Below are 457,088 nucleotides of genomic sequence, written 5' to 3' on the forward strand. Positions count from 1 at the left end.
CTAAGGCGAGGACGAAAGTCGTAGTCGATGGGAAGCAGGTTAATATTCCTGCACCTCGCGTAAGTGCGATGGAGGGACGGAGAAGGTTAGGTGTACCAGGCGTTGGTTGTCCTGGGGAAAGGCGGTAGGTTTGGATCTTTGGCAAATCCGGGATCCTTTAAGACCGAGCACCGAGACGAGCCTTTATGGCGAAGTCACTGATACCACGCTTCCAGGAAAAGCTCCTAAGCTTCAGCTTACGCAGACCGTACCGTAAACCGACACAGGTGGGTAGGATGAGAATTCTCAGGCGCTTGAGAGAACTCGGGTGAAGGAACTAGGCAACATGGCACCGTAACTTCGGGAGAAGGTGCACCCTTTTTGGTGGCTCGTGCGAGCTATAGCTGAAGAGGGTCGCAGTAACCAGGCCGCTGCGACTGTTTATCAAAAACACAGCACTCTGCAAACACGAAAGTGGACGTATAGGGTGTGACGCCTGCCCGGTGCTGGAAGGTTAATTGATGGGGTCAGCCGCAAGGCGAAGCTCTTGATCGAAGCCCCAGTAAACGGCGGCCGTAACTATAACGGTCCTAAGGTAGCGAAATTCCTTGTCGGGTAAGTTCCGACCTGCACGAATGGCGTAACGACAGCGGCGCTGTCTCCACCCGAGACTCAGTGAAATTGAAATCGCTGTGAAGATGCAGCGTTCCCGTGGCAAGACGGAAAGACCCCGTGAACCTTTACTATAGCTTTACACTGAACGTTGAGTTCGTCTGTGTAGGATAGGTGGGAGGCTATGAAACTGTGGCGCTAGCTGCAGTGGAGCCATCCTTGAAATACCACCCTGTCGTGCTTGACGTTCTAACCTGGGCCCATTATCTGGGTCGGGGACCGTGTATGGTGGGTAGTTTGACTGGGGCGGTCTCCTCCTAAAGAGTAACGGAGGAGCTCGAAGGTACGCTCAGCGCGGTCGGACATCGCGCACTGTGTGCAAAGGCATAAGCGTGCTTGACTGCAAGATCGACGGATCAAGCAGGTAGGAAACTAGGACTTAGTGATCCGGTGGTTCTGTATGGAAGGGCCATCGCTCAACGGATAAAAGGTACTCCGGGGATAACAGGCTGATACCGCCCAAGAGTTCATATCGACGGCGGTGTTTGGCACCTCGATGTCGGCTCATCACATCCTGGGGCTGTAGTCGGTCCCAAGGGTATGGCTGTTCGCCATTTAAAGTGGTACGCGAGCTGGGTTCAGAACGTCGTGAGACAGTTCGGTCCCTATCTGCCATGGGCGTTGGAGATTTGAGAGGGGCTGCTCCTAGTACGAGAGGACCGGAGTGGACGAACCTCTGGTGTTCCGGTTGTCACGCCAGTGGTATTGCCGGGTAGCTATGTTCGGAAGCGATAACCGCTGAAAGCATCTAAGCGGGAAGCGCGCCTCAAGATGAGATCTCCCGGGGCACAAGCCCCCTGAAGGAACCATGTAGACTACGTGGTTGATAGGTCAGGTGTGTAAGTACAGCAATGTATTGAGCTAACTGATACTAATGATCCGTGCGGCTTGACCATATAACCTCAAGTTGCCTTGGCTTTACGACAACGTCGTAAGAGCATCCAAGTGCACGCTACGTCACAAGAACTATGCGAGGCTGGCGCCTTGTCCCATCGGGACGAGTGCGACTCTCCAAAAGCCTCCCTGGTGAAATTAGCGCTGTGGAACCACCCGATCCCATCCCGAACTCGGAAGTGAAACGCAGCTGCGCCGATGGTAGTGTGGCTCAAGCCATGCGAGAGTAGGTCATCGCCAGGGTTTACACCCAAAACCCCGCTGCTCACGCAGCGGGGTTTTTCTTATTAAGTGAAGGCATTGCTTTTCTGGATACCTTCCGCCCCAAGGGCAAGAACGCGAAGCTGGCGCTGCAAGCGCTGCTGCAACCGTCTCCCTGGTGAAATTAGCGCTGTGGAACCACCCGATCCCATCCCGAACTCGGAAGTGAAACGCAGCTGCGCCGATGGTAGTGTGGCTCAAGCCATGCGAGAGTAGGTCATCGCCAGGGTTTACACCCAAAACCCCGCTGCTCACGCAGCGGGGTTTTTCTTTGTGCGCGGGAAACGCCGGTAGTGCCGGCCACTGGCCCGCAACCCCGGTAGATCCACGTCATGCGTGGATGCTCCCCGCAAGGATCCAGGGCGCCAATCAAGGTTGGCAACTACCCGCAGCAGGCCCACACCGCAATCGTTTGCCAGTAGATCCACGCCATGCGTGGAGGCTCTCCGCGCGGAACCAAGGCACCAACCAAGGTTGGCACCCACCACTGGCGGAGCGCACAAAAAAAGCGGCGCCCCGTGGGGCGCCGCTTGAACCTCAACGATGTTCAGTCGAGCAGGGCTCGCCCTTACTTGGCCGAAGCCTTGTCCTTCATCATCGCGTCGCGGGCCGCCTTGAACGGGTTGCCCTCGTACCAGTTCGGCCAACGATCGCCACCGGCCAGTTCCTTGCCGACGCCGTACATCAACTGCAGGTCTTCGACGGTACCGTCCAGCTTCCAGGTGGACGCATCGAACTCGTCCTTCGGGCCGTGGTAACGATTGGCACCGTAGTCCGCCGCCGCCTTGCGGCCGGCGTCCACGCCACCCTCGCGCAGGTCCTCGCCACCATCGGCGTACAGGGCCGGCACGCCGGCCTTGGCGAAGTTGAAGTGGTCCGAACGGAAGTAGAAACCGCTCTGCACCGAGGTCTCACCGTGCAGCGTACGGTCCTGGGCCGCAGCCAGCGGCTTGAGGATGTCTTCCAGTTCCGAGCTGCCGAAGCCGGTGACGGTCACGTCCTTGGCGCGGCCAGCCACCGACATCGCATCGATGTTGATCACACCGGCGATCTTGTCCAGCGGGAAGGTCGGATGGGAGACGTAGTACTTCGAACCCAGCAGGCCGGACTCTTCCAGGGTCACCGCCAGGAACACCACCGAACGTTCCGGCTTCGGATCCTGGTGGGCCATGGCTTCGGCCACTTCAAGGATGCCGGCCACGCCGGTCGCGTTGTCGACTGCGCCGTTGTAGATGTTGTCGCCGGTTTCACCCTCGTGCTTGCCCAGGTGGTCCCAGTGCGCCATGTACAGCACGGCCTCGTCGGCACGCTTGCTGCCCGGCAGCACGCCCACCACGTTGCGCGACTGCTTCTGCGCGATCTGGCTCTTCAGGTCGACCGCGGCGGTGGCCTTCAGCGGCACCGGCTTGAAGCCGCGCTTGCTCGCATCCTTGTAAGCCTGCGCCAGGTCCAGGCCGGCACCGGCAAACAGCGCCTTGGCCGCGTCGGCACTCAGCCAGCCCTGCACCGGAATACGGGCTTCCGGGTCATCCTTGGCCGGCAGGTCGTACTGCGGGCCGGCCCAGGAGTTCTTCACCACGTCCCAGCCATAGGAGGCACCGGCGGTGTCATGCACGATCAGCGCCGCGGCGGCGCCCTTGCGGGCGGCCTCCTCGAACTTGTACGTCCAGCGGCCGTAGTAGGTCATGCGCTTGCCGTCGAACAGCTTCGCGTCGTCGACGTGGAAGCCCGGATCGTTGACGAACATCACGACCGTCTTGCCCTTCCAGTCCTGGCCGGCATAGTCGTTCCACTTCTGCTCCGGCGCATCGACACCGTAGCCGACGAACACCAGGTCGCTGGCATCGACCTTCACCTCGGCCTGGCCGGTACGGGTGCCGACCACCATGTCGGTGCCGAACTTCAGCTCGGTGGTCTTGCCACCCTGGGTGATCTTCAACACGGTCGATGCGTCGGCCGTGGTCTCGGTCATCGGCACGTCCTGGAACCAGCTGTCACCGTTGCCCGGCTGCAGGCCGATGCGCTGCATCTGGTCGCGGATGTAGTTGACCGTCAGTTCCTCGCCCTTGCTGCCCGGGGCGCGGCCTTCGAATTCATCCGAGGCCAGGGTCTTGACCATCTCGGCGAAGTCGCCGGCGTTGATCTCCGGGGAGAACTGATGAGCCGCCGGCTTCGCGGCAGCGGTGTCGGTGGCCGGTGCAGGCGCGGCGGCCGGCGTGTCTTCGCCTTTGCAGGCACTGAGCGCGGCCGCGGCGGCCAGGCACAGGAGGAGTTTGCGGGGCATCGTCGATTCCTGGAAAACAAAGGGCGGCCGCACGTCGTGCACGGCCGGTATCAGCGAGTATCACCGAACCGGGCGGTCCGGTGCGCTCAGTCCGCCGGGGCGGTTTCGGTGTCGAACGGGATCGGCTCGGCGCCGGTGACCGGCCCGATGCGGGCGGTGCGATGCACGTACAGCACCACCTCGCGTTCGAACTGGAGGGGGCCGTTGACCACGGCATTCGGGCCGACGATCACACGCGGCTTGCGGCTTGCGGTGAGCGAGACGCTGAAGTTCGGCTTGCGCACGTGCACACCGCCGTTGACCTGGGAACCGATGCCGACGGTGATGTCACCGTTGACGGTCTCCACATCCTTGCCGACGCGGCTTTCGACCAGGCCGATGCCACCGTTCACGGTCTCGACGCCGCCTTCGATCTGGCTGCCGCGATCGGTGAAGATGCTGCCGTTGACGGTGCTGACGCTGCCGTGTGCAATCACCTCGCGGCCCAGGCGTACCCCGCCGTTGACCGTTTCAATCTTGCCGGTACGTGCACGGTCGGCCACCTTGACCCCGCCGTTGACGGTGTCGATGCTGCCGGTCTCGACGCCTTCACCAACCCGGATGCCGCCGTTGACGGTATCCAGCTTGCCGTAGCGCTGGCCAGGTTCGGCGCTGATGCTGCCGTTGACCTTGCTGATGTTGTCCTGGGCACCGGCCGGGCCGGCAACGAACAGGACGCCCAACAACAGCGGAATGGAAAGAGTTTTCATGGGACCTCGATGGATGTGCGGCTGGCAGGCCGCGTGCGGAGATGTCACCATTCCCCGGTACCCCCTGCAACTGCCTGAAGTCACTGGAAAGCCCTTGCGCAACAACGCCTTCCCATCACGCCGACATCACATCGCTGCTGCCCGCAGCGGGCGCTGCCTGCTGTTGGGGCTGGCCATCGCCTTGGCGCTGCCACTACAGGGCGCCGCGCAGACCACCCGCGAGACCGAGCGCAAGCTGCAGAAGCTGCGCACCGAGCTGAAAGGCGTGGCGCAGGAGCGGCGGCAGATTGAAGGCCAGCGTGGCCAGGCGTCGCAGCAGTTGCGCGAGGCCGACGAGAAGGTGGCCCGCACCGGCCGTGCACTTGCGCAGACGGAAACCGCGCTGCGCGAGCAGGGCCGCGCCCTGGCCGAAGCCGAACAGCGCCGCAACACCCTGCAGACCAACCTGGCCCAGCAGCACCGCGAACTGGCCGGGCTGTTGCGCGCGGCGTATCAGCTTGGCAACCACGCACCGCTGAAGCTGCTGCTGTCGCAGGACACGGTGGCCGATGCCAACCGCGCCCTGGCCTACCATCGCTACCTGCAGCGCGAGCGCGCGCAGCGCATCACCACGCTGACCGCCGACCTGAAGGAACTGGAAGCGGTGCAGGCGCAGATCGCCGAGCGCAAGCAGAAGCTGCAGGGGGCGCAGCAGGACCAGAAGCAGCAGGCGGCCGCCCTGGAAGCCGACCGCCGCGATCGCGCAAAGACGGTGGCCTCGCTGGACGAACGCTTCAAGGACCAGCGCGAGAAGGAGCAGGCACTGGGCCAGGACGCCAAGGCACTGGAAACGCTGCTGGCCAACCTGCGTGCCGCCGCGGCCCGGGCCGAAGCCGAGCGCCGCGCCGCCGCGCGTCGAGCAGCCGCTGAAAAGGCCGCTGCCGAGCGTGCCGCACGCCAGGCCGCCGCGCAGGGCCGTCCGCCACCGCCGCCCACCAAGGTCCCGCCTGCCGTGGCTTCCGCGCCGGCGCCGAAGGTCGGTGGCCTGGGCTGGCCGTTGTCGGGCAACCTGTTGGCCCGCTACGGCGGCAAGCTGCCCGACGGCCGCACCAGCAGCGGTGTGCTGATCGGCGCGCCCGCCGGCAGCACCGTCACCGCCGTGGCCGACGGCACCGTGGTGTTCTCCGACTGGATGACCGGCTACGGCATGATCCTGATCGTCGATCACGGCAACGGCTACATGAGCCTCTACGCGCACAACGACACCCTGCTGAAGGATGCGGGTGCCCGGGTCAGCCGCGGCGATGCGGTGGCCAAGGTCGGCAACTCGGGTGGGCAAGGCGTCACCGCGCTGTATTTCGAGCTGCGTCGTGGTGGGCAGCCGGTCAACCCGGACAGCTGGCTGCAGCGGCGCTGAATCCGGCATCGCCGCGTGCGGGTCGGATTCAACGGGAATTTAGCTGTGCTTCGCGCATAATCGGTGCATGTGCCTTGGGCACGATGCCAACGTCGACAGGAGTGATCCATGCGCGCAGCCCGTACCGCCACCCTCTTGCTGGCCCTGTTGCCGGCGCTGTCCTGGGCGCAGCAGACCGCGCCCGCCCCGAGCCAGGAAACCAGCGGGCAGGCAGCGAACAGCGAGGAGGCGGTGACCTCGAAGGTGCCGCTGGAGGACATCCGCCGCTTCGTGGCGGTGTACAACGCGGTGCGTGCCGCTTATGTCGACCCGGTTGATGACAAGAAGCTGATGCAGTCGGCGGTGCGCGGCCTGCTGCTCGACCTCGACCCGCACAGCACCTATTTCAACAAGGAAGACGCGCAGGCCTTCGACGACCAGGCCAACGGCGCCTACGAAGGCATCGGCGTGGAGCTGCAGCAGCAGCCCGACAACGCCAGCATGAAGGTGATCTCGCCGATCGACGACACGCCGGCGGCCAAGGCCGGCATCCTCGCCGGTGACCTGATCATCGCCATCGACGGCAAGCCGATCAGCGCAATTGATGCGAGCGAACCGTTGCGTGGCCCGGCCGGCAGCAAGGTGGTGCTGACCATCGTGCGTGCGGGCAAGCCGAAGCCGTTCGACGTCAGCCTCACCCGCCAGACCATCCGCGTGACCAGCGTGCGCAGCCGCCTGTTGGAGCCGGGCTATGGCTACATCCGCCTGAGCACCTTCCAGGCCGACACCGGGTCGGACTTCCAGAAGCACGTGCAGCAGCTGCAGAAGCAGTCCGGTGGCCAGCTCAAGGGCCTGGTGCTGGACCTGCGCAGCAACCCGGGTGGACTGCTGACCGCCGCCGTGCAGGTGGCTGACGATCTTCTCGACAAGGGCAACATCGTCAGCACCCGCGGCCGCATCAGCATCAGCGATGCACGGTTCGATGCGACCCCGGGCGACCTGCTGAAGGGCGCGCCGGTGGTGGTGCTGGTCGATGCCGGTTCGGCCAGTGCCTCGGAAGTGCTGGCCGGCGCGTTGCGCGACAACAAGCGCGCGCGCGTGGTCGGCAGCCGCACCTTCGGCAAGGGCTCGGTGCAGACCGTGCTGCCGCTGGACAACGGTGACTCGGTGAAGCTGACCACCGCGCGTTACTACACGCCCAGCGGCAAGTCGATCCAGGCCACCGGCATCGTGCCGGAGGTCGAATTCAAGCCTGCCGCGCGCCCCGAAGATGACGCGTTGCCGGCCAGCCTGAGCGATTACAGCGAAGCGACCCTGCCGGGGCATCTGCGTGGCGACGACGAAGGCACCGAGGGCTACCACGCTGGCGCGGTACTGCCGGGCGACGGTCCGATCAACGACGCGCTGGCCGAACTGAAGAATCCCGGTTCGGTGGCTGCACGGTTGAAGGCCGAAGCGGCGAAGGCAGATGCGGCCAAGGCCGCGAAGGCCGCTGCGGCGAAGCCGGAAGCAAAGCCGGAAGCCAAGCCGGAAGCAAAGCTGGCACCGGCGCCGGCCAAGCCCTGACGGTAGCGCCGGGCCATGCCCGGCGTCGGCTCAAGGGCGGAAGAAGAAAACGAATGCCGGCCAGCGGCCGGCACGACCGGGGCGGTCAGAACCCGTGCCGCTTGCGCAGCCGGCGCGCGATCGCCGCACGAACATAGACCCCGTACACCAGGCCAAACACGAAGCCGCCGATGTGGGCCCACCAGGCCACCATGCCGAAGCTCGGGCCGATATGGGCGAACACCACCTGCAGCGCGGCCCATACGCCGATCAGCAGGTAGGCCGGGGCCCGCACGAACTCCAGGAACAGGCCGAGCGGGATCACCACGCCCAGCCGCGCCCCCGGGAACAGGGCCAGGTAGGCGCCGATCAGTGCCGAGACCGCGCCACTGGCACCGATGATGATCTGGTCCGGGCTGCCCATGGTGTAGATGGCCACCAGGTTGGACACCGCGCCGCCGACCAGGAACAGCAGCAGCAACCGCCACGGGCCCAGCACGCGCTCGGCGGGCAGGCCGAAGATCAGCAGGAAGACCAGGTTGCCCAGCAGATGCGACCAGTCCGCATGCAGGAACAGGGCGGTGAACAGGCGCAGCACGCTGCCGTCCTGCAGCGTCGCCCACCAGTCGAGCGGGTGGGTCAGGCCGGTGGACAGGGCGCCCCAGTCCAGCCAGAGGCTGCCGCGGGCATCGTCCGGGCGCGAGATCGACCACAGGAACGCCAGCCACAGTGCCGCAAACAGCACGGGCGTGGCCCAGCGCAGGGCCGCCTTCTTGCGCGACGGGAGGGAGACGAACATGGCACTAGCCTAGCGTGCGGGCGCTTGCGACGGGGATTGTCCTGTTCAGCTTTTGAGACGAAAAAACCGCCTGCGCCGTTATTGTTTCATTAACGGCTCTGGGTAATACTCGCATACGGCGTCGTATGTCGGGAGGGGAATCCGGCGCGCTTCGACGGGCCCCCGGGCCTGGCGGGCGCAGGCGCACTCAGAGCACCATCACCGCTTACCGGAGAGAGAACTACGATGCAAACCGCTTCCACCATTGCCCGTCTGACCCTGCTGGCCGTCGGCGTTGCCGGTGCGCTGGCCGCCGCCGACGCCAACGCCGCCGCCTTCCAGCTGAAGGAAAACAGCGCCAAGGGCCTCGGCCGCGCGTTCGCCGGCTCCACCTCCGCCGAAGGCGACGCCTCGGTCATCGCCACCAACCCGGCCTCGATGCGCCTGCTCGACGGCACCATGCTGCAGGGCGACGTCAGCGCCATCAGCTTCGGCGCCAAGTTCCGTGGCAAGGGCCAGTACGGCAACGGCGCTCCGATTTCCGGCGGCAACGGCGGCGACGCCGGCATGATCGCCCCGGTCCCGGCGGCGTACTTCCACCTGCCGTTCGGCGAGAAGGAGAACATGCACTTCGGCGCCTCGCTGACCGTGCCGTTCGGCTTCAAGACCGAATACGACCGTGACTGGGTCGGCCGCTACAACGGCGTCAAGACCGAGCTGCAGGCGATCGACCTGGGCGTGGCGTTCTCCTACGACGTCAACCCGTACCTGTCGTTCGGTGCGTCGGTGTTCGCCGAGCGCCTGAACGTCGACCTGACCAGCGCCGTCGATACCGGCACCGCGATCAACGCCACCGCCCAGCGCACCGCTGCGGCGCGTGTCCTGGCTGCCGGTGGCACCGCAGCCCAGGCTGCAGCCGCTTCGCAGGCCGCAGCACGCCAGGCCGCCCAGCTCGGCTTCTCGCCGGGCACCGCCGATGGCTACCTGCGCATCAAGGGCGACGAAGTGTCGGTCGGCTACACCCTGGGCATGACTGTCAGCCCGGTGGAAGGCACCAACATTGCCTTCAGCTACCGCTCGAAGGTCGAGCACAAGATCACCGACGGCAAGGCTGACTTCACCATCCCGCAGAACGCTGCCGCCTTCCTGGCCACGGCCGCCCCGGGCACCTTCATCGACAGCAACGGCCGCGCCACCATCACCCTGCCGGCCAGCGCCACCATGAGCGTCTCGCACCGCGTGAACGACCAGTGGAAGATCATGGCCGACGTTTCGCGCACCGCGTGGAGCAAGTTCGACCAGGTCACCGTCGACTATGACTCCAACCAGCCGGACAGCGTGCTGCCGTTCCACTACCGTGACACCACCTTCGCGTCGATCGGTACCGAGTACCGCATGAACGACAAGCTGACGCTGCGCGGCGGCCTGGCCTACGACCAGACCCCGACCACCGACGCCCACCGTGACGTGCGCGTGCCGGACACCACCCGCAAGTGGCTGTCGCTGGGCCTGACCTACGCGGCTTCGGAGAAGATGGAATACAGCGTGGGCTACACCCACCTGTTCACCAAGGATCCGGACATCACCTCGACCTCGGCCACGGCCAACACCGTGATCGGCAAGTACAAGGTCAGCGGCGACGTGCTGGCGGCTTCGATGCAGTACAAGTTCTGATTCGGGCGATTGCCTGAAGCAGCACACGGAAGGCCCCGCGCAAGCGGGGCTTTCTTTTTTTGTGGGCTTCGGGCCATCCACGCATGGCGTGGATCTACCGGCAGACACGCGTAGCGCGCGGATCGATGACAATAGCGCCATGAACCTGTCCGACCCGAACTTCCAGCTGGAGCTGGCTGCCAACATCGCCGTCGCCGGCTCGATCCTGCTGGCCGGCCGCAACAACGTGCACACCTGGTGGCTGGGCATCGTGGGCTGCGCGCTGTTCGCCGCGGTGTTCGAGCGTTCGCACCTGTATGCGGACATGGTGCTGCAGTTCTTCTTCATCGCCATCAGCGTGCTGGGCTGGTGGCAGTGGCTGCGCGGCGATCATGGTGCACCGCTGCAGATTACTTCATTGCGGCCGCGCGCCTGGGCCTGGCTGGCGCCGCTGGCGGTGGTGGCCACCTTCGGCTACGGCTGGATGCTGACCCGCTTGACCAACGCCTACGCGCCGTACATCGATTCGGCGGTGCTGGTACTGAGCGTGATCGCGCAGATCCTGATGATGCGCCGCAAGCTGGAATCGTGGTGGGTGTGGCTGCTGGTGAATACCGTGGCGGTGCCGCTGTACTACAGCCGAGGCCTGCACCTGACCTCGATCCTCTACATCGGTTTCTGGATCAACGCGCTGGTCGCCCTGCGCCACTGGCGCAAGCTGATGCGGACCGAGGCCAGGGCAGCCGATGCCGCTGCCTGAGCGCGTTGCGCGGGGCCTGGTGGTGGGCAAGTTCTGCCCGCTGCACCTCGGCCACGAACGCCTGATCGAATTTGCCGCCACACGCTGCACGCAGCTGCTGGTGATTGGCTGGTCGCAGCCGGGCTTCCCAGGCTACAGCGCCGCGCGTCGTGAGCGCTGGCTGCGAGCGCGATTCCCGCAGGCCACGGTGGCGGTGCTCGATGATGCGCGACTGGCGGCATTGTGCGCCCAGCAGGGGGTGCCGGTTCGCAGACTGCCGCAGGACAGCGACAACGAGCAGGTGCAGCGCGCATTCACGGCCTGGCTGTGCCTGAACCTCTTCGGAGGGGCAGTGCAGGCGGTGTACACCGGTGAGGACTATGGCGATGGCTTCGCGCAGGCGCTGTCGGCGCACTTCGACGCGCCGGTGCGCCACGAACGGCTGGAGCGCACGCGTGATGTCGGCCAGGCCAGTGGCACCCAGTTACGTGCTGACCCACATGCGTGCCGCGAGGGCCTTTCACCGGAGGTGTACGCCGGATACGTGCAGCGCATAGCCTTCATCGGCGGCGAGTCCAGCGGAAAGACAACCCTCGCGCGGAGGCTGGCCGAACGCCTGCACACCACCTGGGTACCGGAGTTCGGCCGCACGCTGTGGGAGCAGCAGGGTGGCGAACTGCTACCAGAGGATCTGCTGCACATCGCAATGACACAGCCGCGGCACGAAGACGAGGCCGCGCGGCGCGCGCAGCGCTGGCTGTTCTGCGATACCACGCCGCTGGTGACGCTGGGTTACAGCGGATGGATGTTCGGTACCGCACCGGAACCGCTGCTGCAGGCCGCGCGACGAAGGTACGACCTGTTGTTCCTGTGTGCACCGGATATTCCGTTCGACCAGGACGGCACCCGCGTGGGCGAGGCGTTCCGGGCGCAGCAGCATGCGTGGTATCTGCAGCAGTTGCAGGTAGCAGGTGTCGCGTATGTGCTGCTGGAAGGCGATCTGGAGACGCGCATCGCGCGTGTGCAGAGCGAGCTGGCGAAGCGGGCAGACAACCGGATCAGTGTGGCGGCATGATCGTCGCCGGGCACGGCCCGGCGCTACCGGTAAACCACAAAAAACCCCGCTTTCGCGGGGGTTTTCGTTTACCGCAGCAACCGGGTGATCAGTCGCCCAGGGTCAGCAGCGAGGCGTTGCCACCAGCGGCGGTGGTGTTCACCGTCACCGTCTTTTCGGTGGCGAAACGCAGCAGGTAGTGCGGGCCGCCGGCCTTCGGGCCGGTGCCGGACAGGCCCTGGCCGCCGAACGGCTGCACGCCGACCACCGCACCGATCTGGTTGCGGTTGACGTAGACGTTGCCGACGTGGACGCCGTTGCTGATGCGGTCGACGGTCTCGTCGATGCGCGAATGCACGCCCAGGGTCAGGCCGTAGCCGGTGGCGTTGATCTGGTCGATCACCGCATCGAGCTGGTCGCCCTTCCAGCGGATCACGTGCAGCACCGGCCCGAAGATTTCCTTGTGCAGCTGGCCCAGGTCCTTCAGTTCATACGCGCGCGGTGCGAAGAAGGTGCCGTTGGCCGCTTCGGTGGACAGCTCGGCGGCGGCGATCAGGCGTGCTTCGCGGTCCATGCGCGCGGCGTGGTCCTGCAGGATCTTCAGCGCATCGGCGTCGATCACCGGGCCGACGTCGGTGGACAGCAGGCCCGGGTTGCCGACCTTCAGTTCCTTCATCGCGCCGGCCAGCATGGTCATCACCTTGTCGGCGATGTCGTCCTGCACGAACAGCACGCGCGCGGCCGAGCAGCGCTGGCCGGCGGAGGTGAAGGCCGAACCGATCGCGTCCTTGACCAGCTGTTCCGGCAGCGCCGAGGAGTCGGCGATGAAGGCGTTCTGGCCGCCGGTCTCGGCGATCAGTACGCCAATGGCGGCATCACGTGCGGCCATCGCGCGGTTGATCGCACGGGCGGTCTCGGTGGAGCCGGTGAAGGCGACGCCGGCCACGCGCGGATCGGCGGTCAGCGTGGCACCCACGGTGGCGCCGTCGCCGGGCAGGTACTGCACCACCTCGGCCGGCACGCCGGCGTCGTGCAGCAGCTTCACGGCGTAGTAGCCGATCAGGTTGGTCTGCTCGGCCGGCTTGGCGATGACGCTGTTGCCGGCTGCGAGTGCAGCGGCCACCTGGCCCAGGAAGATCGCCAGCGGGAAGTTCCACGGGCTGATGCAGACGAACACGCCGCGGCCATGCAGCTGCAGTTCGTTGGATTCACCGGTCGGGCTCGGCAGCTTCTCGGCGTGGCTGAACTGCTCGCGCGCCTGCTTGGCGTAGTAGCGAAGGAAGTCCACCGCTTCGCGCACTTCGGCGATGCTGTCGGGCAGGCTCTTGCCGGCTTCCTTCACGCACAGCGCCATGAATTCCGGCATGCGTGCTTCCAGCTGGTCGGCGGCGTGCTCGAGGATGGCGGCGCGGCTGGCGGCCGGGGTGCGGTTCCAGGCCGGCTGCGCGGCCACGGCATTGGCCAGGGCCTTCTGCACGGTGGCGGCGTCGGCGGCCAGCCACTGGCCGACCACTTCGCGGGTGTCGGCCGGGTTGGTCACCGGCAGCGCGGCGCCGGCCGGGTTCGCACCCGGTACCAGCGGAGCGGCCTGCCAGGGCTTCACGGCGGCGTTGATCTGCTCGGCCAGGGCGCGCAGTTCGTTGTCGTTGGCGAGGTTGGCGCCCATGGAGTTCTTCCTGTCGTGGTTCTGGCTGCGCAGCAGGTCAACCGGCAGCGGGATCTTGGGATGCGGAATCGATGCGAACGAGGCGACCATCTCGACCGGATCGCGGATCAGGTCGGCGATCGGCACGCGCTCGTCGGTGATGCGGTTGACGAAGCTGGAATTGGCGCCGTTTTCCAGCAGGCGGCGCACCAGGTACGGCAGCAGGTCTTCATGCGAACCGACCGGCGCATACACGCGGCAGGGCAGGCCAAGGCGGTCGGCCGGCACCACTTCGGCGTACAGGTCGTCACCCATGCCGTGCAGCTTCTGGTGCTCGTACACGCCACCGTTGGCGATGCTGCGCACCGCGGCAATGGTATGCGCGTTGTGCGTGGCGAACATCGGGTAGATCGCATCGGCATGCGTGAACAGGCGCTTGGCGCAGGCCAGGTAGGAGACGTCGGTGTTCTGCTTGCGGGTGAACACCGGGTAGCCCGGATAGCCTTCGATCTGCGCGCGCTTGATCTCGGCATCCCAGTAGGCGCCCTTGACCAGGCGCACCTGCAGGCGGCGACCGGCGCGGCGCGCCATGTCGGCCAGGTGGTCGATCGTGTACGGGGTGCGCTTCTGGTAGGCCTGCACGACCACGCCGAAGCCATCCCAGCCGGCCAGCGAGGCGTCGGAGAACACCTGCTCGATGATGTCCAGCGACAGTTCCAGGCGGTCGGATTCTTCGGCGTCGACGGTGCAGCCGATGCCGTAGCTCTTGGCCAGCTGTGCCAGTTCCAGCACGCCCGGCACCAGGTCCTTCAGCACGCGCTCGCGCTTGGCGTGCTCGTAGCGCGGGTACAGCGCCGACAGCTTGATCGAGATGCCCGGTGCGTTGTTGACGTCGCCGTCCGGACGGCCGCCACGTGCCTTGTGATCGCCGCCGATGGCGTGGATCGCACGACGGTAGTCTTCCAGGTAGCGCAGCGCGTCCTTCATGGTCAGCGCGCCTTCGCCCAGCATGTCGAACGAGTAGCGATAGCTGGCGTTGTCGCCCTTGTGCGAGCGCGACAGCGCTTCGCTGATGGTGCGGCCCATGACGAACTGGTGGCCCATGATCTTCATGGCCTGGCGCACGGCCAGGCGCACCACCGGCTCACCGACGCGGCCGACCAGGCGCTTGAACGCGCTGGGCGCATCGGCGCGGGTGGCGTCGTTCATCTGCACCAGCTTGCCGGTCAGCATCAGGCCCCAGGTGGAGGCGTTGACCAGCACCGAGTCGCTGCCGCCCAGGTGCTTTTCCCAGTCGGCATCGGCCAGCTTGTCGCGGATCAGCTTGTCGGCGGTGTCCTGGTCCGGAATGCGCAGCAGCGCCTCGGCCACGCACATCAGCAGCACGCCTTCCTCGCTGCCCAGGTCGTACTGGCGCATGAAGGCTTCGATCGCGCCCTGGTCCTTGGCACGCACGCGCACGCGGCCGACCAGGTCGGCGGCCAGTGCCTGCACCTTGGCCTGCTCGTCGGCGGGCAGGCGGGCCTGCGCCAGCAGCTCGCGGACGTGGCTGGCCTCGTCCTTCAACCAGGCATCGGTGATGGCCTGGCGGAACGGGTTGGGGGGCGCCGGCAGTTCCGGCGACAGCAGCGCGCCGGGACGCGGGGCGTCGTGCGCGGCAGGGGAGGAAGAAGGTGCGTTCATGCCGGTCCGGCCAGTGGAAAACTTGGCGATTTTAAACATTTTTGCGGCCTTCGGAAGTGCCGCACAGACACCTTCATGAAGGGCTGATAGCCCCTAACGGTGGTGGATTCGGCGTGTTCATAAATCCTGCCGATATTTGTGCCGAATTCGTCATTCGCGCCGCCGACCTCATGCTGTGTTGCAGCATCGGAAAAAGTGTGAATGCACCCTTGCTACCGGCGAGAGGGCGGGGCTACCATCGAGACGTTTCCCGCGGCAGGAACGCGGTTGCGACATGATCGAGGTGCTTCCAGCTCCGGATGGGTCAGGTACGCAGCTGCGGCTGCGTCCCCCACGGGCGCTCGATGCCCGGCAGTTCGTCCTGTTGTTCACCGTGTTGTCGGGTGCGATGTGGCTGGTGTCCGCCCTCGGGTGGTTGGCCGGCAATGCATTCGCCCCCCTGTTCGCGCTGCTGTACAGCCTGGTGCTGGCGGCGGCGCTGCGTGCCTTGTGGCGCAGCGGAGAACGGCAGGAGGAGATCCGGGTAGTGCCGGCGTACGTGGAGGTCATTCCCGTACCCGGTGGATCGCCGGTGTTCCGGGCCCACCCCCACTGGGTGCGCCTGCTCACCGACGATGAGAGGGTCCGGCTGGCATCCAGCGGCCGGCAGGTGGAGGTGGGGAGTTTCCTCGCGCCGGCCGAACGTCAGACGCTCGCAGAGACACTTGAAAGCTTGCTCGCCGCCAGCGATGGCGGCAACCGACGACGCTAAGGGTCTAGGCAATGAAGCAAAGCAGCAGGTGGGGCACGAAGTGCGTGAACGCGGTTGCCGCAGTGCTGGCGACCGGGGGACTGATGCCGGCGTTGGCCTGGGCCCAGGCGGCCGATCCCAAGCCGTGGCAGCTGAACATGGGCAAGGGGGTGACCCAGACCTCGCGCCTGGCCTGGGAATCGAACAACCTCTCGTTGATCATCTGCACGGTGATCGGCGTCATCGTGTTCGGGGCGATGGCCTACGCCATTTTCAAGTTCCGCAAATCCAAGGGCGCGGTCGCCGCCACCTTCAGCCACAACACCAAGGCCGAGATCATCTGGACGGTGATCCCGGTGATCATCCTGATCGTGATGGCATGGCCGGCCACGGCCAACCTGATCAAGATGTACGACACCCGCGATGCCGAGATGACGGTGAAGGTCACCGGCTACCAGTGGATGTGGAAGTACGAATACCTCGGCGAGAACGTCACCTTCACCAGCCGCCTGGACCGCGAGTCGGATCGGGTGCGGCAGAGCGGCATCGTGCCGACCCGCGAGAGCCATCCGCACTACCTGCTGGACGTCGACAACCGGCTGGTGCTGCCGGTCGATACGAAGGTGCGTTTCGTCATCACTTCCGACGACGTGATCCACGCCTGGTGGGTGCCGGCGCTGGGCTGGAAGCAGGACGCCATCCCCGGTTTCATCAATGAAGCCTGGACCAGCATCGAGCAGCCCGGTGTGTACCGCGGGCAGTGCGCCGAGCTGTGCGGCAAGGACCACGGCTTCATGCCGATCGTGGTCGAGGCGGTGTCCAAGGAAGACTTCAAGCAGTGGCTGGCGCAGCGCAAGCCTGCACCGCCGGCCGAGCCCGCTTCCCCTGCGGCACCTGCAGAACCGGCTGCACCTGCGAGCGAAGCACCGGCAGCACCGGCGGCCGCCGAAGCCGGCAGCGCACCTGCCACCGCAGCCAGCGGCGCGTGATGTAAAGCCCGCGGCCGCTCGCGGCCGTGGTGACAACCGATTCTGAGAGGTGTTTTGCAATGGCGCACTCGGCAGTTGGGCACGACGATCACCATCACCACCAGAGCTTCTTCGAGCGTTGGTTCTTCTCGACCAACCACAAGGACATCGGCACGCTGTACCTGGGTTTCAGCTTCATCATGTTCATCATCGGTGCGGCGATGAGCGTGGTGATCCGCGCCGAGCTGGCGCAGCCCGGCCTGCAGTTCGTCAAGCCCGAGTTCTTCAACCAGATGACCACCGTGCATGCGCTGGTGATGATCTTCGGCGGCGTGATGCCGGCCTTCGTCGGCCTGGCCAACTGGATGATCCCGCTGCAGATCGGGGCGCCGGACATGGCACTGCCGCGCATGAACAACTGGTCGTTCTGGCTGCTGCCGGTGGCCTTCAGCCTGCTGCTGCTGACCCTGTTCCTGCCCGGTGGTGCACCGGCCGGTGGCTGGACCCTGTACCCGCCGCTGTCGCTGCAGGGCGGCTACAACGTCGCCTTCAGCGTGTTCGCCATCCATGTGGCCGGCATCAGTTCGATCATGGGCGCGATCAACATCATCGCCACCGTGCTGAACATGCGCGCGCCGGGCATCGACCTGCTGAAGATGCCGATCTTCTGCTGGGCCTGGCTGATCACCGCGTTCCTGCTGATCGCGGTGATGCCGGTGCTGGCCGGCGCGGTGACCATGCTGCTGACCGACAAGTTCTTCGGCACCAGCTTCTTCAACGCCGCCGGTGGCGGTGACCCGGTGATGTACCAGCACATCTTCTGGTTCTTCGGGCATCCCGAGGTCTACATCATGATCCTGCCCGCGTTCGGCGTGGTCAGCGAGATCATCCCGACCTTCAGCCGCAAGCCGCTGTTCGGCTACCAGGCGATGGTGTACGCCACCGCTGCGATCGCGTTCCTGTCGTTCATCGTCTGGGCCCACCACATGTTCACCGTGGGCATGCCGCTGGGTGGCGAGATCTACTTCATGTTCGCCACCATGCTGATCTCGATCCCGACCGGCGTGAAGGTGTTCAATTGGGTCAGCACGATGTGGCGCGGTTCGCTCACGTTCGAGGCGCCGATGCTGTGGTCGGTGGCCTTCGTCATCCTGTTCACCATCGGCGGCTTCTCCGGCCTGATGCTGGCGATCGTGGCGGCGGACTTCCAGTACCACGACACCTACTTCGTGGTCGCCCACTTCCACTACGTGCTGGTGACCGGCGCGGTGTTCGCGCTGATTGCGGCGGTGTACTACTGGTGGCCGAAGTGGACCGGGCGCATGTACAGCGAGAAGTGGGCCAAGGTGCATTTCTGGTGGTCGATCGTGTTCGTCAACCTGCTGTTCTTCCCGCAGCACTTCCTCGGCCTGGCTGGCATGCCGCGCCGCATTCCTGATTACAGCGTGGCGTTTGCCGACTGGAACCTGATCAGCTCGATCGGTGCGTTCGGCATGTTCGTCACGCCATTCATGATGGCCGCGATCCTGCTGTCCTCGCTGCGCAACGGCGAGAAGGCCGAAGCGCGCAGCTGGGAAGGCGCGCGTGGCCTGGAATGGACGCTGCCGTCGCCGGCACCGGCGCATACCTTCACCACGCCGCCGACCATCCGCCCGGGCGACCTGGCGCATGACGACATCACGCACTGAGGTGGGGCATGCATAACGAGAGCCCGCTCCCGATCGGTAGAGTCGACTGTCAGTCGACTCGTGAAGTGCAGCCGGCAGGTAGAGTCGACTGTCAGTCGACTCGCCAGGTGCAGCCGACTAACAGTCGGCTCTACCAAAACCAAAACCAAAGCCAAAGCCAAAGCCAAAGCCAGACCGAAGCCCAACGCCAAGGCATCGAACAGCAACGCCAGCGCGCCAGGCGCACCGCCCTGTGGGTCGGCGCCATCGCGGTGCTGGTCTACGTCGGCTTCATCCTCAGTGGGGTGATCGGCCGATGAGCGAGGCACCGGCCACCACGACCTCACGCAGTGCCGGGCTGCCGCGCCTGATCGGCGTGGCGGTGGCGGTGTTCCTGCTCACGTTCTCGCTGGTGCCGCTGTATCGCATTGCCTGCGAGAAGGTATTCGGCGTGCGCCTGGAGCGCGGCCCCGGTGGCGAAGCCAGTGCGGCTGCGGCGGCCGGCAAGCGCACTGTGCGCGTGGAGTTCGATGGCGGCGTCAATTCGCGCCTGCCGTGGTCGTTCCATCCCGAACAGCTGACCATGGACGTGGTGCCGGGCGAGCTCAACGAAGCGTTGTACTTCGCCCGCAATGACAGCCAGCAGGCGGTGGTCGGCAGTGCGGTGCCCTCGGTGGCACCGGCGCGCGCGTCGGGTTTCTTCAGCAAGACCGAATGCTTCTGTTTCACCGCGCAGACGCTGCAGGCCGGCGAGAAGCGCGACATGCCGGTGCGCTTCATCGTCGATCCGGACCTGCCGCCGGAGATCAGGACGATCACCTTGTCCTACACCTTCTACCGCAACGACGCGTTGTCCGATCGGCTGGCTCCGGCCGCCACCTCGGAAGGCGCGCACGCCGCACCCTGACCCGGATACCGACATGGCCCAGACACCGACCGACGCCAACGTGTACTTCGTCCCGGCCCAGAGCAAATGGCCGTTCGTGGGTTCCATCGCGATGATGGTGACCATGGTGGGCGTGGCCAGCTGGCTCAACGATGCCAGCTGGGGACGCTGGACGTTCTACATCGGCATCGCGATGCTGGTGCTGACCCTGTTCTGGTGGTTCAGCGACGTGGTGCGCGAATCGCAGGCCGGCAACTACAACCACCAGGTCGATGGCTCGTTCCGGATGGGGATGATCTGGTTCATCTTCTCCGAGGTGATGTTCTTCGGCGCCTTCTTCGGCGCGCTGTTCTACACCCGCAACCTGGGCCTGTCGTGGCTCAGCGGCGAAGGCCGCGGGGTGATGACCAACGAGCTGCTCTGGCAGGGCTATTCCGCCGGTTGGCCGACCAACGGCCCGGCGGCGATCGGTGGCGCCTTCCAGACCATCCCGGCCTGGGGCCTGCCGCTGATCAACACGCTGATCCTGCTGACCTCCGGCGTGACCCTGACCATCGCCCATCACGCGCTGAAGGCGGGCAACCGCCGCCAGCTGCTGATCTGGCTGGGCCTGACCGTGGTGCTCGGCCTCGGCTTCCTCACCCTGCAGGCGGAGGAGTACATCCACGCCTACAAGGAACTGAACCTGACGCTCGGTTCGGGCATCTACGGTTCGACGTTCTTCATGCTGACCGGCTTCCACGGCGCGCACGTGCTGCTGGGCACGATCATGCTGATCGTGATGTGGTTGCGTTCGGCCAAGGGACACTTCACCCGCGACAACCATTTCGGCTTCGAAGCCGCCGCGTGGTACTGGCACTTCGTCGACGTGGTGTGGCTGATGCTGTTCCTGTTCGTCTACGTGCTTTGATCGCGCACGCGTCGGTGGCCTCAGCCGCCGATGCCGTGCGGTTTGATCCAGCCCATGTAGATGCTCACGATCACCAGTACGATCAAGGCCACCGACACCGCGATGCGGCGCGTCAGTGCATTGACCGTGCGCTTGGTCTGGCCGCGGTCGACCACCAGGTAATACAGGCCGGCGCCCAGGTTCCAGACGATGACGATCAGAAACGCGATTACCAGCAGGGTCTTCAGCGAATCACTCATGCGCGGCTCGAGGGCAGGGTGGATGTGCCTATCTGACCGCGTTTGCGCGGACTTGTCATGATGCGCCAGCACACGCGCGTGCTCGGATGGCTGCTGGCGGTGCTGGCAATGGCCGGTTTCACCGCATTGGGACTGTGGCAGCTGCAGCGCATGCATGCCAAACAGGCAATGTTGGATGCACAAGGTCCAGCCGCAGCGCAGGTACTGTCGTTGGCACAGGCGCTCGCCGCACCCGGCGCGTTGCATGGCGTGGCCGATCACGGTCGCTTCCTTCCCGGCGTGGTGCTGCTGGACAACCAGACCCGGCACGGCCGCGCGGGCGTGAAGATCTACCGCCCATTCCGTAGTGACGAGGGCAGCGTGCTGCTGGTCGATCTGGGATGGCGTGCGTTGCCGCCGGATCGCGCCCTGCCGGAGCTGCCCGCACCGCCTTCGCCGGTGGCCGTGCGTGGCCTGCTGGCACCGCCGCCATCGGCCGGATTGGCACTCGGTCCCGCGTTCTCCGCCACGGGGGAAGTGGGCCGCTGGCTGGCCAGCCGGTTGCCGGCCGAAGGCCTGGCCCGCGCGCTGGGGGTGCAGTCACTTCCCGATCGTGTGCTGCGCCTGGACCCGGCGCTGCCATTCGGTGACGAGCGCGACCTGGACCTGCTGCCGAACACGCTGCCACCGCAGCGCCACCTGGGCTACGCCGTGCAGTGGTTTGGGCTGGCCCTGACCGTGCTGGTGGTGGCGCTGGTGCTGGAATGGCGCCGGCGGCAGCGTTGACCGGCTCCGGAGGGTGCCGACCTTGGTCGGCACCATCTCCCCCGACCAAGGTCGGGGGCTACCAGAGCGTCGACCGCTTCCTTCCACCCAACCATGAGAAAATGCCCCGCATGAACACTGCTACGTCCCCGCAGGCGCGCGGCTCCGGCCGCCGGACCCTGGTGCTGCTGTTTGCCGTGTTCTTCGGGGCGATGGCGCTGGCTGCCGTGCTGCGCTTCTCTGGCTGGCAGCCCACTGGGCACCGCAATGCCGGCCAGCTGCTGAAGCCGCCGGTGGACCTGCGCCAGCAGCGCCCGACCCTGGCCACTGGCCAGGCCTACCCGTGGAACCCCGAGGCCCGGACCTGGCGCCTGCTGGTGGCACCGGCTGGAGCCTGCGACGCGCAGTGCGTCACTTTGTCGCAGGGACTGGGCAAGGTGTGGCAGCTGTTCGGCCATAACGCCGATAATGTCGATATTCTGTGGCTGGGTACGCCACCGGCGTCGATCGCCTCGCTGCCCGCGCTGCGGCCGCTGGCTCCGTCGCCAGCCCTGCGCGCGGCATTGCCGGGCGTTGATGATCCGGCGGGACTGCCGGTCTACGTGATCGATCCGAACGGCTTCGTGATCATGCGCCATGCCCCCGGCAGTGACCTGGGTGGCCTGCGCAAGGACATGGCCACGTTGCTGAAACTGAAGTGAGTCCCGTTTGATGAGCCTTTCCGCGCGTCCGGCGCTGCACCGCAATTTCCACCGCCTGGCGTGGTTCGCCATGATCATGACCGCGAGCACGATCATGTTCGGCGCCTTCGTGCGCCTGTCCGATGCCGGCCTGAGCTGCCCGGACTGGCCGACCTGCTATGGCCAGGCCACCTGGCCGCAGCACGTGGAAGAGACCATTGGCCACCCGGCGGCGGAGATCCGCCCGCTGGAAACCCACAAGGCCTGGCGTGAGCAGGTGCACCGCTTCCTGGCCGGCGCGCTGGGCATCGAGATCCTGACCCTGGCGCTGCTGGCCACGCGCAAGCGGCGATTCGGAAGCACGGCGGTGGTGACTGCCTGCGTGCTGGTGGCCGCCGGCATACCGCTGTACATGATGGGCTGGCATGGCACCGCCAGCGCCTTGGCGCTGATAGGCGAGGCGATCCTGCTGATCGCCGCGCTGCGCTGGAGCAACATCGACCTGGCCCGCGCTGCCCTGCTGACCCTGGCGGTGGTGATCTTCCAGGCCCTGCTGGGCATGTGGACGGTGACCCTGCTGCTCAAGCCCATCGTGGTGATGGGCCACCTGCTGGGCGGCATGCTGATGTTCGCGCTGCTGGTGTGGATGGCCTGGCGCGCCACGCACATGCCGATCACCCTGGCCGAGGCGCCGAAGCTGAAGTGGCTGCTGCGCATCGGCGTTGCGGTGCTGGTCACCCAGATCGCACTGGGCGGTTGGGTCAGTGCCAACTACGCGGCGCTGGCCTGCGGCGGCGGCAGTGCATCGCTGGACAATTTCCCGCGCTGCGCCAACCAGTGGTGGCCGCAGCACAACTTCGTCGAAGGCTTCACCCTGTGGCGTGGCATTGGCGTGGACTACGAAGGGGGCGTGCTGGATGGTGCCTCGCGTATCGCCATCCAGATGGCGCACCGCCTGTTCGCGGTGGTGGTGGCCGTCTACCTGCTGTGGCTGGGCGTTCGCCTGTTCCGACTGCCGAGCATGCGTGGCTGGGCCAGCGCGCTCATCGTGCTGCTGGTGCTGCAGGTCACCCTCGGCATCCTCAATGTGAAGCTTGCGCTGCCGCTGGAAGTGGCGGTGGCCCACAACGGCGTGGCCGTTGCCCTGTTGTTCGTGCTGGTCAGCCTGCTGGCCCGCCTGCGTGCCCCGGACTGATTCCATGTTTTCCAATTACCGCCAGTACTGGGACCTGACCAAGCCCAAGGTCGTCGCCCTGATCGTCTTCACTGCCCTGGTCGGCATGGTCCTGGCCATTCCGGGCGTGCCCAGCTGGGAGCAGGTGCGCGCCGGCGTGCTCGGTTTCCTCGGCATCTGGCTGGCGGCCTCGGCCGCCGCCGCCATCAACCAATTGCTGGATGCGCACATCGATGCGCAGATGGCGCGCACCTCGTGGCGTCCGCTGGTGGTGGGCAAGGTCAAGCCGTGGCAGGTGCTGGTGTTCGCCGGCGTGCTGATCGTGTTGTCGATGACCATCCTGGTGCTGTGGGTGAACCTGATCACCGCAGTGCTGACCTTCGCCTCGCTGATCGGCTATGCGGTGATCTACACCGTGTACCTGAAGCGCGCGACCTCGCAGAACATCGTCATCGGTGGCCTGGCCGGCGCAATGCCGCCGATGCTGGGCTGGGCCGCGGTGACCGGCATGCAGGGCTCGTCGGACTGGGCGTACTCGTCGCTGCTGGTGCTGATCATCTTCATCTGGACGCCGCCGCACTTCTGGGCGCTGGCGATCTTCCGCCGCGAGGACTACGCCAAGGCGGAAATCCCGATGCTGCCGGTGACCCATGGCGTGGTGCACACCCGCAAGCAGATCATGGTGTATTCGGTGGTGCTGGCGCTGGTCTGCCTGCTGCCGTACCTGGTGGGCATGAGCGGCGCGTTCTACCTGGGCGGCGCGATCGTGCTCAATGCCGTGTTCCTCTGGTACGCCTGGCGCATGCTGAACCCGCCGGACGAACTGTTCTCGATGAAGATGTTCTATTACTCCATCGTGTACCTGATGGCGCTGTTCGCCTTCCTGCTGGTCGACCACTGGATCCTGCCCTGGTTGTAAAGCGCCACCTGTAGAGCCGAGCCCATGCTCGGCTGAGGGGTGGTTGGAAGAGCAGCCGAGCGTGGGCTCGGCTCTACACTTGATCTCTTCCAGCGGCGTCGCCATTGCTGTTCCTGACCCCAAGGAAAGGAAGGAGCAGGGATGCATTCGATCTTCCGCTGGACAGCCGCGCTGATGCTGGCGCTGGGGATGGCCTTCAGTGCGCATGCCGACGACAATGCCGCGCAGATCCGCCAGCACGCCGGTGATCACCGCCTGCTGGTACTGGGCGAATTCCACGGTACCCGCGAGACACCGCTACTGGTTCGGGAACTGATGGAGGCCTACGCAGCCGATGGCACACCGGTGCGGTTGGCATTGGAGCTGCCGACTGACGAGAACGCCGCGCTGGCGACCTACCTGGCGTCTTCCGGCACGGTCAAGGCGCGCGCTGCGTACCCGGGGGCGCGACGTGCAGGTATTCGGTTTTGATCGCGTGCTGCCTGCCGAAACGGCGGGTAGTGGGGCACGCGACCGGGCGATGGCCGAAGAGGTCCGCGTGCGCGCAAAGGCATTGCCGAACAATGCACGGCTGCTGGTGCTGACCGGCAACGTACATGGCATGCGTACGCAGCCGAAGATGATTGCGTACCCGCCGATGACAGCACTGCTGAAGGATGTGGAGCTTTACAACGTGCGTATCGAGGCGCGTGGCGGGGAAGGCTGGGGCTGTGTCGCCCCTGGACGTTGCGAAACGCGCCAGCTGCCGGGGCACGCCGGAACATCGCCCAGGGTGGATACCGGTGCTGACCGCAGCTATGACTTAAGGGTATGGCTGCCGCGATTCAGCGTGGCGCGGTTGCTGGACAGCGATTCGGTCTGGTGATCATCCACGCATGGCGTGGATCTACCTGCGCCGTTCAACCGCCAGCCGAGCATGGGCTCGGCTCTACAGTAGATCCACGCCATGCGTGGATGTTTTCCCGCAGCAGCCCGCACGTCCAGTAGATCCACGCCATGCGTGGATGCGTTCCCGGTCGGGTCAGGGCTTGCGCCGCGCATACCGCTGCGCGATCACACCGCAGACGATCAGCTGGATCTGGTGGTAGATCATCACCGGCAGCACGATCGCGCCCAGGCTGCCACCAGCAAACAGCACCTTGGCGATCGGTACGCCCGTGGCCAGGCTCTTCTTCGAGCCGCAGAACACGATGGCGATCTCGTCCTCGCGGTTGAAGCGCAGGCGGCGGGCGATGAAGGTGATCAGCGGCATGGCGATGCCCAGCAGCACCGCGGCCACCACTGCCACGGCCAGCAACGACAGCAGCGGCGTCTTGCTCCACAGCCCTTCGGTCACCGCCTCGCCGAACGCCGAGTACACCACCAGCAGGATGGTGGCCTGGTCGGTGTAGCGCAGCAGTGCGCGCTGCCGCTCCACCCAGCCGGCAATCCACGGCCGCAGCAGGTGGCCAGCCACGAACGGCACCAGCAGCTGCAGCATGATGCCGCCAATCGCATGCAGCGGGTCGTGCACGCCGCCGGAGGTGCCGGCCAGCGCGGTCAGCAGCAGCGGGGTCAGGAATACCCCCAGGATGCTCGACAGCGAGGCGCTGCATACGGCGGCCGGCACATTGCCGCGGGCCATCGAGGTGAACGCGATGGACGACTGCACGGTGGACGGCAGGGTGCACAGGAACAGCACGCCCAGGTACAGCTCTGGGGTCAGCAGCCAGCCCGACAACGGCTTGAACATCAGCCCCAGCAGCGGGAACAGGATGAAGGTGCAGGCCAGGATGGTCAGGTGCAGCCGCCAGTGCAGCATGCCGCCGATGATCGACTCACGTGGCAGGCGTGCGCCATGCAGGAAGAACAACGCCGCGATGGCGACCGTGGTGACATCGTCGAGGACGATGGCGGCGGCGCCCTTCATCGGCAGCAGGGAGGCCAGGCCGACGGTGCACAGCAGGGCGAGGGTGAAGTTGTCCGGTCGCAGGCGCGACCACCAGCGGGTCATGGTGGGCAGAGTCCTTGGTGCGGTGGAGTCAGGGCGAAGTGGATGGCGTGGCCAGGCGTTGGCGGGTGGCGGCTTCCAGCGACTTCAGGCCGGCACGCTGGCCGAGCTGCAGGGCCTGTTCCGGGCTGGCGTGTTCGTAACGTGCATTGACCAGGCCGAGCACGGCACCGGCACGGTTGCCGGAGGCGCAGTGCAGCAGCACCGGTCCCTGGCTTTGCCGCAGGGCCTGATGCACGGCGCGCACATTGGCTGCATCCAGCCCCTCGGCACCGGCCACCGGAATGCGCACATAGCGCAGGCCCAGCGATTCGGCCACGCGGGTTTCATCGAAACCCCGGTCCTCGCCAGGCTGGCGCAGGTCGATCACGGTGCGCACCCCCTGCGCAGCCAGTTCGCGCAGTTGTGCGGCACTGGGCTGGCCACCGGCATACAGGCCGGGGCGGACTTCATTGAGCGGGGTATCCGCAGCCAGGACAGCCAGCGGCAGGCAGAGCGACAACAACAGCAGGCAGGTCAGGCGCAGCAGCATGGTCCTCTCCGTGAAAGCGTTCTGCCCCTCTACAGGCGCAGCCCGGCGCGGGCCTTCAGCAGCTCGCGCAGTTCGTATTTGTCAGTATCGTCCAGACCCTGCTGGCGCTGCTTTGCCAACAACTCCTCCAGACGTTGCACCAGCAGCTGTTTCTCCAGCTGTGCCACCGCGTCATGCAGTTCCTGGGTCCAGCTGGCCTCGGTGCCGGGCAGCGTCTGCGCGGCCAGTGTATGCAGCGAGGCCTGTTCTTCGCGGCCGTCGAAATGTTCCAGCAGGGCGCCGGTGCTGATGTCCGGGCGCTGTTCAACCAGCCCCAGCAGCTCCAGCAGCAGCTCCACGCCGGGCAGGCGCAGGCCCTGGAAGTGATGCTTGCCGCCCAGGGTCAGGGCAAGCGAGGGCTGTTGCAGCAGCACGGCGATCGCGCCGCGCACCAGGCTTCGCTTGGCCACCGGCTGGATCGTGCGCGAGGGCTGGCGCTGTGGCATCGGCGCGCGCGTGGCGGCGGCATTGCCACCACCCAGACCGGTCAGCTGGCCCAGCTGCTGCTTCATCAGGTCGCCGAAGGCGCCGTCGGGAATCTGCGCCAGCATCGGCTTTGCCCGCTCGGCCAGGCGGGCCTTGCCGTCCAGCGTGCCCAGGTTGATCTCGCGGGTCAGTTCGTCGAAGAAGAACTGCGACAGCGGCGTGGCCTGCTTCAGGCGTTCGTTGAAGGCCTCGGCGCCTTCCTTGCGCACGATGGTGTCCGGGTCCTCGCCATCGGGCAGGAACAGGAAGAAGGCCTGGCGGCCATCCTTCATGCGCGGCAGCACCGACTCCAGCGCCTTCCAGCCGGCGCGCCGGCCGGCGGCGTCGCCGTCGAAGCAGAAGAACACGTCCGGCGCGTTGCGGAACAACAGCTCGGCATGGTCCGGCGTGGTCGCCGTGCCCAGCGTCGCCACCGCCTGGGTGACGCCGAACTGGAACAGCGAGACCACGTCCATGTAACCCTCGACCACGATCAGCCGCTCGATCTTCTGGTTGGCCTGGCGCACCTGCCACAGGCCGTACAGTTCGCGGCCCTTGTGGAACAGCGCGGTCTCGGGCGAGTTGAGGTACTTGGGACCGTCGTCCTTCTCGAACACGCGGCCGCCGAAGGCGATCACCCGGCCACGGCGGTCGAAGATCGGGAACATCACCCGGTCGCGGAACTTGTCGTAGACGTGGCCGCGGTCGTTCTTGGAGAACAGGCCGGCGCGGTCGAGCAGTTTCATGCGCCGCTCGTCCTTGCCCAGCGCATCGCGCAGCCCGCTGTACCCATCGGGCGCATAGCCGATCTGGAAGCGTGCGCGGTTCTCTTCGTCCACGCCGCGGCCGTCGAGGTAGCTGCGCGCCTTCTCGCTGCCTTCCAGGTTCTTCTGGAAGAACTTGGTAGCGGCGTCCAGAGCGGAGTACAGCTCGCGGCTGTCGTCCTGCTGCTGGGGGCTGCGCGGGTTCTCGCTGCGCGGAACTTCCATGCCGGCGCGCTTGGCCAGTTCATCCACCGCGTCGAGGAACTCGAGGCGGTCGTAGTTCATCAGGAAGCTGATCGCGGTGCCGTGCGCGCCACAGCCGAAGCAGTGATAGAACTGCTTGGTGGGCGAGACCGTGAACGAGGCCGAGCGTTCGTCATGGAACGGGCAGCGCGCTGCGTATTCCTTGCCCTGGCGCTTCAACGGCACGCGGCTGCCCACCACCTCGACAATGTCGGTGCGGGCGAGCAGGTCGTCGATGAAAGCGTCGGGGATACGGGCCATGGGCAACAGGGCAGGGCGCGGCCGCCAGGGCGCGCAGCAGGGGGCGGCGGATTCCCCCTAGTTTACTCGCTGGCGACGTCCGGGCCGGCCTGTTCCGCATCGACCCCGGCCTTGGCCAGCTGCGCCCGCGCATGCAGGCGCTCGTCGATCACTGCGGTCATCAGCGCACCGACGAAGAACACGGCGGTGGCGTAGTAGATCCATACCAGTGCGATCACCAGCGCGCCCATCGAGCCGTAGGCGCTGCCCGGGGCCACGGTGGCGATGTAGACGCCGATGCCGTAGCGGCCCAGGGTGAACAGCACCGAGGTGATGGCACCGCCGATGAAGGCCTGGCGCCAGGCCACGCGGCGGTCGGGCAGGTAGTGGTAGAGGAAGGCGAAGGCCAGCGTGTAGAGCAGCAGCGAGGTCAGGTAGCCGATCGCCGGCAGCACCGAGGGCAGTTGCGCGAACACCACCTGCAGGGCGGTGGTGGCGGTCATCGAGAGGATCAGCAGAAAGCCCAGTGCCAGCACCACGCCGAAGGAGAACACGCGCTTGCGCAGCCACGCCTTGACGCCTTCCAGGCGCTGGCCGCTGGTGTGGAAGATGCGGTTCAGCGCGTTCTGCAGCTGGGCGAACACGGCGGTGGCACCCACGAACAGCAGCAGCGTGCTCCACAGCCCGGCCAGCGAACCTACGCTGGGCTGGCTGTTGGCGTTGTGCAGCACGGTGTCGGCGACGCTGGCCACGCTGCTGCCGGCCACCGAACCGATCTGGCTGATCAACGTCTGTTGTGCTGGCGGGTACAGCGAGGCAGTCAGCCACAGCAGCAGCACCAGCAGCGGTGCCATCGACAGCAGGGCGTAGAAGGAGACCGAGGCGGCCTGGGTCAGCACGTCGATTTCGACGAAGCGCTTGGCGACGGCCATCGGGAAGCTGTCCTGCAGTCGGTCAGCGTAGTGGCGAAGCCGGGCAGGAAAACCGTGGGGGCGCGTGTCGGCGGGGGAGTGCGATTGCTCGACCATGGGGATGTTGTAGCAGCCGGGGGTCGAAGGAGCGGTGAAGCGGGTGCATCAATGGGGTCAGAGCCCTTCCGCGATGCGAAAGGGATCCGACCCCGGCAATGGCTTACGCCAGCAGCTGCTTGACCAGCTTGGACACCAGGCCCATGTCGGCCTGGCCGGCGAGCTTGGGCTTCAGCGAACCCATCAGCTTGCCCATGTCGGCCGGGCCGGAAGCACCGGTCTCGGCAATGGCGGCCTGGATGGCGGCCACGATCTCGGCTTCGCCCATCTTGGCCGGCAGGTAGGCTTCGATGACCACGATCTCGGCGCGCTCGATCTCGGCCAGGTCTTCACGGTTGGCGGCTTCGAACTGGCTGACCGAGTCCTTGCGCTGCTTGACCATCTTGTCGAGTACGGCGATCACGGCGGTATCGTCCAGCTCGATGCGCTCGTCCACTTCGCGCTGCTTGATGGCGGCGTTGATCAGGCGGATCACGCCCAGCTTGTGCTTCTCGCCCGCCTTCATGGCGGCCTTCATGTCGTCGGTGAGCTGCTGCTTCATGCTCATGAGGAACCTCGTGGTGGTAGGTGGGGCGGGGCGGATGCCCGAACCCGGAAACGCAAAAAGCCGGCGACGCTCGCGCGTGCCGGCTTCGGCTCCATCGCGACAGGCAAGCCTGCCGCAATGAAGATGCGTCCGATCAGTACAGGCGCTGACGCTTGGTGACGTCGCGCGACGAGCGGCGCAGCTGACGCTTCACAGCAGCGGCGGCCTTGCGCTTGCGCTCCTGGGTCGGCTTTTCGTAGAACTCGCGCTTGCGGGTTTCGGCCAGCACACCGGCCTTTTCGCAAGTGCGCTTGAAGCGGCGAAGAGCAAACTCGAAGGGCTCGTTCTCGCGGACTTTGACGCTGGGCATGGAATCTCCGGGACACAGTAGAACCGGGTCACGCCCGGCGAGCCGCACATTATAGCGGCGAATAGACAAACTGCAAGCGGCCAACCCTGAATACGGGCCGGAAGTTCGAAAGCAGTGAGATCTGCACATCCCCCGAGGGAGCGGCAGGGGCGTCATAATAGCAGGCATGCGAGTCCTTGGCATCGAATCTTCCTGTGATGAGACCGGCGTGGCGGTGTATGACACCGACCTGGCCGGCAGCGCTGCCCTGCGCGCCCATGCGGTCTACAGCCAGATCGCCCTGCATGCCGAGTACGGCGGTGTAGTGCCCGAGCTGGCCAGTCGCGACCACGTCCGCAAGCTGCTGCCGCTGGTGCGCCAGACCCTGGCCGAGGCCGGCCTCGGCGTGGGCGACATCGACGGGGTGGCCTACACGGCCGGTCCCGGCCTGGTGGGCGCGCTGCTGGTGGGCGCCGGCGTGGCCCGATCGCTGGCCTGGGCGCTGGAGGTGCCGGCGGTGGGCGTACACCATATGGAAGGCCACCTGCTGGCCCCGCTGATGGAAGACGACCCGCCGGAAGCGCCGTTCGTGGCACTGCTGGTGTCCGGCGGCCATACCCAGCTGGTGGCCGTGGACGCCATCGGCCAGTACCGCCTGCTGGGCGAGACCCTGGACGACGCGGCCGGCGAGGCCTTCGACAAGACTGCCAAGCTGATGGGCCTGCCGTACCCGGGCGGCCCGCAGCTGGCCAAGCTGGCCGAGCAGGGGACGCCGGGCGCGTACCGCTTCGCGCGGCCGATGACCGACCGCCCCGGGCTGGATTTCAGCTTCTCCGGCCTGAAAACCCAGGTCCTGATGGCCTGGCGCGACAGCGACCAGAGCGAGCAGACCCGCGCCGACATCGCCCGCGGCTTTGAAGATGCCGTGGTCGAGACCCTGTCGATCAAGTGCGAGCGCGCGCTGGAAGCGGCCGGCACCAATGTGATCGTGGTGGCCGGCGGCGTCGGCGCCAACAAGCGCCTGCGCGCGCGCCTGCAGCAGATGGCCGAGCGCCTGGGCGGCCGCGCCTGTTTCCCGCGCCCCGCACTGTGCACCGACAATGGCGCGATGATTGCCTTCGCCGGCGCGCTGCGCCTGCAGGCCGGCCAGCACAGCCCGCCGAAGGTGGACGTGACCCCGCGCTGGGACATGGCGACCCTGCCGGCGGTGTGATCCGGTAGCGCCGGGCCATGCCCGGCGAACGTATCACCGACGCCTTGCCAACGGCGACGCCGCCAACACCGTCGTCGCCCGCTCATGGCGCTGCAACCAGCCCAGCGTATGGGGGCAGCGGGCGTGGATCAGCCGCCCGATCGCGGCCAGGTCGGCGCCGATGTCGCGTTCCAGGATGGGTTCGTGGTGCGCGATGCGGTTGCGCAGGTGGCGGATGCGTCCAATGTCTGCGTGGATGGCTTTCCGGATGACACTGGGATGCGCCGAAGGCGCATGACGTAGAACCCCACCAAGTGCAGGTATCCATAATGTGGCGTCGAAGCGGCAGGTGAAGAGCTGCTGCCAGAACACCATGGGCAGATTGGCGACGATTTCGGGTGTCTCCGTCGCGCGGCCGGCGACCTGTTCCAACGCGGCTCTCGCCGAGGCGGATGACGATGTCGGCAGCCTGCGCCGGAAGGCCGCATTCCAGGGCCAGCGCGGGCCGTGCTGCCGGGCGAGCACCGTGGCCGCCGCGTTGCGGGTGACTACTTCGCAAAGATGCACGGGCATCATCAGTGCACCGCACATCCGCATGTTCCAGACGTACAAGGAATCGGCAGTGACATCAGGGCTGCAGGTCGATGCAATTCTCTCGTAAGTCGACAGACGCTCTGCTGACAACGCGCGCCTCAGTGCATCGTATGCAGCCATCGTTGTGCGTGGTGTTGAAGGAAGAATCGATGTTGGCCACGCAGGGAGGCGATCACCATCAGGCAACCCCCTTGTTCGCATGACCGGTTTTCCGCGTTGCGGCTGGGAGGAATGCCTCCCGCTGCGTTGTCGTGATTGGCCTTGACCCGCCATTGGCTCACTGACTAGTCTGGGTACATGCGCCACCGGGACTCGCGGCTTTAGAAAGCTCCCCCCGGGGACAAACGGTAGTACCAAAGGGCCCCGCTAGCGGGGCCCTTTGTCTTTTCCAGGCCGCCCCGTGCCGGCCACCCATCGCCCGTTCCGGGCAGGGTCACCGCCGTGCCGTTACCATGGCCCCCTGTATTCGGGCGGGTAAGCGCAATGGACAAGGTTTTCATCGAGGGGCTGACGATCGACGCCCTGATCGGTATCTACGATTGGGAGCGACGGATCCGCCAGGACCTGGTGTTCGACCTGGAAATGGGCTTCGACAACCGCCGCCCCGCGGCCACCGACGACATCGCCCACACCCTGAACTACAAGGCGGTGAGCAAGCGCCTGGAGCAGTTCGTGCGCGAATCGGAATTCGGCCTGGTCGAAACCCTGGCCGAGCGCTGCGCGCAGATCGTGCTGGAGGAGTTCGACGTGAAGTGGCTGCGCCTGAAGCTGAGCAAGCCCGGTGCGGTGCGCGGCGCGCGCGCGGTGGGCGTGATCATCGAACGCACGCGCGACTGACCCGGTAAACCCGGCCAGCGGCCGGCAACCTTGGCAACAACGAAACAGACAGGAGACAACTGATGGTGGACGCGGTGGTGGCGGTACAGTGGCTGGAAAAGCTGCAGAACACACTGGAACCCTATCCCGGCGCCTACCTGGCGTTGATGATTTCGGCCCTGCTGATCGCAGCCAGCCTGGCCAACTGGGTGACCAAGCGCATCCTCGTGCGTGGCCTGCGGCGCCTGCTGCAGCGCCTGCCGGGTGCCGAGTCCGGGCGTGGCAGCCACGTGATGCGGGTGATTTCGCGCCTGTCCAACGTGGTGCCCAGCCAGGTGATCGCCTCGGGCATCACCCTGATACCTGATCTGCCGCCCGGCCTGGTCAACGTCATCATCAAGCTGTGCATCGTGTGGGCCGTGCTGACGGTGTCGATGGCGTTTTCGCATGCGCTGGACGCGGCCAACAGCCTGTACGAGCGCAAGCCCGATGCGCGCAACAAGCCGATCAAGGGCTACCTGCAGGTGGTCAAGATCGTGGTGTTCGTGGCCGCCGGCCTGTCGATCGTCGCTACCCTGCTGGGCGTAGCGCTGGGCCCGCTGGTCACCGGCCTCGGCGCGGCCACCGCAGTGCTGATGCTGATCTTCCAGGACACCATCCTGTCGCTGGTGGCCAGCGTGCAGATCAGTGGCGACGGCCGCGTGCGCATCGGTGACTGGATCGAGATGCCCAGCCAGAACGCCGACGGTGATGTCATCGACATCGCGCTGCACACCGTCACCGTGCAGAACTTCGACAAGACCATCACCACCATCCCGACCAAGAAGCTGGTGACCGAGTCGTTCAAGAACTGGCGCGGCATGCAGGAGGCCGGTGGCCGCCGCATCAAGCGCGCGCTGTACCTGGACCAGCACAGCGTCGGCTTCCTGGACGAGGGCGACCTGGCCTTCCTCGGCCAGTTCGCGCTGCTGCGAGACTACCTGCAGGACAAGGAACAGGAGCTGGGGCAGTGGAACGGGCGCCTGCGCGAGCAGGGCGTGGCCGAGGTCAACAGCCGCCGGGTGACCAACCTGGGCACCTTCCGCGCTTACGTTGAGCGCTACCTGCGCAGCCATCCGGGCATCCACACCGACATGACCCTGCTGGTGCGGCAGCTGCAGCCGACCACCGAGGGCCTGCCGCTGGAGCTGTACTGCTTCACCCGCAGCACCGCCTGGGGCGAGTACGAGGCGGTGCAGTCGGACATCTTCGACCACCTGCTGGCGATCCTGCCGGCCTTCGGGCTGCGGGTGTTCCAGGCCTCCAGTGACGCCATGTTGATGGCCGGGCAGCGCCAGCTGGCCGGCTCGGAGTAAGCTGCGATGCCTCCGGCCGGACCGTACGGATCCGGCTGGAGCCTGAAACTGAATGACGAAACCTCTCGCCAAATGGCTCGGGATCGCTAGAATGCCGGGCTTGTAAACGTTTTCATCAAGGACTGCTGGTGGCCTCCGATCGCATCGAATCCCTCATTGCCCAGATGACCGTCGAGGAAAAGGTCGGCCAGCTGGGTGTCTTCGCGGACATGGTCCGCCCGTTCGCCCCGGACGTGAACCCGGAAGCCAACGTGCGCAATGCCGACCAGGTGCTGCAGCAGGTGCGCGAGGGCAAGGTCGGCTCGCTGTTCAACGGTGTCGGCGCCGAACTGGGCCGCCGTATCCAGCAGGTCGCCACCGAGGAAAGCCGGCTGGGCATCCCGGTGATCCTGGCCGCCGACGTCATCCACGGCATGCGCACCGTGTTCCCGATTCCGCTGGGCGAGGCCGCCAGCTTCGAGCCGGACCTGGCCGAGCGCACCGCGCGCGCCACCGCCATCGAGGCCACCGCCGCCGGCCTGCACTGGACCTACGCACCGGCCGTGGATATCGCCCGCGACCAGCGCTGGGGCCGTGGCGCCGAAGGTGCCGGTGAGGACGTGGTGCTGGGCTGTGCGTTCGCCGCCGCCCGTGTGCGCGGCTTCCAGGGCAACGACCTGCGCGCGGCCGATTCGCTGCTGGCCACGCCCAAGCATTTCGCCGCCTATGGCGCGGTGATGGCCGGCATGGAATACAACATGGTGGACATCTCGCCGCAGACCCTGCGCGACGTGCACCTGCCGCCGTTCAAGGCCGCCTTCGACGCCGGCGCGATCACCGTGATGTCCTCGTTCAACGACATCAACGGCGTGCCGGCCAGCGCCAATGCTGAACTGCTGACCGACATCCTGCGCGGGGAGTGGAAGTTCCCGGGCGTGGTGATCTCCGACTACACCGCCGACATGGAACTGGTGGCGCACGGCTATGCCGCCGACGACCGCGATGCGACCGCAAAGGCGTTCACCGCCGGCCTGGACCTGAGCATGCAGAGCGGCTTCTACGCCGAGCACCTGCCGGGCCTGGTCGAGAGCGGCGAAGTGCCGATGGCGGTGCTGGATGAAGGCGTGCGCCGCATCCTGTGGCTGAAGGAAACCATCGGCCTCTTCGACGACCCGTACCGTTCGCTGGACCCGGCGCGCGAAGCCGACACCTCGCACATTGCCGCCCATGACGAATTGTCGCGCGACGCCGCGCGTCGTTCGATCGTGCTGCTGAACAACCGCGACAACGTGCTGCCGTTGCAGAAGAACGGGCAGAAGATCGCGCTGATCGGCCCGTTCGTGCAGGACCGCGAGAACATCGAAGGCTGCTGGACCCTGTTCGGCGACAAGCAGCGCTATGTGGACCTGGAAACCGGTGTGCGTGCCGCCATCGGCGATGAAGCGCTGCTGGAGATCGTGCCCGGCTGTGATCTGGAAACCGCGATTCCGGGCGGCACCGAAGCGGCCGTGGCCGCCGCGCTGCGCGCCGACGTGGTGGTGCTGGCGCTGGGCGAACCGCAGCGCTACAGCGGTGAGGCGCAGTCGCGCGTGGAGATCACCCTGCCGCCGGCCCAGCAGGCACTGGCCGAGGCGGTGGCGATGACCGGCAAGCCGCTGGTGGTACTGCTGCGCAACGGCCGCGCGCTGGCACTGCAGGGTGCGGTGCGCAATGCACAGGCGGTGGCGGTGACCTGGTACCTGGGCACGCAGACCGGCCACGCCGTGGCCGATGTGCTGTTCGGCGACTACAGCCCGTCCGGCCGCCTGCCGGTCAGCTTCCCGCAGGTGTCCGGCCAGCAGCCGTACTTCTACAACCACCCGCGCACCGGCCGCCCGGAACTGCCGACCATGTCGGAGTTCAAGGCCCGCTGGCGCGAGATTCCCAACGAGCCGCTGTACCCGTTCGGCCACGGCATCGGCTACACCACCTTTGCCTACGGCGTACCGCAGCTGAGTGCGGCCCAGCTCGGCTGGGACGACACCCTGACCCTCACCACCACGCTGACCAACCGCGGCGACGTGGCCGGTGAGGAAGTGGTGCAGCTGTACATCCATGATCGCGTGGCCAGCCGCGTGCGCCCGGTGCGCGAACTGAAGGACTTCCGCAAGGTGGCACTGCAGCCGGGCGAGTCCACCGAGGTGGTGTTCAGCCTGACCCGCGAGCAGCTGGCCTTCACCGGCCGTGACGGCGTGTTGCGCGCCGAGCCGGGTGTGTTCGACGTGTGGGTCTGCGCCTCGTCGGCCGCCGGTGAAGCGGTGCAGTTCGAGCTGCTGAAGGGCTGATTGCGCCCTCATCCACGCATGGCGTGGATCTACGGCAAGCGGTAGCGCCGGGCCATGCCCGGCGTTGCTGCGCTCACATTGCACGAACACGCCGGGCCTGGCCCGGCGCTACCATCGGGCTCCCTGATTCGATGGAGTGCGCGCATGCGCCGGATGGCTTGTCTGATTCCCGCCCTGTTGCTGGCGGCCTGTTCGCAGCCGGTGGCGCCACCGGCCGAGCCTGCGGTGGATGCACCGCCGCCGATGGAGGCCAGTGCCCCGGCGACACCTGCTGCACCTGCCGCTGAACCCACCGCCGCCGCACCGGCCGCGCCCGCAGCGGAAGCGCCTGCCGAAGACGCTCGCGCGCGCATCGAGTCGCTGCTTGGCGATGCAGCGCAGTACGAAAAGGTGTTCAACGCGTTCAAGACCGCCGTGGCCGGTGGTGACCGCGCTGCCGTGGTGGAGGAAGTGCGCTTCCCGCTGAACATCGCTGGCGGCAAGAAGATCACCGGCCCCGGTGAGTTCCAGCGCAACTACGAGAAGATCATCACCCCGGCGGTGATCAAGGCGGTGTCCGAACAGGACTTCGGCAAGGTCTTTGTCAACCAGCAGGGCGTGATGATTGGCGATGGACAGGTGTGGTTGAACGGAACGTGCCTGGACAAGGCCTGCACGCAGACCGAGGTGAAGGTCATCACCATCCAGTGAATGCAGACGGCCCCGTGTGCGGGGCCGTTGCGGAGAGACGTGCCGACCGGCGGCCGGCGCGACCTCAGGCCTTCGGTGTCAGCTTCAGCAGGCGCGCCTTGCTGCCGTCTTCCAGCAGCCACAGGGCGCCATCCGGGCCCTGTTCCACTTCGCGGATGCGCTCGCCCATGTTGAAGCGTTCGGCTTCGCGCGCGCTGTCGCCATCAAAGGCCACGCGCACCAGCGAGGTCGACGACAGCCCACCGATGAAGCCGCTGCCCTTCCACTGCGGGAACAGGCTGCCGCTGTAGATCACGAAGCCGGCCGGCGAGATCACCGGCGTCCAGGTCACCTTGGGTGCAGCGAATTCCGGGCGGGTGTCGTGGTCGGGAATCGGGCGCCCGTCGTAGTGGTCGCCGTTGGAGACGATCGGGTAGCCATAGTTGGCGCCGCGCACGATCAGGTTCAGTTCGTCGCCGCCGGCCGGGCCCATTTCATGCGCCCACAGCTTGCCATTGGCATCGAAGGCCATGCCGAGGATGTTGCGGTGGCCCAGCGACCACACCTGCGCGGCCACGCCGCCCTGCGAGGCGAACGGGTTGTCAGCGGGCAGGCTGCCATCATCATTGAGGCGGATGATCTTGCCGAGGTTGCCGCCCATGTCCTGCGCCGGATCGAATTTCTGGCGCTCGCTGGAGCTGATCCACAGCTTGCCGTCCGGGCCGAAGGCGAGGCGATGGCCGTAGTGGCCCTCACCGCTGACCTTCGGGCTCTGCCGCCAGATCACCTTCAGGTCCTTCAGCTGGCCGGCACCGTCGGCATCCAGCGCCAGCGTGGCACGGGCCACGGCAGCGCCGCGGGTGTCCAGCGTGCCTTCCTCGGCATAGCTGAGGTAGATCACGTGGTTGCTCGCGAATTGCGGGTGCAGGATCACGTCACCGAAGCCGCCCTGGCCGCCGTAAGCGACCTTCGGAACGCCGGTGATCTCATGCTTCTGGCCGCTGGCCAGGTCCAGATGCTGCAGCTTGCCGCGCTTTTCGGTGACCAGCAGGCTGCCATCGGGCAGGAAGGTCATCGCCCACGGCTGGTCGAAACGGCTGACTTCAGTGGCGGTGAACGGACGCTGGTCGACGGCGGTGGAGGCTGCGGGCGCGGCGGCCTGGGCGCCATTGCCGGCCGGGTCGGCGGCATTGCAGGCAGAGGTGGCGAGGATCGGCACCAGGCCGAAGGCGAGCAGCAGGGGCATGCGGGTCATGGGTATCTCCAGGGCGGGGATGCGGATGGCCGGGCTGTCCCTTGTATACCACTGGAGGCGTGATCGTCGTGGCCCGAAGGTCCTGCGCCCCCTGTGCGACGGCGGCGGGATCGTCTAGGGTGGGCACGCCCGGGCAAAGCGTGCCCGTCTGCCTGCCAAGGATCTGCAATGAACACTGCCATGCCCCACAAGCCGTCCACCGCCTTCATCGCCGCCTCGTGGGTGGCCCTGCTGCTGGGCGCGGCGGCCTACCTGATCGGCCTGTTCAACGCCGCCACGATGGCGCTCAACGAAAAGGGCTATTACCTGACCCTGCTGCTGTTCGGCCTGTTCGCGGCGGTGTCGCTTCAGAAAAGTGTGCGTGACCGCGTCGAGGGCATTCCGGTGAGCGCGCTGTACTACGCGCTGTGCTGGTTCGCGTTGCTGTCGGCGCTGATGCTGCTGCTGGTCGGCCTGTGGAACGCCACCCTGGCGTCGAGCGAGAAGGGCTTCTACGGCATGGCCTACGCGCTGTCGCTGTTCGGTGCAGTGGCGGTGCAGAAGAACACCCGCGACCTGATCGCCGCCGGTGGCGGTGAAAGCAAGCGCAGCGCGGTCGTGCCACCGCTGCCGGAACAGGAGTGATCGATCCGGTGTAGAGCCGAGCCATGCTCGGCTCAGTCGAGCATGGCTCGACTCTACAGACGTGGTGCGCGAGCCGAGCGTGGGCTCGGCTCTACAAAAGCCTGGCGCTATCGCTTCAACTGCGGATCCGCCAGCTGTGCATCTTCCCAGCCACGGCGCGCCGCATTGCGTGCCTGCGCCCATTCCAGCCGGCTGCGGCCACGCTCGCTGGCCCAGCGCGACTCCAGTTCAGCTTCGACCTGTTCGTAGGCGCGGATCATGTCCTGCGCACGCGCGGCGTGGCCGATGCGGTAGGCCGGCTCGTAGTCCTCGAAGAACAACTGGTCGTCATAGTAGGGCTCGGCCGTGTAGCGTTCGCGCCAGTAGTTGCTGACCGCATCGCGCGGCGTGCTGTCGTCCGGTACGCGGCCGGGGATCTGGTACTCGGTCATGGAAGGCTCCGTTGTGGACGAAGCCTGATCGTGCCTGCGTGGCGGTTAACGGCCCGGTCCGGCAGCGTGATCGCCAGATCAATCCGCCGGGCATGGCCCGGCGCTACCGGTCACCCGGCGTCGGTATCCTTGCGCGGCAGCTTGTAGATCACCGCGCCGATGGCGAACGCCACCAGCGCCGCTGCAATGTTCTGCCAGCTGGCACTGGCGAACAGTGCAAGGCACAGCAGCAGCGCCAGCACCGGAATCAGCGGACCACCGGGTAGTTTCAGTGCACCGGGCCGGTCCGCGTAGCGCTTGGCCAGCACCAGCACCGCAGCCGCCGTACCGATGTAGGCGAACAGGCGCGTGGTCATCGACAGCAGCGCCAGCTGCACGAACGAGCCGGACAGCGCCAGCCCGAGTGCGATCAAACCCTGGCACATGATGGACGCGGCCGGGGTGTGGAAGCGCGGATGCACCTGCGCCAGGATCTTCGGGCCGTAGCCATCGCGGGCCAGCGCGAACAGGAAGCGCGGGCCCATCATCATCGTGTTGCTGTTGGTGCCGAGGATGGAGATGGTGGCGCCGACGGTCAGGATCAGCGCCAGCGCCTCGCCACCGAAGCCGGCGGCGGCATCGGCCAGCGGCGTGGCCGAGCTGGACAGGCCGGCCAGCGTGCCTTGGGCCACCACCTGCACCGCGCCGTAGATGACGGTGACGGTGATGATCATGGTGATCAGCGCGAACGGAATATCGCGGCGCGGATTGCGGTACTCGCCGGCCGCGGCCGGAATGTTCTCGAAACCGGCGTAGGCGTACAGCAGCAGCAATGCGGCTTCCCCCATGCGCTGCAGGTCATGCGGGTCCGGGCGCTGGCCGGAGAACGCCAGCTGCGGGTCGATGTAGAACGCACCGATGGCCACGAACAGCAGCAGCGGCAGCATCTTGCCGATCACCAGCACCACGCCGGTCCGCGCGGCCGAGCGCACGCCGATGATGTTGACGCCGGTCAGGAAGCCCAGCGACACCACGATGATCGCGATACGCCCCATGCCGGCACCGGCCCACGGCCAGAAGCGCGCGACCGCATCGGCCAGCGCATTGCTCAATGCGGCCGCCGAGCTGATGCGGGTCAGCCAGATCATCCAGCCGATCTCGAATCCGGCGAAGCGCCCGAACGCCTCACGGGCATACAGGTAGCTGCCACCGGGTTCATCGAAGTAGCTGGCGGCCTGCGCGTAGCACAGCACCAGCAGCGCGACGACGATGCCGGCGGCGACCACGCCCCACAGGCTGAACGGGCCGAGCAGGGCGACGGTGGCGGCCGGCAGCAGGTAGATGCCGCTGCCGATCACATCGTTGATCGACAGGCCGACGATCTGCCAGCGGCTGACCGCGCGCTGCAGCTGCGGTTCGTCCTGCGCGCTCAACGGGCATCTCCGCGCAGTGCGGGCAGCTGCCACTGAGCCTGCAGGCGTGTGTACTCGGCGCGCGGCAGCAGCACGAAGCGCGGCGCATCCTGCGGCCGCAACCAGTCCAGCAGGGCCTGCATGCGCGCTTGCGGCATGGCGGTGCAGCCGGCGGTGGCCTCACCCGGCTGGCGCCACAGGTGGGCGAAGATGCAGCTGCCCTTGCCGGGCTGGTTGTCCGGATTGTGGGCGATCACGAAGCCTTCCTGGTAGCGCACGTCGCCCTTGTTGTGCAGGTCCAGCCGCATGGGCTCGGTGGAGCCCTTGATCGCTGCACTGCCGACTTTCCTTTCATCGACGATGCGGTTGTAGAACGGCGAGCCAGGCACGTCCATGCAGTAGCTGCTTTCGAGCATCGGTTGGTAGGCCATGGCCGTGCCTGGGCGTGTGACGGCATAGCCGAACGCGCTGCCGAGCGCGAACACGCCCGCAGGGCTGCGGCCATCGCCTTCCTGCTTCTGCGGGCCGTCGGCCTGCGCCGGGTGCAGGCCCAGGCCCCACGCACTGCCGGTGCGGCCAAGCGCCACCGGGAACGCCTGTCCATGCGCATGCCAGCCCTTGCCATCGCGCACATAGGCCTGCAGCTGTCCCTGGGTGCTGTCCCAGCCATCGCTGGTGACCACGATCAGCTGGCGCGCGCCATCCAGCGGCGCGGCGTGGACGGACACCGCTGCAGCAAGCAGCAACGCAGCGGTAGCGAGACGGACCAGCGATTTCATCAACAGGTGCTCCGGTCAGGAATCCAGCAGGTGGTCGATCCGCTCCAGGTTCACCGCCAGCTGCTGCTGGCGGTCCGGATTGGCGTGGCAGAGCAGCACGAACAGGAAATCGAGCAGGGCATGCATGGCGCTACGGTACAGCAGCTGCGCGACCTGCGGCGTGCGATCGTGCGCACACACCACCAGTGCTGCGTCAGCATGCGCGCGCAACGGGTTGGCGGTGTGGCGGGTGATGGAAATCACCTTGCCACCCATGTCCTGGAACTGGCGCGACAGCTGCGAAAGCTGCGGCAGGTTGCCGAATTCGGAGAACACCAGCAGCGCATCGCCGGGGCGCGCGGCCGACAGGTTGGCCAGCATCAGGATCGGGTCGGTGTGCGGTACCACCAGCAGGCCGAGCAGCGACAGCCGCATGGCGAACTCGCGGGCGAACAGGCCATCATCACCCAGGCCATGGACGAACAGCTTGGGCGCGCCGTCGAGCAGCTGCACGATGCGCTCGATCTCTTCGCGCGGGTTGGCCTGGCGGGTTTCCTCTTCGGCCTGCGCCTTGCTGCGGCGCAGGGCGTCGCCCAGGCGCAGGTAGTCATCGCTGCTGTCGGGTTCGCTGGGCGCCTGCTGCGGATCGGCGCCAGCACGGGCGACATCCTGGCCGATGGAGTACTTCAGGTCCGGGTAGCCCTTGAAGCCGAGCTTCTGGCTGAACTTCACCACGCTGGACTGGCTGATGCCGAGCGCACTGGCCAGCTGCTGGGACGAGTAGTCACGCAGCAGGTGGGCGTTGTCGAGGATGAAGTCGGCGATGCGGCGCTCGATGGCCGACATCTGCCCGCGCTCGGAACGGATCTTCAGCAGGGGCGGCATGCGGGGTGTCCGAGGGGCGTGCGTTGGAGCATAGGGGAACGCGTTGCGGTTGGCAGCGTAGAGCAGGTCATGGAGTGAGTCTGGCGGGTGGGGTTTGCAGGGGACGCCGTGAATCCGTCCATGGAGGCTTGGCCGCGCTTGCTCGTTTGCGCTGTCCTGCGCAAACGGCAAGACCGGGGTTGGGCGTCCTGCCCAACCCGCCCGAGGCATGCCTCGGGCCCATGGCGCGGACACCCCTGCAAGCCCCACCCGCCCGACCCCGGACAGATCGCGCGCGTGCCAGCCGCGAAGGGGATACGGGGTAGAGCAAAAGCAAGAGCAAAAGCATCCACGCATGGCGTGGATCTACCCTGAGCTGCTGTTGAGTCCGCCTTCAAGCGAGCCGAGCACCGCAGGGCACCGACGTGCGCAGCACGTCGGCTCGCGGCCGGCGAAGCGTTTCTTTTGGTTACTTTTCTTTTCGCGAAAAGAAAAGTAACGCCCGACCAGGCGTCAGTCACCCATGGTCCCTGTAGAGTCGAGCCATGCTCGACTGATCGGTTCAACCCAGCATCTCCAGCCCGCGCACTTCGGTGATGCCCAGCCCCGGCACATCGCTGATGCTGATCTCCGATTCGTTGAAATGCACGCCGCCGCTGACCGGGTCGAACTGGCCTAGCGACGGACCGTCCAGGTCGACCTTGGTGATCACGTCGCTCTTGGCCACGGCCAGGTGCACGGCGGCGGCCACGCTGATGCTCGATTCGATCATGCAGCCGATCATGCACGGCACGCCGTAGATGCCGGCGATGTCGGCGATGCGGATCGCGTTGGACAGGCCGCCGGTCTTCATCAGCTTGATGTTGATGATGTCGGCCGCGCGCTGCTGGATCAGGTCCATCACCTGGCTGGGGCTGAACACGCTCTCGTCGGCCATCACCGGCGTGTTGACGCGGTCGGTGACGTACTTCAGGCCGCTGATGTCGGCCGCCTTCACCGGCTGCTCCAGCAGTTCCAGTACCACGCCGGCTTCTTCCAGTGTACGCATGGCATGCACTGCCTGCTTGGCGGTCCAGCCCTGGTTGGCGTCCAGGCGCAGCAGTGCGCGGCCTTCCACGGCGGCGTGGATGGCCTTGACCCGCTCGATGTCCAGGCCGATGTCCTTGCCGACCTTGATCTTCAGCGACTCGAAGCCGCGGTCGATCGCCGACAGTGAATCGGCCACCATCTTGTCGATGTAGTCCACGCTGATGGTGATGTCGGTGGTGATCACCGGGTCGCCGCCACCGAGCATCTGGTACAGCGGCGCACCGTGCAGCTGCGCCCACAGGTCGTACAGCGCGATCTCCACCGCGCCCTTGGCGCTGGTGTTGCGCTCCATCGCGGTCTGCACCAGCCCGCACAGGCGGTTGAGGTTGACCACGTCCTGGCCGATCAGGCGCGGCGCGATGAAGTGGCGGATCGCTTCGATGATCGAGCCGTGCGTGTCGCCGGTGATCACTGCGGTGGCGGGGGCTTCGCCGTAGCCGGTGTGGCCGGTGTCGGTGCGGATCAGTACGACCACGTCTTCCACGGTCTCCACCGTGCGCAGGGCGGTCTTGAACGGCGTCTTCAGCGGCACGCGCAGCATGCCCAGTTCGATGGCAGTGATCTTCATTCAGGAGTCTTGGCGCGCAGGCGCTGGATGTTGGTGATGCGGTCGATGTAGCGGACGGTATCGCTGGCCATCATCGGCTCCAGCGGCGTGACCGAAACACCATTGAGGTGGGCCTGTACGCGCTTGCCATCAGCACCGAACCAGCTGCCGCCCGCGGTATCGTGGATGACCCAGGTGCGGCCGTCGACGTGGCCGATGGCCATCATCACGTGCCCAGGGATATAGACCAGGTCGCCCACCTGCAGATCGGTGACCGCACGGTCGCGCGCGGCCTTGCCGACCTTGTCGGTGAAGGGCAGGCGGTCCAGCGCAGGGCTGATCGCCTGTGCGCTGGTGTTGCGCGGCAGCAGCACGCCGAAGCTGCGGTAGATCTCGGAAACGAAACCGCTGCAGTCGCGGGTGTCGTAGTCGTGGCCCCAACCGTAGCGCTCGCCCAGGAACTTGAAGGCCTGCTGCAGCAGCAGGCGCGGGGTGAGCGGCAGGTAGTCGGCGGAAGTGTCCTGCGAGCGAGGCAGCAGCGCCGGCACCAGTTTCAGGCGGCCATCGGTTTCGCGCACCGGCAGCTGCACGACCCACGAGGCATGCGCCTGCTGGCCGTTCACCGGTTCGGCGGCGGGCCAGTCGGCCAGCACCGGCAGGCGCACGCCCATGTCCAGCTGCAGGCGCGAGACGCGCGGTTCCTCCGGGCTGTAGGCGGTCTGTGCGGTGGCGCCGGTGACGATGCGGTACGGTCCCTTGGCGCCATAGCCGAGCACCATGGCCTTGTCACCACTGGCGACGGCGTCGGCTTCGATCCACGCACTGTAGCGTTCGCTGTGCACGAACAGCCAATGGCCATCGGCACTGCGATGGACCACGGCAACCTTGTCACCGGGGAACAGTGCCGATTCCTGGAAGCGGTCGATGTCGGTGTCACCGGCAGTGCTGAAGACGCGCTCGCGGGTGGGGAAGGTGCGCAGCGCGGCACGCCTCACCACCAGCCCGTAGGCCGGTGTCACCTGCGCGGGAATCGCATCGAGGCCGAGGTTGGCCTGGACGCCGCTGCGTAGCGCCGGGGCGATGGCCTGGCCCTTCTCGTTGAACAGCGCACGCTCGGGCCAGCGCGACAATGCGCTGATACTGGCGCGTACCTGCGTGGCATCGAGCTGTGCGGGCAGCGAAGCGATGTCCTGGATGTGGCTGTCCTGCGCCCGCATCCGCGCGTTCTGAGCGTCGATCTGCGCGCGGTCCAGGATCGGCGCATCGGCATTGTCCAGGCGTGCGGCCCAGTACTGCGGTGTCAGGTAGGCCTCGTGCAGGCCAACCACATAGGGCAGCGGCGCGCCGGGGTCAGGTGGCGGTGCAGCCTGTGCGAAGGCCGGTGCGGCCAGCAGGCACAGGGCCAGGGTCAACCGGCGCGGCCACTGCCGGTCCGGTGCGCGGGAAGCCAGGATCATGCGCTGCATACCCTCCTCGAATGCCAGTTGGAATATTTATTCCTTTCTCCGGCGAAAGCAAGAATAAATTATTGACCGGTCTCCCGACCCGTGTTACACAGCCATTACCACCCGCGCTGGGGAAGTGTCGCTGTGGATCCTGCCGTTCGCAAACCGCGTCTGCCTGCTGCTGCCGGCCTGTGTGCCGCGCTGCTGCTGTGGGCGTCGGCCGCGCAGGCGGCGGATGCGCGCAGCAGCCAGCAGCGGGCGCGCCAGACGCAGGTGATCGACCTGATCGACAGCGGTCGTTTCAGCGATGCCGAAGCGCTGCTGGCAACGGCAGGCAATACTGCCGAAGGCGCCTTTCAGCGCGAGCGCATGCGCCGTATCCGCCTGGATTTCAGCCTTGACCAGCAGGCCGCCAAGGCCGCCGTGCGCCGCTGGATCCCCGACCTGAGCGACGAGGAATTCGCGCGCTGGGACCAGCTCGGCCTGATCGAACACCTCGATATCGATGGCATGCGCTGGTACTTCAAGCGCGCACCGTCGAACCTGTTCCTGCTCAGTGACGAAGTGCGTGCACGCCGCCGGGCAGATGCACCAATGCCGGCGCCGGGCCCGAACGAAGTGCTCAATGCACACCACGCGCGCGTGGTTGCCGCAGCCGAACAGAGCGGCCAGGCCTGGGTGCTGCCACAGCGCATCGAATTCACCCAGACGCTGACGGTGAAGGCCGATGCCGTGCCGGCCGGCGAAACCGTGCGCGCATGGATTCCCTACCCGCGCGAGATCCCGGGGCAGCAGGAACAGGCGCAGTGGCTGGGCAGCGCCCCGGGCAAGGCGCGGGTGGCACCAGCCAGTGCCCTTCAGCGCACCGCCTACCTGGAAGCCAAAGCCGTAGCCGGCAAGCCGACCCGGTTCGAGATCCGTTACGCGGTGACGATCTTCGCGCGGCACACCGCGATCGATCCGGCGAAGGTGCAGGCCACGCCGAATGATCCCGCGTTGAAGCCTTACCTGGCCGAGCAGCTGCCGCACGTGCGCTTCACCCCCGCGCTGAAGCTGTTCTCCGACCAGGTGCTGCAGGGCGAGACGCGCCCGTATGAAGTGGTGCGCAGGCTGTTCGCCGCGGTCGATCGTATTCCGTGGGCCGGTGCGCGTGAGTATTCCACGCTCAGCAACATCAGCGATTACGCCTTGCGCGCTGGCCATGCCGACTGCGGGCAGCAGACCCTGCTGCTGATCGCGCTGCTGCGCATGAACGGCATTCCCGCGCGCTGGCAGTCGGGCATGGTGTTCTCCGGCGATGGCAGTGGTTACAACAATCTGCACGACTGGGGGCAGGTCTACCTGGCGCCGTACGGCTGGCTGCCAATGGACGTGACCACCGGCGCGCTGGCCAGCGATGTACCGGCATTGCGCGACTACTACCTGGGTGGCCTCGATGGCTACCGCATCGCCTTCAACGACGATTTCGGCCAGCCCTTGGTGCCGGCCAAGCAGCACTTCCGCTCGGAAACGGTCGACTCGCAGCGCGGCGAGGCCGAGTGGGCAGGCGGCAACCTGTACTTCGACCAATGGAGCTACGACTTCCAGTGGCGGGTACTGCCAGCCGGGCAACGCTAGCGCGACACATCGCATTCCACACCATTCAATTCTTGCAGGAGAGAGCAGGGGATGAAGGCTTACAGCATCAAGCGGGCGGCGTTGTGCGTCGCCCTCGGGGCGTGTCTGGGCGTAGTGCTGCCCGGCATCGCGATGGCACAGAACGTAAGCGGCGCGGTCGCCGGCCGTGCAACCGCGGGTGACCAGGTCACCGTGGTCAGCAGCAGCACCGGCCTGACCCGTACCGTCACCGTTGGCACCGATGGCAGCTACCGCCTCGGCCAGCTGCCGGTGGGTGACTACCAGCTGCAGCTCAGCCGCGATGGCCAGAAGCTGGGCGATCAGGTATCGGTAAGCGTTGCCGTCGGCGGTACCACCACGGTCAACCTGGCCAGCGGCGGTGGTGTCACCAACCTGGATGCACTGCAGGTGGTTGGCACACGCGTGATCAACCGCGTGGATGTCTACTCCACCGAAACCTCGTTCAACATCAACCGCCAGGAGATCTCGCGGTTGCCGGTGGCGCAGGACCTGTCTGCGGTCGCACTGATGGCGCCGGGCGTGGTCGGCGGCAACTCCTCATTCGGTGGCCTGTCGTTCGCCGGTTCATCGGTGGCCGAGAATGCGGTCTTCATCAACGGCCTGAATGTCACCGACATGTATACCCGTCGTGGCTTCAGCACCGCGCCGTTCGCGTTCTTCAATGAGTTCCAGGTCAAGACCGGTGGCTACTCGGTCGAGTTCGGCCGCTCCACCGGTGGCGTGATCAATGCCGTGACCCGTTCGGGCAGCAACGAATTCGAGGGCGGTGTTGAAGTCACCGCCGAGCCCAGTGCGTGGCGCGCCAGTGGCGGCGATCATTTCCACCGTGACGGTACTCCGCATTCCTACGGCAGCCGCGACAACAACTCCTTCCTGAAGACCAACGTCTGGGGCTCGGGGCCGATCATCAAGGACAAGCTGTTCCTGTTCGCGATGTACGAGGACCGCAGCGACAAGGGCCACAACACGTCGTCCGATGGCAGTACCTGGTTCAAGAACGATTCCGGCAACGGCTTCTGGGGCACCAAGCTGGACTGGAACATCAACGACAACCACAGCCTGGCGCTGCTGGCGTTCTCCGACGAGGGCGATGTCACCAATGCGTCGTACGGCTACAACTGGAATGCCGACCAGCTCGGTGCCTGGGGCGGCGACTCGGTCACCGAGACCGGCGGCCGCAACTGGTCGGCCACCTACACCGGCCACTTCGGCCAGAACTTCACCGCGCGCGCCATGGTCGGCCAGAACAAGCAGCGTGCCTTCACCAACTCGTCGCTGGACCAGGCCTGCAGCCCGGTGTTCACCGACAGCACCTACGGCCCGCGGCTGGGCAAGCTGCAGGGGCTGCGCGCCGGCTGCCACCCGACCGGCGCGGCGGTGGCCGAGCGCGATGACACCCGCGATGTCGCGCGCCTGGACTTCGAATGGCAGCTCGGCGACCACCTGCTGCGCTTCGGTGTCGACCGCGAACTGATGACCACCAAGCAGTCCACCCGTTATCCAGGGCCAACCGAGCTGAGCTACACCGCCTACGTGGCACGGCCCGGCGATGAAGTGTGGGATGGCGCCAACGCCTACGTACCGGCCGGCGTCACCGAGATGCTGCGTGCTCGCAACCGCCGCTCCGGCGGCACCTTCGAGACCGAGGCCAATGCCTTCTATCTGGAAGACATCTGGAACATCACCCCGAACCTGATGCTGAACCTCGGCGTGCGCTGGGACCGCTTCGAGAACCGCACCGCTGCCGGCAAGGCGTTCATCAAGATGGACGACCTGATCGCGCCACGCGTCGGCTTCTCGTGGGACATGCGCGGCGATGGCAGCACCAAGCTGTTCGGTAACGCCGGCCGCTACTACCTGCCGGTCACCAACAACATCAACGTGAACTTCGCCGGTGGCCTGACCGACGAATACAGCTATTACGTGCTGAACGGCTGGGAACAGAAAACCTCGCCGACCGGTTCGCCGTACATGGCACCGATCGTCGGCCAGCAGATCGGGCCGACCGACACCCGCATGAACACCGGCGGTGCCGACCTGCGCCAGAGCGTGGACCGTGACCTGAAGGCGGTCTACCAGGACGAGTACATCCTGGGCTTCCAGAACATGATCAACCAGGCCTGGTCGTGGGGCGTCAATGCCACCTACCGGCGCATGACCCGCGCGCTGGATGACATCCGCATCAACTACACCCCGTGCGGCCCGACCCCCAGCACGCTGTGGCCGATCGCCAACCCGGGCGAGAGCCTGACCATCTGGGGCGACAAGAGCATCGGTTGCGCCAACGAAGGCTGGATCACCATCGACACCGCCAACAGCGGCTATCGAAAGGGCGGCAGTGGCGAGGTGATCGGTTACTCCAAGCCCAAGCGTACCTACAAGGCGCTGGAGTTCCAGATCGACCGTGCCTGGGACGAGAAGTGGATGTTCAACGCGTCCTATCTGTGGTCCAAGAGCGAGGGCAACTTCGAAGGCCCGGTGAACTCCGATACCAACTACGGTGACACCGGCATGGTGCAGTTCTGGGACCACCCGGCCACCAACGAACGTTATGGCGTGCTGTTCAACGATTTCCGCCATCAGTTCAAGCTGCGTGCCGCGTATGCGCTGAACAAGCAGTGGTCGTTCGGCACCACGCTGCAGGTGCAGTCCGGTGGCCCGATCACTGCCTACGGCGTGATGTGGCCGAACGACTCCATCGCCGGTGGCAGTACCTCCAGTGAAGGCAGCGGTGGTGGCACCGGCTGGCTGTGCGTGGCCAACTGTTCGGGCCCGTACAACCAGCGCCAGTTCGAGTACAGCCCGCGCGGTGCGTTTGGTCGCCTGCCGTGGACCTGGACCATGGGCGCCAATGTGACCTGGCGCCTGCCGGTGGAGGGCATCGACCTCAGCGCCCGGTTGTCGGTGTACAACCTGTTCAATAACCAGAAGACCATCAACGTGCACCAGCGCTACGAGGCGCAGCCCGGCCAGTACCGCGAAGCGACGTTCGCTACCGGCACGCGCTGGCAGGCCCCGCGCTATACCCAGCTGGTGGTGACCTGGAACTTCTGAGGCCACGATCCGCGCCGTCCACCGTGACGGCGCAGGCAATGGAGGGACTGCCCGCATGCACCACCTGCTGATCCTCGCGGCGGCACTGGCCGCACCGTCCGCGTCGTCGGCCGACAGCGCCGCCATCGAGGCCGACATCGCGGCCGTGGTCCAGGCCGAGCATCTGCCCGGGCTGGCGCTGGCGGTGGTCGAAGATGGGCGGGTGGTCCATCGCCATGCAGGGGGCGCGCGTGGCGATGGCGGCCGCATCGACGAGGACACGCTGTTCAAGATCGCGTCCAACAGCAAGGCGATGACCGCTGCGCTGCTGGCGCGACTGGTGCAGCAGGGCAGGCTGCACTGGGATGATCCGGTGCAGCGGCATCTGCCGGGCTTCCGCATGCACGATGCGTGGGTGGGCGAGCAGATGCAGGTGCGCGACCTGTTGATCCACAACAGCGGCCTCGGCCTGGGCGCCGGTGACCTGATGCTGTGGCCGGAGCCGAACGCATTCACCCGTGGCGACATCATCGCCGGGCTGGCGCACCTGAAGCCGGTCAGCAGCTTCCGCAGCCGCTATGCGTACGACAACCTGATGTACGTGGTGGCCGGCGAAGTGGCGGCGGCGGCGGGTGGCAAGCCGTACGACCAGTTGATGCGCGAGCAGGTGTTCGAACCACTGGGCATGACGCGCTGCCAGGTGGGGGCGTGGTCGGTGAAGCGCGTGGGCAACGTGGCACAGCCGCATGCCTGGCGTGGTGAACGCAACGAGGTGGTGAACGCCGATGCTGCGATCAGCCCGGACCTGCCCTCGATGGCGGCGGGTGGCATCCGTTGTTCGCTGCGCGACATGACACGCTGGATGCAGGTGCTGCTCGATCCCGCCCTGGTACCTGACTGGCTGGACAGCACGCAACGCCGCACGCTGTGGACCCTGCACATGCCGATGCCACTGGGCGAGCGCCAGCGGCGCTGGGACAACGCGCATTTCTACGGCTATGGGTATGGCTGGCGGGTGTCGGACATGGACGGGCAGTGGAAGGTGGCGCATACCGGCACGCTGTCAGGCATGTATTCATCGCTGGCGCTGCTGCCCGACCGCAGGGTGGGCGTGGTGATGCTGATCAACGGCGAAGGCGAGGACGCACGCACGGCGCTGATGCAGGCGATGCTGAAGCGCTTCACCGCACCGGACGATGCGCGCCCGGCGATGGAGTACCTGGCCGAACTGAAGGCTGACCAGGCAGCGCAGGCAGCATCTGGCCACCAACGGCCAGCGACCGCAGCCGCACAGCCGGCACGCGGCGATGACCTGCCGCGTTGGCAGGGGCGCTACAGCGATCCCTGGCTGGGGGCCGCATCGCTGTGCCCGGGCAGGGACGGCCTGCGCTTCAGTGTGGACAGATCGCCGCGGCTGCAGGGGGCCGTGCTGCAACTGCAGGAGCGTTGGCTGCTGCGCTGGGATACGCTGGGCGACGACGCGCAGGCGTGGCTGCAGCCAGGCGAAGGCCCGGCACCGACACTGGACCTGCGTGCCATCGATCCGGACATCGACTTCAGCTATGACTTCCAGGACCTGCATTTCACTCGTACTGGCGACTGCCCTGGCAGCGACCGCCAACGCCGCTGAACCACCGCGTGTTTCACCCGCCACTGACGCGGCCGACGCCGGGCTGGTGGAGATCCGGTCGGTGGCGCCGCGTATCGACATGGATATCCGCTACGCCGGTGCCAACAACTTCACCGGCGGGCGTGTTCCGGGCTACGAGGCTCCTTCCTGTTACCTGCTGGCCCCGGTGGCGAAAGCGCTGGTGCGGGTGGAACAGGATCTGCGCGCGCAGGGTTTTGGCCTGCGCCTCTACGACTGCTACCGGCCAGTACGCTCGGTGCAGGCCTTCATGGCCTGGGTGAACGATCCGCGCGAACTCTCGCGCAAGGCGCTGCAGTACCCGGACCTGGACAAGCCGCGGCTACTGGCCGATGGCTACATCGCAGAGCGTTCTGGCCACAGCCGTGGCGCGACGGTGGATCTTGGGTTGCTGGATTGCCGCAGTGGCAGCTGCACGCCGTTGGACATGGGTACCGACTTCGACTTCTTCGGGCCACGTGCGCACACGCAGGCGAGCGGACTGAGCGAGGTGCAGCAGGCAAACCGCCAGCAGTTGGTACGGGCAATGGCGCGCCGCGGCTTCGTGAATTACCCCCAGGAGTGGTGGCACTACACCCTGCAACCCGAACCGGATCCGGGCACCGCGTACGACGTTCCAGTGCGGTAGGGGTATCGGCAGGGCTGCGCCCTGCACCCGCTACAAGCCAGAGCAACAGCATGCATTCCGTGGGATGGCGGGGTGGGTCGCTTCTGTTGGTAGGTGTCGACCTTGGTCGACACGGTAGATCCACACCATGCGTGGATGCTCTTCGTTCAATTCTCGAAATATTCGATTTCGATTGAGATTCATCCACGCATGGCGTGGATCTACCACCAACCGTCATCAGGAATCTGTCGGAGGTGGGGCGGTGTGGGTGGGCAGGACCGTTGGCGCCATGGATGGCGCCATCGAGCCCCCAAGGATGGGTTTACGGCGTGTCCTGCCCACCCACATCGTCCCGCCAAACCATCAACAGTCCAGAGTCGCTTTGGCTTTGGCCGTTGCCTGAAGCCTCTGCGGGTGCAGGGTGCAACCCTGCCGATACCCTTACACTGGCCGCATTCCCACCGCTGCCTACCCGATGAACCTTCCCCTGCACTTCGGCCTGCTCGGCACCTTGGAAGCCGGCGCCATCGCCCTGCTGGTCGGCCTGCTGGTGTACTTCCTGTGGTCGCGGTTGTGCCGGCTGCTGCACTGGTCGATGGGGCATGCCATCGGCTGGGCCTGCGTCATCTCGGTGGTGGCTTCGGCCGGCATCGATGCATGGAAGCTGTTCTACATGGGCATCGTGCGGCTGGAGTCACCGCTGTACGCGCGCATCTTCCTGTCCACCATCCATGATCCGAACGAACTCGGCAGCCGCGTGGTGCTGGAAATCGCCGGCGCACTCGCCGGTGTTGCGCTGGGATGGGTGATGTTCAGTTCGCGGTCATCGGCCCAGACCGCGAATTGACGCAGGTTTTTCGTTCGCTGCCGGTTAAATCCTGGCGCGCTGAATGCGCAGCTTATGAGCCACTCACTTCGCGCTAACCACCGTGCTAAAGCATGTGCGGTGGCGAGTGGTTAATCGCGTGTGTTGATGCCGGTCGCGGCGCAAAATCGATTCAGAAAGGCGGTGGCAGGGTAGGTGCCGTGCGGAGACAACACGCCGCGCAACACCACCCAATCGGTAGGAGACACCCCTGATGACTATTCGCAACCGCAAGCCCCTGATCGCCCTGATCGTCGCCGCCGGCAGCGTGCTGGCCATTCCGGCGATGGCGCAGTCGGCCAAGCAGCAGGCGGCGCATGCGCAGAACGAGGCCGCGCAGGCCCAGCAGGCGGCTGCACAGGCCGGCCAGGCCGCTGACCAGGCGACCAATGCGGCCGCAGCGGCATCGGCGCAGGCCAATGGCGGTGGCCAGACCTGGGCCAGCATCGATACCGATGGCAACGGCACCATCAGCAAGTCCGAGGCACAGGTGAACGCGGGCCTGGCCCAGGTGTTCGACCAGGCCGATACCAACAAGGACGGCGAGCTCAGTGCCGACGAGTACAAGGCCTATGTGGCCGCCCAGCAGGCCGGCGCCGGCGGCGCAGCGCAGGGTGCGCAGGGCAGGTAAGACCTGCATCGGGGCGTATGGGAACCCGGGCGGCTTCGGCCGCCCGGGTTTTTTTCGTCACCATGGCCCCTGTATCCTTGCGCGATGAACACCTCCACGCCTGCGCCGTCGCGCGCCATCGGCCTGGTCGGTTTTGACGGTGACGATACGCTGTGGAAGAGCGAGGACTACTACCGCAAGGCCGAGCAGGATTACCTTGACCTGCTGTCGCGCTACGTCGACGTGCATGACACCCAGACCGCGCGCCACCTGCTGGAAGTACAGCAGCGCCATCTGGGCACCTTCGGCTACGGCGTGAAGAGCATGACGCTGTCGATGATCGAAGCGGCCATCGACATCACCGGCCAGCGCATCGATGCGAAGGACATCCAGCGCATCCTGGACATCGGCCACGACACCCTGCGCCACCCGGTCGAACTGATCGACGGTGTGCGCGAAGCGGTGGCGGCCATCGCCGAGCACTACCCGGTGGTGCTGATCACCAAGGGCGACCTGTTCCACCAGGAAGCGAAGATCAAGGTCGCCAACCTCGCCGAGCTGTTCCCGCGCATCGAGATCGTCTCGGAGAAGGATCCGGAAACCTATGCCCGTGTGCTGGCCGAATTCGATCTGCCGATGCAGCGCTTCGTGATGGTCGGCAACTCGCTGCGTTCGGACATCGAGCCGGTGGTCACCCTCGGTGGCTGGGGCGTGCATACCCCGTATGCAGTGACCTGGGCACACGAGACCCAGCATGGTGTGGCCGACGACGAACCGCGCATGGTGACCGCCGACACCGCCCACGATTGGCCGGCTGCACTGGCGGCGATCGAGGCCAAGGCCGCCGCGGTGGCCTGACAGGGCCCGGCGGCTGCGGCAGAATCGGCGCATGAACGTCCGACTGCGCGCGCTGTTGTTGTCCCTGCTGCTGGTGCCGGCCACTGTGCTGGCCCAGCAGACCGCCGAGCGTTCGGCAGCCTACGAGGTGGAGACCGGTGACAGCTGGGTCGATGCCCAGCTGCAGGACATCAACCACTACGCCGAGCGCTACCCCGACGCCTTCCTCGACGAAGTGTCGCGCTATGCCGACGTGCCGCGCGGCTACATCAGCGCGCTGTTCTCCACCCATGGCTGGCAGGCCGGGGACATCTATTTCGCCTGCTTCTGGGCCAAGGCCAGCGGCCAGACCTGCCGCGACAGCGTGCGCGCCTTCAGCCAGGACCCGGAGGGCGGCTGGGAAGCCGTGGTGAAGCGGATGCCGGCCAAGCCGGACAACCTGCATTACCGTGCCGTACGCCACGCCATCGTGGCCAGCTACGGGCACTGGGACCGGCCGATCACCCTGGATGCCACCCTCAAGCGCCAGTTGAAGCGGTAGCGCCGGGCCATGCCCGGCGAGCGCGTAGCGCGGCCTTGGGATCCGCCGGGCATGGCCCGGCGCTACCGATGTTTCATGTTGCTCTGCATATCGCCGCCGCCACGCACTCCGGCGACAATACGGGTCCGAGCTGTTCCCCGTTCCCGTAATCGAGTGACTGATGAGCGCCTCTTTCGTTTCGCCTGATGTGATCCGCCGCCTGTTCGCGCAGGCCATGTCCCGCATGTACCGCACCGAAGTGCCGCTGTACGGCACGCTGGTGGAGCTGGTGGAGCGGATCAACGCGCAGGTGCTTGCCCAGGACCCGGCGCTGGCCGCGCAGCTGCAGCGCAACGACGAGCGTGCACGCCTGGATGAAGAGCGCCATGGCGCGATCCGCGTCGGCACCGTGCAGGAGCTGGCCACGCTGCGCCGCCTGTTCGCGGTGATGGGCATGTACCCGGTCGGCTACTACGACCTGTCGGTGGCTGGCGTGCCGGTGCACTCCACCGCGTTCCGCCCGCTCACTGGCGCCGCGCTGGCGCAGAATCCGTTCCGCGTGTTCACTTCGCTGCTGCGCCTGGAGCTGATCGAAGACGAGGCGCTGCGTGCTGAATCGGCGAAGATCCTTGCGCGCCGCCGCATCTTCACCGACGGCGCGCTGGCACTGATCGACCAGGCCGAGCGGGGCGGCGGGCTGTCGCAGGCCGATGCCGAACGCTTCGTCGATGAAGCGCTGGAAACCTTCCGCTGGCACGGCGATGCCACCGTCGACCTGCCGACCTACCACGCGCTGCACAACGCACATCGCCTGGTGGCCGACGTGGTCAGCTTCCGTGGCCCGCACATCAACCACCTGACCCCACGCACGCTGGACATCGATGCCGCGCAGGCGGCGATGATCGAACACGGCATGGCGGCCAAGGCGGTGATCGAAGGCCCGCCGCGCCGCGCCTGCCCGATCCTGCTTCGCCAGACCAGCTTCAAGGCGCTGGAAGAGGCCGTGCATTTCCCGGACAGCGAGGGTGGCGATGCCGGCACCCATACCGCGCGTTTCGGCGAGATCGAGCAACGTGGCCTTGCACTGACCCCGAAGGGCCGCGCGCTGTACGACCAGCTGCTGTCGCAGGCACGCGATGCAGGTGGTGAAGGCAGCACCGGCGGCGACTACGGGCAGCGCCTGCAGGCGGTGTTCACCAGCTTCCCGGATGACCATGACACGCTGCGCCAGGAGGGCCTGGGCTACTACCGCTACCAGCTGACCAACGCCGGCCGTGCCGCGCCCGAGCGCGTGGCTGATCTGCCGGCCGAAGTGCTGGTGGCCACTGGCCTGGCCACGGCCGACCCGATCGTCTACGAGGATTTCCTGCCGGTCAGCGCCGCAGGCATCTTCCAGTCGAACCTGGGCGGCGAAGAACAGCGCGCCTATGCCGCGCATGCCAATCGCGAGGCCTTCGAGCAGGCGCTGGGCGTGGCGGTGAACGACGAGTTCGAGATCTACGAGCGGTTGCAGGCCGAATCGCTGGCGGCGCTGCGCGCCTGATCGGCACCGCTTTGGTGTGAGTGGTGGGTGCGGACCAAGGTCCGCACCCACCGGAAGCTGGTAGCGCCGGGCCATGCCCGGCGAACTGAGAATAATCAGCCCTTCATCGTGCCGGTATCCAGCCAACGCTGGTGCCACGACAGCGCTTCCGGCAGCAGGTGCGGGGTGTGCTTGCCGTAGCTTTCGCGGCTGGCACGGTCGAAGTAATCCTGCAGCTGCGGGCGGAAATCCGGGTGCGCGCAGTTGTCGATCAGAACCTGCGCGCGCTTGCGCGGGGTCAGGCCACGCAGATCGGCCAGGCCCTGTTCGGTCACGATCACCGACACGTCGTGCTCGGTGTGGTCCACATGGCTGGCCATCGGCACGATCGCCGAGATGGTGCCGTTCTTGGCCGTGGACGGGCTCAGGAACGCCGACAGGAAACCGTTGCGGGCAAAGTCACCCGAACCGCCGATGCCGTTCATGATCCGCGTACCCATCACGTGCGTCGAATTGACGTTGCCGTAGATGTCCACTTCGATCATGCCGTTCATGCCGATGCAGCCGAGGCGACGCACCAGTTCCGGGTGGTTGGAGATTTCCTGCGTGCGCATGATGATGCGTTCGCGGTAGAAATCGATGTTTTCCTTGAACGTCTCGTTGGCCTGCGGGCTCAGTGCAAAACCCGTGCACGAGGCATAGCTCAGCACGCCGTCGCGCAGCAGGTCGAGCATGCCGTCCTGGATCACCTCGGTGAACGCGGCCAGATCGCGGAAACCGCTCTTGGCCAGGCCGGCCAGCACGGCGTTGGGAATGTTGCCCACGCCAGACTGCAGCGGCAGCAGGTTCGGCGGCAGGCGCCCCTTCTTCACCTCGTGCTGCAGGAACTCGATCAGGTGCGAAGCGATCTGCTCGCTGGTCGCATCGATCGGGCTGAACGGGCTGTTGCGGTCCGGGCCGTTGGTGCGCACCACCGCCACGATCTTGTCCGGGTCGCAGCGCAGCGCGGTGTCACCGATGCGGTCGTTGGCGTTCACCAGCGGAATCGGCTTGCGGTGCGGCGGCAGCGCGGTGCCGTAGTAGATGTCATGCATGCCGTCGACGCCGGCCGGCTGCCACTCGTTGACCTCGACGATCACCTTCTTGGCCAGGTCCAGCCAGGTCTTGTTGTTGCCGACCGAGGTGGAAGGCACCAGCGAGCCATCTTCGCGGATGGCCGAGACCTCGATCACGGCGGTATCGATCTCGCCGTAGAAGCCGAACCACACGTGCTGTGCAACGTGGCTGAGGTGGATGTCGATGTAGTCCAGCTTGCCCTCGTTGATGCGGTTGCGCGCATCCGGGTCGCTCTGGAACGGCATGCGCATGGCGATGCCATCGGCCTTGGCCAGCGCTCCATCAAGTTCCGGCGCGGTGGAGGCACCGGTCATCAGCTTGATCTGGAAGGGGTTGCCCTGGGCATGCACCGCTTCGATGCGGCGGGCCAGTTCGACGGGAACGGCCTTGGGATACCCGGAGCCGGTAAAGCCGCTCATGGCCACGGTTTCACCGGGCTGGATCAGCGCGGCTGCGGCCTCGGCGGAGACCACGCGGTCACGGAGACGCGCGTTGGCGATGCGATCAACAGACATGACGACACGTGTTGCTGGGGGGAATCCCGATTATCGGCCATCCTCATCCGTACGGGGGGTTCTACCTTCGTGGAATGGCTTTTCCCCGGAGGGCTCACCCATACCCGCCGGTTTTGTTTTGCAGTGCAGCGTGCAAAGTGCTTTCGCAGCCCGCACGATGGCCCTGCATCCCGACGTGGGGGAGGGAGCAGAGCCCGCTGGCAGTTCGCTGCAAGCGGGCTTTTTTATTGCCTGCCGCCCAAAATGAATGCGCGGCACCCCTTCGGGGTCGGATCCTTTTGCCAAGGGCAAAAGGCTCTGACCCCACCAGCCGCATCAACCGGCGGCATCTCGGGGGCAGAGCCCTTCGCCGTTGGCAAAGGGATCCGACCCCGCGAGAATCAGGGCATGACCCTCGCCCCCGCCGAACTGTCCGCCGCCCTCCAGCCCGTTGTCGACCGCGCCCTGTCGCGATTGGCCCAGGTGCTGCCTGAGCCTGCCCCGGCCGAGCTGCAGCCGCTGCTGACCCGGCTGGCAGTGGCCAGTGACTTCGCCCTGGATACCCTGGTGCGGCAACCGGCCCTGCTGGCGCAGCTGGCCGCCTCCGGTTGCCCGCCGATCCCGGCGCCGGCGCTCGACCCGCTGCAGCCCAGCGACTGGCCGGCGCAGCTGCGGCGCTGGCGTGCGGCGATGTCCACGCGGCTGATCTGGCGCGACCTGGCCGGGCTGGACGACGTGGCGCAGACCCTGGCCGGCGCCACCACCCTGGCCGAGGACTGCCTGCGGCTGGCATTGGAGGCCCTGCAGCAGGAGTTCGCCCAGCGCCACGGCGTGGTTCGCGATGGCGAAGGCGTCCCGCAGCAGCTGGTGGTGTTTGGCCTCGGCAAGCTGGGCGGTGGCGAGCTCAACTTCAGTTCCGATATCGACCTGGTCTACGCCTACCCGCACGGCGGCGAATCCGACGGGCCGCGTGCGCTGGCCGCCGAAGAGTATTTCGCCCGTCTCGGCCAGCGCCTGGCCAAGCTGCTGGACGAAACCACCGTCGATGGCTTCAGCCACCGCGTCGACCTGCGCCTGCGCCCGTTCGGCAGCGCTGGCCGCGTCGCACTGTCATTCGCGGCAATGGACCAGTACTTCCAGCGCGAGGGCCGCGATTGGGAACGCTATGCATGGTTGAAGGCGCGCGCGGTGGCCGGCGATATCGAGGCCGGTGAAGCGTGGCTGCAGACCCTGCGCCCGTTCGTGTACCGCCGCTACCTGGATTTCACCGCACTGGACGGCCTGCGCGAGATGAAGGCGGCGATCACCGCCGAAGTCGCGCGCCGTGAACTGCATGAGGACATCAAGCGCGGCGCCGGTGGCATCCGCGAGATCGAGTTCCTGTGCCAGGCGCTGCAGCTGATCCGCGGCGGCCGTGAGCCGGCGCTGCGTGAGCGCCGCCTGCTGGTGGCGCTGGATGCACTGGTGGCCGCCGGACAGATCGCGCCCGAAGATGGCAGCGCGCTGCGCGAGGCCTACCTGTTCCTGCGACGGCTGGAAAACCGCCTGCAGATGCTGCGCGATGCACAGACCCACGTGCTGCCCAGCGATGCACTGGACCGCGAGCGCATCGCCGTCGGCCTCGGCTATCCGGACTGGGACGTGCTGCGCGCGGCACTGGCCGTGCAGCAGCAGCGGGTCAGTACCGAATTCGCCGCGCTGCTGGCGCCGCGCAAAGGCCAGGCCGCGCCCGACGCACTGGCCAACTACTGGCGCAGCCTGCCCGACGGCAGCAATGCACCGCTGCTGGCCGAAGCCGGTTTCCTCGATGCCAACGGCGCCGACCAGTCGCTGCGCGATTTCGCCCAGGGCACCGGTGTGAAGTCGTTGTCGGACGCCGCGCATGCGCGTCTCGATCGCGTGCTGCCGGCGCTGCTGCATGCGGCCACGCGTTCGCCGCAACCGGACGCAGCGCTCAAGCGCGTGCTCGGCCTGCTGCAGGCGGTGCTGCGCCGGACCAGCTATCTCGCACTGCTGGATGAGCAACCGAGTGCGCTGGCGCGGCTGGTGGATGTGCTGGCGCGCAGTGCGCTGCTGGCCGAACGCTTGGCCGCGTATCCATTGCTGTTGGACGAACTGCTGGACGTGCGCGTGTCCGGGCCGATGCCGGATGCTGCCGGCATGCTGGCCGAGTGCCAGCAGGTGCTGGCGGTGGAGGATCCCGAATCCGCACTGCGCTGGCTCAACGAGACGCGGCTGGCGCTGAGCTTCCGCATGGCGATGGCCACGCTGGACGGGCGCCAGGGCGCGGTGGACAGCACCCGGCAACTGGCCGAGCTGGCGCAGGCGGTGGTGATCACCGTGCTGGCGATGGCCGAAGCGGACATGCGCGCCGCACACGGCGAGATTCCCGGTGGCCGCTTCGCGATCATCGGCTACGGCAGCCTGGGTGGCCTGGAGCTGGGTTTCGGTTCCGACCTGGACCTGGTGTTCCTGCACGACAACCCGGCCGGGGTGGATGCCAGCGATGGTGCGCGGCCGCTGGAGCCGGGCCGCTGGTATGCGCGCCTGGCACAGAAGGTGATGGCACTGCTTGGCGCGGTCACCGCCGCCGGCCGCCTGTACGACATCGACGTGCGCCTGCGCCCGGACGGTGGCAAGGGTTCGCTGGTGTCTTCGTTGGCCAGCTACACCGAATACCAGCGCGAACGCGCATGGACCTGGGAACACCAGGCGTTGGTGCGCGCACGCGGCGTGGCCGGCGATGCCAGCCTGCTGGCCGACTTCGAACAGGTGCGTGCGCAGACGCTGGGTCGTGAGCGCGATCCGGCGACGCTGTATGCCGATGTGCTGAAGATGCGCGGCCGCATGCGCACCGAACTGGACCGCAGCGACGCCGCGCGGCTGGACCTGAAGCAGGGTGCCGGCGGCGTAGTGGACCTGGAGTTCCTGCTGCAGACCGGCGTGCTGGCGCGCAGTGCGCAGCATGCGGCGCTGTTGGAACCGCGCGATACACCGTCGTTGATCGATGCGCTGGCGGTTGCCGGCTTCCTGCCCGATGCCACCGCGCAGGGGCTGCATGGCGCGCATGCCACGCTGCTGGACGTGGGCCTGGCCTGCACGCTGGATCGGCGGCCGCGATTGGCACCGACCACGCCTGCGATTGAAGAGGCGTGTGCAGTGATTACGGCAGCGTGCATCGCCGCGGAGCTGCCGTTCGCCTGACCGGCTGCGATGGTTGGGCAATGGCCTGCTTCTGGTGGGTGCCAACCTTGGTTGGCACAGGCCATCAGGATTCATGACCCCGGCAACAGCGTGCCAACCAAGGTTGGCACCCACCAACGCAATGACCCGCTGTTGGCACCTACCGGATCAATGGTCCCGCCGATAACCCGCTTCTGGTGGGTGCCAACCTTGGTTGGCACAACCCATCAGCGTTCATGACCCCGGCGACAGCGTGCCAACCAAGGTCGGCACCTACCAGAACACGTGCGGTCAGCTGGTCGCGCGCAGCGGCGCCATCTTCCACAGCAGCGCGCGGAACGGCGCCAGCAGGCACACGCCGATGGCCAGCTTCACGGCCAGGTCGCCCGCCGCCCAGCTCACCCACGGCAGTGCCGAACCGGCAAACGCGATCGACCAGAAAATGGTGGTATCCACGGTCGCGCTGCAGGTGGTGGCCACCATAGGTGCGCGCCACCAACTGCCACGACGCAGGCGGTCGAACACGGTGATATCCAGCAGCTGCGCCACGATGAAGGCCGAGCACGAGGCAATGGCGATACGCGGCGTGGCCACCCACACCGACAACACCACCGCCACGAGGAAGCCGATCCACGCCACGCGGCGCGCCGGGCCCGGGCCGAAGCGGCGGTTGATCAGGTTGCTGACCAGGAACGCCACCGGATAGCTGAAGGCACCCCAGGTCAGCCAATCGTTGATCGGGTACTGCACCAGTACGTTGGACAGCAGCACCACCGCGCCCATCGCCAGTACCGCCAGCACGAGGGCGCGCGGGGTCAGCGGGGCAAAAAGAGGGGCAGGACGCACGGACATGGCGAGCCAGGGGGACAAAGGGGATCGCCCATTATCCGCCCGGCCCGCGCCAAATCCAAAAACGCTCGTTCAGCTTTACAGCGCTTCGCTCATCACATCGCCCGCCGCGTAGGCGGTGGGCACGTAGGCCAGTGCCTGGCCCTGCGCGCTCTTCACGGTCCAGCCGGCACCGGCTTCGGTGGGGTCGAAATGCACCTGCTGGCCGACCACGAAGGCTGCCGTCTGGTCCTCATGCACGCGCGCCGGCCAGCGCAGCGTGGCGGTCTGGTCGGCCTTGTCGGGCACCTGCAGCTGTACCTGGCGTTCGCCCGCCGGCGTGGTCTCCACCTTCTTCACTTCCATCGGCGGCAGCGGCACCGCCTTGGTGCGCTGGGCTCTCTCACGGCGTTCGCTGGCCTTGAACGGCGCCTTCGACAGTTCGGACAGGCCGGCCGATGCGGCAAGGGGCACCGAGACCACGATCACCGAAGTGATCAGCACGCTGGCCTCGCTGCTGTTCAACTGCGGTGCGGCGCCAGCATGGACGGTGGGCACCAGCAGTGCGGAGAGCAGCAGGGCGGAAGCAGGAACGCGCAGGCAGCGGAACATGGAGACCTCCTGGTCAGAGTGGAGACGGCGGCTCAGCGCCGGGTATCGAAAATGTCGCGCGGGCCGGTGGCCTCGGGCAGGTATTCCAGCGGGCGACCCTGGTTGTCCTTCAGCTGCCAGCCCTGGTCGTTGCCGGTCGGCTCGAAGTTCACGGTCTGTCCCACGGTGAACTGCACGGCGGGATCGCCGATGCCGCGCGGGTACTGCATCGACGCGGTGTTCTGTGGATCGTTGGCATCACGCAGCAGCACTTCACGGCGGCCGTCCACGGTGGTGGCGATGGCGCTTACCTGCATCTGCGGCAGCTTGATCTGCTGCTGGCGCACCAGCGGGCGGCCTGCGTCGGCCGCATCCTGGGCCTCCTTGGCGGCGGCTGCGCGGGCCGAGGCCACCATCTGCGAGGACATCTCCAGGCTTGGGCCCTGCGGGCCCGGGTCGTGGATGATCACGATGCGGCGTTCGGCATGGGCGGTGTTCGCGCCGAGCAGGCCGGCAACGATCACCATCGACATCAGGGAAACAAGCAGCGGACGCATGTCGTTCTCCTCGCGGGATTCAGGGCGTGGCGGCAGCAGCACCGGCCACCGGCACATGGGGGATCACCAGTTCCTGCTGCAGCTGGCTGCGCTGGTGCAGGAAGTCGAACACCGATTCCACCGTCACCACCGAATAGTTACCGGAAATGCGTTCGCCGGCCGGATGGTCGGTGGTGGTGGCGTTGGCCACGAACAGGCGCGCTCCCACGCGCTTGCCCAGGCCGATGTGCAGCACGCTGGGCTGGTATTTCTGCTGGCGCAGCCACTGCTGGGCCTGCTCGCGCTTGACGATGGCCGGCGCGCCTTCGGCCTGCGCCATCGCTGCGGCCAGCACTTCCAGTACCCACTGGTTGGAGTTCTGGTATTCGGTGGCGAACGGGTAGGCGACCACGTTGTACCTGGTCTCGTGCAGCGCCTTGGGCTGGATCGAGGGCGACACCAGCATCGCCTTCAATGCAGCACGCAACGGCGCCGAAGGCACACCGATGCGCAGGTCGGTATGGCCGCCGCTCTCGCCGACGAAGTTGCCGAGGCCTTCGTGGTACAGCTGCGAGCTGTCGGTCTTGCAGCGGTTGAGCAGGTGCATCGCACGCCAGCGGCCATCGTCCTCGCGCAGCAGGAAGGCCAGGTGGCTGTGTCGCAGGCCATATCGGCTCAGGTCCTGGCCACCGCGCGCGGCGACCACCACGTCCACATCGGGCAGCGCATCCAGGCGCTCGGCGGTGGTCCAGGCCACGTCCAGCATCGCCGCCTGCGAGGCGACGCTGGGGTAGCGTTCGCGGCATTCGGTGCTGTTGGCCCATGCGGGGGCTGTCGCCAGCAGGCTGGCGATCAGCAGGGCGGCGCGGGGCAGGCGGGAGAAACGATCCATGTCGATACCTTCAACGGCGGGCAGGCCCGCGCGCCGATCATACGCCGCTCAGCGCAGCGGGCGGTCCACGCCCTTGCGCTTGAGCTCGCGGTCGCAGGCCTCGCTGATCGGCGCGATCGGCAGCGGCGGGCGTTCGCCAGTCTTAGGATCGCGCAGCGCTGGCTGTTCGCGGTACGCGTCCAGCTGCTGCTGGCACTGGTAGGAAATCGGGTCCAGCTCGGTGGGCGCGGTGGAGCAGGCAGCGAGCAGGGCCAGCGGCAGCAGGAGCAGGGTGCGCATGAAGACGTTCAGCATGATGGGGGAAGCTGGACTCTAACCGTGCAGCCGGATCGAAATGTTCAGAAATCGCTGGACACCCGGGTAACGGAGGGCCGGACCACGTCAGGGGGCTCGGGCCAGGGCGCGTGGCTTGGGCCGCGTCGCGGGCTTGGGCCGCGGCGCGGTAGAGTCGACTGTTAGTCGACTATCGCGCGCAGCGCGGGGTTTTCGGCGGTATCGCCAACAGCAGTCGACTAACAGTCGACTCTACCGGGTCGGCTCCTTTCCCGGGTCATTGCGCACGCCCCAGCCGCGCTTTCACTTCCGCCGCCACCCGCGCGGTCTCGCGCAGCGGCTCGATGCGGTCGTACTGCCAGTCCAGCCAGTGTTCCTGCAGCCGTCCACGTTCGCGCAGCTGCTGCTGGAAGCGCGCCAGGCGGCCCTGCGCGGTATCGGCCAGCGCCACCATCACCGGCATGCGCGTGGCACAGGCTTCGGAGAGCAGGTTCACCGAATCGGGCGACACCACCACGCGGTTGGCCCAGCCGAGCAACCCGCCATAAGGGTTCACACCGTCGCCGCCGTCGCCCCAGATCACATGCGGCAGCCCGACGAAGGTGGCGCGCAGGATCTCGGCCAGCGCCGGTGGCGTGCGGCGCGAGGTGGTGGCCAGCAGGCTGCCGCCTTCGCTGCGGATCTGATCGGCCAGCGCGCGGAAGACACCGACCATCGCCGTTTCATCCCACGGCGCCAGCGGGGTTGGCCCGCCCACCAGCAGCGCGGTGCGCGGGCCGGGCAGGGTGCTGAAGCCGGCGAAGGCCGCGCGGCCCCAGGCCAGCCAGTCATCGTCCACCGGGTTGAGGCTGCCGAGCAGGGTCAGCACATTGCTGCCGCGCAGGGCGTCGTGTTCGGGCACCACCACCACATCCCAGTGGCGTGCGCCGATGCGCGGGTCGAGGATCTGCACCACCTGGCTGCCACGGGCACGCAGCACGCGCAGCGCACCGGCAGCCTGGCGACCACAGCCGATCGCCAGGGCCGGGGCCTCGGCGGCCAGTGTCGCGAAGGCCTCGCCGTAGCCGTTCACATCGCCCGGCAGGCGCCGTGGTGAGACCCAGCGCCAAGGGGCGCGGGGCTGCAGGACCAGCGGCCGATGGGTGCCCTGGCGCAGCGCCGAGGCCAGCGCGACCGCCTGGCGGACATTGCCCGCGCGGCCGTCAGTGACCGTCCAGGGCGCACTCGATCGTTTCACCATTGGCATTAATTCGTTTCAGCCCTGCTGGGTGTTGCAACAGTCGCGACACTCTACACTGCGGCTCGTCGTTTCGCCCCGCGCCGCCCGCGGGCACTGACTTCCCTTCGCCGCCCTGGAGATCCACCGATGTCCCACGCGCTCGACGCTGCTGCCCTCGACCAGCTGTTCCGTACTGCCCGTACCCAGAATGCCTTCCTCGACAAGCCCGTTCCGGCCAGCCTGCTGCAGGAACTGTACGACCTGGTGAAGTGGGGCCCGACCGCCGCCAACACCACGCCGGCCCGCTTCGTCTTCGTCACTTCGAAGGAAGCCAAGGAAAAGCTGGCCCCGGCCCTGTCCGAAGGCAACCTGGCCAAGACCATGGCCGCCCCGGTCACCGCCATCATCGGCTTCGACCTGGACTTCCACGAGAAGCTGCCCTACCTGTTCCCGCACACCGATGCCAAGGCCTGGTTCGACGGCCCGCAGGAAGGCCGCCACGAAGCCGCCATCCGCAACGGCAGCCTGCAGGGCGCGTACCTGATCCTGGCCGCACGCGCGCTGGGCCTGGATGCCGGCCCGATGTCGGGCTTCGATCCGGCCAAGGTGGACGAAGCGTTCTTCGCCGGTACCTCCATCAAGTCGAATTTCCTGGTCAACCTGGGTTACGGTGACTCGGCGGGCCTGTTCCCGCGTCTGCCGCGCCTGTCGTTCGACGAAGCGGCGCGCATCGCGTAAGTCGTTGTATCGGTTTCGGGCCCGTCGTCCCGCGGCGGGCTCTTGCTGCACCGTGTACCCACCCTACGATCCGGAGAGTTCCTGAGATGAGCGCCACCCGTAAACTGCTGCTGCCGCTGGCCCTGACCCTGGCCATCGCCGCCTGCTCCAAGCCGGCCGACACCGCTGCCCCGGCCGCCGATGCCGCCGCCCCGGCCACCACCGAGCAGGCCGCCACCCCGGCTGCCGATGCCGCTGCTGCCGCCCCGGCCGCCGAAGCGATCAAGATCGCCTCGGGCACCTACAAGCTGGACCCGACCCACACCGACGTGCTGGCCCAGTGGAGCCACTTCGGCTTCTCCAACCCCAGCGCGCACTTCGGCAACGTTGAAGGCACCCTGGTGTACAACGCCGAAGACGTGACCAAGTCCACCGTGGAAGTGAAGCTGCCGCTGAGCGGCCTGAACAGCTTCACCGCCAAGTTCGACGAGCACCTGAAGAGCGCCGACTTCTTCGACGCCGCCAAGTTCGCCGATGCCACCTTCAAGAGCACCAAGGTGGAAGCGGCCGGCACCAACAAGCTGACCGTCACCGGCGACCTGACCATCAAGGGCATCACCAAGCCGGTCACCCTGGACGTCACCGTCAACGGCGGCGGCGAGCACCCGATGGCCAAGGTTCCGGCCGCCGGCTTCGATGCCACCACCACCTTGAAGCGCAGCGATTTCGGCGTCGGCGCGTATGCCCCGAACGTCAGCGATGAAGTGAAGATCCGCATCACCACCGAAGCCACCGGCGAAAAGCCGGCCGCTTGATGCACCCCGCTCACTCGTCGTGAGAAGGCAGAAGGCCCGCTGAAAAGCGGGCCTTCTTTTTGGGGAATGCGATCCGCGTCGATGGCGCGTGGGAACTCCGCACTGCGCGGAAACCCTGCACTGCGCGGAAACCCTGCGCTGCGCGGAAAACCTGCGCTGCGGGGAAAACCTGCGCTGCGCGGAAAACCTGCACTGCGGGGAAAACCTGCACTGCGGGGAAAACCTGCACTGCGCGGAAACCCTGCGCTGTGCGGGAAACCTGTGCTGCGCGGGAAAACCTGCGCTGCGCGGAAAACCTGCACTGCGGGGAAAACCTGCACTGCGGGGAAAACCTGCACTGCGGGGAAAACCTGCACTGCGGGGAAAACCTGCGCTGCGGGGAAAACCTGCACTGCGGGGAAAACCTGCGCTGCGGGGAAAACCTGCCTTGGTAGAGTCGACTGTTAGTCGACTGCTCTTCGCGGAATGCCAAAACCCCGCGCTGCGCGCGAGTCGACTAACAGTCGACTCTACCGCTGGTCGGTTCCATCACACGCTGGTCGGTTCCATCGCACGCTGGTCGGTTCCATCACGCGCTGGTCGGTTCCATCACATCGTGGGCAGCGCCCTCAGCGCAACGCGCCCATCCACACCACACACGCTTCGCTCGGGCTCTGCTTGGCCTTCACCGCCAGCCCGCTCACGCGCACGAAGGTCTGCGCCGCCTGCGCCACCACCTGGCGGGCGATCAGCGCCGCCTGCTTGGTTGCAGCCTGCTGCTTGCGCAGCTGCACGATGTGCACCGACGGGCGGCCCACTGGCGCGTACTTCTGGTCGCGGCGCAGCACGTCGGCCACCTGCGCCACTTCGAACTCGGCCTGCAGGAAGCGGTGCTGCGCCTCCACCAGCTCACGCAGCGGCGTGCGCAGGGCGGCGGTGTCGGCAAAGGCGGCCAGCGCCGCATCGCAGGCGGCGTCATCGGCGAAGCGGGTACGCAGCGCGTCCACGCTGGCCAGGGTCAGTTTGGCCATGTGGGCCTCGTTGCTGCAGGAAAGGAGCGCGATTGTCGCATTGCTTGGCATGCTCCGGGCCGGGACGCTTCCGCTTTGGTAGAGTCGACTGTCAGTCGACTGCTCTTGGCGCGATACCGGAAACCCCCGCGCTGCGCGCGTTAGTCGACTAACAGTCGACTCTACCTGGCTGGCCTTTCAGGCGCAGCCGCACCCACGGAAGGAAGACCCATGCAGGACGCGCAGTACTGGTTGAACGAATTCTGGTCGGGCCTGAGCGTGCTCGATCTGGTGGGCGGCAGCCTGCTTGGCACGCTGCTCGGCCTGGTGCTGGGCATCATCGGCTGGCGCGGGCTGCACCGCCGCGGCTGGCTGCAGCGGCGCAAGCGCTGGCATCACTGGCTGCTGGCCAGCTACGTGGTGCTGTTGCCGCTGGCCACCGCCTTCTTCGGCCTGCAGCTGGGCTTCACCGCCGGTGCGCACCGCGCGCTGTTCAAGCAGCTCGATCACTTCCAGCCGCACCTGCAGACCCTGGTGGAAGGCTGGAGCGAAGGCTTCGCCGACTCGCTGGACGACCCGCGCATGCGCGAGGCCCTGCACAGCCAGGGCACGGTGGGCGATGTGGCCGACGCCATTGCCTCGGCCTATCTGAGCGAACACCCGCTGCCGGGCCTCGACCGTCTTGGCGATGGCCCGCTGGTGCGTGGTGCGGGATGGGTGATCGGCAAGGTACGCGAAGGCCTGCTGCGCGGCATGGTGGAAGACACGCTGGTGGACAGGGCCGGCACCCTCGGCCTGGAGCCGAAGATGGTGCGTGAGGCACTGACCATGCACGTGGAAGAGCTGCTGCATACCCGCGGCGTGCTGCGGCTGGTGAAGGCGCAGATCAACGGCATGATGCCCGGCGTGTATTTCGGGCTGCTGCTGCCGTTGTTGATCATCGCGCTGCTGGTAGCGCTGGAGATCTGGGCCGCGCAGCGGTTCGGGTGGACGCGGCAGGTGGCACCCAGCGTGGTAGTGCCGGCCGCTGGCCGGCAACTGCAGGTTACTGCCGAGGGTCCATGAGGTTGCCGGCCAGCGGCCGGCACTACCTGTCGGAGGGCCTGGTGCATGGGGTCAGATCCCTTTTCCTGTGGAAAAGGGATCTGACCCCGAGCCGGTCAATCGCCGTCGGTTTCGTCCGGGTGGGCCTTCCAGTAGCCGGTGGAACGAATCCAGTCGCGCGGCACGCCCAGGTGGCCTTCGATGAACTTGCGCATCATGCGGGCGCGGCGCGATTCGGTGGCGATCCAGTAGAAGACATCACCTTCCGGCGCTTCGAAGTCGGTCAGCATGTCTTCCAGCAGGGTGCTGGTCGCCGCCGGGAAGCCGTTGCGCTCCAGCCAGTGGATGCGCACGTTCTCATACTGCGGCAGGTCCTGGCGCTCGGCTTCATCGCTCACTTCGATGAAGGCCTGCACCTCGGCATCCTCCGGCAGCACGTCCAGCCAGCGGGCGATGGCCGGCAGCGCGGTCTCATCGCCAATCAGCACATACGCGTCGTAGCTGTCGGCCACCACGAAGGAACCGCGCGGGCCGCCGATCACCAGCGTGTCGCCCGCCTGGGCCTGCTTGGCCCATGGCCCGGCAATGCCGTGGTCGTGCAGCACGAAGTCCATGGCCAGCTCGCCGGTTTCGTGGTCCCACCAGCGCGGGGTGTAGTCGCGGGCGGGCGAGGGCTCCTTGCCAGCGGGGTAGCTGCGGCCTTCGGCGGTGACCACCGGCAGCACCATTTCGCCGCTGCTGTTGGGGAAGAACAGCTTGACGTGGTCGTCGGCACCCGGCGAATCGAAACCGGCCAGTTCGGCGCCACCCAGCACGATGCGGCGCATCAGCGGGGTGACCTCTTCGGTGCGCAGCACGGTCAGTTCACGGAAGCGCACATCCAGGCGCAGGCGCGAGTTGTTGTGTTCGGTCATGGGAATACCTGTAAAGGTGTCGCGCAGTGGTGCGCGGCATGGGGGAGGACCTGGCTGGAGTCAGTCTGGCTGGGTCGTTGAAAAGGGTTGGCTCTCGCCACCGGTAGTGCCGTTGAGCAGGGCCGACGCGCGGGTCAGCAGCGCCGCCACTTCTTCCGCCTCACCCTCGGCCCAGCGGCCGTGGTGGTGCACCAGTGCCCGCTTGAACTCGTGCAGGGCGCCGGCCAGCGGCGCCGGCAGCGAGGCCTTGGTGATCTCGCGGGCGCGGTCGAAGGCACGCCGTTGCGCCAGGCGCACCTGGGTGCGCTGCACCTTCAGCTCGAACTCGCCGGCGGCGGTGATGCGGAAGATCCGCTTCCCGTCCACTTCCTCGGCCTCGATCCAGCCGGCCTGCTCGAAGCTGGCCAGCAACGGGTACATGGTGCCGGCGCTGGGCGTGTAGGCCTGCATGAACTGGTTGCTGATCAGCTGCATCAGCTCGTAGCCATGGCGCGGCTGCTCGCCGATCAGGGCCAGCACCAGCAGGCGCAGGTCGCCACGGCTGAGCACCCGCGGCTGGCCGTTGCGGCGAGGCACGGCCGAGTCGGTGGAACGGGCTCTGGGAGAAGGGGTACGGCTCATTTCGATATATCGGTAAACGAGTGTGCAAACGATATATCGATATATCGAAGCCGGCAATCATCGATCCGGCCACAAGCAGGTCTGTTTTGGGCCACGGCCGGCCCCGCCCACAGCAAAAGGGGCGCCCCTTGCGAGGCGCCCCGGGCAATGCTGTGGAAGGGAGTGAGGCAGGGCCAGACGGCGGACCGAGGCGGGCGAGGCCAACACTCGAGGTCTACCCTGAGGGCATTGCGGGGGTTGATCCAGAGGCAGGTGCGACACGTTGTCGCCGGTTCAGCGCCAGCACGCAGAGCCGATACAGGTGGCCCCGGCGCTGCCCCACAACCGTCATCGGCAGCGGTAACACTGCGTCCTGCACATGGGCGCAGCAACCCGCAAGCGACAGCCCGCGCAGCCGCCAAGGCCCGCCGTAGGGCCTTCACCGGGCCGTGCAAGCCCCTTGCGGACACTGGCCGGTTGCATCCATACGCCTGCGTAGCCAAGTGACGAAAGCCCTTGGTGCGCTACACTTTGCGGTCTAGAAATCTATACAACAGTCGCGCGCGTGCGTGCGGTTATGGGAGCGCTAATGAACTGGTTGAACGAGGTGCTGAACAACGACCCGAATCCTGTGGAAACCCAGGAGTGGATCGAGTCGTTGAAGGCCGTTATTGATGTCGAGGGCTCCGAGCGCGCGCATCAGCTGCTGGAAGGCATGGTGGAACTGACCCGTCGTTCGGGCGCCTACCTGCCGTTCTCTCCCACCACCGAATACGTCAACACCATCGAGCCGCAGCTCGAGGCCAAGAGCCCGGGCAATGCCGAGCTGGAATGGCGCATCCGTTCGATCATCCGCTGGAACGCGATGGCCACCGTGGTCCGCGCCAACCGCAAGCCGGGTGACCTGGGCGGCCACATCGCCTCGTTCGCCTCCGGCGCCACCCTGTACGACGTGGGCTTCAACCACTTCTGGCGCGCCCCGAGCGAAAACCACCCGGGCGACCTGCTGTTCATCCAGGGCCACAGCGCCCCGGGCATCTACGCGCGTTCCTTCCTGGAAGGCCGCATCAGCGAAGAGCAGCTGGACAAGTTCCGCATGGAAGTGGACGGCGGTGGCCTGTCGTCGTACCCGCACCCGTGGCTGATGCCGGAGTACTGGCAGACCCCGACCGTGTCGATGGGCCTGGGCCCGCTGGCCGCCATCTACCAGGCGCAGTTCATGCGCTACCTGGAAAACCGTGGCCTGATCGAGAAGTCCGACCGCAAGGTGTGGTGCTTCATCGGCGACGGCGAGAGCGACGAGCCGGAAACCCTGGGTGCGATCGCCCTGGCCGGCCGTGAAGGCCTGGACAACCTGATCTTCGTGGTGAACTGCAACCTGCAGCGCCTGGACGGCCCGGTGCGCGGCAACGGCAAGATCATCCAGGAACTGGAAGGCGTGTTCCGTGGCGGCGGCTGGAACGTGATCAAGCTGCTGTGGGGCGGTTACTGGGATGCCCTGCTGGCCAAGGACAGCGACGGCGTCCTGAAGAAGCTGATGATGGAAACCGTCGACGGCGAATACCAGAACTGCAAGGCCTTCGGCGGCGCGTATACCCGCGAGCATTTCTTCGGCAAGTACCCGGAAACCGCTGCGATGGTGGCCGGCCTGAGCGACGACGACATCTGGCGCCTGAACCGTGGTGGCCACGACCCGCACAAGGTGTACGCCGCCTACCATCAGGCCGTGAACACCAAGGGCATGCCGACCGTCATCCTGGCCAAGACCGTGAAGGGTTACGGCATGGGCAGCGCCGGTGAGGCACTGAACCCGACCCACCAGACCAAGAAGCTGGACGACGAAGCGGTGCGCCACTTCCGCGACCGCTTCAACATTCCGGTGACCGACGCGCAGCTGGCCGACGGCCAGGTGCCGTTCTACCACCCGGGCCCGGATTCGCCGGAAGTGCAGTACCTGCAGGAACGCCGTGCCGCGCTGGGTGGTTACCTGCCGCAGCGCCGCCGCAAGGCCGACAAGACCTTCGTGGCGCCGAAGCTGGAAGCCTACGAGCGCCTGCTGAAGAGCAGCGGCGAGCGCAGCTACTCCACCACCATGGCCTTCGTGCAGAGCCTGAACATCACCCTGCGTGACAAGGAACTGGGTCCGCACATCGTGCCGATCGTGGCCGACGAAGCCCGTACCTTCGGCATGGAAGGCCTGTTCCGCCAGATCGGCATCTACGCGCCGTTCGGCCAGAAGTACAAGCCGGTCGATGCCGACCAGCTGATGTTCTACCGCGAAGACCAGAGCGGCCAGGTGCTGCAGCAGGGCATCAGCGAGCCGGGTGCGATCAGCTCGTGGATGGCGGCTGGTACCAGCTACTCGGTCAGCAACGTGCCGATGCTGCCGTTCTACATCTACTACTCGATGTTCGGCTTCCAGCGCGTGGGTGACATCGCCTGGCAGGCCGCCGACATGCGTACCCGCGGCTTCCTGCTGGGTGGCACCGCCGGCCGCACCACGCTGAACGGTGAAGGCCTGCAGCACGAAGATGGCTTCAGCCATCTGGTGGCCGGTGGCATCCCGAACGTGCGCAGCTACGACCCGACCTTCGGCTTCGAAGTGACCGTGGTGCTGCAGCACGGCACCAAGCGCATGATGGAAGATCAGGTGGACGAGTATTACTACGTCACCCTGATGAACGAGAACTACACCCACCCGGAAATGCCGGAGGGCGCGGCCGAAGGCATCGTCAAGGGCATGTACCTGCTGACCGACGCCGGCAAGCCGAAGAAGGGCGAGCTGCGCGTGCAGCTGCTGGGTTCGGGCACCATCCTGCGCGAAGCCATTGCCGCGGCCGAGCTGCTGGACAAGGACTTCGGCGTGACCGCCGACATCTGGAGCTGCCCGAGCTTCAACGAACTGCGTCGCGATGGTTTCGACGTGGAGCGTGCCAACCGCCTGCATCCGGAAGGTGAGCAGCGCAAGGCCTACGTGACCGAGCTGCTGGAAGGCCGCCAGGGCCCGGCGATTGCCGCCACCGACTATGTGCGTGCGTATGCGGACCAGATCCGTGCGTTCGTGCCGATGTCTTACACGGTGCTGGGTACCGATGGGTTTGGCCGCTCGGATACGCGTGCGAACCTGCGCCGGTTCTTTGAGGTGGATCGCTACTACATCGCGCATGCCGCGATTGCGGCGCTGGCGAAGGAAGGGAAGATGACCGCGAAGGACGTGGCCCGGGCGATCAAGCAGTACAAGATTGATCCGGAGAAGGCTAATCCTGTTGGGGTTTGATAGCGAGTAGCGAATATCCGTAAAGAGAGGGCGGCCAACTGGCCGCCCTCTCTTTAATTGCTGGACTCCATCACCGATATAGGTAGGATCCACATGGGCATTTGGGTTGACGACGGACACTGGGGGCGTCTCGAGTGCCCCAGAACTCTACTGCCTACAAGGGAAGGGCACGCAAAAAATGGAACTCAATTACATTGATGTCTTTGCAGGGTGTGGTGGCCTGAGCTTGGGCCTGCATCGTGCTGGCTGGCATGGTCTCTTTGCAATCGAAAAGGATGAGTTCGCCTTCTCAACTCTTAGTCGCAACTTTCTAGAGGAAGGTGCCCGGTTTCACTATTCGTGGCCAACATGGCTTCAGAAAAAGCCATGGACAGCGAAGGGGCTGATTGAAGCTCACGGTGATGAATTGAGCTCTTTAAGGGGAAAGGTGACTCTCCTAGCTGGAGGTCCTCCTTGCCAAGGATTCTCGACTGCCGGCAGAAGAATGGCGGATGATCCTAGAAATGCTCTTGTTGACGACTACCTTGAGCTAGTCAGAATTCTAGAACCTAAATTCTTGGTAATCGAGAACGTTAGGGGCTTTACGGTTGACTTCGCAGTTTCCGATAGAAACGCTAAGGTAAAGGAGAACACCGCAGCGGTTCTCGCACGACAGCTCGCACCGGAATACCACGTAGATTCTTCGCTCCTATCAGCAGCCGAATTTGGAGTTCCCCAGAATAGACAGCGTTTCGTTCTCATTGCGGTAAGGCGCGACAGCAAACTCCTTCCATTGGCGATCGAGAAACTTAAGGAGTCAGCAAAGGCTGTGATAGATAAGTGGGATATTCCATCGAAGAATACTGCACGAGCGGCCATCTCCGACTTTGAATCAAGATACGCGAGCGTAGTGCCTTCATCCGATAGTCCCGGGTTTCTCTCCCTCGTTCCAGGACGTCCACGAACTAAGTATCAGCGTGCAATGCGCGACGAATTCCGGGGCGGCGCAAATGACGCACGCTTGGCGCGTCATACTGAAGCGGTAGAGAAAAGGTTTGAGAAAATAATAAGCATGTGCCTGGAAGAGGGGCGTTCTCATCGCGCACTTTCAAGCGCTATGCGAGCGGCTCTAGGGATTAAAAAAATGGCAACTCGCGTTCTTGATCCCGATAAGCCGTCTCCTACGATCACCAGTATGCCGGACGATCTTTTGCACTACAGCGAACCGAGAACTCTGACCGTCCGCGAGAACGCAAGACTGCAGAGTTTTCCAGATTGGTTTGAGTTCACAGGAAAATATACGACGGGCGGGCACCTTCGGCGTACCGAAGTACCTCGCTTTACCCAAGTAGCGAACGCTGTTCCGCCGCTAATGGCTGAGGCAATTGGGCACTGCCTCAGCGAGCACTGCAAGGTATCTTGGACTACTTAGCGGCGTCATCCGAGGCTGAGAAAATAGCCGCTTGAGCATCGGTCAACTGCTCTGCCAACGCGGGTTGTCCGGCGGCTACAGCCAAATTCGCTAGCATTGAGAGGAGTGCGCCTAAATTATCTGAGTGCTTAAGCAGGCGAAGGCGAAGCTCTCGCATCTTCTCCTGATCGTAATGAGCTTCGCGGCCCTGGAGAAAAATCTTTCCGTTCTTCTTCTCTGCCTTCCTGTGAGCAAAGTCGTTTCGCGGTGAAATAATTTCACCCTGATAAACTTCGAGATGCTCAATAAGATGGGGCTCAGATAGTTGGTCGCCTATCTTGGCTATCTCACTCAATAGCATTTCTAGTCGTTGTGTGGCGCCAAAGTTAGGGTCCCTAAGTAGCTTATCTAACCGGCCTTTTCGTTCAAAATCTCGAATATCTTCAATCTTGGACAGCATTCTAGCTGTAATTGTTTCAGAAACAATTGCTGCAAATTTTGGTTTGTTGTCAGGGTAAGATATGCGCTGGATAACCTCCAAGCACTCGATCATTCCATGGTCGAGATCGCTAGTCGCCGCCATTACGATGCCACGCATATGATCGAGATCAAGGACACGACGAAGTTGGCCCTGAATGATTCCACTGACTCTGTCGCCTAGTTGGTCTCTGTTGCAGCAATAGACGCCGTCTATGTCTTCATTGAATATCAGCTCCCTCAATCGCTTCGCGGTCTCTGAGCTGTAGAAGACCACGTCTGTGTTGCGGTACTTCTGACGAAGCCTACGGGTGAGCTTAGCGCCATCATGTTGGCCACCAAGCTTCCAATCCATCATCACTAGATCAACATCGTCCTCATCTGGAATTCCAGCCAGAGGATCTTCCATGCCGGCCTGAACGATTCGCAGGTCAACGTGCGGCTGAAATCCGAGTCTACTTATTATTGCTTCGATTCGCTTTATCGCTGGTTCAATAGAGCTTCTCTGGTCATCAAACCACAGCATCCTGTACTCGAGTTTCATTCATCTTCCTTTGATTCTTATCGTAAACTGGGCGCCTGAACGTGAGGGATCAAAGGCAATTGATCCACCAAGGTCATCTAATATTTGGCTGATATGGTATAGACCCAGTCCGGATCCGGTAGAGGTGGTAAATCCCTTCTCAAAAATTCGAGATGGATCAGTAATTCTGGGGTCAAGACCATTTCCGTTGTCCTTGACAGTAATTTCAATCTCGGATGAAGAGGCTTGGCGTATGTCAAAGGATATGTCAGATGCTTGAGCTCTGCTTGCATTGCTTATCAAGTTGTCCAAAAGAATGGACACTTCGATAGGCTTGAATCTTCGCATCAAAGACGCATCTGAATTTCTGGCGTCAATGGATATTCCGGAATCGGCAAATATAGGTGCTATCGTCGTCAGATAGTCAACGATATAGGCGGCCAGGTCGACTTCAATTTGTTCGGAATCGAGACGGAAGTTCGCTTTTGTGGCGAAGCGTGCAGTAGATAGGACCTTCCTATTCTGGAATGAGATGTTTTCAAGGAAAGAAAGAAGGTCATCACGACTAGGCGTTATCCCGTCTCTAAGTCGGTCGAATTGCATTCCAAGAATCTCATTTATCGCTGCGGCGTGAATTATTATTTGGTGATGGAGTATCTCGACCGTTTCCTGATCGAGGCTTGTGAGGGATGTTAAAAAGAGGCTTCTCTTCTTCTCCTCTTCGAGGCTGAAGCCAAGCTTCTCTGCTTGCGTCCGAGCCTCCAACGCGATGCGTTCAGCATCTCGCCTCGCCAAACGTTCCCGATCTGCTGCTTCTCTGGCTGCTTGCTCAGCACGCTGGAGATTTACAAATCTATCATTGGCGGCAGTGATCTCGTCTAAAAGCCGTGCGTCCCCGGATTTTTCAGCAAGCAGCCGTAGGCTCGTGATCGAATCTGAGAAGTCGTCTGATCGTTCGTTCAGTATTCTAACAAGGTCCTTGCTGTATCGAACCAACTCGACGCCATCGGTACCTGCTAGTTGAGATACGATAGCCGCGATTCTTGCGCTAGCGCTGTCTCCCTTGAGGCGTGCCGTATCCTCTCGATCGAGATCGTGCGGGTCCTTCCAATTGACGCCCACCACGTATCGCTCCAAGCGCCGGAAGCAGTTCTCGTCAAAGCACTCCATTAACTCATGATACGCAGGTGTATCAATTAGCCCTTGATCTCTGCTTGTGGATTCACGAAAAATTTCATCGGAACCATAAATATCAATTCTCCCGATGAGATCTCGTGTTCCGAGAAAGCGGTTGTAGCCTTGAGCCTTTCTACGATCGATGCCGAAGGTATCAGTGCCCTTCTCGCCTATCGGGAATATCCTAAAGCCATTCTTGAATAAGAAAATTGATCCAAAGCTTACTGAGTTAACCCCCATGCGCTGAGCAAAGGTATGTTTTGCGGATCTATTTAAATAGAATAGGCTGCAGTTAAATCCTGATCCAGTGAGTAGCTTGTACTTATTGTCCTGTCTGATCTCGTATATCAATTCGCCGCGATCAGTTAGTGAGGTTAGAATGCTGTGGCCATCGTCACTTAGCCTTACATCGATGCTTGTCGTCTTCCCCCGAAGAGTGTCGAATATAAAGTTGGAGATCGGGCCGTTAACCTTTTGATGTGCTGGTTTGATCTCGGTCGCCTCTTCAGAATAAGAGGGTACTAGATCTGAACCATCAGTTTTGACCAAATCTAAGTCAGATTCCGCATCGGTTTCGAGTTCATGGGGTGCCCAAAGCTTCACGGTGAAGCCGTCGGTGCTGTCTCCAAAAGGATTGATAATTTTCGCAAGGGCAGATCTGAGCTTGAGAAGTTTTTCCCTCGGCCAGAACTCGCGCAGGTCCGAAATCTCTAGCACAGTCCCCGTACTGAGAGCGCCAATTGAGGGAGGTAGTGAAAAATTATTGGCGCGCGAATGGAGGACGGGTACCTGATCAAACTCCGCTTGCGCGCTTTGTTCAAACAACGTCCAGTCAACGTCTACCACTTCAACGGGGCCATCGTTTGTTCTACGAGTCTGTAGTGTAAGTTTGGAGCCCAGGCGATCGCAGGAAAATCTACCTACACCTTTGCTGCCGGCGTATGACCTTCGAGAAGATATTCGATTTCTGTACTCATCGCTGTCCTCTGTTCCGTCCTTCTTGGCGGAGTATGCGACGAAAAGCCATTTATCCTTGATGTCACTCAGCGTCATTCCTTTGCCGTCATCAATAATAAATATGCTGTTGTTTATGAATACTATGTCGGTGTTTAGTGCGCTCGCATCAAATGAATTTTTTACAAGTTCGAATATTGCAACAAACTCGTCCGTGATGAGGTCTCGGCCCAGGACTCGCTTCAGTCCTGAGCTAATTTTGAAGTGCATAGGAGCATTGTCGGTGGCAAGTTCCTTACTCATATGCTGCCAGTCCTGGGATTAAGGTGTGCGATATACTGCATCGCAGTTAGGCTAAAGTTGATGGATATATCACCTTTCAGTGTGAATATTTTAGGCTTCCTTCTAATGTCAAAAACCCTATATAGCCAATAGTTTTCTGCGTGTTTAGCTGAGTACTCAGCTTCATTTCTTGATACATAAATTGGGGTGTGAATTCCGTATGCAGTTGTCTTGACTTCAATGTGTCTCTCGGTGCCGTCTGCGTTAAACGAAAGAATGTCGAATCCGAGTCCGTCCCCTTTACTGACAGAGACATGATCCACGAGTGAAGCAAGTTCAACCGCGCCCTCATTGGCGAGCCTATTTTTCTCGAACTCGAGCACCGCCAGCTCGCCAGCGAATCCAATTGATCTGTTGGCCGACTCCCTTGCAAGGTAGTCTCTGTGAATTCCGCATTCAGTTGGAAGCTTTCCTTGCTTTTCCTTGTCAAGGTCAGAAAATCTTGGGGGAGGGACTAGGGTGATTGAGCCAAAACCGACAGTCGGAGCTTGCATCGGCATCTGCACCCTGCTCGTTGCCACACTGTCGAATTCTCGGTCGATCTTGATCAGTCGTTCGACTGTTTCAAAAAGAGAATGCTGATAATTGAAAAGCGGTTTATAGCCTGCTAGGGTTTGTATTCCCATCAACGTCAGGACGGCGCTGATGTTTGAGTGCTTTCTGGAGATTGAGAATAAATTTCGAGCCGGAATGCTTAATGCAAGTCGCCGATTGCATTCACTTTTATTGACAGAATTGCCTGACTCCTGCGCTCGCAGCATATATAGATAGGTTCGAACTACGAGTTCCACCTCTCTATTTGTCCACGGCTTGCCCGTCTGGCCGTCCTTACTGGCGTCTTCCTCAATGACGAACATCCCCCGCCCCCGCTTACCATGTATAGATAGCTTAACAAGGTTCGAGTTGATAACGTCAGCATCTGTCGCAGTCGGCGGGGTGCGGCCTCTTGCCTGTTCCTGGGCAATTCGCTTCGCTTGAATGCCTCTCCGGTCGGATAGCCACCGGGTTAGGGCGTCCGTAGGATAGCGGCTTCAGAGCGCTTGGGGCATAGCGGCTTCGGCCCACTTGCCGTCCGGTTGAGGAGCCTCATCTGGTTCCTCGCTGGCTTTCAGTTCAAAGCCTCGGTAGGTGCAATTCATCGCGTCCCTTGGCGCCGAGATGACGGCGGAGCGACGTTTCTCCCCGCGCTTTTTTGCCGCCTGCGCAGTGTCTGGCGCTTACCGATGGACACGTCTTAGACTCAACTTCCAAGTGCGACACCCGGCGATCACGTAGCGAGCGTGCGCGAGAAGGTTCTACGGCATTCGTGCTCCGAGGAGCGCACGGTGCTCGAGTGCGAGTGCGAGTGCGAGTGCGAGTTCGAGGTCGGCAACGGTGCCAATGTCATCTCGATTACCGGACCCCTTGAGCCGTAGGTCCTTTACGTTTTCCTACTGATTCGGTTGGCAGGAAGCCCCTGCTTGCATTGACCGACTTTGAGCCCAGCGGTATCGAATGAGGCGTCGGAACAGCGTAAGCAGACGCGGGAGAACATCGCTCTGTGGTTCGCCGGTCCCTGCGCGCCTTGGCAGAGCGGAGGCTACTTGAACCCCACGACATGGTGCGCCAGCTGATGCCAAAAGGGATGTCTTGCCCATTGCGAGCCAGAAAAATCTCAACGACGTTGCCGATCTGATGAACGCTCTTTCACACCAAACGTTTGGCTGGAGAACGCCGAATCAAGCATTCGGATAGGAATTCACTTGATTAAACTCACGCGCTGCGCTTGCAAGTTTAGCTACTCAGGAGCTCTCAGGCAGTCTCAAAGTTCTGCTGCGCCTCCGGGGTGAGTCCCATGCCCGCTTTAGGTGACGAAAACACATTGCATTTCATCCATCTGCAGATATGGCAATCACCGGGGTTGTGATTCTGAGTCGTTCACTAGCAGGGACGGGGGGCATGGATGCCCAACCCAAGGTCGGTAGATAGCCCCAAAAATAGCTAGGCCTAGAACCATTTCCGCTGACAACTCACCGATGCAAGCGGCACGCCGTGTATTCAGGTGGTTGGCTCAAAGCGGTTCAAGCCGGCCTAGGAGCACCGAGCCGCGTTCCTGGTCGTGAGTGCCGGTGTCCCATTGGAACCTTCGGAGTCCCGATTATCCCTGCACCTGTAAACAAGCACTCGCCTGCGCGCACAACGCCACACACGCCAACGTCAATCCCTCCATCACCCGATCCCCCAGATACTCCTCAGGCGAGCCGTTCTGCCGAGTCCGCTCTGCAGCCAACATCAGCTCCGCCACCACGCGTAGCCCTGCCAGCGCGCAATCCGCGTCCGCCAGCTGGAGACACCGCCCAGGCAGTTGATGCCGCTCCGGCCAAGGCTGGCCGTCCGCAGCCGCACCGGTTCCGATGCGATGCAGCGTTGCGACGAAGGCGTTGGGATCGACGGACGGTTCGCGCTCGCGTTCGGCGTTGTCCGGATCGTACTGCGCGTGCAGGGAACGGAAGTCCGATGTGTTCATGGCAATGCTCCGTACAGGACAGATAGCAGCGCCACCAATAAAGGTGGCGGACGGTGCGTGTCTCGAAAACCGGTGAATACCCAAGCCGGCGGGCACGAAGGCCCCCACGCACCGCCCGCCATGGAACGCGAACGGATTGCCAGTCGGCGCCATCCGAAGATGACGCCGACTGGAAAGCGTAAAGCACTGGGTATTCAGACGGGTTTTCGAGTCCCGCGCCACCCTTTTCCGGTGGCACGCCAAGAGATACCCGTACAGCTACCAAATGCCAAGAAACTGCAGAACCGACGATTGCCAGTCCTGACGCTTTCGGCATTGTCGCACACGGTGTTAAGCCGGCAAGCGATTGCGCCGCAATGGTCTTGGAGGGCTTGGCGTTATTGGCCCCAAGTGCAGGAATGCCCACAGTCAGGGCCATGGAGTAGGGTCAATCGCGACAGATTGGACCGGTGGTTCAGCCGGGCGGCGCCTCGGCCGGAGGCGCGAAGCTCAAACGCACCCGAACCCGCGCATGCCGCGCGACGCCCTCAACCACGACCGGATCAAAGCGCCACTGGTCCACTGCGGTAAAGGCCGCACGATCAAGCTCCCGCAATCCGCTGGACCGCACCACCATTACGTTGGAAACGTGGCCCAGCTCATCCAGCTGAGCAACCAACACCACCGCCATGGGAACCTGCAGCAAGGTATCGGGCGGCGTGGCAGGGGCCGTTGAATACACAACGGCAGGCGCGTGCTGCAGCTCGAAGGTTGGGTTGTCACCGCGCTCTACGAACACTTCAGTGGAAACCTGCGGGTCTACCGCCATGGCCATGGTAGGTGTAGCGCCCAGCAGCATCAGAACGAGGTTCAGTGCCAGGGCGGTGTTCAAACGGGGCATACGTGGTTTCCATTCCAGTGCGCTGCCAGCATAGCGGTCATCCCCTGGCATCGCTTGCCTTGAATGCCGGCATGCCGGGCGGCCGCACGGTTCACACAGGCATGCCCGGCCTTGGTCACAGCGCATCGTCGCGCTCCAGGTCGTAGTCGCTGCCGAAGGCGAGCGCCGCCTCGCGCGGCGGAAGGTCTGCGTAGCAGCCCAGCAGGCACTCATCCATGCCGGCATCGCGGTGGTCGATGGCGAACAGGTGGAGGAGCTCCTGGTCGAAGGCTTCCAGCCATGTGGGGTCGATTCTGGTCATGGGCATCCTCCGGTGGGGGGGAGGGGAGGATGGTCTGGAGCTGCCTCACAGCGTGGGATCAGTTCCGCATGGATTCTGGCGGACAGCTCCCTCCGCTGGATATGCTCCACCCGCCGATACCAGGAGTCATCGTCATGGAAGACCTGCTCAATCGATCCGCGCTGCTTCGCCAGGCGATCCTCTCTACGGTGGATCATCCACTGGCGGAGGACTCGCCCAGATTGTTGGCGTCAATGGACGCAGCGTTGCTGAGCCTTGAACACGCAGACGCCCTTCGCACGCTGCTGCAGGCCCGCATGGCGTCCTCTGCGATGGCATTGATGCGCTGCCAGTACGAGGCGTTCACGCGGTCCGTCTGGATCCTGCATTGCGCATCCAAGGGGGAGGTGGCGTTGCTATCCCTGCCGCCCGAAGCTGGAACGAGCGAGCAAAGGTTGCCGATGCTTTCGAAGATGCTGGAAGCATTCGCAAAAGTAGCGGAACTGGACAATCTGCTCTCGCACCTCATCGAGCTGAAGGCCCACGCTTGGGCTCCGCTGAACTCATTCGTACACGCAGGGGTACACGCAATGGGCCGGAGTCGCGATGGCTTCCCCATGCCCTTGGCGATCAACGTCATCCGGATGAGCAACAACCTTTCAATGATGGCGGGGCAGCAACTCGCCATTCTTACCGACGTCCCGGATCTGCAGAAGGACGTGCTGCGGCTGGATGAAGCCTTTGCCGAGTGCCTTCTCTTCGATGAAGAAAAGCGCCGGACCATCGAGACGAGGGCGCCGGTGGAACAGTCGAGCTAGCTGAAGCCAGTAGCCTACATCGACGGCGCCGAAACCCGCTGCTGTTGCTCCTGCGTGCGCTGCATGTCTGCCTGCTCGCGCGCCTGGCGGTGGCCGATTGCTTCTACCTGGTTCAGGCTCTCCTGCACTGGCCGCTGGGCGGCCTCTGCAGTCGCCATGTGAGTGCGAAGGGAGGCAGGGTCGGACATCGCACCCTGCACCACAAAGATGTTGTGTGCGGCCGGGGAGGCAACTGTCTGTCTGCTCAGCACCACATGGTCCGCGCGGGTGATTCCGGCATCCTTGGCTGCAGCCAGCAGGCTGGTAGACATGCGTTCACTGGCGTCATCGAAGGTTCGGCCGTTGGCCTTGTCCAGTGCTTCCACCTTGCCCCGAATCTGGTCCAGCAGCGCCTGATCTGCAGGACTTAGCGAGCGGATGGGCGAGGACTGCATATCTTCAATACTCTGCGTCGGCGGCGAAATGGTGTGGGCGCTGCCGGTGTTCTTCAGCTCCACCCAGCCCAGTCCGTCCTTTCCGAAGTCGCCAACAGGCAGGATCTTTGTGCTGCCAAAGTCGAGGCCATTGCGCTCAAGCTGCTTCGGGTCGAGTCCAAGCTCATGCAGATCGATGCGGATTGCCGGGGGCTGGCGGCCTTCGGCCAGAAAGGCATGGCTCGTCCCGATCACTGATAACGGATAGGTGCCGTAGTAGTTGCGGTAGTCGGAATCGCCGTGCCGGCCCAGCGTGCCAGTGCCGTCGTAGAAGCACTGCTCGACGGCCTTGGTGAGCTGGACGCCGTCATTGTTGGGGCGCTTGGCAAGCGCATCATATGAAATGCCCTCCGCCAGGCTTCTGGTTGCACCCTCTGCCCGAACGCATCGAGAGAGCGAGCGGGACGCAAGCATTGCCTCCAGTCCGTTGTCATCCAACGTTGGATTCAACGCTCTGAATCGGCTATCCAATGCCCGCAGGCCCGAGACCTCCGCCAGTGCCTCGTCCTGTCGTCCCTTGTCCAGAAGCGTGCGCACCGGCTCGGTCAGGTTCACCGAACCTGACCGGGAATCGTGTGATGCGATCAGTTCCTCGCTGTAGGTCTGCTTGAAGTCCCTGAGTGCTGCGGCGCGTTCCTTGGTCAGGATGCCGTGCATGGCCTCGTGGCCCAGCACTTCGGTAAGTCGTTCTTCAAGCCGGGCGCCGGTTACATTCTGGAAATTGGAGGCGCTGATGAAGATCGTTGGCGGGTTTCCATCCGACCCATCCTGGAAGTGGCCACCATTGTGATGTCCGTAGGACACGGCAATCCGGCTGACCTGGCCGCTGGTGGCTGCGTTTGCCAGAAGGTGATTGAGGTAGGGGGAGCCTGCAATGCTGCGTCGGATCGCATCCTCGGCACCACTTGGAAGCTGTTTGTCTGCGCGCAGATCGGCCAACAGTGGCTCGACGCTGGATTCGATTCCCTTCATTTGTCTCCTCCTCCAAACTGGACCGCGTAGACGCAGGTTCTCGCGGTATCACCTTCATTGGAACGATAAGTCAACAGGCTGGTATCCATACCCTGGCTACCACCGGTGATGGGGCGCCGATACTGCCTGATGCCCCCTCTCTGAAATGGCACTTCTCCTCCGGTCCTGTATCCGAGGGCTTCGAGGGCTCGTCCGGCACTTTCGGCTTCCCAGTAGCACACGCCATTCGGAGCATCCGTCACTGGCTGCTTGCCCAACTGATAGAAGATCACCTCTTGGCTGGGGAACTCACGTGCCGACTCAACCGACAGATAAGACGCCCCATAGTTGTAGCCGTCCGTCGTTGCCAGGTCCTTTGCGATGTGCCTGATGCTGACCTTTTCGTCTGGCACGAGCGAGACACCGATTGCAGTGCCGAACTTGTCCGGACTGATATCCGCCCGTGACCTGAGCGAATCCGCATAGGCGAGAATCCGCTTCTGCAGCTCGGTCATGGATATGCGGGCAGGGTGCGTATCTGCGGCAGCGGCACGTTCATTGAGGGCAGACGTATCCGGCGATCGCGCACATGCAGACGTCAGGGCAAGCATGGCCGACAGTCCGGAAATTGCGCCAACGTGAGCTAAATGCGAGATCACATGACGCGGAAGCAGTAGAGGCCGCCAAGTCGAGATCGCGGGAAGCGAAGCTAGCGCCCCTTGGATTGCGGTGCCCATCGGCAAGTCCCTTGCAGTGGAGAGGTCACTATACGGGGCCGACCCCGAGTGACTCTACCCGCCGGGCATTGACCTCCTGCGTTTGCTGGCTGGTTCACACATTCAGCCATCCAGTGCTGAGAGTGCCTGAGCTCTCCACCTGCCCCCCATCCCACCTATGCCATCATCCAGCCAGGACCGCAGCACCCATCAAGGCTGAACAGGCATGGAGCAGGCAACACGCTACACCGCAACGCTGTACCTGGCCGCCCCCGGCACCCCACTGAAAAGTGGGGGCATCTCGCCGCGCGGCCATATGTACCTGCAGGTGGCCGCGGGCGACGAGGCCCACAGCTACGGCTTCGCACCGCCGCGCCACGCGCCGGGCGAAGCCCCCACCGGCGTGCAGTACGCGCAGGTGCGCCACGACGATGCCGATGAGCATCTGGACCCGTACTACAGCCGCACCCTGGAAATCACCGAAGAGCATTACGGCTGCCTGCGCGACTTCGCCGAAGAACCGGCCGAGTTCGAATTCGATGTGGATCGCCCGGCCACCATCAACCGCTGCAGCGATTTCGTCTGGGCAGCGCTGCACTACGCCGGCCTGCATCCGCTGCCGGCGCCGCTGGATGGCGGCAGCAATCTGGGCGAGTTCGCGGTGCTGTTCAACCTGCCGGAAATCCAGTGCATTGCGGCGCCGTTCCCGGGCAGCGATCTGAATGCTGAAGCCCACCATGCGATGCCCGAGCGCGAGGCCGAGCATCATCGCCAGGGCGACCGCGCCAGCGATGAGCCGCCACCGACCCCGATTGAAGTGGCCGGCACGCTGCTGGACCCTTCGCATCCAGACCATCGCCTGTTCTCGCAGCTGATCCAGAAGGTGGCCGAGCTGGATGCCGCGCACGGCCGCCCGTTCGATGCGGCCAGCCAGCGCATCAGCGCCAGCCTGCTGGTGCTGGCCAAGCAGAACAATCTTTCACGTGTGGACCACGTGCTGCTCAGCCAGCCGACGAAGAGCAGCCATGCGGCGGAGAGCATCTTCATCGTGCAGGGCGACCGCAACGACCCAGGGCACCGCCGCGCCAGCATCGCCACTGAAGTGGCAGCCAAGACCGATGTGGCCGATTCGCTGCGGTTGAAGGAGCAGTAATCCGCGCGCCTGCCATACGCGCGCCGGCGCACGCCACGTCCCCCACCTGCTACCATTCCCCCGCAACCCCAGCCAGCCCACCCCGCGCAGACAGATGCGGGGCGGGCCGTCGCAGTACGGCCCAGCGAGCCAGGACACCTTCCCGTGCCTATTCAAGGACGCTCGCATGTTCCGTAATCCTCTCTTCCGCTCGGCCGCCCTGGCCGTTGCCGTTTCGCTCAGCCTCGGCGTGCCCTCCGCGTTCGCCGACAACGCACCCGCCGCCAGTGCCACCGCCGCGGTGCAGCGCCAGGCCGTGGCCAAGGGCCTGTACGAGCTGGCCTACAGCCCGAAGCAGAACGCCGTGTTCGTGGCTTCCTCCGGCGGCTTCGGCGATGACGCCGGCCCGGCCCAGGTGCTGCGCCTGAACCCGACCACGCTGGCCGTGGAAACCCGCATCCCGCTGGAGCGCAAGGCGTTCGGCGTGGTGCTGGATGACGCCCACAACCGCCTGTACGTGGGCAACACCGTGGACCTGTCGGTGACGGTGGTCGACACCGCGCAGAACAAGGCCGTCGGCACCATCCAATTGATGGAGAAGAAGACCGGCAAGGACGGCAAGGCTGCCTACACCCACGACCTGCGCGAGCTGGTGGTCGACAGCGCCGCCAACCGCCTGTACGTGACCGGCCACAGCAGCCAGCCGGACGTGAGCAGCGTGCTGTTCGTGATCGATACCACCACGCTGAAGGTGATCAACACCATCGACGGCCTGGGCAATGCAAAGGCGCCGGGCCTGGCGCTGGATGCGGCCAACAAGCGCGTCTACACCAGCAACCTGCTGGCCGACCTGGTGGTGGTGGGCACCGATTCGAACAAGGTGGTGGCGCAGCACAAGATCGCCGCCGAGCAGCCGATGAACATCGCGCTGGACCCGGCCGGCAAGCGCCTGTTCGTGACCGACCAGGGCTCGGAGTTCCTGCGTGGCTACCAGGCCAAGAGCAGCGGCCTGGTCAGCAAGCATCCGGGCCAGCGCGTGCTGGTGCTCGACCGCAGCACCGGCAAGGAACTGGCCAGCATCCCGACCGACGCCGGCCCGCTGGGCATCCTGCTGGATGCACCGCGCAAGCGCCTGTACGTGACCAACCGCGAAGCGGGCACGGTGACCGCTTACAACAGTGACAGCTACCAGAAGGTGGCCACCTACACCGTGCCGACCCACCCGAACAGCCTGGCGCTGGATGCGAAGAACAACGTGTTGTTCGTGAGCATCAAGAACGGCGAGAAGGATGACAAGGGCGCTGACGAGAGCGTGGCGCGGATCCAGCTGTAACCGGCTACGGGGCCGCCCGTGCGTCTGGCACGGGCGGCCCTGCCCGGATCAGGTATCAAGTGCCTTGTGCAGCGGGTGACTTCTTCGTGTCTGCTTCCCGCGGGCACGGATTGAACTCGGTAACCTGGTCCATGGGGATGCGATGGATGGTCCTGCTGTCGTCATCCTTCAAGCGTACAAGCAGCACGGAACTGGTCGAGTAGACAACGTTGACCGGATGGGTAGCGGTACCATCACCGATCAGGAGCCTGCGGGATGCGCTGTCACGCGAGCGCAGATCCAGCGTTATGCAGCCCCCGGATTTACCGCTTGGCGGATTGACAACCTGCGAGGCCAGGTATGCACCGGTCGGAGGAAAGAGCATGGCCACGGTGACCATGATCGAGGCGAACGAGAGTGCAAGTACACCGACGCCGTATCGTCCACTCAGTTCATCGACCACTCTGATGACGATGGACTGGAATATGCCCAATGCTACTGCGGCCGTGAGCAGGCACATGCCAATCACCAGATCACTTTCCCTGGAGACCAGGCCGAGCATGAGCCGCATGATCGTGTTGATGGACAGCAGTTGCATGAGCCCCATGCCCAGCAGGAAGTAGCTGTCCAAGGAAAGCCATTTCTGCTTCCTGTCATCGGGCTTCGCCCAGCGGGAAAAGAAAACGAAGATCAGCAGGCAGCCAATTGTGCTGAACCACAGTGCTGCATCTGAAATCTCGGTGTAGAAGGACGCGACATAGATTCCGCTGAAATGCAGTACGCCCGGCGTGATCAGCGCAAGGCTCCAGCGCCAGAGCGTCCTGTTCCGGCTCGCCGGATCGTCCGGCAGCAGCTTGATTCCCTGGCCTGGGATGTACGAGAACCGATTGGGTGACAGCACGATGGGGGAAAGGAACATGACGGCCAGGGCAAGGATGCGCAGCCCGGTCACCGCAAGCATCATGGGGAGTGCGGAAACGGCATCGGACGAAAGCAGGCTGATAGGCAGCTGCTCCCTGACTGCGTAGTAGAGGATGCCTGCGCTGGGCAGAAGTACTGCAATCGACGCAATGAGTACCGTATGGCGCTCGATCCAGGCCAGCACCGGGCGAAGTTCTGCGACGACATTGTCAATGAAGGTCACGAGCTCGGAATGACGCTTGTTCATCAATCTCTCTTTTGGGGGTTCCATCATCCTGATCTGTGTTCCCTCGCTGTCCGGTGAGGGGATTGCCTGCTGTCGACCGCTGAGGTCGTCCGGGTTTCGACAGGAGTAAAGGTCTACCTCGTGTCACGTACTTCGTTGCTGTCGCGTACCCAGCATCCCAGGCCATACAGCGCGAGCCCGTACACCACGGTGGCACCGATGATTCTGAACATGGCGTTCCTCGTCAGGTGATTGAAGGGAGGGCGGCCCTGCACTGGCGTGGCCTCCCCGCAGAGGAATATGCGGATCCCTCCGACAATCTGTGTCGCAGTGCGATGCGTCGTCGCAATCGGCCACGAAAAGTTCGCAATAGGCCTAAAGTTTTCGGAAGTGCTGTCGATGATCCGGGGGATCAGGCGTTACGACATGGTTTGTCGCTATGTACGCCGAAGATGGATCTCCCAGCCAAAGCTGCGGGCGAAGCATGCCTGGGTATTGGCCAACAGCTGGATGCTTTGCGTCACGGAGGAAAACGCAATGGAACCCAATGCAGATGACAATGCCCGCGAAACGTCGGGCAGGCAGATCCTGGACGCAGCGACGACGATGTCAACGCTGGAGACTGTCCAACGCTATGGCAACGCAAATGCCGAATACATCAAGGGGTATACCGGAAGAGATGCACTGACCGGTCAGACATTTACCCATGGTCTGGAGAAGATCTCCGGGTACAAGCTTGATCCGGTACGCCCCGAAAACAGCATTGCCCAGCAGGCCGGCTATGCGGCTGAGGTAGCGGCGACCAGTCGCGACAATGCCGAGGCCATCATCAGTGGGTCACCCGTTCGCACGGTGCGCAGTGATGATCATCCCGAGTACCGGCGGAATGACAGTCGCGTTGACCGGGTAAGGGTGCTGGATGGCCAGATCATTGAAGGCAGCCAGTCCCAGATGAAGTTCGTGGGCAACCGTGATCAGCTCCTTGAGAGGATCGCTGCGCCCGATGGAAAGTTCTCCCGCTATCGTGGGCTGAAGCTGGAGCTGCCCTCGGAGCAGTACATCGATGCCGAGGCACATTGCCGGGCGCAGGCTGCAGATCTGCGCCGCCAGGCGGACGTGGTTGAGGCGAGGGGAAAGCCTGAGGTTGCACTGGATCTCCGTGCGAAGGCAGACAACTATGAGCAGCTGGCCGGCAACCTTCTGGATACGGGGCTGACCAGTGACGATGCGAAGTTCTATCGTACCCATCCGCGGATGGCGACGGTGCGCGATATCGCGCATACCAGCCACAGGGCAGGTCTTGAAGGCGCGCGCGGGGCGTTCATGGTTGGCGCGGCGATCAGCATGGCGACCAATGCCTATGCGGTGGCAACCGAGCGCAGGGGGATGATTGATGCGGGCCGCGCAGTCCTGGTGGATGGTGCCGTCTCTGCCGGCATGGGCTACGCAACGGCTGCGTCCGGGGCCGCATTGACCGCAGTGATGCAGCAGTCAGGCCGACAGAGCCTGCAGGTCCTTTCCCGTACAGCCGCTCCGGCCATGGTGGTCGACGTCTGCGTGACCATGACCAGCTGCATACGCCGCTACGCCAGGGGTGAGATCGACGGCGTCCAGTTCCTGGATGAGATCGGTGAGAAGGGTTCCGGCATGATGGCTTCGGCCATGATGGCGGCATTGGGCCAGATCGCGATTCCGGTCCCGGTGGTTGGCGCCGCCATCGGCGGGATGATTGGCTGCACGCTTTCATCGATCTTCTATCGGGAAACGTTGGAGGCGGCCCGGAGTGCCGATCTGGCTGCCGAGAGGCTGGCCTTGGCAATCGAGCTCAATGAAGCTGCCCGTGAAGAGATTCTGGCGCAGCGCCTGGCGCTGGCGCAGTTCATTGCGGCCGAGCTTCCAGTGCTGAATGACGAGACGGCCCAGTTGCTGTGTGCACTCGATACCACCCAGTCAGAGATTGACGCCGATGGCTTTGCGGCTGCAATCAACCGCTTTGCCCTTCTGCTGGGCAGCCGCCTGCAGTTTGCTTCGCTGCAGGAGTTTGATCTGTTCATGACGGGTGACGAGCCACTTCGGCTTTGATCAATCGAACCCATTTCTGGTCGTGGCCTTCCGGGCAGGTTGGCCACACCGGCTTCCGTGTGTGATCCCAGGACCTTGGAGATACGATGTTCCTTTATCTGCTTCCAGACACCGAGCAGGCAACCTTCCTGAAGGTTGCGCGCCTGCTGAGCGTGAGTGACAACCCGATGCTGTGGGACGGAAAGACCCACGAAGAAGTGACTGGCGATACCAACCTGAGCAAGGTTTCGCTGGATGAATCCGAACACGAACGTGCGATCTTCGACAGCTTTTCCCGTGAGTGCGGCAAGGTATATCGGTCCGACGGGGTGACGAAGGAACTGTTGACGCGCCTGCAGACGATGCCGCTGGTGCGCCAGAGCGACCCGGTGGAGCGGGCGCGGGTGGCATGCGAGGTGCTCGACTCGCTGATCGACAAGGCCATGGTCGAAGCCGCGCAGCCGGCCGTACCGAAGGTGATGCTGTATGAGTTGATGCTGCTTGCACTGGCCGACGGTGAAGTGTCGAGTGTCGAGGAAGCACAGCTGCGTCGCCTGGCCGATATCTTCGGTATTGACGACTACATCTACAACGACCTGCTTGAGCGCGCGGAAAGCATCAATCGCGAGGCCAGCCGTACCGTTGCCATCATTCTTGAGTAAAGGGAGTTACCCATGATTCCAATCGTAGTCGGGGCCGCGATGGCGGCCAGCGCGCTGTACGGCATCTACAAGGGCGGCAAGGCCGTGGTCGATCACAAGGATGCCGGCATCGCCAACGCCGATGCCAAAGGGCTGATCGAGAAGGGCTCGTCGTTGCTGGAGACGCAGCGCAAGCGCACCAACACGGTGCTTGAGGACTATGGCGCACGCAAGCTGCGCGCTTTCAATGGAGGGATCGCGGACTTCATCGATGCGTTTGGCCAGCTCAAGAACGTTGAGGGGATCGGCTCACCCGAACTGGACAAGCTGGTGCAGGGCGATTTCAGCACGGCGTCGCTGGAAGGCCTGAAGCGGGACTACCAGTTGCTGATGGACTCGGGCCTGGGCCTGGGCGCCGGGCTGGGAAGTGGCGCCGCGCTGGCATTTGGTGCGTACAACGGGACGATGCTGCTGGCCAGTGCCAGCACCGGCACTGCCATTTCGACCCTCAGCGGTGTTGCCGCAACCAACGCAACGCTGGCGTGGCTGGGCGGCGGTTCGTTGGCTGCGGGCGGATTCGGAATGGCTGGCGGCACCCTGGTGCTGGGTGGCCTGGTTGCCGGTCCGGCGTTGGCGATCTTTGGCTACGTGGTGGGCAGCAAGGCTGAAGCCGCGCTGGCCGATGCCCGCCGCAACAAAGAGGTCGCTCGAACCCATTACGACGAGGCCGTGTTGGCCGCCGAACAGTTGGCAGCGGTCGAGGCCGTTACTACGCTCGCCAACAGGACGTTCTCCAAGCTGTGCATGTCGCTGCGTCGTGGTGTAGCCGATATCCGTGATGTCATCCGGGAGCACGGCTGCGATTTCAGTAGTTTCCCCCAGCAGGCGCGGGAGCGGGTTTTCCGCGCCGTGAAGATTGCCCAGCTGATCAAGGTGATGATCGATACCCCGATCCTGGATGACGCAGGAGCGCTGGTGCTTTCGACGGAGAAGGCCGTGGCCGATGTGGATGCGGCGATGGTGGTGATGAAGGGCGAGGAGCCCGCCAAGGCGGCTTGACGATGGGCAGAGCCCCACGCCGTTCTGGTGGGGCTCTTGTTGCCTGTCGGCTCTGGAAGGGAAGATTGATATGAAGATCCGTTCGAACGACACGTTGATGCGGCAGTGGGAGATGCTGCGCATGATCCCGCGCGCTCCGCGCAGGATATCCGTCAGGCAGATACTGGAGAATCTGGAGCCGCTGGGCTTCAGGACCAGCAGCCGCACCATTGAACGGGACCTGCAGAACCTGTCCACGCGGTTCCAGCTCATTGCCGACGACAGTGAAAAGCCCTTTGGCTGGAGTTGGTCCAGGGAAGCGAACTTCGCCTTCACGCCCAGGCTGTCGATTTCGCAGAGCGTTGCGCTGCTGCTTTCGCAGGCACATCTGCGTCAGCTGCTCCCGGCAACGGCCATGAATGAGCTGATGCCCGTGTTCGACATGGCGCGGGCGGAAGTCTCGACGTCGGGCTGGGGGGAGTGGGCCAGCAGGACCGCGATCCTGCCCATGGGCCCGAACCTGCTTGCCCCCGAGGTGGAAACGGCCGTACAGGTGGATGTCCACAGGGCATTGGCATCCCGACGCTGCCTGTCAGGTTGGTATCGCAGCAAAGGCAAGGACGAGCCGAAGGAGATGATCATGCATCCTCTGGGGCTGCTGATGCGCGGTTCTGCGCAGTACCTTGTCTGCATGTTGCGCGACTATACGGACATCCGCCACCTGGCGTTGCATCGCCTGAGTGGAACCCGGGTGCTTGAAATGGAGGCAAGGAGCTTGCCGGACTTCGACTTCCAGCGCTATGCGACGACCACCGCCACCGCGTTCCAGGGGCAAGGACGCATCGTACTGGAGGCGCGCTTCCGGGCGCAGGCTGCGGAGCATCTCAGGGAGACGCCCCTGTCGGTCGATCAGACGATCAGTGATCTGGGTGATGGATGGATCCGGCTGCGCGCTACGGTAGAGGACGACCAGACCCTGCGTTGGTGGCTGATGGGCTTCGGGAGCAACGTACGGGTCGATTCCCCACCGCACCTGTGCGACGCCGTCGGCGCGGAGTTGGCCCAGGCGGCAAGCTACTACACCCGCGATCTGGAGGAGGCCGTGGGCTGAAAGGGTTCTGGTAAGAGCGAGTGAACACTCGCCGACGGGTTCATTCCGTTGCCGGCCGATGGTCGTAGCTGATCACCCGCTCGGCCAGCCAGCGCCCATCCACGCGGCGCCAGACCTGGATGAAGCGGGCCTGGCCGGTCCAGTGCTCGACACCCTTTGCATCGCGCTCGTGGAAGCGGTGGTCGCCGATCTCCAGGGCGCGATCGTCGTGCAGCGGAAACACCTGCAGCGAGCTTTCCACCAGCTCGCGGCGCAGATGGGTGCGGTTGGCGCGGGTGCTCTCGCACAGGGCGGCCACGCTGCGGCGGAAGTCGTCACGCTTGCTGGCGGACTTGCCCGCCTTGTCATGGAAGAACTCCATGTCTTCAGTGGTCATGGTCGCGGCCTTGTCGGCATCGCAGTCGTCGAATGCGGCGGCGAACAGCTGCGCGTCGGCCTGGTGGATCTGCTCGCGCAGGTCATCGGAGGGCGCGGGTGCGGCGGCGAGGCCGGCGGCCAGCAGGGGTAGGGTGAGCAGCAGCATGGCGAGGCTCCAGGGCGGGATTCATGCAGGCTCGCACGGCGCTCCGAGGGCCGCAGCCGCCCTGCGACGAAACGGGATTTCCAGGGAGTGAATGCCCGCATTGGTGGATCGGCCGGTTGGCGTGTCCTGTGCAGAGGGTGTCATGGCCGCCGGCGATTCCATCACGACCGCGATAGGGCCCGGTCTCTAGCCTGAGATCCTCCCCTTCCACAGGAGCTCCCATGCCAGCCTCCCGCATCCGCCTGCACGTTGAAGACACCGGTGGCGACGGCCGCCCGGTGATCCTGATCCATGGTTGGCCGTTGTCAGCCGATGCGTGGAAACAACAGGTGTCGATCCTGCGCGACGCCCAGCACCGGGTGATCAGCTACGACCGCCGCGGCTTCGGTCGTTCCGACAAGCCGGCCGAGGGCTATGACTACGACACGCTGGCGGCGGATCTGGCCGGGCTGATCGAGGAACGTGATCTGCGCGATGTCACTCTGGTCGGCTTCTCGATGGGCGGTGGTGAGGTCGCGCGCTATGTGGCCAATCATGGGCAGGAGCGCCTGCACAGCGTGGTGTTTGCTGCGGCGGTACCGCCGTTCCTGCTGCGCAGTGATGACAACCCGGAAGGTCCGTTGACCCGGGAAAAGGCTGCCGAGATGCGCAGTGGTCTGGAGAAAGATCGCGAGGGGTTCTTCGATGGCTTCACCCGCGATTTCTTCAGCGCCAATGGCCAGCTGATGGTGACCGAAGAGACGCGCCAGGCGGCGATCGCACTGTGCCATCAATCCGACCAGACGGCGGCGCTGGGTTGCATGCACGCGTTCGCGAGCACCGACTTCCGCGACGATCTGAAGAAGATCACCGTGCCAACGCTGGTCCTGCATGGCGACAGCGATGCGATCGTGCCGTTCGAAGGCTCAGGCCAGCGCACGCACCGGGCTGTTCCAGGCAGCGAGGTGGTGATCCTTGAAGGCGCGCCTCATGGCTGCAACACCAGCCATGCCGACCACTTCAATCTGGCGCTGCTGAACTTCCTGAAGCGGTAAGCTGCGGCCATGCGTGAGCCGAAGACACCCCCGTGGAAGAAGCCCAATCCCAAGGGCCAGGTCTCGCAGCCGCTGTCACCTGCGCAGAAAGAGGCGGCGCGGCAGCGTGCGGAAGAGAACGGACGGCGCTACCCGAACCTGGTGGACAACATGTGGGCGGCGAAGCTGCCGCGGTGATCCTGATCTGTAGAGCCGAGAGCCATGCTCGGCTCCGCACTGCGTCCATCCACGCATGGCGTGGATCTACTGCAACAGAGGCCTGGCCTGGGCCCGGTGCTGCGTGTAGTGCAGAGCCATGCTGGCTTGCGCGCTCGGCTCTACCGTTCGGCCAGCGGCTTCCAGCCGGGTTCCCGCCAGGGTGAGATCTCGCTCTGACGGACGGTGATTGCCTCCGTCGGCAGCCCAGCCAGGCGCGCAAGCTCCGCACGCATCACGTCGCCGTCCACAGGCACGGGCGTAGCCACCTGCAGCCGATCACGCTGATGCCTTACCTGCACCGGCAGCGTTGCATGCGCCTGATGCTCGCCGCCGGTGCGCCCGATCGGGTAGCGCAGGGTTACAGGCCGCGACAACTGCGCCAGTGTGGGCTGCCACGCCTGCAGCACAAGCGTCTGCCTTGCAGCGGGAACGTGCACTTCAGCAATGGTGGCCGGGTAGCCGGCAAGGCTCTCGACCATCACCTGGAAGCGCGCGCCATCCGGCATGACCAGTACGGCGGCGATCAGTGCGCAGAGCGAAACGAAAGCTGCCGCGAGGTTCCAGCTTCGCGGCGCCGTAGCCGGGCGAGTCGCGTTGCGCAGCCCCGGTTTGCGCCGCAACTTGCGCGTGTAGATGCGTCGATCCTTCCTGCGTGGGCTGCTGCTGTGTTCGGGAAGGTTCAATGGAACGCGGGGAAGGCGTGCCACGCGAGCCTTGATCAGGCGCGACAGCAGCATCCAGGCCAGCACGAACGCCAGCAACGGAAACAGCGTCCGCACCCACAGATACAGCGTGACCATCCACGATACCTCGACGTACGACCATCCATGCCCATCCACATCCTACCGGGGCGGACGCGGGCTGTCGTATCCGCCCGCCGACAACCAGGGAACGCTTGGTTAGGATGGTTCTTTGTTGTCATGGACGAACCGATGGCCTCTGCTGCTACCCGCTTCTGCCGTATCTGTGGTCCTGGCCCGATCCTGCTGGTACTGCAGGTAGTGGCACTGCTGGCGGTTGTGCTGGCCGCAGGTTTCTTCCACTACCGCGTGGGACTGCTGCTGGAGCCGGTGGATGAAGCCTGTGGTGGCCCCGATCCTGCCGCGCGCATGCAGGTGGCCGAACAGCTGCTGGCGCGCTCCACGGCGTTGGCGCCGTGGCAGCCGCTGCAGTGGATCCCCATGGCCGGTGTGGTGCTGGCTCTGCTCGGCGCGATGTCGATCAGCGTCTACCGGCTGGGGCGCCTGTCGGGACGCCTGCGACGCGCCAACTGGGGGTTGATGGCGCTGCACGCCGCAATCCTGGCACTGGCCGTCAGGGCATTGCATCTGTACGACATGGCATGGACCAGCGTGGCCAAGCTGTCCCCAGCGGCGTGCCTGGTGGAACTGGGCGGACAGGGCCGGCTGCCGTTGGCGCAGGCACAGCGGGTGGTGTTCGAGATCCTCACCCACGAGCATGCCCCGCTGCTGCGTAATCCCGATGACTTGGCGCTGGTGCTGGCCGCGTTGATGCTGATGGCGATGGCCGCGGGATTCATGCTGTGGCGGGCAATCGTGCGTGAGCGCCAGGCGCAGCCGTCCAGCCCATAGTGGGTGTGTGACCGGCCGCGCACCCGTAATCGCGCTAGAGTCGCCACTTCGCCCCTGCAAGGAAGTGCTGATGCGTTGGTTGCTGCGTGCTGTGCCGTTGCTGCTGTGCTCGCTGGCGGTACACGCCGCTGAAGTGGACCGCCGGATTGCGGTGACCATCGACGACCTGCCATGGGCGCGGGTGGACGAGATCGTGCCGCCGGACCTGCAGGCACGGCATGAGGCATTGATGGACCAGCTGCGCCAGGCGGCCGTGCCGGTGGTCGGTTTCGTCAACGAGAACAAGCTGGAGGTAGACGGGCAGGTGAAGCCGGCGCGGGTGCAGATGCTGCGCGATTGGCTGGACGCCGGTTATGAGCTTGGCAACCACACGTATTCGCACATGGATCTGAATGCCAAGGGCGTACCTGCGTTCCAGCAGGATTTCCTGCACGGCGAGACGGTGCTGCGGCCGCTGCTGGCCGAGCGCGGCCTGAAACCGCAGTGGATGCGCCATCCCTACCTGCGGGCTGGGCGCACGCCGGAAGAGCGCGCGGAGATGGACGCGTTCTTCCAGGAACACGGCTACCGCGTGGCGCCGGTCACCGTCGACAACGGCGAGTGGGTGTGGGCGTTCGCCTATGCCAACGTGATGAACGAGCAGCCCGATTCCCCGGCACGCGAGGCGACGCTGGCGCAGCTGCGCAAAGGCTACGTGCCCTACATGCTGAACAAGCTGGACTACTACGAGAAGCAGTCGCAGGCGCTGCTGGGCCATGCGCTTCCGCAGGTGTGGCTGATGCATGCCAACGAACTCAACGCGGCCACGTTCGCCGAACTGGTGGCTGCGACGAAGCGGCGTGGCTATCGCTTCATTTCGCTGGACGAGGCGATGCGTGACCCAGCCTATGCACGTGGGGCCGAGGGCTACAACGGTCGCTACGGCCCGAGCTGGCTGCACCGCTGGGCGATGGCGGAGAAGAAGCCGAAGGACTTCTATGCCGGTGAGCCGGTGGTGCCGGCGTGGGTGATGAAGCTGGCGAAAGTGGACTCGGAATGAAGCTCAGCGCTTGACGGCCAGCACGCCATCAAGCGCCAGCTCGGCCTTGAAGCCAGCCTTTTCCAGGCGTTTGGCCACTTCGCGCGGCACGTCGCGACCGCTGGTCAGCTTGTTCGGCGCGCCGGTGTAATGGAACAGCCGGCCGCCCTTGCGGATGACGCGGGCGAGGTGGTCGTAGAACACCTGCGAGTACAACTCGCCGGCAATGCCGAAGCGCGGCGGGTCGTGCAGGATCGCGTCGACACTGTTGCTGGCCACTTGTTCGATCTGCTGCGAGACATCGCCGTGGCTGAACTGCAGGCGGCCCCCTGCGGCCGCCGAGTCCGGATCAGGTGACCACGGATTGAGCGTGCGCAGCCACATCACGTCGGCGTTCTTCTCGAACGAGCGGATCTGGCCGACACCGGCCTCCAGCGCGCAGGCGGCGAAGTAGCCCAGGCCGCCGCAGGTATCGAGGATGACCTTGCCGGCCGGGGCGACCAGCTCGACCTTGCGGCGTGCATCCTCGAACGGCGACAGCTTGGAGGTCGGCAGCATCTTGATGCCGTCGATCTCGAAGGTCGGTGCGCCCCATTCGGTGGGCACCAGCTTGATCAGCGAACCGCTGTAGCGCGAGATCGGCGCGAACTCCTCGCCATCCCAGTAGTACAGCGTGCGGTCCTTCAGCTTGCCCGGCCACGGGTAGGCCTGGCCACGGAAGTGGAAGCCGTCGCCATCCAGCGCCACGCTGTCCTCGCTGCGGCCGAGGTCGAGCGAGCCCCGCCAGTCGGCAGCGCCCTTGTCATGGGCACGGCGCAGGGTGTCGGCGCTGTCGCGGGTCAGCAGGGGGCCGTTGTAGTGGGGCACGGCAGGTACCGGGGCGGTTCGGGGGAGGGCATGGTACCGCAGGGCTCATGATGGGTTGAAAGGGTGATTTCCGACCATGGTCGTTGAAAGCAACGGTCCATGGGGCATGTGCAACTAATCCGTATGGCGGGATGCCGCGACGCGGCCTTCAGTGAAAGGCTGAAGGCCGCCTAAAATCAGTTGCCTACTGGGCGAACTGAGTTCCGCGATTGGAAGCGCATTGCCTTGGTATGCACACGTCCAGCGAGGTGCTCACGAATCGTGACTCCATTACGGTGCAAATGACGCCAATTCCCTCGCTGAGATAGAAAGGGGATGAATAATGACGTGTATCGCTAAGGTAGCATCTGCCGTTGTCAATACCGATCTTGGCTGTTCGGGCTCCCGCGACGGAGCTTTCAGCGTTCATCTGGCCTGTTGAGTAATAGGAGATGCCCACAGGAACACGTCCACTCGGCGCAGTTGCCGTAACCCAGTCAATACTCTTCGAATTCAATTTTGAGGTTGGATTCCCAGGGGTGTTTTCGCGAGTGCATACCCAGCCTGCTGCCGGCCCTTCAATCGTCCCTTCCCCTTGAGATGGTTCCATATCCATGGAAAGGCAGAAAGCTTGGTGATAGAGCTTGGTCGCCTCCGATTGGTCGCTGTATCGATAGATCAGTCGTCCAAATCCATCCGGCTTCAGATGCTGATCAACTTGAATCTGCCCCCCATCGAAGTCTGGCCAAGTTGTACGGCGAACAATGATGATCTCTCCTTGGGCGCTGAGCTCCGTTCTGTCGACGCTCAATGGTGTTTCTGCGAATGCAGGCGAGGCCGTGGCGATTGCCAGACACAGGATCAGTGTGCGGTTAATCATCTACGAGTCTCCGTTCTTCGGTTGCGGAGACACTAGGCTCAACAATGTTCAGTTTTTAGATTGTGACCCGCACCGTACTTGACCAAATTTCAAACTTTTCTTACTAGTTTGAATGTTGATCCATTGCTCAATCGCACTTCACCGCATACACCGGCCCAGCCCCGATCAGCATCAGCGCCATGTAGTCACTGTCGCTGGCCTTACCCTTCAGCGACGCGCCCTTGTTGAAGTGGAAGATGCCGAAGCCGCCGGCCATGCGGATCAGCGCCTCGTCGATCTGTTCGGCGTCATCGCGGAAATAGCGGCTGATCTCGCTGCGGGAGGCCTTGTGCAGGGCATTGGGTTCGCGCTGCCACTGGTCGCCGCGACTGAAGGAAACGAAGTATTGGCCGCCTTCCTTTTCGATGCGGAAGTCGGCCGGTTTGCGCGCGCTGGTGGCGAAGCAGCCCTGCAGGGGATCGGCGGAGAACGGAAGCCCGGCGTCGCCACCGCAGGCAGTGAGCAGGAGGAGGGCACCGGGCAGCAGCAGGCGGAGCGTGCGCATGGGATGTCCCTACAGGGCAGGTGCGGCTAGTGTAGGCAGCAGGCGGGCGTGGCCCGTACAGAAATTCGGCAAGAAGAAAGGGGTTTTCGGATGGCGCAGGGCAAGGCACCGTGGTGCGGCGTGGCCAGTTGGCTGGGGATCGCTGTGGGTTGGGGGGCTGGCACGTTGGCCGCGCAGGCAGCAGTGGCCGCGGGCGGCAATGGCATGGCCGCCGGACTGGGCGTGGGCGTGCTGGGTGCAGCACTGGTCGGCGGCGGCCTGGCAGTGGCCTCGCGCGTGCGGGGCGAGCGTTGGCCGTGGATCGGTATTGCCGGCGCCGTGATCAGTGCGCTGCCGCTGCTGATGTACCTGCTGCGGATGATGTTGAAGCTCTAGGCGGTAGTGCCGAGCGATGCTCGGCTGATGGCCTGCGACAGCCGAGCATGGCTCGGCTCTACAGATTCGACCGCAGTCGCGCAGGATCAGCTGCGGTGGATCTCCACTGTCACGTGCACCAGCTCCTCATGGATGGCCAGCGCGTTGCGCACGGTATCGGCATCCAGGCTGGCATCGCTGGTGACCACGCTGGCACTGACCGCGTACTTGCCGCGCCCTACCTGCCAGACGTGCAGGTCGGCCAGACGGGCCGGCCACGGGCCCTGTTCGATTACTTCGCGTACTTCGGCCACCACCGGTGCGTCCATCTGCGCGTCCAGCAGGATGCGGCCGCTGTCGCGCAGCAGGCCTACAGCCCACACCGTGACCAGCACGGCGCCGACCAGGCCCATCGCCGGGTCCAGCCAGGTCAGGCCCAGCAGCTTGCCGCCGAGCAGGGCGACGATGGCCAGCACCGACGTGGCGGCGTCGGCCAGAACATGCACGTAGGCCGAGCGCAGATTCAGGTCGTGACCATGCGCGTGATCGTGGTGCGCGTGTTCATGCCCGTGGTGATCGCCATGGGCGTGCCCATGGTGGTGATGCGCATGCCCCGGGCTGTCGTGCAGCCACCAGGCGCACAGCAGGTTCACCGCCAGGCCGACGACCGCAATGGCAATGGCTTCGTTGTAATGGATCGGTGCCGGCACCCACAGCCGCTCCAGCGACTGCACCGCCATCAGTGCAGCGACACCGAGCAGGGCGATGGCACTGGTATAGCCGGCCAGGATTTCGATCTTCCAGGTACCGAAGGCGAAGCGCGGATCGTGCGCGTAGCGGCGAGCACAACGGTAGGCGAACACCGACAGGCCCAGCGCCAGCGCGTGCGAGCTCATGTGCCAGCCGTCGGCGAGCACGGCCATGGAGTTGAACCACCAGCCGCCAACGATCTCCACCAGCATCATGCTGACGGTGAGCCACATGGCGCGGCGGGTATTGCGTTCGGCCAGCGGGTTGCCGTCGTCGAAGCGGTGTTCGTGGCGGCGGGCGGCGGCAAGGGCGTCCAGATGCATGGGCAGACCAGGGGTGGAAGGATACCCCCATAGGGTATACGATCTCGCCATGGCCCATGTACACAAGAATCGAAAGCAACTGCTGACCCGGGTACGCCGTATCGGCGGCCAGGTGGCGGCGTTGGAACAGGCGCTGGACAAGCCCGAGGGCGAGGCGGGCGACTGCGCGGACGTGCTGGTGCAGGTCGCCGCGGTGCGCGGTGCCGCACACAGCCTGCTGATGGAGCTGCTGCACGAGCACCTGCAGGAGCACGTGGTGGGCGCCGAAGACCCGCAGCAGCGGGCCGCCGAAGCCGAAGTGCTGGTGGAGCTGCTGCGCCGCTACGGCAAATAGGCCGTGGGGTGGGGTAGAGTCGACTGTTAGTCGACTGCTCTTTGCCCAGGCGGCATGAGATCCCTCGCTTCGCGCGATAGTCGACTAACAGTCGACTCTACCCTGCGTGCCGGTGCCGCGCGTTCCAGATATGCGTTGCGGCCAGCAGCAGGCTGCCGGTAACGGTCATCGGCGTTTCCCAGTCATGCGAGGGAAGGGCCAGCGCGCCGGCCAGCAACAGCCCCAGACCGGCACCGGCGGTGGCCCAGGCCAGTGCGGGCAGCGGATGACGTCGCTCGGCCCGCCACAGCGCGTAGCCGGTCAGCGGCAGGGCGATGGCCACGAACAGCAGGTGCACCCATTCCGCTTCGGCCCAGGTGCCGAACAGCGGCAACGCGGCGGCGAGCAGAGGCAGTGCCAGGCAATGGAGCAGGCACAGGCTGGACAGGGCGACCGCACCGGCATCGAGCAGGGCGGCGGAAGGCGACTTCATCGGGGGAGGTTCCTTGCACAACATATGTTATACAGTAACATTTCCGTTCCGCAGCCAACCCGCTCCGACATGAACACTGTTTCCCGCGCCGACCGTCGCCTTCCGGTCACCGTGCTGTCCGGCTTCCTCGGGGCCGGCAAAACCACCCTGCTCAACCAGATCCTGCGCAACCGTGAGGGCCTGCGCGTGGCGGTCATCGTCAACGACATGAGCGAGGTCAACATCGACGCACAGCTGGTGCGCGAAGGCGGCGCCGAACTGCGCCGCACCGAAGAGACGCTGGTGGAATTCAGCAACGGCTGCATCTGCTGCACGCTGCGTGATGACCTGCTGCAGGAAGTGCGGCGCCTCGCCGATGCGGGTCGCTATGACTACCTGCTGATCGAATCGACCGGCATCGGCGAACCGATGCCGGTGGCCGCGACGTTCGCGGTGCGCGACGAGCACGGCTTCAGCCTGAGTGACATTGCGCGCCTGGACACGATGGTGACCGTGGTCGATGGCAGCGCCTTCCTTGCCGACTTCGGCTCGACGCTGCGCCTGGCCGAGCGTGGCCAGCAGGCCGGCCCGGAGGATGACCGCGGGGTGGTTGACCTGCTGTGCGAGCAGGTCGAGTTCGCCGACGTGATCGTGGTCAGCAAGGTGGACCAGGTGGACGACGAGGTGCTGCAGGACACGCTGGCCGTGCTGCGCGGGTTGAACCGCGACGCCAGGCTGCTGCTGTCCAGCTTCGGCGATGTGCCACTGGCCGAACTGCTGGATACCGGTCGCTTCGACATGGAGCGTGCGCAACGTGCACCCGGCTGGGTGAAGGAACTGCGTGGTGAGCACACACCCGAAACCGAGGAGTACGGCATTGGCAGTTTCGTCTACCGTTCGCGGCGGCCGTTCCATCCCGGGCGCTTCGCGCGCGCGCTGCAGTCGGGCATGCCCGGCGTGATCCGCAGCAAGGGCTGGTTCTGGCTGGCCAACCGCATGGACTGGGTGGGTGAACTGAACACGGTGGGCGCGGCGACACGCACGCAGGCGGCGGGCTTCTGGTACGCCGCGCGCGATCGTGTGCGTGCGGGCATCGAGGACACCACACCGCTGCTGCCGCCCACGCCGTTGCCTTACAGTGACCTTGGCTGGGCCCGGCAGCAGGCCGACTGCTGGAGCGCGCCGTTGCCGGGCCTGGAGGAGTTTCCGGATTCGGCCGCGCACGCGGCGATGCAGCGGCTGTGGCATCCCTTGTGGGGCGATCGTCGTCAGGAACTGGTGGTGATTGGCGTGCACATGGATGAGCGCGCGGTGCGTGCGGAGCTGGATGCCTGCCTGCTCAATGACCAGGAACTGCGTGCGGGGCCGCTGCTGTGGCAGCAGCTGCCGCAGTCGTTCCCGGTGTGGAAGCGTTGATCGAACGGCTCCTGTAGATCCCCGCCATGCGTTGATGGCGGTTCAACCGGTCTTTGCCCGCCTTGTAGAGCCGAGCCCACGCTCGGCTGGCGGATCATTCCATCCACGCATGGCGTGGCTCTAATGCAACTGCAGCCGAGCGTGGGCTCGGCTCTACAGAATCGAATCCACGCATGGCGTGGATCTACAGCGTCTCGCGCCACTGCCAACCGTCTGCGGTGACGTGCAGCACCTGTGTTGGTCGCAACGCCTGCAGCAGATGCCGGTCGTGGCTGACCATCATCAGTGCACCCGGCCAGGCCGCAAGCAGTTCCTCCAACGCCTGCAATGCACTCAGATCCAGCGCATTACCGGGTTCGTCCAGCAGCAACAGCTGGGGTGCGGGATCGGCATACAGGACGCTGGCCAGCGCACCCTTTACGCGCTCGCCATCGCTGAGGCCATGGGCTGCCCGCTGGATGCGTTGTGCGTCCAGCCCGAGCAGGGCAAGCCGCGTGCGCAGTTCGCCCACATCGGTGCCCGGGTTTGCCGCCTGCACTGTCTCCAGGATGCTGTGCCCGCCAGACAATCCCAACAGCTGCTGGTCAAGCAGTGCCAATGGCGCATGCCGTTGCACGGTGCCACTGCGCGCGGGCAGGTGCCCTGCCAGCACACGCAGCAGGGTGGATTTTCCAGCACCGTTGTCACCGACCACAGCGATGCGCTGCCCGCGTCGGATCTCGAGCTGCAATGGAGCGCTGCACCCATGCGGAAGCACCAGCGACTCCGCTTGCAGCAGGCGTGAACTGCCGCGTTCGCCTTCACCGGCAAACAGTGCCAGTTCCGGCGCCGCGTGAACCGCTGATGCCGCTGCGCGCAGCTGGCCGGCGCTGGCCAGCAGGCGCTCGGCCTGGATCTGCTGCGATCGACCCTGGCTGGCCTCGGCGCGCTGCTTCTGCCGGCCCAGCAGGATCGGTGCCTGGTTGGCCTGCTTCGCATCGCGGTTGCCGCGTGCCTGGCGTTGCTGCTGCCGTTCGTGCTGCTCACGCGCGCTGCGCTGCTGCTGGCGGTGCTGGGCGCGCGCATGGTCGAGTTGGGCGGCGGCAGCTTCGCGTTCGGCGGCACGCGCGTCGGCGTAGTGCTGCCACGGCCCGCCATAGCGGTGCAGTCCCCGTGCGTCCAGTTCGACGATCTGCTGCATGTGCCCAAGCAGCTCGCGATCATGGCTTATCGCCAGCAGGCCGCCACGCCATTGCTGCAGCTGTTCGTACAGCTGCTGTCGATGCCGCACGTCGAGATGGTTGCTGGGTTCGTCCAGGATCAGCCAGTCGGCGTCGCTGGCCCAGGCACCGGACAGCGCCACCTGCATCGCCTGGCCACCGCTGAGGCGTGCGGCGGGCTGGTCGGGATCGAGATCGCCGGGCAGGCGTAATGCCTGCCATTGCTGTTGCAGGCGATCACGCAGATCCCAGTGGTCACCGACGCAGGCGAAGTCGGCCTCATCCACGCTGCCCGCTTCGATGCGCGTCAGCGCGGCCAGTGCCTTGCCGACACCGGCGAGCTCGCCCACGGTGCCGGACGGTGGATAGCCGGGCGTGGGCAACAGGAATACGCGGCCGCTGCCGCGTACCTGGCCGCTGTCGGGTGACAGGCGGCCGGCCAACAGGCGTGCCAGCACGCTCTTGCCGGCGCCGTTGGCACCGACCAGGCCGGTGGCGACCGGATCGAAGGAAAACGACAGGTCGGAAAACAGAGGACGGCCGTCGGCCAGCCGATACGACACGCGATCGAGCGTGAGGGAATGTGTGGTCATGCGACCTCCATGGATGCCGGGTTCTCCCCTGCGCGCAGGGGCGGGAAGAGTCAGGCCGTCTGTTGGGAAGACGGCGGCATCAATGGCGCATTGGTCGCGAGCCTCTGGGAGGAATGAGCGGCCAGTATAGCGGCAGTGGCTGAATGGTCAGGTGTGCGGCCGCCGGGCATGGCCCGGCGCTACCGATGGTCGGGTGGTTCTGTAGAGCCGAGCCGATGCTCGGCTTCCTTTCGCCGCGAGAAGCATCCACGCATGGCGTGGATCTACCGCGACGTGGCGTATGCCGTGGAGCTTTCGGGCCTACGGCACGGTTTCCAGGCGTTCGCTGACGAAATCGATGAACACCCGCAGCTTCGGCAGCACGTGGCGGCCGGAGGGCCACAACAGGTGGAAGATGCCGCAGGAATGCACATGCTCGTCCAGCACGGTGACCAGGCGACCGTCGGCCAGCGCATCGCGCACCGAGTGCACCGGCACGAAGGCCAGGCCGATATCGCGCAGCGCCAGTGCCACCCGCGCTTCGATGGTGTTGGCCACCATGTGCACCGGCAGTTCCTGTGGCGTCTGATCATCGGGCCAGTGGATCGGCCACAGTTCCAGCTTGCCGGTGCTGGGGAAGCGGTAGTGCAGCAGGGTGTGCTGCATCAGCTCCGCTGGCGTGCGTGGAATGCCGCGGCGCTGCAGATAGGCGGGGGAGGCGACGATGCGGCGCGGGAACACGCCCAGCCGCCGTGCGTTCATGCGCGAGTCGCTGGGCTCACCGACGCGCAGCACCGCATCGAAACCTTCCTCGATGACGTCGACCAGCCGATCGCTGAAATCCAGGTCGAGGCGGATGTCGGGATACGCCGCCATGAATTCGGCCATCAACGGCAGGGTGAGGTCGCCGACCAGGGGCAGGCTGATGCGCAGCGTGCCCTTGGGTGAGGCGTGTGGCTGCGCCAGTTCGGTGCGGGCAGCGTCGCGCTCGTCGAGGATGCGCCGGCAGCGCGCCAGGAACAGCTGGCCCTCGGCGGTGAGGGTGATGCTGCGCGTGCTGCGATGGAACAGGCGCACGCCCAGCGCGTGCTCCAGCCGCGCCACGCACTTGCCCGCTGCCGAGGCGGATATGCCCTGCAGACGCCCGGTCTCGACAAAGCTGCGGGTGTCGGCGGCATGCACGAAGGTCTGCAGGTTGGCGAGGTTGTCCAGGACTGACATGGGCGTGCGGGCGGTGAAAGCGGCAGGGTAGGTCGGCGCGACCGCTGCGGGCGGCTCCGCCATCGCAACACTGTGGTGCGGGGGGAGTGGGGACCGTTGCGGCCTTGCAGTTCCGGCCATCATGCCGATTGCGGACTGCACGGTCCATGATGCCCGGAGCGGCAACCGGCTTTTTGCGCGGACGCCCGCTGCCTAACGTGGCGGCCTCTCCCCCATGGATCACCGCGATGAATGCCGCTCCTTCCTTCGAACCTGCGCCGACACTGCCTTCGGTGCAGCGGCTGCTGCAGCAGGTCCACCCGCAGCGCCTGGTCGGTGCGGTGGTGCTGGTGCGCGAGCACGGCGTGCTGCGCCATGCCAGCGCCACGGGCCTGGCGGATCGCGAGTCGGCCACGCCGATGCAGCGCGACCAGCTGTTCCGGCTGGCCTCGGTGAGCAAGCCGCTGCTGACCACGGTGATCCTGCGCCTGGTGGCCGAGGGCGTGCTCGACCTCGATGCACCGGTGCAGCGCTGGCTGCCGGACTTCCGCCCGGCGCTGGCCGATGGCAGCACGCCGCCGATCAGCCTGCGCCAGCTGCTCAGCCACAGCAGCGGGCTGGGCTACCGCTTCCTCGAAGCCGAAGCGGATGGCCCCTATGCGCGCGCGGGCGTCAGCGACGGCATGGATGCCAACCCGTTGACCCTGGCCGAGAACGTGCGCCGCATCGCGCAGGCGCCACTGCTGTTCGCACCGGGCAGCCAGTGGATGTATTCGCTGGGCGTGGACGTGGCCGGCGCAGTGGCGGAAGCGGCAACCGGTGAAACCCTGCAGGCCTTGTTCGCCCGCTTGCTGGCTGCGCCCTTGGGCCTGCGCGATACCGCATTCGCCACCCACGATGCGGCACGGCTGGCCACGCCGTATGTCACCGACACACCGCAGCCGCACCGCCTGCACGAAGGCGAGGTGGTCGCCCCGTTCGAGGGCACGTTGGGCATCGAGTACAGCCTCGCCCGCGCGACCGATGCCAGCCGGTTCCCTTCGGCTGGCGCAGGCCTGGTGGGTAGCGCCGATGAGGTGATGACGGTACTGGAGGCGCTGCGCGACGGGCAACACTCCGGCGTGCTGCCGCCCCAGCTGTTGGCGGAGATGGCGGCCCCGCAGGTGGGCGAGCAGGGGCCGCCGGAACCGGCGGGTTGGGGTTTCGGCCTTGGCTTTGCGGTGCTGCGCGATGCGGCCGCCAGCGGCACGCCGCAGCACGCAGGTACATGGCGGTGGGGCGGTGCCTACGGGCACAGCTGGTTTGTCGATCCTGCGCGCGGCCTGAGCGTGGCTGCGCTGACCAACACGCTGTACGAAGGCATGGACGGCGCCTTTGTCGATGAACTGCGCGATGCGGTGTATGCCGACCTGGGGACTGCACGATGAGTGGCCATGCCATCGATGCGGCCAGCCCGGCCGGTGAAGCCACGCGTCTGCCATGGGCCGGCCTGCTTGCACTGGCCGGCGGCGGCTTCATTACCCTGCTGACCGAGACCTTGCCGGCCGGTGTATTGCGGCCGATGGGCGACAGCCTGGGCGTGAGTGATGCGGCGGTGGGGCAGCTGGTGAGCGTGTATGCGCTGGGCTCGGTGATGGCCGCATTGCCGATGACCGCGCTGACCCAGCGCCTGCCACGACGCCCGCTGTTGCTGGCGGCGATTGCCGGCTTCGTGGTGGTCAATACACTGACCGCGTTGAGCAGCAGCTATGCGCTGATCCTCGCCGCACGTTTCCTGGCGGGCGTGAGCGGCGGGCTGCTGTGGTCGCTGGTGGCCGGCTATGCCGCACGCATGGTGGTGCCCTCGCTGCAGGGCCGGGCGATTGCGGTGGCAATGGTCGGATCGCCGTTGGCGCTGTCGCTGGGCGTACCGGCGGGCACGCTGCTGGGCCAGCAGATCGGCTGGCGCTGGGCGTTCGCATTGATGAGCGTGCTGGGCGTGGGGCTGCTGGCGTATGCGCGTTGGGCGCTGCCAGCCTTGCCTGCTGCGGGTTCCGGCAAGCGCACATCGCTGGGCGCGGTCTGGCGCATGCCCGGCGTGCGCAGTGCACTGCTGGTGATGGTGTTGTACGTGCTCGCACACAACGTGCTCTACACCTACATCGAACCGCTGGCAGTGGAGGCGGGGGCGGGCCCGTGGCTGGACCGCCTGCTGCTGGCCTTCGGCCTGGCGGCGATTGCCGGCATCGGTATTGCCGGCTGGGGCGTGGACCGCCACCTGCGCACGTTGGTGTGGGCGGCGGTGATCGGCTTCATCCTGCCGGTGCTGGCGCTGCTGCTGTGGCCGGGCAACGCGACCGCGCTGCTGCTTGCAACGATCCTGTGGGGCGTGGCATTCGGCGCGGTGCCAACCCTGTTCCAGACCGCACTCGCCCGCCGTGCCGGTGCCGCCGCAGATCTGGCGCAATCGATGCTGGTGACCGGCTGGAACCTGGCCATTGCTGCGGGAGGTGTGGCGGGGGGTGTGCTGCTGCAGGCCGGTGGGCCCACCCAGTTGGGATGGTTGCCGTTGCTGCTGCTGGCGGTGACCGCTGCATGGTTGCTGGCGCGGCCGAAGGCGTGGGTGTAGGCCGCGATCATCGGTGATGTGGTGCCGGCCAACCGCCGGCACTACCGTGGTTCACGCCATCCACGCATGGCGTGGATCTACCGAGCGCAGCGACCCGCGTTCGCTTCTGCTTTTGCTTTCTTCTGTTGATTCCGTGGTGGGACGCCGCCGCAATGTGTCCGTGGCCGGGTGGGTGGGTTGCGCAGGGGCGTGAGCCGCATGGATGCGGCGATCGAGCTTACATGGACGTACTTGCAGCGCCCCCTGCGCGACCCATCCACCGGGCCCAACCTGATGGATCCACCGGGCGCGACCCACCACGAGGGGCTCTGCCGTTCGCCGTCCTACTCCACTCCCTCACGCTCGATCGGCACGCTCCGCGGGTTCTGCATGTCCTCCCGCGCGGCGCCATAGCGCTGCTGCCGCTTGTGATGGAACGCCACGAACTCATCACGTGGCAGTGGCCGCGAGAACAGCCAGCCCTGTCCGAATTCCACCTTGCGGCTGTGCAGATAGGCCAGCTGTGCTTCGGTCTCCACGCCCTCGGCCACCACCCACAGCCCCAGCTCCTTGGCCATGTCGATGATGTGCGGGGTCACCGGGCTGGTCGCACTCTCGGTGCCGATCGCATCGATGAACGACTTGTCGATCTTCAGCGCATCCAGCGGCAGCTGCTCCAGGTACTGCAGGCTGGAAAAGCCCACGCCGAAATCATCGATGGCCACGCTGTGGCCGGCGCGGCGTGCCTGCGCCAGCATCGTGCGGGCGCGGTCCAGGTCGAGGAAGCCGCGCTCGGTGGCTTCCATCCAGATCTGCTGCGGCAGGATGCCGCTGCCGGCCATGTGCTTGGAGATCATCTTCAATGCGCGACCGCTGCTGATGTCCTCGGCGGCAAGATTGATCGCGATGTGTGCGCTGCGATCGGCCACCAGCAGCTCGCGCATGTCGCGTACCACGTTCTCGATCACCAGATCGGTGACGTCGGCGATCATTCCGGCTTCCTCGGCCAACGGAATGAACAGGTCCGGGCGCACCTGGGTGCCATCCGGGCGCTGCCAGCGCACCAGCGCCTCGGCGCCGACGCAGATGCCGGTATCCAGTTCGATGATCGGCTGGTAGTGCAGGTACAGCTCGCGGCGCCGGATCGCGGTGGCCAGTTCGCCGCGCAGCGACAGGCGGCGACGTGACAGCCAGATCACCAGGCCGGCACCGGCGGTGGCCAGCAGGACGCCCAGCGGCACGAACAGCCACGCCTGCTGGCGGAAGGTCGCAGCCAAAGCGGTACGTGGCGTGGTTGCGATCGCCAGCCACTCCTCGTTGCGGGCGGTGGCGTACAGCGTGTTCTGGTCCAGGCCTTCGCCCGGGGCTCGCAGCAGCGCTTCCAGCAGCGCCGGGTCCATGCCCTCCTGCCTGGCCAGCAGGCGGCCGTCCGGGCTGGCCAGGGCCAGGCGCACGTGCGGGTCGACGATGACGTCGACGAAGCGGCGCGGATCGACCAGCACATCGTAGTTGCCGTACAGGATGGCCAGCATCTGCCGCCGGCCACTGGTTTCGGGCCGCACATCCACCGCAATCCCCGCACCGTCACTGGTGACATGGTCGGCCTTGGGCTGGTTCACGTCGGATGGGAACGGCCCCCACGACGTGCAACGCAGCTTGCCGCCCTCGAAATAGCCCATCTGGTCGACCGACGACGTGGTCATCACCAGAGTCTGCATGCGCCGGATGTGGTCCGGCCCGCACGGGTCGTAGGCGCCGGCCTCGGCGGACTTCAACGCGGCCAGCGCTTCCAGGTAGGACTGGTCGGAGCGTCGCAGGGTGCGGCCGGCGATGTCGCGCAGGCGCTGCTGCTCGACACTGACCGCACGGTCCCAGGTGGCATAGGCCATCACTGCGATCGGCACAGCCGCGGCCAGCAGCGCCAGTGCGGTGCCGCCAATGATCACGCGCAGCCGGCTCATGGCCGGGGCTCCAGCAGGGCGGGCAGGGCAGGGTGCATGGACTGGGCCGATCCTTGGGCAGGTGCGGCTATCTGAGCATGGCGCCGGGCCGGGAGGAATGGGCTCGACCCGGCATTTCGTCACATTGTGATGAAAGCGGCCAGGTTTGACGGGATCGGCCCATCCGGCGCTGGCGCTCCGACGCGCGGAGGACTACCGTCGAACGCTTCGCCCGCCCCTTTCCCGCGCCCATGACCGAGCCCGCCACGCCCCCCGAGCACCTGCGCCGCAGCCTGTCCAACCGCCACCTGCAACTGATCGCCATCGGTGGTGCCATCGGCACCGGCCTGTTCATGGGCTCGGGCAAGACCATCAGCCTGGCGGGCCCATCCATCGTCTTCGTCTACCTGATCATCGGCGCGATGCTGTTCTTCGTGATGCGCGCGATGGGCGAGCTGCTGCTGTCCAACCTGAACTACAAATCCTTCATCGACTTCTCCACCGACCTGCTCGGCCCCTGGGCCGGCTTTTTCTGCGGATGGACGTACTGGTTCTGCTGGATCGTCACCGCCATCGCCGACGTGATCGCGATTGCCGCCTACGCGCAGTTCTGGTTCCCCGGGCTTGAGGCCTGGAAGCCGGCGCTGGCGTGCGTGATGCTGCTGCTGTCGTTGAACCTGGTGACGGTGAAGCTGTTTGGCGAAATGGAATTCTGGTTCGCGCTGATCAAGATCGTGGCGATCTGCGCGCTGATCATCACCGGTGCCGGGCTGGTGGCGTGGGGCTTCACCTCGCCCAGTGGCCACACCGCGGCGCTGTCGAACCTGTGGAATGACGGTGGCATGTTCCCGATGGGGCTGGTCGGCTTCTTCGCTGGCTTCCAGATTGCGGTGTTCGCCTTCGTCGGCATCGAGCTGGTCGGCACCACCGCCGCCGAAACCGCCGACCCCGAGCGCAACCTGCCCAAGGCGATCAACTCGATCCCGGTGCGCATCATCATCTTCTACGTGCTGGCGCTGATCGCGATCATGGCGGTCACCCCGTGGCGCCAGGTGGTGCCGGACAAGAGCCCGTTCGTGCAGTTGTTCGTACTGGCCGGCATTCCCGCCGCCGCCAGCCTGATCAACTTCGTGGTGCTGACCTCGGCCACGTCCTCGGCCAACAGCGGCATCTTCTCCACCAGCCGCATGCTGTATGGCCTGGCCGAAGAGGGCCACGCACCGCGTGGGCTGTCGCGGTTGTCACGCGCGGCGGTGCCGGCCCGCGGCCTGCTGTTCTCCTGCCTGTGCCTGCTGGGCGGCACGTTGCTGATCTACCTGATCCCGAACCTGGTGACGGCGTTCACCCTGGTGACCACGCTGGCCACCGTGCTCTTCATTTTCGTCTGGTCGCTGATCCTTGTGGCCTACATGGTCTACCGCCGCCGCTACCCGGAGCGCCACGCTGCCTCGATCTTCAAGATGCCTGGCGGCGTCGCCATGTGCTGGGCCTGCCTGGTGTTCTTCGCCGGCGTACTGGTGCTGCTGAGCCTGCAGGGCGACACCCGCCAGGCGCTGATCGCCAGCCCGGCGTGGTTCGTGCTGCTGGGCGTGGGGTACTGGGTGCGACGCAGAACGGCGAAATGACCGGGGATGCGGAGGGGGCGGCAATTCCGGAAATCGCGAACGTTGGAGATCGGGAACTTCGGAAATCGGAAATCGGAAATCGGAACTTCGGAACATCGGAACATCGGAACTTCGGAACGTCGGAACTTCGGAACGTCGGAACTTCGGAACGTCGGAACGTCGGAACGTCGGAACGTCGGAACGTCGGAACGTCGGTAGAGTCGACTGTTAGTCGACTGCTCTCCCATGGGCCACCGCAAAACCCCGCGCTGCGCGCGATAGTCGACTAACAGTCGACTCTACCGGTGCAGCTACCGGTGCCAGTTCCAGTTCCGTTGCGGGTCCCGGTACCCGCCCTATCCCCATTCACTTGGCGTTAGCGGGCGCGGCCGGATCATCCGGCCGCCATGTTTACCCGCCCTGCCGCCATCGCACTGTTGCTGCTGTCCAGCCTATGGCCGGGGCTGGCGGCCGCGCGCACCGTCTACCGCTGCGTGCAGGGCAACACCGTCAGCCTGGCCACTGCTCCGGAACCCGGTTCACGTTGCACCCCGAAGGAAATCGACGACAACGCCATCCAGGCCCCGAACCTGTGGGGCAACATGGGTGTGTTCAGTGGTGTGCTGTACGAGCGCGAGCAGGATGGCGTGCTGGTCTATTCCACCCGCAACCTGCCCGGTTCGCGGGTGTTCCTGAAGTTCACCGTGGCCACGCCGCCGGGTGAGCCCGCCCACGAGGGCCTTGGCAAGGTCGGCAAGCCGCAGCTGGCCCAGCATGCCAAGCAGTTCAAGGCCGCCGCCAAGGCCACCGGCGTCGACGACGCCTGGCTGCGTGCAATTGCCCATGCCGAGAGCAATTTCGATGCGCTGGCGGTCTCGAGCAAAGGCGCGCAGGGCGTGATGCAGCTGATGCCCGAGACCGCGCAGGAATTCGGTGTGCGCGATCCGTTCTCGCCGCAGCAGTCGATCGATGGTGGCGCGCGCTACATGCGCGCGCTGCTGCGCCGCTACAACGGTGACAGGCCGCTGGCGGCGGCGGCCTACAACGCCGGTATCGGTGCGGTCACCCGCTACAAGGGCGTGCCGCCGTATGCCGAAACCCTGGCCTATGTGGACAAGGTGATGGCGCTGTACGCACGCTACCGCGAAGCGATGGGCATTCGCACCGAGGTGCCCGCGCGCTAGGCAGGCGGTGCTGTGCGCGCGGTTGCGGGGGGTGTTGTAGAGCCGAGCCCATGCTCGGCTGCTGTCAGCGCAGCCGAGCATGGGCTTGTATGTTCCTCCCGGCTCCTACGAGGTATGTAGGAACCAGGGTGGAGGGACCGTCAACATGATATCTGCGGGTACCAGCCGACAGACGAGCCGAGCGATCCCCATCCCGCACCTTAACGTCGATAAAGGATCTAGCGGCCTTTGAGGACCGCCGATGTAGGCAAGCCAACGTGGTGCGGTACCACCCCAGCCCCTCAACAATAGCTGGGAGTTGCGCAGATGTCAGATCGTTTGGCTGTCGGTATCGATGCCGACTCAAAGAGCCTTGTGGTGGCACGCCATGGCACCAAGGGCAGCACTCGAATCGCCAATTCAGCATCGGCCATCGATAAGTGGCTGTCTGGCCTGCCGACCAGGTCTCGCATTGGGGTGGAGGCGACCAATCGCTACCATGAGCTTGTGGCTCAATCTGCCCAGAAGGCCGGCCACGCCGTCTTTGTGCTTAATCCGCGCGACATCAAGCATTACGCCAAAGGGGTGGCTTGCCGCGGCAAGACCGACTCTGGCGACGCACAGGTTATCGCGCGCTACATCGCGAAGGAGGCCGACAATCTGCACGAGCATGTCGCCCGTTCGCCTGCGCAGGAGCGGCTGCATGTACTGCTCCAGCAACGTGACAGCCTGGTCCGGAGCAAGGCGAAGCTCACTCTATCGCTGGGTCCGGATGCACCACGGTCTGCCAGCTTCGCGCATATTTTCAGCGCTCTGAAAGAGGCCATCGCCTCGCTGGACCAGCAGATCCAGCAGCTGTGCCGCACGGGTGAACAGTGCGACCTGTATCGGCGGATCATGACCATCCCGGGGATCGGACCGACGGTGGCCGCCTTCATCACCCATCACATCACACGCTGGCCCTTGGCCAGCGCAGATGCCTGGATTGCCTGCACCGGCCTGGATCCGCGACCCAACGAGTCCGGCGCCCGCATCGGCAGACGGCGTCTGTCCAAGCGTGGCAGCGCCAGCCTGCGCCAGATTCTTTACATGGCAGCCATGGGCCTGACCCGCTCGAAAGGGGGCAAACCTCTTTACACCGCCATCCGCGAGCGCGGCCATAGCAGCACCGCCAGCTTCAACATCCTGGCCAGAAAGCTGGCCAAGATTGCGTGGGGCGTCTTCAAAAGTGGTCGGGATTTCGATCCAGCCATGCTGAAAGTGGGTCAAGCCTGCTTCCAGCGGGCTTGACCGCGAACATAGGATCTCGGCTCTACAGGAAATGCGCTCAGCGCGAGGTCGAGGTGCTGACCAGTTCGTAGCGCTCGATGCGGCCAAGACGGGCAACCTCGGCCTGCACATCGGCGCGTTGCTTGAGCGCACGCCAGGCCGCATCGATCTTCACGTCGCCCGGCAGTGACGGATAGGTGCGCATGTCCTGCAGGCTGGCCAGCGTCTCGCCACGGTCGGTGGGGGAGCGCAGCTGTTCGATCAGCACTGCGGCTGCGCCATCCAGGTCGCCTTCGTCCAGCAGCATCTCGCGATGGAACAGGCGCGCGTCGTCGCGCTGGGCGAGGATCACCGAGCGTGCGGCTTCCATTGCCTGGGCATCGCCGCGTTCGCGGGCGGCAGCGAACTGCACCAGGGCTTGTGCGGCTTTGCCGTAGGCGCCGAGACCGGGGAGGTCCTTCACGGCCTGCGCTGCATCCTGCATGCGGTCCAGTGAGGTGAACACGAAGGCGACATTCAACCGGTGTTCGATGTCGTCCGGGCCGAGTGCGCCGATGCGGGCCGCCTGTTGCGCCGCCGCCAGGGCATCGTCAGTGCGGCCCAGCCGGCGCAACGCGGTGAACCGGCTGTTGAGCAGCCACGCCACCCATTCGGCTTCCACCGCCGACGGCGATTCACCTTCGGCGGCCGCACGGGCCATGCCGTCGGTCAGCGCCAGCACTTCCTCATTGCGGTCCAGCATCAGCAGCGTGACGCTGAACTGGGCCATGCGCGCGTCCAGCTTGCGATCAAGCAGGCCGGACACCCGCAGGTCGTCCAGGTGCTTCTGCGCGACCTGTACCGGGTCGAAGCGCGGATCGGCACGGTCGACGTAACGGTCGAAGCGCTTGTCGCTGCGCAGCTGGATGATCTCGGCCGGGCTGTCGATGCGGGCCAGCGTGGCCGGAATGGCGTCGCCGCGGCCGTTCTCCGCCTGCAGCGTGGCCAGCGCCAGCCACAGTCCGGCCGGCTCCAGGCCACCGCGCTTCCAGCCGTTGTCGAACAGCGCCTGCAGCAGGTCCATGCGCTGTCGTGGCTGATCGCGCAGGCGGTACTGCAGGTAGCCGATCACCTGGTGTTCGAGTGGCACGGGTTCGTCGGCATGTTTCAGCGCCTGTACCAGGTAACGGGTGGCCACCGCAGGCTTGTCCTCGGACAGTTCCACCGACATCCGGGTGAGCAGGATCTGCGCATCGTCGGGCAGCGCTTCCTCCGCCCGCTGCAGATAGCGGCGGGCCTGGGCCGGCTTCTTCTGCATCAGTGCGGTCCAGCCGGCCACCTGCGAGGCACGGCCCCGTCGCTCGGCGTCGAAGTCATCCAGCAGCGGATCCTCCATCAGCCGCTCCATGGCAATCAGCGCCCCCAGCGTGTTGCCGCTGCGCGACTGCTGGATCGCCTCATCCCAGTGCGTGGCGTAGGCCATGTGTACCGCGTCGCTGGTGACCGACGGCTTCTGGGGTGCCACCGTGATCGAGGCGGACACGGGCGTGCTGGCCAGCGTGGCGATCAGCAGGGCGGCGAGGGGGAGCGTGCGGGGCATGGAGGATCTCCATCCGTGGGAACCGCATTGAACCTGCTGTGGCCAACGAGAACAAGCGCGGTGCATGGAACTCTGGTATCCGGCCGCACGATTGGCCGTGGCGCATCCCGTGCGCAGCGTCTATTGTCGGTACCTCTTCACACAGCAGCAGGTAGCGCAGCGCGATGGCACGGTGGCAATGGATGGCGGCAGGCGTGGCGTTGGCAACGGCAGTGGCACTGGCGGCGACCTGGTGGGAGGCACCGCTGCACACGCTGGCTGAACCCGCAGGCCCCGCGCCCACGCCGCTGGCCTGGACTGCGCAGATCGAGCCGCTTGCCGGCGATGGTCATCCGGGTGACCGCGACGGTGCCGCCGCGCAGGCGCGCTTCGCCGACCCGTATTCACTGCTGCGCGGCGCCGATGGCAGCATCTACTTCACCGATGCCGGCGACAACAACCGGATCCGCCGCCGCCTGCCCGATGGCCGCGTCGAAACCGTAGCCGGGCAGGGCGAGGGACGCGTTGATGGCCCGGCGTTGCAGGCCAGCTTCAATTCGCCTTCGGGCATCGCGGCCGATGTGCAGGGCAACCTGTACGTGGCCGACACCGGCAACCACGCGATCCGCCGCATCGGCACCGATGGCCAGGTCAGCACGCTGGCCGGTGGTGAACAGGGCCATGCCGATGGAGCGGCCGCGCAGGCGCGCTTCGATGCACCGATGGGCATCGCAGTGGACGCGCAGGGCCAGGTCTACGTGGCTGACACCTACAACGACCGTATCCGGGTGATCGGTACCGACGGCACGGTGCGCACCCTGGCCGGTGGTGAGCGCCCGGGAATGGCCGATGGCGTGGGCGCCGCGGCGCGCTTCGATACGCCGGTGGCACTGGCCTTCGACGCGCAGGGCGCGTTGCTGGTGGCCGACCTGTTCAACAACGCGGTGCGCCGCGTCGGTGCCGATGGCACGGTCAGCACCGTGGTGGGTGGTGGTGGCGTGATCAATGGGCCGCTGTCGTTGGCCACCACCCACGATGGCGTGCTGTACGTGGGCGACATGGATGGCCGCATCGTGCAGGTGACGCCGCAGGGCCACCAGATCGCACTGGTCGGCAACGGTCGACTGCCACGCCTGGCCCGCCCCAGTGGCCTGGCGATGGACGCCGACGGCAGCGTGCTGGTGGCCGACGCGACGGCCTATCGCCTGCACCGCCTGCGCCCGCTACCGGTGGGGGAACTGCCCGCACCGGCGCTGGTCGGCCCGGCCGCCGATGCCGCGTTGCCCGATACCGGCGGGCGCTGGCCGCTTGCCCCGCAGGATGGCTGGCACGAGGTGGTCGGCACGCTCGGCGAAGTGCGCGGCAACTTCAAGGGCGAGAGTCGCCATCACCTGCACGGGGGCTTCGACGTGCGCGGTGATGTGGGCCAGACCGTGCTGGCGATCGCCGATGGCAAGATCAGCAGCCCGATGGCGGCCTGGAGTCTGGGTGAACAGGCCGAGGGCCTGGCGGTGGACCGCCTCAAGTACATCCACATGCGGGTGGGGCGCACCCCGCGCAATGAACCGTTCGATGCGCGCTGGCAGGCGCTGTACGACGAGCAGGGCAGGCTGGAGCGGATGCGCGTGCGTCGTGGCATGCGCATCCACGTTGGTGACCGCCTGGGCAGCATCAACAACCAGGCGCACGTGCACCTGGCCGTCGGCACCGGTGGTTTCGAGACCAACGCCGTGGCACTGGGCTTCCACAACTATGCCGACCACTTCGCACCGCGCATCACCGATGTGGCGCTGCTGGACGACAACGACCAGCCAATGGCCGCAGGCAGCGATGGCGTGGTGATGGTGGCGCGCAAGGGACGCGGCGTGCAGATCGTGGTGGAGGCCTGGGACCAGGTCGACAACAACCTGCCACGACGCCGCCTGGGCATGTACCAGGTGGGCTACCAGATCCTCGATGCGGGCGGTCAACCGCTGCAGGGCTACGAGCAGCCGCGCTGGAACATCGTGTTCAACCGCATGCCGCCGCAGCGGGAGGCCGTGCGCGTGGCCTACGCGCCGGACAGCGGCATCACCGTGCATGGCAGCGCGGTGACCCGTTTCCGCTACCTGGCGACCAACACCGTGCGCGATGGCCTGATGGAAACCGGCCGCTGGCAGCCGGCAGCGCTCCCGCCGGGCGAGTACGTCGTGCGTGCCAGCGTGCGCGATTACAGCGGCAACGAAGGCATCGGCCCGCGCGAGATCAGGGTACGGCTGCTGCCATAGCCGCGGCCGGGGCGCCGCAGCGTTCGCGCTCGGCGTCCATGTCTTCCAGCGGCCGCACTTCGATGCTGCCGAAGCGTGCCCACGGGAAGTCGCGGGCGATGCGCATGGCTTCGTCGCGGTCGCGGGCAACGATCAGGTTGAAGCCGGCCAGCAGTTCACGGGTTTCGGCGAACGGGCCATCCAGTACGCGACTGTGGCCCTCGCGCACGCGCAGGGTCTGCGCGGTGTCGACCGGCTGCAGTTTCTGTGCGGCCAGCAGCGTGCCTTCGGCCTGCAGTTTGTCGGCGTGGGCGAGGCAGTCGCGCATCAGCGCATTGAATTCTTCGATGGGCAGCGCCTGCAGCAGGGCAGGCTCGATGTAGATCAGAAGCAGGTACTGCTGCATGGCACGGTCCTGGCGGGGGCGGGGTGCCCATGATGGCGCAGGTCTGCGCGTGGGCATGTTGCAGCGCGGGAGGCGCGCCTTCGGCGGGGATCGGCGAACGGCGGAGCCCCTCCGTGGTGGGGTTGGGTTGGTCGCTGAAGGCTGGGTTCATGGGCTTTGCCGGGTGGGTAGGCGGGTCGGGGGACGCCGTAAACCCTTCCTTGGGGGCTTGGCCGCGGCATCCATGCCGCGGACACCCCCGCCCCGCCTACCCACCCGGCCTTGGACAGATCTCTGCGGCTGACCCACCACGGGAAATCACAAGCAAGAGCAAAAGCGGGTCGCTTCGCTCACAAAGCCGAGGCCGCCAGCCAACCGCCGTTGCCGTTGTTTTTGCTTTTGCCTTTTTTCTTGATCTTCCCGTGGTGCGTGCCGGAGGCAGGAAACTGTCCAAGGTCGGGTGGGGAGGCAGGGCAGGGGCGTGAGCCGCATGGATGCGGCGACCGAGCTTACATGGACGTACTTGCAGCGCCCCCTGCCCTGCCTCCCCACCCGGCCAAACCCATGAACCCAGCCTTCAGCGACCAACCCAACCCCACCACGGAGGGGCTCCGCCGTTCGCCGCCCCCCGCCGAAGGCACGCTTTCTGCGGAAGAAAAAAATTCCAACAGACGTGTCGATTCCCAGCCCCCTGGTTCGTTGTACCCAGTGAAGGGCACGCACCACGCGTCCCCACGGGAGACTGCAATGAAAGTAATGGTGATCGTGAAGGCCAACGCCGACTCCGAAGCCGGCCGCATGCCCAGCGAACAGGAACTGTCCGAAATGGGCGCCTTCAACGAACAACTCGTGGCCGCCGGCATCATGCTGGCCGGTGAAGGCCTGCACGCCACCCAGCGCGGTCGCCGCATTCATTTCGGTAACGGCGCACCCAGGGTCGAGGCTGGCCCGTTCGGCCCCGCCAGCGAGCAGATCGCCGGATTCTGGCTGTGGGACGTGCGCTCGCTGGAGGAGGCCGTCGAGTGGGCCAGCCGCGCGCCGTTCGGTAGCGGGGGCACGCTGGAACTGCGCCCCCTGATCACCGCCGAAGACTTCGGTGAAGCCTTCACCCCCGACTTACAGCAGCAGGAACAGCGTCTGCGTGCACAGCTGGAAGGTTGATCCGATCCATTTCCCCGCCGGGCATGGCCCGGCGCTGCCGCCCTGAAACCCTCAACGGAGTAGTGCCATGAAACTGATTCCCTTCCTCGGCTTCAGCGGCCAGGCCCACGATGCGATGGCGTTCTACGCCAAGGCACTCGGTGGCCAGGTCACGTCGGAAATGAAGTACCGCGACATGCCGCCCTCCGATGGCTCGCCGGGCTGCAACGAGATGCCGCCGGAAACCCTCGACCACGTCGCACACAGCCAGCTGGAGATCGGCAACGCCATCCTGATGGCCGCCGATGGCCCCGGCGGTGGCGAGGGTGGCTCGACCACCATCAATGTCGATGTCGACAGCATCGAGGAAGCCGAGCGCGTGTTCGCCGCGCTGGCCGAAGGTGGCCAGGTGCAGATGCCGATCGCCGAAACGTTCTGGGCGCACCGCTGGGGCATGTTGATCGATCGCTACGGCAAGCCGTGGATGGTCAACTGCATGAAGCAGCCCTGATTCCTCTTTCCTTCATCCACAAGGAGCTTTACCGATGAGTGCGCCGCAACCGCAGATGATCTTCGTCAACCTGCCCGTGCAGGATCTCAACGCATCCAAGGCCTTCTTCGCCGCGCTGGGCTACAGCTTCAACCCGACCTTCACCAACGACGATGCGGCCTGCATGGTCATCAGCGAGAGCATCTTCGTGATGCTGCTGACCCAGCCGTTCTTCAGGCAGTTCACCAACAAGGCGATTGCCGATGCGCACAGCCACACCGAGGTGATCACCTGCCTGTCGGCGGACAGCCGCAAGGCGGTGGACGTGATGGTGGACAAGGCACTGGCAGCCGGTGCCAGCGAACCGCAGCCAGCGCGTGACTACGGCTTCATGTACCAGCGCGGCTTCCAGGATCTGGATGGCCATCTCTGGGAAATCGCACACATGGACGGCGAGCCGGGCTGACGGTCGCCGCAGGGAGAACCCTCATGGCTTACGTGGATGCTTACGTTCTGCCGTGCCCGCAGGACAAGGTGGCGGCTTACCGCCGCCTTGCCCGCAAGGCCGGCGCGGTGTGGAAGGACCATGGCGCGCTGCAGTACATGGAGTGCGTGGCCGACGACGTGGAACCAGGCAAGAGCACGTCGTTCCCGCGCGCGGTGAAGGCCAGGCCCGGTGAAACGGTGATCGTCGCCTTCGTGGTGTTCCGCTCGCGTGCGGCACGCGACCGCATCAACGCGAAGGTGATGGCCGACCCACGGTTGGCGTCGCTGGGCCCGAAGGACATGCCGTTCGATACCAGGCGCATGTTCTGGGGTGGCTTCAAGCCGATTGTGGAAGCGTGAGTTGCGGCGCTTGTGCGGGCCGGGCGTGCGTGCTGTGATCGGCGCATGCTCGATCCCGCACTGACACAGCGTCTGGAAACCCTCTGGCGGATGGAGTCGCCGGTGTTGATCGCGCGCCTGGCGCGGCTGCTCGGGGGCGATGTCGGCCGTGCCGAGGAGCTGGCCCAGGACACCTGGCTGGCCGCGCTGGAGCGCTGGCCGGAGCAGGGCATCCCGGACAATCCCGGAGCCTGGCTGATGACCACTGCGCGCAACCGTGCCATCGATGTGCTGCGCCAGCACCAGCGCGTGGCGCAGCAGCACGCGCAATGGGGTGACGAACTGCATCCGGCCCCCCTGCCGGCGCCGGATGACAGCCAGGCGCTGGAAGATGACCTGGGTGACGACCTGCTGCGCCTGATGTTCGTGGCCTGCCACCCGGTGCTGCCTGCCGATGCGCGGGTGGCACTGACCCTGCGCCTGCTCGGTGGCCTGACCACCACCGAGATCGCGCGTGGTTTCCTGCAGCCCGAGCCGACCATCGCCCAGCGCATCGTGCGCGCCAAGCGCACGCTGGTGCAGAAGCAGGTGCCCTATGAAGTGCCGCGCGCGGAGGCGATGCCCGAGCGGCTGGCGTCGGTGCTGGAGGCGATCTACCTGGTCTTCAATGAAGGCTATGCGGCCAGCGCCGGCGATGACTGGATGCGACCGGCGTTGTGCGAGGAAGCGCTGCGGCTGGCGCGCATCCTGGCACATCGGCTGCCGGTACCGCCGGTTCTGGGCCTGCTGGCGCTGATGGAACTACAGGCATCGCGCGCTGCGGCACGGACCGACGCGCAGGGCGCGCCGGTGTTGCTGGACCAGCAGAACCGAGCCCGCTGGGACTGGTTGCAGATCGAGCGTGGGCAGCAGGTGCTGGCCCGCGCGCTGGCGGCCGGTGGCGGCGACGACCCCTATGTGCTGCAGGCGCGCATTGCCGCCTGCCATGCGGCTGCGCGTCGGGCTGAAGCCACCGACTGGCCGCGTATCGCTTCGCTCTATACCCGGTTGCTGCAGGTGATGCCTTCGCCGGTTGTCGCATTGAACCGGGTCGTGGCGGTGCTGCGCAGCGAGGGCGCGTTCGCTGCATGGGCACAACTGCAGCCGCTGCTGGTGGATGCACGCCTGCGCGACTACGCCCCTCTGCAGGTAGTCCGCGGGGAGGTACTACAGGCGCTGGGGCGTGACCTCGACGCACGTCACGCTTTTGCCGAAGCCGCCAGACTCAGCCAGAACCAGGCGGAGCGGGGCCTGCTGCGGCAACGGGCCGGACTGCCGCCCCAGGAGTGACTGCGACGAACGCAGCACTTGTCGGCAGGCGCGTGAGCGGCTATGTTTCGCGCCCAGTGGGCGCATGAGCGTCCGCGTTCCGTGCGTATTGACCGAGGAGCGGTTGGATGTATTCAAGGACGAAGAGCGCATCGCGCGCTTTTGCGCGCCTGCTTGCCTGTGCCCTGTGCCTGGCCGTATGGCCGATCGCCGCGCAGGCTGCAGACAAATCGCAGCAGGCCTACTGGGCCGGTTTTGCCTATACCGCTGATGCCGCTGCCGTGCAGGCGACCACGCCGCATGCGCATGCCGTGCTGGAAAAGCGCGGCCTGATTCCGCTGAACCAGACCCTGGCGCAGGCGCTCAAGCGCCGGCCGCCGGCGAACCTGGAACTGATCGACCAGCCGGTGGCGATGCTCGACGGCACCACCAGCGCGACTGTGCTGGCCGCCGCGCTGGACCGCGAACTGGTTTCGGTCGAGCCGATCGGCAACCAGTACAAGGTCCTGGTGGAAGTGGCCCTGCAGGCGCTCTTCTTCGATTTCCGCGAGCGCCAGGTGATTGCGTCCTATCCGCTGACCCTGCAGCGCATCGACGTGCAGGATTACCGTCCTGACAACGACGATATCGACGCGATCGTCGCCGATCTGCTGTACGGCAATGCTGCCACCAGCCTGTCCCAGGTCCTTGCCACCAGCCTCACCCAGGCCCGCCTGCCCGACGCGGCGGTGCGCCGCCTGCAGGTGGGCGGCGTGACGCTGTCCGATGCGGCACGCGGCAAGCTGCCGGACCCGAAGTGGGAAGGCCCGCTGCGTGCAACGCTGGCCCATGAGCTGTCCAAGACGCTGTCGTCCAACACCGGCGTCGGCCTGCTGCCGCCGGCCTCGGGCCAGGCGATCGGCGGTGCGATGGCCGCGCGCTTTGCCGATGGCAAGGTCTACCAGCTGAAGATTCCCGAGCCGGACTACGTCATCAGCGTGCAGGTCGATGCGCTGAAGAACGGCGTGATTGAAGAAACCCCGGCGATGAAGACGATGCTGTTCGGCGCCTTCTTCACCGCGAAGGTGACCGAGCCGTTCTCCGGCAAGGTCTATTTCGAACAGCCGCTGCGCAAGGGGGCCACCAAGGTGGTACCGGTCACGCAGTGGCAGGTCGACCAGTGGTCGGCCAGCTACGAAACCCTGCTGGCCGGCTTCGACGCCTTCGCCGGCGCCGCCGCCAAGCGCGCCGATTCGCGTGCATGGCTGGACGAACAGAAGCCGGGCGGCCGCCCGTTGCAGCAGCAGACCCAAGCCCTCCAGGAGTTGATCAAGTCATGTCGTTGATGCGTACCATCCTGCTCATCCTCATCGCCCTGGTGGTGGCCTCGCCGGTCGCCGCACAGACCGCCAGCTCGCGTGGTACCGGTTCGGCCAGCTATGGCCTGCGCCTGAGCGCCGACACCCGCGCCCAGGCCCTGAACAAGGCCAAGGTCAATGCACTGGAGGCGTACATCGCTGAAACCGGTGCGGCCAAGCTGCGCCTGTTCGAAGCCCGCCGCGCCGAGTTCATCGGCGAGATCGACCGCTATGTGCTCAGCGCCGTGCCGCTGTCGGACACCGAAGACAAGAAGGCAAAGACCTATACCGTCACCGTCCGCGCCGAGATCAACACCACGCTGCTGCAGACCAAGCTGGACGCGGGTTCGGCCGTGGCCGGTGCCACCGCCGCGCAGCGCTCGCTGCTGACCTTCCTGTTCATGGCACGCTCGCAGGACACCGTGCAGTCGTTCCAGGACAAGGAATACCGCCGCGTCGATGCCAGCAGCAGCTACAGCGAGAACACCCGTGAAGGCGACAGCTTCCGCGGCAACTCGGTCAGCACCAACGGCAGCATCAACCAGAATGGTTCGGTGTCGGTCACCAGCGGCGGCAGCACCACCCAGCGCAGCGACAACATCAGCTGGAAGGTGGCCAACGCGGCCGAGGTCAACACCGCGATGACCGGTGCCTTCAGCGCCGCCGGCTACGAAGTGGTTGAAGCCGAGTACGTGGAAGGCGAATCGCGCGGCCTGCTGAGCATCGAGCGCATCCGCAAGGATTTCAGCACCGGCAACGACCTGTCTGCCGCCACCCTGCGTGATACCGCCAACGGCATCCGTGCGGCCAACATCCCGTACATCGCCGTCGGTACCCTCGACGTCGGCATGCGCGACCGCGACCCGGCCAGCGGCAACACCCGCGTGTTCGTCACCGTCACCGGCAAGGTGCTGGACGTGACCGGTCGCTTCCCGCGCACCGTCTCGTCGGTGGGCCCGGTGCAGTTCTCCGGCACCGGCCCGAATGAAACCGTCGCCCGCACCAACGCCCTGCAGCTCGCCGCCGAGAAGGCCGCCCAGCAGATGATCAACGAACTGAACGTCAAGGCAGTCCGCTGACGTTACCGCTGCGCTCGCCGGGCATGGCCCGGCGCTACCGGCTCTGGTGGGTGCCGAGCTTGCTCGGCACTGACTCGCTGCTATCTCCGATCTCGCGTGCCGCGCTGCGGCCGTCTTTCTCATAAAGGAAATCCCATGATCCGCAATACCGCTCTTGTCGTGGCCATCGCTGCCGCCACCCTGTCGATGCCGGCCCACGCTGGCCTGGGCAAGCTGAAGGACCTGGCCGGTGCCGCCACCGGTACCTCCAGCAGCAGCGCCTCCAGCGCCGCCGCTCCGGATGAGGCCGCGCAGGAAGCACTGGTGCGCCGTTTCGTCAGCTCGCAGTCGCACTCGCTGCAGGCCCAGACTTCGTTCGCCCGCGCCTTCGGCCTGGCCGAGCAGGTGCAGCTGCTGGAAGCCGAGCGCCAGGCGCTGTCGTCGGGTTCGGTCAGCGTCGATGCGATGAAGAAGTCGGTGTCGGTCAGCGAAGCTGCGCAGGCCGCGATCAACGAGCGCCAGGCCGCACAGCCGGAACTGAACGCTGAATCCAAGCAGCACTACGCCGAAGGCCTGGTCTCGCTGCTGTCTTCGGCTGCCGAAGCCCAGAAGCTGGGCGGCGAAGCCAGCAACTTCACCGCCGGCATGAAGAACCTGGGCGCGACCCAGCTGGCCACTGTTGGCCGCAAGCTGGCAGCGGGCGCATGGGTGGCCAAGGAATCGCCGGGCTTCATCCAGGGCCTGTACGGTTCGACCAAGTCGGCCGTGACCTTTGCCAAGAAGAGCAAGGTGAAGGTGCCGTCCAACGCCGATTCGATGCTCGACTCGATCTGATCCGAGGCGAATCTCCATGCGTACGACAACCCGTTTGATCGGCCTGGGCCTGGCCGCCGCGCTGCTTGCAGCCTGCGGCAAGCAGGACACCCCGGCCGCCGCGCCTGCACCCGCCAAGGACAAGGCAACCAGTGCGCTGGCCAGCAATGCGCCAGTGGAAGCAGCGCCCCTGCGTGGCACGCCGGATTTCGGCGGCACCACCCAGGTTGCGCGTGAAGCCGACGGCATCGGCAGCACCCCGGAACTGGCGGTGCTGGCAGCGCTGCAGTCGGCCGTGGCGCAGGTCAACGGCGTACGCGTGGCCAGCCAGATGCAGAGCCTGCGTGCAGGCCTGCATGTGGATGTGGATGGCGAACACGTCGGCGATATCCGCGCCGACGCGTTCACCCAGCAGATGATCGCCGGCTCGCAGGGCGCGGTGCTGGGCTATGAAATCCTGTCGCAGGATGAAGTGCGGCAGCTGGACGAGGAAACCATCGCCCGCGTGCGCGCCAGCGATGAAGGCTGGAGCTTCAAGGGCTCGGCGTCGGCCAATGCGTCCGGCGAAGCCTCGGCCAAGAGCGGTTCGGCCTCGGCCAGCGTCAGGGAAAGCTACGACGAGAAGGTGAGTGTTGACGCCAAGCGTGGCGCCAGCTCGTTCGATTCCGACGTGACCCATCGCAGCATGCGCAGCTACTGGAAGGTGCGCGTGCGTGCGCAGATCGCCCAGTACCGTGCGCCGGACGAGCAGGGCAAGCCGAAGATCGTGGTCGCCCTGCCGCGCACGAAGGCCGGCAGCTACGCCGTGGGCGATGGCCGCGTGGATGCCGATGAAGTGGCCGACGCGATCCGTGCGCGCCTGTCCGACACGCTGACCCAGACCCAGCGCTTCATCGTGCTGGACCGCGAGTTCGGCGACGAACTGCAGGCCGAGATCGACCACATCAACAGCGGCAACGTGCGCCTGCAGGACACCGCGCGTGTGGGCCAGCAGCTGGCGACCGACCTGATCCTGATCCCGACCATCGAACGCTTCGAGTACCCGCGCAGCGTGCGCAACCTGCGCATGTCCGACCGCCAGGTGACCTCGTACTCCGGTGGCGGCCGCATCACCCTGCGCCTGATCAACGCCACCACCGGCCAGGTGGTGATGTCCGACAGCTTCGACCACCAGCTGGCCTCGACCGGCCCCAGCACCCTGCCGCGCGTGGTCAACGGCCGCAGCATGGCCGCGGCGATGATGGAATCGCTGTCCGGCCAGATCGGCACCACCATCGTCACCACGCTGTTCCCGGTGTCGGTGGTCTCGGTGGACGGCGACCAGGTGGTATTGAGCCAGGGCGGCGAAACGCTGCAGGCGGGCCAACGCTGGCAGGCCGTGCGCCTGGGCGAAGAATTGAAGGACCCGCAGACCGGCCGCTCGCTGGGCCGCAGCGAACACCCGTGCTGCACCATCCGCATCGACCGCGTGGCCGCACAGACGTCCTACGGCACCATCGAAGACGGCGTCGACGCGATGCGCGGCGGCTTCCGCCCGGGCCAGATCGAACTGCGCCAGAAGCTGGGCAGCAAGCCGGCTGCCGCCGCCGCAGGCGCGACTGCCTCGGCCACTCCCGCAGCCGCACGCCCGGCCGCCAAGCCGAAGCCCAAGGCGGCCGCCGCCCCGGCAGAAGACCCGAACTGGTAACAGACTCAAGCAACACACAGATGGGGTCAGAGCCCTTTCCCGCCGGGAAAGGGATCTGACCCCTTCGTGTTTCCGTCATCCACGCATGGCGTGGAACTACCGTGTCGACCAAGGTCGACACCTACGAACAGCGGTGTGTCGACCAAGGTCGACATCCATCAACAGCAGCGGGAACCTGTCGAAGGCGGGGTGGGTCCGGTTGCGGGGGCGTGAGCCGCATGGATGCGGCGACCGAGCTTACATGGATGTACTTGCAGCGTCCCCCGCAACCGGATCCACCCCGCCTACCCTCAGGAAGCCAGCTTCTGTTGTTGCTTCGGCAGTTGCTGTTGCCCTGGCATCGGCAGGTGCAGGGCGCAGCCCTGCCGAATCCCATTACACTCCAGAGAGATTTCCCTGCTGGAGAGAGCAATGAAACGAGTAGCACTGGGCCTGCTGGCCCTGTCAGTGTCGAGCGCACTGATGGCGGCCACCCCGAAATTCGACGGCGCGCGGATCTCCGCCGACGTCAAGGAACTGGCCTCCGACGCCTACGAAGGCCGCTCCCCGGCCACCGCCGGCGAAGAGAAGACCATCGCCTACCTCAGCAAGCAGTTTGCCGATGCCGGCCTGCAGCCGGGCGGCGACCTCAAGGACGGCAAGCGCCTGTGGACCCAGGCCGTGCCGCTGCGCAAGGGCGACATCGTCGGCGCACCGCAGCTGGCGCTGCACCAGGGTGGCAAGACCGTCCCGCTGGAGCAAGGCAAGCAGATCGCCGTGCGCGCCGCCATGAACGGCGCCAGCAACGTCGACATCAGCAAGGCGCCACTGGTGTTCCTCGGCTACGGCGTGAAGGCGCCGGAGCGCAACTGGGACGACTTCAAGGGCGTGGACCTGAAGGGCAAGATCGCCGTGGTGCTGATCAACGACCCGGACTTCGAAACCGGCCAGGGCGATTTCGACGGCAAGGGCATGACCTACTACGGCCGTTGGACCTACAAGTACGAGGAAGGCGCACGTCAGGGCGCGCTGGGCGTGCTGATCGTGCACGAGACCGCACCTGCGTCGTATGGCTGGGCCACCGTGGCCGGCTCCAACACCAACACCATGTTCGATGTGGTGCGCGACAACCCGTCCGAGAGCCACCCGCTGCTGGAAGGCTGGATCCAGCGCGACCTGGCGGTGGAGCTGTTCCGCTCGGCCGGGCAGGATTTCGAAGCGCTGAAGAAGAAGGCGCAGCAGCGCGACTTCACCCCGGTGCCGCTGACCGGCGCCAGCCTGGACGCGAAGTATGCGGTGAAGACCGAAGTGATCACCTCGCACAACGTGGCCGCGCGCCTGGAAGGCAGCCGCCATCCGGACGAGACCATCATCTACAGCGCGCACTGGGACCACATCGGCGTGGGTGAGCCGGACGCGCGTGGCGACCGCATCTTCAACGGCGCACTGGACAATGCCAGCGGTACCGCTTCGCTGATCGAACTGGCCCGTGGTTTCGCCAAGGCCAAGCGCCCCGAGCGTTCGGTCCTGTTCCTGGCGGTGACCGCCGAGGAGAAGGGCCTGCTGGGTTCGGAGTATTACGCCACGCACCCGCTGTATCCGCTGGAAAAGACCGTGGCGGTGATCAACATGGACGGCATGGCACCGTTCGGCCCGTCGCGTGACTTCGGCATCTACGGTGCCGCGCGCTTCGAGCTGCTGGACCAGCTGAAGGACGTGGCCAAGGGCTGGGACATCCGCTACACCCCGGACCCGAAGCCGGAAGCGGGCCTGTTCTTCCGCTCCGATCACTTCCCGTTCGCCAAGCGTGGCGTGCCGGCACTGTCGTGGTCGGCCGGCCAGGACTGGGTGGACGGTGGCGTGGCCGCAGGCAAGAAGGCCTCCGAGGACTACACCGCCAAGCGTTACCACCAGCAGGGCGACGAATGGCAGCCAGACTGGGTGTTCGCCGGTGCCGCCCGCGACCTGGAAGTGCTGTACACGCTGGGCAGCCAGCTGGCCAACACGCGCAGCTGGCCGAACTGGAGCAAGGACGAATCGTTCCGCGCCGTGCGTGACGCCAGCGCCGACCAGCGCAAGTAAGGGAAAGCGGGGCGCGCTGCCCCGCCATCCCCGGTAGCGCCGGGCCATGCCCGGCGTTGCACTGAAGGCTTCCATCCCCGCTTTCCGGCCCTTCGTCGCAGCCCGCTTGTTTGCCCGGCGGGCCGCCCTATGCTCGGCTCACCCCCTTCCTCCAAGGCGCCGCCGTGTTCGCCAGCCTCTCCCTCCTGATCCGCCACCTGCTGGCCTGGGCCGCCGCGCTGGTTGTCGCCGGCATGGTCTGGAGCGGCATCTTCAGCGGCATGAACGATGGCCCGGGCTGGGTGTTCGGCCTGCTGGCGATGTTCCTGATGATCTCCGCGCTGGGTAGCGCGATCACCCATGTACGCCGGGTCTGGCTGGTGGCCGGCCGGCTGGATTCGACCACGCTCTCGGGCCGCCAGCGCCGCCAGGTGGAACTGCCGATGGATGCCGGCCAGGCCTACGCCGTGGTGGAAGCGGCGATTGCCGAGCTTCCGCGCGTGGAGGATGTGGAAAGCTCGGCCGGCAGCCTGCAGGTACGCGCCTACGTGCGCCGGGTCGATCTCTGGAATGGCCGCCAGCCCTCGCGCTGGAACCTGCCGGCGCGGCTGGCGATCAAGCGCAACAGCGTGCTGGCCACGGTCACGCCGGGGCAGGGCACCAGCACTGTCACCCTGCTGTTCGAACCGGACGCTGGCTGGTGGGCCGATCTGCTCGCGCTGGACGAGGGCAGCAACTTCGAGAACGCCGAAGCGGTCACCCGCGCGATCAGCCGACGCGTGGCCGACCAGCGCCGCGATGAGCAGGCGGCGGCCGAGCAGACCCAGGTGGAAAAGGAACTGTCGGTCGCGCGCTTGAACCTGCTGCACGCGCAGGTGGAACCGCACTTCCTCTACAACACGCTGGCCAACGCGCAGGTGCTGACCCGTACCGACCCCGCGCGCGCGGAGCAGATGCTCGGCCACCTGATCCAGTACCTGCGCAGCTCGCTGCCGCAGGTGGATGAATCGGTGTCGACGCTGGGCGTGGAGCTGGAGCGTACGCGCGCCTACCTGGAGATCCTGCGCATCCGCATGGGCGCGCGGCTGGCGGTGGAAGTGCAGGTGCCGAATGAGCTGCACGGCGTGCATCTGCCGGCGATGGCACTGCAGACACTGGTGGAGAACGCGATCAAGCACGGCCTGGAACCCAAGCCCGGCGGTGGCACGATCTGGATCCTGGCGCGTGGCTTCGATGACCACGTAACGGTGACCGTGGCCGACGATGGCCTGGGCTTTGGCCAGGGCACCAGTGGCACCGGCATCGGCCTGAAGAACCTGCGCGAGCGCCTGCGCCTGACCTGTGGCGAGCAGGCCGGCGTGGCGATCGTTGCCAACTTCCCCAGCGGTGTGGCCGCGACCATGACCCTGCCGCAGACACACAAGGAGCGCAGCCATGCCGCTTGAAGCCCTCATTGCCGAAGACGAGGAACTGCTGCGGCAGTCACTGGTGGAACAGCTGCGCCGGTTGTGGCCGGAGCTGAAGCTGGTGGCCGAGTGCGAGGACGGCGCCAGTGCGCTGGAGCAGCTGGCCGAGACGCAGCCGGACATCGCTTTCCTCGACATCCGCATGCCCGGCATCAGCGGCATCGAAGTCGCGCGTTCGCTGTCCGAGCTGAGCCCGCGCACCCAGGTGGTGTTCGTCACCGCCTACGACCAGTACGCCATCGACGCGTTCGAGCAGGGCGCGATGGATTACCTGCTGAAGCCGGTCAGTGACGAACGCCTGTTGGCGACGCGTGAGCGCATCCTGTCGCGGTTGCCATCGACGCGTCAGGATGACGCCGTGCTTGAACGCCTGCTGCAGCGGCTGGGTCCATCGCAGGGTGCTGCCGAACGCCCTCCGCTGGCCTGGATCACCGCCAGCAACGGCCGCGAGACGCAGCTGATCATGCTGGAGGACGTTGCTTATTTTCGTGCCGACAACAAGTACACCACCGTGGTGACGGCCGCAGGTGAGAGCCTGTTGCGCACGCCGTTGCGCGAGCTGCTGGAAGTGCTCGACCCGCAGCACTTCCGCCAGATCCACCGCTCGACCATCGTCAACATGAAGGCGGTGGCGGCGGTCAGCCGCGACGATACCGGACGCGGTGTGCTGCGGCTGCGAGGTCGCACGGAAACACTGGTGGTCAGCCAACCGTTCATGAGCCTGTTCCGCGGCATGTGATCCACCCAGGCTCCTGAAAGAACAATGCCACCGTGATCGCGCACGGTGGCATTGTGGGTCCCCCCGCTTCCCTGAAGGGTCAGTAGGCAGGCTGCAGTGTCAGGTCGTGGTGGTGCTCGTTCTCGCCCACGTGGTTGAGGCGGCCGACCAGTTCGGAGTGCTGCTTCATGCGCCCGATCTCGGTCATGATGCGGATGTCCTCGTGGCGCAGTTCGCGCTTGGCGGTGACCGCCTGCTTGTAGTCGAGCACTTCCGGGTAATGCTCGGCCAGGTCCAGTGCCTCAGCCACGTGCTCGACACTGTCGGCCTTGGAGCTGATGCGGGCGCGGCTGTTGAACGCCTTCATCCAGCGTTCGAAACCAGCAGTGCGGTCGAACATGTTGGCCATGAACCAGATCACGAACAGGATCGAGATCCATGAACCGAACACCACGACCACCCGGGTGAAGGTGATGTGGTAGTCGTCGCGCCACAGATAGTTGGTGATCAGGCCGAGGATCAGCAGCGAGGCCGCCTGCCAGCCGACGATCGAGGCGATCAGCCACTGGCACTTGGCCTGGGCCAGCACAGCCACTTCATCGCGGATCTGCTGCTCGCTGAGGCTGCGCCAGTGCGCGACCTGTTTTTCGAACGGGCTGCTGTAGAGCTCGTTGTCGCGAAGCAGTAGTCCCAAACCCTTGAACAAAGCAATCATGGCTGGCTCCTTGTGGAACGTGCGTCGATCAGCATTGGACGGTGTGGCGGGTTCAGTTCTAGCACTTCCAGCGAGCCGTGCAATGGGCGCAATGCCTAGCGGCGTAAGGGTTTTGTCTGAATGGGTGAATGTTGGTGCGTTGCAGCATCGCGGCCGCAGCCTGCGACAGGATGTCGCAGGGTGAAATGTGCTGCGGCCGCACATGAAACCGTGGCTGAGCGCGGAGACTCGCCGCCGGCGTCGTGATCGCCCAGAATCGGGGCCGACCGCGCAACGCGCGGCCGTACTTCCGCCTTTCCTGGACCTGTGATGCCGGCTCTGCTGCAGCGACTTTCCCGCCCCGTCACCGCGCCGATCCGGCGCTGGGTGCTGGAGGCCTTCCCGCGTGGCCAGAGCGGCATCGATTACGACCATCCGCTGGGCGACCCGGGCTGGTTCGGCCCCGACAGCGTCACCTGGCGGCTGCATGCCGAATTCCCCTCGATGCTGGCCGGCGGGTTGTGTGCGCTGATGCTGCAGACCCTGCACCCGCGCGCGCTGGCCGGGGTCTACGACCACTCCAATTTCCGCCAGGACCTGGTGGGGCGCCTGCGTCGCACCACCGCCTTCGTTGCCGGCACCAGCTATGCGCCCAGCGGCGAGGTGGAAGCGCTGGTGGCCAAGGTGCGTCGCATCCACGCGCAGATCCGTGGCCAGACCGCGCAGGGCGAGCCGTATGCCGCCGATGATCCGCAACTGCTGACCTGGGTGCACGTGACCGAGGCCTCCGGTTTCCTGCAGGGCTTCCGCCGCTACGGGCGCGAGGTGCCGGCACACATCGCCGATCGTTATTACGACGAGTACCGCCGCGTGGCCGAGGCGCTGGGCGCGGTGGATGTGCCGCGCAGTGAAGCCGAGGTGGCGGCGTATTTCTGCGCACGGCAACCGGAGCTGCGTGTGGACGAGCGCTCGCGCGAAGTGCTGGAGGTGTTGTCCGGCGTGCGCCTGCCGGTTCCGGTGCCAGGGCTGTCGCGCGAAGTGTTCCTTGGCGCGGGTGCGGCACTGCTGCCGGACTGGGCCGAGGGCATGCTGGAACGCAATGGCCGCCAGCGTGCGCAGGCACTGGCGTCTGCGAAGCTGATGCAGGGCATGGCACCGTTGTTCCGCCGTGCGCTGCCCGATGGCCTGGCCAGTCGCGCCTGCACGCGCATGGGCGTGCCGGTGGACGTCCTGCGCGAGTGGCCCGAAATGCTCCGGTAGGTGCCAACCTTGGTTGGCATCTACCAGAGCGGATTTCGCAGTAGATCCACCCCATGGGTGGATGGCGTGGATAGATGCCGACCAAGGTCGGCACCCACCCGCAAATGAAACGGGCGCCTTGCGGCGCCCGTTCCGTTTACATCACCACACCTTGACCCGCTTGTCCGGGGCCAGGTACAGCTTCTGGCCTTCCTTCACTTCGAACGCCGGGTACCAGGCGTCGATGTTGCGCACGGTCAGTGCACGGAACTGGCCCGGTGCATGCACATCGGTCAGCAGCGAATTGCGCAGCGCCTGCTCGCGGCTCTTGCTGCGCCAGGCCTGGGCGAAGCCGAGGAAGAAGCGCTGGTCCGGGGTGAAGCCTTCCAGGGTCTGGCCCGGCTTGCCCTGCAGCGACAGCTGGTAGGCGTCGTAGGCGGTGCCCAGGCCGGCCACGTCGGCGATGTTCTCGCCCAGGGTCAGCTTGCCGTTCACATGCACGCCCGGGAACGGCTCATAGCTGCTGAACTGCGCGGCCAGCGCATCGCCAGCAGCGTTGAACTGCTTCAGGTCTTCGGCGGTCCACCAGTTGTGCAGCTTGCCGGTTTCATCGAACAGCGCACCGGCGTTGTCGAAGCCGTGGCTGATCTCATGGCCGATCACTGCGCCGATCGCACCGTAGTTCACCGCGTCGTCGGCAGCGCCGTCGAAGAACGGCGGCTGCAGGATCGCCGCCGGGAACACCAGGCGGTTCTCCAGCGGCACGTTCATCGCATTGATGGTCTGCGGCAGCATCGCCCACTCGCTGTGGTCGACCGGCTTGCCCAGCTTGGCGATGTTGCGCTGGTATTCGAACAGCTCGGCGCGCTGTGCATTGCCCAGCGCGTCATCGCGGCGGATTTCCAGGCCGGTGTAGTCGCGCCACTTCTCCGGATAGCCCATGCCGACGGTCAGGCCAGCGACCTTGGCCTTGGCATGTGCCTTGGTCTGCGGCGACATCCACGACAGTGCATCGATGCGCTTGGCGAAGGCGGCGATGATGTTCTTCGCCATCTCGTCCGCGCGCTCCTTGGTCTTCGCGTCGAAGTGCTTCTCGACGTAGCGCTTGCCGATGGCTTCGCCGACTGCATGGTTGGCATCATCCACGGCGCGCTTCCAGCGATCGCTCTGCTGCGGCGTGCCGCTCAGCGCGGTGCCATGGAAGGCGAAGCGGGCATCGGCGAACTTCTTCGGCAGGTAGGCGGCGGCACGGTCCAGTGCGTGGAAGGCCAGGTAGTCCTTCCAGACGTCCAGCGGCTCGGTGGCGACCAGCTTGGACAGGCCGGCCACGGCCTTGGGCTGCCACACGATGAAGTCCTGCTGGTCGCCCAGCGCGGCCGCATCAAGGAAGGCGTTCCAGTCCATGCCCGGTGCCTTGGCGTTGAAGTCGGCCTGGGTCCACGGGTTGGCACCCTTGGTCACGTCGTTGGTTTCTTCCTGGGTGGCGTGCGCCTGCGCGATCTTGGTCTCCAGCGCGAGGATGCGCTGTGCCTTGCCGGCCGGGTCGGCCACGCCGGCCAGCTGCAGCATCTGTGCGATGTAGGCCTGGTACTGCTTGCGCAGCTCGGCCATGCGGCCGCCGCCCAGGTAGAAATCGCGGTCGGGCATGCCCAGGCCACCCTGCACGAGGTACGGCGCGGTGCGGTCCGGCTGCAGCATGTCCACCGACACCCACAGGCCGAACAGGCGGTCGGTGTAGAAGTTGGTGGCGTTGAGCAGGTCGACGTCGGCGCGCATGTCGCCGCCGAGGGTACGGGCCAGGCCGGCCTTGTCGGCGATCGCATCGATGGCCTTCAGCTGCGGCTGCACCGGGGCGATGCCATGCTGCTCGATGCCGGCTTCGTCCATGTAGGCGGCGTAGTAGTCGCCGATCAGCTTGTCGTCACCGCTGGCCTGCGCATTGCCGGCCGCGCCTTCGAGGATGGCGCGGGTGTCGGCCAGGGTCTTTTCGGCGATGACGTTGAAGCTGCCGAAGCGCGAACGGTCGGCCGGGATCTCGGTGTTCTTCACCCAGGTGCCGTTGGCGAAGCCGAAGAAGTCATCGCCGGCGGCGATGCTGCGGTCCATGCCGCTGGCATCGAAGCCGAAGCTGCCCAGCATCGGCTTGGCCGCAGCGGGGGCGGCCTCGGCGGGCTTGGCGGTGCCAGCGGCCGGATCGGCCGGACGGTCGCAGGCAGCCAGGGACAGGCTGGCAACGATGGCCAGTGCCAGGGTGGGACGGCGCAGCTTGGACATGGACTTCTCTTGCAGCGGAAAACCCCAAGTCTAATCCGCCGCGGCCCGGCTGGCCGTCCCTGTGGCTGGCCGGTCCTGTGCAGGATCTGGCTGAACGCGCCGAAGCGATCTTCACGCCGTCACCGGGGTGGTGCATGCTGGGCCCTGGAGCCCTGCGCGGACACGGGGAGGTGGCCATGCAGGACGGGGTCAGGCGTCAAGAATGGCGTTCGCCGGCCGTTGAGGTCGGGGATGTGGAGGATTCGTTCGCGCATGAAGCCAGCCGACTGCACAAGGAAGATCGACCGATGCCCGCGTTGAAGCGGGCGTTGGCCCGTCCGTTGCGCGCCATCACCTGGGGCGGCGTGCTGCTGGGCCTGTTGCTGGTGGCCGGATTGGCCACCATGCTGGCCAACGACCATCACCGCCGCCTGGAGGCCGCGCAGCGGCAGAGCCGGGCGCTGGCGGTGGGCAGCGAGCGCCTGCTGGCGCTGGAGCTGCGCAACCTGGAGCGGGCGATGTCCGGCATCGCCGCCGATGCCGCTGAACTGTTCCGCAGCGTGCCGGCACAGGCGCCGGCACTGCTGGATGCCGCCATCGGCGGCGTGCTGCGCCGCCACGCTGAACTGCACAGCATCGTGGTGCTGGACAGCCACGGGCGCGCGCTGACCGCCGGCCTCGGCGACCTGCAGCTGCCGCTGTGGACCGACCCGCTGCGCCGCGGGCAGGGCAGCGCCCTGTACATCGGGCCGCCGCAGCGGGCCAGCGATGGCGGCTGGGTGGTACCGCTGGCACTGCCGATGGCCGGTGAACGCTGGCTGTTGGCGCGCCTGCGCTGTGGCGAACTGCAGCGCATCGCTGGCGGCCTGGATGTGGGGCCCAACGGGCTGGTCTCGATCACCGATGCCGAGGGTTACATGCTGGCGCGCGTGCCCGATCCGCATGGCACCGTCGGTCGCCGCTACGACCTGCCGCGGCGTGACCTGCTCGGCAAGCAGGCGGTGGTCGAGCTCGGCAGCCTGCCCGGCGTGGTCGATGGTGTGCCGCGCATCACCACCATCAGCACGCTCGACCGCAGTCCGCTGGCGGTGCAGATCGGCCTGGCCGATGAAGACGTGCTGGCGCCATGGTGGCCCTACCTGCAGGCGTCGGTGGTGATTGTGCTGGCCTACATCGCGGTGCTGCTGGTGCTGCTGTACGCGGTGCGCCGTACGACCCGGCGCCAGCAATCGATGGCCGAGGAACTGAAGGCGGGCCATGCCGAGCTGCGCCTGGCCCATCAGGTCGGGCGTGTCTGTACCTGGTACGTGGACGAGGATGCCGCGCTGCTGCGCTGGTCACCGCTGGCACGCGAGATCTTCGGTGTGCAGACCGATGCGCTGCCGGTAGCCGACTTCTTCGCACGCGTGCATCGCGATGATGCCGCGCGCCTGCAGCAGGCCTTTGACCAGGCCTTCGCCGGTGGTGCAGTGCTCGACCAGGTGTTCCGCCTGGTACTGCCCGGTGGCGAGGTGCGCTGGGTGGGCGCGCGTGGGCAACGGGTGGAGGTGGCCGACAGCGAGCGCCGCATGATCGGCGCGCTGACCGACCTGAGCGAGCGCTACCAGGCGCGCGAGCAGATGAGCGAAGTGGAACGCCGCTTCCGCCTGCTGTTCGATCGCAACCCGGCGCCATTCTGGGTGTTCGACCCGGACACGCTGCGCTTCATCGAGGTCAACGACGCCGCGGTGCGCCAGTACGGCTACAGCCGCGAGGAATTCCTGGCGATGAGCATCCTCGACATCCGCCCGCGCGAGGGCTGGGACGAGGTGAAGGGGGCGATCGCCAAGGCCCGCGTCGGTGAGCTGCAGGATGCGGCAGTGCGGCTGCACCGGCGCAAGGACGGCAGCGTGTTCGAAGTGCGCGCGCACCTGTCCAAGCTGGATTTCGATGGCCAGCCGGCGTGCCTGGTGCTGGCCGAGGATGTCAGCGAGCGGCTGGCCTACGAACGTGACCTGGCTTACCAGGCGCGGCACAACCCGGCCACCGGCCTGCTCAACGTGCGTGCGCTGACCGAACAACTGGATGAGCAGGAACAGGGCTACACCATCGCCTTCGTGCAGCTGCGTGGCCTGCAGCTGGTGGCCGATACGCTGGGCCGCGAGATCGGCGATGCCGTGCTGCAATCAATGGCGACCCGCTTGGGCGGGTTGGGCGCACGCTGCGGCACGCTGGCCTTCCAGCCGGCGGAGGACTTCGTGTTCGCCATCGGTGCCGAGCACGATACCCAGCGCGTGCTGGACGACCTGCTGCAGATCGTGTCGGCGCCGATGCGTGGCAAGGATTCGCTGCACCAGTTCGAGCCGCGCATTGGCGTGGCGGTGCACATCGCCGGTGACGGCCACAGTGCCGAGCAGGTGATCGGCATGGCCGCCCAGGCCGCGCACGCCGCGCGCGCCGAGGGCAACGTGGTGGTCTGGTTCGACGCAGCGGTGACCACGCGGCTGGCCGACCGGCTGCGCCTGGCCGGGCGCATCCATGCGGCCATCGACAACGAGTTCCAGCTGTACTTCCAGCCGATCCGGCATGCCAGCGATGGCAGCCCGGCGGCGCTGGAGGCGCTGCTGCGTTGGCCGCAGGCCGACGGCAGCTTCATCCCGCCCAATGAGTTCATCCAGCTGTGCGAGGAAACCGGGCTGATCCTGGCACTGGGCCGCTGGGTGATCCGCGCGGCAGCGAAGGCACAGCGGCGGCTGGTCGAGGCCGGCTGGGGCGAGCTGCCGATTGCCGTCAACGTCTCGGCGGTGCAGTTCTTCAACAGCGATCTGGTGGCCGAGTTCACCCGTGCCCAGCAGGAGTTCGGGTTGGCGCGGGGTGCGCTGCATGTGGAGCTGACCGAGAGCAGCCTGATGCGCAAGCCGGCGCAGGCGATGCAGACCATGCAGCGCCTGCACGAGCAGGGCATCAGCGTGTCGCTGGATGACTTCGGCACCGGCTATTCCAGCATGTCCTACCTGCAGCACCTGCCGCTGGACATCCTGAAGATCGATCGGAGCTTCGTGGCGGACGTGGAAACCAATCCGCGCAATGCCTCGATCTGCCGCGCGCTGCTGTCGCTGGGCCACAGCATGGGGCTGACCATCATCGCCGAGGGCGTGGAGACGCCGGGGCAGCTGGACTGGCTGGCCGCGCACGGCTGCGACCAGGTGCAGGGCTACCTGCTGGGGCGGCCGGCACCGCTGGAGCGGATCATTGATGCGCTGGACGAAGTTGTTGCCTAGGCCGCGTTCCGGAGAAGGAGCCGGCGACTCTTGGCGTTTGGAAAAGAACGCGCGCTACGCGCGGGAGTCGACTGACAGTCGACTCTACCGGGCCATATCCGCCGGAAACATCGGCGGATCCATGAGCCGGTAGCGCCGGGCCATGCCCGGCGGACGCACCCTTACACCCCGGTTTCCACCAGGTGGTCGATGAAACTGCGCACCTTCGGTGCCAGGTGGCTGCGGCTGGTGTAGACCGCGAAGATGCCGATCGGCGCGGCTTCCCAGTCCGGCAGGATGCGCACCAGCCGGCCATCGGCCAGTGCGTCCTGCAGCAGGAAGTCCGGCTGCAGGATCACGCCCATGCCGGCGATTGCCGCTTCGCGCAGCACGTCGCCGTTGTTGGCGTGCAGCAGGCTGCTCACCGCCACCTTCACTTCGCCACCGGGCCCCTGCAGCGGCCAGTTGTTGCCTGCGGCCCAATAGCTGTAGCTCAGGCAGGCGTGCGCCTGCAGCTCCTGCGGGGTCTGTGGCGTGCCACGCGCGGCAAGGTAGGACGGTGCGGCGCACAGGCTCACCCGCGATTCGCCCAGGCGGCGCGCGATCAGCGTCGGGCTGGGCTCGCGGGTGATGCGGATGGCCACGTCGTAGCCTTCCTCGACCATGTCCACCAGCCGGTCGGACAGGGCCAGGTCCAGTTCCACCTGCGGGAAGCGCTGGCGGTAGCTGGCCAGCAGCGGGCCGAGACGGGCGATGCCCCAGCTGACCGGTGCGTTGATGCGCAGCGTGCCTGAAGGCTCCAGCGCCTGCGCGCCGATGCTGGCTTCCAGCGCGTCGAACTCGGCCAGCAGGCGGACGCACTGGGCGTAATAGGCAGCACCGGCGCTGGTGGGGCTGACCCGGCGCGTGGTGCGGTGAAGCAGGCGGGTGGACAGGCGCTTTTCCAGCGCGGCGACCTGGCGGGTCACCCCGGCAGTGGACATGTCCAGGGCCTGGGCGGCGGCACTGAAGCCGTTGCGTTCGACCACCGCCACGAACACGCGCATCGCCTCAAGGGTGTCCATTGTTGCGCCTTCTGAAATAAATACGGTCAAACGATCGTATTTATCGGTCCGTGAAGGCGCAATAACCTGTGCCTACTCCCTTCGAGGTGTCTCCCATGCACACCCCCTCCGCTCCTGTTTCTCCGCTGGCCCCGTATGGTGCCACCCTGCTGCGCCTGGCCCTGGGCGTGCTGTTCCTGGTCCACGCGCTGACCAAGCTGCTGGTCTTCACCCCGGCCGGTACCGCCGCCTTCTTCGAATCGCTGGGCCTGCCCGGCGTGCTGGGCTACCTCACCATCGCCGTCGAGCTGGCGATCACCGCTGCGCTGCTGCTGGGCATCTACGCGCGTTGGGTCGGCCTGGTCGGCGTGCCGCTGCTGCTGGGCACCATCGTCACCGTGCACGGCGCCAACGGCTTCGGCTTCGCCAACGCGGGCGGCGGCTGGGAATACCCGGCGTTCTGGGCGTTGGCACTGGTGGTGCTGTTCCTGGTCGGCGACGGCAAGTGGACCCTGCGTTCGCGCTGATCGCCGCCTGATCCTGCATTTGGAGAATTCCATGACCCGTCTGCCTTCGTTGTACATCTCCCATGGCTCGCCGATGACCGCCCTGCATCCGGGCCAGGTCGGCGTGCGCCTGGCCGAGCTGGCGCAGGATCTGCCGACCCCGCGCGCCATCGTGATGGCCTCGGCGCACTGGCTGGGCCGGCAGCCGCTGGTCGGCGCGCATCCGCAGCCGCCGACCATCCACGACTTTGGTGGCTTCCCGCGCGCGCTGTTTGAACTGCAGTACCCGGCACCGGGTGATCCGGCGCTGGCCGAAGAGGTGGCCGGCCGCATCGCCGCCGCCGGGCTGCCGGTGGCCATCGACCCGCAGCGTGGCCTCGACCATGGCGCGTGGGTGCCGCTGCGCCTGCTGCGCCCGCAGGCCGATATCCCGGTGGTGCCGCTGTCGATCCAGCCGTTGCTCGGCCCCGCGCACCAGTTCGCGCTGGGTCGCGCGCTGGCGCCGCTGCGCGAGCAGGGCGTGCTGCTGGTCGGCTCGGGCAGCATCACCCACAACCTGCACGACTGGGGTGACTACCAGGACGGCAAGGAAGCGCCGTACGTGCGCCCCTTCATCGAGTGGGTGGAGCAGCGGCTGGCTGCCGACGACCGCCAGGCCCTGCTCGACTATCGCCGGCAGGCACCGTTCGCCGAGCGCGCGCATCCGACCGACGAACACCTGCTGCCGCTGTTCTTCGCGATGGGCGCGGCGGGCGAGGGCGGCTTCGGTGCACGTCGCATCGATGCCGGCATCGACGCCGGTTTCCTGGCCATGGACCTGTACCGCTTCGATGGGGCGGCATGAGCCGGGGCTGACGCCGGGCCATCCCCGTCGTCGCGCCTGCAGCCGCATGTGGTAGTTTTTCCTAGGTTTCCGGCGCTGGCTCCCGAGCCTCCCCACGCGCCGCTTCCTGGAAGAAGCATGCATACCATTGAAGTCGTCCTGGCGATGCTGGTAGCCGTTGTCGCCAGCGGCTACCTGGTTCGCGTCCTGCCGTTCTCGTTGCCGCTGCCGCTGGTGCAGATCGGCCTGGGCGCGGTCATCGCCGGGGTGTTCAACCGCGGCCACGCGCTGGAGCCGGAAGTGTTCTTCCTGCTGTTCCTGCCGCCGCTGCTGTTCCTCGATGGCTGGCGCATTCCCAAGCAGGGCCTGTTCCGCGACAAGGGCGCGATCCTCGAACTGGCATTCGGCCTGGTGGTGTTCACCGTGATCGGCGCCGGCTTCCTGATCCACTGGCTGATTCCGGTGATGCCGCTGGCGGTGTGCTTCGCACTGGCGGCGATCGTGTCGCCTACCGATCCGGTGGCAGTCGGTGCGATCGCCTCCAAGGCGCCGATTCCGAAGCGGCTGATGCACATCCTGGAAGGCGAGTCGCTGCTGAACGATGCGTCCGGCCTGGTCTGCTTCCGCTTCGCGGTGGCCGCGGTGATGACCGGCACCTTTTCGCTGGCCACGGCCTCGCTGACCTTCGTGTGGGTGGCGGTGGCCGGCCTGGCGGTGGGCGTGGCGGTCACCCTCGGCGTGTCGACCTTCCAGCGCTGGCTGTGGCGCCGCTTCGGCGAGGAGCCGGGCGCGGCGATGCTGGTCAACCTGCTCATTCCGTTCGCGGCCTACCTGCTGGCCGAAGAGATCCATGCCTCGGGCATCCTCGCCGCGGTCGCCGCCGGCATCGCGATGAGCTATGTCGAGCTGACCGGCCGTGTCTCCGGCAGCATGCGCGTGCAGCGTGCCGGGGTCTGGAACATGCTGCAGTTCAGCTTCAACGGCATCATGTTCGTGCTGCTGGGCGAGCAGTTGCCGGGCATCGTCGAGCGCGCCACCACCACCATGAACGAGAGCGGCCACCAGAGTGCGTGGTGGCTGCTGGTGTACGTGGTGGTGATCAACCTGGCGCTGGTGGTGCTGCGCCTGTTGTGGGTGTGGCTGTCGCTGCGCTGGAACCTGCTGCGCGCGCGGCGCCGTGGCCTGGAGCGCGGCGAGGCGCCGAACTGGCGCATCGTGGTGGCGACCTCGGTGGCCGGCGTGCGTGGTGCGATCACCCTGGCCGGTGTGTTGACCCTGCCACTGTTCCTGCCCGATGGCAGCGCGTTCCCGGCGCGTGACCTGGTGATCTTCCTGGCCGCGTCGGTGATCCTGTTCTCGCTGCTGGGCGCCAGCATCGCGCTGCCGCAGCTGCTGAAGGGCCTGCAGCTGCCGGCCGATTCGGGTGAACGCAAGGAAGAGGACCTGGCGCGCCGGCTGTCGTCGAAGGCCGCGCTGGCCGGGGTCGAGCGCATGCGCCAGCAGCTGGTGATGAACCAGAACACCGAGAACGTGCAGCTGTACAACGACGCTGCGTCGCGCGTGAGCCTGCTGTACCAGCGCCACCTGGAGCGCGACAGCGACGGGCCCGACGTGGACCCGGAGAAGGTGCGGCGCATGGAAATGGGCTACCGCCAGCTGCGCAGCGCCGGCCTCAATGCCGAACGCGAGGAACTGTTCCGGCTGACCCGGCGCGGGGTGATCTCCGATGAGATCTCGCGGCGCCTGATCCGCAACCTGGACCTGCTGGAATCGCGCAAGCGCGAGTGATCGTGTAACCCGGGTGGGTGCGGACCTTGGTCCGCACACCTTTCAGCCCTTACTCCGGCTTCGTTTCCAGGAAATACGCCTCGACCTTGCCCTTGACCTTGATGGTCATCGGGTTGCCGCGGCGGTCGCGGGCCTTGCCGGCCTGCACACGGATCCAGCCTTCGCTGACCGAGTATTCCTCGACGTTGTCGCGCTCGACGTCGTTGAAACGCACGCCGACGCCGCGCTCCAGCGCCTGCGCATCATGGAAGGGGCTGGCCGGGTTGATCGCCAGGTGGTCGGGAGGGGTATCGCTCATCGCTTCATTCACAGTGACGGCCACCAAGGCCGGCTTCAGCGGCACAGGATAAACCGTAGAATGCCGGCCTGCCCCAGAGGAAGTTCCGCCATGCCCGACAACAGCGACTATTTCGACTTCGAGGAAGACATCCACGACTTCGACGAAGATGGCTTCGAGGCGCGGGTCTGGAACCTGCTGGTGCTGATCAATCCGGGCGACGAGGAACTGGCCCTGCAGCAGTTCAACCGCTGGCGCGAGCATCTGGCCGAGGACGGGCAGCCGCTGGAAGCGGACAGCGACTGGCTGCCGGCCCTGTTCACGGCCATTGCCTGGCAGTCCGGTTTCGAGGTTGAACGTGATGACCTGGAATCGCTGCAGTCGGCGGTGAACGAGCTGTCGGCGCGCTTCAACCTGCAGCTGGACTGGGGCGGCGACCTGGACGACGAGGACTTCGCCCAAGGCCTGGACGGCGTGCAGCTGATGTCCACCGCCTTCGACCGCCTGCGCGAGCACAACTACACGCTGTGGAGCGTGGATGCCGGCAGCGACGGCTTCACCGGGGTGATGGCGCTGACCCGCGACGACGACGCGATGCTGGCGCTGTGCTCGCTGCTGAACGTGGAAATCCGGCTGGGCAGCGACCCGTTCTGATCGATGATCCGACCCGCCGGGCATGGCCCGGCGCTACCTGTTCCGTCAGCCCGTGGTAGCGCCGGGCCATGCCCGGCGAGCACACCACGCACTACGGCCGGTACTGCGCCCGGGCGTTGGCGATCACCGCTTTGACCAGGCCGCGGTCGGTGTGCCGGGAAATGGCCCGTGCACCGAGCGCGATCGCCTGTGCGCGCAGCTCGGCAGTGACATCGTAGTGGGCACCGCTGGCCTTGTTCTGGAAGGCCCGCGGTGGAATGCCGAGCTGCGCCGCCATGGCGTGCAGCTCGGGCAGGGTGTCGGCCATCAGGTGCGCCCAGCGCTGTCCGCGCCAGGGATGCACCGCGTCATCGACGTAGACCGTCACCGCCGTAGCCGGTTCAGGCCTGCGGCTTGCTGTCGCTGTCAGCGGCCGGGGCGGCCTCGGCATCGGCAGCAGCTTCAACCACGTCACCTTCGGCGGCCTCGGCGGCTTCGCCTTCCTCGCCTTCAGCAGCGTCGACGCCTTCGAACTCGGCGACCAGCTTGTCCAGGTACTCGTCGGCGGTCTGGCCGGACTCTTCGGCCAGGGTGTCCAGCAGCTTCTGCAGCAGCTCGGAGTATTCCAGGTTGACCTTGCGGCCTTCCTTTTCCTGCACGTTGGACAGGTGCTTGAGCATGGCCAGCATCGGCACCGGGTTCTCGGCGTTGCCCATGGTCTGGCCGCCGATGGCCAGCAGCCACTCACGGCCCTGCAGGCCGATGGCGGCGACCACCTGGCCGTCTTCGTTGGTCAGCACGGCATGGTTCTGCACCTGCTGCTGGGCGTTCAGGCGCAGGAACGGGCGCTTGGCCTGCTGCTTCTTGCGCTTGTCGCGCTTGGCCTTGGAGTTCTGGGACATGGGGTGGGGTCACCTGGAAACGGAAAGACCGCCATTGTAGCGGCCGCGCGCAGGTGGGGTCAGATCCCTTTCCACTGGAAAGGGATCTGACCCCGGTTCAGTGCGCCTCACCCTGCGCGGCCTGCACATCCGGGTCGACGGTCGGCGCCGACAGCCCCACCTGCGGGCCGGCACCGGCCAGGGCGGCCTCCTCGGCGGCCTTGGTCATCACTACGATGCTGATGCGGCGGTTGATCGGGTTCTGCGGGTCGGCCTTGTCGAACAGCACGGACGAGGACAGGCCGACCACGCGGGTGATCTTGCTGTCATCCAGGCCGCCATCGATCAGCGCGCGGCGTGCGGCATTGGCACGGTCGGCGCTCAGTTCCCAGTTGCCGTAGCCGCGTGCGGCGGAATAGGCGGTGATGTCGGTGTGGCCGGTCAGGCTGATCCGGTTCGGCACATGGTTCAGGTACTCGGCCAGCTCGTGCAGGATCTGCTGCGTGTACGGCTTCAGCGTGGCACTGCCAAGGTCGAACATCGGCCGGTTCTGCTTGTCCACGATCTGGATGCGCAGGCCCTCCGGGGTCAGGTCCAGCAGCAGCTGGTCCTTGAACGGTTCCAGCGCCTGGCTCTTGCTGATCGCTTCCTGCAGCTCCTTCATCAGCTGTTCCAGCTGCTGCTTGTCGCGCTGCTGCTGGTCCACCGGCTGTGGCACGGCTTCCTTCTGGTTCTGGAAGGGATCGTTGCTGTTGCCACGCGAGATGTCGGTGGCACCGCCCAGCTTGATCATCGAAGTACTGGCGCCGCCCGGGCCGGCCATGCCGGGCGCCGGCGTGGCGTTCTGGCCACTCAGCGGGCTGGGGTTGCGGAAGTACTCGGAAATGGCGGCACGGTCGTTCTTGTTGGTGGTGGCCATCAGCCACAGCACCAGGAAGAAGGCCATCATCGCGGTCACGAAGTCGGCGTAGGCCACCTTCCACGAACCGCCGTGATGGGCGGCGTGGCCGGCCTTCTTGACCCGGCGGACGATGACGGTGGGCTTGTTCTCGGCCATGGCTTACTTGACCGTCTTCAGGTGCTGCTCGAAATCGGAGAAGGCCGGGCGCACGTTCGACGGCAGCGTCTTGCGGGCGAATTCCAGCGCGATCTTCGGGTTGTAGCCGCGCAGGCAGGCCAGCAGGGCGGTCTTCACCGATTCGTAGATGCGGCTGTCCTGTTCGGCGCGGGCTTCCATTGCCGCTGCCATCGGGCCGACGAAACCGTAGCCCAGCAGGATTCCAAGGAAGGTACCGACCAGCGCACCGGCCACGTGGCCGCCCACTTCGACGATGTCGCCGCCGATCGAGCCCATGGTGATGACGATGCCCAGCACCGCCGCCACGATGCCGAAACCGGGCAGTCCGTCGGCGACCTTGGTCAGCACCTGCGACGGCGCCATGGCTTCGGCGTGGTGCTTTTCCAGCTCCAGTTCCAGCAGCGGTTCCAGCTCGTGCGGCTCGATGTTGCTGCCGATCATCAGGCGCAGGCAGTCGGTGATGAAGTCGATCAGGTGGTGGTCGGCCTGCACCTTGGGGTAGTTGCCGAACAGCGCGCTCTCGGCTGGGCGCTCGACATGGTCTTCCAGTGCCATGAAGCCTTCGCGGCGCGCCTTGTTCAGCAGCTCATAGAGCAGGCTGAGCACATCGATGTAGTCCTGCTGCTTGTAACGTGGGCCCTTGAACACGCCCACCATCGCCTGCAGGGTCTGCTTGACCGTCTTGGCGGGGGTGCCGACCAGGAAGGCGCCGAGTGCGGCGCCGCCGATGATGACCAGTTCGTAGGGTTGCCAGAGGGCACCCAGGCGGCCGTGGGCACCGAGGTAGCCCCCGATCACGCTGATGATGACGACCAGGAATCCAACGATGATGAGCATGGCGCGACGCAAGGAGAGGGGATATCTCCTTGTCGGCCCGTCGCCTGGTTTTCTGAAGAGGGAATTCTGTGAAATCGGTCAGCGGGGTATTTCAGCCCGCCACGCTGGCCTCGGCACCGCCACGCTGCAGTGGATCGGGCCAGGGCTCGCCATTGCCGGTGAACGAAAGTGAGACGGAGTTCAGGCAGTGGCGCTCGTAGGTGGGCGGCGGACCGTCCGGGAATACGTGGCCGAGATGGCTGCCGCAGCGCGCACAGGTGATCTCGGTGCGCACCATGCCGTGGCTGGTATCGCGGATCTCGCGCACGTGCGCCGGATCGAACGGGGCAAAGAAGCTGGGCCAGCCAGTGCCGGAATCGAACTTGGTACTGGAGCGGAACAGCGGCAGTGCACACAACCGGCAGCAGTAGACGCCCTCGCGCTTGTTGTCGAGGAACACCCCGCAGAACGGTGCTTCGGTGCCGTGCTGCAGCAGCACGCGGCGCTCCTCGCTGCTGAGGCCGGCGACCAGCGCCTCGGTCTGGGTGGCGGTGGGGGGCGTCAGATCGAAGGCAGTCATGGCGGCGCTCCGTGGGGTCGATGGCCTGTGGATGCAGGCAGACGTGGGGGTGATGGCGCGACCTTGCAAGTGTGATGGCCGTTCATGGGCGGCACACAGGGGGTGGCGCATGGTGAAGACGATCCACGCCGGAGCGTGCCATGAAATCGCCCCTTCCCCTGCTGCTTATCGCCCTGCTGCCTGCGTTGGCGCTGGCCCAGGTGCCGACCGGCGATCCGACCGCCACCCGCAGCAGCACCACCGTGGCGCCCACCCCGGTGGCACCGCCGCCACAGGCCGCGCGCCCGCAGCCGCAGGTACTGCCCTCGCCGCAGCCGGCGCAGCCGATCAAGTCCACGGGGCCGGCCCAGGTCGCGCCGACGCCGGTACCGAAGCCGGCCGACAAGGTCTATGACCGCAACGGTCGCATCATTCCCGGCGTGCGCCCGGCCGGTCCCAACCGCGTGTTCGATTCGCGCACCGGGCGCTATCTCGACAGCGTGCCGCAGGGCGACGGCCAGCAGATCCGGTAAGGCCGCGCTACGCCCGGCGGCGCAGCTGAACCTCCGAAAACAACATCCTGCCGATCACTGCTTTTTCGCCTGCGATTAACCGTTCCGGGACCAACGTGGCCCTGCGCCGGCATTCCGCCGCCGCATGTCCTTCGTCCACTGGATCGCGATCATGAAAAACCAGCAGAACCGTCATCCCGGCAAGGAACCGCAGGGCCGCAACCCGCAACAGCAGCAACAGCAGCAACAGATGGAGCCGCAGCAGTCGCACAAGGGCGGCAGGCAGCAGGAGCAGCGCTCGCAGAAGCATCCGCAGCAGCGCTGACGGTCGCCATGGTCGGGGTCAGAGCCCGTTGCACGGGATCCGACCCCCTTGCCGATTCCTGATCGGGGTCGGATCCCGCACAGCGGGCTCTGACCCCACCCCCGCAGCGGCCTCAGTCCGGAATTGGCAGGCTGAGCGTTTCCTTCACCTCTTCCATCACGATGTAGCTCTTCGACTCACGTACGTGCGGCAGCGTCAGCAACGTGCTGCCGAGCAGCTTGCGGTAGGAGGCCATCTCGCTGATCCGCGCCTTCAGCAGGTAATCGAAGTCGCCCGACACCAGGTGGCACTCCAGCACGTTGGGCAGCTTCAGGGCCGCGCGCCGGAATTCCTCGAAGATGTCGCCGGACTTGTAGGCCAGGCTGATCTCCACGAACACCAGCAGGCTGGCCTTCACCGCCGCAGGGTCCAGGTGGGCGTGGTAACCGGTGATCACCCCCTCGCGCTCCAGCCGGCGTACGCGCTCGGTGCATGGGGTGGTGGACAGGCCGACCCGCTCACCCAGTTCGGTGAAGGAGATGCGGCCTTCGGCCTGCAGGATGCGCAGGATCTTGCGGTCGATCTTGTCCAGTTCGCGGGTACGGGTGGCCATGGCCGTCAACCTTGGGGAATGAATTGCAGGAGAACATCCTGCCGGTCTATCGCAAATCAGGCAAATCAACTGGTATCGGCTGTCTATACTTCCCCAATTGTGGTCCCGGCACGCTCCAGTGCAGGGAATGATCGGGTTGGAGAAGTCCCATGCGAGTCCTAGTTCTCGGCAGCGGCGTGATCGGCACCACCAGTGCCTGGTACCTGCGACAGGCCGGGTTTGAAGTCACGGTCATCGACCGCCAGCCCGGCCCGGCGCTGGAGACCAGCTTCGCCAATGCCGGCCAGCTGTCGTTCGGCTATACCTCGCCGTGGGCGGCGCCGGGCGTGCCGAAGAAGGCGATCGGCTGGCTGTTCGAGAAGCACGCGCCGCTGGCGATCCGCCCGGGTATGGACCTGGCCCAGTACCGCTGGCTGTGGCAGATGCTGCGCAACTGCACCCACGAGCGCTACGCGATCAACAAGGCGCGCATGGTGCGCATGTCCGAGTACAGCCGCGACTGCCTGAATGAACTGCGCGCGCAGATCGGCATCGAATTCGAAGGCCGCGACCTGGGCACGACCCAGTTGTTCCGCACCCAGCAGCAGCTGGATGCCTCGGCGCAGGACATCGAGATCCTGGCCCAGTACGGCGTGCCGTACGAGGTTCTGGACCGTGCCGGCATCATCCAGGCCGAACCGGCCCTGGCCCACGTTGATGGCCTGGTCGGCGCGCTGCGCCTGCCGCGTGACCAGACCGGTGACTGCCAGCTGTTCACCCGCCGCCTGGCGCAGATGTGCGTGGACGCCGGCGTCGAGTTCCGTTTCGACCAGGACATCACCGGCCTGGAGTTCGACGGCGACCGCATCACCGGCGTGCGCATCGACGGCAAGCTGGAAACCGCCGACCGCTTCGTGGTTGCGCTCGGCAGCTATTCGCCGGCGCTGGTCGCACCGCTGGGCATGCGCCTGCCGGTGTACCCGCTGAAGGGCTATTCGCTGACCCTGCCGATCACCGACCCGGCGATGGCACCGACCTCGACCATCCTCGATGAAAGCTACAAGGTGGCGGTGACCCGCTTCGACGACCGCATCCGCGTCGGTGGCATGGCCGAAGTGGCCGGCTTCGACCTGTCGCTGTCGCAGCGCCGCCGCGAGACCCTGGAACTGGTGGTCAGCGACTTGTACCCGAAGGGCGGCGACCTGTCGCGCGCGCAGTTCTGGACCGGCCTGCGCCCGGCCACGCCGGACGGCACGCCGGTGATCGGCGCCACGCCGTTCCGCAACCTGTACCTCAACACCGGCCACGGTACGCTGGGCTGGACCATGGCCTGCGGCTCGGGCCGCTACCTGGCCGACCTGATGAGCGCGCGCCAGCCGCAGATCAGCACCGAAGGTCTGGATATTTTCCGCTACGGCCAGTACGGTCACGCGCCGCAACACGAGAACCGCACATGCGTCCTGCCCGCGCGCTGATCGATCTGGGCGCTCTGCGCAGCAACTACCGGCTCGCCCGTGAACTGGGCGGTGGCAAGGCCCTGGCGATCATCAAGGCCGATGCCTATGGCCATGGCGCGGTGCGCTGTGCACAGGCGCTGGAAGACGAGGCCGATGGCTTCGGCGTGGCCACCATCGAAGAAGCGCTGGAACTGCGCCAGGCCGGCATCCGCGCGCCGATCCTGCTGCTGGAAGGCATCTTCGAACCCAGCGACATGACGCTGGTGGCCGAGCATGATTTCTGGTTCGCCGTTGGTTCGCCGTGGCAGCTGGAGGCCGTCGCCGCCTTCGACAGCCCGCGCCCGCTGACGGTGTGGCTGAAGCTGGACAGCGGCATGCATCGCCTCGGCCTGGACGTGGACAGCTTCCGCGCGGCGCACGCGCGCCTGTCTGCGCTGCCGCAGGTCGAGCGCATCGTGCTGATGACCCACCTGGCACGTGCCGACGAGCTGGACAGCGAGCGCACCCACGAACAGGCCGCGACCTTCGCGCGGGCCATCGACGGCCTGGACGGCGAGACCAGCGTGTGCAATTCGCCGGCGCTGCTGGGCTGGCCGGATGTACGCAGTGACTGGGTACGCCCGGGCCTGATGCTGTACGGCGCCAACCCGCTGCCGGATGCTTCGGAGATCACCGCGCGCCTGCGCCCGGTGATGACGATGCAGTCCAAGGTGATCGCCGAGCGTTGGATCGAGGCGGGTGAGCCGGTCGGCTATGGCGCCCGCTTTGTCTCGAAGGCACGCACGCGCGTTGGCGTGGTCGCGCTGGGTTACGCCGATGGTTACCCGCAGTTCGCGCCAAACGGCACGCCCGTGCTGATCGACGGCCAGCCCGGTGCGCTGATCGGCCGCGTGTCGATGGACATGCTGACCGTGGACCTGACCGCGCATCCGCAGGCCGGTATCGGCAGCGTGGTGGAGCTGTGGGGCAGTGCACCGACGCTGTCCGAGCTGGCACCGCGCTGTGGCGTGAGTGCTTACCAGCTGCCCTGCGCGGTCAAGCGCGTGGCCAAGGTGTACGTGTAGAGCCGAGCCCAGGCTCGGCTCTGGTAGCCGCCGACCTTGGTCGGCGCCGTGAATGCGTGTCGACCAAGGTCGACACCTACCGATGGGCCTACCGCGCGGCGGTCGCCTGGCGCTGGTCGCCGCGCTCGGCTCTGGTAGCTGCCGACCTTGGTCGGCGCCGTGAATGCGTGTCGACCAAGGTCGACACCTACCGATGGGCCTACCGCGCGGCAGTCGCCTGGCGCTGGTCGCCGCGCTCGGCTCTGGTAGCCGCCGACCTTGGTCGGCGCCGTGAATGCGTGTCGACCAAGGTCGACACCTACCGATCGGCCTACCGCGCGGCGGTCGCCTGGCTGGCCAGCTGGCGCTTGACCCAGTCATCGATCAGGCGCTTCTCGTAGCGCAGCGGATCACTTTCGCTCTTCAGCCCAACGTTGTGCAGGTAGCCGGTATCACTCAGGCGTGCGTCACCTTCACTGACGATGCGGCCGCTGGCGTCCTTCAACGTGTACTGCAGGGTGATCCGCGGTGGGTAGATGTCGCGCATGATGCGGATGTCGCGCCCGCGCGGGCCATGCCACGGCTCGTAGTCACCGGCTCGCTTGATGTCGACCAGGGTCACATCCAGGGTCTGCCCCGGTTGCAATGGTTTGGCGGCGGTGGTCTGCACGTAGCGCGCCAGCTGCTGGACCCAGTCGCCGCGTTCGGCCTCGAAGCGGTTGCTGCTCTGGCGGATCTCGGTGAATTTGGCCGGATCGTCCCACTTCACGCTGACCGGGCCATCGGCCTGCAGCGCGCGCGGGGCTTCCGGATCGGTCACCGCGCGTGGCGCAGCATTGGCGCCGCCTGCCAGGAGGGCACCGGCCAGCAGAAGGGCGGTAGCAAGTGAGCGGTTCATGACGGTCTCCTGCATCCCCTGAGGGGGGCGATAGTGTTCACGGATCGAGTGTGATCCCGCTCCCGGGCAACGGCAATGGCCGAATGCGTCATGCGCAAGAGCGGTTGCCGCCAATTCATCGTCGTCAACCCTGACTGACGGCGCTTGACGCTGTGAATACGCTCTCTGGAAGATGCTGTGCCTCCAATCCGGCCCGTCCAGACGCCCTTGTCCACACTGCCGCCCCTAGTGGAGCGCCCACCGATGATGGTGCCGGCGCCCGAACCCGACCTGCATCATGGCGTGCTTGAGCGCATCAACGCCGGTTTCTGCGTGATCCAGGTGCTGTTCGAGGGTGACCGCGCGGTGGACTACCGTTTCATCGAGGTCAACGACGCGTTCGAGCGCCATACCGGCCTGAAGGATGCCCGGGGGCAGCGCATGACGGCGCTGGAGCCGCACCACGAGCAGGACTGGTTCCGCATCTACGGCGAGGTCGCACGCAGCGGCCGGCCGGCGCAGTTCGAAATGGAAGCGCGTGCGCTGGGCCGCTCGTTCGCGGTTGACGCGGTGCGCGTGGGACGGCCGGGAGAAGACAAGGTCGGCATCCTGTTCTTCGACATCACCGCGCGCAAGCAGATGGAAGTGGAGCTGGGCGAAAGCGAAGCCCGCTTCAGCGCACTGGCCGATGGCCTGCCGATGCCGGTATGGGTGCTCGACGAGCGCGGCCACGCCCGCTTCGTCAACAGCGCCTTCAGCGAGTTCTTCGGTGGCGACGAAACCCGCGTTCCGGAGGATGTCTGGCGCGGCCTGGTGCACCCGGACGATGCGTCCGTATTCGAGTACGAGCTGCAGGAAGCACTGAAGGCGCAGCGTTCGATGCATGCGCTGGTACGCGCGCGGCGCGCCGATGGCCAGTGGCGCTGGCTGGAGATGAACGCGCGCCCGCGCTTCTCGCGCATGGGCCGCTTCATCGGCCTGGCCGGCAGCAGTCCGGACGTGACCGAGCGCCGCGAGATCGAACTGGCACGCGAGGAACTGCTGCAGTCCGAGCGCGCCGCACGCAGTGCCGCCGAGAACATGGCGCGGCTGAAGGACGAATTCCTGGCCACGCTGTCGCACGAGCTGCGCACGCCGCTGACCACCATCCTCGGTTGGAGCGAACTGCTGCTGCAGCGGGTGGACAACACCAGCCCGCTGTACAAGGGCCTGAACGTGATCGCCAACAGCGCCGGCGCGCAGAAGCGGCTGATCTCGGACATGCTCGACCTCAGCAGCATGCTGCTGGGCAAGGTACAGCTGGAGGTGGAAGTGCTGGACCTGCGCACGCTGCTTGGCGAAGCCATCGGTGCGCAGGAACTGGTGGCCGAGGGCAAGGCGCTGGACGTGCACCTGCAGTTGCCCGAGCAGCCAAGCCCCGTGCTCGGCGATGCCACCCGCCTGCAGCAGGTGTTCTGGAACCTGCTGTCGAACGCAATCAAGTTCACCCCGGCCGAAGGCCGCATCGACGTGCAGCTGCAGGCCGACGGCAACCACTGGGTGATTACGGTGCGCGATACCGGTGATGGCATCGCACCGGAGTTCCTCAACCACCTGTTCAGCCGCTTCCGCCAGGCCGATGGCACCACCACGCGCCGCCATGGCGGCCTCGGCCTGGGCCTGGCGATCGTGCAGCAGCTGGTCGAACTGCACGGCGGCACCGTTGCCGCCGCCAGCGAAGGCCATGGCCACGGCGCCACGTTCACCGTGCGCCTGCCCCAGCACCTGCCGGATGCCGAGCGCCGGCCGCTGCGCGAAGTCATCAGCGGGCCGATCCTGGAGCCGGTGATCGTCGAGCCGTATCCGCTGCGGGGCATGCATGTGCTGGCGGTGGAAGACCAGCCGGAGGTGCTGGAATACCTGCGGCGCATGCTGGAAGAGCAGGGCGCCAGCGTATCGGCGGCCAGTTCGGCCGGCGAGGCGCTGGCACTGCTGGCCGACACCGGCCATCTGCAGTACCACGTGATGCTGACCGACATCGGCATGCCGGGCATGGATGGCTACGGGCTGGTGCGCACGCTGCGCGAGGACATGGGCGTGGATGCCGCGATGTTGCCTGCGGTGGCGGTGACCGCGCTGGCGCGTGCCGATGACCGCCGCCGTGCGTTGGCGTCGGGCTTCCAGGAGCATGTCGCCAAGCCGTACTCGGTGGCGCAGCTGGTGTCCGCCGTGCGCAAGGTGCAGGTACCGCGCGCCGACAGCGCGCTGCACTGAGCATTCACGGCCGATCGGCGACCCTGCAGGCAGGAGGTCGCCGATGTCCCGCATAGCTCCCCGCATCCATACCGGCCCGGCGCAGATCGCGCGCCTGGAAGCCCTGCTGCCGCAGCTGGAAGGCGAAACGCAGGTGGAACTGACCCTGCACGATGGCCGGCGCCTGCTCGGCACGGTGGCGGTGAAGCCGACCGTGCAGCAGTACCGCAACGACGCCGGCGATGAAGGCAGCAACGGCCAGCTGAGGCTGGACGACTACGACACGCCGGTGCAGCAGCACCATGTCTGGCTGGACGAGATCGCCAGCATCCGCAGGTTGCCGCCCAGGATCGCGTAATCCGGTAGCGCCGGGCCACGCCCGGCGACCGCACGCCGATCCATCACGCTCAATGCTCGAACAACGTCGGCGTCGCCTCGAACCGCCGCGCATAGGCCCGTTCCTCCGCGACCCGCGCCACCTCGTCGTCGGCCAGGTCCGGCGCACCATACACCGCGTAGGCCACGCTGCCGTCGGCGCCATGGCCGACCTGGTGCAGCCGGTAGCGTGAGTGGCCGCCGCCGGTATCCTCGGGGTAGTGCACGGGCGGATGGCTGCCTTCCAGGTCCATTTCACTGTTGTCGACCACGCCACCGACGAACAAGGCTCGCATGCAGGTTCTCCTGGGTTTCCGGGGGAGCCTCTACCCTGAACGTTCCAATGTTGCTGGCGGATCAAGGCCCCGTTCGGGTTTCGCAAAGCGGCCTGGCGGGGCCGGCCCGGCCAAGCCGGTACAATGGACGGCCCTCACGCTTGAAGTACCCGCGCCGATGGCCTCCAGCGACGACGCCCCCCTGCAGACCCTGTTCCTGCCGTTCTCCCAAGGTGCCCTGCGCTGGCCGGAGGGTCCGGTGGCCTTCCTGCGTGCCCGCGACGGCTGGCCGTTGCGCGAGGCCGCTGGCAACCGCGAGGTGCACTGCGAGCAGAGTTTTGCCCCGTTCGCGCAGCCGCTGCAGCAGGCTGCGGGCTGGACCGTCAGCGGCCAGCTGGACGATGCCGCGGGCAAGGGCCGCTACCCGCTGGTGCTGGTGCTGCCGCCGCGCCAGCGCGAAGAAGCCCGTGCACTGTTCGCCCGCGCGCTGGCGCTGGTCGCCGACGGCGGTCGCATCGTCGCCTGCCAGTCCAACAACGAAGGCGCGCGCTCGGGCGAGGGCGACCTCAAGCAGTTGGCCGGCCTCGGTGGCAGCCTGACCAAGAACCATTGCCGCGTGTACTGGACCGCCCCGCTGCAGGGCCAGCACGATGCCGACCTGGCCAAGCGCTGGTCGGCGCTGGATGCGGTGCGCCCGATTGTCGGGGGCCGTTTCCTCAGCCGCCCGGGCGTGTTCGCCTGGGACCGCATCGATCCGGCGTCGGCGCTGCTGGCCGAGCATCTGCCGGCCGACCTGGCCGGGCGTGCAGCCGACCTCGGCGCGGGCTACGGCTACCTGTCGCGCGAGCTGCTGGAGCGTTGCCCGAAGATCACCGCGCTGGACCTGTACGAGGCCGAGCGGCGCGCGTTGGCGCTCGCCGAGCTGAACCTGGCGCCGCCGCCGCGCCCGCTGCCGCTGCGCTTCCTGTGGCAGGACGTCACCGCCGGCATCGAGCCGGGCTACGACGTCATCATCAGCAATCCGCCGTTCCATACGCCGTCGCGTGCCGATCGCCCGGACATCGGCCAGCGCTTCATCGCCGTGGCCGCGCAGGCGCTGCGCCCGGGCGGGCGCCTGTACGTGGTGGCCAACCGCCATCTGCCGTACGAGCACACCCTCAACGACAGCTTCGGCGCGGTGCGCGTGGTCGCCGAGCGCGATGGCTTCAAGCTGGTCGAAGCAGTGAAGGGCAAGGGCCGATGAAGCTGGTCAAGCACATCGCCAACCTGGGCTACGGCAGCCGCAAGCAGGTGCAGTGGATGTTCCGCGAGGGACGCGTCACCGACGCTGACGGCGAGGTACTGTACGCCGACGACCAGGTGCCGCACGAGGCCATCCGCGTTGACGGCGAGCCGCTGGACCCGCCGGCCGGGTTGTCGATCGCGCTGCACAAGCCGGCCGGCTACACCTGCTCGACCAAGGACACCGGCCGCCTGATCTACGATTTGCTGCCGCCGCGTTTCCGCGACCGCGATCCGGTGCTGTCCACGGTCGGCCGCCTCGACCGCGAGACCAGTGGCCTGCTGCTGCTGACCGACGACGGTGGCCTGCTGCACCGGATCATCTCGCCGAAGTCGAAGCTGCCCAAGGTCTACGAGGTGGAGCTGAGCGACGACCTGCGCGGCGACGAGGTCGCGCTGTTCGCCAGCGGCACGCTGATGCTGGAGTCCGAGAAGACGCCCCTGCTGCCGGCTGAACTGGAGGTGCTGGATGCGCGTCGCGCGCGCCTGGTGCTGCACGAAGGCCGCTACCATCAGGTACGCCGCATGTTCGCCGCCACCGGCAACCACGTGCAGGCCCTGCATCGCAGCCGCGTTGGCGGGCTGGACCTGCAGGGGCTGGACGAAGGGCAATGGCGGCAGCTCACTTCCACCGATCTGGATACGCTGTTCGCTCCATGACCACCATCGCTGCGCTGCCGTTCCTCCCCGATGCCGTCATCTTCGACATGGACGGCCTGATGATCGACAGCGAGCGGGTCTCGCTGGCCTGCTGGAGCCAGGCCGCCGACGAGTTCGGACTGGGCCTGGATGAAACGGTGTTCCTGCGCATGGTCGGCCTCGGTGATCGCGACACGCACGCGCTGCTGCGTGCGCAGGGCATCGAGGACAGCGTGATCGAGGCGGTGGCCGCGCGCTGCCACGAGCTGTATGAAGCACGCACGCAGACCGGCCTGCCCTTGCGGCCGGGCATCCTGGAGCTGCTTGAACTGCTGAAGGCGCATGCGGTTCCGCGCGCGGTGGCGACCACCACGCGGCAGCCGCGCGCCAACCGCAAGCTGGCCGCCGCCGGCCTGCTGCCGTACTTCGATGCGGTGATCACCAGTGGTGACGTGGCGCGGCCGAAGCCGGCGCCGGACATCTACCTGCTGGCGGCACAGCGGCTGGGGCAGGCGCCTGAGCGGTGCCTGGCGCTGGAAGACTCTCCGGCCGGTACGCGTGCGGCGCTGGCCGCCGGAATGACCGTGATCCAGGTACCCGACCTGGTGCATCCGGATGAAGAGTTGCGTGCCCTCGGCCACCGCATTGTCGGCTCGCTGGTGGATGCGCACGCGCTGCTGCTGCCGTTGTTGCCGAAATAACCGGTAGGTGCCGACCGTTGGTCGGCACGCTTTCCTTGGGTAGGTGCCAACCTAGGTTGGCACTCATTACTGCCCTGGTGGGTGCCAACCTTGGTCGGCACACCTGTCCCCATCACACCCGCCCGAACACCAGCGCGGCGTTGGTGCCACCGAAGCCGAAGCTGTTGGACATCACCGTATCCAGCTGCTGCTCGCGGCTTTCGCGCAGGATCGGGAAGCTCTCCACCTTCGGGTCCAGCTCGCCGATGTTGGCCGAACCGGCGACGAAGCCGTCGCGCATCATCAGCAGGCAGTAGATCGCCTCATGCACGCTGGCCGCGCCCAGCGAGTGGCCGGACAGTGCCTTGGTCGACGACAGCGGCGGTACCGCGTCGCCGAACACTTCGCGGATCGCGTTGAGCTCGGTGACATCGCCCAGCGGTGTCGAGGTGCCGTGGGTGTTGAGGTAGTCCAGCGGGCGATCGACGCCCTGCAGCGCCATCTTCATGCAGCGCACCGCGCCTTCACCGGACGGAGCAACCATGTCGGCACCGTCGGAGGTGACGCCATAGCCGATCAGCTCGGCATGGATGTGCGCGCCGCGGGCTACGGCGTGGTCGTAGTCTTCCAGCACCAGCATGCCGCCGCCACCGGCGATGACGAAGCCGTCGCGGTCCTTGTCGTACGGACGCGAAGCGCTGGCCGGGGTCTCGTTGAAGCTGGTCGACAGTGCGCCCATCGCGTCGAACATCACGCTCATCGACCAGTGCAGGTCTTCACCGCCACCGGCGAACATGATGTCCTGCGCGCCATGGCGGATCATGTCCGCTGCGGCGCCGATGCAGTGCGCTGACGTCGCGCAGGCGGCCGACAGCGAGTAGCTGACGCCCTTGATCTGGTAGGCCGTGGCCAGGCAGGCCGAGACGGTCGAGCACATCGTGCGCGGCACCATGTACGGGCCGACCTTGCGCACGCCACGCTCGCGCAGCAGATCGACCGCGCCGATCTGCCATTCGCTGGAGCCGCCACCGGAACCGGCGATCAGGCCGGTGCGCAGGCTGCTGACCTGCTCGGCGCTGAGCCCGGCATCGGCGATGGCATCGCGCATGGCCAGATAGGCGAAGGCCGCCGCATCGCTCATGAAGCGCTTCTGCTTGCGGTCGATCAGCGCGTCCAGGTCGAGGTCGACGCGGCCGCCGATCTGGCTGCGCAGGCCGGCCTCGGCATGGTCGGCCAGTGCGGTGATGCCGGAGCGCCCTTCTCGCAGCGCGGCCGAAACAGTATCCAGATCATTGCCGAGGCAGGACGTGATGCCCATGCCGGTGATGACGACGCGACGCATCAGAAGCTCCCGGTTTCAGTGAACAGGCCGACGCGCAGGTCGCGCGCGCTGTAGATTTCGCGGTCATCCACGTACATGCGGGCATCGGACTGGGCCATCACCAGCTTGCGGTTGATGACGCGGCTGATGTCGATCTCGTAGCGCACGAGCTTGGCCTCCGGCAGCACCTGGCCGGTGAACTTCACCTCGCCACAGCCCAGCGCGCGGCCCTTGCCGGGGGCGCCCAGCCAGGTCAGGAAGAAGCCGGTCAGCTGCCACATGGCATCCAGGCCCAGGCAGCCGGGCATCACCGGGTCGCCGATGAAGTGGCAGCCGAAGAACCACAGGTCCGGGCGGATATCCAGTTCGGCGCGTACCATGCCTTTGCCATGCGGTCCGCCGTCCTCGCGGATTTCGGTGATGCGGTCGAACATCAGCATCGGGTCGTTGGGCAGACGGCCGGCGGCGGTGCCGAACAGTTCACCGCGTGCGCTGGCCAGCAGCTGTTCGCGGTTGAACGCGTGGAGACGGGTCATGAAGCACAATCCTGGAAGCGAAGAACAGGGAAACAAGTGCCGGAGAATGCCCGTGGAAACTGCGCCGATCAAACATTTCAACCGTACGCAACCGTAGTGTTTTCAAGGGAATACGCGCATCCTGTTGATGTGCAACGACCATACTTCGGCGTGTGGCCCGCCCGGCCCGCCCCCGCCTTTTCCACCTGACATGACCCGACTGCGCAAGATCATCCACGTTGACATGGACGCGTTCTACGCGTCGGTGGAGCAGCGCGACGATCCGTCACTGCGCGGCAAGCCGGTGGTCGTGGCATGGCGTGGTGCCCGCTCGGTGGTGTGTGCGGCGTCCTACGAGGCGCGCGTGTTCGGCGTGCGTTCGGCGATGCCTGCCGTGCGTGCCGAGCGCCTGTGCCCGGATGCGATCTTCGTGCCGCCGGACTTCACGCGTTACAAGGCGGTGTCACAGCAGGTACGCGCGATCTTCCTCCGCCATACCGACCTGGTCGAGCCGTTGTCGCTGGACGAGGCCTACCTGGACGTGACCGAGCCGAAGAGTGGCATCGAACTGGCCACCGACATCGCCCGCACCATCCGCGCGCAGATCCGCGAGGAAACGAACCTGACTGCTTCAGCCGGGATCGCGCCGAACAAGTTCCTGGCGAAGATCGCCTCGGACTGGCGCAAGCCTGATGGCCAGTTCGTGATTCCGCCTCAGCGCGTGGATGCGTTCCTGGCACCGCTGCCGGTGAACCGGGTGCCCGGCGTCGGCAAGGTCATGGAAGGCAAGCTGGCTGCGCGCGGCATCGTCACCTGCGGTGATCTGCGGCAGTGGGCGCTGATCGACCTGGAAGAAGCATTCGGCAGCTTCGGGCGCAGCCTGTACAACCGCGCACGCGGCATCGACGAGCGGCCGGTGGAGCCGGACCAGCAGGTGCAGTCGATTTCCTCGGAGGACACCTTCGCCGAAGACCTGCTGCTGGAAGACCTGACCGAGGCGATCGTGCAGCTGGCCGGGAAGACCTGGAACGCCACGCGCAAGACCGAGCGCATCGGCCACACCGTGGTACTGAAACTGAAGACCGCGCAGTTCCGCATCCTCACCCGCAGCTTCACCCCGGAGCGCCCGCCGGAATCGATGGAGGAGCTGCGTGACATCGCCCTGTCGCTGCGCGCGAGGGTGGATCTGCCGGCCGAGACGCGTTACCGCCTAGTCGGCGTCGGCCTGGGTGGCTTCCGCGAAAAGGAGCCGGTGGTGCAGGGGGAACTGTTCGAGCACACCCAGACCGATCCCCCCTGATCGTTCATCCACGCATGGCGTCGATCTACGTGTCGACCAAGGTCGACACCCACCAAGAGCAGGTCATTCCATCCAGACAGGTTGCGGAGACATGCCATCCAGACAGATCGCAGAGAACCGTCGAAGGCGGGGTGGGTCCGGTTGCGGGGGTGTCCGCGGCATGGATGCCGCGGCCAAGCCCCCAGGGATGGGTTTACGGCGTCCCCCGCAACCGGACCCACCTCGCCATCCCACGGATAGCCAGCTGTTGCTGTTGCTCCGGCTGTTGCCGTTGCATTGAGCAGGTGCAGGGCGCAGCCCTGCAAAAGACCCCCTACCTCATGGCCACTGCATCTCGCCCTTGGCCACCTTCGCACTCAACTCCAGCGACTCCACGCCCGCCAGCTTCGGGTAGCGCGCCTGCATCGCCTTCACCAGCGCCGCACTGTCCTTGGCCTTGGCCGCCTCGGCATCGAACGCGCGGATGTAGTCCGCCGTGAACGCCAGCGCACTCGTATCCAGCGCCGCACCCGGCGCGTAATGCCCCGGGACCACCACCTTCGGCTTCAGCGCCTGCAGCCGCTGCAGGGTCTGCAGCCAGTCGGCATGCGACTTCGGCGTCTGCGTATCGGCCATCCACACGTGTTCACCGGCCACCACCGGAATGCCGCCGACGATCGCGCGCAGCGACGGCACCCACAGCACCGTGCGGTCCGGGGTCGGGCCATCCAGGCCGATCAGCGGCAGGCGCTGGCCTTCCAGCTGCAGGGCATCGCCATCCAGCACCTGCGGCACCACGATGCGTGCCGGCACGTCGGCACCCATTTTTGGCCCCCAGTAGGCCAGCTTGCCGGCCTGGGTCTGCTGGATGTGGGCAACGGTCTGCGCGGTGGCGACGATGCGCGCCTTCGGGAACGCATCCTGCAGCGTGGCCAGGCCGAAGTAGTAATCCGGATCGCCGTGGCTGATGTAGATCGTGGTCAGCTGCTTGCCACTTGCGCGGATCAGCTCCACCAGCTTGCGCGCGTCGCTGGCGCCGAACTGCGCGTCGACCAGGATCGCGTCGTGGCGGCCTTCGATCAGCACCGAGGACACCGAGAACATCGCCTGTGGCCCGGGATGGAAGGTCTGCAGGTGCAGCTGGGATTTCGTCGCGGCGGCCGGAGCGACGGTGGCCGATGCGGCCATCAGCGGAGCACTGGTGAAACTGGCGGCCAGGGCGAGGGGAAGCAGCAGGGCAGCGGTGCGCATGAGCAATTCCTTGTGTAGAGCCGAGCCATGCTCGGCTGCATTTTCACGGAAAGCCGAGCGCGGGCTCGGCTCTACAGGGCACGGGCGTCGATCAGTACGCTGCCGTGATGATCTGCTTCGGGTACTGGTGCGCTTCCAGCTCGGCGACGAACGCAGCGCCGTAGTCGGCGTAGCTGATGCGACTGTGGCCGCTGGCGTCGGCAAGGAAGCTCTTGGGCTGCACGCGGTACTGGCCGCGCTCTTCGCCCGGGCCGATTTCGGCGGCCGGCGAGAAGAAGGTCCAGTCCAGGTCGTCCACCGCCTGCAGGCGATTGAAGGCTTCACGATGGGCCAGCGCGTACGGCTTGTAGGCCTCCGGGAAGTTGGGGGTATCGACCAGCTGCACGCCCGGCGCGACTTCCAGGCTGCCGGCGCCACCCACCACCACCAGGCGCGGTACACCGGCCTTGCGGGCGGCGGCGGCCAGCTGCGCGGCCACTTCGCCGACGCGGCCGATGTCATCGCCCGGACGCGGGCCATAGGCACTGGCCAGCACGTCGTGGCCGGCGATGGCGGCGACCAGGGCATCCTGGTCATCCAGCGAGGCGATCACCGGATGGGCGCCGGCCAGTTCGGCCGGGAGGTCCTGCGCGCTGCGCACGATGACGGTGAGTTCGTGGCCGTTGGCCAGCGCGTGGCGGGCGATCTGGCGGCCGATGTTGCCGGTGGAACCAACGAGGGCGATCTTCATGGCAGGACTCCGTGGGGCGGTGTGGGGTGGGAACGGGGCCACTCTAGGCCGCTGCAGTCGCTCGAAAAACAGCGTATAACGCGCTTGTTTGTTGCATGAATCGAGCATATGGACCGACTGACCGCCATGACCGTATTCGTCGAGGTGGCCGAGCGCGGCAGCCTCACCGCCGCCGCCGAGGTGCTGGACATGTCGCGGGCGATGGTCACCCGCTACCTGGCCGAGGTCGAGGGTTGGCTGGGCGCGCGCCTGCTGCACCGGACCACGCGCCGGGTCAGCCTGACCGGCCCCGGCGAGGCGGCGCTGGCGCGCTTCCGGCAGATGCTGGCCATCGGCGAGGAACTGCAGGGCGAGTTGGCCAGCGACGATCCCGAGCCGCACGGCACGCTGCGGGTGACCGCCAGCGTGTCGTTCGGGCAGAGCCACCTGGCGCGGGCGGTGGCCGGTTTCGTCGCACGCCACCCGGCGGCGCGCATCGAACTGCTGCTGGTCGACCGCATGGTGAACCTGGTGGAAGAGCGGGTGGACCTTGCGGTGCGCATCGCCCGCCAGATCGATCCCAGCCTGATTGCACGGCGGCTGGCCACCTGCCGCTCGGTGCTGTGCGCGACGCCGTCCTACCTGCAGGCGCGCGGTACGCCGACTGCACCGGAACACCTGGCCGCGCACAACTGCCTGACCCATCACTACGTCGGTAAGAGCCTGTGGCAGCTGCACCGCGATGGCCGTTCGCTGTCGGTGGCGGTGGGCGGCAACATCAGCGCCAACGAAGCCTCGCTGTTGCTGGAAGCAGTGCGTGCCGGTGCCGGCATCGCCATGCTGCCGACCTACCAGGTGGCGCCGCTGCTGCGTAGTGGCGAGCTGATCGAGTTGTTGCCCGAGTTCAGTCTGGACGAACTCGGCATTCATGCCGTGTACGCATCACGGCGCCAGCAGCCCGCTATCATGCGGCGATTCCTGGACTTCCTGGCCGAGTGTTTCGCCAGCCCGGCCTTCCAGGATCTGGATTGGCGCCCACCGGGCAAGGAGAACACATGAACCATGGACAGGCCTTGATCGACCACAACCGTGCTGCCTGGGACCGCCAGGCCAGCGAAGTGCGCGAATGGTCGCGCCCGGTGGAAAGCTCAACGATTGCCGCCGCGCGCGATGGCCGCTGGCAGGTGCACCTGACCCCGCGCGCGCTGCCGCTGGACTGGCTGGGTGATGTGCGCGGCCGCCGCATCCTGTGCCTGGCCTCGGGCGGTGGCCAGCAGGCACCGGTGCTGGCGGCGGCCGGTGCGGAGGTGACCGTGTTCGATCTGTCCGATGGCCAGCTCGAGCAGGACCGCAGGGTGGCGGCACGTGATGGACTGCACCTGCGCACGGTGCAGGGCGACATGCGCGATCTGCACGCCTTCGCCAACGACAGCTTCGATGTGGTCTTCCACCCGATCTCCAACCTGTACGTGCCCGACGTCCGGCCGGTGTGGACCGAATGCCGCCGCGTGCTGGCGCGCGACGGCATGCTGATGGCCAGCTTCTACAACCCGGTGCTGTTCGTCGGTGCGCGCGATCCGCAGCTGGATGCCCAGGGCCTGATCCGGCCGCAGTACGCCATTCCCTATTCGGATCTGGAAGACCTGCCACCGTCCGAGCGCGAGGCGAAACTGGCGCGGGGCGATGCGCTGACCTTCGGCCACAGCCTGACCGAACTGATCGGTGGCCAGCTCGATGCCGGCTTCGTCATCGATCGCTTCATGGAAGACTGGCAGCCGCAGCCCCGCTTCCTGATCGACCGTTACCTGCCCACGTTCCTGGCCACGCGCGCGCGCCGGATCGGTTGAGGCAGGCCGGCCCAAAACACCGCGGCGTACAATGGACGGCCCCACGTCATGCAGGTGCCGTCCCTTGTCGTATCCGTATCCGCTGGTCGTGTTCGACCTCGATGGCACGCTGGTCGACAGCGCTGCCGATATTGCCGAAGCGCTGAACCGCACGCTGGAGGACATCGGTGTGGCACGCGTGCCGGAAGCCACCGTGCTGGGCTGGATCGGCGACGGTGTGCGTCGTCTGGTCGAACAGGCGGTGCAGGCCGCCGGCCGCGAGGTGGACCTGGCCGAGGTGATGCCGGTGTTCATGGTGCACTACCGTGAGTGCCTGCTGCGCAGCCCGCGCCTGTTCGATGGTGTGGCCGAAGCGCTGGCGCAACTGCGTGCGCGCAACGTGCCGCTGGCGATCTGCACCAACAAGCCCGAAGCACTGGTGCCGCCACTGCTGCAGCACCTGGGCATCGGTGATGCGTTCGCGCTGGTGCTGGGCGGCGACTCGCTGGCGCAGCGCAAGCCCAGCGGTGAGCCACTGCGGCACATCGCCGCGCATTTCGGGCTGCCGGCGGAGTCCTGCCTGATGGTGGGTGATTCGTTGACCGACTACCGCGCCGCCGAAGATGCCGGCATGCCGATCGCACTGGTGCGCTACGGCTATCCGCGCGGCCTGGACCTGACCACCGCGCATGCGGTGGCGGTGATCGACGACCTGCGTGAACTGCCGGGGTTGGCCGCCGGTATTCCGGTGTAGCGGTAGATCGACGCCACGCGTCGATGGAAAAAGCGCCGGGAATGCCCGGCGCGTTTCCTCATTTCGGCTGGTAACGCACGCTCAACTGGTACTCACGGCCGGGCTGGTTGAACCACGCCACGGTCTCGTAGTTGCGGTCGAACACATTGGCGGCACGTGCCAGCAGCGACCACGACGGCGTCAGCGCGTACTCGGCGCGCAGATCCAGCGTGCCGTAACCTCCCACCTTCACCGTGTTGGCGGCATCGTCGTAGCGCTTGCTGGCACCCTGCACGGTCAGGCCTGCGCGGAAGTCGCCGAAGCGGCGGTCGATGTCCAGGCGCGCGGTCTGCTGCGCGCGGCGTGGCAGCCAGTTGTCGAACTGGGTGCTGCCGCCGGTGCGGTTGCGCGGGTCGGTGTAGCTAAGTTGGGCGTTGATGTCGAAGCCGGCCAGCAGCATGCCACCGGTCAGTTCGGCACCGCGGATGCGGGCCTTCTCCACCTGCTGCATCTTGAAAGTCGCCGCATCGTAGGTGATCAGGTCATCGATGCGGGTTTCATACACGTCCAGGCCCCAGTGCCAGCCCTGGCCCTGCTGCGAAACGCCGAGGTTGGCGCTCTTGGACTTCTCCGGCTTCAACGTCGGCACGCCGCTCCACGGGTCGTACAGATCGCTGAAGGTCGGTGCCTTGAACGCCGTGCCATAGCTGGCGTTGACGCGCAGGCCGTGGCCCAGTTCCATCGCCCAGCCAACGCTGCCGGTAGCGTGGTTGCCGAACTGCTGGTTGTCGTCGTTGCGTGCGCTGGCCTGCAGCTGGTGGCGGCCGAAGCGACCCTGGTACTGCACGAACACGCCGGTGTTGCGGCGGCTGTCGACAAGGTACCCCGCGCTGCTGCCGTCCAGATTGTCTTCGCTCCAGTCCACGCCGGCACTCAGCAGCTGGCCCTCGGCCACGCCGAAGTCACCCTGCAGCGAGGCGCTGTCGCGGTGGGTCTGTGCGCTGCCACGTGCACCGAAGTCGCCGAAGTTGTCCGACTCGTTGTCACTGCGGCCGACGTTGGCGGTGAATGCCAGGCGCTCGGACGGCGTGTAGCGCACCTTGCCAGCCAGCACCTGCTGGCGGGTTTCCGAATAGTTGTAGTAACCGTCGTAATGGTTCTTGCCGTCGGCGCGCAGTGCGCTGCCTTCCACGTTCCACTGGTCGTTGAAGGTGTAGCCACCGCGCAGGCTCTTGGACAGGTTGCGGTAGCCGTCACGATCGGGCTCGTCGGCGAAGCAGCCGGTGAACAGCGTGGCCGAGCCGCGGCAGGCATCGATGCCATCGGAATGCTGGTAGGCGATATCCGCACCGAACCAGCCGCGCTCGGTGCCACCGCCGATGCCGCCGCTGGCTTCGCGCAGGCCGTTGCTGCCACCGCCAAGCTGGAAGTGCGGGGCGAAGTCACCCTGGTTGCGGCGGGTGAAGATCTGGATCACGCCACCGATGGCGTCGGCGCCGTACAGGCTCGACTGCGGGCCGCGCACGATTTCCACGCGTTCGATCTGCGCCAGCGGCAGGTCCTGGTACATGGCCAGGCCGAGGTCGGCGCTGTTGATGCGCACGCCATCCACCAGCACCACGGTGTGGCCGGAATTGGTACCGCGCAGGAACAGCGAGCTCTGCTTGCCGAGGCCGCCGGCATTGGTCAGGTTGATGCCGGCACGCCCGCGCAGCAGTTCCTGCAGCGAGGTGGCCTGGCTGGATTCGATCTGCGCGCGGTCGATCACCTGTGCCGGCGCGATGCTGTCCTGCAGGGCGATCGGGGTGCGGGTGGCGGTGACCAGGATCTGGTCGAGCGCGGTGGTGTCCTCGTTGGCCTGTGCCAGCGCGGGCAGGGCGGCCAGCACGGCCAGGGACAGCATTCGGGACTGCAGCTTCATGGGGGACTCCAGGTGCCACGCACGCCCGCGTGGCGAAGGGGAGGAGCCGCGAAGGCAGGCACGCGCCGATGCCGCAGCGCACGCCACGGTCATCCAGCGCCATGCCCACCGCATCGCGACCTGAGGCTTCCGGGCCGGTCTCCGGGCTCGCCGCCGGGTGGCGCGAGGCCACCGTCCAGGCGCCTTCCCATGCCTGCGGCACAGTGGCGGTGTTGCCTGGAACTGACGTGCTTACCGTTGCGGGGGCAGCGCCGGCCTGGCGTGGAATCACGCGTCACCGGCTTCCCGTTTCAACCTGCCGGCCACGGCCGCAGGTCACCTGGAAGTGGGCGCAGTCTACGGCATCGCAGGCAGTCCCGTTGCGTCGCGCCTGCGCGGCTGCCTTTGCTGTGCCTTTAGAATGGTTGCTCGATCCCGTGGTGCCGTTGCCGATGTCCGCCCGTTTTCCGCTGTACCTGCGTTGCCCGTCCGGGACGCGCGCATGATCCTCGACCTGGTCCGCCATGCCGGCAACGGCCGTGATGAATACCTTGATGGCCGCAGCGACCCACCGCAGCTGGCCGGCCTGCCGCAGGAGCTGGTCGAGGCCTATGCCGGGCAGTGCTGGGAGCGGGTGATCAGTTCGCCGCGGCTGCGTTCGCTGCATACGGCCATGGCGCTGGCCACCCCGCGCGGGCTGGACGTCGAAGCGGACGAGGAATGGGAAGAGCTGGATTTTGGCGACTGGGACGGGCAATCGCTGTTCGACCTGCCGGAAGATGCGCTGGCCGCCTTCCACGCCGATCCGCATGCGTTCCCGCCGCCGAACGGCGAGAGCTGGGGACATTTCGAGCGGCGCATCGCGCGCGCGCTGGATCGCCTGCTTGATGATGATGACCCGGTACCGACGCTGGTGGTCAGCCACGGTGGCCCGTTGCGCATGGTGCTGTCGCAGGTCTGCGGCCTGCCGATGTCGCTCTGCTGGGCCCTGCGTATCGACCACGGCACCCGCCTGCGGGTGTGGCTGGAGCGTGGCGAGGCCGGGCTGGTGGGTGAGCTGCTGGAACTGCAGCAGCCCTGAGCGCGCTCGCCGGGCATGGCCCGGCGCTACTGATCGCGCATCGCCGTGGTAGTGCCGGCCGCTGGCCGGCATTCCCAGCCCGGCGAGCGCGTGCGCGGAGCCCTCAATCCTCGTCCGCACCCTCGGCAACGCTGTCTTCAGCGTCATCATCGGCATCGAAGCGCTGCTCATGCACCGGGCCCGAGGCCGGGCCGGCTGCCTTCAGCGGATGCGCAGCGATGCGCGCTTCGTAATCCTGCACCAGTGCCTCGCGCTGTGGCTCGCTCAGCTCCTGCCAATGGCAGTCCAGCAACGCGCCTTCCAGCGAGTACAGCAGGTTCAGGCTGGGCTTGAAGCCGGCGCGCTTGACCTTGACGAAGGCGCCGACGGCTCCGATCGCGACCAGGTCGTCGCGGCTGCGCAGGCCGACCTGGCGCAGCCACGCCGCACTTTTCGGGCCGATGTTGCGCAGCTTCGGTGCGCTCATCCCAACGCCTCGACGAACACGCGGGCGATGGCTTCCAGGCCGGACTGATCCTCTGCGTCGAAGCGGCCGACCTTCGGGCTGTCGATGTCGAACACGCCGATCAGTTCATCGCCGCGCAGCAGCGGCACCACCAGTTCCGAACGCGAGGCCGAATCGCAGGCGATATGGCCGGGGAAGGCGTCGACGTCCTCCACGCGCTGGGTCACGCGCTGGCTGGCAGCGGCGCCACACACGCCCTTGTCCAGCGGAATGCGCACGCAGGCCGGCAGGCCCTGGAACGGGCCGACCACCAGTTCCTTGCCGTCGTACAGATAGAAGCCCACCCAGTTCAGGTCGGGCAGGGCGTGATAGACCAGCGCAGAGAGGTTGGCCGCGTTGGCGATGCGGTCGGACTCGCCGTAGACCAGGCCACGGGCCTGTTCCAGCAGCTGGGCGTATTGTTCCGGCTTGCTGCCGGTGAGCGAGGCATTGGCGAACATGCCCGCAGTCTAGCAAGCGCGCCGGGCCGGTGATAATGCACGTACTGTTGCCCCGTTGGAGCCCTCGATGCCGTTGCCCACCCCGTTGCCGCCGGCCCTGTTCGTTACCGGCACCGATACCGAGATCGGCAAGACCGCGGCCAGCACCGCATTGCTGCATGCGCTGCGCCGGCGCGGCCTGCGCGCTGTGGGCATGAAGCCGGTGGCCAGTGGCAGCGAGGACCGGGGGCAGGGCCTGCGCAACGAGGACGCGCTGGCGCTGCAGGCGGCCAGCTGGCCGGTGCCGGACTACACCGACCTGAATCCGTATGCGCTGCGGCAACCACTGGCACCGGAACTTGCTGCTGCCGAGGACGGCGTGCAGGTGGAACTGGCGCCGATCATCGCCGCGTTCGAGCGCCTGCGTGCACAGGCTGACATCGTGGTGGTGGAGGGTGTGGGCGGCTGGCTGGCGCCGGTCTCGGCTTCGCTGGACCAGCTCGACCTGGTGCGCGCGCTGCAGCTGCCGGTGCTGCTGGTGGTGGGCATGCGGCTGGGCTGCGTGAACCATGCGCGGCTGACCGCGCAATCACTGCAGGCCAGTGGCGTGGAATGCCTGGGCTGGATCGGCAACCACATCGACCCGGCCATGCAGCGCCAGGACGAAAACTTCGCCACGCTGCAGCAGCGCCTGCCGATGCCGTGCTGGGGGCGGCTGCCGCACCTGCCGGGGGCCAGCGGTGAGGCGCTGAGCGTGCATCTGTTCGACGCCTGATGTGCTGAAACGCGAAATCGATGCCGGAGAGGGTAGAGTCGACTGTCAGTCGACTCCCGCGCGTAGCGCGGGATTTTCGGGCATGCGGTGAAGTGCAGTCGACTAACAGTCGACGCTACCGATCAATCAGCGCACTGCCAGCTCCCTCGCGATCGCGCCCAGCCGCTCCACCGCGCCAATGAAGCGCGCATCCAGCGTCTGGCAGCACGACAGCCGCAGGCAATGGCGATACCGCGCGCCACGTGAATACACCTGGCCAGGCATGAACACGATGTCCTCCTGCAGCGCACGCTCGAACAGTTCGCGCGTATCGATGCCCGGCAGTTCCAGCCACAGCAGGAAGCCGCCCTGTGGTTCAGTGGCGCGGGTGCCGGCCGGGAAGTGTTCGGCCACCAATTGGCGCAGGCGTCCGACCTGTTCGCGATACAGGCGACGCATGCGATGCAGGTGGTGCTCGTAGCTGCCCGCTTCCAGATACGCGGCCACCGCGTCACCCAGCAGCTGCGGCTCACCGCCAGTGGACTGGAATTTCAGCAGCGCGATGCGTTCGGCGAAGCGGCCACCATCGAGCCAGCCGATGCGATAGTCCGGCGCCAGCGTCTTGGAAAAGCCACCGACCACCATCACCCAGCCGTCGCGATCAAACGCCTTCAGCAGTGGCGCCGGCGGCTCGCAGAACTGCAGTTCTGCGTACACCGCATCCTCGATCAACGGCAGCTGGCGTGCATTGACCAGCTCGGCGAGGCGTTGCTTGGCGTCCATCGGCATGGTGCAGCCCAGCGGGTTGTGCACGGTCGGCATCACCACCAGCGCGGCCAGCGGTGTGTGCTCCAGCAGCGCGTCCAGGGCATCGACATCCAGGCCCTGCTGCGGATGAGTGGGCAGTTCGATGGCCTGCAGGCCGAGGTTGGCCAGCAACGGGTACAGATTGAAGTAGGAGGGCGCTTCGATGCCGACCGCGTCGCCCGGTTGGGTCACTGCACGCAATGCCAGCTGCAGCGCCTCCATCGCGCCGTGGGTCAGCAGCAGGCGCTCGGGGTGGGTGTGCAGGCCCATGCGCGGACCGCGGCGCACGATCTGCGCCAGCAGCCGCGGCGAACCATTCGGGCGCGCGTAGGTCTCCACCGTCTGCTGGCCATGGCGCAGTACCTGCGCGGTGTGCTTGGCCAGCTGAGCGCCGGGGTAGAACTGGCGACCGCGCGGGCCGGCGAAGGCCAGATCGATCACGCCCGGGCGGCGCTGCGCCTCAAGCACGCGTGCCATCAGCACCTGCTGCAGCGGTGCGGTGGGCGCCGAGGGCACATCGCGCAACGACCGTTCCGGCACCGACAGCCGTGGCGCGACCTCGAAGCCAGCCTTGGGCCGGGGAATCACCAGGCCGGCGTCTTCCAGTTGGCGGTAGGCGGCGATCACCGTGTTCAGGCTGAGCCGGCGCTGCGACGCCATCTGCCGCAGCGAGGGCAGGCGGCTGCCTACTGGAAGCCGGCCGCCGTGGATGGCCTCGGCCAGTTCATCGGACAGCCGCTGGTAGCGGGGGGGAATCATCGAGGTCTGGTCATCTGTATCCATCGAATATCCCGTCATCTGGTGCTGTACCCATGAAGATGACGAGCCTAGCATGTCGTTGTCGGCCGGGCCTGATCGGGGCACGACCGGTACTTTCCAAGCGCACGGCTGGATGGCCGTGCGTCTTTTTTTTGTGTGTAGGTAGCGCCGGGCCATGCCCGGCGGAATGCATGGGTCCGCCGGGCATGGCCCGGCGCTACCGGACTGGTTCAGCGCATCGGCACCAGCACCGCATCGCGCCGGTACAGCCCCGGGAACTGCTTGCCCAGGGCGGCCAGCTTCGGCGCGTCGTAGTAGCGGATGTAGGCCGCCTGCGGGTAGTTGGTCATGTAGTTCTGGTGGTAGCTCTCGGCCGGGTAGAAACGCTGGCCGCTGACCAGCTGGGTGACGATCGGTGCGCGGTAGCTGCCGGCCTTGCCGAGCTGGGCTATGTAGGCACGACTGGCTGCCTGCTGGCGGGCATCGTCAGTGAAGATCGCCGAACGGTACTGGCTGCCGTGGTCGGGCCCCTGGCGGTTGAGCTGGGTCGGATCGTGTGCCACCGAGAAGAACACCTGCATCAGCTGCCCGTAGCTGACCTGGCGCGGGTCGTAGTCGATCTTCACCGCCTCGGCATGGCCGGTCTGGCCGCTGCTGACCCGTTCGTAGCCTGCGTTGGCAGCGCTGCCACCGATGTAGCCGGACACCGCATTGCTCACGCCTTTGACATGCTGGAACACGCCCTGCACGCCCCAGAAGCAACCGCCGGCAAACACCACGCTGGCGTGGGTGGCGTCATCGCGGAATGCGGCATCGCCCGTGGGTACAGGCAGTGCCTGGGTCTGCGCGCTGGCTTCGACCGGTGCCGCGATGGCGCCGTGGTCAACGAGTAGCACACCGGCGATCAATGCCGTGGCCACCAGACCTGCAACACCGGCGGCGATGCCTTGTTCAAAGGAGAGTTTCATCGTGTGCTCCCGGTTCAACCGAAGGTGAAGGCATAGGCCTGCACGCCCGCATCGAGGAATTCGATCTCGAAGCGATGTGGGCCGACCGTGCCGCGTTGTCGCACCAGCTGGTACAGGCGGTGCTCGTTGACCACGCCGCTGCCATCGGCGCCGACATCACTGCCGGCATCGGCAGCGGGCAGCGGCTTGCCATCCAGCAGGACGCGGAAGCGCACTGGCTTTCCTTCCTGGTCCGGCGCCAGCACCAGGTGCAGGTCGCGCGCATGGAACTGGAAGGCGATGCGGCCACCGGCCTGCTGTAGTTGCGCAGCCTCGTCGGTAACGGTCCAGCGTCCGGACAGGCCCCACTGGTTCAACGCCAGGGTGGCCGGCAATGTGTAGTTGAACGCGGTGTCGCTGCGTTGCCCACCGGGTGAGGCGAACTGCTCGGCACGGGCGTGGCCGAGGTAGGTTTCCGGCGAGCGCAGATTGCCCATGTCGGCCTGCGCGGCCACGCCCTGCAGGTCCGCGGCGGCGGGATCGGCTGGCGGCGGCAGATTCGTCTGGCCGGCCTCGGCCAGCAGGCGGCGGATCACCTGTTCCGAGCGTGCGTAGTTGCCTTCGCCGAACTGGTGGCCGCGGATGTTGCCCTGTGCATCGACGAAATACTGCGCCGGCCAGTAGCGGTTGTTGAACGCGCGCCAGATCGTGTACTGGTTGTCGAGTGCCACCGGGTACTCGACCTTCAGCTGCTGCACCGCCTTCATGACGTTGCGCGGGTCACGCTCGAAGGCGAACTCGGGCGTATGCACGCCGATCACCACCAGGCCGTGGTCGCGGTAGCGGCGCTCCCATTCGTGCACGAAGGGCATCGCACGCAAGCAGTTGATGCAGGAGTACGTCCAGAAATCGACCAGCACCACCTTGCCGCGCAGCTGCTGGGCCGTCAGCGGCGGACTGTTGAGCCAGCCTGTGGCACCGTCCAGCGCGGGCAGGGTGCCTTCGACCGGTAGCGGTGCATCGGCACCCGCATCGGGGCCAGCCATCATCATCATCGGCGGTGCTGACGGTTGCGCACCAGGTACCGCATCCAGCAGGCCCTGTTCGATGCGCGCGGTGCTGACCGTGGACAGGCGGGTCAGCAGGCCGGTATCCCAGCCCAGCCCGATCGCCACCACCGCCAGCAGCGCGGCCACGCCCAGCACCTTGCGCAGTACGTCGCCGAGCCCGAGCCGCGCCTGCAGCGCGCGGAACACGCGGCCACCGACCCATACCGCCAACGCCAGCGCGGTGATGGCGCCCAGCGCGTAGGCCAGCAGCAGCGTGCTGGTGCCGACGCTGGCGCCGTGCAGCGCGGCACCGGTCAGCACCAGGCCGAGGATGGGCCCGGCGCAGGGTGCCCACAGCAGGCCAGTGGCGATGCCGATCAGCAGCGAGGTCCATGCGCCGCCATGACCTGCGGCATCGGCGGCATCTGCACGCGCGCTCAGCCGCGCACCCACGCGCTGGAACGGCGCCAGCAGATGGTCGGCCAACCGCGGCCACAGCAATGCCAGCGCGAACAGCGCCATCAGCAGCAGGGCGATCCAGCGCCCGACCTGGTTGGCCTGCGCCACCCATTGGCTGCCCACCGCGGCCAGGCTGGCGACCACGGTGAACGTGATTGCCATGCCCAGCAGCAGCGGCAGCGTGCTGCGCAGGAAGGGGCGGTCGGCACGTGCGAACACGAACGGCAGAACCGGCAGGATGCACGGGCTGAGCAGGGTCAGCGCGCCCCCCAGATAGGCAAGCAGCAACAGCAGCATGGTCAGGCTCCGGAAGTGGTGGAAGAACCGACCGGCACACGCCAGCCGTCGGCGGTGCCATCTCCTGCACCGGGAACGAACACCATCGCCGCACCGTTCATGCAGTAGCGCAGCCCGGTCGGGCGCGGGCCGTCGTTGAACACGTGGCCGAGATGGCCACCACAGCGCCGGCAGTGCACTTCCACCCGCAGCATGCCGAAGGTGACGTCGCGGTCCTCGCCGATGGCGTTGTGCAACGGCGCCCAGAAGCTGGGCCAGCCGGTGCCGCTCTCGAACTTGGTGGAGGAGGAGAACAGCGGCAGCGCACAGCCGGCGCAGGCAAAGGTGCCCTGCCGGTGCTCCTTGTTGAGCGAGCTGCTGTACGGGCGCTCGGTGGCCTGCTGGCGCAGCACCGCGTACTGCGCCGGGGTCAGGCGCTGGCGCCAGTCGGCATCGCTGTGCATGACCTCGAACTGTCGCGCCGGACGTGCTTCAGCGGCGGCCGGGGCGGCACGGCTGCAGGCCCCCAGGCCGAGCAGGCCGGCGGCGGTGGCAACACCGCCCAGGCTCAGCAGGTGGCGGCGGGTGAGGGACATGGCAGACTCCGGGAAGGGGCGACGGGGCCATGCTGCGCCCGCCCGGGTCAACGAATCCTCACGCAGGATTCAATTTTTCGTGAGGTATCGGCGGCCGTCCCGCGCCACAATGCAGCCAGCCTCCCCACTGGCCCCGAGCTGCCGATGTCCACCAAACGCGTGCTGATCGTTGAAGACGATGCCCACATCGCCGACCTGCTGCGCATGCACCTGGGCGATGAGGGCTACGACGTCGCCCATGCCGCCAGCGGCGATGCCGGCCTGCGCCTGCTTGAGCAGGAAGGGCCATGGGATGCGCTGGTGCTGGACGTGATGCTGCCCGGCGTGGACGGCCTGCAGGTCTGCCAGCGTGCACGCGCGATGGCGCGCTACGTGCCGATCATCATCATCAGTGCGCGTGGCAGCGAAACGCAGCGCATCGTTGGCCTGGAACTGGGTGCGGATGACTACCTGGCAAAGCCCTTCTCGATGCCGGAACTGGTGGCCCGCGTGCGTGCGCTGCTGCGCCGGGCCGAGGCGATGGCGCAGAGCGCGCGCATCGATGCCGGTGCGATCGAGCTGGGCGGGCTGCAGCTGGACCCGGTCGCGCGCACCGCTTCGGTGGATGGCAACGCGCTGGAGCTGACCCCGCGTGAGTTCGACCTGCTGTTGTTCTTTGCCCGCCATCCGGACCAGGTGTTCGCGCGCATGGAGCTGCTCAACCAGGTATGGGGCTACCAGCACGACGGTTACGAGCACACGGTCAACACCCACATCAATCGGCTGCGCAGCAAGATCGAGCCGGACCCGGCCAACCCGCGGCGGCTGCTGACGGTGTGGGGGCGCGGCTACAAGCTGGTCGATCCGGCCGGGGCGGCGGCATGATCAAGCCGAACCTGTGGCAGAAGCTGGCGGCGGTGATCGCTGCGCTGATGCTGATGTGCTGCATGGCGTTGCTGGCGCTGCAGATGCGCGCCAATACACGCCACGAGCAGGAAGTGGTGCAGCGGTTGTCGCTGGGCCTGGCCGAGCACATCGCCCAGCGCAGCGAACTGATGGACACCAGCGGCATGCGCGATGCCGCGGTGCGCGCGTTGTTTGGCCAGCTGATGGCGGTCAATCCCAGCGTCGAGGTCTACCTGCTCGACGACCAGGGGCGCATCCTCGGCCACGATGCGCCCACAGGCCATCTGGTGCGCAACCGGGTGGACGTGGCGCCGCTGCGCCGGCTGCTGGCCGGTGCACCGTTGCCGATCCTCGGCGATGACCCGCGCAGCGCGGATGGCCGCAAGGTGTTCAGTGCCGCGCCGCTGATCGTGCAGGGTCGCCAGGCCGGTTATGTGTACGTGGTGCTGGTCGGCGAACACCGTCAGATGTTGTCCGACGACCTTGCCGCCGGCAGCCAGTGGAACACCACGCTGTGGTCGGTGATGCTGGTCGGCAGCCTGGGCCTGCTGGCCGGGCTGGTGGCGTTCTATTGGGTGACCCGCCCGTTGCGGCGGCTGACCCGGCGCATCCAGGCCTTCGACATCGATGCGCCGACGCCGCTGCCGCCGCCCGAGCCGCTGCGCCCCGGTGAGCGCGACGAACTGGTGATCCTGGAACACGCGCACGCGCAGATGGCGCAGCGGCTGGGCGAGCAATGGCAGCAGCTGCGCCAGCAGGACCTGCAGCGGCGCGAGCTGGTCGCCAACATCTCGCACGACCTGCGCACGCCGCTGTCGTCGCTGCACGGCTACCTGGAAACGCTGGCGTTGAAGGACGCCACGCTGTCACCGGACGAGCGCCGCCGCTATCTCGGTATCGCCCTGGCGCAGAGTGCCAAGGTCGGTCGGCTGGCACGCGCGCTGTTCGAGCTGGCGCGGCTGGAGCACGGCGAAGTGCGGCTGGAGTGGGAGGTGTTCGCGCTGCCGGAACTGCTGCAGGACGTGCTGCAGAAATTCGAATTGGCTGCGCAGGCGCGCAACCAGCGCCTGCACGCGGATTTCCCGCCAGGCCTGCCGCTGGTGCGCGCCGATCTGGGCCTGGTCGAGCGGGTGCTGACCAACCTGCTCGACAACGCGCTGCGGCATGCGCCCGAGGAGGGCCGGATCGAGGTGCGCCTGTGCGCGACGCCGGACAGCGTGGAGGTGAGCGTGGCCGATGATGGTCCAGGTGTTGCCCCTGCACTGCGCACGCAGCTGTTCCAGGCACCGGCCGCGCTCGGCGCGCGACGTGGCGAGAACGGCGGGTTGGGCCTGCTGATCGTGCAGCGCATCGTGCAGCTGCACGGCCGTCGCATCGAACTGCGTGACAGCGAGCGCGGCGCGCTTTTCGTGTTTGCGTTGCCGCGCGCGGAACCGGCGGCCTAGCAGGCCGCCTCGCACTCCACCACGCCGCCGCTTTCCAGCGGCAGGCGCAGGCGGATGCAGGCACCGCCCAGCTCCGAATCGGTCACCTCCACGTGGCCGCCGTGCTTGTCGGCCACCACCTGCACCAGGGCCAGGCCGAGGCCGAAACCGGGGCTGCCCGGGTCAAGGCGCACATAGGGTTGCAGTACCTGGCCGCGCAGCTCGGGCGCGATGCCGGGGCCATCGTCCTCCACCTGCAGGCACAGCCAGCCGTCGTTGACCGTGCTGGCGATGCGGATCTGGCGTCGTGCGTAGCGCAGGGCATTGCCGAGCAGGTTGCGCAATGCCAGTTCCAGCATGTGCCGGTTGACGTTGACCAGGCCCACCGGCGACAGCGCCTGCTGCACGGGCATCGGCAACGGCGCGAACTGGGCGACCACACCGCGGACCAGTGCCGCCAGCTGCAGGCGCTGCCGGGTCAGCTGATGGCAGCGGCCGAGTGCGGCGTACTCGACGCCGGCATCGGTGAGGTGCTGCAGCCGATCGACATCGGTGCGCAGGCCGCCCAGGGCATCACGCTGGATCTCGTCCAGCGCGGTGTCCTCCAGGTCGGCCAGGCCGAAGCGCATCCGTGCCAGTGGGGTGCGCACTTCATGTGCCACCGCCTGTGCCAGTACGCGCTGGCTTTCCAGCAGCTGCTGCAGCTGCTCGGCCATATGGTTGAAGGCATTGGCCAGCGGCCGCACCAGCGCGGTGCCGGCGCGTGGCGCACGCGTGTCCAGCTGTCCGTCGCGCATCTGCCGTGCCGCCTGCGCCAACTGCGAGACGTCGCGCCACAGGCGGTAGACCATCACGTACATCGGCAGTGCCACGGCCACCATCAGGATCAGCAGCAGGATGGCCACGCCGGACACTTCGCTGTCCTGCCAGCCCTCGTCGGGCAGCGCTTCGTCCAACGGCCCCAGCATCACCGCATAGTCGCTGTCGCCGATCCGCTGAAGGCTGCGCATGTGCTCCAGGTCGATCTGCACGCGGCCGTTGTTGAAGGGGGGACGCTGGCTGGCCGGCAGCTCCTTCATCGCCTCGGCCAACGGCACCATGCGCAGGGCATAGGCGAAGTCGGCGTCCAGTTCGCGCGCCAGCGTCGGCCACTGCTCGCGCGGGGTTTCGGCGAAGCGGTGCTGCAGCAGGGCATGGGTGCCACGCATTTCGGCCTGGAGCCCGGCTTCGGTGCGGTCTTCCAGCAGCGCGTCCCAGGCCCACAGGCCGAGCACGATCAGCAGCAGATGGGCGACCAGGAAGCCGATGCCGTAGCGCAGGAAGTGGAAGGCGTGGCCGCGCATCGCCGAGGGCGTACGCTTCATCCCCATGCCGATCGGCTGAACAGGTAGCCGCGGCCCCGCACGGTCTTGATCCGTTCCGGCTGCTCCGGGTTGTCGCCCAGCTTGCGGCGCAGGCGCGAGATGCGGGCATCGATCGAGCGGTCCAGGCCGTCGAAAGCGATCCCGCGCAGGCCGCGCAGCAGCGCGTCGCGGTCGAGGATCTGCCCCGCGTTGCTGGCCAGCAGGAACAGCAGGTCGAACTCGGCGGTGGTCAGTTCCAGCAGGGCGCCCTGCAGGTGCACGTTGCGGGTGGACGGGTCGATGTTCAGTTCGCCGAAGCGCAGGCTGCCGTCGCGTGGCTCGACCCGGCGGTGGCGGCGCAGGTGGGCGCGCAGGCGGGCCAGCAGCACCCGTGGTTCGATCGGCTTGCCGATGTAATCGTCGGCGCCCAGTTCCAGTCCCAGCACCTGGTCGATGTTGTCGGTGCGGGCGGTCAGCACGCAGATGATGCCGTCATAGTGGGGCCGGATCTGCCGACACACTTCGAAACCATCCTGGTCGGGCAGGCCGACATCGAGCAGGACCAGAGCCGGCTTCTCGGCCAGGATCCGGGTCACCGCACGCTCACCGCTGCGCTCGTGGGCCACCTGGTAGCCATGCCGCTGCAGATAGTCGCTGACCATCGTACCCAGGCGGGCATCGTCTTCGACCAGTACGATATCCAGCATTTTCAAGGCCTCCGTGGACGCAAACGTACCGCCACGGCACGAGCGCGGCGATGCTATCCCAGCCTTCGGGCCGCCCGGGTCCCGGGGGCGGGCGCCATTCAGCCGGGGTTGCTGGCGCACGGGCCGAGCCTCAGGCCCGGCAACAACTTGGCGTCCAGCATAGCCTGTTGCTGTTACAAAACGTTACCTTCGTGATACATGCGGTGACCATCGCTGACAGCAAAGCGACTGACGCGGGGCCGGGGGCGGGCCGAGCATGGAGTCTCCTCCGCTCCGCGTGCCGTTCCCATGTCGCCCGCCGCCGCCTGCCTGCTGAACCCGTCCCGCCGCTGCCGCTGCGGAGGTGCCCGATGAGCGGCGTGGTCGGGGCCTGGCTGCCGCCCGCCGAGGACGAACACCTGCTGCAGCAGCTGGCGCCGATGCTGCGCGCCCTGCAGCAGCGCGGCCGGGGCCGCATCGGCTACTGGACCGACGCCGAGGCCGGCCTGGCGCTGGGCCATTGCCGGGCGCCAACCGATACGCCGTTGCAGCCCTTGAGTTCGGACTGTGGTCGTTACGTGCTGTGCCTGGATGGCCGGTTGTACAACCGGGCCGACCTGCAGTCGCAGCTGCGCGATCTGCCGCGCAGCTGCAGCGATGCCCGGCTGCTGCTGCAGGCGATCGTCGAATGGGGCGTGGAGCGGGCGCTCTCCCGCATCGAGGGCGCATTCGGTTTCAGCGTATGGGACCGCGAGTCGCGCGAACTGTGGCTGGCCCGCGACCCGGTCGGCGAGCGGCCGCTGTACTACGGCTGGTACCAGGGCCAGTTCCTGTTTGCCTCGGAAATGAAGGCGCTTCAGGCCTTCGCCGGCTTTGCCCCGAGCATCGACCAGGATGCGCTGAGCCTGCTGTTGCGCCATGACTATGTGCCGGCACCACACACCATCTACCGCGGCATCCACAAGCTGGTGGCAGGTGCGATGCTGCGCATCGATCTGAATGACCATGCGGCTGGCGGTTCCAGCCAGGCCGCGCAGGGCGGCTCACGCTACTGGTGCGCACGCGATGCGATGCAGAGCGCACTGCAGGAACCGCTGCAGCCGGCCCCCAGCCTGGAGCAGGCCACCGACCAGCTGGAAGCGGTACTGCAGAAGGCCATTGCCGCACGCATGCACTCGCCGCTGGCCTGCGGCGCGTTCCTGTCCGGTGGCACCGATTCTTCATTGGTAACCGCAATGATGCAGGCGCAGTCGACCCTGCCGATCGAAGCCTGGACGGTCGGTTTCGACGATCCCGGCCATGATGAGAGCGACTGGGCCTCGCAGGTCGCGCGCCACCTGGGCGTGCAGCATCACCTGCACCGCATGGACGCGCGCCAGGGCCTGGACCTGCTGCAGCGCCTGCCGCAGGTCTGGTGCGAGCCGTTCGCCGATGCATCGCAGCTGCCGACCCTGCTCGCCAGCGAACTGCTGGGCGCTCGCAAGCCGGTTGCACTGACCGGTGATGGTGGCGATGAACTGTTCTTCGGTCACCCCAGCTACGGCCGCGCGCTGCGCAATGCGCGCCTGTGCGGTGGCCTGCCGGACTGGGTGCGTGACCTGGCACGGCGCAGCGGCAACCGCATGAACGTGGAGCGAGGCCGCCTTGGCGGCTGGCGTGCGCTGGTGGCGGAAGTCGCCGCCAACGACGTGGAAGGCCACTACCTGCAGCGCGTGACGCGCTGGCGGCAGCCGGCGCAGGTGGTGCTGGGCGCACGCGAGCCGATGACGATCTTCCAGCAGCAGGACACCGCGCTGCCGGCCGAGGCGCGCATCCAGCTGCTGGATTTCCGCATGGACCTGGCCGAAGGCATTCTCGCCAAGGTCGATCGTGCGGGCATGGCGGCGGGTGTGGAAACGCGCGCACCGCTGCTGGACATGGAGGTGGTGCGGTTGGCCTGGCGCCTGCCGCAGCACCTGAAGTACCACGATGGCGAGCACAAGCTGATCCTCAAGCACCTGCTGGCGCGCTACCTGCCCGAACCGCTGGTGTATCGCCCCAAGCGCGGCTTCGGGCCGCCGATGGCGCGCTGGTTGGCCGGCCCGCTGCGCGATTGGGCGGAGGCGCTGCTGGACCCGCAGCTGCTGCGCAACCAGGGTTGCTTCGATGCGGCGCGCGTGCGCGGTATCTGGGAGGCGTTCCTGCGTGGTGAGCGCAAGTGGCACACGCACCTGTGGAATGTGCTGATGTTCCAGGCGTGGCACCAGCATTGGCACGGTGGTCGCGGGCGCTGAGGTTCCTTCGCGGGTTGTCCTGCGCGGCGCAGGTCGGAGGCCCTTGCGTACGAATGTCCTCCGGCGCCGGCCGTTGGCCGTCACCTCCTCCTTTACTTCGTACGCAAGGGCCTCCGCCCTGCGTCCGGAGTTCGTCGGCGCCTCGTTGAAAGGTTGTCACGAGCGTTGCTCTCTACCTGCCGCACGCCGAGCCTCGTCGGGGCGGGCAGGGGTTTGGGCAAAGTAAAGGAGGAGGTGACGGCCAACGGCCGGCGCTGGGGGACATTTGCCCAGGCCCCTGCCTGCCCTGGCGGGGCCCATCAGCTCTCAGAGATCTCGAACGAGGACGCACTTCGAAATCCAGGCGACAGGCAAAAAAAGACCCGGCAGAGGGAGGGATCTGCCGGGTCCGGATTGCATGGGGGGAGGGACCCATGCAATGAGCGTTGCGTCGCGTCAGTGACTGTTCGCGTCCGCGGTTGATGCGTTGTAACCCTGCGCCAGTTCGGACCAGGCCTTGCTGGCCTGCAGGCCGAGCCCGACCATGTCCTGCTGGGCCTGGCCCAGTCGTTGCAGGTTGTCCTGCCACAGTTGCGCGCCCTTGGAGAGCGTACCGGCCGCGTCTTCACTACGGGCCAGTTCGCCCAGCCAGCCGCTGGTGGCGGTCAGGTTGCGCTCCATCGCCTTCAACTGCACGCCGAACATGCTTTCCGCGTTCTCCAACGCCAACCGGTTCGCGCGCGTTGCCGCGGCTGCGAGCTGGCGGGTGGCATCACTGAAGCGATCGCTGAAGGCGGCGGCCATGGGGCATCAGGAAGTGACTTGATGCATTGCAGCATACGCCCTTGATGCCGCATTGCAACAAAAATAACAAAGGCGCCCAGGGCGCCTTTGAAAAACCTTTCAGATCAATGGTTTGATCAGATCGCAGGGCCGCGGTAGCGGCAGCCCGAGGTGCAGGTTTCGTGCACGGTGATCTCGCTCAGCGCCGGCAGGCTGGGCTTGAGTTCATTCCAGATCCACACTGCCAGGTTCTCGCTGGTGGGGTTCTCCAGGCCGGGAATGTCATTGAGGTAGTGGTGGTCCAGGCGGTCGTAGATCGGCTGGAAGGCCGCCTTCACGTCGCCGAAGTCCATGATCCAGCCGGTCTGCGCGCCGGGCTCGCCCTCGACCTTCAGTTCCACCCGGAACGAGTGGCCGTGCAGGCGCGCGCACTTGTGCCCCGGCGGCACGTTGGGGAGGCGGTGCGCCGCCTCGAGCATGAAGACTTTGAAGATTTCCATGGCGCGATTGTACGCCGCGGGCAGCCGGGCAGCCTGAGTGGATGTTGGCCTTTCGTGAAGAAAGTCTTTTCATCCGGATGAAGAGATGATAGTTTCTCTTATATCCGTATGAAGAGATGTTATTGGCCGGACCCCGGCCAGGCATGGACTACTGCGGAACTTCATCGCCCTTACCACCTCCCCCACATCGTCATGCCCAAGCACACCCTGCTCGTGGCGGCCCTGGCCGTCGCTCTGGCCGCGCCTTTGTCCGCCGCCGCCGAAACCACCGCCGACGCCAGTGGCGAAGCCAGCACCCTGGCCGCCGTGCGCGTCACCGGTTCCAACATCAAGCGCACCGATACCGAGGCCTCCAACCCGGTGCAGGTGATCGGCCGCCAGCAGCTGGAACAGACCGGCAAGGCCACCGTGGCTGACGTGCTGCGTTCGATCTCGGCCAACACCGGCAACGCCAGCAACGAAACAACCAACAATGGTTGGGCGTCCGGCTCGGCCGGCATCGGCCTGCGCGGCCTGTCGCAGAAGAACACGCTGGTGCTGCTCAACGGCCGCCGCCTGGCCAACTATGGTTTCCCGGCCGGTGGCCTGTCCGACACCTTCGTCGATCTCAACGCGCTGCCGCTGGTCGCGGTCGAGCGCATCGAAGTGCTCAAGGACGGCGCCTCGGCGGTGTACGGCTCCGACGCCGTGGCCGGCGTGGTCAACATCATCACCCGGCAGAACTTCGAAGGCGCCGAGATCGGCGGCAGCTTCGGCGGCGCCGACCAGGGCGGCCTGCACGAGCAGAACCTGAAGTTCGTCGGTGGCCTCGGCGACCTCGACACCGATGGCTACAACATCCTCTTCAGCCTGCAGGGTTACAACCGCGAGCGCCTCGATCAGGACGAGCGCAACCTGACCAGCAGCGGCATCTACACCGACAAGCCCGGTGGCCGCTGGAACGGCTGGTCGGCCAAGGGCGCGCGCTACCTGGTCAACGGCGTGTCGGTACCGATGCTCGATGCCAGCGGCAACTGCCCGGCCGGCACCACCCGCGTTGCCAGCGCGCCGATCGATGGCCTGGCAGGCGACACCTGCGGTTTCAACCAGGCGCCGTTCACCACGCTGATCCCCTCCACCAAGCGCTACCAGGCCTATGCCAACGGTACCTTCCGCCTGAACGACAACGTCGAAGCCTTCGGCGAAGTGCTGTACAGCCAGATCAAGAGTGCCGCGTGGTTCGGCAGCAGCCCGTTCTTCACCCTGGAGAGTGGTCGCTTCGCACTGAACGCGAACAGCGGCCTGGCCGAGCCGGTGTCGTCGCTGCTGCCGGCCAACAACCCTTACAACCCGTACGGCCGTGCGATCCCGATCGAGTACACCTTCTTCGACCTCGGCGGCACGATCAAGACCAACCGCTCCACCGCCTACCGCGGTGTGTTCGGCCTGCGTGGCACCACCGCGTCGTGGGACTGGGAAGTGGCTGCGTTCGGTGCACGCAGCAGCGAGCGCGAGAGCGTCTCTGGTGGTTTCGCCAACCGCTGGGCGCTGGCCGATGCACTGGCCTCGGGCAGCTACAACCTGCTGAACCCGGCGGCGACACCGCAGTCGGTGCGCGACTCGATCAACATCGCCACCCTGCGCCCGGCCGAATCCAAGCTGCAGGGCATCGACGCGAAGATCTCCGGCAGCCTGGGCCGCACCTGGGCCGGGGAGATCGGCTTCGCTGCGGGTGCCGAATGGCGCCGCGAGAAGCTCGATTCCAACAACCCGTGGCAGATCGATGCCGGCCTGCAGGTGCGCCCGGCCATTGCCGAAGTGCACGGCAAGCGCCAGGTCAGTGCGGCCTACGCCGAAGTGAACGTGCCGCTGGCCTCGACGCTGGAGCTGTCCGCCGCCGCGCGCGCCGACCACTACGACGATTTCGGCGATGCCTTCTCGCCGAAGATCGGCCTGCGCTGGCAGCCGCTGGACTTCCTGCTGGTGCGTGCGTCGGCCTCGAAGGGCTTCCGTGCACCGTCGCTGTCGGAGAACTCCAACAGCACCAGCATCGCCTACGGCAGCGTGGTCGACCCGCGTGATCCGGACGTGCCGGGCTCGCGCCAGAACCCGACCTTCTTCACCGTCGGCAACAACGAATTGAAGCCCGAACGCACCAAAAGCGTGAACTTCGGCGTGGTGCTGTCGCCGTGGGCCAACACCAACCTGAGCGTGGACTACTACCGCATCCAGCTGGACAACCTGGTCGGCACCAACAACACCCAGACCCTGGTCAACGACAACGTGGCCGGTGCCGTGCAGCGCGATGAGCGCGGCAAGCTGCAGGCGGTCTACAACCGCTACCAGAACCTGAGCGAGCTGAAGACCTCGGGCATCGACGTTGAACTGCGCCAGCGCATCCCGACCGCTGCGCTCGGCGACTTCACCGTATCCTCGGCCTACACCCACGTGCGCGACTACCGTCGCCCGACCGTGGTCGGTGGCCCGCTGGTGGACTACGCCGGAAGCAACCTCGGCGCGACCCTGCCCAAGGACAAGGCCACCACCACGCTGGACTGGAAGTACGGCGATTTCAACGCAGCCGTAACCTGGTACTACACCAGCGGCTACCGCCAGGAAGCGAGCACCGCGGCCAAGGCCGTGCAGACGCGCGTCGGCAGCTACAGCCAGTACGACCTCTACCTGGCCTACACCGGCGTGGACAAGCTGACCGTGTACGCCAAGGTGCAGAACCTGGCCGACAAGACGCCGCCGTACGACGCCTCGTTCCCGGGCATCCGCGCGCCGTACGACTTCAGCCAGTACGACCTGCGCGGCCGCTACTTCACGCTCGGTTTCGATTACCGCTTCTGATCCATCCGTTGCGGCCGGTCACCTTCGGGGGCCGGCCGCGCGACTGTCTGCCGTTGGGTTCCTGGGGAGTCACCGTGTCCTTGCATCGTCGTGCCGTTCTTCCGTTGTTGATCGCCGCCGCCACCGCGCTGTCCTCGCCGCAGCCGGCGCAGGCACAGAGTGCGTATTTCTTCCCGCAGTCCACCGAAGTGGCCACGTTCGATACGTCCATTCCCACGCCGGAACAGTTCCTTGGCTATCCGATCGGCAGTCGTTACACCCGGCACGACCAGTTGGTGGCGTACTTCCAGGAACTCGCGAAGCGCTCGGACAGGATCAGCGTGCGTGAGATCGGGCGCAGCTACGAAGGCCGCCCGCTGTTGATTGCAACGGTCACCGCCGCCGGCAATCATGCGCGGCTGGAGCAGCTCCGCCAGCAGCACGCGACCCTGGTCGATCCGGCGCAGCCACGCAGTGCGGCCGGCGACAGCCCGGTGGTGGTGTGGCTGGGCTACAGCGTGCACGGCAACGAAACCTCCAGCGCCGAAGCGGCGATGCTGACCGCTTACTACCTGGTGGCCAACCGCAGCGCAGAAACCCAGCAATGGCTGCAGCAGGCGGTGGTGCTGTTCGATCCGGCGCAGAACCCTGACGGCCGCGACCGCGCGGCCAACTGGCACAACGCCTGGGCGTCCGATCCAGCCTCGGCCGACCCCGCCGACAAGGAACACGTCGAGCCATTCCCGCAGGGCCGCACCAACCACTACTTCACCGATCTCAACCGCGACTGGCTTGCGCTGACCCAGCAGGACTCACGGCCGAAGGTGGAGGTGTTCCATCAGTGGTATCCGAACGTACAGATCGATTTCCACGAAATGGGCAAGGACAGCACGTACTACTTCGAGCCTTCGCCGAAGAGCATGCACAGCCCGTTGATCCCGGCGGCATCGTATGAATTCAACAAGACCCTGGCCAAGTACCACGCACAGGCGCTGGATGCGCTGGGTTCGCTGTACTACACCGGCGAGAACTTCGACAACTTCTCGCCGGTGTACGGCTCCACCTATCCGGACTTCCACGGCGCGGTCGGCGTGACCGTCGAGCAGGCCAGTTCGCGTGGCCGCGTGCAGGAATCGGTGAATGGCCTGCTGACCTTCCCGTTCACCATCCGCAACCAGGTCGCCACCGGGCTGGGCACCGTGCGTGGCGCGGTGGCCGAGCGCACTGGGCTGTTCGACCTGCAGAAGCAGTTCTTCCAGAGCGCGTTGAAGCAGGCTGCGCAGCAGCCGGTGAAGAGCTTCGTGTTTGGTGATGCGCATGACCCGGCACTGACCCGTCGCCTGCTGGAACTGTTGCTGTTGCATCGCATCGAGGTGCGCGCGCTGGATCGTGCGGTTACTGTCGATGGGCAGCGCTTCGATGCCGGCAGCGCCTACGTGGTGCCGGTGCAGCAGGCGCAGTTCCGCCTGGTCCATTCGATTTTTGCCGAGACGCCGCCGATCAAGGGTGATGTGTTCTACGGCAGCACCAGCTATGCGATTGCACCGGCGTATGGCGTGGCGTTCGCCGGCAGCCGCAGCCGCATCGAAGGCGGCGCACGCGTGGCCGCGCTGCCGGAGGAGCAGGGCGCGGTCCTGGGTGGCCAGGCTGGATTCGCCTATGTCATCGACTGGCGTGACTACAACGCCGGGCGCGCGCTGGCGGTGCTGCAAGCCAAGGGCCTGGGCACCCGCGCAACGTTCCAGCCGTTCACCGCTTCCACCGCACAGGGCGAGGCCGATTTCGCCGCTGGCAGCATCGTTGTTCCGGTGGCCGGGCAACCGCTGCTGGGCGCGGCGCTGCTGGATGCGGTGAGTGCTGCTGCACGCGATGCCGGCGTGCAGGTGCATGCGTTGTCCAGCGGCCGCAGCCGCGAGGGCATCGACCTCGGCAGCGATGGCGTCAAGGCGCTGCGCAAGCCTGCTGTGGCGCTGGTGATGGGCGAGGGCGTGGCCGCCACCGAGATCGGCTCGGCCTGGTTCCTGCTTGACCAGCAGTTGCACCTGCCAGCCAGCAAGCTGGATCCGCAGCAGTTGGGCAAGGTGTCGCTGGATCGTTACACCACGATCGTGCTGTCTGGCGGGAGCTATGCCGCCGTCGACGCATCGGCGGTGACTGCCTTGAAGCGCTGGGTACAGGCCGGTGGCTCGCTGGTGACCTACGGCAGTGCATCGAAGTGGGCGATCGAACAGAAGCTTGCCGACGGCGAAAAGCTCGGCAAGGAAGAAGAGGCTGCTGATGAGAGCCGCCGTGCGTTCGGCGACCAGCGCGACATTGCTGCGATCGAGCGGGTCAGCGGCAACATCCTCAGTGCCGATGTCGATACCAGCCATCCGTTGGCGTTCGGCGTGCCGCGCCGGCAGCTGGCGATCAACAAGGAGAACACGGTGACGCTGCAGCCGAGCGCGAATCCGTTCTCGACGGTGGTGCGCATCGACACGCCGCCGCGGGTGAACGGCTACCTGTCCGAGCGCAACCGCACGCGGGTGGCGGGCAGCGCATGGCTGCTGGTGTCGGCGCAGGGGCAGGGCAACGTGGTGCTGTTTGCCGATGATCCGGCGCACCGCAAGTACTGGCACGGGACGGATCGGCTGCTGATCAACGCGATCTTCTTCGGGAATCTGGTGAATCCGAGTAAAGCGCGGGGTTGAGGCGTTTGGCGCCTTGACTGATGCGTGTGGGGGCGGCCGGGCGGGCTGCGCAGGACACGCCGTAAACCCGTCCTTGGGGGCTCGATGGCGCCATCCATGGCGCCAACGGTCCTGCGCAGCCCGCCCGGCCGCCCCTCGACGGTTTCCTGCGGGCGCGGACGCATCAGACCCCAAGACGGGAGCAAAAGCAAAAGCGGGCACTGCGGCTTCGGCTTTTGCCTTTGAATTTGAATTTGAATTTGAATTTGATCTTTCTTCTCCCGACTACCCGGCGGGAGAAGAAGGCGCAGGCAATGCTTGAAGCGGATGGGCGTGGGGCCAGCGCAAAACCGTGAGGCGCATGGATGCGCCGACCGAGCCCCCATGGATGGGTTTACGGCGTGTTTTGCGCTGGCCCCACGCCCATCCGCCCTCAGCGCAGCATACCGCCGGCTTCTACTCACGGTAGTCAGCAACAAAAAAGGGACGGCGCGTCAGCGCCGCCCCTCGATAAGCCCCCCGCGCAGCGGGAAGCACCAACCATGTCAGCTGGGATCAGCCGGCGCGACCGCCGCCGTTGCCACCCTGGCCGCGGCCACGGCCGCCACCACTGCCGCCACCGCCACGACGCTGGCCCTGGCCCGCACCGGCGCGCTGCTGGCCATTGCCACCGCCCTCGCGACGGCCGCCACCGGCCTTCTTCGGGCCCGCATGCGCATGGCGCGGTGCATCACCGTGCGGACGGCGCGCATGGCTCTTGCGCGGTGCGCGCTCGCCGGTATCGTGCTCGGCCTTGCCCGGTGCACTGTTGCCCCAGCGGATCGGCACCTGCAGCTCGAAGCCCGGCACATCACGGATGTCCATGTCGCGGCCCAGCAGGCGCACGATCGCGCGCAGCAGCTTCACTTCATCCTGCGCCACCAGCGAAATCGCCTGGCCGGTCGCGCCGTTGCGGCCGGTACGACCGATGCGGTGCACATAGTCCTCGGCCACCATCGGCAGGTCGAAGTTGATCACCTTCGGCAGCTCGTTGATGTCGATGCCGCGCGCGGCGATATCGGTGGCCACCAGCACGGTCACGCGGCCGGCCTTGAAGTCGCCCAGTGCACGCAGGCGCTGGCCCTGGCTCTTGTTGCCGTGGATCGCCGCGGTCTTGATACCGGACTTTTCCAGGAACGTGGCCAGCTTGTCGCTGCCGTGCTTGGTGCGGGCGAACACCAGCGTCTGCTCACGGCTGTCCTGCGCCAGCAGGTGCAGCAGCAGGTCACGCTTGCGGCCGGCATCGACCGGGTGCACGCGATGGGTGATGGTTTCGGCCACGGTGTTCTTCGGCGTCACCTGGATCTGTTCCGGGTTGCGCATGAACTCCAGCGCCAGCTGGCGGATGTTGTCCTCGAAGGTGGCCGAGAACAGCAGGGTCTGGCGGTTCTGCTTCGGCAGCTTGGCCAGGATGCGCTTGATCGACGGCAGGAAGCCCATGTCGAGCATGCGGTCGGCTTCGTCCAGCACCAGCAGTTCAATGCCGGACAGGTCGATGCTGCGACGCTCCAGGTGGTCGATCAGGCGGCCCGGGCAGGCCACCAGCAGGTCCACGCCACGGCGCAGGATGTCCAGCTGGTTGCCCATGCCGACGCCGCCGTAGATGCAGGCGCTGGGGATGCGCAGGTACTTGCTGTAGCCGCGCAGGCTGTCGTGCACCTGGGTGGCGAGTTCGCGGGTCGGGGCCAGGATCAGCGCACGCGGCTTGCGCGGGCCGCTGCGCACTTCCTGCGAGGCGGTGCCCAGGTGCTGCAGCAGCGGCAGGCCGAAGGCGGCGGTCTTGCCGGTACCGGTCTGTGCACCGGCCAGCAGGTCGCGACCGGCCAGCGCCAGCGGGATCGCCTGCTGCTGGATCGGGGTCGGGTTTTCGTAGCCCTGCTCGGCAAGCGCACGCAGCAGGAAGGGCGCCAGGCCCAGCGATTCAAAAGACATTGAGTTTGCTCCAAGTACAAGAAACGCCTGTCCGAACGGACAGACGGGGGCAGATCAAACTGATCGGCTGACTCGGAGCGTTCCCGTGAACCGCGCTGCGAGAAGTTGGGTGCAGCCGGCGCGGAGCGCAGGCTGGAATGCGTGACGAACGGTGTCGGAGTGGGGGCGGGCGACGGGGCGGACCCCGGACGCCGGCGATCCCGAAGGGAAACGGACGGCCGCTGCAGACCCGCCTAGTCTAACCGATGGCTGAGACCTCGCGCAAAAAGCCCCGTTCAGGTAGGGGGGCTCTCTGCAGGGCTGCGCCCTGCACCCGCAGAGGCCGAAGCCACGTCAACGTCAACGTCAACGTCAACGTCTAAGGCGGGTTTCCTGAGGGATGGCGGGGTGGGTCCGGTGGCGGGAGACGCCGTAAACCCATCCATGGGGCTTGGCCGCGGCATCCATGCCGCGGACACTCCCGCCACCGGACCCACCCCGCCTTCGACAGTTTCCCGCGATCTGTCAGATTTCATTCGATCAATTTCGATGTCTGATCGATTTCGACGGTGAATGATGTGGATGTTCGATCCGTCATCGGGAAATTGTCGGGGGTGGGGCGGTGTGGGTGGGAAGGACCGTTGGCGCCATGGATGGCGCCATCGAGCCCCCAAGGACGGGTTTACGGCGTGTCCTGCCCACCCACACCGCCCCGCCCAACTCACAGAAAACCAGAGCCGCTTTGGCATTTGACGTTGCCCTGGCCTCCAGCAGGTGCAGGGCTGCAAGCCCTGCCGAACCCCCACTACGGTAGTGTGGCCCGATGCCGCGCTGCAGCTTGGCGTCGCCGCAGATTTGATTACACTTGAAACTTGTTTGCCCACGACTCCGGACACCCACCCATGAAGCTTGGTTCTTTGAAGGAAGGCGGCCGCGACGGCACCCTGATCGTCGTCTCGCGTGACCTGCGCCACGGCGTGCGCGCCACCGGCATTGCCGCCACCCTGCAGCAGGCCCTGGAGGACTGGAGCCACATCGCGCCGCGCCTGAACGCGCTGTACGAATCGCTCAACGCTGGCGACGCCGATGGCGTGTTCGACCTGGATGTGCAGGCGCTGGCCGCACCGATGCCGCGCGCCTATGAATTCGTCGACGGCAGCGCCTACCTGCCGCATGTCGAGCGCGTGCGCCGCGCCCGTGGCGCCGAAGTGCCGGAGAGCTTCTACACCGACCCGCTGATGTACCAGGCCACCAGCGCCGGTTTCCATGGCCCGCGCGATGCGGTCAAGGTGGTCAGCGAGGACTACGGCATCGACCTGGAAGCGGAGATCGTGGTGATCACCGACGACGTGCCGATGGCGGCTACCCCTGAACAGGCGGCGGGCCACATCCAGCTGGTCGGCCTGGTCAACGATGTCTCGCTGCGCAACCTGATTCCGGGCGAGCTGGCCAAGGGCTTCGGCTTCCTGCAGTCCAAGCCGCGTTCGGCGCTGTCGCCGGTGTTCGTCACCCCTGACGAGCTGGGCGCTGCGTGGCAGGACAGCAAGGTGCACCTGCCGCTGCTGACCCATATCAACGGCCAGTGGTTCGGTGCGCCGGAAGCGGGCGTGGACATGCAGTTCAACTTCGCCCAGCTGGTCGCGCATGCGGCCAAGACCCGTCCTCTGGGTGCTGGCACCATCGTCGGCTCCGGCACCATCGCCAACGAAGACACCAGCAAGGGTGCGTCGTGCTTCGCCGAGCAGCGCGTGGTCGAAACCCTGCGTGATGGCAAGCCGAGCACGCCGTTCATGTCGTTCGGCGATGTGGTCCGCATCGAGATGCTCGATGCCGCCGGCAACAGCATCTTCGGTGCGATCGAGCAGCGCATCGAACAGGCGGCCAAGCCCTGAGCATGGAGGCGGCGATGGACATCCTGGTTGACGACGGCCCGGTCGACGACGGCATCGTGCTGTACACCTACTGGCGATCCAGCGCCGCCTACCGCGTGCGCATCAGCCTGGAGCTGAAGGGCCTGGCCTGGGAGGCCCGGCCGGTGCACCTGGTCCGCGAGGGCGGCGAGCAGCATCTGGAGGCTTACCGCGCGCTCAATCCGCAGCAGCTGGTGCCGACCCTGCTGCACGATGGGCACACGCTGACCCAGTCACTGGCGATCATCGAGTACCTGGAAGAGCGCTTCCCGCAGGTGCCGCTGCTGCCGGCCGACGCCGTCGGCCGCGCGCGGGTGCGGGCGCTGGCCCAGCTGGTGGCCTGCGATATCCATCCGATCAACAACCTGCGGGTGATGCAGTACCTGGAACGCGACCTGCAACTGCCGGCCGACGCCCGCACGCAATGGACCCTGCACTGGATCGCCGAAGGCTTTGCCGCGATGGAAGCGATGCTGGCCAACAGCCGCGACACCGGCACCTTCTGCCACGGCGACCGCCCCGGCCTGGCCGACCTCTGCCTGCTGCCGCAGCTCTACAACGCCCACCGCTTCGGCCTCGACCTGGCGCCGTACCCGACCCTGCGCCGCATCGAGGCCGCCTGCCAGGCGTTGGACGCCTTCGAGCGCGCGCGCCCGGAAAACCAGCCCGACGCCGCCTGACAGGCCGCTTCGCTCGCCGGGCATGGCCCGGCGCTACCGGTCCCCGGCCCGTGGTAGCGCCGGGCCATGCCCGGCGGATTCCCCATCCCCTCGCAGCATCTGCCGAAGGTCCTCCCGGAACAGCCGATAGCCGGCCTCGCGGCGTGCATCACCGCCCTGCCGCAGCACCCACGCCGGATGCACGGTGGCGTAGCCGCGGGTGCCGTCCTCCAACGTGTGCCAACGTCCTCGGTCGTGCGACAGATTGAAATCCCGGCCAAAGACCGAGGCTGCCGCGGTTGCGCCCAGGCAGACGATGATCTGCGGCCGCACCCGCGCGATCTCGCCCATCAGCCACGGCCGGCAGGCCTGGATATGGCGGCTTTCCGGACGCTTGTGCAGCCGGATCCTGCCGCGGCGCTCATGGTGGAAGTGCTTCACCGCATTGGTCAGGTACAGCGTGGCTCGATCGATTCCCAGCTCGGCCAGGGCACGGTCCAGCAGTTGGCCAGCCGGGCCGGCGAACGGCTGGCCGCGCAGATCCTCGACGTCGCCCGGCTGCTCGCCGACCACCATGATCCGGGCATCGACCGGGCCTTCACCGAACACCACCTGCGTGGCCGCTTCCCACAGCGGGCACTGGCGGCAGGCCAGCGCCTGTTGGCGCAGTGTCTGCAATCCCTTGGTGTCGGCGGCGGGCATTGGCGCCCGCGCAGGTATCTTCCGCTGCGGTGCCTGCGCTGGCCGGTCATGCATTTCCTGCACGCGATCGCCCGCATCGCGCACCAGGCGCGGCAGCAGCTGGGCCTCGGGCAGGTGGCGCCAGTACTTGGCCGGCATCTCCTGCATCATCATCCGGGTATTGAGCCGGGCTGGATTGAAGATGCTGGCGTAATAGGTCTGCCACAGCGCCTCGCGCGCATCCTCGGCCGGGGCGTCCTCTCGCCGTGCACCCGGCCCGAAGGCCAGTGCCTGTCCATCCCATGCCACGCTGCGTGACGGTGTCAGGATGGCCCAGCGCATGCCGGTGAAGCGGCGCGCGAAAAACGGCGCGACCCGGTCGACGATGTGGTGCTGCGGCTCGAACCAGGCGATGAATGCATCAGGCTGGCCAGGCACCTCGCGGAAGCGCACGAACGCCTTCATCTTGTGGGTATCGCGGCGAACGGCCTTGGCGAGCGCGGTTGCGCGCAGCACGTCGGCATCGGCGGGATTCGACAGCACCGAGCGCTCGCCATGGGTGATGCGCCACAGCAGCCGGTACAGCAGGGCCATGCGTTGCACATCGCGATGACACAGGCAGGTGGCCGCCAGTTCAAGGAAGTCGCGCGGGACGTTCGGCACGCCGGCATCGGCCAGCATGGGCGCGGAGCTGACCGCGGGCGCATCCAGCAGTGATGCGTCGCTGCCCTCCAGCCAGTCCAGCTGTTCCGGTGCGATGCCGCGCAACAGGGCATCGCGTGCACCGTTGCGCCAGGCCTCCAGCGACCACGGCGGATCCACCCGCAGCGACCAGCGCTGTGCGTCAGGCTGACGGTGGGGCATCGAACAGCGATCCCTGACGGGGCGGTGGGGCCAATTGGGCGCGCAGCGCCGCCGGATCGTCCAGCGCCCTGCGCGGGTGGTGGTCGGCCAGCAGCACGAATGGAAGCAGTTTGCTCATCGGCGCCTTCAGGCGTGCCACATCGGCAACCCGCAGGCGACCGTGGCGGCGCGCCATCAGCACCCGCTTCACATTGCGCACGCCCAGCCCGGGTACCCGCAGCAGCATTTCCTTCGGCGCGCGGTTGAGATCCACGGGGAAGCGTTCGGGGTGGCGGATCGCCCAGGCCATCTTCGGGTCGATGTCCAGATCGAGCATGCCGGCCTGGGTGGTATCGGTGATTTCATCCACGCCATAGCCGTAGAAGCGCAGCAGCCAGTCGGCCTGGTACAGGCGGTGCTCGCGCTGCAGGGGCGGCGGCTGCAGCGGCAGCTGGCGGCTGGCATCCGGAATCGGGCTGAAGGCGGAGTAGTACACCCGGCGCATCCGGTAGTTGCCGTAGAGCGCATCGGCGCTGGCGAGGATCTGCCGGTCGTTGGCGCCGTCAGCGCCGACGATCATCTGCGTGCTCTGCCCGGCCGGTGCGAAGCGGGGAGGGCGCGGACGTCCGCTGCGGGTGGCTACCGGCGCGACCACCGCTGGCGCCTTGCGCGCTTCCTTGGCTTCCTCGATGCGCCAGCACAGCTCGCCCATCGCACCGCGGATCGACTGTACGGTCTTCTCCGGTGCCAGCGCGCTCAGCCCGGCTTCGGTGGGCAGCTCCACGTTGATCGACAGCCGGTCGGCGTAGCGCCCGGCGCTGGCCAGCAGTTCAGGCGACGCTTCGGGAATGGTCTTGAGGTGGATGTAACCGGCGTAGCGGTGTTCCTCGCGGAGTTGCCGCGCTACTTCCACCATCTGCTCCATGGTGTAGTCCGCATTGCGGATGATGCCGCTGGAAAGGAACAGGCCCTCGATGTAGTTGCGCTTGTAGAAGTCCAGGGTGAGCGCGACCACCTCGTCCACGCTGAAGCGCGCGCGGGGCACATTGCTGGACACGCGGTTCACGCAGTACGCGCAGTCGTAGACGCAGAAGTTGGTCAGCAGGATCTTCAACAACGAAACGCAACGGCCATCCGGCGTATAGCTGTGGCAGATGCCCATGCCTTCGGTGCTGCCGATGCCGCCGCTTGCGCGTGAGTCGCGCTTGCCCGAGCCGCTGGAGGCGCAGGAGGCATCGTACTTGGCGGCGTCAGCCAGGATGGCAAGCTTGCGGATGGTTTCCATTGCGGAAACCTACGGATGAGCGGTCTCAATGGATGAGATCGGCCCTGAATCCTTCAGGCTTGCGCCGGGCATGGCCCGGCGCTACCGGTGTCGAAAGAGCTGCGCGGATCAGAACCCGTGGGTGATGCTTGGCGCGCCGGCCGAGAAATCCGCGTAGGGATCGTGCTCGCCGCTGCTGCCTTCGGACAGGCGGAACTTCAGCGCCAGGCCGTCGCGCGAGTCGGCGGCGCGCAGCGCTTCCTCCTGCTCGATGGTGCCGGCCTTGGCCAGCCGGAACAGGCACTGGTCGAAACTCTCCATGCCCTCTTCCAGGGATGCTTCCATCGCCGCCTTGATCTCGTGCACCTGGCCGCGACGCAGCAGGTCGCGGATCATCGGCGTGTTGAGCAGCACTTCGGTGGCCGGCAGGCGACGGCCTTCCTTGTTCTTCACCAGGCGCTGGCTGATCACCGCGCGCAGGTTCAGCGCCAGGTTCATCAGCACGTTCTTGTGCGCGCTTTCCGGGAAGAAGTTGAGGATGCGCTCGATGGTCTGGTCGGCGTTGTTGGAGTGCAGGGTGGCCAGGCACAGGTGGCCGGTCTCGGCGAAGGCGATCGCCGCCTCCATTGTTTCCGCGTCCAGGATCTCGCCGATCAGGATCACGTCCGGCGCTTCACGCATCGCGTTCTTCAGCGCGTTGTGGAAGGCATGGGTGTCCAGCCCGACCTCGCGCTGGTTGACGATCGACATCTTGTGCTTGTGCAGGTACTCGATCGGGTCCTCGATGGTGAGGATGTGACCGGTGGTGGTGCTGTTGCGGTGGTCGATCATCGATGCCAGCGAGGTGGACTTGCCCGAGCCGGTGGACCCCACCACCAGCACCAGCCCACGCGGGGTCATGATGACGTCCTTCAGCACCTGCGGCAGGTTCAGCTCTTCGATGCTCGGAATCCGGCTGCGGATGGCGCGGATGACCATGCCGACTTCACCGCGCTGCTTGAACACATTGACGCGGAAACGACCGGCATCGGGCAGGGCGATGGCCATGTTGAGTTCCAGCTCGCGCTCGAACTGCGGTACCTGGCCTTCGTCCATCAGCGAGTAGGCGATCTTCTTGACCATGCCCGGCGGCAGGCCGGTATTGCCCAGTGGATAGAGCTTCCCCTCGATCTTGATGTAGACCGGTGCCCCGGTGGTCAGAAACATGTCCGAAGCGTTCTTTTCGGTCATCAGCTTCAGGAAGTAGCCGATATCCATTGCGAATTTTCCCCAACGAAACGGCCGACGCCCGTTGCCAGCACGGTGTCGGCTTGACGACAATGGCCGTGAACCGACAACCGGTACGGCCTCCCCAATGAAACGACTTAGCTTCGCACGAATGCGCCACAGCCTGTATGTGATGGCGTTTGCATTCGCACTGTCTGCCCCCGCCTGGGCGCAGGATGGCGCGATGGAACTGGCCCAGGCCCGGCAGGCGGTCGACAAGGCCACCCAGGCCGATGCCGACCAGTACGCCCCGGACCTGATCGGGCTGGCCCGGCAGGGGCTGGAGCAGGCCCAGCGCGCCGCCGGCGACCGCCGCGAGCGCAAGAACGCCCCGGCAATGGCCCTGCGTGCCGCCGCCGATGCCGACCTGGCCCGCGTGCGCAGCGAGGAAGCCACCGTGACCGCCCAGCTGCAGCTGCGCCGCAACGAGGTCAACCAGCTGCAACGCCAGCTGTCGACCGGGGAGGATCGCCGGTGAAGCCGATGACTGCCGCAACCCTGGCCGCGCTGCTGGCGCTGCCTACGCTGGCCGTGGCCGCTGACAACCCGATGGTGGCGCAGCTGAGCCAGCGCCTGATGGCCATCCAGGCCAACCCGGATACCGCTGAGCTGGGCGCCTTCGAGCGCATGCAGGCCCAGCAGGCCATCGCCACCCTGGACAAAGCCAAGCGCCGCGACCAGGAACTGGCCACCTACCTGGCCGAGCGCCGGGTGGAGATCGCCGAGACGGCCGTGCGTACCGCGCTGGCCGCCCGCGAGGTCGACCGCCTGGAGCGGACCCGCAGCGACCTGCTGATCGAGGCCAGCCGCCGCGACGCCGCGCGCGCGCGCCAGGAAGCCGAACAGCTGCGCATGCAGGCACAGATGCAGGCCGAGGAGGCTGAACGCCTGCGCCAGGCTGCCGAGGCCGAGACCCTGGCCCGCCAGGACGCCGAGAACGCCCTGACCAGCGTGGCCGGCAAGCAGCAGCAGCGCCTCAGCGCCGCCCAGCAGAACGCCGCCAAGCTGGCCCGCGAGGAAGCCGAGCTGGTGTCCGGGCAGAAGCTGCCGGGTTCGAAGTTCGATGGCCGCGGCGAGGTCTTCACCTTCCGTGGCGATGCGTTTGCCGCCGGCGCCTCCAGCCTGTCCGGCGGCGCCCGCAACCAGGCCAAGGCGTTGGCCGAATACCTGAACATCGGCAAGAAGGGCCGCCTGCGCATCGAGGCCTACGACAGTGCCAACGGCGTAGGCCAGAAGCGTGCCGAGGCCCTGCGTGACGCACTGGTTGCTGCGGGTGTCGCGAGCAACCGGATCCAGCTCGCCGGCAAGAAGGCGGCCTCCACCCAGGCACGTTCGGCCGAGGTCATCATCGCCCCGTAATTGCTTGATATCGTTTGTTTTTCGTTGTGATGAGCATTCAGCCTGAACCCCGCCCCGGCGGGGTTCGGTCTTTTTGACGCAGGGGTCTTGTACCCCGCCTTGAGCAGGCGTAGGGTCAATCGTCCGGGACGCAATGCCGCGGACCGGACGATGGGAGGGCCGGGCCGATGCAAGCAGGGCGCGAACCGCAGCAGATCGACGTGCGCAGGCCAGTGCCGCAGGTCGTTGCAGGCGTCCAGGTGGCCATCGACCGGCGCTCCTCCATGAACAACGCCCCGTGCCTCGCGGCCGGGGCGTTCGTGTATCTGTCGAAGGAGGTCCATCATGTTTGAAGATCAGCCCCAGAGCGAGATCGACGCACGTCGCGCGCGTGATCCGGAGTTCAGGGCACTCCATGACCAGCACCGCAAGTTGAACAAGAAGTGCATGGACGCGGAGTTGGGTGTACTCCCGATCGATGATGTCACCCTGGGTCGCATGAAGCGCGAGAAGCTGCTGGCCAAGCAACGACTTCTGCGAATGTACGAAACACCGCTCCCAACGACGTCCCCCACGCTTTGACGCACCCCGTCACGCCCGGAACGGCGTGACCCGGCCATCGATGGCCCCCGCCGGGCGCTCCTGCCCCGGCATCGCGGCACCGCCGATGAGGCGGCCGCGCCAAGGCACCACAGGCGGTGGTGCCTTGGCCTGCAGGCACAACTCACCGATGCGGGCGGTACCGGTCTCCTCGTCGATCCGGGGCCGTCCGCATCTCTTTTTGCGGGCTTGTGGGCCGTCGCCGCGCCGACCTGACATTCATCGCCATCCGACGGATAATCACCGGTCCGGCCCTCTGCGGCGCGAACCGAAAGTCCTCCGAATGCCCATTCATTCTTCCGTCCTCGAACTCATCGGCCAGACCCCGATCGTCAAGGCCCAGCGCTTGGACACCGGCGTCTGCGAGCTCTACCTGAAGCTCGAAAGCGCCAACCCGGGCGGATCGATCAAGGATCGCATCGGCCTGTCGATGATCGAGGCGGCGGAGAAGCGCGGCGACCTGAAGCCGGGTGCGACCCTGGTGGAAGGTACCGCCGGCAACACCGGCCTGGGCCTGGCCCTGGTCGCGCAGCAGAAGGGCTACAAGCTGATCCTGGTCGTTCCCGACAAGATGAGCCGCGAGAAGATCTTCAACCTGAAGGCGATGGGCGCGGAAGTACGCTTGACCCGCTCGGACGTGGCCAAGGGCCATCCGGAGTACTACCAGGACCTGGCCAAGACCATCGCAGAGCAGACCCCGGGCGCCTACTTCATCAACCAGTTCGGCAACCCGGACAACCCGGCTGCCCACGAATTCGGCACCGGCCCGGAAATCCTGGAGCAGATGGGCGGCGACCTCGACGCCATCGTGTTCGGCTGCGGCAGCTCCGGCACCATGACCGGCCTGTCGCGTGCCTTCGCCAAGCTGTCGCCGAAGACCGAGCTGGTGCTGGCCGATCCGGTTGGCTCGATCCTGGCCGAGTACATCAACGACGGCAATCTGAACGACAAGTCGGGCAGCTGGCTGGTGGAGGGCATCGGCGAGGACTTCCTGCCGTCGATCTCCGACTTCAGCCGCGTGAAGAAGGCCTATGCCATCAGCGATGCCGAGAGCTTCCACACCGCGCGCGAACTGCTGGGCAAGGAAGGCATCCTGGGCGGTTCGTCCACCGGCACGCTGCTGGCCGCAGGCCTGAAGTACTGCAAGGAGCAGACCACGCCGAAGAAGGTGCTGGTGCTGGTGCCGGATACCGGCAACAAGTACCTGTCCAAGATGTACAACGACTACTGGATGCTGGACAACGGTTTCCTGCAGCGCCCGCAGCATGGCGACCTGCGCGACCTGATCCTGCGCCCGTACGGCCAGCGCGACACTGTCGTGATCGGACCGAACGACCTGCTGACCACCGCTTACCAGCGCATGAAGCTGTACGACGTGTCGCAGCTGCCGGTGATGGACGGTGACCAGCTGGTCGGCATCGTCGACGAAAGCGACGTGCTGCTGCACGTCTATGGTGACGAAGCACGCTTCCGCGACACCGTTGCCACGGCGATGGTCAGCAAGCTGGACCGGCTGGACGTGAAGTCGCCGATTGAGGCGCTGCTGCCGGTGTTCGACCGCGGCCAGGTGGCGATCGTGATGGACGGCAATGCCTTCCTGGGCCTGATCACCCGTATCGACCTGCTGAACTATCTGCGCCGTCGCGTGCAGTAAGCCGCCGATCGCAGACGTTCGCTGCTGAATCCCGGTTTATCCGCGTCAAAGGTCGTTAAGGCCGCGCTGGTAGACTTCCGCACCTTCGACGGCGCCGAGCTTCGGCGCCCCTCAGGAAAGAACATGTCCAACGCTACTTCCCAGGATCGCGCCCTGGCCCTGGCCACGCTGGCCATCCACGGCGGCCAGTCGCCCGACCCCAGCACCGGCGCGGTGATGCCGCCGATCTACGCCACCTCGACCTATGCGCAGTCCAGCCCGGGCGAGCACCAGGGCTTCGAGTACTCGCGTACCCACAACCCGACCCGCTTCGCCTACGAGCGCTGCGTGGCGTCGCTGGAAGGTGGCACCCGCGGCTTCGCCTTCGCCTCGGGCATGGCGGCCAGCTCGACCGTGATCGAGCTGCTGGACGCTGGCAGCCACGTGGTGGCGATGGATGACATCTACGGCGGCAGCTTCCGCCTGTTCGAGCGCGTGCGCCGCCGCACCGCCGGACTGGATTTCAGCTTCGTCGACCTGACCGACCTGGCTGCGTTTGAAGCGTCCATCACGTCGAAGACGAAGATGGTGTGGATCGAGACCCCGACCAACCCGATGCTGAAGATCGTGGACATCGCCGCGGTCGCCGCCATCGCCAAGCGCCATGGCCTGATCGTGGTGGTCGACAACACCTTCGCCTCGCCGATGCTGCAGCGTCCGCTGGAACTGGGCGCGGACCTGGTGCTGCATTCGGCCACCAAGTACCTCAACGGCCACTCGGACATGGTCGGTGGCATGGTGGTGGTTGGCGACAACGCCGAACTGGCCGAGCAGATGGCCTTCCTGCAGAACTCGGTGGGTGGCGTGCAGGGCCCGTTCGACAGCTTCCTGGCCCTGCGTGGCCTGAAGACCCTGCCGCTGCGCATGAAGGCGCACTGCGCCAACGCGCTGGCGCTGGCCCAGTGGCTGGAAAAGCACCCGGCGGTGGAGAAGGTGATCTACCCGGGCCTGCCGTCACACCCGCAGCACGAACTGGCCGGCAGGCAGATGGCCGGTTACGGCGGCATCGTCTCGATCGTGCTGAAGGGCGGTTTCGAGGCGGCCAAGCGCTTCTGCGAGAAGACCGAGCTGTTCACCCTGGCCGAATCGCTGGGCGGCGTGGAAAGCCTGGTCAACCACCCGGCGGTGATGACGCATGCGTCGATCCCGGTTGCGCGCCGTGAACAGCTGGGCATCAGCGATGCGCTGGTGCGGCTGAGCGTGGGTGTTGAGGATCTGGGGGATCTGCAGGTGGATCTGGAGAGGGCGCTGGGCGCGTGACACAGCGGCCAGCCCGGGAGCACACACATCGATGAAAGACGTTGTCGTCCATACACCGAACTCGATTTCCGAGCGTACCAACCTGTTCAATGCGCCCAGGAAGCTGGCGCGGAGCATCTGGATCCATCGCAGCCTGATCGTGCAGATGACCCGGCGTGAAGTGACCGGACGTTACAAGGGGTCGTTGCTCGGCCTGGCGTGGTCGTTCTTTAATCCGCTGCTGATGCTGGTCATCTATACGTTCTTCTTCTCGGTGATCTTCAACGCCCGCTGGGGCACTGATGCCCCGGGCGGCAAGGCTGCATTCGCGATCATCCTGTTCTCCGGCCTGATCATGCATACCTTCCTGGCCGAATGCATCAACCGTGCTCCCGGTCTGATCGTGGGCAATGTGAACTACGTCAAGCGCGTCGTGTTTCCATTGGAGATTCTTACGCTGATCTCGATGGGCTCGGCGCTGTTCCACGCGGCGATCAGTCTCCTGGCATTGTTTGCCGCGCAGCTGGCCTTCATGCAGGAGATGCACTGGACGGTGGTGTTCCTGCCGTTGGTGATGTTGCCCCTGGTCCTTGCGGCCATGGGCCTGTCATGGATCCTGGCCTCACTGGGCGTGTTCGTCCGTGACGTGGGGCAGATGACCGGTACGGCAATGACGATCCTGCTGTTCCTGTCACCGGTGTTCTATCCCATCAGCGCGCTTCCCGAGAAGTACCGTGGCTGGCTGATGCTCAATCCGCTGACCTTCATCATCGAGAATGCGCGCAAGGTGATCGTGTTTGGAACCTATCCTGACTTCCGCCAGCTGCTGGTGGGTACGGTGATCGCCGGTGTTGTTGCCATATTCGGCTTCTGGTGGTTCCAGAAGACCAGGAAGGGGTTTGCCGATGTCCTCTGATGAAGTAGCAATCAGTGTCCGTGGCGTCAGCAAGCGCTATGAGATGTATGACACTCCGCGTCAGCGGCTCAAGCAGTTCTTCGTTCCGGCACTTAACCGTGTCTCGCCGGGCCTTTGCCACGACCAGTTCCGTGAGTTCTGGGCGCTGCGCGACATCGATTTCGAGGTCAAGCGCGGTGAGGCGGTTGGCATCGTTGGTCGCAACGGCAGCGGCAAGAGCACGCTGTTGCAGATCATCACAGGTACGTTGTCGCCGACCACTGGTGAAGTTCGCACCAGCGGGCGCATCGCGGCGCTGCTGGAGCTCGGGTCGGGCTTCAATCACGAGTACTCCGGACGCGAGAATGTTTATCTCAACGGCGCACTGCTGGGCCTGACACCGGCCGAGATCGACGAGAAGTTTGATGCCATCGCCGGGTTCGCCGATATCGGTGACCACCTGGAACAACCCGTCAAGACATACTCCAGCGGCATGCTGGTGCGCCTGGCATTCGCCGTGCAGGTGCAGTTGCGGCCGGACATCCTGATCGTTGACGAAGCCCTGGCCGTGGGTGACGCGCTGTTCCAGAAGCGCTGCTTCCAGCAGATCGAGCGCCTCGTCAGTGACGGCGTATCGTTGCTGTTCGTTTCCCACGACCAGGAGTCGGTGCGCACGTTGACCAATCGGGCGCTGCTGTTGCGCGATGGCCGGCAGATCGGCTGGGGTACGTCTTCGGAAGTGATCGTGAGCTACCGGCGACTGCTGCATGAGGAGGAGTCGCGCTACTTCTCGTCATTGACCGAGAAGATCGCGGCGTCGGCAGCCCTCCACAAGCAGGAATCGGAGCCTTCGCTTCCCGTGCTGCCCCCCGATACGCAGGCCGATGCGGCTTCGTCGCCGCCGGTCGGAGAGGAAGAGGTGGCCCAGGGCGCACGCTCGGGCAACATGTCATTCGGCGACCAGCAGGCCTTCGTGGTGAAGGTGGAGACGCTGGACGAGGCAGGTGACAACGTATCCGTGTACTACCCCTCGCAGCGCATCACCATTCGTGTCGAATGCGAGAGTCGTGTCGCGATCAGCAATTTGAATGTCGGGATCCGCATTCGAAACAAGGAAGGCTTCAAGATCTACTCGTGGGGCACCTTGAATCAGGACATGAAGCGCCTGGCAGGCCTGGCGGAGGGCGAGGTCTTCTGGAACCGCCAGTTCGCCGCGGGGGAGAGGTTCAGCGTCACGTTCACCTGCGATTGTGATCTCGGTGTCAATCTGTATGAAATCCAGGCCGCTGTGTCGTTTGAAGAGCGGCCGGACTACACCAGCCAGCGCATACTGCACTGGATGGATGAAGCGGCTTTCTTCCAGGTGCTGATGCGCAGGGACGAGCATTTCTTTGGCGGTGTCATCGACCTGAGGATGCAGGCCGATTGGGATCGTTAGCGATGGGTGTGTGGACATGGGTGAGAACGAGAGCGTAGCGGTCTACCAGCTGCGTTGGGACCGGTGCTGGAGTGCCGGAGTGGAGGATGACCATCCGGCAATTGCTGCGTTCGCGCAGACCATCCTGGCCACTGCCGGTGCAGGCAGGGTGCTGGATGTTGGCTGTGGCCGCGGCGGGCTGGTCACCGAGCTGCTCAAGCAGGGCCTGGACGCCCATGGTGTCGATGTATCACAGGTCGCGATCACTGCTGCGCAGCAACGTGCGCCGGATCGCTTCATCTGCGCCGCTGCAACGTCACTGCCCTATCCTGATGGCCATTTCGATTGTGTCGTGGCCAACGGCCTCATCGAGTACCTGGATGAAGCGGATGTGCCGCGCGTGCTCTCCGAGCTGCGGCGGATCTGCCGAGGGCAGCTGCTGGTGCGCGTGCAGGTGTCGGCGGTCGTGACGGAGGGCGATGGCCGGCAGGTCATCCAGGGGCGCAGCTGGTGGGAGCAGAAGTGCTTCAACGCGGGCTTCCGCAAGCACCCGGGCTACTTCGACCTGATCAACTTCGAGTCGCTGAACTTCGACGATGATGTGATTCTGCTGGCGCTGGAGGCGATGCCAGCGGTGGCGGGCGATGCAATGCACGACTCCTGCTGCAGCACGGGTATCGCGGCAGACGCTGAACTCTACAAGTACCACTGGGCGGCCGGTTATGTACGGCCGGGTGACCGGGTGCTGGACCTGGCGGCAGCGACTGGAGCAGGCAGCTATCTGCTGTCACGCCGCTCCGAGGCGGACACGCTGTACTGCGTGATCGATCCCGCCGCACGTATGGCCTTTGAAGCGGCCTACGCCGCAGTGGAGCCCCGTCTTCGCCCGACGCTGGCCGGCGCAGCGCCTGAAGTCGATTTTGTCGCGGCGCTTGGTGAGCCGGTGACGCGCGGGACGCTGGAGGGCTTGCTGGGCTCCCTGCAGGATGGGGTCTCGCCTGGAGGTCGCGTACTTCTGTCGCTGGTGGCTGATGGAGGCGACGCCGCGGAGTCATGGCCCGTACTGCAGGATCTGCTCCCGCCCGGCTGGTACCTGGAACAGGCCTTCAGCCTGCTCGGTGGCATTCCCCGGGGCAGGGGCGGTGCGGTCCGTGCATTTTCTCCCTGCGGGCTGGAGTCCGCGGTCACGGTGCCGAAGGACGCCGAGTTGTTGCTGGTCGTGATGCGGGATCCGCTGGCGAAGGGGTTCATCTACCGCGAATCGGTCTATGGATCCAGTGACAGGCCGGCTGAAGTACTGGAATTCGCCCGCGACTATCGAAATCCCTGGCTGCTGCGTGCGCTGGTGGAGTTCCCGTTCCGTGCACGCAATCCGCAGGTACTCGCCGATATTGCCCGGCGCGTGCTGGGGGAGCCTGCGAACGAGGGTGCCCCGGACGTGGCGGCTGCATTGGCGGTGCTCGGCTACCAGATGCTTGAACGTCAGGAGCTGGCAGCTGCGGAGGTCAACGCCCTCATCAGGCGGATGGTGGAGCACCTGGATCGCGCCATCCCCTCGCCACACGCGGTGCGCTGGTCGATCTCGCTGCGCTATCTGTGCGCGTCCCTGCTGCGTCGTATCGGTGACCTGGATGGGGCGCTGGAAGCGCTTGATGCGGTTGTTGCCGTTGACTGGCGCTCGTTCAGCCCGACCATCGGTACCAAGATTGTCGATGCTGCCTACGAGGCCGGACAGCTGCTGGCCGCGGCCGGTAGGCTGGAGCAGGCCCGTGCCCGTTGGTGCATGGCCAGTGAAGTCGCGTTCGAGATGCTTGCGTGCGGGCATGAGGCCTACCTGGGTGATTCGCAGCAGCCACAGCAGTTCGCGTCGATCGTCGGCGTGGAACTTCTGGACTCGGCAACACGCAGCATCAAGGCGCTGCGCTGGTCGTCTCCGGCGCGGCAGCTGCCCCAGGAGCGGCTGCTCGAGCAGAGCCGGCAATGCTGGAAATGGATGATCCGCGAGCGTACCGACTCGATCGCATCCCAGGCGCGCCTGCTGGACCAGCGTTGGCAGATCCTGCAGTCGCTGGACCAGATGGTGTCCGAACGGGACGTTGCCATTCGGGCGCTGGAGCAGATGGTGTCCGAACGGGACGTTGCCATTCGGGCGCTGGAGCAGATGGTGTCCGAACGTGACGAGGTGGTTCAATCCCAGGGGCACCTGATCGATGCCCGCGATGAATCGATCCGTTCGATGACTGCCTTGATCGACGCGCGCGATGAGGCTCTGCAGGGGCAGGCCGACCTCCTGGAGGCTCGCTGGAAGGTGATGACCCATATGGATACCGAAATCGCGGCGCGTGACCAGATCATTGCGAGCCTCAACCAGAAGCTCGGCAAGTAGTCCATCCCAACGACAAGTACGAAGAAATAAGGAAGAACAAGGATGAAGATCCTGGTAACTGGCGGCACCGGCTACATCGGCTCGCACACGTGCGTGAAGCTGGTCGAGCAGGGTTACGATGTCTGCCTGGTGGACAATCTCTGCAACTCGTCGGCACGTGTGGTAGACCAGCTGGCCAGGATCATCGGCTTCACTCCCGAATTCCATCAGATGGACATCCGCGAGCCGGCGTTCGCCGAGCTGCTGCGCAGCAGCGGTGCCGAGGCGGTGATCCATTTCGCCGCGCTCAAGTCGGTGGCCCAGTCGGTCGCCGATCCGCTTTCCTACTTCGACAACAACATCACCGGCACCCTGTGCCTGCTGCGGGCCATGAAGGACGCAGGTGTCGGCAAACTCGTGTTCAGTTCATCGGCCACGGTCTATGGCGATGGCAACACCTCGCCGATCACCGAGTCGGCCGGCCTTGGTGCGGTCAATCCCTATGGCCGTACCAAGCTGGTGATGGAACAGATGATCGGCGATCTGACCGCCTCCATGCCGGAGTTCGGGGCAGCGCTGCTGCGCTACTTCAACCCGGTCGGTGCCCACGAGAGCGGATTGATCGGCGAGGATCCCAACGGCCCGCCGAACAATCTGATGCCCTACATCTCGCAGGTTGCGATTGGCCGTCGTGCCGCATTGAACGTGTTCGGCAATGACTATCCCACCAGTGACGGCACGGGAGTGCGCGACTACGTGCATGTGGTCGACCTGGCCGAGGCCCATGTACGTGCCATCGATGCCCTGCAGAAACACCCGCGGGGCTTCACCGTGAACCTGGGAACGGGGCGCGGCTATAGCGTGCTTGAGGTGGTGCATGCATTCGAGCGGGCGTCGGGCCAGAGCATCGCGGTGGACTTCGCACCACGCCGGGAAGGTGACGTGGCCGAGTGCTTTGCTGATACGGGCCTGGCCGAGCAGTTGCTGGGCTGGAAGGCGCAGTTCGACCTGCAGCGCATGTGTGAGGACAGCTGGCGCTGGCAGACGCAGTATCCGAGAGGCTACCAGGACGCTTGATCAGCGTCCTGGGTGGTGGGCTGGTTCAGAACCAGCCCTCGCCGATGTAGCGGCACCACTGACGGAAGTCGTGGATGGCGCGGATGCGGTACAGGCGCGCGCCCACGCGCTTGCGCAGGCTGACATGTTGCGGGATGTGCTTGAGACGCTCGTTCTCGTCGGCAACATAGCGCGCCCAGAAGTGCTCGTTGCGTTCGCGCAGTTCGGTGCGGTCGACCGCAGGCATCGTGTGCATCTGGCGAAGCACTGCCTCGAACTGGGTCGAGGAGGTATCCCAATCGGGCCAGGCCTCGGCCGTGGCAATCGCGTTGTGCTTCAGTCGCTGGAGTTCGTCCGGAGAGTCCTTCAGCAGATTCAGTGCATTGACTACGCCGGCCTCGTCGTCACGCTGCAGGACCAAGGCATTCTCGCCATTGCGGATGTACTCGTCGTGGCCGGTGACGTTGTAGACGATCGCGGTGCCGCCGCAGTGGAACATCTCCAGAGGCGGCCCGAACATGCCCTCGACATAGCTCAGCTTGACGATCACATCGCACGAGCGGTAGATCGCGGGAACCTGGTCAATCGGAACCCTTGAGAACAGGCGGTCGACTCCCGGGTACCAGCGCAGCTGGCTGGACGTCAGCAGCCAGGTCTGATCGGCACGGCTGGTCCTCGCCAGTTTCAGGCTGCGGCCGACGTTCTTGAAGAACACGCCGAAGGGTCCTTCGACCAGCACGCGCAGATCGCGACCACGCGGTGCGTGGGCCGGGCCGTCCAGGCGGTAGAGGTCCTTGCGGATGCCATTGCGCACCAGGCGGGCATCGTTGCCGTGGCGTTCCTGCAGGTGCTGCTGGATCCAGGTTGCTTCGGTGACGACCGGGAGTCCCAGATCGTAGGTGCTGTCGACCAGCGACTGCAGAGGCCGTTCCGCGTCCGGGTAGAAGCGCGATTCGATGGACTGCACGAAGTAGGCATACTGGTCGGCATTGATCTTGTGCAGTTCGGTGGCGGTACGCCACCAGGTGGCGATCGCCAGGTCGAAGTGCTCCTCGCCCAGGTCCCAGATCTGCACGATCCGCAGGACATCAAGCGCGGGGTGCCATTTGCGTTGGCTCGCGACATAGGGGTACTGCAGGACCAAGGTGACGTCATGCCCTTCCTGGATCGCATGCAGTGCATGCTGGAACACCACGTAAGTACCACCGCTGATGTCGGCAGAGCCGACAAAGAACGCAATTTTCATTCATGCTTCCCGGTGATCAATCTTCAATGCCGCGCAGTCGACCTGATGCGTAGCGCGAGGCAACCCAGCGGCCGCCGCGTTGCAGGCAGGTCAACAGGGGCCAGAAGCCAAGGTTGTCCACGCCATTGCGGCGCAATGACAGGTAGAAACGAAGCTTGTCGATGAACGAAGGTTGATGTGCGCCGACATCGAAGGTGGAATGGTTGAACACGCCGAAGTTCTCGACGTGGTAAACGTTCTCGAACCACTCGATTGCGGCCTGGTCCGGCTGCAGCAGCATGCGTGCATGCGCGTGCGTAGCCAGGCGTTCCAGCTCGCGGGCAGGGATGTTGTGGTGGCGGAAGACGCGGTCCAGTTCGACGAACAGGTCCCACAACTGGGCTTGCAGCGGTGCGACCTTGCTGCGGAACAGCGATTCCTCGCTGAATTCCTGGTGGCTGACCACGGGCAGGCCGCTGGCATCGAAGCCGTAGCGCAATGCGGAGCCATGGTCGGCCGCGAGCACGACTTCAAACAGGGCTCGATTCTCGTTGAAGATGGCGAAGTTGCGGCTGGTGCTGCCGATGCAGGAGAACAGCAGGCCATCCTTCCGGTTCCGGTCCGAAGCCGAGCCGCTGGCGACCAGGCCGATGTAGTGGCCCTGTACGGCTGTCAGGCCGGTATCCGCGCCGATCACGATGGCCGAAATATTGTCCTGGATGGTGCCCTTCCAGCCCACATCGACCAGGTGCAGGGTCGGGGACGTGGGGTCGGCACCGAACGCGTCCAGATAGGCGAGGAACGCAGAGCGGCGCGCAAGGCGTTCCTGCTCATAGGTCTGCTCGAACAGCGCGTCGGTGCGCAGGCGGGCGAAGACTTCGCTGGACGGCAGGTCTTCCTGGATGGCATCGGCATCAACGCCAAGGCGCTCGGCCAGTTCGGCAGACATCGAATGCAGGCCAAGGCTGGACAGGAAGTCGTTGAGCGAGATGCGCCGGTACTGGCGGAACAGCGTCTCGAAGGTCTCCTGGGCCAGTGGCTGCAGTGACGGCAGCAGGGTGGCGCGGCGCGAGACCTCAAGATAATGGCTGCGGATACGGACTGCGCCCTGAAGCTGCCGGGTGTTCTGGTAATGGTCGAACAGGCGCTTCAGGAACTGGCCTTCACGGGCCAGGAAAAACACATCGCGGGCGCCCTCGCGGACCAGGCGCGCATGCAGGCGGTCGATGAAAAGGTGGAGCGTGAGCGCAAGCTCGCGGAACACGCCGGCACCGCCGTCGAGCAGGCGATTGATGTCGGTACGGGTGCGGGCAATGTCGGCGGCGCGCTCTGCCAGTACCTGGTAGTGGGCATGGCGTTGGCTGCGATCCAGGTGAATGGCGTGCAGGCCTGCGGCCCTGGCGTTGTTGAAATCTGCGTGTTCGTTGTCGCCGATCATCACCACCTGACCGGGAGCGATGCCCGTTTCCGCCAGCACGCGGGCATACATTCCACTGCCGCGCTTGGTCGTGAACGAATCGCATGATACGAACATGCGCTTGAACGCTGAATCCAGCCCATGATGGGCAAGGAACTGCCGGAAGACGTCGGTTTCAAGATAGAAGTCGCTGACCAGCCAGCATTCGACGCCCTTCGCCGAAAGCTCCCGCACCAGGCCGACGACCTGCTCGTCCAGTTGCTGGGTAGACAGTTCCAGCGACACTTCCAGATCCAGCGCCAGCGTAGTGAACGCGGCACGAGGCATCGACTGCAGCCCTGCATTGGCGTCCCAGAGTTCGGCATAGACCTCGCTGGCGCGGAATTCGCTGTCCAGTCCGGGGCCACGATCAATGGCGCAGTGGGCGGCCTCGCGTGCGTTGCGCTGGCGATACAACTCGGGGCCGTCCGGGCCGCCGGGAAACACGCGGGCAATCCCCTCGGCCCACAGCCGCTTTACATCCTCCGGGTGGATGCCCCGGGATACCAGGGTATCGAAGTAGTCGAAGCAGACCACCGAAGGCTGAATGCGTTCAATTTCACTCATGACCCGCTGTGGGTCGATATCGGTGCAATGCTGTTGGGTCATGGACTGTCGTGAATGGCCTGTAGCGAAAGGGGGCGGGTTACGCAAGAGGGGAGGGTGATGGTATCAGCGTCGCCCGGGACCGCGGTAGCGCAAAGGTGGAGGGGCTCGGATATCATGTCCGGCTGAAAACGACACGGCCTGAATGGGCCGCGCGCCGTTCATCCGAAGGATGTGGACCCAGGACCCGCAATGAGCATTAACAATCCGGACGGCAGATTGTTGTCTATCGTCGTACCCTGCTACAACGAGGAAGAGGTGCTGGCCGAGACGCTGCGCCGCCTCTCCGAGACCGCGGAGACCCTTGAGGCCCGCGGATTGAAGGTTGAACTGGTCTTTGTCGACGATGGCAGCCGGGATCGTACCCGCGAGCTGCTAAGGCGCTATGCCGCCAGTGATCGTCGTGTCCGCATGCTGGGCTTTGCACGCAATTTCGGCCATCAGCTGGCGGTAACCGCTGGCATCGACGCGGCGCGCGGCGATGCAGTGGTGTTGATCGACGCCGACCTGCAGGATCCGCCGGAAGTCATCGCGGAAATGGTCGATCGCTGGGAAGAGGGGTTCGACGTTGTCTATGGAACCCGCACGGACCGCCCGGGTGAATCACGGTTCAAGCTGGCTACCGCGCGGGTCTTCTATCGCGTGCTCAACCGCCTGTCCGATGTGCCGATCCCGCTGGATACGGGTGACTTCCGCTTGATGAGCCGCAATGTCGTCGAGGTGCTGAAGTCGATGCCGGAGCAGGATCGCTTCGTTCGCGGGATGGTCAGCTGGGTGGGTTTCAACCAGATCGCGTTGCCCTATCGCCGCGACAAGCGCTTTGCCGGCGAAAGCAAATATCCGTTGCGGAAGATGGTGCGCTTCGCGACCGACGGAATCCTGTCTTTCTCGGCCAAGCCACTGCAGCTTTCGGTGACGCTGGGCGTGCTGAGCTCGTTGCTCGCGATGCTGGTCATCGTCTATTCGCTGGCCATGCGCCTGTTTACCCAGGAATGGGTGCCGGGCTGGACCGCACTGATGATCGCGGTGCTGTTCCTGGGGGGCGTGCAGCTGATCTGCGTTGGCATCCTGGGCGAGTACATCGGCCGCATCTACCGTGAGGTCAAGCGTCGCCCGTTGTACATCGTGCAGGAAACAAGGGATGGCACCACGGTCGTCAGGCCGGCGGAGGCTGGCGAATGAGCGGGACCCGAAAGGTCCTGCGACTGCTGGTCGGGGTGGGGGTGGCAGGCTTGTTCGGCTGGCTGGTGCTGCGCCAGGTCAGCTACGAGCAGCTGAGCAATGCCTTTGCCAACGTCGGCTGGGGCTGGCTGGGACTGGCCCTGCTGTGCTTCCTGCTGGGCTACTCGGCACGCATCGAGCGCTGGCGCCGGATGCTGGCGCGCGACAATGCCGCCCTGCGCTGGCGCGACTGCGCGGGACCATTCATGGGCAGTTTCGCCATGAACAATGTATTGCCGATGCGCGCTGGCGACATCCTCCGTGCCTTTGCGTTCAATGACCGTCTTGGCGTTACGTCCGGTGTTGTGGTGGCGACCCTGTTCGTCGAGCGCCTGCTGGACCTGCTGATGGTCGTGCTGCTGCTTGGCATTGCGTTGTGGGTCAGTGGCGCCAGTGATTCGCTGGCCGGCGGTGTCGGGATCTGGACGCTGGCGGCGGCAGGGCTGGTGATTGCCCTGGTGTTGTTGTTCCCGGGCGCGTTCTCGCCGTTGCTGGCCTGGGGCGGTCGCCTGCTCTCGCGCATTTCGCCCCGCATCGGAGCCCGCGTGCAGGGTGAGCTGTTGAAGGGGGTCGATACCCTCGGCCATCTTTCCGGCAAGGGCACCATGGCTGGCCTGATGCTGTGGTCGGTGCTTGCCTGGACCGGTGAGGGGCTGGTGTTCTACCTGTGCGCCAAAGCGCTGGCCAGCCTCGCGGTTGCCGCCGCAGCCTGGCTGGCTTTGCCGCTGGGAACCCTGGCCACGCTGCTCCCCGGTACACCTGGTTACGTGGGTACTTTCGACTACTTCGTGGTCAGGGCGATGAAGGCGATGGGCAACGGTGTTGCCGAATCGACTGTCTATGCCCTGCTGGTCCATTTCATGTTGTGGCTGCCGCCGACAGTGATCGGCGGTCTGTTCCTGATGACCCGCTCGATGCGGGGCAAGCCGTCTTCCGAGGATAGGAAATGAAGAACAAGAGCGTTGCCATCATCGGTGGCGGATTCACCGGTCTTACCGCCGCCTATGAACTGGCGCGCAATGGCGTGCAGGTGACGGTGCTGGAGGCAGAAACCGACGTTGCCGGCCTGGCTGCGGCATTCGACGTCGGTGGGGAGAAACTGGATTGCTTCTATCACCACTGGTTCACCAACGACCTGGAGGTCATGCAGCTCATCGACGAGCTGGGCCTGAACGATCGGGTTGAAGTGAATCCGACGAATACCGGCATGTACTACGCCAACAACTTCTTCCGCCTGTCCACGCCCTGGGACCTGCTCAACTTCACACCGCTTTCGTTCGTCGATCGCATCCGCCTGGGCCTGCTCGCCCTGCGCGCGCGCAGGGTCAAGCATTGGATGGAGCTGGAAGGCCTGACCGCGTCCCAGTGGCTGAAGAGCCTGGGCGGCGAGAAGGTCTATGAGGTGGTGTGGGAGCCGCTGCTGAAGGGCAAGTTCGGCCCTTACGCCGACACGGTTTCCGCCGTATGGTTCTGGAACAAGCTGAAGTTGCGTGGCGGTAGCCGTGGCAAGGGCGGTGAAGAGCGCCTGGCCTATTTCCGCGGTGGCTTTGCGAGCCTTGCCGAGGCGTTGGCGGCCCGCATCGTGGCGTTGGGGGGCAAGGTCATCACCGGTACCCGTGTCGACAGCTTCGCCCCCAAGGGTGACGGCTGGCAGTTGCAGACAAGTGCCGGCCCGATCGATGCCGACAAGGTGCTGGCCACCACCGCGCTGCCGCTGGTGGCCGACATGGTCTCCGGCTGGGCGTCGCCGGAGTATGTGCAGTCGTTGCAGCGCATCCAGTACATCGGCAATGTCTGCCTGGTGCTGGAGATGGACCGCAAGCTGTCTGATACCTATTGGTTGAACGTCAACGATCCCAGCTTCCCGTTCGTCGGCGTCATCGAGCACACCAACTTCGAGCGTGCCGAGACCTACGGTGGCAGCCATATCGTCTACCTGTCCAAGTACCTGCCGCATACGGATGCGCTGTATTCGATGGACCGTGATCAGTTCCTCGACTTCGCGTTGCCCTATCTGCAGAAGATGTTCCCTGCACTGCGCCGTGAGTGGATCACCAAGCACCACCTCTGGCGCGCGCGCTGGTCCCAGCCGGTTGTCGAGAAGTTCTACAGTCGCCTGATCCCGGAAGTGCGCGGGCCGGAACAGGGCTTCTACCTGTGCTCGATGGCGCAGATCTACCCGGAAGATCGTGGTACCAACTATGCGATCCGTGAAGGTCGCAAAGTGGCGCACGCAATCCTCGGGGGCTGAGTCATGGCCGTCGTCGCGCGGATTCTGTTGACCCTGTTGCTGGGGTACCTGTGCCTGGTGGCTGGCCGCGCCGTGCTGGCATTCCAGCACGGTACCTGGGGAAAGAGCTATTACGTCCTGGTGGACGACGCTGGGAAGAAGGTATTCGACCAGCGTGCACGGCAGGTCCCGGAAGAAGTGCTGAGGGGGCGTGGCCTGGGTTGGGAAGGTGATGTCCTGACCCAGGACGGGCAACCTCTGTCCAGCCATGCCGACCACCAGGTACGGGTGTTCCGTGCCGACGGTGGTCCGCTGGATTTGGCGGTGGTCCGCTGGCTGGGCCTTGGTGCCGTGCTGGCCCTGATGGTCCTGATGTGGCGCCGCCAGGTTGCAGGGCGGTGGCTGGTTCGGCTGCGCACCGCCTTCCCGTGGTTGCGGCCGGTGGATCTGCTGGTGGTGACGGGCCTGTTGCTGTTCTCCCTGCTCAAGGTCGGCATCATCGACATGGGCCCCTTCGGGTGCGTCATCACCGGGCTGCAGTTCGGCATGAACTACTACGTCCATGACGTGCTGGTCGGTACCAGTGGGGCGCTGACGATCTACCCGTACAACCCGCTGAGCCTGATCTGGATGCAGGCCATGGCCGGCATCCACAGCGACCTGCAGTCGATCGGGATGAATCTGCGTCCCTATGGGCTGGTCAGCCTGTCGATCGTGGCTGCCTACATCTGGCTGTGCCTGGAACTGCAGCTGCTGTTCAAGGAACGCTGGCGCGGCAATCCGCGCCTGCTGTTCTTCATGCTGCTGCTCAATCCCTTCGGCCTCTACTATTCGCTGGTCCTGGGCCAGGTCGACGTGATTGCGGTGGCCCTGCTGGTTGCGGGTGTGCGCCGGGTTCTCGCACCGGGAACGCTGGCCGCCGGGCTGGGCCTGGTGGTGCTGGGCCTGGTGTTCGCCAAGCCCCAGCACATGCTGGTCCTGCCGGCACTGGTCATCGCCCTGTTCGCTGCCCGTGGGCAGGCACTCAAGGGGCGCGTTTTTCTGATCACGGCAGTGGTGACACTGGCCAGCCTGGCCATCTACTGGAGCTACGGCCGGGTGCCGGCCTATGCCCTTTCACTGGGGGTGAACCCGCAGTCGCAGCGGATCGGCTGGGCCACCTGGTTCCAGCTGTTTGGCGATGCGGTGGTCATCAACCGACCGCTGGCCTTCCTGACCATTGCGTTCCTGGTCCTGGCCTACCGGGTGAAGCACGTTGCCGATGGCGTGGGTGCCTGGCAGGTTGCCGCGCTGGTGACTGCTGCACTGACTGCCTGGTTCCAGGCGTCCTATGCGCATACCTTCGGCATGGCCATGCTGATGTTCCCGGCCCTGATGCTGCTGGTGGCCGAGGCAGAGGACCGTTGGCGTGCTGCCGGCGTGTGGCTGGCGTCGATCCTCCTGTTGGTAGGCTGGGGGACCGGCGAGATCGGGGACATGGCGGGCATCTTCGGGAAAGTGCTTTTCAGCCCGGAAAGGGTCCACCACATCGTGGCACTGGGCGTGAACTATCCGTCCCTGCTGGCGACGTTGGAGACGGCAGCCTACATCGCATTTGGCGTGATGCTGATGCTGCGCCTGCTCGGTGGCGCAGAAACGGCTGGTACCTGCCGCCATATCGAGCGTTGAGTACTGCATGAAAAAGGCCGGCCCGGTACGGGCCGGCCTTCAGTTGCCGCAGATCAGAGCGCCGTTTCCAGCTCCGGCAGGATCGCAAACAGATCCCCCACCAGGCCGATATCGGCAATCTCGAAGATCGGCGCATCGCCGTCCTTGTTGATCGCGACGATCGTGCCGGCGTCCTTGATGCCGGTCAGGTGCTGGATGGCACCGCTGATACCCACGGCCACGTACAGTTCCGGCGCGATGATCTTGCCGGTCTGGCCGACCTGCAGGTCGCTGGGCACGTAGCCGGCATCGACGGCAGCGCGCGAGGCACCGACGGCGGCACCGAGCTTGTCGGCCAGCTGGAAGATCACCTTGAAGTTCTCTTCCGAACCGACGCCACGGCCACCGGAGACCACGCGCTTGGCGCTCTGCAGGTCCGGGCGGTCGCTGGCACCGGCGGCCAGGCCGACGAAGCGGGTGTGGGTCGGTAGCGCAGCGTCAACGCTGGCCGCTTCGATGGTGGCACTGCCGCCCTGGGCGGCTTCCGGCCACGACGCGGCGCGCACGGTGGCGACCACGATCTGGTCGGCCGGGGCTTCCACGGTGATGATCGCGTTGCCGGCGTAGATCGGGCGCTTGAAGGTGTGGCTGCCTTCCACGCTCATCAGGTCGGAGACCTGGTTGACGCCGAGCAGGGCGGCCACGCACGGCATCAGGTCCTTGCCGAAGGTGGTCGACGGGCCGAACACGTGGCTGTAGCCCTTGGCCAGCTGCGCGATCTGCGGCGCCAGCACCTGGGCGATGGCCTGCGCGTTGGCAGCGTTGGCCACGGTCAGGACCTTGGCGACGCCGGCGATCTTCGCCGCTTCGGCGGCAACGGCGGCCGGGTCGGCGGCCAGCACCAGCACGTCGATGCTGGCGCCGCTGATGGCGGCTGCGGCGCTGACGGTCTTGGCGGTGGCGGCGTTGAGCTTGCCGTCGTGGTGCTCGGCGATGACGAGAATCTTGCTCATTACAGCAGCCCCTTCTGCTTGAGTGCGGCAACCAGTTCGGCCGCGTCCTTGACCATCACGCCCTTGCTGCGCTTGGACGGCGCGGCGTAGTGGGTGGTCTTGAAGGTATCGGCGGCTTCAACGCCGAGGTCGGCCAGCTGCAGGGTCTCCAGCGGCTTGGCCTTGGCCTTCATGATGTCCGGCAGCTTGATGAAGCGCGGTTCGTTCAGGCGCAGATCGGTGGTGACCACCGCCGGCAGGTCCACTTCCAGCGTTTCCAGGCCGGCGTCGACTTCACGGGTGACCGTGGCCTTGCCGCCGGCGATCTCGAGCTTGCTGGCGAAGGTCGCCTGCGGGCGGCCCCAGAGCGTGGCCAGCATCTGCCCGGTCTGGTTGGCATCGTCGTCGATGGCCTGCTTGCCCAGGATCACCAGGTCCGGCTGTTCCTTCTCGATCAGCTTGAGCAGGGTGCGCGAAGCGGTCAGCGGCTGGATGGCCTGGTCGGTGACGACGTGGATGGCACGGTTGGCGCCCATGGCCAGTCCGTTGCGCAGGTGCGCCTGGGCATCGGCCGGGGCGATGGTGGCAACCACCACTTCGCTGGCGATGCCCTTGTCGCGCAGGCGCAGGGCTTCTTCCAGGGCGATTTCATCGAAGGGATTGGGGGACAGCTTGACGCCGTCGGTGACCACGCCGGAACCGTCCGGCTTGACCTGAATGCGGACGTTGTAGTCCACCACGCGCTTGTACGCGACGAGGATTTTCATCTGGTACGGGGTCCTTCACTAAACAGGGAGAACATCCGGTCCGGGAACAGCAACCGGTTCGGGGGTGGGACCCTGATTCTAGCTGGCTTGGGGTGACCATGCGAATGCGTATGGTTTTGCTGCAATGCCGCAAAAATGCGCTTCGACATGGGGTTGTTCAGCTGATGAGGGCATCCTTGAGCGCAGCCCCGATGTATCCTGCAGAGCTGCATTCAGCCCTGCTGTGCGCTGATGCACCATGATCGACAGGAGAAAGGCTGTGCCCACTTGGCTCGTCACCGGCGGCGCCGGATTCATTGGCGGAAACTTCGTTCTCGAAGCCGTCGCCCGCGGCATCAAGGTCGTCAACCTCGATGTGCTCACCTACGCCGGCAACCTGAAGACCTTGTCCAGCGTGGAGGGTGATCCCAACCATCTGTTCGTGCAGGGCGATATCGGCGATCGGGCACTGGTCGCTGGTCTGCTGGCCGAACACCAGCCGGACGCGGTGCTGAACTTCGCCGCCGAGAGCCATGTCGACCGCTCCATCGACGGCCCGGGCGCCTTCATCCAGACCAACGTGGTCGGCACCCTGGGTCTGCTGGAAGCCGTGCGCGACTACTGGAAGGCACTGCCGGCCGAGCAGGGCGCGGCGTTCCGCTTCCTGCACGTGTCCACCGACGAGGTGTACGGCACCCTGGGCGAAACCGGCAAGTTCAGCGAAACCACGCCGTACGCCCCGAATTCGCCGTACTCGGCGTCCAAGGCTGCCTCGGACCACCTGGTGCGCGCGTTCCACCACACCTACGGGCTGCCGGTGCTGACCACCAACTGCTCGAACAATTACGGCCCGTACCACTTCCCCGAGAAGCTCATTCCGCTGGTGATCGCCAAGGCGCTGGCCGGCGAGCCGCTGCCGGTGTACGGCGATGGCAGGCAGGTGCGCGACTGGCTGTTCGTGTCCGACCACTGCGAGGCGATCCGTACCGTGCTGGCCAAGGGCCAGATTGGCGAGACCTACAATGTCGGCGGCAACTCGGAAAAGCAGAACATCGAAGTGGTGCAGGCCATCTGCGCACTGCTGGACCAGCGCCGCCCGCGCGCGGATGGCCAGCCGCGAAGCAGCCAGATCACCTACGTCACCGACCGCCCCGGCCATGACCGCCGCTATGCGATCGATGCCTCCAAGCTGAAGAACGACCTGGGCTGGGAACCGGCCTACACCTTCGAGCAGGGCATCACCTTTACCGTGGACTGGTACCTGGACAACCAGGAATGGGTCAACGGTGTGCTCGACGGCAGTTACAGGCTGCAGCGCATCGGCACGGCGGCCTGAACCCAGGAGATCTTATGTCCCAGCGCAAGGGCATCATCCTCGCCGGCGGTTCCGGCACCCGGCTGTATCCGATCACCAAGGGCGTCAGCAAGCAGCTGCTGCCGGTGTACGACAAGCCGATGATCTATTACCCGCTCAGCGTGCTGATGCTGTCGGGTATCCGTGAAGTGCTCATCATCAATACCCCGCACGAGCAGGCCCTGTTCCAGCAGCTGCTGGGCGACGGTTCGCAGTGGGGGATGGACATCCAGTACGCGGTGCAGCCGAGCCCGGATGGGCTGGCGCAGGCCTACCTGATCGGTCGCGATTTCGTGGCCGGCAAGCCGAGCTGCCTGGTGCTGGGTGACAACATCTTCCATGGCCATGGGCTGAGTGAAATGCTGCGGCGCGCTGATGCCCGGGATCAGGGCGCCACGGTGTTCGGCTATTGGGTCAACGATCCCGAGCGCTATGGCGTGGCCGAGTTCGACGGCGGTGGCAAGGTCATTGACCTCGTCGAGAAACCGGCCAATCCGCGTTCGAACTATGCGGTGACCGGCCTGTACTTCTATGACGGCAACGCCAGCGATTACGCTGCCGAGCTGAAGCCCTCCGCGCGGGGCGAGCTGGAAATCACCGATCTCAACCGCAGATACCTGCAGCAGGGCAGCCTGCACCTTGAACCCTTGGGGCGCGGCTACGCATGGCTGGATACGGGTACCCACCAATCGTTGCTGGAAGCCTCCAACTTCATCGAGACCATCCAGACCCGCCAGGGCCTGCAGGTCTGCTGTCCGGAGGAAATCGCCTTCGGCAGGGGCTGGATCAATGCCGAGCAGCTGGAAGCACTGGCCGCGCCGCTGATCAAGAATGGCTATGGCCAGTACCTGCACAAACTCGCGCTGCGTGGAGTTGTTCCGTGAAAGTGATTGAAACCAGGTTGCCCGGCTGCGTGGTGATCGAGCCGGCCGTGTTCGGCGACGCGCGCGGCTACTTTTTTGAAACCTGGAACGCCGAGCGATTTGCCGCGCTGGGCCTGCCGGACCGCTTCGTGCAGAGCAATGTCTCCACCTCGGCGCAGGGCGTGCTGCGTGGCCTGCATTACCAGTGGCCGCGCCCGCAGGGCAAGCTGGTGAGCGTGCTGGAAGGCGAGGTCTATGACGTGGCCGTCGACATCCGTCGCGGTTCGCCGACCTTCGGCCAGTGGGAAGCGGTAGTGCTGAGCGCGGAAAACAAGAAGCAGTTCTGGATCCCGGAAGGCTTCGCGCACGGCTTTGCGGTGCTGTCCGAGCGGGCGGTGTTCAGCTACCTGTGCACTGAGGTCTACCTGAAGGACTTCGACGCCGGCGTGCGCTGGAACGATGCCGACATCGCGGTGGACTGGCCGGTCAGCGCACCGACGCTGTCAGCCAAGGACGAGAGCGCGCCCTTCCTGAAGGACATCGCCGAAGACCGCCTGCCGGTCTACAACTCATGACGGTACTGGTGTTTGGCGGCAACGGCCAGGTCGGCCAGGAGCTGCTGCGCGCGCTGGCACCACTGGGCAAGGTGGTTGCGACCACCCGGAGCGGCACACTGCCGGATGGCAGCACCTGCGAAACCGCCGACTTCGGCCAGCCTGACAGCCTGCCGGCGCTGCTGGACCGGCTGCAGCCGTCGGTCGTGGTGAATGCTGCGGCCTACACTGCGGTCGACCGTGCCGAACAGGAGGTCGACGCGGCCTTTGCCGCCAATGCGCAGGCGCCGGGCGTGATCGCGCGCTGGTGTGCGGCGCATGGTGTGCCGTTCGTGCATTACTCCACAGACTACGTGTTCGATGGCCAGGGCACTGCGCCCTACCGCGAGGACGAGCCGACCGCACCGTTGGGTGTATATGGCACCAGCAAGCGAGATGGCGAGGAGGCCGTACGCGCGGCCGGTGGTCGCCACCTGATCATCCGCACGGCCTGGGTCTATGCCTCGCACGGCGCGAATTTCCTGCGCACCATGCTGCGCTTGGGTGCCGAGCGCGATGCGTTGCGGGTGGTGGCCGACCAGATCGGCACACCAACGCCGGCCGCGCTGATCGCGGACGTCACCGCAATGGCGCTGCAGCGATCACCGTCCTTGTCGGGCACCTGGCACCTGACGGCGAACGGCCAGACCAGTTGGCACGGATTCGCCGAAGCGATCTTTGCCGAAGCACTGGCGCTGGGCGTGCTGGAACGGGTGCCGGCTGTCGAGGAGATCACCTCTGCCGATTACCCCACTCCAGCCCGGCGTCCGGCGTGGTCGGTGCTCGACAACCGTGGCCTGCAGGACGCGTTGGGGATCCGGTTGCCTGACTGGCGCCAGGGGTTGCACGCGGTGATGCGGCAACTGCGACCACTGCAGCGCTGAATCTCAATACACGCAGTGGTGGCCGCCGGGCTTGATCCGCCGGTACAGCGTGCCGCCAAAGATGCCGTAGTGCTTGGCCGGATCAGCTGGAAGAACGCCGATCCGCTCGTACAACGAAGACATCACGACGGCCTGCTCGAGCTCGGGAGCCCCAGGCCAGTCTGTGCGCGTGGTGGTCAACACCAGGTCGGGAGAGCAGGTCGCGAGCTCCTTCGCGAGCCGTACCGGATCCAGATCGAGCTGGATGATCCGCGCGCTGAGGTTGTTCAGTTCTCCCGAAGGTGGCAGGCGCCCGGACAGCGGATACACGCTGAACATGAAGCCGCTGATGCTGGCGGAGGCGCCAGGCGGTGCGGCATCACGCAGCATGCGTGCGGCCAGCAGGTAGTTGGACTGCTCGACCTGGTCGGCAGGCCAACTGTGCCGGACCAGTTGACGAACCTCGGCCACCGCTTGGCGGCTTTCCTTTACCTGCGCGAGTACCGGTGGTACCAACAGGAATGCTTCGCCGGCGGCAAGCACGCCGATGGTCAGCCAGGTGCGCTTCGGGCTGGCTGGCAACAAGGCCCGCCATGCCAGTGCGCAGAGCATCGCCATGGCCGGCAGCATCACTGCAAAGTGATAGGGGAAACCGGCCTTCGTGGCAGGTTCGATCAGCGGCAGCAGCGCGCAGGCGAACCAGAACAGTGACCGTGACAACAGCCGGCGATCCCTGCGTGTGGCCACCACTGCCAGCAGTACAACCGTAGCCATGACTGACAGTGCACATGGGACAGGCGCCGCCGCGACGCTGCGGCGGGCTGCCAGCATGAACAGGTCCAGCGTCTGCGGCTGGGCCGAATAGACCGCGCCGGAGCCCCGATAGGCGTCCAGCAGGCTCGTCAGGTCTCCGCGTAGTGCGACGTCAAGCGCCAGCAGGGGGAGCGCCAATGCTGCGCCGCCGGCACACATGGCCCAGGCCTGGCGGCGGCCGTGACCGATCCAGGCCGTGGCGACTGCGAGCACGGCGAACGGCGCCAGCGTCTCGCGCAGCAGCACGCCCAGCGCGATCAGCGCTCCCACCAGCAACCATCTGCGGGTGGACGGGGTGTCCATGCGCTGCCACAGCAATATGGCGGCGAACAGCGGTATGAAGGCGGCCTGATAGCTGTTCTTGAAACCATATTGGATGAATTCGGTATGGTTCATGCCGAGCAGGAACGGCACGCCCAGCAGCAACGGTCCCCAGCCGCGGCTTCCGGATTCGCGGGCGATCATGGCCAGCAGCAACAGGCCGGCCACGCAGGCGACCAGCAGATCGGCCAGGCGGAGCATCAGCAATGATTCTCCCGGCAGGGCATTGATCCACGACAGCAGGATGGGATAGAGCATCAGCGGCCCATCTTCGGGAAGCTGCCCTGGGCCCCCCAGCAGCAGGTGCGCCTTCATCGCGAAATAGGCCATGTAGCCTTCGTCGGTGGCCGGTGGTGAACGCAGCAGCAGCAGACGCGGCAGGGCGACGGTCAGCGCCACGATCACCAGCCAGGACAGCCAGGACAGCCCGGCAGGGAGGCGGAAGGAGGGACGTGCGTGTTCCATCAGTGCAGGCTCGCGAGGATGACACCGGCGCCGACCAGACTGGCGCCCAACCAGAAGCGCGGGGTCAAACGTTCGTTGAAGAGGGAGGCACACAGCACGGGAACCGTGAGGTAGGCCAGGGCGGCGAACACCACCAGCATCGATAGCGGCAGTGTACGCAGCAGTACGATCACCAGCAGGACAGAAGCCAGCTGCAATCCGACAGCGGACATCAGAAGCAGGCACTTTCCTCCTCGCCTGTGGGTGCGCGCAGCGGCCTTCATTGCCAGCTGTGACAGGGTGCTGGCGCAGACGGAGGTCAGTCCGAGGGAAAGCTCAGCGGGCGTCATGTTTGCCATTGACCCCGTTGATGATGAACAGGCCGATCACGATCAGTGCAACGCCGAGCAGGAAGCCCGGTGGCAGGACTTCGCCGAAAAGGCCGGCGGCGGCCAGTGGCGTAAGCAGGTAGATCAGCGCCGTCCACGGATAGGCGGCTGAAAGAGGCATCGCACGCAGCGTGATGAACCAGCAGACAAACCCCAGCGCAGAAGCAGCAAGACCAGCATGCAGCCAGGGATTGAGCAGCGTCTGCACGGTGATTCCGCTTTCGCCTGAGGAACGCAGGCCGGCGTACTTGAACGCGACCTGGGCGGCGGTCATGAACAGGATCATGGCTGCCAGGGCAGAGCGATTGCGTGCCGCATGGCTCATCGCTGCGCCAGCATCACGTTCTGGCCGCAGGCGATGTCACGGGCGATGGGCAGGTGCTCGACCAGAGGCTCCAGGACGCGCAGGCCACGCGCGGCTGCGTCGGGGCAGAAGAAGGGTACGAGGTTGATCGTGGAGGTGCTGATGCTGTTGAAACCAGCGGCACGCAGCCAACCGCGGATCGCCCAGGGGGTGAACGAGCGCTCTTCATGCTCGATGTGATAGCGGGAGAAGCGTTCCAGCAGCTTCAGCACCGGATTGAGCCCGTTCGGCTCCACCACCACGATGCTGCCCTTGAAACCCGCCAGGCCGGCGATGGCACCGGCAGGATCGGGGAGGTGGTGCAGTACGCCCCGCAGCACGATGCAGTCGAAGCGTCCTTCCTCGAGCACTGCACCGATGTCATAGATGTTGCCGACGGCAAATTCGACCCGGGAGGCAAGTCCATGCGTGGCCGCGCGCGCCTGTGCGGCCTCGATCGCGACGGCAGCGGGATCGACTCCCAGTGCATGGGCTGCGCCCATGCCCGGGAATTCCAGCGTATAGGAGCCATCGCCACATCCCAGGTCGAGTACGCGCTTGCCCTGGAACGGGAAAGCGGCAGCAACCGCGCTGCTGATGCGCGCGTTGGCCAGGTTGGAGGACAGGCGATCGGTGGTATAGCGGTAGGAGCCGGTCGCACGGACGTCGTCATCGAACTGGGCGACGTTTTTCTTCACCCGCGGGTGTTGGGAGGATTTCATGCAGGAGTACTCGCAGGTTTGGTGCCGACAGCCATGATGTTGCCGACTCTGAGCGGAATCATCATCCCGGCCAGGCCGATACGCTCAAGGCACCTGAGCAGAAGTGACTTCACGCCACCGGGTAGCGGTGTCAGGCGGACCCAGTAGCGCAGCGGATAGGCATTGCGGATCGAATCCACGCGCACCAGCTGGAAACCGTTGGATTCAAGCAGCGCGGCAACCGACCGGTCGCTGAACAACTGCAGATGCTCGACATCGATGATGGGAGAACGCAGCCCCAACAGACGGTTCAGCGGCGCGCGCCAGTTGTGGACGACCACCGCCAGTTTGCCGCCCGGTTGCAGGAGGGTGTGCGCCGAGCGGACCAGGTCCCCCGGCTCGGCGACATGCTCCAGGGTCATGAACGAACACACCAGCGAAATGGACTGGTCGGCCAGAAGATCCGGATCGAACATGGCTTCGACCAGCATGGGCCTTACAGCTGCCGGTGCGGCATCAATCGCTGCACGTGACGGCTCGACGCCGATGACGGGAGAGAAGCCGGCGTGCTGGAGATAGGGCAGCAGCGGGCCGCTGCCGGCGCCTACGTCAACCGCGCCGCGCCGGTGCGCAAGCTGTTGCAGGTGTGGCGCCAGGGCGCGCGCGTAACTGGCCGCCGCGGCTGCAGCTTCGGGAGTGGAATCGTAGGCGGCATCCGCATAGGCCTGCGACAGGAAGTCGTGGCTGGGCGGGCGCGGAGCGAATACCAGGTCGCAGCGCAGGCAGCGTACCAGCCACAGGCACATGAACTCCGGATCCTTGCGCGATGCATATGTAAAATCGTTGACCCGCGCCGGGTCCAGCTTTTCGTCGGCGAAGGGAACCGCATCGCGGGCGCCGCAGCCGGGGCACGGGCGGTCCCGTGCGTGGTCGAAATCAATGGGTGTGCTCATGATTCATTTCCGGGGGCCAGCACCCTGACTTCACCATGGACGATCAGGTTGCGGCGGATGAAGGCCGGGCGTGCCTTGGTTTCCTCGAAGATCTTGCCGATGTACTCGCCGAGCAGGCCGATGCCAAGGATGCTGGCCGAGCCGAAGAACATCACCAGCAATGCCACGAATGTCACCCCGCGCGGCGCCAGCTCCGGGTGCAGTACGCGTACGCCGACACTGAACACGGCAAGCAGTACGGTGAGCACGCAGGCGATGCCGCCGAACGCAGTCAGCAGGTGCAGCGGAATGCGCGAGAACGAGAAGATGCCCTTCTTGGCCCAGCCGATATTACGGATCCAGTTGTTGGTGCTGGTGCCGAACATCCGGTCAGGGCGTACGTAGTCAACGCCGACCTGGCGGAATCCGACGAAGGCGCGCAGGCCGCGCAGGAATGCGTCACGCTCCTTGCACTGCAGCATCCAGTACACCACCGAACGGTCCAGCAGCGAGAAATCGCCGGCATCCTTCGGAATGGGGACCTCGCTCATCGCCGCGAACACGCGGTAGAAAGCGCGGTAACAGGCTTCGAGCATCACCGGCATATCACGCTTCACGCGCCTGCCGTAGACAACTTCCGCACCGGCACGCCATTCGCGGACAAAGTCCTCGATCAGCTCCGGTGGGTCCTGCAGGTCGCCGTCCAGCAGGACACATGATTCCTTGCTGGCATACTCCATGCCGCTGCGGAATGCAGCCTGCGAGCCGAAGTTGCGCGAATGGGTAATGCCGATGACATGGGGGTCCTCGGCACTGATGCGCCGGATGACGTCGGCCGAATCGTCAGGCGAGCAGTCATTGACGAAGATGATCTCGTAGTCGACGGCCAGGCGCTGGAAAACCTCGGTCAGTCGCTGGTGCATCACCGGAATGGCCTGGGCATCCCGGTAGCAGGCGATCACGGCCGATACCGAATTGCGTTCGGCCTGCCGGGGGGCCTTCTTGGTCAGTTCGCCAAAAATGCTGTGGTCCAGTTGATCACGCCACCAGTCCACGCTGCGGCGCAACCCATCTTCGAGGGTGATCCGGGCCTGCCAGCCGAGTATGCGGGCTGCCTTTGACGGGTTGGCATACCAATCGCTGAGATCCCAGGCACGCCCTGCCGAAGTGCTGAACTCCGGCGTTGCGGCCAGGCCGAACTGGGAGACTGCCTGGGCGGCCAGCGCGTCCAGCCGGGTCGGGTTTCCAGTGCCGATGTTGAAGGACTCGCCGGCGATTGCTGGCGACATCCGGGCCGCCGCCGTCACGAAGGCGGCGACGACGTCGTCGACGTGGATGAAGTCGCGCGATACGTCGGGGCGGGCAAACATCGGCAGCTCGCCACGGGCGATGTGTGCACACAGGTTGGGGATCAGGCGCGAACTGTCTTCATAGGGGCCATAGACCGAATACAGGCGCAGGTTGACGATCGGTTGGTGCAGGACCTTGCCGTAGTAACTGACGGCCTGGCTGCAGGCGGCCTTGCTCACCGCATAGTGGCTGTTGGGCAGCAGCGGCGCGTCCTCGGCCGGACCGGATGCATTGAGTCCGTATTCCGAGGACGAGCCGGCGCGGATATAGGCCGCCAGTGGCAGGGACCTGGCTTGTTCCAGCAGATTGATGAAGCTGCTGTAGTTGGTGGCATGGATGCGCTGTGCATCATCCTCGAAGGCGTAGGCACCGAACGAAGAGCAGTCGAAGATGGTTCGTGGCGCGACCTTGCGCAGCACCGTGGCGACCGAGGCTGGATCGTTGAGGTTGAGGAAAGCCAGGTTGGCTGCAGGTATGCCCTGCAGGCGCCAGGAGTCACCGGAAAACACGGTGCCCACCACGTCGCTGCGCTGCGCAAGGCAGCTGCGCAGCAGATTGGCACCGATGAATCCGCTGGCACCGATCACCAGGACCGGCCCTTCCAGTGCAGCGATCATTCTTTCCAGGCTCATGCGGTCTGCTCCCTCACCATCGCGTGCAGCGATTCAGCATCCAGGCCACACTCGTGGCGATGGAACTGCTGTGAGCCGAATCGGCCGGATGGATAGCGCAGGGCATGGCGATGAATGAACGGGCCGACGGCATGGCCGCCGGTCAGCACGGCAGCAGCCAGCGACATGCCGAGACCTCCCTCGCGCACGTGCTCTTCGACGACATACAGTGGCCCGCCGCGCAGCTGGGCGATCATGGCATCCGGCAGCTGCCGTACGTCTGGTTCGGTCACTGCCCATACTGCTGGCCGGGCGGCCAGCGGCAACTCCGCCAATGCCGACCAGGCAACCCCGGCCATCGGCCCAAGTGCAGCCATTACCCCGCGCTCGCCGGGCAGCAGCTGGCGCCAGGGGGCGTAGGCCGGTACCGGGTGTCCCGAAGGACGGGCGTCATAGCCAAGCCGCAGGTAGGTAGGGCGGTGCAGGTCCTGCAGCAGGGCCGGTAGATCCTCGTCGAAGGCGGGCACCTTGACGTCCATGCCCAGCGCCATCATCGCCGCGCAGTCCTCCAGTGCATGATGGGTCGGCCCCATGTGCCCATAGGCGAACCCACCGCCGTTGCCCACGAGGCAGACAGGCAGGCCGGGCAGGCATACATCGTTGCGGATCTGCTCGAACGGCCGCGCGTAGCAGAAGGGGGCGATGCTGTAGGCGAAAACCGTGTTGCCTTCGCGGGCAAGACCGGCGGCAACACCGATCATGTTCTGCTCGGCAACGCCAGCATTGATGAAACGGTTGCCGAACACGGCCTGGACCTCTTCCAGTGCCATGAACCCGAGGTCACCGGTGAGGAAGAAATGCTGTGGGGTTGCGCAGTGGGCAATGACTGCGGCGGCAAAGGCCTTTCTCATCGTGCTGCATCGCTCCCGAATGCAATTGCCTGTTCGTACTCGGCTTCCGCCAACGGCAGGTAATGGGATTCCAGCAGGCCGGCATAGTGGGTGCCAAGGCCCTTCACCGTATCCAGCACCAGTACAGTGGGGGCACCGGCGGCCGGTTGGTGGAGGATCTGTGCCAGGGCGTCAGGATCATGGCCGTTGGCGCGCTGCACCTGGGCACCGAACGCCTGCAGACGGGGGCCCAGGTCTGGGCAGGAAACGACATCCTGCGTGCTGCCGAACCCCTGAAGGCCGTTCTGGTCAATCAGCAGGGTCAGGTTGTCCAGGCGATGGTGAACGGCGAACGACAGTGCCTCCCAGCAGCTGCCTTCCTGCCATTCCCCGTCCGAGCACAGGCAGTACACCCGCCGCGACGACCCCTGGTGGCGTGCAGCCAGGGCCAGGCCGGCCGCAAGCGAGGGGCCGTGGCCAAGCGAGCCCGTGGAAAACATCAGGCCGGGAATGCCACTACCGCTGGGGTGGCCGGGCAGCAGGCTGTCATCCTGGCTGAAAGTGTCCAGATCCGCGTCGCTCAGGCGACCCAGGGTCCAAAGTGTGACGTACAGCGCGCCTGCGGAATGGCCCTTGGAAAGGACAAACCGATCATCTTCCTGCATCACGCCGTGATGCAGCGCGATCAGCGCATCCAGACAGGAAAGGTTGCCACCCACATGACCGGACCGGGTCTGGAAGTGCATCTTCAGCAGGCGTGCGCGAGCCTGGGCCGCAAGGGCAGGTAGCCTGTTCACTGTAGTCCCACAATTGCTTCAATTGGGCAAGTATAGGGGCGGCAGCCCGCACAGCGACCCTGTTGATCGTTCGTCGTGGCGGACCGGACGGGGCCGCCATGGAATTTCCAGCTCAGTTCCCGGTGCGCCCGTACGTATCCTCGAACCGCACGATGTCATCCTCGCCCAGATAACTGCCTGACTGCACTTCGATCAGTTCCAGCGGCAGTTTGCCCGGGTTGCGCAGGCGGTGCGTCACGCCCAGTGGGATGTAGGTGCTCTGGTTCTCGCTGAGCAGGATCACCTCGTTGCCGCGGGTCACCTCGGCGGTGCCGCTGACCACGATCCAGTGTTCGGCGCGGTGGTGATGCATCTGCAGGCTGAGCGTGCCGCCGGGCTTGACCGTGATCCGCTTGACCTGGAAGCGCTCGCCGTTGTCGATCGAGTCGTAGGCGCCCCAGGGGCGGTACACCTTGCGGTGCCAGGTCGCCTCGCTGCGGCCTTCGGCCTTCAGCTTGGCCACCACGGTCTTGACCTCCTGCATGCGGTCAGCCTTGCCGACCAGCACCGCATCGTCGGTCTCGACCACGACCACATCATCCAGCCCGACCAGTGCGACCAGGCGCTGGGCATAGGCATAGGTGTTGCGGCAATCGATGGCGATCACATCACCCTGGTGGGCATTGCCGTCGCCGTCCTGCTGCGAGACATCGCGCAGTGCGGTCCACGAGCCGACATCGTTCCAGCCGGCATCGAGCGGGATCACCACCGCGTCGGCGGTCTTTTCCATCACCGCGTAGTCGATCGAGTCCGAGGGCACGGCGGTGAAGGCGTCCTTGTCCAGGCGGGTGAAGTCCGCGTCGCGGCGGGCCTGCTGCCAGGCCTGGCGGCTGCTGGCCAGCATTTCCGGCTGGAAGCGCTCCAGCTCCTGCAGGTAGCGCGACGCCTTGAACAGGAACATGCCGCTGTTCCAGTAGTACTGGCCGCTGCTGACGTAGCCGGAGGCAGTCTCCAGGTCGGGCTTCTCGACGAAACGCTCGACCGTGCGCACGCCCTGTCCATCAGCGGCCTTGATATAGCCATAACCGGTTTCCGGGCCGGTCGGTACGATGCCGAATGTCACCAGCTTGCCGGCGTCGGCGGCGCTTGCTGCGGCCTGCACTGCACTGCGGAAGGCCGCTTCATCAGTGATTACATGGTCGGAGGGCAGCACCAGCAGCAGCGCGTCGGCACCGTCACGGGTGGCCTCCAGCGCGGCCACGGCAATCGCCGGTGCAGTGTTGCGGCCCACTGGTTCCAGGATGATCGCGGCCGGCTCGGCCCCGACCTGCTGCAGCTGCTCGGCAGCGACGAAACGGTGCTCTTCGTTGGCAATCACCAGCGGGCCACGCGCCGCAAGCGGGGCGACGCGCTGCCAGGTGGCCTGCAGCATCGTCAGCTCGCCCGCCAGCGGCAGGAACTGCTTCGGGTACGCCTCGCGCGAAAGCGGCCACAGGCGGGTGCCGGATCCACCGGACAGGATGACGGGCTGGATGCTGCTCATGCGGGCCTCGGTTACTGCTGGATGAGACGGGAGATGTCGTCGGTACGCGCCTGCATCAGCGCCGCGTCACCCCGTGCTTCGACGTTCAGGCGCAGCAGCGGCTCGGTATTGGAGCTGCGCAGATTGAAGCGCCAATCACCAAAGTCGGCACTGATGCCATCGGTGTGGTCCAGCGTGGGCGATTGCGCCGCGAAGTGTTCCATCACGCGCGCGACGGCGGCCTTGGCATCGGCCACCTTGAAGTTGATCTCGCCGCTGCACGGATAGGCCGCCATGCGGTCTTCGACCCAGTCAGCCAGTGAACGGCCGCTCTCGGAAACCAACTGGGCGATCAGCAGCCAGGGAATCATGCCGGAGTCGGCATAGGCGAACTCGCGGAAATAGTGGTGCGCGCTCATCTCGCCGCCGTACACCGCGTCTTCGGCGCGCATCTTTTCCTTGATGAAGGCATGGCCGCTCTTGCACTGCACCGCGACACCGCCGGCCTGCTCGACCATGTCCACAGTGTTCCAGACCAGGCGCGGGTCATGCACGATCTTGCCGCCGGGATGGCGTGCCAGGATCGCCTTGGCCAGCAGGCCGACCAGGTAGTAGCCCTCGATGAAGCGGCCGCTGTGGTCGAAGAAGAAGCAACGGTCGAAGTCACCGTCCCAGGCAATGCCGAAATCGGCGCCATGTTCGCGCACCGCGTCGGCGGTGGCGGCGCGGTTCTCCGGCAGCAGCGGGTTGGGGATGCCGTTGGGGAAGCTGCCGTCCGGCTCGTGGCAGATGCGGATGAACTCGAAGGGCAGGTGCGGGGCGAGCAGGTCGACGATGGCACCGGCGCCGCCATTGCCGGCATTGACCACCAGCTTCAGCGGCTTGAGCTTGCCGGCATCGACATAGCCCAGCAGGTGCTGGATGTAGGCGCTTTTGTCGTGCCGGGCAGCCAGGCCTGCGCGCGGCGGCTGGGCCTCGGAGGTATCGGTGGCCACTGCATCGGAAATCGCGAACAGGCCGGTGTCGGAACTGATCGGCCGTGCTTTCTCCTTGACCAGCTTCATGCCGTTGTAATCCATCGGGTTGTGGCTGGCGGTGACCATCACGCCGCCGGCCGCCCCCAGGTGGTCGGTCTGGAAATAGACTTCTTCGGTGCCGCACAGGCCGATGTCGATCACTTCCCGACCGGTACCGCGCAGGCCGGCCGCCAGTGCATCCTGCAGCGCCGGGCTGGTCAGGCGCACGTCGTGGCCGAGGACCACCGGGCCCGGTGCGAGCTGGGCGGCCAGTGCCACACCGATGCGGCGGGCCAGGTCTTCGTTCAGTTCCTCGGGCACGCGGCCACGGATGTCATAGGCCTTGAAGGCGGGCAGGGGCATCGAACCAGTCCATCCGGATAGAGAAACCCGATTATAGCGGGAGGGTCTGCAAACGGCCGGTGAGCCAGGGGCGCCCGGCCAGTAGCGTTGGCAGGGGAGTGGGGCCGGCCGATTCCCCGTCGATGGGCCATGGCCAGCAGGCAGTTCGCATACAATTGCGCGCTGACGACCGAGGACATGGCCCGAGTGGCCATCGCCGATTGGCCTGCTGTTCCAGAAGGATCGAGGTTTGCTTTGAAATTCACTCACGATCAGAAACGCGTGCTGGTGACCGGTGGCGCGGGCTTCCTCGGGTCGCATCTGTGCGATCGGCTCATCGCGGGCGGCCATGACGTCCTCTGCGTGGACAACTTCTACACCGGCAGCAAGGCGAACGTGGATGGGCTGCTGGGCCACCCGCGGTTCGAGCTCATGCGCCATGACGTGACGTTCCCGCTTTATGTGGAAGTGGACCGGATCTTCAACCTGGCCTGCCCGGCGTCACCGATCCACTACCAGCAGGACCCGGTGCAGACCACCAAGACCAGCGTGCATGGGGCGATCAACATGCTCGGCCTGGCCAAGCGCCTGCGCGCGCGCATCCTGCAGGCCAGCACCAGTGAGGTGTACGGCGATCCGGAAATCCACCCGCAGGTGGAAGGCTACTGGGGCCGGGTCAACCCGATCGGCATCCGCAGTTGCTATGACGAGGGCAAGCGTTGCGCCGAAACGCTGTTCTTCGACTACTGGCGCCAGCATCAGCTGGAGATCAAGGTCATGCGCATCTTCAACACGTATGGCCCGCGCATGCATCCCAATGACGGCCGGGTGGTCAGCAACTTCATCGTGCAGGCGCTGAAGGGCGAGCCGATCACCATCTATGGCGATGGCAGCCAGACGCGCAGCTTCTGCTATGTCGATGACCTGATCGAGGGCATGTTGCGGCTGATGGACTCGCCGGCCGATCTCACCGGCCCGATCAACATCGGTAATCCCTCCGAGTACACCATGCTGGAGCTGGCCGAGACCGTGCTGCGCCTGGTCGGCGGTACCTCGAGGATCGAGTACCGCCCGCTGCCGTCGGATGATCCGCGCCAGCGCCAGCCGGATATCAGCCTGGCCAAAGCGGATCTGGGCTGGGAGCCCAAGGTCGGCCTGGAGGACGGCCTGAAGGAGACCATCGCCTATTTCCGCCATCGCTTGCAGGCCTGAGGTGGCGACGATGCGCAAGATCGTGGTGATGCCGGTCTACGAAGACCTGGAAGCCTCCTCGAAGCTGTTCGTCGAGCTCGCCCGCACCCAGGGCCCGGACACCTATGTGGTGGCCGTGGACGACGGCTCGGTGCGGCAGCCATTGCCGATCAGCGCCATTGAGGCTTCGGGGTTGGAGGGCGTGGTGATCCGCCTGCGTCGCAATGTCGGGCATCAGCGTGCGATCGCCATCGGCCTGGGCTATGTGGCCGAGCACTTCGATGGCAATGACATTGTCGTGGTGATGGATTCCGATGGCGAGGATACGCCGGAGAGCATCACCGAGCTGGTGGCGGGCCTGGATTCGGCCGATGTCGACGTGGTGGTGGCCAGCCGTCGCAGCCGGGTTGAATCGCTGAAGTTCAAGTCGTTCTACATCGTCTACAAGCTGCTGTTCTCGCTGCTAAGCGGACGCCAGATCAGTTTCGGCAACTTCATGGCGGCGAAGATGCCGGCGGTGCGCCGGTTGGCATCGATGCAGGAGCTGTGGATCCACGTTGCAGCCTGCGTGCTGGGCTCGAAGCTGCGCGTGCAGACCTGTGCGCTGGATCGTGGTCCGCGCTATGCCGGTCGCAGCAAGATGAACTTCGTCGGCCTGGCCCTGCACGGATTCCGTGCACTGATGGTGTTTGCCGAGGATGTGCTGGTACGCGTGGGCATCGCCTGCACCCTGGTGGCGGCACTGTCGATCATCGGCGGCATCGTCGCCACCGGGCTGAAGATGCTGGGCTTTGCATCGCAGGGCTGGTTCTCGCTGGCATTCGGCATCCTGGTGCTGGTGTTCCTGCAGACCGCGGCACTGACGCTGATCATCCTGATGTTGTCGGGAATGATGCGCGGCGGTGGCGTCATGAGCGTGGGCAGCTATCGCGAGTTCGTCGACGAGGTCCTGCATGCTGGCCGCCGCAGTGGCTAAGGATGCGCTGGGCGGACAGGCCGTCCGCTACGTGATCAATGGCCTGGTCGCCACCGCAGTGCACTATGGAGTGCTGCACTTCAACATCGAGGTGCTGCACATCCCGCTGGCCGCGGTGGCCAATGCGATTGCAGCGGTCTTCGGCATCACCGTGTCGTTCCTCGGCAGCCGCTACTTCGTTTTCCATGGCAGGCAGGGGAGCCTGGCACGGCAGGGTTCCCTGTTCCTGCTGATCTACGCCGCGATCGCTGTGCTGCATGCGCTGGTGATGTACGTCTGGGCCGATCGATGGGGCCTGGACTACCGCGCAGGGTTCGTGCTGGCGACCGGAATGCAGATGGCCGTCAGCTTCGTCGCCAACAAGTTCCTGGTGTTCAAATGAACAAATATCTGCGTGCCGCGCTGGCAACCCTTGCATTCATTGCCGCCCTGCTGCTGGTTTACTACGTCCACATGCGCCAGTTCCGCGTGAACGTGGTGCTGTATGCCAGCATCCTGGACGCGATTATCGCAGTGGTGGTGGTGTTTGCGGGCCTGTATGCATTGAAGTGGTTCCGGGATTTCAGCCGCCTCGAGCTGATCCAGCTGGCCGCCATCTGGTTGCTGGGAGGCTATGTGTTCGCGATCTCGGTCCCGACCGTCATCGACCGCTCGCTGTCCTTCTACATCCTGGAGAAGCTGCAACAGCGTGGTGGTGGGATACGCGAAGACGCGTTCCGCCAGGTGTTCACTGAAGAGTACGTCCGCGAGCATCATCTGGTGGAAGTGCGCCTGACCGAGCAGCTGCAGTCCGGAACCGTGGAGATCCATGATGGTTGTGTGCGATTGACCGCGCGCGGCGAGCGCCTCGCATCGTTCGGCCGCTTCTACCGGCAGAACCTGCTGCCGACCCACCGCCTGCTGATGGGGCAGTACACCGATGCGCTCACTGATCCTTTCCGCGACAGCCGGATGCCGTCCGACTATCGTTGCCAATAGCCCGGGTGCTGCTGGCGCATTGGCTTTTCCGTTGGTTCCTTGAAATGTTTCATGGATGACATGACCTCCACCTCTCCCCCCCTGCGCACTTCGCGCCGGGACCTGGCGATTGCCGGGTTCCTGTTGCTGCTGTTGGCCGCTTCCCTCGTATCGGTCGCCAAGCGATCGGACTATCAGACGTCGTTGCTGCGCCAGGCCTTCGTTGAGGACGCGGGATTTGACGCATCCGTACCACGTGAGGTGGTGGATGCACGCGATCTGGTACGCGCGCAGCCGATCGCTCCCTCTCTGCTTTCGCTCGGGCAGGGGCTGAAGGACGATCCCTTGATCCAGCAACGCATGTGGGAGGCGCTGTATCCGGTCCGGTTCAGCGATACCGATACCCCGCAGCGCCTGCTGAGGGCCGGTGATCCGCTGGTTGACCAGTGCCACGTCCAGGGGAGGAGCGGAGATGTCGTTCTTGCCGACTGCCGCTGAACCAGGGCGCCGTGCGGCGCTGGCCATGCTGGTCTCCATTCTTCTCTGCTATGGCCTGGCCGCCATAGGCCTGACGGGCTGGCCGGTGCAGGTGGCATTCTGCGCGGTCGTGCTCAGCGCGCTGCTCGCCCTGTCGGCCGTGCGTGACCTGCGTACCGCGCCTCTGGTCCTGGCCGTTCTGGTGCTGGTGTTGATCGCACTGGGAAGCCCCAGCGATGGCTGGGACCCGCGTTCGATCTGGCTCTTCCATGCCAAGCGGATCTACCTGGAGGGCACGTTGTACGCCCAGCTGGATGATTACGCGCCGTGGAGCCACAACGACTATCCCGCGCTGGTTCCGTTGTTGATGGCCTGCGCAGCAGGTTTGGCCGGGCACTGGAACGAACTGCTGCCCAAGGCGGTGGCACCGCTGCTGCTGCTGCCGGCACTGCTGCTGATCGCCCCGAGTTTCCGATGGCGCTGGTGCGGGGTGCTGTTCGCAGTGCTGCTGCTGCGCCTGGGGCGCGACATGCTGATCAACGGCTACATGGATCCTCTGGTGGCGGTCTACGCCGTCGCTGCCGTGGCGACAGCGGTGCGCTACCGCATGTCCGGGAAGCATGGTGGTAGTCGCGAGCTGGTCGCATTCACCCTGCTGGTGGCCGTGCTGTCGATGTTGAAGAACGAGGGCGCCGTGCTTGCGGTTCTGTTGACGGCCGTGGTGCTGGGCGAAGGCGTGCTGCGTGAGCGTCGCCTGGGCTGGCGCATCCTCCTGGCCGCGGTTGTGGCCCTGCTGCCACTGCTGGCATGGAAGCTGGCCGTCGGGCAGGCAGGGGTTGGCAATGACCTGGCGGGAAGCGACATGAAGGCGCAGCTATTGGCGCGGCTTGGCAGCGAGGGCGGTACCCTGCCGATCGTCGGGCGCCTGCTGCTGGATGTCTGGGTGCTGGTGCCGTTGCTGGTGCTGGCGGTGCTCTGGCGCCCGGTGCTGCGGGTTCCGGCGGCATCGGCTGCCATGCTGGCGGCGCTGGCGTACGCGGCGGTGCTCTTCCTGGTCTACCTGGGAACGCCGCATGACCTGGACTGGCACCTGCGCACCAGTGTCGACCGAGTCCGCATGCCGGTAACACTGTTGCTCGGGTTTGCGGTGCTGCTGGCGCTGGAACATCGCGTCGCGGTGAAGACGCTGCGCGCTCACTGAGCCGGAACGCGCCGTGGCGCCATGCTGCGGCGCATCCCAGCGGTAGGCAGGTGTAGCGCTAGAATGCGCTCATTCTTCCCGTGTGGGGCTGTAGAAATGGAACACGTGACTTCCACCGGCAAGCGCAACAAGCGCTTCGCCAGCGCGGCGGAGGCCCTTCAGGGCGTCATCGCCGATGGCCAGACCCTGGCTGTCGGAGGCTTCGGCCTGTGCGGCATTCCCGAGGCACTGATCGCCGCGCTGCGCGACAGCGGGGCCAAGGGCCTGACCGTGATCTCCAACAACGCGGGGGTCGATGGCTTCGGCCTGGGCCAGCTGCTGGAGACGCGGCAGATCAGGAAGATGATTTCGTCCTACGTGGGTGAAAACAAGGAGTTCGAGCGGCAGTTCCTGGCCGGTGAACTGGAGCTGGAATTCAACCCGCAGGGCACCCTGGCCGAGCGCCTGCGCGCCGGTGGCGCCGGCATCCCGGCGTTCTTCACCGCCACCGGCTACGGCACGGTGGTGGCCGAAGGCAAGGAAACCCGCGAGTTCGACGGCAAGCACTACGTGATGGAAACCGCGCTGCGCGCCGACGTGGCGCTGGTCAAGGCGTGGAAGGCCGACGAGGCCGGCAACCTGGTGTTCCGCAAGACCGCGCGCAACTTCAACCCTGCCTGTGCGATGGCCGGCAAGGTCTGCATCGTGGAAGTGGAGGAGGTGGTGCCGGTCGGCGCCATCGATCCGGACCAGGTGCACCTGCCGGGCATCTACGTACACCGCATCGTGCACAACGCGCATCCTGAAAAACGCATCGAACAGCGCACCATCCGCGCGGAGGGCAACTGACATGGCGTGGACCCGTGACGAGATGGCAGCGCGCGCTGCCCAGGAACTGACCGACGGTGCCTACGTGAACCTGGGCATCGGCCTGCCGACCCTGGTCGCCAACCACATCCCCGAGGGCGTGGACGTGTGGCTGCAGTCGGAAAACGGCCTGCTGGGCATCGGCCCGTTCCCGACCGACGCCGAAGTCGACGCGGACCTGATCAATGCCGGCAAGCAGACCGTCACCGCGCGTGCCGGTGCCAGCTATTTCGGCAGCCATGACAGCTTTGCGATGATCCGTGGCGGCCACGTCAACCTGGCCATCCTCGGCGCCATGCAGGTGACCGACAAGGGCGACCTGGCCAACTGGATGGTGCCCGGCAAGATGGTCAAGGGCATGGGCGGCGCGATGGACCTGGTGGCCGGCGTGCAGCGCGTGGTGGTGCTGATGGAGCACACCGCGAAGAACGGCGAGCACAAGATCCTGGCCGAATGCACGCTGCCGCTGACCGGCGTCGGCGTGGTCGACCGCATCATCACCGACCTGGCTGTATTCGACGTCACCGATGCCGGTCTGGTGCTGGTGGAAGCGGCGCCGGGAGTGGGCGACGAGGAGCTGAAGGAGAAGACCGGCGTGGCGTTTGCGCGCAGCTGAGGCCGCAGCCTCAGCGTCCTCGCGCGTAAGCATATTCCGAGGAGGAAGCGCGCGGGGGAGCGCCCTCGACCTCGGAGGTGTCGGCCACGGTGAAGCCGGCAGCGGACACCACGGCTCCGGTCGCGCGTTCGATGGCATGCGCCAGCGTGCCATCGATCTGCCCGGCTTCGGTGTCGAACATACTCGGCAGCAGATGGGCATCGAGCAGGGGACGCAGCGCCGGGAGGCGTACCCAGAACATGCTGCCGGACGCGAACTGTCCATTTCCGGGTGCGCTGTCCAGGCCCAGCAATGCCCAGAGCCGCTCCATGCGCAGTGCATTGCCGCCGATGTAGTCGGCCACGTTCAGCAGGTGGCCTGCTGGAGCCATCAGGCCGATACGTGGATCGGCCTGCAGATGTGCCAGATTCGCAGCAGCCTGGGCAGTGCCCAGCAGCGCTTCGACCATCTCGCGCCGCCACTGGTCGCCGTTGTCGCGATGGCTGGAGCGCTTGGTATGCAGCTTCAGCACCAGTGATTCATTCTGCTGCAGCAACCGGTCGGCTGCGTGCAGGAACGGCAGGATGTCACGGCCGTGGTTGCCGTAGACCCAGATTTCAGCGGTCAGGCCCTGCGCATCGATGATCGACTGCACCTGCGCCTGGCGCTCCCCTGTGGTGGTGATGACCAGGCGTGCCTGCAGCCCGCTGTCCTTCACCGCCTGCAACAGCTCCGGCAGCGCATCCAGGTACCACGCGTGGATGACGATGCAGGGACGCGATGGAGCGGCCTGCGAGGGGACCAGCGCGCGCCGGGTGGCCTGCAGCCAGGCATGGCCGAGACGGGCATCCGGTTCAAGAACAGCGCTTTCCGCCCATTCGTTCCAGGCGTTGATGAACACCATGCGCCGGGCCTGCGGTACATCGCGCAGCCGCTCGTGCACCGTGTCGTGCAACCAGTCGCCGTAGCCACGCGGTGAAGCGTGCAGCAGCACGCGTCCGCGCCCGGGCCGCCGCGCCTCGTTGTCCCAGCCCGGGTTGACGCCTGGATACAGCGGATAGTCCGCCAGCGGTGCACGGCGCATCTGTGCCGCCAGCTCACGCCAGTCGCGCACGTCGCCTTCGTAATCGGGATTGAGCAGGAACTGCGTGGTGTTCAGCTGGCGCGGGGCGGCAATGTTCGGTGGGAATTCCACTGCGGCATCGAAGCCGATATCGCGGGGATCCGGGCGTTCGAAACTTTGCACATAGGCCAGATGGATCTCGCCGATGCCGTTGTCACGGCACCAGCCACGCCAGCGTGCCGCCGTAGCCTTGGGATCGGGCAGCAACTGCGGCCGGTACAGCAACAGCACCGGTCGTCCCTCGACCTTCAACGCACGCCGGTCGCGCAGGTAATCGGCAACGTGGGCGATGAACGCCAGGTCATCCTCGGCACTGTGCTGTTGGCCGATCAGTACATCCTGGTTGCGCCCGTCCCAGCGCCGGGTCCAGTTCTCGTTGGCCCAGCACAGGCAGAACGGCAGTTCAATCGTGCTGTCGGCCAGCCATTGGCGCAGGGGCTGCTCCATCAGCGTGTGGCCACTGAACCAGTAGAAGTAGAAGCAGAAGGCGCCGATGCCATGGTCCGCGGCCAGTTTCGCCTGCGCGCGCAGCGTCTCGCCAACACGAAGGTCGTAAAAGCCCAGATCGCCGGGCAGGCGCGGCTGCACATGTCCCTCGAACTGCGGCAGGGCACGGCTGACGTTACGCCATTCGGTGAAGCCCTTGCCCCACCAGGCATCGTTCTCTTCGAACGGATGGAACTGCGGCAGGTAGAAGGCCACCAATGTGGCCGGCAGAGCTGCCGGCAGGGAAGCCTCTTCCGCGGCGGCGTAGCCGATCGCACGTTCATCGGCGCGCTGCAGTGGACGGATGCCGTCGGCATCGGCGCCAATGCGACCACGCGGCGGAGGCGGACTCCAGCTGCCAATGCGGTCCAGGCCCCGGTTGCGCAGCCGATCACGCAGCGACGCCGGCATCGGCAGGGCACGGAACAGTGCGCGCAGGACCGAGAAGGTGAGCTGCCGGACTCCGGACGCTGCACCGCTCATCGATGAAGCCTGGCAAGGAAAAGAGTGCGCATTGTTCGGGGCCAGCAACGGGACTGCCCTCATTTTCCGGCAATCGCCGCTGCAACGGCAAATCCGCCAGGTGCTACTGTGCCGCCATGCTGTTTCCCCACGACCTCCCCGATGCCGACGTCCAGCACCGCCAGGGCTGGCTGTCTCCCGCCGGAGCCGCTGCCTTGCAGCGTGATCTGCAGGCCGGCGTGCCGTGGGAGGTCCACCGCATCCGCATGTTCGGCCACTGGGTGGATTCGCCGCGGTTGAGCTGCTGGATAGGTGATCCGCAGGCGCGCTATCGCTACTCGGGGGCGGAATTCGTGCCGCACCCGTGGCCGCCGTCCCTGCAGGGCATGCGCGAGCGCCTGCAGGACGATGGCATCGGCCGCTTCAACAGCGTACTGCTGAACTGCTATCGCAGCGGCGGCGATTACATGGGCTGGCACAGTGATGACGAACCCGAACTGGGCCCGGCGCCGGTGATCGCCTCGCTGAGCCTGGGCGCGCCGCGGCGCTTCCTGCTGCGGCGGCGCGATGATCCGGCGCGGAAGGCGGAGTATCTGCTCGGCCACGGAGACCTGCTGGTGATGGCGGGGCAGACCCAGCGCTTCTACCAGCACGCGCTGCCGAAGATGGCGCGCGTGCAGGGTGAGCGGATCAACCTGACGTTCCGCTGGATCACGCCACGTTGATGACGATGGGATCAGAGCCCTTTCGCAGCTCGAAAGGGATCCGACCCCGTCATGCATCGGGTCCTGGGGTCGGATCCCTTTCCCGTCGGGAAAGGGCTCTGACCCCCTCGGCCTATCAGCGCTTGGCCGCCGTAGTGTCGTTCTGCCCGCTGACCAGCGTCCAGCCCACCATGTCCTGCGCCAGCTGCTGCAGGCCACGCTCGAACGCGGCGGTTACGGCCGGCACATCGGTGCTGCCGACCGGCTGGGCCTGGCGGAACGTGCGGTCGGCCACCACGCGCTGGTCGGCGACGTGGATCAGCTTGGCGTTGACCTCGATCACCACCGTCGGCGTGGCCTGGCCCTGGTAGTCCGACTCGAAGCGGCGTACGTCGGTGGACAGCTTGTAGTCGGCGCGGATGCCGGCGGTGCTGCGCGCCACGCCGCGGATGCGGCCGGAGTCCTCGAAGCCACGCAGCAGGGTGTCCTCGATCATGTCGGTGGCCGGCTGTGCCCAGCTGGCGCCCTTGTAGATCTCCAGCTGCGACGGGGTCGGCCGCACGTTGATGCGCGGGCTGTCAACCATGCGTGCGGCGCTGGGCTTGGCCAGTACCAGTTGCCAGCTGGCCTGCGGCCACGCCGGATCGGCCTTCACCTGCACGGCGGGCGAGTACAGCGTCACTGCGGTTTTCTCGCTGCTGCCAAGGATGGAGCAGCCGCCCAGCAGGGTGACCAGCGAAGCGGCCAGCAGCAGGCGCGGAAGGGGCATCGGGCTCATTTGGGTTCGAACTCCTTCGGTGCGTCGCGGCCCAGCAGATAGCGCGCGGGGTTGTTCTCGAGGCGGTCGCTGACCCGGCGCAGGTCGCGGATCAGGCCGCGCAGTTCGGTCAGCGTCGGGCCCAGCTGGCCGAGGCCATCGTTGGCGAAGCTGTTGATCGCGGCGCGGTTCTCGCCAAGGATCGAATCTGCATTGCCGGCGGCCGAGTCAAGCTTGGCCAGGGTGCCGTCCAGCTTGTCGATGATGCCCGGCAGCTGCTGCACCAGGTTCTTGTCCAGGCGCTCGATGGTGCCGTTGGTGGTCTTCAGCGTGGTGTCCAGGCTGCGCGCGGCATCGCGCGCGCTGAGCAGCAGCGCCTGGGTACCCTGGTCGCGGTCGGCCAGGCCGCCGCTGATGGTCTCCAGGTTGGCCAGCGTGGCGTTGATCGAGGCCACGTTGCGGTCGCTGAGGATCTGGTCCATGCGCTCGACGATGCGGTTGGCAACGTCGGTGATGTTCTGCAGCGCCGATGGCGTGGTCGGGATGATCGGGGCCGGGTCCTTGTTGACCGTGGTCAGCGCCGGCGACTGCGGCGTGCCGCCGCTGAGCTGGATGATCGATGGGCCGGTCAGGCTGGTGATCGCCAGCTTGGCGCGGGTATCGGTCTTGACCGGGGTGGTCGAGTTCAGGCGGATGCGTGCGACCACCTGGCGCGGGTCGTCCGGCACCAGGTTCAGTTCGATGATCGAACCGACCGCGATGCCGTTGTACTGCACCGGGCTGCCCACCGACAGGCCGGTCACCGCCTCGCGGAACACCACGCGGTATTCCTGCCAGGTACGGTCGGAGGAGTACTTGGCCGCCCACAGGCCGAAGGCCAGAAGGGCCAGGCCGGTGATCAGGGTGAACGCGCCGATCAGCACGTAGTTGGCTTTGGTTTCCATGGCTCAGGCACTCTCGATCTGTTCGCCGCGCGCGGCACGCGCACGCGGTCCGTGGAAGTATTCCTGGATCCACGGATGATCCAGTTTCTCGATGTCCGGCAGCGGTGCGTTGGCCACCACCTTGCGGTCGGCGATCACCGCCACCCGGTCGCAGATCGCGTACAGCGTGTCCAGGTCGTGGGTGATCAGGAACACGGTCAGCCCCAGCGCTTCCTGCAGGGTCTTGATCAGGCGGTCAAATGCCGCCGCACCGATCGGGTCGAGGCCGGCAGTGGGTTCATCCAGGAACAGCAGGGGCGGGTCCAGCGCCAGCGCCCGGGCCAGGCCCGCACGCTTGCGCATGCCGCCGGACAACTGCGATGGCAGCTTGTTGATCGCATCGGCGGGCAGGCCGGCCAGCTTCACCTTCAGCAGCGCCAGTTCGTAATGCCAGCGCTCGGGCAATTCGCGGTGGTGTTCCTTCAAGGGCACCTGCACGTTCTCGCCCACGGTCAGCGAAGAGAACAGGGCGCCGTCCTGGAACAGCACGCCGGTATTGCGTTCGATGTGCAGGCGGCTCTCGGCATCGTCGGCACGCGCATCGCGGCCGAGCACTTCGATCTGGCCGGCGTCGGGCGTGCGCAGGCCGAGGATCGAACGCATCAGCACCGACTTGCCGGTGCCCGAGCCACCGACCACGCCGAGGATCTCGCCGCGGCGCACGTCCAGGTCCAGGTCTTCATGCACGGTCTGGCTGCCGAAGCGGTTGACCAGCCCGCGCACACGGATGGCCAGATCGTGTCCTTCGCCGTCCTGCATGGGGATTTCTTCGGGAGTCGTGTGCGTGCTCATGTCACCAGTCCATGTGCATGAACCACAACGCCGCGAAGGCGTCGATGATGATCACCAGCGAGATGGTCTGCACCACGCTGGAGGTGGTGCGTTCACCGACCGACTGCGCCGTGCCCTCCACCTTCAGGCCTTCCAGGCAGCCGATCAGCCCGATCACCAGTGCGAACACCGGGGCCTTGGACAGGCCGACCAGCATGTGCCGCACTTCCATGGTCTCGTGCATGCGCGCGATGTACATCTGCGGCGGGATGTCGAGGTCGAACGCGCCGACGGTGATACCGCCGGCCAAGCCAGCAACCATCGCAATGAAGGTCAGCAGGGGCAGGGTGACCAGCAGCGCCATCAACCGTGGCAGCACCAGCAGGTCGATCGGGTCCAGGCCCAGCGTGCGCATGGCATCGATTTCCTCGCGCGCCTTCATCGCGCCGATCTGCGCGGTGAACGCACTGGCGGTACGGCCGGCCAGCACGATCGCGGTCAGCAGTACCGCGAACTCGCGTAGGAAGGCGATGTTGACCAGCTCGACCACGTAGATCTCGGCACCGAAGTCGCGCAGGATGGTCGAGCCGAGGAAGGCGATCACCGCACCGACCAGGTACGACAGCAGCGCCACCAGCGGTACTGCGTCCAGCCCGACCTGCTCCATCTGGTGCACGGTGGCGGTCAGTCGGAAGCGACGCGGCTCCTTGACCAGCCGGGCTGCCTTGACCAGGTTTTCGCCGAGGAAACTGCACAGCGCCTTGATGTTGTGGCCAGTGGCATGGACGCTGACACCGAGCCGTTCCAGCGCGGCCAGCACGCCGAAATCGCGCTTGGGCCTGGGCCGGTCGTCGGCCACTTCCTCGATGGTGCAGACCAGCGCCTGGTGATCCGGGCGGAACTTCAGTGCGTCCTCGCCGAGGTCGGCGCGATGGGCCACGCGCAGCACCTGCAGCACGCCGGCCGAATCCATCTTCTCGATGCCGGTGGCGTCGATGCCGGTCAGCGTGTCGGGAACGCCGCGCAGGACCTCGGCCGCGGCGAGCGCGGTCTTCAAGGTCCAGGTGCCGGACAGGCGGATCAGGCCCGGGTCATGGGCATCCTGTTCGAGCTGGGGGGCGTGGTTCGGGGTCACTTGGGCCATTCGGGTCGCAGCATAACCGTTCTGTCTGGGGCATCGCGTCGAACCCGGATGAATTTATCCAGTGCGGCCCGGCAGTAGGTAATACTACGGCGCATGTCCGCAGACGCTCACACGATCCCCACACCCCAGGCCACCTACGCGCAGCGCGTGGCCTTTGTTTCCGAGATCGCCGGACGCCTGCACAGCTACGGCACAACGGCCCAGCGCCTGGAAACGGCAGTGGTGGCACTGGCCCGCCAGCTCGATCTGGATTGTGAACCGTGGTCGAATCCCACCGGTATCATCCTCAGTTTCAGCGACCCGGCACAGGCGATCGGCTCCAGCGACATCACCCGCGTGATCCGCCTGGCACCCGGTGAGAATGACCTGCACAAGCTCAGCGTCGCCGACCACATCGCCGAGGAAGTGGCCAATGGGCGGATGAGCATTGCCCAAGGGCACACCGCGCTGCGCCAGCTGGACAAGGATCCGGGCCGGCGCGGCAAGCTGCGCACCATCCTTTCGTTCACCCTCGGCGCGGCCGGCGTGGCCGGCATGTGGAAGCTGCCGTGGCTGGACATCGCCACCGCCGGTGTCATCGGCCTGATGATCGGCCTGCTCGGCATGGTCACCGACCGTCGCCCGGCCACCCGCGAAGCGGCCGAGGCGCTGGCGGCGCTGCTGGCCGGCATGGTCGCAACCCTGGTTGCGTCCTTCGTCGGCGCACTCAACCTCAACACGGTGATCATCGCCTCGCTGGTGGTGTTGCTGCCCGGCATGTCGCTGACCAATGCGGTCAATGAACTCGCCAGCCAGCATTGGGTCTCCGGTACCGCGCGCTTCGCCGGCGCGTTGACCACCATCATGAAGCTCAGCGTGGGCGCGATGATCGCGGTGACCCTGGCCGATGTACTCGGCCTGGACCCGGTGATCCGTGCCACGCGGCCGCAGGGGCCGTGGGTGGAGTGGGGCTCGCTGCTGACCGCGGCGTTCGCGTTCGCGATGTTGTTCAAGGCCAACCGCCGCGACTATCCCTGGGTGATCGCCGCCTCGGTGGCCGGCTATGCGATCTCCAAGTTCGGCGGCCATGCCTGGGGTGCGCCGGCCGGCATCTTCCTGTCGGCGATGCTGCTGACCGCCGGTGGCAATCTGTTTGGCCGCCTGGTTGGCCGCCCGGGCGCGATCATCCGCCTGCCGGGCATCATCATGATGGTGCCCGGCAGCACCAGCCTGCGCGGCGTGCTGACCCTGGTCCAGCAGCAGGATGTCGGCGCTGGCCAGAGCGTGTTCCTCACCGTGCTCAACGTGGTGATGGCGCTGGTGGCCGGCCTGCTGTTCGGCAACCTGCTGATGCCGGCGCGCAAGACGTTGTGATCGAAGGACGGTAGCGCCGGGCCGTGCCCGGCGGATCGGGAAGCCAACCGCTGCGCTCGCCGGGCATGGCCCGGCGCTACCCAAAGAAAACGCCGGCTTCCGCCGGCGTTTTCCATTGCATCCCGATCCGGCCTCAGGCCTTCTTGATCAGGAAATCTTCAGGCTTCTTGTTGCCCTTGGCGGTCAGCTCGGCCATCCAGCGCGGCTGCTTGCCACGGCCGGTCCAGGTTTCCTTCGGGTTGGCCGGGTTGCGGTACTTCGGCGCAACCTTGCCCAGCTTGCGGCCGGCGGTCTTGGACGGTGCCTTGGCTGCCGGGGCGGCCTTGCGCGCGCGTGGGGCCGGGGCGCCGCCGAACAATTCTTCGATGGTGTAACCCTCGGTCTTGGCCAGCTTGGTCAGCTGGGCCCGGACCTTGGTGATCGGCCGGCGCTTGGCGACGATGGTCTGCTGCTTCTTGGCGGTGCGGATCAGGGCGCCCAGTTCGCGTGCCGACAGGCCGGTCAGGTCAATGCTCATTTACGGTTACTCCGGAAACTAATGTGTGGACGGGACGAGCCAGTCCATGGCGTCGCAGCACAGAATAGAGATGAATTATTCCAAGCACAAATGCAGACGGGACAGGGCTTGGCGGCATGCCGGCTGCATCGCGTCGATTTTGACCGGATTATGTCCGCTGCAATATCGGTGACGTGGCGGGAACGCAAAAAAAGACCGGGGCATGCCCCGGTCTTTCTGCAATCAGCCCTGCAGTCGCTGCAGCAGGGTGGCCTTGTCCAGGCTTTCCGCTTCGCTGGCGCGGCGCGAGCGGTACTCGTAGGTACCGGCGGCCAGGCCGCGCTCGCTCACCACCACGCGGTGCGGGATGCCGATCAGTTCCATGTCGGCGAACATCGCGCCCGGGCGCAGGCCACGGTCGTCCAGCGCGGCGTCGAGGCCGGCGTCGCGAAGTTCCTGCAGCAGATTGGCAGCGGCGTCGGCGACGGCAGCGTCGCCCTTCGGGTTGATCACGCACACCACCACCTGCCACGGCGCCATCGCGTCCGGCCAGATGATGCCGGCATCGTCATGGTTCTGTTCGATCGCCGCAGCCACCACGCGCGAGATGCCGATGCCGTAGCAGCCCATCGCCATCACCGCGGCCTTGCCGTTCTCGTCCAGCACCGTGGCATCCAGCGCTTCGGCGTACTTGCGGCCGAGCTGGAATACGTGGCCGACTTCGATGCCGCGGGCGATCTTCAGTTCGCCGCCGTCCAGCGCGCGGTCACCGGCACGCACGTTGCGGATGTCGGCCACTTCCGGTTCCGGCAGGTCGCGGCCCCAGTTGACGCCGGCCAGATGGAAACCGGCCTCGTTGGCGCCGACGACGAAGTCGGACAACGCTGCCACTTCGCGGTCGGCGACCACGCGGATGGCCTTGGCCGGTGCGACCGGTCCGAGGAAGCCCGGCACGCTGCCCAGGTGATCGGCGATTTCGGCTTCGCTGGCGAAGCGCTGCACGTCCAGGCCGGCGACCTTGGCCAGCTTGATCTCGTTGACCTCGTGGTCGCCGCGCACCAGCACCAGCACGAACTGCTGTTCCTTGCCTTCACCGGCGATCAGCGCCACCGACTTCACCGTGCGCTGCAGCTCGATGCCGAGCAGGGCGGCGACGTCCTCGCAGGTCTTCTGGGTGGGCGTGTCGACCTTGCGCATGGCTTCGCTGGCGGCCGCACGCGGCGCCGGATCGGCGGCAATCGCCGCCTCCATGTTCGCTGCGTAGTCCGAGCCGGTGGAGAACACCAGCGCGTCTTCACCGGAATCGGCGATCACGTGGAATTCCTGCGAGGCATCACCGCCGATCGCACCGGAGTCGGCCTGCACCATGCGGAAATCCAGGCCGAGGCGGGTGAAGATGCGGCTGTAGGCCGACTTCATGTTCTCGTACTCGCGCACCAGGCACTCATCGTGCAGGTGGAACGAGTAGGCGTCCTTCATCAGGAACTCGCGCGAGCGCATCACACCGAAGCGCGGGCGGATCTCGTCGCGGAACTTGGTCTGCACCTGGTAGAAGTTCACCGGCAGCTGCTTGTAGCTGGACAGCTCGCTGCGCGCGAAGTCGCAGGCGGCTTCTTCGGCGGTCGGGCTGTAGCAGAACACCTGGTCCTTGCGGTCCTTGATCTTCAGCAGCTGCGGGCCGAACTTCTGCCAGCGACCGGTCTGCTCCCACAGTTCCTTCGGCTGGATGGTCGGGATCTGGAATTCCACGGCACCGGCACGGTCCATTTCCTCGCGCACGATGCGCTCGACCTTGCGCAGCACGCGCAGGCCCAGCGGCGACCAGGTGTACAGGCCCGATGCCAGCTTGCGGATCATGCCCGCGCGCAGCATCAGCCGGTGGCTGGTCAGCTCGGCGTCGCTGGGGGTTTCCTTGGTGGTGTGCAGGTGGAACTGGGAGAGGCGCATCGTCGGCTTCGGATAACGGCAGAGACGCCTATTCTGCCAGCCCGGCCGGGGGGAGGGGTATCGGCAGGGCTGCGCCCTGCACCCGTCTGAAGCAACGTCAACTGCAACGGCAACAGCAAGAACGGGTTTCCTGGGAGATGGCGGGGTGGGTCCGGTTGCGGGGGGCGCCGTGAATACGTCCATGCAGGCTCGGTCGCCGCATCCATGCGGCTCACGCCCCCGCAACCGGACCCATCCCGCCTTTGACAGACCCCGCGATCTGTTGGACATGCCGATGGGGTCAGATCCGTTTTCCGGAGGAAAACGGATCTGACCCCGGATTAAATTCGAGATCTGACAGATTTCATCCACGCATGGCGTGGATCTACCACCGTCACCGGGAAACTGTCGAAGGCGGGGCGGTGTCGGATTGCGGGGTGTCCGCGGCATGGATGCCGCGGCCAAGCCCCCATGGACGGGTTTACGGCGTCCCCGCAATCCGACACTGCCCCGCCAAATCTACAGAAAGCCCAGAGCCGGCTGTTGCCCTTGCTGTTGCCTCTGCGGGTGCAGGGCGCAGCCCTGCCGGTACCCTCACTCCGCTGGGCAGTAGGCCTTGATGGCCGCCTCGGCCAATCCCTTCTGCGCGCTGCGCTGTTCCGGGGTCAACGCGGTATCGGCCTTGCCGTCGCCATTGGTGTCCTGCATCACCTGGCCGGAGCCTTCCAGCAGGGCCAGGTTGGCACGGGCGGTACTGCACTGCTCCGGCACGGGTGTGGCCGGGGTCTCGGCACTGGCCGCGGCCTGCGGGCTGCGGGCCTGCTCGCGGGTCTCGAATTTCTTGCCGGCCGGCGGGGTCTCCGAGTACTGGGTCACGCCATTGGCGTCCTTCCATTTATAGATTGGGCCGGCCACGGCGTTGGCACTGGCCAACAGCAGCAGGCATCCAAGGCAGGACAGGGCACGCATGGCAAACTCCATGGAATGGGCGTAGAACGCCGATTGCAGCATTGGCGCCGAGCACTGGCAAGTCGATTAAACTGGATTCCATGGACCCGATCACACCGCCGCCGCGTTCGCGCACGATTTACCTGCTGCCCAACCTGTTCACCACCGCTGGCCTGTTCGCCGGCTTCTACGCGATCATCGCCGCGGCCAACGGGGATTTCGTCAATGCCAGCATCGCCGTGTTCGTGGCGGCGGTGATGGACGGCCTGGACGGGCGCGTGGCGCGCCTGACCGGTACCAGCAGCGAGTTCGGCGTCCAGTACGACTCGCTGGCCGACCTGGTCAGCTTCGGCATGGCCCCGGCGCTGGTGATGTACCACTGGTCGCTGTCGTGGCTGAAGTTCGACGACCCGCTGCTCGGGCGGGTCGGCTGGGCGGTGGCGTTCCTGTATGCCGCCTGCGCGGCACTGCGTCTGGCCCGTTTCAACACCCAGGTGGCGGTGGTCGACAAGCGCTGGTTCGTCGGCCTGGCCAGCCCGGCTGCGGCCGGCTTGATGATGTCCTTCGTCTGGGCCTTCGCCGATGGCAACCTGGGCTGGGACGGCAACCAGCTGCGCTACGTGGCGCTGGCGGTGACGATCGTCGCGGCGTTGCTGATGGTCAGCCGCATCCGCTTCTGGAGCTTCAAGGGCGGTGCCGCCAAGGGCAGCCGTTCCGACCGTGTGCCGTTCCTGGTGCTGGCCCTGGTGCCAGTGGCGATCGCCATCGCGGTCATTGATCTGCCGCGCGTGCTGTTCGCGGTGGGCATCCTGTACGCCTTGTCCGGCCCGGTGATGTGGGCCGTGCAGCGCCTGCGCAAGAAGCCCGAGGCCGCGTGAGCCAGGACCTGCCCGTGCTGTGGTCACCGGCCCAGCAGGCCTGGCTGCAGGCCATGGGCTACACCGTGTATCACGACGGCCAGCTGGCCGCCGAACTGGACGCCGCGCTGCAGTTGAGCGTGGCCGAAGCCGATGCGGCCGCAGCGGCTTCGGCGGAGCCGGTGCGGGCGGGTTTGGCTTCCATGCGGGAACACCCTGCCGAAGCCGCACCCGCTCCTCACCAGGAACGCCCGGCACCTACGCGTCGCGAGACCCCCGTCACCGCACCGGATACCGCGCCGGTACCGGTCCGTCCGCTGCCGGGCGGCAATGCGCGGCAACCGGTGGTGCGGCTCCCGGATCGCCTGCAGATCGCATTGCTGCGTGCCTCCGGCTGCAATCCCAATGATCCCGCCACGCAGGCGCTGATGGACAGTTGGCCGCTGGACCAGCTGCGCCAGGATCCGGCCGCCAAGCGTGCGTTGTGGCCGCAGTTGCGTGCCCTGCGCAAGCGGGGCAGTGCATGAGCGCGGTCAGCCAGCCCGGCCCGGTCAGCCTGCGCGCATTGCGCGAGAGCGACCTCAATGCGGTGATGGCGATCGAAGTGCGTGGCTATCCGTTCCCCTGGACCCGCGGCATCTTCGTCGATTGCCTGCGTGCCGGTTATCCCGGCCTGGCGATGGAGCGCGATGGCCAGCTGATCGGCTACGGCGTGCTCAGCATTGCCGCCGACGAGGCACATGTGTTGAACATCTGCATCGATCCGCTGGCGCAGTCGCGTGGGCTGGGTCGCCAACTGCTGCGCGCACTGGTGCAGCTGGCGGGCAACCGGGGGGCGCACCGCGTGTTCCTGGAAGTGCGCCCGTCCAATACACCCGCGCTGGCCCTGTACCACAGCGAAGGTTTCAACGAGATCGGCCGCCGTCCACGCTACTACCCGGCGGCACAGGGCCGCGAGGATGCGGTGGTGATGGCCATCGAACTGGTCGACGGCGACCTGCAGGCGATGCCGCCGTTGTAAGGGAGAAGGGTTGCCGGCCAGCGGCCGGCACTACCGCGCTCGCCGGGCGCGGCCCGGCGCTACCGGCGGCGGCCAACCCTGGCTGGGACACATTGTCCGCTTCGGTAGGTGCCAACCTTGGTTGGCACGCATTGCTCACGCCAGCCGCAAGGCCAATACACCGCAGACGATGAGCGCCGCTGCCAGCCAGCGCGCACGCGGGATCCGCTCGCTCAGCAGGAACACCGAGATCAGCAGCGCGAACAGGATCGATGATTCACGCAGCGCCGAGACCATCGCCACGGGGGCCTGGGTCATCGCCCACAAGGCCATCGCATAGGACGCCGTGGTGCCGACGCCGCCGGCCAGGCCAAGGGGCCAGTGCTGGCGCGCATAGGCCAGCACCGCGCCGCGCCGGGTGTACAGCGCCCACAGGGGCAGTGGAATGCCCGACAGCAGGAACAGCCACAGCGTGTAGCTGAGCGCGCTGCCGGACTGTCGCGCGCCCTGCGCATCGACCAGGGTGTAGGTGGCGATCATTGCCGCGGTCAGCAGTGGCAGGCGCAGTTGGCCACCACGTGCACCCAGTGCCATGCACAGGATGCCGGTGCTCACCAGCACCACGCCCAGCCACGCGGCAGGGGACAGTTGCTCGCCCAGCAGGGTGCCGGCCAGCGCAACCAGGATCGGCGCGCTGCCACGCATCAGCGGATAGGCCAGGCTCATGTCGACCTGCTGGTAGCAGCGTGCCACCAGGCCGTAGTAGGTCACCTGCAGCAGCACGGATGCAGCCAGCCAGGGCCAGCTGTGCGCGGCCGGGAACGGCAGGAAGGGCAGGGCGGCCGCCGACAGCAGCGCGGCGCTGCCGGTGACCAGCACGGTGCCGAGGAACTTGTCCGGCCCGCGTTTGACGATCGCATTCCAGCTGGCGTGCAGGGCCGCAGCGGCGAGGACCAGCAGGAAGATGGAAAGAGGCATCGGGCGATGATGCCATGCCGGCGAAACGTTCCGGATTTGGTGAGTGCCAACCTTGGTTGGCACATCGCTCAGTGCGGACCAAGGTCCGCACCCACCAGAGTGGAGGCAGGGTAGGTGCCAACCTTGGTTGGCACGCACCAGAGCGCGGTGCTTACAGCTTCGCGCGCTGCTCGCGCAGGCCGGCCAGCTGGGTATTCCAGTCGGCCAGGCGCACGCGTTCCTGCTCGACCACCGCCGGCGGCACCTTGTCGGTGAACTTGGCCAGCTTGGTCTCGCTCTTTTCCTTTTCGGCATCGACGCGGGCGATTTCCTTGTCCAGGCGCACGCGCTCGGCATCGAGATCGACCAGGCCTTCCAGCGGCACCAGCAGCTTCAGTTCACCGACGATCGCGGCGGCAGCCGGCGGCGCGCTTTCGCCTTCGGCCAGCCACTGGATGCTGTCCAGCTTCAGCAGGAACGACAGCGAGGCACTGAAGCGTTCGATGCGCACGCGGTCCTGCGCCAGCCCGGCCTGCAGGCGCAGCGGCACCAGCTTGGACGGGGCAACGTTCAGTTCGCTGCGCACGCGACGCACCGCGCTGATCACCGCCTTCAGCCATTCCACGTCGGCCTCGGCCTGGGCGAAATCGCCTTCGAACTCGGCGGCGGTCGGGTACGGGCGCAGCGACAGCGTGGTCTCGGCCAGGCCCAGGCGCGGCGCCAACTGCTGCCACAGCTGTTCGGTGATGAACGGCGTCAGCGGGTGCAGCAGGCGCAGCAGCGCTTCCAGCACGTACAGCAGGGTGTGGCGGGTGCTTTCGGCATCGGCGGCGTCGGCACCGTTCAGTGCCGGCTTGCTCAGTTCCAGGAACCAGTCGCAGAACGCGTTCCATGCGAACTCGTACAGGCACTGCGCCAGCAGGTCGAAGCGGTAGGCGGCGAAATGGCCCTGCGCTTCGGCGGTGGTGGCGGCCAGGCGCGCGAGGATCCAGCGCTCGGCATCGGTGCGCGGCTTGGGCACGCCGGTGAATGCCGCGCCTTCAGTGTTCATCAGCGCGAAGCGGCTGGCGTTCCACAGCTTGTTGCAGAAGTTCTTGTAGCCCTCGGCGCGGTTCATGTCGAACTTGATGTCGCGGCCGTGGGTGGCCAGCGCGGCGATGGTGAAGCGCAGCGCATCGGCACCATGGGCGGCGATGCCGTCCGGGAATTCCTTGCGGGTGGCCTTCTCGATCTTCTCCACCATCTTCGGCTGCATCAGGCCGCCGGTGCGCTTGGCGACCAGGTCGTCGATGGTGATGCCGTCGATGATGTCCAGCGGGTCGAGCACGTTGCCCTTGCTCTTGGACATCTTCTGGCCCTGGCCGTCGCGGATCAGGCCGGTGAAGTAGACGTCCTTGAACGGGATCTTCCCGACCAGGTTGTCGGTGGCCATGATCATGCGCGCCACCCAGAAGAAGATGATGTCGAAGCCGGTGATCAGCACCGACGACGGCAGGTAGCGGTCGAAGCCACGCTCGGCCATGGCCTGCTCGTTCGGCCAGCCCAGGGTGGAGAACGGCCACAGCTGCGAGGAGAACCAGGTCTCCAGCACGTCGCTTTCCTGGTTCAGCACCACGTCGCTGCCGAGGTTGTGCTTGGCGCGCACTTCGTCTTCGCTGCGACCGACGTAGCAGCTGCCGGTGGCTTCGTCGAACCACGCCGGAATGCGGTGGCCCCACCACAGCTGGCGGCTGATGCACCAGTCCTGGATGTTGTTCATCCAGTGGCGGTAGGTGTTGATCCAGTTCGGCGGCACGAAGGCGATGGTTCCGTCTTCGACCAGTTCCAGGCCACGCTTGGCCAGGTCGTCCATCTTCACGAACCACTGGTCGGTCAGGTACGGCTCGATCACCTGGCCGGTACGGTCGCCGCGCGGCACCTGCAGCTTGTGCGCCTTGGTCTCGACCAGGATGCCCAGGTCTTCCAGCTCGGCCAGCACCGCCTTGCGCGCGGCGTAGCGGTCCAGGCCCTGGAAGCGTTCCGGTGCGTTTTCATTCAGCGCAGCCACCGGGGTGAACAGGTTGATCATCGGCAGGCTGTGGCGCACGCCGACTTCGTAGTCGTTGAAATCGTGCGCCGGGGTGACCTTGACCACGCCGGTGCCGAACGCACGGTCCACGTAGTCGTCGGCGATCACCGGCACGCGGCGGCCGGTCAGCGGCAGCACCACGCTCTTGCCGATCAGGTGGGCATAGCGCTCATCTTCCGGGTGCACCATCACCGCGGTATCGCCCAGCAGGGTTTCCGGGCGCGTGGTGGCGACCACCAGGTAGTCGCGGGTTTCGCGCAGGGTCTCCACGCCGTCGGCATCGCGCTCGACGTGCTCGTAGCTCAGGCCTTCATCCAGCGTGTAGGCGATCGACCACAGGAAGCCGTCTTCTTCGGCGCTCTCCACTTCCAGGTCGGAAATGGCGGTCTTCAGCACCGGGTCCCAGTTGACCAGGCGCTGGCCGCGGTAGATCAGGCCCTGCTCGTACCAGCGCACGAAGGCTTCGTTCACCGCCGCCGACGGCTGCGGATCCATGGTGAAGGTACTGCGCGACCAGTCGGCGGAGGTGCCGAGGCGGCGCATCTGGCGCTCGATGGTGTCGCCGGACTGCTGCTTCCACTCCCAGACCTTGCCGATGAAGCCTTCGCGGCCCAGCGAATCGCGGGTCTCGCCCTTGCCTTCCAGCGCCAGGTTGCGGCTGACCACCATTTCGGTGGCGATGCCTGCGTGATCGGTACCGACCTGCCACAGCGTGTCGTAGCCGCGCATGCGGTGGTAGCGCACCAGCGCGTCCATCAGCGTCTGCTGGAACGCATGGCCCATGTGCAGGGTGCCGGTCACGTTCGGCGGCGGCAGCAGGATGGTGTACGGCTCGCCCGTGCCGGACGGCTTGAAGTGGCCGGCCTTCTCCCAGGCCTCGTAGAGGTCGGTCTCGAAGGACTTCGGGTCGTAGCTGGAGGCGAGTTGGGTCATGCGGGGGAACCAGGAGGTAATCGTTGAAGGATCAGGGCGCGGCGGCGGCCCATCAAGGGGGCCGGGGCGCGCCTACATGTCGTGCTTGTTCAGGTCGTAACCGGCGGCCTTGTACTGGCGCCAGCGCTCGCGCAGCGGTTCGCGCGCTTCCGGATCGGCCGGGACCACTTCCAGCACGCGGTCGCACTGGCCCAGCCAGGGCTCATCGCGCAGGTTGATCACCAGCGGGCGCGCCGGCGCATCGGTGCCGGGCACGGCGATCAGCACCAGCGCCTCTTCCTCGTCCATGTCTTCGCCGGCGATCTGGTGCGGGATGTAGGCATCGTTGTCGAACGCCCACAGCAGCTCGTCCAGCTCCTCGGCCTGGGCCTGGTCGCGGGCCAGCACCAGGGTGAACAACCCGGCGTCGTTGGCCTTGCGCGCCAGTTCGCAGACCAGGCGCAGCGGCTCGGTCAGGAAACGGGGCTTGGCGATCAGGTAGAAGTCGGCGCGGGGCATGGCAGGGTCCGGGTCAGGCAGGGGCCCGGTCGTGCCGGGCGAGGCCCTGGCCGGCGGGGGCCGGCCAGGGTCGGGTACGGCATCAGGCGCGGGCGGCCTGGTCCAGCAGCCACTGGCTCAGCAGGCCGACCGGGCGGCCGGTGGCCATGCCACGCTTGCCTTCATCGCTGGCCACGCCGGCGATGTCCAGGTGCGCCCAGCGCTGGCCTTCAGCGAAGCGCGACAGGAAGCAGCCAGCGGTGATCGCACCGGCCCAGCGGCCGCCGATGTTGTAGACGTCGGCGAAGGTCGAATCCAGCATCGGCTGGTACTCGTCCCACAGCGGCAGGCGCCAGGCGCGGTCGAACACGTGTTCGCCGGCGGCCAGCAGCTCGTTGGCCAGGTCGTCGTGCTTGCTCATCAGGCCGGCGGTCTGGTGGCCCAGGGCGACCATGCAGGCACCGGTCAGGGTGGCGACGTCGACCAGCGCGGCCGGCTCGAAGCGCTGCGCGTAGGTCAGCGCATCGCACAGGATCAGGCGGCCTTCGGCGTCGGTGTTGCCCACTTCGATGGTCTTGCCCGACATCGAGGTGATCACGTCGGACGGACGGTAGGCGTTGCCGTCGATGGCGTTCTCCACCGCCGGCACCACCACCACCAGGTTCAGCGGCAGCTTGGCCTTGACCGCGGCGACGAAGGTGCCGATGACGTTGGCGCCACCGCACATGTCGTACTTCATCTCCTCGATGCCGCCCTGGGTCTTCAGGTTGACGCCACCGGTATCGAAGGTGATGCCCTTGCCGACCAGCACGTACGGCTTGGCGTCGCCGGCGCCGGTCCACTTCAGCACGACCAGGCGCGGGCGGTTGGCCGAACCACGGGCCACGGCCAGCAGCGAGCCCATGCCCAGCGCTTCCATCTGGTGCTCGTCAAGGATCTCGGCCTCGGCACCGTCGTGCTCACCGGCGAACTTCACGCCCACCTCGGCCAGGTAGGTCGGGGTGCAGTAGTTCGGCGGCAGGTTGCCCAGCTCGCGGGCGAACTCGACACCGGCGGCGATGGCCTGGCCCTGGGCCAGGGCCTGGGCGTCGTCACCGGCGATGGCCAGCTGGGCCAGGCCGGCGTCGTCGGCCTTCTTCTTGCCCAGGGTGGCGGTGTAGCGGTAGGCGGCGTGATCGGCGGCGATCACCGCCTGGCGGATCGCCCAGGCCACGTCGCGGTCCTTGATGGCCACTTCGGACAGGGTGAACAGTGCGCTGCGGGCAGCGCCGGCCTTCAGCGCGCGCACGGCGTCGCCAACGGCCTTCAGGTACTGCGGCACACCGAAGCGGGCGGCGTCGCCGAGGCCGACCACCAGCACGCGCGGGGCGGACACGCCCGGCAGGTCGTGCAGCAGGGTGGTGGCGCCGGTCTTGCCGGACAGGTCGCCGCGCTGGGCCAGCGAGGCCAGGCGGCCGCCGCTGGCGGCGTCCAGGGCCTGTGCGGCCGGGGTCAGGGTATGGTCGGCATACGCGCCGACCACCAGGCAATCAACGGTGGCGGCGGCCGGAGCAACGTGGTTCAGGGTGAATTCGAGGGCCATTGAGCAGATTCCATTGGCAAGTCCGTACAATCGCGGACCGTTTACGCCCAGACAGTAGACTGGGCGGCACCGCGAACGAACCCCAGAGTTTAAACCACCGCCCCATGTTGAAGCTCGACCGATACCTGCTGGGCGATTTCGTCCAGAGTTTCCTGGCTACCCTGATCGTCCTGCTGGTGGTCAGCGTGGGCGGCGTGCTGGTGGACATCCTCGGCAACATCGCCGACGGGCGCCTGCCTGCCAAGCTGCTGTTCTCCCAGCTGGGCCTGCAGTTCATCGCCTACCTGCCGCTGATCCTGCCGCTGGCGCTGATGCTGGGCCTGCTGCTGGCGGTGGCCCGCCTGTACCGCGACTCGGAAATGGCCGTCATCACTGCCATTGGCGTGGGCCCCAAGCGCCTGCTGCGGCCGCTGCTGATGCTGGTGGTGCCGGTGGTGCTGCTGGTCGGCGCCTGCTCGCTGTGGCTGGGCCCGTGGGCCGGCCGGGTGGCCGAGCAGATGATCATCGAGGCCAACCGCAGCGTGCTGATGGCGGGCCTGGAGCCGGGCCGCTTCACCCAGCTGCCCAATGGAGGCGTGGTCTACCTGTCCTCGATCTCGCCCGATGGTACCCAGCTGGGCCGGGTCTTCCTGCAGCGGCAGAAGGACGACCGCCTGGAAGTAGTGTCCGCCGCAGGGGGGCGCATGTTCTTCGAAGGCGCCCGCCAGCGCTTCCTGGAACTGGATGATGGCCACCAGGTGGAAGGACCGGTGGCAGGGGGTCTGGATTACCGTCTGGCCACCTTCGCCCGCAACGATGTGGCCCTGCCCGACGGTGCGCAGACCCGTACCGGGGATGATCCGGAACTGATGCCGACCACGCAGCTGTTCGGCGATGACCGGCCCGAGGCGCAGGCACAGCTGCATCGCCGCCTTGCCCCGCCGTTGATCGCACTGGCGTTTGCGCTGCTGACCGTGCCGCTGGGCCGCAGTTCGCCGCGCCAGCAGCGCTACGGGCGGATGATGCTGGCGCTGATGGCCTACATGGTGGGCACCAACCTGATGTTCATCGGCAGTGGTTGGATTGCCAACGGCAAGATTCCGCCTGCGCTCGGCCTCTGGTGGCTGACCCTGCCGCTGCTGGCGCTGGCGATCTGGATGTATGCACGTGATGGCCGCCTGGGCCGTCCGAAGGGAGCCCGCGCATGAGGCTGCGCCCGATGCGTTTCGACCTGTATCTCGGCCAGTCGGTGTTCACCACGGTGCTGCTGACCTGGGCCGTGCTGGTGGGCCTGGACGTGGTGATGGCGTTCTCCGGCGAGTTCAAGGACATCGGCAAGAACGGCTACACCCTGGGGCACGCTGCCGCCTGGGTGCTGTACACGGTGCCACGCCGTGCCTACACCATGTTCCCCACCGCTGCGGTGATCGGTGCGCTGATGGGCCTGGGCCAGCTGGCCGCGACCTCTGAGCTGACCGCACTGCGTGCGCTGGGCCTGTCGCGCAAGCGCCTGAGCGTATCGGTGGCCATCGCCCTGTCGCTGCTGACCGCGGTGATGGTGCTCAGCGCCGAGACGATGGGCCCCTGGGGCCAGGACCGGGCCGACGCGCTGAAGTCCAGTGCAAAATGGGGGCGTGACATCTCCACCACCCGTTATTCCGGCCTGTGGGCGCGCGAGGGCGATACCTTCCTCAGCGCCGCCGGTGGCGAAGAGCAGCTGGTGGGCGACAAGGGCACGCGGCTGATCCTGCGTGACGTGCGCCTGTATCGCATCGCCGAGGATGGTGGGATCGCCTCGCTGACCCATGCGGACACGGCCGAGCATGACCGTGACGGCTGGGTGCTGACCGGCGTGCGCCGCGATACCTTCGGTGAACGTTCGGCCACGCGCGAGGAAGTGGCGCGCGAGCCATGGAACTCCAAGCTGGACGCCGGCGCGCTGGCCACCGGCATCGCCAAGCCGCGCAACCTCAGCGTGGCCGAACTGCGCACCAGCATCGAATACCGCGAGCGCAACGGTCTGGATGCGCGCGACTACGAAGATGTGTACTGGAGCCGCTGGTTCTACCCGGTGAACGTGCTGGCGCTGTGCCTGGCGGCGGTGCCGTTCGCGTTCGGCTCGCTGCGCAGTGGTGGCATGGGCAAGCGCCTGTTCCTCGGTATCCTGTTCGCGCTGGGCTTCTGGCTGCTGCAGCTGTTCTTCGGCCGCATGGCCGGCGCGTTGAAGTTCGATTACCGCATTGCCTATGCGTTGCCGCCGATCGTGATGCTGGCGGTATCGGGGTTGCTGTTCCGGCGGAAATCGGGCTGATCGTGATTGTTGCAGGGCCGAGCTCATGCCCGGCTGTTTCCGCTTCACTTCAAGGACGCTTCACTTCAAGGATGAACATGACCCTCTACCGCCTTCTGCCGTGCATTGCGGCCGTGCTGCTTTCGGCCGGCTGCAGCCGATCGCCCGTCGACTTCGAAATCGACAACCCGACCGATACGCCGGTGACCCTGTCGATCGATGATCAGCAGCACGTCCTCGCGCCGCACACTGCGGTGTCCATCAGCCTGCAGCCAGGCCAGTACCGTCTGCAGAGCGAGAAGATCGGCAGGGTGCGCATGGTGGTCTATGCCGGTGGCAATGGCGGCCTGATCAACCCGACGCTGGGCGAGTACGTGATCGTCACCGAGCAGTACGTCACCAGCAAGACCAACTCCGGTGGCCTGGTGTCGAAAGTCGAGTTGAATGATGTGGAGATCGAAGGTCCGTATGTGAAGGCGACAGGCCTGCTGATTCCACGCCGCTGGGATGTTGGCCTGCTCGGCGAGCTGCCGGACATGGTGGTGTCCAACAGCCCGGATACGTCGTCCGACTACCGGACCAAGCTCTACAACGTGCCCGGCTTCTTCGATTACCTGGATGCCGGGGACGAGTTGAAGGAGGCTTTCGGGCCGGACGGCTACCGGGCGCCGGCGGCATCGGTGGCTTTCACCCCCGCCCAGCTGCCGTCGCTTCCCGCCGCCTATGAGGCCCAGGCCAAGCCGATGCGCGAGCTGTACGCGCAGTACCTGGCGGCCTCCGATGCGGGCGAGCAGGAACGATTGAAGAAGGGAAGCCTGAAGCTGTGGCAGGAGTTCGTGAAGGCCCGCGCGCAGTTGAGCGGCCAGGTGCCCGTGGCCGATGACGTGCAGGCAAACGCGTTTGCTTCGGCGTTCTTCGACATATGGGCGCAGCCAGCGGTGATCCTGCCGGATGCGGCACCCGCAGGCTGATCGTTGCGTTGATCGTGTAGAGCCGAGCCCATGCCCGGCTATCGAGTGCATCGCGAAACGCAGCCGACCGTAGGCTCGGCTCTACAGGTCGTGCATCAGCGCTTCGGCATCCGCAACAGGCGGGTGCCGCTGGCGCGGTCGTGCCAGGTCAGCCGCTGGCGGTCGATCCACGCCCACCAGAATCCCAGGCCGCCCAGCAGCAGCGACAGCGTGCCCACTGCGAAGCGCAGCCAAAGCTGCGTGCGTCGCAGGGGCGCGCCATCACTCGATTCCAGCTTCAACCGCCACGGCCGCATGCCCAGCGTCTGCCCGCCGCGGCGCCAGCTGGCCGTGGCATACCACCCCGTGATGAGCCAGCACACTGCCCACAGCAGCCACTGCCAGGCGCTGAACGGTGCGATGTTCTCGCGCTGGGCGTGGCCGCTGAAGGTGTAGGCAAGGGTGAACAGGGTGCCGGCCAGCATCCACAGCGCCAGCACCGGCAGCGCGTCGTAGACCATCGCCAGCGCGCGCCACAGCAGCAATGCGCGCGGGCGTGGCAGCTCGGTAGCGGCCGCAGGGGCCGTATCAATGGCGGGGCGGGACATGCGCCGAGCATACGCAATGCTGGCCGCATCCGCAGTGGCCCTCGTATCCTGCACGCATGGCCTCTGTTTCCACCCCCGCCGAACGCCGCCAGCTGGTGCAGCAACTGCCGGAACTGCGTGCCGATGACAGTGCGCGCATCCAGCGTTTCCTCGATGCGATCTGGGCCGAGAACGGCCTGGCCCGCGCCACCCTCGACAGCTACCGGCGCGACCTGGAAGGGTTGGCACGCTGGATGGACGGGCGCGGCGGTGGCCTGGCCGGCATTGAACGTCCGGGATTGTTCGACTACCTGGCCTGGCGCACCCGGCATGGCTGGTCGCCACGAAGCAATGCCCGCCTGTTGTCGGCGTTGCGCGCGTTCTTCGCCGATGGCGTGCGCCGGGGCGATCGCAGCGAAGACCCCAGCGCGCTGCTGGACCCACCCAGGTTGCCTCGGCTGCTGCCCAAGGCACTGGCCGAGAGCCAGATCGACGCGCTGCTGGCGGCACCGGATGTCGACAGCCCGCTGGGCCTGCGCGATCGCGCCATGCTGGAGCTGATGTATGCCGCCGGCCTGCGCGTGAGCGAACTGGTGCTGTTGCCGGCCACCGCCGTCAACCTGCGCCAGGGCGTGCTGCGGGTCACCGGCAAGGGCAGCAAGGAACGGCTGGTGCCGCTGGGCGAGGAGTCGCAGCACTGGCTGGAACGCTATCTGCAGCAGTCACGCCCACTGCTGGTCGGCAAGGGCAGGGTGCAGGCACTGGCGGATGGGCAGACGCCATTGTTCGTCGAGCCGACGCTGCATGCGCTGACCCGGCAGGCGTTCTGGCACCTGGTCAAGCGCCATGCGCAGGTAGCCGGCATCGACCCGGCGCGGATCAGCCCGCATGGCCTGCGCCACAGCTTCGCCACCCACCTGCTCAATCGCGGCGCCGATCTGCGCGCGCTGCAGATGCTGCTCGGCCACAGCTCGCTGTCCACCACCCAGATCTACACCCTGGTGGCGCGCGAGCACCTGCAGAAACTGCACGCCCGGCATCATCCGCGCGGCTGAGCCGTGGCCTGAACCCTGGCCCCGGGCGGTGCGCGGCGTCGCGGCCCGGTGCCGGTGGCTGTGTCAGAATCCGGGGTCTTCTTCTGTCGCGGACCGTTCCATGCTCCGATTTGCCATCGCCGCCGTGTTCGGTGCGCTCAGCCTGACTGCCTGCGCCCAGCCGGCCCCGCCAGCCGCCAAGGCACCTGCTGCCGCTGCTGCCAAGGCCGGCCCGGCCGCCAACGCGCCGGCCGACCAGGCCGTGCGTGCCGCGTTGACCGCGCTGAATCCCGGTTTCCAGATCGACTACATCGGCGCCGCGCCGTTCCCCGGCTTCCGCGAGGTGGTGGTGTCGGGCCAGCTGCTGTACGTCTCCGACGACGGCCGTTACCTGTTCCAGTCGCAGCCGTACGACACCCGCGCCAAGGGCCCGGCCAACAGCGAAGGCCTGCTCGGCTACCGCCGCGATCTGCTGGCCAAGGCCAACCATGGCGACCGCATCGTGTTCGCTGCGCCGAACGCCAAGTACACCATCAGCGTGTTCACCGACATCGAATGCGGATACTGCCGCAAGCTGCACCAGGACATCGCCGAACTGAACCGCAACGGCATCTCCGTCGAGTACCTGGCGTTTCCGCGCATGGGCCTGGGCAGCAAGGACTACACCGACATGATCTCGGTCTGGTGTGCGGCAGATCGTCGCCAGGCACTGACCAACGCCAAGCGCGGTGGCAGCGTGCCGGCCAAGAACTGCACCAACCCGGTGGCGATGCAGTACGCACTGGGCCAGCAGCTGGGCGTGAACGGCACGCCGGCGATCTTCGCCCCGGACGGCACCCAGCTGGGCGGCTACCTGCCGCCGGCACAGCTGCGCGCGGCGCTGGAAAAGCTGTCGGCCAAGCGCTGACCGGGAATGCCGCCGGGCATGGCCCGGCGCTACCGAGGGTGGGCGGGTAGCGCCGGGCCATGCCCGGCGGATGCATCATTCGAACGAAGCCGGGGATGCGTGTCGCATCCCCGGCTTTTTCCTTACTTCAGGCCGTCACTGACCGCCTTGGTCAGCGTGCCCTGTGCATCGTCACCACTGAACTCCCAGACGAACGCGCCGCCCAGGCCCTGGGTCTTCACATAGCCCATCTTGCGGGTGATGTTGGCCGGGGTATCGAAGCTCCACAGCGTGCTGCCGTTGTAGATCCAGGTGGCACCGGCGGTGTTGTCGGTGTAGCCCGGCCACGCCAGGTTCTTCAGCACCTTCCAGTCTTCGATGCCGGCCTCATACGTGCCCGGGGCGGCGCCGGTGGCGGTCTGGTACAGGCCGTTGTTGGCATTGGCCACACCGGTCCAGCCACGCCCGTAGTAACCGATGCCCAGGTTGAGCTTGGCGGCGGGCACGCCACGGCTGATGAAGGCCTCGATGGCGTCGTTGCTGTTGTACAGCTTCTGGTCGCCGGTGGACGGATCATTCGGCGAATCGAACAGCGCCGACTGGTGATTGGTCTTCGCATCCCACGCGCCGTGGAAGTCGTAGGTCATCACGTTGATGTAGTCCAGGTACGGGTGGTACGCGGCCGGATCGGTGACGCGGATCTTGTCGATGCCGGCGCCCACCGCCACCGTCAGCAACAGGCCCGGACGCACCGCATCGAGCTGGCGGCGGAACTCGGCCATCAGCGCGGTGAAGTTGGCGTTGTCTTCCGGCTTGCCGCACTCGATGCCGCACGCCACCGGGTATTCCCAGTCGATGTCGATGCCGTCGAACACTCCCAGCGCGGCACCGGCGCCACCGGCACCGTCGGTCACCGGCAGGTTGCCCTTGATGTAGGCATCGATGCACGAGGCGACGAAGGCCTGGCGGTTTTCCGGGCGTGCCGCGCTGGAGAAGCCGCGCGACCAGGTCCAGCCACCCAGCGAGATCAGCACCTTCATGCCCGGGTACTTGGCCTTGAGCTGCTTGAGCTGGTTCCAGTTGCCGCGCAGCGGCTGGTCCCAGGTATCGGCGCTGCCGCTGACGCTCTCGGCGGCGCTGAAGGCCTTGGTGTAGTCGGCGAACGCATCGCCACCGGCACCGCTGTTCGGATCCGACGGCTGGGTGATGCCCACTTCGCAGCGGTTGTTGCGCACGTTGCCGAAGGCGTAGTTGATGTGGGTCAGGCGCGCGGCCGAACCGCTGCTGTCGATGTTCTTGACCCGGTAGTTGCGGCCGTAGATGCCCCACTGGGTGAAGTAGCCGATGACCCGCTTGCCGGTGGTACCGCCGTCGCCGGCCAGCGTGGTGGCGCTGATCTCGGTGCCCTGTGCCGACGCGTTGCCGGCGTTGTCGCGGGCGCGCACACGGTAGCGGTAGGTGGTCGACGCGGTCAGGCCGCCATCGACATAGCTGGCGCTGGACGGTGAACCGACCAGGCTGCCATTGCGGTACACGTCATAGCCGGCCACGCCGCTGCCACCGGTATTGTCGGTGGACGGGCTCCAGCTGAGCGCGATGCTGTTGGCGGTGCGCGTGCCCACTGCCAGCCCACCCGGCACGCTCGGCGCGGTGGTATCGCCACCGGCGGCGTTGACGGTGATGGTGATGGTCGGCGTGCTGCTGGTGGCGTTGTTGTTGTCGGTGGCCACCGCGCGCAGGGTGTGGCTGCCGGCGCTGGCGTTGGCCCAGTTGGTCGCATACGGCGCACTGGTGGCGATGCCCAGCGAGGCGCCGTCGCGGAAGAACTCGACCTTGGCCACGCTGCCGTCCGGGTCGCTGGCGTTGGCGGTCACGTTGACCGTGCTGCCGGCGCTGAAGGTGGCGCCGTTGGCCGGCGAGGTCAGGCTGACCACCGGCGGCTGGTTGCTGCCGCTGCCATCGCAGGCGCCAAGGTTGGTGTAGTAGGGCGCACCGGCCGGATGGTCCGGCGGCGCGTTCCAGATGTCCTGGTTCGCCCGATAGAGGACGCCTCCTTTCTGCAGGGTATCGCCGGCCCGGTAGATCTTGGCCTGGTCCCACTGGGCCACGCCGGCACAGCTGGCGGCCTGCGCCAGGCCGGGCAGGGCGGCGGTACCGGCGGCCAGGGCAAGCAGCCAGGCCAGGCGGCGGGGACGACAGCTTCGGGTCGCACGTTCGGCACTGCGCACAATCGGGTCGTACATGGGTAAGTCTCCGATCAAAGGGCGCGCGGGCCCCGATGGCGCCGCGCGTGACGCAGGTCCGGGCATCGCCCGGGAAGGCGACGGAGGGGGCGGACGGGGTACCTGGGAGGCCGGGGAGAGAGTCCGGCACCAGGTGGGGACAACGTTGTCATCAATTGTGTGGTCAATCCGTGAGCAAGCGCATGGTTCCGGGATTCAGGCGGAAAGCGGCGCTGCGCGCGGTCGGCGGCCATCGGCGGAGCCCCTCGTGGCGGGTCGCAGCGCGATTTCATGGGTTTGGCCGGGCGGGTGGGCATCGCGGGGGACGCCGTAAACCCGTCCTTGGGGGCTTGGCCGCGGCATCCATGCCGCGGACACCCCCGCGATGCCCACCCACCCGGCCACGGACAGGTTCCTGCGCGGCCAGCCACGAAAGGCAGAACAAGAAATCAAAAGCAAAAGCAGGTCGCTTCGCTCCCATCCACGCATGGCGTGGATCTACCCGTTCTCGGGACCGCCAGTAGATCCACGCCACGCGTGGATGGATCCATCAGATATCGCAACAAATCCAGGGTCAGAGCCCGTTGCGAAGCAATGGGATCGGACCCCGTGCCGTTCCGGCAGATCGCGGAGATCTGTCGAAGGCGGGGTGGGTCCGGTGGCGGGGGTGTCCGCGGCATGGATGCCGCGGCCAAGCCCCCAAGGACGGGTTTACGGCGTCCCCCGCCACCGGACCCACCCCGCCATCCCACGGGAACCCAGCTTTTGCTTTGGCCGTTGCCGTTGCCGTTGCCCTGGCCTCGGCGGGTGCCGGGCGCCGCCCGGCCAAAGCCCTTCCCCCGCTTCCGGTACAATGTCGGGCCCGTTTCCCAACTACGGTTCCCCGGACATGATGGTCCTCGAGGGCGCGCCCGCCCTGTCGCCGTTCCGCCGCGAACGTCTTGAATCCCGCCTGCAGTCCATCGCTCCCTCCCTGCGCATCAGCGGTGCCTGGCACGTCTACTTCGTGCAGCCCGAAGGCAGCGCCGCTCCCGACCTCGCCACCCTGTGCCGCATCCTCGAAGCTGCGCCGCAGGCAGAAGCCGTGGCCGACGGCGCGGTCAGCCGCATCGTGGTGCCGCGCCTGGGTACGCTGTCGCCGTGGTCGAGCAAGGCCACCGAACTGGTGCGCGGTGCCGGCCAGCCGGTGAGCCGGGTCGAGCGAGGCCTGCGCATCGACGTGCAGGGCTGGCCGGCCGATGCCGACGTGCAGCAGGCGCTGGTCAAGGCGTTGCACGACCCGATGACGCAGTCGGTGCTGGAGACCGTGCAGCAGGGCCAGGCACTGTTCTCGGCGCCGGCCCGTGGCGAACTGGAACGCGTGCCGGTGGACCAGCTGGAGGCCGCCAACGAGCGCCTCGGCCTGGCCATGGCCCAGGACGAGATCGATTACCTGCGCGAACGCTTCACCGCGCTGGGCCGCGCGCCGTCGGACGTCGAACTGATGATGTTCGCGCAGGCCAATTCCGAGCACTGCCGGCACAAGATCTTCAACGCCAGCTGGACCATCGACGGCCAGGAGCAGGACCGCTCGCTGTTCCGGATGATCAAGAACACCCACCAGCAGACCCCGCAGCACACGCTCAGCGCGTACAGCGACAACGCTGCGGTGATCGAAGGCCATCCGGCCTCGCGCTACCGCCCGGATCCGGCCAGCGGCGAGTACCGTCGTGAACCGCAGGTGCCCAGCGCGTTCCAGATCAAGGTGGAGACCCACAACCACCCGACCGCCATCGCACCGTTCCCGGGCGCCTCGACCGGCGCCGGTGGTGAAATCCGCGATGAAGGCGCGACCGGCCGCGGCGGCAAGCCGAAGGCGGGCCTGACCGGGTTCTCGGTCTCGCACCTGCGCATTCCCGAGCTGCCGCAGCCGTGGGAAGCGCCGCGCGCGCTGAACCCGCGCATGGCGCCGGCGCTGGAAATCATGACCGATGGCCCGCTCGGCGGCGCCGCGTTCAACAACGAGTTCGGCCGCCCGAACCTGCTCGGCTACTTCCGCAGCTTCGAGCTGCCTGAAGGCGCCGACCTGGTCCGCGCCTACGACAAGCCGATCATGCTGGCCGGTGGCCTCGGCGCCATCGACCGCATCCAGGTCGACAAGATCCAGCTGCAGGCCGGTGATGCGGTCATCGTGCTCGGTGGCCCGGCAATGCTGATCGGCCTGGGCGGCGGTGCCGCCAGCTCGGTGGCCTCCGGCGAAAGCGCCGAGGACCTGGACTTCGCCAGCGTGCAGCGCGACAACCCGGAAATGGAACGCCGCTGCCAGGAGGTCATCGACCGCTGCGTAGCGATGGGCGCCAACAACCCGATCAAGTTCTTCCACGACGTCGGCGCCGGTGGCCTGTCCAATGCCATCCCCGAACTGCTGCACGACTCCAAGGTCGGTGGCGTGATCGATCTGGGCAAGGTGCCCACCGATGATCCGTCGCTGTCGCCGATGCAGCTGTGGTGCAACGAATCGCAGGAACGCTACGTGCTGGGCGTGGCCCAGGAGCGCCTGGCCGAGTTCGCCGCGCTGTGCGCCCGCGAGCGCTGCCCGTTCGCTGCGGTCGGCGTGGCCACCGCCGAGGAACACCTGGTGGTGGCTTACGGTGCCGTGCCGGGCCACACCCCGGCCGATGCGCCGATCGACCTGCCGATGGACGTGCTGTTCGGCAAGCCGCCGAAGATGCACCGCGATACCGCGCATCCGCCGGCACCGCGCTGGCCGGCGCTGAAGACTGCGGGTCTGGATCTGCAGGAAGCGGGCCTGCGCGTGCTTGCGCACCCGACGGTGGCCTCGAAGAACTTCCTGGTCACCATCGGTGACCGCAGCGTCGGCGGCCTGACCGCACGCGAACAGATGGTTGGCCCGTGGCAGCTGCCGGTGGCCGATGTGGCCATCACCGTGGCCGACTTCGACGGCGTGGCCGGTGAAGCGATGTCGATTGGCGAGCGCACCCCGCTGGCCCTGCTCGATGCGGCAGCTTCGGCACGCATGGCGGTGGGCGAAGCGCTGACCAACCTGTGCGCGGCCCCGGTCGATGCGCTGGATGAGATCAAGCTGTCGGCGAACTGGATGGCCGCGGCCGGCCACCCGGGCGAAGACGCGCTGCTGTACGACGCGGTGAAGGCCGTGGGCATGGAACTGTGCCCGCAGCTGGACATCAGCATTCCGGTGGGCAAGGACTCGCTGTCGATGCAGGCGCAGTGGCACGACCAGGGCGAAGCGCACAAGAGCGTGTCGCCGGTGTCGCTGGTGATCTCCGCGTTCGCGCCGGTCGCCGACGTGCGCCAGCAGCTGACCCCGCTGCTCGACCGCGACGTCGAAAGCGAGCTGTGGCTGATCGGCCTCGGCGCCGGCAAGCAGCGCCTGGGCGGTTCGATCCTGGCCCAGGTGCATGCCGACCACGGAGACCTGCCGGCCTTCGCCGGTGCCGCCCCGGATCTGGACGACCCGCAGCGCCTGCGCGGTTTCTTCGAACTGATCCGCGATGCGCGCCAGGCCGGCCTGCTGCTGGCCTACCACGACCGCAGCGACGGCGGTGCCTTCGCCGCGCTGTGCGAAATGGCCTTCACCTCGCGCCTGGGGCTGGACATCACCCTCGACGCCTGGGGCGACGATCCGTTCCGCAGCCTGTTCAACGAAGAACTGGGCGCGGTGGTGCAGATCGCGCGCGAAGACCGCGCCGCCTTTGCTGACCTGGTCGAGCGCCATGCACTGACCGAGTGCGCGCAGCGCATCGCCAAGCCGACCACCGCACCGGTGGTGCGTGTGTCGCTGGCTGGCGAGAACCTGGCCGAATGGCGCTGGGAAGCGCTGTTCGACGCCTGGTGGTCGGTCACCCACGCCATGCAGAAGCGCCGCGACAACCCGGCCAACGCCGATGCCGAGCGTGAGATCGCCCGTGCCTTCAACGCACCGGGCCTGAAGCCCAAGCTCAGCTTCGACATCAATGAAGACGTGGCCGCCCCGTTCATCAGCACCGGTGCGCGTCCGCGCGTGGCCGTGCTGCGCGAGCAGGGCGTCAACGGCCAGATCGAAATGGCGAACATCTTCGAACGTGCCGGCTTCCGCCCCTTCGATGTGCACATGAGCGACCTGATCGAAGGCCGCGTCGCCCTGCAGGATTTCACCGGCCTGGTCGCCTGCGGCGGCTTCAGCTACGGCGACGTGCTTGGCGCTGGCCGTGGCTGGGCGACTTCGATCCTGGAGCGCAGTGCGCTGCGCGATGCCTTTGCCGCGTTCTTCGCGCGCGAGGACAGCTTCGCCCTGGGCGTGTGCAACGGCTGCCAGATGATGAGCCAGCTGAAGGACATCATTCCCGGTGCCGAACACTGGCCGCAGTTCCGCCGCAACGCCAGCGAGCAGTTCGAAGCCCGTACCGCGCTGCTGGAAGTGGTGGAGTCTCCATCGATCCTGCTGCGTGGCATGGCCGGTTCGCGCCTGCAGGTGGCAGTGGCGCATGGCGAAGGCCAGGCGGTGTTCGACAACGCGGTCGACCAGGCCGCGGCCCGTGTTTCGCTGCGCTACATCGATGGCCACGGCAACGTGGCCAGCCAGTACCCGCTGAATCCGAACGGTTCGCCGGACGGCATCACCGGCCTGACCAGCAGCGACGGCCGCGTGACCATCATGATGCCGCACCCGGAACGCACCCCGCGTGCGCTCAACATGAGCTGGGCCCCGGCCGAGTGGCAGGGTGATTCGCCGTGGATGCGCATGTTCCGCAACGCGCGGGTGTGGTGCGGCTGATCGCACCACATCGCGCAGGCATCAATGCCGCCGCGTATGGAAAAACCCGCCGTTGATCGGCGGGTTTTTTCTTTGCGCGCGTGAAAATCCTGATGCGCCCGCTAGTTACATGGATTTTCAGGCGACAAAGTATCGTCACGCATCGCTAACAAAATCCTTTTATAAACAGGCGAAAAAGTGAACTACTTCACGGCAACAGGATTTGTCGTGTCAAAGTCTTGACGATCTGCAAAGTTGCCGTTAACACTTGAACCCCGTTTCAGAATCATTCATTTCGCAGTAACCGGTTGGCGCACGCGCTCGGTTTTCTGTCGCTGCGCGCCGTTCGGCAATACCCCGCAGTAAATCACGCGAATAAACGCCCCCAGGGGACGTTGGGCCGGAAAGCCCAGCGGTGGCGTTGCTTTGCCCAAAACCAGTCCAATCAGGAGCCGTACCGATGAATCGGATTTATCGCAAGGTCTGGAACAAAGCATTGGGTCAGTTGGTGGTGGCCTCGGAACTGGCTTCCTCCGACAGCAGCAGTGGTGGGGTCGTCGACCAGCGCCGCGATGCGACACAGGCCACGCCCGCACTGCTGGCAGTGGCACTGGGCCTGGTATTGGGATTGGGCATGAGTGGCTCTGCCACCGCACAGTCGGTGCAGATCGGCGGTAGCGCTACCTGCGTGGCATTCAGCGGCAAGCTGCTCGAAAAGTGCCTGATCGAAGGCTCGGCCACGGCCAAGGGCAGCAATGCGGTGGCGATCGGCAGCAACAGCAGTGCCAGTGCGGCCAACAGCGTGGCGCTGGGCGCGGGATCCAGGGCCACGCGCGCCAACACCGTCTCCGTCGGTGATGCCGGCAAGGAACGGCAGGTCACCAACGTCGCCGCAGGCACGCAGGCGACCGACGCAGTGAACAAGGCGCAGCTGGATGCGCAGGCGCGCGCCACGCAGGCCGCTCTGGCCGATGTGGCCGCAGACGGGAACCGCTATTTCAAGGCCGACGGCGCAGGTGATGACAGCGACGCGGCGAAGATCCAGGGCGAGGGTGCACTGGCCGCCGGTGCCGGTGCGCAGTCGCTGGCCAACGCCACCACCGCCATCGGTACCCAGGCCATTGCCGCGGGCATCGGCGCCAGCGCGTTCGGCCAGGGCGCGTTGGCGATTGGTGATGCCAGCGTAGTGGTCGGGCAGAGCGCAGCAGCCTTCGGCCTTGGCGATACCGCCGTCGGCGCCAGTGCGTATGCCGCCAGCGAGAACGGTGCAGCAACGGCACTGGGTGCACTGTCCGAAGCCACCGCCGATGGTGCGACCGCCGTCGGTGGCGGTGCCGTGGCGATGGGCCCGGGCAGCACCGCGCTCGGTCGCGGCGCCACTGCCGCCAACGAAGCCTCGATCGCCGTCGGTGCGTTCAGCACGGCCGTCGGTGAATACAGCACGGCCCTGGGCTCCAATTCCGCCGCAGTCGCTACCGGCAGCGTGGCGCTGGGCGCCGGTTCGCTGGCCGACCGTGTCGATACCGTGTCCGTCGGTGCCGCCGAATACGGACTGACCCGCCAGATCACCAGCGTTGCCGCCGGCACCGAAGATACCGATGCGGTCAACGTTGGCCAGTTGAAGGGAGTTGCAGCGGTGGCCGATGCCACCGCCAAGCGCTTCCAGGCCACCGGCAGCAGCAACAGCGATGCCGGTGCCCTGGCTGAAGGTGACGACGCGCTGGCCGCCGGCGAGGCCGCCAACGCCATCGGCAATGGCACCACGGCGGTCGGTGCCGGTGCCACCGCCGTTGCGCAGAACGCGACCGCGGTGGGCAACAACGCGCTGGCCTCGGGCCAGAACAGCGCAGCATTCGGCAACAACGCGCAGGCCAACGGACCGGGCAGCGTGGCCGTCGGAGGCGCTGCGGTGGATGCCAACGGCAACCCGCTGATCACCAGTGGTGGCGTGCCGGTGGTCACCGGCGCCACCAGTGCCGGCGTGGGTGGCACGGCCGTCGGCGCAAGTGCCGATGCCAGCGGCTTTGCTGCATCGTCCTATGGCGTGGGGGCCTATGCGTCCGGCGCGCAGGCGTCGGCGTTCGGTGCGGTTTCCAATGCCATCGGTGACTACTCCACGGCGCTGGGTACGCAGAGCAATGCCACGGGCACCAGCAGCGTTGCCATCGGCGGCCCGGCCGACCTGGTTCCGGGCATGGACTTCTTCGTGCAGACCCAAGCCAGCGGCGAAGCCGCGATTGCGGTGGGCGCCGGCGCCATCGCCAGCGGTGACCGCGCGGTGGCCAACGGCACCCTCAGCGAAGCCTCCGGCATCGAAGCCACCGCCGTGGGCTACTTTGCCTATGCACCGGGCGAGAACGCCAGTGCACTGGGTGCGCAGACCTGGGCTGTCGGCAAGGACAGCACTGCCATCGGCTACTACGCTACCGCTGGCGCCGAGAACAGTGTTGCACTGGGTGCCTACTCCGGGTCCAACCGCGCCAACACGGTTGCCGTGGGTACCAATGGCAACGAGCGGCAGATCGTCAGCGTGGCCGCGGGTACCGAGGCCACCGATGCGGTGAACAAGGCGCAGCTGGATGCGGTGGCCAGCACCGCCGACAGCACCGCGCGCTTCTTCCAGGCACAGCCGGAAGCTGGCAGTGATGCCGGTGCGCTGGCGGAAGGCGAGGGGGCCATCGCGGCCGGTTCGTCGAGCAATGCGATCGGTGCTGGCGCGGTTGCGCATGGCGCGGCCGCGTCGGCAATCGGCGATGACAGCGTGGCGGTGGGCCGCAACAGCACGGCCACCGGCAATGGCGGTGTCGCCATTGGTGGCCTGGGCCAGGCCTACGACGAGTTCAATCAGCCGATCATCGGTGCCGATGGCAAGGCGCAGCAGGTGGGTACCACAGCCGTGGCCGATGCCACGGCGGTCGGCAGCGCTGCGCAGGCCACCGGTGCTGCCAGCAGCGCCTTCGGCAATGCGGCCAAGGCCAGCGGTGACAACAGCTTCGCCGCCGGCGGCAAGTCGCGCGCCACCGGCGCGTATGCGGTGGCGGTGGGTGACAGTGCGTTCGCCAGCAGCGATGACAGCACCGCGGTGGGCGGCTACAGCTGGGCCACCGCCAGCGGCGCCAGCGCCTTTGGTTCCGGTGCGTGGGCGACCGCCACCAACGCCTCGGCGTTCGGCAATGCAGCATGGGCCAGCGGCGCTGGCGCCACGTCGATCGGCTACAACAGCTGGGCCAACGGCACCAGCGCCACCGCAGTCGGCCGTGGTGCCTTCGGCTATGGCGACAACAGCGTGGCGCTGGGCTTCCAGGCGCTGGGCAACAGCATCAACAGCATCGCCATCGGCACCAACACGGTGGCCGGCGGCGAAAGTGCGATCGCGCTGGGTGCGGGCAGCAATGCCAGTGCCAGTAACGCCGTCGCACTCGGCGCGGGCTCGGTCGCCAACCGCGCACGCACGGTGTCGGTGGGCAGCAGCGGCAACGAGCGCCAGGTCACCAACGTCGCCGCCGGTACCCAGGCCACCGATGCGGTGAACAAGGCGCAGCTGGACGCGGTGGCAAGCACCGCCACAACCACCAGCCGCTTCTTCCAGGCCAGCGGTAACGGCGACGATGTGGCGGGTGCGCTGGTGGAGGGCGACAACGCGCTTGCCGCAGGTGATGCGGCCAACGCCATCGGCAATGGCGCCACCGCGCTCGGCAGCGGTGCCAATGCGCTGGCCGGCAACGCGCAGGCGATCGGCTTCAACGCGCTGGCGACCGCCGCCAATGCCAGTGCCGTAGGCGCCAATGCACAGGCCACCGGCGAATACGCCACCGCGCAGGGTGCGGAAAGCGAAGCCAGCGGTGAGCAGAGTGCGGCGTTCGGCGCGGCCAGCATCGCCAGCGGCGCGGGCAGCACCGCCAGCGGTGCCTTGTCCGAAGCCTCCGGCGAAGAAGCCGTAGCCGTGGGCTACTTCAGCAACGCCAGTGGTAGTGGTGCCACCGCGGTCGGCAGCGAGAGCGTGGCCAGCGGCACGGCTGCGGCAGCGTTCGGTATCGGTGCCGAAGCCACCGGTGGTTACAGCACCGCCATCGGCGGCTATGCACAGGCTTCGGCCTTCAATGCCACCGCCTTTGGCAACTTCGCCAACGCCTCGGGTTCCAACAGCGTGGCGCTGGGCGGCGATTCGCAGGCATCCGGTGCCTACAGCACCGCCACCGGCCAGGGCAGCCTGGCCACCGGCACCAACAGCGTCGCCATTGGTGGTTCGCTGTTCGGCACGCTGGCCACCGAAGCCTCGGGCAACTACTCCACGGCGGTGGGCGGTGGCGCCTGGTCGGGAGGCATCAACAGCACCGCACTGGGCAATGCGGCGGAATCGCGCGCGGCCAACAGCGTGGCGCTCGGTGCGGATTCGATTGCGGACCGCGACAACACCGTGTCGGTGGGCGGCGGTGGCAACACCCGCCAGATCACCAACGTGGCCGATGGCACGCAGGGCAACGATGCGGTCAACAAGAACCAGCTCGATGCCGTAGCCGCCGCCGCGGAAAAGACCAGCAGGCAGTTCCAGGCCAGCGGCAATGCTGATGGTGAAACCGGAGCGCTGGTGGAGGGCGACAATGCGCTGGCCGCCGGTGATGCGGCCAACGCCATCGGCAACGGTGCCACCGCACTGGGCAGTGGTGCCAATGCACTGGCCGCCAACGCCACCGCGGTCGGCATCGATGCGCTGGCGACCGGCAGCAACGCGGCCGCACTGGGCAGCACGGCACAGGCCACCGGCGAGGACAGCCTGGCCCTGGGCAGCGGCGCGAGCGCCAGCGAAGTGGGGACAAGCGCGGTGGGCGCACGTGCACAGGCAAGCGGTGTCTACAGCACCGCCAACGGTACTGAATCCAACGCCAGCGGCGCACAGTCCCTTGCCAGCGGTTTCCGCAGCGCGGCCTCCGCCGATGGCACCACAGCGGTGGGTGGCTATGCCGAAGCGACCGGTCGCCTCGGCACCGCACTCGGCTATGGCTCGGCGGCCAGCGGCGCCAACACCACGGCGGTGGGCTTCGGCGCTGCCGCGGCCGGCACCGGCGCGGTTGCGGTGGGTCAGTCGAGTGAAGCCAGCGGTGCGGAAAGCGTGGCGATCGGCGGCAGCACCTTCTTTGGCCTGATTCCGTCGCGCGCCAGTGGCACCGGTGCGGCGGCATTCGGTGCCGGTGCGTGGGCCACCGAGGATTACGCTACGGCCATCGGCTGGAATGCCTGGTCGGCAGGTACCAACGCCACAGCGCTGGGTGCCAACGCCACCGCCAATGGCAGCAACAGCGTTGCGCTCGGTGCCGGTTCCAAGGCTGACCGCGACAATACGGTAGCCGTTGGCAAGGCCGGCAGCGAACGCCAGGTCACCAACGTTGCCGCCGGTACCGAAGCCACCGATGCGGTGAACAAGGGCCAGCTCGACGCCGTTGCCAGTGTCGCCGACAAGACCAGCCGCCAGTTCCAGGCCAGCGGCAATGCCGATGGCGAGGCCGGTGCACTGGTCGATGGTGAAAATGCGCTGGCGGCCGGCAATGCGGCCAATGCGATCGGCAACGGTGCGACCGCGCTGGGCAGCGGCGCCAACGCCATGGCCGCCAATGCCACGGCGGTCGGCTTCGATGCACTCGCCACCGGCAGCAACGCCGCCGCACTGGGCAACGCCGCGCAGGCGGCCGGTGTCGACAGCGTGGCGCTGGGCAGCGGTGCCAGCGCCAGCGAAACCGGCGCCAGCGCCACCGGTGCCGGGGCCCAGGCCAAGGGCCCCTACAGCACCGCCAACGGTGCGCAGGCCACGGCCACCGGCACGCAGGCGCAGGCCAGTGGCTTCCGCGCCAATGCTTCGGCTGACGGCGCTTCGGCCATCGGCAGCTACGCCGATGCCAGCGGTCGCCTCGGCACTGCGGTCGGCTACGGCAGCAAGGCCACCGCCGCCAACGCCACGGCGGTGGGTGTCAGTGCCACCGCCAGCGCCGCAGGCAGCGTGGCGTTGGGTTCGGGCTCGGTGGCTGATCGTGCCAACACCGTCTCGGTGGGCAGCACCACCAGCGATCGCCAGATCACCCGGGTTGCGGCCGGCACCGAGCGCACCGACGCGGTCAACCGCGGCCAGCTTGACGCGGTTGCTGCAACCGCCGATGGCACGGCGCGCTACGTCAAGGCCAGCGGTACCGGCACCGCCAGTGCCAGCGGCAGTGAGGCGGCAGCGCTCGGTTCGGGAGCCAGCGCCAGCGGTGCACGCAGCAATGCACTGGGTGCAAATGCGGCAGCCATCGGCAACGGTGCGCTGGCACTGGGCAGCAGCGCCGGTGCATCCGGCGCCAATTCGGTGGCACTGGGTGCGGGCTCGCGCGCACTCGATGCCAACGTGGTGTCGGTCGGCGGTGGCAACGGCACCGATGGCCCAGCCACGCGCCGCATCGTCAACGTGGCTGATGGCCGCATCGCTGCCGGCAGCAGTGACGCGGTGACCGGCTCCCAGCTCAATGTCACCAACCAGCGCGTGGGCGCAGTGGAAACCCGCGTCGGTGATTTCGATTCGCGCATCGCCACGGTGGAGACCACGGCGGCCAGTGCAGTCGGCTACGACGACGCCAGCCGTGACCGCCTGACCCTGTCCGGCTTCCAGGGCACCACCATCGACAATGTCGGTGCCGGCAGCATCGCAGCCGGCAGCCGCCAGGCGATCAATGGCGGCCAGTTGTTCCAGTCGCTCAGCGATGCCGCCAGCTTCCTGGGGGGCGGCGCCAGCGTCGGCATGCAGGGCGTGTTCGTGGCGCCGAACTACGTGATCCAGGGCGCCACCTACAGCAACGTCGGCGATGCGCTGGGTGCGTTGGACCGCAAGGTCAGCGAGATCGACCGCCGCACCGCCGGTGGTTCGCGCTCGGGAACGGCCAGCCTGCGTTCGATGAGTGCCTCGCTGGATGAAAGCGCACTGGCCAGCGTTGCCGAAGCACCGGCGGCGGCCGATGCGGCACCGGCCAGCACCGCACGCGTGCAGGGCACGCCGACCGCTGCGGCGGCGGGTGCGGGCATCCCGGTGGGCACCCCGGCATCGGGTCTCAACGCGGTCGCCATGGGCGACGGCGCAGTGGCCAGCGGCGCTTCCTCCACCGCCATCGGCCAGGGCGCAAGTGCCACCGCTGCCAACGCGGTGGCGCTGGGCCAGGGCTCGGTTGCCGATCGTGCCAATACGGTGTCGGTGGGCAGCGAAGGCAACGAGCGCCAGGTCACCAACGTGGCAGCCGGTACCACCGCCACCGATGCGGTCAACAAGGGCCAGCTCGATCGTGGCATGGCCACCGCCAACAGCTACACCGACAGCCGCGTGCAGGCCGTCGCCGACAGCTTCGATGTGTTCAAGGGCGAGGTCGACGGGCGCCTGCGGCACATGGATCGCCGCATCGACCGCCAGGGCGCGATGAGCGCGGCGATGCTCAACATGGCCACCAGTGCTGCCGGCATCCGTACCCAGAACCGGGTCGGCGTCGGCATCGGCTTCCAGGGCGGCGAATCGGCATTGTCGCTGGGTTACCAGCGTGCGATCAGCGATCGCGCCACGGTGACGGTCGGCGGTGCCTTCAGCAGCGACGACAGCTCGGTCGGCGTCGGCGCCGGCTTCGGCTGGTAAGCCACTCCATCGCGCCGGCGGCCACCCACGCCGGCGCAGCACCTGCAACGAGGGCCTGGGGGGAGGTCACGGCAATCCCGGCTGGGCCGGCCGGGAGTCGTCAAGGAATGATGGCCGCAGTGTTGGTTCGATCCATGACCCAGAAGAGGAATTCGACGTGATCAAGAAGCAGAACCTTCGCATCAATGTGTTGGCAGCCGCCGTGCTGTCGCTGACCGGTGTTGGCCTGGCACAGGCCGCCGACCTGAAAGCAAATGCGCCGTTGTCCGGCCCGAAGACGCAGCAGGTTGATGGCATCATCGTGAAGTACCGCGCTGGCAGCGCCGCAGCTGCCGATGCAAACGCCAAGCTGGCCGTGGTCAACTCGGCCATCGCGCGCGCCGTGCCGGCAGGCACCAACGCGGCTGCGCGCAGTGCCGCGCTGCGCCCGCAGGTGGCCCGCAGGCTCGGCATCGGTGCCGATCTGATCCGCCTGCAGGGAGGGATCGCGCGCGCCGAGCTGGACAAGGTGCTGGGCGAACTGAAGGCTGACCCGACCGTCGAATATGCGGTGGCCGACGCCGTCATGTATCCGATCGATGCCGTGTCGTCGCCGCGCGCGGACGCCGTCGCGAAGTCCGATGCGTCGCCCAACTTCGTGCCCAACGATCCGTACTACCAGAGCCACAACTGGCACTTCCACAACCCGGTCGGCGGCGTCAACGCACCGGCCGCATGGGACGTCTCGCAGGGCGAGGGCATCGTGGTGGCCGTGCTCGATACCGGCATCCTGCCCGAGCACCCGGATTTTGCCGCCGGCACCCTGCTGGAGGGCTACGACTTCATCAGCCAGGCCAGCCGCTCGCGTCGTGCCGCCGACGGCCGCGTGCCGGGTGCACTCGACTACGGTGACTGGATGCCCACCGCCAATGCCTGCTACGACGGTTCGCCGGTACGCGACAGTAGCTGGCACGGTACCCATGTGACCGGCACCATCGCCGAGGCCACCAACAACGGCCTGCATACCGCCGGCCTGGCCTACAAGGCCAAGGTGCTGCCGGTGCGCGTGCTCGGCTACTGCGGTGGCACCCTGTCGGACATCACCGACGCCATCACCTGGGCCTCGGGCGGAACCGTGGCCGGCATTCCTGCCAACCAGAATCCGGCCGAGATCATCAACATGAGCCTGGGCGGCTCCGGCAGCTGTGATCCGGCCTACCAGGCGGCCATCACCGGTGCCACCAACCGCGGTACCCTGGTGGTGGTGGCAGCCGGCAACGACTCGATGAATGTCGCCAATGCCCGCCCGGCCAACTGCGATGGCGTGGTCTCGGTCGGCGCGACCGGCATCACCGGTGCCATGGCCTACTACTCCAACTTCGGTACCCGCATCGATCTGTCCGGTCCGGGCGGTGGCGTCACCGACGGCAATCCGAACGGCTATGTCTGGCAGGCGGTGTCCAGCAGCAAGACGTCGCCGCCGGCAGCCGGTTCCACCGAGGGCTACACCCTGGGCGGCAAGGCCGGCACCTCGATGGCGGCACCGCATGTGGCTGCCGTCGCCGCGCTGGTGCAGAGCGCGCTGATCGCCGCCAACCGCGACCCGCTCGCACCGGCAGGCATGCGGACCCTGCTGAAGGAAACGGCACGTCCGTTCCCGGTCAGCATTCCGTCCGCCACCCCGATCGGCACCGGCATCGTCGACGCCAAGGCCGCGCTGGACAAGGCCCTGGAAGAGCCGTGCACCGAGAACTGCGGTCCGGTGGCCAAGCCGCTGACCAACAAGGTGGCCATCGGCGGGTTGAGTGGTGCCGCCGGCAGCAGCGTGCTTTACAGCTTCGAGGCCGCGGCAGGCAAGCAGCTCAGCGTCATCACCTATGGTGGCACCGGCAATGTGTCGGTCTACCTGGCCAAGGGCCGCGAGCCGAGTGCCACCGACAACGATGCGCGCTCGACCCGCCCGGGTACCTCGGAAACGGTGCGCGTGACTGCAGCGACCGCCGGCACCTACTACATCAAGGTGGTGGGCGAGGCGGCATACAGCGGCGTGAGCATTCTCGCCACGCAGTAAGCGCGCAGTGCAGTAGTTGAATGGCCGAAGCCCGTCACCCGCATGTGACGGGCTTCGTCTTTTTACGAAAGCGGGCGGCGGGGCGACGGAAATCACGGCGTAACTGCTAAAGTCGAGCCGATTGACAGGAGAGTCACGTGAACGCGCTTGCTGCAACCGCCGCCGACGACGCCGAAGGTCGCATCCTGGATGCGTTGCTGGCGCGTGGCCGCCTCAAGGAGGGCGATCTTGCACGGGCTCGGCCGCTGCACGCGGAGGCGGGCGGCAGCCTGCTCGGCCTGCTGGTGCGGCTGGGGCTGGTATCCGAACGTGACCAGGCGCAGGCCAGCGCCGAGGTGCTGGGTCTGCCGCTGCTGGATGGCAAGCAGTTGCCGGATTCACCGCCCCAGGGCCTGGCCGAGGGCCTGCCGCTGTCCCTGCGTTTCCTCAAGCAGTTCCATGTATGCCCGCTGGCGCTGGATGAACAGGGTGTACGGCTGTGGCTGGCCGACGCCCACGATCCCTATCCGCAGCAGGCTGTGCAGCTGGCGCTTGGCGTACCGGTGACGCCGGTGCTGGGCATGCGTGCGGAGATCGATGATCTGGTCGAGCGCTGGTTCGGCCAGGGCCGCAGCGCGATGGGCGCGATCGTTGAAACCGCGGACGGCGAGGGCGGCGCGGTCGACGATATCGAGCACCTGCGCGACCTCGCCTCGGAAGCGCCGGTGATCCGCCTGGTCAACCTGGTGATCCAGCGTGCGGTGGAGCTGCGCGCTTCGGACATCCATGTCGAGCCGTTCGAGAGCCGGCTGAAGGTGCGTTACCGCGTCGATGGCGTGCTGGTGGAGGGCGAAAGCCCGCCGGCCAACCTCACCGCAGCGGTGATCAGCCGCATCAAGATCATGGCCCGCCTCAACATCGCCGAGCGCCGCCTGCCGCAGGATGGCCGCATCATGCTGCGCGTGCAGGGCAAGGAGCTGGACCTGCGCGTGAGCACGGTGCCGACCGCGCACGGCGAGAGCGTGGTGATGCGCCTGCTCGACCGCGAAACGGTGGTGTTCGATTTCCATCGGCTCGGCTTTACCGATGCGTTCCTGCCGCAGTTCCGCAAGGTGCTGGAACAACCGCACGGCATCCTGCTGGTCACCGGCCCGACCGGTTCGGGCAAGACCACCACGCTGTACACCGCGCTGAGCCAGCTCAACACCGCCGACGTCAAGATCATCACGGTGGAAGATCCGGTCGAGTACCAGATCGAGGGCATCAACCAGATCCAGGCCAAGCCGCAGATCGGCCTGGACTTCGCCAACGCACTGCGCAGCATCGTCCGCCAGGACCCGGACATCATCATGATCGGCGAAATGCGCGACCTGGAAACCGCGCGCATCGCGATCCAGTCGGCGCTGACCGGCCACCTGGTGCTGTCCACCCTGCACACCAACAATGCGGCCGGCGGCATCACCCGCCTGCTCGACATGGGCGTGGAGGACTATCTGCTCACCTCCACCATCAACGGCATCCTGGCGCAGCGCCTGGTGCGCCGGTTGGAGCCGACCCACGCCGAGCGCTATGAAGCCTCGCCGGAGGAGATCGAGCGCTTCGAGCTGCGCCGTCTGCAACCGGAAGGGCCGATCCATCTATACCGCCCGAAGCCTTCGGCACTGGCGCCGACCGGCTACCTGGGCCGCACCACCATCATGGAATTCCTGGTGATGAACGATGCGCTGCGCCGCGCGGTGATGCGCCGCGATGGCATGGGCGAGATCGAACGCATCGCCCGTGAAGCCGGCATGCGCACGATGTACGAGGATGGTCTGTCCAAGGCGCTGAGCGGGCAGACCACCATCGAGGAAGTGCTGCGCGTGACCGAGGAAAGCTGATGCGCGCAGGACGCCGGGGCTGACATGCCGAACTACCGCTACAAGGCGCTCAATCCGCACGGCGAGATCTTCGACGGGCAGATGGAAGCAGCCAGCGAGGCCGAACTGGTCGCGCGCCTGCAGGATCAGGGCCACCTGCCGATGGAGACCCAGCTGGCCGATGGCGGCGTGGTCGGCGGCAGCAGCTGGCGCACGCTGCTGCGCCAGCGCCCGCTGCAGGGCGCGGCGCTGCTGCAGTTCACCCAGCAGCTGGCGACCCTGCTTGGCGCCGGCCAGCCGCTGGACCGTGCACTGTCGATCCTGCTCGGCCTGCCGGAAGACGAACGCTCGCGGCGTGCGATCACCGACATCCGCGACGTGGTGCGCGGCGGTGCGCCGCTGTCGACCGCGCTGGAACGCCAGCACGGCCTGTTCTCGCGCCTGTACGTGAACATGGTGCGTGCCGGCGAGGCGGGTGGCAGCCTGCACGAGACCCTGCAGCGGCTGGCCGACTACCTCGAACGCAGCCGCGCGCTGCAGGGCAAGGTGATCAACGCACTGGTCTATCCGGCCATCCTGCTGGTGGTGGTGGGCGGCGCGCTGCTGTTCCTGCTCGGCTACGTGGTGCCGCAGTTCGCGCAGATGTACGAAAGCCTGGACGTGGCGCTGCCGTGGTTCACCAACGCGGTGCTGCAGCTGGGCTTGTTCGTGCGCGACTGGTGGGTACTGCTGCTGGTAGTGCCGGGGTTGCTGGCGCTGTTCTTCGAGCGCAAGGTACGGCAGCCGGCGTTCCGGCTGGCGCTGGATGGATGGCTGCTGCAGCGTCGCGGCATCGGCCGCCTGCTGGGCGAACTGGAAACCGCACGGCTTGCGCGCACGCTGGGCACCCTGCTGCGCAACGGCGTGCCGCTGCTCGGTGCGCTGGGCATCGCACGCAACGTGCTGGGCAACCGCGCCTTGGCTGCCGACGTGGAAGCGGCAGCCGATGAAGTGAAGAACGGTGCCGGCCTGTCGCTGGCGCTGTCGCGCGGCAAGCGATTCCCGCGCTTGGCGCTGCAGATGATCCAGGTCGGCGAGGAGTCCGGCGCGCTCGATACCATGCTGCTGAAAGCTGCCGACACGTTTGAACAGGACAGCGCCCGTCGCATCGACCGTCTGTTGGCGGCGATGGTGCCGGCGATCACCCTGGTGCTGGCCTCGGTGGTCGGTGCGGTGATCGTGGCCGTGCTGGTGCCGTTGTACGACCTGACCAATGCCATCGGCTGATGATGGCTCCCTAAGCAACCTCGACACTCCGCAACTGAAAGGACCGACCATGATTGCTTCCCGTCGACCGATCCGCCTTTCCTTCACCGCCGCGCGCAACCAGTCGGGCATGAGCCTGCTGGAGATCATCATCGTCATCGTGCTGATCGGCGCGGTGCTGACCCTGGTCGCCAGCCGCGTGCTGGGCGGCGCCGATCGTGGCAAGGCGAACATCGCCAAGGCCCAGGTGCAGACCGTTGCCTCCAAGGTCGACAACTACCAGATCGATACCGGCAAGCTGCCGGGCTCGCTCAACGATCTGGTGACCGCACCGGCCGGTGTCGGCGGCTGGCTGGGCCCGTACGCCAAGCCGGCCGACCTGAATGACCCGTGGGGCCACGCGCTGGAGTACCGCGCGCCGGGCGAAGGCCAGCCGTATGAACTGATCAGCCTGGGCAAGGACGGCAAGGCCGGTGGCAGCAGCGTCGACGCTGACATCCGCTACCAGCCGTAACCGGGCATGACGCATTTCCTGCCGCGCCGGCTGCCTCGCCCGCGCCTGCACGGCAGGCGCGCAGCGGGCCTGTCGCTGCTGGAAATGCTGCTGGTGATCGCGCTGATCGCCGCGATCGGCCTGATCACCGCCGCGGGTCTGTCGCGCGGCTTTGCCGGCATGCAGCTGCGCAGCGCCGGCAAGGACATCGCCAACCAGCTGCGCATGGTGCGCGCGCAGGCCATCGCACGCGGTGAACCGCAGCGCTTCGTGATCGAGCCGGCGCGACGCCACTGGCAAGGTGCGAACCAGCGCCAGGGCGACGTCCCGGCGCAGCTGCAGGTGCAGTTCGAAGGCGCCGCGCAGCTGGCCACCGCGCCCGGGCAGGGCGTGATCGAGTTCCATCCCGATGGCGGCTCCAGTGGTGGCCGCATCCGGCTGCAGCGTGAGGGCGCCGAATGGCGCATCGATGTCGGCTGGCTGACCGGCGAGGTCCGCTCCGGCCCGTGGCAGGCGCCATGAAGCGGCGGGCGCGTGGTTTCACCCTGCTGGAAGTGATCATCGCCTTCGCCCTGCTGGGCCTTGCGCTGACACTGCTGCTGGGCAGCCTGTCAGGTGGCGCGAAACAGGTCCGCGAGGCCGAGCTGCGCACGCGTGCGGTGCTGCATGCGCAGTCGTTGCTGGCCGAAGCCGGTGTCGCCTCGCCGTTGCAGGTCGGCAGCCAGCAGGGCGACTGGGAACAGGGCCGATACCATTGGGAGCTGCAGGTGCAGCCATGGGTCGAGCCGCGTGCCGGCAACGCGGCACAGGTACAGGCGCAATCGCCGGGGGCTCCCTGGCTGGCCGAGCTGCAGCTTCAGGTGCGCTGGGGCGAAGGCGAACGCGAACAACTGCGCTGGCGCAGCCTGCGCCTGCTGCCGCCGGACCTGGAGAGCGCGCGATGAAGCGACGCGCCGCAGGCTTTACCCTGGTGGAAGTGATGCTGGCCACGGTGCTGTTGGCCGGTGGCCTGGCGTTGGCGTTCGCCAGCGTGCGCTCGGCGATGGCGGTGAGCCAGCGTGGCGAGCAGATTGCCGCCGAGAGCGAACGCATGCGTGCGGTTGAGACCCTGCTGCGGCGACAACTGGCGGGTGCGCTGCGCACGCCGCTGGAAGTGCCCGATCCCACCCGCGAACCGATCTTCTTCCAGGGCGAAGAACAACGCATGCTGTTCGCGGCTGATCTGCCGGGCTACCTGGGCCGTGGCGGTGCCTACCTGCACGCACTGCAGGTGGATGGCCGCAGCGGCCAGCAACGCCTTCTGCTCGACCTGGTGTTGCTGCAGGAGGGCGAGCGCATTGCCGAGAATCCGCCGCGCCCGCCGGAGGTGCTGGTGGAGAATCTGAAATCGGTGCAGCTGCGCTATCGCGGCATCGATGCCAGCACCGGCCAGGTGACTGAGTGGATGCCGCGCTGGGATGACACCCGGCGCCTGCCGATGCTGGTGGAGATCCAGATCGTGCCGGCCAAGGGTGCCCCCTGGCCTGCACTGGTGGTCGCTCCGCGCGCCGGTGGCAGTGGAGGTGCGCGATGAGCCGGGCGCGGGGGGCGGCGCTGGTACTGGTGCTGTGGCTGATCGCGCTGATGACGGCGCTGGTGGGGGCGTTCGCGTTGAGCGCGCGGGTCGAGCATCTGCAGCAGCGGGTGCTGGACGATGATGCGCGTGGCCAGGAGCGTGCACGGGCGGGACTGGAGTACGCGCTGACGCGCCTGTCCGCCGATCCGCAGCGAGCGCCCTGGCGCGCCGATGGCCGTGTCTATCGCTGGCAGTTCGATGACGCCAGCATCGAGATCAAGGTGCTGGACGAGAACGGCAAGATCAACCTGAACCTGGCCGACGTGGCCCTGCTGAGCGCCTTCCTCAAGGCGCTGGGTGAAGACGAAACGCAGGCCCGCCAGCTGGCTGGCGCGATCGTCGACTGGCGTGACGAGGACAGCCTGCTGCAGCCCGGCGGTGGTGCCGAAGCGCCCGACTATGCCGCCGCAGGCCTGCCCTATGGCCCCCGCAACAAGCGTTTCGAGACGCTGGGCGAGCTGCAGCGGGTACTCGGCATGCGCGGGCCGCTGTACCAGGCCATGCTGCCGCACCTGACCCTGTACAGCCGGCAGGCGCGGCCGGATCCGCAGTTCGCCAGCGCACCGGTGCTGACCGCACTGGGCATGGATGCGGACACCGTGCTGGCGCAGCGCGCCCAGCAGGAGCGTGATGCAGATGCCGCTGGCGGTACGACAACGCTTGCCAGCAGCAGCGGCACCTATAGTATCGAGTCTCGTGCAACGGACGGCAGTGGACGCCGGTCGGTAGTGCAGGCGGTGGTACGCAATGGCTCGGGCGGGGTTCCCGGGCGGTCCTACACAGTGCTTCGCTGGGAGCAGGGAATGACAGCAAGATGACGGCTTGGCAGGACAGTGTGCGGCAGGTGCAGGGCCGGATCGGCCCCGGTGCCGGCCGTTTCCTGCGCTGGTGGCGGCAATCGCTGCTGGCGTGGGTGCCGGCCCGTTGGCAGTGGGCGCTGGGCTGGGCGCAGGCCCGCCTGCTGCTGCAGCGCGAAGGCGACCACCTTCAGGTCTGGCGTGAGGCGGGGGAGCGCCGCGAACCGGTGGTGCGGCTGCCGTGGCCGCTGTCACCGGCCGAACTGGATCGCGTGCTGGAAGCCCGCCTGCGCAGCTTGCCGCGGGTGTGGCTGCTGCCGGCCGGCGATGTGCTGCGCCGGCAGCTGCGCCTGCCAGCGGCGGCGGCTGACCGCCTGCGTGCGGTGGTCGGCTTCGAGATCGACCGGCAGACACCGTTCGAATCCAGCCAGGTCAGCTATGACGTGCGTGAACGTGGCGCGGCGGGCGAGGGCCAGCTGCAGGTCGAACTGGTGGCCTGGCCGTTGCGGCAGCTCGAGGCCTGGCGCAGCAACGTGGGCCAATGGGCCGATGTACTGTCCGGTGTCGATGCCATCGATGCGCAGGGCAACATCCTGCAGGTGAACCTGCTGCCGCCCGCGCAGCGTCAGCTGCAGGCCGACCCGATGCGGCGCTGGAACCTTCTGCTGGCGGTGGCCGCAGTAGTGATGCTGGTGCTGGCTGGCCTGCAGCTGCTCGACAACCGCCGCGCGGCAGCTGAAGAACTGCGTGCCGAAGTTGAGCGCAGTGCGCGCAGTGCGCGTGGCGTGGCCAGCGAACGTGCCCAGCTGCAGGCGCTGATCGACGGTGCTGCGTTCCTGGAAAAGCAGCGCGGCCAGCGCGCCGGTACGGTGGAGATCTGGAACGAACTGACCCGGCGCCTGCCGGAGGGGACGTACCTGGAAAAACTGGCCATCGAGAACAACAACCTGCAGCTGATCGGGCTCAGCCGCGAGGCATCGCAGCTGGTGCAGCTGCTGCAGGATGCGCCGCAGTGGCGCAAAGTGAACCTGACCGGCGTGCTGCAGGCCGATGGTGCCGCCAGCGGCCGCGACCGCTTCACCATGACCGCTGAACTGCAGCCGTTGCCGACGGCAGCCCCGACCCGGGAGGCGGCCGATGCCGATGCCAAGCGCACGCCGTGACCGCTGGCTGGCACTGGCACTGCTGCTGGCAGTGCTGGGCCTGGCCTATCTGCTGCTGGTGCACCCGTGGTTCACCCAGCCGCTGCGCGAGATCGATGCCGATGTCGCCGCACTGCGCGAACGCGAATCGCGCGTGCAGGCACAGCTGCAGCAGAAGCCGCAGATCGAGCAGCGCCTGCGAGCCACCCGCGAAGCCCTGCAGCAACGGCCGGGCTTCCTGAGTGAGGCCACTGCCGAGGCCGCCGCCGCCGCACTGGGCGCGAAGCTGCAGGACGCGGTGGCGATGGCCAGCCCGGGCAACCGCAGCTGCACCATCAGCAACCGCACGCCGCTCACCGACAACCGCCGGGACGCCGAGTTCGTGCGCGTGGCCATGCAGGTGCGCCTGCGCTGTGGCGTGGCCGAGCTGGCCACGGTGCTGCACAGCCTGGAAACCGGCAGCCCGCGCTTGTTCGTCGACAACCTCAACCTGATCGCGCAGCGCTTCCAGCAATCGCCGAATGAATCCGGGCTGGGTCTGGATGTGTCGTTCGAGCTGGCCGGCTACCTGCTGCCGGGCGCTGCTGCCGATGGCAGTGCCCCGGCACCTGCCGCCGAACCGGTGTCCGCGCCGCAGCCGCCTTCAGCGGCACCCGCCCCCGCACCGGCTGCGCCGGTCGAGGGACAGGAGGTGGCTGATGAAACTTGAGCAGATCAGCCTGCGTACCGGTTTCCTGCTGGCCCTGGCCGGTTGGGCCGCGGCGGTCTGGTTGGCCACCGGTTTCGGTCTTGGCAGCCAGCTGCCAGGTGCCGACGGCGATGCCGATGCGGCGCCTTCGCTGCCGGTGCTGCCGCCGTTGGCCGCAGAACGCATGCCCAGCGCCGACAGCTACAGCGCGATTGGTGAGCGACCACTTTTCGCCGAGGACCGCACGCCGAAGCCCTACCTGCTCGGTGGCAGCGAGCCTGCCGCCAGCGCCGCGCTGCGCTTGACCGGCGTGCTGCTGACCGGCGACTTCGGCATGGCCACCTTCACCACCGAACAGAATCGTTCGCTGCGGCTGCGCCTCAATGGCGAAGCGGTGGACGGCTGGCAACTGGTGGGGCTGGCACCGCGCCAGGCCACGGTGATCGGCCCAAGTGGCAGCCAGGTGCTGGAACTGGCCGTGTTCAACGGCCAGGGCGGCGAGCCACCCACTGTACTGCGCGGTGCCAATGGCGCGCCGCCAGCGGGTGCGGTCGTTGTGCCGCCGCCGGCGGGCGCACCGCCGATGCCACCCCCACCTCCGGCAGCTGCAGCCGCAACCGCGCAGCCGCAGCCCGCCAGCAGCGTGCCATCAGCCGCCGCCGCGGCACCTCCTGCCAACAACAACGGCCCCAGCGAAGCGCAGATGCAGGCCATCCGCGAACGCATCCAGGCCCGTCGCCGCCAGCTGCAGCAACAACAGCAGCAACAACCGTCGCCGCCCCCGGGCGATGGCACCAACCGATAGAGTGAATGCATGAGCCTGCGTTTTCTTCCCTGGTCCTTTGCCCTCGCGCTGCTGGTCGGCTGCAGCACCGTGTCCGCGCCGCATGTGCAACGCAAGGGCAACCTGTCGCCCACTGCCGAGGCCGGCCAGGCGGCCGAGGTCGCCGCCGATGCCGCCCGTGACGCCCAGGGTGCTCCGCAGGCCGTGATCCGCCGCGGTACCGGCACCATGATCAACCGCGAAGCCGCACGCGCACCGGCACCGGCGCTGCATGGCGCCAGCACCGGCGAGGCCACCTTCAACTTCGAAGGCGAATCCGTGCATGCGGTGGTCAAGGCCATCCTGGGTGACATGCTGGGCCAGAACTACGTGATCGCACCGGGCGTGCAGGGCACGGTCACCCTGGCCACGCCCAAGCCGGTGTCGCCGGCACAGGCGTTGAACCTGCTGGAAATGGTGCTGGGCTGGAACAACGCCCGCATGGTCTACAGCGGCGGCCGCTACAACATCGTCGCCGCCGACCAGGCCCTGGCCGGCACCGTCGCGCCGAGTACCGCACCGGCGGCCAGCGCGCGTGGCTTCGAAGTGCGGGTGATCCCGCTGCAGTTCATCTCCGCCACGGAAATGAAGAAGGTGCTGGAGCCGTATGCGCGGCCCAACGCCATCGTCAACGTCGACAGCGGCCGCAACGTGATCACCCTCGGTGGCACCCGCGCCGAGCTGGAAAACTACATGCGCACCGTCGAGATCTTCGACGTCGACTGGCTGTCGGGCATGTCGGTGGGCGTGTTTCCGATCCAGTCGGGCAAGGCCGAGCAGGTCGCTGCCGATCTGGAGAAGGTGTTCGGCGAGGAGAGCAAGACCCCCAGCGCCGGCATGTTCCGTTTCCTGCCGCTGGAAAACGCCAACGCGGTGCTGGTGATCACCCCGCAGGTGCGTTACCTGGACCAGATCCAGCAGTGGCTGGACCGTATCGATACCGCCGGTGGCAGCGCCCGCCTGTTCTCCTACGAGCTGCGTTACATCAAGGCGCGCGACCTGGCCGAACGCCTCAGTGAAGCCTTCGCCAGCAGCGGCAATCGTGGCGGCTCCAGCCCCGCCTCGCTGGCACCCGGTGCGATTCCATCGCAGCTGGGCAGCGACGGCGAGCGCGGCATGGACAGCAACAACAGCAGCAGCTTCGGTTCGACCCCGGGCAGCAGCTCCGGCAGCGGCAACAGCGGCAGCATGAACCTGCCGCAGCGCCAGTCCGGCAACGTCAGCGTCAGCCTGGAAGTGGAAGGCGACCGCGTGGGCGTGTCGGCGGTGGAGGAAACCAACACCCTGCTGGTGCGCTCGACCCCGCAGGCCTGGCGCTCGATCCGGGAAGTGATCGAGAAGCTGGATGTGATGCCGTTGCAGGTGCACATCGAAGCGCAGGTAGCCGAAGTCGCGCTGACCGGAGACCTGAAGTACGGCGTCAACTGGTTCTTCGACAATGCCGTGCTCGGGCAGAAGCTGACCGGCGCCCTGGGCGGCGTGACCCTGCCGGCCGCCGCTGGCGGTTCCTGGAGCAGCTTCGCCGGTGCCGTGACCGGTGGCGAAGGCCTTGGCTGGGCGTTCACCGGGCACAACGGCGCGGCGGTGGTGAGTGCGCTGGACAAGGTCACCGATGTACGCCTGCTGCAGACGCCTTCGGTGTTCGTGCGCAACAACGCCGAGGCCACGCTCAACGTGGGTGACAAGGTGCCGATCAACACCACCACGGTGAACACCGGCATTGGCACCAGCAGCTACAGTTCGGTGCAGTACATCGACACTGGCGTGATCCTGAAGGTACGCCCGCGCGTGACCCGCGACGGCACGGTGTTCCTGGACATCGTGCAGGAAGTGAGCAGCGCCTCCGAGGTGCCGGAGAACTGCAACCCACAGGAACGCAACTGCAACCCGCGCATCTCCACCAAGAAGCTGTCGACAGAAGCGGCGGTGCAGAGCGGCGACACCATCATGCTGGCCGGCCTGATCACCGATTCGGCGACCGATGGCAGCAGCGGCATTCCCGGTTTGAGCCGAATTCCGGTGGTCGGCGCCCTGTTCGGGCAGAAGACGCGCACCAGCCGTCGTTCGGAAGTGATCGTGCTGTTGACCCCGAGCATCGTGCGCAACGGCCAGGAAGCACGCACGCTGACCGACGAGTACAGCCAGCGCTTCCGCGCGATGGAACCGCTGAACCAGCCGCGCGCGAAGAAGTAAGGGGTTTACGGCCGGGCTGCGCCCGGCACCCGCAGAGGCCAGAGCTGGAGCAACAGCAACAGCAACAGCAACAGCAACAGCGGGTTTACTGAGGGATGGCGGGGCACTGTGGGTTTGCGGGGACGCCGTGAACCCATCCATGGGGGCTTGGTCGCCGCATCCATGCGGCTCACACCCCGCAAACCCACAGTGCCCCGCCTTCGACAGTTTCCCGCGGCTGTTGGTAGGTGTCGACCTTGGTCGACACGGTAGATCCACGCCATGCGTGGATGCTTTTCGATTCCAATTCGAAATATTCGATTTCGATAGAGATTCATCCACGCATGGCGTGGATCTACTGCAGATCGCAGAAATCTGTCGAAGGCGGGGTGGGGCCGGTTGCGGGGGTGTCCGCGGCATGGATGCCGCGGCCAAGCCCCCATGGATGGGTTTACGGCGTCCCCCGCAACCGGCCCCACCCCGCCATCCCACGGATAGCCGGCTTCTGCTGTTGCTTCGGCTTCGGCTTCGGCTCTGGGCTGAGGCGGGTGCCGGGTGCAACCCGGCCGATACCCTCCCAGTGCTAGGCTGTGGCCACCGACAACCACGGAGGCGGGATGGGGGCGATCGTGTTGTTGCCGCTGTGCGTGGACGATGCTGCGCTCGATCGCTGCCTGGCCGCACTGGATGCCGGCACCGCGCCGGGCACCGCAGTCTGGTTGGCCGACGATGCGCAGACCGGTCCGCGTGCGCAGGCGGTGGTGGAACACTGGCTGGCGCATACGCCGCTGCAGGCCGAATACACCCGCCGCGCGCGGCCGCTGGGTGAAGTGGCGCATCTGGACGAGATGCTGCGCGCCTGCGACGGCCTGGACGTGGCCGTGCTGGCTCCAGACAGCGTGCCGGCACCCGGTTGGCTGCAGCAGCTGCAGGACGCCTTCGCCCGCGATGCCGCCATCGCGACGGCAACCCCGTGGTGCAATGCCGGCGAAACCGCAGCGTGGCCACGGTTGGGCGAGATCAATCCCGAGCCCGAGGATGCGGCGCTGCTGGCACAGACCTGCGCTGCCTTGCCGACGCTGCACCCGGAACTGCCATCGGCGGTCACCCATGCGGTGCTGGTGCGTGGCAACGCACGCCGTCGCGCCGGTGGCCTGGATGTGGACAGCTACGCCGGCTGGAACGCGGCCCTGGTCGATCTCAGCCTGCGCATGGCCGGCCTGGGCTGGCGCAACGTGCTGTGCGAGACCGCCTTTGTCAGCCGGGCGGGCGAGGCGGTCAGCCGCGATGGCGACCTTGAGGCGCTGGCTGCGCGTTGGCCTGGCTGGGTGCCGCGCCTGGCGGATTTCCTGATGCACGATCCATTGCATGGGCTGCGCGCCGACCTGCAGCAGCGCATGCGGCAGGCGATAATGCCGAAGGAACAGGGCGACCTGTTCGTTCCTTCCGCGCCGGAGTCACCCGCTTGAATGTTGCCATCGCCGCCATCGTCGTCACTTACCAGAGTGGCAGCACCATCGATGCCTGCCTCTCGCGCCTGCGCCAGGCGCAGGACGTGGCCGAGATCCGGGTGATCGACAACGGCTCGCTGGATGGCACGCTGGACATCGTGCAACGGCATGCCAGCCACGATCCCCGTGTGCGTTTTGTCGGCAATCCTGACAATCCCGGCTTTGCCGCTGCCAACAACCAGGGGGTGGCCGATTCGCACAGCCCGTGGCTGGCCTTCATCAACCCGGACCTGATGGTGGAGCCCGATACCCTGGCCGAGCTGCGCAGCCGTGCCGAAGGATTGGGTGATTGCCTGCTGGGTGTCGAGCAGCTGGACGAGCATGGCCATGCCGACGAGGCGGTGCGCCGTCGTGATCCGGATTTCCTGTTGATGCTGCGTTCGCCGGGCAAAGGCTCGAAGCTGGCGGTCCCGCGCGACCCCCAGCAGTCGCTGCAGCGGGTGCCGGCACTGTCCGGTGCGCTGCTGATGATGCCGCGTGCGCTGTTCGACCGCGTCGGTGGCTGGGACGCTGGCTACCGCCTGCACGCCGAAGACCTGGACTTGTGCCGGCGCGCACGTGAGGCTGGCGCGGTGGTGGCGATCGCCAACGACCTGCAGGTCACCCATGTGCGTGGTGTCTCGAGCCGCTCACGACCGTTCTTCGTTGAATGGCACAAGCACAAGGGCCTGTGGCGCTATTTCCAGAAGTTCGAAGCGAAGCAGCGTTCGCTGCCGGTGCGTGCCGCGGTATGGGGCGCGATCTGGGCCCACGCCGTGATGCTGGTGCCGCGCCTGTTGCGCCGGTCCCTGTAGAACCGAGCCCGCGCTCGGCCACACAAGATCCGTCGGTAGATCCACGCCATGCGTGGATGGGGTGCCCGATCGGAAGCGCCGAGCCCGCGCTCGGCTGCATGGATGGGTCATCCATGCATGGAGTGGATCCACTGGCGGCGCCCCCGGTTCACCTCTCCGGGCGCATAATCCGCCCCATGGCTATCATCCAGTCCCTGCTCGACACCGACCTGTACAAGTTCACCATGATGCAGGCGGTGCTCCACCAGCACCCCGGCGCCCAGGTGCAGTACCGGTTCAAGTGCCGCACCTCCGGCATCGACCTGGCCCGCTACATCGACCAGATCGACGAAGAGATCGACCACCTGTGCAGCCTGCGTTTCAGCAGCGCGGAACTGGACTACATGCGTGGGCTGCGCTTCGTGAAGCCCGACTTCGCCGATTTCCTCGGCCTGTTCCACCTGGACCGCAAGTACATCCAGCTGCGTGCGTCGAAAACCGTGCCGGGCGAGATTGAACTGGACATCACCGGTCCCTGGCTGCACACCATCCTGTTCGAAGTGCCGCTGCTGGCGATCATCAACGAAGTCTGGTTCCGCAACACCACCACGCCTGACTTCGCCGAGGGCGAACGCCGCCTGCAGGCCAAGGCCGCGCTGCTGCGCGATACCCCCGGTTTCGAACAGTGCCGCATTGCCGACTACGGCAGCCGCCGCCGCTACTCGCGCGACTGGCACGCGCGCCTGCTGCCACTGCTGCGCGATGCACTGGGCCCGCAGCTGGTGGGCACCAGCAACGTGCACTTCGCCCGCCTCTATGGCATGACCCCACACGGCACGATGGCGCACGAGTACCTGCAGGCGTTCCAGGCGCTGGGCCCACGACTGCGCGATTCGCAGGTGGCGGCACTGGAATCGTGGGCGCGCGAGTACCGGGGCGACCTGGGGATCGCGCTGTCCGACGTGGTCGGCCTGGACGCGTTCCTGCGCGACTTCGACATGTATTTCTGCAAGCTGTTCGACGGTGTGCGCCATGACTCCGGCGATCCGTTCGACTGGGGCGACCGCATGCTGGCGCACTTCCAGCAGCGCCGGGTCGACCCGCGCAGCAAGGTGCTGGTCTTCAGCGACGGCCTGGACATCGCCAAGGTCATGCGCCTGTACGACTACTTCCGTGGTCGCTGCCAGGTCGCGTTCGGTGTCGGCACCCACCTGACCAATGATCTGGGCCCGACGCCGCTCAACATCGTCATCAAGATGGTCCGCTGCAACGGCCAGCCGGTGGCCAAGCTCAGCGATTCGCCGGGCAAGAGCATGTGCGACGACCCCGGCTACCTGGCTTACCTGCGCCAGGTCTTCGAGCTGCCGCAGCCGGCGTAACCGCGCCGGCCTTCAGTGCTGCTTACAGGTAGTCGACAACGACCAGGTAGGCGCCCTGCAACGGCTGCTGCTTCGAGGCCTGCACGCTGTAGCGCTCGGAGAAGGCGATATCGCCGGCGCGCATCGCGCTGGCCGACACCGACAGCTTCTGCCCCTGGCGCTTGCCATCGCGCAGCGTTGCGGCCTGGCCATCGGCCAGCGCCGTCACAGCCACCGTCGAGCCCTTGGCCGATGGCGGGCAGGCCGCCAGGCTCAGCTCGCCCTGGGACAGGTTGGTCGTGCAGCCCGGTTCGACGATGCGGCCGCTGAAGCGGATGCTGCCGCTGCTGGCCTGGGCCACGGCACTGATGGACATCAGGGCCACGCACAGCAGAAGGGAGGTTCTCATGACACGTTCTCTGGTTCGGTGTGTCCTAGTTAGCGACAGCTTCGATCAGCCTTTAATAGGACGATTCCGAATCTGCTAGGCCCATCACCAAGAAAGAGTGATGCGCATCAAAGAAGCCGATTTCCACCTGAAAAAGGCCTGTTTCCGTGCATGCCGAACGCGCCACCCGAAGCGTCATCCAAGGTCGTTTCCGACCTGATCCGGCGACCGTCAAATCTCCGCACCTTTGAGGCCATCATTTCGCCTAGCACGTCACATTTATAGCGTCAATGAATTGGCGTTCAGAAAAATAATGAGACTTTCATCACACTTGTGCATATACTTGCGTCACGGATTCAGGGGAACGTATGTCCGAATCCGGCCACAGGTGAGACGCAAGGATGGGTCTTGTTCGCCCGGCAGTGCTCCTTGCTTCCTCCTCTACTTCCATCTCTTCAGTAGGGTTAGGTAAAAGCGAATGCACAAGATCAACCTCATCGCCGCTCTGATGCTGGCCGCCGCTCCGCTGGCCGCCAACGCCGCCGACGGCACCATCACCTTCACCGGCAAGGTGACCGACAAGACCTGCACCATCTCGACCCCGGGCGGCAAGGACTTCGCCGTCAACCTGCCGACCGTGTCGAAGAACACGCTGGCCGCCGCCGGCAACGTTGCGGGCCGTACCCCGTTCGCGATCAACCTGACCAAGTGCAGCGCCGGCAACGTCGCTACCTACTTCGAGCCGGGTTCGACCGTTGACTTCAACACCGGCCGCCTGCTGAACCAGGCCTCGGCCAACGCTGCCACCAACGTGCAGCTGCAGCTGCTGGGCTCGAACAACCAGGTCCTGCCGATCAAGGCTGCAGGCGCTGGCCAGGCCCAGACCAACTCGCAGTGGGTCACCGTCGGCACCGACGGCTCGGCCGACCTGAACTACTACGCCGAGTACTACGCCACTGCCGCCGCCACCCCGGGCGACGTCACCAGCAGCGTCAAGTACACGATCATCTACAACTGATCGCAGCCGTACCCGCATTGGCCGGCGTACGCGCCGGCCAGTGCCTCGCGGCCTCTGGCCCCATACCTCGAGCGTAGTACTTCCGATGAAAGCATTCTTTCCCCGGGCGCTGCTGCTGGCAGCGTTCACGCTGCCCTTCTGCCAGAACGCTCTGGCCGGCGTGGTGGTCAATGGCACGCGGGTGATCTACCCGGCGCAGGCGCGCGAAGTCACCGTGCAGGTCGACAACGTCGGCGACTCGCCCGCCCTGGTCCAGGCCTGGATCGACAGTGGCGACGCCAACCAGACCGCCGATACCAGCGACGCCCCGTTCGTATTGACGCCGCCGATCGCGCGCGTCGAACCGGGCCGCAGCCAGGCGCTGCGCGTGATCTTCTCTGGCGCGCAGCTGCCGACCGACCGCGAGTCGGTGTTCTGGCTCAACGTGCTGGACGTGCCGCCGTCGCCGGACAACGCCGACAGTGGCGACCAGAACTACCTGCAGGTCGCGTTCCGTTCGCGCCTGAAGCTTTTCTACCGGCCGCAGGGCCTGAAGGGCGTCGCCAACGACGCGCCGGCAGCGCTGCGCTGGACCCGTTCGGGCGACCGCCTGCGGGTGGAAAACCCAAGCCCCTTCCACGTCACCCTGGCCGAAGTGCATGCCGTGACCGGCAGCACTGAAAAGGCTGTCGAGGACAAGGGCGCAATGGTCGCGCCGAAGCAGAGCCTGGAGTTCGCCGCACCGGCGGGCACCGACCAGGTCCGCTTCATCACCATCAACGACTACGGCGGCCGGGTGGAACACACGATCCGCCTCGGCAGCACCGGGGGCTGAACGCGCCGCGCTGGCCCACTGCCCGCGCATCCCGCCACCGCCGCCGTGCGGCGAACTGAAGGAATGTCAGTGTGATCGGAAACAGATTGACATTGTCGATCCATCAGGCGCTTTGCCTGCTGGTTGCTGGCGTGGCCTGCCCAGGATGGGCGCTGGCTGCTCCGGCCAATCTCGGCGAACAGGCGCTGATGGCGCAGAGTGGTGCGGCCAATGCGCGTGCCCCGGAATCGGCCCAGTTCAACTCCAGCTTCCTGTCTGGCCAGGCCAAGCAGGTCGATCTGGCGGCCTTCAGCAACGGCAACCCGATGGTGGCCGGCAACTACCGTGTCGACGTCTACGTCAACGGTGCCTGGCAGGGCCGCCGCGACCTGCAGTTCAAGGCCGATGCGCAGGGCCGCGTAGACGCCTGCCTGCCGCTGCCGATGCTGGAAGAAATGGGCGTGGACAGCGAGGCCGTGCTGTTGCAGCAGGACCCGTCCGTGCCGACCGACAAGACCAGCTGCGTGCCGGTCCAGCAGCGCATGGCCAATGCCTATGGTGTCTACGACAGCGGCAACCTGCGCTACGACCTCAGCATCCCGCAGGTGTTCCTGCGCCGCGAGGCGCGTGGCTACGTCAACCCGGCACTGTGGGACCGTGGCATCAATGCCGGCTTCGTCGGCTACAGCTTCAATGCCATCGACAGCGACAGCCGCGTCGAAGGCGGCCAGCGCAACCGCAGTGCCTACCTGGGCCTCAACGCGGGCCTCAACCTGGGCGGGTGGCAGTTCCGCCACGATTCGAACCTGACCTGGTCCGAGGGCGACGGCCGTCATTGGCAGAGCATCGCGACCTACGCCCAGCGCGGCATCCCGCAGGTGCGCGGCATGCTCACCATCGGTGAGGCCTACACCACCGGCGAGCTGTTCGATTCGATCGGTTACCGCGGTGCCAGCCTGGCCAGCGACGACCGCATGCTGCCCGATTCGCTGCGCGGTTACGCGCCGGTCGTGCGCGGCATCGCCGAGACCAATGCGCGCATCGAAGTGCGCCAGAACCAGCAGCTGATCTATTCCTCGACCGTATCGCCGGGCAGCTTCGTCATCGACGATCTTTACCCGACCGGCTATGGCGGCGACCTGGAAGTGAGCGTGATCGAGGCCGATGGCCGTCGCCGCGAGTTCAAGGTGCCGTTCGGTTCGGTGCCGCAGATGCTGCGCGAAGGCGTGTCACGCTACTCGCTGACCGCCGGCCAGGTGCGCAACAAGCTGCTGGCCGATGAGCCGTGGCTGGTGCAGGGCACCTACCAGCGTGGTATCGGCAACCAGCTGACCCTGTACGGCGGCAGTGCACTGAGTGATGGCTACCTGTCGCTGCTGTACGGCGTCGGCCTGTCCACGCCGGTCGGCGCGTTCGCCGCCGACGTCACCCATGCGCGTACCTCGTTCGACCACTACGGCAACCACACCGGTGCCAGCGTGCGCTTGAGCTACAGCAACATGATCGGCGAGACCGGGACCAACCTGACCCTGGCCGCCTACCGCTACTCGACCGAGGGTTTCTACAGCCTGCAGGACGCACTGTACGGTCGTGATTCGGACAAGCGTGGCATCGATCCGACCACCCGCGGCCGCCAGCGCAGCCAGTTCCAGGTGACGCTGAACCAGCCGCTGGGTCGTCGCGGCGGCGCGCTGTACCTGACCGGTTCGGTGCGCGACTTCTACGATCGCCCCGGCACCTCCAAGCAGTACCAGGTCGGCTACAACAACGCCTGGCGCTCGGTGAACTATGGCTTCTCGGCGCTGCGCACCGAAGAGGGCGTGCTGGGCCGTTCCGATACCCAGTACCTGCTGTCGATGAGCGTGCCGCTGGGCCGTGGCACCCACCCGGTGTCGTTCAGCGCCGACCTCGGCGTGCGCGACCGCGGTGGCTACGACAACAGCCGCGTCGGCATCACCGGTTCGGCCGGCGTCGACAACAACTTCAGCTATGGCGCAGCCCTGTCCGACTCGCGCGAGGGTGGCACCACCGCGGTCGGCAACGTCGAATACCGCAGCCGCTACTCCGCGTTGAACGCCACCTACAGCCACTCGCGTGACTTCCGCCAGGCTTCGGTCGGTGCCAACGGCAGCGTGGTCGTGCATCCAGGCGGCTTCACCTTCACCCCGCAGCGTGGCGACACCATGGTGCTGGTGGAAGCGCCGGGCGCGCGCGATGCCATCGTCAGCAACGCCCCGGGCCTGCGTGTCGATGGCCGCGGCTACGCGGTGGTGCCGTACGTGTCGCCGTACCGCCTCAACACCGTCACCCTCGACCCGCAGGGCATGGCCCACGACGTCGAACTGGAGAGCACCAGCCAGGCGATCGCGCCGTTCGCCGGTGCCATCAGCTACCTGCGCTTCGATACCCGCAAGGGCAACGCGCTGCTGATCCAGGTACGCAACCCTGATGGCCGCACCATGCCGTTCGGTGCACAGGTCAAGGACGAGCAGGGCCAGCCGGTGGGCATGGTCAGCCAGGGCGGCCGCCTGTACGTGCGCAGCGAAAAGAACCAGGGCCGCCTGCTGGTGGAGTGGGGCGCAGGTGCCGACCAGCGCTGCACCGTCGATTACCAGGTTCCGGCGGGCGCCGATGCGTCCAAGACCGGCTTCATCCCGCTGGAGGCAGCATGCCGATGATTTCTTCCCGTGGCCGCAAGGTGCTGGCCACGTTGGCCCTGCTGGGGGGCGCGCTGCTGGCGCAGCAGGCCAGCGCTGCGTGCCGCATCCAGGTCAGTGGTTTCGTTGCGCAGGACGTGCAGATGGACATGGGGCAGATCGTGATCCTGCCCAGCACGCCGGTGGGCGGCGTGATCAAGGAAATCAGCGTACCGATCAACCAGCGGAACAATGTAGCCAGCTGCGACTGGTGGAGTGGCGGCAGCTCGACCGGCGAGTACGTCAATGCACCACAGAAGCGGCCGGTGGCCGGCTTTGCCAACGTCTACGAGACCGGCGTCGCCGGTGTGGGCATCCGCTTGTTCCGCGACTCCGGCGCGATCCAGACCTACTACCCGCATTCCATCAACTTCGGTGCCAACTCAACCATCTCGCTGATCGGTGGCCAGTTCCGCATCCAGCTGATCAAGACCGCCGCGCAGACGGGCTCGGGCGTGATCGCACCGAATGGTCGTTTCACCACTTATTACTTCGATGGTGACGGCCCCAGCAAGCCAGTGCTGACCTCGACCTTCAGGGGCTCGGGCACCACCGTGGTCAGCCCGACCTGCGAAGTGCAGGCCGGCAGCCGCAACATCGCGGTCGATTTCGGCAGCGTGGCCAACACCACGTTCACCGGTGTCGGTTCCAAGGCTGTCGATCGCGATTTCGAGATCCGCCTGAACTGCCAGGGCAGCAACGTTGCCGAGTACCAGAGCAAGATCGGTATCCGTCTCGATGCCGACCAGGACAGCTCGAACATGCCGGGCGTGCTGAAGCTCAGTGCGGCCACCAACAGCGCCACCCGCATCGGCATCCAGATGGTCCAGCGCGACGGCAGCAGCGAACGCGAAGTGCGCTTCGGCCAGACCATCAGTGTCGGCACCACCACCACTGGAACCAGTGTCATGAGCCTGCCGCTGCGGGCCCGCTATGTGCAGACCCAGGCCGGTACCGTCGGTGCCGGCACCGCCAACGGGCAGGCGACGTTCACGATCCAGTACGAGTAGTACGCGCTTTCCATTGCTGAGTTTCGAGCCTCACGTCGCCCGTTCTGCGGGCGGCGTTGACTGCGTCTTGATCCCGCAAGCGTGAAGATCAGGGCTATCATTGCCGTACAGAAACATGAATGTGATGTACGTCATGAAAGTGACCTCCTTTTCACCGCAGCGCCTCCACTGCCGGGCTTTCCGCCCGGTTGAGGGGCAATGAAAGGATCCGGCGTGCCTGCGACCCACCTTGCCATTGCCGGATTGCCCGCCGAGTTCGTCGAGATGCGCAGCGGAGGCCTGTACTGGGTGGTGGCTGCCGGCAGCGCGCCGACGGACCTGCTCGGCGCCGGCGTGCTGGCAACGGCCGAGGCACTGGACGAGGCCGTGCTGGTCACGCTGGGGCGCGGGGCCGAATCGATGCTGGCGCTGCTGCCTGCCGACCAGGGGCCGGCCCGCCTGCGGCTGTTCCAGCGCTCGCACCACGGCATGCAGCAGGCGTTGCGCGGGCTGACCGGCGATCTGCCGCGCACCGCCTCGGCGCGCACCCGGCTCAGCCTGGTGCAGTTCCCGGTGGCGGCGCTGGACGGCTGGGATGATGCCCGGCTGGCGCGCTGGTGCCAGCAGCTGCAGGAATGGGCCGGACAGGCGCAGCAGGTGCTGCTGTTGCTGTGCCACGGCGAAGTGGCGACCCTGGCCCCGCGGCTGCTGCCATTGAACCGCAGCTGCGCCGGTGTGGCCCAGCTGCATCCGCATCGTGGCGCCCTGCAGCTGCTGCTGCATTACTGGTCCAACAGCCATGGCGTGGTGGCCCAGCGATCATTCGGCGTCGAGCAGGAAAGCCGCGGGCTGCGCCACCTGGCCGAGGCCGATGCCGCCGAGACTGGGATCGATGCGACCAGTGGCAGCGACCGCGATGTCTTCCTGGCCCAGGCCGAAGTACTGGAAGGTGCGCCGCCGTTGTCGGCGGCCTGGCGCCTGTATGACGGCTGGGCCGGATTGCTGCCGGCCGCGCTGCAGGCGCGCGAGGCCACCGTGGTGCTGGCCATCGACGAGAATGCCAAGGTGGATGCACTGGCCCGCCTGCTGCACCGCCTGCGTCGAGAACGTGGCAATGCGCTGAAGCTGGTGGTGCGCGAGCTGCAGCCCTGCCTGCGCTACGCCGATGAGCGGCTGCTGATGCAGTGCGGTTGCAGCCTGGTGGTGCCGTCAGCGACGCCTTTGCCACGACTGCTGACCCTGCTGGAAACCGTGCAGCGGCAGCGTTGGCAGGGCCAGCTGGCGGAAGAACCAGAGCCGCTGATCCGTTCGCATCGACCGCCTTCGGTGAGTGGCCTGGTCAGCGCCGCACGCTTCCGCCAGATCGCAGGTGATCGCATCGACCAGGACGGTAGTGCGGTGGAAAGCGCCGTGCTGGCGCTGCAGCCGGTGGCCGGCCTGCGTGCCGAGCAGACCCTGCAGCAGCTGCGCATCCGCCGCCAGGGCGATCTGGCCTGTGTCTACCGCGGGCAGGTACGCCTGTTCCTGTTTGGTTGCCGGCGTGATGCGGTCGAGCAGGCCCTGGGCAATCTGTTCCGCCTGCCCTGGCGCGAGCTGTTCGATGGCTACCAGCGCCTGGCCGAGTACGACATTGCAGCGATGAACGCCCGCAGCAGCGATCCGGAGGCCGAGGTACTGCCCGAAGCACCCGCGACCCTGCCGGCCGTGGCCCCGGCGCTCGAGGCGCCTGTTTTCACCGCCCCGAAGCCGCTGCGACTGGGAGATCGCGCATGACCACCGACCAGCAACTCTGGACCCTGATCGTCGCCTGCGCGCTGGTGATGATTCCCTTCGGAGCCATGCTCGGCACGCTGTGGCGCGGGCTGCGCCGCCGTGTCGCGCGCTGGCTGCCACCCCGCCATCTGCGCCGCGCCGGTGTACGCCAGCGTGCGCCGCGGAGGGCTGCATGAGTCCACAGATGGCACTTGCATCTCCCTTCGCCTGGGCCGACCTGCGCGGCTGGAACCTGTATTTCCTGTCCAAGGTGGTACTGGCCTGGATGGGCGCACTGGATCTGAAGATCCTGCCCAACCTGCTGTTCCTTGGCGCACTGCTGATTCCACTGCGCTGGCGCTGGGCACGCATCGCGCGCACCGTCGTCGCGATACCGGTGGGCGTGGCCCTGTACTACCAGGACACCTGGTGGCCGCCGTTCCGGCGCCTGTTGGTGCAGCCTGGCGTGCTGGACTTCTCGGCGGACTACTGGCTCGAGCTGGCCCAGCGCTTCATCAACTGGCAGATGGTGGCGGTGCTGGCGATGCTGGTGCTGGCCTACGTACTGCTCAAGCCGTGGCTGCGCATCACCACCCTGAGCGTGCTGGGCATGCTTGGCCTGGCCGTGATGGCGATACCGATGCCGGCGGGCTGGAACTGGGGGCAGGGTACCGCCACCGCGGCCACCGCCAGCGCCGGCACCTCAGGTGGCGGCCTGCCGCCGGCCAACAACGAGACGCTCAATGCATGGCTGGCCAGCTTCTACCAGCAGCAGGCCAGCCTCAAGACCAGCTTCCCTGCACCGGGCAGCGGCGCGCCGTTCGACGTCATCATCCTCAACATCTGCTCGCTGGCATGGAGCGATCTGGATGAGGTGGGGCTGCGCCAGAACAACCTGCTCGACCACATGGACGTGGTGTTCGACGACTTCAACTCGGCAACCGCCTACAGCGGCCCGGCAGCGATCCGCCTGCTGCGCGCCAGCTGTGGCCAGACCTCGCATACCGGGCTGTTCGATCCGGTGCCGGCCGAATGCCAGCTGTTCTCGAACCTTCAGCATCTGGGCTTCCAGAGCGAGCTGGCGATGAACCATGACGGTCACTTCGACGATTTCATCGGTGAACTGCACCAGTACGGCGGGCTGCAGGCGCAGCCGATGGACATCAGCGCATTTCCCAAAGCGCTGGTGGCCTTCGACAAGTCGCCGTTGCGCCGCGATGGCGATGTGCTGATGGCGTGGTGGAAACAGCGGCTGGCCGAGTCCAGCCAGCAGGTGGCGCTGTTCTACAACACGATCTCGCTGCACGATGGCAACCGCATCGTTGGCGCCGATGGCCGTTCGAATGCCGCCGACTACAAGGCACGTGCGGAAATGGTGCTGGGCGACATGGCCGGTTTCGTCGATGCGGTGGAGAAGAGTGGTCGCCGCGCGATGATCGTGGTGGTGCCCGAGCATGGCGCGGCCCTGCATGGCGACCGCATGCAGATTCCGGGCATGCGTGAGATTCCCAGTCCATCGATCACCCACGTGCCGGTGGGTGTGAAGCTGATCGGCATGGGCGCACCGGCTGCAGGCGGCCCGCGTCATGTCCCCGAACCGAGCAGCTACCTGGCGGTGTCCGAGCTGGTCTCGCGCGTGTACGCGCTCAATGCCCAGTCGCCGCCGAGCGAGCGCAACTGGGACAGCCTGCTGAAGGGGTTGCCGCAGACGCCGTCGGTATCGGAGAACGAAGGCGCCAAGGTCATCGAGTACGCCGGCAAGCCCTGGCTGCAGCTGCAGGGCAGCCAGACCTGGAGCCCCTACCCGGAGGAGGCGCGCTGATGCCTGCCGACATTCTTGCCGTGCCGGTCACACTGTCCGTGGAAGAGGATGACATCGACCTGCTGCGCCGCAGCCTGGACATGCCGGGGTTGCCCTACGTGGACTTCTCGGCCCAGCAGGAACGTGCACGGGCGCTGGCGCGCTGGCCGTTGCTGGCCGAACTGGAGCCGCGCCGATGAGCACCTTGTTGTCGCTGCAGGGCATCCATGGAGGAACCGGCGTCACCACCGTGCTTGCCGCGCTGGGCCAAGGCCTGCACGCCCAGGGGCAGCGTGTGCTGCTGGTCGAATGCAGCCCGGACCAGATGCTCGGCCTGCACCTGGGCCTGCCTGCCGACGTGGATAACGGCTGGGCGCGCGCGCAGCTGGACGGTACGGATTGGCGTGATGCCGCCTACGCCGTCGCAACAGGACTCGCGGTGCTGCCCTATGGTCGTGTCGATGCCGAGGCCGCGATGCGCATCGAACAGCAGCTGCAGCAGGCACCGGCCACCTGGGCCGAACGCATTCCGCTGCTGGAGACCCAGTTCGACTGGATCCTGTTCGACCTGCCGCAGCGCCTGCCGGCGCACGCTGCGGCCATCAACCAGCACGCGCGCTGCACGCTGCCGCTGCGCCTGGCCTGTGTCGATCCGGTCAGCCATGTGTTCCTGCAACGGCAGCCGGATGACACCCGCCTGCTGCTGGCCAACCGCTATGACCCGGTCATTCCGGTGCAGCGCGACCTGATGCAGCTGTGGCTGCACGCGCACGGCGCGCGTCTGGTGCCGCAGCCGCTGCACGAGGATGCGCGGGTGCCGTCCGCATTGGCCAGCAAGCAGCCACTGGGCCGCTATGCGACCGATTCGCTGGCTGCTGCCGATGTCGACGGGCTGGTGCTGTGGTGCCTGGCCGAAGGCGCGCGGCGCCAGGCCGCGGCGGGAGGACGCTGATGGGTGCCCGCGTCTATTACCTGGGCTGGGGGCGCCTGCGCGAACGCGTGCATGCGTCCTGGCCGACACGGTCGCTGCTGTGGCTGCTGCAGTGCGTGGGCTGGGCGTTCCTGCGCCTGGAAGGGCCGGCGTGGCAGGCGCAGGCCCCGCGCCTGCGCAACGCCTTCCCGCAGATCCAGGGCGACCGTCGCTGGCGCCCGGGCGATCCGCTGCGGTTGCTGATCCAGGCCATGTGGCTGTCGGTGGTGCGGTTGGTACCGCAGCCTTCGCTGAGGCGGCAACGTTTGGCCCAGGCCCGTCGCGAACGCATTGCCGAACTGCGTGGCGCCGCCGGTCGCGGCCGCCTGCGCTATCTGCGCGCCATGCGCGATGCGCCCAGTGAATTCTGGAACAGCCGCGTGGCGGCCTGGTTCGGCCGGAAGATGGGCGGCCTGTCGCCACGTTCGCGGCATCTGCTGACCCTGCTGGTCGGTCTGGCCACGCTGGGGCTGGCAGCACTGTGCATCACCCAGCCGTTCACCTATCTCGCACAGTTCGTGTTCGTTGCATTGCTGTGGGCCATCGCGCTGCTGGTGCGGCGCATGCAGGGGCGCTATGCGACGCTGGTGCTGGTCGTGCTGTCGATCACCGTGTCCTGCCGTTACCTGTGGTGGCGCTATACCGCCACGCTGAACTGGAACAGCACCTTCGACCTGGTCTGTGGCCTGGTGCTGCTGGCGGCGGAAACCTATTCCTGGCTGGTGCTGATGCTGGGCTACGTGCAGGTGGCCTGGCCGCTGCGCCGCCGCCCGGCGCCGTTGCCGGCCGACATCCACCAGTGGCCGACGGTGGATGTGCTGATTCCCACCTACAACGAAGACCTGGCGCTGGTGCGGCATACCGTGTACGCGGCGATGGGCCTGGACTGGCCGGCCGACAAGCTGCGCATCCATATCCTCGATGATGGCAAACGCGAAGAATTCCGTGCATTCGCCGAGCGCGCCGGGGTCAACTACATCACCCGCGCCGACAACCGCCATGCCAAGGCCGGTAATCTCAACCACGCCCTGACCCTGATCGATGGCGAGCTGGTGGCCATCTTCGACAGCGACCACCTGCCGGTGCGCTCGTTCCTGCAGATCACCTGCGGCTGGTTCCTGCGCGACCCGAAACTGGCGCTGGTGCAGACCCCGCACCACTTCTTCTCGGCCGATCCGTTCGAACGCAACCTGCAGGTGTTCCGCAGCGATCCAAACGAAGGCGAGCTGTTCTACGGCCTGGTGCAGGACGGCAACGACCTGTGGAACGCGGCGTTCTTCTGCGGCTCCTGCGCGGTACTGCGGCGCGAGGCCATCGATGCCATCGGCGGGTTTGCCACCGAAACCGTCACCGAGGATGCGCACACCGCGCTGCGCCTGCACCGCAAGGGCTGGAACTCGGCCTACCTGCGCATTCCGCAGGCAGCCGGCCTGGCCACCGACAGCCTCGGCGCGCACGTCAACCAGCGCATCCGCTGGGCGCGCGGCATGGTGCAGATCTTCCGCATCGACAACCCGCTGCTGGGCAAGGGCCTGAGCCTGTTCCAGCGCTTCTGCTATGCCAACGCGATGCTGCATTTCCTGGCCGGCATTCCGCGCCTGGTGTTCCTCACCGCGCCGCTGGCGTTCCTGCTGCTGCACGTCTACATCATCTACGCGCCGGCACTGGCCATCCTGCTGTTCGTGGTGCCGCACATGGCCCACGCCAGCCTTACCAACGCGCGAATCCAGGGCAAGTACCGGCGGCCGTTCTGGGGCGAGGTGTACGAGACGGTGCTGGCCTGGTACATCGCACGGCCCACCACCGTGGCGCTGTTCAGCCCGGGCCGTGGCAAGTTCAACGTCACCGACAAGGGCGGTACCCAGGCCGGCGATCGTTTTGACTGGCGCGTGGCGCAGCCCTACCTGGTGCTGGCGCTGCTGAACGTGCTCGGCCTGTGCTTTGCCGTGTGGCGCTTCATGCACGGGCCGCTCGATGAACGCGGCACGGTGGTCGTCAGTTCGCTGTGGGTGCTGTACAACCTGCTGATCATCGGCGGTGCGCTGGCGGTGGCCGCTGAAGTGCAGCAGGTGCGGCGCACGCACCGCGTCACCACCCACCTGCCGATGGCGCTGCAGGTGCCCGATGGCCGCCGCCTGCGCGGCGTGCTGCAGGACTACTCCAACGATGGCGTAGGCGTTGAACTCGGCGAAGACGCACAGCTGGCCGAGGGCCTGCGCGTGCAGGTGCTGCTGGGGCGAGGGCGCCGCGAGTTCGCGTTCCCGGCGCGGGTGCAGCGCACGGTCGGCCAGCGACTGGGCCTGCTGCTGCTGTTCGAGGACGAACGCCAGCGCGTGGAGTTCGCCCAGTGCACCTTCGCCCGCGCCGATGCCTGGCTCGACTGGCACGCCGGTTACCAACCCAAGAGCCTGCCGCGCAGCCTGTGGAGCGTGCTGGTCCTGGGCTGGCGCGGCTATCGGCGGATGGGCGATTTCGCACCGTTCGACCTTGACCGCCCGGCACACTGGAACCGTCGCCTGCTGCGATGGCTGGCCAGCTTTGCTCCGCAACGTCCGCTTCTTTCCCACCCGGCTGACCCAGCCGCTGATCCAGGGCTTCGTCCATGACCCTTCCGTCCTCTCTGCGTTGGCTGCTGCTGCCCCTGCTGGCCCTGCCCGTGGCGTCAGGCAACAGCGCGCCTGCTCCGGCACCGGTCGCCCCTCCCACCACAGCGCCTGCCGCGCCGCCGGTGCCGAGCGTGCCGGCCGCACCCGCCACCACTCCCGCCGCCGGTACCGAGCCCGCGCTGGCGCAGACCTGGACGGGCAGCGCCTGGCCCTGGCAGCGGCAGAACACCTTCGCGCAGCTGGGGCGCCGCCAGGACACGCTGCTGTCGGGGGTGCGCAATGCCACCACCTTCGAGTTCCAGGTGCGCCGTGACCGCCTGGTCCGCGATGCGGAACTGGATCTGAGCTTCACGCCTTCACCGTCGCTGCTGCCGACCCTGTCGCACCTGCGGGTCTACCTCAACGACGCGATGATGGGCGTGGTGCCGATCAGCAACGACCAGCTGGGCCGCCCGGTGCAGGCCAAGCTGCCGCTGGACGCGCGCCTGATCGCCGATTTCAACCAGGTCCGCCTGGAGTTCGTCGGCCATTACACCGACATCTGCGAAGAGCCGACGCACAGCTCGCTGTGGGTCAACCTGTCCAGCAACAGCACGTTGCGCCTGGGCGGCCAGCCGCTGGCGATGCAGGACGACCTGGCCAACTTCCCGTTGCCGTTCTTCGATCCGCGCGATACCGCACGGCTGGAACTGCCGGTGGTGTTCGCCGCCGCACCGAGCCTGGCGCAGCAGCGCGCGGCGGCGGTGATGTCCTCGTACTTCGGCAGCCTGTCCGGCTGGTGGCGCCAGGCGCGTTTCCCGGTCAGCTTCGGTACGCTGCCGGACAAGGGCCACGCGGTGGTGCTGGCGGTCAACGGCAGGTTCCCGCCGGTGATCGCCAACCATGCCCCGGTCACGGGGCCGATGATCGAACTGATGTCGCTGCCGGAGGATCCGCAGCGCAAGCTGCTGCTGGTGCTGGGCCGCAACGATGACGACCTGCAGAAGGCGGTGGCCGCGATGGCGGCCGGCAACGTGCTGTTCCGCGGCCGCCAGGTCAGCGTCGACGAGATCAAGCCACTGGCCCCGCGCAAGCCGTACGACGCACCGAACTGGGTACGTACCGACCGCGCCGTCCGCCTGGCCGAACTGCTCGACTACCCGCAGCAGCTGCACGCCAATGGCGTGTCGCCGCAACCGATCACGGTCAACCTCAACCTGCCGCCGGATCTGTTCATCTGGCGCAACCAGGGTATTCCGCTGAACCTGCGCTACCGCTATACGCCGCCGTTCGGCAGCGATGAATCGCGGCTGGGCGTGGCGATCAACGACCAGTTCATCTCCAGCTTCCCGTTGGTGCGCCGCAACGGCAAGCAGGGCCTGGAGGAAATCCGCCTGCCGGTGCTGGCCGGCGATGCCGGTGCCGACGACGGGCGCCTGCTGATTCCGGCGCTCAAGCTGGGCGACCGCAACCAGCTGCGCTTCGATTTCAACTTCGCCAGCGTGATGGGCAGCGCGCAACGCGACCACTGCCAGACCGTGCTGCCGCCCAACCTGCAGGCGGCGATCGAAGAGGACTCGACCATCGACTTCTCCGGGTTCCATCACTACATGGGCCTGCCGGACCTGTCCGCGTTCGCGCTCAGCGGTTTCCCGTTCACCCGCATGGCCGATCTGTCGGAGACCGTCGTGCTGGTGCCGCCCAGCGCCAGCGAAGCACAGGTCAGCCTGCTGCTGAACCTGATCGGTGGGCTGGGCGTGCAGAGTGGCTACCCGGCCTATGGCCTGCGCCTGTCCGATGACTGGAAGCAGGCCAGCGCACTGGATGCGGACCTGCTGATGCTGGGCGCCTTGCCGGCGGAGCTGCGCGGCAGCCAGCAGCTGTCGCTGCTGATCGACGACCAGCGCACGCGCCTGCTCAACGGCCAGTCGCCGTCGCCGCAGCAGGCGATGGAACAGGCCCGCCGTGGCAGCCGCGATGGCGACCCGGCGGTGACCGAAGTAGCAGTGAGCGCGCAGGCACCGTTTGCCGCGATCATCGGCATGCAGTCGCCGAAGCATGCGCAGCGCAGCATCGTTTCGCTGGCCGCCAGCAATGCCGCCGACTACGGCTTGCTCGACGATGCACTCAGCGATACCGGCAAGCGCGAAGCCATCGCAGGTTCGGTGGCGATCCTGCGTACCTCGGGCATCCACAGCCAGTTCGTCGGCGATCACTACTACGTTGGCGCGCTGCCGTGGTGGCTGCTGCTGTGGTACCACCTGGCCGACCACCCGGCACTGCTGGCGGTGCTGGCGACGCTGGTGGTGCTGATGGTCGCCTTCCTGCTGTGGCGCACGCTGCGCTGGGTCGCGGCCAAGCGCCTGGACCCGGGGCACTGATGGCACGTACTCGGCATCCGCTGGTCACCGCTTCCGGCCTGGTCCTGTTGGGACTGGCCGGTGCCGGGCCCTGCGCGGCGCAGGCCCTGCCCGATACACCGGGCGGAACCGTCGCCGAGCAGCGCCAGTGGCTGCTTCAGCAGGTGCGCATCGGAGAGGCCACCGGTCGCCAGAGCCTGATCGAAGACGCGCTGGCGCGGCTGCGCATGCTGGCGCCGGATGATCGCGGCACGCTGGTGGCGATCCTGGAAGTGCAGCTGTCGCAGCAGAAGCTGCAGGATGCCGAGGCGACCCTGAAGCGCCTGCGCGAGATCGGCACGGGCACCCGTGAACTGGCCTCCGGCGAGCGCCTCTGGCAGGCCTATCGCGGTGACCTGCAGCAGGATCTGCAGCAGGCGCGGCTGTTCGCTGCCGGCGGTCGCAGCGCCGAAGCGCTGGCGATCTACCGGCGCCTGTTCAACGATGATCCACCTGGCCTGCAGCTGGGCCTGGAGTACTGGCGCCTGCGCGGCGCCCAGGCGGATGGGCGTGCACAGGCGATCCGCGCGCTGGGCGAACTGGACCGTAGTTATCCGGGCAATGTGCCGTTGCTGCAGGCGCTGTCGCAGATGCTGTTCGCGGCCGGCCGCGATGCCGAGGCGCTGGCCGCGCTGCAGCGCATGGGGCGCAATCCGGAAGCCCGCGGCATGGCGGCGGACGCCGAATGGGCCTACCTGAAGGATCAGCCCGCCGACGACCGCAGCGTGCGCAGGCTGCAGGACTTCATCACCCGCAACCCGACGTTTGCCGACATCGCATTGGTGCGCGAGCGCTACACCGACCAGCACAAGCGGGTCAGTGACCCGGCGTGGCGCGCCGGCCTGCGTGGCCAGCAGTTGCTCGACGCAGGCCGTAATGAAGAGGCCGAGCGCGCTTTCCTGCAGGCGCTGCGCGGCTATCCGCGCGAGCCCGATCTGCTGGGTGGGCTGGGCATGGCACTGATGCGCCAGGGCCGCCGCGAGCAGGCCATCAACTATTTCCAGCGTGCGGTGCAGGCCACCCCGGCCGGTGACAGCAACGACAAGTGGCGTGACCTGATTGCCAGTACCCGCTACTGGCTGCAGCTGGACCAGGCCGATGCGGCGCTTGCCGCCGGCCGGCTGGACGAGGCCGAGCGCCTGTATGCGCAGGCGCGCCGCCAGCAGCCCCGCGACGTCAATGCTGCACTGGGCCTGGTCGACGTGGCCGTGGCCCGCGGCGACGACGCCGCAGCCGAACGCCAGTTGCAGGTTGCCCGGCGGATGGCGCCCAACGATGCCAACGTGATCCGCAAGCTGGTGCAGCTGTACGGCCGAACCGATCCGCAGCGGCTGGAAGCCTTCATCAACGCATTGCCCGCTGCCCAGCGCAGGTTGTATGCCGAAGACCTGCGCCAGCTGCAGATCAGTCGACTGCGTGAGCGCCGCGAGCAGGCGTTGGCTGCCGGCGATGCAACCACTGCAATCACGCTGGGACAGCAGCTGCGCGGCGAACTGCCGGGCGATGCCTGGCTGGCCTATGCGCTGGGCAACGAGCTGCGCGCCGCCGGCCGGCAGGACGAGGCCGACGCGGTGGTGGCCGACATGGCCATGCACAACAACAGTGCCGAAGCGCGCTACGCGCAGGCGCTCTATCTGTCGGGATCCGATCGGCTGCCGCAGGCGCTGGCGGTGCTCGATGCGCTGCCGCAGGCGCAGTGGGACGACGACATCCGCGCGCTGTCGGCGCGCCTGCAGCGGCAGCAGCTGGTCGATCATCTGTGGGATCTGCGTGCGCAGGGCAGGGAGGCCGAAGCCATCGCGCTGCTGCAGCAGCAACCGCCCAGCACCGACAACGACCTGCTGATGGCCGAATGGGCACGCCTGCGCGGCGATCATGCGCAGGCGCTGCACTACTACCAGCGCGTGCTTGCTGCACAGCCGGAGAATGTGGATGCGCAGCTGGGCCAGGTACAGGCCTGGATCGGCACCGGCGATCTGGCCAACGCACGCCGCCAGATGCACGACGCACCGCCGGCAGTGGACGATGCCGAGATCGGCCAGCAGCGCCAGCTCGCCACCATCTGGACCGACCTGCGCGAGGACACGAAGGCCCTGGCGATCCTGCGCGCGCTGCTGGCGCGCAAGACCGGGCCCGATGCACAGTCCTGGCGTGACGCGGCACGACTGGTGCGCCGCGATGATCCACAGCAGGCGCTGGACATGTACGCGCAGGCGATGGCCGACAACGGCCTGTTGGCTTCCAGCCAGTCCGCGCCGCGCGACAACCGCGCGCTGACCCTGGCCAGCCGCGAGACGGCCGGCGATGACTGGTTGCGGCGCAGCCTGCGCAGCGACGTGGAAACCCTGTACCAGCAGGAGAATCCCACCCTGACGGTGATGCAGGACACCGGCCGCCGCAGTGATGGAACCCCGGGCATTTCGCGACTGTCGCGTGATACCCGCATCGCGCATCTCGACGCACCGTTCGCCGGTGGCCTGGGCTGGGCGCGCATCGAGCAGGTGAGCTTCGATGCCGGCCGCTTCCAGACCGACGGAAACGGCGCCTACGACGAGGATTTCGGCAGCTGCGACCTGGATCTGCTGCAGGCCGGCAACAGCCGCCTGCGCGCACCGGGTTGCACCCGTTTCGTCCATCAGCGGCGGACTTCTGGCGCTGGCTTCGCCGTCGGCTGGCGCACCCTGGATGACCGCTGGAACTTCGATATCGGCCACACCCCGTCCAACTACGTGGTCGGCAACTGGCTCGGCGGTGTCACCCTCAATGGTGACCTCGGGCGCTTCGGCTGGGGGGCCACGGTGTCGCGGCGGCCGATGACCAACTCGCTGCTGTCGCAGGCCGGTGCCGTTGATCCGCGCAGTGGCATTGCCTGGGGCGGGGTCACCGCCAACGGCGTGACCTTCAGCCTCGGCTACGACCAGGGCGGCCGCGATGGCGTGTGGTCGAACTGGAGCTGGCATCGGCTGACCGGCCACAACGTGGTCGACAACACCCGCGCACGCGCGATGGTGGGCTGGTACCACAAGCTGATCCAGCGCACCGACATGCGGCTGGATGTGGGCACCACCGCGATGTACTGGCGTTACCAGAAGGACCTGGGCGGCTACTCGCTGGGCCAGGGCGGCTACTACAGCCCGCAGCGCTATGCGTCGCTGAGCTTGCCGGTCAGTTTCGCCTGGCGCAACGACGTGTGGTCGGTGCGCGTGGATGGCTCGGTCAGCGTGTCCAGTGCGCACGCGTCCTCGATCAGCCGCTTCCCTGACCAAGCCTTGATCGAGCGCGTGATCGAACAGCTGGAGCCGCAGTATGGCCCGCTGCGGCTGGACGAGGCCGGCCTGTATACCGGCGACAGCAGCAGCACAGGCACCGGCTACCGCCTGTACGGCGCGGTCGAGCGCCGCCTGGGCGACCACTTCGTGCTGGGTGCCGCCGGCACCCTGCAGCGCAGCCGCGATTTCTCGCCGAATTCGTTCCAGCTCTACCTGCGCTACACCTTCAAGCCCTGGCAGGGAAACCTGCCGTTGCCCGTATCGCCACTGGTGCCGTATGGCGAGTTCCGCTGACCTGCAGCGCCGGCGCCTGCTGCAGGCGGCCGCCACGCTGCCGCTGCTTGGCTGGTGCAGTGCGCAGGCCGCGCCCGCTCCGCGCTGGCCGGCGTGGCAGGTACTGCTCGACAGCAGCCTGAGCCGCGACGGACGCATGATCGATCGCAGCCAGGACGATCAGCGCAGCACCTCCGAAGGCCAGTCCTATGCGTTGTTCTTCGCCCTGGTCGACAACGACCAGGCGCTGTTCGACCGCATCCTGGGCTGGACCCAGGACAACCTCGCCGGTGGCGACATGCGCCAGCACCTGCCCGCCTGGTTGTGGGGGCGGGATGACAAGGGAAGCTGGCGGGTACTGGACGACAACCCGGCCTCGGACTCCGATCTCTGGCTGGCCTATGCGCTGCTGGAAGGCGCGAGGCTGTGGCGCCGTCCCGCGTTGAAGGCTATCGCCGAGGGCCTGCTCGCGCAGGTGCGGGCACGCGAGATCGTGGACCTGCCCGGGCTCGGCCCGATGCTGCTGCCGGGCCCACAGGGATTCATCGAAGGGGACGCCACGCGGGTCAACCCCAGCTATCTGCCACTGCCGCTGCTGCGCCGCTTTGCGGTGGAGGATCGCAGCGGGCCGTGGCAGGCGCTGGCGCGCAACAGCGTGCAGCTGTTGCAGCAGGCCAGTCCAAACGGGTTCGCACCGGACTGGGCGGCGTGGAAAGGCGATCGCTTCGTCGTCGATCCGGTGCGCGGCGCGGTCGGCAGCTACGATGCCATCCGCTGCTACACCTGGGCGGGCATGACCGCACCGCGCGATCCGTTGTTCCGTGCGCAGCTGGCGGCTCTGTCCGGGCCGCTGCAGCGCCTGCGCAGTGGTGCGCCGATGTGGGAGAAGATCGACACCCGTAGTGGCCAGGGGCAGGGCGAAGGCAACTACGGATTCCGCGCGGCACTGCTGCCGTATCTGATCGCGCAGGGCGAAGCGGAGCGCGCGCAGTCGCTGCGGGCCAGCCTGCCCACCGCCGAAAAGCAGCGTGCTGAAGCACCGGCCTATTACTCGCAGATGCTGGCCTTGTTCGGCCTGGGCTGGGCCGAAGGACGCTGGCGTTTCGCCGCCGACGGCCGCCTGCAACCGCGCTGGTAGCTGCAGTGCTGCGGGGTCGGATCCCATTGCACGGCAATGGGCTCCGACCCTCAGCCAGGCGTCATTCCAGCGCGTAGCGCAGGGTGAACAGCACCGCCACCAGCCACACCGCCGGATGCACTTCGCGCCAGCGCCCGGTACCGGCCTTCAGCGCGGCATAGGCGATGAAGCCGAACGCCAGGCCGTTGGCAATCGAGTAGGTGAACGGCATCGCCAGCGCACACAGCGCTGCCGGCACCGATTCGGTCAGGTCGCTCCAGTCCACTTCCACCAGTTCGCGCAGCATCAGGCCGGCCACGAACAGCAGCGCCGGCGCGGTGGCATAGCTGGGCACCATCGCTGCCAGCGGCGAGAACAGCAGTGCGGCCAGGAACAGGGCCGACACCACCAATGCGGTCAGGCCGGTACGGCCGCCCACCTGCACGCCGGAGGCGCTTTCAGCGAAGGCGGTGGTGCTGCTGGTGCCCAGCATCGAGCCTGCAACAATGGCGGTGCTGTCGGCCAGCAGCGCGCGGCCGAAACGCTTCTGCGCGCCCGGCAGTTTCAGCAGGCCGGCGCGGCCGACCACGCCATAAAGCGTGCCGGTGGCATCGAACACTTCCACCAGCACGAACACCAGCACCACCTGCAGCAGCACGGCGATCGGCGCGCCGCCGTCGTGGTGCAGCAGGCCTGGCAGGTCCAGCTGCAGGAAGGTCGGGGCCAGGCTCGGCGGCAGCGAAACCAGGCCCTGGTACTGCACGTCGCCCAGCGCCCAGCCCGCGCCGGTCACGGCCAGGATGCCGATCAGGATCGCACCACGGATGCGCCGCGCTTCCAGCACCGCGATCAGCAGGAAACCGGCCAGCGCCAGCAGCGGCGGCGCGGTGTTCAGCGGGCCCAGCGCCACCAGCGTGTCTTCGTTGCCGACGATGACGCCGGATTTCTGCAGCGCGATGATCGCCAGGAACAAACCGATACCGGCCACGATGGCTGAGCGCAGCGACGAAGGAATGCCCGACACCAGCCATGCGCGCACGCCGGTCAGCGACAGCACCAGGAACACCAGGCCGGAGATGAACACCGCACCGAGCGCCTGCTGCCACGGCAGGCCCGCAGCGCCGACCACGGTGAAGGCGAAGAACGCGTTCAGGCCCATGCCCGGTGCCATGCCGACCGGGAAGTTGGCGGCCAGCGCCATCACCGCAGAACCCAGCGCGGCGGCCAGGCAGGTGGCCACGAACACCGCGCCGGCATCCATGCCGGTGGTGCCGAGGATCTCGGGGTTCACGAAGACGATGTAGGACATCGTCAGGAAGGTGGTGACACCGGCCAGCAGCTCGGTGCGCACGGTGGTGCCGTGCTGCTGCAGCTGGAACAGGCGTTCGAACAGGGACATGGGGAATCTCGCGAAGGCGTCGCCAGCAAGCGGGCGACCCACAAAAGGAGAAAGGCCGCGCGAGCGCGGCCTTTCCGGTTGCCTTACTTCAGCGCCTTGAAGCGCAGGCGCTTCGGCGCCGCGTCGTCGCCCATGCGGCGGCGCTTGTCTTCTTCGTACTCGCGGTAGTTGCCCTGGAAGAACTCCACGTGCGAGTCGCCTTCGAACGCCAGGATGTGGGTCGCGATGCGATCCAGGAACCAGCGGTCATGCGAAATGACGAAGGTGTTGCCCGGGAACTCCAGCAGCGCATCTTCCAGCGCACGCAGGGTTTCGATGTCCAGGTCGTTGGACGGTTCGTCGAGCAGCAGCACGTTGCCACCCTGCAGCAGGGTCTTGGCCATGTGCAGGCGGCCACGCTCACCACCGGACAGCGAACCGACCATCTTCTGCTGGTCCTGGCCCTTGAAGTTGAAGCGGCCGATGTAGGCGCGCGACTGGATCTCGATGCCGTTGATGTTGAGGATGTCCAGGCCGCCAGCGATTTCCTGGAAGACGTTGTGGTTGCCTTCCAGCGCGTCGCGGCTCTGGTCCACGTAGGACAGCTTCACGGTCGGGCCGACCACGATCTCGCCGGTGTCCGGCTTTTCCTGGCCGGTGATCATCTTGAACAGGGTCGACTTACCGGCACCGTTCGGGCCGATGATGCCGACGATGGCGCCGGCCGGCACCAGGAAGCTCAGGTTGTCGAACAGCAGGCGGTCGCCGAACTTCTTGGAGACGTTCTTGAACTCCATCACCGCATTGCCCAGGCGCTCGCCCGGCGGGATGAAGATTTCATTGGTCTCGTTGCGCTTCTGGTAATCGACCGACTGCAGCTCTTCCAGGCGGGCCAGGCGGGCCTTGCCCTTGGTGCGGCCGCCCTTGGCGTTCTGGCGCGACCACTCCAGTTCCTTCTGGATCGCCTTCTGGCGAGCCTTTTCCTGGTTGTCTTCCTGCTTCAGGCGCTCGTCCTTCTGGGTCAGCCAGTCGGTGTAGTTGCCCTTCCACGGAATGCCGCGGCCGCGGTCCAGTTCCAGGATCCACTCGGCGGCGTTGTCCAGGAAGTAGCGATCGTGGGTAACGGCCACCACGGTGCCGGTGTAGCGCGCCAGGAACTGCTCCAGCCATTCCACCGACTCGGCGTCGAGGTGGTTGGTCGGTTCGTCGAGCAGCAGCATGTCCGGCTTCTGCAGCAGCAGGCGGCACAGGGCCACGCGGCGCTTTTCACCGCCGGACAGCTTGCCGACCACGGCATCCCACGGCGGCAGGCGCAGCGCATCGGCGGCCACGTCCAGCTGGTTTTCCAGCGTGTGTGCATCGCCGGCGGCGAGGATCGCCTCCAGGCGCTCCTGTTCCTTGGCCAGCGCGTCGAAGTCGGCGCCTTCCTCGGCGTAGGCCAGGTACACCGCGTCCAGCGCGGCCTGTGCCTGCAGCACTTCGCCCACGCCTTCCTCGACCGCTTCACGCACGGTCTTGGTCGGGTCCAGCTCCGGTTCCTGCGCCAGGTAGCCGACCTTGATGCCCGGCTGCGGGCGGGCTTCGCCCTCGAAATCGGTGTCCACGCCGGCCATGATCTTCAGCACGGTGGACTTGCCGGCGCCGTTCAGGCCCAGCAGGCCGATCTTCGCGCCCGGGAAGAAGGACAGCGAGATGTCCTTGATGATCTGCCGCTTGGGCGGGACCACCTTGGACACGCGGTTCATGGTGTAGATGTATTGCGAGGACATGTGGTCTCCGTAGGCGCGGCCCTGCGCCCGACCCGTCACGGGAACATCCCGTTGCGGCAGCGGGCACAGACTGAAAAGGAATACCGCCAATTATAGCCGGAACCGGTTCCGGGCCGCGCCCGGGAGAGGCCCCCGGGCTGGCCGTGGCCTGAATACTTCGTCACAGTCCTTCAGCGGGAAGCGTTTCCAGCCGGAAACGGTTCAGATCGTATGCGCAATATGGGCTCACCACCCACCCAAGCAGAGGTCAGACATGCGCATCAATCGAGTAATGGCCAGTGCCGTGGCCTCTGTGCTGGCCTTCGGCGCCGTGGCCCCGGCCTTCGCCGACAACGACCACCGCGGTCGCGACCATGACCGCCGCGAGTGGCGGGAGGATCGCCGTGAGTGGCGCCAGGACCGCCGTGACTGGGAGCGCGACCGCCGCGAGGCGCGGCGCGACTACCGCCAGGATCGCCGCGAGTGGCACCGCGACCATGACCGCTACTACCGCCCGGCGCCGCCGCGCGTGGTGTACCGCCCGGCACCGCCGCCGCCGCGCTATGGCGGCTACGGCTGGCGGGTCGGTTCCCCCTACCGCGACTACTACCGTGGCCCGGTCTACGTGGTGAACGACTACCCGCGCTACCACCTGCGCCGCCCGCCGTATGGGCATCACTGGATCCGCGACGACCACGGCAACATGCTGCTGGTGGCCATCGCCACCGGCGTGATCGCCCAGTACGTGCTCAGCGGGCGCTGAGGATCGCGGCCGGGGTCGGATCCCTTTCCAACGGAAAGGGCTCTGACCCCACACCATCAATCGAAACCATACGGGGCCGGATTCCTTCGGGGATGCCGGCCCCGTCCGTTTCGGCCCCAGCGGCGCGGGGCTACAATCAAGGGCTGAGCCGTACCCCTTTTCCCTGCCTGCTGGAGTACCCGATGTTCCCGCGTGACGTCCGCATCGAATCCTACGATCCCGAACTGGCCAAGGCCATCGCCGCTGAAACCCAGCGCCAGGAAGACCACGTCGAGCTGATCGCCAGCGAGAACTACACCAGCCCGGCGGTGATGGAAGCCCAGGGCAGCCAGCTGACCAACAAGTACGCCGAAGGCTACCCGGGCAAGCGCTACTACGGTGGCTGCGAATACGTGGACATCGCCGAGCAGCTGGCCATCGACCGCCTGAAGCAGCTGTTCGGTGCCGACTACGCCAACGTGCAGCCGCACAGCGGTTCGCAGGCCAACCAGGCGGTGTACTTCGCGCTGCTGCAGCCGGGTGACACCATCCTCGGCATGAGCCTCGCCCACGGCGGCCACCTCACCCACGGCGCCAAGGTGAATGCCTCGGGCAAGCTGTTCAACGCCGTGCAGTACGGCGTGAACGATCAGGGCCTGATCGATTACGACGAAGTCGAGCGCCTGGCCCTGGAGCACAAGCCGAAGATGGTTGTGGCCGGTTTCTCGGCGTACTCGCAGGTGATCGACTGGGCGCGCTTCCGCGCCATCGCCGACAAGGTCGGTGCCTACCTGTTCGTTGACATGGCACACGTGGCCGGTCTGGTCGCCGCCGGCGTCTACCCGAGCCCGCTGGAACACGCCCACGTGGTGACCTCCACCACCCACAAGACCCTGCGTGGCCCGCGCGGCGGCATCATCGTCGCCAAGGGCGCCGATGAGGACCTGGTCAAGAAGCTGCAGTCGATCGTGTTCCCGGGCATCCAGGGCGGTCCGCTGATGCACGTCATCGCCGGCAAGGCCGTGGCCTTCAAGGAAGCGCTGGAACCGGGCTTCAAGGCCTACCAGCAGCAGGTGGTGAAGAACGCCCAGGCGATGGCCAACACGCTGATCGCGCGCGGCTACAAAATCGTCTCCGGCGGCACCCAGAACCACCTCATGCTGGTGGACATGATCGGCAAGGACGTGTCCGGCAAGGATGCGGAAGCTGCACTGGGCAAGGCGCACATCACCGTCAACAAGAACTCGGTGCCGAACGACCCGCGTTCGCCGTTCGTCACTTCGGGCCTGCGCCTGGGCACCCCGGCGGTGACCACCCGCGGCTACGTGGAACAGGACTGCGTGGACCTGGCCAACTGGATCGCCGACGTGCTGGACGCGCCGAACGACGACGCCGTCATCGCCCGCGTGCGCGACGCCGTCAGCGCGCAGTGCCGCAAGTACCCCGTCTACGGCTGATCGAAACAGGGGTCGGTTCCCTTCCCGCAGGGAGGGGAACCGACCCCGGTATTGGAGCAACCGCGCATGGATGAGCGCCGCCTCAAGTATCTGTACGTGGTGCTGGCCGCGCTGTTCGGCCTGCCCAGTCTTTTCATGGGCGGTGTCGGCGCCTGCATCGCCCTGGTCATGGGGGTGATCGGCCTGGTCTCGCTGGATGCTGACAAGCTGTGGTTCGCTGCCGTCATGTGTGTCTGGGGAACGGCCGCACTTGCCGGCCTGGTGGCCTGGGTCGCGCTCAGCGTCATCTGGTTGCGTGATGGACTGCAGGGCCTGCGCACCGCCTCGCCACGCTGGTGGTGGTTGTTGGGCATCGGCGTGCTGGCGGGCCTGCCGTTGCTGGGATTGGCGATATATACCTTCTCCGGGCTGGGCCCGGCGGTGGTGAGCGGTCTCTTCGCTGGGCCGTCGCTGCTGGTGCCCACAGGCATGCTGATGCTCCTGCGTGCGCGTGCCGATGCCGTGGATGTGCCGCCCGTGCGAGCACGGGTATCGGAGTAATCGCGCATGGATGAGCGCCGCCTCAAATACCTGTATGCCGCGTTGGCGGTACTGCTCGGCCTGCCCAGCCTGGCGATGGGCGGCGCGGTCGCGGTGATGTTCCTGGTTGTTGGCCTGCAATCCTTCGGCGGCAACCGCTCCCCCGATCTGGTGCCACTGCTGTGGGGCCTGGCCGGCGTGGCGGGTTGCCTGGCCTGGCTGTGGCTCAGCGCCGGCTACCTGCTGCAGGGCCGGGCCGGCCTGCAGGTGCGCGCGATCTGGTGGTGGCTGCTGCTGGCCGGTGGGCTGGCCGCGCTGCCGGTTCTCTGGATGACCGCATGGTTCGGCTTCCAGCAGGGGGGCACCGCGTTGGAACTATTGCTTCTGGGACCGTCGATGCTGGTACCGGCTGCCATGCTGGTGTGGCTCAAACGCCGCGCCTGACGCGGCCAATCAAAGGGAATGGAACGCATGGATGAGCAGCAGCACAAACGATGGATGGGGATAGCGGGTCTGCTGGTGGGCCTGCCCACCGCGGCGGCGGGCGGCACCGTGGCGGTGCTGGGCCTGATTTTCGTAATGGATGGCAAGTACCTGTCCGGCAACGAGCCCACGGTGATCGTGCTGTGGTCGCTGGCCGGGCTTCTCGGTCTGTTGTCCTGGATGTGGCTGACCGGGCTCTTCCTGTGGCGCGGCCGCGATGGCCTTCGCCACTCTCCGGTCGTTGCATGGGTGGGGCTGGTGCTGGGGACCCTCGCCGCGCTGGGCGTGGTCGCCGCCACGCTGTATTTCACCTTCAAGCATGGTGAGATAACGACGCTGGCCTTCTTCGGGCTTGGCCCGCCGTTGCTGGTGATGGCGGGGCACCTGGCGTGGCTGCGCTGGGGACGGTCTGCCCCTGATGTCGGCAAGGCGGGCTGAGCCTCCCGCCACGCGCGCGCTGGGCGCGCTGCGCAGGCACTTCTGCGCAGACAGCATTTGCTGCTGAACGCCTTCTCAGGTACCTTTGCGACGCTGCCATGACCGTGGCATCTAGGTTGCCCCCTGAGCCAGGCGTTCCATGCATTGCCCCTTCTGCCAACATGCCGATACCCGGGTCATCGACTCGCGCGTCTCTGAAGACGGCGCGACGATCCGTCGTCGGCGTGAGTGCGAGGCCTGTGGCGAGCGCTTCAGCACCATGGAAACGGTTGAACTGAAGCTGCCGGCCATCGTCAAGAGCGATGGCACCCGCGAAGCGTTTGACCAGCGCAAGGTCCGCGCCGGCTTCGACCGCGCGCTGCAGAAGCGTGCCGTGGCCGAAGACAAGATCGAGGCGGCGGTGCGCGCGGTGGTTCACCAGTTGCGCATCAGCGGCGAGCGCGAAGTGCCTTCGATCAAGGTCGGCGAGTTCGTGATGAACGAACTGCGCAAGCTCGATCATGTGGGCTATGTGCGCTTCGCATCGGTGTACCGCAGCTTCGAGGACGTGGCCGATTTCCGCGAGGAGATCGAGAAGCTGGAACGTGATCTGCCGTCCAGTACCGAACAGCTGCAGCTGCTGGGCGACGTGATTGCCCTGACCAAGAAGAAGAAGGGCTGACGCCCCGATAGTTGCCAACCTTGGTTGGCGCTGAGACACCCATCCACGCGTGGCGTGGATCTACTTTGCTCTGGTGGGTGCCAACCTTGGTTGGCGCGGAGACACCCATCCACGCATGGCGTGCATCCCCGCCGGCGGCGTTACCATGGCGGCATGAGCACCCCGTTCTCTGTCCTCGACCACCTGCACATGGCCAACGCACTGCGCCTGGCCGAGCGTGCCGCCTACACCACCCGCCCCAATCCGATGGTCGGCTGCGTGATCGCCCATGGCGAACGCGTGGTCGGGCAGGGCTGGCACCAGCGCGCCGGCGGCCCGCATGCCGAAGTGTTCGCCCTGCGCGAGGCCGGCAGCGAAGCACGCGGTGCCACCGCCTACGTCACCCTGGAACCCTGCGCGCACTATGGGCGCACGCCGCCCTGCGCGCTGGCGCTGATCGAAGCGGGCGTGTCGCGCGTGGTTGCGGCGATGCGCGATCCGTTCCCGAAGGTCGATGGCGGTGGCTTCGATCTGCTGCGCAACGCCGGCATCGATGTCGACGAAGGGCTGATGGCTGCGCAGGCGCGGGAGCTCAACAAGGGTTATCTGTCGCGCGTGGAGCGCAACCGCCCGTGGCTGCGGGTGAAGCTGGCCGCCAGCCTGGATGGCCGCACCGCGATGGCCGACGGCAGCTCCAAGTGGATTACCGGCCCGGCCGCGCGCGAGGATGTGCAGCACTGGCGTGCTCGCGCCGGCGCGATCCTGACCGGCGCCGACACCGTGCTGGCCGACGACCCGATGCTGACCGTACGCCTGGCCGATACCGACGTGATGCCGCCGCTGCGCGTGGTGCTGGATTCGCGCCTGCGTTCGCTGGAATGCAGCCGTGTGCGCGAGGGTGGGGCGCCGACGTTGTACCTGCATGACGCAGCAGTAAGCGCACCGGATGCGGCCGACGCCGAATTTGCCAGCGTGCCGGGCAGCGGTGGCAGTTTGGACCTTGGTGCGGTGCTGGTCCTGCTGGCCGAGCGTGGCATCAACGAAGTGCATACCGAGGCCGGAGCCACCCTGGCCGGTGCACTGTTGCGCGGCGGCTGGGTGGATGAGTTGTTGCTCTACCAGGCGCCGACGCTGCTGGGCGATACCGGCCGCCCGCTGCTGGCTGGCCTCGGCATCGAGGCGATGGACCAGCAGCACCGGCTGCGCGTGGTGGATCAACGCCAGGTGGGTGAGGACATGCGTCTGCTGCTGCGGCCGTAACGCAAGCCGATAATGTCGCGTCGTACCCGCTGGATGTGGCATCAAGGTTGGCGGGGCGAATGATCGCTGCGCATGTTGCAAGGCTCACAGGTCTCCAATGGCCTCCCAGGCATTTGCCGTACGCGTAGTTCATCAGCCCTGACCGCACGTGCACCTTGCCGGGCCCTGTTTCATGGGCATGTCAGGCCGCTGTATTCGAAATGAAGATAGGGCGATACCTGGTTGTTGCAGTAGGTCAATAGCTGGTGCTCATCCATGCCTTTCGCCGCATCCAGTATTTCGGCCTGGAGGGCATTGAAATGACCGATGCGATGCGGTGCCTGCTGGCTCACGCAGTTGCGGAGCCGATGCAGCGGCCAGTCACATGCAACCGATCCTGTGAGCGTGGGCGCTTCCTCCTCCAGCATGCGCCGGTCCCAGCCGTGGTAGGGAATGAAGGCGTCGAGCAGCTTCGCTTCCAGGCTGTTGGCACTGCCGCTGAGCCACGCGCCCTGGCCATGTCGGAAGAACTCCAGATCCCCGGAAATGCTGCGCGATCCTGATCCCCTCAGTATCCTGACCTGGCGACGGAAGATGTCGGCCATCTCGGCGGGAGCCGCAGCCCTGGAACCTGCCTTTGTTGCCTCCCGGTACCTGGCGTACAGTGGAGTCAGGTCGGGAACAGAGCAGCGATAGGACAACGTCGCTGTATTGGCGGTGGGGCCGGCGCGGGTGGAGAGCGCGGTACAGGTCACGCGGCCCAGCCTGTCCAGCGATGCAGCGCCGATGCCGGGTGATTCAAAGCCAGCAGGCACCAGGAAGCGTTCGGCGGCCTCGTCATCGCCAATGCGCGCTCGCACTTCCTGCAGCCGATCGAGATAGCCTGGGGGCTGGAACGTACCCTTCCACTGCGCGTCGAGGGTGCGGCGGGCAACCGGGTCGGCAGCGAGCAGAAGCGAAAGATAAAGCCGGAAATTGGCGTCAATACCTGCGGTGATCTCGCCCGACGGCAGCGCATGCGCACGCCGCGTGGACGCATCGGGCGAGGCCAGGGCAGAGAGTGGCGCGCAGGTCAGTACGAGCAGCCGCATCATTTTCACGGGTGGACTCATGGTCGATGGTGTTCCTGGAGTGCACGGCAGTGCGAGCGAGCCTCGTCGGGTCCCATCCCGCTGACCGTCTCTTCCAGGACATTCTGAAAGGTCGCGTCGTCTGATGAGGGATCGACGGGTTCGTGAATCCGTGCGGCTTTCAGTCGTGCGTCAAGCAGCAGGTCACACGCAGGAATGCCCGTACGGGCAGTGATGGACTCTGCCTCGATGCGCTCATTCCATTCCCGGAACGGCAGCATCTTCTGAAGCAGCGCCAGCCCGAGGAACATCATGTCGATACTGACCCAGGGACCGCCTTCGCCAGCACGGAAGAACTCCGCCGTGGTGGCGAACGTGCTGTTGGGAGCTTGGATCAGCACTTGGGCAAATGCCATTTTCGCGGGTTGGATGGACGCTACTGCATCCACGGCCACGAATTGTTCGCGATGCTCGCGATAGGTCGCGAAGAAGCTGGAGACGTCTGGAACCCCGCAGTGGTAGCGGATCGTCACACGATCGGGAGAGCCGCTATCGGCGCGCTCGACCTCCTTGCAACGGATGGAGTGCCACCTGGCTTTGACAGCCATGACGATCGGGTCATTGCTTTCCAGCGCAGGCCATTGATGGATGTAGAGCACGTCTACGGCATCTCCGATTCCGGGGAACGCATGTTGATTGGCTGTCTGCAGACTTTTCCTCAGTGCGGTTCTGGCTCGCTCGTCATCCTGGGTGACCACGAGCACGTACGCGTCAAAGGTTTCTTCCAGCGAGAGCTCGCCCATGGGCACGTCGGTCGCGGACAGCGACGTGCCGAGCAATCCGGTGATGATCGGTTTCAGCATGGCACGGCCGCATCGCGTGAAATGGAACGCGAGGATCCTTGTACGTGGACCCCGGGTCCATGCAAGAAATCCGAAATTGCAGGCCAGTGGCCCCAGGTGCACGGGAGCGGTGAGTTTGATTTTCTGTGCCCGTTGCGCTCGAGCAACAACGCGCACACAGTTGGGCTGTCCATTGCAAGACATGTCAGAGCCGCTGCGGACGGCTTTCCATTGCGGGCTGTCGATCAGGCCAGTCCTTCGTTGCCGGCCTTCATTGCAGCTTCTGGTCATTCGACCCAGCGCGTCGCCGCGCATTCTGGCTGGCGCAGCGATGGCGATCATCGGTGATCCTTTGCTGGACGAGAGGACACGGCAGCTCGAACTGCAGACGCTGGGTGCTGAGGTTGCCTCGCGGACATCCATCTATCCGCACGCCGGCCTGACAGGCCGCGCGGGAGCCTCGACACACGGGAGGAACAGCTGTGCGGTCGAGGTGATGATCCGGATGTAGCCTTCGCGGCAGACCTCGATATCGCCAATGGGCTGGACGATGTGCTGAGCTGCAGGGCCGACGCTCTTCGCGGCTACACCGCCGGTTTGGAGGGGGCGTGTCAGTGCGCACCACAGGCGTGCGCTTGAAGGTCTGGAAGGAGAGGGAGGAAGAAGGCTATCGCTGGTGGAAGCCGCCGGCGCCGGGCATGATCACCGGCAGGCCCGTCTCATGTGTCCTGGTACCCGGGAGGCCGCCGCATCGCTATGAGTACCGGCAGAATTGCCCGAAGTCCGGCGAGCAACCGGACGATGACGGGGAAGAGCGACGGCAGCGAGGTGTCGCCGGACAGCCTGGCGGCAGCACCTGTCGATCCATCCGGACGTGCCCTTGCTTGGCGAGGTGAAGCCGGGCGATTTCCGCAGGTCGTCGCCATTACTCGCATTGATCATTCCACAGGGCTTTGGCCCTTGAGCGGAGAACCGCACACTCTTTCACAAGTGCTTCCTCCGGAATTTCCCTGCTCAATCTGCTCACGGTTCTGGCAAGGTCACGTGCGCCACCCAGCTCCTGCGGCGCAATGCGTGCCATGCAGTGACGATGCTGCTGCACAAGATCGTCGCATTCCATGATGCCGGTCATCTGCGCAACGGCGTCATCGGTAGCAGTGCGATACAGTCGCCGCGGATGCGCGATAAGCGCTTCGATCAGGACACCGTAGACGTCAGTTTCGACGCGGATGTGTGAGAAATCATCGTTCGGATGTTTCGATTCTTCGCTGTGCCAATCGGGCTCCCGAGCGGTCGATACCAGACGGGTGGTGCCGCTGATCTCGTGGAAGGGGCCATCGCGGAGCACCGAGAGGTAGGCTTTCCAGAAACGTTGATCGCTCTGCTCGCTGTCATCGAAGACGGTGGCCTCGGACAGATGCCGAAGACGCTCGACATCGCCTACGCGGCAGGTGAAGTACACGTCGGCAACCCGCATGTCTTCGGTCAGGCTGTGCCACACCTCACTCCGATCTGGCTGGCATCGGCTGTTCGCCAGAACCTGCAGCGCCCAGGCAAGATGCGGCGAGTCCACGCCATCAACCGGATCGGCATGGCGCTTGATGTCTCTCGACCAGGTTGCCAACAACAGTGCCATCGGCGGGGCGTCGACAGGAACATTGGCTGTTTCCGTCCGGCTGTCCTTACGCTGCTGGCCGAGCATCTGCAGTGCGAGGTCGTTGCTCTCCCGCATTGCCCGCAGGTGGCCGGAGAAGGCGTCTTCTGGCGCTGTCTCGCCGGCGGTTGCCGAAGGCAGATGCATGCCCAAGGCAAGCAGGCAGAGGAGAAGACGGCGCATGGCGATTCCATCGAGACGGGGCGGAGAGAATGCTCCCCGCCCCATGGCCTGTCCATGCAACTAATCCGAACGTGCGGTCTGGGTTTCGCCGGACTCCGCTGATGCCGTAGCGCTCAGTTCCTGCGTTCTCACGCGCATTCGTCGGTCCACATCATCTCGGCGATCGGGCGCAGTGCCTTGCACTCCTGCGTCATCTCCTCGGCCGATTGCACCTGTGCCTTGGCCTTCAGTTCCTCGGCCATCGCATCCACGCCGCTGATCTGCTCCGGCGCGATCTTCGCCACGCAGGCGCGGTGCTGCTGCAACAGCAGGTCGCAGCCCGGTACGCCGGTCACCTTCGGTGCGCTGGCGGCCTCCACGTCCTGCATCCAGTCCTCGAACGGGGCCAGTGCACCGGCCACGGTGCCCACCAGGTCATCGAAATTGCCGCTGTACCAATAGCCGTTGTCCTTGGCCGGGTACAGGGTGAAGGTGCCGCTGACCGGCACGCGCGCGCCGCTCCGCAGCGCCTGGGTATAGGCATCGGTGAACTGCTTTCGCGAGGCCGGGCTGGCATCGGCGGCCAGGCTGGCAGCAAACAGCGGGCGCACCTTGCCCAGGTCGGGCACCTGGCAGCTGAAGCTGATGCGCGCCAGCTTCTGGTCTTCAACGTACTCGTTGTCTTCGATCACGCTCTTGGTCGCGCGGCACTTCGAATCGCGCAGGGCCTTGGCGTACAGCGCTTCGGCGGCGGCAGCGTCGGTCTTGTCACCGGCGCTGGCCAGCACGGTCTGCCACGGCTCGGCCAGGGCCTTGGCCAGCGCACCCGGGGTCGGGGTCACAGCGTCCTGGCCTTCAAAGGCGGGTTTCAGCGCATCGTTGAGCGTGCGGGTAGCAGCCGCGTCGTCTTCCAGCAGGGTGCGCGCGTACAGGTCAAATGCCTGCTCGGGGGTCAGCTGGGCCGATGCAGCGCCGGCCATCAGCGGGGCGCACAGCACGGCGCTGGCCAGCAGGGTACGGGTGAAGGTCTTCATGACAGTGTTTTCCTGTTCCAGAGGCGCGCAAGCCTAGCGCATCCCGCAGTACTTTCGATGGCGACCAGCGGTCACATGGCGGTTGCACACCGGCCAAAAAAACGGGCCCCTTGCGGGGCCCGTTCGACCGCTCGACGAGAAGCGATCGTTGGATCAGAAGCTGGCGCGCACGCCAACCGAGTACTGGGTGACGTCGCGGTAGCCGGAGATCTCGCCCACCAGGCCCCAGGTCTTGGTGAAGTTGATCTGGCCGCCGACGGTGCCGACCCAGGTGCCCTTGAAGTTGTTGCCGCCATCCATGTAGCCGGCCTTGGCCCAGGCTTCGGTCATGCGCGACGGCTTGCCGCGGATACCCATGGTGACGCGGCCCAGATTGGTGTGGTCCTTGCCGTGGTAACGCGCGCCGTCATAGCGCAGGGTCGATTCGGCGTTCTGGCGCACCCAGGCGGCATCGGCGGTGAAGTCCACGCGGTCGGTCCACGGCATGTGGTAACCAATGCCCAGCTCCGGCTGGTTCAGTTCCAGCTTCAGCGAATCTTCGCCGTAATGGCGGGTCTTGCTGGTACGCGACCAGCCGCCGAACACGTAGACCTGTTCGGCCAGCGCGACCGAACCACGCAGGTAGCCGCCGTCGACCTTCGGGTCGTCCAGTGCGTTGTCGTCAACCTTGACCTGCGTCCAGCCGCCTTCAACGTAGGTGTAGCTCAGGGCGTCGGCCGACGCGGTGAACGGGGCGGCGGCCAGCAGGGCAGCCACGATCAGGATCTTGCGCATGGGAATTCCTGTGAATTTCAGTCCATTGGCGGGCCTGCCCTTGCGGCTGCCCGTGGCGACATCATGTCGTCCGGGGCAGAATTTTAATGAAAGTTTTACAAATTGCGAGCGACGGCCGTCACAGCTGTGGCATCCGACCCCGTTCAGCCTGGGCTGTTACACTGGCTACGCCGGTTCGCCGGTACACAAACGTCTTCAGGGCGGGGTGCAATTCCCCACCGGCGGTAGGTGCGCAAGCACGAGCCCGCGAGCGCCCCGGCCCACGGCCGGGGGTCAGCAGATCCGGTCCAATGCCGGAGCCGACGGTCATAGTCCGGATGAAAGAAGACGGTGCCACAGGGCGTATGCCCTGTGCGTGCCTGTTTGCCTTGCGGCGTTTTTCGCTCACATTCCGCGGAGAACGTTACTTGTTTACTGGAATCATCGAAGGCGTCGGCCGTCTGGCTGCACGCGACCCCATCGGCGGCGATGTCCGCTTCACCTTCAATGTCGGGAATCTGCCGTTCGACAACGTGCAGATGGGCGAGAGCATTGCCATCAACGGCGTCTGCCTCACCGTCATCGCATTCGACACCAACAGCTTCCAGGCCGATGCCTCCACCGAGACCCTGGGCCTGACCACGCTGGGCCAGCTGGGCGAGGGTGCGGTCATCAACCTGGAGCGCGCCATGCGCCCGACCGACCGCCTCGGCGGCCATCTGGTCAGCGGCCACGTCGATGGCCTGGGCCAGGTGCTGTCCATCCACGAAGACGCGCGTGCCCAGCGCTGGCGTTTCGCCGCGCCGGCCTCGCTGCGCCGCTATATCGCCAAGAAGGGCTCGGTCTGCGTGGACGGCGTCAGCCTCACCGTCAACGAAGTGGACGATGAAGGCTTCGAAGTCGCCCTCATTCCGCACACTGTCGCCAATACCGCATTCTCCGCCACCGGCGTGGGCAGCGCGGTCAATCTTGAAATCGATCTGGTCGCCCGCTATGTGGAGCGGTTGATCAGCGTGCCGGCCAACGGTCAGCACCCGCACGGAGATGCAGCATGAATTTCGCCCCGATTCCGGAAATCCTGGAAGACATCCGCCTGGGCCGCATGGTGGTCATCGTCGATGACGAGGACCGCGAGAACGAAGGCGACCTGATCATGGCCGCCGAGCTGGTCAAGGCCAGCGACATCAACTTCATGGTCACCCACGGCCGTGGCCTGGTGTGCCTGCCGCTGAACCGTACCCGCGCTGCCGATCTGGGCCTGGCGCCGATGGTGCAGGCCAATACCGCGCAGTTCCAGACCAACTTCACGGTCAGCATCGAGGCCGCCGAGGGCGTCACCACCGGCATTTCGGCGCACGACCGCGCCCATACCATCCGTACCGCGGTGAAGCCCAACGCCAAGCCGTCGGACCTGCACCAGCCGGGCCACATCTTCCCGCTGATTGCCCAGCCGGGCGGCGTGCTGACCCGCGCCGGCCACACCGAAGCCGCGGTGGACATGGCCATGCTGGCCGGGCTGGAGCCGGCCGGCGTGCTGGTGGAGATCCTGAACCCGGATGGCAGCATGGCGCGCCGCCCGGAGCTGGAAGTGTTTGCGCGCGAGCACGGGCTGAAGATGGGTTCCATCGCCGACCTGATCGCCTACCGCCTGGCCACCGAAAAGACCGTTGAACGCGTGGACGAGCGCGAGATCGACACCGAATTCGGTCCGTTCAAGCTGGTGACCTACCGCGACCGCATCGCCCACGACCTGCATTTCGCCCTGGTGCGTGGCACGCCGGATGCCGACACCCCCACGCTGGTGCGGGTGCAGGTGGAAAATCCGCTGGCCGACCTGCTGCACTGGCGCCGTGACGATTTCGGCGTGGCCGCCACCGATGCCCTGCGTGCCATCGACGCCGAAGGCAGTGGCGTGATGGTGGTGCTGCAGGCCCCGCGTGATGGCGAGGCCCTGCTGGCCCGCCTGCGCCAGCAGCCGGCGCCTGTGGTGCCGGGCAAGGACAAGGACGTGAGCCAGTGGCGCCGCAACGGTGCCGGCGCGCAGATCCTGTCCGACCTGGGCCTGGGCAAGCTGCGCGTGCTGGGCACCCCGCGCCGCCAGATCGGCCTGGCCGGGTACGGCCTGGAAGTGGTGGAGACGGTGGGCTGCTGAGGCCATGGGGAACCCTTGTAGAGCCGAGCCATGCTCGCCTTGCGCGCAGCGCGGGTTCTCCCGTCCGGTGGCAGACAGGGCAGCTGAGCATGGCTCGGCTCTACAGAAGGCCCTCTGAGGTTGCCGGCCAGCGGCCGGCACTACCTCCGCCAACGGTGGGTGCCGTCCACGCCCTCTCCGGTGGGTGCCGACCATTGGTCGGCACGCTCCCGGGCCCCATCCAGCCACGGCCGGGGCCCATCCACGCTAGAATTACCCCTTAATCGAATCCCCCAAGCCGCATATGAGCCACTACGAAGGCGATCTTCGCACTCCCGAGTCGGCGCGCTTCGCCATCCTGGCCAGCCGCTGGAATGCCCGCATCACCGATACGCTGGTCGCTGGCGCCCGCCAGAGCCTGGCCGGCAACGGCATTACCGAAGCCAACATCGACGTGATCCGCGTGCCGGGTGCCTGGGAACTGCCGCTGGTCGCCGCGCGCCTGGCCGCCGCCCATGAACACGCCGCCATCCTCACCCTGGGCTGCGTGATCCGGGGCGATACCCGCCACTACGAACACGTGGCCGACCGCTGCGCTGAAGGCCTGATGCGCGTGCAGCTGGACTTCGGCGTGCCGGTGCTGAACGGCGTGCTGGCGGTGGAACGCGTTGAAGACGCCGAGGCTCGCGCAGGCGGCAGCCACGGCAACAAGGGCGAGGAAGTCGCACTCGCCGCATTGGAAATGGTCAATCTCCTGGAGCAGCTGCCATGAACAAGAACACCCAGGGCAAGCCCTCCGGTAAACCCGTCCGCCGCGATGGCGTCGATCCGGTGCTGCGCTCGCGCGCCCGCCGTCGTGCCGTGCAGGCCATCTACGCCTGGCAGATCTCCGGCGGCAACGCCCAGTCGCTGATCGCCCAGTTCGCGCACGAGCAGGCCCGTGAAATCGCCGACCTGGCGTATTTCGAGGCGCTGCTGCACGGCGTGCTCGACAACCGTCGTGATATCGACGAAGCCCTCGGCCCGTACCTGGACCGTGGCATCGAGGAAGTGGACGCGATCGAACGCGCGGTGCTGCGCCTGGCCGGCTACGAGCTGCGTTACCGCCTGGACGTGCCATACCGCGTGGTGATCAACGAAGCCATCGAATCGGCCAAGCGCTTCGGTTCCGAACACGGCCACACCTACGTCAACGGCGTGCTGGATCGTGCCGCCGTGGAATGGCGCAAGGTCGAATCGGGTCACTGACCCGTTTCTGCTTCTGGTGGATGCCAACCTTGGTTGGCATGGGTGAAAACCCGCTCGACCGTTGCACGATGCGGGAACCTGCTTTGATCTTTGAACGGCGCGGGAACCTGATTTGGTAGAGTCGACTGTTAGTCGACTGCCTTTCGATCAGCAGTCGTGGTGTCTTACGGGAGAGCAGTCGACTAACAGTCGACTCTACCCCGTCAGTTCCGCCCCAGCGGTTCCGTCGCCTCGGTTCAACCCCACCGGTTCCAGCTCGTCGGCATCATCCACCCGCGCCCGCCGCCCATCCATGCAACCCGCCGGAGCGCCCCATGTCCCTGGCCGAATTCGCCCTCATCGACCGTATCCGCGCCCGCACCCTCGAGCGCGACGACATCCTGCTCGGCATCGGTGATGACGCCGCGCTGCTGCAGCCGCGCCCGAACGAACAGCTGGTGGTCACCGCCGATACGCTCAACAGCGGCGTGCATTTCCCGACGGAAACCCCGGCTTTCGACATCGGCTGGAAGACCCTGGCGGTCAATCTTTCCGATCTGGCCTCGATGGGCGCGCGCCCGGCCTGGTGCACGCTGGCGCTGTCGTTGCCCGATGCGAGCGAGGATTGGATCGAAGCCTTCGCCGACGGTTTCTTCGCCCTGGCCGACCAGCACGACATCGCACTGATTGGTGGCGACACCACGCGTGGCCCGCTGTCGCTGTCGGTCACTGCGATGGGCCAGGTTGGCCGTGGCCAGGCACTGCGCCGCGACCGTGCACAGGTGGGCGACGATATCTGGGTCAGCGGCACGCTGGGCGATGCCGCCGGCGCGCTGCGCCTGTGGCAGCAGGGTGCGCTGAACGTGGCCACCGCCACGCTGCTGGCCGACTACGAAAGCCTGCGCCTGCGCCTGCTGCGACCGACGCCGCGCGTCACCCTCGGCCTGCGCCTGCGGGCGTTCGCGCATGCAGCGGTGGATGTGTCCGATGGCCTGCTGGCAGACCTGGGCCACATCGCCACGCGCAGTGCGGTGGCCGCGCATGTCGATGCCGATCTGTTGCCAATTTCGAATGCGCTGCGTGAGCTGCTGGGCCGTGAAACCGCCCGCGAATGCGCACTGCGCGGCGGTGACGACTACGAACTGTGCTTCACCGTCGCCGCTGACCAGCGCGATGCGCTGCATTACCTCGCCGAATCGCTGGACCTGCCGCTGACCCGCATCGGACGCATTGTCGAAGGGCACGGCGTACATGTGGATGGCGAAGCGGCCGACGGCGGTTACCAGCATTTCGCCTGAAGCACGGCGCTACCGCGCTGCTGTGGTGGGTGCCGACCTTGGTTGGCACCAATCTGTCAGGCCTCATTGCTGCCTCCGTGTCGACCAAGGTCGACACCTACCAAAGCAGGGCGTGACAAATGGAATTGCCGGGTGTGACCCGGCGTTACCGCGCCGCTGTGGTGGGTGCCAACCTTGGTTGGCACCAATCTGTCAGGCCTCATTGCTGCCTCCGCGTCGACCAAGGTCGACACGTACGAAAACGGGAGCGCGACAAACAAAAACACCGGTCATTGCCCGGCGTTTCCCTTAAACGTGCGGAACGGGTTTGCCAAACCGATTGTCACCCGGCGTGCTGGGCAGCAGCATGAACACCAGCACGGCCAAGCCGGCAAACGGAACCAACATCAGCAGCAGCCACCAGCCCGAACGATCGGTATCGTGCAGCCGGCGAATGGTCAGCGCGATCAGCGGCAGCGCCAGTACCAGCCAGACCACCAGCATCAACCCGGACGAAACCAGCGCCAGCGATGTGGAGTTGATGTAGCCGGCAATGAAGCCCAGCACGTTCAACGGAATCGTAAACATCATCATGAACAGCTGGAACCACCAGTACTCGCTGCGGCTGGCACGACCAGTGAACTGGGTATAGCGCTTCAGCGGAACCATCATCTCGTGCATCTACTTTTCTCTGTGGAGGTTGGAAACGGTCGTCTTTGGCGGGGTCAGGTCCCTTTGCCAGCAGCAAAGGGATCTGACCCCAGAGAAACCGCGCGTTACCGACTTACCGAGGCCTGCTGCTCACGCGGCGCACCGTAGTCATCCAGCCAGGTAAAGGTCACCGATGCCGGCATTGCTGCGCCCTGCGGCAACGCGAAGCGCGCACTCTGGCCCGGCGCGATCATGTCCACTTCCACGCTGCGGCCATCGGCCAGTTTCAGCATGCTCAGCGTCACGTGGTAGGCGCTGGGATTGTGCACCTGCAACGCAGTGCCCTCTGCACGCCATTGCAACTGTGCGGCGGCATCGCGCGCGCTGCCGGGCAGGCCAGCGGGGCGATGGAACAGCTTCACCCGCGTGCGCACGGCGAACTGCAGCAGGTTCTTGTCGGCGGCGTTGGAGGGCTTGGGCGGAATGTCCAGCAGATTGAAGTAGAACACCGATTCGCGGTCGGTTGGCAGCGGCGCCTCCGACGGACGCGGCGCGTAGGTGATGCGATAGGCCTGGCCATGCTTGGACTGCAGCAGGCGCGGTTCGGCCGGGGTCAGCCGGAACGGCGTGCGCACATCCTCCGGGCGCGACTGCGCGTTGCCGTCGTCAATCCAGACCTGGGTCATGGCCGGCAGATCGCCCACATTGCTGGCACGTACCGTGGTGTCGCGGTCCTTGCCGGCGTCGTGCACGATGCGCGTACCCTGCAGCGTGACTGCCGCCGTGGCAGGCAGCGCAACGGCCATCGCCAGCAACGCGCACAGCCACGTCGATGCGTGGTGCTTCATGGGAAAACCTCTTGATGAAGGTGGCCGCCTGGCGCATCCGTGCGCCGGGCGGAGAGGGGCTTACTTGTAGACCACCACGAAATCGCCGGAGGCGTTGGCGGTCCCCTGTGTCGCGTTCTGGCCCGGCGAGGCATACCACGCGCTGTAGTCCAGCTGGCCGGTGCCGCCGGCGGCAATGGTGACCCACAGGGTCGGGTCATCACCGATCTTCTGGTGGTTGCCATCGCCGTCGTACAAGGCCACGCCCACGTTGGTGGCGCCGGAAGCCGCGGTCAGCGCCAGGTTGCCGGTGCTGCCATGGGGCGTGCCGCCGAAGCGCACGCCCACGTCCTGTTCGGCGCCCGAACCCGTGCAATCCAGCGCGATGGTGAAGTTCTTCTGGCCGGCGCGGGTATTGGCGTTGACCGTGGCCAGATCGACCTGGCCCATCGGTACGGTGATGGTGCCGCCAGCGGAACCGACCGAGCAGGTCGACGGCATCAGCTCACCGGTAATCTCCAGCGATTCGGCGTACGCGGCCGGCGCAGCGGCGGCGAGCAGGGACAGGGACAGCAGGTGCAGTTTCAGGGACATGCGAAGTTCTCAACGGAGGGAAGGATGTGCATTGGCCGCCTAGCAGCCAGCGGTGCGCAGTCTCCGCGCTTGCTATCGCTGGGTGAATGCAACAACTTGCAAATGCACTTGCATGGTTGAAGACATCCAGGCAGTTGCGTCGTCACCCGCGTGAGGCAGCTGTTCGTGCCCGTTGTTGACGGAGCGTGGCTTGTCGCCGACACAGGTGCAGATGCGTCAGGCGAAATGCAACAAGTTGAATGTCATTGGCAAGAGCGCTTGCCTAGTCTGGCGTCCCCCCACGTAGCCGCCGCGTGCCCACGCGGCCACCCGCCACATGCAGTTTCCGACTTCCGCCGCATCGCGGTGGGCCGGCGCAATGCGCCCGGTGAAACCCGTTCCCCTGGCACGTGCCATCGGTACCGCGCTGCTGGCGGGTCTGCCGGCCCTTGCTGTTGCCGCCTCACCCGCACCCGAGTTCAGCGAAGGCTTCCTGCTTGGCGGCGAGGCCATCGACATGGCGCGCTATGTCAACGGCAATCCGCTGCCTGCAGGCGACTACGCGGTGGATGTACATGTGAACGGCCAGTTCCTGCGTAGCCAGGACATCCGCTTCGCCATCGACCAGGACCCGCACGTGGCGGTGCCGTGTATTCCAGTGTCGCTGGTTCGCCTGCTGCCGCTGAAGCCGGAATACCTGGATGCGCTGCCCGGCAATGCAGCGGCCTGCGTCGATCTGGCAGAGCGTGTGCAAGGCGCACGCGTCGCCTTCGACAGCGGCACCCTGGAACTGTCGATCAGCCTGCCGCAGGCCGCACAGGCCAGTACCGCACGCGGCTTCGTGGCGCCGGAACTGCGCGACGACGGCGTCACCGCCGCGTTCGTGAACTACAGCGGCAATCATTACCGAAGCCAGGGGCGTGAGAGTTCCTACCTGGGCCTGAACGCAGGGTTCAATGCCGGCGCCTGGCGGCTGCGTCATCGTTCTTCCTTTACACACAGTACGCGTGGCTCGAACTACAACGTCATCAGCAGCCACGTGCAGCGCGACATTCCGGCCTGGAACAGCCAGCTGCTGCTGGGCCAGGGCAATACCGGTGGCGAGCTGTTCGACAGCGTGGCCTTCACCGGTGTGCGCGTGGCCAGCGATGACCGCATGCTGCCCGATTCGCTGCGCGGCTATGCGCCGAAGGTGCAGGGCATCGCCGAAGGCGCGGCACGTGTCACCATCCGCCAGAACGGCAACATCATCCACGAAAGCAACGTGGCGCCCGGTCCATTCTCCGTCGAGGATCTGTACCCCACCAGTTTCGGCGGCGACCTGGAGGTCACGGTCACCGAGGCCGATGGCCGCGAGCAGCGCTTCAACGTGAACTTCTCTGCAGTGCCACAGGCGCTGCGCGCAGGTGCTTCGCGCTTCGCGTTCACCGTGGGCGAGCTGCGCGACACCCAGCGCAGCCTGCAGCCGCTGCGCTTTGCCGAAGGCACCTACGCGCGTGGCATCAGCAACGGCCTTACCCTGCTGGGCGGTGCGCAGGTCGGCCAGCACTACCAGTCGGTGTTGTCGGGCGCGGCCATCAATACCCGTATCGGCGCCTTCGGCGTGGACGTCACCCATTCGCGCGCCAGCTTGGTGCCGGGTGAGCGCATGTCCGGCAACAGCTTCCGGGTGAACTACCAGCGCTATGTGCAGGCCACCGGCACCAACTTCGGTCTGGCTGCCTACCGCTACAGCACGCGCGGCTTCCTCAGCCTGAACGACACCGCGCGCGTGCTCGGCGGCGGCGCGGTGGACGAATGGGGTTACGGCTTCCGTGCACGCGAGCGCTACCAGCTGAACTTCTCGCAGAAGCTGGGCGAGCGCACCACGCTGCACCTGAGCGGCGGCCAGGTGGCCTACTGGGACAGCAGCCGCAGCCGCAGCGACCTGCAGCTGAGTGTGCAGACCAGCACGCGACGGGTGAACTACGGCCTGTCGGCCCTGCGCTACCAGCAAGGCAATGGGCGCCAGGACACGCGCTACGCCTTCACTTTGAGTGTGCCGCTGGGCCGCACCCATCACGCGCCTCGGTTGAGCACGCAGCTCAGCCATGCCGGCAGTGGCGCGCAGGCGCAGGCCACCCTGACCGGCAACCTGGGGCAGGCGCATGCGCTCAGCTATACGCTGTCCACCACCCAGGGCAGCGGCCAGGGCAGCAGCAGCGCCTATGCCGCGTGGCAGGGTGGGCGTGGTCACCTCGACGCCAGCTATAGCCGCGTGGGCGACTACAGCAGCCTGTCGCTGGGTGCGGCGGGCAGCGTAGTGCTGCACGGTGGTGGCATCAATCTGGGCGCGCCGGTCGGTGATGGCTTTGCATTGGTGCAGGCCCCCGGGGCGCAGGGCGCACGCGTGGGCAGCAGCAGTGATGTGCGCGTGGCGCGCAACGGCTACGCGCTGGTGCCGCACATCAGCCCGTACCGCTGGAACACGCTGGATCTGGATCCGGCCGGCCTGCCGATGGAGGTTGAACTGCTGCAGACCTCGCAGCGCGTGGCACCGACCGCCGGTGGCATCGTGCGCGTGCCGTTTGAAGTACGCCGCGAGCGCACCCTGTTCATCGATGCCACCGACGCGCTGGGCCAGCCGTTGCCGTTTGCCGCGCAGGTGCATAGCGAAGATGGCCTGCCGCTGGGCGCAGTGGGGCAGGGCGGGGTGATCCAGCTGCGTGGCGCGCAGGATGCAGGTGCCTTGATTATCGATCCCGAAGGCGCGGCGCGCTGCCGCATCGAGTACCGCATACCTGACGCTCCGGACGCCTATGGGCTGTCGTGGAGCGTGGGAGTGTGCGTTCCACAGCGTCTGGCGGCGGCCAGCGCGTCGTTGTGAGCACCCATTACGGTCGTTCATCCCCAATCAGGAGAATTCCATGAAATCCTCGTTTCTCGTCTGCGCCTTGGTAGCCTGCGCTGGCATGTTTCCTTCCGTCGCCCTGGCCGACACCGCCACCCTCACCATCAGCGGCCGTGTGCTGCCTGGCACCTGCACCCTGGCGGCACCGCCAATCGCCCTTGATCCGATCAAGGCCGATGAACTGGTGGTGGGCGACAACGGATTGAAGGCTGGCGTGCTCAACTTCACCGGTTGCGTAGGCGTGAGCAAGGCGGTGCTGTCCTTCAGCGGCACGGCGGCCACAGGTGATGCCGAGCGCTGGCAGAACACGGCCAGCACCGACCCCGCAGTGGGCGTGAGCGTGGCCTTGCTGGCGGGTGCCACGGGAACGACCTATCTGAAGAACGGGGATACCGGTATTGAGGTGCCGGTGACCGGCGCAACGGCAAGCTACCCGCTGCGTGCGGGCTACTACGCAACCGCCTTGACCGGCCTGCAGGCCGGTGAAGTACGCTCGGAAATCACCGTCACTGCCGACTACGAGTAGAGTCGAGCTTGCGTGGCTGCGTTGTTGTAGAGCCGAGCCATGCTCGGCTGAGGCGCGCAGGGGCCGTGATGTCTCGAAGGCTCGCCTCCACAAGCGACGTGAAGCTGCACATCCCCCACCACGCACGCATATGCGCGCGGCCCGTGAACGCCGCACAAGGCCGCGCACGGTACTTCGCAACAAGTTGCATGGTCCTGCGCCCGTTTGAACTGCACCATGCATGGCTTCAACCTTTCACCCCGGAGCCATCATGTACGTTGTTCCCAACGTCGTGCGCGCATTGACGCTGGCCGGACTGACGTCGTTCGGTTTAGCCGCGAACGCGATGTGCGTTCCGGATGTTCCCAGCGTGACGTACGCGCAGACCGTGCCCGTGCGCTTCGTGCAGGAACCGGACGTGCTGCTGCATACCGCTTCTAGTTCGTTCATCACGATGCATTGCGAGAGTGACGAGACCCTCATCGTGGCACCACGACTGCTGGGTCTGAGGTATGTGCGTGACATCGATGGCTGGCCGGCGTTCGAGATGAGCCCGGATTCGCCCCTGGTGCAGCTTCGCTTGGACGCCACACCATTGAACGATGAGGAGGGTCTGGAACCTTTTCCGATCGACCCGGTGAACAATTCCACGCACTGGGTCTCTGGCAGCTCGGGCGGATCGATGTTCAGGTTCATGCTTGATTTCTACTCCCGCGGTGGCGCGATGCGCCCGCAACCGCAGCGCGCAAGTGGCTCGGTACAATTGCAAGGAACTGGCGGCGCGGGCGATTTCTATTTCGAGATCGGCTACGAATTCCGAGGCACCACCTGCGCGTTGATGGATGCCAGTCCAGTGCTCGACCCCATCAGCGCCGATGCGCTGGATGCCACGGGTACCGGTGGCGAGAAAGACTTCACTGTGCAGATGGACTGCGGTGTTCCCGGTCGCCCGGTGTCGTTGGAAATCTACGATGCCACCGATCGCAGCAACATGAGCGACATCCTGGCACCGGCGGCGGGCTCCAGTGCGCAGGGTGTAGGCTTGCAGGTGCTGCACAACGGCCTGCCGCTGCCGATGGGGCGGGTGTGGGCGCATACCGATTCCACCGGCGCCAGTGAACGCATCCCATTCACTGCGCGCTATATCCGCTTGGCAGGTGAGCCGTTGCTGGCCGGCGAGATCATTGGCCAGGCTGTGCTGGTGGCCAACTACTACTGAGCGGAAGGCGCTTGGTGCCTTCGCACCTGCGCCAGATGCCGATTGACCACGCTGAAATAGCGCGCTGGTGCAGCCGATGTAGAGCCGAGCCATGCTCGGCTTTGCGCGCAGCGCGGTTTCATCGCGAGATGTCCTGAGAACAGCCGAGCATCGCTCGGCTCTACAATGCAGCGTGCAGCTGCGCATCCACATATTCGGCCAGCCCACGGCACGCCAGCAGCAACCCCTCGCGCGCGTCATCGCCCACCTGCTGGCTGATCTCGCCATCCACGCGCACGCGTTCTGTAGCGTGCAGCAACTCCAACAGAAACGTCAGCCCGGCATTGGCGCGGTCGATGCGCGCCAGAGCCAGCCGCTGGCCCGGCGTGCGGCCTTTGCCAGGCCACGGCTGTCCATCGGCGGCGTCGCCCTGGCGGATGTGCTGCAGGCAGTGCAGCAGCGTGATGGTGCCGGGCGCTTCGCCTTCCTGCAGTGCGGCGAAGGTGCTCTCCAGCGTGCGCGCCAGATCGTCGGGCAGGCGCGTGGCGGCCTCGCCCAAGGTGGCAAACAGATGGGGATAGTGTGACGTGGTCATGGCGGCGTCCTTGTGTGCGAAGCAAGGGGCCACCCCGCTTAACAGCGAGGGTGGCGGACGGTGCGTGGTTGCAATACCGGTGATTAGTGTCGCCAAATGCCGGCGGGCACGAGGCCCCCACGCACCGCCCGCCAAAGATTCGCGGACAGAATGCCTGCCGACGCCACCCGAGGGATGAGCGACGCCGGCAGGCAAGCGTAAACGACACTAATCAAACGGGATTGCAAGCCCGTGCCACCCGTTGTCGGTGGCATATGCATGATGCGCACGAAGGTGCTGCTGTACCAATCAGATAAGTTTCAAATTCAAAGTTGTTGCAATCTGCATGTACGCGAAAGGTCGTCATGCTGAGTGAGGCGATTGCGTCAGAATTTGCGCAGCCTCCTCGTAGAGTGGAGCCGATGCTCGGCTCATCGCGCGAAGCGCGGGTTCAACGTGATCTGGCCGGAGAGTAGCCGAGCATGGGCTCGGCTCTACAGTGCGGTGGGTGCAAATGATGGCGTCAGAGCCCATCGCCATTGCGATGGGATCCGACCCCGGGTCATCGGTAGCGCCGGGCCATGCCCGGCGAGCATCACACCGGCGGCAACACCTTGCCCGGGTTGAGAATCCCATCCGGGTCCAGTGCGGCCTTGATCGCGCGCATCGTTGCCAGCGTGGCCGGGCTGAACGCCTGCGCCATGAAATCGCGCTTGGCCAATCCAATGCCGTGTTCGCCAGACAACGTGCCGCCCAACGCCAACGTCAGTTCGAAGATCTTCGGCAGCGCGGCATGCGCGCGTGCGTTCTCGTCGGCATCGTCCGGGTGGTAGAGGATGTTGACGTGCAGGTTGCCGTTGCCGGCATGACCGAAGGTGACGATGGTGAGCGTGTAGTCGCGTGCCAATGCCTGCACGCCGGCCACCAGTTCCGGAATGCGCGACACCGGCACCACCACGTCTTCATTGATCTTGCCGGGTGCCACGGTGCGCAGTGCCGGCGACAGCGACTTGCGTGCGGCCCACAGCTGGTCGCGTGCGCGGCCTTCCATCGCCACGTCCAGCTCGATCATGCCGTCGCCCTCGGCGGCGGCGGCCAGCGCCTGCAGCAGGTAGGGCAGGGTGTCGTGGTCACCATCGGCTTCGACCAGCAGCATCGCGCCGGCCTCGGGTACTTCAGCACCGTTGAGGCGCAGCAGTTCCAGGCTGCGGGCGTCCATGAATTCCAGGCGCGTGGGCACCACCGGCTGCGACATCAGGCGTGACACCGCAGCGGCGGCCGCATCGGCGTCGTGGTACAGCACGCGCAGGCCGGCCTGGCTGACCGGCAGCGGGGTGAGCTTGAGGGTGGCTTCCACGATCAGCGCCAACGTGCCTTCGCTGCCCACCAGCAGATGGGTGAGGTCGTAGCCGGTGGAATCCTTGGTGTAGGCGCCGCCGCAGCGGATCACCTCGCCGGTGCCGGTCACTGCCACCAGGCCCAGCACGTTGTCGCGGCTCGTGCCGTACTTCACCGCGCGCGGGCCACCGGCGTTGCAGGCGAGGTTGCCACCCACGCTGCAGATCTCCGCGCTGGACGGGTCCGGTGCCCAGAACAGGCCGTGCGGTGCCAGCGCCTGCTGAAGCGTTCCATTGAGCACGCCCGGCTGCACCACGGCGCAGCGGTCGCCGGCGCGGATCTCCACGATGCGGTCCATGCGGGTGAACGACAGCACAATGCTTCCCGGCACCGGCACGGCAGCACCGGTGGTGCCGGTGCCGGCACCGCGCGCGACCAGTGCTACGTGATGGGCCCGGCACGCACGCACCAGTGCCTGCACCTGTTCGACGTTGGCAGGCAGCGCGACGGCGGCGGGGCGCTGGTGGCGCCATGAGTTGTCCTGCGCGTTTGCTTCCAGCGCGTTGTCATCCATGCGCCAGCCCTCCGCGCCCAGCAGGGCAGACAGTTCGGCAATCAATGCGGCGGGCAGGGCAGTACTCATGACGGATCTCGTGGGGCAGCAGGAGCGGGTTGGATCAGTTTCCAGGCAACAACGGCGCCGGCCAGCGGCAGCCACACCCAGCGCAGTTCAGAGAGCAGGGTGGCGATGCCGCGCGCGCTGAAGAACTGCGGGGCGAACGGTGAAACGCGGATCGGCCGCCACGGGGCGAAGAAGCGGTGTTCGCTCCACGGCCAGGCCAGGGCGACGCCAAGGCCGCCGGAGGTCATGGCGTCGAGCAGGGGATGGCTGGCGGCGCAGACGAAGACGAACGCCATCGCCTGCACGGTGGATACCAACGTTGGCCGCGCCGTGGTAGGTGCCAACCTTGGTTGGCACGAAACCGCCGACCAAGGTCGGCCGCTACCAAAGAACGCCCACACCGCGGCCAACACCGCCAGAACCCCGGCAAACAACAACGAATGACTGGCCCCGCGATGCCCGAACGCATCGGCATAGGGAATGTGCAGCACGAAGGCCAGCACATCGGCATCGGGCAACATCGCGGCGACCACACCGGCAGCCAGCAGCCATGCCGGAATGCGGCCACGATCCGCGGCGCACCACAGCGCCAGCGGCACAGCGGCATGGGTGATGATCGACGGCATCAGTCACGCACCATGGTCGTGCCGGCCAGGCTGCGCGCTGGTAGGTGCCAACCTTGGTTGGCACAGAAGCGCCGACCAAGGTCGGCCTCTACCAAAGCAAACGGTACCCATCAGCAATCATCCAGCCGGAACGCATCGCGCAGCCAGTTCAACTGCGGCGGTTCACCCGTGGCTTCCACCACGTCGAAACGGCAGGGCGCATCGGCCAGAGCTGGATTGTCCTGCAGGTACAACAACGCAGCATGGGCCACGCGTCGGCACTTGCGCACATCCACCGAGGCGGCGCCGCCGCCGAAATCGGATCGCGCGCGGTAACGCACCTCCACGAACACCACGGTGCCGGCATCGTCCATCACCAGGTCCAGCTCGCCGCCGCGATAACGCACGTTGCGCGCACGCGGCTGCAGTCCGGCCTGTTGCAGATGCTGCTCGGCGGCGGCTTCCACCGCCGAGCCCCGTTGGCTGCGCTCAGCGACCACCGACGATCGGCATCGGCCGGCCGCCATTGAAGGTGGACCAGGCCGGCTGGCGCAGGATGTTGCCGTTGCTGTCCAGGAACAGAGTGCCAGTGGCACCGTCCAGGCCGCCTTCATTCGACAGCTTGTCCAGGTAGGCGGTGATCTTCCAGGCATCGGCGCCGAAGGCAAACAGGCGGCCGGCCGCACCGCGTGCGCTGGGCAGGGTGCTGGCCACCTGGCTGGCCGAGGGCAGGCCGGACACGCTGCGCACGTTCCAGGCTTCGTTCGGGTAGACGATGCCGTCCAGCGCCACGTCTTCTTCCACCTTGCCGCTACCGACGGTCAGCTGCGAGGTGCCGACGCGGGTGGCGCCACCGGCACCGGCCAGCGCCAGCTGCGGCGCCAGCAGGCGGGCCTGCGGGGCGCGCACGGCGAGGAACACGGCATCGACCTGGCCGGCATTGCGCACCTGCGCGCCGACATCGCCAACCGCGTCGCTGACGCCGACGGTGGCCACCACCTGGCCGCCACGCTGGGCGAAGCGCTGGGCGAAGGCCGCAGCGGCACGGCGGCCGGTGTCGTCGGCGCTGTTGATCACCAGCGCCTTGCCGCGCTCGCGGCCACGCAGGTACTCGGCAGCGACGATGCCGTCGTCTTCCGGCGCCAGCGAGAAGCCGGCGCTGCCGGCTGGCGGCGCATCCTTGCCACGGTTCAGGGCCAGCACCGGCACCTGCAGCTGCTGGCGGCCGTACACCGCGTCCACTTCGTCGCGGCCCAGCGGGCCGACCACGAAGTCGGCACCGGAGGCGACGGCCTTGTCATACGCGGCCAGCGCACCGGCCGGGGTACCGGCGGTGTCGATGAAGTTGATGTCCGGGCGGCGGCGGGTCTCGCCGTAGTAGGCGGCCAGCAGGCCATCGCGCACCGGCTGCGCGGCGGTGGCCAGGCGGCCGCTGAGCGGCAGCAGCACGGCCAGCTTGGCCGGCGGACGGTAACCGTCGCTCATGGCCGGCGGGCGCTTGCTGGTATCGAACTGGGCGGCGCCGTCGCGGTCGAACGGGCGCGGCAGAGGCAGGCCACGCGCGATCAGCGCGCGGCCGGCGAAGTTGTACAACGGGTCGTTGGCCGGCAGGGCGGCGGCACGGCTGCGCAGGGTGGCATCGTCAAGCGTACCGAGCAGGCCGGCAATGGCGGCCTGGTTTTCGCTGCGTGCGCTGCCGGTCAGGCTGGCGTGGGCGCGTGCGCGCTCGGTGGCGGCACCGAAGGCATCGCCGGTGCCCTGCAGGGCAGTGGCGCGGGCCAGGTGCCAGCGCGTGCGCAGGGCCGGCAGTACGTTGTCGCCACTGTCTTTCAGCAGGGCCAGGGCCTGTGCCGGCTGCTTGTCGGCCAGTGCCAGCTCGGCGCCGGTCAGCTGGTAGCGCTGCAGGCTGGCGCCGGTCAGCTGGCGGGCGGTGAGCTGGCCCAGCAGGCTGCGCGCGCGGGCACTGTCGCCGGCCAGGTTCCAGGCCCAGGCCGCATCGGCCAGGGCATTGGCGCGGGCACCGCCACGCAGCGTGGCGGCCAGGCCTTCCAGCTGCAGTGCGGCGTCGCGCGGCTTGCCCTGTTCGATCAGCGCCAGCGCCTGGCTCTGGGCCGGCGATTCGGGCGCGCTGGTCAGGCTGGTGGTGGCACAGCCGGCCAGCAGCATCAGCGACAGCGACAGGGCGGAGATCCGTGCGGCGGGCTTGTTCATGATCGGGTCCATGCGATGAGGGCAGCGGCCTTGGCCGGGTACACGCTACGATTCTACCCTTGCCCCGTGAGTACCGCTGAAATGAGTGTCCCAACCCTGTACGTCGTCGCCACCCCGATCGGCAACCTGGCCGATCTGAGCCCGCGCGCGCAGGAGGTGCTGCGCTCGGTGGCGGCCATCTGTGCCGAGGACACCCGCCGCAGCGGCCAGCTGTTGTCCCATTTCGGCATCCAGCAGCCGCTGGTGGCCCTGCACGAACACAATGAAGAGGCCCTGTCGCAGCGCCTGGTGTCGCGCCTGCAGGCGGGCGAGTCGCTGGCGCTGGTGAGCGATGCGGGCACCCCACTGGTCAGTGACCCCGGCTTCCGCCTGGTGCGTGCTGCCCGTGCGGCCGGCATCAAGGTCAGCCCGATTCCCGGTGCCTGCGCCGCCATCGCCGCGCTGAGCGTGGCCGGTCTGCCCAGCGACCGCTTCAGCTTCGAAGGCTTCCTGCCAGCCAAGGCCAGCGGCCGCCGCGACCGCCTGCAGGCGTTGGCCGGCGAAGTGCGCACGATGGTGTTCTATGAATCCTCGCACCGCATCGCCGAATCGCTGGCGGACATGGCGGCGATCTTCGGCGGCGAGCGCCCGGCGGTGCTGGCACGCGAGCTGACCAAGCTGTTCGAGACCGTGCTTGATGGTGACCTGGCCGGCCTGCTGGCCAAGGTGGAAGCCGACGAGAACCAGCGCAAGGGCGAGTTCGTGGTGATGGTGCAGGGCGCCGGCGACGATGAGGAAGCGCAACTGGCGCATGGCCGCCGTGTGTACGCCAAGCTGAGCGAGCATCTGCCGCCGTCGACCGCGGCGAAGCTGGCGGCCGAGTTGACCGGTGCGCCGCGCAAGGCGTTGTACGGGAGTTGATGGATCGTGCGGACCAAGGTCCGCACCCACCAATGCGGAATCCGCACCCGCCAGGGCAGCGGAATCGGTAGATCCACGCCATGCGAGGATGGATGAACCGCACGTCGCGATCAACGCGGCAGGAACCACCCACGTGCGCTAGAATGCGCGCTGGCGGAGCCGGCCAGACAGTCGCGTCATCCCTTCGGGGGTGCCGAGGAAAGTCCGGGCTCCATAGGGCAAGGTGCCAGGTAACGCCTGGGCGGCGCAAGCCGACGGAAAGTGCAACAGAAAGATACCGCCTACGTCTTCTTCGGAAGGCCGGTAAGGGTGAAATGGTGCGGTAAGAGCGCACCGCGAGTCTGGCAACAGACCGGCACGGCAAACCCCACCTGGAGCAAGACCAAATAGGGATCCTTTGGCGCGGCCCGCGTTGGATCCGGGTAGGTTGCTTGAGCGTTGCGGTGACGTAACGCCTAGAGGAATGACTGTCCACGACAGAACCCGGCTTATCGGCCGGCTCCGCCTCTTTATTCCATCCACGCATGGCGTGGATCTACTGATGCCGATGTGTGGCGTGGATTTACCGACGTCCATATGTGGCGTCGGTGCGTCAACATTACGGGGCCGGATCCCTTTCCGCAGGAAAGGGATCCGGCCCCTTTTCCGATCAGCGGTACTGCCCGGCGGAAATGAACTGCTCGAACCGTTCGCACCACACCACCACGGTGGTGTAGTCGTCCACGTTGACGTTTTCAGGCACGTCGACCAGGAAACGGTTGAAGGTCTTTACCTCGCCGATGCGCTGGGCCTGCGCCTTGATCTTCAGGAAGTCGGACTTGTTGTCGACGAAGTCGCGCACCAGGTAGACCTTGTAGTCCGGCCCCGGGCCCATCTTGCCGTCGAAGGCGACCTGGCGTGGGCTGACGCTGACCTTGCCTTCGGCCCAGTGCACGGCGTCGCTGCCCTTGAGGTCGCGGCGGAAGGTGGTGTGGTAACGGGCGTCGCCCATCGCCGCCTGCACCTGCGCGACCGGCGGGTCGTCGGGGGCGATCAGGATCGGCAGCAGGTAGATGCCCAGGCCGAAGCCCAGGCCGAGGGCGAGCAGGTGGGTGGCGGCAAGTACAAGAACACGGCGCATCGATGACTCCCTGTGGATCGGTGGGGCGCGCGGCAGGACCGCGCCGGGTCATCGTGTGGCGTGCGTGCAGACATTTATAGACACAAAAAACAGGTACAGGGTCAGAAATCGACCTGGCTCTGGCCGAGGGCGACACCCTGCGGGCCGAAGCGGCGCTCGTGGATCTGGCCGTGGCCATGGGCGTCGATCAGCAGCACCGTGCTGGCGCGAGTGCCGTAGTCGTCGCCACGGATGAAGGCCGGGCTCAGCCAGCGCTCGCGCTCCAGGCCGATGCCGGTGTCGGGCAGGTCGCTGTCGACCGGGCGGTGTTCGTCGGCGAGGGCGTTCCAGAGCGGGGTCAGATCCCTTTCCCCTTGGGAAAGGGATCTGACCCCGTCTTCCTCCAGCCAGGCGGAAAGCGCAGCCATCAGCCGCCGGGTCTTCGGCCACGGCGCGTCCAGTGCACCGTTGGACATGCCGTGCACGCCGGGGCCCAGGCTCTGGCGTTCGGCCGGGTGGTTGCCCAGGTACTCCAGGCTGTCGCCATCGGCCAGCAGCAGGTTGAAGGGCGCATATGCGCCCGCCACGGTGGCCAGCCGGTCGATATGCACGGCGGCCGGGTCGCGGCCGCGCAGGAAGTCGGCCACCAGTGCACCGCGGGACGGGCCGGTCTGTGCGGCCAGCGGATCACGGACATTGGTGACCACGGCCATGCGGCCGCCGGCACCGACGCCGGCCCAGCCACCGCCGGAGCGCAGGTCGCGCCCCCCGATGACGGAGGTCTCATCTTGCCAGGGGGCCAGCGCCGCGGTCGGGCGGGCGTGGAACTCATCACGGTTGCCGGTCATCACCAGCCGCCAGCGCGGGTGGTGCATCCAGCCAAGAGCGAGCAGGCACATGGCCTCATTGTGCATCGTTTGCGCAGTCCGGCGGCGTTTCCGGCCGGTTCCGGATGAATGCGCGGGCGATGTTTCACGCGCTGTCCACAGCCCTGAACTTCCGTTCAATCTCAAAAATTGAGACGGATCAGCAACTTGTGGATAAGCCTTGAACAATTCTCTAAAGGTTGTTGCAAGCCATTGATGCGGCTGGCGATTTCCCCGCTGAAAAGTTGTTGACAACCCTTCGGCCGCTGCTAAGGTGGGCATCAGAGGGAAATCCGGGTGTTTTGTGGGTTTTCGTGGTTCAATGTTTCACCGGGCGAAGGATAGGTGCACGCGTCGTGTTCCAGGGCGAGACGGCCATCACAGTTGACGATAAAGGGCGCATGGCGGTTCCCACCGCTTACCGCGACCTCGTCGCGCGCGCCAGCAACAACCGTCTCGTGCTGACCTACAACCCGTTCGAAGCCGGCTGCCTGTGGCTGTATGCAGAGTCGGAATGGGAGCGGGTCCGCGACGACGTCATGTCCAAGCCCAACACCCAGCGCGTCGTGCGCCTGTTGCAGCAGAAGCTGGTCGGCTCGGCCGCCCATCTGGAGCTGGACGGCAACGGTCGCATCAGCATCCCCGCCAGCCACCGCGGTGCGGTGGGCATTGAGAAGAAGGCGGTATTGCTCGGTATGGGCGACAAGTTCGAATTGTGGAGCGAGCAGGCGCATCGGGCCCTGATCCAGCAGACGTTGTCTGACGAGGATCTGGGTGATGGGTTGCTCGACCTGAAGTTGTGAGCCGGGGTGCCCGGATGCGCCCAGAAGCGCAGGCCGGTCACCTTCCGGTGTCGCAGTCGCCGGCGGTGCACCTGCCGGTCCTGTACACCCAGGTCATCGAAGGCCTGAGGGTGATCGAAAACGGACGTTATCTGGATGGCACGTTCGGTCGTGGCGGTCATGCACGTGGCGTGCTCACCCAGCTCGGTCCCGAGGGGCGCCTGCTGGTCATGGACAAGGATCCGGAAGCCATCGCCGTTGCCGAGCGCGATTTCGCGCCGGACCCGCGCGTGTCCATCTTCCGCGGCAGCTTCGCCCAGCTGCTGCAGTGGGATGCGACGGCCGAAGGCCTGGACGGCGTGCTGTTCGACCTGGGTGTGTCGTCGCCGCAGCTGGACGTGGCCGAACGTGGCTTCAGCTTCGGCAAGGACGGCCCGCTGGACATGCGCATGGACCCGGACAGCGGTGAAAGCGCCGCGCAGTGGATCAACCGCGTGGAAGACCGCGAGATTGCTGACGTGCTGTGGACCTATGGCGAAGAACGCCAGAGCCGCCGCATCGCGCGCGCCATTGTGGCGCGCCGCGAGAAGCAGCCGTTCACCCGCACTGCCGAGCTGGCCGAGCTGATCGCCTCGGTGATGCCACGTGGCAAGGACAAGATCCATCCGGCCACGCGCAGCTTCCAGGCCATCCGCATCCACATCAACCGCGAGCTGGCCGATCTGGAAGCCGGCCTCGATGCGGCGGTGGAGCGGCTCAAGCCCGGTGGCCGCCTGGCGGTGATCAGCTTCCATTCGCTGGAAGACCGCATCGTCAAGCAGTACATGAACCGCCTGGCCAAGGCGCCGCCGGCCAACCGCCGCCTGCCCGAGGCGGTCGCGTTCGTGCCGACGCTGGACCTGATCGGCGGTGCCATCAAGGCCACCGACGAGGAACTGGCCGCCAACCCGCGCGCCCGCAGCGCCGTGCTGCGCGTGGCCCAGAAGCGGGAGGCCGACGCATGAGCCGGCTGCTGCTGATCATCCTGTTGGCCTCGACCGTGGCCTCGGCGATCGGCGTCGTGTTCGTGCGTCACCGTCATCGGCAGACGTTCATCGAGCTGTCGCGCGCCGAACGCAAGCGCGATGACATCAACCTGGAATTCGGCCGCCTGCAGCTGGAACAGGCCACGCTGGCCGAAGCCAACCGTGTCGATCGCATCGCCCGCGAAAAGCTCGGCATGAAGTTCCCCGAAGCCGGGGACATCGTGGTGGTGCGGCCATGAGCAAGACCGGCCGCAACCGCCCGCGCAACGCCTTCAACCTGCGCCAGCGCCTGCGCTGGGTCGCGCTGGCGCTTGGCCTGTGCTCGGTGTCGCTGGTCGGTCGTGCCGCCTACGTGCAGATCATCAACAGCGACTTCTACCAGCGCCAGGGCGAGGCCCGCTACCTGCGCGAGCTGCCGATCAAGACCTCGCGCGGCATGATCACCGATCGCAACGGCGAGCCGCTGGCGGTATCCACGCCGGTCGCCTCGATCTGGGTCAATCCGCAGGATCTGCTGCGTTCGCCTGAGCGCATCCCGGAGCTGGCCCAGGCGGTCGGCATGTCGGTGGACGAGCTGAGCAGCCGCCTGTCGCAGAAGTCGGACAAGGAGTTCATGTATCTGCGTCGCCGGATCAATCCGGACGAGGCAGAAAAGGTGGTCGCGCTGAAGATTCCGGGCGTGGCCGCGCAGCGCGAGTTCCGCCGGTTCTACCCGCAGGGTGAGGCGATGGCGCACGTGCTGGGCTTCACCAACATCGACGACCGCGGCCAGGAAGGCCTGGAGCTGGCGTTCGACGAATGGCTGCGCGGCAAGGCCGGCGCCAAGCGGGTGATCCGCAACCGCAAGGGCGAGACCGTCGAAAGCGATCTGCTGCGCGCCGCCGAACCGGGCAAGGACCTGACCCTCAGCATCGACCGCCGCATCCAGTACCTGGCCTTCAAGGAACTGCGCAACGCGCTGGTGGCCAACAAGGCAGCTGGCGGTTCGATGGTGATCATGGACGTGACCACCGGCGAGATCCTGGCCATGGTCAACCTGCCGACCTACAACCCGAATTCGCTGACCGGCGCGCTGCCCGATGCGCGCCGCAACCGTGCAGTGACCGACCTGGTCGAGCCGGGTTCGACGATGAAGCCGTTGACCATCGCCACCGCGCTGCAGGCCGGTGCGGTGACCAAGGACACCATCATCGACACCAACCCGGGTTACATGCAGGTAGCCCGCTTCACCATCCGCGACGTGCCGCGCAACAACGGCGTGCTGAACGTGACCGGCGTGATCACCCGCAGTTCCAACATCGGCGCGGCCAAGGTTGCGGCAAAGATGCCGGACCAGGTGTTCTATGACGGCGTGCGCCGCTTCGGCTACGGCTCGGTGCCGCACAGCGGCTTCCCGGGTGAATCCGGTGGCGTGGTGCGGCGCCCGGCCAACTGGGACGGTGCCACCAAGACCACCATGTCCTACGGCTACGGCCTGAACGTGACGCCGCTGCAGATCGCCACCGCCTACTCGGCGCTGGCCAATGGCGGCAAGTTGATCGCGCCGACCTTCGTCAAGGGCCAGCGCAACGAAGCGCATCAGATCATCGACGAGAACGTCGCCAGGCAGGTGGTGGCGATGATGGAAACGGTGGTTACCCAGGGCGGCGCCAAGCAGGCAGCGGTGCTGGGTTACCGCGTGGCCGGCAAGACCGGTACCGCGCGCAAGACCGGCCCCGGCGGTTACGAGCGCGGCCATTACAACGCGCTGTTCGCCGGCGTGGTGCCGGCCACCAACCCGCGCTTCGCCACCGTCATCGTCATCAACGACCCGCAGGCCGGCAAGTTCTACGGCGGCCTAGTGTCGGCGCCGGTCTACCACAACGTGATGGAAGGCACCCTGCGCCTGATGGACGTGCCGCTGGACGACCTGCAGTCGTGGCTGGCCGCACAACAGTCCGGCAAGGTCGGCCACTCGGCCTCGATCCTGCCCGCGCCGCCGGCCGAGGCCGCGCTGCCGGCCGATGCCGCCGCTGAATTCGATGCTGCGCTGCCCAGCGCGCATGCCCAGACGCCGCCCGCTACGGGAGGCACGCAATGAGTCCTTCGATGTTGCTTTCGCAGTTGCTTCCGGACGTGGCCCTGGCGGGCCATGATCCCGTTCTGACCGGCCTGGTGCTGGACAGCCGCGCCGTGCGCCCCGGCAATGCCTTCGTCGCCATCGCCGGTTTCGGCGCGCATGGCTTGGGCTTTGTCGAGCAGGCCCGTGCGGCCGGTGCTGGCGTCATCCTGTTCGAACCGCCGGCGCCTGCCGAGCTGCCGGCCCCGGCCGATGCGATTGCGGTGCCGGGCCTGCGCGCGCGCATGGGCGCGATGGCCGACCAGTTCCATGGCGCACCGTCGCGGGCGATGGCGATGGTTGGCGTGACCGGCACCAACGGCAAGACCTCCACCGTGCAGCTGCTGGCCCAGGCCTGGCACCTGCTCGGTACGCCCAGTGGCAGTATCGGCACGCTGGGCGCCGGACTTTATGGTGCGGTTGAACCGACGGGCTTCACCACGCCGCTGGTGCTGCAGATGCATGCGCTGCTGGCGCAGCTGCGCGACGCCGGTGCGCGCGCGGTGGCGATGGAAGTCAGCTCGCACGCGCTGGACCAGGGCCGCGTGGATGCCGTGCACTACGACGTGGCGGTGTTCACCAACCTCACCCGCGACCATCTGGATTACCACGGCGACATGGCCAGTTACGGCGCGGCCAAGGCGCGGCTGTTCCATCGTCCGGGCCTGAAGGCGGCGGTGATCAATCTGGACGACGCCTTCGGCCGCCAGCTGTTCGCCGATCTGCCGGCGGGCGTGCAGCCGATCGGCCTGAGCTCGCGCGGTGCCAGCGAGGCCAGCGTGCGCGCCGAGGCGCTGCAGCTGGATGGCCGTGGCATTGCGTTCGAACTGGTCATCGACGGCCAGCGTGCGGCGGTGCAGTCGCCGCTGCTGGGCCGCTTCAACGTGGACAACCTGCTGGCCGTGGCCGGTACCCTGCATGCGCAGGGCCAGCCGCTGCCGCGCATCGCCGAGGTGCTGTCGGCGCTGCAGCCGATCCGCGGCCGCATGAACCGCCTCGGCGGCGAAGACGGCCTGCCGACCGTGGTGGTCGATTACGCACATACCCCGGACGCGCTGGAACAGGCGCTGGACAGCCTGCACGGCCATCTGCAGGGCACGCTGTTCTGCGTGTTCGGCTGCGGTGGCGAGCGTGATACCGGCAAGCGTCCGCAGATGGCCGCGATCGCCGAGCGCCTGGCCAACCAGGTCATCGTCACTGACGACAACCCACGTGGCGAGGACGGCGACGTGATCGTGGCCGACATTCTGGCCGGCTTCCAGAACGCCGATGCCGTGACCGTGCAGCGCAGCCGCGCGCGTGCGATCGGCCTGGCGGTGAAGCGCGCCGGTGCCGGCGACATCATCCTGATTGCCGGCAAGGGCCACGAGCCGTACCAGGAAGTGAATGGCGTACGCCATGACTTCGACGACACCGAAGTGGCCGCCGCTGCGTTGGCTGCCAAGGCCGGTGTTCTAGCCGCACAGGCCGGGGAGGGCATCGCATGAAGCGCACCCTGCTTTCGCTGATCGCACATTGGGCTGGCGGCGAGATCCACGGCGACGACGTGGCGATCGATGCGGTCAGCCATGACACCCGCAACCTTGGCCCGGGCAGCCTGTACGTGGCGCTGCGTGGCGAACGTTTCGATGGCCATGATTTCGCTGCCGACGCGCTGGCGCGTGGTGCCAGCGCGCTGCTGGTCGAGCGCCTGCTGCCGATCGAACTGCCGCAGGTGCTGGTGGCCGACAGCGAGCTGGCGCTGGCGAAGATCGCCACCGGCATGCAGCGTGACCGCGGCACCGAGGTGTTCGCGATCACCGGCAGCAACGGCAAGACCAGCGTGAAGAGCCTGCTGCTGTCGATCCTGCAGCAGGTGGCACAGCACGCGCACAAGGTGGTCTACGCCAACCCGGGCAACCGCAACAACGAGATCGGCCTGCCGCTGGCGGTGATCGATGCGCCGGAAGATGCCGACTACGCCGTCTACGAGATGGGCGCCGGCAAGCCGGGCGACATCGCCTACCTGACCGACATCGCCCGCCCGCGCTATGCGCTGGTCAACAACATCGCCCCGGCACACCTGGAACGCATGGGCAGCCTGCTCGGCGTGGCGGTGACCAAGGGCGCGATCTATGCCGCACTGCCGGCCGATGGCGTGGCGGTGATCAACGCCGACGATGCCTACGGCCGCTGGTTCGAACAGCATTTCGTCGGCACCCCGCCGCGTTGCCGCGTGCTGCGCTACGGCCTGGAACATACCGCCGACGTGACCGCGCGCGACATCCGCGCCGGCGCGCAGGGCAGCCAGTTCACCCTGGTTTCGCCAGCCGGCGAAGCCCGCGTGGTGCTTGGCCTGCCGGGTCGCCACAACGTCAGCAATGCACTGGCCGCCGCCAGCCTGGCGCTGGCCGCGGGCGTCGACCTGGCGCTGATCGCTGCCGGCCTGGCCGAAGCGCAGCCGGTGCCGGGCCGCCAGATCGCCCATCAGCTGCGCAACGGTGCGGTGCTGGTGGATGACAGCTACAACGCCAATCCCGGCTCGCTGGCTGCGGCCATCGATGCCCTGGCCGCCGCCCCGGAAGAGGGCTGGCTGGTGCTGGGCGACATGCGCGAACTGGGCCCGGACGCCGAGGCGCTGCATGCGCAGGCTGGTATCCGCGCACGCGCTGCTGGCCTGAAGCGGCTGTATGCGCTGGGTCCGCTCAGCGCCGCTGCCGCTACCGCCTTCGGTGAAGGTGGCCGTCATTTCGCTACCCATGGTGCGCTGTCACAGGCGCTGCAGGATGAGTTGCACGCTGGTGTGCGCTGCCTGGTCAAGGGTTCCCGTGGCAGTGCCATGGACCTGATCGTCAAAGCGCTGCTGGCGCAAGGAGAGGAATCCCCGCATGTTGTATGAACTGGCTCGATGGTTGCAGCAGTTGGAGAGCCTGTTCGGGCTGTTCAACTACCAGACGTTCCGCGCCATCCTTGCCGCGTTGACGGCGCTGTTCCTGTCGCTGTGGCTCGGCCCTGCGATGATCCGCAAGCTTGCCCAGTTCAAGGGCGGCCAGCCGATCCGCAAGGACGGTCCGCAGACCCATTTCTCCAAGGCCGGTACGCCGACCATGGGCGGTTCGCTGATCCTGCTCACCATCACCCTGTCGGTGCTGATGTGGGCCGACCTGCGCAACCGCTACGTGTGGCTGGTGCTGGCCGTGATGCTGTGCTTCGGCGCCATCGGCTGGTATGACGACTGGATCAAGATCGTCCGCCGTGACCCGAACGGCCTGAAGTCGCGCTGGAAGTACCTGCTGCAGTCGATCTTCGGCCTGGCTGCGGGCCTGTTCCTGTTCTACACGGCCGACGTGCCGGCGGCGCTGACCTTCTACATCCCGATGTTCAAGTCGATCGCGCTGCCGCTGGCCGGCATCGGCTTCGTGGCTATCGCCTACTTCTGGATCGTCGGTTTCTCCAATGCGGTGAACCTGACCGACGGCCTGGACGGCCTGGCGATCATGCCGACCGTGCTGGTGGCCTGCGCGCTGGGCGTGTTCGCCTACGCGTCGGGCAACGTGGTGTTCGCCAACTACCTGCAGATCCCGCAGATTCCGGGCGCAGGCGAGCTGGTGATCATCTGCGCGGCCATTGCCGGCGCCGGCCTCGGCTTCCTGTGGTTCAACACCTATCCGGCCATGGTGTTCATGGGCGACATCGGTGCGCTGGCGCTGGGCGCGGTGCTGGGCACGATCGCGGTGATCACCCGCCAGGAACTGGTGCTGGTGATCATGGGCGGCGTGTTCGTCATCGAAACGCTGTCGGTGATGATCCAGGTCGCCTCGTTCAAGCTGACCGGCAAGCGCGTGTTCCGCATGGCGCCGATCCACCACCATTTCGAACTGAAGGGCTGGCCGGAGCCGCGCGTGATCGTGCGCTTCTGGATCATCTCCGTCGTGCTCGTGCTGATCGGCCTGGCCACGTTGAAGGTGCGCTGAGATGAACGACCTGTCCCGCCAGGCAACACGCCTTGAAGCCATCGAAGGCAGCTACGACAAGTGGCTGCTGGGCGCGATCATCGCGCTCACCGGCGTGGGCGTGGTGATGGTGGCGTCCAGCTCGATCGCACTGATGAGCAGTCCGTTCTACTACCTCAACCGCCACCTGATCTTCCTGGCGGTCGGTATCGTGCTGGCGGTCATCGCCGCCCGCACCGAACTGAAGTCCATCGAACAGTACAACCAGATGCTGCTGCTGGGCTGCTTCGTGCTGCTGCTGGCAGTGTTCACGCCGGGCCTGGGCAGTACGGTCAACGGTGCGCGCCGCTGGATCAACCTGGGCATCTCCAAGTTCCAGACGGTTGAAGCGGTGAAAGTGCTCTACATCGTCTGGCTGTCCAGCTACCTGGTGCGTTTCCGCGACGAGGTCAATGCGACCTGGCCGGCAATGCTCAAGCCGCTGGGCGTGGCCGGTGCCCTGGTGGTGCTGTTGCTACTGCAGCCGGACTTCGGTTCCTCGACCCTGCTGCTGGCGATCACCGCCGGCATGCTGGTGCTGGGCGGCGTGAACATGCCGCGCATGTCGATGCCGGTGATCATCGGCCTGGTCGGCATGAGCGCGCTGGCGATCATCGAGCCGTACCGCATGCGCCGCATCACTTCCTTCCTGGACCCGTGGGCCGACCAGCAGGGCGACGGCTACCAGCTGTCCAACGCACTGATGGCCGTGGGCCGTGGCGAGTGGACCGGCGTCGGCCTGGGCAATTCGGTGCAGAAGCTGTACTACCTGCCCGAAGCGCACACCGACTTCATCTTCTCGGTCACCGCCGAGGAATTCGGCTTCCTGGGTACCTGCGTGATCGTGGCCCTGTACGCGCTGCTGGTCGGCCGCACCTTCTGGCTGGGCATGCGCTGCGTGGAAATGAAGCGCCACTTCTCCGGCTACATCGCCTTCGGCATCGGCCTGTGGATCAGCATGCAGACCTTCGTCTCGATCGGCGTGAACCTGGGCATCCTGCCGACCAAGGGGCTGACCCTGCCGCTGATCTCCTCCGGCGGCTCGTCGGTGCTGATGACCTGCGTGGCGATGGGCCTGCTGCTGCGCGTGTCCTATGAACTCAAGCGCGCCGAGCGCCGCCAGGCGGTGCGCATCGGTGGCGCCGAAGACGTTGCTGCCGAGCCGAGCGACGAGCCGGCCGCGCCGGTGGCCGCCAGCGTACCGATGAGCGCCGAGCCGGTGGCGGCCGCTGCGCCGAACGCTGCGCGTGGCACCAGCCGCCTGCAGTCGCGCATCGAACCGACCTTCGGGAGGCTGTCATGAGCAGCGCTTCCAACGCCCGCCCGGTGATGATCCTGGCCGGTGGTACCGGCGGTCATATCTTCCCCGGCCTGGCCGTGGCCCGCGTGCTGCGCGAGCGTGGCGTGCCGGTTACCTGGATGGGCGCCGAAGGCGCGATGGAAACCCGCCTGGTGCCGCAGCACGACATCGCGATCGACACGCTGACCATCACCGGCCTGCGCGGCAAGGGCAAGCTGGCGTTGCTGGCTGCGCCGTGGCGGCTGATGCGTGCGCTGCGTGCGGCCGGCATGATCATCCGCAAGCGCCAGCCGCGTGCAGTGGTGGCCTTCGGTGGCTTTGCCTCCGGCCCCGGTGGCATGGCCACGCGCCTGCATGGCCTGCCGTTGATCGTGCATGAGCAGAACCGCGCACCGGGCCTGACCAATCGCATCCTGTCGCGCTATGCGCGCCGCCTGCTGACCGGTTTCCCGGGCACCTTCGCCGCGCGCGAAGAGTTCGTCGGCAATCCGGTGCGTGCGGAAATCGCCGCCATCGCACCGCCGGAACAGCGCTTCGCCGACCGCCAAGGCCCGCTGCGCGTGCTGGTGGTGGGTGGCAGCCAGGGTGCACGTGCGCTCAATACCGGCGTGCCGCAGGCCATCGCTGCGCTGGGTGCCGCGGTGCCGGTGCAGGTGCGCCACCAGAGCGGTGAGAAGCTGCACGCCGAAGCGGTCGAGGCGTATGCCAAGGCCGGCGTGCAGGCGGAAATCACCCCGTTCATCGCCGATATGGCCGAGGCGTTCGCCTGGGCCGATCTGGTCGTATGCCGCGCTGGCGCGTCGACCCTGGCCGAGCTGTGCGCGGTCGGTGTCGGCAGTGTGCTGGTGCCATTCCCCGCTGCCGTCGACGATCACCAGACCCGCAATGCGGAGTACCTGGTCGAGCGCGGCGCGGCGGTGTTGCTGAAGCAGGACGGAACGCTGGCCGACGGCATTGCCGCACTGCTGCGCGATCTGTCCGAAAATCCCGCCCGCCGCATGCAGATGGCGCAAGCCGCGTGTGCCCTGGCCAAGGTCGATGCCGCCGAGCGCATCGCCGATATCATTCTCGAGGAAGCTGTATGAAGAAGGCATGCCACCGCGCCTGCCCTGCGCGAGGCCGCGCATGATCCGCCGCCTGCACGACACCAACGACCTGGTGCGCGCGTTCCCGCGCGTGCATTTCGTCGGCATCGGCGGCACCGGCATGAGCGGAATCGCCGAAGTGATGCTGACACTGGGCTATGAAGTGTCCGGCTCGGACAACGCCGACAACGGCGCCACCCGCCGCCTGGCCAGCCTCGGCGCGCGCATCATGCGCGGCCACTCGGCAGCCAACGTGCTGGGCACCGACTGCGTGGTGGTGTCCAGCGCCATCCGCGAAGACAACCCGGAGCTGATGGAAGCGCGCAGCCAGCGCATTCCGATCATGCCGCGTGCGGCGATGCTGGCCGAACTGATGCGCTTCCGCCGCGGCATCGCGGTGGCCGGCACCCACGGCAAGACCACCACCACCAGCCTGACCGCCGCCGTGCTGAGCGAAGGCGGCCTGGACCCGACCTTCGTGATCGGTGGCCAGCTGCTGGCTGCCGGTGCCAACGCAAAGCTGGGTGGTGGCCAGTGGCTGGTGGCCGAGGCCGACGAAAGCGATGGCAGCTTCCTGCGTCTGAACCCGCTGATGTCGATCATCACCAACATCGATGCGGACCACCTGGAAAACTACGGCAACGATTTTGCCCGCGTGCAGGCGGCGTTCGCCGAGTTCCTGCAGCGCCTGCCGTTCTACGGCCTGGCGGTGCTGTGCATCGACGACCCGGAAGTGGCTGCGCTGGCTGCCAAGACCCCGCGCCACGTGATGAGCTACGGCATGAGCCCGCAGGCCGACGTGCGCGCCGAGAACGTGGTGCAGGAAGGTTCGCGCATGCGCTTCACCCTGCGCCTGCCGCAGGGCACCAGCCAGGAAGTGGTGCTGGCACTGCCGGGCAAGCACAACGTGCTGAACGCACTGGCCGCCGCCGCAGTGGGCTGGCAGCTGGGCGTGGCCCCGGATGCCATCGCCCGCGCGCTGGAAGCATTTGCCGGTGTCGGCCGTCGCTTCAACGATCTGGGCGAAGTGACCACCGCCAGTGGTGCCAAGGTCCGCATCATCGATGACTACGGTCATCACCCGAGCGAGCTGGAAGCGGTGTTCGCCGCCGCCCGTGGTGGCTGGGCCGACAAGCGCCTGGTGGTGGCCTTCCAGCCGCACCGCTACAGCCGTACCCGCGACCAGTTCGACAAGTTCGCCGCCGTGCTGTCCAGCGTCGATGCGCTGGTGCTGAGCGAGGTCTACCCGGCCGGTGAAGAGCCGATTGCCGGTGCCGATTCGCACGCGCTGGCCCGTGCCATCCGTGCGCGCGGCCGCAGCGAGCCGGTGGTGGTGGGCAAGGCTGCCGAACTGGCCAGCGTGCTGCCGGATGTGCTGCAGGACGGTGACCTTCTGCTGATGATGGGGGCGGGCGATATTGGCGCCGTGGCCACCCATATCGCCGTGGAAGGCTTCAAGGGGGAGGGCGAGGCGTGAACACGCTGACCTTCCCGCCGCTGCGCGTGACCGACCCGGCCGGGTTCGGCCGCGTCGCCGTGCTGCTGGGCGGCAGTTCCAGCGAACGTGAAGTGTCGCTGGACTCCGGCCGCAATGTACTGGAGGCGCTGCAGTCGCGCGGTGTCGATGCGTTCGCGGTCGACGGCATTCCGGCGCTGGCCAAGGCGCTGGCCGCCGGCGGCATCGACCGTGTGTTCAACATCCTGCACGGCCACAACGGTGGTGGTGAGGACGGCATCGTGCAGGGCCTGATGGACGCCTTCGGCGTGCCGTATACCGGCTCGGACGTGCTGGGTTCGGCGCTGAGCATGGACAAGATCCGCACCAAGCAGGTGTGGCTGTCGCTGGGCCTGCCGACCCCGCAGTACCGGAAGGTCGATGCGTCCAACGTGCATGCGCTGGCGGCCGAACTGGGCCTGCCGGTGGTGGTGAAGCCGGCCAACGAAGGTTCAAGCGTGGGCATCAGCCGGGTGACCGATGATGCCGGCCTGGATGAGGCGGTGGCGCTGGCCGCGCGCTACGACGGCCAGCTGCTGATGGAGCAGATGGTGGTCGGCGACGAACTGACCGTGGCCATTCTCGGTGACGTCGCGCTGCCGTCGATCCGCATCGTGCCCAAGGGCCAGTGGTACGACTACAACGCCAAGTACATCGCCGAGGACACCCAGTACCTGTGCCCAGGCCTGGACGGTGGCGACGAAGAAGAAATCCGCCGCATCGCGCTGGCTGCGTTCCGCGCTGCCGGTTGCCGTGGCTGGGGCCGCGTGGATGTCATGCGTGATCGCAGCAGCGGCCGTTTCTTCCTGCTGGAAGTGAACACCGCGCCGGGCATGACCAGCCATTCGCTGGTACCCAAGGCGGCCGGCCAGGCCGGCATCAGCTTCGAAGAGCTGGTGTGGCGCGTGCTGGAACAGACCCTGGAGGCCCCGCACGCATGAACGCGGTGCTGCGCATCTTCGTCTGGCTGTTGGCGCTGTCGGTGGTTGCACTGCCGGTGGTGGCCGTGGTCAATGGCTGGGTCGGTGCTGAGCGCTGGCCGCTGGCGAAGTTGCGCGTGCATGGTGAGTTCAAGCGTGTACCGGCCGAACAGCTGCAGCAGGTGCTGCTGCCGTATGCGCGCGCCGGGTTCTTCGCGGTCAAGCTGCAGGATGCCCAGGACGCTCTGGAAAAGCTGCCGTGGGTGGAAAGCGCGCGGGTACGCAAGCAGTGGCCGGATGTGCTGGAAGTGACCCTGGTCGAGCACAAGCCATTCGCGCGCTGGGGCAACGATCGCCTGGTCTCCGAGCAGGGCAAGCTATTCCCCACGCCGAAGAAGCTGGCCGACCTGGCGCTGCCCGAACTGGACGGTCCGGACAGCCAGACCGAAGAAGTGATGAAGCTGTACAGCGACTCGCGTGCATTGTTCGCACCGGCCGGCGTCGATGTGCGCCGGGTGACGATGGATGCACGCGGCAGCTGGTCGCTGGTGCTGAGCAACGGCACCGAAGTGGTGGTGGGCCGTGACGACGCGCGCTCGCGCATGCAGCGCTTCGTCAAGGTGCTGCCGCAGTTGAACCGCCAGGACGCGCCGATCGAGCGCGCCGACCTCCGTTACACCAATGGTTTCACGCTGAGCTGGGGTACCCCGGCCACACCGGCGAAAACGCCGGCGACCCCGGCCAGCAGGACGCAGGAAAGGACATGAATCGCAAGGGTGACAAATCGCTGATCGTTGGCCTGGACATCGGCACCTCCAAGGTGGTGGCGCTGGTGGGCGAGTATTCGCCGGGCAACCCGATCGAAGTGATCGGCATCGGCTCGCACGAGTCGCGCGGTTTGAAGCGCGGCGTGGTGGTGGACATCGAATCGACCGTGCAGTCGATCCAGCGCGCGGTGGAAGAAGCCGAGCTGATGGCCGGCTGCGAGATCCGCTCGGTGTACGCCTCGATCTCCGGCAACCACGTGCAGTGCAAGAACTCGCCGGGCATCGTGCCGATCCGCGACGGGGAAGTGACCTGGGGCGACCTGGATCGCGTGCTCGATGCGGCCAAGGCGGTGGCGATCCCGGCTGACCAGAAGATCCTGCATGCGATTCCGCGCGAGTACGTGCTGGACGATTCGCAGGAAGGCATCCGCAACCCGGTCGGCATGACCGGCGTGCGCCTGGAGGTGCACGCGCACCTGGTGGTGTGCGCGCAGTCGGCCGCGGCCAACATCAGCAAGTGCGTGCAGCGCTGCGGCCTGCAGGTGGATGACCTGGTGCTGTCGTCGCTGGCCTCCAGCGTGGCCGTGCTGACCGCCGACGAGCGCGAGCTGGGCGTGGTGCTGGTCGACATGGGCGCCGGCACCACCGATATCGCCGTGTTCGTGCAGGGCGCGATCTGCCACACCGCGTCGCTGCCGATCGCTGGCGACCACGTGACCAACGACATCGCGCACATGCTGCGTACGCCGACCCCGGAAGCCGAGCAGATCAAGGTGCGCTACGCCTGCGCCCTGGCCCAGCTGGCCACCGCCGAGGAAAGCATCCAGGTGCCGTCGGTGGGCGACCGTCCGCCGCGCCGCATGCCGCGCCATTCGCTGGCGCAGGCGGTGCAGGGCCGTTACGAGGAAATCTTCGAGATGGTGCAGGCCGAACTGCGCCGCTCCGGCTTCGAGGAACTGGTGCGCGCCGGCATGGTGCTGACCGGTGGCGCGTCGAAGATGGAAGGCGTGGTCGAGCTGGCCGAGGAAATGCTGCAGATGCCGGTGCGCGTGGGCATTCCGCAGCACGTCACCGGGCTGGGCGAAGTGGTGGGCAACCCGGTGCACGCCACCGGCGTGGGCCTGCTGCTGATGGGCAGCCAGATCGAGCACCCGCGGCGGCCGTCGCTGCCGACCGGGCGCGCCGGAAGCATGTTCAAGAAACTCAAGACCTGGTTCCGCGGCGAGTTCTGACGCGGAACCCGTAATACCGGGCCTGGCCCGGTCGCAGTACCCGCAGTACCCGCATCACAACGCAACACCGGCAACACACAACCCACACAGCCGCAACGTCGGCATGCAGCAGGACGGCAGGACGCCCGAATGCCCATGCCAGCCAAAGCGGATACAACGAGGACACGGACATGGCGCATTTTGAACTGATCGAAAAGATGGCACCCAATGCGGTGATCAAGGTGGTTGGCGTGGGCGGCGGCGGCGGCAATGCCGTGGCGCACATGGTCAACTCGGCAGTGGATGGCGTGGAATTCATCACCGCCAACACCGACTCGCAGGCCATCAAGAATTGCGGTGCCAAGCTGCAGCTGCAGCTGGGTACCAACGTGACCAAGGGCCTGGGCGCAGGCGCGAACCCGGAAGTCGGCCGCCAGGCCGCGCTGGAAGACCGTGAGCGCATCATGGACGCCCTGCAGGGTGCGGACATGGTGTTCATCACCGCCGGCATGGGCGGCGGCACCGGCACCGGCGCTGCACCGGTGGTGGCGCAGCTGGCCAAGGAAATGGGCATCCTGACCGTGGCCGTGGTCACCAAGCCGTTCCCGTTCGAAGGCCGTCGCCGCATGCAGGTGGCGCTGAAGGGCATCGAGGAACTGAGCCAGCACTGCGACTCGCTGATCACCATCCCGAACGAGAAGCTGATCACCGTGCTGGGCCGCAACGCGACCATGATCCAGGCCTTCCGCGCCGCCAACGACGTGCTGCAGGGCGCCGTGCAGGGCATCGCCGACCTGATCGTGCGTCCGGGCCTGATCAACGTCGACTTCGCCGACGTGCGCACCGTCATGTCCGAAATGGGCCTGGCGATGATGGGTACCGGCACCGCCCGTGGCGATGACCGCGCCCAGGCCGCCGCCGAGTCGGCGATCCAGAACCCGCTGCTGGACGACGTGAACCTGGCCGGTGCCAACGGCATCCTGGTCAACATCACCGCCGGTGCGGACTTCACCATGGCCGAGTTCGACGAGATCGGCCGCACCATTGACGGCTTCGCTTCGGAAGACGCCACCGTGGTGGTCGGCACCGTGCTCGACCCGGACATGCAGGACGAAGTGCGCGTGACCGTGGTTGCCACCGGCCTGAACCGCGTGTCGGCCAGCAAGACCCAGCGTCCGGGCGAGCGTGCGCCGATCAAGCTGGTCCGCAACGCCACCACCGGCCAGCCGGAGTTCGGCGACTTCGACAACGGCGGCGACGCCGTGTCCAAGGCCGTGGGCGGCATGGGCCTGGGCCTGCGTCGTGCCAGCAGCGACACCGCTTCCGCTTCTGCGCCGTCGGCTCCGGCCGCCTCGGCTCCGGCGGCCGCTGAACTGCCCAACGATTACCTGGACATCCCGGCGTTCCTGCGCCGCCAGGCGGACTAAGCGGGGCGGCCCGGGGTTGTCCTCCCCGGGTTGCGCCACCATGTCCTGAAAACGCGGGCGCCGGGCCAGGATGGGCCCGGCCGCCCTGCTTCATGTGCGTCCCATTGGCGCGCCGGTGTGTCCTGCCTGCCTTTCAGCCGGGGTAGGGGACCTTGCGTGTTAATCTAATGTGTCACTTCCGGTCCATCCCCCATGATCCAGCAACGCACCCTCAAGAACACGATCCGCGCCACCGGCGTTGGCCTGCACAGCGGTGACAAGGTCTACATGACCCTGCGCCCGGCACCGGTCAACCATGGCATCGTGTTCCGCCGCGTGGACCTGGACCCGGTGGTGGAAGTGCCGGCCAAGGCCGAGCTGGTCACCGAAGTGACCCTGTGCACCGGCCTGACCTGCAACGACGCCAAGATCCAGACCGTCGAACACCTGATGTCGGCGCTGGCCGGCCTGGGCGTTGACAACATCATCGTCGAACTGTCCTCGGCCGAGCTGCCGATCATGGACGGTTCGGCCGGCCCGTTCGTGTTCCTGCTGCAGTCGGCGGGCATCGTGGAACAGGATGCGCCCAAGCGCTTCATCCGCGTGCTGAAGACCGTGGAAGTGACCGAGGGCGACAAGGTGGCCCGCTTCACCCCGTACGAGGGCTACAAGCTGGGCTTCACCATCCAGTTCGACCACCCGATGATCCCGGCCAAGCAGTCGCGCCAGGAAATCGAGTTCTCGACGCTGGCCTACACCAAGGAAATCTCCCGCGCGCGCACCTTCGGCTTCATGCGCGACCTGGAATACATGCGCGAGCGCAACCTGGGCCTGGGCGGTTCGATGGACAACGCCATCGTGCTGGACGAGTTCCGCGTGCTCAACGAAGACGGCCTGCGCTACGCCGACGAATTCGTGCGCCACAAGATCCTCGACGCGATCGGCGACCTCTATCTGGCCGGTGGCCAGGTGCTGGGCGCCTACGAGGGCTTCAAGTCCGGCCATGCGCTCAACAACAAGCTGGTGCGGGCACTGATGGCCGACGCCACCGCCTGGGAATGGGTCAGCTTCGACTCGCCGGCCACGCCGGATCCGGTCGAATACGCCACGCCGGCCTACGCCTGATTCCTGCAGGTTGTTGAATTTAAAGACAAAAGCGCCGCCCGGAAGGGCGGCGTTGTCATTTCCGCAACCCACATCGCATTCAGCATGCTTGACGGCCATCAAGGCCGGTTCGAGGTCACGGTTTTGTGAACCTGTTGGATCGGAAGCCTGAATTTAACGCGGTTTTAACAACAATCTAACGACAGGCCCCCGGATGGCAGCTAGGATGCGACCCGGCCCCCGAAATGTTTCACGCCGTGGTGACACGCGCGACGGGGAGCGGAGCCGGATGCTCCGTTGTCGTCAGGACCGCTTCTTCGGCTTCGAAGGAACGTCCTGCAGGCAAGCCAAGGCGTCGCGTAGCCCTTTGTGCGTGGCGGCTGAAACTGCGTGGGGGCCATTCCGGTTGTCGATCGCTGGGGAGCGTGAGGGAGTGGTGGACGCAGTCTTGATGGTCACCCTGGTGGCCTTCAGCCCGATGGAACGGGCCGCGTCGAGCAACTGGGCCTCGGCAAGCCGCAACTTGGCATGCCAGACCGGGGACTCGACGAGAAAAACGAGGTGTTCCCCGTCCACATTGGCCAGCCGGCAACGGCTGCGCAGAGGTGGCGGCAACTGGGGGCGCAACTGACGGTCCAGCGCGTCGAGCCACAAGGCACGCCGCAGCGGGTTCCCGCTTTTGTCCGCCATCACCGCATCCAGCGCCGGCTTCGGCACTGACGCGGGGCGAACGCTGGATTTCGGCTCAGACATGAAAACTCACTTGATGGCATTCAAAAAGATCGTAATCAAAACGCGTGAAGGACAGGCCAAATCGTCGCCGATCACGCGTTTGCGGTTCTATTTCGAGGACCGCCCCCGCGCCCTGCTGGGCAGCGTGCTCGGGGTAGGCTGCATTATCGGCCTTGCTGGCGGCATTGGCGCCAGCGCGCTGAATGATTCCCGGCTGCAGGCCAAGGTCGAGCGCCAGGATGCGGAACTGGCCAAGGTCAAGCGCGATGCGCAGACCCAGGTCAACGCACTGGCGGCCCGCCTCGGCGAGCTGCAGGCGCAGGCCACCCGCCTGAACGCCCTGGGCGAACGGCTGACCCAGATGGGCAAGCTGGAAGACGGCGAATTCGACTTCAACGAGACCCCTGGCCTCGGTGATGGCGATGCCGGCGGCCCGACCAGCGACATCCCGGTCAAGGACGTCAACGCCGACTTACAGGTGCTGGAGCAGCGCTTCGCTGCTTCAGGCCGCCAGCTGTCGGTGATGGAATCGCTGATGTTCGACCACCAGCTGCAGCAGAACGCCGTGCCCTCGCGCATGCCGATCCGCAACAGCTACGTGACCTCCGGCTTCGGCACCCGCGCCGACCCGTTCGGCCGCGGTGCCGCCACCCACAAGGGCATGGACTTCCACGCCAAGGTCGGTGACCCGGTGATGGCCGTGGCCGAGGGCGTGGTCAGCTTCGCCGGTGTGAAGGGCGGCTACGGCAACGTGGTCGACGTCGACCACGGTAATGGCTACGTCACCCGCTACGCGCACAATTCGCGCCTGGTGGTGAAGGCCGGTGACCTGGTCCGTGCGGGCCAGGAAGTGGCCAAGGCCGGTTCCACCGGCCGTTCGACCGGCGCCCACGTGCACTTCGAGGTGTGGGAGAACGGCAACGTGGTCAACCCGCGCAAGTTCCTCGGCGACGGCGGCAACACGCCGGTCGGGCGGGTCAGCCGCGGTTGATTCCAACGCCGGGCATGGCCCGGCGCTACCGGTTTGCCGAATCCGGGGCGATCGCGACCGGATCGGCGCTTGAAACCTCAGCCGCCCGTCCCAAGCTACAATGGGTGTTGCCATCGACAGGGCGCCAGGCGCCCTGTTTCGTTTGCGGCGGACGGATCCCAAGGGGGAGGCCGGGCGTCGTGTCCATCCAACCCGGTTCCTTCAATGATCAACAGCCTGCTTACCCGCGTATTTGGCAGTCGTAACGAACGACAGCTGCGCCAGCTCAACCGCATCGTCGCCAAGATCAATGCGCTGGAGCCGGAGATCGAGAAGCTTTCCGACGAGCAGCTTCAGGCCAAGACGCCGGAGTTCAAGCAGCGCATCGCCGACGGTGAAGCCCTGGACAAGGTGCTGCCGGAAGCCTTCGCGGTCTGCCGCGAAGCCGGCCGCCGCGTGCTGGGCATGCGCCACTACGACGTGCAGCTGATCGGCGGCATGGTGCTTCACCTGGGCAAGATCGCAGAAATGCGCACCGGTGAAGGCAAGACCCTGGTGGCGACCCTGCCGGTGTACCTCAACGCGCTGGAAGGCAAGGGCGTGCACGTGGTCACCGTTAACGACTACCTGGCGCGCCGCGACGCCGCGCAGATGGGCAAGCTGTACAACTGGCTGGGCCTGAGCGTGGGCGTGGTCTACCCGGGCATGCCGCACAGCGACAAGCGCGAAGCCTATGCCGCCGACATCACCTACGGCACCAACAACGAATTCGGTTTCGACTACCTGCGCGACAACATGGCGCTGTCCAAGGCCGACCGCTACCAGCGCGGCCTGCACTACGCCATCGTCGACGAAGTCGACTCCATCCTGATCGACGAAGCGCGTACCCCGCTGATCATCTCCGGCCCGGCCGATGACTCCCCGGAGCTGTACATCCGCGTCAACCGCGTCGTGCCGAACCTGGTCAAGCAGGAAGCGGAAGACGGCGAGGGCGATTTCTGGGTCGACGAGAAGGGCAAGCAGGTGCACCTGTCCGAAGCGGGCATGGAGCACGCCGAGCAGCTGCTGGTCGAAGCCGGCATCCTCGATGGCGAGACCGAAGGCCTGTACGCGGCGCAGAACCTGACCGTCGTGCACCACCTCAATGCCGCGCTGCGCGCGCACGCCATCTACCAGCGCGACGTGGACTACATCGTGCGCGACGGCGAAGTGGTCATCGTCGACGAATTCACCGGCCGTACCCTGGCCGGCCGCCGCTGGTCCGACGGCCTGCACCAGGCGGTGGAAGCGAAGGAAGGCGTGCCGGTCCAGCGCGAGAACCAGACGCTGGCCAGCATCACCTTCCAGAACCTGTTCCGCATGTACAAGAAGCTGTCCGGCATGACCGGTACGGCCGATACCGAAGCGTTCGAATTCCAGAGCATCTACGGCCTGGAAGTGGTGGTGATCCCGACCAACCGCCCGACCATCCGCAAGGACAGCCCGGACCAGGTGTTCCTCAACCGCAAGGGCAAGTTCAACGCGGTGCTGGCTGACATCGAAGAGTGCGCCAAGCGCGGCCAGCCGGTGCTGGTGGGTACCACCTCGATCGAAACCTCGGAAATGCTGTCCGAGCACCTGAGCAAGGCCGGCGTGAAGCACGAGGTGCTCAACGCCAAGCAGCACGACCGCGAAGCGACCATCGTCGCCAATGCCGGTCGTCCGGCCGCCGTGACCATCGCCACCAACATGGCCGGCCGTGGTACCGACATCGTGCTGGGCGGTTCGCTGGAAGCGGAGATCCACGCCCTGGGCGAGGACGCGACCGACGAACAGAAGGCCGCAGTCAAGGCCGAATGGCAGAAGCGCCACGAGGCGGTGAAGGCTGCCGGCGGCCTGCACATCGTCGGCACCGAGCGCCACGAATCGCGCCGTATCGACAACCAGCTGCGCGGCCGTTCGGGCCGCCAGGGTGACCCGGGTTCGTCCCGCTTCTACCTGTCGCTGGAAGACAACCTGATGCGCATCTTCGCCTCCGACTGGGTGCAGAAGGCCATGCGCATGATGGGCATGAAGGAAGACGACGTCATCGAGGACCGCCTGGTCAGCCGCCAGATCGAAAAGGCGCAGCGCAAGGTCGAGGCCCACAACTTCGACATCCGCAAGAACCTGCTGGACTTCGACGACGTCAACAACGACCAGCGCAAGGTGATCTACGCCCAGCGCGACGAGCTGCTGGACGCCGAGTCGGTGAAGGGCAACGTCGACGGCATCCGCGACGACGTGATCTTCGATGTGGTCGCCCGCTTCGTGCCGCCGAACTCGATCGACGAGCAGTGGGACCTGCGTGGCCTGGAGGCGACCCTGGAGTCGGACTTCGGCCTGCAGATGTCGCTGACCGGCCTGGTCAAGGAACACGAGGAACTGGACGCCGAAGCGATTGCCGCCAAGGTGCAGGAACGCGTGAACCAGCACTTCGCCGAGAAGGAAGCCGGCGTCGGCGAAGAAACCATGCGCGCGCTGGAGAAGCACGTGATGCTGACCGTGCTGGACCAGAGCTGGAAGGAGCACCTGGCGCGCATGGACTACCTGCGCCAGGGCATCTACCTGCGTGGTTACGCGCAGAAGCAGCCGAAGCAGGAATACAAGAAGGAAGCCTTCGAGCTGTTCTCGGACATGCTGGAGAACGTCAAGCGCGAAGTGGTGACCCTGCTGTCGCGCGTGCGCGTGCGCAGCGACGAGGAAGTGCAGGCGCTGGAAGCGGCCGAGCGCCAGCAGGTGGAAGCCCGCCTGCGCCAGTCGCAGTTCCAGCACCAGGACGTGGGTGGCTACAGCGCCGACGAGGAAGCCGCGCAGGTGCAGGCCGCCCAGCAGGGTGTGGCGCAGCTGCAGCGCGACGAGCCGAAGATCGGCCGCAATGATCCGTGCCCGTGCGGCAGTGGCAAGAAGTACAAGCACTGCCACGGCCAGCTGAGCTGATCCCGAAGAGCCCCGCGAAAGCGGGGCTTTTCTTTTCTGGTGCATGATCCTGGCCAGATCCGCGATTGCGCGGGCCGCCCTGTTCTGGGCATGCTTCCCCCATGCCTTCCCCCACCCGATCGATCCATGTCGTGGCCGCCGTCATCACCGACGCCCGGGGCCGCGTGCTGCTCAACCGCCGAACCGAGAACCGCGACATGGCCGGCCTGTGGGAGTTTCCGGGTGGCAAGCGCGAATCCGGCGAGACCTCCGAACAGGCGCTGGTGCGCGAACTGCGGGAGGAGCTGGGCATCGAGGCCGATGTCGGCGAGTGGCTGATGGACGTGCCGCAGCGCTACCCGGACAAGCATCTGACCCTGGAAGTGCGCCATGTGCGAAGCTGGAAGGGCACGCCACGCGGGCGCGAGGGCCAGGCGATCACCTGGGTGGCGCCGGACAAGCTGGGCCGCTATTCGATGCCGCCGGCCGACCTGCCGGTGGTGGCCGCCCTGCGCCAGCCCGACCGCTACCTGATCACCCCGGCGCCGGCCGACGATGATGGCGGCGTGCAGCAATGGCATGAGCAGCTGCAGCGTGCGGTGGCAGGCGGCCAGCAGCGCATCCAGCTGCGCCTGCCGCCGGCGCATCCGCAGCGGCAGGCGATGGTCGAACAGGTCGTGCGTGCGCATCGCCGCAGCGGCGTGCAATGGTTGCTCAACCGCGATATCGAACTGGCGCGTGCGTTGGGCGTGGGCGTACACCTGGGCAGCGAACAGCTGCTGGAACTGTCGCAGCGTCCACTCCCCGATGGCCAGCTGGTGGCTGCATCCTGCCACGACCTGCAGCAGCTGCAGGCTGCACAGCTGCTGGGCTGCGACTTCGCGGTGCTTGGCCCGGTGCAGGCCACCGCCAGCCATCCCGATGCCTCGCCGCTGGGTTGGGATGCCTTTGCCGAACTGCGCGCGCAGGTATCGCTGCCGATCTACGCCTTGGGCGGCATGGGCAGCGGCCACATCACCGAAGCACGTCGCCACGGCGGGCAGGGCATCGCCGCCATCCGCGGGTTGTGGCCGGAGTAACGCCGCGTTGGTCGCCGGGCATGGCCCGGCGCTACCCTGTGGAATGGAAGCAGTAGATCCACGCCATGCGTGGATGGATGCCCGCGATCACAACGTGATCCAGAAACACCCGTACTGCCGCCGCAATCCCAGCACCGTCGATGCGCGCGCCACGCTGCCTGGCAACGTCTGCTCCAGGCGCAGGCCGACCGGATGGCGCGCGGCCGGCGGCTCAGGGTCGGACCCCTGCGCAGCAGGGCTCTGACCCTCCTCCGGCACTGCGGCCTGGTCCTGCCGCGGATACACCGGCACCACGTCCACCAGCGGCCGCCGTGCTAGCGATTCCAGCTGGCCGAGAATGCGCTGCGCGCCCGCGTCGGACACCGAGCCCCACAGGTACAGTGAAGACAGCCGATTGACGTCGTTGCTGAGGATGCCGTTGCGCAACGCGTCCACGAGCTCGCTCAGCCGGCGCGGGCAGCGTGCACCCAGCGTATCGCGCGGTGCGGTGTTGCCGGTGGGGGCGGGCGGCGGCAGCCGTGACCGTGCGCCCACGCTGTCACAGGGACGGTCGGTGTAGACACTCTGGCCCTGCGCATCGGTGCAGCGGTTCAGGCGCGAGGACTGCGCGTGGGCAACGTGGGCCATCGCGCATAGCGGCAACAGCACCAGCAGGAGGGAAAGGCGGATCATCAGCGAAGGGTAGCGCTGATCAGGCCCGCATGGCGTGCTTTCAGCCCCGCAGCAGTTTCAGCACTGAAGTGGTCGGCTTGGCCAGGTTCAATGTGTAGAAATGCAGGCCGGGTGCGCCGCCTTCGATCAGGCGCTGGCACAGCCTGGCCACCACTTCGGTGCCGAATGCACGCACCGATTCGGCGTCATCGCCGTAGGCCTGCATCTTGCGGCTGATCCAGCGCGGAATCTCCGCGCCGCACTGTTCGGAGAAGCGGCGCAGCTGGCTGAAGTTGGCGATCGGCATGATGCCCGGCGTGATCGGCACCTGCACGCCGAGCCGGCGCACTTCATCGACGAAGTGGAAGTAGGCATCCGGGTTGAAGAAGTACTGGGTGATCGCCGCATCGGCACCGGCATCGATCTTGGCCTTGAAGTGCTTCAGGTCGGCCAGTGCGTCGGAGGCCTGCGGATGCGTTTCGGGGTACGCGCCCACTTCGATATGGAACGCATCGCCGTGCTCGGCGCGGATGAAGTCGATCAGTTCGGCGGCATAGCGCATGTCGCCGGGGAAGCCCATGCCCGAGGGCAGGTCACCGCGCAGCGCGACCAGGCGGCGGCAGCCGATGGCGCGGTACAGCTTGAGCAGTTCGCGGATCTCCTGGCGGGTGCCACCGACGCAGGACAGGTGCGGCGCGGCGTCGAACCCGTGGTGCTGGTTGAGGTGGCGCACGGTCTCGGAGGTATAGCTCAGGGTCGAGCCACCGGCGCCGAAGGTACACGACACGTATTCGGGGGCGTAGTCCTTCAGCTTGGCCGCGGCACGGTCCAGCTGGCTGCGCTGTTCGTCGGTCTTGGGCGGATAGAACTCGAAGCTGATGGCGGTCATGGCGCGGGCGGCGGCGGTCGGTGCGGAACAGTATATCGCTTCATCAAGATGGATGTTTGACGATCGTGTGAGGGCCCGCCATCCCCAGCCTGCGACCGTTCGCCCCGCCGTGCGGCCGCTGCTCCGAAATCGCAACCGGTATGTGTCGGCCGGGCCCACGCTGCTCCCATCCCGGCAACACCCACCCGATGAAGGAGCAGACGATGAAGATCTTCCTGGCACTCTGGTACGCACTGAAGGCGCTGGCCCGGCTGGCGATGATCGGCATGGCGATGGCCGTGCTTGGCTCCGGTTCGGCCCACGCGGCCGCCTCCACCGGCACCGGCAAGGTGCAGGTCGAGGTGGTCGGCAAGGGCCGCCCGCTGCTGATGATCCCCGGCCTCAACAGCAGCGCCGAGGTCTGGCGCGAGACCTGCCTGGCGCTGGAGAACGTGCAGTGCCACCTGGTGCAGCTGCCGGGCTTTGCCGGCGCCGTGCCCGCCGACCCGCGCCCGGCCGAATTCCTGCCGGCCATGCGCGGGCAGCTGCTGGCCTACCTGCATGACCAGCACCTGGGCCCGGTGGTGGTGATCGGACACAGCCTGGGCGGCCTGCTGGGCCTGCAGATGGCGCAGGCCGAGCCGAAGGCGGTAAGCGCGCTGGTGGTGGTTGATGCATTGCCGTTCCTGCCGGCGGCGCGTGACCCGAACGCTACCGCAGACAGCGTGCGGCCGATGGCCGATCAGCTGCGCAAGGGCATGCTCGCCGCCGATGCCGCGCAGTGGCAGGCGCAGCTGAAAGCCGGCCTGCCGGGCATGACGCGCGATCCGCAGCGGCAGGCCGAACTGGGCCGCTGGGGCGAAGCCAGCGACCGCCAGACCACGGCTGACGCCATGCATGCGGTGATGACCACCGACCTGCGTGACAGCATCGCTTCGATCAGCGCGCCGACGCTGGTGCTGGGCAGCTGGGCCGGTTACCAGCCGATGGGGGGTACCGAGGAAAGCACCCGCGCGGTGTTCCTGGCCCAGTACGCCAAGCTGCAGGGCGTACAGGTGGCGATGAGCGCGCAGGGGTTCCACTTCCTGATGTGGGATGATCCGCGCTGGCTGCAGGCGCAGCTGCGTCGCTTCCTGGCCGCGCATTCCTGATCGCGGCCCACTTTCCTGCCAACCGCCAAGGCCCCATGGACGCCACCACCTCATCCGGCCGCTTCTGGACGCTCAATGCACTGGCATGGGCTGGCTATGCGATGTATGGGCTGTGGGTCGGGATGCGGATTGGTGGCGGCGTGGTGTTCAGCGGCATCGTGCTGATCACCGTCAGCGTGGCCGCCTGCCTGTGGTTGTGCAGCGGCGCGCTGCGCGCGGTTGCACTACGCCAGCACTGGTGGGAGGGCAGCCTGGGAAGCCTGGTGTTGAAACTGGCTGCCGGTGTGGTGCTCGGCGCCAGCGTCGCGCAGGCGGTAACTGCCGCGCTGCTGCTGCCGGCACTGGCGCTGGGCTGGGTGCAGCTGCCTGGCGGCCACGCGGATTACCAGTGGTCGTCGTTGCTGGTGTACTGGATGAACACCGCACTGTTTCTGCTGATGTGGACGGGCCTGTGGGCAGGCCTGCACGGTCTGCGCCGGGCCCGCCACAGTGAGCTGGCCCGCCTGCGTGCCGAGGCCGAGCGCAGCGCGTTGGAGCGCGATGCACTTCGCGCACGGCTCAATCCGCACTTCATGTTCAATGCGCTGAACAACCTGCGGGCGCTGATCCTGGAAGACCCCGAGCGCGCCCGCGACATGGTCACGCGCCTGTCGCGCACGCTGCGCCAGGCGCTGGCGCACAACCGCAGCGAGCAGGTCACCCTGGCCGAGGAGCTGACGGTGGTGGACGATTACCTGGCCATCGAGGCGATCCACTTCGAGCAGCGCCTGCAGGTAGGCCAGTACATCGATGCTTGCGCCCTGCAGGCACAATTGCCGGCGATGGCGCTGCAGTTGCTGGTTGAAAATGCCATCAAGCACGGCATCGCCAGCCGCCCCGGCGGTGGCGGGATAGAGATCCGGGCCACGTTGGACGACGACGTGCTGCGCCTGCAGGTGGACAACCCGCTGGGCAACGCCAGCGAGCCCACCCACGGGCATGGTGTTGGCCTGGCCTACCTGCGTGCGCAGCTCGGTTCGCGCGGGCGTTTCACCCTGCAGCCGGTCGGCGACCGCATGCAGGCCCTGCTGGAGATTCCGCAATGAGTCGCACACTGCGTGTACTGATCGTCGATGACGCACGGCTGGCACGGCAGGAGCTGCGCACGCTGTTGTCGGCGTTGCCCTGGGTGCAGTGCGTGGGCGAAGCCGACGATGTGCCCGCCGCACGCGAGGCGATCGCCACGCTGGCGCCGGACCTCGTGCTGCTGGACGTGCAGATGCCTTCCGGCAGTGGTTTCGATGTGCTGGACGGCCTGGAGACGGTGCCGGCGGTGGTGTTCGTCACCGCCTACGACACCTATGCCGTGCGTGCGTTCCAGGCCAATGCGCTGGACTATCTGGTGAAGCCGGTGGAAGCACCCAGGTTGCTGGAGGCGCTGGAGCGGGCACGTCAGCGCGAAATGGTTTCAGCCGAGGCGCCGGAGTTGCGTGGCACGCTGGGCGCACAGGACCAGGTGTTCGTGCGCGAGGGCGAGCGCTGCTGGTTCGTCGCGGTCTCCGAGATCCGCCGGCTGGTGGTGGATGGCAACTACACCCGGTTGTGGTTCCGCGACCAGAACGCGTTGCTGACCCGCAGCCTGAGCGCGCTGGAAGCACGCCTGCCGCAGGATCTGTTCTTCCGTGCCAACCGCAACACCCTGGTCAACCTGCGCCGCATTCGTGGCGTGACGCCCAGTATCGGCGATGGCTACGACCTGACGCTGGACGACGGCAGTGAAGTGGACGTGTCGCGGCGGCAGGCGCGGGAACTGCGCGAGCGGATGGCGTTGTAGCAGTCGCTACAGCTCGGCACTGACCGGGCTGGTGAGGAAGCCCCACAGCAGGCGCGCCATCACCGCTGGCGAGCGTGCCTGTGAACGCACATAGGCCAGCAGGGCATCCAGCCGCGGGCGATCGTACAGGTGGCCGGCCAGCAGCACAGCGTGGATGCGACGGGTGTTTGCGGTGTCCTGCAGCGGGTCGCCATCGAGGAGCACCAGGTCGGCGGCCTTGCCGACCTCGACGCTGCCATGTGATGCCTGCAGCTGCAGATGGCGCGCGGCCTGCAGCGTGGCCGCACGCAGTACGTCGGCCCGGCTCATGCCGGCGTGCCGCAGCCACTGCAGTTCATCGTGGTAGCGGAAGCCGCCCAGCCCGGTATCGGTGCCGACCAGCACGGTGACGCCGGCACGATGTGCGGCACCGGTGAGCGCGAGGCCATGCGCGAAGTAGGCCTTCAGCGCGTCTTCGCCGCGCAACCCGGGGTAGCGACTTGCGGTTGCCTCCAGGTCGTCGCGCCAGGCCCAGCGTGACAGTGGATCCAGGTAGGCCAGGCGTGGATCGTTGATGAAGGCGGGATCGCGTGCGCGCGCATCCTCCTCCCGGGTGACATGGGTCGGCACGAATGCTGCGCCGCTGGCCTGCATCAGGCCGAACGCTTCGTCGCAGAGCGCGGGCTGGTAACCACTGACCATCCCTTCGGCCAGAGCGGTCGGGTCTTCGCCGTCGAGGGTGCCACCACGCCAGGCGGCTGCATGGTCGAAGCAATGCCGTACGAACAGATGGGCGTGTTCGAAGCTGCGCTGCCCCGCCTGCAAGGCCTCTTCCAGCCGCACCGCCCTGGGCAGGTGTCCAACCAGCGGGCGGTGCAGCTGCCGTGCTTCGGTGGCCAGCCGCTGGTAGGTATCCGCACGCAGCCGGTTGTAGACCTTCAGCGCGTCGACACCTCGCGCGCTGTACGTGCGTGCCCGCAACGCGGCAGCCTCCGGCGAGAGCGACGGGTTCTCGAAATAGAAGCTGGCGACCTGTACGAAGCGTGGTGCGGCCTGCTGCCCGGCGATGGCCTGCGCGGTCCAGCGGCGCTTGTCGGCCACGCAGGCGATCAGCGGGTCGGCAGCCTGCGGGCAGTCCATCATGTCGCGGGTGCCGGTAATGCCATTGGCCAGCATCAGCGGGAACTGCAGTTGCGGTGACAGTTGCAGTGCATGGGTATGCATGTCCCAGAAACCGGGCACCAGCCAGCGGCCGCCGGCATCGAGCACGGGCAGCGCCGTGTCGTGTGCATCATTGCCGATGGCGGTGATGATGCCGTTGCGCAGCGTGACGCTGGTCGGCTCGCCGGCAATGCCGTTGTGCACGTCCACCACCCGTACGTTGACGATCACGCGGCTGTTGCCGGGGGCGGGCAAGGGCGGTGCCGGCAGCGGCCAGAGCAGGGCGGCGGTGAACATCAGCGGTGGTGCCAGCAGGAGGGCTGCCAGTACGCGTGGCCAGCGACGACGGCGGGCAGGACGGGGTAACGCGCGTGCTGCATCCATGAGCCGACGGTCCTTGTATTGGGTCGTCAGCAGGGTGCGGCAACATGGGGGCCGATGCCAGTGACCATCGGCATCCCGCCCGCCGCGCCTCCGCGGCGGTTACCCTGTGCAGCAGATTCCTCATCACGCCGCGCCATGTCCATCGTCCTCACCGATTTCGCCCGTCCCCGCCTGTTCCCGCGCGTGCCGCGCGGCAACACCATCCAGGACTGTACTGCCGAGCAGTTCGAAGCCCACCTCAACGCGCACGCGCCGATGAAGGTGCTCGATGGCTACGCACCATTCTGCAAGCTGTTCGTCTATGAGAACTGGACCAGCACGCGCTGCCTGACGGTGCCGATCACCGATGCCAACCGCCACCAGCTGCGCAGTGGCTACGAGGCGCGCGATCGTGACGAGCTGCCGGTGCTGGTGCGCTGGTTCGAAGGTGTGGAATCGCCGCGTGCGAACTATCTGGTGGTGATCCTGTACAGCGCGGAACAGCTGGCCAAGGAAGGTTCACCGATCGAGGCCGACTGGGGCATCGTCGGCTGCATCTACACCGCCGAGCCGGAAGAAGTGCCGATGGCGCCGATCACGATGATGCGCAATGCGCTGGGGGTGGAAGAGGGCGGCTCCGGCGTGCCGCTGGATCGCGAGGCGTACCAGCGCTCGGTCGCCTTCTGGGAGAGCAACGCCAACTGGCGGCCGTAGCCCGGTCGTGACCATCCACGCGTGGCGTGGATCTACAGGCTGATCCGTGCCTGACATGCAGGCTCGCACGGATGGCCTATGATCGGGCAGGCAGACACACGGAGGGTGGGGCATGGGCATATGGACAAGGATGATCCTGCTGCTGGCAGGCATGCTGCCGGCTACCGGGGCTCTGGCAGCAACGCCGGTCATGCAGACCGCGTGTTCACCACTGCCCCCCACGTCCTGGCTGCGCGATGTGGGGGTGAGCGCCTTGTCGATGCAGGCCCGCGAAGGCGGTTGCGTAGTGGAGGTGACGGCGGTCGATGGCAAGGCGCTGTTGCGCCAGCAGCAGATGCTGATGGTGCTGGCGCAGAAGGTCTGCGCCGCACCGGCGGAAGCAACCGTGGATGACACGCAGGTGTCACTGCAGCTGCGCCTGCCGAAGCGCTGCTCAGGGCGCAGCAGCCAGGATCTGTTCGCGGGCGACGAGACGGCCTGGATGCCACCCCGCGGTGTGTCGCCGCGCTACCCGAGGCAGGCCATGCAGGAAGGGCTTTCCGGTCGCAGTCTGCTCAAGGCCGTGGTGGATGCGCAGGGCACCGTTGCTGCAGTGGTTGTCGAAAGATCCAGCGGCCATGCGGTGCTGGATGAAGCGGCGGTTGAGGAACTGCGTGGTTGGCGTTTCACCCGCACCGACGCGGAGAGTGCAGTGCCGGAATTGAGCATCGTGCGCGTACCGATGCGGTATGAGTTTGTGGAGTGACCGCCATCCACGCATGGCGTGGATCTACTGGTAATGCCATCCACGTGTGGCGTGGATGTACGGACCGCAGTAGAGCCACGCCATGCGTGGCTGCATCCGGTCAGGCGGCTTTCCACTCCCACCACGGGTAGTGGTATTCGCGGTCGATCGCCTGCCAATGCTGGCCGCAGTGCGCACAGGCGACCGTGTGGCAATCGCCCCAACCATCCTCGGCCTCCTGCAACGAGAGCAGCTGCATCTGCCCTTGTTCGATCAGGCGACGCGGATCGAAGAACGGGTAGCTTGCATTGAGCGTGCACAGGCAGCCTTCGCGCGTTCGCCAGTAGCGCAGCCGAAGCAGCGCCGCTTTCAGGTGCGCCTGGTTGCTGATCAACATGCCGCCGAGTTCGACGCCTGTGCAGCGCTGCTCGATCAGGTCCGCATGCGCGGCCAATGCATCCAGCGAGGACGCGGTGAACAGCCGTGCGACCGTGCGTGCGGCGTCGGTGATGCGCTTGCCGTCGCGCGACAGCAGGTCCTGCAGCAACATGTCAGCCTGGGCATCTTCAAGCCGGGGCGACGGCGTTGCGGACCACGGCCAGCGCATCAACGTGCCTTGCCGATCGCGGCGTAGTGACCGGCGGTCAGCCGCAGCAGATCGGTGGGTGCCAGTTCGACTTCCAGGCCACGGCGTCCGGCGCTGACATGCAGTGCGGGCAGCGCTTCGGCACTGGCATCCAGGAACGTGCGCAGGCGCTTCTTCTGCCCTAGCGGGCTGATACCTCCCACCAGGTAACCGGTCGCGCGCTGTGCGGCATCGGCGGCGGCCATCTCGCACTTCTTGCAGCCGGCTGCTTCGGCCAATGCCTTCAGGTCCAGCTGGCCGGCCACCGGCACGATCGCCACCAGCAGTTCGTGTGCCTCGGTGCTGGCCAGCAGGGTCTTGAACACCTGGGCCGGGTCGAGGCCGAGCTTGTCGACAGCTTCGCCGCCATACGATTCGGCGTGGGCGTCGTGCACGTAGCTGCGCACGGTGTGGGCGATCTTCTCGCGCTTGAGGAGGTTGATGGCCGGGGTCATGGCTGCATCGTAGCGCGTGCGGAATGTGTTGCCTTGACCGAGGCTACTGCGGGTGGCGCATCCACGCATGGCGTGGATCCACCGGGGAGTGGAGGTGAGGGATATCCACGCATGACGCGGCGGTAGATCCACGCCATGCGTGGATGCGCGATGCGCGGTGGCACGCCAACGCAGAACGGGCGCCCGAAGGCGCCCGTTCCGTGTGCATCCGTTGCTGGAGTCAGAGCCCTTTCCTGCGGAAAGGGATCCGACCCCGGCACGATCAGTAGCGGTAGTGGTCCGGCTTGAACGGGCCTTCCACCGGCACGCCGATGTAGTCGGCCTGTTCCTGGCTCAGGGTGGTCAGCTTCACGCCGATCTTTTCCAGGTGCAGGCGGGCCACTTCTTCGTCCAGCTTCTTCGGCAGCAGGTAGACCTTCTTCTCGTAGCTGTCCTTGTTCGCCCACAGGTCGATCTGTGCCAGGGTCTGGTTGGCGAAGCTGTTGGACATCACGAAGCTCGGGTGGCCGGTGGCGCAGCCCAGGTTCACCAGGCGGCCTTCGGCCAGCAGGAAGATCGCATTGCCGTTCGGGAAGATGTACTTGTCCACCTGCGGCTTGATGTTGACGTGCTTGATGCCGGCGAACGACACCAGCGCATCGACCTGGATCTCGTTGTCGAAGTGGCCGATGTTGCAGACGATGGCCTGGTCCTTCATCGCGCTGAGGTGCTCGATGCGGATGATGTCCTTGTTGCCGGTGGTGGTGACGTACAGGTCGGCACGGCCCAGGGTCGATTCGATGGTGTTGACTTCGTAGCCTTCCATCGCCGCCTGCAGGGCGCAGATCGGGTCGATCTCGGTGACGATCACGCGCGCGCCGTAGGCACGCAGCGAGGCGGCGCAGCCCTTGCCGACGTCGCCGTAGCCGCAGACCACGGCCACCTTGCCGGCCAGCATCACGTCCATCGCGCGCTTCAGGCCGTCGGCCAGCGACTCGCGGCAGCCGTACAGGTTGTCGAACTTGCTCTTGGTGACCGAGTCGTTGACGTTGATTGCCGGGATCAGCAGGGTGCCGGCCTGGGCCAGCTGGTACAGGCGGTGCACGCCGGTGGTGGTCTCTTCGGAGACGCCCTTCCAGTCCTTGACCACGCGGCCCCAGTAACCCGGGCGTTCCTTGGCGACGCGCTTGAGCAGGTTCTTGATGACCTGTTCTTCGTGCGAGGACGAGGCGGTGTTGACCCAGTCGCTGCCGTTTTCCAGCTCGTAGCCCTTGTGGATCAGCAGGGTCACGTCACCGCCGTCGTCGACCACCAGCTCCGGGCCGGTCAGGGTGCCGTCGGCCAGGGTGAAGGTCAGCGCGTCCAGGGTGCAGTCCCAGTACTCTTCCAGGGTCTCGCCCTTCCAGGCGAAAACCGGGGTGCCGGTGGCGGCGATGGCCGCGGCAGCGTGGTCCTGGGTCGAGAAGATGTTGCACGAGGCCCAGCGCACGTCGGCGCCGATGTCCTTCAGGGTCTCGATCAGCACGGCGGTCTGGATGGTCATGTGCAGCGAGCCGGTCACGCGCACGCCCTTCAGCGGCAGGCTGGCGGCGTGCTTGCGACGGATCGACATCAGGCCCGGCATTTCGTGCTCGGCGATGTCCAGTTCCTTGCGGCCCCAGTCGGCCAGCGTGATATCGCGGATCTTGTAATCACCTTCGGTGGAGAAGGTCTTGGCAACAGCGTTCATTCGTGTGCTCCGGTTGTGGACGAGCGGGTGCTCGCATCTAGCCGGGCGCCGTTGTTACAAAGCCACCTTACCGAGCCTGGCCGGGCCTCGTGGGATCCGGTCGCAGCGCCCCTCGGCAGGGGAGAACCCCCATTATATCGCGGCCCCGGCATGACATCGGGATGACCCAACCATCGGCAGATGGGATCGCGTGCACAGGCTGTTAAGGTCGGTGTTTTCACGCATCACACAGGTGGAACGATGAGCATGCACGTGCGCCGCACTCGGCGCTGGACCGGCCTGGTCCTGTCGATGGGACTGCTGGCGGTGGCCCCGCTGGCCTGGGCGGCGGCCCCGCAGCCTGCGGCGGCACAGTCCCAGGGCGTCAACGGCTACGAGCTGCCTTCGGCCGCGCTGCAGGCGGTGGTCGATGCCCCGCGCGCGCCCTCGCTGTTCCTGTCGCCGCGCCGCGACGTGGCCGCGCTGATGCAGATGCCGTCGCTGCCGTCGATCCAGGTGGTGGCGCAGCCGGAGCTGAAGCTGGCCGGCCTGCGCATCAACCCGCGCACGTTCTCCGACAGCCGCTTCAGCTTCGGCGAGAAGCTGTGGCTGATGAACGTGGCCGACGGCAAGGAGCGGCCGATCAGCGGCCTGCCGGCCAAGCTGTCGATTGCCAGCGTGATGTGGTCGCCGGACCAGAAGTGGCTGGCCTTCAACCAGGTCGACGCCGCCAGTGGCGCCAATGAACTGTGGCTGGTGGACGCGGCCGGTGGCAGTGCCCGCCGCCTGGTCGCCGGCCTGAACACGGTGATCGGCAGCGGCTACCAGTGGCTGCCGGACAGCCGCGGACTGGTGGTGTTCACCCGCCCGGCCAACCTGGGTGCGGCGCCGGCCGCAGACGGCATCCCGACCGGCCCGGCCGTGCAGCAGACCAGCCAGGGCGGCGGCGTGGTGTCGATCCGCACCTACCAGGACCTGCTGAAGAACGAGGCCGATGCGCGCCAGTTCGATTACTACGCCACCACCCAGCCGGTGGAAGTCAGCCTGGATGGCAGCACCCGCGCGATCGGCGCAGCCGGCATCTTCATGGGCTTTGCGGTGTCGCCGGATGGCCGCTTCGTGCTGCGCCAGCCGGTGCAGCGCCCGTACTCCTACGTGGTGCCGGTGGACAGCTTCCCGCGCCGCGTCGAAGTGATCGACCGTGCCAGCGGCAAGCTGGTGCACACCGTGGCCGTGCGCCCGCTGGTGGAAGGCCTGCCAACCGGCAACGATGCCGAAGTAACCGGCGTGCGTGACATCCGCTGGCGCGGCGATGCCGATGCCACCCTGGTCTGGGCTGAAGCGCAGGACGGCGGCGACCCGAACAAGGAGGCCAAGGTGCGCGATGCGGTGCTGATGCAGGCCGCGCCGTTCGACAGGCCGCCGGTGACCCTGGCCCAGCTCGGCAGCCGCCTGGCCAGCATCAGCTGGGGCCGTGGCGACCTGGCCCTGCTGACCGAATCGTGGTGGAAGACCCGCAAGACCAGGACCTGGCTGATCGCCCCGGACAACGCCAGCGCCGAACCGCGCCTGCTGTGGGACCGCGATGCGCAGGACCGCTATGCCGACCCGGGTCGGGCGCTGCTGGCCAGCGACGAGCGCGGCCGCTCGCTGCTGCAGACCAGCCCGGATGGCAGCAGCCTGTACCTGGCCGGTGCCGGTGCTTCGCCGGAGGGTGACCGCCCGTTCGTCGACCGCTTCGACATTGCCAGTGGCAAGGCCACCCGCCTGTTCCACTCGCAGGCGCCGAGCTACTCGCTGCCGGTGGCGCTGCTGGACGATCAGGGCAGCTCGCTGCTGCTGAGCCGTGAGAGCCCCGACGAGCCGGCCAACTTCTACGTGCAGTCGCTGGCCGATGCCAGCACCGCGCCGCGCGCACTGACCCATTTCGCCCATCCGCTGCCGCAGCTGAAGGGCGTGCAGAAGGAGCAGATCCGCTACAAGCGCAAGGACGGCGTCGACCTGACCGCGACCCTGCTGCTGCCGCCGGGTTACGACCCGAAGCGCGACGGCCCGCGGCCGCTGCTGATGTGGGCCTATCCGGGTGAGTTCAAGAGTGCGGCCGCGGCCAGCCAGGTGACCGATTCGCCGTACCGCTTCAATGCGGTCAGCTACTGGGGCCCGCAGGCGTTCCTGGCCAAGGGCTACGTGGTGCTGGCCAGCCCGTCGATGCCGATCATCGGCGAGGGCGACAAGGAACCGAACGACACCTACATCGAACAGCTGGTGGCCAATGCACAGGCGGCGGTGGATGAAGTGGTGCGCCGTGGCGTGACCGATCGCGAGCACATTGCCATCGGTGGCCATTCCTACGGTGCGTTCATGACCGCCAACCTGCTGGCGCACACGCGCCTGTTCAAGGCCGGCATCGCGCGCAGTGGCGCCTACAATCGCACGCTCACCCCGTTCGGTTTCCAGGCCGAGGAACGCAACTACTGGCAGGCGCAGGATGTCTACCAGAAGATGGCGCCGTTCAACTACGCCGACAAGATCAAGGATCCGATCCTTTTCATCCACGGCGTGGACGACAACAACTCCGGCACGTTCCCGATCCAGAGCGAGCGCATGTTCGCCGCGGTGAAGGGCCTGGGTGGCACCGCGCGGCTGGTGATGCTGCCCAACGAATCGCACGCCTACCGCGCACGCGAATCGATCATGACGATGCTGGCTGAAAGCGAGCGCTGGCTGGAGCAGACCATCGGCCCGGCCGAGCAGGGCAAGGCGAAGAAGAAGCGTTGATACCTGCATGAGGGCGGCCCCTGCAACAGGGGCCGCTGTGACGCGACGGGGTAGAGTCGACGGGGTAGAGTCGACTGTTAGTCGACTATCGCGCGCAGCGCGGGTTGTCGAAGACCTGACAGGAGAGCAGTCGACTAACAGTCGACTCTACCCAATCGGTGTTTCCCGTGCAGTGATTCCAGCCGGTGTTTCCCGCGCGGTGATTCCAGTCGGCGTTTCCCGCACGGTGGTTCCAGTCGGTGTTTCCCGCGCGGTGGTTCCAGTCGGTGTTTCCCGCGCGGTGGTTCCAGCCGGTGTTTCCCCTCCGGTCACATCCGGCGATGCATGCAGATGAAACCATTTTTGCATCGCAGCACGAGGCCCGATCTGGGATAGGCTTGGGGCCAGGATCCGTTGACCGAGGCCCGTGCGTCGCCGATGAACGAGTACCGCAGCAGCATCGAATTCGCTTCTCCCGATCTTCCGCTTCGCGATGACGTGCGCCGGCTTGGCGCGCTGGTCGGCGACCTGTTGGTCGAACAGGTGTCGGCCGCGTTTCTTGATGACGTCGAGGACGTGCGCACCCGCGCCATCGCCCGCCGCGAGAACCAGGCGCCGCTGTCTGAACTGGCCGACGGCCTGGCCGGGCGCACCCCGCAGCAGGCCGAGACCATGGTGCGGGCGTTCAGCACCTACTTCCAGGTGGTCAACATCGCCGAGCGCGTGCATCGCATCCGGCGTCGCCGTGACTACCAGCGTGCCGGTACCGCAGGGGCGCAGCCCGATGGCCTGCAGGATGCCCTGCAGCACCTGAAGGCGCAGGGCGTGGGACTGGACGAGCTGGCGCAGTGGTTGCCGCGCATCGACATCGAGCCGGTGTTCACCGCGCACCCGACCGAAGCGGTGCGTCGCGCGCTGCTGGAGAAAGAGCAGTTGATGGTGGCCAGCCTGGTCGACAACCTCGACGGCCAGCGCACGCCGGGTGAGGCCGCCGCTGATGCCGCGCGCTTCCGCATGGCGCTGACCGCCTCGTGGCAGACCACCGATTCCTCGCCGGTGCGGCCCACCGTCGACGACGAACGCGAGCACGTCGGGTTCTATCTGGTGCAGGTGCTGTACCGGGTGATCCCGGTGCTGTACGAATCGCTGCAGCAGGCGCTGCGCGATACCTATGGGGAAGAACTGCCGTTGCCGCGCCTGCTGCGTTTCGGTACGTGGGTGGGCGGCGACATGGACGGCAATCCGAATGTGGATGCCCACACCATCCGCAACACGCTGGATGCGCAGCGGCAGGCCGTGCTGGGGCGCTACCAGAAGGAACTGCTGCAGCTGGCCAGCCTGCTCAGCCAGTCCACCGAGCGGGTGGGTGTCAGTGATGCGCTGCAGGCACGCGTGACGCATTACCAGCAGCTGCTGCCGCAGGTGCAGTCGCGGCCACGCCATGCCGACATGCCGTACCGCCTGCTCAACGACCGCATGCGCGCGCGCCTTCAGGCCACGCTGGATGATGGCGAAGGCAACTACGCTGGCCCGGACGAGCTGATCGAGGATCTGCAGCTGATCCTCGACAGCCTGCGTGCGAACCGCGGCGAGCATGCCGGTGGCTTTGCGGTGCAGCGCCTGCTGTGGCGGGTGAAGACCTTCGGCTTCCATCTGGCGCGGCTGGATGTGCGCCAGGAGTCGAGCGTGCATGCGCGCGCGCTGGCCGCCGTGCTGGGCGGCGAGGAGGCCTGGCAGGCGCTGGATGCGGTGGGCCGTGCGCGGCTGCTGGGCCCGCATGCCAGCGGTGAAACGGCATTGCCCAACGGCGACGACGAGGGCAACCAGCGGCTGGATGCGGTATTCGCGGCACTGGCCGATGCACGCGCACGCCATGGCGGTGATGCGCTGGGCAGCTACATCATCTCGATGGCACACGACCGCAGCGATGTGCTGGCGGTGCTGGCGCTGGCACGCCGTGGCGGGCTGGTGGAAGAGAACGGATCAGTGCCGCTGGATATCGCGCCGTTGTTTGAAACGGTGGACGACCTCAAGCGCGGTACCGCCACGCTGCGCGACCTGCTGGCCGACCCGGTGTATCGCGGCCATCTGCGCGCGCGCGGCGACGTGCAGATGGTGATGCTCGGTTATTCGGACAGCAGCAAGGACGGCGGTATCGCCGCCTCGCGCTGGGGCCTGCAGCGCGCGCAGGTGGAACTGCTGGAGGTGGCGGCCGAGGCGGGCATCCGGCTGACCTTCTTCCATGGCCGCGGCGGCTCGATCAGCCGTGGCGGTGGCAAGACCACGCACGCAGTCGACGCGTCGCCGCGCGGCAGCATCGACGGCCGCCTGCGGGTGACCGAGCAGGGCGAGGTGATCCATCGCAAATACGGCATTCGTGCGTTGGCGTTGCGTTCGCTGGAACAGGCCACCGGCGCGGTGCTGCGCGCCAGCCTGCGCCCGCGCGCGGCTGAGCCGCGCGAGGATGACTGGCGGCCGGTGATGGACGTGGTGTCCGCTGCCAGCAGCGAGGTCTACCGTGGCTTCGTCGGCCAGGGCGGCTTCATGGACTACTTCCGCACCGCCACGCCGATCGATGTGATCGAACGGATGACGCTGGGCTCGAGGCCGTCGCGCCGGCTCGGCCAGGACGCCGCGCTGGGCAACCTGCGCGCGATTCCCTGGGTATTCGCCTGGAGCCAGGCGCGGGCGGTCATCCCGGGCTGGTACGGCGTGGGCAGTGGCCTGCAGGCGGCCGTGGATGCCGGCCACGAGGGTACCTTGCGCGAGATGGCGCGTGACTGGCCGTTCTTCCGCACCTTCCTGGACGACATCGCGATGGTGCTGTCCAAGGGCGATATCACCATCGCAGAGCAGTTCTCGAAGCTGTCGGGCGAACTGCACGAACGCTTCTTCCCGCAGGTGCAGCGCGAGCTGGACCTGACACGGCACTGGTTGCTGGCGCTGATGGACCAGCAGACATTGCTGGACCACGATGCGCGGCTGGCGCTGTCGATCCGCCTGCGCAATCCCTACGTCGATCCGATCAGCGTGCTGCAGGTGGATCTGCTGCAGCGCTGGCGGGCCAGCGGCCGCGAGGACGACGACCTGCTGCGCGCGCTGGTTGCGTGCGTGAACGGTGTTTCGCAGGGCGTGCAGAACACGGGGTGATCCACTTTCCTGGGGCGGGGAATCCCCGTCTGCCGTCCATCGCTTGCCCTGCGGTCTGCGATTGGGCAGCATGCGGGCTCTACTCCGGGGTAGTTCAGTGGTAGAACACCTGGCTCTTAACCGGGTGGGCGCTGGTTCGATTCCAGCCCCCGGACCACACGGATTCCAGCAGCGATGGCCAAGGACGACGAACGCGATGCTCCGCCTGCGATAGGGAGCGGCTACATTGGCGCCCAGATGACGCGGGCTTTGCGCGCGTTGCAGGAGGCTGCCAATCGACAGCAGCGCCAGTCCGCACAGGCACGTGTCGATCGCTGGAGCCGGCTGCTCGACGGCAAGGCGCTTGACCTGCTGCAGCACGGCTCTCGAACGCCCATCGAGGGGGCGCCCGCATGGGCAACGCCGGAAGTGGTTACCGGCGGCTTCGCCACCGGTGCGCTGTTGGCCGGTGGGCCCCTGCTGGATTGGGAAAGGCACCTTGCGGCCCAGGTGCTGGACACGGGCACCGGCAATGAGCGGCAGCGCCTGAACGCATGGTGCCTGGGTGATGAGGGCATGGCCTGGCTGCACGCGCGATTGCAGCAGGGCGACTATCGCGTCGGCGTACCGGAAGAGTCGGCGCTGCTCACCGTGGCCTGGCTCCTGCAGCAGGGGGCGCATGCGCAGGTGGAAGCGATTCTGGCCGCCATCGTCGGCTGGTTCCCGAGCCTTCGCTTCTATCCGGAGCCGGTACCGTTGGCGGCCGGGACTGAAAAGCTGCCGGCCGGGGGAGATTTCACCCTCTTCGTGGAGACCGCCGGCGCCGTCGTTGCGCAGTTGCAGCGGCGTACGAGTTCGGCACGGGTGAAGACGCAGCATCACGTGCTGATGCAATGGCGCCCGTTGTACGCGACCGCTGTGGGGGTGTTCCTGCAGACCTGGCGCGATGGCCAGCCCTGCATGCAGTTCCCGCAGGACTGGTTGCCGGATGCGAAGCAGGCCGTGGCCACGTTCCGCACGTTGCGCAGGCAATCACCCGGGCGCAAGGCGAGCCGGCATCGTGATGTTGAACTGCTGGAGTACCTGGCGTTATGCGTAGATGGTGCGGTGCTGACGCCACACCAGAGGTCACGCGTGGGCCAGATCGTGAACGATCACGTAGGCAAGCATGGCGTGCCTGACTCGGACACCTACGCGGCACGCATGCGCTTCGAGCAGGAAAGTGTTGCTGCACCCCCGCATGCTGCGCTCGCACGCATCGCCGCCAATCGCCTGCGCCTGTTCCCTGCCGATGCCGGTGTCGTGGATGTTGCTTCCCTGCAACGGGACGTGCAGCCGGATGAAGCGACTTCCCTGGTTGCGGCGGGTAGCGTTCTGCCCCGCACGCTGCGGCAGCATGTGGCCCGGTGCCAGCAGGGCACCGTTGAACAGCTTATCGAAGCCGGCCTGGTTCCTTCGCTCGAGTCGCTCGCGCTGCTGCTTCCGCAGTTGGGTGCGCGGGTTGCCGAGCGCGGCTTCACCGATCCGGCGCATGGTCGTCTCTATGCCGCCTGCCGGACCGCTTTCGATGCACGTCGTTCACTGTTGCTGTTGAACCTGCAGTCGCAGGTGCGCATGGCGGAGTTGCCATGGGCTGCTGGACTGGAAAGCGAACGGCAGCGCGGGACGCCTGCGGCCCGGCGGATGCTGGCCGACATCGTAGCGCTTGCCTTGCGCCACTACCCGGAAACCCCCTTGCCAAACCCCCTGCTGCGGCAGCTGCGGAGCCTGGCGGACAGTGCTGGTGCTGATCTGCCCCTGGTGGAAGAGCTGGCCGCAGATATTTTCATGGGCGCGTTCGCCCCCGGCTTCGCGGCAGCGGCACGGCATGCCGGACGGTTCACCGCAGGCAGTCTGTACGCCCGTTACTACGGTATCGACAGCATGTTGCTCGAGCGGCTTGGCGAACCGAGGCCCCGAACGGGCCGACAGTCGCAGCATCGGGTAGACGATCTGGCGGGCCTGTGCCTGGCTCGGGCAGACCTTGCGCCGGGCCAGGCAGGGCCCGCTGCGAATGGTGCAGTGATCGAACAGGTGCAGATCCTGACTACCCACAACCTGGCGGTCCTGTTCGACCGTTTCCAGCTCGACGCGGTGCTGGCCGAGGAACTGCCGGACATGATCCAGCGTGGTTTTTCTGCGGTCTGTACCGACCTGCAGCAGGTTGCTCCGCATTGGCATGCATGGCTGACGGCCCGCAAGCGTGGTGCCTATGCGTGGCGGCAGATGGTGTTTTTCCTCTCGCGCCTCGATGACGCTGGCCTGGCGCAATCCATGGCGACGCTGAGGTCACTGTTCGCCGCACAACCCTCCGGTTTCCAGCGGCGTTTCGCGCCCGCGATGGACGGCCTGGTGGTGGCGTCCCAGGGCGGGCAGCCGGCGCAGGTACTGCTCGGCTGGAGTCCGCAGTCCTGGTTGCGGCCGGCGACAATGGAGCACTGAGTGGAACTCGTTCATTCCTGGCGCATTACAAAATACTGGCAGTACACGCCGGAGGGGTACCTGTCCTCCCCTCCCTCTGAATGGACCGAATTCTGCGACGTGGGCAGGTTGGTAACCCTCGAGGATTACCAGGTCGTGGAGAACGCCTATCTCGATGCCATCCGGCGATTCTGCGTGGCAGCTGGCGTGGATTCGCTGCGTATCCATTCACTTGAACGGCGTGAGTCACGCGACTACCACGAGGGCCAGCCGCTGGATCTGGACGGCATCGAGCGGGTGGCGCGCGATGCGCTGCGCAACGTCATCTGGTGCAAGCTGGTGAGCGAGACCGCCGAAGTTCACTTCGGTTACGACTACTACATGTACCTGGTGTCGTCGGTGGATGCTGAGTCTGCGCTGGCGGAGGCCGATCCGCTGTTGAACATCCAGCGCTACCGTTCGCCCTATCTGCGGGAGGAAGAGGAGTAGCGGCGTGCAGTGACCACCGCTGCCACTCGATCACTCTTCAGGCGAAGGCGGGTTCGACGCCAGCAGTTCCAGATGGCGCTGTTCCATTTCCTGGCGCAGCTGGCGGCGGATCTGCGCGGCGGCCTGGCGGCGCTTCTCGTCGGATGTGGCCGGCTGCAGGGGCGGTACCGGCGTCGGCCGGCCTTCCTCGTCCACCGCCACCATCGTGAAGAAGCAGCTGTTGGCGTGGCGCACGCTGCGCTTGAGGATGTCCTCGGCCACCACCTTGATGCCGATTTCCATCGACGAGGTGCCGGTGTAGTTCACCGAGGCCAGGAAGGTGACCAGTTCGCCCACCGCGATGGGCTGGCGGAACATCACCTGGTCCACCGACAGAGTGACCACGTAGCTGCCGGCATAGCGGCTGGCACAGGCGTAGGCCACCTGGTCGAGCAGGCGCAGGATGGCGCCGCCGTGGACCTTGCCGGAGAAATTGGCCATCTCCGGCGACATCAGCACGGTCATGGACAGCTGGTGGGTTTTCAGTTCGGTTGGCATGGGGCGATTGTATCGGCAACCGGTAGTGCCGGCCGCTGGCCGGCAACCACGCGATTGTTTCCGGAGACCATGAAAAAGCCGGCCAGCGGCCGGCTCTACCAGAAAGCGGAAGGGCCGCTCGCGCGGCCCTTCGTGTTTCTTACTTCAGCTTCGCATCGGCGCGCAGGGCGGCGGCGCGGTCGGTCTTCTCCCAGGAGAAGGCCGTGGCGTTGACGGTCTCGCCTTCGCCGTTGAGGTAGCTGAATTCCTTCGGCTTGCGGCCGAAGTGGCCATAGGCCGCGGTCTGCTGGTACATCGGGTGCACCAGGTCCAGCATCTTGATGATGCCGTACGGGCGCAGGTCGAAGTGCTTGCGGATCAGCTTCTCGATCTTGTCGTCGCTGATCTTGCCGGTGCCGAAGGTGGTGACCGAGATCGAGGTCGGCTCAGCCACGCCGATGGCGTAGGAGACCTGCACTTCGCAGCGGTCGGCCAGGCCGGCGGCAACCACGTTCTTGGCGACGTAGCGGGCAGCGTAGGCAGCCGAACGGTCGACCTTGGACGGGTCCTTGCCGGAGAAGGCGCCACCACCGTGACGGGCCCAGCCGCCGTAGGTGTCGACGATGATCTTGCGGCCGGTCAGGCCGCAGTCGCCCACCGGGCCACCGATCTCGAACTTGCCGGTCGGGTTGATGTGGAACTTGGTGCCCTTGTGCAGCCACTTGGCCGGCAGCACCGGCTTGATGATCTCTTCGCGGACGGCCTCGATGAGGTCCTTCTGCTTGATGCCCGGGGCATGCTGGGTCGACAGCACCACGGCGTCGATGGCCGAGACCACGCCGTTTTCATAGCGCAGGGTGACCTGGCTCTTGGCGTCCGGACGCAGCCACGACAGCGGCGAGTTCTTCTTCTTGCGGATCTTGGCCTGCTGCTCGACCAGGCGGTGCGACAGGTGGATCGCGGCCGGCATGTAGCTGTCGGTCTCGTTGGTGGCGTAGCCGAACATCAGGCCCTGGTCGCCAGCGCCCATTTCTTCCGGCTTCTTGCGGTCCACGCCCTGGGCGATGTGCGGCGACTGCTTGCCGATCAGGTTCAGCACGCCGCAGGTGGCGCCGTCGAAACCGACGTCGGAGCTGTCGTAGCCGATGTCCGTGATGACCTTGCGGGTCAGGGCTTCCAGGTCGATCCAGGCGCTGGTGGTGATTTCACCGGCGACAATGGCAACACCGGTCTTGACCATGGTCTCGCAGGCCACGCGGGCGCGCTGGTCCTGGGTCAGGATCGCGTCCAGCACCGCATCGGAGATCTGGTCGGCAACCTTGTCCGGATGGCCTTCGGAGACCGACTCGGAGGTGAAGAGATAGCTGGACATCAGGCGTAATATCCCTTGATTCGGATGGAAAGATGGGCGCGCATGATACACGGGGTGCGTCGCCTGTGCATTGTGAACCTGTACCGGTTGCCGGTGGTTAAGCCCGCGTAGGCCCGGCAAGGGCCGTCCTGACGGGATTGGGCCCCAGCCTCGAGGCCCAGTGTTCCACCAGCGTGACAACGGGCGGGGTGGCCAGGGGGCCGGTTGCGGCCCCGCCCCGGGCGGGCCGACCGTCATCGTTCTGCCCCAGAACCGCCATCTGGCTGCCGTCTGCCGGGCGCAGGCTGTCGGCCAATCCGGCCGCCGGGCATGAGTGGATCCGCCATGCAGGAACTTGAACAGCGTCTCCAGCAACGCTTTCCCGATTGGTTCCATGGCCGTCGTGGCCAGCTGGCGCGGCCATTGCTGCGCAGCGTCGGGCGCTGGTCGCGGTTGGACCAGATCGAAGCTTTCCTGCAGCGCAGTGCAGGATTGCGTGGATTCGGCTTCGTCGCTGCCGGGCTGGAGTTCATCGATGGCCAGTACCAGGTGGACCCGGCCGCTCTGGCGAAGATCCCGGCCACCGGCCGCCTGCTGATTGTTGCCAATCATCCGTCCGGGGCGCTGGATGCGCTGGCGCTGCTGGACGCGGTCGGCCGCATCCGCCGCGATGTGCGGATCGTGGCCAACGACCTGCTGGGGGCCATCGCGCCGCTGCAGGACCTGCTGCTGCCGGTGCGCATCCTCGGCGGCAAGGCCCAGCGTGGCAGCCTGCACGCCGTGGAGGAGGCGCTGGCGGCCGAGCAGTGCGTGATCGTATTCCCGGCTGGCGAGGTCTCACGCCTCTCGCTGCGCGGCATCCGCGATGGCCGCTGGCAGCGGGGGTTCGTGCGCTTTGCCCGCGCCGCCGGTGCGCCGGTGCTGCCGGTGCGGGTGGAGGCGCGCAACTCGGCGCTGTTCTATGGCGCCTCGACCCTGTTCAAGCCGGCCGGTACCGCGCTGCTGGCGCGCGAGATGTTCACCCGCCGTGGCCGTCCGCTGCGCCTGTGCATCGGTGAGCCGATGCAGCTGGGCAAGGGCGGTGACCCGGGCGCGCAGCTGTTGGCCGTGCGCCGCGCGCTGTATGCGCTGGGCCGTAATGGGGCGGCGGGCGATGCCGCTGCTGTTGCAGGTCCGGAGCCGCTGGCGTCGCCGGTACCACCTTCGCAGGTTGCCGCCGGCATTGCCGCAGCCACCCAGCTGGGCCAGACCGCTGACGGCAAGCAGATCCTGCTGGCGACCTGCAGCGCCGATTCACCGCTGCTGCTGGAACTGGGCCGCCTGCGCGAGCTGACCTTCCGCCAGGTAGGCGAGGGCACAGGGCGCAGCCGCGACCTGGACGATTACGATCCGCGGTACGAACACATCGTGATCTGGGACGCAGCCGCGCAGCGCATCGCCGGCGCCTACCGGATCATGCGCGGCGCCCAGGCACTGGCCCGGCACGGCCTGTCCGGGCTCTACAGCGCATCGTTGTTCCGCTATTCCGACGACGCCATCACCCACATCGCCGAAGGCCTGGAACTGGGCCGCAGCTTCGTGGTGCCCGATTACTGGGGCAGCCGCAGCCTGGACTACCTATGGCAGGGCATCGGCGCCTATCTGCAGTGCCGGCCCGGCATCCGCTACCTGTTCGGTGCGGTGTCGATCAGTGCGGCGCTGCCGCGCGATGCGCGCGAGCAGCTGGTGGCGTACTACCAGCGCTACTACAGTGGCACCGCCGGTCTGGCCGAGTCGAACCGGCCGTTCCAGTACTTCGCCGCGCCGCCGAGTTTCGGCGAACTGGATGCCGGTGCTGCGTTCGATGTACTGAAAGCCAACCTGGCTGCACTCGGCACCGGCGTGCCCACGCTGTACCGCCAGTACACCGATCTGTGCGAACCCGGCGGTGCGCGTTTCCTGGCTTTCGGCGTCGACCCGGACTTCAGTGATTCGATCGACGGCCTGATCGAAGTGGACCTGTGCGCGATCCGGCCGAACAAGCGCAAACGTTATCTGCGCGACGCGGGGACGCCGGCATGAGCACGCTGGCGAACCTGTCGCCGCACCGGCGCGCAGTGTTCGTCTCCGATGTGCACCTGGGTTCACGTCATTGCCATGCCACCGAGCTGGCGCGGTTCCTCGCGCAGCTGCGCTGCGAACGGCTGTACCTGGTCGGCGACATCATCGACCTGTGGTGGATGGCGCATCGCCGCGCCAATTGGCGGCAGTCGCACAGTGAAGTCATCCAGGCCCTGCATGCGCTGCGCCGTGCCGGAACCGAGATCATCTACATCCCCGGCAACCACGACGCATCGCTGCGCCACGTGTGCGGGGTGATGCTGCCGGCGATGCAGGTGCGCCGCCGTGCCATTCACGTGACCGCCGATGGCCGCAGGTTGCTGGTCGCACACGGCGACGAGTACGACGGCGTGACCCACTTCGGTGGCCTGCAGGAGAAGTTCGGCGACTGGCTGTACTACCGCATCCTCACCGGCAACCAGGCCTTGAATGCAGTGCGGCGCAGGCTGGGCATGCGCTACTGGTCGCTGTCGGAGTTCCTGAAAAAGCGCAGTGGTGCGGCCGAACGCTACATCGAGCGCTTCGTGCAGGCCGGGCTGGACGACGTGCGCCGGCGTGGCCTGGATGGCATCGTCTGTGGCCATATCCACCGCGCCGCGCTGGTCGAACGCGACGGCCTGGTCTATGCGAACGATGGTGACTGGGTGGAAAGCCTGACCGCGCTGGTCGAAGACCACGACGGCGCGCTGCGCCTGCTGGACCACAACGGGCAGACCCTGGTGGAGCTACCGGGCGCGCGCTTGTCACAGGCGGCGTAACCCGTTTCCGTAGAGTCGACTGTTAGTCGACTATCGCGCGTAGCGCGTGGTGTCCGCAGCCTGATGGAAGAGCAGTCGACTAACAGTCGACTCTACAGAAACGGTGTCCGGGAGTGAGACGGCACGCCCGTAAGCCGCTAGCATCGGCCCATGGATTCCCTGACCCAGATCGTACTTGGTGGCGCCGTCGCCGCTGCCATTGCTCCGCCCGGCCATCGCCGTGCGGCACTGCTGGCCGGTGCCGCGCTCGGCACTCTGCCGGACCTCGACGCGCTGTGGCTCGGCTTCACCGCCACCGACCCGGTAGCGAACATGGTCGAGCACCGCAGCTTCAGCCATTCGTTGCTGGTGCTGCCCTGGGTGGCGGCGCTGATCTGGTGGTTGTTCAAGCGCTTTGGAAATGGCCGGGTCGCGCAGTCACCGGTGCGCTGGTTCTGGGCGATCCAGCTGGCGCTGGTGACCCACCCGGTGCTGGATGCGTTCACTGTCTATGGCACCCAGTTGTGGTGGCCGCTGCGGCCACATCCAACCATGGGCTCCAGCGTCTTCATCATCGACCCTGCATACACTGTGTGGCTGCTGCTGGGCTGCGTAGTGGCCTGGTTCGGTCGTGCGCGCCCCTGGGTCGGCAAGGTGCTGGGCGTGTCACTGCTGGTCAGCAGCGCATACCTGGGCTGGGGCCTGATCGCCAAGGCGCAGGTCGACCGCGTCGCGCAGCAGAGCCTGGCCGCGATGGGCCTGGCCGATGCGCCGCGCTTCTCGGTACCGATGCCGTTCAACACGCTGCTATGGCGGGTAGTGGCGATGACGCCCAATGGCTACGTGGTCGGAGACCGCTCGCTGGTCGCCGATCATGGGCCGATGCAGTTCGAAGGCCATCCCTCCAACGTGCAGGCACTGCGCGAGGCGCAGGCGATTCCGGCGGTGCAGCGACTGCAGTGGTTCAACCGCGGCTTCATGCGTGCGCAGGTCGTTGACGAGCGCCTGGTGCTGAGTGATCTGCGCATGGGCCTGGAACCGGATTACACCTTCAACTTCGCCGTGGCCGAACAGGTGGGCGGGCAGTGGCGGCCGATCGTGCCCGAACAGCTGCGCGTGGACTACAGCAGCCCGGCAGCACGCGCCGACGCCGGGCGCCGGCTGGCCGCGATGTGGCAACGCATCTGGCACGAGCCGGCAGCATCCGCGACCGGCGCTGCGCACCCGTAGATCCACGCCATGCGTGGATGGCGCGAACAACAGCCACGCAGGGCGTGGCTCTACTGCGGCTGGCGGTTGAGCTTGATCGAACGGTTCAGCACCTGGCGCGGCACGTTGGCGATGTCAAAGCCAACGAACGCCAGCAGGAACTGCAGCCCGGAGATCAGCGCGACCATGGCGATCATGATGGTACCCACCGGCGTGGCGACATCGGCCTGGGCCGACCGTACCCAGTGGTACAGCCCGAACAGCCCCCCGAAGGCGAGCAGGCTGCTGCCGGCGATCAGCTCCAGCGACGCGATGCTGAGGTCGCGCAGGAAATAGTTGTAGGCAATGCGCTTGAGCGTGTTGCGCAGGTGCTTGAAGGTGAACTCACCCAGGATGCGACCGATGCGCAGGTTGCTGGTTTCGTCGCCGTAGTGGGCATCCATTGCCACATCCTGCACGACCGCGCGTACGGTGTTCAGTCGGAACAGCATGTCGGTCTCGAAGAAATAGCGGTCGCTGACCGCCTCGAGTTTCAGGTGGCTGGCGACCTTGGCATGGATGGCGGTGTAGCCGTTGGTCGGATCGAACACCTGCCAGTACCCGGACGAAGCCTTGGTCATGAAGGACAGCAGCAGGTTGCCCAGGCGCCGCACCGGGGGCATGCGGCGGATGTGGGTCAGGTTCCAGAATCGGTTGCCCTTGGTGTAGTCGGCATGGCCGTCGGCTATCGGCGCGACGAAGTCCATCAGCAGCGCCGGGTCCATCTGCCCATCGCCATCGACCTTGACCAGAATGTCCATGCCATCGGCGATGGCCGCGCGGTACCCGGTCTTGATCGCGCCGCCGACGCCGAGGTTGTGCTGATGGAACAGCACGGTGATGCGCGGGTCGTTGGCTTCGGCCTGGATCAGGCGGCCGCTGCCGTCGGGGCACGCATCGTCCACGCAGTAGATCGCCGTTACCGCATCATCGATCGCCGCCAGCACGGACAGCACGTGGCGGGTCACTTTGTAGCAGGGGATGATCACGGCGATCCGAGCCGGCGTGGATGCGGAGGGCGAAGTGGTGGTCATCGGATTCATGGGGCTGGGTGGGCCAGCAGGGGTTTTGCCGGCAGTTCCACCAGATCCCCCTGGAGCACCCGTGGTGCGTCGCCCTCAGGTGCTACGGTGATGTGGTGGTAGCGGTTGAAGGTGAAGTTGAACTGCTCGTCGGGCAGGGACGGGAAGTAGCGGCGGAAGTAATCCATCTGTGGCAGGTACAGCACATGGTTCACGGCGGGAATGCCAACACCCGGCAGGAGGGCCCCGAACCCACCGGGAGCCACCAGCGCGCCTTCGGTCGTGGTGGCTGAGCCGCGGGCCTGCAGGGAGTGCAGGACGGCAGTGCGGTCCATTGCGAAGATCGGGCCGGCCGGCTGCACGGGATTGAACAGGCCGTTGCCCAGCAGGTTGGCCAGCGCGGCCGTGGCCAGCACCAGGCTCGCGGCGTGAACCGACAACTGCGGGCGCCGCACGGCGACGGCGAGTGCGGCCAGGCACAGGTAGGGAATGGCATCGGCAGCGCTGTGCAGGCGACTGAACTGGCCTTCACCGAACAGGAACTTGGCCAGGCTGCCGACCATCAGCAGCGCCGCCAGAAGCAGCAGGCGCCAGCGCTGCAGGCGCACGCCGCAGTGCACCAGGATCATCGCGCAGGCGATGTTGAGCAACAGGCCGAAGGCCAGCAGTGCGCGAGCGGGGGGCACCATCGACAGGGTGGTCAGTTTGCCAACCACGGCAGGCACAGGCAGGAAGATCCAGCAGGCGATGAACAGCAGGCCGGCGGCCAGGATCAGCAGGGAGCTGCGATGGCTTTTCGCCCATTCACGCAGCCGTGCGCCATCGGCCAGCACCAGCGTGAACAGCGGCAGCAGGCTGCCCAGCACCGCGATTTCGCAATCGTTGGATGCCTTGAACAACGGCAGTGGGGCGAACCGGTAGGTCATCAGGTTCGGGAAGAGGTGCGCGAGCAGGCTGGTCAGGCCGACACCGCCACCGGCGCTCTGGCGCTGGCCGGGGTACACCGTGTTGCGGACGATCGGGATGATGTCGTGGAAGTAGCCGACGAACACCGCCAGTGCGATCGCGCCTGCGATGGCGGCATCGACCAGACGTACAACGGTGATGGCATCGCGCCGTACCGCCAGCACCAGCACTGCCAGGGCCAGCACCGAGGAAATGATGAAAGGCGGGTAGGACACCGCGATCAGCCATGCCGCCAGTGCATAGGCGCAGGCCACGATGCGCAGCGCGCGATGGCCGATGCCCAGCCATGCCACCGCAGCCCAGGGTGCCAGCGCGAAGGCACCGGCATTACTGGTCCACCAGACCTGCACGAACGGCGCGAAGAACAGCGTGGTCGAAACCAGTACTGCGGCTAGTGCCGGCATCCGCAGTTGGCGCAGGAGCAGGGCCCATCCGCTCAGGAAGGCCATGGCCATGAACATGAAGAAGAACGAATAGGCGTTCGCTGCAGGCAGCATGAAGAACGCCCAGTGGTACGGCTTGAACAGCAGCCCCCAGTCCTGCAGCGGCAGCGCCTGGAAGGTGCGCAGTGACTCGTGGTATGCCGAGTGCGCATTGAACTGCCCGAAGTCGTTGTTGACCGCGATCTGGATGTACGGCGTGAACACCATCCATTCGTCGGTGCGGATGTAGCGGGCGGTACCGAGCAGCGGCTGCTGCGGGGTCAGGCCGAGGTACTCGTAGGCCAGCGAGTAGGAAGAAGGCGTCAGTGCGAGCGCGACATACAGGATGCACAGCAGCGCCATGATCCCGGCAAGCAAGCGAACCTGGCCAGGGCGAAGCCCGCCCGTCTGGCCCGGGTCCTGGGCAGGGAAAGGCGTTCGGCCGTTGTCGTTCATCATGCTCCCGCAGGTCAGGTCCATCCGCGCGCGACAGGCTCACGCACCGATGCTCTGCTGCCGCACGGGGAGAGGCCCCGGCACGCGCCGTTCCGAGGCCGGGACTGCGGGATTCTAGCCGGTTGCTGCCGGAGCCGCAGGCCACCCTGTGGCGAGGACCGGCCTCAATACACCGTCGCGCGGCCCTGCACGAACGAATAGAAGAACACCGCGTTCGGATCGTTCTGCACCAGCCGGAATTCACGGCGCATGCCTTCCACGGTTTCCTCGTCCACCGAGCCGGCCTGCAGCAACTGGTCTGCCGCCGACAGCAGCAGCTGTTCCCAGAACGCGATCATTGTCTTGCGACGCGCCGGTTCACGGTTGTCCAGGTGGATGGTCTTGATCTCGGTGTGCACGTCGCGGAAGCCACCGGCCAGCAGCAGGTTGCCCAGCTTGGCGCCGACGAACGGGTCGCCCCCGTGGTCGTACTGGAAATCGTTGAAGGCCATCCAGTAGCGCCAGATATGCGGCGAATACGGGTCGAGCAGGAACGAGGCGTTCATCACCTCGGTGATGTAGACCGGCGACCCCGGGGCCAGCACGCGACGCACTTCACTCAACACGCGTGCCGGTGACGGAACGTGTTCCAGCACCCAGCACAGGAACGCCGAATCGAAGCTGCGCGCCTCGAAGGGCAGTTCGCCGGCGTCAGCCTGTTGCAGGGTGTAGCGGTCGCTGCACCATGGCGTGCGCGACAGGTTCTCGCGTGCAGTCTCCAGCTGGGTCTCGCTCAGGTCCACGCCGGTCACGTGCAGTTCCGGGAAGCGGCGCAGCAGGATCTCTGTCTGCGCACCCACGCCGCTGCCGACTTCCAGCAGGCGTCGCGCGCCGCTGTAGTCGATCTGGCCGAAGATGCTCGATTCCAGCAGGCGCGCCTGGGTCATCAGGCGCTGCTGCTCGGTGCCGGAGAACCCGTGCAGGTAGGTCGGGGAGGAGATCGGCGGGGTCATGACGGCGGGCTCTTGTAGCGTCGAGCTGGCTCGACTGTTTGGAAACGCGGGGCTGGCGGCTCAGGCCGCCGAAGGCAGCGCCGGTTCCCCGGCGATCAGGCGGTCGAAGTACTCGGTGGTCAGTGCGATCTGGCTCTGCGGATCTTCTGCACGGTTGACCACTGCTCGGAAGGCGGCGTTCTCTGGCCGGTCCTTGGCATACCAGCCCAGGTGCTTGCGCGCGATGCGCACGCCCTGGGGCTCGCCATAGAACGCATGCAGTGCGTGCAGGTGGCCAAGCAGGATGTCGCGTACTTCCGCCAGTGACGGTGGTGGAAGTTCCTCGCCGGTGGCCAGGTAGTGCGCCACTTCGCGGAAGATCCACGGCCGGCCCTGCGCCGAGCGGCCGATCATCACCGCGTCCACGCCGGTTTCCTTCAGGACGCAGGCGGCCTTCTGCGGCGAATCGATATCGCCGTTGGCGATCACCGGAATGCGCAGCGCGGCCTTGATCTCGGCGATGGTGCCGTACTCGGCCTGGCCGGTATAGTGCTGGTCGCGGGTGCGGCCATGCACCGCCAGCGCCGCGATGCCGCTGTCCTCGGCGATGCGCGCGATCAGCGGGCCATTGCGATGGTCGCAGTCCCAGCCGGTGCGGATCTTCAGCGTGACCGGCACGTCCACCGCGTTGACCACGGCTTCGAGGATGCGAGCCACCAGCTGCTCGTCGCGCATCAGCGCCGAACCCGCCCAGGCGTTGCACACCTTCTTGGCCGGGCAGCCCATGTTGATGTCGATGATCTGCGCGCCGTGGTCGACGTTGTAGCGCGCGGCCTCGGCCAGCTGCTGCGGTTCGGTGCCGGCGATCTGCACACTGACCGGTGCCGGCTCGCCGTCATGGTCCATGCGGTGGATCGACTTGCGCGTGTTCCAGAAGCGCGGGTCGCTGATGGTCATTTCCGAGGCGGCCAAACCCGCGCCCAGCCGTTTGCACAGCAGGCGGAAGGGCTTGTCGGTGACGCCGGCCATGGGCGCCAGCACGACGTTGGGGGCAATGGTGTACGGGCCGATCTGCATGCGCCCATTGTAGGGCGCGGGCGGCGGCACGGTTGTGTCGGCGGCCTCCGGGTTCAGGCCGATCAGCACCGACCTCATGCCGTACCGGCATCAGCAGATGCTTGACGGTTGCTGCCACCGCCCCCACGGGCGGGCGATAGTGGGTGGCTGGGTGGGCCGGTAACGCGCATCCACGCATGGCGTGGATCTACCACGGCCTCCTCGGTCGCTTCCCACGTGGGTGGGACCACCCGCCGGTAGATCCACGCCATGCGTGGATGGAAGACCCACAAAAAAGCCCGGGCATCTGCATGCCCGGGCTTCTTCATCCACGCACGGCGTGGATTTACTTTGCTTCGGAATCGGCCGGGGTGAAGCGCGGCATTGCTGCAGCGGCGCCTTCCTTCTCGGTCGAACGGCCGGCGAACTGGTTGGCGAAGCGCACGTGGCGGGCGAACGGGGCGTCGGCCACCTGCGCCAGCGACGCGGCCAGCGCACCGTTGAAGGCGTCACCGGCACCGGTGGTGTCGATGGCCTGCACCTGTTCGGCACCGACACGGTAGTACGGCTGGGTATCGCCGCGCAGGTTCTCGTCGGCATGTGAGACGAACACGCCCACCGAACCCAGGGTCACCACCACCGTGCCGTTGCCGACCAGCTTGCGGCACAGCGCATGCAGGCTGGCGCCATCCAGCGCGGCGACGTCGTTGGCATCCACGCGCTCGCCGACATGGCGGCCGAGCAGGGCGGCGAACTCGGTCTCGTTCGGGGTGATCACATCGGCCAGCTTGAGCAGGCCGATGGTCGAGGGGGCATCGGCCGGTGCGGTGTTGAGCACCGTGGTGACGCCGGCCTCGCGGGCCGTGGCCAGCGCCGCTTCAATGGTCTGCACCGGCGATTCCAGCTGCACCAGCACCACCTTGGCGCTGGTCAGCAGGGCCTGCTGCTGTTGCAGGAAGTCGGTGCTGAGCGCGGCGTTGGCGCCCGGGCCGATCACGATGGTGTTGCGGCCGCGCGCGTCCACATAGATGCCGGCGGTGCCGGTGGGCTCGCTGCTGGCTTCGGCGATCAGGCCGAAGCCATCCTGCGCGGCCAGCTCGCGTGCGGTGGCGCCACCGGCGTCATCGCCCAGCGCGCACACGAAGTGCGTCTCGGCGCCGGCACGGCAGGCGGCCACGGCCTGGTTGAAGCCCTTGCCACCCGGGCCGGTGCTGTAGCGGCCGGCAATGGTCGCACCCGGTGCCGGCAGCGACTCGCACCGCCACACGTGATCGACATTGAAGGAACCGACGACAACGACACTGCTGCTCATAGGGAATCTTTTCTCAACCAAGGGTTCAACTGAAGTGCGTCAGCACGCCGGCGATGGTCGCCGTCATGAAGGTGGCAATGGTACCGCCCAGCACCGCGCGCAGGCCGAACTTGGCCAGGTCGTGGCGACGTTCCGGGGCCAGGCCACCGATGCCGCCGATCTGGATCGCGATCGAGCTGAAGTTGGCAAAGCCGCACAGCGCATAGGTCGCGATCAGGCGGCCTTCGTCGGACAGGGTCACGCCAGCCACCTGGCCGTTCACGATCTGCGACAGCTCGGTGTAGGCCACGAACTCGTTGATCACGACCTTCTGGCCGATCAGCGAACCGACGGTGGTGGCATCGGCCCACGGGGTGCCGATCACCCAGGCGATCGGGGCCAGCACGTAACCGAAGATGGTCGACAGGTTGGTCGGCTTGCCGATCATCGCGGCCAGGCCGGTGACATCACCGATCCAGGTCAGCGGGGCGTTCAGCAGCGCGATCAGTGCGATGAAGGCCAGCAGCATCGCGCCGATGTTCAGCGCCAGCTTCAGGCCGTCGCCGGCACCGGCTGCAGCGGCATCGATGATGTTGCTGGAGGTCTTCTCCACTTCCATCTTCACCGTGCCGCGGGTGAGCGGGGTGCCGGTTTCCGGAATCAGCAGCTTGGCCACGACCAGGGTGGCCGGCGCGGCCATGATGCTGGCTGCCAGCAGGTGCTTGGCGTAGAACGCCTGCTGCACCGGGTCGCCGCCGCCGAGCATGCCCACGTAGGCCGCCAGCACGCCGCCGGCGATGTGCGCCATGCCGCCGATCATCATGGTCAGCAACTCGGACTGGGTCATCTTGGCGATGTACGGGCGCACGGTCAGCGGCGCCTCGGTCTGGCCGATGAAGACGCTGGCGCAGACACTGGTGGTTTCCGCACCGGACACACGCATCACCTTGGTGATCGCCCACGCCATCACGCGCACGATCGCCTGCATGATGTTCAGGTGGTACATCACGCCCATTAGCGCCGAGAAGAAGATGATGGTCGGCAGCACCTGGAAGGCGAAGATGAAGCCGTAGTTCTTGGTGTCCATCAACGAGCCGAAGATGAAACCGGAACCCTCGTTGACGAAGCTCAGCACCTTGACGAAGCCGTGGCCCAGCGCATCGAACACGTCGCGCCCGCCCGGCACCAGGATCACCAGCGCCGCGAAGGCGATCTGCAGGGTGATACCGGTGGCAACCAGCTTCCAGTCAACCGCGCGCTTGTTATTGGAAAACAACCAGGTGATGCCGATCAGCACCGCCAACCCGAACAGGCCGAAGCCGATCCTGCCCAAACCTTCGACCATGTGAGTGACTCCCCTGGGGCGTCGCGAAAAACGGGAAGCCTAGTGCAGGGCCGGGGCCGGGGCAAGGAAAAGCAGCGTGCGCGCACCCATCGGTACCGATCAGGCCAGCAACGGCAAGGGCTTGCGGCCGGCGGCGACAGGTAGAATGGGGATCGATCCCGGCCCGGATGCGGGCCCGCAGCAGGAGATTTGCATGCAATACCGTCGCCTGGGCTCCACCGGCCTGCCGGTTTCCGCCCTTTCCTTCGGCGCCTGGGTGACCTTCGGTGACCAGATCCCGCGCGATGAGGCCCGCAACCTGGTGGCCGCCGCCTGGGATCATGGCGTCAACTTCTTCGACAACGCCGAGGGCTACGCCAACGGCCGCGCCGAACAGGTGATGGGCGACGTGATCAATGACCTGCGCCTGCCGCGCGACGGCTTCTGCGTGTCCAGCAAGGTGTTCTTCGGCAGCGCCAAGGACCCGCGGCCGACCCAGCGCGGCCTGTCGCGCAAGCATGTGACCGATGCCTGCCATGCCGCGCTCAAGCGCCTGCGGGTGGATTACCTGGACCTTTATTACTGCCACCGCCCGGATCCGGACGCGCCGATCGCCGAGACCGTGCACGCCATGGATACCCTGGTGCGGCAGGGCAAGATCCTCTACTGGGGCACTTCCGAGTGGTCGGCGGTACAGATCCAGCAGGCGCTGGATTTCGCCGAAGGGCACAACCTGCAGGGCCCGTCGATGGAGCAGCCGCAGTACAACCTGCTGCACCGCGAGCGGGTGGAGGTCGAGTACGCACCGCTGTACGCCCGCGCCGGGCTGGGCACCACCATCTTCTCGCCGCTGGCCTCGGGCCTGCTGACCGGCAAGTACGATCAGGGCATTCCGGCCGATGCGCGGCTGGGCCGGGAAGGCATGGAATGGCTGCAGGACCTGGTGCTGGGCACCGACGCCGAGGCCCGCCTGGGCCAGGTGCGCCGCTTCAGTGAAGTCGCACGCGCGCTGGGCCAGGCCCCGGCCACGCTTGCCATCGCCTGGTGCCTGCGCAACCCGAATGTCTCCAGCGTGATCCTCGGCGCCAGCCGGGTCAGCCAGCTGCTGCAGAACCTGCAGGCGCTGGAGGTGCTGGAACAGGTCGATGCGGCCGGCTGGGCCGAGGTCGAAGCCGTCTTCGGCTGAACCCCGGGGCCGACCGGGCCTGGTGGGCCTCGGTCGGGCCGGCTCGGGCGAGGGATCGGGATTGGGATTGGGATCGGGATTGGGGTCGGGATCGGGATCGGTAGAGTCGACTGTTAGTCGACTGCTTCGAATAGTCGACTGCTTCGAATAACCGACTGCTTCGAGCAACAGCAGTCGACTGACAGTCGACTCTACAAATCTGAGTCGTCATTCAATTGACAAAATCTATCGAATTTGCGAATTCGATCATTAATCTCATCAATCAAATTGAGAATGGTTGTTGATTGTCAACTGAGAATCATTATCATTTAACTCGTCCCTCGCACGAGTCCAGATGCTCATGAATGCTCAACCTGTACTGCTGCGCCCCGAAACGCTGACCCTCCGCGATCGTCCGGTCCGCGTCGTTCCGCCGGAAGAGGTCATCGACAGCGAAGCCCTGCTCAAGGGCCGTCGTGAAATCCTGATCCAGCACGGCGACCGCTTCTATCGCCTGCGGCACACCAGCAACGACAAGCTGATCCTGACCAAGTAATCGCGGTCTGGTCGCCCGCCTCCCTCCCTCCTGCCGGCTGCGCCGACAGGGTGGGCGACCCGTCCGCTCCCGCTCTCTCCCCCTCGGTCTACCGCGTGCACCTTCCGGGTGTGCCGGTAACCGGGGGTTCCCCTGCCTGACCGAACGAACCCGATGACCCGCCATACCGCCCTTTGCCTTGCTGTCTGGATGGCGCTGCCGCTGTCCGCCTACGCTGCCACTGCTGCCAGCGCCGCGCCCGATGCGCGCGAATTCGATCGCGTGCAGGTCACCGCCACGCGCACCGAACGCGCGGTCAGCGACGTCGCCGCTACGGTCGACGTGATCGACCGCGAGCAGATGGACCGGCACCTGGTGCAGGACATCAAGGATCTGCTGCGCTACGAGCCGGGCCTGTCGGTCAGCCGCAGCGCCGCGCGCTTCGGCCTGGGCAGCATCCGTATCCGTGGCCTGGACGGCAACCGCGTGCGGGTGCAGACCGATGGCATCGCGATGCCGACCAGCTTCAACATCGGTTCGTTCTCCAACGCCAACCGCAACTTCACCGATCTGGACACGCTCAAGCGCGTGGAGATCGTGCGCGGCCCGGCCAGCTCGCTGTACGGTTCCGATGCGCTGGGCGGCGTGGTCGCCTTCGTCACCAAGGATCCGGCTGATTACCTGAAGGACGGCAAGGACAGCTACGTCGGCCTGAAGTTCGGCTACGACGGTGAATGGAAGGGCCTGCTCGGCGGTGTCACCACCGCGTTCGGCGGCGAACACTGGAGCGGCATGGTCAACATCAACCATCGCCAGGGCCAGGAAACCGACAACAAGGGTGACGTGCGCAGCAACGACAACACCCGCACCGCCGCCAACCCGCAGGACCGCGACGGTCGCAGCGGCCTGGCCAAGCTGGTCTATGCACCGAGCGAGGACCAGCGCTTCCGCCTGACCGTGGAAGGCAACGAAGACAAGACCGAGACCAACGTGCTGTCTTCGGTTGATCGCACCACCACCACCGGCATGAAGGCGCGCGACAAGCAGAACCGCACCCGCGTGTCGTTCGCGCATGAAATGGATGCGCTGGACAAGGCCTTCGCCGACAGCCTGCACTGGCAGGTCTACACCCAGCACAGCGAGACCACCCAGGTCACCGACGAGGACCGCGCCAACCGCAGCCGTCGCCACCGCGAGTTCAATTTCGACCAGCGCGTGTACGGCCTGCAGGCGCAGTTCAACAAGGCCTTCAGCACCGGCAGCGTCGAGCACGCGCTGACCTATGGCTTCGAGGGTGCACGCACCGAGATCCGCCAGAAGCGCGATGGTTTCCAGGTACTGGCCAACGGCCAGACCAGCACCACCATTCTGCCCGATGCGTTCCCGGTACGCGATTTCCCGATCAGCAAGACCACCGAGCTGGGCCTGTATGCGCAGGATGAAATGCGCATGGCTGGCGGCAAGCTGTCGCTGGTGCCGGGCGTGCGCGTGGACCGCTACGAGCTGAAGCCGGAAGTGGACAACATCTTCGCCGAGGACAATCCCGGCGTGCCGGTGGCCAAGCTGACCAAGACCAGCGTCTCGCCCAAGCTCGGCATGGTCTATCGCTTCACCGACGAATGGTCGCTGTTTGCCGGTTACTCGCACGGCTTCCGCTCGCCGCCGTACAACGACGTCAATCTCGGCTTCACCAACTTCGCCTTCGGCTACACCGCCATTCCCAATCCGGACCTGAAGCCCGAAACCAGTGATGGCATGGAACTGGGCCTGCGCTTCCTGTCGCCGGCTGCCTACGTCAGCGTCAGCGGCTACTACAACGAGTACAAGGACTTCATCGAGTCGCAGTCGCTGGTCGGCACCAATGCGCAGGGCCTGATGGTGTTCCAGTCGCGCAACATCGCCGACGCCCGCATCTACGGCGCTGAACTGAAGGCCGGCGTCGACTTCGGCCAGATCAGCCCGACCCTGCAGGGCTGGGCGCTGCGCAGTTCCGTGGCCTGGTCGCGCGGCGACAACAAGACCGAGGACACCCCGCTGGATTCGGTCGACCCGCTGCGCGGCACCGTCGGCCTGATGTACGACACCGATGCCTGGGGTGTCGAACTGGCCGGCACCTTCGTCAAACGCAAGGACCGCGTCGCCTCGGCCACGGTGTACCGCCCGGCCGGCTATGGCGTGGCCGACCTGATGGCACATTGGAACTTCGCCCCCGGTGCGACCTTCAACGTAGGCGTGTTCAACCTGGGCGACAAACGTTACATCGATTGGTCCAACGTGGGTTCGACGCTGTCGCCGACCAGCCGCGTGCTGGATCGCTACACCAGCCCGGGCCGTACCTTCTCCGCCAGCCTTGCCGTTTCCTGGTGACCTCATGAGCCGAGCATTGTCCGCACGCAGGAATGACTCCATCGCCGCGCCACACCGCGCGGCATGGCCGACCCCGGCACAGCTGGCCACGCTTGGCACCGTGTTGTGTCTCTACCACGCCGACGGCAACGAGCTTGGCGGCTGGCGCCAGGCGGTGCGCGTGCATGCCTGCCAGGGCGTGGACAGCGAGGGCCTGCGCGAAAGCCTGTGCTTCCTTGACGGCCGTGGCCGCTGCGTGTGGCGCCTGTACCTGCTGCCGGACAGCGATTTCCTGGCCTGGGACCGGTTGGTGGCCGCGCTGCCGCCGGGCCCGCAGCACGACAGCGACGGCAGTGTCGGTGAACGCCTGTGGCGGCGCCTGGCCGGTCATCTCTGCGGCCAGCGCTGGCGCCTGTGCGCGCTGCGCCTGCATGCCGCCGATGATGGCCGCACCCTGGCGGCCAGCCTGTCGACGCTGTCGTCGCTGGGCGCGGCCACCGCACGCCGCATCGCCCGCCTGGAAGGCGCCGAGGGCGAGCTGGCCATCGATGACTGCTGCTGTGCCGACGCCGCGCGCCGGCCGGCACCACGGATTCCCGGCGACCTGCCGCTGATCCGCCTCTGATCTGTTTCTGATGGAACGCCCGACGGCCATGGATGGCCTCTCAACGAACCTGCAACCCCGAAGGAAGACCCCGATGAAATTCCAGACAGCCAGCGTCCTGCTGTTGCTCGCCGCCAGCGGCGTGGCCAGCGCGCAGCCCTCCGACATCGCCCGCGACCACGACAGCATCCTGGCCATGCAGGGCGAGTACACCGTGGATTTCGCCTTCGACGAAACCGTGCTGCTGAAGCCGGGCTACGAGCGCGCGCCGGCGATGCGCAGCGGCGGCAATGAAGTGGTCATCGTGGTCGAGGACACCCCGAAGCGCATCGTGCTGCAACACCTGCTGCTGGACGAGAAGAGCGGCCACATCACCAAGCACTGGCGCCAGGACTGGGTCTACGAGGCCCCGAACCGTTTCGAGTTCAGTGCCGACCAGACCTGGCGGGTACGCAGCATCCCGGCGGCGGAGAACCAGGGCGCCTGGACCCAGTGCGTGTATGAAGTGAGCGATGCACCGCGCTACTGCGGCACCGGCAAATGGACCTACACCAACAACGTGCCGAGCTGGACCAGCGACCTGAGCTGGCGCCCGCTGCCGCGCCGTGAGTACACCAAGCGCAGCGACTACAACGCGCTGGCCGTGATCAACCGCCATACGCTGACCCCGAACGGCTGGACCCACGAGCAGTTCAACACCAAGGTGCAGCGCAACGCCGACGGCACCCAGGTGGAGATCGCCCGCGAGTTCGGCTTCAACGACTACGTGAAGACCACCGAGATCGACTTCACCCCGGCGCGCGACTACTGGAAGGCCACCGCCGGCTACTGGGCCAAGGTCCGCCAGCGCTGGGACGGTTTCCTGACCCAGGCCCCGGGCGTGCACCTGAAGACCAAGATCGACGGCATGGCGATGATCATTCCGCTGTTCACCCAGGCCGAAGAGATCCAGTCCGGCAAGAAGGTGAAGGACAAGCAGATCGACGAAGTGTTCGCCAAGTACGTGGAAAAGGCGCCGAAGGAAGGTTGATCGGCGCCGCGGTCCTGGTGGGTGCCGGGTTTGTCCGGCACCGCATCCACGCATGGCGTGGATCTACCGGACAGCAGTAGATCCACGCCATGCGTGGATGCCAGGTTCAGGACGCCTTTCCACCCAAGGTGGTCAGGTCCAGCCCCGCGTCCTGGAAAGCACGCAGGGTCGCCTGCAGGCTCGCCTCGTCATCGCGGGTACGGACGCCCATGACAGCTTCGTGGCAACGCACCCGATCCGTGCTGCAGGCGCTCCGGTCCGGCAGCAGCAGCGCGGTCTGCGCCACTAGGATCGCCATGTGCGCCACTTCCTTCCTTGGCTTCGGTTGGCCCTGGTAGAACCGATTGAATTCCGCACGCAGGTCGGCCACCACGTCGGCATCGCTGCGCGTGCGTGACACGCCGGCCGGAACCAGATAGGTCTGATGGCCCTCGTGGAAGGCGCGCGCTTCGTCGGCCAGCATCGTTTCCAGTACGAAGGCCTGTACCTGATCCGGGACATGGCCCGCCGCAGTGCGGGCGCATGCGGGTAGCAGCGCGGCGAGCAGCGCGGCGAGCAGCGGGACGCCGACGAAAACGACGCGCAGACAGAATCCACTTCTCATTGCTATTCCTTGAACATCAGAAACGCCGCCGCCACGATCAACCCGAATGCCGCGTAGTGGTTCCACTTCAGCGGCTGGCCCAGATAGAACGCGGAGAACACCGCGAACACCAGCAGCGTGATGACTTCCTGCATGCCCTTCAGCTGCGGCGCCGAATACACCGCGCTGCCCAGCCGGTTGCCCGGCACCTGCAGGCAGTATTCGAAGAAGGCGATGCCCCAGCTGACCAGGATCACCGTCATCAACGGCGCGCTCTTGTACTTCAGGTGCCCGTACCAGGCGAAGGTCATGAAGATGTTGCTGCCGAGCAGCAGCAACACCGGGTACAGGTAGGCGGCGAACGACGTGCCGGGCATCCGGGTGATCTCGTGGGGTTGGGGCGCGCAGCATAGCGCTGGCGCCCCCCGGTGCGTGTCACGGCCGCGTCAGGCCTCGCGCAGGGCCAGGGCCGGAGAGGTGTGCAGGATGCGCCGGGTACCCCACCAGCCGGCCAGCAGGCTCAGCCCGATGCCGACCACGCCACCCAGCAGCAGTCCCGGCCACGGTGGCAGCAGCGGTAGTTCGAACACCTTCTGCGAGACCGCCACGCCGATGGCAGCGGCGGCACCGACCGCCAGCAATGCGGCCAGCGTGCCCAGTGCGCCGAATTCGACCAGTACGGCTCCGCGCAGCTGGCGACGGGTCGCGCCCAGCGTGCGCAGCACCGCGCTGTCGTAGCGACGCTCACCGGCCGTGGCCTGCAGCGCGGCCAGCAGCACCAGCACGCCAGCCAGCAGGCTGAACACCATCACCAGCTGCACCGCCTGCGCCACCCGCTCCATCACATCGCGCACCTGCGAGATCACCGCATCCACGTCCAGCAGCGACAGGTTCGGCTGCGCACGCACCAGCTCGCCCAGCCCGGCCGCCTTGCCGGCCGGCAGGTGGAATGCCGACAGCAGGTTGTGCGGGGTGTCACCCACGGCGTTGGGGTTCAACAGCACGAAGAAGTTGGGCCGGAAGGTGTTCCAGTCCGCCTTGCGCACGCTGGTGACGGTGAATTCGCGTTCCTGCTCGCCCACCGCAATGGTGATGCGGTCGCCGGGATACACGCCGTAGCGTTTGGCCCAGCCGATTTCCACCGACGCTTCCGGTGCGGTGCTGTCGGCTTTCCAGAACGCGCCATTGACCAGCGTATTGGCCGGCGGGAACGTGCTGCGCCAGCTGAAATTCAGTGGCCGGTTCTCGTCATCGTCATCGCGCTGGCCGCCCTGCGCCGGTTGCCCGTCCTGACCGGGCTCGCGGTCCACGCGCAGCGGCGGCTTGCCGTTGATGGCGATCAGGCGCCCGGTGGCCATCGGTTCGATGCTGGCGTCGTTGGCACCCAGCCCGCGCAGCGTTGCCAGCACACTGTCGCGCTGTTCGGGCTGGATGTTGATCAGGAAGTAGTTCGGCGTGTCCGCCGGCAGCCGCTCGCGCCACTGCTGCAGCAGGCCTGGGCCGGTCACTGCCAGCAGCAGCAACGCGCACAGCGACAGCGACAGCCCGACCAGCTGCATCACCGCCAGCAGCCGGCGCCGGGTCAGTGCGGCCAGGCCCAGTCGCCAGTTGCCATGCAGGCGATGCTGCAGGCCGCGCATCAACTGCAGCAGCACGAAGCCGACCACCCCGGCCGCCACCGCCAGCGCGGCCAGGCCACCCAGCACCCACAGGGCCAGCTTGAGGTCACCGGTGACCTGCACCGCCAGCAACAGGCTTGCCCCCAGCGCGGCCACATAGGCCAGCAGCGAGGCCGGCGGCAGGGCAGCGAAGGAACGGTTGAGTACGCGCATCGGCGGCACCCCGCGCAGGCGCAGCAGCGGTGGCAGGCCGAAGCCGAACAGCAGCAACAGGCCGATGCCGGCACCGGTCAGCGCCGGCATCGCTTCCGGCAACGGCAGGCGCTGCGGCACAAGGCTGCCCAGCACCTGTACCAGCCCCTCCTGCGCGGCCATGCCCAGGCCGATGCCAAGCGCACAGGCCGGTACCGCCAGCATCAGCAGCTGCAGTGCCAGGCCGAGCAGGATGTCGCGCTGGCGCGCACCGAGGCAGCGCAGGATCGCCACCTGGTCGATGCGGCGCAGGGCGAAGCGGTTGGCCGCCAATGCGGTGGCCACGCCGGCCAGCAGCACCGCCAGCAGCGCGCTCAGGCCGAGGAAGCGGCCGGCCAGGTCGAAGGCCTGGCGCACGCCGCGCTGGGTGTCATCCACGCTCAGCAGGCGCAGGCCCTTCACCTGTGGCAGCAGCCACTCGCGCAGGGACGCGACCTGCCCCGCCGGTCCTGCAAACATCAGCCGGTAGTTGATGCGGCTGCCGGGGCCAAGCAGGCCGGTGCCTTCCACATCGGCGCGGTTGACCAACAGGGTGGGGGAGAGCGTCAGCAGGTCGCCACCGGTATCCGGTTCGGCCTCGATGATGCCGGCGATGCGCAGCGTGCCAGCGCCGAACTCGAGATCATCGCCGGCCTTCAGTCCCAGCCCCTGCAGCAGGCGTGGATCGGCATAGGCCTGGCCCTTGGGCGGCATGCCGGCGCTGGCGATCAGCGCGCCACCGGGCGTGCTGCGCACCCGCAGCGTGCCACGCAGCGGATAGCCGGCCTGCACCGCCTTGATGCTGGCCATCTGGCTGGCGTCGCCATGGAACAGCACGCTGCCGAAGCTGGCGATACGGGTGTGGGCCAGTCCACGGCGTTGCGCTTCGTCGGCGAATGCCTGCGGTGGATCGTCGCGCCCTGCAATGCCGAGGTCACCGCCGAGCATCTCCGCCGCGCTGCCGGTCAGCGCCAGGTTGACCCGGTTCACCAGCGTACCGACCGCGGTCATCACCGCCACGCCCAGTACCAGCGCGGCGAACACTGTCAGCAGGTCGCCGGCCAGGGCCTCGCGACGCAGCGCGCGCCACGCATGCCGCAGCAGGTTCATGCCTGCGCCCCGCGCTCGACCGGCAGCAGGCGGCCGTCGTCGATGCGGTGGATGTACTGGCAACGCTGGGCCAGGCGCAGGTCGTGGGTGACCAGTACCAGCGTGGTGCCGCTGCCTGCATTCAACTCGAACAGCAGGTCACTGATGTGCTGGCCGGTGGCATGGTCCAGCGAACCGGTCGGTTCGTCGGCGAACAGGATGCGCGGGCGGGTGACGAAGGCACGTGCCAACGCCACGCGCTGCTGCTCGCCACCGGACAGTTGGCGCGGGTAGTGGCGGGCGCGATGGGACAGGCCGACCTGAGCCAGCACCTCATCGACCCGCGCACGATCCTCGCGCCCGGCCAGTTCCAGTGGCAGCGCGACGTTCTCGGCGGCGGTCAGCGCCGGCAGCAGGTGGAAGCTCTGGAACACGAAGCCGACCTCGCGCGCGCGCAGCTGGGCACGTGCTTCCTCGTCAAGGTGGCCCAGGTCCTGGCCGGCCAGCGCGATATGCCCGCGGCTGGGCAGGTCCAGTCCGGCCAGCAGGCCGAGCAGGGTGGTCTTGCCGGAACCGGAGGCGCCGACGATGGCCACGCTGGTGCCTTCATGGACGGTCAGGGTGATGTTGTCCAGTATGTGGACTTCACCCTCCGGGCCCTGCACGGACTTGCCGACCTGGTCGACGGCGATGGCGACGGGCGCGCTGCGGGGGGACAGGCTGTCGATGAGGAGACTCCAATGCGCAAGACGAGATGGAGCCGGCGAGCCGGCGCGATGATGGTGCTGCTGCTAGCGTTCCTGCTGTTGCCGGGGCTGGCCTGTGCCAAAGGTCCGGCCGGTACCGTGCTGGTGCTCGGCGACAGCCTCAGTGCTGCCCACAATATCCCCGCCGACGCCGGCTGGGTCAGCCTGCTGCAGCAGCGGGTCAGGCAGCAGTCGAAAACCCCGGCGCGCATCGTCAACGCCAGCATGAGCGGCGAGACCACCGCTGGCGCGCTGACGCGCCTGCCGGGACTGCTGGCGAAGGAAAAGCCGACCGTGGTGGTGATTGCCCTGGGCGGCAACGACGCACTGCGCGGGCTGACCCCGGCACAGGTGCAGGGCAACCTGGAAAAAATGGTGCAGGCCAGCCAGAAGGCCGGGGCCAAGGTGCTGCTGCTCGGCATCGACGTACCGCCCAACTATGGCCCGGCCTACCGCCAGCGTCTGGCGGCGGCCTACAGGACGCTGGCCACGCAGTACAAGGTGCCGCTGCTGCCGTTCCTGCTGGAGGGCGTGGCGCTGCAACCGGGCATGATGCAGGCCGACGGCCTGCACCCGACCGCGCAGGCACAGCCGAAGGTGCTGGACAATGTCTGGCCGCTGCTCAGGCCGCTGCTCTGAACCGTTTGATTCCCTCTTGACGGAACTTCACATCACGTCCACCGTCGATGCGGCATGTTTCACAAAGCTGAAGTTAGAGGGAATCACATGCGTCAGACGAAGGAGACCTCCGGCTTGGTGCTGGTGGTCGAAGACAACCGCAACATCTCCGAGATGATCGGGGAATACCTGGAAGGTCGCGGCTTCGAAGTCGACTATGCACAGGACGGCCTGGATGGCTACCGCCTTGCGGCGGAAAACAGCTATGACGTCGTGGTGCTCGACCTGATGTTGCCGCGCCTGGATGGCATCGAAGTGTGCCGTCGCCTGCGCAACGATGCGCGCAAGTCCACCCCGGTGCTGATGCTCACGGCACGCGACACGCTGGACGACAAGCTCACCGGCCTCGGTTTCGGTGCCGATGACTACCTGACCAAGCCGTTCGCGATCCAGGAGCTGGAAGCCCGCCTGCGCGCGCTGATCCGTCGCGAACGTCGCCAGGTCGGTTCGGAAGTGCTGAAGGTGGCCGACCTGGTGCTCGATCCGGTCAGCATGCGTGCGACCCGTGCCGGCACCGAGCTGCAGCTTTCGCCGATCGGCCTGCGCCTGCTGACCATCCTGATGCGTGAATCGCCGCGCGTGGTCACCCGCCAGGAGATCGAGCGCGAGATCTGGGGCAATGGCCTGCCGGATTCGGACACGCTGCGCAGCCACCTGTACAACCTGCGCAAGATCATCGACAAGCCGTTCGACCGTCCGCTGCTGCACACCGTGCAGAGTGCCGGCTACCGCATTGCCGACATCGCCCAGCCGATGGCCTGAGCAGGATACTCGCCGGTGCAGTGGCAGGCCCGGCCGGGTTGTGGCCACGTACGAGGGCAGGGCATGACCGGCCGGCGTTGTCGCCGGTCATCGCCCATGCACCCGCACGGCGTGGCGCGCTGCCTATAATCGCAGCGCTCTGACCGGGACCCCGCAATGCCGCACGGCCTGCCGCGCAAGATCCGTATCGCCTTCATCCTGCAGGCAGTGCTGGCCAGCCTGGGCATCCTGCTGGGTGCGTGGCTGGTCTCGCTGGTGATCAAGCACAGCCTGGTGGGCGCTGCCCTGCGTGAGGAGGCGGCGTACTACTGGACGCTGCATGAAGCGTCACCGGTGCAGCCACCGCCCAATACCCAGAACATCCGCGGCTACCTGCTGGAAAGCGGGCAGTCGGCACTGTCGTTGCCGGCCAACCTGCGCAATCTGGAGCCCGGCTTCCACGAACTGCCCAAGGATGACCAGCTGGTGCTGGTCGACGTGCGCCCGGCCGGTCGCCTGTACCTGGTGTTCCTGCGTTCGCGCGCGGAGATGCTGGCGTTCTGGTTCGGCATCGTGCCGGTGCTGCTGACCCTGCTGGCGGTGTATGGCGCCAGCTGGGTGACCTACCGTGCCTCCAAGCGCCTGGTGTCGCCGGTGAACTGGTTGGCGCGGCGCGTCTCGCGCTGGGACCCGGGTCATCCGGAAGCGGCCGACCTGGAGCCCAACAAGCTGCCCGCCGACATGCAGGGCGAGACCCGGCAGCTGGCGGCCGCGCTGCATTCGCTGGCCAACCGGGTCAGTGCGCATGTGGCACGCGAGCGCAATTTCACCCGCGATGCCAGCCATGAACTGCGTACGCCGCTGACCGTCATCCGCGTGGCCAGCGACATGGCACTGGGTGATGAAACCCTGCAGCCGCGCCTGCGCCGCAGCCTGCAGCGCATCCAGCGGGCTGGCCGCGACATGGAAGCGGTGATCGACGCGTTCCTGATCCTCGCCCGCGAGGCCGACGTCGAACCGCAGATCGAGCTGTTCGACGTCAACGACATCGTCCGCTATGAAGTGGACAACGCCAATGAACTGCTGGGGTCCCGCCCGGTGTCGGTGCACCTGCACAGCGATGGCCCGGTGCAGCTGCATGCGCCGCCGCGGGTGCTGCAGGTGGTGGTCAGCAACCTGGTGCGCAACGCGTGCAGCTACACCGACGAAGGGCGCATCGACGTGCATGTGCACAACGATCGGGTGGTGGTGCGCGATACCGGCATCGGCATGTCCGCCGAAGCGCTGTCACGGGCGTTCGAGCCGTTCTACCGCGCCGAACCCAGCCGCCCGCAGGGCACCGGCCTGGGCCTGTCGATCGTGCGCCGCCTGTGCGACCGCTTTGGCTGGAAGGTCAGCCTGAGCAGTGAGCCGGGGCAGGGTACCGAGGCGACGGTCATCTTCCGCTGACGCGGCGACCTGCCGGGGTCGGATCCCGTTGCTGCGCAACGGGCTCTGACCCCATCCTGCTGGAATGTCGGTAGATCCACGCCATGCGTGGATGGGGTTGCGGTTGCGCCGGGCCATGCCCGGCGTCCGCGGTGCCTCAGTTGCAGTTGACCTTCGGCGCCACCGCCCTGGTCCAGATCGCGTAGCCCGCCGGGGTCATGTGCAGCATGTCCTCGCGGAACAGCTTCGCATCCGGCTGGCCGTCGGCACCCAGCATCGGCGTGTAGATGTCGGTGAAACCGGTGTTGGGCAGCTTGGCCAGGGCGGCCTTGACCAACGTGTTGGCCTCGTTGATCGCCGGCAGCAGGTGCGCACGCGACGGGCTCGGCTTGATCGACAGGTACTCCACCGTGGTCTTCGGCAGGTCGCGATGCACGCGCTGCACGAAGGCGACCACATCATCGCGCACCTGCACGGCGGTGCGGCCGCTGTTGAGATCGTTGTCACCGGCGTAGAAGAACACCTTGCACGGCGCATACGGCACCACGATCTGGCCGGCATACCAGGTGCTGTCACGCACTTCCGAACCGCCGAAACCGCGGTTGAATACCGGCTGGCCGGGGAAGTCGGTGGCCAGGCTCTCCCAGAAGCGGATGGAGGAGCTGCCGATGAATTCGATGCCACCGCGCGGCGGCGGGCTGGCCTGGTCGGCGCTGGCGAAGCGGGCCATGTCGCCGGCCCAGGCCACGTTGGAGACCTGTTCGGGCACCCGGGGCGACGTGGACGGGCCCAGGGCCTGGGCCAGCGGTGCAGCGGTGAGCAGGCCCAGCATCAGCAGGCAGGTACGGCGATGGGACATCAGGCGCTCCAGCAGGGAAGGGGAGGGTCATCATAGGAGCACGGCGCGGCATGGCGCTTTCCCCGGGCAGGCCATTCGCCCGGACTGCCGAGGGTATGGGGGGCAGCCTTGTGGCAAAATGGCGGCCATCTGCCTATTCCTGTGCACCCATGATTCCCTGCCGTGCGTCTGAGCGGTCGCTGCGCCGCGCCCCTGTTGCTGGATGTTCCACCCGTGGCTGACCAGTTCGGTCATCTGCCCCGCGGCCCGCGCCGCATCTTCCAGGCCGCCCGCTGGTCCTGGCAGGGCCTGCGCGCCGCCTGGCTGCACGAATCGTCGTTCCGGCTGGAGGTCTACCTGCTGATCCTGCTGACCCCGGTCGCGATCTGGCTGGGGCAGACGCCGGTCGAGCGTGCGCTGATGATCGGTTCGATGCTGCTGGTGCTGGCGATGGAACTTGCCAACTCGGCCATCGAGGCGGTGATCGAACGTTACGGCAGCGAAATCCACGAGCTGGCTGGCCGCGCCAAGGACATGGGCTCGGCGGCGGTGTTCGTGCTGATGATGAACGTGCTGCTGTGCTGGGCCCTGGTCGTGGTTCCGCACGCGCTGGCCGGCAGCTACGGCTGAAACCCCATTCCCCCACTGCCTTGAAGAGTTTCCATGTCCTTTGAGTTCCTCGCCGACCCCAACGCCTGGGTGACCCTGTTCACCCTCAGCGCGCTGGAAATCGTGCTCGGCATCGACAACCTGGTGTTCATTTCCATCGCGGTCAGCAAGCTGCCGGAAGAACGCCGCCCGTTCGCGCGCAAGCTCGGCATCGCGGTGGCCTGCATCACCCGCATCGCGCTGCTGGTATCGCTGGCCTACCTGGCGCACATGTCGGCCAACCTGTTCACCGTGGCCGGCATGGGCATCTCCATCCGCGACCTGGTGCTGATCGTCGGCGGCCTGTTCCTGATCATCAAGGGCTACATGGAGATCAAGGAACTGATCACCGGTGGCGAAGACGAGAACCCGGCCACCAGCAAGGCGTCCGGCGTGTTCGGCATGGTCATCCTGCAGATCGCCATCATCGACATCGTGTTCTCGCTGGACTCGGTGATCACCGCCGTCGGCATCGCCGACCACATCCCGGTGATGGTCGCCGCCATCCTGCTGTCGGTGCTGGTGATGCTGCTGGCCGCCAACCCGCTGGGCCGCTTCATCGATGCCAACCCGACCGTGAAGATGCTGGCGCTGGCCTTCATCCTGCTGATCGGCGCGGTGCTGATCCTGGACGGCCTGGACGTGCACGTGCCCAAGCCCTACATCTATGCCGCGATGGGCTTCTCGGTGCTGGTGGAGTGGCTGAACCTGCTGATGCGCCGCCGCGCACGCGACCACCACGTGCCGGGTGCCGGCGACTGGTAAGTGCGTGACCCCGAACCCCCGGCGCTGCCGGGGGTTCTTCGTTGTGGGACGCGTTCGCCGGGCATGGCCCGGCGCTGCCGGATTGCTGGTTCCCCGGCCCTGGTAGCGCCGGGCCATGCCCGGCGAGGCAGGAGCCGCCGTCTGTGAACTGGAATCAACAGTGTTTTCCCGGGGCGAGGCTTAATCGCCTGCGGCAAAGCGCGCAGGCTACGCACCTGCCCGTTTCCGCCCCCAGGAACCCCCATGAACTCCAGAGCCGCCTTGCTGGCCCTTGCCGTCGGCGCTTTCGCCATCGGCACCACTGAATTCGCCCCGATGGGCCTGCTGCCGGTCATCGCCGATGGCGTCGGCGTCAGCATCCCGTCCGCCGGCATGCTGATCACCGCCTATGCCGTGGGCGTGATGCTGGGCGCACCGGTGATGACCCTGTTGATGGGCCGGTTCGGCAAGCGCACTGCGCTGATGCTGCTGATGTCGATCTTCGTGGTCGGCAACCTGTTGTCCGCGTTGGCGCCGAATTACGGGCTGCTGCTGCTGTCGCGCCTGGTCACCAGCCTCAACCACGGTGCCTTCTTCGGCATCGGTGCGGTGGTTGCCGCCAGCCTGGTGCCGAAGGACAAGCAGGCGGCCGCCGTGGCCACCATGTTCATGGGCCTGACCATCGCCAACATCGGTGGCGTGCCGCTGGCCACGTGGGTGGGCCAGCAGCTGGGCTGGCGCCTGTCTTTCGCCGGCACCGCGGTGCTGGGCGTGGTAGCGATCACCGCGCTGGGCCTGGCCCTGCCGGCATCGGCACCGGGCCCGCGCCCGGACGTGCGCCGCGAGATGAAGGCCATCCTGCAGCCGCAGGTACTGCTGGCGATGGGCACCACGGTGCTCGGCGCGGGTGCGATGTTCACCCTGTACACCTACGTGGCGCCGGTGCTGACTGAACTGACCGGTGCTTCCAACGCCTTCATCGCGATGTCGCTGGCGCTGATCGGTATCGGCTTCACTTTCGGCAACGGCATCGGCGGGCGCATGGCCGACTGGTCGCTGGACGGTGCCACCCGCATCCTGCTGGCAGTCCTGGCCGTGCTGATGTTCGTGCTGCCGCTGGCCTTCATGAGCCACGCCACCGCGGCGCTCGGTGTACTGCTGTTCGGTGCGGCGACGTTCGCCATCGTGCCGCCGCTGCAGATCCGGGTGATGGAAGCGGCCAGCGAGGCGCCGGGGCTGGCGTCGTCGATCAACGTGGGTGCGTTCAACCTCGGCAATGCCGTAGGCGCGGCGCTGGGTGGTGCGGTGATCAGCTCGGGCCTGGGCTACGCCGCGATTCCGGTGGCCGGTGGCCTGCTGGCGGCGGCGGGATTGCTGCTGGCATGGCTGGGGCGTCCCCGCACTGCGGTGGCTGAAGCCTGCTGAGGGTGAGGGGTTCCGGCAGGGCTGCGCCCTGCACCCGCAGAGGCAACGTCAAAAGCTGGGCTACTGAGGGATGGCGGGGCGGGTCCGGTGGCGGGGGACGCCGTAAACCCGTCCCTGGGGGCTTGGCCGCGGCATCCATGCCGCGGACACCCCCGCCACCGGACCCACCCCGCCTTCGACAGTCTTCCGCGATCTGTCGGAATGCGTTCTGCGCTGCTGTTGGTAGGTGTCGACCTTGGTCGACACGGTAGATCCACGCCATGCGTGGATGGCAGACACCAGGAATGTCTGAAGGGTCGGCTTTTGCTTTTGATTTTTCTTTTGATCTTCCCGCGGTGCGCAGAAAACTGTCCATGGCCGGGAGGGTGGGTCGGCTGGGGGCGTGAGCCGCATGGATGCGGCGACCGAGCTTACATGGACGTACTTGCAGCGGCCCCCAGCCGACCCACCCTCCCGGCCCATCCCCGAGCTGGCTGGACCACACCGCGGAGGGGGCCGCGCCCGATGGCCGACCTTCACCCCAACCGTGGCATGCTCGGCGCCAAGCCCACCCGGAACCTCCGCCATGCGCCTGTTCACCCGCGTCCTGCCCCTGATGCTGTTGGCCTCCCTGCTGTCCGGCTGTGGCTACAACGCCATCCAGCAGAAGGATGAAGCGGTCAAGGCCAGCTGGTCGGAGGTCATCAACCAGTACAAGCGCCGCGCCGATCTGGTGCCCAACCTGGTGCAGACCGTGAAGGGCTTCGCCAGCCAGGAAGAGCGCGTGCTGACCGAAGTCACCAACGCCCGTTCGCGCGTCGGCCAGATCAACGTCAACGCCGATGACGAGGCTTCGCTCAAGCAGTTCCAGCAGGCCCAGGGCGAACTCGGCAGCGCGCTGTCGCGGCTGCTGGTGGTCTCCGAGAACTACCCGCAGCTGAAGTCGGACCAGAACTTCCGCGACCTGCAGGCGCAGCTGGAAGGCACCGAGAACCGGGTCACCGTTGCCCGTGGCCGTTACATCCAGCAGGTGCAGGACTACAACACCTACATCCGCTCGTTCCCGCAGGTGATCACCGCCAAGATCTTCGGCTACAAGACGAAGCCGAACTTCACCGTGGACAACGAAGCGCAGATCTCCAATGCGCCGGCAGTCGATTTCGGCAACGCGCCGCAGCAGCAGCCGGCACCGCAGCCGGGCCATTGACCCATGCGCCTGGCCACCGTGCTGCTGGCCCTGCTGCTGTGGCTGCCGCTGGCGTCGCACGCCCAGCAGCTGGCGCCGATTCCTGCGCTGGATTCGCCGGTGGTCGATACCACCGGCACGCTGGATGCCACGCAGAAGCAGGCGCTGGTACAGCAGGCGCTGGACCTCCAGCAGCGCAAGGGCAGCCAGCTGCAGGTGCTGGTGGTAGCCACGACTCAACCGGAAGACATCGCGCAGTACACCACGCGCGTCTTCGACCAGTGGCAGATCGGCCGCAAGGGCGTGGATGACGGTGTGCTGCTGGTGGTGGCCAAGGAGGACCGGCGCGTGCGCATTGAACCGGGTTACGGCCTGGAGGGAGCGATTCCCGATGCCATCGCCAACCGGGTCATCCAGGAGTACCTGGTGCCGCGCTTCCGCAGCGGCGACTACGCCGGCGGCATCACCGATGCCACGGCCGTACTGGTGAAGATCGTCGATGGTGAAGCACTGCCTGCGCCGGTCAGCGGCCAGCGTGGCCGCGAGCCCGAGGGTGGCGGCGATACCTGGTTCCTGGCGCTGTTCATCGGCGTGTTCGCCGGCAGCATCCTGCGCGGCGTGTTCTCGCGTGTGCCGCGACCGCTGCGTGGCCTGCTCGGCGGTGCCGGTGCAGCGGTGGCGGCGTTCCTGTTCACCTCAACCTTGCTGGCCAGTGGCCTGGCGGGCGTCGTGGGCCTGATCGTGGCCATGCTCTCCGGTCACCCCGGCCGCTTTGCCGGTGGCGGCGGCTGGGGCGGTGGCAGCTGGGGCGGCGGAGGCGGCTTCGGTGGCGGTGGTGGATTCGGCGGCGGCGGCGGTTGGGGCGGTGGTGGTGGGCGCTCCGGCGGTGGCGGTGCTTCGGGGGGCTGGTGATGATCCAACGACTGTGTCGTCATGTGTTTTCGCCGTCGGTACGGCGTGCGTTCCCGCCGGCCACGCTGCAGGCGATCACCGAGGCCATCGCGGCCGGTGAGCAGCGCCACGGCGGGCAGGTGATGTTCGCGGTGGAAGCGGACCTGCCGCTGGCCGCGCTGTGGCACAAGGTCACCCCGCGCCAGGCTGCCGAACACGCCTTCGCGCGCCTGCGCACCTGGGATACCACCCACAACAACGGCGTGCTGATCTACCTGCTGCTGGCCGACCACGCCATCGAGATCGTCGCTGACCGGGGCCTGCACGGCCGGGTCAGCCCGGCGCAGTGGCAGCGGGTCTGCACCCATCTGCGCGAGGGCCTGCGCGGATCCAACCCGGTGGAAGCGCTGCAGGATGCGATCGACGAGGTCTCCAGCCTGGTGGAAGGGCACTTTCCGGCCTCGACGCGGTCGAACGATGACGCGTTGCCGAACTCGCCCCAGCTCCTTGGTTGAGCCGGGGCGGCACTGGCCCGAGAATAGGCGTTCAACCGCAAGGCACCTTCCATGATCTATTTCCACGACATCGACCCCATCGCCCTCTCGCTGGGGCCGATCAAGGTGCATTGGTACGGCATCATGTACCTGCTGGGCTTCACTGCGGCCTGGCTGCTGGGCCGCAAGCGCATCGCCGACGGGCGCCTGCCGGGCGTCGATGCCAACGGCTTCTCCGACCTGCTGTTCTACGCCATGCTCGGCGTGGTGCTGGGCGGGCGCATCGGCTACATGCTGTTCTACGCGCTGGGCGATTTCCTGCACAACCCGCTGCTGCTGTTCAAGGTGTGGGATGGCGGCATGAGTTTCCACGGTGGCCTGCTGGGCGTGCTGGGCGCCTGCTGGTGGTGGTCGCGCAAGCACGCGCTGCACTTCTTCGACACCATGGATTTCATGGCGCCGCTGGTGCCGCTGGGCCTGGGCTTCGGCCGCATCGGCAACTTCATCGGTGCCGAGCTGTGGGGCAAGTACACCGACGGTACGTGGGGCGTGGTGTTCCCGTCCGGCCTGCCGGCGCCGCTGAACCAGCTGGACCACGCGACCCTCCAGGCGCAGTTCGCCACCGGTGCGCTGAACCAGTTCGCGCGCCATCCATCGCAGCTGTATGAAGCCTTCCTGGAAGGCCTGGTGATGTTCGTGGTGCTGTGGGCCGTGTCGGCCAAGCCGCGCCACCGTTACCTGGTCGGCGGCCTGTTCGCGCTGATGTACGGCCTGTTCCGCTTCGCGGTGGAGTTCGTGCGCATGCCCGACAACGGCGTCTACGTGGCCTTCGACTGGCTGACCCGTGGCCAGATCCTGAGCCTGCCGCTGATCGCTTTCGGCCTGGTGCTGCTGGCGATGTCGCGCCGCGCGCCGGTGCTGCAGCCGCAGCTGCCGGTGGCTGCCGAGGGCAAGGCATGAAGGCCTACCTGGACCTGCTCTCGCACGTGCTCGAACACGGCGCGGAGAAGAGCGACCGCACCGGCACCGGCACCCGCAGCGTGTTCGGCTGGCAGATGCGCTTTAACCTGGCCGACGGCTTCCCGCTGGTCACCACCAAGAAGCTGCACCTGCGCTCGATCATCCACGAGCTGCTGTGGTTCCTGAAGGGCGACACCAACATCGGCTACCTGAAGGACAACCAGGTACGCATCTGGGACGAGTGGGCCGACGCCAACGGCGATCTCGGCCCGGTGTACGGCAAGCAGTGGCGCAGCTGGGCCACTGCCGATGGCGGCGCGATCGACCAGATGCAGTGGCTGGTGGACGAGATCAAGCGCAACCCCGATTCGCGGCGGCTGGTGGTCAGCGCCTGGAACGTGGGCGAGCTTTCGCAGATGGCGTTGATGCCGTGCCACAACCTGTTCCAGTTCTACGTGGTGGACGGCAAGCTCAGCTGCCAGCTGTACCAGCGCAGCGGCGACATCTTCCTCGGCGTGCCGTTCAACATCGCCAGCTACGCGCTGCTGACCCACATGGTGGCGCAGGCCACCGGCCTGGGCGTGGGCGATTTCGTGCATACGCTGGGCGACGCGCACCTGTATTCGAACCACTTCGAGCAGGCCCGCGAGCAGCTGTCGCGCGAACCGCGCGCGCTGCCGAAGCTGTGGTTGAACCCGGAGGTGACCGACCTGTTCGGCTTCCAGTTCGACGATATCCGCATCGATGGTTATGACCCGCATCCGGCCATCAAGGCGCCGGTGGCGGTGTGAGTGCGATGAAGCTCTCGATGATCGTGGCGCTGGACCGCAACCGGGGCATCGGCCAGGGCAACGCCATGCCCTGGCACCTGCCGGACGACTTCAAGCACTTCAAGGCGCTCACCCTGGGCAAGCCGATCCTGATGGGGCGCAAGACCGCCGAGTCGATCGGCCGCGTGCTGCCGGGGCGGACCAACCTGGTGCTGACCCGCAGCGGCCAGGTGCCGTTCGCGGGCATGCGCGCGGTGGCGTCGCTGGACGAAGCCAAGGCGATTGCCGAAGGCGAGGGGGCCAGCGAGCTGTGCATCATCGGCGGTGGCGAGATCTTCCGTCAGCTGCTCGACCAGGCCAGTGACCTGTACCTGACCTGGGTGGATGCCGAAGTCCCTGCCGACACCCACTTCCCCGAGGTGGATGCCGCAGTGTGGCAGGAAGTGAGCAGCGAGCCGCACCCGGCCGATGCGCGCCACGCGTATGCGTTCCGCTTCGTGCACTACGTGCGCCGCTGAGGGCGGAGGTGCCGACGGGAATACCGACGGAAACACCGACGGAAATGCCGACGGAAATGCCGACGGGGTAGAGTCGACTGTTAGTCGACTGCTCTTGGCGCTCCCCCTGAACCCCTCGCGCTGCGCGCGATAGTCGACTAACAGTCGACTCTACCGGGGCGAGCACTGCGGCATCCGGTAGCGCACGATAGTCGACTGTTGGTCGACTGCTCCTGGCGCTCCCCCTGAACCCCTCGCGCTGCGCGCGATAGTCGACTAACAGTCGACTCTACCGGGGCGGCCACTACGGCATCCGGTAATGCCCGATGATGGTGTGCTGGAACAGCAGGTTCTCTTCGCGCGTGCCGCGCGCGATGTTGTGCAGCACCAGCGGCGTGCCATTGGCCAGCCGCCGGTCGGAGACGATGCCCACATGCAGCAGGCCGTTGCCGTTGAGCTTCCAGGCGACGATGTCGCCGGCCGCGTAGTCGGCGGCGGCGGCGGTGATCGGCTGCTGCCAGCCCTGCCGCTCGAACCAGCGCATCAGGTTCGGCACGCGGCGATGATCGATGTTGCGGTCCGGCCGTGACAGTCCCCAGATCGCCGGGTACGCGCTGAAGTTGCCGCGCATGTCCTCATGCACGCGTGCCTGCAGGTCGAGGTCCAGGCTGCGCAGGGCACGCACCACCACGTCGGTGCAGACGCCGCGATCCAGCGGGACGTCCCCGCCGGGGTACGCCAGGACCTGATAGGCCGGGTCGTAGCGGGTGGTGACGCCGATCTGCGCGCGTGCGGCGGCCACCAGTGGCGGCGAAGGCGCCTGCGGTCGCGATGGCGTGTGGTCGGCGTTTCCGCCGCCGGTGGGGGCCGGGGCCGAAGTGGGCTGGCAGCCGCTGGCCAGGGCCAGCGTCAGCAGCACCATCCATGGTGCCCAGCCGCGCCGCGTCATGCCTGCGGCGGAGGACTGTTGTTGCCGGGGCCCGCAGAGCCACCACCACCACCACGGCGCCGACGACGGCGCGGGCCGCGGTTGCCCGGGGTGGCGGCCGGAGCGTTGCCGCCGCCCTGTTCCTTGCCCTGCGCCGATGCAGCCGGGCGCTCGTGCGCCGGTCGCGCTGGTGGACGGGCGTTGGGCACCGGTGCCGGTACATCGCGGCCCGGCACCTGCACAACGCGCAGTTCATCGGTATCGAGCTGGATCGCCGTAAGCTTGCCGCCCCACACCGCACCGGTGTCGATGGCGTGCACGCCCTGGGTAATGGTCAGGCCCAGCGCCGACCAGTGGCCGCACACGACCTTGAGGTCGCGCTCGACCCGGCCCGGCACTTCGAACCACGGGTACAGCCCCTGTTCCTGCGTGCCCGGCGTGCCCTTGTCCTCGATGCCGATGCGCCCACGCGGGGTGCAGTAGCGCATGCGGGTGAGCACGTTGATGATCGCGCGTGAACGGTCGTAGCCGGACAGGTTCGGTGCCCAGCTCGGCTTGTCGCCGTACATGTTGCGGAACAACTTGCGGTAGCCGGCGCCGTGCAGCTGTGCCTCGACTTCGGCGGCATGCTTCTCGGCCATCTGCGTGGTCCACTTCGGCGCCAGGCCGGCGTGCACCATCATCCAGCCCAGCTCGCGGTCCACGTGCACCAGCTTCTGCAGGCGCAGCCAGTCCAGCAGTTCGTCGCGGTCCTCGGCCTGCACGATGCGCAGCAGGTCCGGGTTGACCTTGCGCTGCTCCTCTTCGGTGCGCGCGCCGACGGCCAGCAGCGAAAGGTCGTGGTTGCCCAGCACCACCACGCTGTGTTCGCGCAGCGAATGAACCAGCCGCAGTGTTTCCAGGGACTGGCCACCGCGGTTGACCAGGTCGCCGCAGAACCACAGGGTGTCCTGCGCCGGATCGAAGCGGATCTTCTCCAGCAGCCGCTGGGTGACGTCATAGCAGCCCTGCAGGTCGCCGATCGCCCACACACTCATCGTTCGGCCTCCGTGTCAGTGCAGGGTACGCGGGATGGCCAGCACGAAAGGTGCGACCGGCGCGGCAAATTCGGTGCCGTCGTCGGCGACCATGTCGTAGTGGCCCTGCATGGTCCCGTGATCGGTCCCCAGCATGACACCGGACGTGTAATGGAAGTCTTCACCGGGACGCAGGCGCGGCTGCTCGCCGATCACCCCGTCGCCATCGACATGCTCGACACGGCCGTTGGCATCGGTGATGCGCCAGTGGCGTGCGACCAGGCGCGCGGCAACACGCCCCTGGTTGTGGATGCGGATCGTGTAGGCGAACGCATAGCGCCCGTCTTCCGGCGCGGATTGATCGTCGAGGAAGCGCGGTGCGACTTCGACGGAGATGGCATAAACGTCAGCGTCTTCCATACCGGCAGTGTAATCAGGGGGCATTGGCCAAGGCGATGAATTCGGCCACGTCCAGCTGCTCGGCACGGGCATCGGGACGCACGCCGGCGGCAACGAACTGCTCGGCGGACACCACGTTGTTCAGGGCGTTGCGCAGGGTCTTGCGGCGCTGGCCGAAGGCGGCCTTGACCACGTCGGCGAAGCGCTTGTGATCGAGGATGTTGATCGTTGCCGGGTCGCGCGGCACCAGCCGCACCACGGCCGAATCGACCTTCGGCGGCGGCCGGAACGCGCCCGGCGGCACCACGAACAGCGAGGTCACCTGGCAGTACGCCTGCAGCATCACGCTGAGCCGGCCGTACACCTTGCTGCCGGGGCCGGCGGCCATGCGGTCGACCACTTCCTTCTGCAGCATGAAATGCATGTCGCGGATCACCGCGGCATGTTCCAGTGCATGGAACAGGATCGGCGAGGAGATGTTGTAGGGCAGGTTGCCGACCAGGCGGATCGGCTGGCCGGCGGCCAGCTCGGTGAAGTCCACGCGCAGCACGTCGCGGTGGACGATGGTCAGCTCGCCCAGCGGTTCGGCGGCGGCGGTCAGCGGCGCGATCAGGTCGCGGTCGAACTCGATCACCGTCAGCTTCGGATGCACGCGCAGCAGCGGCAGCGTGATCGCGCCCTGGCCGGGACCGATCTCGACCAGGCGGTCGCCGTCTTTCGGGTTGACCGCCATCACGATCTTGTCGATGTAGTGGCGATCGGCCAGGAAATGCTGGCCAAGCTGCTTCTTGGCCGGGGCGGTGAACACCGGGCCGGAGGGGGAATGCGGGGAATTCATGCGCTCAGTGTACGTTGCCGCGCAAGCTGCGCACACAACGTCGTTGCCGCCTGCAGGCTGGAAGGATCGGCGATGCCGCGGCCGGCCAGATCCAGCGCGGTGCCATGGTCCACCGCTACGCGTGGGTACGGCAGGCCCAGGGTCAGGTTCACCGCCTGCTCGAAGCCCGAGTACTTCAGCACCGGCAGGCCCTGGTCGTGGTACATCGCCAGCACGCTGTCGAAGCCGGCCAGCTTGGCCGGCAGGAACGCGGTATCGGCCGGCAGCGGCCCGATCAGGTCCATGCCCTCTGCGCGCAGGCGCTGCATCAGCGGGATGATCAGGTCCAGCTCTTCGCGGCCCAGATGGCCGTCTTCACCGGCGTGCGGGTTCAGGCCGAGCACGGCGATGCGCGGCGCCGGCAGGCCGAATTCGCGGCGCAGCGCGGCGTGCAGGGTGCGCAGCGTGTGTTCCAGGGCGGGAGCGGTGATCGCATCGGCCACCTCGCGCAACGGCAGGTGGGTGGTGGCCAGGGCCACGCGCACGGTGGGGTTGGCCAGCATCATCACCACCTTCACGCCGGCCTGGTCGGCCAGCAGTTCGGTGGTGCCGCTGTAGGCGATGCCGCCCTCGTTGATGACTGCCTTATGCACCGGGCCGGTCACCACGCCGTGCAGTTCGCCGGACAGGCAGGCCTGGCCAGCGCCAAGCAGGGCGCCGATGACCGCGCCGGCATTGGCCGGATCGGCCTGGCCGAAGTGGCTCGGGGCGGCATTGGCCACCACGCGCAGGCGCAGGTCGCCGGGGACGCATGCTTCGGCATCCTCGGGCAGCAGTTGCAGCGGCAGGTTCAGCGCGGCCGCAGCCGCGCGCAGGGTGTCCGGGTCGGCGAAGGCCAGCAGCCGGCAATCTTCACGCGGCTGCTGGACCAGGCGGACGCACAGCTCCGGGCCGATCCCGGCGGGCTCGCCCGGTACCAGAGCGAGCTCGGGGCGCATCGATCAGGACTGCGGCGGCGTGGCGGTGTTTTCCGCGCGGTCACCGCTGCGGAAGCTGACGTAGGCTTCGCCACGCAGTTCCTGCAGGAAGCGGTTGTACTCGTCTTCCAGCTTGCGGCGGCCAATGGTCTCGCGGACCTGGGCACGCTGGTTGTCGTTGGTCACGTCGGTCTGGCGAGTGGCCACGCGCTGCAGGATGTGCCAACCGGCATCGGTGCGGAACGGCTGGCTGACGCCGCCGTCCTGGATTCCGGCCACCTGCTGGCCAAAGGCCGGACCGAACGCATCGGCCGGGAACCAGCCCAGATCGCCGCCCTGGCCCTTGCTGTTGTTGTCCTCGGAGGACTCCTTGGCCACGGTCTCGAAGTCCGCGCCGCCAGCGATGCGGGCACGCAGGGTATCGATCTTGGCCTTGGCGGCCGCGTCGGTCTGGTGGTCGTCCACGCGCACCAGGATGTGGCGACCGTGGTACTCGGTGACGGTGCTGGCGCCGGCAGCGGCACTGGCATCGCGCACTTCCACCAGCTTCAGCAGCTGGAAGCCGCTGGGGCCGCGGATCGGGCCGACCACTTCGCCGGGCTTCATCTTTTCCATCATCTGCGCGAACGCCTGCGGGATTTCATCCAGGCTGCGCCAGCCCAGGTCGCCGCCTTCCAGCGCGTTGGGGCTGTCCGAATAGCGCACGGCGGCCGCGTTGAAGTCCAGTTCGCCCTTGTCCAGCAGCGCCTTCACACCGTCGGCCTTCTTCTGGCCGGTGGCGATCTGGTCGGCGTTGGCGCCGTCCGGCAGCGCGACCAGGATGTGTGCCAGATGATACTGGTTGCCGGCAGTGGCCTGCTGCTTCAGCGCGGCATCGACCTCGCCTTCGCTGACGCTGATGCGGCTCTGCGCAAAGCTCTGGCGCAGGCGCTGCACGGTGATTTCATCACGCACCGAGGCGCGGAAATCGTTGAAATCGATGCCGTCGTGGGCCAGGCGCTGGCGCAGGGCATCCAGGTTCGAACCGTTCTGCTGGGCGATGGAGTTCATCGCCTGGTTCAGCTCCTGGTCGCCGACACGGATGCCGCTGCCCTGGGCGCGGGCCACCTGCAGCTTGACCAGCACCAGGCGCTCGAGCACCTGGCGGCTGAGCACGTCTTCCGGCGGCAGCTGGTTTTCCCGGCCGGCGTACTGCGCCTTGATGTTGGCGATCGCACGCTGAAGCTCGCTCTGCAGGATCACGTCCTCATCGACGACGGCGGCGATGCGGTCGAGCGGCTGCGCCTCCTGGGCAAGCACCTGCAGGGGGGCGGACACGCTGGACACCGCCAGCAGCGAGGCGAGAAGAACGGGGAAGCGCTTGGTCATGGGATCAGGTTCGGATCGTAGTCATCCCGGGTCGCCCCGGTGTTGCTGGGCGGCACCAGATAGAGGTCGTCGCGGTTGTAGCCGAGGATAGCACGGCGCAGCGTGCGGTCCGTGTCCTGGCCGATGGAGCTCAGGCCCTTCAGGACGAACTCCACCTGGATGGCGTTGTTCATCTCGCCCTCGCGGTTGCGCACGTAGCGGCGGGCAACGGCGCGCACGGCCAGGCAGCAGCTGTCCCACTGCACGCCGCCGATGATTTCCAGCGGTTCCTTGTCCTGCAGCGAGTAGTAATAGCGGCCCACCAGGCTCCAGCGCGCATTCAGCGGGTACAGGAACGACAGGTCGGCCTGCTCCAGCAGGGTCCGGTCATGCTTGTTGGCGCCGGGCAGGGCACCCGCATTGATGCGGTAGCGGTAGCTCAGGTTGACCACGCCATCGTTGGGCATCAGGTAGCGGGCACGGACGCTGGCCAGATCCTCGCGCTTGTACTTGGGATCCCACTGGTAGGTGGCGCCCAGGGTCCAGCGGTCGTTGATCATGTAGTTGCCGTCGGCGATCCAGGCCGACTTGCCCTTTTCCACCGGCGCGCCGCCGGGGGTGACGGTCACCCGCGACTCATCGAAGTACTGGATCTGGCCGATCGAGGCCGAGAAGCGTTCCTTGCCGGTGGTCTGGTCGATGAAGCGGGTACTCACCGCCAGGGTCAGCTGGTTGGCGTCGTTCTGGCGGTCGGCGCCGGTATAGCGCGAATCGCGGAACAGCTGGCCCCAGCTGAAGGTGAAGTCACGCGTATCGAAGATCGGCAGCTCGTCCTGGTTGCGGTACGGCGTGCGCAGGTAGAACAGGCGCGGCTCCAGGGTCTGCAGGAACGACTTGCCGCCGATGCGGGTCTCGCGGTCGAAGAACAGGCCGGCGTCGATGCTGCCGATCGGCAGGCTGCGGCTGGGCGAGGTATTGCCGCGCAGCTGCTCGGGCGTGGCCGTGGCCGGGTCGATGCCCTGCGAGCGCAGGATCTGGGCCTGGATGCCGTTGACACCGTCGACCAGGCCGCGATCAAGCTGGTAGGCGGTGTAGCGGTAGGCCAGGGTCGGGGTCACATACCAGGCTGCGCCGCTGATCGGGAACGACACATACGGCTTCACGTCCAGTCGCGAACCACCGCTGACACCAACGCCGGAGGTGAGCTGTTCGCCCGTCCGCGTGTACTGCAGATCCTCGCCGGTGCCGACGGCGTTCTTGAAGTTGATGTCGTCGTGGGTGAAGCGCACGGCTTCGGCGTAGATGCCGGTTTCCAGCCATGAACGGACCGGCTTGTCCCAGTTGAAGTACAGGCGCGGCTGGCGGTTGTAGGGCAGGGCGCGCTCGTCGAGGGTGTAGTCGGTCAGCTGCCAGCGGTCGGCCATGATGCCGGCCGTCCAGTCCTTGCCGGTGCCATACAGGCCCACCGTGCTCTGCAGGTTGGAGGCGGTCACCCCCACCAGGCGGTTGGCGAAATCCTCGACATAGCGCTCGTCGCTGACCCAGGCCAGGTTGGCACGGGCCTGCCAGTGGCTGTCCACGTTGTGGTAGCCGGTGAACATCACCCGGCCGCGGTCACGGTCACGCAGGCGGTCGTTCGGCATGAACGAGGTCAGCACCTCGCCGCGGCCGCCGTTGTAGAGGTAGCGGAACTCGTTGTCGAGCAGCAGGCCGCGCCGGCTCATGTAGCGCGGGGTCAGCGTGTCGTCGTAGTTCGGCGCCAGGTTGAAGTAGATCGGCTGGGCGTAGTCGAAGCCGTTGCGCCCGGACATGCCCAGCTGCGGGAACAGCAGGCCGGTCTTGCGGCGGTCATCGATCGGGAACTTGAAGTACGGCGCCCACAGCACCGGCACCTTGCCGATGCGCAGCACGGCGTTGCGCGCGGTGCCGAAGCCCTCGTCGTTGTCCACTTCGATCTGCGGTGCCGACAGCTTCCACACCGGCTGCGAGGGGTCGCAGGTGGTGTAGGTGGAGCGGTGCATCTGGCCGACCGCACCCTGCAGGTCGACCGACTCGGCATCGCCGTTGCCGCGGCGCGACACCAGCTGGTACCGGATGTCGGTGATCTTGTGGGTGTCGCTTTCCTGGTTGCCCTCGGCACGCTTGGCGACCATACGGATCGACCCGTCCTGGTAGCGCACATTGCCGTCGGCGATGTAGTTGCCGGTCTCGGTGTCGAAGCTCAGCTTGTCGGTACCGACGAACTGGTCGCCGCGGCGCAGCGCCACGTTGCCTTCGTACTGCGGCACGGTGGTGGTGCCAAGCAGCTGGTCACCCTCGATGTCGGTCGGCTGCTGCTCGCGCGCGGCGGCGGCGCTGGCCTTGTCCTGGCCGGGGACCGGGGTCGGGGCGTCGGTGAACGCGGGGATGACGTCGGTGGCCGGGCACAGGCCCCAGTTGAGCGGCTTTTCATCGGCCATCACCGGCAGGCTGATGGCGATGCTCAGAGGCAGGGGAAGCAGGCGGAGGGCTCGGCGCACGCGGTTCGGATTCGGGCGAAAACGGACGGTAGCTTGCCCCATCCCTTGCATAGGGGCAATGAAGGGCGCCGGAGGTTGCCGGTTCGGGTTCATCCGGCAGCGTTGCCACCGGCCGCTGAGATCAGGGCCTGGACATGGGCCACACTGCACTCGGCCAGTGCCTGCAGGTCATAGCCGCCCTCCAGCATCGAGACCACCCGGCCGGCCCCGTGGCGGCGTGCCAGCGCGTGCAGTTCACCGGTGATCCAGGCGAAATCCTCGGTCTCCAGCATCAGGTCGGCCTGCGGGTCGCGCAGGTGGGCGTCGAAGCCGGCCGAGATCAGCAACAGCTGCGGGCGGAAGTCGTCGATGGCCGGCAGCATCTCGTCGGCCCATACGTTGCGGAAGCGGAAGCCCCCGCTGCCGGGGGGCAGCAGGATGTTCATCAGGTTGCCTGCGCCGCGGTCACGGCGCAGGCCGGAATTGGGGAACAGCCCGGCCTGGTGCGTGCTGTAGTACGAGACCCGGGCATCGTGCTGGAAGATATCCTGGGTGCCATTGCCGTGGTGCACGTCGAAATCGACCACCGCGATCCGCTCCAGGCCATGACGGTCGCGGGCATAGGCGGCGGCGATGGCGATGTTGTTGAGCAGGCAGAAGCCCATCGCCGTGCTGCTGGTGGCGTGGTGGCCGGGCGGACGCACCGCGCAGAAGGCCAGCGGGTCGTCGCCCAGCATCACCGCATCGACTGCGGCCACGCCCGCACCGGCGGCATGCACGGCAGCGCTGGCCGAGCCGGGCGAGGTCCAGGTGTCCATGTCCAGCTGGCGCAGCGGCACGGTCTGCGGCTGCAGCACGAAGTCCAGCAGGGCGCTGTCGTGGACCCGGGTCAGCTCACCGAACTTGGCCGGCGGCGCCTCGCGCCATTCGAGCTGGCCAGGGAAGGCCGCATGCAGCGCATCGAGTACGTGCTGCAGGCGTTGCGGGCACTCCGGGTGGCCGGGGCCGGGATCGTGCAGCAGGCAGGACGGATGGGTGTAGACCAGCATCGTGCCGACTCAGCGCTGGCGCTGCTGCGGTTGCCACAGCGCCTCGCCCTGGCCGTCGGCACGGGCCAGCACCCGGGCCAGCACGAACAGCAGGTCCGACAGCCGGTTGAGGTACTGCAGCGCCTCACTGCGCACGGCTTCGTGGCGGGCCAGGGTGACCGTCTCGCGCTCGGCGCGGCGGACAATGGTGCGCGCCAGATGGCAGCGCGCAGCCGCCTCGCCCCCGGCCGGCAGGATGAACTCCTTCAGCATCGGCAGGCCGGCGTTGTAGTGGTCCAGCTGCTGCTCCAGTGCCGAGACATCGGCGGCGTGGATCGCGGCGTGGCCGGGGATGCACAGCTCGGCACCCAGGTCGAACAGCTGGTGCTGCAGGTGCACGACCAGCGCGCGTACGTCCTCCGGCAACGGTGCCGCCAGCAGCAGGCCGAGCGCGGCGTTGGCCTCGTCGACGGTGCCGTAGGACGCCACGCGGGCGTCATCCTTGGCGACGCGCTGGCCGTCACCGAGGCCGGTACTGCCGTCGTCGCCGGTGCGGGTGTAGATGCGCGAGAGGCGATGACCCATGGCGTGGCTCAGTGACGGATGTCGCGGCGGGCCTGCTGGAGCTTCAGCACCTGCTCCACCGCCAGTTGCAGCGCGGCGGCCAGCGCCACGTAGATGGCGGTGGTGCGCAGGTAGGGGCCGAACCACTGCGCGTAGTTCTGCGCCCAGCCGGCCAGAGTCGGTTCGGCCACGTTGCGGCTGCTCCAGTAGAAGCCGCCCTGCGCCAGCAGGTGGCAGACCGCCACCGAGGCCACCAGCAGCAGCGCGCCCTTGGCCAGCACCGGCCAGCGCGCGGTCCGGTAGTTGCGGCCCAGCAGCATGCCGCCGGCCCACAGCGAGAAATACGCCGGCAGCAGCAGCCAGTAGCCCGGCGACACGCAGTAGTGCTGCCAGAAGTCCAGGCCGCTGCTGCGGATCACGATCCAGTCGACCAGCACCGCGAACACCATCAGCAGCGGGAACGCCCAGCGTGTCCAGCGCGCCAGGTAGAAGCCGCCGATGAAGAACACCGCCCACGAGGCATCGGGGATCGCCGCGAAGTGGTTGACCCGGGTCGCTGCCAGCACCAGAACGAGCACGGACAGGACGAAGGCGCGGTTGGCAGTGTCGGACATGGTGGCGGGCCCGGAGCGGATTCAGGTTTCATTCTAGCCCGCCGCGCGGGTTGGCGCAGGACCGGCCGTTCGGCGTACAGACGGGGCGAGCGCGTATCATGAACGCATGAGTGAACGACATGACGTGCTGATTGTCGGTGGTGGCCTGGTCGGCGCCAGCCTGGCCATTGCCCTGGACCGCCTCGGCCGCGACGTGGGCCTGCTCGAGGCCAGCCCGGCCGGCGAACTGCCGGCGGTGTTCGACCAGCGCAACCTCAGTTTCGCCGCAGCCACCGTCAACGCGCTGACCGCGCTGGGGGTGATGCAGAAACTGGCGATGGCGCCGGGCCCCATCCGGCGCATCCACGTCAGCCGCGCCGGCGATTTCGGCCGTGTGCAGCTTGAAGCGGCCGATTACGACCGACCATGGTTCGGCCAGGTGGTGGTCGCCCGCGACTTCGGCCAGGCGCTGGAAACGCGCCTGCAGGAGCTGCCACGGCTGCACCGTTACCGGCCGATGCGGTTCCTGGGCCTGGGTGAAGTGGTCGACGGCTACCGCCAGGTGCGGGTGGCCGACGAGGCCGGCGAGCGCGTGCTGCTGGCACGGCTGGTGGTGGGTGCCGATGGCACGACCAGTGGCGTGCGTGGTGCACTGGGCATCGAGGTCGACCGCCATGATTTCGAGCAGACCCTGTTCGTGGCCCGCGTGCGCAGCCAGCGCGCGCCGGACGGCACGGCCTGGGAGCGCTTCACCGATACCGGACCGACCGCGCTGCTGCCGCGGGGTGACCGCCACTTCGGCACCGTGCATGGCGTGGCACGCGACCAGGCCGATGCCGTGATGGCGCTGGACGACGCGGCCTGGCTGCAGCGCCTGCAGGACGCGATCGGCTGGCGTGCCGGCCGTCTGCTCGAATCCGGCCCACGCAGTGCTTATCCGCTCATCCAGGTGCTGTCGCGCGCGCTGGCCGGTGAACGCACGGTACTGCTCGGCAATGCCGCGCAGACCATCCACCCGCTGGGTGCACAGGGCTTCAACCTGGGCCTGCGCGATGCGCTGACCCTGGCCGAGCTGCTGGAAGATTCCATCGATGATGCCGGCAGCGATGCACTACTGCAGGCCTATGTCGCGCGCCGCGAGGAGGACCGCCGGCAGACCGTGGCGTTCTCCGGAGGCCTGGCGCGGCTGACCAGCAACCCGGCACCGCTGATGCGGCCGCTGCGTAGCCTCGGCCTGGTGGCCGCACAACGTGCTTCGGTACAGTCGATGCTGGTCGGTGGCGCGATGGGCTTCCGTGGCGAAGTGCCGCGGTTGTGCCGCGGAGAAGCCGCATGAGCCGCCGCGCCCGATTGGATGTGGCCATCGTCGGCGGTGGCGTGGTCGGTGCCGCGTGCGCGCTGGCGCTGGCCGACGCCGGGCTGTCGGTCGCGCTGGTGGAGGGCCGCGAACCGGCGCCGTGGCAGGCTGCGCAGCCGGACCTGCGGGTATTCGCCTTTGCCGCCGACAACGTGCAGCTGTTGAACCGCCTGGGCGTGTGGCCGGCGATCGCGCAGGCCCGCGCCTGGCCCTACCGGCGCATGCAGGTGTGGGACGCGGCCGGTGGCGAGGATCTGCTGTTCGACGCCGATCGCTTCGGTCGTCGTGAGCTGGGCTACATCGTCGAGAACGGACTGCTGCAGGACCGCCTGTGGGCGGCGCTGCCCGCGGCGGGCGTGCAGCTGCATTGCCCGGCACGGGTGGAAGCGCTGGAACAGGACGAGGACGGCGTGCGCCTGCGCCTGGACGACGGTCGTCGCCTCGAAGCGTCGTTGGCGGTGGCCGCCGACGGTGCCGAATCGACCCTGCGCCAGCTGGCCGGGATCGAGGTGGAAAAGCATGACTACCACCAGCGTGGCGTGGTGGCCTATGTCGACAGTGAACTGCCGAACCAGGCCACGGCCTGGCAGCGCTTCCTGCCGACCGGGCCGTTGGCGTTGCTGCCGGTGGCCGAGCGTCGCAGCTCGATCGTCTGGACCCTGCCGGAGGACGAGGCTGCGCGCGTGCTCGCCTTGGACGAGGAGGCGTTCAACCGGGAATTGACCCGCGCCTTCGCTGCGCGGCTGGGCGAACTGCGCCTGGCCTCGCCGCGCGCGGCGTTCCCGTTGCGCCGCCAGCTGGCCCGCCACTACGTAGCCGGCCGTGTGCTGGCATTGGGAGACGCAGCGCATGTGGTGCACCCGCTGGCCGGGCAGGGCGTGAATCTGGGCCTGCGCGATGTAGCCGCTCTACAGCAGTGGCTGGCGCCGTCGGCAGAGCGCCGCGGCCAGCCGCGCCTGTCGCCGCAGCGCCTGCAGCGCTGGGCGCGCGAACGCCGCAGCGACAACCACATCGCCGCCTACAGCTTCGACGCGATCAACCGCCTGTTCTCCAACGACGAAATGCACCTGACCCTGGCCCGCGGCCGCGCGCTGGGCTGCGTGGGCAAATGGCCGCCGCTGGTGCAGGCGTTCTGGAAGCGCGCCGCCGGCGTATAGCCGGAACGCAACCCGCACGACGCTGCGGGCATCGCTGGCGTGTTACCAACCACGGGACGCCGCTCTTGTAGGTGCCAACCAAGGTTGGCACCTACCGAAAGCGGGCTCTGGATTGGTTCAGTAGATCCACGCCATGCGTGGATGAACCTCGCCGCAGTGAATCAATCAACCAGCCAACCCGCCAGGTCGGCACGGTCGAGCTTGCCGCGGTGCTTGCGGTCCAGCGAATTGAACTCATCGGCCAGCGCTGGATTCGCCTGTGCTTCCTCGCGGCTGATGAAACCATCGCCGTTCACATCCAGCGCAGCGAAGTGGATGCGGTACTGGCCTACCACGCTGCTGGGCTCCAGCGAACGCACCGTCACCTGTGCCTCGCCGGCCGGCTGTGCAATCTCCACGCTGCCGCTGACCCGGCCCGCATCCAGCGGCTGCTGGCGGATCGCACCACCGGTCGGGCCCAGTGGTTGGCTCTGCGCGGGCGTATGCGGCAACTGCTGGGCCATCGCAGGTGTGGTCATCAGCAGGACGGCCAGCAGTGCAATCGAACGGCTTTGCATGGGTTCTTCCTCCTTGGTAGCGCCGGGCCATGCCCGGCGGACACCGCAGCGTCAGCGCAGCGGCGAGGCCAGTACCGTGATCTCCTCACGGTCGTGGTACAGCTGCTTGGCGCGTACCACCAGCGGCTTGCCGGCCTGGTCCTGGAACAGGTCCAGGCACAGCCGGGTCTCGTCCCAGCGCTTCTTCATCGGCAGCTTCAGGTTGAAGATCGCGTGCCGGCACCAGCCTTCGCGGAACCAGGTGGCCATGCGCTCGGCCACGCGGCGCGGCTGCTCGACCATGTCGCAGACCATCCAGTCCAGCGGTTGCTCGGGATGCCAGTGGAAACCATCGGCGCGCAGGTGCTCGACCAGTCCGGTGTCCAGCACGTGCTGGCGCAGCGGGCCGTTGTCGATGCTCAGCACGTGCATGTGCTGGCGGGTCAGCACCCAGGTCCAGCCGCCGGGGGCGGCGCCAAGGTCGGCCGCACGCATGCCGGGCCTGGCCAGCGTCTCGCGTTCTTCCGGCGTCAGCAGGGTCAGCAATGCTTCGTCCAGCTTCAGCGCCGAACGCGAGGGCGCTTCGGGCAGCAGCTTCAGGCGCGGAATGCCCAAGGCCCACGGCGCGCTGTCGGCCGGGTCGGCCACGCAGACGAAGGCGTGGGTGCCGTCGACGAACACCACGTGCAGGCGCGGCAGGCGATTGTTCGGCTTGTCGGTCAGCTTGCCGGCCTTGCGCAGCGCCGGGCGCAGCGCGTTGCCGAAGGCGCGGGCCAGGCCGGACAGCGGCTTGCCGGCGTCCGAGTCCGGGTGTTCCACCCACAGGTCACCGAAGCGCGGCGCATCGGCCAGCACCTCCAGCATCGGGGTGATGCGGTCGGCCGGGTCCAGCTGCGGCAGTTCGGCCAGTACCACCAGCTTCTGCCGCGCGAAGATCAGCTCGCGCCAGCGCAGGCGGGGCGCCAGCGCGGCGGCTTCGTCGCACATGAACAGCACGTAGCCATCATTGCGCTGTGTGCGCGCGTAGCCGGCGAAACCGGCTTCACCGGCGCGGAACTGCAGTTCGCCGGCCAGCTCGGGCTCGAAGCCCTGCCGGCACAGGCACAGCAGGCCGGTGCCGGCCTCAGTAACGGGCGCCATCGCTTTCCCCATAGGCGCGCAGCACGCTGCGTGCGGCGTCGCGGTTCAGGCCCTGCACCACTTCGATGCCGCGCTTGTTGAGTTCGCCCACCCAGTCGGCCGGCAGCGGGCCTTCGTCGAACGGGGTCAGTTCCTCGACGTCGGCCGAGTTGGCACCGATCAGCAGGCGGTCGATGCCGGCCCACACCGTGGCGCCGTAGCACTGGCAGCACGGCTGCGAGCTGGTGGCCAGGGTGACCGGCGACAGCACCGCGTTCAGGCGCGGGGTCTGCAGGCGCTGCTGGGCCAGCATGTAGGCCATGTTCTCGGCGTGCGCCAGCGAGGTCGCGTGCGGCATCACCCGGTTCACGCCGGCGGCGATGACCTTGTCATCCGGGCCGAACACCACGGCACCGAACGGGCCGCCACTGGCGTGCTCGACGTTCAGCCGCGACAGCTCGATCGCCAGCGCGACCTTGGCCTCATCGCCCGGATATCGACGATCCAGGTCGATCTGGTCGTGGATCCAGGCGGGAAGGGTCAGGTGGACTTGCGCGTACAGCATCGCGGGGGTGCCTCGTGTGGGATGGGAAAAAGTGCGGTTGCTTGGGAAACCGGCGCGCAGTGTAGCCGCACCGGCCTGTATCGGGTGTGGGCGCGGGTCAGCCCGGCGCGCCGGTGCGGATCACCACGTACTGCTTGCGGAACTCCAACCCCGCCTGCGGCCAACTGGCGGCATACGCGCGCAGCAATGGCAGGGCAGGAGCGAAGTCGTGGCCATTGACCCGGCAATCGGCCTCGCACAGGCCATCGGCATCGCGCGAGGCGAACAGGCGGATGGCCAGGAACTGACGCGCCTTCAGAAGGTCGTCGAAGGCGTCCATGCTCCTGGTGAACAGGCAACAGGGGCAGGAACCGTGGTCGTCCTCACTGCACGTGCTGGCGTCCACCTCCTGCGCGCGGTAGTGCGCCAGCGGACCCAGCACCACGGTGCGCTCGTGTTCCTCGCCGTCATCGCCGGTCGGGTAGGTCAGGCCCATCATCGGCAGGCCCTGTGCGTCGTCGGCGCCCACTGCAGTCTGCAGCGTTGCCAGGTCCACCCGCACCCAGGTCTGGAAGCCGGACTGCAGCGAGGCCTGCTCATCGGCACCGTTGGCGTGCTGGTACTCGAACAGGCCATCAGCGAACAGGATGGGGTGCTGTGCCTCGATGACCGTGGAGGTCTGCCAGCCGCCGTTGTCGCGTGCGTGCGCGGCCATTGCGTGAGGGGTCAGGCGCAGTCCGCTGTCCAGCAGCAGTGCGCCACCGTCGACGCGGCTGGTGATGCCGGCGTCCTGCAGGACCTGCTGCAGCAGCGGGAGGAGGGCGGTGGACGTCGTGGTCATGTCAGGCCTGTGGATGGATCGGGTGGAGCATCCAGGCCGGGCCTGGTGCTAGTGATCGAGTGCTTCGCGTTCTGCGCGATATCGCCGTGCGTCGGACTGCTGCTGCGGATCGTTGCCATGATCACGCAGCCAGGTATCCAGCTCGCGGCGATAGTCCGCGCGGAAGTCGGCATTGCCCGGGCTGAAGTGCAGCTTGCGTGCCGCGACCTCCACCCGCTCGCGCGCGCTGGCACGGGCCTGCGCGATGCCGTGCGGTGATTCGTTGGTGAGGATGACGAAGTTGCGCGGGAAGCCCGGGGTGTACTTCACCACGAACGGCTGGTCCCGCGCCGGGATGCGGATCGCGTTCTCCAGCGGCCACAGCGAGGCGGTGTTGGTATGGAACACCACCTCCACGTCGCGGCCCTCGGCGGTGCGCAATACCGCTTCGTAACGCCAGATGTACTGTTCGTTGAGCGTGGAATTGGTTTCCTCGGCCTTTACGATCACCGCTTCACCGCGCTCGCCCACCGCATTGAGGAAGGTGGCGTTGAGGAAGCTTCCGAGGAAGATGTTGAGCGCCGCCAGCGGAAACACCACGATGGCGTAGACCGGCGAACGCCGCCACCATGAGACCAGCCCGGCCAGCACCATCGCTGCAAAGAACGTCAGCAGCGGATGCTGCGAGATGAACCAGAGCAGGGCGGACAGGGCGGTGATCATCGTCGCGGTCGCGCGGGCGCCGTGTTGGCGCCCGCGCAGGTCCTCAGGCCGACCAGGTGTCGCGCAGGGTCACGCTGCGGTTGAACACCGGCTTGGCCTCGGTGTGGTCGCGGCGGTCGGCAACGAAGTAGCCGGTACGTTCGAACTGGAACGACTGCTCCGGTGCAGCGCTGGCCGCGGCCGGCTCGACATAGCCGGTGACGGTGCGGCGCGATTCCGGGTTGAGGTAATCGCGGTAGGTCTTGCCTTCCGATTCGTCGTCCGGGTTCGGCACCGAGAACAGGCGGTCGTACAGGCGGATCTCGGCCGGCACGCCGTGCACGGCGCTGACCCAGTGGATGGTGCCCTTGACCTTGCGGTTGGCGCCTTCCATGCCCGGACGCGATTCCGGATCCAGCCAGCCGCGCAGCTCGGTGATGGTGCCGTCGGCATCCTTGATCACTTCGTCGCAGCGGATGATGCCGGCGCCGCGCAGGCGCACTTCGCCACCCGGGACCAGGCGCTTCCAGCCCTTCGGCGGCACTTCGGCGAAGTCCTCGCGGTCGATCCACACCTCGCGCGCGAACGGCACCTGGCGGCTGCCGAAGCTCTCGTCCTTCGGGTGGTTGCTGAAGGTCAGCTGCTCTTCGTGGCCTTCCGGCAGGTTGCTCAGCACCAGCTTGACCGGATCGACCACCGCCATGCGGCGCGGTGCGGCGCTGTCCAGGTCTTCGCGCAGCGCGCCTTCCAGCACGCTGAAGTCGATCAGCGAATTCTGCTTGCTGATACCGACGCGCTCGGCGAACAGGCGCATCGCGGCCGGGGTGTAGCCACGGCGGCGCAGGCCCTGCAGGGTCGGCATGCGCGGGTCTTCCCAGCCGTCCACCAGCTGTTCGGTGACCAGCGCCATCAGCTTGCGCTTGCTCATCACGGTGTAGTTGATGTTCAGGCGCGAGAACTCGATCTGGCGCGGCTTGGCGGCTTCGCGCGGCAGGCCGGCGTCGACCAGCGGCTGGGTCAGCGCGTCGTCATGGGCGAAATCGACGTTGTCCACGCACCAGTCGTACAGCGGGCGGTGGTCTTCGAACTCCAGCGTGCACAGCGAGTGGGTGATGCCCTCGATCGAATCACCCAGGGCGTGGGCGAAGTCGTACATCGGGTAGATCGGCCACGCGTTGCCGGTGTTCTGGTGCTCGACGTGCTTGATGCGGTACAGCGCTGGATCGCGCAGGTTGATGTTGCCGCTGGCCATGTCGATCTTGGCGCGCAGGGTGCGCGCGCCATCCGGGAATTCACCGGCGCGCATGCGGCGGAACAGGTCGAGGTTTTCCTCGACGCTGCGGTCGCGCCACGGCGACGGACGGCCCGGTTCGGTCAGGGTGCCGCGGTAGGCGCGCACTTCCTCGGCCGACAGGTCGCAGACATAGGCCTTGCCCTGTTCGATCAGCTTCTCGGCGGCCAGGTAATAGGTCTGGAAGTAGTCCGAGGCGTGGCGCAGCTCGTTCCACTCGAAGCCCAGCCAGCGCACGTCGTCCTGGATCGCGGCCACGTATTCCGGGTCTTCCTTGGCCGGGTTGGTGTCGTCGAAACGCAGGTTGCAGACGCCGCTGAACTCACCGGCGATGCCGAAGTTCAGGCAGATCGACTTGGCATGGCCGATGTGCAGGTAGCCGTTCGGCTCGGGCGGGAAGCGGGTCTTGATCGCCTGGTGCTTTCCGCTGGCCAGGTCCTCGCGCACGATCTGGCGGATGAAATCGCGCTTCTCGTGGCTGTCGGCGGGGGTCTCGGGGCTGGCGGGGGTGTGCTCGGACATGAGTCTGGGGCGAAAAAGGGCAGAAAGACCAACAGTCTAGCGCGTACCGGGCAGGGCTGCCCGGTCCGGGTCGGTAGCGCCGGGCCGCGTCCGGCGAGCGCGGCGGCAATCCGCCGGGCATGGCCCGGCGCTACCGGGACGGGGCGGGCGTATGCTGGACCCCTGTCCCACGGAGCCGCCGCATGCACATCGTGTACAAGGCCGACAACCTGTTCGACGCCCACCTGGTCAAGCACGCGCTGGAAGATGCCGGCATCCCGGCCTTCGTGTTCGGCGAGTCGCTGCTGGGTGGCATGGGTGAGCTGCCGCTGTTTGGCGTGCTGCGGGTCGGCATCCCGGATGCGGCACGCCCGCAGGCCGAGGACATCGTCGCCGCGCTGGACTTGGGCCAAGCCCCGTCCGACCCCATTTCGGATGCAGACGACATAGCCGGCCTGCCGGCGTAGGAGCGCATCATGTTGGGAATTGGCCAGGGCATTCTTGGCATCGGCGCCTTCAAGCAGCGCCTGCCGCGCGCGGAAGAGGCGCTGCCGGGACGCGAGCAGCCGTTGCCGCTGCACAGCAACCAGCACTTCGTGAACAGCCATCCGCTGAAGGACCGCTTCGCCGGCCTGCAGCAGATCCGTTTCGCGCTGGGCTGCTTCTGGGGCGCCGAGCGCAAGTTCTGGACCGAACCGGGCGTGTACAGCACCTCGGTCGGCTATGCCGGCGGCATTACCCCGAACCCGACCTATGAAGAGGTCTGCTCGGGCCTGACCGGCCACACTGAAGTGGTGCAGGTGGTGTTCGATCCGGCGGTGGTGAGCCTGGAGCGGCTGCTGCAGCTGTTCTGGGAGAGCCATGATCCGACCCAGGGCATGCGCCAGGGCAACGACACCGGCACCCAGTACCGCTCGGCGATCCACGCCACCGACGAGGCGCAGTACGCGGCAGCGCTGGCCAGCCGCGAGGCCTACCAGGCGCAGCTGGACGCCGCCGGTTACGGCCCGATCACCACCGAGATCGTGCATCCGGCGCCTGAGTATTACTACGCCGAGGATTACCACCAGCAGTACCTGGCGAAGAACCCGAACGGCTACTGCGGCATCGGCGGCACCGGCGTGAGCTGCCCGATCGGGCTGGATGTGGAAGCGCCGCGCTGACGCGCGGTGGTCCGCCTGCGGCGGGCTTGTACGGCCGCCTGGTAGAGCCGACTGTTAGTTGTGTAAACCCACCACGTTGTTCAGCAGGACTCTGGAAATAGGTGGCTGACCACCGATCCCCATGTGAGGGCGGTGCCAGTTGTAGTGGTGCAGCCATTGGGTCAGCACGGAATTGCGCTGGTCCGAGGAGGCGTATTCGCGGGCGTAGGCCCATTCACGCAGGCTGGTTTGGATGAAGCGCTCCGCTTTGCCGTTGGTGCGCGGGGTGTACGGTTTGGTCCGCATGTGCTTGATCCCAAGGGACTTAAGTAGCTTGGCGAATGCAGTGGAGCGATAGCACGCCCCGTTGTCGGTCAGAATTCGTTTGAAGGTGATTCCCAGGCTGGCGTAGTACTCCAAGGCACCAAGCAGTGCTTGGCAGGCCGTGTCCTTTTGTTCGTCGGGGTGAACGCTGCTGTAGGCGATGCGGGAGTGATCGTCGATAGCCACGTGCACGTAGCCCCAGCCTCCGCCACCGGCATTTCCTCGGCGCTTGGCGTCGGTTCTATGGCCCGGCCGCTGGAAGTTGCCCAGCTTCTTGATGTCCAGGTGTAGCAGCCCTCCGGGCTGATCGTATTCGTATCGGATGACCTCCTTAGGCGGATCCAGCCGGCACAAACGATTGAGGCCGTGGGCGCGCATCAGCCTGGAAATGGTGCTGTGGCCGATCCCCAAGGCTTTGGAGATGGTCAGATAGGTCTGCCGTTTACGGCGACACTCCTTGATCTGCTCGACCACCGGTGCAGATGTGGCATGTGGTGTCCGGTGAGGGCGTGAGCTGCGGTTTTCCAGTCCTGACACCCCCAATTCCCGGAATCGGGCCAGCCATTTGTAGGCCGTACGCACACTTACGCCGCATGCTTGGGCTGCTTCCTCTGGGCGCAGGCCCTCGTGGAGGATGCGGCGAACAAGAAGTGCTCGACTATGGACGGTCAAACGGGCATTTTTATGGGGGTTCATCCGGGCTCTTTGGGGTCTGGAGAGGTGTGGTAACCACCATTTTCCAAAGATGTCCCGGATGAACAACCTACAGAGAGATCACAGTTAGTCGGCTGAAAGCCAAAGCGGCTCTGGTTTTCTGCTGGTTGGGTGGGGCGGTGTGGGTTGGCAGGACACGCCGTAAACCCCGCTCCGCGGTCCGGCCCAGCCGCTGGCGGCTGTGCGTTCGGGCGCTTGCGAAGCAGTGCTTCGCAAGCAAAGCGCCCTCACCCCTGGGGGCTCGATGGCGCCATCCATGGCGCCAACGGTCCTGCCAACCCATACCGCCCCACCCCCGGCAGTTTCCCGGTGACGGTGAGCAAGAGCATGGGTTACTGACGAATTGATGGAATAGAAAAAGGACGCGGCTTTCGCCGCGTCCTTTTTCTTTGGTCCTGCATTGCCCTTGTAGAGCCGAGCCATGCTCGGCTGCGAGCAAGCGAAGCGCGCGACCCGCTGTTGCTCTTCTTTCTTTCTTCCGTGGCGGGCGGCCACAGGAAACTGTCGAAGGCAGGGTGGGTAGGCTGTGCAGGGGCGTGAGCCGCATGGATGCGGCGACCGAGCTTACATGGACGTACTTGCAGCGTCCCCTGCACGGCCTATCCACCCTGCCAAACGCATGACCCGCATTTCGCGACCCAGCCCCCCGCCACGAGGGGCTCAGCCGTTGGCCGGAATCACAGTTCCGAACGAATCCGCTCGCGCAGCGCCTGCAGATCCTTGGCAAACGCATCGATACCCGTCGCCAGCTTCTCGGTGGCCATCGGATCGGCGGCCAGGTCGGCGGCGAACGTCGCTGCGTCGATCGGGGTCACCGCCACGCCGTCGGCCGCACCGGCCACCAGCTTGCGCGGCAGCTCGCCGTGGTCGGCGTCCAGCTTCTCCAGCAGGTCCGGCGAAATCGTCAGGCGGTCGCAACCGGCCAGCGCTTCGATCTGCGCGGTCGAACGGAACGAGGCACCCATCACCACGGTCGGCGAACCGCGGCGCTTGAACTCGGCATACACGCCACGCACGAACTTCACGCCCGGGTCTTCGTCGATGGTGGCCGGGGCCTGGCCGTTGGCCACGTACCAATCGAGAATGCGGCCGACGAACGGCGAGATCAGGAACGCGCCGGCTTCGCTGCAGGCCAGCGCCTGGGTCGGGTTGAAGATCAGGGTCAGGTTGCAGTCGATGCCTTCGGCCTGCAGGATGCGCGCCGCCTCCACGCCTTCCCAGGTCGCGGCGATCTTGATCAGGATCTTCTCGCGCGGCACGCCGGCATCGGCGTACATCTGGATGAACTGGCGGGCCTTGGCCACGGTGGCGGCGGTGTCGTGGGCCTGGTCGGCATCCACTTCGGTGGACACGCGGCCCGGCACCAGCGTGCTCAGCAGCGCACCGACGCCGATGGTCAGGCGGTCGGCCACGGCGTGCACCACAGCTTCGCGGTCGCCCGTCTGCTGCCGGCCCCAGGCCAGTTCGCGTTCGATCAGCTCTGCGTAGACCGGCAGGTCCAGCGCCTTCTTCACCAGGGTCGGGTTGGTGGTGCAGTCCACCGGCTGCAGGCGCTTGATGGCGTCGTAGTCACCGGTATCGGCAACGACCACGGACAGTTCGCGCAGCTGGGACAGTTTGGACGGGGTACTCATTACGGCTCCTGGTGCGGGGGGATCGAATCGCGCGCGGTGCGCAGCGGTAATCAGGGGCGGTCGTTGTGGACCGCGGTCACGCGCAGGCGCAGCTTGCGGCCGCCGGGCGCATTCCAGTCGATGCTCTGGCCGATGGCCAGGCCGAGCAGGGCACTGCCGACCGGGGCCAGCACGGAAACCTTGCCTTCGTCGACGTTGGCTTCGCGGGGGAAGACCAGGGTCAGGACGTGCTTCTCGCCCGACACTTCATCTTCGCACTCCACGCGCGAATGCATCATGACGATGCCTTCGGGAATCTGGTCCGGTGCCAGCACGGTGGCCCGGTTGAGCTCTTCAGCAAGCGCGAGCGCGGCAGGCGTCTGGCTCAGCGCAGGGGATTCGAGCATGGCGTCCAGGCGGTCCATGTCGAAGGTGGAAACGGTGATCGACGGCGGCAGGCCGCTGGCGGTGTTCATGGTGAAGCTCCTTGGTTGAAAGCCATGCAAAAGGCGGCACCTGCTGGCGCCGCCTGTCTGTATTGTGGGGACAAATGCGGCCGGAATCGACTCCTGCCGATTCCGGGCCGATGCTGCGGGGGATCAGCCGTTCAGCGCGGGGCCGGGCAGAGCGGCCGCTTCGCCGGTGGCATTCACCGCATCAAGGGTGAACAGCGCCTGCGGCAGGCGCTTGAACTGGTCGGCCAGCTCCATCAGGAAGTCGTTCATGGCCGAGCTGCGGCGCCAGATCATGGCGATGCGGCGGCTGGGACGGCCCTCGCCGGTGAAGTCGAGCAGGCGGATGTTGTTCGAGCGCGGCACCGGCGGCTGCACCGACAGGCTGGGCAGCAGGGTGATGCCGACGTCGGCGGCGACCATCTGCCGCAGGGTTTCCAGGCTGGTGGCGCGGAACTCGGACTTCTCGTTGGCGCCGAACAGGCGGCACACTTCCAGCGCCTGATCGCGCAGGCAATGCCCGTCCTCCAGCAGCAGCAGCTTCTGCGTGGCCAGTTCCTGCACGTCCAGGTGTTCGCGACGGGCCAGCGGGTGGCGCCCGGACACGGCCAGCAGGAACGGTTCCTCGAACAGGAACTCGGCATGCAGCTGGTCGTCGATCACCGGCAGGGCCAACAATGCAGCGTCGAGCTTGCCTTCGCGCAGGCGGTCCAGCAGCACGTCGCTCTTTTCCTCGACCAGCAGCAGTTCCAGCTCCGGGAAGCGCTCGCGGATGCGCGGGATCACATGCGGCAACAGGTAGGGGCCCAGGGTCGGGAAGATCCCCAGGCGCACCGTACCGGCTTCCGGGTCGCGGCTGCGTCGCGCCGCTTCCTTCAGTTGTTCCACTTCGGACACGATCACCCGCGCCCGCGCCGCCGCTTCCTGCCCGGCCGGGGTCAGCATCACCTTGCGCGGTGCGCGTTCCACCAGCGGCAGGCCCAGTTCTTCTTCCAGCTTGCGGATCTGCGTCGACAGCGTGGGCTGGCTGACGAAGCAGGAGGCAGCAGCCCGGCCGAAATGCTTGTGGTCGGCCAGGGCTACCAGGTACTTCAGATCACGTAGGTTCATCCTTACACCCCAAGGGTAACGGACCGGCTGACGGCGTGGTTACCCGACAGGCAGACAAAGTTCCCGGTGATCTGGGAACGGTGGATCAGGCCGCTTCAGCAACGGCACCGCTGCTGTTGCTTACCGACGAGCGGATCAGGTGGTCGAACGCGCTCAGTGCGGCGGTCGAGCCGGCGCCCATGGCAATGATGATCTGCTTGTAGGGTACTGTCGTGCAATCGCCGGCGGCGAACACACCCGGCAGGTTGGTCTGGCCACGGTCGTCGATGACGATCTCGCCACGCGGCGACAGCGCCACGGTGTCCTTCAGCCATTCGGTGTTCGGCAGCAGGCCGATCTGCACGAAGATGCCCTCCAGCTCGACGCGGTGGGCGTCGCCGCCGACGCGGTCCTTGTAGACCAGGCCGGTAACGCGGCTGCCATCGCCCAGTACCTCGGTGGTCTGCGCGCTGGTCAGCACGGTGACATTGCCGAGGCTGCGCAGCTTCTTCTGCAGCACTTCATCGGCGCGCAGGCTGGAATCGAACTCCAGCAGGGTCACATGCGACACGATGCCGGCCAGGTCGATGGCCGCTTCCACGCCGGAGTTGCCGCCGCCGATCACCGCCACGCGCTTGCCCTTGAACAGCGGGCCGTCGCAGTGCGGGCAGTACGCCACGCCCTTGTTGCGGTACTGGTCCTCGCCCGGCACGTTCATCTGCCGCCAGCGCGCGCCGGTGGACAGGATCACCGAACGCGACTTCAGCACCGCGCCGTTCTCCAGCTGCACCTGCACCAGGCCGTCTTCACCGGCCGGCACCAGCGCACTGGCGCGCTGCAGGTTCATGATGTCCACCTCGTACTCGCGCACGTGCTGTTCCAGCGCCATGGCCAGCTTCGGGCCCTCGGTCTCCTTCACCGAAATGAAGTTCTCGATCGCCATGGTGTCCAGTACCTGGCCACCGAAACGCTCGGCGGCGATGCCGGTACGGATGCCCTTGCGTGCGGCGTAGATCGCCGCTGCAGCGCCGGCCGGGCCACCGCCCACCACCAGCACGTCGAAGGCGTCCTTGGCGGCGATCTTCTCGGCATCGCGCTTGCTGGCATTGGTGTCCAGCTTGGCCACGATCTGTTCCAGGGTCATGCGGCCCTGGTCGAACACTTCACCGTTGAGGTACACGGTCGGCACCGACATGATCTCGCGCTTCTCGACTTCGTCCTGGAACAGGGCGCCGTCGATGGCCACGTGCTGGATGCGCGGGTTGAGTACCGCGGCCAGGTTCAGTGCCTGCACCACGTCCGGGCAGTTCTGGCAGGACAGCGAGAAATAGGTTTCAAACCTGTAGTCGCCTTCCAGGTTCTGCACCTGCTCGATCAGCTCGGCGGTGGCCTTGGACGGGTGGCCGCCCACCTGCAGCAGGGCCAGCACCAGCGAGGTGAACTCGTGGCCCATCGGCAGGCCGGCGAAGGTCAGGTGGATATCCTGGCCCGGCGTGCCCAGGTCGAACGAGGGCACGCGGCCCTGACCATCGCGCAGCACCTGCAGCGAGATCTTGTCTGACAGGCTTTCCAGGGTCTGCAGCAGTTCCAGCATTTCCTGCGACTTGGCGCCGTCGTCGGCGTGCGCGGTGATCTGGATCGGGCGGGTCACGCGCTCCAGATAGGTCTTCAGCTGCGACTGCAGGTTGGCGTCCAACATCGGGTCATCTCCTGGCTTCAGGCAAACAGGGGGCGTGGCACCGCTGTAGAAGGTAGCGGACCAGCAGGGGGTAGGGGTGAACCCAAGACAGCGACCGTGGAAGGGGCTGGCTGGCCAAGGCTGGCGCGCGTTGGCTGTCTTGGGTTCACCCCCACGCCGGCGGGGGGACCGGCACGGGGATGAAGGGCGCGCCGTGGCGTGGGGCCACGGCAGGCCGGTACTGCTTTAGATCTTGCCGACCAGGTCCAGCGACGGGGTCAGGGTCTTCTCGCCTTCCTTCCACTTGGCCGGGCACACCTGGTTCGGGTTGGCGGCGGTGAACTGGGCAGCCTTCAGCTTGCGCAGGGTCTCGGCGACGTCACGGGCGATCTCGTTGGAGTGGATCTCCAGGGTCTTGATCACGCCTTCCGGGTTGATGATGAAGGTGCCGCGCAGGGCCAGGCCTTCTTCTTCAATGTGCACGCCGAAGGCGCGGGTCAGCTGGTGGGTCGGGTCGCCGACCAGCGGGAACTGGGCCTTGCCGACAGCCGGCGAGGTTTCGTGCCACACCTTGTGCGAGAAGTGGGTGTCGGTGGTGACGATGTAGACCTCGGCGCCAGCCTTCTTGAACTCGGCGTAATGGTCAGCCGCGTCTTCGATCTCGGTCGGGCAGTTGAAGGTGAAGGCGGCCGGCATGAAGATCAGGACGGACCACTGGCCCTTCAGGCTGTTGTCGGAAACCTTGATGAACTCGCCATTGTGGTAAGCGTTGGCTTCGAACGGCTGGATCTGGGTGTTGATGAGGGACATCATTTTTCCTCTGGTGAAGGGGAGTGGGTGAATCGACAGGAGCTAGGTTACCGACTCACTGGCGATAAGAACAATCCATTGATTGCATCTATTTGATAGATGGAGTCTATCAAAAGGTCGTGAGCAGGCACTGAACCTTGCCGCTCCCATCCTGCAACTGCCTGTGTGACAAGGAAAATCGTCCTGAACGCGTGAAGAGGGCTGATAGCCCCTCCTTATGCCCTCTGGCAGAACCTGAACGGATTCCAGCTTTTGTAGAGCCGAGCCCATGCTCGGCTGCGGATCTGTAGAGCCGAGCCTACGCTCGGCTGTTCCAGAGGCAGCCGAGCATGGGCTCGCCTTTACAATTGCGGCATGTCTGTCAAAACCGAACCCTCCCTGCGCCAGGTGGTGGCCGAGGCCAGCGCCCGACTCGGCGGCGTTGAAGCCCGCCATGAGGCGGAACTGCTGCTGCTGCATGTGCTTGAGCGCCCGCGCAGCTGGCTGTTCGCGCACGCCACCGATCCGCTGGCCGCCAATGACCAGGCCGCATTAGAGGCGTTGCTGGCCCGTCGCGTGGCTGGTGAGCCGGTGGCCTACCTGACCGGGCGCCGCGGTTTCTGGACGCTGGATCTGGAGGTCGACCCGGCCACGCTGATACCGCGCCCGGAAACCGAACTGCTGGTCGAGCTGGCGCTGGAACGACTGCCGCCGGACCGCGCGCTGCAGCTGGCCGACCTGGGCACTGGCAGCGGTGCGATCGCGCTGGCGCTGGCCAGCGAACGGCCGCGGGCGCAGGTGCTGGCCACCGATGCCAGCCCGGGCGCGCTGGCCGTGGCCACGCGCAACGCCGCGCGCCATGAACTGCGCAACGTGCGCTTCGCCCAGGGGGGGCACGACTGGTACGCGCCGCTGCAGGGCGCGCGCTTTGATCTGATTGCCAGCAACCCGCCGTACATCGCCAGCGACGATCCGCACCTGGAACAGGGGGACCTGCGCTTCGAGCCGGCCACCGCGCTGGCCTCGGGTCGGGATGGCCTGGATGACATCCGCCGCATCGTCGACGGTGGCCCGGCGCGTCTGTTGCCCGGTGGATGGCTGCTGATCGAGCACGGCTGGGACCAGGGCGAGGCGATCCGCGCGCTGTTCGACGCCGCCGGTTTTGCCGACGTGCAGACCGTGCAGGACCTGGAGCAGCGCGACCGCATCACCCTGGGACGGCGACCGGCCTAGAATGGAGGTTCTCCTGCCCCGGCAGGGCATCACCCTGGAGCTGCAAGCATGCGTACGCTGTACCCCGCCATCACCCCCTACGACGTCGGCACCCTGAAGGTCGACGACCGCCACACGCTGTACTTCGAACAGTGCGGCAACCCGGACGGCAAGCCGGTGGTGATGCTGCACGGTGGCCCGGGCGGCGGCTGCAGCGACAAGATGCGCCAGTTCCACGACCCGTCGAAGTACCGCATCATCCTGTTCGACCAGCGCGGTGCCGGCCGTTCCACCCCGCATGCGGACCTGGTGGACAACACCACCTGGGACCTCGTCGCCGATATCGAGAAGCTACGCGAGCACCTGAAGGTCGATCGCTGGCAGGTGTTCGGTGGCAGCTGGGGCTCGACCCTGGCGCTGGCCTATGCCGAGACCCATCCGCAGCGCGTGACCGAACTGGTCCTGCGCGGCATCTTCATGCTGCGTCGCTGGGAGCTGGAATGGTTCTACCAGGAAGGCGCCAACCGCCTGTTCCCGGATGCGTGGGAGCACTACCTCAAGCCGATTCCGCTGGTGGAGCGTCATGACCTTATCTCGGCCTTCCACCGCCGCCTGACCAGCGAAGACGAGACCACCCGCCTGGAAGCGGCCAAGGCGTGGGCGGTGTGGGAAGGCGCGACCAGCTTCCTGCACGTCGATGATGACTTCATCAACAGCCACGAAGACCCGCATTTCGCGCTGGCGTTTGCCCGTATCGAGAACCACTACTTCGTCAACGGCGGCTTCTTCGAGGTGGAAGACCAGCTGCTGCGCGACGCACACCGCATCGCCGACATTCCGGGCGTGATCGTGCACGGCCGCTACGACGTGGTCTGCCCGCTGGCCAACGCCTGGGACCTGACCAAGGTGTGGCCGAAGGCGAAGCTGGAAATCACCCCGGCTTCGGGCCATTCGGCGTTCGAGGCCGAGAACGTGGACGCGCTGGTGCGCGCCACCGATAGCTTTGCGTAATGCCGAAGGGGTCAGAGCCCTTTCCCATGGAAAGGGCTCTGACCCCGTGCGGAATCATCCACGGATGGCGTGGATCTACCGTGCTTCGCCGATCGGTAGAGCCAGGCCATGCCTGGCTGCTCCTGCTCTGTATCCTCATCCACGCATGGCGTGGATCTACCGTGCTTCGCCGATCAGTAGAGCCAGGCCATGCCTGGCTGCTCCTGCTCTATATCCTCATCCACGCATGGCGTGGATCTACCAGTTCCCGGCCAGCAACGCGTCAGCCAGCACCTGCAGTTTCGGTGAGTGCTGCCGCGACGGCGGGTAGATCAACGACAACGCACGGCTGCGGCCTTCGAACGGCTGCAGCACGCGCTGCAGCCGGCCATCGGCCAGCGCGTCGGCCACCGCGAAATCCATTACCTGCACGATGCCGATGCCGGCGATGGCCGCTTCCACCAGTGGATCGCCGCTGTCGAACACCATCCGCGTCGGCGGCGTGACTTCCCGTAGCTGGCCGTCCTGCAGGAACTGCCAGTCGACCACGCGGCCACTGCGCAGGTTGCGCACGGCCAGGCAGGCGTGATCCCGCAGCGCGGTCACATCGACCGGCGCGCCGCAGCGGGCCAGGTAGTCCGGGCTGGCCACGGTCACCCAGCGCAGCGGCCGCAAGGGCCGCGCAACAATGCGCTGGTCGGCGATGACGCCGGTACGCAGCGCGGCATCGAAGCCTTCCTCGACCAGATCGACCAGGCGGTCGCTCAGCACCGCTTCCACCTGCAGTTGCGGATGCTGTTGCAGCAACGGTGCCAGCATCGGCACCAGCACCTTGCGCCCGAACATCGATGGTGCACTGATCTTCAAGGTGCCCGAGGGGGTGCAGGGGCGGTCGGCCAGCTGCCGCTCGGCATCGTCGAGGCCCGCCAGAAGCGGCATCACCTGTTCGACGAACTGGCGGCCATCCGGGGTCAGCGCCACGTTGCGGGTATTCCGCTGCAGCAGCTTCACCCCCAGCGTGGCCTCCAGCCGGCCGATCGCGCGCGACAGGCCGGATTGGCTCAGGCCGAGCTGGCCGGCGGCCACCGTGAAGCTGCGCGCTTCAGCCACCTGCACCAGCATGCGCACCGCATTGAGGTCCATCGAGGCTCCATTCATGCGGAAAATCATGACAGATATGGGTGACAAGGGGTTTATTGAATTGTCCGCATCAATGAGACTGCGCTCCCCCCACCGCTTCAATCCGCCGATGCCTCCCCTCAAATATCCACGCTGGGCGCTGACCCTGTTGGCCACCGCCCAGCTGATCATCGCGCTGGACGCCACCATCATCTTCGTCGCCCTGCATGACATGGGCCGCGCGCTGCAGATCAACGCGCAACAGCTGCAGTGGGTGGTCAGTGCCTACACCGTGGCCTTTGGTGGCAGCCTGCTGCTGGGGGGGCGTGCCGCCGATCTGATCGGGCGCCGTCGCTTCTACCGGCTGGGCATGCTGCTGTTCGCACTGGCCTCGCTGCTCGGCGCGCTTGCGCCGAATGCGACCCTGCTGATCATCGCGCGTGCCGCACAGGGCGTCGGTGCGGCGTTGCTGTTCCCGGCGACGCTGGCGCTGATCAACACGCTGTACGCCGAAGGCCCGGTGCGCAACCGCGCGCTGGCGATCTGGAGCATGGCCAGCGCGGTCGGCCTGGCGCTGGGTACGCTGCTCGGCGGCGTGCTGACCCAGGCCTTTGGCTGGCCGGCAGTGCTGGCGGTGATCGTGCCGCTGGCCACCGCATGCGCAGTGGCTGCCGGTGCATGGCTACCGGCCGATGGCCCGCAGGTACGCGGCCGCTCCTTCGACCTGGCCGGTTGCCTCACCGTCACCGCCGGCGGCAGTCTGCTGGTCACCACGCTGGTGCAAGGGCCGGAGTGGGGCTGGACTGCACCGGCCACGCTCATCTGCCTGCTGCTTTCAGCGGTACTGCTGACGGTCTTCGTGCAGATCGAAAAGCGCAGCCGTGACCCGCTGATGCAGTTTTCGCTGTTGCGCCTGCCTGGCCTGCGCGCGGCACTCGGCCTGACCTTCGCCTTCATGAGCAGCTATGGCGTGCAGTACTACTTCCTGGCGCTCTACTTCCAGGATGGCTACGGCTGGAGCCCGCTGCAGGCTGGCATGGCCTTCCTGCTGCCGACATTGGTGTGCACCTTCGGCATCCGTATTGCCGAGCGCATGCTGCGGCGTCGTTCACCAAGGCAGGTGCTGGCCTGGGGCTTCGCCGCGGGTGCCATCGGCATCGCTGCGGTGGCGCTGGCGATGCCGCATGGCGCCGGTTACTGGCCGCTGCTGCCGGGCATCGTGGTGCTCAGCGTGGGCCAGGGCATGAGCTGGACAGCAATGTGGATCGTGGCCGGGCAGGGTGTGCCGGGTCCGCAGCAGGGTGTGGCGTCCGGCATGGCGGCCACCGCACAGCAGATCGGCGGCGCGTTGGGGCTGGCGGTGCTGGTGATGGTGGCCAACGCCGCGCGCGGCACGCAGGCAGCAACCAGTGCCGATGCCCTGCAGGGCATGGTCAATGCGCAGTACGGCGCCGCGCTGTTCGCCGCGCTCGGCGTGGTCATCGCGCTGGGCCTGCGCCCGGCGCCGGTAGACTCGGCTGCGACTACCTGCCTGAGCAACGAAGCATGATCGAACTGCTGGACCTGCAACAGACCCTGCATGCCTTCGCAGCCTGCAACGATGATGATGGGGTGTACGGCTCCTTCGGTTGGGTGCACGCCACCGATGACGACCTGCTGCAGGCGCGCTTCTGGTTGCCACCCGATGAGGATGCCGCCTTCGATGAGGACAGCGAGGTTCCGGCTGAAGCGCGCGCGCTGGGCCTGGGCACGTTCCTGGAGCCTGCGACGTTTGCGGATGTGCTCGACGTGCAGAAGCGGCAGCGCCCGTTGTCTTCGCTGCGGGACTACGCGCAGGCGCTGGCGTACTACGCCGAGTACGACGCGTTCCAGCAGGTCGAAGGCATCGATGAGGCCCTGGGCGAAGCGGAAGCTGCGGAACAGGCGGCTGCGCGCGAGGCGGGTGTGGGCACAGGCATCTTCGCGTCCTTCGATCTGGCATTGAACGCGTGCCCGGAG

General features: G+C 66.6%; 400 protein-coding genes, 1 tRNA gene, 3 rRNA genes, 1 other RNA gene, 3 pseudogenes and 3 riboswitches (2 of these 411 cut by a window edge). Of the genes and pseudogenes, 238 read left to right on the plus strand and 170 right to left on the minus strand.

Annotation, left to right across the window (positions count from 1 at the left end; translation table 11 throughout):
• The 3 genes from QP552_RS01630 to rrf (QP552_RS01640) form a co-directional block, all read left to right on the plus strand.
• A 23S ribosomal RNA gene (locus tag QP552_RS01630) occupies positions 1 to 1,547 on the plus strand (it extends 1,333 nt beyond the left edge of the window).
• 126 nt (positions 1,548 to 1,673) lie between these two features.
• Positions 1,674 to 1,788, plus strand: a 5S ribosomal RNA gene (gene rrf, locus QP552_RS01635).
• Between the two features lie 132 nt (positions 1,789 to 1,920).
• A 5S ribosomal RNA gene (gene rrf, locus QP552_RS01640) occupies positions 1,921 to 2,035 on the plus strand.
• Positions 2,036 to 2,374: 339 nt separating this feature from the next.
• Here rrf (QP552_RS01640) and QP552_RS01645 read toward each other — a convergent pair.
• Together QP552_RS01645 and QP552_RS01650 are read right to left on the minus strand one after the other, a co-directional pair.
• Positions 2,375 to 4,090 carry a M28 family metallopeptidase gene (locus tag QP552_RS01645; protein ID WP_106549700.1) on the minus strand — a complete coding sequence of 572 codons (1,716 nt, stop codon included), beginning with the start codon at positions 4,088 to 4,090 and terminating at the stop codon, positions 2,375 to 2,377.
• Positions 4,091 to 4,176: 86 nt separating this feature from the next.
• Complete coding sequence (locus QP552_RS01650; RefSeq protein WP_106549701.1) at positions 4,177 to 4,839, minus strand: hypothetical protein; 663 nt, start codon at positions 4,837 to 4,839, stop codon at positions 4,177 to 4,179.
• Positions 4,840 to 4,933: 94 nt separating this feature from the next.
• On the opposite strand from QP552_RS01650, the gene QP552_RS01655 reads away from it, so the two are divergent.
• Both QP552_RS01655 and QP552_RS01660 read left to right on the plus strand, forming a co-directional pair.
• A complete protein-coding gene (locus QP552_RS01655) occupies positions 4,934 to 6,235 on the plus strand; it encodes a peptidoglycan DD-metalloendopeptidase family protein (protein ID WP_111111334.1) in 1,302 nt (433 codons plus the stop codon).
• A gap of 108 nt (positions 6,236 to 6,343) precedes the next feature.
• Positions 6,344 to 7,780 carry a S41 family peptidase gene (locus QP552_RS01660; RefSeq protein WP_286074784.1) on the plus strand — a complete coding sequence of 479 codons (1,437 nt, stop codon included), beginning with the start codon at positions 6,344 to 6,346 and terminating at the stop codon, positions 7,778 to 7,780.
• Positions 7,781 to 7,865: 85 nt separating this feature from the next.
• On the opposite strand, the gene QP552_RS01665 is transcribed toward QP552_RS01660, so the two are convergent.
• Positions 7,866 to 8,558: a rhomboid family intramembrane serine protease gene (locus tag QP552_RS01665; RefSeq protein WP_005407784.1), complete on the minus strand. Its 693-nt coding sequence runs from the start codon at positions 8,556 to 8,558 to the stop codon at positions 7,866 to 7,868.
• 225 nt (positions 8,559 to 8,783) lie between these two features.
• Here QP552_RS01665 and QP552_RS01670 point away from each other — a divergent pair, with 225 nt between their 5' ends.
• From QP552_RS01670 to QP552_RS01680, 3 genes are all read left to right on the plus strand, one after another.
• Positions 8,784 to 10,211: an outer membrane protein transport protein gene (locus QP552_RS01670; RefSeq protein WP_106549704.1), complete on the plus strand. Its 1,428-nt coding sequence runs from the start codon at positions 8,784 to 8,786 to the stop codon at positions 10,209 to 10,211.
• Positions 10,212 to 10,350: 139 nt separating this feature from the next.
• Positions 10,351 to 10,950, plus strand: a complete 600-nt coding sequence (gene pnuC, locus QP552_RS01675) for a nicotinamide riboside transporter PnuC (protein WP_286074785.1) — start codon at positions 10,351 to 10,353, stop codon at positions 10,948 to 10,950.
• Positions 10,937 to 12,004, plus strand: a complete 1,068-nt coding sequence (locus QP552_RS01680) for an AAA family ATPase (RefSeq protein ID WP_111111331.1) — start codon at positions 10,937 to 10,939, stop codon at positions 12,002 to 12,004. The genes pnuC and QP552_RS01680 overlap by 14 nt, the downstream gene beginning before the upstream one ends.
• An 88-nt stretch (positions 12,005 to 12,092) precedes the next feature.
• Here the strand turns inward: QP552_RS01680 and putA are convergent, their stop codons facing one another.
• Positions 12,093 to 15,311, minus strand: coding sequence for a bifunctional proline dehydrogenase/L-glutamate gamma-semialdehyde dehydrogenase PutA (gene putA, locus QP552_RS01685; protein WP_111111330.1), 3,219 nt, complete (start codon positions 15,309 to 15,311; stop codon positions 12,093 to 12,095).
• A gap of 274 nt (positions 15,312 to 15,585) precedes the next feature.
• Between putA and QP552_RS01690 the strand changes: the two genes are divergently transcribed.
• The 6 genes from QP552_RS01690 (at position 15,586) to QP552_RS01715 (ending at position 20,472) form a co-directional block, all read left to right on the plus strand.
• Positions 15,586 to 16,062 carry a DUF2244 domain-containing protein gene (locus QP552_RS01690; protein WP_004153894.1) on the plus strand — a complete coding sequence of 159 codons (477 nt, stop codon included), beginning with the start codon at positions 15,586 to 15,588 and terminating at the stop codon, positions 16,060 to 16,062.
• An 11-nt stretch (positions 16,063 to 16,073) separates the two neighbouring features.
• On the plus strand, positions 16,074 to 17,030 hold the full coding sequence (gene coxB / locus QP552_RS01695; protein ID WP_106549708.1) for a cytochrome c oxidase subunit II: 957 nt from the start codon (positions 16,074 to 16,076) through the stop codon (positions 17,028 to 17,030).
• Positions 17,031 to 17,089: 59 nt separating this feature from the next.
• Positions 17,090 to 18,697, plus strand: a complete 1,608-nt coding sequence (gene ctaD / locus QP552_RS01700; protein WP_005407790.1) for a cytochrome c oxidase subunit I — start codon at positions 17,090 to 17,092, stop codon at positions 18,695 to 18,697.
• Between the two features lie 107 nt (positions 18,698 to 18,804).
• Positions 18,805 to 18,996 carry a hypothetical protein gene (locus QP552_RS01705; RefSeq protein WP_286074786.1) on the plus strand — a complete coding sequence of 64 codons (192 nt, stop codon included), beginning with the start codon at positions 18,805 to 18,807 and terminating at the stop codon, positions 18,994 to 18,996.
• Positions 18,993 to 19,583, plus strand: coding sequence for a cytochrome c oxidase assembly protein (locus QP552_RS01710; protein ID WP_286074787.1), 591 nt, complete (start codon positions 18,993 to 18,995; stop codon positions 19,581 to 19,583). Before QP552_RS01705 ends, QP552_RS01710 begins: the two co-directional genes overlap by 4 nt.
• A gap of 13 nt (positions 19,584 to 19,596) precedes the next feature.
• Positions 19,597 to 20,472, plus strand: a complete 876-nt coding sequence (locus QP552_RS01715) for a cytochrome c oxidase subunit 3 (protein ID WP_005407793.1) — start codon at positions 19,597 to 19,599, stop codon at positions 20,470 to 20,472.
• A 20-nt stretch (positions 20,473 to 20,492) separates the two neighbouring features.
• Here the strand turns inward: QP552_RS01715 and QP552_RS01720 are convergent, their stop codons facing one another.
• Positions 20,493 to 20,711, minus strand: coding sequence for a twin transmembrane helix small protein (locus QP552_RS01720; protein ID WP_099551637.1), 219 nt, complete (start codon positions 20,709 to 20,711; stop codon positions 20,493 to 20,495).
• Between the two features lie 57 nt (positions 20,712 to 20,768).
• On the opposite strand from QP552_RS01720, the gene QP552_RS01725 reads away from it, so the two are divergent.
• The 5 genes and pseudogenes from QP552_RS01725 (at position 20,769) to QP552_RS01745 (ending at position 25,093) form a co-directional block, all read left to right on the plus strand.
• Positions 20,769 to 21,476 carry an SURF1 family protein gene (locus QP552_RS01725; protein ID WP_286074788.1) on the plus strand — a complete coding sequence of 236 codons (708 nt, stop codon included), beginning with the start codon at positions 20,769 to 20,771 and terminating at the stop codon, positions 21,474 to 21,476.
• A gap of 110 nt (positions 21,477 to 21,586) precedes the next feature.
• Positions 21,587 to 22,156 (plus strand): hypothetical protein, encoded by a 570-nt coding sequence (locus tag QP552_RS01730; RefSeq protein ID WP_286074789.1) that lies wholly within the window; start codon positions 21,587 to 21,589, stop codon positions 22,154 to 22,156.
• A 10-nt stretch (positions 22,157 to 22,166) separates the two neighbouring features.
• Positions 22,167 to 23,330, plus strand: coding sequence for a COX15/CtaA family protein (locus QP552_RS01735; protein ID WP_049426956.1), 1,164 nt, complete (start codon positions 22,167 to 22,169; stop codon positions 23,328 to 23,330).
• A 4-nt stretch (positions 23,331 to 23,334) separates the two neighbouring features.
• A complete protein-coding gene (cyoE, locus tag QP552_RS01740) occupies positions 23,335 to 24,228 on the plus strand; it encodes a heme o synthase (RefSeq protein WP_005407798.1) in 894 nt (297 codons plus the stop codon).
• 141 nt (positions 24,229 to 24,369) lie between these two features.
• Positions 24,370 to 25,093, plus strand: a pseudogene (locus tag QP552_RS01745) (calcium-binding protein).
• 156 nt (positions 25,094 to 25,249) lie between these two features.
• Here QP552_RS01745 and QP552_RS01750 read toward each other — a convergent pair.
• The 6 genes from QP552_RS01750 to rpsU form a co-directional block, all read right to left on the minus strand.
• The gene (locus QP552_RS01750; protein ID WP_100439850.1) at positions 25,250 to 26,221 is read right to left on the minus strand and encodes a bile acid:sodium symporter family protein; all 972 of its coding nucleotides are present in this window, start codon (positions 26,219 to 26,221) and stop codon (positions 25,250 to 25,252) included.
• A 28-nt stretch (positions 26,222 to 26,249) separates the two neighbouring features.
• Positions 26,250 to 26,750 (minus strand): protein tyrosine phosphatase family protein, encoded by a 501-nt coding sequence (locus QP552_RS01755; RefSeq protein WP_286074790.1) that lies wholly within the window; start codon positions 26,748 to 26,750, stop codon positions 26,250 to 26,252.
• Between the two features lie 29 nt (positions 26,751 to 26,779).
• The gene (gene dnaG / locus QP552_RS01760; RefSeq protein ID WP_286074791.1) at positions 26,780 to 28,522 is read right to left on the minus strand and encodes a DNA primase; all 1,743 of its coding nucleotides are present in this window, start codon (positions 28,520 to 28,522) and stop codon (positions 26,780 to 26,782) included.
• A 62-nt stretch (positions 28,523 to 28,584) separates the two neighbouring features.
• Positions 28,585 to 29,433, minus strand: a complete 849-nt coding sequence (locus QP552_RS01765) for a YihY/virulence factor BrkB family protein (protein WP_345782970.1) — start codon at positions 29,431 to 29,433, stop codon at positions 28,585 to 28,587.
• A gap of 199 nt (positions 29,434 to 29,632) precedes the next feature.
• The gene (locus tag QP552_RS01770; protein WP_106549718.1) at positions 29,633 to 30,076 is read right to left on the minus strand and encodes a GatB/YqeY domain-containing protein; all 444 of its coding nucleotides are present in this window, start codon (positions 30,074 to 30,076) and stop codon (positions 29,633 to 29,635) included.
• A 133-nt stretch (positions 30,077 to 30,209) separates the two neighbouring features.
• Positions 30,210 to 30,425 (minus strand): 30S ribosomal protein S21, encoded by a 216-nt coding sequence (rpsU, locus tag QP552_RS01775; RefSeq protein WP_002808376.1) that lies wholly within the window; start codon positions 30,423 to 30,425, stop codon positions 30,210 to 30,212.
• A 166-nt stretch (positions 30,426 to 30,591) separates the two neighbouring features.
• Here rpsU and tsaD point away from each other — a divergent pair, with 166 nt between their 5' ends.
• On the plus strand, positions 30,592 to 31,617 hold the full coding sequence (gene tsaD, locus QP552_RS01780) for a tRNA (adenosine(37)-N6)-threonylcarbamoyltransferase complex transferase subunit TsaD (protein WP_106549719.1): 1,026 nt from the start codon (positions 30,592 to 30,594) through the stop codon (positions 31,615 to 31,617).
• Between the two features lie 33 nt (positions 31,618 to 31,650).
• Here tsaD and QP552_RS01785 read toward each other — a convergent pair whose 3' ends face one another.
• Positions 31,651 to 32,310: a hypothetical protein gene (locus tag QP552_RS01785; RefSeq protein ID WP_106549720.1), complete on the minus strand. Its 660-nt coding sequence runs from the start codon at positions 32,308 to 32,310 to the stop codon at positions 31,651 to 31,653.
• A 363-nt stretch (positions 32,311 to 32,673) separates the two neighbouring features.
• Here QP552_RS01785 and folB point away from each other — a divergent pair, with 363 nt between their 5' ends.
• From folB to QP552_RS01805, 4 genes are all read left to right on the plus strand, one after another.
• Entirely contained in the window at positions 32,674 to 33,027 is a 354-nt protein-coding gene (folB, locus tag QP552_RS01790; RefSeq protein WP_010484221.1) for a dihydroneopterin aldolase, read from the plus strand.
• Positions 33,028 to 33,089: 62 nt separating this feature from the next.
• Positions 33,090 to 34,361, plus strand: coding sequence for a mechanosensitive ion channel domain-containing protein (locus tag QP552_RS01795; RefSeq protein ID WP_111111350.1), 1,272 nt, complete (start codon positions 33,090 to 33,092; stop codon positions 34,359 to 34,361).
• A 128-nt stretch (positions 34,362 to 34,489) separates the two neighbouring features.
• Complete coding sequence (locus tag QP552_RS01800; RefSeq protein WP_106549722.1) at positions 34,490 to 36,664, plus strand: glycoside hydrolase family 3 N-terminal domain-containing protein; 2,175 nt, start codon at positions 34,490 to 34,492, stop codon at positions 36,662 to 36,664.
• Between the two features lie 144 nt (positions 36,665 to 36,808).
• The gene (locus QP552_RS01805) at positions 36,809 to 37,354 is read left to right on the plus strand and encodes a hypothetical protein (protein ID WP_286074793.1); all 546 of its coding nucleotides are present in this window, start codon (positions 36,809 to 36,811) and stop codon (positions 37,352 to 37,354) included.
• Positions 37,355 to 37,418: 64 nt separating this feature from the next.
• On the opposite strand, the gene QP552_RS01810 is transcribed toward QP552_RS01805, so the two are convergent.
• Positions 37,419 to 38,588 (minus strand): PQQ-dependent sugar dehydrogenase, encoded by a 1,170-nt coding sequence (locus tag QP552_RS01810; RefSeq protein WP_286074794.1) that lies wholly within the window; start codon positions 38,586 to 38,588, stop codon positions 37,419 to 37,421.
• A 168-nt stretch (positions 38,589 to 38,756) separates the two neighbouring features.
• On the opposite strand from QP552_RS01810, the gene yiaA reads away from it, so the two are divergent.
• Positions 38,757 to 39,212, plus strand: a complete 456-nt coding sequence (yiaA, locus tag QP552_RS01815) for an inner membrane protein YiaA (RefSeq protein ID WP_049426932.1) — start codon at positions 38,757 to 38,759, stop codon at positions 39,210 to 39,212.
• 107 nt (positions 39,213 to 39,319) lie between these two features.
• Here the strand turns inward: yiaA and QP552_RS01820 are convergent, their stop codons facing one another.
• The 6 genes from QP552_RS01820 to QP552_RS01845 form a co-directional block, all read right to left on the minus strand.
• Complete coding sequence (locus tag QP552_RS01820; RefSeq protein WP_106549725.1) at positions 39,320 to 39,643, minus strand: hypothetical protein; 324 nt, start codon at positions 39,641 to 39,643, stop codon at positions 39,320 to 39,322.
• 110 nt (positions 39,644 to 39,753) lie between these two features.
• Positions 39,754 to 41,055 carry an amino acid permease gene (locus tag QP552_RS01825; protein ID WP_286074795.1) on the minus strand — a complete coding sequence of 434 codons (1,302 nt, stop codon included), beginning with the start codon at positions 41,053 to 41,055 and terminating at the stop codon, positions 39,754 to 39,756.
• On the minus strand, positions 41,052 to 41,813 hold the full coding sequence (locus QP552_RS01830) for a L,D-transpeptidase family protein (protein ID WP_111204915.1): 762 nt from the start codon (positions 41,811 to 41,813) through the stop codon (positions 41,052 to 41,054). The genes QP552_RS01825 and QP552_RS01830 overlap by 4 nt, the downstream gene beginning before the upstream one ends.
• 15 nt (positions 41,814 to 41,828) lie before the next feature.
• Positions 41,829 to 42,677 (minus strand): MurR/RpiR family transcriptional regulator, encoded by an 849-nt coding sequence (locus tag QP552_RS01835; RefSeq protein ID WP_286074796.1) that lies wholly within the window; start codon positions 42,675 to 42,677, stop codon positions 41,829 to 41,831.
• A gap of 541 nt (positions 42,678 to 43,218) precedes the next feature.
• Positions 43,219 to 44,313, minus strand: coding sequence for a dipeptide epimerase (locus QP552_RS01840; RefSeq protein ID WP_286074798.1), 1,095 nt, complete (start codon positions 44,311 to 44,313; stop codon positions 43,219 to 43,221).
• A complete protein-coding gene (locus QP552_RS01845) occupies positions 44,310 to 45,749 on the minus strand; it encodes an SH3 domain-containing protein (RefSeq protein WP_286074800.1) in 1,440 nt (479 codons plus the stop codon). Before QP552_RS01845 ends, QP552_RS01840 begins: the two co-directional genes overlap by 4 nt.
• Before the next feature lie 132 nt (positions 45,750 to 45,881).
• On the opposite strand from QP552_RS01845, the gene QP552_RS01850 reads away from it, so the two are divergent.
• The 9 genes from QP552_RS01850 to QP552_RS01890 all read left to right on the plus strand — a co-directional run bounded on the left by QP552_RS01850 (position 45,882) and on the right by QP552_RS01890 (position 57,038).
• Complete coding sequence (locus QP552_RS01850) at positions 45,882 to 47,354, plus strand: transglutaminase domain-containing protein (RefSeq protein WP_286074801.1); 1,473 nt, start codon at positions 45,882 to 45,884, stop codon at positions 47,352 to 47,354.
• Between the two features lie 51 nt (positions 47,355 to 47,405).
• Positions 47,406 to 50,429, plus strand: coding sequence for a TonB-dependent receptor (locus QP552_RS01855; protein ID WP_111110777.1), 3,024 nt, complete (start codon positions 47,406 to 47,408; stop codon positions 50,427 to 50,429).
• Between the two features lie 55 nt (positions 50,430 to 50,484).
• Positions 50,485 to 52,038: a serine hydrolase domain-containing protein gene (locus QP552_RS01860; RefSeq protein WP_286074802.1), complete on the plus strand. Its 1,554-nt coding sequence runs from the start codon at positions 50,485 to 50,487 to the stop codon at positions 52,036 to 52,038.
• Positions 51,971 to 52,684, plus strand: coding sequence for a M15 family metallopeptidase (locus QP552_RS01865; RefSeq protein ID WP_286074803.1), 714 nt, complete (start codon positions 51,971 to 51,973; stop codon positions 52,682 to 52,684). Before QP552_RS01860 ends, QP552_RS01865 begins: the two co-directional genes overlap by 68 nt.
• 454 nt (positions 52,685 to 53,138) lie before the next feature.
• Positions 53,139 to 53,510, plus strand: a complete 372-nt coding sequence (locus QP552_RS01870) for a hypothetical protein (protein ID WP_049432879.1) — start codon at positions 53,139 to 53,141, stop codon at positions 53,508 to 53,510.
• A 232-nt stretch (positions 53,511 to 53,742) separates the two neighbouring features.
• On the plus strand, positions 53,743 to 54,159 hold the full coding sequence (locus QP552_RS01875; protein ID WP_106549734.1) for an EF-hand domain-containing protein: 417 nt from the start codon (positions 53,743 to 53,745) through the stop codon (positions 54,157 to 54,159).
• A gap of 84 nt (positions 54,160 to 54,243) precedes the next feature.
• Positions 54,244 to 54,996, plus strand: a complete 753-nt coding sequence (locus QP552_RS01880) for an HAD family hydrolase (RefSeq protein WP_106549735.1) — start codon at positions 54,244 to 54,246, stop codon at positions 54,994 to 54,996.
• A gap of 31 nt (positions 54,997 to 55,027) precedes the next feature.
• Positions 55,028 to 55,516 carry a hypothetical protein gene (locus tag QP552_RS01885; RefSeq protein ID WP_286074804.1) on the plus strand — a complete coding sequence of 163 codons (489 nt, stop codon included), beginning with the start codon at positions 55,028 to 55,030 and terminating at the stop codon, positions 55,514 to 55,516.
• 160 nt (positions 55,517 to 55,676) lie between these two features.
• Positions 55,677 to 57,038 carry a VOC family protein gene (locus QP552_RS01890; RefSeq protein ID WP_286074805.1) on the plus strand — a complete coding sequence of 454 codons (1,362 nt, stop codon included), beginning with the start codon at positions 55,677 to 55,679 and terminating at the stop codon, positions 57,036 to 57,038.
• Between the two features lie 95 nt (positions 57,039 to 57,133).
• On the opposite strand, the gene QP552_RS01895 is transcribed toward QP552_RS01890, so the two are convergent.
• Entirely contained in the window at positions 57,134 to 58,648 is a 1,515-nt protein-coding gene (locus QP552_RS01895) for an acetyl-CoA hydrolase/transferase family protein (RefSeq protein WP_019662193.1), read from the minus strand.
• A gap of 387 nt (positions 58,649 to 59,035) precedes the next feature.
• Here QP552_RS01895 and glnE point away from each other — a divergent pair, with 387 nt between their 5' ends.
• Positions 59,036 to 61,831 (plus strand): bifunctional [glutamate--ammonia ligase]-adenylyl-L-tyrosine phosphorylase/[glutamate--ammonia-ligase] adenylyltransferase, encoded by a 2,796-nt coding sequence (glnE, locus tag QP552_RS01900; RefSeq protein ID WP_286074806.1) that lies wholly within the window; start codon positions 59,036 to 59,038, stop codon positions 61,829 to 61,831.
• Between the two features lie 270 nt (positions 61,832 to 62,101).
• Here the strand turns inward: glnE and QP552_RS01905 are convergent, their stop codons facing one another.
• The 6 genes from QP552_RS01905 to QP552_RS01930 form a co-directional block, all read right to left on the minus strand.
• Positions 62,102 to 62,662 (minus strand): queuosine precursor transporter, encoded by a 561-nt coding sequence (locus tag QP552_RS01905; protein WP_005407830.1) that lies wholly within the window; start codon positions 62,660 to 62,662, stop codon positions 62,102 to 62,104.
• A 75-nt stretch (positions 62,663 to 62,737) separates the two neighbouring features.
• Entirely contained in the window at positions 62,738 to 63,250 is a 513-nt protein-coding gene (locus tag QP552_RS01910; RefSeq protein WP_164147363.1) for a hypothetical protein, read from the minus strand.
• A 32-nt stretch (positions 63,251 to 63,282) separates the two neighbouring features.
• Complete coding sequence (locus QP552_RS01915; protein ID WP_111113194.1) at positions 63,283 to 63,786, minus strand: hypothetical protein; 504 nt, start codon at positions 63,784 to 63,786, stop codon at positions 63,283 to 63,285.
• Between the two features lie 19 nt (positions 63,787 to 63,805).
• The gene (locus tag QP552_RS01920) at positions 63,806 to 64,657 is read right to left on the minus strand and encodes a DUF2145 domain-containing protein (protein WP_286074807.1); all 852 of its coding nucleotides are present in this window, start codon (positions 64,655 to 64,657) and stop codon (positions 63,806 to 63,808) included.
• A gap of 48 nt (positions 64,658 to 64,705) precedes the next feature.
• Positions 64,706 to 64,936, minus strand: a complete 231-nt coding sequence (locus QP552_RS01925; RefSeq protein WP_164138501.1) for a hypothetical protein — start codon at positions 64,934 to 64,936, stop codon at positions 64,706 to 64,708.
• A 271-nt stretch (positions 64,937 to 65,207) separates the two neighbouring features.
• Positions 65,208 to 66,170: a mitochondrial fission ELM1 family protein gene (locus tag QP552_RS01930; RefSeq protein ID WP_286074808.1), complete on the minus strand. Its 963-nt coding sequence runs from the start codon at positions 66,168 to 66,170 to the stop codon at positions 65,208 to 65,210.
• Positions 66,171 to 66,296: 126 nt separating this feature from the next.
• Between QP552_RS01930 and QP552_RS01935 the strand changes: the two genes are divergently transcribed.
• Entirely contained in the window at positions 66,297 to 66,887 is a 591-nt protein-coding gene (locus QP552_RS01935) for a malonic semialdehyde reductase (protein WP_106549742.1), read from the plus strand.
• A gap of 86 nt (positions 66,888 to 66,973) precedes the next feature.
• Complete coding sequence (locus tag QP552_RS01940) at positions 66,974 to 67,681, plus strand: YceI family protein (protein ID WP_005407837.1); 708 nt, start codon at positions 66,974 to 66,976, stop codon at positions 67,679 to 67,681.
• 608 nt (positions 67,682 to 68,289) lie between these two features.
• Here the strand turns inward: QP552_RS01940 and QP552_RS01945 are convergent.
• On the minus strand, positions 68,290 to 68,691 hold the full coding sequence (locus QP552_RS01945) for a hypothetical protein (protein ID WP_286074809.1): 402 nt from the start codon (positions 68,689 to 68,691) through the stop codon (positions 68,290 to 68,292).
• Between the two features lie 210 nt (positions 68,692 to 68,901).
• Between QP552_RS01945 and QP552_RS01950 the strand changes: the two genes are divergently transcribed.
• Complete coding sequence (locus QP552_RS01950) at positions 68,902 to 69,735, plus strand: hypothetical protein (RefSeq protein WP_286074810.1); 834 nt, start codon at positions 68,902 to 68,904, stop codon at positions 69,733 to 69,735.
• 95 nt (positions 69,736 to 69,830) lie between these two features.
• Here the strand turns inward: QP552_RS01950 and QP552_RS01955 are convergent, their stop codons facing one another.
• Complete coding sequence (locus tag QP552_RS01955) at positions 69,831 to 70,628, minus strand: siderophore-interacting protein (protein ID WP_106550525.1); 798 nt, start codon at positions 70,626 to 70,628, stop codon at positions 69,831 to 69,833.
• A gap of 60 nt (positions 70,629 to 70,688) precedes the next feature.
• On the minus strand, positions 70,689 to 71,249 hold the full coding sequence (locus QP552_RS01960) for a PadR family transcriptional regulator (protein WP_060380960.1): 561 nt from the start codon (positions 71,247 to 71,249) through the stop codon (positions 70,689 to 70,691).
• A gap of 568 nt (positions 71,250 to 71,817) precedes the next feature.
• On the opposite strand from QP552_RS01960, the gene aceE reads away from it, so the two are divergent.
• Both aceE and QP552_RS01970 read left to right on the plus strand, forming a co-directional pair.
• Complete coding sequence (gene aceE / locus QP552_RS01965; protein ID WP_004139606.1) at positions 71,818 to 74,505, plus strand: pyruvate dehydrogenase (acetyl-transferring), homodimeric type; 2,688 nt, start codon at positions 71,818 to 71,820, stop codon at positions 74,503 to 74,505.
• A gap of 178 nt (positions 74,506 to 74,683) precedes the next feature.
• On the plus strand, positions 74,684 to 75,916 hold the full coding sequence (locus QP552_RS01970; protein WP_286074812.1) for a DNA cytosine methyltransferase: 1,233 nt from the start codon (positions 74,684 to 74,686) through the stop codon (positions 75,914 to 75,916).
• Here QP552_RS01970 and QP552_RS01975 read toward each other — a convergent pair.
• The 6 genes from QP552_RS01975 to QP552_RS02000 form a co-directional block, all read right to left on the minus strand.
• Complete coding sequence (locus QP552_RS01975; RefSeq protein ID WP_286074813.1) at positions 75,909 to 76,916, minus strand: hypothetical protein; 1,008 nt, start codon at positions 76,914 to 76,916, stop codon at positions 75,909 to 75,911. The genes QP552_RS01970 and QP552_RS01975 overlap by 8 nt on opposite strands.
• The gene (locus QP552_RS01980) at positions 76,917 to 79,328 is read right to left on the minus strand and encodes a sensor histidine kinase (RefSeq protein WP_286074814.1); all 2,412 of its coding nucleotides are present in this window, start codon (positions 79,326 to 79,328) and stop codon (positions 76,917 to 76,919) included.
• Positions 79,325 to 80,224 carry a DUF3883 domain-containing protein gene (locus QP552_RS01985; protein ID WP_286074816.1) on the minus strand — a complete coding sequence of 300 codons (900 nt, stop codon included), beginning with the start codon at positions 80,222 to 80,224 and terminating at the stop codon, positions 79,325 to 79,327. Before QP552_RS01985 ends, QP552_RS01980 begins: the two co-directional genes overlap by 4 nt.
• A gap of 1,280 nt (positions 80,225 to 81,504) precedes the next feature.
• On the minus strand, positions 81,505 to 81,873 hold the full coding sequence (locus tag QP552_RS01990) for a hypothetical protein (RefSeq protein WP_286074817.1): 369 nt from the start codon (positions 81,871 to 81,873) through the stop codon (positions 81,505 to 81,507).
• A 454-nt stretch (positions 81,874 to 82,327) separates the two neighbouring features.
• Complete coding sequence (locus QP552_RS01995) at positions 82,328 to 82,753, minus strand: energy transducer TonB (protein ID WP_286074819.1); 426 nt, start codon at positions 82,751 to 82,753, stop codon at positions 82,328 to 82,330.
• Between the two features lie 115 nt (positions 82,754 to 82,868).
• Positions 82,869 to 83,054, minus strand: coding sequence for a hypothetical protein (locus tag QP552_RS02000; RefSeq protein ID WP_172986189.1), 186 nt, complete (start codon positions 83,052 to 83,054; stop codon positions 82,869 to 82,871).
• Between the two features lie 134 nt (positions 83,055 to 83,188).
• Between QP552_RS02000 and QP552_RS02005 the strand changes: the two genes are divergently transcribed.
• Positions 83,189 to 83,851: a hypothetical protein gene (locus QP552_RS02005; protein ID WP_164281670.1), complete on the plus strand. Its 663-nt coding sequence runs from the start codon at positions 83,189 to 83,191 to the stop codon at positions 83,849 to 83,851.
• A 14-nt stretch (positions 83,852 to 83,865) separates the two neighbouring features.
• On the opposite strand, the gene QP552_RS02010 is transcribed toward QP552_RS02005, so the two are convergent.
• Together QP552_RS02010 and QP552_RS02015 are read right to left on the minus strand one after the other, a co-directional pair.
• Positions 83,866 to 85,296, minus strand: coding sequence for an XVIPCD domain-containing protein (locus tag QP552_RS02010; RefSeq protein WP_172986190.1), 1,431 nt, complete (start codon positions 85,294 to 85,296; stop codon positions 83,866 to 83,868).
• Positions 85,293 to 85,790 (minus strand): hypothetical protein, encoded by a 498-nt coding sequence (locus QP552_RS02015; RefSeq protein WP_032965543.1) that lies wholly within the window; start codon positions 85,788 to 85,790, stop codon positions 85,293 to 85,295. Before QP552_RS02015 ends, QP552_RS02010 begins: the two co-directional genes overlap by 4 nt.
• Positions 85,791 to 86,217: 427 nt before the next feature.
• Between QP552_RS02015 and QP552_RS02020 the strand changes: the two genes are divergently transcribed.
• The gene (locus tag QP552_RS02020; protein ID WP_286074820.1) at positions 86,218 to 87,144 is read left to right on the plus strand and encodes an XVIPCD domain-containing protein; all 927 of its coding nucleotides are present in this window, start codon (positions 86,218 to 86,220) and stop codon (positions 87,142 to 87,144) included.
• A gap of 166 nt (positions 87,145 to 87,310) precedes the next feature.
• On the plus strand, positions 87,311 to 88,456 hold the full coding sequence (locus QP552_RS02025; RefSeq protein WP_180853046.1) for a YncE family protein: 1,146 nt from the start codon (positions 87,311 to 87,313) through the stop codon (positions 88,454 to 88,456).
• A gap of 55 nt (positions 88,457 to 88,511) precedes the next feature.
• Here QP552_RS02025 and QP552_RS02030 read toward each other — a convergent pair whose 3' ends face one another.
• A complete protein-coding gene (locus QP552_RS02030) occupies positions 88,512 to 89,603 on the minus strand; it encodes a hypothetical protein (RefSeq protein WP_286074821.1) in 1,092 nt (363 codons plus the stop codon).
• A gap of 369 nt (positions 89,604 to 89,972) precedes the next feature.
• On the opposite strand from QP552_RS02030, the gene QP552_RS02035 reads away from it, so the two are divergent.
• The 4 genes from QP552_RS02035 (at position 89,973) to QP552_RS02050 (ending at position 94,433) form a co-directional block, all read left to right on the plus strand.
• Complete coding sequence (locus tag QP552_RS02035; RefSeq protein WP_286074822.1) at positions 89,973 to 91,664, plus strand: hypothetical protein; 1,692 nt, start codon at positions 89,973 to 89,975, stop codon at positions 91,662 to 91,664.
• Positions 91,665 to 91,750: 86 nt separating this feature from the next.
• Complete coding sequence (locus QP552_RS02040) at positions 91,751 to 92,305, plus strand: hypothetical protein (RefSeq protein WP_033833675.1); 555 nt, start codon at positions 91,751 to 91,753, stop codon at positions 92,303 to 92,305.
• Between the two features lie 12 nt (positions 92,306 to 92,317).
• Entirely contained in the window at positions 92,318 to 93,343 is a 1,026-nt protein-coding gene (locus QP552_RS02045) for a hypothetical protein (protein ID WP_286074823.1), read from the plus strand.
• 70 nt (positions 93,344 to 93,413) lie between these two features.
• Positions 93,414 to 94,433: a WYL domain-containing protein gene (locus QP552_RS02050; protein WP_286074824.1), complete on the plus strand. Its 1,020-nt coding sequence runs from the start codon at positions 93,414 to 93,416 to the stop codon at positions 94,431 to 94,433.
• Positions 94,434 to 94,473: 40 nt separating this feature from the next.
• Here QP552_RS02050 and QP552_RS02055 read toward each other — a convergent pair whose 3' ends face one another.
• On the minus strand, positions 94,474 to 94,956 hold the full coding sequence (locus QP552_RS02055) for a DUF4440 domain-containing protein (RefSeq protein WP_286074825.1): 483 nt from the start codon (positions 94,954 to 94,956) through the stop codon (positions 94,474 to 94,476).
• A gap of 221 nt (positions 94,957 to 95,177) precedes the next feature.
• Between QP552_RS02055 and QP552_RS02060 the strand changes: the two genes are divergently transcribed.
• Both QP552_RS02060 and QP552_RS02065 read left to right on the plus strand, forming a co-directional pair.
• Positions 95,178 to 95,990, plus strand: a complete 813-nt coding sequence (locus tag QP552_RS02060) for an alpha/beta hydrolase (RefSeq protein ID WP_111113729.1) — start codon at positions 95,178 to 95,180, stop codon at positions 95,988 to 95,990.
• A 9-nt stretch (positions 95,991 to 95,999) separates the two neighbouring features.
• The gene (locus QP552_RS02065; protein WP_181454028.1) at positions 96,000 to 96,167 is read left to right on the plus strand and encodes a hypothetical protein; all 168 of its coding nucleotides are present in this window, start codon (positions 96,000 to 96,002) and stop codon (positions 96,165 to 96,167) included.
• Between the two features lie 140 nt (positions 96,168 to 96,307).
• Here QP552_RS02065 and QP552_RS02070 read toward each other — a convergent pair whose 3' ends face one another.
• Positions 96,308 to 96,988 carry a hypothetical protein gene (locus tag QP552_RS02070; protein ID WP_286074827.1) on the minus strand — a complete coding sequence of 227 codons (681 nt, stop codon included), beginning with the start codon at positions 96,986 to 96,988 and terminating at the stop codon, positions 96,308 to 96,310.
• 132 nt (positions 96,989 to 97,120) lie between these two features.
• On the opposite strand from QP552_RS02070, the gene QP552_RS02075 reads away from it, so the two are divergent.
• Together QP552_RS02075 and QP552_RS02080 are read left to right on the plus strand one after the other, a co-directional pair.
• Positions 97,121 to 97,780 (plus strand): hypothetical protein, encoded by a 660-nt coding sequence (locus QP552_RS02075; protein ID WP_286074828.1) that lies wholly within the window; start codon positions 97,121 to 97,123, stop codon positions 97,778 to 97,780.
• A gap of 70 nt (positions 97,781 to 97,850) precedes the next feature.
• A complete protein-coding gene (locus QP552_RS02080; RefSeq protein ID WP_286074829.1) occupies positions 97,851 to 98,819 on the plus strand; it encodes a polysaccharide deacetylase family protein in 969 nt (322 codons plus the stop codon).
• Positions 98,820 to 98,822: 3 nt separating this feature from the next.
• Here QP552_RS02080 and QP552_RS02085 read toward each other — a convergent pair whose 3' ends face one another.
• The 3 genes from QP552_RS02085 to QP552_RS02095 all read right to left on the minus strand — a co-directional run bounded on the left by QP552_RS02085 (position 98,823) and on the right by QP552_RS02095 (position 101,068).
• Positions 98,823 to 99,665: an MnmC family methyltransferase gene (locus tag QP552_RS02085; RefSeq protein ID WP_286074830.1), complete on the minus strand. Its 843-nt coding sequence runs from the start codon at positions 99,663 to 99,665 to the stop codon at positions 98,823 to 98,825.
• A 184-nt stretch (positions 99,666 to 99,849) separates the two neighbouring features.
• On the minus strand, positions 99,850 to 100,524 hold the full coding sequence (locus tag QP552_RS02090; RefSeq protein ID WP_286074831.1) for a hypothetical protein: 675 nt from the start codon (positions 100,522 to 100,524) through the stop codon (positions 99,850 to 99,852).
• Between the two features lie 127 nt (positions 100,525 to 100,651).
• Complete coding sequence (locus tag QP552_RS02095) at positions 100,652 to 101,068, minus strand: hypothetical protein (RefSeq protein WP_286074832.1); 417 nt, start codon at positions 101,066 to 101,068, stop codon at positions 100,652 to 100,654.
• Positions 101,069 to 101,158: 90 nt separating this feature from the next.
• Between QP552_RS02095 and QP552_RS02100 the strand changes: the two genes are divergently transcribed.
• The gene (locus tag QP552_RS02100) at positions 101,159 to 101,443 is read left to right on the plus strand and encodes a hypothetical protein (RefSeq protein WP_099560730.1); all 285 of its coding nucleotides are present in this window, start codon (positions 101,159 to 101,161) and stop codon (positions 101,441 to 101,443) included.
• 86 nt (positions 101,444 to 101,529) lie between these two features.
• Here the strand turns inward: QP552_RS02100 and dmeF are convergent, their stop codons facing one another.
• Positions 101,530 to 102,495 (minus strand): CDF family Co(II)/Ni(II) efflux transporter DmeF, encoded by a 966-nt coding sequence (dmeF, locus tag QP552_RS02105; protein WP_286074834.1) that lies wholly within the window; start codon positions 102,493 to 102,495, stop codon positions 101,530 to 101,532.
• A 49-nt stretch (positions 102,496 to 102,544) separates the two neighbouring features.
• On the opposite strand from dmeF, the gene QP552_RS02110 reads away from it, so the two are divergent.
• The gene (locus QP552_RS02110; RefSeq protein WP_106550496.1) at positions 102,545 to 102,829 is read left to right on the plus strand and encodes a metal/formaldehyde-sensitive transcriptional repressor; all 285 of its coding nucleotides are present in this window, start codon (positions 102,545 to 102,547) and stop codon (positions 102,827 to 102,829) included.
• A gap of 97 nt (positions 102,830 to 102,926) precedes the next feature.
• On the opposite strand, the gene QP552_RS02115 is transcribed toward QP552_RS02110, so the two are convergent.
• Entirely contained in the window at positions 102,927 to 103,301 is a 375-nt protein-coding gene (locus tag QP552_RS02115; protein ID WP_108270577.1) for a MerC domain-containing protein, read from the minus strand.
• Positions 103,302 to 103,370: 69 nt separating this feature from the next.
• Between QP552_RS02115 and QP552_RS02120 the strand changes: the two genes are divergently transcribed.
• Positions 103,371 to 104,696, plus strand: coding sequence for a GTP-binding protein (locus QP552_RS02120; RefSeq protein WP_111113736.1), 1,326 nt, complete (start codon positions 103,371 to 103,373; stop codon positions 104,694 to 104,696).
• Positions 104,697 to 104,880: 184 nt separating this feature from the next.
• On the opposite strand, the gene QP552_RS02125 is transcribed toward QP552_RS02120, so the two are convergent.
• Positions 104,881 to 106,488: an ATP-binding cassette domain-containing protein gene (locus QP552_RS02125; RefSeq protein WP_286074837.1), complete on the minus strand. Its 1,608-nt coding sequence runs from the start codon at positions 106,486 to 106,488 to the stop codon at positions 104,881 to 104,883.
• 300 nt (positions 106,489 to 106,788) lie between these two features.
• Positions 106,789 to 107,688 (minus strand): LysR family transcriptional regulator, encoded by a 900-nt coding sequence (locus QP552_RS02130; protein ID WP_106550526.1) that lies wholly within the window; start codon positions 107,686 to 107,688, stop codon positions 106,789 to 106,791.
• 227 nt (positions 107,689 to 107,915) lie between these two features.
• Here QP552_RS02130 and QP552_RS02135 point away from each other — a divergent pair, with 227 nt between their 5' ends.
• Together QP552_RS02135 and QP552_RS02140 are read left to right on the plus strand one after the other, a co-directional pair.
• Positions 107,916 to 109,094 carry a serine hydrolase domain-containing protein gene (locus tag QP552_RS02135; RefSeq protein ID WP_286074838.1) on the plus strand — a complete coding sequence of 393 codons (1,179 nt, stop codon included), beginning with the start codon at positions 107,916 to 107,918 and terminating at the stop codon, positions 109,092 to 109,094.
• Positions 109,091 to 110,275 carry an MFS transporter gene (locus QP552_RS02140; RefSeq protein WP_286074840.1) on the plus strand — a complete coding sequence of 395 codons (1,185 nt, stop codon included), beginning with the start codon at positions 109,091 to 109,093 and terminating at the stop codon, positions 110,273 to 110,275. Before QP552_RS02135 ends, QP552_RS02140 begins: the two co-directional genes overlap by 4 nt.
• A 323-nt stretch (positions 110,276 to 110,598) precedes the next feature.
• Here QP552_RS02140 and QP552_RS02145 read toward each other — a convergent pair whose 3' ends face one another.
• Positions 110,599 to 112,215: an EAL domain-containing protein gene (locus QP552_RS02145; protein WP_106551430.1), complete on the minus strand. Its 1,617-nt coding sequence runs from the start codon at positions 112,213 to 112,215 to the stop codon at positions 110,599 to 110,601.
• Between the two features lie 230 nt (positions 112,216 to 112,445).
• Between QP552_RS02145 and cycA the strand changes: the two genes are divergently transcribed.
• From cycA to QP552_RS02160, 3 genes are all read left to right on the plus strand, one after another.
• Positions 112,446 to 113,819, plus strand: coding sequence for a D-serine/D-alanine/glycine transporter (gene cycA / locus QP552_RS02150; RefSeq protein ID WP_099552541.1), 1,374 nt, complete (start codon positions 112,446 to 112,448; stop codon positions 113,817 to 113,819).
• Between the two features lie 386 nt (positions 113,820 to 114,205).
• Positions 114,206 to 114,982, plus strand: a complete 777-nt coding sequence (locus QP552_RS02155; protein WP_286074844.1) for a lytic transglycosylase domain-containing protein — start codon at positions 114,206 to 114,208, stop codon at positions 114,980 to 114,982.
• 306 nt (positions 114,983 to 115,288) lie between these two features.
• Positions 115,289 to 116,251, plus strand: a complete 963-nt coding sequence (locus QP552_RS02160) for a transposase (protein WP_111113188.1) — start codon at positions 115,289 to 115,291, stop codon at positions 116,249 to 116,251.
• 37 nt (positions 116,252 to 116,288) lie between these two features.
• Here the strand turns inward: QP552_RS02160 and QP552_RS02165 are convergent, their stop codons facing one another.
• Positions 116,289 to 117,809, minus strand: a complete 1,521-nt coding sequence (locus QP552_RS02165; RefSeq protein WP_286074845.1) for a hypothetical protein — start codon at positions 117,807 to 117,809, stop codon at positions 116,289 to 116,291.
• Between the two features lie 164 nt (positions 117,810 to 117,973).
• Here QP552_RS02165 and QP552_RS02170 point away from each other — a divergent pair, with 164 nt between their 5' ends.
• Complete coding sequence (locus QP552_RS02170) at positions 117,974 to 120,055, plus strand: gluconolaconase (protein ID WP_286074846.1); 2,082 nt, start codon at positions 117,974 to 117,976, stop codon at positions 120,053 to 120,055.
• Here the strand turns inward: QP552_RS02170 and QP552_RS02175 are convergent.
• On the minus strand, positions 120,033 to 120,440 hold the full coding sequence (locus tag QP552_RS02175; protein ID WP_106551254.1) for a YciI family protein: 408 nt from the start codon (positions 120,438 to 120,440) through the stop codon (positions 120,033 to 120,035). The genes QP552_RS02170 and QP552_RS02175 overlap by 23 nt on opposite strands.
• 726 nt (positions 120,441 to 121,166) lie before the next feature.
• On the opposite strand from QP552_RS02175, the gene QP552_RS02180 reads away from it, so the two are divergent.
• The 12 genes from QP552_RS02180 to QP552_RS02235 all read left to right on the plus strand — a co-directional run bounded on the left by QP552_RS02180 (position 121,167) and on the right by QP552_RS02235 (position 133,322).
• Complete coding sequence (locus QP552_RS02180) at positions 121,167 to 121,580, plus strand: YciI family protein (protein WP_111111701.1); 414 nt, start codon at positions 121,167 to 121,169, stop codon at positions 121,578 to 121,580.
• 67 nt (positions 121,581 to 121,647) lie between these two features.
• Entirely contained in the window at positions 121,648 to 122,070 is a 423-nt protein-coding gene (locus QP552_RS02185) for a VOC family protein (protein ID WP_106551248.1), read from the plus strand.
• 34 nt (positions 122,071 to 122,104) lie between these two features.
• Positions 122,105 to 122,515, plus strand: a complete 411-nt coding sequence (locus QP552_RS02190; protein ID WP_106551249.1) for a VOC family protein — start codon at positions 122,105 to 122,107, stop codon at positions 122,513 to 122,515.
• A gap of 23 nt (positions 122,516 to 122,538) precedes the next feature.
• On the plus strand, positions 122,539 to 122,895 hold the full coding sequence (locus QP552_RS02195) for a DUF1428 domain-containing protein (protein WP_106551250.1): 357 nt from the start codon (positions 122,539 to 122,541) through the stop codon (positions 122,893 to 122,895).
• A 45-nt stretch (positions 122,896 to 122,940) separates the two neighbouring features.
• Positions 122,941 to 124,203, plus strand: a complete 1,263-nt coding sequence (locus QP552_RS02200) for a sigma-70 family RNA polymerase sigma factor (protein ID WP_111111700.1) — start codon at positions 122,941 to 122,943, stop codon at positions 124,201 to 124,203.
• 107 nt (positions 124,204 to 124,310) lie between these two features.
• Positions 124,311 to 125,507 carry a hypothetical protein gene (locus QP552_RS02205; RefSeq protein ID WP_111111699.1) on the plus strand — a complete coding sequence of 399 codons (1,197 nt, stop codon included), beginning with the start codon at positions 124,311 to 124,313 and terminating at the stop codon, positions 125,505 to 125,507.
• Positions 125,498 to 126,598: a hypothetical protein gene (locus tag QP552_RS02210; protein ID WP_005407892.1), complete on the plus strand. Its 1,101-nt coding sequence runs from the start codon at positions 125,498 to 125,500 to the stop codon at positions 126,596 to 126,598. Before QP552_RS02205 ends, QP552_RS02210 begins: the two co-directional genes overlap by 10 nt.
• A gap of 135 nt (positions 126,599 to 126,733) precedes the next feature.
• Positions 126,734 to 127,411: a hypothetical protein gene (locus tag QP552_RS02215; RefSeq protein ID WP_286074849.1), complete on the plus strand. Its 678-nt coding sequence runs from the start codon at positions 126,734 to 126,736 to the stop codon at positions 127,409 to 127,411.
• 16 nt (positions 127,412 to 127,427) lie between these two features.
• On the plus strand, positions 127,428 to 129,077 hold the full coding sequence (locus tag QP552_RS02220; RefSeq protein ID WP_286074850.1) for a CsgG/HfaB family protein: 1,650 nt from the start codon (positions 127,428 to 127,430) through the stop codon (positions 129,075 to 129,077).
• A 411-nt stretch (positions 129,078 to 129,488) separates the two neighbouring features.
• Positions 129,489 to 131,138 carry a M28 family metallopeptidase gene (locus QP552_RS02225; RefSeq protein WP_286074851.1) on the plus strand — a complete coding sequence of 550 codons (1,650 nt, stop codon included), beginning with the start codon at positions 129,489 to 129,491 and terminating at the stop codon, positions 131,136 to 131,138.
• Positions 131,139 to 131,302: 164 nt separating this feature from the next.
• Entirely contained in the window at positions 131,303 to 132,562 is a 1,260-nt protein-coding gene (locus QP552_RS02230) for a histidine kinase (protein ID WP_005407896.1), read from the plus strand.
• Positions 132,552 to 133,322, plus strand: a complete 771-nt coding sequence (locus tag QP552_RS02235) for a LytTR family DNA-binding domain-containing protein (RefSeq protein ID WP_005407897.1) — start codon at positions 132,552 to 132,554, stop codon at positions 133,320 to 133,322. Before QP552_RS02230 ends, QP552_RS02235 begins: the two co-directional genes overlap by 11 nt.
• 79 nt (positions 133,323 to 133,401) lie before the next feature.
• Here QP552_RS02235 and QP552_RS02240 read toward each other — a convergent pair whose 3' ends face one another.
• Complete coding sequence (locus QP552_RS02240) at positions 133,402 to 134,016, minus strand: hypothetical protein (protein ID WP_049432369.1); 615 nt, start codon at positions 134,014 to 134,016, stop codon at positions 133,402 to 133,404.
• Between the two features lie 309 nt (positions 134,017 to 134,325).
• On the opposite strand from QP552_RS02240, the gene QP552_RS02245 reads away from it, so the two are divergent.
• Complete coding sequence (locus tag QP552_RS02245; RefSeq protein WP_286074852.1) at positions 134,326 to 135,255, plus strand: oxygenase MpaB family protein; 930 nt, start codon at positions 134,326 to 134,328, stop codon at positions 135,253 to 135,255.
• 141 nt (positions 135,256 to 135,396) lie between these two features.
• Here QP552_RS02245 and QP552_RS02250 read toward each other — a convergent pair whose 3' ends face one another.
• Positions 135,397 to 137,508, minus strand: a complete 2,112-nt coding sequence (locus QP552_RS02250; RefSeq protein WP_286074853.1) for a M13 family metallopeptidase — start codon at positions 137,506 to 137,508, stop codon at positions 135,397 to 135,399.
• Between the two features lie 176 nt (positions 137,509 to 137,684).
• Between QP552_RS02250 and QP552_RS02255 the strand changes: the two genes are divergently transcribed.
• Positions 137,685 to 140,747 (plus strand): EAL domain-containing protein, encoded by a 3,063-nt coding sequence (locus QP552_RS02255; RefSeq protein ID WP_286074854.1) that lies wholly within the window; start codon positions 137,685 to 137,687, stop codon positions 140,745 to 140,747.
• A 161-nt stretch (positions 140,748 to 140,908) separates the two neighbouring features.
• Here QP552_RS02255 and QP552_RS02260 read toward each other — a convergent pair whose 3' ends face one another.
• Complete coding sequence (locus tag QP552_RS02260; protein ID WP_111202433.1) at positions 140,909 to 141,790, minus strand: LysR family transcriptional regulator; 882 nt, start codon at positions 141,788 to 141,790, stop codon at positions 140,909 to 140,911.
• Between the two features lie 95 nt (positions 141,791 to 141,885).
• Between QP552_RS02260 and QP552_RS02265 the strand changes: the two genes are divergently transcribed.
• From QP552_RS02265 to QP552_RS02275, 3 genes are all read left to right on the plus strand, one after another.
• Complete coding sequence (locus tag QP552_RS02265) at positions 141,886 to 142,296, plus strand: DoxX family protein (RefSeq protein WP_106549756.1); 411 nt, start codon at positions 141,886 to 141,888, stop codon at positions 142,294 to 142,296.
• Between the two features lie 31 nt (positions 142,297 to 142,327).
• A complete protein-coding gene (locus QP552_RS02270) occupies positions 142,328 to 143,119 on the plus strand; it encodes a class III extradiol ring-cleavage dioxygenase (protein WP_106549757.1) in 792 nt (263 codons plus the stop codon).
• A gap of 117 nt (positions 143,120 to 143,236) precedes the next feature.
• Positions 143,237 to 144,886: a Na+/H+ antiporter gene (locus tag QP552_RS02275; protein ID WP_099552563.1), complete on the plus strand. Its 1,650-nt coding sequence runs from the start codon at positions 143,237 to 143,239 to the stop codon at positions 144,884 to 144,886.
• A gap of 49 nt (positions 144,887 to 144,935) precedes the next feature.
• On the opposite strand, the gene QP552_RS02280 is transcribed toward QP552_RS02275, so the two are convergent.
• Positions 144,936 to 145,184, minus strand: coding sequence for a DUF3297 family protein (locus QP552_RS02280; protein WP_012509930.1), 249 nt, complete (start codon positions 145,182 to 145,184; stop codon positions 144,936 to 144,938).
• A gap of 90 nt (positions 145,185 to 145,274) precedes the next feature.
• Between QP552_RS02280 and QP552_RS02285 the strand changes: the two genes are divergently transcribed.
• Positions 145,275 to 145,817, plus strand: a complete 543-nt coding sequence (locus QP552_RS02285; protein WP_286074856.1) for a hypothetical protein — start codon at positions 145,275 to 145,277, stop codon at positions 145,815 to 145,817.
• A gap of 91 nt (positions 145,818 to 145,908) precedes the next feature.
• Here QP552_RS02285 and QP552_RS02290 read toward each other — a convergent pair whose 3' ends face one another.
• From QP552_RS02290 to msrB (QP552_RS02310), 5 genes are all read right to left on the minus strand, one after another.
• Positions 145,909 to 146,184, minus strand: a complete 276-nt coding sequence (locus QP552_RS02290; protein ID WP_106549759.1) for a DUF4031 domain-containing protein — start codon at positions 146,182 to 146,184, stop codon at positions 145,909 to 145,911.
• Between the two features lie 13 nt (positions 146,185 to 146,197).
• A complete protein-coding gene (locus QP552_RS02295; protein WP_111112864.1) occupies positions 146,198 to 146,698 on the minus strand; it encodes a hypothetical protein in 501 nt (166 codons plus the stop codon).
• Positions 146,699 to 146,795: 97 nt separating this feature from the next.
• Positions 146,796 to 147,734, minus strand: coding sequence for a flagellar motor protein MotB (motB, locus tag QP552_RS02300; protein ID WP_106549761.1), 939 nt, complete (start codon positions 147,732 to 147,734; stop codon positions 146,796 to 146,798).
• A 3-nt stretch (positions 147,735 to 147,737) separates the two neighbouring features.
• The gene (gene motA, locus QP552_RS02305; RefSeq protein WP_005407915.1) at positions 147,738 to 148,592 is read right to left on the minus strand and encodes a flagellar motor stator protein MotA; all 855 of its coding nucleotides are present in this window, start codon (positions 148,590 to 148,592) and stop codon (positions 147,738 to 147,740) included.
• Positions 148,593 to 148,683: 91 nt separating this feature from the next.
• Complete coding sequence (msrB, locus tag QP552_RS02310) at positions 148,684 to 149,151, minus strand: peptide-methionine (R)-S-oxide reductase MsrB (RefSeq protein WP_286074858.1); 468 nt, start codon at positions 149,149 to 149,151, stop codon at positions 148,684 to 148,686.
• 140 nt (positions 149,152 to 149,291) lie between these two features.
• Here msrB (QP552_RS02310) and QP552_RS02315 point away from each other — a divergent pair, with 140 nt between their 5' ends.
• Positions 149,292 to 149,663: a classical arabinogalactan protein 4 gene (locus QP552_RS02315; protein ID WP_106549762.1), complete on the plus strand. Its 372-nt coding sequence runs from the start codon at positions 149,292 to 149,294 to the stop codon at positions 149,661 to 149,663.
• A gap of 124 nt (positions 149,664 to 149,787) precedes the next feature.
• Positions 149,788 to 149,967, plus strand: coding sequence for a lana protein (locus QP552_RS02320; RefSeq protein ID WP_106549763.1), 180 nt, complete (start codon positions 149,788 to 149,790; stop codon positions 149,965 to 149,967).
• Positions 149,968 to 150,079: 112 nt separating this feature from the next.
• Here QP552_RS02320 and QP552_RS02325 read toward each other — a convergent pair whose 3' ends face one another.
• Positions 150,080 to 150,559, minus strand: a complete 480-nt coding sequence (locus QP552_RS02325; protein WP_005407919.1) for a winged helix-turn-helix transcriptional regulator — start codon at positions 150,557 to 150,559, stop codon at positions 150,080 to 150,082.
• 149 nt (positions 150,560 to 150,708) lie between these two features.
• Here QP552_RS02325 and QP552_RS02330 point away from each other — a divergent pair, with 149 nt between their 5' ends.
• Together QP552_RS02330 and alr are read left to right on the plus strand one after the other, a co-directional pair.
• Complete coding sequence (locus tag QP552_RS02330) at positions 150,709 to 152,013, plus strand: D-amino acid dehydrogenase (protein WP_099552571.1); 1,305 nt, start codon at positions 150,709 to 150,711, stop codon at positions 152,011 to 152,013.
• The gene (gene alr, locus QP552_RS02335) at positions 151,992 to 153,059 is read left to right on the plus strand and encodes an alanine racemase (protein ID WP_286074859.1); all 1,068 of its coding nucleotides are present in this window, start codon (positions 151,992 to 151,994) and stop codon (positions 153,057 to 153,059) included. The genes QP552_RS02330 and alr overlap by 22 nt, the downstream gene beginning before the upstream one ends.
• Before the next feature lie 310 nt (positions 153,060 to 153,369).
• On the opposite strand, the gene QP552_RS02340 is transcribed toward alr, so the two are convergent.
• Complete coding sequence (locus QP552_RS02340; RefSeq protein WP_106549765.1) at positions 153,370 to 153,936, minus strand: DUF3016 domain-containing protein; 567 nt, start codon at positions 153,934 to 153,936, stop codon at positions 153,370 to 153,372.
• A 243-nt stretch (positions 153,937 to 154,179) separates the two neighbouring features.
• Here QP552_RS02340 and QP552_RS02345 point away from each other — a divergent pair, with 243 nt between their 5' ends.
• Entirely contained in the window at positions 154,180 to 156,168 is a 1,989-nt protein-coding gene (locus tag QP552_RS02345) for an ATP-binding protein (protein WP_286074860.1), read from the plus strand.
• Between the two features lie 43 nt (positions 156,169 to 156,211).
• On the plus strand, positions 156,212 to 156,505 hold the full coding sequence (locus tag QP552_RS02350; RefSeq protein ID WP_106549767.1) for a DUF3247 family protein: 294 nt from the start codon (positions 156,212 to 156,214) through the stop codon (positions 156,503 to 156,505).
• A 49-nt stretch (positions 156,506 to 156,554) separates the two neighbouring features.
• Here the strand turns inward: QP552_RS02350 and QP552_RS02355 are convergent, their stop codons facing one another.
• The gene (locus QP552_RS02355; RefSeq protein ID WP_005407925.1) at positions 156,555 to 156,818 is read right to left on the minus strand and encodes a hypothetical protein; all 264 of its coding nucleotides are present in this window, start codon (positions 156,816 to 156,818) and stop codon (positions 156,555 to 156,557) included.
• Positions 156,819 to 156,975: 157 nt separating this feature from the next.
• On the opposite strand from QP552_RS02355, the gene QP552_RS02360 reads away from it, so the two are divergent.
• From QP552_RS02360 to QP552_RS02370, 3 genes are read left to right on the plus strand one after another with little or no spacing between them, the layout of a single operon-like run.
• A complete protein-coding gene (locus QP552_RS02360; protein ID WP_286074861.1) occupies positions 156,976 to 158,040 on the plus strand; it encodes a class I SAM-dependent methyltransferase in 1,065 nt (354 codons plus the stop codon).
• The gene (locus QP552_RS02365) at positions 158,037 to 158,738 is read left to right on the plus strand and encodes a pseudouridine synthase (protein WP_111112858.1); all 702 of its coding nucleotides are present in this window, start codon (positions 158,037 to 158,039) and stop codon (positions 158,736 to 158,738) included. The genes QP552_RS02360 and QP552_RS02365 overlap by 4 nt, the downstream gene beginning before the upstream one ends.
• Positions 158,735 to 159,418: an HAD family phosphatase gene (locus tag QP552_RS02370; protein ID WP_106549770.1), complete on the plus strand. Its 684-nt coding sequence runs from the start codon at positions 158,735 to 158,737 to the stop codon at positions 159,416 to 159,418. Before QP552_RS02365 ends, QP552_RS02370 begins: the two co-directional genes overlap by 4 nt.
• Positions 159,419 to 159,530: 112 nt before the next feature.
• Here the strand turns inward: QP552_RS02370 and fabB are convergent, their stop codons facing one another.
• A complete protein-coding gene (gene fabB, locus QP552_RS02375; RefSeq protein ID WP_106549771.1) occupies positions 159,531 to 160,739 on the minus strand; it encodes a beta-ketoacyl-ACP synthase I in 1,209 nt (402 codons plus the stop codon).
• Positions 160,739 to 161,254: a 3-hydroxyacyl-[acyl-carrier-protein] dehydratase FabA gene (gene fabA, locus QP552_RS02380; RefSeq protein WP_286074862.1), complete on the minus strand. Its 516-nt coding sequence runs from the start codon at positions 161,252 to 161,254 to the stop codon at positions 160,739 to 160,741. Before fabA ends, fabB begins: the two co-directional genes overlap by 1 nt.
• A gap of 190 nt (positions 161,255 to 161,444) precedes the next feature.
• Here fabA and dinB point away from each other — a divergent pair, with 190 nt between their 5' ends.
• A complete protein-coding gene (dinB, locus tag QP552_RS02385; protein ID WP_049432292.1) occupies positions 161,445 to 162,533 on the plus strand; it encodes a DNA polymerase IV in 1,089 nt (362 codons plus the stop codon).
• A 318-nt stretch (positions 162,534 to 162,851) separates the two neighbouring features.
• On the opposite strand, the gene QP552_RS02390 is transcribed toward dinB, so the two are convergent.
• Together QP552_RS02390 and QP552_RS02395 are read right to left on the minus strand one after the other, a co-directional pair.
• Positions 162,852 to 163,763, minus strand: coding sequence for an MBL fold metallo-hydrolase (locus QP552_RS02390; protein ID WP_286074863.1), 912 nt, complete (start codon positions 163,761 to 163,763; stop codon positions 162,852 to 162,854).
• A 91-nt stretch (positions 163,764 to 163,854) separates the two neighbouring features.
• Positions 163,855 to 164,493, minus strand: a complete 639-nt coding sequence (locus QP552_RS02395) for an NAD(P)H-binding protein (RefSeq protein ID WP_106549774.1) — start codon at positions 164,491 to 164,493, stop codon at positions 163,855 to 163,857.
• 108 nt (positions 164,494 to 164,601) lie between these two features.
• Between QP552_RS02395 and QP552_RS02400 the strand changes: the two genes are divergently transcribed.
• From QP552_RS02400 to gph, 3 genes are all read left to right on the plus strand, one after another.
• Positions 164,602 to 165,531, plus strand: coding sequence for a LysR family transcriptional regulator (locus QP552_RS02400; protein WP_197646747.1), 930 nt, complete (start codon positions 164,602 to 164,604; stop codon positions 165,529 to 165,531).
• Positions 165,528 to 166,319 carry a class I SAM-dependent methyltransferase gene (locus QP552_RS02405; protein WP_286074864.1) on the plus strand — a complete coding sequence of 264 codons (792 nt, stop codon included), beginning with the start codon at positions 165,528 to 165,530 and terminating at the stop codon, positions 166,317 to 166,319. Before QP552_RS02400 ends, QP552_RS02405 begins: the two co-directional genes overlap by 4 nt.
• A gap of 64 nt (positions 166,320 to 166,383) precedes the next feature.
• Positions 166,384 to 167,052, plus strand: coding sequence for a phosphoglycolate phosphatase (gene gph, locus QP552_RS02410; protein WP_286074866.1), 669 nt, complete (start codon positions 166,384 to 166,386; stop codon positions 167,050 to 167,052).
• 58 nt (positions 167,053 to 167,110) lie between these two features.
• On the opposite strand, the gene btuB is transcribed toward gph, so the two are convergent.
• Entirely contained in the window at positions 167,111 to 168,952 is a 1,842-nt protein-coding gene (gene btuB / locus QP552_RS02415) for a TonB-dependent vitamin B12 receptor (RefSeq protein WP_286074867.1), read from the minus strand.
• A 114-nt stretch (positions 168,953 to 169,066) separates the two neighbouring features.
• A riboswitch (cobalamin riboswitch) is annotated at positions 169,067 to 169,290 on the minus strand.
• 143 nt (positions 169,291 to 169,433) lie between these two features.
• Between btuB and QP552_RS02420 the strand changes: the two genes are divergently transcribed.
• Complete coding sequence (locus tag QP552_RS02420; protein ID WP_286074868.1) at positions 169,434 to 170,012, plus strand: histidine phosphatase family protein; 579 nt, start codon at positions 169,434 to 169,436, stop codon at positions 170,010 to 170,012.
• A 103-nt stretch (positions 170,013 to 170,115) separates the two neighbouring features.
• Here QP552_RS02420 and QP552_RS02425 read toward each other — a convergent pair whose 3' ends face one another.
• Positions 170,116 to 170,478: a TfoX/Sxy family protein gene (locus QP552_RS02425; protein WP_005407939.1), complete on the minus strand. Its 363-nt coding sequence runs from the start codon at positions 170,476 to 170,478 to the stop codon at positions 170,116 to 170,118.
• Complete coding sequence (locus QP552_RS02430) at positions 170,475 to 170,957, minus strand: GAF domain-containing protein (RefSeq protein WP_106549780.1); 483 nt, start codon at positions 170,955 to 170,957, stop codon at positions 170,475 to 170,477. The genes QP552_RS02425 and QP552_RS02430 overlap by 4 nt, the downstream gene beginning before the upstream one ends.
• 67 nt (positions 170,958 to 171,024) lie before the next feature.
• Between QP552_RS02430 and bioD the strand changes: the two genes are divergently transcribed.
• Positions 171,025 to 171,711: a dethiobiotin synthase gene (gene bioD, locus QP552_RS02435; protein ID WP_286074869.1), complete on the plus strand. Its 687-nt coding sequence runs from the start codon at positions 171,025 to 171,027 to the stop codon at positions 171,709 to 171,711.
• Between the two features lie 126 nt (positions 171,712 to 171,837).
• On the opposite strand, the gene QP552_RS02440 is transcribed toward bioD, so the two are convergent.
• The 4 genes from QP552_RS02440 to msrB (QP552_RS02455) form a co-directional block, all read right to left on the minus strand.
• A complete protein-coding gene (locus tag QP552_RS02440; protein WP_111113562.1) occupies positions 171,838 to 173,280 on the minus strand; it encodes a PLP-dependent aminotransferase family protein in 1,443 nt (480 codons plus the stop codon).
• A 206-nt stretch (positions 173,281 to 173,486) separates the two neighbouring features.
• Positions 173,487 to 174,224: a peptide-methionine (S)-S-oxide reductase MsrA gene (gene msrA / locus QP552_RS02445; RefSeq protein WP_286074870.1), complete on the minus strand. Its 738-nt coding sequence runs from the start codon at positions 174,222 to 174,224 to the stop codon at positions 173,487 to 173,489.
• 14 nt (positions 174,225 to 174,238) lie between these two features.
• A complete protein-coding gene (locus QP552_RS02450) occupies positions 174,239 to 176,008 on the minus strand; it encodes a cytochrome c biogenesis protein DipZ (RefSeq protein ID WP_286074872.1) in 1,770 nt (589 codons plus the stop codon).
• A gap of 2 nt (positions 176,009 to 176,010) precedes the next feature.
• Positions 176,011 to 176,583 carry a peptide-methionine (R)-S-oxide reductase MsrB gene (gene msrB / locus QP552_RS02455; protein WP_286074873.1) on the minus strand — a complete coding sequence of 191 codons (573 nt, stop codon included), beginning with the start codon at positions 176,581 to 176,583 and terminating at the stop codon, positions 176,011 to 176,013.
• Between the two features lie 144 nt (positions 176,584 to 176,727).
• On the opposite strand from msrB (QP552_RS02455), the gene QP552_RS02460 reads away from it, so the two are divergent.
• Both QP552_RS02460 and QP552_RS02465 read left to right on the plus strand, forming a co-directional pair.
• The gene (locus QP552_RS02460; protein ID WP_005407947.1) at positions 176,728 to 177,447 is read left to right on the plus strand and encodes a response regulator transcription factor; all 720 of its coding nucleotides are present in this window, start codon (positions 176,728 to 176,730) and stop codon (positions 177,445 to 177,447) included.
• A complete protein-coding gene (locus tag QP552_RS02465) occupies positions 177,444 to 178,913 on the plus strand; it encodes a HAMP domain-containing sensor histidine kinase (protein ID WP_111113566.1) in 1,470 nt (489 codons plus the stop codon). Before QP552_RS02460 ends, QP552_RS02465 begins: the two co-directional genes overlap by 4 nt.
• Here QP552_RS02465 and QP552_RS02470 read toward each other — a convergent pair.
• Together QP552_RS02470 and QP552_RS02475 are read right to left on the minus strand one after the other, a co-directional pair.
• Positions 178,910 to 180,256: an ATP-binding protein gene (locus QP552_RS02470; RefSeq protein ID WP_286074874.1), complete on the minus strand. Its 1,347-nt coding sequence runs from the start codon at positions 180,254 to 180,256 to the stop codon at positions 178,910 to 178,912. The genes QP552_RS02465 and QP552_RS02470 overlap by 4 nt on opposite strands.
• On the minus strand, positions 180,253 to 180,942 hold the full coding sequence (locus QP552_RS02475; protein WP_004154050.1) for a winged helix-turn-helix domain-containing protein: 690 nt from the start codon (positions 180,940 to 180,942) through the stop codon (positions 180,253 to 180,255). Before QP552_RS02475 ends, QP552_RS02470 begins: the two co-directional genes overlap by 4 nt.
• A gap of 350 nt (positions 180,943 to 181,292) precedes the next feature.
• On the opposite strand from QP552_RS02475, the gene asnB reads away from it, so the two are divergent.
• Positions 181,293 to 183,194, plus strand: a complete 1,902-nt coding sequence (gene asnB, locus QP552_RS02480) for an asparagine synthase (glutamine-hydrolyzing) (protein ID WP_180851341.1) — start codon at positions 181,293 to 181,295, stop codon at positions 183,192 to 183,194.
• A 435-nt stretch (positions 183,195 to 183,629) separates the two neighbouring features.
• Here asnB and QP552_RS02485 read toward each other — a convergent pair whose 3' ends face one another.
• Both QP552_RS02485 and queD read right to left on the minus strand, forming a co-directional pair.
• Positions 183,630 to 183,977, minus strand: a complete 348-nt coding sequence (locus QP552_RS02485; protein WP_111113628.1) for a phasin family protein — start codon at positions 183,975 to 183,977, stop codon at positions 183,630 to 183,632.
• Between the two features lie 116 nt (positions 183,978 to 184,093).
• Complete coding sequence (gene queD, locus QP552_RS02490) at positions 184,094 to 184,456, minus strand: 6-carboxytetrahydropterin synthase QueD (RefSeq protein ID WP_004141227.1); 363 nt, start codon at positions 184,454 to 184,456, stop codon at positions 184,094 to 184,096.
• Positions 184,457 to 184,648: 192 nt separating this feature from the next.
• Between queD and QP552_RS02495 the strand changes: the two genes are divergently transcribed.
• Both QP552_RS02495 and QP552_RS02500 read left to right on the plus strand, forming a co-directional pair.
• Complete coding sequence (locus QP552_RS02495; protein ID WP_286074877.1) at positions 184,649 to 187,288, plus strand: TonB-dependent receptor; 2,640 nt, start codon at positions 184,649 to 184,651, stop codon at positions 187,286 to 187,288.
• Positions 187,289 to 187,362: 74 nt separating this feature from the next.
• The gene (locus QP552_RS02500; RefSeq protein WP_286074878.1) at positions 187,363 to 189,957 is read left to right on the plus strand and encodes a M14 family zinc carboxypeptidase; all 2,595 of its coding nucleotides are present in this window, start codon (positions 187,363 to 187,365) and stop codon (positions 189,955 to 189,957) included.
• A 534-nt stretch (positions 189,958 to 190,491) separates the two neighbouring features.
• Here QP552_RS02500 and QP552_RS02505 read toward each other — a convergent pair.
• On the minus strand, positions 190,492 to 191,907 hold the full coding sequence (locus tag QP552_RS02505; RefSeq protein WP_286074880.1) for a DEAD/DEAH box helicase: 1,416 nt from the start codon (positions 191,905 to 191,907) through the stop codon (positions 190,492 to 190,494).
• Between the two features lie 881 nt (positions 191,908 to 192,788).
• On the opposite strand from QP552_RS02505, the gene QP552_RS02510 reads away from it, so the two are divergent.
• On the plus strand, positions 192,789 to 193,778 hold the full coding sequence (locus QP552_RS02510) for a fumarylacetoacetate hydrolase family protein (protein WP_164137462.1): 990 nt from the start codon (positions 192,789 to 192,791) through the stop codon (positions 193,776 to 193,778).
• 14 nt (positions 193,779 to 193,792) lie between these two features.
• Entirely contained in the window at positions 193,793 to 194,476 is a 684-nt protein-coding gene (gene maiA / locus QP552_RS02515; RefSeq protein WP_286074881.1) for a maleylacetoacetate isomerase, read from the plus strand.
• Positions 194,477 to 194,509: 33 nt separating this feature from the next.
• Here the strand turns inward: maiA and QP552_RS02520 are convergent, their stop codons facing one another.
• The 3 genes from QP552_RS02520 to QP552_RS02530 form a co-directional block, all read right to left on the minus strand.
• Positions 194,510 to 196,000: a UdgX family uracil-DNA binding protein gene (locus tag QP552_RS02520; RefSeq protein WP_286074882.1), complete on the minus strand. Its 1,491-nt coding sequence runs from the start codon at positions 195,998 to 196,000 to the stop codon at positions 194,510 to 194,512.
• Entirely contained in the window at positions 195,981 to 197,264 is a 1,284-nt protein-coding gene (locus QP552_RS02525; protein ID WP_286074884.1) for a putative DNA modification/repair radical SAM protein, read from the minus strand. Before QP552_RS02525 ends, QP552_RS02520 begins: the two co-directional genes overlap by 20 nt.
• Before the next feature lie 108 nt (positions 197,265 to 197,372).
• On the minus strand, positions 197,373 to 198,500 hold the full coding sequence (locus QP552_RS02530) for a PilT/PilU family type 4a pilus ATPase (RefSeq protein WP_004141526.1): 1,128 nt from the start codon (positions 198,498 to 198,500) through the stop codon (positions 197,373 to 197,375).
• Between the two features lie 121 nt (positions 198,501 to 198,621).
• Here QP552_RS02530 and QP552_RS02535 point away from each other — a divergent pair, with 121 nt between their 5' ends.
• From QP552_RS02535 to galE, 9 genes are all read left to right on the plus strand, one after another.
• Positions 198,622 to 198,987: a DUF4398 domain-containing protein gene (locus QP552_RS02535; RefSeq protein ID WP_005407961.1), complete on the plus strand. Its 366-nt coding sequence runs from the start codon at positions 198,622 to 198,624 to the stop codon at positions 198,985 to 198,987.
• The gene (locus QP552_RS02540) at positions 198,984 to 199,868 is read left to right on the plus strand and encodes a hypothetical protein (protein ID WP_005407962.1); all 885 of its coding nucleotides are present in this window, start codon (positions 198,984 to 198,986) and stop codon (positions 199,866 to 199,868) included. Before QP552_RS02535 ends, QP552_RS02540 begins: the two co-directional genes overlap by 4 nt.
• 324 nt (positions 199,869 to 200,192) lie before the next feature.
• A complete protein-coding gene (locus QP552_RS02545) occupies positions 200,193 to 200,429 on the plus strand; it encodes a YdcH family protein (RefSeq protein ID WP_005407964.1) in 237 nt (78 codons plus the stop codon).
• Positions 200,430 to 200,730: 301 nt separating this feature from the next.
• The gene (locus QP552_RS02550) at positions 200,731 to 202,101 is read left to right on the plus strand and encodes a pyridoxal-phosphate dependent enzyme (RefSeq protein WP_049397548.1); all 1,371 of its coding nucleotides are present in this window, start codon (positions 200,731 to 200,733) and stop codon (positions 202,099 to 202,101) included.
• A 123-nt stretch (positions 202,102 to 202,224) separates the two neighbouring features.
• Entirely contained in the window at positions 202,225 to 203,400 is a 1,176-nt protein-coding gene (locus QP552_RS02555; protein ID WP_106550209.1) for a cystathionine gamma-synthase, read from the plus strand.
• 31 nt (positions 203,401 to 203,431) lie between these two features.
• Positions 203,432 to 204,295, plus strand: coding sequence for an ABC transporter permease (locus tag QP552_RS02560; RefSeq protein ID WP_106550208.1), 864 nt, complete (start codon positions 203,432 to 203,434; stop codon positions 204,293 to 204,295).
• Positions 204,285 to 205,712, plus strand: coding sequence for an ABC transporter ATP-binding protein (locus QP552_RS02565; RefSeq protein ID WP_286074885.1), 1,428 nt, complete (start codon positions 204,285 to 204,287; stop codon positions 205,710 to 205,712). The genes QP552_RS02560 and QP552_RS02565 overlap by 11 nt, the downstream gene beginning before the upstream one ends.
• Before the next feature lie 16 nt (positions 205,713 to 205,728).
• Positions 205,729 to 208,077, plus strand: a complete 2,349-nt coding sequence (locus tag QP552_RS02570; protein WP_286074886.1) for a methyltransferase domain-containing protein — start codon at positions 205,729 to 205,731, stop codon at positions 208,075 to 208,077.
• Between the two features lie 42 nt (positions 208,078 to 208,119).
• A complete protein-coding gene (gene galE, locus QP552_RS02575; protein ID WP_099551431.1) occupies positions 208,120 to 209,133 on the plus strand; it encodes a UDP-glucose 4-epimerase GalE in 1,014 nt (337 codons plus the stop codon).
• 25 nt (positions 209,134 to 209,158) lie between these two features.
• Here galE and QP552_RS02580 read toward each other — a convergent pair whose 3' ends face one another.
• Both QP552_RS02580 and QP552_RS02585 read right to left on the minus strand, forming a co-directional pair.
• Entirely contained in the window at positions 209,159 to 210,358 is a 1,200-nt protein-coding gene (locus QP552_RS02580; protein WP_106550205.1) for a glycosyltransferase family 4 protein, read from the minus strand.
• Between the two features lie 16 nt (positions 210,359 to 210,374).
• On the minus strand, positions 210,375 to 212,360 hold the full coding sequence (locus QP552_RS02585; RefSeq protein ID WP_286074887.1) for an HAD family hydrolase: 1,986 nt from the start codon (positions 212,358 to 212,360) through the stop codon (positions 210,375 to 210,377).
• A gap of 213 nt (positions 212,361 to 212,573) precedes the next feature.
• On the opposite strand from QP552_RS02585, the gene QP552_RS02590 reads away from it, so the two are divergent.
• The 4 genes from QP552_RS02590 to QP552_RS02605 are packed head-to-tail and all read left to right on the plus strand — an operon-like array spanning position 212,574 to position 217,518.
• Positions 212,574 to 213,581 (plus strand): glycosyltransferase family 2 protein, encoded by a 1,008-nt coding sequence (locus QP552_RS02590; protein WP_286074888.1) that lies wholly within the window; start codon positions 212,574 to 212,576, stop codon positions 213,579 to 213,581.
• Positions 213,578 to 214,570, plus strand: a complete 993-nt coding sequence (locus tag QP552_RS02595; protein ID WP_286074889.1) for a lysylphosphatidylglycerol synthase transmembrane domain-containing protein — start codon at positions 213,578 to 213,580, stop codon at positions 214,568 to 214,570. The genes QP552_RS02590 and QP552_RS02595 overlap by 4 nt, the downstream gene beginning before the upstream one ends.
• Positions 214,567 to 215,871: an NAD(P)/FAD-dependent oxidoreductase gene (locus QP552_RS02600; protein WP_106550202.1), complete on the plus strand. Its 1,305-nt coding sequence runs from the start codon at positions 214,567 to 214,569 to the stop codon at positions 215,869 to 215,871. Before QP552_RS02595 ends, QP552_RS02600 begins: the two co-directional genes overlap by 4 nt.
• 3 nt (positions 215,872 to 215,874) lie before the next feature.
• Positions 215,875 to 217,518: a hypothetical protein gene (locus tag QP552_RS02605; RefSeq protein ID WP_286074890.1), complete on the plus strand. Its 1,644-nt coding sequence runs from the start codon at positions 215,875 to 215,877 to the stop codon at positions 217,516 to 217,518.
• Between the two features lie 53 nt (positions 217,519 to 217,571).
• Here QP552_RS02605 and QP552_RS02610 read toward each other — a convergent pair whose 3' ends face one another.
• Complete coding sequence (locus QP552_RS02610; RefSeq protein WP_286074891.1) at positions 217,572 to 218,510, minus strand: electron transfer flavoprotein subunit alpha/FixB family protein; 939 nt, start codon at positions 218,508 to 218,510, stop codon at positions 217,572 to 217,574.
• Entirely contained in the window at positions 218,510 to 219,256 is a 747-nt protein-coding gene (locus QP552_RS02615) for an electron transfer flavoprotein subunit beta/FixA family protein (protein ID WP_111111831.1), read from the minus strand. The genes QP552_RS02610 and QP552_RS02615 overlap by 1 nt, the downstream gene beginning before the upstream one ends.
• A gap of 259 nt (positions 219,257 to 219,515) precedes the next feature.
• On the opposite strand from QP552_RS02615, the gene rfbB reads away from it, so the two are divergent.
• Genes rfbB through rfbD form a run of 4 tightly spaced genes read left to right on the plus strand, consistent with a single transcriptional unit; the run spans position 219,516 to position 222,929 of the window.
• On the plus strand, positions 219,516 to 220,571 hold the full coding sequence (gene rfbB / locus QP552_RS02620; protein WP_106550198.1) for a dTDP-glucose 4,6-dehydratase: 1,056 nt from the start codon (positions 219,516 to 219,518) through the stop codon (positions 220,569 to 220,571).
• A 14-nt stretch (positions 220,572 to 220,585) separates the two neighbouring features.
• Positions 220,586 to 221,473, plus strand: a complete 888-nt coding sequence (gene rfbA / locus QP552_RS02625) for a glucose-1-phosphate thymidylyltransferase RfbA (protein WP_106550197.1) — start codon at positions 220,586 to 220,588, stop codon at positions 221,471 to 221,473.
• Positions 221,470 to 222,027, plus strand: coding sequence for a dTDP-4-dehydrorhamnose 3,5-epimerase (rfbC, locus tag QP552_RS02630; RefSeq protein ID WP_286074892.1), 558 nt, complete (start codon positions 221,470 to 221,472; stop codon positions 222,025 to 222,027). The genes rfbA and rfbC overlap by 4 nt, the downstream gene beginning before the upstream one ends.
• The gene (gene rfbD / locus QP552_RS02635) at positions 222,024 to 222,929 is read left to right on the plus strand and encodes a dTDP-4-dehydrorhamnose reductase (protein WP_286074893.1); all 906 of its coding nucleotides are present in this window, start codon (positions 222,024 to 222,026) and stop codon (positions 222,927 to 222,929) included. The genes rfbC and rfbD overlap by 4 nt, the downstream gene beginning before the upstream one ends.
• A 3-nt stretch (positions 222,930 to 222,932) precedes the next feature.
• Here rfbD and QP552_RS02640 read toward each other — a convergent pair whose 3' ends face one another.
• The 10 genes from QP552_RS02640 to QP552_RS02685 all read right to left on the minus strand — a co-directional run bounded on the left by QP552_RS02640 (position 222,933) and on the right by QP552_RS02685 (position 233,379).
• The gene (locus tag QP552_RS02640) at positions 222,933 to 224,372 is read right to left on the minus strand and encodes a hypothetical protein (RefSeq protein ID WP_286074894.1); all 1,440 of its coding nucleotides are present in this window, start codon (positions 224,370 to 224,372) and stop codon (positions 222,933 to 222,935) included.
• Between the two features lie 134 nt (positions 224,373 to 224,506).
• Positions 224,507 to 224,836, minus strand: a complete 330-nt coding sequence (locus tag QP552_RS02645; RefSeq protein ID WP_286074895.1) for a hypothetical protein — start codon at positions 224,834 to 224,836, stop codon at positions 224,507 to 224,509.
• On the minus strand, positions 224,823 to 225,200 hold the full coding sequence (locus QP552_RS02650) for an EamA family transporter (RefSeq protein ID WP_106550192.1): 378 nt from the start codon (positions 225,198 to 225,200) through the stop codon (positions 224,823 to 224,825). Before QP552_RS02650 ends, QP552_RS02645 begins: the two co-directional genes overlap by 14 nt.
• A complete protein-coding gene (locus tag QP552_RS02655) occupies positions 225,197 to 225,940 on the minus strand; it encodes a class I SAM-dependent methyltransferase (protein ID WP_106550191.1) in 744 nt (247 codons plus the stop codon). The genes QP552_RS02650 and QP552_RS02655 overlap by 4 nt, the downstream gene beginning before the upstream one ends.
• Positions 225,937 to 226,872, minus strand: a complete 936-nt coding sequence (locus QP552_RS02660; RefSeq protein ID WP_106550190.1) for a class I SAM-dependent methyltransferase — start codon at positions 226,870 to 226,872, stop codon at positions 225,937 to 225,939. Before QP552_RS02660 ends, QP552_RS02655 begins: the two co-directional genes overlap by 4 nt.
• A complete protein-coding gene (locus QP552_RS02665) occupies positions 226,869 to 228,833 on the minus strand; it encodes an NAD-dependent epimerase/dehydratase family protein (protein WP_286074897.1) in 1,965 nt (654 codons plus the stop codon). The genes QP552_RS02660 and QP552_RS02665 overlap by 4 nt, the downstream gene beginning before the upstream one ends.
• Positions 228,830 to 229,723, minus strand: a complete 894-nt coding sequence (locus tag QP552_RS02670; protein ID WP_286074898.1) for a hypothetical protein — start codon at positions 229,721 to 229,723, stop codon at positions 228,830 to 228,832. Before QP552_RS02670 ends, QP552_RS02665 begins: the two co-directional genes overlap by 4 nt.
• Positions 229,720 to 230,499: a 1-deoxy-D-xylulose-5-phosphate synthase N-terminal domain-containing protein gene (locus QP552_RS02675; protein WP_286074899.1), complete on the minus strand. Its 780-nt coding sequence runs from the start codon at positions 230,497 to 230,499 to the stop codon at positions 229,720 to 229,722. Before QP552_RS02675 ends, QP552_RS02670 begins: the two co-directional genes overlap by 4 nt.
• Before the next feature lie 112 nt (positions 230,500 to 230,611).
• Entirely contained in the window at positions 230,612 to 232,021 is a 1,410-nt protein-coding gene (locus QP552_RS02680; RefSeq protein ID WP_286074900.1) for a mannose-1-phosphate guanylyltransferase/mannose-6-phosphate isomerase, read from the minus strand.
• Positions 232,022 to 232,032: 11 nt separating this feature from the next.
• Positions 232,033 to 233,379, minus strand: coding sequence for a phosphomannomutase (locus tag QP552_RS02685; protein ID WP_286074901.1), 1,347 nt, complete (start codon positions 233,377 to 233,379; stop codon positions 232,033 to 232,035).
• 234 nt (positions 233,380 to 233,613) lie between these two features.
• Here QP552_RS02685 and QP552_RS02690 point away from each other — a divergent pair, with 234 nt between their 5' ends.
• From QP552_RS02690 to QP552_RS02725, 8 genes are all read left to right on the plus strand, one after another.
• Positions 233,614 to 234,570: a UDP-glucuronic acid decarboxylase family protein gene (locus tag QP552_RS02690; RefSeq protein ID WP_286074902.1), complete on the plus strand. Its 957-nt coding sequence runs from the start codon at positions 233,614 to 233,616 to the stop codon at positions 234,568 to 234,570.
• A gap of 10 nt (positions 234,571 to 234,580) precedes the next feature.
• Entirely contained in the window at positions 234,581 to 235,525 is a 945-nt protein-coding gene (locus QP552_RS02695; RefSeq protein WP_099551409.1) for a glycosyltransferase, read from the plus strand.
• The gene (locus tag QP552_RS02700) at positions 235,503 to 235,907 is read left to right on the plus strand and encodes a GtrA family protein (RefSeq protein ID WP_088470171.1); all 405 of its coding nucleotides are present in this window, start codon (positions 235,503 to 235,505) and stop codon (positions 235,905 to 235,907) included. Before QP552_RS02695 ends, QP552_RS02700 begins: the two co-directional genes overlap by 23 nt.
• Positions 235,904 to 236,503 carry a hypothetical protein gene (locus QP552_RS02705; protein WP_286074903.1) on the plus strand — a complete coding sequence of 200 codons (600 nt, stop codon included), beginning with the start codon at positions 235,904 to 235,906 and terminating at the stop codon, positions 236,501 to 236,503. Before QP552_RS02700 ends, QP552_RS02705 begins: the two co-directional genes overlap by 4 nt.
• A gap of 60 nt (positions 236,504 to 236,563) precedes the next feature.
• Complete coding sequence (locus tag QP552_RS02710; protein ID WP_258393974.1) at positions 236,564 to 236,980, plus strand: hypothetical protein; 417 nt, start codon at positions 236,564 to 236,566, stop codon at positions 236,978 to 236,980.
• Complete coding sequence (locus QP552_RS02715) at positions 236,955 to 238,160, plus strand: hypothetical protein (RefSeq protein ID WP_286074904.1); 1,206 nt, start codon at positions 236,955 to 236,957, stop codon at positions 238,158 to 238,160. Before QP552_RS02710 ends, QP552_RS02715 begins: the two co-directional genes overlap by 26 nt.
• Before the next feature lie 96 nt (positions 238,161 to 238,256).
• Complete coding sequence (locus QP552_RS02720) at positions 238,257 to 238,988, plus strand: CoA transferase subunit A (protein ID WP_111204253.1); 732 nt, start codon at positions 238,257 to 238,259, stop codon at positions 238,986 to 238,988.
• Position 238,989: 1 nt separating this feature from the next.
• Positions 238,990 to 239,622 (plus strand): CoA transferase subunit B, encoded by a 633-nt coding sequence (locus tag QP552_RS02725; RefSeq protein WP_286074905.1) that lies wholly within the window; start codon positions 238,990 to 238,992, stop codon positions 239,620 to 239,622.
• Between the two features lie 10 nt (positions 239,623 to 239,632).
• Here the strand turns inward: QP552_RS02725 and QP552_RS02730 are convergent, their stop codons facing one another.
• Positions 239,633 to 241,693 (minus strand): glycoside hydrolase family 99-like domain-containing protein, encoded by a 2,061-nt coding sequence (locus tag QP552_RS02730; protein WP_286074906.1) that lies wholly within the window; start codon positions 241,691 to 241,693, stop codon positions 239,633 to 239,635.
• A gap of 116 nt (positions 241,694 to 241,809) precedes the next feature.
• Here QP552_RS02730 and QP552_RS02735 point away from each other — a divergent pair, with 116 nt between their 5' ends.
• Positions 241,810 to 242,397 (plus strand): alpha-ketoglutarate-dependent dioxygenase AlkB, encoded by a 588-nt coding sequence (locus tag QP552_RS02735; protein WP_286074907.1) that lies wholly within the window; start codon positions 241,810 to 241,812, stop codon positions 242,395 to 242,397.
• A gap of 115 nt (positions 242,398 to 242,512) precedes the next feature.
• Here the strand turns inward: QP552_RS02735 and QP552_RS02740 are convergent, their stop codons facing one another.
• The 4 genes from QP552_RS02740 to QP552_RS02755 are packed head-to-tail and all read right to left on the minus strand — an operon-like array spanning position 242,513 to position 246,031.
• Positions 242,513 to 243,154 (minus strand): ABC-type transport auxiliary lipoprotein family protein, encoded by a 642-nt coding sequence (locus QP552_RS02740; RefSeq protein WP_099551400.1) that lies wholly within the window; start codon positions 243,152 to 243,154, stop codon positions 242,513 to 242,515.
• Positions 243,151 to 244,077, minus strand: coding sequence for an MlaD family protein (locus QP552_RS02745; protein ID WP_033835489.1), 927 nt, complete (start codon positions 244,075 to 244,077; stop codon positions 243,151 to 243,153). Before QP552_RS02745 ends, QP552_RS02740 begins: the two co-directional genes overlap by 4 nt.
• Before the next feature lie 3 nt (positions 244,078 to 244,080).
• Positions 244,081 to 244,908, minus strand: a complete 828-nt coding sequence (locus QP552_RS02750) for an ABC transporter ATP-binding protein (RefSeq protein WP_049427916.1) — start codon at positions 244,906 to 244,908, stop codon at positions 244,081 to 244,083.
• A gap of 1 nt (position 244,909) precedes the next feature.
• Positions 244,910 to 246,031, minus strand: a complete 1,122-nt coding sequence (locus QP552_RS02755) for an ABC transporter permease (protein ID WP_286074908.1) — start codon at positions 246,029 to 246,031, stop codon at positions 244,910 to 244,912.
• A gap of 93 nt (positions 246,032 to 246,124) precedes the next feature.
• On the opposite strand from QP552_RS02755, the gene QP552_RS02760 reads away from it, so the two are divergent.
• The gene (locus QP552_RS02760) at positions 246,125 to 247,384 is read left to right on the plus strand and encodes a threonine/serine exporter family protein (RefSeq protein ID WP_005408003.1); all 1,260 of its coding nucleotides are present in this window, start codon (positions 246,125 to 246,127) and stop codon (positions 247,382 to 247,384) included.
• Positions 247,385 to 247,517: 133 nt separating this feature from the next.
• On the opposite strand, the gene QP552_RS02765 is transcribed toward QP552_RS02760, so the two are convergent.
• From QP552_RS02765 to QP552_RS02775, 3 genes are all read right to left on the minus strand, one after another.
• Positions 247,518 to 247,901: an H-NS histone family protein gene (locus tag QP552_RS02765; protein WP_005408004.1), complete on the minus strand. Its 384-nt coding sequence runs from the start codon at positions 247,899 to 247,901 to the stop codon at positions 247,518 to 247,520.
• 222 nt (positions 247,902 to 248,123) lie between these two features.
• Entirely contained in the window at positions 248,124 to 249,827 is a 1,704-nt protein-coding gene (locus tag QP552_RS02770; protein ID WP_286074909.1) for a proline--tRNA ligase, read from the minus strand.
• A gap of 573 nt (positions 249,828 to 250,400) precedes the next feature.
• Entirely contained in the window at positions 250,401 to 250,775 is a 375-nt protein-coding gene (locus QP552_RS02775; protein ID WP_286074910.1) for a DUF4124 domain-containing protein, read from the minus strand.
• An 80-nt stretch (positions 250,776 to 250,855) separates the two neighbouring features.
• Here QP552_RS02775 and pssA point away from each other — a divergent pair, with 80 nt between their 5' ends.
• From pssA to rimI, 3 genes are read left to right on the plus strand one after another with little or no spacing between them, the layout of a single operon-like run.
• On the plus strand, positions 250,856 to 251,632 hold the full coding sequence (gene pssA, locus QP552_RS02780) for a CDP-diacylglycerol--serine O-phosphatidyltransferase (RefSeq protein ID WP_106551140.1): 777 nt from the start codon (positions 250,856 to 250,858) through the stop codon (positions 251,630 to 251,632).
• On the plus strand, positions 251,629 to 252,138 hold the full coding sequence (locus tag QP552_RS02785; RefSeq protein WP_111111357.1) for a hypothetical protein: 510 nt from the start codon (positions 251,629 to 251,631) through the stop codon (positions 252,136 to 252,138). Before pssA ends, QP552_RS02785 begins: the two co-directional genes overlap by 4 nt.
• The gene (rimI, locus tag QP552_RS02790; RefSeq protein ID WP_099551394.1) at positions 252,135 to 252,632 is read left to right on the plus strand and encodes a ribosomal protein S18-alanine N-acetyltransferase; all 498 of its coding nucleotides are present in this window, start codon (positions 252,135 to 252,137) and stop codon (positions 252,630 to 252,632) included. The genes QP552_RS02785 and rimI overlap by 4 nt, the downstream gene beginning before the upstream one ends.
• Positions 252,633 to 252,767: 135 nt before the next feature.
• On the opposite strand, the gene QP552_RS02795 is transcribed toward rimI, so the two are convergent.
• The 4 genes from QP552_RS02795 to QP552_RS02810 form a co-directional block, all read right to left on the minus strand.
• Positions 252,768 to 253,589, minus strand: a complete 822-nt coding sequence (locus tag QP552_RS02795) for an EamA family transporter (protein ID WP_286074913.1) — start codon at positions 253,587 to 253,589, stop codon at positions 252,768 to 252,770.
• A 151-nt stretch (positions 253,590 to 253,740) separates the two neighbouring features.
• The gene (locus tag QP552_RS02800; protein WP_286074914.1) at positions 253,741 to 256,569 is read right to left on the minus strand and encodes a valine--tRNA ligase; all 2,829 of its coding nucleotides are present in this window, start codon (positions 256,567 to 256,569) and stop codon (positions 253,741 to 253,743) included.
• A gap of 72 nt (positions 256,570 to 256,641) precedes the next feature.
• Positions 256,642 to 257,067, minus strand: coding sequence for a DNA polymerase III subunit chi (locus tag QP552_RS02805; protein ID WP_286074915.1), 426 nt, complete (start codon positions 257,065 to 257,067; stop codon positions 256,642 to 256,644).
• 82 nt (positions 257,068 to 257,149) lie between these two features.
• A complete protein-coding gene (locus tag QP552_RS02810; protein ID WP_286074916.1) occupies positions 257,150 to 258,628 on the minus strand; it encodes a leucyl aminopeptidase in 1,479 nt (492 codons plus the stop codon).
• Between the two features lie 104 nt (positions 258,629 to 258,732).
• Between QP552_RS02810 and lptF the strand changes: the two genes are divergently transcribed.
• From lptF to QP552_RS02825, 3 genes are all read left to right on the plus strand, one after another.
• On the plus strand, positions 258,733 to 259,815 hold the full coding sequence (gene lptF / locus QP552_RS02815) for an LPS export ABC transporter permease LptF (protein ID WP_106551145.1): 1,083 nt from the start codon (positions 258,733 to 258,735) through the stop codon (positions 259,813 to 259,815).
• On the plus strand, positions 259,812 to 260,918 hold the full coding sequence (lptG, locus tag QP552_RS02820; protein ID WP_286074918.1) for an LPS export ABC transporter permease LptG: 1,107 nt from the start codon (positions 259,812 to 259,814) through the stop codon (positions 260,916 to 260,918). Before lptF ends, lptG begins: the two co-directional genes overlap by 4 nt.
• Before the next feature lie 77 nt (positions 260,919 to 260,995).
• On the plus strand, positions 260,996 to 261,868 hold the full coding sequence (locus tag QP552_RS02825) for a hypothetical protein (protein ID WP_111111353.1): 873 nt from the start codon (positions 260,996 to 260,998) through the stop codon (positions 261,866 to 261,868).
• Positions 261,869 to 261,963: 95 nt separating this feature from the next.
• On the opposite strand, the gene QP552_RS02830 is transcribed toward QP552_RS02825, so the two are convergent.
• Entirely contained in the window at positions 261,964 to 262,455 is a 492-nt protein-coding gene (locus QP552_RS02830) for an RDD family protein (protein ID WP_106551148.1), read from the minus strand.
• Between the two features lie 56 nt (positions 262,456 to 262,511).
• Between QP552_RS02830 and xerD the strand changes: the two genes are divergently transcribed.
• Together xerD and QP552_RS02840 are read left to right on the plus strand one after the other, a co-directional pair.
• Positions 262,512 to 263,489: a site-specific tyrosine recombinase XerD gene (xerD, locus tag QP552_RS02835; protein ID WP_286074920.1), complete on the plus strand. Its 978-nt coding sequence runs from the start codon at positions 262,512 to 262,514 to the stop codon at positions 263,487 to 263,489.
• A 100-nt stretch (positions 263,490 to 263,589) separates the two neighbouring features.
• Positions 263,590 to 264,375 carry a DsbC family protein gene (locus QP552_RS02840; protein WP_106551150.1) on the plus strand — a complete coding sequence of 262 codons (786 nt, stop codon included), beginning with the start codon at positions 263,590 to 263,592 and terminating at the stop codon, positions 264,373 to 264,375.
• Positions 264,376 to 264,497: 122 nt separating this feature from the next.
• Here QP552_RS02840 and QP552_RS02845 read toward each other — a convergent pair whose 3' ends face one another.
• On the minus strand, positions 264,498 to 266,597 hold the full coding sequence (locus QP552_RS02845; RefSeq protein ID WP_286074921.1) for a glycosyl hydrolase family 18 protein: 2,100 nt from the start codon (positions 266,595 to 266,597) through the stop codon (positions 264,498 to 264,500).
• An 868-nt stretch (positions 266,598 to 267,465) separates the two neighbouring features.
• Here QP552_RS02845 and purL point away from each other — a divergent pair.
• The 17 genes from purL to pncB all read left to right on the plus strand — a co-directional run bounded on the left by purL (position 267,466) and on the right by pncB (position 295,497).
• A complete protein-coding gene (gene purL, locus QP552_RS02850) occupies positions 267,466 to 271,350 on the plus strand; it encodes a phosphoribosylformylglycinamidine synthase (protein ID WP_181358260.1) in 3,885 nt (1,294 codons plus the stop codon).
• A 439-nt stretch (positions 271,351 to 271,789) separates the two neighbouring features.
• The gene (locus tag QP552_RS02855; RefSeq protein ID WP_286074923.1) at positions 271,790 to 278,971 is read left to right on the plus strand and encodes an ESPR-type extended signal peptide-containing protein; all 7,182 of its coding nucleotides are present in this window, start codon (positions 271,790 to 271,792) and stop codon (positions 278,969 to 278,971) included.
• 157 nt (positions 278,972 to 279,128) lie between these two features.
• Positions 279,129 to 281,021 carry a S8 family serine peptidase gene (locus QP552_RS02860; RefSeq protein ID WP_286074925.1) on the plus strand — a complete coding sequence of 631 codons (1,893 nt, stop codon included), beginning with the start codon at positions 279,129 to 279,131 and terminating at the stop codon, positions 281,019 to 281,021.
• A 137-nt stretch (positions 281,022 to 281,158) separates the two neighbouring features.
• Positions 281,159 to 282,880: a type II secretion system ATPase GspE gene (gene gspE / locus QP552_RS02865; RefSeq protein ID WP_106551126.1), complete on the plus strand. Its 1,722-nt coding sequence runs from the start codon at positions 281,159 to 281,161 to the stop codon at positions 282,878 to 282,880.
• Between the two features lie 24 nt (positions 282,881 to 282,904).
• A complete protein-coding gene (locus tag QP552_RS02870) occupies positions 282,905 to 284,125 on the plus strand; it encodes a type II secretion system F family protein (protein ID WP_111111615.1) in 1,221 nt (406 codons plus the stop codon).
• Between the two features lie 49 nt (positions 284,126 to 284,174).
• Positions 284,175 to 284,618, plus strand: a complete 444-nt coding sequence (gene gspG / locus QP552_RS02875; protein WP_004142831.1) for a type II secretion system major pseudopilin GspG — start codon at positions 284,175 to 284,177, stop codon at positions 284,616 to 284,618.
• Between the two features lie 6 nt (positions 284,619 to 284,624).
• Positions 284,625 to 285,119 (plus strand): GspH/FimT family pseudopilin, encoded by a 495-nt coding sequence (locus tag QP552_RS02880; RefSeq protein ID WP_099484331.1) that lies wholly within the window; start codon positions 284,625 to 284,627, stop codon positions 285,117 to 285,119.
• A complete protein-coding gene (locus QP552_RS02885; protein WP_106551124.1) occupies positions 285,116 to 285,541 on the plus strand; it encodes a prepilin-type N-terminal cleavage/methylation domain-containing protein in 426 nt (141 codons plus the stop codon). The genes QP552_RS02880 and QP552_RS02885 overlap by 4 nt, the downstream gene beginning before the upstream one ends.
• The gene (locus tag QP552_RS02890; protein WP_286074928.1) at positions 285,538 to 286,170 is read left to right on the plus strand and encodes a type II secretion system protein J; all 633 of its coding nucleotides are present in this window, start codon (positions 285,538 to 285,540) and stop codon (positions 286,168 to 286,170) included. The genes QP552_RS02885 and QP552_RS02890 overlap by 4 nt, the downstream gene beginning before the upstream one ends.
• A complete protein-coding gene (locus QP552_RS02895; protein ID WP_111111618.1) occupies positions 286,167 to 287,030 on the plus strand; it encodes a general secretion pathway protein GspK in 864 nt (287 codons plus the stop codon). The genes QP552_RS02890 and QP552_RS02895 overlap by 4 nt, the downstream gene beginning before the upstream one ends.
• Positions 287,027 to 288,172: a PilN domain-containing protein gene (locus QP552_RS02900; protein ID WP_286074931.1), complete on the plus strand. Its 1,146-nt coding sequence runs from the start codon at positions 287,027 to 287,029 to the stop codon at positions 288,170 to 288,172. The genes QP552_RS02895 and QP552_RS02900 overlap by 4 nt, the downstream gene beginning before the upstream one ends.
• Entirely contained in the window at positions 288,153 to 288,860 is a 708-nt protein-coding gene (gene gspM / locus QP552_RS02905) for a type II secretion system protein GspM (RefSeq protein WP_258393955.1), read from the plus strand. The genes QP552_RS02900 and gspM overlap by 20 nt, the downstream gene beginning before the upstream one ends.
• Complete coding sequence (locus QP552_RS02910; RefSeq protein WP_111111621.1) at positions 288,850 to 289,644, plus strand: general secretion pathway protein GspN; 795 nt, start codon at positions 288,850 to 288,852, stop codon at positions 289,642 to 289,644. Before gspM ends, QP552_RS02910 begins: the two co-directional genes overlap by 11 nt.
• A gap of 9 nt (positions 289,645 to 289,653) precedes the next feature.
• Positions 289,654 to 291,855, plus strand: a complete 2,202-nt coding sequence (gene gspD, locus QP552_RS02915) for a type II secretion system secretin GspD (protein ID WP_111108383.1) — start codon at positions 289,654 to 289,656, stop codon at positions 291,853 to 291,855.
• Between the two features lie 596 nt (positions 291,856 to 292,451).
• A complete protein-coding gene (locus QP552_RS02920) occupies positions 292,452 to 293,303 on the plus strand; it encodes a glycosyltransferase (protein ID WP_111113692.1) in 852 nt (283 codons plus the stop codon).
• Entirely contained in the window at positions 293,300 to 294,139 is an 840-nt protein-coding gene (locus tag QP552_RS02925) for a glycosyltransferase family 2 protein (protein ID WP_111113691.1), read from the plus strand. Before QP552_RS02920 ends, QP552_RS02925 begins: the two co-directional genes overlap by 4 nt.
• Before the next feature lie 176 nt (positions 294,140 to 294,315).
• Positions 294,316 to 295,497, plus strand: a complete 1,182-nt coding sequence (gene pncB, locus QP552_RS02930; protein ID WP_111113690.1) for a nicotinate phosphoribosyltransferase — start codon at positions 294,316 to 294,318, stop codon at positions 295,495 to 295,497.
• Positions 295,498 to 295,519: 22 nt separating this feature from the next.
• Here the strand turns inward: pncB and QP552_RS02935 are convergent, their stop codons facing one another.
• Complete coding sequence (locus tag QP552_RS02935; protein WP_033834854.1) at positions 295,520 to 295,885, minus strand: hypothetical protein; 366 nt, start codon at positions 295,883 to 295,885, stop codon at positions 295,520 to 295,522.
• Between the two features lie 457 nt (positions 295,886 to 296,342).
• Here QP552_RS02935 and QP552_RS02940 point away from each other — a divergent pair, with 457 nt between their 5' ends.
• The 13 genes from QP552_RS02940 to bcsZ all read left to right on the plus strand — a co-directional run bounded on the left by QP552_RS02940 (position 296,343) and on the right by bcsZ (position 315,547).
• Positions 296,343 to 296,882 carry a fimbrial protein gene (locus QP552_RS02940; protein WP_033834853.1) on the plus strand — a complete coding sequence of 180 codons (540 nt, stop codon included), beginning with the start codon at positions 296,343 to 296,345 and terminating at the stop codon, positions 296,880 to 296,882.
• Positions 296,883 to 296,967: 85 nt separating this feature from the next.
• Positions 296,968 to 297,696: a molecular chaperone gene (locus QP552_RS02945; RefSeq protein ID WP_049402407.1), complete on the plus strand. Its 729-nt coding sequence runs from the start codon at positions 296,968 to 296,970 to the stop codon at positions 297,694 to 297,696.
• A 92-nt stretch (positions 297,697 to 297,788) separates the two neighbouring features.
• Positions 297,789 to 300,353: a fimbria/pilus outer membrane usher protein gene (locus QP552_RS02950; protein WP_345782978.1), complete on the plus strand. Its 2,565-nt coding sequence runs from the start codon at positions 297,789 to 297,791 to the stop codon at positions 300,351 to 300,353.
• Entirely contained in the window at positions 300,344 to 301,381 is a 1,038-nt protein-coding gene (locus QP552_RS02955; RefSeq protein WP_286074933.1) for a fimbrial protein, read from the plus strand. The genes QP552_RS02950 and QP552_RS02955 overlap by 10 nt, the downstream gene beginning before the upstream one ends.
• Before the next feature lie 213 nt (positions 301,382 to 301,594).
• Entirely contained in the window at positions 301,595 to 303,133 is a 1,539-nt protein-coding gene (locus tag QP552_RS02960) for a BcsE family c-di-GMP-binding protein (RefSeq protein WP_286074935.1), read from the plus strand.
• On the plus strand, positions 303,130 to 303,309 hold the full coding sequence (gene bcsF / locus QP552_RS02965; RefSeq protein WP_033836073.1) for a cellulose biosynthesis protein BcsF: 180 nt from the start codon (positions 303,130 to 303,132) through the stop codon (positions 303,307 to 303,309). The genes QP552_RS02960 and bcsF overlap by 4 nt, the downstream gene beginning before the upstream one ends.
• A complete protein-coding gene (bcsG, locus tag QP552_RS02970; protein WP_286074938.1) occupies positions 303,306 to 304,934 on the plus strand; it encodes a cellulose biosynthesis protein BcsG in 1,629 nt (542 codons plus the stop codon). The genes bcsF and bcsG overlap by 4 nt, the downstream gene beginning before the upstream one ends.
• Entirely contained in the window at positions 304,934 to 305,113 is a 180-nt protein-coding gene (bcsR, locus tag QP552_RS02975; RefSeq protein WP_049402398.1) for a cellulose biosynthesis protein BcsR, read from the plus strand. Before bcsG ends, bcsR begins: the two co-directional genes overlap by 1 nt.
• A complete protein-coding gene (gene bcsQ / locus QP552_RS02980; RefSeq protein WP_111113685.1) occupies positions 305,110 to 305,865 on the plus strand; it encodes a cellulose biosynthesis protein BcsQ in 756 nt (251 codons plus the stop codon). Before bcsR ends, bcsQ begins: the two co-directional genes overlap by 4 nt.
• On the plus strand, positions 305,865 to 308,489 hold the full coding sequence (gene bcsA / locus QP552_RS02985) for a UDP-forming cellulose synthase catalytic subunit (protein WP_286074942.1): 2,625 nt from the start codon (positions 305,865 to 305,867) through the stop codon (positions 308,487 to 308,489). The genes bcsQ and bcsA overlap by 1 nt, the downstream gene beginning before the upstream one ends.
• Entirely contained in the window at positions 308,486 to 310,849 is a 2,364-nt protein-coding gene (gene bcsB, locus QP552_RS02990; protein ID WP_286074943.1) for a cellulose biosynthesis cyclic di-GMP-binding regulatory protein BcsB, read from the plus strand. The genes bcsA and bcsB overlap by 4 nt, the downstream gene beginning before the upstream one ends.
• Positions 310,849 to 314,430, plus strand: a complete 3,582-nt coding sequence (gene bcsC, locus QP552_RS02995) for a cellulose synthase complex outer membrane protein BcsC (protein WP_111113683.1) — start codon at positions 310,849 to 310,851, stop codon at positions 314,428 to 314,430. Before bcsB ends, bcsC begins: the two co-directional genes overlap by 1 nt.
• Entirely contained in the window at positions 314,414 to 315,547 is a 1,134-nt protein-coding gene (gene bcsZ / locus QP552_RS03000) for a cellulose synthase complex periplasmic endoglucanase BcsZ (protein WP_286074945.1), read from the plus strand. The genes bcsC and bcsZ overlap by 17 nt, the downstream gene beginning before the upstream one ends.
• Positions 315,548 to 315,608: 61 nt before the next feature.
• Here the strand turns inward: bcsZ and QP552_RS03005 are convergent, their stop codons facing one another.
• Both QP552_RS03005 and ettA read right to left on the minus strand, forming a co-directional pair.
• The gene (locus tag QP552_RS03005) at positions 315,609 to 316,925 is read right to left on the minus strand and encodes an NCS2 family permease (protein ID WP_005408048.1); all 1,317 of its coding nucleotides are present in this window, start codon (positions 316,923 to 316,925) and stop codon (positions 315,609 to 315,611) included.
• Between the two features lie 83 nt (positions 316,926 to 317,008).
• Positions 317,009 to 318,673, minus strand: a complete 1,665-nt coding sequence (ettA, locus tag QP552_RS03010; protein WP_005412220.1) for an energy-dependent translational throttle protein EttA — start codon at positions 318,671 to 318,673, stop codon at positions 317,009 to 317,011.
• 253 nt (positions 318,674 to 318,926) lie between these two features.
• On the opposite strand from ettA, the gene QP552_RS03015 reads away from it, so the two are divergent.
• The 7 genes from QP552_RS03015 to ribD all read left to right on the plus strand — a co-directional run bounded on the left by QP552_RS03015 (position 318,927) and on the right by ribD (position 324,191).
• A complete protein-coding gene (locus QP552_RS03015) occupies positions 318,927 to 319,415 on the plus strand; it encodes an RcnB family protein (protein WP_286074948.1) in 489 nt (162 codons plus the stop codon).
• A gap of 182 nt (positions 319,416 to 319,597) precedes the next feature.
• Positions 319,598 to 320,851: a serine hydroxymethyltransferase gene (gene glyA / locus QP552_RS03020; protein WP_010481990.1), complete on the plus strand. Its 1,254-nt coding sequence runs from the start codon at positions 319,598 to 319,600 to the stop codon at positions 320,849 to 320,851.
• A gap of 66 nt (positions 320,852 to 320,917) precedes the next feature.
• Positions 320,918 to 321,391: a hypothetical protein gene (locus QP552_RS03025; RefSeq protein ID WP_286074951.1), complete on the plus strand. Its 474-nt coding sequence runs from the start codon at positions 320,918 to 320,920 to the stop codon at positions 321,389 to 321,391.
• A 6-nt stretch (positions 321,392 to 321,397) separates the two neighbouring features.
• Positions 321,398 to 321,814 (plus strand): hypothetical protein, encoded by a 417-nt coding sequence (locus QP552_RS03030; RefSeq protein WP_286074952.1) that lies wholly within the window; start codon positions 321,398 to 321,400, stop codon positions 321,812 to 321,814.
• A gap of 27 nt (positions 321,815 to 321,841) precedes the next feature.
• Positions 321,842 to 322,291 carry a hypothetical protein gene (locus QP552_RS03035; RefSeq protein ID WP_111113693.1) on the plus strand — a complete coding sequence of 150 codons (450 nt, stop codon included), beginning with the start codon at positions 321,842 to 321,844 and terminating at the stop codon, positions 322,289 to 322,291.
• Positions 322,292 to 322,430: 139 nt separating this feature from the next.
• Positions 322,431 to 322,952 carry a transcriptional regulator NrdR gene (nrdR, locus tag QP552_RS03040; protein WP_004143350.1) on the plus strand — a complete coding sequence of 174 codons (522 nt, stop codon included), beginning with the start codon at positions 322,431 to 322,433 and terminating at the stop codon, positions 322,950 to 322,952.
• 153 nt (positions 322,953 to 323,105) lie between these two features.
• Positions 323,106 to 324,191, plus strand: coding sequence for a bifunctional diaminohydroxyphosphoribosylaminopyrimidine deaminase/5-amino-6-(5-phosphoribosylamino)uracil reductase RibD (gene ribD, locus QP552_RS03045; RefSeq protein ID WP_111111069.1), 1,086 nt, complete (start codon positions 323,106 to 323,108; stop codon positions 324,189 to 324,191).
• Between the two features lie 170 nt (positions 324,192 to 324,361).
• Here ribD and QP552_RS03050 read toward each other — a convergent pair whose 3' ends face one another.
• The 5 genes from QP552_RS03050 to QP552_RS03070 form a co-directional block, all read right to left on the minus strand.
• A complete protein-coding gene (locus QP552_RS03050; protein WP_146260270.1) occupies positions 324,362 to 325,282 on the minus strand; it encodes a hypothetical protein in 921 nt (306 codons plus the stop codon).
• Positions 325,279 to 326,424: a hypothetical protein gene (locus QP552_RS03055; RefSeq protein ID WP_286074953.1), complete on the minus strand. Its 1,146-nt coding sequence runs from the start codon at positions 326,422 to 326,424 to the stop codon at positions 325,279 to 325,281. The genes QP552_RS03050 and QP552_RS03055 overlap by 4 nt, the downstream gene beginning before the upstream one ends.
• Before the next feature lie 583 nt (positions 326,425 to 327,007).
• On the minus strand, positions 327,008 to 327,919 hold the full coding sequence (locus QP552_RS03060) for a hypothetical protein (RefSeq protein ID WP_286074954.1): 912 nt from the start codon (positions 327,917 to 327,919) through the stop codon (positions 327,008 to 327,010).
• A 128-nt stretch (positions 327,920 to 328,047) separates the two neighbouring features.
• Entirely contained in the window at positions 328,048 to 328,932 is an 885-nt protein-coding gene (locus QP552_RS03065; RefSeq protein ID WP_111111059.1) for a hypothetical protein, read from the minus strand.
• 153 nt (positions 328,933 to 329,085) lie between these two features.
• Complete coding sequence (locus tag QP552_RS03070; RefSeq protein ID WP_286074955.1) at positions 329,086 to 329,706, minus strand: hypothetical protein; 621 nt, start codon at positions 329,704 to 329,706, stop codon at positions 329,086 to 329,088.
• A gap of 187 nt (positions 329,707 to 329,893) precedes the next feature.
• Positions 329,894 to 330,039: riboswitch (FMN riboswitch) on the plus strand.
• A 74-nt stretch (positions 330,040 to 330,113) separates the two neighbouring features.
• On the opposite strand from QP552_RS03070, the gene QP552_RS03075 reads away from it, so the two are divergent.
• The 5 genes from QP552_RS03075 to thiL all read left to right on the plus strand — a co-directional run bounded on the left by QP552_RS03075 (position 330,114) and on the right by thiL (position 334,341).
• Positions 330,114 to 330,740 (plus strand): riboflavin synthase, encoded by a 627-nt coding sequence (locus QP552_RS03075; RefSeq protein WP_286074957.1) that lies wholly within the window; start codon positions 330,114 to 330,116, stop codon positions 330,738 to 330,740.
• Positions 330,737 to 331,837 (plus strand): 3,4-dihydroxy-2-butanone-4-phosphate synthase, encoded by a 1,101-nt coding sequence (gene ribB, locus QP552_RS03080; RefSeq protein ID WP_111111053.1) that lies wholly within the window; start codon positions 330,737 to 330,739, stop codon positions 331,835 to 331,837. The genes QP552_RS03075 and ribB overlap by 4 nt, the downstream gene beginning before the upstream one ends.
• A gap of 283 nt (positions 331,838 to 332,120) precedes the next feature.
• Positions 332,121 to 332,588 carry a 6,7-dimethyl-8-ribityllumazine synthase gene (gene ribH, locus QP552_RS03085; protein WP_010481977.1) on the plus strand — a complete coding sequence of 156 codons (468 nt, stop codon included), beginning with the start codon at positions 332,121 to 332,123 and terminating at the stop codon, positions 332,586 to 332,588.
• Entirely contained in the window at positions 332,585 to 333,064 is a 480-nt protein-coding gene (nusB, locus tag QP552_RS03090) for a transcription antitermination factor NusB (protein ID WP_012479139.1), read from the plus strand. The genes ribH and nusB overlap by 4 nt, the downstream gene beginning before the upstream one ends.
• Positions 333,065 to 333,378: 314 nt before the next feature.
• A complete protein-coding gene (gene thiL / locus QP552_RS03095) occupies positions 333,379 to 334,341 on the plus strand; it encodes a thiamine-phosphate kinase (protein WP_111111051.1) in 963 nt (320 codons plus the stop codon).
• A gap of 288 nt (positions 334,342 to 334,629) precedes the next feature.
• On the opposite strand, the gene QP552_RS03100 is transcribed toward thiL, so the two are convergent.
• The 3 genes from QP552_RS03100 to QP552_RS03110 all read right to left on the minus strand — a co-directional run bounded on the left by QP552_RS03100 (position 334,630) and on the right by QP552_RS03110 (position 336,392).
• On the minus strand, positions 334,630 to 335,001 hold the full coding sequence (locus tag QP552_RS03100; RefSeq protein WP_286074958.1) for a DUF805 domain-containing protein: 372 nt from the start codon (positions 334,999 to 335,001) through the stop codon (positions 334,630 to 334,632).
• A gap of 95 nt (positions 335,002 to 335,096) precedes the next feature.
• Positions 335,097 to 335,819: a molecular chaperone gene (locus tag QP552_RS03105; RefSeq protein WP_111111049.1), complete on the minus strand. Its 723-nt coding sequence runs from the start codon at positions 335,817 to 335,819 to the stop codon at positions 335,097 to 335,099.
• A gap of 60 nt (positions 335,820 to 335,879) precedes the next feature.
• Complete coding sequence (locus tag QP552_RS03110; protein ID WP_111111047.1) at positions 335,880 to 336,392, minus strand: fimbrial protein; 513 nt, start codon at positions 336,390 to 336,392, stop codon at positions 335,880 to 335,882.
• A 367-nt stretch (positions 336,393 to 336,759) separates the two neighbouring features.
• Between QP552_RS03110 and QP552_RS03115 the strand changes: the two genes are divergently transcribed.
• From QP552_RS03115 to QP552_RS03125, 3 genes are all read left to right on the plus strand, one after another.
• The gene (locus QP552_RS03115; protein ID WP_345782972.1) at positions 336,760 to 339,237 is read left to right on the plus strand and encodes a fimbria/pilus outer membrane usher protein; all 2,478 of its coding nucleotides are present in this window, start codon (positions 336,760 to 336,762) and stop codon (positions 339,235 to 339,237) included.
• A gap of 85 nt (positions 339,238 to 339,322) precedes the next feature.
• On the plus strand, positions 339,323 to 339,787 hold the full coding sequence (locus QP552_RS03120; RefSeq protein ID WP_111111043.1) for a fimbrial protein: 465 nt from the start codon (positions 339,323 to 339,325) through the stop codon (positions 339,785 to 339,787).
• Positions 339,788 to 340,037: 250 nt separating this feature from the next.
• Positions 340,038 to 340,985 (plus strand): fimbrial protein, encoded by a 948-nt coding sequence (locus QP552_RS03125; protein ID WP_286074960.1) that lies wholly within the window; start codon positions 340,038 to 340,040, stop codon positions 340,983 to 340,985.
• Between the two features lie 160 nt (positions 340,986 to 341,145).
• On the opposite strand, the gene QP552_RS03130 is transcribed toward QP552_RS03125, so the two are convergent.
• From QP552_RS03130 to QP552_RS03150, 5 genes are all read right to left on the minus strand, one after another.
• Positions 341,146 to 341,559, minus strand: a complete 414-nt coding sequence (locus QP552_RS03130) for a hypothetical protein (RefSeq protein ID WP_111111039.1) — start codon at positions 341,557 to 341,559, stop codon at positions 341,146 to 341,148.
• A gap of 574 nt (positions 341,560 to 342,133) precedes the next feature.
• Positions 342,134 to 343,519: an FAD-linked oxidase C-terminal domain-containing protein gene (locus tag QP552_RS03135; protein WP_286074962.1), complete on the minus strand. Its 1,386-nt coding sequence runs from the start codon at positions 343,517 to 343,519 to the stop codon at positions 342,134 to 342,136.
• Complete coding sequence (locus tag QP552_RS03140; RefSeq protein WP_286074963.1) at positions 343,516 to 344,124, minus strand: metal-dependent hydrolase; 609 nt, start codon at positions 344,122 to 344,124, stop codon at positions 343,516 to 343,518. The genes QP552_RS03135 and QP552_RS03140 overlap by 4 nt, the downstream gene beginning before the upstream one ends.
• A 110-nt stretch (positions 344,125 to 344,234) precedes the next feature.
• Positions 344,235 to 344,603, minus strand: a complete 369-nt coding sequence (locus QP552_RS03145; protein WP_286074965.1) for a YraN family protein — start codon at positions 344,601 to 344,603, stop codon at positions 344,235 to 344,237.
• Positions 344,593 to 346,314 (minus strand): penicillin-binding protein activator, encoded by a 1,722-nt coding sequence (locus tag QP552_RS03150; protein WP_197619745.1) that lies wholly within the window; start codon positions 346,312 to 346,314, stop codon positions 344,593 to 344,595. The genes QP552_RS03145 and QP552_RS03150 overlap by 11 nt, the downstream gene beginning before the upstream one ends.
• A gap of 81 nt (positions 346,315 to 346,395) precedes the next feature.
• Between QP552_RS03150 and rsmI the strand changes: the two genes are divergently transcribed.
• Together rsmI and rnpB are read left to right on the plus strand one after the other, a co-directional pair.
• On the plus strand, positions 346,396 to 347,214 hold the full coding sequence (gene rsmI, locus QP552_RS03155; protein ID WP_005408070.1) for a 16S rRNA (cytidine(1402)-2'-O)-methyltransferase: 819 nt from the start codon (positions 346,396 to 346,398) through the stop codon (positions 347,212 to 347,214).
• A 155-nt stretch (positions 347,215 to 347,369) separates the two neighbouring features.
• Positions 347,370 to 347,721: RNase P RNA component class A (rnpB, locus tag QP552_RS03160), an RNA gene on the plus strand.
• Positions 347,722 to 347,863: 142 nt separating this feature from the next.
• Here rnpB and QP552_RS03165 read toward each other — a convergent pair.
• The gene (locus QP552_RS03165) at positions 347,864 to 348,334 is read right to left on the minus strand and encodes a DM13 domain-containing protein (RefSeq protein ID WP_286074968.1); all 471 of its coding nucleotides are present in this window, start codon (positions 348,332 to 348,334) and stop codon (positions 347,864 to 347,866) included.
• A gap of 101 nt (positions 348,335 to 348,435) precedes the next feature.
• On the minus strand, positions 348,436 to 349,212 hold the full coding sequence (locus QP552_RS03170) for an NRDE family protein (protein WP_111205226.1): 777 nt from the start codon (positions 349,210 to 349,212) through the stop codon (positions 348,436 to 348,438).
• Between the two features lie 368 nt (positions 349,213 to 349,580).
• Between QP552_RS03170 and QP552_RS03175 the strand changes: the two genes are divergently transcribed.
• The 15 genes and pseudogenes from QP552_RS03175 (at position 349,581) to lpxC (ending at position 366,364) form a co-directional block, all read left to right on the plus strand.
• A complete protein-coding gene (locus QP552_RS03175) occupies positions 349,581 to 349,982 on the plus strand; it encodes a division/cell wall cluster transcriptional repressor MraZ (protein WP_008266948.1) in 402 nt (133 codons plus the stop codon).
• A gap of 14 nt (positions 349,983 to 349,996) precedes the next feature.
• A complete protein-coding gene (gene rsmH / locus QP552_RS03180) occupies positions 349,997 to 350,965 on the plus strand; it encodes a 16S rRNA (cytosine(1402)-N(4))-methyltransferase RsmH (RefSeq protein WP_010481940.1) in 969 nt (322 codons plus the stop codon).
• Positions 350,962 to 351,225 carry a cell division protein FtsL gene (gene ftsL, locus QP552_RS03185; RefSeq protein ID WP_005408074.1) on the plus strand — a complete coding sequence of 88 codons (264 nt, stop codon included), beginning with the start codon at positions 350,962 to 350,964 and terminating at the stop codon, positions 351,223 to 351,225. The genes rsmH and ftsL overlap by 4 nt, the downstream gene beginning before the upstream one ends.
• Complete coding sequence (locus QP552_RS03190; protein WP_106549214.1) at positions 351,222 to 353,066, plus strand: penicillin-binding protein 2; 1,845 nt, start codon at positions 351,222 to 351,224, stop codon at positions 353,064 to 353,066. The genes ftsL and QP552_RS03190 overlap by 4 nt, the downstream gene beginning before the upstream one ends.
• The gene (locus tag QP552_RS03195; protein ID WP_286074972.1) at positions 353,063 to 354,571 is read left to right on the plus strand and encodes a UDP-N-acetylmuramoyl-L-alanyl-D-glutamate--2,6-diaminopimelate ligase; all 1,509 of its coding nucleotides are present in this window, start codon (positions 353,063 to 353,065) and stop codon (positions 354,569 to 354,571) included. Before QP552_RS03190 ends, QP552_RS03195 begins: the two co-directional genes overlap by 4 nt.
• Positions 354,568 to 355,962, plus strand: coding sequence for a UDP-N-acetylmuramoyl-tripeptide--D-alanyl-D-alanine ligase (gene murF / locus QP552_RS03200; RefSeq protein ID WP_111111023.1), 1,395 nt, complete (start codon positions 354,568 to 354,570; stop codon positions 355,960 to 355,962). The genes QP552_RS03195 and murF overlap by 4 nt, the downstream gene beginning before the upstream one ends.
• Positions 355,952 to 357,037, plus strand: a complete 1,086-nt coding sequence (mraY, locus tag QP552_RS03205; protein ID WP_010481929.1) for a phospho-N-acetylmuramoyl-pentapeptide-transferase — start codon at positions 355,952 to 355,954, stop codon at positions 357,035 to 357,037. The genes murF and mraY overlap by 11 nt, the downstream gene beginning before the upstream one ends.
• 1 nt (position 357,038) lies before the next feature.
• Entirely contained in the window at positions 357,039 to 358,358 is a 1,320-nt protein-coding gene (ftsW, locus tag QP552_RS03210) for a putative lipid II flippase FtsW (protein ID WP_106549217.1), read from the plus strand.
• Positions 358,355 to 359,440 (plus strand): undecaprenyldiphospho-muramoylpentapeptide beta-N-acetylglucosaminyltransferase, encoded by a 1,086-nt coding sequence (gene murG, locus QP552_RS03215; RefSeq protein ID WP_286074974.1) that lies wholly within the window; start codon positions 358,355 to 358,357, stop codon positions 359,438 to 359,440. Before ftsW ends, murG begins: the two co-directional genes overlap by 4 nt.
• 40 nt (positions 359,441 to 359,480) lie before the next feature.
• Positions 359,481 to 360,917, plus strand: a complete 1,437-nt coding sequence (gene murC / locus QP552_RS03220) for a UDP-N-acetylmuramate--L-alanine ligase (RefSeq protein WP_099553609.1) — start codon at positions 359,481 to 359,483, stop codon at positions 360,915 to 360,917.
• Positions 360,914 to 361,876 (plus strand): D-alanine--D-alanine ligase, encoded by a 963-nt coding sequence (locus QP552_RS03225; RefSeq protein ID WP_286074976.1) that lies wholly within the window; start codon positions 360,914 to 360,916, stop codon positions 361,874 to 361,876. Before murC ends, QP552_RS03225 begins: the two co-directional genes overlap by 4 nt.
• A pseudogene (locus QP552_RS03230) lies at positions 361,873 to 362,547 on the plus strand (cell division protein FtsQ/DivIB); the annotation flags it as partial. The gene QP552_RS03225 and the pseudogene QP552_RS03230, both read left to right, overlap by 4 nt.
• Positions 362,548 to 362,618: 71 nt before the next feature.
• Positions 362,619 to 363,854, plus strand: a complete 1,236-nt coding sequence (ftsA, locus tag QP552_RS03235) for a cell division protein FtsA (RefSeq protein ID WP_005408083.1) — start codon at positions 362,619 to 362,621, stop codon at positions 363,852 to 363,854.
• 170 nt (positions 363,855 to 364,024) lie between these two features.
• Positions 364,025 to 365,260: a cell division protein FtsZ gene (gene ftsZ, locus QP552_RS03240; protein WP_049428898.1), complete on the plus strand. Its 1,236-nt coding sequence runs from the start codon at positions 364,025 to 364,027 to the stop codon at positions 365,258 to 365,260.
• 192 nt (positions 365,261 to 365,452) lie between these two features.
• Positions 365,453 to 366,364 carry a UDP-3-O-acyl-N-acetylglucosamine deacetylase gene (gene lpxC, locus QP552_RS03245; RefSeq protein WP_004143722.1) on the plus strand — a complete coding sequence of 304 codons (912 nt, stop codon included), beginning with the start codon at positions 365,453 to 365,455 and terminating at the stop codon, positions 366,362 to 366,364.
• Between the two features lie 282 nt (positions 366,365 to 366,646).
• Here the strand turns inward: lpxC and QP552_RS03250 are convergent, their stop codons facing one another.
• Positions 366,647 to 367,096, minus strand: a complete 450-nt coding sequence (locus QP552_RS03250) for a DUF721 domain-containing protein (RefSeq protein WP_032956682.1) — start codon at positions 367,094 to 367,096, stop codon at positions 366,647 to 366,649.
• 13 nt (positions 367,097 to 367,109) lie between these two features.
• On the opposite strand from QP552_RS03250, the gene QP552_RS03255 reads away from it, so the two are divergent.
• The 3 genes from QP552_RS03255 to QP552_RS03265 all read left to right on the plus strand — a co-directional run bounded on the left by QP552_RS03255 (position 367,110) and on the right by QP552_RS03265 (position 372,061).
• Positions 367,110 to 368,066 carry a M23 family metallopeptidase gene (locus QP552_RS03255; RefSeq protein WP_053498833.1) on the plus strand — a complete coding sequence of 319 codons (957 nt, stop codon included), beginning with the start codon at positions 367,110 to 367,112 and terminating at the stop codon, positions 368,064 to 368,066.
• A gap of 204 nt (positions 368,067 to 368,270) precedes the next feature.
• Positions 368,271 to 371,003: a preprotein translocase subunit SecA gene (gene secA / locus QP552_RS03260; protein WP_111111013.1), complete on the plus strand. Its 2,733-nt coding sequence runs from the start codon at positions 368,271 to 368,273 to the stop codon at positions 371,001 to 371,003.
• 101 nt (positions 371,004 to 371,104) lie between these two features.
• Complete coding sequence (locus QP552_RS03265) at positions 371,105 to 372,061, plus strand: Nudix family hydrolase (protein ID WP_286074979.1); 957 nt, start codon at positions 371,105 to 371,107, stop codon at positions 372,059 to 372,061.
• An 87-nt stretch (positions 372,062 to 372,148) separates the two neighbouring features.
• Here QP552_RS03265 and QP552_RS03270 read toward each other — a convergent pair whose 3' ends face one another.
• Both QP552_RS03270 and metF read right to left on the minus strand, forming a co-directional pair.
• Entirely contained in the window at positions 372,149 to 372,733 is a 585-nt protein-coding gene (locus QP552_RS03270) for a DUF4124 domain-containing protein (RefSeq protein ID WP_286074980.1), read from the minus strand.
• 40 nt (positions 372,734 to 372,773) lie between these two features.
• The gene (gene metF / locus QP552_RS03275; RefSeq protein WP_106549225.1) at positions 372,774 to 373,601 is read right to left on the minus strand and encodes a methylenetetrahydrofolate reductase [NAD(P)H]; all 828 of its coding nucleotides are present in this window, start codon (positions 373,599 to 373,601) and stop codon (positions 372,774 to 372,776) included.
• Positions 373,602 to 373,804: 203 nt separating this feature from the next.
• Here metF and QP552_RS03280 point away from each other — a divergent pair, with 203 nt between their 5' ends.
• From QP552_RS03280 to QP552_RS03290, 3 genes are read left to right on the plus strand one after another with little or no spacing between them, the layout of a single operon-like run.
• Positions 373,805 to 374,731 (plus strand): alpha/beta hydrolase, encoded by a 927-nt coding sequence (locus QP552_RS03280; protein WP_286074981.1) that lies wholly within the window; start codon positions 373,805 to 373,807, stop codon positions 374,729 to 374,731.
• Between the two features lie 35 nt (positions 374,732 to 374,766).
• A complete protein-coding gene (locus tag QP552_RS03285; RefSeq protein WP_286074982.1) occupies positions 374,767 to 375,816 on the plus strand; it encodes a histidine kinase in 1,050 nt (349 codons plus the stop codon).
• Positions 375,813 to 376,544: a LytTR family DNA-binding domain-containing protein gene (locus tag QP552_RS03290; RefSeq protein ID WP_286074983.1), complete on the plus strand. Its 732-nt coding sequence runs from the start codon at positions 375,813 to 375,815 to the stop codon at positions 376,542 to 376,544. The genes QP552_RS03285 and QP552_RS03290 overlap by 4 nt, the downstream gene beginning before the upstream one ends.
• A gap of 6 nt (positions 376,545 to 376,550) precedes the next feature.
• On the opposite strand, the gene QP552_RS03295 is transcribed toward QP552_RS03290, so the two are convergent.
• Positions 376,551 to 378,068 (minus strand): amidohydrolase family protein, encoded by a 1,518-nt coding sequence (locus tag QP552_RS03295; protein WP_286074984.1) that lies wholly within the window; start codon positions 378,066 to 378,068, stop codon positions 376,551 to 376,553.
• A 135-nt stretch (positions 378,069 to 378,203) separates the two neighbouring features.
• Between QP552_RS03295 and QP552_RS03300 the strand changes: the two genes are divergently transcribed.
• Positions 378,204 to 378,761, plus strand: a complete 558-nt coding sequence (locus QP552_RS03300; protein ID WP_286074985.1) for a DUF3228 family protein — start codon at positions 378,204 to 378,206, stop codon at positions 378,759 to 378,761.
• Between the two features lie 130 nt (positions 378,762 to 378,891).
• Positions 378,892 to 379,506, plus strand: a complete 615-nt coding sequence (locus tag QP552_RS03305) for an energy transducer TonB (protein ID WP_286074987.1) — start codon at positions 378,892 to 378,894, stop codon at positions 379,504 to 379,506.
• Between the two features lie 100 nt (positions 379,507 to 379,606).
• Here QP552_RS03305 and QP552_RS03310 read toward each other — a convergent pair whose 3' ends face one another.
• The 3 genes from QP552_RS03310 to ahcY form a co-directional block, all read right to left on the minus strand.
• Complete coding sequence (locus QP552_RS03310; protein ID WP_286074988.1) at positions 379,607 to 380,092, minus strand: hypothetical protein; 486 nt, start codon at positions 380,090 to 380,092, stop codon at positions 379,607 to 379,609.
• On the minus strand, positions 380,092 to 380,565 hold the full coding sequence (ybaK, locus tag QP552_RS03315) for a Cys-tRNA(Pro) deacylase (RefSeq protein ID WP_106549233.1): 474 nt from the start codon (positions 380,563 to 380,565) through the stop codon (positions 380,092 to 380,094). The genes QP552_RS03310 and ybaK overlap by 1 nt, the downstream gene beginning before the upstream one ends.
• A 262-nt stretch (positions 380,566 to 380,827) precedes the next feature.
• Positions 380,828 to 382,273 carry an adenosylhomocysteinase gene (gene ahcY, locus QP552_RS03320; protein WP_049451423.1) on the minus strand — a complete coding sequence of 482 codons (1,446 nt, stop codon included), beginning with the start codon at positions 382,271 to 382,273 and terminating at the stop codon, positions 380,828 to 380,830.
• Positions 382,274 to 382,309: 36 nt separating this feature from the next.
• Positions 382,310 to 382,393, minus strand: a riboswitch (S-adenosyl-L-homocysteine riboswitch).
• Between the two features lie 120 nt (positions 382,394 to 382,513).
• Here ahcY and QP552_RS03325 point away from each other — a divergent pair.
• The 5 genes from QP552_RS03325 (at position 382,514) to QP552_RS03345 (ending at position 391,087) form a co-directional block, all read left to right on the plus strand.
• Positions 382,514 to 385,030 carry a prolyl oligopeptidase family serine peptidase gene (locus QP552_RS03325; protein ID WP_286074989.1) on the plus strand — a complete coding sequence of 839 codons (2,517 nt, stop codon included), beginning with the start codon at positions 382,514 to 382,516 and terminating at the stop codon, positions 385,028 to 385,030.
• Between the two features lie 417 nt (positions 385,031 to 385,447).
• Positions 385,448 to 388,159 carry a phosphoenolpyruvate carboxylase gene (ppc, locus tag QP552_RS03330; RefSeq protein ID WP_111110989.1) on the plus strand — a complete coding sequence of 904 codons (2,712 nt, stop codon included), beginning with the start codon at positions 385,448 to 385,450 and terminating at the stop codon, positions 388,157 to 388,159.
• Positions 388,160 to 388,242: 83 nt separating this feature from the next.
• Positions 388,243 to 388,314, plus strand: a tRNA-Lys gene (locus tag QP552_RS03335).
• Positions 388,315 to 388,333: 19 nt separating this feature from the next.
• Positions 388,334 to 390,619, plus strand: a complete 2,286-nt coding sequence (locus QP552_RS03340) for a hypothetical protein (protein WP_286074990.1) — start codon at positions 388,334 to 388,336, stop codon at positions 390,617 to 390,619.
• The gene (locus QP552_RS03345) at positions 390,620 to 391,087 is read left to right on the plus strand and encodes a hypothetical protein (protein ID WP_143566657.1); all 468 of its coding nucleotides are present in this window, start codon (positions 390,620 to 390,622) and stop codon (positions 391,085 to 391,087) included.
• Positions 391,088 to 391,117: 30 nt separating this feature from the next.
• Here the strand turns inward: QP552_RS03345 and QP552_RS03350 are convergent, their stop codons facing one another.
• Both QP552_RS03350 and metK read right to left on the minus strand, forming a co-directional pair.
• Positions 391,118 to 391,624, minus strand: a complete 507-nt coding sequence (locus tag QP552_RS03350; protein ID WP_106549236.1) for an acyl-CoA thioesterase — start codon at positions 391,622 to 391,624, stop codon at positions 391,118 to 391,120.
• Between the two features lie 139 nt (positions 391,625 to 391,763).
• Positions 391,764 to 392,975, minus strand: coding sequence for a methionine adenosyltransferase (gene metK / locus QP552_RS03355; protein ID WP_010481882.1), 1,212 nt, complete (start codon positions 392,973 to 392,975; stop codon positions 391,764 to 391,766).
• A gap of 324 nt (positions 392,976 to 393,299) precedes the next feature.
• Here metK and QP552_RS03360 point away from each other — a divergent pair, with 324 nt between their 5' ends.
• The 3 genes from QP552_RS03360 (at position 393,300) to QP552_RS03370 (ending at position 397,021) form a co-directional block, all read left to right on the plus strand.
• On the plus strand, positions 393,300 to 395,015 hold the full coding sequence (locus tag QP552_RS03360; RefSeq protein ID WP_106550142.1) for a lysophospholipid acyltransferase family protein: 1,716 nt from the start codon (positions 393,300 to 393,302) through the stop codon (positions 395,013 to 395,015).
• On the plus strand, positions 395,012 to 395,812 hold the full coding sequence (locus QP552_RS03365; protein ID WP_286074992.1) for a UDP-2,3-diacylglucosamine diphosphatase: 801 nt from the start codon (positions 395,012 to 395,014) through the stop codon (positions 395,810 to 395,812). Before QP552_RS03360 ends, QP552_RS03365 begins: the two co-directional genes overlap by 4 nt.
• 150 nt (positions 395,813 to 395,962) lie before the next feature.
• Positions 395,963 to 397,021, plus strand: coding sequence for a metal-dependent hydrolase (locus QP552_RS03370; RefSeq protein WP_286074993.1), 1,059 nt, complete (start codon positions 395,963 to 395,965; stop codon positions 397,019 to 397,021).
• 50 nt (positions 397,022 to 397,071) lie between these two features.
• Here the strand turns inward: QP552_RS03370 and QP552_RS03375 are convergent, their stop codons facing one another.
• From QP552_RS03375 to QP552_RS03400, 6 genes are all read right to left on the minus strand, one after another.
• Complete coding sequence (locus QP552_RS03375) at positions 397,072 to 398,082, minus strand: glycosyltransferase family 2 protein (RefSeq protein WP_049459457.1); 1,011 nt, start codon at positions 398,080 to 398,082, stop codon at positions 397,072 to 397,074.
• Entirely contained in the window at positions 398,079 to 399,812 is a 1,734-nt protein-coding gene (locus QP552_RS03380; RefSeq protein ID WP_286074994.1) for a hypothetical protein, read from the minus strand. The genes QP552_RS03375 and QP552_RS03380 overlap by 4 nt, the downstream gene beginning before the upstream one ends.
• 257 nt (positions 399,813 to 400,069) lie before the next feature.
• Positions 400,070 to 400,897 carry a class I SAM-dependent methyltransferase gene (locus tag QP552_RS03385; protein ID WP_049428873.1) on the minus strand — a complete coding sequence of 276 codons (828 nt, stop codon included), beginning with the start codon at positions 400,895 to 400,897 and terminating at the stop codon, positions 400,070 to 400,072.
• A 60-nt stretch (positions 400,898 to 400,957) separates the two neighbouring features.
• The gene (gene dusB / locus QP552_RS03390) at positions 400,958 to 401,953 is read right to left on the minus strand and encodes a tRNA dihydrouridine synthase DusB (protein WP_111111071.1); all 996 of its coding nucleotides are present in this window, start codon (positions 401,951 to 401,953) and stop codon (positions 400,958 to 400,960) included.
• 325 nt (positions 401,954 to 402,278) lie between these two features.
• Positions 402,279 to 403,244 carry a ribokinase gene (locus tag QP552_RS03395; RefSeq protein WP_111110975.1) on the minus strand — a complete coding sequence of 322 codons (966 nt, stop codon included), beginning with the start codon at positions 403,242 to 403,244 and terminating at the stop codon, positions 402,279 to 402,281.
• 25 nt (positions 403,245 to 403,269) lie between these two features.
• Positions 403,270 to 404,568, minus strand: coding sequence for a nucleoside transporter C-terminal domain-containing protein (locus QP552_RS03400; protein WP_106550136.1), 1,299 nt, complete (start codon positions 404,566 to 404,568; stop codon positions 403,270 to 403,272).
• Positions 404,569 to 404,761: 193 nt separating this feature from the next.
• On the opposite strand from QP552_RS03400, the gene QP552_RS03405 reads away from it, so the two are divergent.
• From QP552_RS03405 to QP552_RS03425, 5 genes are all read left to right on the plus strand, one after another.
• Positions 404,762 to 405,733, plus strand: a complete 972-nt coding sequence (locus QP552_RS03405) for an aldo/keto reductase (protein ID WP_286074995.1) — start codon at positions 404,762 to 404,764, stop codon at positions 405,731 to 405,733.
• Positions 405,734 to 406,073: 340 nt separating this feature from the next.
• Positions 406,074 to 406,268, plus strand: coding sequence for a hemin uptake protein HemP (locus QP552_RS03410; RefSeq protein WP_005412278.1), 195 nt, complete (start codon positions 406,074 to 406,076; stop codon positions 406,266 to 406,268).
• 189 nt (positions 406,269 to 406,457) lie between these two features.
• A complete protein-coding gene (locus QP552_RS03415; RefSeq protein ID WP_286075900.1) occupies positions 406,458 to 408,614 on the plus strand; it encodes a TonB-dependent hemoglobin/transferrin/lactoferrin family receptor in 2,157 nt (718 codons plus the stop codon).
• Between the two features lie 4 nt (positions 408,615 to 408,618).
• Positions 408,619 to 409,218: a Hemin transport protein gene (locus tag QP552_RS03420; protein ID WP_286074996.1), complete on the plus strand. Its 600-nt coding sequence runs from the start codon at positions 408,619 to 408,621 to the stop codon at positions 409,216 to 409,218.
• Positions 409,219 to 409,291: 73 nt separating this feature from the next.
• Positions 409,292 to 410,227, plus strand: coding sequence for a DUF6607 family protein (locus QP552_RS03425; protein ID WP_286074997.1), 936 nt, complete (start codon positions 409,292 to 409,294; stop codon positions 410,225 to 410,227).
• 106 nt (positions 410,228 to 410,333) lie between these two features.
• Here QP552_RS03425 and QP552_RS03430 read toward each other — a convergent pair whose 3' ends face one another.
• From QP552_RS03430 to QP552_RS03445, 4 genes are all read right to left on the minus strand, one after another.
• Entirely contained in the window at positions 410,334 to 410,831 is a 498-nt protein-coding gene (locus QP552_RS03430; RefSeq protein ID WP_286074998.1) for a hypothetical protein, read from the minus strand.
• Between the two features lie 2 nt (positions 410,832 to 410,833).
• Positions 410,834 to 411,187: a DMT family protein gene (locus QP552_RS03435; RefSeq protein WP_106550131.1), complete on the minus strand. Its 354-nt coding sequence runs from the start codon at positions 411,185 to 411,187 to the stop codon at positions 410,834 to 410,836.
• A 69-nt stretch (positions 411,188 to 411,256) separates the two neighbouring features.
• A complete protein-coding gene (locus QP552_RS03440; protein WP_286074999.1) occupies positions 411,257 to 413,770 on the minus strand; it encodes an FtsX-like permease family protein in 2,514 nt (837 codons plus the stop codon).
• On the minus strand, positions 413,767 to 414,414 hold the full coding sequence (locus tag QP552_RS03445) for an ATP-binding cassette domain-containing protein (protein WP_286075000.1): 648 nt from the start codon (positions 414,412 to 414,414) through the stop codon (positions 413,767 to 413,769). Before QP552_RS03445 ends, QP552_RS03440 begins: the two co-directional genes overlap by 4 nt.
• A gap of 75 nt (positions 414,415 to 414,489) precedes the next feature.
• Here QP552_RS03445 and QP552_RS03450 point away from each other — a divergent pair, with 75 nt between their 5' ends.
• The 3 genes from QP552_RS03450 to QP552_RS03460 all read left to right on the plus strand — a co-directional run bounded on the left by QP552_RS03450 (position 414,490) and on the right by QP552_RS03460 (position 417,363).
• On the plus strand, positions 414,490 to 415,134 hold the full coding sequence (locus tag QP552_RS03450) for an arylesterase (RefSeq protein ID WP_286075001.1): 645 nt from the start codon (positions 414,490 to 414,492) through the stop codon (positions 415,132 to 415,134).
• A gap of 87 nt (positions 415,135 to 415,221) precedes the next feature.
• A complete protein-coding gene (locus QP552_RS03455; protein WP_002811889.1) occupies positions 415,222 to 415,935 on the plus strand; it encodes a response regulator transcription factor in 714 nt (237 codons plus the stop codon).
• Between the two features lie 156 nt (positions 415,936 to 416,091).
• Complete coding sequence (locus QP552_RS03460; protein WP_111110963.1) at positions 416,092 to 417,363, plus strand: HAMP domain-containing sensor histidine kinase; 1,272 nt, start codon at positions 416,092 to 416,094, stop codon at positions 417,361 to 417,363.
• Between the two features lie 136 nt (positions 417,364 to 417,499).
• Here QP552_RS03460 and QP552_RS03465 read toward each other — a convergent pair whose 3' ends face one another.
• Entirely contained in the window at positions 417,500 to 418,201 is a 702-nt protein-coding gene (locus QP552_RS03465) for an SGNH/GDSL hydrolase family protein (protein WP_286075002.1), read from the minus strand.
• Between the two features lie 213 nt (positions 418,202 to 418,414).
• On the opposite strand from QP552_RS03465, the gene QP552_RS03470 reads away from it, so the two are divergent.
• From QP552_RS03470 to QP552_RS03510, 9 genes are all read left to right on the plus strand, one after another.
• Positions 418,415 to 418,810 carry a diacylglycerol kinase gene (locus QP552_RS03470; protein ID WP_106550125.1) on the plus strand — a complete coding sequence of 132 codons (396 nt, stop codon included), beginning with the start codon at positions 418,415 to 418,417 and terminating at the stop codon, positions 418,808 to 418,810.
• A 33-nt stretch (positions 418,811 to 418,843) separates the two neighbouring features.
• Positions 418,844 to 419,593, plus strand: coding sequence for a TerC family protein (locus tag QP552_RS03475; RefSeq protein ID WP_004144462.1), 750 nt, complete (start codon positions 418,844 to 418,846; stop codon positions 419,591 to 419,593).
• A 243-nt stretch (positions 419,594 to 419,836) separates the two neighbouring features.
• Positions 419,837 to 420,997: an MFS transporter gene (locus QP552_RS03480; protein WP_111110959.1), complete on the plus strand. Its 1,161-nt coding sequence runs from the start codon at positions 419,837 to 419,839 to the stop codon at positions 420,995 to 420,997.
• Positions 420,998 to 421,562: 565 nt separating this feature from the next.
• Positions 421,563 to 422,183: a LemA family protein gene (locus QP552_RS03485; protein WP_014036028.1), complete on the plus strand. Its 621-nt coding sequence runs from the start codon at positions 421,563 to 421,565 to the stop codon at positions 422,181 to 422,183.
• 3 nt (positions 422,184 to 422,186) lie between these two features.
• Positions 422,187 to 423,074 carry a TPM domain-containing protein gene (locus tag QP552_RS03490; RefSeq protein WP_286075003.1) on the plus strand — a complete coding sequence of 296 codons (888 nt, stop codon included), beginning with the start codon at positions 422,187 to 422,189 and terminating at the stop codon, positions 423,072 to 423,074.
• The gene (locus QP552_RS03495; protein ID WP_106550120.1) at positions 423,074 to 423,568 is read left to right on the plus strand and encodes a TPM domain-containing protein; all 495 of its coding nucleotides are present in this window, start codon (positions 423,074 to 423,076) and stop codon (positions 423,566 to 423,568) included. The genes QP552_RS03490 and QP552_RS03495 overlap by 1 nt, the downstream gene beginning before the upstream one ends.
• A gap of 51 nt (positions 423,569 to 423,619) precedes the next feature.
• Positions 423,620 to 424,507, plus strand: a complete 888-nt coding sequence (gene lgt / locus QP552_RS03500) for a prolipoprotein diacylglyceryl transferase (RefSeq protein WP_286075004.1) — start codon at positions 423,620 to 423,622, stop codon at positions 424,505 to 424,507.
• Positions 424,504 to 425,298: a thymidylate synthase gene (locus tag QP552_RS03505; RefSeq protein WP_286075006.1), complete on the plus strand. Its 795-nt coding sequence runs from the start codon at positions 424,504 to 424,506 to the stop codon at positions 425,296 to 425,298. Before lgt ends, QP552_RS03505 begins: the two co-directional genes overlap by 4 nt.
• A gap of 5 nt (positions 425,299 to 425,303) precedes the next feature.
• Complete coding sequence (locus QP552_RS03510) at positions 425,304 to 425,795, plus strand: dihydrofolate reductase (protein WP_286075007.1); 492 nt, start codon at positions 425,304 to 425,306, stop codon at positions 425,793 to 425,795.
• Between the two features lie 283 nt (positions 425,796 to 426,078).
• Here the strand turns inward: QP552_RS03510 and QP552_RS03515 are convergent, their stop codons facing one another.
• The 10 genes and pseudogenes from QP552_RS03515 to QP552_RS03560 all read right to left on the minus strand — a co-directional run bounded on the left by QP552_RS03515 (position 426,079) and on the right by QP552_RS03560 (position 435,962).
• Complete coding sequence (locus QP552_RS03515; RefSeq protein ID WP_106550116.1) at positions 426,079 to 426,723, minus strand: DUF1287 domain-containing protein; 645 nt, start codon at positions 426,721 to 426,723, stop codon at positions 426,079 to 426,081.
• Entirely contained in the window at positions 426,720 to 427,739 is a 1,020-nt protein-coding gene (locus QP552_RS03520; RefSeq protein ID WP_106550115.1) for a symmetrical bis(5'-nucleosyl)-tetraphosphatase, read from the minus strand. Before QP552_RS03520 ends, QP552_RS03515 begins: the two co-directional genes overlap by 4 nt.
• A gap of 15 nt (positions 427,740 to 427,754) precedes the next feature.
• Positions 427,755 to 428,138, minus strand: a complete 384-nt coding sequence (apaG, locus tag QP552_RS03525; protein ID WP_005412297.1) for a Co2+/Mg2+ efflux protein ApaG — start codon at positions 428,136 to 428,138, stop codon at positions 427,755 to 427,757.
• A gap of 13 nt (positions 428,139 to 428,151) precedes the next feature.
• On the minus strand, positions 428,152 to 428,955 hold the full coding sequence (rsmA, locus tag QP552_RS03530) for a 16S rRNA (adenine(1518)-N(6)/adenine(1519)-N(6))-dimethyltransferase RsmA (RefSeq protein ID WP_111112395.1): 804 nt from the start codon (positions 428,953 to 428,955) through the stop codon (positions 428,152 to 428,154).
• Positions 428,952 to 429,932 carry a 4-hydroxythreonine-4-phosphate dehydrogenase PdxA gene (gene pdxA / locus QP552_RS03535; protein WP_286075009.1) on the minus strand — a complete coding sequence of 327 codons (981 nt, stop codon included), beginning with the start codon at positions 429,930 to 429,932 and terminating at the stop codon, positions 428,952 to 428,954. Before pdxA ends, rsmA begins: the two co-directional genes overlap by 4 nt.
• A gap of 18 nt (positions 429,933 to 429,950) precedes the next feature.
• Positions 429,951 to 431,279 (minus strand): annotated as a pseudogene (locus tag QP552_RS03540) (peptidylprolyl isomerase); the annotation flags it as partial.
• Positions 431,276 to 433,777, minus strand: coding sequence for an LPS-assembly protein LptD (gene lptD, locus QP552_RS03545; RefSeq protein ID WP_286075011.1), 2,502 nt, complete (start codon positions 433,775 to 433,777; stop codon positions 431,276 to 431,278). The gene lptD and the pseudogene QP552_RS03540, both read right to left, overlap by 4 nt.
• 89 nt (positions 433,778 to 433,866) lie before the next feature.
• On the minus strand, positions 433,867 to 434,805 hold the full coding sequence (locus tag QP552_RS03550) for a histone deacetylase family protein (RefSeq protein WP_106550111.1): 939 nt from the start codon (positions 434,803 to 434,805) through the stop codon (positions 433,867 to 433,869).
• Positions 434,806 to 434,814: 9 nt separating this feature from the next.
• Positions 434,815 to 435,369: a cob(I)yrinic acid a,c-diamide adenosyltransferase gene (locus tag QP552_RS03555; protein WP_049428822.1), complete on the minus strand. Its 555-nt coding sequence runs from the start codon at positions 435,367 to 435,369 to the stop codon at positions 434,815 to 434,817.
• Positions 435,370 to 435,377: 8 nt separating this feature from the next.
• Positions 435,378 to 435,962 carry a hypothetical protein gene (locus QP552_RS03560; RefSeq protein ID WP_286075013.1) on the minus strand — a complete coding sequence of 195 codons (585 nt, stop codon included), beginning with the start codon at positions 435,960 to 435,962 and terminating at the stop codon, positions 435,378 to 435,380.
• 106 nt (positions 435,963 to 436,068) lie between these two features.
• Here QP552_RS03560 and ubiH point away from each other — a divergent pair, with 106 nt between their 5' ends.
• Both ubiH and QP552_RS03570 read left to right on the plus strand, forming a co-directional pair.
• Complete coding sequence (ubiH, locus tag QP552_RS03565) at positions 436,069 to 437,277, plus strand: 2-octaprenyl-6-methoxyphenyl hydroxylase (protein ID WP_286075014.1); 1,209 nt, start codon at positions 436,069 to 436,071, stop codon at positions 437,275 to 437,277.
• Entirely contained in the window at positions 437,274 to 438,455 is a 1,182-nt protein-coding gene (locus QP552_RS03570) for a UbiH/UbiF family hydroxylase (RefSeq protein ID WP_049428815.1), read from the plus strand. Before ubiH ends, QP552_RS03570 begins: the two co-directional genes overlap by 4 nt.
• Before the next feature lie 161 nt (positions 438,456 to 438,616).
• On the opposite strand, the gene QP552_RS03575 is transcribed toward QP552_RS03570, so the two are convergent.
• From QP552_RS03575 to QP552_RS03600, 6 genes are all read right to left on the minus strand, one after another.
• Positions 438,617 to 439,012, minus strand: a complete 396-nt coding sequence (locus tag QP552_RS03575) for an EF-hand domain-containing protein (protein WP_286075016.1) — start codon at positions 439,010 to 439,012, stop codon at positions 438,617 to 438,619.
• A gap of 51 nt (positions 439,013 to 439,063) precedes the next feature.
• Positions 439,064 to 440,131 carry a 23S rRNA (cytidine(2498)-2'-O)-methyltransferase RlmM gene (gene rlmM, locus QP552_RS03580; RefSeq protein ID WP_286075018.1) on the minus strand — a complete coding sequence of 356 codons (1,068 nt, stop codon included), beginning with the start codon at positions 440,129 to 440,131 and terminating at the stop codon, positions 439,064 to 439,066.
• Positions 440,115 to 440,675 carry a nucleoside deaminase gene (locus QP552_RS03585; protein ID WP_004154307.1) on the minus strand — a complete coding sequence of 187 codons (561 nt, stop codon included), beginning with the start codon at positions 440,673 to 440,675 and terminating at the stop codon, positions 440,115 to 440,117. The genes rlmM and QP552_RS03585 overlap by 17 nt, the downstream gene beginning before the upstream one ends.
• A 97-nt stretch (positions 440,676 to 440,772) precedes the next feature.
• Entirely contained in the window at positions 440,773 to 441,495 is a 723-nt protein-coding gene (locus QP552_RS03590; RefSeq protein WP_286075020.1) for a DUF6348 family protein, read from the minus strand.
• 48 nt (positions 441,496 to 441,543) lie between these two features.
• Complete coding sequence (locus QP552_RS03595) at positions 441,544 to 442,197, minus strand: hypothetical protein (RefSeq protein WP_286075022.1); 654 nt, start codon at positions 442,195 to 442,197, stop codon at positions 441,544 to 441,546.
• 43 nt (positions 442,198 to 442,240) lie between these two features.
• Positions 442,241 to 443,989 carry a glutamine--tRNA ligase/YqeY domain fusion protein gene (locus tag QP552_RS03600; protein WP_111112387.1) on the minus strand — a complete coding sequence of 583 codons (1,749 nt, stop codon included), beginning with the start codon at positions 443,987 to 443,989 and terminating at the stop codon, positions 442,241 to 442,243.
• 182 nt (positions 443,990 to 444,171) lie between these two features.
• Between QP552_RS03600 and QP552_RS03605 the strand changes: the two genes are divergently transcribed.
• Together QP552_RS03605 and msrA (QP552_RS03610) are read left to right on the plus strand one after the other, a co-directional pair.
• Positions 444,172 to 444,435: a DUF2007 domain-containing protein gene (locus QP552_RS03605; RefSeq protein WP_106550103.1), complete on the plus strand. Its 264-nt coding sequence runs from the start codon at positions 444,172 to 444,174 to the stop codon at positions 444,433 to 444,435.
• 30 nt (positions 444,436 to 444,465) lie between these two features.
• Positions 444,466 to 445,131, plus strand: coding sequence for a peptide-methionine (S)-S-oxide reductase MsrA (msrA, locus tag QP552_RS03610; RefSeq protein WP_181453979.1), 666 nt, complete (start codon positions 444,466 to 444,468; stop codon positions 445,129 to 445,131).
• A 54-nt stretch (positions 445,132 to 445,185) separates the two neighbouring features.
• On the opposite strand, the gene QP552_RS03615 is transcribed toward msrA (QP552_RS03610), so the two are convergent.
• From QP552_RS03615 to ahpC, 6 genes are all read right to left on the minus strand, one after another.
• The gene (locus QP552_RS03615) at positions 445,186 to 446,130 is read right to left on the minus strand and encodes an IS481 family transposase (RefSeq protein ID WP_286074378.1); all 945 of its coding nucleotides are present in this window, start codon (positions 446,128 to 446,130) and stop codon (positions 445,186 to 445,188) included.
• Between the two features lie 695 nt (positions 446,131 to 446,825).
• Complete coding sequence (locus QP552_RS03620; RefSeq protein WP_111112385.1) at positions 446,826 to 447,782, minus strand: transaldolase; 957 nt, start codon at positions 447,780 to 447,782, stop codon at positions 446,826 to 446,828.
• Between the two features lie 50 nt (positions 447,783 to 447,832).
• The gene (gene rnk, locus QP552_RS03625) at positions 447,833 to 448,237 is read right to left on the minus strand and encodes a nucleoside diphosphate kinase regulator (protein WP_014036052.1); all 405 of its coding nucleotides are present in this window, start codon (positions 448,235 to 448,237) and stop codon (positions 447,833 to 447,835) included.
• A gap of 123 nt (positions 448,238 to 448,360) precedes the next feature.
• Complete coding sequence (locus QP552_RS03630; protein ID WP_106550868.1) at positions 448,361 to 449,323, minus strand: LysR substrate-binding domain-containing protein; 963 nt, start codon at positions 449,321 to 449,323, stop codon at positions 448,361 to 448,363.
• 85 nt (positions 449,324 to 449,408) lie between these two features.
• Positions 449,409 to 451,001 carry an alkyl hydroperoxide reductase subunit F gene (ahpF, locus tag QP552_RS03635; protein ID WP_286075025.1) on the minus strand — a complete coding sequence of 531 codons (1,593 nt, stop codon included), beginning with the start codon at positions 450,999 to 451,001 and terminating at the stop codon, positions 449,409 to 449,411.
• A 225-nt stretch (positions 451,002 to 451,226) separates the two neighbouring features.
• Entirely contained in the window at positions 451,227 to 451,790 is a 564-nt protein-coding gene (gene ahpC / locus QP552_RS03640) for an alkyl hydroperoxide reductase subunit C (RefSeq protein WP_014036055.1), read from the minus strand.
• A 354-nt stretch (positions 451,791 to 452,144) separates the two neighbouring features.
• On the opposite strand from ahpC, the gene prmC reads away from it, so the two are divergent.
• Entirely contained in the window at positions 452,145 to 453,002 is an 858-nt protein-coding gene (gene prmC / locus QP552_RS03645) for a peptide chain release factor N(5)-glutamine methyltransferase (RefSeq protein ID WP_111112384.1), read from the plus strand.
• A 48-nt stretch (positions 453,003 to 453,050) separates the two neighbouring features.
• Complete coding sequence (gene pip / locus QP552_RS03650; protein ID WP_286075026.1) at positions 453,051 to 453,992, plus strand: prolyl aminopeptidase; 942 nt, start codon at positions 453,051 to 453,053, stop codon at positions 453,990 to 453,992.
• Positions 453,993 to 454,229: 237 nt separating this feature from the next.
• Here the strand turns inward: pip and QP552_RS03655 are convergent, their stop codons facing one another.
• On the minus strand, positions 454,230 to 455,114 hold the full coding sequence (locus QP552_RS03655; RefSeq protein WP_111112382.1) for a LysR family transcriptional regulator: 885 nt from the start codon (positions 455,112 to 455,114) through the stop codon (positions 454,230 to 454,232).
• Positions 455,115 to 455,220: 106 nt separating this feature from the next.
• Between QP552_RS03655 and QP552_RS03660 the strand changes: the two genes are divergently transcribed.
• Both QP552_RS03660 and QP552_RS03665 read left to right on the plus strand, forming a co-directional pair.
• Positions 455,221 to 456,639: an MFS transporter gene (locus QP552_RS03660; protein ID WP_106550873.1), complete on the plus strand. Its 1,419-nt coding sequence runs from the start codon at positions 455,221 to 455,223 to the stop codon at positions 456,637 to 456,639.
• Positions 456,636 to 457,088: the 5' portion of a hypothetical protein gene (locus QP552_RS03665; RefSeq protein ID WP_286075027.1), read on the plus strand. 219 nt of this gene lie beyond the right edge of the window; 453 of the gene's 672 nt are visible here — the first part of the coding sequence; its start codon is at positions 456,636 to 456,638; its stop codon lies beyond the right edge, outside the window. Before QP552_RS03660 ends, QP552_RS03665 begins: the two co-directional genes overlap by 4 nt.

The sequence above is a fragment of the Stenotrophomonas sp. 59 genome, assembly GCF_030291095.1.
Classification (GTDB): Bacteria; Pseudomonadota; Gammaproteobacteria; order Xanthomonadales; family Xanthomonadaceae; genus Stenotrophomonas; species Stenotrophomonas maltophilia_Q.

Coding starts and splice junctions, on each gene's coding strand:
- QP552_RS01990 (WP_286074817.1), bottom strand. CDS start 81,873: ATGAACACATCGGACTTCCGTTCCCTGCACGCGCAGTACGATCCGGAC.
- QP552_RS02810 (WP_286074916.1), bottom strand. CDS start 258,628: ATGGCCCTCGAATTCACCCTGAACCACGTTGCTCCGGCCGCCGCCACC.
- QP552_RS02070 (WP_286074827.1), bottom strand. CDS start 96,988: ATGGTCACGCTGTATCTGTGGGTGCGGACGCTGTTTCCGTTGCTGGCG.
- prmC (WP_111112384.1), top strand. CDS start 452,145: ATGTCTGTCAAAACCGAACCCTCCCTGCGCCAGGTGGTGGCCGAGGCC.
- btuB (WP_286074867.1), bottom strand. CDS start 168,952: ATGAAGCTGCAGTCCCGAATGCTGTCCCTGGCCGTGCTGGCCGCCCTG.
- QP552_RS03035 (WP_111113693.1), top strand. CDS start 321,842: ATGGATGAGCAGCAGCACAAACGATGGATGGGGATAGCGGGTCTGCTG.
- QP552_RS02535 (WP_005407961.1), top strand. CDS start 198,622: ATGCGCCACAGCCTGTATGTGATGGCGTTTGCATTCGCACTGTCTGCC.
- QP552_RS01710 (WP_286074787.1), top strand. CDS start 18,993: ATGAGCGAGGCACCGGCCACCACGACCTCACGCAGTGCCGGGCTGCCG.
- QP552_RS02145 (WP_106551430.1), bottom strand. CDS start 112,215: ATGAGCCGGCTGCGCGTGATCATTGGCGGCACCGCACTGGCGCTGCTG.
- metK (WP_010481882.1), bottom strand. CDS start 392,975: ATGTCCAGCTATCTCTTCACCTCCGAGTCGGTCTCCGAAGGCCATCCG.
- rfbD (WP_286074893.1), top strand. CDS start 222,024: ATGACGGTACTGGTGTTTGGCGGCAACGGCCAGGTCGGCCAGGAGCTG.
- QP552_RS01970 (WP_286074812.1), top strand. CDS start 74,684: ATGGAACTCAATTACATTGATGTCTTTGCAGGGTGTGGTGGCCTGAGC.
- QP552_RS02855 (WP_286074923.1), top strand. CDS start 271,790: ATGAATCGGATTTATCGCAAGGTCTGGAACAAAGCATTGGGTCAGTTG.
- QP552_RS01890 (WP_286074805.1), top strand. CDS start 55,677: ATGAGCGCCTCTTTCGTTTCGCCTGATGTGATCCGCCGCCTGTTCGCG.
- QP552_RS03370 (WP_286074993.1), top strand. CDS start 395,963: ATGGATTCCCTGACCCAGATCGTACTTGGTGGCGCCGTCGCCGCTGCC.
- QP552_RS02075 (WP_286074828.1), top strand. CDS start 97,121: ATGGCCTCTGCTGCTACCCGCTTCTGCCGTATCTGTGGTCCTGGCCCG.
- QP552_RS02640 (WP_286074894.1), bottom strand. CDS start 224,372: ATGGCCTATTTCGCGATGAAGGCGCACCTGCTGCTGGGGGGCCCAGGG.
- QP552_RS03195 (WP_286074972.1), top strand. CDS start 353,063: ATGAGTCCTTCGATGTTGCTTTCGCAGTTGCTTCCGGACGTGGCCCTG.
- gspM (WP_258393955.1), top strand. CDS start 288,153: ATGCCAAGCGCACGCCGTGACCGCTGGCTGGCACTGGCACTGCTGCTG.
- QP552_RS02315 (WP_106549762.1), top strand. CDS start 149,292: ATGAAATCGCCCCTTCCCCTGCTGCTTATCGCCCTGCTGCCTGCGTTG.
- QP552_RS01955 (WP_106550525.1), bottom strand. CDS start 70,628: ATGACCGAACACAACAACTCGCGCCTGCGCCTGGATGTGCGCTTCCGT.
- QP552_RS03060 (WP_286074954.1), bottom strand. CDS start 327,919: ATGCGCCGTCTTCTCCTCTGCCTGCTTGCCTTGGGCATGCATCTGCCT.
- cycA (WP_099552541.1), top strand. CDS start 112,446: ATGACCGAGCCCGCCACGCCCCCCGAGCACCTGCGCCGCAGCCTGTCC.
- QP552_RS03365 (WP_286074992.1), top strand. CDS start 395,012: ATGAGCACGCTGGCGAACCTGTCGCCGCACCGGCGCGCAGTGTTCGTC.
- folB (WP_010484221.1), top strand. CDS start 32,674: ATGGACAAGGTTTTCATCGAGGGGCTGACGATCGACGCCCTGATCGGT.
- QP552_RS03270 (WP_286074980.1), bottom strand. CDS start 372,733: ATGATCCGCCTTTCCCTCCTGCTGGTGCTGTTGCCGCTATGCGCGATG.
- QP552_RS01950 (WP_286074810.1), top strand. CDS start 68,902: ATGCAGGACGCGCAGTACTGGTTGAACGAATTCTGGTCGGGCCTGAGC.
- ctaD (WP_005407790.1), top strand. CDS start 17,090: ATGGCGCACTCGGCAGTTGGGCACGACGATCACCATCACCACCAGAGC.
- QP552_RS01650 (WP_106549701.1), bottom strand. CDS start 4,839: ATGAAAACTCTTTCCATTCCGCTGTTGTTGGGCGTCCTGTTCGTTGCC.
- QP552_RS03590 (WP_286075020.1), bottom strand. CDS start 441,495: ATGACCACGACGTCCACCGCCCTCCTCCCGCTGCTGCAGCAGGTCCTG.
- QP552_RS02365 (WP_111112858.1), top strand. CDS start 158,037: ATGAAGCTGGTCAAGCACATCGCCAACCTGGGCTACGGCAGCCGCAAG.
- QP552_RS01860 (WP_286074802.1), top strand. CDS start 50,485: ATGCACCACCTGCTGATCCTCGCGGCGGCACTGGCCGCACCGTCCGCG.
- QP552_RS03420 (WP_286074996.1), top strand. CDS start 408,619: ATGAGCCGAGCATTGTCCGCACGCAGGAATGACTCCATCGCCGCGCCA.
- yiaA (WP_049426932.1), top strand. CDS start 38,757: ATGAACACTGCCATGCCCCACAAGCCGTCCACCGCCTTCATCGCCGCC.
- xerD (WP_286074920.1), top strand. CDS start 262,512: ATGGCCTCTGTTTCCACCCCCGCCGAACGCCGCCAGCTGGTGCAGCAA.
- QP552_RS02120 (WP_111113736.1), top strand. CDS start 103,371: ATGAACACTGTTTCCCGCGCCGACCGTCGCCTTCCGGTCACCGTGCTG.
- QP552_RS01715 (WP_005407793.1), top strand. CDS start 19,597: ATGGCCCAGACACCGACCGACGCCAACGTGTACTTCGTCCCGGCCCAG.
- QP552_RS01680 (WP_111111331.1), top strand. CDS start 10,937: ATGCCGCTGCCTGAGCGCGTTGCGCGGGGCCTGGTGGTGGGCAAGTTC.
- ppc (WP_111110989.1), top strand. CDS start 385,448: ATGAACGAGTACCGCAGCAGCATCGAATTCGCTTCTCCCGATCTTCCG.
- QP552_RS03025 (WP_286074951.1), top strand. CDS start 320,918: ATGGATGAGCGCCGCCTCAAGTATCTGTACGTGGTGCTGGCCGCGCTG.
- bcsQ (WP_111113685.1), top strand. CDS start 305,110: ATGAGCACCTTGTTGTCGCTGCAGGGCATCCATGGAGGAACCGGCGTC.
- QP552_RS02715 (WP_286074904.1), top strand. CDS start 236,955: ATGTCGTTCTTGCCGACTGCCGCTGAACCAGGGCGCCGTGCGGCGCTG.
- QP552_RS03150 (WP_197619745.1), bottom strand. CDS start 346,314: ATGAACAAGCCCGCCGCACGGATCTCCGCCCTGTCGCTGTCGCTGATG.
- aceE (WP_004139606.1), top strand. CDS start 71,818: ATGAACTGGTTGAACGAGGTGCTGAACAACGACCCGAATCCTGTGGAA.
- pssA (WP_106551140.1), top strand. CDS start 250,856: ATGGACCCGATCACACCGCCGCCGCGTTCGCGCACGATTTACCTGCTG.
- ftsW (WP_106549217.1), top strand. CDS start 357,039: ATGAACGACCTGTCCCGCCAGGCAACACGCCTTGAAGCCATCGAAGGC.
- QP552_RS03520 (WP_106550115.1), bottom strand. CDS start 427,739: ATGAGTGTGTGGGCGATCGGCGACCTGCAGGGCTGCTATGACGTCACC.
- QP552_RS03600 (WP_111112387.1), bottom strand. CDS start 443,989: ATGTCCGAGCACACCCCCGCCAGCCCCGAGACCCCCGCCGACAGCCAC.
- QP552_RS03425 (WP_286074997.1), top strand. CDS start 409,292: ATGAAATTCCAGACAGCCAGCGTCCTGCTGTTGCTCGCCGCCAGCGGC.
- QP552_RS02345 (WP_286074860.1), top strand. CDS start 154,180: ATGATGGTGCCGGCGCCCGAACCCGACCTGCATCATGGCGTGCTTGAG.
- QP552_RS03280 (WP_286074981.1), top strand. CDS start 373,805: ATGAAGATCTTCCTGGCACTCTGGTACGCACTGAAGGCGCTGGCCCGG.
- QP552_RS01930 (WP_286074808.1), bottom strand. CDS start 66,170: ATGGTGAAACGATCGAGTGCGCCCTGGACGGTCACTGACGGCCGCGCG.
- QP552_RS02750 (WP_049427916.1), bottom strand. CDS start 244,908: ATGAGCACGCACACGACTCCCGAAGAAATCCCCATGCAGGACGGCGAA.
- QP552_RS01785 (WP_106549720.1), bottom strand. CDS start 32,310: ATGGCTGCATACGATGCACTGAGGCGCGCGTTGTCAGCAGAGCGTCTG.
- pip (WP_286075026.1), top strand. CDS start 453,051: ATGCGTACGCTGTACCCCGCCATCACCCCCTACGACGTCGGCACCCTG.
- QP552_RS02020 (WP_286074820.1), top strand. CDS start 86,218: ATGGAGCAGGCAACACGCTACACCGCAACGCTGTACCTGGCCGCCCCC.
- QP552_RS02895 (WP_111111618.1), top strand. CDS start 286,167: ATGAGCCGGGCGCGGGGGGCGGCGCTGGTACTGGTGCTGTGGCTGATC.
- nusB (WP_012479139.1), top strand. CDS start 332,585: ATGAACAAGAACACCCAGGGCAAGCCCTCCGGTAAACCCGTCCGCCGC.
- QP552_RS02495 (WP_286074877.1), top strand. CDS start 184,649: ATGCCCAAGCACACCCTGCTCGTGGCGGCCCTGGCCGTCGCTCTGGCC.
- QP552_RS02805 (WP_286074915.1), bottom strand. CDS start 257,067: ATGCCCCGCGCCGACTTCTACCTGATCGCCAAGCCCCGTTTCCTGACC.
- QP552_RS02840 (WP_106551150.1), top strand. CDS start 263,590: ATGCTCCGATTTGCCATCGCCGCCGTGTTCGGTGCGCTCAGCCTGACT.
- QP552_RS02680 (WP_286074900.1), bottom strand. CDS start 232,021: ATGAGCAGCATCCAGCCCGTCATCCTGTCCGGTGGATCCGGCACCCGC.
- QP552_RS03595 (WP_286075022.1), bottom strand. CDS start 442,197: ATGATCACCGCCCTGTCCGCCCTGCTCTGGTTCATCTCGCAGCATCCG.
- coxB (WP_106549708.1), top strand. CDS start 16,074: ATGAAGCAAAGCAGCAGGTGGGGCACGAAGTGCGTGAACGCGGTTGCC.
- QP552_RS03190 (WP_106549214.1), top strand. CDS start 351,222: ATGAGCAAGACCGGCCGCAACCGCCCGCGCAACGCCTTCAACCTGCGC.
- QP552_RS01885 (WP_286074804.1), top strand. CDS start 55,028: ATGAACGTCCGACTGCGCGCGCTGTTGTTGTCCCTGCTGCTGGTGCCG.
- QP552_RS02740 (WP_099551400.1), bottom strand. CDS start 243,154: ATGAGCCCGATGCCCCTTCCGCGCCTGCTGCTGGCCGCTTCGCTGGTC.
- metF (WP_106549225.1), bottom strand. CDS start 373,601: ATGACCGCCATCAGCTTCGAGTTCTATCCGCCCAAGACCGACGAACAG.
- ahpC (WP_014036055.1), bottom strand. CDS start 451,790: ATGTCCCTCATCAACACCCAGATCCAGCCGTTCGAAGCCAACGCTTAC.
- QP552_RS01895 (WP_019662193.1), bottom strand. CDS start 58,648: ATGTCTGTTGATCGCATCGCCAACGCGCGTCTCCGTGACCGCGTGGTC.
- QP552_RS02125 (WP_286074837.1), bottom strand. CDS start 106,488: ATGACCACACATTCCCTCACGCTCGATCGCGTGTCGTATCGGCTGGCC.
- QP552_RS02215 (WP_286074849.1), top strand. CDS start 126,734: ATGATCCGCAATACCGCTCTTGTCGTGGCCATCGCTGCCGCCACCCTG.
- QP552_RS01925 (WP_164138501.1), bottom strand. CDS start 64,936: ATGCGCACCCTGCTCCTGCTGCCGCTGGCCCTGCTCGCTGCCTGCTCC.
- QP552_RS03165 (WP_286074968.1), bottom strand. CDS start 348,334: ATGCGCCGTGTTCTTGTACTTGCCGCCACCCACCTGCTCGCCCTCGGC.
- pdxA (WP_286075009.1), bottom strand. CDS start 429,932: ATGCGCCCCGAGCTCGCTCTGGTACCGGGCGAGCCCGCCGGGATCGGC.
- QP552_RS02465 (WP_111113566.1), top strand. CDS start 177,444: ATGATCAAGCCGAACCTGTGGCAGAAGCTGGCGGCGGTGATCGCTGCG.
- QP552_RS02655 (WP_106550191.1), bottom strand. CDS start 225,940: ATGAAATCCTCCCAACACCCGCGGGTGAAGAAAAACGTCGCCCAGTTC.
- tsaD (WP_106549719.1), top strand. CDS start 30,592: ATGCGAGTCCTTGGCATCGAATCTTCCTGTGATGAGACCGGCGTGGCG.
- QP552_RS01875 (WP_106549734.1), top strand. CDS start 53,743: ATGACTATTCGCAACCGCAAGCCCCTGATCGCCCTGATCGTCGCCGCC.
- QP552_RS03550 (WP_106550111.1), bottom strand. CDS start 434,805: ATGCTGGTCTACACCCATCCGTCCTGCCTGCTGCACGATCCCGGCCCC.
- QP552_RS02845 (WP_286074921.1), bottom strand. CDS start 266,597: ATGTACGACCCGATTGTGCGCAGTGCCGAACGTGCGACCCGAAGCTGT.
- QP552_RS01730 (WP_286074789.1), top strand. CDS start 21,587: ATGAACACTGCTACGTCCCCGCAGGCGCGCGGCTCCGGCCGCCGGACC.
- QP552_RS02910 (WP_111111621.1), top strand. CDS start 288,850: ATGAAACTTGAGCAGATCAGCCTGCGTACCGGTTTCCTGCTGGCCCTG.
- QP552_RS02170 (WP_286074846.1), top strand. CDS start 117,974: ATGGCACGGTGGCAATGGATGGCGGCAGGCGTGGCGTTGGCAACGGCA.
- QP552_RS03505 (WP_286075006.1), top strand. CDS start 424,504: ATGAAGGCCTACCTGGACCTGCTCTCGCACGTGCTCGAACACGGCGCG.
- QP552_RS03515 (WP_106550116.1), bottom strand. CDS start 426,723: ATGACGCGGCGCGGCTGGGCACCATGGATGGTGCTGCTGACGCTGGCC.
- QP552_RS03440 (WP_286074999.1), bottom strand. CDS start 413,770: ATGAACCTGCTGCGGCATGCGTGGCGCGCGCTGCGTCGCGAGGCCCTG.
- QP552_RS01975 (WP_286074813.1), bottom strand. CDS start 76,916: ATGAAACTCGAGTACAGGATGCTGTGGTTTGATGACCAGAGAAGCTCT.
- QP552_RS01725 (WP_286074788.1), top strand. CDS start 20,769: ATGATGCGCCAGCACACGCGCGTGCTCGGATGGCTGCTGGCGGTGCTG.
- QP552_RS03400 (WP_106550136.1), bottom strand. CDS start 404,568: ATGGTCGAAGGTTTGGGCAGGATCGGCTTCGGCCTGTTCGGGTTGGCG.
- secA (WP_111111013.1), top strand. CDS start 368,271: ATGATCAACAGCCTGCTTACCCGCGTATTTGGCAGTCGTAACGAACGA.
- QP552_RS02330 (WP_099552571.1), top strand. CDS start 150,709: ATGCGAGTCCTAGTTCTCGGCAGCGGCGTGATCGGCACCACCAGTGCC.
- QP552_RS01945 (WP_286074809.1), bottom strand. CDS start 68,691: ATGGCCAAACTGACCCTGGCCAGCGTGGACGCGCTGCGTACCCGCTTC.
- QP552_RS03405 (WP_286074995.1), top strand. CDS start 404,762: ATGCAATACCGTCGCCTGGGCTCCACCGGCCTGCCGGTTTCCGCCCTT.
- QP552_RS01835 (WP_286074796.1), bottom strand. CDS start 42,677: ATGCCGCCCCTGCTGAAGATCCGTTCCGAGCGCGGGCAGATGTCGGCC.
- QP552_RS02520 (WP_286074882.1), bottom strand. CDS start 196,000: ATGCCCCACCGTCAGCCTGACGCACAGCGCTGGTCGCTGCGGGTGGAT.
- bcsR (WP_049402398.1), top strand. CDS start 304,934: ATGCCTGCCGACATTCTTGCCGTGCCGGTCACACTGTCCGTGGAAGAG.
- bcsC (WP_111113683.1), top strand. CDS start 310,849: ATGGCACGTACTCGGCATCCGCTGGTCACCGCTTCCGGCCTGGTCCTG.
- QP552_RS03250 (WP_032956682.1), bottom strand. CDS start 367,096: ATGTCTGAGCCGAAATCCAGCGTTCGCCCCGCGTCAGTGCCGAAGCCG.
- lptF (WP_106551145.1), top strand. CDS start 258,733: ATGTTGAAGCTCGACCGATACCTGCTGGGCGATTTCGTCCAGAGTTTC.
- QP552_RS02615 (WP_111111831.1), bottom strand. CDS start 219,256: ATGAAAATCCTCGTCGCGTACAAGCGCGTGGTGGACTACAACGTCCGC.
- QP552_RS03290 (WP_286074983.1), top strand. CDS start 375,813: ATGAGTCGCACACTGCGTGTACTGATCGTCGATGACGCACGGCTGGCA.
- QP552_RS02720 (WP_111204253.1), top strand. CDS start 238,257: ATGGAACACGTGACTTCCACCGGCAAGCGCAACAAGCGCTTCGCCAGC.
- QP552_RS01910 (WP_164147363.1), bottom strand. CDS start 63,250: ATGTTCCGCTGCCTGCGCGTTCCTGCTTCCGCCCTGCTGCTCTCCGCA.
- QP552_RS02570 (WP_286074886.1), top strand. CDS start 205,729: ATGGGTGAGAACGAGAGCGTAGCGGTCTACCAGCTGCGTTGGGACCGG.
- QP552_RS03385 (WP_049428873.1), bottom strand. CDS start 400,897: ATGACCCCGCCGATCTCCTCCCCGACCTACCTGCACGGGTTCTCCGGC.
- QP552_RS02555 (WP_106550209.1), top strand. CDS start 202,225: ATGTCCAACGCTACTTCCCAGGATCGCGCCCTGGCCCTGGCCACGCTG.
- QP552_RS02450 (WP_286074872.1), bottom strand. CDS start 176,008: ATGCTGCTGTTGCTGCTTGCCTATCTGGGGGGCGCGCTGACCCTGCTC.
- QP552_RS01720 (WP_099551637.1), bottom strand. CDS start 20,711: ATGAGTGATTCGCTGAAGACCCTGCTGGTAATCGCGTTTCTGATCGTC.
- fabB (WP_106549771.1), bottom strand. CDS start 160,739: ATGCGTCGCGTCGTCATCACCGGCATGGGCATCACGTCCTGCCTCGGC.
- QP552_RS02240 (WP_049432369.1), bottom strand. CDS start 134,016: ATGATTGCTTTGTTCAAGGGTTTGGGACTACTGCTTCGCGACAACGAG.
- QP552_RS02770 (WP_286074909.1), bottom strand. CDS start 249,827: ATGCGCCTCTCCCAGTTCCACCTGCACACCACCAAGGAAACCCCCAGC.
- nrdR (WP_004143350.1), top strand. CDS start 322,431: ATGCATTGCCCCTTCTGCCAACATGCCGATACCCGGGTCATCGACTCG.
- QP552_RS01670 (WP_106549704.1), top strand. CDS start 8,784: ATGCAAACCGCTTCCACCATTGCCCGTCTGACCCTGCTGGCCGTCGGC.
- QP552_RS03065 (WP_111111059.1), bottom strand. CDS start 328,932: ATGAAGACCTTCACCCGTACCCTGCTGGCCAGCGCCGTGCTGTGCGCC.
- putA (WP_111111330.1), bottom strand. CDS start 15,311: ATGAACGCACCTTCTTCCTCCCCTGCCGCGCACGACGCCCCGCGTCCC.
- QP552_RS02190 (WP_106551249.1), top strand. CDS start 122,105: ATGAGTGCGCCGCAACCGCAGATGATCTTCGTCAACCTGCCCGTGCAG.
- QP552_RS02015 (WP_032965543.1), bottom strand. CDS start 85,790: ATGACCGAGCTGCAGAAGCGGATTCTCGCCTATGCGGATTCGCTCAGG.
- QP552_RS02065 (WP_181454028.1), top strand. CDS start 96,000: ATGCGTGAGCCGAAGACACCCCCGTGGAAGAAGCCCAATCCCAAGGGC.
- QP552_RS03510 (WP_286075007.1), top strand. CDS start 425,304: ATGAAGCTCTCGATGATCGTGGCGCTGGACCGCAACCGGGGCATCGGC.
- rsmI (WP_005408070.1), top strand. CDS start 346,396: ATGAGTGTCCCAACCCTGTACGTCGTCGCCACCCCGATCGGCAACCTG.
- QP552_RS01985 (WP_286074816.1), bottom strand. CDS start 80,224: ATGTTCGTCATTGAGGAAGACGCCAGTAAGGACGGCCAGACGGGCAAG.
- QP552_RS03395 (WP_111110975.1), bottom strand. CDS start 403,244: ATGAGCAGCAGTGTCGTTGTCGTCGGTTCCTTCAATGTCGATCACGTG.
- QP552_RS01820 (WP_106549725.1), bottom strand. CDS start 39,643: ATGACCGAGTACCAGATCCCCGGCCGCGTACCGGACGACAGCACGCCG.
- QP552_RS02225 (WP_286074851.1), top strand. CDS start 129,489: ATGAAACGAGTAGCACTGGGCCTGCTGGCCCTGTCAGTGTCGAGCGCA.
- QP552_RS03030 (WP_286074952.1), top strand. CDS start 321,398: ATGGATGAGCGCCGCCTCAAATACCTGTATGCCGCGTTGGCGGTACTG.
- maiA (WP_286074881.1), top strand. CDS start 193,793: ATGGACATCCTGGTTGACGACGGCCCGGTCGACGACGGCATCGTGCTG.
- QP552_RS03360 (WP_106550142.1), top strand. CDS start 393,300: ATGCAGGAACTTGAACAGCGTCTCCAGCAACGCTTTCCCGATTGGTTC.
- QP552_RS02235 (WP_005407897.1), top strand. CDS start 132,552: ATGCCGCTTGAAGCCCTCATTGCCGAAGACGAGGAACTGCTGCGGCAG.
- glnE (WP_286074806.1), top strand. CDS start 59,036: ATGACCCTCGCCCCCGCCGAACTGTCCGCCGCCCTCCAGCCCGTTGTC.
- QP552_RS03605 (WP_106550103.1), top strand. CDS start 444,172: ATGCACATCGTGTACAAGGCCGACAACCTGTTCGACGCCCACCTGGTC.
- QP552_RS01795 (WP_111111350.1), top strand. CDS start 33,090: ATGGTGGACGCGGTGGTGGCGGTACAGTGGCTGGAAAAGCTGCAGAAC.
- QP552_RS02765 (WP_005408004.1), bottom strand. CDS start 247,901: ATGAGCATTGACCTGACCGGCCTGTCGGCACGCGAACTGGGCGCCCTG.
- QP552_RS01920 (WP_286074807.1), bottom strand. CDS start 64,657: ATGGATCGTTTCTCCCGCCTGCCCCGCGCCGCCCTGCTGATCGCCAGC.
- QP552_RS01665 (WP_005407784.1), bottom strand. CDS start 8,558: ATGTTCGTCTCCCTCCCGTCGCGCAAGAAGGCGGCCCTGCGCTGGGCC.
- QP552_RS02730 (WP_286074906.1), bottom strand. CDS start 241,693: ATGAGCGGTGCAGCGTCCGGAGTCCGGCAGCTCACCTTCTCGGTCCTG.
- QP552_RS02200 (WP_111111700.1), top strand. CDS start 122,941: ATGCTCGATCCCGCACTGACACAGCGTCTGGAAACCCTCTGGCGGATG.
- QP552_RS03055 (WP_286074953.1), bottom strand. CDS start 326,424: ATGATCGCCATCGCTGCGCCAGCCAGAATGCGCGGCGACGCGCTGGGT.
- QP552_RS02130 (WP_106550526.1), bottom strand. CDS start 107,688: ATGTCAGTCCTGGACAACCTCGCCAACCTGCAGACCTTCGTGCATGCC.
- QP552_RS03265 (WP_286074979.1), top strand. CDS start 371,105: ATGCCTTCCCCCACCCGATCGATCCATGTCGTGGCCGCCGTCATCACC.
- QP552_RS03310 (WP_286074988.1), bottom strand. CDS start 380,092: ATGCGCTGGCCGTGGTCCGCAACGCCGTCGCCCCGGCTTGAAGATGCC.
- QP552_RS02475 (WP_004154050.1), bottom strand. CDS start 180,942: ATGCTGGATATCGTACTGGTCGAAGACGATGCCCGCCTGGGTACGATG.
- rpsU (WP_002808376.1), bottom strand. CDS start 30,425: ATGCCCAGCGTCAAAGTCCGCGAGAACGAGCCCTTCGAGTTTGCTCTT.
- QP552_RS03560 (WP_286075013.1), bottom strand. CDS start 435,962: ATGTCCGACACTGCCAACCGCGCCTTCGTCCTGTCCGTGCTCGTTCTG.
- QP552_RS02180 (WP_111111701.1), top strand. CDS start 121,167: ATGAAAGTAATGGTGATCGTGAAGGCCAACGCCGACTCCGAAGCCGGC.
- QP552_RS02745 (WP_033835489.1), bottom strand. CDS start 244,077: ATGGAAACCAAAGCCAACTACGTGCTGATCGGCGCGTTCACCCTGATC.
- QP552_RS03475 (WP_004144462.1), top strand. CDS start 418,844: ATGTCCTTTGAGTTCCTCGCCGACCCCAACGCCTGGGTGACCCTGTTC.
- QP552_RS02320 (WP_106549763.1), top strand. CDS start 149,788: ATGTCCTTCGTCCACTGGATCGCGATCATGAAAAACCAGCAGAACCGT.
- bcsF (WP_033836073.1), top strand. CDS start 303,130: ATGACCACCGACCAGCAACTCTGGACCCTGATCGTCGCCTGCGCGCTG.
- QP552_RS02060 (WP_111113729.1), top strand. CDS start 95,178: ATGCCAGCCTCCCGCATCCGCCTGCACGTTGAAGACACCGGTGGCGAC.
- QP552_RS02430 (WP_106549780.1), bottom strand. CDS start 170,957: ATGTTCGCCAATGCCTCGCTCACCGGCAGCAAGCCGGAACAATACGCC.
- QP552_RS03490 (WP_286075003.1), top strand. CDS start 422,187: ATGCGCCTGGCCACCGTGCTGCTGGCCCTGCTGCTGTGGCTGCCGCTG.
- QP552_RS02800 (WP_286074914.1), bottom strand. CDS start 256,569: ATGACCCAACTCGCCTCCAGCTACGACCCGAAGTCCTTCGAGACCGAC.
- rsmH (WP_010481940.1), top strand. CDS start 349,997: ATGCGCCCAGAAGCGCAGGCCGGTCACCTTCCGGTGTCGCAGTCGCCG.
- QP552_RS01840 (WP_286074798.1), bottom strand. CDS start 44,313: ATGAAGATCACTGCCATCGAACTGGGCATGCTGCGCGTGCCGCTGAAG.
- QP552_RS01980 (WP_286074814.1), bottom strand. CDS start 79,328: ATGAGTAAGGAACTTGCCACCGACAATGCTCCTATGCACTTCAAAATT.
- QP552_RS02395 (WP_106549774.1), bottom strand. CDS start 164,493: ATGAAGATCGCCCTCGTTGGTTCCACCGGCAACATCGGCCGCCAGATC.
- QP552_RS02600 (WP_106550202.1), top strand. CDS start 214,567: ATGAAGAACAAGAGCGTTGCCATCATCGGTGGCGGATTCACCGGTCTT.
- QP552_RS02270 (WP_106549757.1), top strand. CDS start 142,328: ATGACCCGTCTGCCTTCGTTGTACATCTCCCATGGCTCGCCGATGACC.
- QP552_RS02870 (WP_111111615.1), top strand. CDS start 282,905: ATGCCGAACTACCGCTACAAGGCGCTCAATCCGCACGGCGAGATCTTC.
- QP552_RS02880 (WP_099484331.1), top strand. CDS start 284,625: ATGACGCATTTCCTGCCGCGCCGGCTGCCTCGCCCGCGCCTGCACGGC.
- QP552_RS02175 (WP_106551254.1), bottom strand. CDS start 120,440: ATGCAGCAGTACCTGCTTCTGATCTACATCGAGCCTGCCCTGCTGCAG.
- QP552_RS02585 (WP_286074887.1), bottom strand. CDS start 212,360: ATGAGTGAAATTGAACGCATTCAGCCTTCGGTGGTCTGCTTCGACTAC.
- QP552_RS03575 (WP_286075016.1), bottom strand. CDS start 439,012: ATGCAAAGCCGTTCGATTGCACTGCTGGCCGTCCTGCTGATGACCACA.
- motA (WP_005407915.1), bottom strand. CDS start 148,592: ATGCTCATCATCGTTGGATTCCTGGTCGTCATCATCAGCGTGATCGGG.
- QP552_RS03125 (WP_286074960.1), top strand. CDS start 340,038: ATGTACGTTGTTCCCAACGTCGTGCGCGCATTGACGCTGGCCGGACTG.
- QP552_RS03350 (WP_106549236.1), bottom strand. CDS start 391,624: ATGCCAACCGAACTGAAAACCCACCAGCTGTCCATGACCGTGCTGATG.
- QP552_RS02650 (WP_106550192.1), bottom strand. CDS start 225,200: ATGAGCCATGCGGCACGCAATCGCTCTGCCCTGGCAGCCATGATCCTG.
- QP552_RS02370 (WP_106549770.1), top strand. CDS start 158,735: ATGACCACCATCGCTGCGCTGCCGTTCCTCCCCGATGCCGTCATCTTC.
- dnaG (WP_286074791.1), bottom strand. CDS start 28,522: ATGGCCCGTATCCCCGACGCTTTCATCGACGACCTGCTCGCCCGCACC.
- pnuC (WP_286074785.1), top strand. CDS start 10,351: ATGAACCTGTCCGACCCGAACTTCCAGCTGGAGCTGGCTGCCAACATC.
- fabA (WP_286074862.1), bottom strand. CDS start 161,254: ATGACCCGTCTCCACGCGTTCAACCGCGAACAGCTGCTGGCCAGCGCA.
- QP552_RS02825 (WP_111111353.1), top strand. CDS start 260,996: ATGACCCTCTACCGCCTTCTGCCGTGCATTGCGGCCGTGCTGCTTTCG.
- asnB (WP_180851341.1), top strand. CDS start 181,293: ATGAGCGGCGTGGTCGGGGCCTGGCTGCCGCCCGCCGAGGACGAACAC.
- QP552_RS01660 (WP_286074784.1), top strand. CDS start 6,344: ATGCGCGCAGCCCGTACCGCCACCCTCTTGCTGGCCCTGTTGCCGGCG.
- QP552_RS03410 (WP_005412278.1), top strand. CDS start 406,074: ATGAATGCTCAACCTGTACTGCTGCGCCCCGAAACGCTGACCCTCCGC.
- murC (WP_099553609.1), top strand. CDS start 359,481: ATGATCCGCCGCCTGCACGACACCAACGACCTGGTGCGCGCGTTCCCG.
- QP552_RS02425 (WP_005407939.1), bottom strand. CDS start 170,478: ATGAGCGCACCGAAGCTGCGCAACATCGGCCCGAAAAGTGCGGCGTGG.
- QP552_RS03555 (WP_049428822.1), bottom strand. CDS start 435,369: ATGGGTCATCGCCTCTCGCGCATCTACACCCGCACCGGCGACGACGGC.
- QP552_RS02325 (WP_005407919.1), bottom strand. CDS start 150,559: ATGGCCACCCGTACCCGCGAACTGGACAAGATCGACCGCAAGATCCTG.
- QP552_RS02605 (WP_286074890.1), top strand. CDS start 215,875: ATGGCCGTCGTCGCGCGGATTCTGTTGACCCTGTTGCTGGGGTACCTG.
- ahpF (WP_286075025.1), bottom strand. CDS start 451,001: ATGTTGGACGCCAACCTGCAGTCGCAGCTGAAGACCTATCTGGAGCGC.
- QP552_RS02245 (WP_286074852.1), top strand. CDS start 134,326: ATGCCGGCTCTGCTGCAGCGACTTTCCCGCCCCGTCACCGCGCCGATC.
- QP552_RS02400 (WP_197646747.1), top strand. CDS start 164,602: ATGGACCGACTGACCGCCATGACCGTATTCGTCGAGGTGGCCGAGCGC.
- QP552_RS02250 (WP_286074853.1), bottom strand. CDS start 137,508: ATGTCCAAGCTGCGCCGTCCCACCCTGGCACTGGCCATCGTTGCCAGC.
- QP552_RS02360 (WP_286074861.1), top strand. CDS start 156,976: ATGGCCTCCAGCGACGACGCCCCCCTGCAGACCCTGTTCCTGCCGTTC.
- QP552_RS02055 (WP_286074825.1), bottom strand. CDS start 94,956: ATGCTGCTGCTCACCCTACCCCTGCTGGCCGCCGGCCTCGCCGCCGCA.
- QP552_RS02595 (WP_286074889.1), top strand. CDS start 213,578: ATGAGCGGGACCCGAAAGGTCCTGCGACTGCTGGTCGGGGTGGGGGTG.
- QP552_RS02510 (WP_164137462.1), top strand. CDS start 192,789: ATGAAGCTTGGTTCTTTGAAGGAAGGCGGCCGCGACGGCACCCTGATC.
- QP552_RS02645 (WP_286074895.1), bottom strand. CDS start 224,836: ATGACGCCCGCTGAGCTTTCCCTCGGACTGACCTCCGTCTGCGCCAGC.
- QP552_RS03120 (WP_111111043.1), top strand. CDS start 339,323: ATGTTTCCTTCCGTCGCCCTGGCCGACACCGCCACCCTCACCATCAGC.
- QP552_RS03175 (WP_008266948.1), top strand. CDS start 349,581: ATGGCGGTTCCCACCGCTTACCGCGACCTCGTCGCGCGCGCCAGCAAC.
- QP552_RS02195 (WP_106551250.1), top strand. CDS start 122,539: ATGGCTTACGTGGATGCTTACGTTCTGCCGTGCCCGCAGGACAAGGTG.
- QP552_RS02255 (WP_286074854.1), top strand. CDS start 137,685: ATGCAGGACGGGGTCAGGCGTCAAGAATGGCGTTCGCCGGCCGTTGAG.
- QP552_RS02090 (WP_286074831.1), bottom strand. CDS start 100,524: ATGATTAACCGCACACTGATCCTGTGTCTGGCAATCGCCACGGCCTCG.
- QP552_RS02040 (WP_033833675.1), top strand. CDS start 91,751: ATGTTCCTTTATCTGCTTCCAGACACCGAGCAGGCAACCTTCCTGAAG.
- QP552_RS02340 (WP_106549765.1), bottom strand. CDS start 153,936: ATGAACCGCTCACTTGCTACCGCCCTTCTGCTGGCCGGTGCCCTCCTG.
- QP552_RS02670 (WP_286074898.1), bottom strand. CDS start 229,723: ATGAGAAAGGCCTTTGCCGCCGCAGTCATTGCCCACTGCGCAACCCCA.
- dusB (WP_111111071.1), bottom strand. CDS start 401,953: ATGCAGATCGGCCCGTACACCATTGCCCCCAACGTCGTGCTGGCGCCC.
- bcsB (WP_286074943.1), top strand. CDS start 308,486: ATGACCCTTCCGTCCTCTCTGCGTTGGCTGCTGCTGCCCCTGCTGGCC.
- QP552_RS02545 (WP_005407964.1), top strand. CDS start 200,193: ATGTTTGAAGATCAGCCCCAGAGCGAGATCGACGCACGTCGCGCGCGT.
- QP552_RS02525 (WP_286074884.1), bottom strand. CDS start 197,264: ATGGAAACCATCCGCAAGCTTGCCATCCTGGCTGACGCCGCCAAGTAC.
- QP552_RS02045 (WP_286074823.1), top strand. CDS start 92,318: ATGATTCCAATCGTAGTCGGGGCCGCGATGGCGGCCAGCGCGCTGTAC.
- QP552_RS03135 (WP_286074962.1), bottom strand. CDS start 343,519: ATGAGTACTGCCCTGCCCGCCGCATTGATTGCCGAACTGTCTGCCCTG.
- QP552_RS03615 (WP_286074378.1), bottom strand. CDS start 446,130: ATGAACCCCCATAAAAATGCCCGTTTGACCGTCCATAGTCGAGCACTT.
- QP552_RS02000 (WP_172986189.1), bottom strand. CDS start 83,054: ATGACCAGAATCGACCCCACATGGCTGGAAGCCTTCGACCAGGAGCTC.
- gspD (WP_111108383.1), top strand. CDS start 289,654: ATGAGCCTGCGTTTTCTTCCCTGGTCCTTTGCCCTCGCGCTGCTGGTC.
- dinB (WP_049432292.1), top strand. CDS start 161,445: ATGACCCGACTGCGCAAGATCATCCACGTTGACATGGACGCGTTCTAC.
- QP552_RS01870 (WP_049432879.1), top strand. CDS start 53,139: ATGAACCTTCCCCTGCACTTCGGCCTGCTCGGCACCTTGGAAGCCGGC.
- QP552_RS03340 (WP_286074990.1), top strand. CDS start 388,334: ATGGCCAAGGACGACGAACGCGATGCTCCGCCTGCGATAGGGAGCGGC.
- lpxC (WP_004143722.1), top strand. CDS start 365,453: ATGATCCAGCAACGCACCCTCAAGAACACGATCCGCGCCACCGGCGTT.
- QP552_RS02485 (WP_111113628.1), bottom strand. CDS start 183,977: ATGGCCGCCGCCTTCAGCGATCGCTTCAGTGATGCCACCCGCCAGCTC.
- QP552_RS02030 (WP_286074821.1), bottom strand. CDS start 89,603: ATGAACAAGCGTCATTCCGAGCTCGTGACCTTCATTGACAATGTCGTC.
- QP552_RS01765 (WP_345782970.1), bottom strand. CDS start 29,433: ATGGCCGTCGCCAAGCGCTTCGTCGAAATCGACGTGCTGACCCAGGCC.
- QP552_RS02775 (WP_286074910.1), bottom strand. CDS start 250,775: ATGCGTGCCCTGTCCTGCCTTGGATGCCTGCTGCTGTTGGCCAGTGCC.
- dmeF (WP_286074834.1), bottom strand. CDS start 102,495: ATGCATCTGGACGCCCTTGCCGCCGCCCGCCGCCACGAACACCGCTTC.
- mraY (WP_010481929.1), top strand. CDS start 355,952: ATGTTGTATGAACTGGCTCGATGGTTGCAGCAGTTGGAGAGCCTGTTC.
- galE (WP_099551431.1), top strand. CDS start 208,120: ATGAAGATCCTGGTAACTGGCGGCACCGGCTACATCGGCTCGCACACG.
- lgt (WP_286075004.1), top strand. CDS start 423,620: ATGATCTATTTCCACGACATCGACCCCATCGCCCTCTCGCTGGGGCCG.
- QP552_RS03435 (WP_106550131.1), bottom strand. CDS start 411,187: ATGCCCGGCACGTCGTTCGCCGCCTACCTGTACCCGGTGTTGCTGCTG.
- QP552_RS03170 (WP_111205226.1), bottom strand. CDS start 349,212: ATGTGCCTGCTCGCTCTTGGCTGGATGCACCACCCGCGCTGGCGGCTG.
- murG (WP_286074974.1), top strand. CDS start 358,355: ATGAGCAGCGCTTCCAACGCCCGCCCGGTGATGATCCTGGCCGGTGGT.
- cyoE (WP_005407798.1), top strand. CDS start 23,335: ATGTTTTCCAATTACCGCCAGTACTGGGACCTGACCAAGCCCAAGGTC.
- glyA (WP_010481990.1), top strand. CDS start 319,598: ATGTTCCCGCGTGACGTCCGCATCGAATCCTACGATCCCGAACTGGCC.
- QP552_RS03285 (WP_286074982.1), top strand. CDS start 374,767: ATGGACGCCACCACCTCATCCGGCCGCTTCTGGACGCTCAATGCACTG.
- msrB (WP_286074858.1), bottom strand. CDS start 149,151: ATGACTGCCTTCGATCTGACGCCCCCCACCGCCACCCAGACCGAGGCG.
- ribH (WP_010481977.1), top strand. CDS start 332,121: ATGAGCCACTACGAAGGCGATCTTCGCACTCCCGAGTCGGCGCGCTTC.
- QP552_RS01935 (WP_106549742.1), top strand. CDS start 66,297: ATGTCCCACGCGCTCGACGCTGCTGCCCTCGACCAGCTGTTCCGTACT.
- QP552_RS02005 (WP_164281670.1), top strand. CDS start 83,189: ATGGAAGACCTGCTCAATCGATCCGCGCTGCTTCGCCAGGCGATCCTC.
- QP552_RS02135 (WP_286074838.1), top strand. CDS start 107,916: ATGAATGCCGCTCCTTCCTTCGAACCTGCGCCGACACTGCCTTCGGTG.
- QP552_RS02210 (WP_005407892.1), top strand. CDS start 125,498: ATGTCGTTGATGCGTACCATCCTGCTCATCCTCATCGCCCTGGTGGTG.
- QP552_RS02945 (WP_049402407.1), top strand. CDS start 296,968: ATGAAAGCATTCTTTCCCCGGGCGCTGCTGCTGGCAGCGTTCACGCTG.
- QP552_RS02725 (WP_286074905.1), top strand. CDS start 238,990: ATGGCGTGGACCCGTGACGAGATGGCAGCGCGCGCTGCCCAGGAACTG.
- QP552_RS02660 (WP_106550190.1), bottom strand. CDS start 226,872: ATGAGCACACCCATTGATTTCGACCACGCACGGGACCGCCCGTGCCCC.
- QP552_RS03070 (WP_286074955.1), bottom strand. CDS start 329,706: ATGCGCAAGATCCTGATCGTGGCTGCCCTGCTGGCCGCCGCCCCGTTC.
- rfbA (WP_106550197.1), top strand. CDS start 220,586: ATGTCCCAGCGCAAGGGCATCATCCTCGCCGGCGGTTCCGGCACCCGG.
- QP552_RS03300 (WP_286074985.1), top strand. CDS start 378,204: ATGTCCATCGTCCTCACCGATTTCGCCCGTCCCCGCCTGTTCCCGCGC.
- QP552_RS02665 (WP_286074897.1), bottom strand. CDS start 228,833: ATGAGCCTGGAAAGAATGATCGCTGCACTGGAAGGGCCGGTCCTGGTG.
- QP552_RS01995 (WP_286074819.1), bottom strand. CDS start 82,753: ATGCCCCGTTTGAACACCGCCCTGGCACTGAACCTCGTTCTGATGCTG.
- QP552_RS02355 (WP_005407925.1), bottom strand. CDS start 156,818: ATGCGAGCCTTGTTCGTCGGTGGCGTGGTCGACAACAGTGAAATGGAC.
- QP552_RS01645 (WP_106549700.1), bottom strand. CDS start 4,090: ATGCCCCGCAAACTCCTCCTGTGCCTGGCCGCCGCGGCCGCGCTCAGT.
- QP552_RS03110 (WP_111111047.1), bottom strand. CDS start 336,392: ATGTCCCTGAAACTGCACCTGCTGTCCCTGTCCCTGCTCGCCGCCGCT.
- QP552_RS03015 (WP_286074948.1), top strand. CDS start 318,927: ATGCGCATCAATCGAGTAATGGCCAGTGCCGTGGCCTCTGTGCTGGCC.
- alr (WP_286074859.1), top strand. CDS start 151,992: ATGCGTCCTGCCCGCGCGCTGATCGATCTGGGCGCTCTGCGCAGCAAC.
- ftsL (WP_005408074.1), top strand. CDS start 350,962: ATGAGCCGGCTGCTGCTGATCATCCTGTTGGCCTCGACCGTGGCCTCG.
- QP552_RS03455 (WP_002811889.1), top strand. CDS start 415,222: ATGCGTCAGACGAAGGAGACCTCCGGCTTGGTGCTGGTGGTCGAAGAC.
- QP552_RS03570 (WP_049428815.1), top strand. CDS start 437,274: ATGAGCCGCCGCGCCCGATTGGATGTGGCCATCGTCGGCGGTGGCGTG.
- QP552_RS02935 (WP_033834854.1), bottom strand. CDS start 295,885: ATGAGAACCTCCCTTCTGCTGTGCGTGGCCCTGATGTCCATCAGTGCC.
- QP552_RS02100 (WP_099560730.1), top strand. CDS start 101,159: ATGGCGCAGGGCAAGGCACCGTGGTGCGGCGTGGCCAGTTGGCTGGGG.
- QP552_RS01940 (WP_005407837.1), top strand. CDS start 66,974: ATGAGCGCCACCCGTAAACTGCTGCTGCCGCTGGCCCTGACCCTGGCC.
- apaG (WP_005412297.1), bottom strand. CDS start 428,138: ATGGAAGACGCTGACGTTTATGCCATCTCCGTCGAAGTCGCACCGCGC.
- QP552_RS02760 (WP_005408003.1), top strand. CDS start 246,125: ATGTCCGCAGACGCTCACACGATCCCCACACCCCAGGCCACCTACGCG.
- QP552_RS02220 (WP_286074850.1), top strand. CDS start 127,428: ATGCGTACGACAACCCGTTTGATCGGCCTGGGCCTGGCCGCCGCGCTG.
- bioD (WP_286074869.1), top strand. CDS start 171,025: ATGCCGTTGCCCACCCCGTTGCCGCCGGCCCTGTTCGTTACCGGCACC.
- QP552_RS02460 (WP_005407947.1), top strand. CDS start 176,728: ATGTCCACCAAACGCGTGCTGATCGTTGAAGACGATGCCCACATCGCC.
- QP552_RS01810 (WP_286074794.1), bottom strand. CDS start 38,588: ATGACCCGCATGCCCCTGCTGCTCGCCTTCGGCCTGGTGCCGATCCTC.
- QP552_RS03620 (WP_111112385.1), bottom strand. CDS start 447,782: ATGAGTACCCCGTCCAAACTGTCCCAGCTGCGCGAACTGTCCGTGGTC.
- QP552_RS03430 (WP_286074998.1), bottom strand. CDS start 410,831: ATGAGAAGTGGATTCTGTCTGCGCGTCGTTTTCGTCGGCGTCCCGCTG.
- QP552_RS02505 (WP_286074880.1), bottom strand. CDS start 191,907: ATGTCTTTTGAATCGCTGGGCCTGGCGCCCTTCCTGCTGCGTGCGCTT.
- QP552_RS01880 (WP_106549735.1), top strand. CDS start 54,244: ATGAACACCTCCACGCCTGCGCCGTCGCGCGCCATCGGCCTGGTCGGT.
- QP552_RS01905 (WP_005407830.1), bottom strand. CDS start 62,662: ATGTCCGTGCGTCCTGCCCCTCTTTTTGCCCCGCTGACCCCGCGCGCC.
- QP552_RS02920 (WP_111113692.1), top strand. CDS start 292,452: ATGGGGGCGATCGTGTTGTTGCCGCTGTGCGTGGACGATGCTGCGCTC.
- QP552_RS02440 (WP_111113562.1), bottom strand. CDS start 173,280: ATGGATACAGATGACCAGACCTCGATGATTCCCCCCCGCTACCAGCGG.
- QP552_RS03450 (WP_286075001.1), top strand. CDS start 414,490: ATGCGCAAGACGAGATGGAGCCGGCGAGCCGGCGCGATGATGGTGCTG.
- ubiH (WP_286075014.1), top strand. CDS start 436,069: ATGAGTGAACGACATGACGTGCTGATTGTCGGTGGTGGCCTGGTCGGC.
- msrA (WP_286074870.1), bottom strand. CDS start 174,224: ATGAAACTCTCCTTTGAACAAGGCATCGCCGCCGGTGTTGCAGGTCTG.
- QP552_RS02755 (WP_286074908.1), bottom strand. CDS start 246,031: ATGGCCCAAGTGACCCCGAACCACGCCCCCCAGCTCGAACAGGATGCC.
- QP552_RS02265 (WP_106549756.1), top strand. CDS start 141,886: ATGCACACCCCCTCCGCTCCTGTTTCTCCGCTGGCCCCGTATGGTGCC.
- QP552_RS03255 (WP_053498833.1), top strand. CDS start 367,110: ATGGCATTCAAAAAGATCGTAATCAAAACGCGTGAAGGACAGGCCAAA.
- QP552_RS02710 (WP_258393974.1), top strand. CDS start 236,564: ATGACCTCCACCTCTCCCCCCCTGCGCACTTCGCGCCGGGACCTGGCG.
- QP552_RS02830 (WP_106551148.1), bottom strand. CDS start 262,455: ATGTCCCGCCCCGCCATTGATACGGCCCCTGCGGCCGCTACCGAGCTG.
- QP552_RS01845 (WP_286074800.1), bottom strand. CDS start 45,749: ATGATCCTGGCTTCCCGCGCACCGGACCGGCAGTGGCCGCGCCGGTTG.
- ftsA (WP_005408083.1), top strand. CDS start 362,619: ATGAATCGCAAGGGTGACAAATCGCTGATCGTTGGCCTGGACATCGGC.
- bcsZ (WP_286074945.1), top strand. CDS start 314,414: ATGGCGAGTTCCGCTGACCTGCAGCGCCGGCGCCTGCTGCAGGCGGCC.
- QP552_RS03105 (WP_111111049.1), bottom strand. CDS start 335,819: ATGAAGCACCACGCATCGACGTGGCTGTGCGCGTTGCTGGCGATGGCC.
- QP552_RS03480 (WP_111110959.1), top strand. CDS start 419,837: ATGAACTCCAGAGCCGCCTTGCTGGCCCTTGCCGTCGGCGCTTTCGCC.
- QP552_RS03375 (WP_049459457.1), bottom strand. CDS start 398,082: ATGAATCCGATGACCACCACTTCGCCCTCCGCATCCACGCCGGCTCGG.
- QP552_RS01735 (WP_049426956.1), top strand. CDS start 22,167: ATGAGCCTTTCCGCGCGTCCGGCGCTGCACCGCAATTTCCACCGCCTG.
- QP552_RS02110 (WP_106550496.1), top strand. CDS start 102,545: ATGGCCCATGTACACAAGAATCGAAAGCAACTGCTGACCCGGGTACGC.
- QP552_RS03140 (WP_286074963.1), bottom strand. CDS start 344,124: ATGCCGTCGATCATCACCCATGCCGCTGTGCCGCTGGCGCTGTGGTGC.
- QP552_RS03380 (WP_286074994.1), bottom strand. CDS start 399,812: ATGGCGCTGCTGTGCATCCTGTATGTCGCGCTCGCACTGACGCCTTCT.
- QP552_RS02900 (WP_286074931.1), top strand. CDS start 287,027: ATGACGGCTTGGCAGGACAGTGTGCGGCAGGTGCAGGGCCGGATCGGC.
- QP552_RS02795 (WP_286074913.1), bottom strand. CDS start 253,589: ATGCCTCTTTCCATCTTCCTGCTGGTCCTCGCCGCTGCGGCCCTGCAC.
- motB (WP_106549761.1), bottom strand. CDS start 147,734: ATGGCCGAGAACAAGCCCACCGTCATCGTCCGCCGGGTCAAGAAGGCC.
- QP552_RS02160 (WP_111113188.1), top strand. CDS start 115,289: ATGTCAGATCGTTTGGCTGTCGGTATCGATGCCGACTCAAAGAGCCTT.
- QP552_RS01805 (WP_286074793.1), top strand. CDS start 36,809: ATGCGCCGGATGGCTTGTCTGATTCCCGCCCTGTTGCTGGCGGCCTGT.
- QP552_RS02565 (WP_286074885.1), top strand. CDS start 204,285: ATGTCCTCTGATGAAGTAGCAATCAGTGTCCGTGGCGTCAGCAAGCGC.
- murF (WP_111111023.1), top strand. CDS start 354,568: ATGAAGCGCACCCTGCTTTCGCTGATCGCACATTGGGCTGGCGGCGAG.
- QP552_RS02530 (WP_004141526.1), bottom strand. CDS start 198,500: ATGGATATCGGCTACTTCCTGAAGCTGATGACCGAAAAGAACGCTTCG.
- QP552_RS03460 (WP_111110963.1), top strand. CDS start 416,092: ATGCCGCACGGCCTGCCGCGCAAGATCCGTATCGCCTTCATCCTGCAG.
- QP552_RS02885 (WP_106551124.1), top strand. CDS start 285,116: ATGAAGCGGCGGGCGCGTGGTTTCACCCTGCTGGAAGTGATCATCGCC.
- QP552_RS03495 (WP_106550120.1), top strand. CDS start 423,074: ATGATCCAACGACTGTGTCGTCATGTGTTTTCGCCGTCGGTACGGCGT.
- rimI (WP_099551394.1), top strand. CDS start 252,135: ATGAGCGCGGTCAGCCAGCCCGGCCCGGTCAGCCTGCGCGCATTGCGC.
- QP552_RS02295 (WP_111112864.1), bottom strand. CDS start 146,698: ATGTCCCAGAACTCCAAGGCCAAGCGCGACAAGCGCAAGAAGCAGCAG.
- QP552_RS01865 (WP_286074803.1), top strand. CDS start 51,971: ATGACTTCCAGGACCTGCATTTCACTCGTACTGGCGACTGCCCTGGCA.
- QP552_RS02095 (WP_286074832.1), bottom strand. CDS start 101,068: ATGCGCACGCTCCGCCTGCTGCTGCCCGGTGCCCTCCTCCTGCTCACT.
- QP552_RS02685 (WP_286074901.1), bottom strand. CDS start 233,379: ATGCCCCTGCCCGCCTTCAAGGCCTATGACATCCGTGGCCGCGTGCCC.
- bcsG (WP_286074938.1), top strand. CDS start 303,306: ATGAGTCCACAGATGGCACTTGCATCTCCCTTCGCCTGGGCCGACCTG.
- QP552_RS02700 (WP_088470171.1), top strand. CDS start 235,503: ATGCTGGCCGCCGCAGTGGCTAAGGATGCGCTGGGCGGACAGGCCGTC.
- QP552_RS02390 (WP_286074863.1), bottom strand. CDS start 163,763: ATGCGCACCGCTGCCCTGCTGCTTCCCCTCGCCCTGGCCGCCAGTTTC.
- QP552_RS02695 (WP_099551409.1), top strand. CDS start 234,581: ATGCGCAAGATCGTGGTGATGCCGGTCTACGAAGACCTGGAAGCCTCC.
- QP552_RS03130 (WP_111111039.1), bottom strand. CDS start 341,559: ATGACCACGTCACACTATCCCCATCTGTTTGCCACCTTGGGCGAGGCC.
- QP552_RS02420 (WP_286074868.1), top strand. CDS start 169,434: ATGATCCTCGACCTGGTCCGCCATGCCGGCAACGGCCGTGATGAATAC.
- QP552_RS02185 (WP_106551248.1), top strand. CDS start 121,648: ATGAAACTGATTCCCTTCCTCGGCTTCAGCGGCCAGGCCCACGATGCG.
- QP552_RS03005 (WP_005408048.1), bottom strand. CDS start 316,925: ATGTCCCTGTTCGAACGCCTGTTCCAGCTGCAGCAGCACGGCACCACC.
- QP552_RS01855 (WP_111110777.1), top strand. CDS start 47,406: ATGAAGGCTTACAGCATCAAGCGGGCGGCGTTGTGCGTCGCCCTCGGG.
- QP552_RS03485 (WP_014036028.1), top strand. CDS start 421,563: ATGCGCCTGTTCACCCGCGTCCTGCCCCTGATGCTGTTGGCCTCCCTG.
- QP552_RS02010 (WP_172986190.1), bottom strand. CDS start 85,296: ATGAAGGGAATCGAATCCAGCGTCGAGCCACTGTTGGCCGATCTGCGC.
- QP552_RS02550 (WP_049397548.1), top strand. CDS start 200,731: ATGCCCATTCATTCTTCCGTCCTCGAACTCATCGGCCAGACCCCGATC.
- bcsA (WP_286074942.1), top strand. CDS start 305,865: ATGGGTGCCCGCGTCTATTACCTGGGCTGGGGGCGCCTGCGCGAACGC.
- ahcY (WP_049451423.1), bottom strand. CDS start 382,273: ATGAACGCTGTTGCCAAGACCTTCTCCACCGAAGGTGATTACAAGATC.
- QP552_RS02940 (WP_033834853.1), top strand. CDS start 296,343: ATGCACAAGATCAACCTCATCGCCGCTCTGATGCTGGCCGCCGCTCCG.
- QP552_RS03585 (WP_004154307.1), bottom strand. CDS start 440,675: ATGCTGTACGCGCAAGTCCACCTGACCCTTCCCGCCTGGATCCACGAC.
- ribB (WP_111111053.1), top strand. CDS start 330,737: ATGAATTTCGCCCCGATTCCGGAAATCCTGGAAGACATCCGCCTGGGC.
- QP552_RS01915 (WP_111113194.1), bottom strand. CDS start 63,786: ATGCGTCCGCTGCTTGTTTCCCTGATGTCGATGGTGATCGTTGCCGGC.
- gspG (WP_004142831.1), top strand. CDS start 284,175: ATGATTGCTTCCCGTCGACCGATCCGCCTTTCCTTCACCGCCGCGCGC.
- QP552_RS01750 (WP_100439850.1), bottom strand. CDS start 26,221: ATGACCCGCTGGTGGTCGCGCCTGCGACCGGACAACTTCACCCTCGCC.
- QP552_RS02275 (WP_099552563.1), top strand. CDS start 143,237: ATGCATACCATTGAAGTCGTCCTGGCGATGCTGGTAGCCGTTGTCGCC.
- QP552_RS02735 (WP_286074907.1), top strand. CDS start 241,810: ATGCTGTTTCCCCACGACCTCCCCGATGCCGACGTCCAGCACCGCCAG.
- QP552_RS02405 (WP_286074864.1), top strand. CDS start 165,528: ATGAACCATGGACAGGCCTTGATCGACCACAACCGTGCTGCCTGGGAC.
- rsmA (WP_111112395.1), bottom strand. CDS start 428,955: ATGAATTCCCCGCATTCCCCCTCCGGCCCGGTGTTCACCGCCCCGGCC.
- QP552_RS02560 (WP_106550208.1), top strand. CDS start 203,432: ATGAAAGACGTTGTCGTCCATACACCGAACTCGATTTCCGAGCGTACC.
- QP552_RS02205 (WP_111111699.1), top strand. CDS start 124,311: ATGTATTCAAGGACGAAGAGCGCATCGCGCGCTTTTGCGCGCCTGCTT.
- ettA (WP_005412220.1), bottom strand. CDS start 318,673: ATGTCCTCGCAATACATCTACACCATGAACCGCGTGTCCAAGGTGGTC.
- QP552_RS02115 (WP_108270577.1), bottom strand. CDS start 103,301: ATGAAGTCGCCTTCCGCCGCCCTGCTCGATGCCGGTGCGGTCGCCCTG.
- ybaK (WP_106549233.1), bottom strand. CDS start 380,565: ATGACCCCGGCCATCAACCTCCTCAAGCGCGAGAAGATCGCCCACACC.
- purL (WP_181358260.1), top strand. CDS start 267,466: ATGATGGTCCTCGAGGGCGCGCCCGCCCTGTCGCCGTTCCGCCGCGAA.
- QP552_RS02470 (WP_286074874.1), bottom strand. CDS start 180,256: ATGAAGCGTACGCCCTCGGCGATGCGCGGCCACGCCTTCCACTTCCTG.
- QP552_RS02705 (WP_286074903.1), top strand. CDS start 235,904: ATGAACAAATATCTGCGTGCCGCGCTGGCAACCCTTGCATTCATTGCC.
- QP552_RS03100 (WP_286074958.1), bottom strand. CDS start 335,001: ATGCACGAGATGATGGTTCCGCTGAAGCGCTATACCCAGTTCACTGGT.
- QP552_RS02155 (WP_286074844.1), top strand. CDS start 114,206: ATGTTTACCCGCCCTGCCGCCATCGCACTGTTGCTGCTGTCCAGCCTA.
- QP552_RS03050 (WP_146260270.1), bottom strand. CDS start 325,282: ATGAGTCCACCCGTGAAAATGATGCGGCTGCTCGTACTGACCTGCGCG.
- QP552_RS03305 (WP_286074987.1), top strand. CDS start 378,892: ATGATCCTGCTGCTGGCAGGCATGCTGCCGGCTACCGGGGCTCTGGCA.
- pncB (WP_111113690.1), top strand. CDS start 294,316: ATGGCTATCATCCAGTCCCTGCTCGACACCGACCTGTACAAGTTCACC.
- QP552_RS02890 (WP_286074928.1), top strand. CDS start 285,538: ATGAAGCGACGCGCCGCAGGCTTTACCCTGGTGGAAGTGATGCTGGCC.
- QP552_RS02050 (WP_286074824.1), top strand. CDS start 93,414: ATGAAGATCCGTTCGAACGACACGTTGATGCGGCAGTGGGAGATGCTG.
- ribD (WP_111111069.1), top strand. CDS start 323,106: ATGAGCACCCCGTTCTCTGTCCTCGACCACCTGCACATGGCCAACGCA.
- rnk (WP_014036052.1), bottom strand. CDS start 448,237: ATGAACACCGCCAGCGGCCTGCCGCCGTCGATCACCGTTTCCACCTTC.
- msrB (WP_286074873.1), bottom strand. CDS start 176,583: ATGTCCCTCACCCGCCGCCACCTGCTGAGCCTGGGCGGTGTTGCCACC.
- QP552_RS02140 (WP_286074840.1), top strand. CDS start 109,091: ATGAGTGGCCATGCCATCGATGCGGCCAGCCCGGCCGGTGAAGCCACG.
- QP552_RS03465 (WP_286075002.1), bottom strand. CDS start 418,201: ATGTCCCATCGCCGTACCTGCCTGCTGATGCTGGGCCTGCTCACCGCT.
- QP552_RS03415 (WP_286075900.1), top strand. CDS start 406,458: ATGGCGCTGCCGCTGTCCGCCTACGCTGCCACTGCTGCCAGCGCCGCG.
- QP552_RS01690 (WP_004153894.1), top strand. CDS start 15,586: ATGATCGAGGTGCTTCCAGCTCCGGATGGGTCAGGTACGCAGCTGCGG.
- QP552_RS02350 (WP_106549767.1), top strand. CDS start 156,212: ATGTCCCGCATAGCTCCCCGCATCCATACCGGCCCGGCGCAGATCGCG.
- QP552_RS03655 (WP_111112382.1), bottom strand. CDS start 455,114: ATGGACCTCAATGCGGTGCGCATGCTGGTGCAGGTGGCTGAAGCGCGC.
- QP552_RS02260 (WP_111202433.1), bottom strand. CDS start 141,790: ATGGACACCCTTGAGGCGATGCGCGTGTTCGTGGCGGTGGTCGAACGC.
- QP552_RS01830 (WP_111204915.1), bottom strand. CDS start 41,813: ATGAAATCGCTGGTCCGTCTCGCTACCGCTGCGTTGCTGCTTGCTGCA.
- QP552_RS03660 (WP_106550873.1), top strand. CDS start 455,221: ATGCCTCCCCTCAAATATCCACGCTGGGCGCTGACCCTGTTGGCCACC.
- ftsZ (WP_049428898.1), top strand. CDS start 364,025: ATGGCGCATTTTGAACTGATCGAAAAGATGGCACCCAATGCGGTGATC.
- QP552_RS03295 (WP_286074984.1), bottom strand. CDS start 378,068: ATGGATGCAGCACGCGCGTTACCCCGTCCTGCCCGCCGTCGTCGCTGG.
- rlmM (WP_286075018.1), bottom strand. CDS start 440,131: ATGGCGCCCGTTACTGAGGCCGGCACCGGCCTGCTGTGCCTGTGCCGG.
- QP552_RS01755 (WP_286074790.1), bottom strand. CDS start 26,750: ATGCTGCTGCGCCTGACCTGCCTGCTGTTGTTGTCGCTCTGCCTGCCG.
- lptG (WP_286074918.1), top strand. CDS start 259,812: ATGAGGCTGCGCCCGATGCGTTTCGACCTGTATCTCGGCCAGTCGGTG.
- QP552_RS02080 (WP_286074829.1), top strand. CDS start 97,851: ATGCGTTGGTTGCTGCGTGCTGTGCCGTTGCTGCTGTGCTCGCTGGCG.
- thiL (WP_111111051.1), top strand. CDS start 333,379: ATGTCCCTGGCCGAATTCGCCCTCATCGACCGTATCCGCGCCCGCACC.
- QP552_RS02610 (WP_286074891.1), bottom strand. CDS start 218,510: ATGAGCAAGATTCTCGTCATCGCCGAGCACCACGACGGCAAGCTCAAC.
- QP552_RS02165 (WP_286074845.1), bottom strand. CDS start 117,809: ATGCCCCGCACGCTCCCCCTCGCCGCCCTGCTGATCGCCACGCTGGCC.
- QP552_RS03630 (WP_106550868.1), bottom strand. CDS start 449,323: ATGAACCTACGTGATCTGAAGTACCTGGTAGCCCTGGCCGACCACAAG.
- QP552_RS02955 (WP_286074933.1), top strand. CDS start 300,344: ATGCCGATGATTTCTTCCCGTGGCCGCAAGGTGCTGGCCACGTTGGCC.
- QP552_RS03325 (WP_286074989.1), top strand. CDS start 382,514: ATGAGCATGCACGTGCGCCGCACTCGGCGCTGGACCGGCCTGGTCCTG.
- QP552_RS01960 (WP_060380960.1), bottom strand. CDS start 71,249: ATGAGCCGTACCCCTTCTCCCAGAGCCCGTTCCACCGACTCGGCCGTG.
- QP552_RS02025 (WP_180853046.1), top strand. CDS start 87,311: ATGTTCCGTAATCCTCTCTTCCGCTCGGCCGCCCTGGCCGTTGCCGTT.
- QP552_RS02285 (WP_286074856.1), top strand. CDS start 145,275: ATGCCCGACAACAGCGACTATTTCGACTTCGAGGAAGACATCCACGAC.
- queD (WP_004141227.1), bottom strand. CDS start 184,456: ATGGAAATCTTCAAAGTCTTCATGCTCGAGGCGGCGCACCGCCTCCCC.
- QP552_RS01770 (WP_106549718.1), bottom strand. CDS start 30,076: ATGAGCATGAAGCAGCAGCTCACCGACGACATGAAGGCCGCCATGAAG.
- QP552_RS02280 (WP_012509930.1), bottom strand. CDS start 145,184: ATGAGCGATACCCCTCCCGACCACCTGGCGATCAACCCGGCCAGCCCC.
- QP552_RS02580 (WP_106550205.1), bottom strand. CDS start 210,358: ATGAAAATTGCGTTCTTTGTCGGCTCTGCCGACATCAGCGGTGGTACT.